Here is a 461,373-nt window from a genome sequence, read left to right on the forward strand (position 1 = left end):
TTGATGTAGAAGACCCAGCGCCAGGACAGGTTGTCCACGAACAAGCCGCCCAGCAGCGGGCCCAGCACGCTGGTCGCACCGAAGACACCGCCGAAGAGGCCCTGGTACTTGCCGCGTTCACGCGGCGGGACGATGTCGCCGACGATCGCCATCGACAGCACGATCAGTCCGCCGCCGCCGAGGCCCTGCAGGGCGCGGAAGCCGATGAGCTGGGGCATGTCCTGGGCGAGCCCGCACAGTGCCGACCCGATGAGGAAGAGGACGATGGCGTACTGGAAGAGCCTCTTGCGTCCGTACTGGTCGCCGAGCTTGCCCCACAAGGGGGTGGCGGCGGTGGAGGCGAGCATGTAGGCGGTGACGACCCAGGACAGGTGCGCCATGCCACCGAGGTCACTGACGATGGTCGGCAGGGCGGTGGAGACGATGGTCTGGTCGAGTGCGGCGATCAGCAGGCCCAGCAGCAGGGCTCCGATGGAAACGAGTACCTCGCGGGAGGTGTGCTCGGCGCCGGGGCCGGTCTTCGCCGGGTCGGGAACAGGGTCCATCGCTTCCGCGGTCACATCCTGAGCCATCGATACCTCCTCAGGCCGGATCAACATCTCCATCCTGAGCGGTGTGTCCGGTTATGGCCTCTCGGGCGGTTGGGAGGGCCCCTGCGGGTCTGCATAATCGCAGGCAATAGCCAGGAGGGGAGTCCAGTGAGCCGTCAGCACTGTCCAGAATGCGGCGCCGCCGGCGCGGGCTGCGGGTGTGTGCCGGGGGTCGGTTTCAACCCCTTGCGCATCCGCCCGTACGTGACGTTGCCCGACCCCGGCGAGCCGGACACGCAGGTGTCCCCGCAGCCGGTGTCCGGCGCGGTCGCGCCGAACCCGCATCAGGCACCGGCTCCGGTGCCGGTGTCCGGGCAGGACGACACCCCGGCGTACGGGATACCCGTGCCACCACTCGACGTGCCGTGGCCGGCCGGGCCGCAGCACGCGCCGCATCCGGCCGAGACGGTCCAGCTCCGCACGATCCCGGCAGCGGACCACACACCCGGCGGCGGATGGGGAGGGGGAGGGGGCGGCCCGGAGAGGCGAACCGGCCCCACCTCCCGGAAGCCCTTGGCGCTGCTGCTCGGCGCCGCGGCGGCGGTCGCCCTCAGCGGGACGGCCGTGGCGGTGTGGGCGCTCCCCAGTTCCAGTGGGAGCGATGCGGCGCTGGTCGAGGCGAAGCCGCCGGCGCCCGTGTCGAGCGCCGCCCCTGCCGCGCCCTCCGCGAGCCCGTCCCCGCGGAGGACCGGCCCGTCCGCCTCGGCCTCCCCGTCGCCGAGCGCCTCGAAGTCGGCGTCCCCGTCGCCCAGCGCGTCCCGTACGACGGCGCCGGCGTCGCCCAGCCCGACTCCGAGCGCGAGCCGCGCCTCCAGCCCGCCGCCCACCCACGCCCCGACCCTGCGGTACGGGGACACGGGTCCGGAGGTGGAGAAGCTCCAGCGGCTGCTGTCGGCGCAGGGTCTGTACCGGGGCAAGATCAACGGCCGGTTCGACTGGCGGGTGGAGGACGCCCTGTCGGAGTTCCAGTACGACATGGGCATCGACCATCAGGAGTGGGGCTTCTACGGCCCGATCACCCGCAAGGCTCTGGAGGGATGAGGGTCACATGCCCGCCGGTGGCGCAGACCGCCCTTTATTTTGTATCGTGAGGGAACAAAGTGGTTCCGTCCTCATTCCCTGACCGGTGGACGGAACCACTTGTTCTCTTTCCCGCCCCGTCTGGAGCCCCGCCGATGCCGGCCAGCACCACCACCGCACCTGTCGTCCTCACCGCCAAGGCCCTGCTCCTGGACATGGACGGCACGATCGTCAACTCCGACGCGGTGGTCGAGCGCTGCTGGCGCGACTGGGCGGTGTCCCACGGGCTGGACCCACAGGAAGCCATGAAGGTGGTCCACGGGCGCCAGGGCTACGCCACCATGGCCGTACTCCTGCCGGACCGTCCCATGGAGATCAACCACGCCGAGAACGCGGTGATGCTGGCCCGCGAGACGGCCGACACCGACGGCGTGATCCCGGTCGCGGGCGCCCCCGAGTTCATGGCCTCGATCGACGGGCTGCCGCACGCCCTGGTCACCTCCGCCGACGCCGCCCTGGCCACGGCCCGGATGACCGCCGCCGCCCTGCCGATGCCCGCGATACGGATCACCGCCGAGTCCGTACAGGCCAGCAAGCCCGATCCCGAGGGCTTCCTCATGGGCGCCGCAGCACTGGGCGTGGACCCGGCCGACTGCATCGTCTTCGAGGACTCGGCGGCGGGCATCACCGCGGGCCGGGCGGCGGGCATGCGCGTGATCGGCGTGGGCCCCCGCGCAGCCACCCACGCCCCGACGGCCCACGTCCCGGACCTGACGGCCCTCCACGTCACGACCACCGCGGACGGCTCGATCACCCTCACGGTGCGGGCAGCGGCGTAGGACGTACGAACCCACCGCGCCCGGGACCAGGCCGCAGGACGGCGGCTTCGGGCGGCGGGATCCCGGCTGGGCGGTGGCCGGAGACGTGTATGGGGGTTTCCCGTCAGTCCCATCGTCTCTCCGTGTCGGGCCGGCCCCTCAAGGGCGCTCCTCCTTCGTCGTCGCGTCGCTACGCGATGGCCTTCGGCCACCCTTGACCGACCGACCCGCCCCGGACATACGAAGACTGCCGGGAAACCCCCAAAGGAACGGGCCGGGGGACAAGAGACAGGAGCGGGGCGGCCGGAGAAGCCCTGCCCGGTCGGGGGAAGGCACGCCCCCGAGACGGGGCCCATCCAGACCAGGGCCCGGGTCGGGGGAAGCGCGTCCGATCGCTACGCGCTCCTCACCTCTCAGCGTCTCCAGCCCGTCCTGGGCCGGACATAGGCCGCCCACGGTCCCGGCATGCCCGTCGCCATGCGTCCGACGACCGTCCGGGGCCCGCCATAAGCCGCCCACGACGCCCCGGCGCTCCTCATGGAGGGCGCCTGAGGGCTGTCCGGGGTGGAAAGACGCCTGACAGCGGCCATTCCGTCGTGGAGTCGGGTCAGCGTGCGTCGGCGATCCAAAAGGCTGACTGTTTGACCCAATTACACCGTTTGGCGATGGTCAGGACGGCTGGTTGATCCCGCCAGCGAACGACGTACGAGCGAACCAGGTCCGCGTCTCGTCTGCGGTCAGGACGCGGCTCAGTTCGGCCGTGCCGGGGAGATGGGGGAAGAACCGGTCGGCGTTCCAGCTGCGCCGGTACGTCGGCTCGTCGAGCACGAGCAGGCGGCGCCCCTCCACTACGGGAATGTCGTCGGGCAGCCCTTCGTTCCAGATCCGCTCGCCGTCCGGGGCGAGGAGCTCGAAGGCGCCGGTCGCGGCGGCCTGGGTGCGCCCCTGGGCAGGTTCGGGATCCGTGGCCAGGCGGACGCTCTCCGCCGAAGGGGCAGTGCCGGGCACCTGGCCGCCGCCGATGAGGACATGGGCGAGCAGGGTGTGCAATTGGAAGTTGTCCCCGATGCCACCTATGCGCACCTCGAAGCCGGTCCCGGTGGGCTTGTGCAGCACCACGAGGGGCTCGTCGTCCAGAACCGCCAACGCGTACGCGAGGCATTTGAGGTCGTGACGGTCCAAGGCAGCCACATCACGGCAGGCGGGGAGGATCGCGGATGCGTGCCGTCGGCGCACTTCAGCACTGCGGCACAGCACGGCCAGCGCGGGCGGCTGCCATCCCTCGACCGAGCACCAGGCCAACGCCAACCGCAGGGCATCGTGCACGTCGCCGCCGAGGCGGGCCAGCAGCGCGTCGTCGATGATCTCTTCGTTCGGCTCCGGCAGTTCGTCCCCAGCAGCGCCGGTGGAGGTCCAGCGGCGGGCGAACTCCAGGGCGTCCATCAGCTCCTGGTGGACGCTGCTGAGGATCGGCACGGCGCAATCGGCCGGATCGGCCCCGCGCTCGACACAGAAGCCGGCCGCCATCGCGAGCATCCTCCGCGGGCCGGTGGGCGGGAAGTCCGGAAGCAGCGCCGCCAACCGGGGTCCGGCCAGAACGCGTTCAGTGTTCGGCGCCGACTGCACGGCCTTCACCATGGCGGTGAAGGCACGCTCGGTGCGGCCGCCATCGCGAGCGGCAACCGCTTCCTCCAGCTCGGACACGATGGCGGTGAGGCCAGAAGCCTTCCGCTTCCACTTGAAGATCACCGGCACACCTTAGGCTCGAGGCCTGTCCGACATCGTCTGACCAAGACCGTTCGAATCCTTTCGACCGCTATCTGCTGTCGAAATCGTTACCGCGCAAAGAGCCACCCCAGCCGGCCGTCAGCCGCCGTCGATGCCAGATACCTGGGTCATGGGCGTATGTCCGGCCCAAGACGGGCTGGAGACGCTGAGAGGTGAGGAGCGCGTAGCGATCGGACGCGCCTCCCCCGACCCGGGCCCTGGGCTGCATGGGCCCCGTCTCGGGAAGGTGCCCTTTCACGCCCGACCGGGCAGGGCTTCTCCGGCCGCCCCGTCCCTGAAAGGAATGCCCGGCCCGTTCCTTTGGGGGCTTCCCGACAGTCTTCGTATGTCCGGGGCGGGACGGTCGGTCAAGGGTGGCCGCAGGCCATCGCGAAGCGACGCGACGAAGGAGCGCCCTTGAGGGGCCGGCCCGACACGGAGAGACGATGAGACTGACGGGAAACCCCCATACACGTCCCTGACCACCGCCCCAGCGGCTCCCGCCGTCCCCGAAGCCCCCGCCCCACCCCTACTGCCCCACCCGTCCGTCGATCCGTTCCCGCAGGAAATCCGCGTGGCCGTTGTGGCGGGCGTATTCCTCGATCATGTGGACCAGGACCTCTCGGAGCTCCATGGGCCCGTCGCCGTGTCCGGCGTCACCCGTGACGTCCAGGCTGGGTGCCTCCGCAACGAGTCGTTCCGCGAAGGCGACTTCGGCCCGCCAGGTGGACCACGCTTCCGCGACCACCGCCGGGTCGGCCACCGCGCCCGTGAACTCCCCCGCACGGTCCTCCTCCGAGCGGTAGTGCCGACGTATCTCCTGGCCCGCCATGACCTGCCGGAACCAGTGCTGCTCGACGCCCGCGAGGTGGCGTACGAGACCCAGCAGCGACAGGTTGGACGGTTCGACTGAGCGCCGCGCCATGGCCTCCGTGTCGAGGCCCGCACACTTGAGCTCCAGCGTCAGGCGCTGGTCCCGCAGGTAGCCGGCGAGTACGGCGCGCTCGCCCTGGAACCCTCCGTCGGTCCGGGTGTCCTCGTCGGGGTGGACGAACATGTTGGACCAGCCGAACTTCCGCTCCTCCGCAGGCACGGACGCAGGCACGGACGCGGACACGGGCGCATGCACGGGCTCGACGATGGAGCCGACAGGAGGAGCGGCAGACCGGTCGGCAGGAGGAGCGGCACACCGGTCGGCAGAAGAGGCGGTGGAAGCGGCGGAAACGTCGGTATCGGTCACGCGCCCGAGCGTGACCCGCGCCTTCACCTCCCGCAAGGAAATATCCGCCCGCCTCCCGGCCCGCCCCTCCCGCCCCGCCCGGCCCCCTCCCCGACCGTCAGCCCGCGATCGCCTCGTACAGCGAGAACGCGGCCAGTGCCGCCATCACGGCAGCCGCGATCTTGGTGATGAGCCGCAGGGGCACGTACTTCATCAGGGTGCGCCCGCCCAGGATGCCGATGCCCGCGACCGCCCAGAGGGCGAGCACGGCGCCGATGCCGACCGAGACGGGGTTGTCGTACCGGGCGGCGAGATTGGCGGTCATGATCTGGGTCAGGTCACCGAACTCCGCCACCAGGATCAGCATGAAGCCCGCCCCGGAGACCTTCCAGAAGGACTGGTCGGCGGGCGGCTTGATCTCCTCGTCCCCGTCGTCCTTCTTCAGGAGCAGCATGGCCGCGCCCGCCAGGAAGAGGATGCCGACGACGGCTTGGACGAGCCGGTGCGGGAGCAGCGTGAGGACGCTGCCTGCGGCGATGGCGAGTGCGACGTGTACGGCGAAGGCGGCTGCGACGCCCGCGAAGACGTAGGAGGCGCGGTAGCGCGTGCCGAGCATCAGACCGGCGAGGGCCGTCTTGTCGGGGAGTTCGGCAAGGAAGACGACGCCGAAGGCGATCGCCGTGATGCTGAAGCTGAACACGGGGGTGGAACCTCAATCGGTCGGGCAGGACGCCATCGGGACCGAGAGACCTGGGGTGTTTCAGGGGTCGCTTCGGCTCGGCGGCGCCCTGGCTTGCGCATGCGCGTACGAAACGCGCCTGCGCCTGAACAGGACACTGCGGCCGAAGGTCTCGCTGGCCGGCCGCTGTCCGCGGCCTGCCTCCGGGCGCCGGCTGGGGTGACCCAGCAGTATGTCGACGGTCCGGCGAAGAGCTACTCCCCTTCTGCTCCGAACAGGGTACGCGACGCCCGCCACCGGCCGGAATGGGCCTTTGGTCCTCCCGCGACTCCGGATCCGGCGCGCCCCGGCCTTCCCCTGCAGGACCCCGAGCCCCGCTCCGCCCCTCGCCCGGCCCCACCGCTCGCCCGCTCCTCACCCGGCCCGTCCCACCCGGCGCCGCCCGCCCCCACCATCGGAATCTCAAATTCCGTTTAAATCGGCCTCGTTGACGACTTGATGTGACGTGCTCATGTCGCCAGGCTGTCACCTGGCGCCCATCCCCGCGATACCCGGCGCCGCCAATATGGCCACGCCCCGCCGGGGTCGCACGGCCCAACCCCCCGCACCCAGGGAGCCCCTCATGGCACTCATACCCAGCATCTACGCGCGTCGAATTGGCGTGCTCGCGTCAGCAGCGGCGCTCGCCGCGCTGACTTCCCTCCTCAACGCCCCGGCCGCCCAGGCCGCCCCGCCCACCCCCATCAGCGCCTCGGCCGCCCGCGCCTACCTGGCCACGGTCACCCCGAAGACCGAGGGATCAACCAGCGGCTACAGCCGCGACCTGTTCCCGCACTGGAGCACCGTCTCCGGCAGCTGCAACACCCGCGAGACCGTCCTCAAGCGGGACGGCGTCAATGTCGTCCAGGACTCCGCCTGCGCCGCGGTGAGCGGAAGCTGGTACTCCCAGTACGACGGCGCCACCTGGACCGCGGCCTCCGACCTGGACATCGACCACGTCGTCCCGCTCGCCGAGGCCTGGCGTTCCGGTGCCAATTCCTGGACCACGAGCAAGCGCCAGCAGTTCGCCAACGACCTCACCCGCCCGCAGCTCATCGCGGTCACCGACAACGTCAACCAGGCCAAGGGCGACCTCGACCCCGGCAAGTGGCTGCCCTCGCGGACGGCCTACCGTTGTACGTACGCACGGATGTGGGTCAACGTGAAGCAGTACTGGGGTCTGAGCATGGACTCCGGCGAGAAGACGGCCCTGGTCAACATCCTGAACGGCTGCTGACCAAGCCGGCCGATCTTTCCCCCGCCAGGGGGAGGCGTGGCTCCCCCCACCCGTCGTACCGTGATCGAAGGGGATACGGAGGAGGGGGAGTTGGATGGCCGGACTGCGTCTGGGACCACTGCTGCGCCACGTCGACTGGGACACGGGCGCCTCGGCCACGATATGGGTCGAGGCGGACCGCCCGTGTACGGCCGAGGTGCGGTGCGCCGACGGGGCGGGCGGCAGTGCACGCACCTTCCAGATCGCCGGCCACCACTACGCACTGGTGCCGGTGACCGGCCTCACCCCGGGCACGACCACGGCGTATGAGGTGCTGCTCGACGAGCGGCCTGTGTGGCCGCTGTCCGGCAGCGGCTTCCCGCCGAGCACGATCACCGCTCCGGCCGTGGCGGGTCCCGGCCGGCCCGGGCCCGGGCTGCGCGTCACCTTCGGCTCCTGCCGGCAGGCCGCGCCGCCCGCCGGCCGGCACGGGCCGCACGGCGCGGACGCGCTCGACACCCTCGCGGTGCGGCTGGCCGCCGACCCGGAGGCCGAGCGCCCGGACATTCTGCTGCTGCTCGGCGACCAGGTGTATGCCGACGCGCTGTCCCGCGAGACACGGCAGTGGCTCGCGGCCCGGCGGGATCTGCGGGAGCCGCCGGGCGCCCAGGTCGCGGACTACGAGGAGTACACCCGGCTCTACTACGAGTCCTGGCTCGACCCGGACATCCGCTGGCTGCTGTCGACGGTGCCCAGCCTGCACATATTCGACGACCACGATGTCATCGACGACTGGAACACGAGCGCGGCGTGGCTGGCGGAGATGCGGGCGACGCCCTGGTGGCGCGAGCGTGTCCTCAGTGGGCTGATGTCGTACTGGGTGTACCAGCACATGGGCAATCTCTCCCCCGCCGAGCTGGCTGCCGACGGGCTGTACGAGGCGATACGGCAGACCCCGGACGGCACGGACGTACTGCAGGCCTTCGCGTCCGCGGCGGATGCCGATCCGGGCACGGTGCGCTGGAGCTACCGTCGCGACTTCGGCCGGACCCGGCTGCTGATGGTGGACACCCGGGCCGCGCGGGTGCTGGCCGAGGATGGGCGGGCGATGCTCGATCCGGCGGAGCAGCAGTGGCTCCGGGAGAACGCCCTGGCCGGGCACGGAGGGTACGACCACCTCCTGATCGGGTCCTCGCTGCCGTGGCTGATGCCGCCGCTGATCCACGATGCCGAGACGTGGAATGCCGCGCTGTGCCGTGGTGAGCGGGGTCCGCGTTGGGCGAGGATCGGGGAGGACCTGCGCCGGCGCAGCGATCTGGAGCACTGGGCGGCGTTCCCGGCCTCGTTCGCGGCGCTGACCGATCTGATCGAGGAGGTCGGGACGGGGCCGCGGGCTCCGGCGACGGTGTGCGTGCTGTCCGGGGACGTGCATCACGCGTATGTGGCCGAGCCTCGAATAGCGAGTACGGCTCAGGTGTTCCAGCTGACGTGCTCGCCGGTTCACAATTCCATCCATACCGCGGTGAAGTGGGGTTTCAGGCTGGGCTGGTCCCGGACGGGGCGGTGGCTGGGGCGCGGCTTCTCCCTGCACGCGCGTACGGGGCGGCCGCCGGTCAACTGGCGGCGTACGGGTGGGCCCTGGTTCGGCAATCAGCTGATGACGCTGGCCCTGTCGGGGCGGACGGCACGGCTGCGGCTGGACCAGGCGCGCAAGAAGCGTGCGGGAGCAGTGCTGGTGACGGTGCTGGACCGGGATCTGACGGCGGCGGAGTAGGAGCTGCGGCGGGCTCAGGCTGTGCGGGGCGGTGCGGTGCGGCGGACCCGGCACGGCGGTGGTCCGGGAGGCGCCCCGGGCGTCCGGGGTGCCAACGCCGGGCGTACGCTGTATGGCTGTCAGCCGCTCCTGCCGCTCCCCCGCGACGTCGCGGCGCTTCATGCCGCAGCACGTCAACCGGACTGGGGAGTCCCGCTTTGTTTGAGACGCTGGGTTCGCTGACCGCGAGCCCATGGATCTACGCCCTCGTGGCGCTGTCCATCGTGCTCGACGTCTTCCTCCCGGTGCTCCCGAGCGGGGTTCTGGTGATCACCGCTGCGGCGGCCGCTGCGGCCGCCGGGGCGGCGGGACCTGTGCCGGTTCCGGTGCCCGAGCAGGTGCCGGACATCCTGCTCCTGCTCGTGATCGCCACGACCGCTTCGGTGCTGGGTGACATGGCCGCGTTCCGGCTGGGCCGGCGTGGTGGAGCCCGGCTGGACCGGGCCATCGCCCGTTCCCGTCGGCTGACCCGGGCCCATGAGCGCCTCGGTACGGCTCTGGCACGCGGGGGTGGCGCCCTGGTGGTGATCGCCCGCTTCGCCCCGGCCGGACGTTCGGTGGTGTCCCTGGGGGCGGGCAAGACCCAGCGCAAGGTCGCAGAGTTCCTGCCCTGGTCGGTCCTGGCGGGCATGGCCTGGGCCGGCTACAGCGTGGCCCTCGGCTACTTCGGCACCCAGTGGCTCGGTACTCAGTGGCTGGGCACCGCGCTCTCGGTGGTCGCCCTCTTCGCCGCGGGCGCCCTGGCGGCGTTCCTCGTGCGCCGGCCGCCGCCGGCCGCGGCGACCGCGGCGTAGGCCGTTCGCCGCGCACGGGGCTCGGCTCCCCCGTGCGGAGCAGTGGCTCACCCGTTCACCCGGCCCCGATCGCCGCCCCCGGCCCGGGCTCCTAGCGTCCAGAGCACGGTGCGCTCCGAATCCGCGTCACATCCGTGGCCCGGCCGCGCCGTTTCGACGAGCCGAGGAGTCCTCTCCATGCCCGCCAAACCGCCCCCCGCCCCGGCAACCGCACCGTTCGCACTGGCTTCCGCACCGGCATCCGCATCGTCCGCGGCAGCGCGCCGTCTGATGACGGTCGCGGCCGCAACCCTCATCGCCGCTGCCGCCGCTCCCGCCACCCTCGCCTACGCCATCCCCTCCGCCACCGTCTCCCCCACCGCCGTCGCCCCGGGCGGGCGGGTCGCGCTCAATGTCGCGGGATGCGGCACGCAGGTCGCCCGGGTCACGTCGACCGCCTTCTCTGAGGTACGGCTGACCCCGGGCAACCCGGCGGCCGCCAACCTCATCGGCAGCGCCACCGTTTTCAACAACGCCCCCACGGGAGCGCACCGCGTCCTCTTCGAGTGCGGCGGCCCCGGCGGTGAGCGGGTCACCCTGTCGCTGCAGGTCACCACGGGGGCGGCGCGTGGTGGCACGGGCGGCAGCATCGGTTCGATGAGCCCCGGGCAGATCGCTCTGGGCAGCGTCCTCACCGCGGGCGCGCTGGGCGCCGGAGTGTGGGTGATGCGCCGCCGCGCGGCGGCCTCGTAGGCCGTGTCCGGGTTATGCCGGGGCGGCCTGCCCCCGTACGTGCACCCCGTCGAGCAGGGCCGCGGTGGCCTCGGCGACGGCGTCCACCGCCGCCTCGAACACCTCGCGGTTGTGCGCGGCGGGCACCCGGAACCCGGACACCTTCCGTACGTACTGCAGGGCGGCGGCGCGGATCTCCTCCTCGGTCGCCTTCTCGGGGATGGCGGGCGGGCGCAGGGTCTTAATGGAACGGCACATACCCCTACTATCCCGCTAGCGGGGCAGCTCGGCCCCGGAAAGTTTCATGATCAACCCGGCTTGGAGCCGGGCCCTGAGCCCCGGATCCTCGACCGCCTCCAGCAGCTCGATGGCCTGCTGGGTCGTTTCGACGGCCCGCCGGTCGTCGCGCAGCGAGGCGGTCTGTTCGGCCATGTGCTTGAGCGCGATGTCGGCCCGCCGGTGGAAGAGCTGGCCGATCAGGGTGGTGACCACTCCGGCCGAGCTCGTGACGATCCCCAGGTACAGCTCCCCGCCGGCCTCGGCCTTCCAGACGGCCAGCCCCACTCCGAGGAGCAGGATCGCCGCCCCGACCCCGGCGAACCGCTGGCTGGTCGCGAAGCTGCTGCGCGCCTGGGTCAGCCCGTAGGCGTAGTACTCCACCAGAATCGGCGTGAAGTCGTCCCGCCGGTCCCCGGACCGCGCCGCGGGGTGCTGGATCCCGCCGACGTCCTCGAACTTCCGGGCTCCCGGGATCACGGTCGGCCCACCGGCCTCGGCCGGCTCGGCCAGGCGCTCGAGCAGCCGCGCCCGCTCCTGGTCCCGCTTGCGCTCGAACCCCGCCCCCAGGGACCGCTCCATCAGCGCCAGCACCCCGGCGACCACGGCCACGACCAACCCACCCCACGCGAGCTCGCCCATCCTCCGACGATCCCACGCCCCGAACCGGCGGCCAAGAGAGCGTCCGCCTCCCCAAATGCGGATGAACCCCACCGAACCTAGACTGACCGAGGCATGAACCTGTCGCCGACGAGGGAGACCACGACCATGGCGAAGCGAGGCAACAAGCGTCGGGCCCGCAAGAAGAAGAAGGCCAACCACGGCAAGCGCCCCAACGCCTGAACCGAAAGGCCCCCGACCACCCGTGGCCGGGGGCCTTCGCGTTTCAGTTCCTCGTTCGGCCCACTAGCGTCGGGCGGTCAGATCGGCCGTGGTACCGCCGCTGAACAGCGAGTCGTGCAGCTCGATGCGGACGGGGTCGGCTCCCTTGGGGATGTCGAAGACGACGATGCCGTCGACGGCGTTGCCGGGGTTGATCTGCTCGAGGAACGACTCGCTCCCGTCGATGAGCAGCGATGCGCCGACGTCCGCGCTGTACTTGCTGCCGTTGCGGTCGATGAGCTTCTGGTCGGACCCGTCGAAGATCTGGGCCCTGTCCCCGATGTTCCTCACGGTCATGTGCACGAGGAAGAACTGGCCTTGTGCATCCCGGCCGTACGCGCCGCCTCCGACATGGCTCACCCCGGGCTGGAGCCTGGTGACCGTGAACTCGAACTTGCCGTCCCGGACCGGCTCTCCGAGGCCGGGCGTGGGCTCGGGCTTCGCGACCGCCTTGGCCGACGGTACGGCGGCAGGCTCCTTGCCGCCGACCGATCCGGCGATCCCGAAGGCCACGAAGAGGGCGGTGACGGCGAGCAGCACCGTCAGCAGCGGATGCCGGGAGAACCACGTGCGTCTGCCCGGCGGACGCTCCGGGGCGGGCCCCCACTGCGGCGGTGGCTGAGGGCTCATGGCGACCTCCGGGCTCGGCCCTGCGGATCCCATTGTCACGCCGCGGGACCCACCCGGCGCCCCGAGCCCTTCCGCCGCTCTGCAGGGCCGAGGAAGCACAGTGCGTCCGCACCGGAGACCGCGGTCGGGCCGGAGCACTACGGGCCGGTGACCGCGAGCGCGGAGCGGTTGGCCTCGGCCTGCGCCGACAAGTCGCCCAGCGGGCAATGGATGCGGGCCCCGGGGATGGGGTCGAAGTCCCGACCCCGAGGTGCCGTGGCGAGGTGGTCGGAGGGGACGATGCTCCTCGCCTCGATCAGACTCCAGCCGGCCTGGACCTCCGCGGTCTCCCCGTCTCCGGACGAGACCCGCAGGAGCCGATGCGCAGCCTGAGGTCCTCGTGGGCGCCCTTGGCGGAGACGCGATCGAAGTGCAGCGCGATCCCTGCGGGCATGGCGGCTTCTTCCGTACAAGTACGGGTCGGACGCAGGTCGCCGTCCGCCGTCACGCGTCGGAGCGCAACTGGTCCAGCTCGCTGCCGATCGCCTCGCGCAGTCCGTCGTGCTGCGGGCCGAGTGCGTGCTGCTCGTCGCTCCAACTGCTGGGCGGATAGAGCCATACCGGCTTCCGCACCAGGTCGGACGGCTCCCACTCGAACCGCGGCCATACGTGCGCGTGCAGGAAGCCGTCGGTATTGCCCAGGATCTCCAAGTTGACGCGGCGGAAGGCCCCGTCGAGCCGACGGCAGGCCCGCTCGACCGCTTCTCCCAGTCGGTCCATGTCGGACAGGAACGCCAGCCGCCTGCCCTTGGTCAGGTCCGACAGCCTCTCCACCGCCGGATCGTCGACCAGGAGCACCGAATAGCCCGGCAGGAACTGCACGTCGCCGATCACTGCGAACCCGGCGTCCAAGCGCCTGAGCACCGAAGGGTTTTCACCCCGCAGCGCAGTTCCGATCCGGTCCGCCCGCCAGTCAACAGTCATGGCCAGAACCTACCCGGATGTGATCACTCAGCGCCCCGGGGCACGCCGACGGCCGCCATCCGCCAGTCCGGGAACACGGGACGGCAGCCTTGCCGACCACCGCCCCCGCCCCGCCCCACCCCGTCCCGCAGAGTTCTCGGCGCCCCCAATCCGCTCCCGCAGGTGTCAGATCCGGACGCAAAAGGCCCCCCGCCATGATCGGCGGGGGGCCTTTGTGCTGGTGGGCGCGGACGGTTTCGAACCGCCGACATCTGCTTTGTAAGAGCAGCGCTCTACCCCTGAGCTACGCACCCGTGGATGAGTGGACAGCCTACATGGCGGGCGCACCCCCCACGCAAACCCGTTCGCGTGGGGGAGAATGGATCGGGGCATGGCGGACGCGGTACGGGAGAGGGATTGTGACGACGGCATCCCGGCGGTGGTTCGGCGGGCGGGACGAGAGTCGGCGGGCGGATGCGCAGGCGGCGAAGGATGCCGCCGCGGCCGCGTTCTACGAGCTGGATACGGCGCAGCGGGATCTGCGGATTTCGATCGAGACGATCGCCGCGGCGGACGGGTCGCCCGCCGCGCGGCAGGCGACCGAGGGGTTCGCCGCGCTCGGGCAGCGGATCGACCAGGTCAGTCATGTCTACATCGAGGCGGTCGACGCGCACGACCTGGACCGGGCGGAGTTGGAGGCCTCGGCCGCCACGCGCGCGCGGGAGCAGCTCACCCGGGCCCGCGATGAGCTGGTGCGGGTCCAGCGGGAGCTGGAGCGGTTCGCGCAGGGGCTGCAGCCGCTGCTGGACAAGGCCGAGACGCAGCTCGCGCGGGTGGCGCCGGCCCGGGAGCGGGCCAGGGCCGCGCTGCTCGGGGCCAGTGACGCGCTGGACGCCGTACGGGCCAAGGGGATGCGGGCCGATGATCTCGCGGCGCGGCTGGCGGCGCTCGGTCCGGAGCTGACCATGCTGAACCAGGGCGCGGCCCGGCACGGGGTGCAGGAGACCGTGCAGCGCGCCGACCGGATCCTGCGCGACGCGGAGGCCATACGGGCCGAGGCGGCGCGGCTGCCCGAGCGGGCGGCGGAGATCGACCGGCGGCTGGTGAGTCTGCGGACGCGGGCGCAGGCGTTGCGCAACCGGGCGGACCGGGTCGATCCGGTTCTCAGTGAGCTGCGGCGGCGGTTCAGCGCCGCGTGCTGGCAGGACCTGCAGCACGTGCCGGACCAGGCGGTACGGGACGTGGCGCGGGCCGAGGAGCAGCTGCGGGAGGCCGGCCGGGCCCGGGACGAGCAGCGCTGGGCCGATGTGGCGGCGCTGATCGAGGCGGTCCGCGGCTCGCTGGACGCGACCGACGAAGCGGTGTCGGCGGCACAGGACCGGCTGACGCGGCTGGAGGCGGTGGCGCGGGATCCGCAGGCGGAGGTGGACCGGACCCGTTTCGCGATCCGGGATGCGCAGCGGCTGGCGATGGCGGGGCGCAGTGTGCCGGATCCGCGGCATGCGCGGCCGCTGGACGATGCGGTGGCGCGGGTGAGCCGGGCGCTGGAGGGCCTGGAGGGCCGGCACCCCGATTACTGGGCGTTCCTCCATGAGATGGAGGACGTGCGGGCCGCCGTGAACCGCGTGGTGGGCGGGATCCGGGCGGAACTCGGGCAGGGGTAGCGCACGGGGCGGTCGCGGCGGATGCTGGGAGGTGCCGGGAACGGACCAGAGGAGGGCACCATGGCTGCCCACACGTCCCACAAGCCCCCCGTGACCCATGAGCCTTATGTGGCTCATGCGGCGTACGGGTGCACCGAGCCGCACGAGCACTACGCGCCCTACGTGGCCCACGAGCCCGATCCCGATGCCCCGCCCGAGCCACGCCTCGCCGACACGGTCTCGCGGCGCATGGAGCGCGCCCTGCATCCGGTCAACGCACGGCTCGACGATCATCTGCCGACCGACCACAAGCTCAGCAAGGTCTACCGGATCGGTGCGGGACTGACGGGTCTGCTGCTGGTGGTGTTCGGGATCCTGGGGCTGATCAACCGGATCGGCTTCTTCGACACCGGCGGGGACACGGTCCTCGCCCTGAGCACCAACGGGGCGCTGAGCGTCCTGTCCATCTGCATCGGCGCGCTGCTGTTCTACGGGATGGTGGTGGGCGGCACGTTCGCCTCGACCCTGAACATCGTGCTGGGCGTGCTGTTCATCGCGAGCGGCTTCGTGAATCTGGCGCTGCTGGACACGGGGCTGAACTTCCTGGCCTTCGAGATCCAGAACGTGCTGTTCAGTTTCGTCGTCGGCGTGATGCTGATGTGGTTCGGGATGTACGGGCGGGTGGGTAGCGCGCTGCCGCACGACAACCCGTACTGGCGGGCTCGCCACCCCGAGCAGGCGGCTCGGGAGGACCGGTCGTACCGGGCCGGCCCGCGGCGCACGAGCGGGACGTAGCGCACGGCGGCCGGGCGCGCTTAGCCTGTGCGCATGCCTCGATACGAATTCCGCTGCCGGACCTGCGACGACACCTTTGAGGTCAGCCGGCCCATGGCCGAGTCCTCCGCGCCCGCCGACTGCCCGGCGGGGCACTCCGACACCGTCAAGCTGCTGTCCGCCGTGTCCGTGGGCGGCGCGAGCAGCGCCCCCGCGCCCGCGATGGGCGGCGGGGGCGGAGGCGGCTGCTGCGGTGGCGGCGGCTGCGGCTGAGTCCACGACCGCAGCCGGACCCGCACCCGGAACGGGACCCGAGGCCGGGCCCGAGGCCGGACCCCGCGCCCGGACCGTCAGTTCTTGCGCGACAGGGTCAGGCCGTCCGAGATCGCCAGGAGGACGGAGTCCATCCGCGGGTCCGCCGACACGTGGTCGTTGAAGGCGCGGACGCCGGCCGCCGCGCCGGTGGCCGACTCGTCGAGGACCGTGCCGTGGTACAGCGTGTTGTCGGTGACGATCAGGCCACCGGGACGCAGCCGCGGCACGAGCTCCTCCCAGTAGGCGATCTGGCTCTGCTTGTCCGCGTCCACGTACGCCATGTCGATGTGCGGTTCCGCCGGCATCGCGCGCAGGGTTTCCAGCGCCGGTGCGATGCGCAGCTCGATGCGGTCCGCGACGCCCGCCTCCTCCCAGGCCTGCCGGCCGTACTGCGTCCACTCCTCGGAGACGTCGCAGGCGATGAGGCGGCCGTCCGCCGGCAGCGCCTGGGCCATCGACAGGGCCGAGAAGCCGGTGAAGGTGCCGACCTCGACGATGTGGCGGGCGCCGGTCAGCCGGACCAGGAAGGCCAGCAGGGGTCCCTGCTCCTCCGCCGACTGCATCCCGGCCACGTCCGGGAACTTGGCGTACGTCGTCGCCACCAGCCCCCGCTGGACCCGGTCCAGCGGGGGGTTGTGGTCGAGCATGTACCGGTACAGCTCGTCCGTGATCTTGGTGCTGTTGCCCTTGGTCATACGTCCAGTCTGCCGAGTCGGGCGGCTTCCCGGGCGAATGCGCGCACGATTTCCTCGCCCGCCAGGACGCCCGCCGTGGCCAGCGCGGTCACCGACGGCGCCGTCCAGGCCGCGTCGGCCAGTTCGCCGTGGCCCGGGCGCCAGCCCGCGTCGGCGGCCAGCAGCAGGTCCGCGTCCAGCAGGGAGTCGCCGGCCGCGAGGGTCGTGGTGGCTCCGGTACGGCGGGCGACCTCGTGCATCGCCGCGCTCTTGGTGAGCGGGCGCGGGACCGCGTAGATCTTCCGGCCCTGGAGGGAGACCGTCCAGCCGCGGGCCTCGGCCCACTCCGTCAGGGCCTTGAGCCATTCGTCCGGGACCAGGGCCCGCTCGACGACGAGGTACGCGAAGAGGTCCTCCGCCAGCCGCGCCTTGCGCAGCCAGGCCGGGTCGGCCACGGCCAGCAGGTGCTGGTGGACCTCCTCCAGGGGTGCGCACTCCTCGGCGAGGCGCGCCGCGACCTGCCGCCGCCAGTCCCGGTCGGGCACGCCGTCGACGAGCAGCTGCCCGCCGTTGGCGCAGATGGCGTAGGGGGCCGGGCGGCCGGGGAAGCGGATGCGCTGGTACTGCTTGCGGGTACGGGTGGTGGTGGGGACGAACACCACCGAAGGGTCGGCCGTCAGCTCCGCCAGCAGTCCCGCCGCCGTCTCCGTCATGTAGGACAGCGGCTTGCTCTCGTGGACCTCGACGCACAGCAGCCGCGGGGCCACCGGGTCGGGCATGGTCAGACCGAGGGCGGCCGCCGAGTAGATGAGCGTACGGTCGAGATCACTGGCTACGAGGACAGTCACTTCGAGGCCACAGCCTTTCCGTCGGCGCCCGTGGCGCCGCGCGTGTATCGGGGGTGGATGAGTCCTACGCACGTGTAGGGCAGTCCGTCGACCTCTTCCACCGGGACGCCGCGCTGCTCGGCGAGCAGCCGTACGTGGTCCAGATCGGCCCCGGCGCCACGCTGCGCCAGGATTTTCCACGGCACCCTGCGCAGCAGGACGCGGGTGGTCTCGCCGACGCCGGGCTTGACGAGGTTCACGTCGTGGATGCCGTACTCCTCACTGATCCGCTCGACCGCCGCCCAGCCCTCCCAGGTGGGTGTGCGGTCGGCCGCGAGGAGTTCCTTGACCTCCTCGGCGACCGCGTCGGCCACCCCGTCGAAGTGGGCGGCGACGGTGTCGACGAATGCGACGGAGACGTCGGCTCCGGCGAGCTCGCGGTAGAACTTCGCCCCGTGGAAGTCGGCGGGACCGACCAGGTCGGACCTCAGAACCGTACGCGATATGAGACCGGACACCGTGGAATTGAGACAGGCGGAGGGGATCAGGAAGTCCTCACGGGTGCCGTAGGTGGGCACGCAGGAGCCGGGGTCGGCGAGGACGACGATCTCCGGGTCGAAGCCCGGGAACTCGTCCAGGGCGACCTTGAGCTCGCGGGTGATGGCGCCCTTGCCGGTCCAGCCGTCGACGAAGACGACATCGGCCGGGTCGTGGTGGGCGGCCAGCCAGCGCAGGGCGTTGGCGTCGATGCCGCGGCCGCGCACGATGGAGACGGCGTAGTGCGGCAGGTCGAGGCCGTGGCGGGCGCGGGCCCAGCGGCGCATCAGGACGCCCACGGGGGTGCCGGCGCGGGCCAGGGAGACCAGGACCGGGGACGGGGAGCGCTCGGCGAGGACGGTCTCGGTGACCGTGCCGACGGCCCGGGCCACGCGGACGGCGGAGGCGGCGAGCGCGCTCGCGTACAGCTCCTGGTACTGGGGGGACGGCTGGTACTCGACGGGGAGGGACTCGGCGTAGTGGGCGCCACCGGCCTGTATCGCCTCCTCGCGCTCCTCCGTCGGTGCCTCCAGCTCGACGTCGGAGAAGTCCTGGAGCAGCCAGCCGACGTCCTCGGGGGCGTACGAGGAGAAGGCGGGGCCGCGCAACGGCTCGCGCGTGATCGGCTCGGTCGGCTCGGTCATGATCGGCTTCGGCTCCCGCCGGTCGGGTACGTAGGACGGGACGACGGCCAGGACGACGCGGCCGGTGTGCGGGGCGAGGGCCGCCAGCAGTCCCGTGTGCAGCTCGGGGGTGTCCCCGGCCGAGTCCACGACGGCGACGACGGCGTCGAAGCCGGCGCCGTCCGTGCCGCGGACGTTGTAGGCGTAGCGGTCGCCGGGGCCGTCGGCCGGGGCGTCGTGGGCCGGGAACACCAGCCGGGTGCGGATGGCGTAGCCGGGGTCGTCCACGGCGAGCACGGGCGAGCGCGTGGTGGTCGAGAAGCGGACCTCGCGGGCCGCCCCCGCCTCCTCAAGGGCCTTGGCGAGGCGCAGCGGCGCGTACATCAGCTCCTCGTTGCCGAGTACGAGGACCCGCCCGGGTTCGGTGCCGAGCGCGGCGGAGAGCCGGCCGGCCAGCGCGGGGAGAGCGGCCTCCAGTGCCGTGCGGTGGGCGGGGGTGAAGCCGTGGCGTCCGCCGTCGGGAACCCCCGCCGGCCAGTGCAGGTCGACGCGCGTGACCGGCTGCGGGCCGGCTGCCGGGGCTCCGCCCGGGCCGTCCGCCGGGGCTCCGCTGCCCGAAAGCGGGAGGGTCTGATGCGGCTCGGCCTGGGCCTCGTACTCCTCGACCAGCGCCCGGCCCCTGTCCAGGACACCGTCCGGGAGGGACACGGTGCCCGAGGCGAGGGCGATCAGGTCCACGCGCGCGCCCAGCTCGGCGGCGAAGGCGGTGAGCCGGTCACGGTCGGCGGCGGAGCGCATGTCGACGAGGGCGACGACCACGTAGTGCGGGCGCGGGTGGCGGGCGTGCAGGTCGCGGATGGTGTTCAGGACCGTGTTGCCGGTGGAGAACTCGTCGTCGACCAGGACCAGGGGGCCGCTGCCGGCGAGCAGTCGCGGGTCCTCGGGGAGCAGCAGGTGCGAGGTGGCGTGCGAATGCGCCTCCTCGAAGCCGCCGGCCGCCTCCACGCCCGGCACGGGCCGGCGGGTGGAGTGCAGGTAGGGGGCCGGGCCCAGGCCGTCGGCCACGCAGTGGCCGAGGCCGGTGGCGGTCTCGGCGTAGCCGAGGACCACCGCGGCCGCGGCGGCCTCCTCGCCGAGCAGCGCCCGTACGCGTTCACCGAGCCCGAAGCCCGCGGCGTACACGACCTCCGGGGACTGCGGGACGTGCTTGCCCAGCACCTGCGAGACCAGCAGGTGCGCCCGCTTGGGGTTGCGCCGCAGGGCCAGTCCGAGCAGCTCCGTCAGCCGCGGACTGCCACCGGAATCCTCCAGGCTCACGCCCAGCCGGTCCGCGACCCAGGTACCCGACCACACCGCTTCGATCGTCTTGCCTTTCCTCGTCATCGTCATTGTCCGCGCCCGGGCCCGCGTCCGCCTGCGCGTCCGTGGGGGCTGCTCACACCTGGAGCCCGGCCGTCAGGAGGTCGACGAAGCCGACCTCCTCCTTCGCCACACCGAAGACCTCGGCGCGCAGCATGGTGCGCTCGGCCCAGGCCCGGTGGGGCTTCACCTCGTTCATCTTGTTCGTGTAGGCGCTGCGCATCACTCCGCCGCCGCCGCGCTCGGGCCGCAGGATGTCCTGCGCGTCGCAGAACTCCTCGTGCGAGACCACCGACAGCGCGTGCACGGGCGTGACGTGGGCGGGGTGGATGCAGGTCTTGCCGAGCAGTCCGTTGGCCCGGTCCAGTTCGATCTCGCGCAGCAGTCCGTCCAGGTCGTGCTCGATCAGGGCGGTGCGCAGTTCCTCCACGCCCTCCTCCAGGAAGGGGCTGCGGCGCAGCTGGGGCTTGAAGAGGCGCTGCTGGCTGCGGAAGTACTCCCAGACGGGCCCGGTCACCGTGAAGCCGGTGCCGTCGGCGCGGCTGAGGACGTTGACGACGTCCGCGATGACGCCGGCCACGATCTGGACGTCGTACGCGGTCATGTCGGGCGTGCGCCGCAGGCCGTAGGCCGAGCAGAAGTCGGTCACGCCGAGCCGCAGCGCCAGGACCCGCTCGCGGTGGCTGTTGACCGTGCGGGAGATGCCGGCGAGGGCCAGGGCGCGGGTTTCGAGGTGGAGGAGGCCCGGGGTCTCCAGGACGGGCATGGCATACAGGCGGGGCAGGCCGCAGGCCGCCTCCGCCTCGGCGACGGCTTCGAGGAAGGCGATTCCCCGGTTCTCGTCGAACTTCGGGAGTACGAATCCGGACAGCCGCCGCACGGAGCCGCCCAGCCGGCGCACCAGGTCGGGAATCTGCTCGGGCGTGCGGACGCGGATGAAGAGCAGCGGGAGCTCCGCCGGGTCGGCGTCGAGCTCGGCGAAGTGCCGGACGAGGTTCTCCTCGGCCCCTGCGACATCGGCGTCGCTGATGGAATCCTCCAGGCAGAGGACCATGGAGACGACTCCGCGGGCCGCCTGCTTGCGGATGTCCGCGGCGAGCGTGGGGCGGGTGGCCGGGCTGTAGAGCGTGGCCCCCAGGGCCGCTGCGAGGACGCGGGAAGGCGAGGCGCCGGTGAATTCTGCCGGTTCCTGGTGGAAGAGATCCTTCCGGACAGTGGGCCTTATGTGCCCAAAGTGACGCATGTGCTTCCCCCGTACTGCCTCGGCGGCCCAACTGGCATGGCCGGTAATAGTACGTACGAACGTGAGTCAGGAGTTCCTCAAGCACATGAAGTTCAGGTAACCCTCTTGCACCATGCCCAGGTCTCGCGTTCGAGACAAGGCCCTACGGGGGGCCGCATTGTCGCTGTCCACCCCGGGAGGGCAGGATGACGTGCATGACGCACGCGATGCAGAAGGGCTCGAACATCCCGGTGGCCGCCGTGGCGGTCCGGGCGGTGCTGCGCTGGACCGGCGGCCCCGAGGTGCCGGACGTGGACGCCTCGGCGCTGCTCGTCGGCCCGGACGGCCGGGTGCGTTCGGACTCGGACTTCGTCTTCTACAACCAGCCGCGGCACCCCTCCGGAGCCGTATGGCGGCTCGGCAAGAAGCAGATCGGCGACGCGATCACCGACGCCGTCCAGGCGGACCTGCGCACGGTGACCCCGACGGTGGACCGGATCCTGGTGGTCGCCTCCGCCGAGGACGTCCCGTTCCGCCGGGTCCACGACCTGCGGATCCTTCTCTACGACGCCACCGCGACCGGCAGCTCCGAACCCCTGGCCTACTTCGACGTACGGCCCGAGACCGGCGCGGAGACGGCCCTGATCTGCGGGGAGCTGTACCGGCGGGGCGAGGGGTGGAAGTTCCGGGCGCTCGGCGAGGGCTACTCCGACGGGCTGGTGGGTCTGGCGACCGACCACGGGATCTCGGTCGACGAGAACGCCGCCGAGCCCGACGCGAACCCGGCCGCCGGGGTGGCGGCCGACGGCGCCTCCGAGCAGACGGCGATGATGGCCCCGCCCACGCAGGCCCCGCCGCCCATCCAGCCCGCGTACGGGTACCCGCAGCCGGTGTCCCCGGCCCCGGTGCCGGGGCCGGGCGGCGACCCGTCCTTCCGGCTGCCGGTGCAGGGCCCGCAGTTCATCCGCCACTGACCCCACTGACGCCGCTGACGTCACGGACATCCCTGATGTCCGTGGCCTCTCCGGCATCGCCGACACCGCCGGCGTCACCGAGGGCCCCGGGGACGCTGTCGCGTCCCGGGGCCCCGGTCAGCTCTTGGTGCTCTTGTAGCCCCGCCCCCACTGGAGCCCCCAGCCGTACAGCCGGTCGAGCTCGGCCTGGAACCCGTACACGAACTTCACCTCGCGCCGCACGACGAGCTCACCCTTGACCTTCTCCAGGGAGACGACCGCGCAGGAGCGGGCCTGTGGCTGCCGCTCGTCCAGCGGGATCTCGATCCTCGGCCCCGTGACGGGGTAGAGGGTCACCATGGCGTGTGTCCGGTCAAAGGCCGGGGTCTGGTCGTAGATGTAGACGAAGACCAGCAGCCGCTTGATCTCGTCGGCGTGGTCGAGGTTGACGTAGAGGGTCTCCCCCGACGCCGAGCCGAACCGGTCGTCCCCGCTGAGCTTGACGTACGGCGGGTCGTTGAGGTCGCCCAGCAGGTTCCCCAGCGGCTGCACGGCCCCGCGGGTACCGTCCGTCAGCTCGTAGAGGCAGCCCATGTCGAGGTCGACGTTGACCATGCCCTGGGTGTGTGCCTGGACCATGTCCGGCTTGAACAGCTTGAACGGATGCCGGAAGAGCTGGCCGCTCTGGCCGGAGCGGCCGCCGATGTCCGAGGTGCGCATGCGCCAGGACAGATTGACGCGCAGATTGCCGTGGACGGCCCCCTGTTTGGTGAGCGACACCGTCGAATGTCGTTTCGTCAGCTCGATCGCGTTCGACGAGGCATTGCCCGACTGGAACTGCACGGCCCGGCTGCCCAGAATGCCGTCGAAGAAGCCCATCCCCTACCCCCCTTGGTCCCCTGATCCCCTGATCGTTCCGAGCCTACGGAAGCGGGGCGGCCCGCCGGGTCCGTGAACCCGGTGGACCGCCCCGCAATGGAGCGTTCCGCATTACCGCCGCGGTCATGCCTCGGCGGTGGAACCCTCCAGTTCCATGCGCTTGTTGCGGCGCACCGAGGACCAGAAGGAGGCGGCGATCAGCACCACGCCGATGAGGCCGGTGATGATCTCGCTGATCTCGTGCTGGATGGTGACCAGCAGGATGACCGCGAGGGCACCGATCGCGTAGTGCGCACCGTGCTCCAGGTACACGTAGTCGTCCAGGGTTCCCTGGCGGACCAGGTAGACCGTGAGCGAACGGACGTACATGGCACCGATACCGAGGCCGAGCGCCATCCAGAAGATGTGGTTGGTGATGGCGAAGGCGCCGATGACCCCGTCGAAGGAGAACGAAGCGTCGAGGACCTCGAGGTAGAGGAAGAGGAAGAACGCGGCCTTGCCGGCCAGACCCACCGCGGAGACGGGCTTGCCCGCCGCCTTGGCCTTCTCCTCCTCCTCGTGCTCGCGCTCCTCTTCCTCCTCCAGCTTGTCCTCGAAGTACGAGGACAGGCCGCCGACGATGAGGTAGGTGATCAGGCCGGCGACGCCGGCGAGCAGCACGGTGGCGGACTTGTCCGCGTGGCCGGTGCTGGTGTGGGCGTTGACGGCGAAGGTCATCGCGGAGACCAGCAGCGCGATCAGGGCGATGCAGACCGACAGCATGTCGACCTTGCCGAGCTTGGCCAGCGGACGCTCAAGCCAGGCGAGCCACTTGTGGTCCCGCTCCTCGAAGATGAAGTCGAGGAAGATCATCAGCAGGAACATGCCACCGAAGGCCGCGATGGCCGGGTGGGCGTCGGTGACCAGGGCCTCGTACTGCTCGGGATGGTCGAGCGCCAGCTCGATGGCCTCGATGGGCCCGACCTTGGCGCTGATGGCGACGATCGCCACCGGGAAGACCAGCCGCATTCCGAAGACGGCGATCAGGATGCCGACGGTGAGGAAGATCTTCTGCCAGAAGGCATTCATCTTCTTCAGAATTCCTGCATTGACGACCGCGTTGTCGAAGGACAGCGAGATCTCGAGGACCGACAGGATCAGTACGACCCCGAACGCCTCCCACCCCCACTGCCACGCGGCAAAGGCGAGGCCGAGCGCCGTGATGGCGAACGACCAGCCGAAGGTTTTCAGAACCACTGGCACCTGGCACCCCATGCGTCTTGTACGGCTTTACGAAACGTTGACCCCGAAGTCTAGAGCGATGCCCCTGAGCCCCGACGCGTACCCCTGTCCCACTGCACGGAACTTCCACTCGCCGCCGTACCGGTAGACCTCACCGAAGATCATCGCGGTCTCGCTGGAAGCGTCCTCGGAGAGGTCGTAGCGGGCCAGTTCCTGGCCGTCGGCCTGGTTGACCACGCGGATGAAGGCATTGCTGACCTGGCCGAAGCTCTGCCGGCGGGCGTCCGCATCGTGGATCGAGACCGGGAAGACGATCTTGTCGACGGCCTCCGGCACCTTGGTGAGGTCGATGATGATCGACTCGTCATCGCCTTCACCCTCGCCGGTGAGGTTGTCCCCGGTGTGTTCGACGGAGCCGTCGGGGCTCTTCAAGTTGTTGTAGAAGACGAAGTACTCGTCGCCCAGCACCCGGCCGCTGTTGCACAGCAGCGCGCTGGCGTCGAGGTCGAAGTCGGCTCCCGTGGTCGAGCGCGCGTCCCATCCGAGACCGATCAGAACCCTGGTGAGGTTCGGTGCGGCCTTGGAGAGGGAGACATTGCCCCCCTTGGCGAGTGTGACGCCCATGTTGTGGTCCTCCCCGGACGACGGTGTGGCGGTGTGGCGGAGTGCCGTGGTGACGGGTGTGGCGGTGGTGCAGTGCTGCGGTGGTGCGGTGCTTCCGTAGTGCGGTGGTGCGGTGCTTCCGTCCTGCGGTGGTGCAGTGCCGCGGTCCTGCCGTGCTGCGGGCGTGACGCGCCTTGCGGTGCGCCGGCCGCGGTGGCGGTGCCCGCGGGTAAAGCCGGTCCGGCGCCGTACACACAGTGCACGGCGCCGGACGGACGAACTGCTCTCAGGCTCAGACGTTGACGCCGAAGTCCTGCGCGATGCCGCGCAGGCCCGAGGCGTAACCCTGGCCGATGGCGCGGAACTTCCACTCCGCACCGTTGCGGTACAGCTCGCCGAAGACCATCGCGGTCTCGGTCGAGGCGTCCTCGGAGAGGTCGTACCGGGCGAGCTCGGTGTTGTCGGCCTGGTTCACGACGCGGATGTACGCGTTGCGGACCTGGCCGAAGCTCTGCTGGCGGCTCTCGGCCTCGTAGATCGAGACCGGGAAGACGATCTTGGCAACGTCGGCCGGGACGCCGGCCAGGTTGACCTTGATCGCCTCGTCGTCGCCCTCGCCCTCACCGGTGGTGTTGTCACCGGTGTGCTCCACCGAGCCGTCGGGGCTCTTCAGGTTGTTGAAGAAGACGAAGTTCGCGTCGCTGGTGACCTTGCCCTGGTCGCTGGTCAGGATCGCGCTGGCGTCGAGGTCGAAGTCGACACCGGTGGTGGTGCGAGCATCCCAGCCCAGACCGACGATGACCGCCGTCAGGTTAGGCGCGGCCTTGGTCAGCGAGACGTTGCCGCCCTTGCTGAGGCTGACTCCCACGGGTCCTCCATTGGGTTCTGTGTGTGGGGCGGTGCCCCGTCGTGCAGGGGGCCCTCCCGGTCGTGACCGGGGGAGCTACCGGATCAACGTTTCGATCCTAGTGACGGGTTCCCGCCTGGAAAGCGGTTTTCGCAGGGAAACTGCGTGGACGGCCCGCGCGGGCACGCTCAGAGACTGTCGAGTGCCTTGATGTACTCGTTCAGGTCACGTGCGTCGGGCAGTCCGTTGACGACAGTCCAGCGCACGATGCCGTCCTTGTCGATGATGAAGGTGCCTCGGACCGCGCATCCCTTGTCCTCGTCGAAGACCCCGTACGCGCGGGAGGTCTCCCCGTGCGGCCAGAAGTCCGACACCAGCGGGTACTCCAGACCCTCCTGCTCGCCGAAGACCCGCAGGGTGGGCACCGAGTCGTTGGAGACGGCGAGGAGCTGCACGTCGTCGTTCTGGAAGCGCGGGAGCTGATCGCGCAGCTCGCACAGCTCGCCGGTGCAGACACCGGTGAAGGCGAACGGGTAGAAGAGCAGCACCACTGCCTTCTCGCCCCGGAAGTCGGAGAGCCGCACGGTCGCACCGTGGTTGTCCTTGAGCTCGAAGTCCGGAGCCTTGTCGCCGACCTGGATCGCCATCTCTCGCTTCCCTTCGTTCCTGCATCCCTGCGTTGGGCTGTTCGGGTGGGTCCAGCCTATGGGGACCGTGTCCCCGGAACGCACGCACCCCGCCGACCCGGATGGAATCCGGCCGGCGGGGTGCGTGTCCGCTTGGCTGCGGGGCGCGGCTCAGCGCTTGGACTTGGCCACCTTGGGCGTGGCCAGCTTGGTCGCCGTCCACTCCTTGCCGATGGGGAGACCCTTGGCCAGCGAGAGGCCCGCGGTCTCGGCCGCCTCGCTGATGTCGCTGGCCTCGACGAAGCCGGGCTTGCCGGTCTTCGGGGTGACCAGCAGGATCAGGGCGTCGTCCTCGACGAGCTCGGTGGCATCGACCAAGGTGTCCGTCAGATCGCCGTCGTCCTCCCGGAACCACAGCAGCACCGCGTCGGCGACGTCGTCGTAGTCCTCGTCGACGAACTCCTCGACGAACTGCTCGACGGCATCACGGAAATCCTGATCGACGTCGTCGTCGTAGCCGATCTCCTGGACCACCTGTTCGGACTGGAAACCCAGCCTGGCGGCCAGGTTCTCCGCGTGGTCCGCGGTCGCGCTCACGGGGTGCCTCCTGCTCATGTTCGGTGAATGTCTCTCGGCGGCGCGCGTACGCGCAGCATTGGGCGTAGTCCACACGGGCGCGGCGGATCGCGCAAGTACCCGGCCGCCGAGACCGTCGAAACGGTGACGATTGCGGCCGTCTCGCCGCAACTTTCAGCCTCCCCGTGTGCACCTCTCGTGATTCATCCCACACCATTCCAGCTCATTCGGCATCATCGTCGACGCTTGATGCCTTTCCTACCTGTTTGAGGGACGAACGGCCTTGCGAAGCGAGCGCCCGGCTTGGGCGTAAGGTGCGGTTCGGTCGGATTCGGTACGGATCCCCGCCGGTCCTCACCTCCCGGGTTTCCTGCGGTTTCCGGGGATTACCCGGTGGTAAAGATGAAGATTTCGGCCCAGCGTAAGAGCATGGGAGGCGGCGAACCCAAGGCACGACTCCCCCGACAGCGAAGGAACAGCGTGGCTTCCGCATCCGATCGCAATCCGATCATCATTGGCGGCCTGCCGAGTCAGGTCCCGGACTTCGATCCGGAGGAGACGCAGGAGTGGCTCGACTCCCTCGACGCCGCGGTCGACGAGCGGGGCCGTGAGCGTGCCCGCTACCTGATGCTGCGGCTGATCGAGCGCGCCCGCGAGAAGCGCGTGGCCGTGCCCGAGATGCGCAGTACGGACTACGTCAACACGATCGCCACCCGGGACGAGCCGTTCTTCCCCGGGAACGAGGAGATCGAGCGCAAGGTCCTCAACGCCACCCGGTGGAACGCGGCCGTGATGGTCTCGCGCGCCCAGCGTCCCGGTATCGGCGTCGGCGGCCACATCGCCACCTTCGCCTCCTCCGCCTCCCTCTACGACGTGGGCTTCAACCACTTCTTCCGGGGCAAGGACGAGGGCGACGGCGGCGACCAGATCTTCTTCCAGGGCCACGCCTCCCCCGGCATCTACGCTCGCGCCTACCTCCTGGACCGGCTCACCGAGCAGCAGCTCGACTCGTTCCGCCAGGAGAAGTCGAAGGCGCCGTACGGCCTTTCGAGCTACCCGCACCCGCGGCTGATGCCGGACTTCTGGGAGTTCCCGACCGTCTCGATGGGCCTCGGTCCGCTCGGTGCGATCTACCAGGCGCGGATGAACCGGTACATGGAGGCGCGCGGAATCGCGGACACCTCCAGGTCCCACGTTTGGGCGTATCTCGGCGACGGCGAGATGGACGAGCCGGAGTCGCTCGGCCAGCTGTCGATCGCCGCGCGCGAGGGCCTGGACAACCTGACCTTCGTCGTCAACTGCAACCTGCAGCGCCTCGACGGCCCGGTGCGCGGCAACGGCAAGATCATCCAGGAGCTGGAGTCGATCTTCCGCGGTGCCGGCTGGAACGTCATCAAGCTGATCTGGGACCGCTCCTGGGACCCGCTGCTGGCCCAGGACCGCGACGGCATCCTGGTCAACCGGATGAACACCACGCCCGACGGGCAGTTCCAGACGTACGCGACCGAGTCGGGCGCGTACATCCGCGAGCACTTCTTCGGGGACGACCAGCGGCTGCGCGCGATGGTCGAGAACATGTCCGACCAGCAGATCCAGCACCTGGGCCGCGGCGGCCACGACCACAAGAAGGTCTACGCGGCGTACGCGGCGGCCAAGGCCCACAAGGGCCAGCCGACGGTGATCCTGGCGCAGACGGTCAAGGGCTGGACGCTCGGCCCGAACTTCGAGGGCCGCAACGCCACGCACCAGATGAAGAAGCTGACGGTCGACGACCTCAAGCGCTTCCGCGACCGCCTGCACATCCCGATCACGGACGCGCAGCTGGAGGGCGGGGCGCCGCCGTACTACCACCCGGGCCCGGACTCCCCCGAGATCCAGTACATGCACGACCAGCGCAGCGCGCTGGGCGGGTACGTGCCGACCCGTGTGGTGCGTGCGAAGCCGCTGCAGCTGCCGGACGACAAGACGTACGCGGCCGCCAGGAAGGGCTCCGGGCAGCAGTCGATCGCCACGACCATGGCTTTCGTCCGCATCCTGAAGGACCTGATGCGGGACAAGGAGATCGGCAAGCGCTTCGTGCTGATCGCGCCCGACGAGTACCGCACCTTCGGTATGGACGCCTTCTTCCCGAGCGCCAAGATCTACAACCCGCTGGGCCAGCAGTACGAGGCGGTCGACCGCGACCTGCTGCTCGCGTACAAGGAGTCCCCGACGGGCCAGATGCTGCACGACGGCATCTCGGAGGCGGGCTGCACGGCCTCGCTGATCGCCGCCGGTTCGGCGTACGCGACGCACGGCGAGCCGCTGATCCCCGTGTACGTCTTCTACTCGATGTTCGGTTTCCAGCGCACCGGTGACCAGTTCTGGCAGATGGCCGACCAGCTCGCGCGCGGTTTCGTCCTCGGCGCGACCGCGGGCCGGACCACCCTCACGGGTGAGGGCCTCCAGCACGCGGACGGTCACTCGCAGCTGCTGGCCTCGACGAACCCGGGCTGCGTGGCGTACGACCCGGCCTACGGCTACGAGATCGCGCACATCGTCAAGGACGGTCTGCGACGGATGTACGGCCCGGAGGCGGAGGACGTCTTCTACTACCTGACCGTCTACAACGAGCCGATCCAGCACCCGGCCGAGCCGGCGGACGTCGACGTGGACGGCATCCTGGGCGGCATCCACCGGGTGTCGCAGGGCACCGAGGGCACGATCGGGGCGCAGCTCATGGCCTCGGGCGTGGCGGTGCCGTGGGCGCTGGAGGCGCAGCGGATCCTGGCCGCCGACTGGGGCGTCCGGGCGGACGTCTGGTCGGCGACCTCCTGGAACGAGCTGCGCCGCGAGGCGGTCGAGGTCGAGGAGCACAACCTGCTCCACCCGGAGGAGGAGCAGCGCGTCCCGTACGTGACGCGCAAGCTCTCGGGTGCCGATGGGCCGTTCGTGGCGGTCTCGGACTGGATGCGGGCGGTTCCGGACCAGATCTCGCGGTGGGTGCCGGGTGCGTACACCTCGCTGGGCGCCGACGGCTTCGGCTTCGCGGACACCCGCGGCGCGGCGCGGCGCTTCTTCCACATCGACGCGCAGTCGGTGGTCCTGGCGACCCTCACCGAGCTCGCGAAGGCGGGGCGGATCGACCGTTCGGTGCTGAAGCAGGCGGTCGACCGCTACCAGCTGCTGGACGTGGCGGCGGCCGACCCCGGTGCGGCGGGCGGCGACGCGTAGCACCTGCGGCGTGTCCGACGGGCGGGTCCCGGCTTCGGCCGGGGCCCGCCCTTCTTTATGCGTTGCTTACGATGCTCGGCATGAAGGAACCCTCCCGCCTGCGACAGTGGGAGCGGCGGAGCCAGACCCCGCTGCTCCTGCTCGCCGTGGCTTTCGCCGTGGCGTACGCCGTGCCCATCGTCGCCCCCGACGCGCGTGCGGACGTGCACCGGGCCTGCACCTATGTGGAATGGCTGGTGTGGGGGGCCTTCGCCGTCGACTATCTGGTCCGGCTGGCCCTGGTGGCCGACCGCCGGCACTTCGTGCGGACCCACTGGCTGGACCTGGCCGCCGTGGTGCTGCCGCTCGTGCAGCCGCTGCGCCTGCTGCGGCTGGTCGCCACCCTGATGCTGGTGGGCCGGCGGGCCCGGATGGCTCCGCAGATCCAGCTGACGACGTACGTGGCCGGGGCCGTCGTGGGACTGCTGATGTTCGGGTCGCTGGCGGTGCTCAGCGTGGAGCGGGACGCCCCCGACGGGAACATCAGGAACCTGGGCGACGCCGTGTGGTGGTCCTTCACCACGATGACGACGGTCGGGTACGGCGACCACTCGCCCACCACCGGCCTCGGCCGGGTCCTGGCGGTCGGTCTGATGCTGTCCGGGATCGCCCTGCTCGGTGTGGTGACCGCGAACATCGCCGCGTGGTTCATCTCCCGCTTCGAGCGCGACGACCGGGCGGACATGCTCCAGCTGGCGGCCATCCAGGAGCTGCAGGCGGAGGTACGGGCGCTGCGCGGCGAGGTCGCCCGGCTGGGCGGCACGCCGGCCGATGCGGCCGGGGCCGATGCAGCCGGGGCCGATGCAGCCGACCGGCCGAGCGCCCCGGCGCAGCGGGGGGCTACCTCTCCCACACCTTGAACGCCCGCACCTGGTAGGGCGACTGGGGCAGCCAGACCCCGTCGCCCGGGTAGGTCTGGAACTCGCCCGTCTCCGCGCACTCGGCCGACTGGTACGTCGTCACCGGGCGCCCGGTGCGGTTGGTGAGGGACTGGGCGCTGGTCCCGGCCGGCAGCGCGGTGCAGCTGTTGACGTCCAGGTTGCTCAGCTCGTGCGTCTGCCGGGCTCCCTTGAACTCCGGTTTCGCCCACAGGCACAGCTGCCCGGTGGCACAGGCGCCGAGGACCGGCGGGCCCGCGGCGTGTGCCGTGGTGGCCGCACTCGGGACGAGGGCGGTCAGGGCCAGGAAGGCCGCGGCCAGGGCGGTCGTGGTGGTGGCACGGACGGTTCGACACGTACGCATGACGGGTCAACTCCTTGTGGACGGCGAGCGCCCGGACCGATTCCGGAGCTCCGCCGACACCACGCTGACCTGCGGCGACGGGCGGGCGGAAGAGGCGCCGGGCGGGTCCACCCTGATAGGCGACAGCCCTGCCGGAACCCTCCGGCGGGGCCTTCGTCCGTGCGGAGTTGACGCCTCCGGAGACTGCCGGATGGACCCGCGGCCGTCCCTGCCGCCGTGCGGACGGGCCCGCGACCCGGTCAGCGACCCGGTCAGCGGCACGTCCGGTGGCCGACCCGAACGTGTCATGCGCGGGCGGGTGCGGGAGCGGGCCGAGGGCGTCGGACGGCACGTCGCAAACGGCTCAACGAAGCGGCCGTCACCCCGCCGGTCACAGGTACTCTGACCGCCCACTCGGCGTCGGAAGGGAGCCCCCGCGGTGGTGATCGACGAGCGGCCGGCGACGGCCGCACCGGTGACCGGACTGCGCGAACGCAAGAAGCGGCGCACCCGGAACGCGCTGCTGCGCGCCGCCCTCCTGCTGTTCCTCTCCCAGGGGTACGAGCGCACCACCGTCGACGAGATCACCGACGCCGTGAACGTGTCCCAGCGCACCTTCTTCCGCTACTTCGCGAACAAGGAGGAGGTCGTCTTCGCCCTCCAGGAGCTGGTCGAGTCGCGGTTCGTCGCCGAACTGCACGCCCGGCCGGCCGCGGAGGGGCCCTTCGAGGCCATGCGGGGCGCGGCGCTCGCCGCCTGGGACACCGTCGAGGTGGCCCTGTCCGAGGTGGTCCCGGTCGATCTCTACATGCGCAGCTACCGGTTGATCGAATCCACCCCGGCCCTCCTCGCCGTGCACCTGCGGCGCTCCACCGAGCTGGAGGAGCGGATCTCCCGGCTGATCGGCGCCCGCGAGGGCCTGGACGTGGACGCCGATCCGAGGCCGCGCGTCGCCGTCGCCGCGTTCTGCGGTGTGATGCGGGTCACTGGGCGGCTCTGGGGGCAGGGCGAGGACACCAGCGTGGAGTCGATCCGCCGGCTGACGGAGGCCTACCTCGACCGGATCGGCCCGGCTCTGACCTCGAGTTGGCGCGGGCCCGCGTAGCCGGACCGCGCGGGCCGTCGTCGTCCGGCGGCGCGGCTCCCGGCCCCCCCGCTCGGGCCTCACGGGGTCCCACGGTCGGCCGTGAGTCCGGTCACCCGGCACGCCCGGGGCGCAATACGTCTCATAGTCTGGTCGTAGTGAACGTGCCCGGCCTTGCCCACCCCACCGCTCTCGGCGCCGACCCGCGCCCTGCCGCCCTGCGCGCCCTGCTCGCGCTGGCGGTGGTGTTCATCATGCTGGCGACCACCGGCTGGACGGCCGTGCACCGGCCCGAGGGGGGTACCCCCCTGCGGGTCGCCGCCCTCGGCGCCTGGGCCAAGGCCCGGATAGACGGCCGCCCGGTACCTCCCGCGAACGCCCCGGCCCGTACGGTGGCCCGTTTCTTCGCCGGCCTGGACGGCGCCCAGCGGGCCCGCCTCGCCGACGGCTACCCCCTCGTCGTCGGCAACCTCGACGGGGTCCCGACGGCCGTGCGCTACCGGGCGAACCTGCAGGGTCTCGAAAAGGCCCGCCGGGTCGAGGAGGCGCGCAGCCGCGATGTCGCGCTGACCCCCGCCGACCGGGCCACGGCCACCCGGCGCTCCCACCGCTTCGCCTCGCTCGCCGAGCCCGGGCGGCAGATCCTCGCCTTCGACCCGACCGGTGGCGGCCGCGTCGCCGAGGTCTTCGGTGACCTCACCGTGGCCGAGCGCGTCTCGGTGATCGTCCCCGGCGTCGACACCGACGTGCTCACCTTCGAGCGCACCCAGCGCCGCCTGACCTCGCCGGTGGGCATGGCCGAGTCCCTGTACGCGGCCCAGCGCGCGGCCGCGCCGGACAGCCGGACAGCAGTCATCGCGTGGGCCGGCTACACGGCCCCCACCGGGGTCGGCGTGGACGCCGCCACCGGCCGCATGGCCTTCGACGGCGCCGTCCTGCTGAAGGACCTCACCACGACCCTGCCCGGGGACGCGAGCGTGGCGCTGTTCTGCCACAGCTACGGATCGGTGGTCTGCGGGGTCGCGGCGCACGAGCTGCCGCGCCGGGTGACGGACGTGGTGGTCGCGGGCAGCCCCGGGATGCGCGCGGAGAACGTCGCCGGGCTGCGCACCTCGGCGCGCGTCTGGGCCACGCGCGACGAGGGCGACTGGATCGCGGACGTCCCGCACCTCGAGGTCGGCGGGCTGGGCCACGGCGCCGATCCGGTGTCCCCGGACTTCGGCGCACGGCTGCTGTCCTCGGCCCGGGCCAGGAGTCACACCGGCTATTTCGCGCCAGGAACCGACTCGATGGACAATTTCGCCCGGATCGGAACCGGCGCGTTCGGTTCCGTTGTCTGCGCGACCGGCGACGACGCCTGTCGGCGCGGAATTTCCGGGACAGAGCAGGACTGACGCGCGTAGAGGCGCGGAAATCGGGCCCCGCAACCGGGGGGACGCATGGGGGCACCGCCGATTACGATGTGCCGCATGGGTGACGTACTGGCCGGAAATCATGCCGTCTGGGAGTTCGACTCGGACTCGGTGCTCATCCGCTTCGCACGGGGGATCAGAACGCCGAGGCTGCCAAGACTCTTCCACGCCCTCGGCACGCGCCGGATCCCCCTCGAAGCGGTGTCCGCCGTGACCGTGACCGAGGGGAAGCGGGACACCGTGGTGCTCCGCGCCGTCCCGCGGCCCGGCGCGGATCCGCTGATGGAAGCGGCCGCCGGGCAGCTCAAGGATGTCTGCGACCCGTACCGGCTGGTGCTGCCCGGCGACCGGGCGCCGCTCGCCGCCGCCTTCGCCGACGCGCTGCGCTCCCGGCTCGGGCCGGATGCCGACGAGCCGTCCTCCCGCTTCCTCGTCGACGTGCCGCAGCCGCCGCTGCACCTGAAGGCGTACGACGCCAGGGTGGGCTTCGACGGCTCGGCGATCACCTTCCAGTGGTCGCGCACGGGCGCCACCAGCACCAAGTGGAAGGCGGGCGACCAGCGCTACCCGCTGGCCGCTCTCACCGGCGTGGAGTGGTACTCCCCCCAGGGCCCCGGCGGCCATCTGCGGCTGGTGGTGCGGGACACCACCGGTGACCCCCGCCCGGACCACGACCTGTCCGCGGCCGTCTTCCGGGTGGGCTACGGGGCGGTGCACGAGTCGCTGCCGTTCGCCGCGGCCGTCCTGGCCGCCGTGCGCGGCGGCCGTACGCCGGTCGCCGCCGCGGTGCCGCGGGCCCGGTCCGGCGACGACCGGCTGCGGCACCTGAGCGAGCTGCACGCGGCGGGACTGCTCACGGACGCGGAGTACGCGGCGCTGCGGGACCGGTTCGCCGCCGAGTCGCTGTAGCGGACCGGCCGTCCAGCGGCGGACCGGCCCTCCGCACGGTGGACAGCCCTCCCCACCGCGGACCGGCCCTCCCGCGGCCTCAGCCCTCGCGCACCGTCGAGGTGCTGCTCATGTCCGGGTAGCGGTCCCCGGCGACCTGCGCGGCGATCGGCTCCAGCAGGTCCAGCTCGGGCTGCGTGAGGGTGATCCGGGCCGCCCCGGTGTTCTCGCGCAGCCGGCCCGGCTTGCGGGTGCCCGGGATGGGGACCACGGTCAGCCCGTGGACCTGCGCCCGCTGCTGCACCCAGGCCAGGGCGATCTGGGCCGGGCTCGCCCCGCGATGCTTCGCGATCTCCCGGACCGGGTCCAGCAGCGCCGCGTTGGTCTTCGCGTTGTCGCCGTTGAAGCGCGGCTGGAAGCGCCGGAAGTCACCCTGGGAGAGGTCCGCGGAGGCGTCCGCGAAGGATCCGGTCAGGAAGCCCCGGCCGAGCGGGGAGTACGCGGCGATCGCCACGCCCAGCTCCGCGGCCGCGCCCACCGCGCTGCGCTCGACGTCCCGGCTGAACAGCGACCACTCGGACTGGAGCGCCGCGATCGGGTGGACGGCGTGCGCCTCGCGCAGTTCCGCACCGGTGACCTCGCTGAGGCCCAGGTGGCGCACCTTGCCCTCCCGCACCAGCTCCGCCATGGCGCCGACGGACTCGCTGAAGGGCACGGCCGGGTCGCGCCGGTGCATGTAGTACACGTCGATGACGTCCACGCCGAGCCGGCGCAGGCTGGCCTCCACGGACGCGCGGACGGAGGCGCGGTCGTTGCGGATGCCCCGGTGGTGCGGGTCGTCGGTGCGCTCTATCGCGAACTTCGTCGCGAGCGTGATCCGGTCGCGGTGCGCGGCCACGAAAGGCGCCAGGAACTCCTCGTTCCGGCCTCGCCCGTAGATGTCCGCCGTGTCGAAGAGGGTGACCCCGGCGGCCAGCGCCGCCTCCAGGGTCTCCCGGGCCGCCGCCTCGTCCGTGTCCCCGTAGAACTCGCTCATGCCCATGCAGCCGAGCCCCTGGACGCCGACCAGCGGGCCGCCCCTGCCGAGCTCGACCTGTTCGAGGGTGGTGCCGTGCTCCGTCATTGCTGTGCCTTCCCGGGTACCGTTTTCATGGCGTACATGTCGATCTTGTAGTCCAGTACGGCGAGTGCGTCCGTGAGCTCCGTGATCCGCGAGCGCACCTCGCGGCGCGTGCGTTCCAGCAGCTCCCGGCGCTCCTCGACCGTGTGCCCGCCCTCGCGGACCAGTTCGGCGTACCGGACCATGTCCGCCACCGACATGCCCGTGGCGCGCAGCTTGCCCACGAAGGCCAGCCAGTCCAGGTCCTTGTCGGTGAAGCGCCGCTGTCCCGAGTGGGAGCGGTCCACGTGCGGCATCAGGCCGATCCGCTCGTACCAGCGCAGGGTGTGCTGGGTCAGACCGGTCCGGGCCTCGACCTCGCTGATCGTGTACCGCGTCTGCGTCAGGCTCTGGCTCATGGCCCCACGCTAAAACCTTGGAGTGCACTCCAAGCAAGTAGGCTCGGCCCCATGGAGAGCGTGGAGGCCGTGAGCGGCATGGACAGCCTGCGGATCATAGAGACCTGGCCGGTGCCGACCGCCGCGGCGGCCGTCGTACGGGCCGACGGGAGCCTCGTCGGCTCCCACGGGCCCGTCGACCACCGGTTCGCGCTGGCGTCGGTCACCAAACCGCTGGCCGCGTACGCCGCCCTCGTCGCGTATGAGGAGGGGGCGATCGAGCTGGACGAGCCGGCCGGGCCCGAGGGGTCGACGGTCCGTCACCTGCTCGCGCACACCAGCGGCCTGGCCTTCGACGAGCACCGCGTGTCGGCCCCGCCCGGGCAGCGCCGGCTGTACTCGAACGCCGGTTTCGAGGACCTCGGCGACCACATCGCCAAGGCCACCGGCATCCCCTTCGGGGAGTACCTGCACCAGGCGGTCTTCGAGCCACTGGGCATGACGCGGACCACCCTGGAGGGCTCGCCCGCCAAGGACGGCGTCTCCACCGTCTCGGACCTGCTGCGTTTCGCCGCCGAACTGCAGGCGCCGCGGCTGCTGGACGTCCGCACGGTCGCCGAGGCCACCTCCGTCGTCCACCCCGGCCTCAAGGGCGTCCTGCCGGGCTACGGGCACCAGTCCCCCAACGACTGGGGCCTCGGCCTGGAGATCCGCGGCCACAAGTCCCCGCACTGGACGGGCGCTTCCTCCTCGCCGCGCACCTTCGGCCACTTCGGCCAGGCCGGCACCTTCCTGTGGGTGGACCCGGACGCGCGCGCCGCGTGCGTGGCACTGACCGACCGGGCCTTCGGCCCGTGGGCCGTCGAGGCCTGGACCCCCTTCACCGACGCGGTGCTGGCGGAGCTCCGCTCCAGCTAGGTCGTCTCTTTCGGATCTTGCCGGGCCGACAAGATCCGAAAGAGACGACCTAGTGACCTGAGTCAGAGATTCGGTGGCAGTAGGCGGCGACTTTGTCGAGGATCTCGTCTGCCGTCTTCGTCCAGACGAAGGGCTTGGGCTGGTCGTTCCAGTCGGTCAGCCAGGCCCGGATATCGCGTTCGAGGGCCTGGACGGAGCGGTGGACTCCCCGCTTGAGCTTCTTCTGCGTGAGTTCGGCAAACCACCGCTCGACCAGGTTCAGCCAGGACGCACTGGTCGGCGTGAAGTGCAGGTGGAAGCGAGGGTGCGCCAGCAGCCACTTCTTCACGTCCGGCGTCTTGTGGGTCGCGTAGTTGTCGAGGATCAGATGGACCTGGAGACCGGCCGGGACCTCCTTGTCGAGCTTGGCCAGGAACTTCTTGAACTCGGCGGCCCGGTGGCGGCGGTGGAGCGAGCCGATGACCTTGCCGCTGGCGACTTCGAGGGCAGCGAAGAGGGTGGTGGTGCCGGCGCGGATGTAGTCGTGGCTGCGACGCTCTGGAACACCGGGCATCATCGGCAGGACCGGCTGGGACCGGTCCAGGGCCTGGATCTGCGACTTCTCGTCCACGCAGAGGACCAGAGCCTTCTCCGGCGGGTCGAGATAGAGGCCGACGACGTCACGGACCTTGTCGATGAACAGCGGATCCGTCGACAGCTTGAACGTCTGTGTCCGGTGCGGTGCCAGTGCGAACGCCCGCCAGATCCTGGAGACCGTCGACTGCGACATGCCCGTGGCCGCGGCCATCGACCTGGTCGACCAGTGCGTCGCGTTCTTCGGCGTCTCTTCCAGGGTTTTGACGATCACCCGCTCGACATCCGCATCGGTGATCTTCCGCGGGACACCCGGCCGCGGCTCGTCGCCCAGCCCGTCCAGGCCGTGCTCGAGGAAGCGCCGCCGCCAGGTGCGGACCGTGTCCGGAGCGATCCGCAGCCGCCGCGACACTTCCATGACCGAGTGCCCCTCCGCGCACTCCAACACGATCCGCGACCGCTGAGCCAACGCCTGGGCCGTCGTGCGACGACGTAACCAGCCCTCCAGCACAGCACGCTGGGCGTCAGTGACCGACAACGGCGGAATCTTCGGACCCGGACGACTCATACCGAACTAACGACAAACCTCAGACTCAGGTCACTAGGCCCCGTCGGGGAATTCCCAGATCAGCAGTTCCCCCGGGGAGCCGGCGACGACCTCCAGGTCGCGCTCGGCGGTGATCCGCGCCGAGTCCCCGGGGCCCAGCTCCGCCCCGTCCAGGCGCAGGTCCCCGCGCACCACGTGCAGGTACACCCGGTCCGCCGCCGGTACGGCGACGCGCTCGCCCGCGCCGGGCCGCCGGACGTGCAGGACGCCGCCGGCCGCGGGGACCTCGTAGGGCGCGCCGTCCGTGATCCCCCGGACCACCCCGTACGAGGGCTCGCCGCCCGCGGCGAGGGGCGCGAGCCACATCTGCACGAAGCGCAGCCGCCCGGCGCCGTCGTTGCGCTCCACGTGCCGCGCCCCCGATCCGGCGCTGAGCCGCTGCACGTCGCCGGGCCGGACCAGGCTCTTCTCGCCGGTGCTGTCCTGGTGGGTGAGCTCGCCCTCGATCACCCAGGTGACGATCTCGGTGTGGCTGTGCGGGTGCTCGTCGAAGCCGGCGCCCGGCGCGAGGGTCTCCTCGTTGCAGGCGAGGACCGGGCCGAAGCGCAGATTGTCCGGGTCGTAGAAGGCGCCGAAGGAGAAGGCGTGCCGGGTGGAGATCCCGGCGGCGGGGTCCCCGCCCTCGTACCGGTCGGCGCCGCGGCGAACATCAATCATGAAGGCCACCGTAGACCCAGCCGGGAGCCGGGGCGCGGGGCGGACACGGGACCGGATCCCGCGCACCCGTCCCGATAAGGCAGTCTTGTCACGTGCCCCAACCCGAACGTGAGCATTCGCCCGCCACCCATGCCGCGCATCCCGCTCCCGCCCATCCGCACACCGCGACGCTCCGCCGACTGGAGAAGTCCTCCGGACGGCTGGCGGCGAACGCGATCGCGCGGATGGACGAGACCCTGCCGTGGTACCGGGCCATGCCGCCCGAGAACCGGTCCTGGATCGGCCTGGTCGCCCAGGCCGGTATCGCCGCGTTCACGGAGTGGTTCAGGCATCCGGAGACCCCGCAGGCGATCTCCACCGATGTCTTCGGGACGGCTCCGCGCGAGCTGACCCGGGCGATCACCCTGCGGCAGACGGTCGAGATGGTCCGCACCACGATCGAGGTCATGGAGGCCGCGATCGAGGAGGTGGCTGCCCCGGGCGACGAGTCGATCCTGCGCGAGGCGCTGCTCGTGTACGCCCGGGAGATCGCCTTCGCGACCGCCCAGGTGTACGCGCAGGCCGCAGAGGCGCGCGGGGCGTGGGACGCCCGGCTGGAGTCCCTGGTCGTCAACGCGGTGCTGTCCGGCGAGGCGGACGAGGGTGCGCTGTCGCGGGCGGCGGCGCTGGGCTGGAACTCCCCGGAGCACGTGTGCGTCGTGCTCGGCACGGCGCCGGAGGGCGACAGCGAGCTGACGGTCGAGGCGATCCGGCGCGCGGCCCGCCATCACAAGCTCCAGGTCCTCACGGGTGTGCTCGGGGACCGGCTGGTGGTCATCGCGGGTGGCAGCGACAACCCGATCCAGGTGGCCAAGTCGCTGATCGGGCCGTTCGCGGCGGGTCCGGTGGTGGCCGGACCGGTGGTGTCCGACCTGCTGAACGCAACGAAGTCGGCACAGGCCGCGGCGGCCGGGCTGAAAGCGTGCACGGCCTGGCAGGATGCCCCTCGGCCGGTCCTGGCGGACGATCTCCTGCCGGAACGGGCCATCGCCTCCGATCCCGCTGCCAGGGATCAACTGGTGGAGGAGATCTACAGACCACTGGAGGAGGCGGGGTCGGCACTACTGGAGACCCTGAGCGTCTACCTGGAGCAGGCCAGCAGCCTCGAAGGGGCGGCGCGGATGCTGTTCGTGCACCCCAACACGGTGCGCTACCGGCTCCGACGTGTGACCGACGTCACCGGATGGTCTCCTTCTGATGTCCGCTCGGCGTTCACGCTGCGGATCGCCCTGATTCTGGGGCGTCTGGCCGACGGCGATGCCCAGTCCTAGACTTTTGTCGGACATCAACAATTACCCCGACGGTTCTTCGTCCCTGTCCCCACCGGCGGCAGGGGCCATCCACAAGAGAGAGTGTGAGGGTGCTCGTACTCGTCGCTCCCGGCCAAGGCGCTCAGACGCCCGGCTTCCTGACTCCCTGGCTCGAACTTCCCGGTGCCGCCGACCGCGTCGCCGCGTGGTCGGACGCCATCGGGCTGGACCTTGCCCACTACGGCACGAACGCTGACGCCGAAGAGATCCGCGACACGGCCGTGGCCCAGCCCCTGCTGGTCGCCGCCGGTCTGCTGTCCGCCTCGGCGCTCGGTTCCCCGGCCGCCTTCGGCGCGGTCGCGGGCCACAGCGTCGGTGAGATCACCGCCGCCGCCTACGCCGGCGTCCTGTCCGAGGGCGACGCGCTGTCGTTCGTCCGGACCCGCGGCCTGGGCATGGCCGAGGCCGCCGCCGTCACCGAGACCGGCATGGCCGCGGTCCTCGGCGGTGACCGCGACGTGGTCGTCGCACACCTGGAGAAGCTGGGTCTGACGCCCGCCAACATCAACGGCGCGGGTCAGATCGTGGCCGCCGGCACCATGGAGCAGATCGCTGCCCTGGAGGCCGACAAGCCCGAAGGCTCCATGAAGGTCGTCGCCCTCAAGGTCGCGGGCGCCTTCCACACGCATCACATGGCCCCCGCCGTCGCCACGCTGGCCAAGGCCGCCGAGGCGCTCACCCCGGCGGACCCGGCGCTGAAGTACGTCTCGAACAAGGACGGCCTCGTCGTCACCACGGGCGCCGACGTCGTCGCCCGCCTGGTCGGCCAGGTCGCCAACCCGGTCCGCTGGGACCTGTGCATGGAGACGTTCGCCGAGCTGGGCGTCACGGGGATCATCGAGCTCTGCCCCGGTGGCACCCTGACGGGTCTGGCCAAGCGCGCGCTGAAGGGCGTACCGAGCGTGGGTCTGAAGACCCCGGACGATCTCGACAAGGCCGCGGCGCTCATCGCCGACCTGACGGCCTGAGAGAAGGAGCCCACACAGCATGTCCAAGATCAAGCCGGCCAAGGGCTCCCCCTACGCCCGCATCCTCGGTGTCGGCGGTTACCGCCCGACCCGTGTGGTGCCCAACGAGGTCATCCTCGAGACCATCGACTCGTCCGACGAGTGGATCCGCTCCCGCTCCGGCATCGCGACCCGGCACTGGGCCTCGCCCGAGGAGACCGTCGCCGCGATGTCGGTGGAGGCCTCGGGGAAGGCGCTGGCCGACGCCGGTGTCGCCCCGGAGCAGATCGGTGCCGTGATCGTCTCGACGGTCTCGCACTTCAAGCAGACCCCGGCCGTCGCGACCGAGATCGCGCACCGGATCGGCTCGGGCAAGCCCGCCGCCTTCGACATCTCCGCGGGCTGTGCCGGATTCGGCTACGGCCTGACCCTGGCCAAGGGCCTGGTCGTCGAAGGCTCCGCGGAGTACGTCCTCGTCATCGGCGTGGAGCGGCTCTCGGACCTGACCGACCTGGAGGACCGCGCGACGGCCTTCCTGTTCGGTGACGGCGCCGGCGCCGTCGTCGTCGGTCCCTCGGACGAGCCGGCCATCGGCCCCACGGTGTGGGGTTCGGAGGGCGACAAGTCCGAGACGATCAAGCAGACCGTGCCGTGGGACGAGTACCTCGGCAAGGACGGCGGCGAGAAGTTTCCGGCCATCACCCAGGAGGGCCAGGCGGTCTTCCGCTGGGCCGTCTTCGAGATGGCCAAGGTGGCCCAGCAGGCGCTCGACGCCGCCGGGATCACCGCGGACGACCTGGACGTCTTCATTCCGCACCAGGCGAACATGCGGATCATCGACTCGATGGTGAAGACTCTGAAGCTGCCGGAGCACGTCACGGTCGCCCGTGACGTGGAGACCACCGGCAACACCTCGGCCGCCTCGATCCCGCTCGCTATGGAGCGGCTCCTGGCGACCGGAGCGGCGAAGAGCGGCGACACCGCGCTCGTCATCGGCTTCGGGGCGGGACTCGTCTACGCCGCGACGGTCGTTACCCTCCCCTAGGGCCGGGACACACGTCCCACCCTGTTCCACCCCAGTTAGCTATAGAAGGAGCGCCACATGGCCGCCACGCAGGAAGAGATCGTCGAGGGTCTCGCGGAGATCGTCAACGAGATCGCCGGTATCCCCACCGAGGACGTCGCGATCGAGAAGTCCTTCACCGACGACCTGGACGTCGACTCGCTCTCCATGGTCGAGGTCGTCGTCGCCGCCGAAGAGCGCTTCGACGTCAAGATCCCGGACGAGGACGTCAAGAACCTCAAGACGGTCGGCGACGCCGCTGACTACATCCTGAAGCACCAGGCCTGAGCCTGACGAGCGTTTGTCGCCACCTGGCGGTGGCGCCGTGACAATTCAGCACCCCCTGAGACGTGGAGAAAGAATTCCTGTGAGCCCGACCAATCGCACCGTGGTCGTCACCGGTATCGGCGCAACCACTCCGCTGGGTGGCGACAGCGCTTCGACCTGGGAAGGTCTGCTTGCCGGCCGTTCCGGCGTCAAGCCCCTGGAGGGCGAGCGCTTCGCCGAACTCCCGGTACGCATCGCCGCTCGGGCCGCCGTCGACCCGAGTGAAGTCCTGCCCCGGCCGCTGGCCCGCAAGCTGGACCGCTCTGCCCAGTTCGCCGTCATCGCCGCCCGCGAGGCGTGGGCCGACGCCGGTTACACCACCCCGGCCGGCGAAGAGACGGAAGAGGGCGCCTTCGTCGCTCCCGAGCGTCTGGGCACCGTGATCGCCTCCGGCATCGGCGGTGTCACCACCCTGCTCGACCAGTACGACGTCCTGAAGGACAAGGGCGTGCGCCGGGTCTCCCCGCACACCGTCCCCATGCTCATGCCGAACGGCCCGTCGGCCAACGTCGGCCTGGAGGTCAACGCCCAGGCGGGCGTGCACACTCCGGTCAGCGCCTGCGCCTCCGGCGCCGAGGCCATCGGTTACGCCGTCGAGATGATCCGTACCGGCCGTGCCGACGTGGTCGTCGCGGGCGGTACCGAGGCTGCGATCCACCCGCTGCCGATCGCCGCGTTCGCCAACATGATGGCGATGTCCAAGAACAACGAGAACCCCGAGCAGGCCTCCCGCCCGTACGACAAGGGCCGTGACGGCTTCGTACTCGGCGAGGGCGCGGGCGTCGTCATCCTGGAGTCCGCAGAGCACGCCGCCGCGCGCGGCGCCCGGGTCTACTGCGAGGTGCTGGGCCAGGGTCTGTCCGCGGACAGCCACCACATCGCGCAGCCTGAGCCCACCGGCCGCGGTGTCGCGGCCGCGGTGCAGAACCTGCTCGACAATACGGGTCTCGACCCGGCCGAGCTGGTCCACCTGAACGCGCACGCCACGTCGACCCCGCAGGGTGACACGGCCGAGCTGAAGGCCCTGCGCAAGGTGCTGGGCGACGACCTCGACCACATCGCGATCTCCGCGACCAAGTCGATGACCGGTCACCTGCTGGGCGGTGCGGGCGGTATCGAGACCGTCGCGACCGTGCTGGCGCTGTACAACCGGCTGGCCCCGCCGACGATCAACGTCGACGAGCTCGACGAGGACATCGACGCGGACATCATCGTGGGCGAGCCGCGCAAGCTGCCGGCCGACGGTCCGATCTCCGCGATCAACAACTCCTTCGGCTTCGGCGGCCACAACGTGACCCTGGCTTTCCGCACGGTCTAGTACCCCCGCAGCAGTTGCGCGAAAGGGCCCACCCGGTGAATCCGGGTGGGCCCTTTCGCGTATCCGCCGCCGCGGCTCGGGCCGGGCTCAGACCACCTGGTGGAGCCAGCGGACCGGGGCGCCCTCGCCCGCGTAGCGGAAGGGCTCCAGCTCGTCGTCCCACGGCTTGCCGAGCAGTTTGGCGATCTCCGCCTCCAGGTCGGTCTCACCGCGCGCGGACCGGGCCAGCGCCGCGCGCAGCCGGTCCTCCGGGATGAGGATGTCGCCGTGCATTCCGGTGACGGCGTGGAAGATCCCGAGCTCCGGGGTGGAGCTGTAGCGCTCGCCCTCGGCGGTCGGGCACGGCTCCGCGGTCACCTCGAAGCGCAGCAGGTGCCAGCCGCGCAGCGCGGAGGCGAGCTTCGAGGCGGTTCCCGCTTCGGCCTGCCAGGAGAACTCGGCTCTCCAGGTGCCCGGGGAGGCGGGCTGTCTGATCCAGTCGAGGTTCACCCGCACCCCGAGCACGCCCGCAACAGCCCATTCCACGTGCGGGCAGAGCGCGCGCGGTGCGGAATGCACGTACAGAACTCCACGTGTCGTCACCGGGACCTCCAGTGTGGGACGAGGTCGGGAATAAACTCCAGAAAACGGACAGTATGTGACGTGATGTAATGTAACGGAAATTATTTGACATTGCGCTACGGGACCGGCGGCCGAAACGCCACGGGGAAAAGCTACCGTGCGCCAGGGGTCATGGTGTGACGTACGGTCGCTCCAAGACCGGTAAACACAGAGCTTTCACTCAGCAGGACCCCCCGAACGATGCGGGGTAGACAAGGAGGACCCCTTCCCATGCGCATCACCGCTCCGCGCCCCCGCGCGCGCCGGGCTCTCGCAGGGGCGGGCGCTGCGGTCGTAGTCCTGGCCGGGGCGGCCACCGGGTGCAGCTCGGGCGGGTCGGGCGAGCAGGGCGAGCGGGGGGCGCAGGCGGCACCGCGCTGGAACACGGCACCCGGATCGATCGCGGCCGTGGGCGACTCCATCACACGTGGTTTCGACGCCTGTTCCGTGCTGGCGGACTGCCCCGAGGTCTCCTGGGCCACCGGCAACGACCCCGCGGTCCGCTCCCTCGCGGCCCGGCTGCTCGGGGAGGCGGAGGTGCCCGCCCGCAGCTGGAACTACGCGGTGACCGGCTCGCGGATGGAGGACCTGCCGGCCCAGCTGGCCGGGGCCGCCGCGCACAAGCCCGACCTGGTCACGGTGATGGTGGGCTCGAACGACGCCTGCCGGCCGACGGCTTCGTCGATGACCCCGGTGGCCGACTTCCGGGCCGGATTCGAGAAGGCGCTCGCGGAACTGAGGGCCGCGTCCCCGGCCTCCCAGGTGTACGTCTCCAGCGTGCCGGACCTCCAGCGGCTGTGGGAGCAGGGCAAGGACCTCCCGGTCGTGCGGCAGGTCTGGAAGCTGGGCATCTGCCAGTCGATGCTGGCCGATCCGCTGTCGCTGGCCACGGGGGCCACGGCGCGGCGCGAGCAGGTGCGGGCGCGCGTGGTGGAGTACAACGAGGTGCTGCGCGAGGTCTGCGCGAAGGATCCGCTGTGCCGCTACGACGGCGGCGCGGTGTTCCAGTACCCCTTCGCGGCGGAACAGTTGAGCCGCTGGGACTGGTTCCATCCGGGCAAGGACGGCCAGGCGCGGCTCGCGGAACTGGCGCACCGCCAGGTGACTGCGGCCGAACCGCCACGTTGACGCTCGGGCGGCGGAGAGGTCCGGAGGCGGGTGTCAGGGCCCGCCCCCGGACGGTTTCAGGGGTGATTTCCGGCCATACGGTGTGTCAGGCGAGGTCGAGCGTCGCGGTCAGCCGGGTGTCGCCGTGCGAGTGGCTCGCGCGGACCTCGTAGGTGCCGCCGATCCGCCGCCAGTCGCGGACCTCCTCGTCCCAGATCTCGAAGGCCCGGGCGGGCAGCGGGATCTCGGTCTCGACGCTCTCTCCGGGGCCCGCCACGACGCCCGCGAAGGCGGCCAGCCAGCTGGCCGGGCGTTCCACGCCGTCCCGCTCGGGGGCCAGGTAGACCTGGACGACCTCGCGGCCGGGCCGGGTGCCGGTGTTGGTGAGGCGGACCCGGACCGTGTCGGGGGTGACCTCCAGCGAGTCGTAGGTCCAGTCGGTGTAGCCCAGTCCGTGCCCGAAGGGGTAGGCGGGGCTCACGCCGTGCTTCTCGTACGCGCGGTAGCCGATGTGGATCCCCTCGCCGTACTCCAGGCGCCCGTCGGTGGGGACGACCTCGGTGACGGGCGCGTCCGCGAACCGCGCGGGCCAGGTGGTGGGCAGCCGCCCGCCCGGCTCCGCGTCGCCGAGGAGTACGTCGGCCAGCGCGGCCCCGCCCTCCTGCCCGGGGAACCAGGTCAGCAGCACGGCGGCCACGTCCTCGCGCCACGGGAGCTCCACCGGGGAGCCCGCGTTGACGACGACCACCGTGTTCGGGTTCACGGCGGCGACGGCGCGCACCAGGTCGTCCTGGCGGCCCGGCAGGCAGAGGTCCTGCCGGTCGAAGCCCTCGGACTCCACGCGCTCGGTGGTGGCGACGACCACGACGGCCGTGTCGGCGTCCCGGGCGGCGGCGACGGCCTCGGCGATCAGCTCGTCGGCGTCGCGCCGCGGGCCGAGGTGGAGCAGCGAGAACATGATCGCCCTGAGCGGCAGCGAGGTCATGTCGGGGACCTGGAAGGTCAGTGAGACCTCCACGGGCTCGCCCTCGGTGAGGGTGAGGCGGGCGCGCTCGTTGGGGGCGCCGAAGAACGCCTCGAACGGGTCGGCCTCGTTGCCCATCTCCTGGACGCCGCTCCACAGGCTCTCGCCGCCGACGGCGAGGGCGAAGGCACCGAGTCCGCGGGTGCCGAAGGCGTGCTCGCCGCTCTCCCGCGGCACGAACGTCCCCCGGACCTCGATGCTCGCCATGGTCTCGTACGTGACCCCCGCGGGCAGGTCGTCGCCGATCCACTGGACCTGGCCGGACGGCAGGCCGCCCTCGCCGATGACGGCCCCGGAGGCGTCGCGGCAGACGGCGTGGAGCTCGAAGCCCTGACCTGCGGGGGTGAGTTCGTCGGAGGGGTCGGCGCCGACGGAGTAGGCGAGGGCGCCCTCGGGGAGGGCGGCGGTGAGGCCGTCGAGCGGGGAGACGATCCGCTCGGGGAAGACGGTGGCGCTGCCCCCGCCGAGGACGCGGGCGTCGCGGGCCGCGGCGCCGGCGAGGGCGACGGTGCGGCCCGCGGTGGTGTCGAGCGGCAGTGCGCCCTCGTTCCTGACCAGGACGAAGCCGCGGGCGGCGAGCTCACGGGCCAGCGCCTGGCCGTCGATCGGGGCCGGGAGGTTCTCCACGGCGGCGGGGGCGCCCTCCAGGACGCCGACGCGGGCGGCGAGGCGCAGGACGTTGCGCGCGGCCTCGTCCACGGCGGACTCGGGGACCTCGCCGGCGCGGACGGCCTCGGCGAGGGCGGGTCCGTAGACGGTGGTGGGGCCGGGCATCGCCACGTCCATGCCGCCGAGGATGTCGCCGGCGGTGGAGCGGGCGGCCATCCAGTCGGAGACGTTGCAGCCGTCGAAGCCCCATTCGGCGCGCAGGACCTCGTTCACGAGGTACTGGTGCTCCGTCATGGTGGTGCCGTTGACCTGGTTGTAGGCGGTCATGATGCCCCAGGGGTGGGCATGGGCGACGATCGCCTCGAAGGGCGCGAGGTAGAGCTCGCGCAGCGGGCGCGGGGCGATGACGCTGTCGACGGTGAACCGGTCGGTCTCGGCGTCGTTGCCGACGAAGTGCTTGACGGTGGTGCCGACCCCGCCGTCCTGGACGCCGTTCACGTAGCCGGCGCCGATGGCGCCGGTGAGGTAGGGGTCCTCGGAGTAGCACTCGAAGTGCCGGCCGCCGAGCGGGGAGCGGTGCAGGTTGACGGTGGGCGCGAGGAGGACGTGGACGCCCTTGCGGCGGGCCTCCTGGGCGAGGAGCCGGCCGGCGCGGCGGGCGAGCTCCGGGTCCCAGGCCGCGGCGAGCGCGGTCGGGGACGGCAGGGCGATGGACGGGTCGTCGGCGGTCCAGCGCACGCCGCGGACCCCGATGGGCCCGTCGGAGAAGACCAGGGACTGCAGCCCGATGGCGGGGACGGCGGGCAGGGCCCACATGTCCTGCCCGGCCAGAAGTCCGGCCTTGGTGTCGAGATCCAGTTTGCCCAGTGCCGCCTCGACGGCGTCGTTTCGTGTCTGGTCGCGGACCTGATCGGCATCGGTCACGGCCGTGCCTCCTCGTTGAGTGCGGTGCGATGCGGTGCGGTGCCCCCATCGTGGACCTGCTACCTGTTGAACGGTAGGGTTCGTAATGTGTTCGTGATATTCGGATGCCGTACGGTCCTGTGGGCAGGGTGCGAGCGGGCGGGTGCGAGCGGGAAGGGGTGCCGGGGAGATGGTCAGGGCGAGGAGCGAGGAGCGCCGCGGGGAGATCGTCCGCGCGGCCGTCGAAGTGATCGCGGAGCGCGGCTACCGCGGCGCCTCCCTGGCCACGGTCGCCGAACGCGTGGGCCTGACCCAGCAGGGGCTGCTGCACTACTTCCCGACCAAGGAGGCCCTGCTGGTCGCGGTGCTGGAGGAACGCGACCGCTGGGACACGGGCGGCGGCTCGCGCTCCGCGGCCGACACCTGGCGCCTGGACCTGCTGGCCTCGCTGGTGGAGTACAACGCGATGCGTCCGGGCATCGTGCAGACCTTCTCGGCGCTGCTGGGCGAGAGCGTCACCGACGGGCATCCGGCCCGGGAGTTCTTCACCGAGCGCTACGCCCAGGTCCGTTCGGAGATGGCTGCGGTGCTGCGCGTCGAGTTCGGCGACCGGCTCCCCTCGGGCCTCACCCCGGAGCAGGCCGCGCCCCTGCTGACGGCCGTCATGGACGGCCTCCAGTACCAGTGGCTGCTGGCCCCCGAGTCCGTGGACATGCCGGCCGCGTTCCGCGCCTTCCTGACCCTGCTGCGGGGCCCCGGGACCCAGGTCTGACCCGCGCCGACCCTCCGGATACCTTGATCATCGAACGGGTTCGATCGAAGGTTGGGTAGTTCATGCGAATGTCCGGATGGATGAGGCGGAGCGCCGGAGTGCTGAGCGCGCTCCTGCTCGCGGCAGGCCTGGGGACGCCGGCGGCCGCGGCCGCCGAGACGAAGAACCTCCAGGTCATGTCATGGAACATGTGCGGTTCACAGCGTTCCAGTTGGCACTGTGCGGACACCGGCACGCCGCAGCAGAAGATCGACGTGGTCAGGTACCACGTCCAGAACAACTACGTGCACGTCGCGCTCCTCCAGGAGGTGTGCGAGGACGACCTCACCGCGCTGATGGCCCAGTTGGGGCCGGGCTGGAACAAGAACTTCGCCGCGTACCAGTGGTCGCAGGGAGCCTCCGGGAAGTGGAACAGCCGCTGCGGTGAGGACGACGGGCGGGCCGACCGCATCGGCACCGCGATCGTGGTCAAGGGCCAGATGGCGGACGCGCAGGAGTACCCGCTGCCGCAGCCGTACGTCGGCCAGCAGCGGCCCTTCCAGTGCGCGACGGCGGTGTACTGGGGCGTCCGGCTCTGCAACGTCCACCTCTCGCCCCTGGGCAGCAACCCGGACCACCCGACCTGGGACTACCGCGACGACCAGCTCGCGCAGCTCAAGGCCATCGTGAACACCTTCCCCCGGACGGTCTTCGGCGGGGACTTCAACAGCCTGTCCCCGGACGACCCGAAGAACAAGGCCGCCCACGTGTGGCCCGCCGGCCTCTACTCCACCGGGCCCGGCACCGAGGGCTACCAGGAGTGCGATCAGCAGGGCGCCTCGCGGACCGGCCGGGCGACGCACTCCTCCGGCGGGAAGATCGACTACCTGTTCGCCAGTGAGACCCGGCGCTGGTGCGCGGTGGCCGACTCGGCCTTCTCCGACCACCACGTCGTGATCGAGTCCCTGGCCGTCCCCGCCTGACGGTCGGACGGCCACGCCGCGACCACCGTCCGGCCGGAGTGCGCAGAGGTCCGGTCCGCGCGCTCCGGGCGGGCGGTGGGCGCGGCGCGCACCGCCTCCAGGACCGGCAGGGGGCGTGGCCGGCGGCCGGGGCCACGTCCCTCGCGGCCAGGGCCACCGGGAAGTCGCCGTCCGGTTCCGGACCGTCAGCCCGCGCCCCGGGACGGCAGGTGACGGGCCGTCGGAGATCCCGTCCGGCCGAGGCCGAGGCCGAGGAGCACGGTCCTCAGTGCTGCGCACATGCCCACGACGCCGGGCGGGGCCCGTGCATGTGACGAGCAACTGCCTAGCATGCCTGCCATGCCCTCTTCGCACAGCCTGTACGAGGTCTTCCTGTCCGTGGCGCGCCTGGCCTCCTTCACCGCCGCGGCCCGCTCCCTCGGCTACACCCAGTCCGCGGTCTCCCGGCAGATCCAGACCCTCGAGGACGAATGGGGCACCGCGCTCTTCGACCGCCTCCCCCGCGGGGTCCGCCTGACCGAGGCCGGGCGGATCCTGCTCCCGCACGCCGAGGCCGTCGGCGAGCGGCTGCGCACCGCCCGCGCCGAACTCGACGCGCTGCGCAGCCTCGGCGCCGGGCGCCTGCGGATCGGCGCCTTCTCCACCGCCGACGCCGCCCTGCTGCCCCGCACGCTGGCCGCCTTCCTGGCCCGCCACCCCGGCGTGGCCGTCACCCGCACCGAGGGCCCCTCCGCCAAGCACCTGGCCCTCCTCGCCGCCGGGGACCTCGACCTCGCCGTCGTCGCGGACACCTCCGCGGAGCCGCCCGGCGGCTGCACCCCGCACCACCTGCTCGACGAGCGGATGTACGTGGCCCTGCCGCTCGGCCACCGCCTCGCCGGGCGCGCCGGCGTACGGCTGGCCGAACTGGCCGACGAGGAGTGGATCGCGGCCGACACCCGGCCCGAGGAGACCCTCATGCACTCCGCGCTGGCCGGCGGTTTCCGCCCGCGCACCGGTTTCGTCGCCGCCGACTGGACCGCCAAGCAGGGCTTCGTCGCGGCCGGGCTCGGCGTCACCCTGGTCCCGGCGCTCGCCGCCTCCTCGGCACGGGCCGACCTCGCGCTGGTCCCCCTGCACCCGGACGACACCCCGCGCCGCCAGATCTACGCCGCCACCCCGCGCGGGATCGCCCCCTCCCCCGCCGCCCTGGTCTTCCTGGCCCTGCTGAGGGAGGTCGCCGGCGAGCTGGCATCCTGACCGCGTGAAGATCGCCGCAGCCCAGCTGACCTGCATCCCCGCCGACGTCCGCGCCAACGTCGACCGGGCCGCCGCCCTCGCCGCCTCGGCCCGCGACCAGGGCGCCGAGCTGGTGGTGTTCCCCGAGCTCGCGCTCACCGGGTACGAGCTCGGCGCGCTGGCCGCCGACCCCTCCCTGTGGACGGCCGCGGACGACCCGCGGCTGGATCCGCTGCGCTCCGCCGGGATCGCCACCGCGGTGAACGTCGCCCTGCCCACCGGCGGCCCGCGGCCCGCCGTCGCGACGCTGGTCCACGACGCGGACGGCGCGCACGTGACGACGTACGCGAAGCAGCACCTGTACCGGCAGGAGCAGGAGGTCTTCGCGGCCGGCGAGGGCGACGGACGGTTCGAGCTCGGCGGGATCCGCTTCTGCCTGGGCATCTGCTTCGACAACCACTTCCCCGGACTGCCCGGCCGGGGCGCCGCCGACGGCTGCCGCGTCCACCTGGCGAGTTCCCTGTACGGGACGGGCGACGGGATCCACGAGCGCGCCACCGTGTACCCCGGGATCGCGCGCGAGCACGGCCTGTACGTGGTCCTCGCCAACCACGTCGGCCCGGCCGGCCCCTGGACCGGCTGCGGCCGCGCGGCCGTGTGGGGCCCGGGCGGCGCCCTGCTGGCCGAGGCGGACGACCGTACGCCGTCGGTGGTGACGGCCACGGTGGTGACGGCCTCGGCCGGGAGCACCCCGGTGTGATGAGGTGGGCGCCATGAGCGACTTCGAGACGATCACGGTTCCGGAACGCCTCCACGGATATCCGGGGGTGGCCTTCGGCGGCTACGTGGCGGGCGTGCTGGCCGCCCGGGCCACGGCGAAGGGCGTACGGGTGGACTTCCGGCGGCCCGTGCCGACCGGGGCGCCGGTCCGGCTCGCCGCGACCGCGGACGGCGGCTGCGAACTGACGGACGGCGAGCTGCTGCTGGCCCTGGCCACCCCGGCCGAACCGCCCCGCGCCGGATCTCCCAAAGCCCCTTCCTGGGACCGGGCGGTGGCCGCGGCCGAGGCCTTCCGGGCGGACCCGCCGGACGGCCAGGCCGACTGCTTCGGCTGCGGCCTGGACCGGACGCCCGCCACCGGGCTGCGCCTGCACTGCGGTACGGTGCCGGGCCGCGAGCTGGTCGCCGCCGCCTGGACCCCCGCGCCCGGGCTGGGCGGCGCGGACGGGCTGCTGCCGCCCGAGCTGGTGTGGGGCGCGCTGGACTGCCCCGGGAACGCGGCCGGGCGGCTGCTCGACGGCCGCCGGGCCGGTGCGGTCACCGCCGCGCTGAGCGCCCGGCTGCTGCGGCCGGTGCCGGTGGGCGAGGGGCTCGTCTCGTACGCCTGGATGCTGTCGAGCTCGGGCCGCAAGTACACCGTGGGCACGGCGCTGGGCACGGCCGACGGCGAGCTGTGCGCCGTCGCCGAGGCGCTGTGGGTGGAACCGCGCGCGTAGTCGCTCCCCTGCGGATCCCGCCGGGCCCCGACGTCACACCGAGTCGGGCAGCAGGTGCTTGCTGCCCCACGCGCCCAGCGGCGCCAGGGCCGCGTTCAGGTCCTGGCCCAGGGGGGTCAGGGAGTACTCCACGCGCGGCGGGACCTCGTCGTACACCTCGCGGTGCACGATGCCGTCGGTCTCCAGCTCGCGCAGCTGGGCGGCGAGCACCTTCTCGGAGACGCCGGGGACGAGCCGGCGCAGTTCGCCGAACCGGCGCGGGCGCTGGTCCAGCTCCCACAGGAGCGACACCTTCCACTTGCCGTCGATCACGGACATCGCCGCGGCGATCCCGCAGTGGTCCGCACCCGGCCTTCGTGTCACCGTCATCGCACACCCTCCCCCACCTGGACGCTCACCTTGGGGTAACCACCCACTCCAAAGTGCGTACTTGAGCGCTCTCCCGCCCGCCACCAGGCTAAGCGCCATGACCGACACCACTACCGGAACCCATACCGGCACCGCAGCTCAGACCTCCCTGACCCTCCTCGGCCTCGGCGACATGGGCACCGCCCTCGCCCGCACCTGGCTCGCCGCCGGGCACTCCCTGACCGTCTGGAACCGCACCCCCGCCAAGGCCGCGGCACCGGCCTCCGAAGGGGCGAGCGTCGCCCCGAGCGCGGCGGCGGCCGTCGCCGCGAACGATCTGGTCGTCCTGTGCCTGCTGGACGACGCCAGCGTCGGCTCCGCCCTGGACGGCATCGACCTGGCCGGCAAGGACCTCGTCAACCTCACCACCGGCACGCCCGCGGAGGCACGCGCCCGGGCCGCTTGGGCCGAGGAGCGCGGCGCCCGGTACCTGGACGGCGGGATCATGGCCACGCCGACGATGATCGGCGTCCCCGAGGCCGGCGGGTACGTCTTCTACAGCGGCTCGCACGCGCTCTTCGAGACCTGCCGGGCGGTCCTGGAGGTCCCGGCCGGGGCCCGCTTCGTCGGCGGGAACCCCGGGCACGCGGCCCTGCACGACGTGGCGCTGCTCAGCGCGATGTGGGGGATGTTCGCCGGCATCTCGCACGCCTACGCACTGATCGCGGACGAGGACATCGCCCCGAAGGACCTGGCTCCCCTGCTGTCCGAGTGGCTCGGCGCGATGAACTTCTTCGTCGGCAACGCCGCCGAGCGGCTGACCTCGGGGGACTTCACCTCCGGGGTGGTGTCCAACCTGGCCATGCAGGTCGTGGGCAGCGGCACGATGCTGCGCACCGCCGATGAGCAGGGCGTCAGCACCGAGCTGGTCGCCCCGTACGTGGACCTGCTGCGCCGGCGGCTGGCCGCGGACCCGGCCGCGCACGGCGGGGAGGACACGACCGGGGCCGTCCTGCTGCTGAAGCGGTAGGAGGTCCCGGGGAGCGGCCGTCACGAGTAGGCGGTCGGCGGCTCCCGGGGAGCGGCCGCTACGAGTAGGCGGGCGGCGGCGGTCCGAAACCCGCGGGGGTGGTTTCGGCGGCCGGGGCCTCGTCGGTCCGCATGAGGTCGCGCGCCATCAGCGTGGCGCCGGCCACCGCGCCGGGCATCAGGAACACCGCGACCAGCGGCACCAGGAACGCCAGCACCAGCGGCACCCCGAAGCCCAGCACCAGCATCCGCCGCGACCGCATCAGCTCCAGCCGGTCCGCCAGCTCCACCTTGCGCCGCTGGAGCGCCACGGCGGTGAGCTCCTGGGTCAGGAAGTACCCGGAGACGCAGAAGCCGAGCACCGGGATCACGGTCTGCCCGATCACGGGGAGAAAACCGAGGGCGAAGAGCGCGATGCCGTACAGCAGCACCCGCCCGAGCACCTTCACGCTGTCCCGGGCCGAGACCCACAGCTCCCGCCAGAGCGGGAGCCCGGACTCGGGGACCTCGCCGCCCTCGCTGCGGTCGACCTGCTCCGAGAGGGACTCGTAGAACGGCTGGCCGATCAGCAGGGTCACGGCGGTGAAGGTGATCACCGCGAGGAAGAGCCCGAGGCTGAAGAGCAGGGCGGTCAGGAAACCGCGGAAGACCGGGAGCCACGGCGAGGACCAGTCGTCGGCGAAGGGGGTGGCCCAGGCGGTCAGGTCGTCGGCCCCGTAGCCGAGGCCGACCAGGGCGCCGGCGTAGAGGACGAACGCGACGAGCCCGGGCAGCAGGCCGAAGCCCAGCCACCGGCCGTGGCCGAACACCCATCGCTGTCCGGCCAGCAGATACCGGAAACCCCCCGCAAGATCACGCATGGGGTCAGTTTACGGCGAAGGCCGCACCCCGGTCGGGGTGCGGCCTCCGCTGTGCGAGCGCCGGATCAGACGGCGAGCTCGACGGTGATGTTTCCGCGGGTCGCCTTGGAGTACGGGCAGACCTCGTGGGCCTTCTCGATGAGGTCCTTGGCGGTCGCGGCGTCCACGTTCGGGATCACGGCGGAGATCTTGACGATCAGGCCGAAGCCGTCGTCGTTCTTGCCGATGCCGACCTCGGCGGTGACCGTGGAGCCGGAGATGTCGGCGTTCACGTTCTTCGCGACGACGCCCAGGGCGCCCTGGAAGCAGGCGCTGTAGCCGGCGGCGAACAGCTGCTCCGGGTTGGTACCGGCGCCGCTGCCACCGAGCTCCTTCGGCGGGTTCACGACGACGTCGAGCTGACCGTCGTTGGTGGCGACGCGACCGTCGCGGCCGTTCTCGGCGGTGGCGACAGCGGTGTAGGCGACGTCGGACTGCTGGATGGACATAAAGGAAAATCCTCCTGGTAATCGCCGTGAGTCGCGCCCACGATCACGACGGTGTGCAGTGAGCCTAACCGGTGAAAGAAACGATCATCTTTCCGGTGTTCTCGCCGCGGAGCATGCCGAGGAAGGCGGAGGTGGCGTTCTCGACGCCCTCGACGACGGTCTCGTCGTAGCGCAGCTCACCGGATCGCAGCCATCCGGCGACGTCCTGGACGAACTGCTGCTGCAGTCCGTTGTGGTCGTTGACGAGGATGCCCTGCAGGCGCAGGCGCTTGCCGATGACCTGCATCAGGTTGCGCGGACCGGGGGCGGCCTCGGTGTCGTTGTAGCCGGCGATCGCGCCGCACAGGGTGGCGCGGCCGTTCACCTTCATCGAGGAGATGGCGGCCTCCAGGTGGTCACCGCCGACGTTGTCGAAGTAGACGTCGATGCCCTCGGGGGCGGCGGCCGGCAGCTGCTCGGCGACGGGACCGTTCTTGTAGTTGAAGGCGGCGTCGAAGCCGTACTTCTCCGTGAGCAGCGTCACCTTCTCGTCCGAGCCGGCCGAGCCGATCACCCGGGACGCGCCCTTGATCTTGGCGAACTGGCCGACGAGGCTGCCGACGGCGCCGGCGGCGCCGGAGACGAAGACGGAGTCGCCCTCCTTGAACGAGGCCACCTCGAAGAGTCCGGCGTAGGCGGTCAGGCCCGGCATGCCGAGGACGCCGAGGTAGGCGGAGAGCGGGGCGAGCGAGGCGTCGACCTTGACGGCGTGCGCGGCGTCGAGGTCCGCGTACTCGCGCCAGCCGAAGGGGTGCAGGACGTGGTCGCCGACGCTGAAGCCCTCGGCGGCGGAGGCGACGATCTCGCCGACCGCGCCGCCCTGCATCGGCTCGTCCAGCTGGAAGGGCGGGATGTAGGACTTCACGTCGTTCATCCGGCCGCGCATGTACGGGTCCACGGACATGTACAGGTTGCGCACGAGGATCCGGCCGGCCGCGGGCTCGGCGGACACGGGCACCTCGCGCAGGGCGAAGTCCTCGGCGACGGGCCAGCCCTGCGGGCGACGGACGAGGTGCCACTCGCGGCTGACGGCGGGGATCTGAGACATGCGGCGCTCCTGGTCAGAACGAAATTGCTTCACTAGGTGAAACAACCATGCGCCTAGATATTTCATGTTGTCAAGTAAATGGGTACGCTGGTTCCATGCCCAGTCGTCGCGCAGACCCAGTGACCATCGAAGTCGTCGAGCTCATCGGCGACGTCGTGGCCCGCTATCACACGGAGTACGAGCACGCGGCCGCCAGCCACCAGCTCACCGGCGCCCAGGCCAAGGTGCTGACCATGCTCGCGCTGGAGCCCATGCCGATGCGGCGCATCGCGCTGAAACTGCGGTGCGAGCCCTCGAACGTGACCGGCATCGTCGACCGCCTGGAGACCCGCGGGCTGGTCGAACGCCGCCCGGACCCCGCCGACCGCCGGGTGAAGCTGGCCGCCCCCACCGAGGAGGGCACCCTGACCGCGGAGCGACTGCGCGAGTCGCTGGACTTCGCCCGCGAACCGCTGGCGGGCCTGTCCACGGAGGAACGCACGGCCTTGCGGGACCTGCTCAAGCGGATGCTGGACGGCTAGGTCCAAGCCCGGACCCGCTCGGGGCCGATCGGCGCGACGCCGCCTAGAACCAGCCGCAGAAGATCCAGCAGTCCTTGGTCGGGGTCGGTGTCGGGCTCGGCGACGGGGACGTCGTCGGCGACGAGGGCTGCGTGCTCGCGGTGGGGCTCTGCGACGGCCTGCCCGACGGGCTTCCCTGTACGGACTTCCCCGGGCCGGGAGTGCGGGAGGCCGGGCCCGACGTGCCGGGGGCGGGGGCGGACTCCGTCCCGCCCGGCTCCGCGACGCCCCCGGAGGGCACCGCGGCCCCGCCCGTCTTCGTCCCCGCGGCAGGGGCCTTCGCCGTGGCCTTCCCGGAGCCCGTCGGCGCACCGGCGGTCGGTGTGTCCGGCAGCGGGGCGGGCTGCTGCGGGCCGTCCTCGGTCAGCAGCACCTGCGCGGCCCGGTCGCTCCGCTCCCCGTCAGTGGCCATACGGGCCACCGCCATCGAGCCCCCGACGGCGATCAGCAGGCCGAGGGAAAGGGTCAGCACCGTCCGGCGGCGGCGCCGGTGCGTGACCCGGCGGCGCCCACCGGCGCGCCGCTCGTTCGGGGCGGACAGCACGACGAGCGAGTCGGCGTACACGTCGGCCAGTGCGGTCGGCAGGCTCGGGGACGGCACCTCGGCGACGGGCACGACGGGCGGCGCGGCTGCGGAGGCCGCGGGGATCAGGTATTCGGCGGGAGTTCCGCATCCGGCGCACGCCAGTGCGCCGTTGAGGTGCCTCCGGCAGGCGTGGCAATAGTTCATGGCGCCCGCAGGCTACGTGCTCCGCGGCAACATCCAGATCCCGAGAACGTAAGGATCCTGTGTGGAATCGTTGCTTCCATGACATCTTTCGGGCCGGCCGCATTCCAGTTGGTGCTGCTGCGGCGGATGGCCGACTTCCAGCCGGACCTCGCCGACCAGGCCCGCCGCCGGCTGGGCGCCTCGCTCGCGGACCAGCGGGAGGCGAACAAGCACTGGCAGGCAATGGTCCGATCGCCCCGCTCCCGCGGGGCCCTGGCCCGGTACCGCTCGGTGCTCGGCCCGCCGGAGTCCGCCGAGCACCGCGCGATCGGCGATCTGGAGTGCGAGGCCCTGCTCTGGCCGCTGCCGCTCTGGCCGGACCTGCGCTTCGAGGTGCTGGCCGCGCCGGACGGGGCCGTGTGGAACGAGTGGCTGGTGCGGGCACCGGGCGCGCGGGGGCCCGTACTGGAGTCACCGGAGGATCTGCGGCCCTGGGCGGCGACGGTGGACGAGGTGGCGCGGGCCTTCGCGCCGGTCCGGCCGATGGAGGGCACCGCGCCCACCCGCTGGCGCCTGGCCTTCGCCGCGCGGGGGCGTCCCTGCGTCGCGGAGTTCACGTACGGCCTGCTCCAGCGGTTCTCCCTCGACGGGACGACCTAGACACCCCTCGGGTGCCGGACACCCGCTAGGAGGCGAGGAAGGCGCGGACTCCGGCCGAGGTTCCGTCGTCGCCGAGCAGGTCGTTGTGCCCCAGGCAGCCCACCGGCGTATTGGCGGCTCCGGCCAGCGGGACGCTGTCGTCCGGGTTGACGACCTCGTCGCAGTCGGACCAGAAGGTCGCGTACTTCACGGCGCCCGGGGTCCCGTCGCCGGCGTTCAGGTTCTTCACCACGTACGACCCGGGGGTCATGTCCCGGCAGGCCTGGTCCCACAGGGCGCAGGCCCAGGCGGTGGAGGTGCCGCGGTTGGGTCCGGCCAGCGAGACCCAGTGGTCCACGGCGGCCGCGCCGCCGCCGAACTTCACGTACCAGCGGCTGACCAGCGAGCCGAAGGAGTGCGCGACCACGTCGACCCTGGCGGCGCCGGTCTCCCGGCGGACCTGGTCGACGTAGGCGCCGAGCCGCCCGGCGAGGACCTCGTTGACGGACAGGTGGGTGTCGTAGCCGAAGGAGAAGAGCTCCGCGTCGGTGTACCCGGTGGCCCGCAGGTCCGCGCGCAGGGCTCCCCAGACGCCCGGGTCGGCGTTGTAGCCGTGTACGAAGACGACCGGGTTGCGGGGGACGGCCCGATCGGCGGCACCGGCGGCGCGGGCGGGGGCCGCCAGCGCGAGGCAGAGCGACAGGAGTGTCAGGAGCGCCGGAAGTGCCTGCATTCTCTGTCGGGCCGTCAGCATCGGGTCCCCTTTACCTTGTTACGCGCGAGTAGCGCGTGCGGTGCGGGCATGGTGCTGCCTGTCGGTACAGAAATCCACCCCCATGCAGCCGCGAGGCACCCCCCGGCCGGAGCATCTCAACGGGCCATGAGACCGAATTGCCCGCGATGATATGAGAAGTGACCGACATTTCCGTCGGTCCTCTTGCGTCAGCGCTCTCGGGAGGATCTGCCGTGACCGTCAGTCTTGAGCAGTTGCGCCGCTGCCACGTCGCCGTCGACCTGGGGGCGGCAAGGACCCGCGTGTACGTCAAGGGCGCCGGCCTCGTGGTCGACGAGCCCAGCGTCGCCGCGGTCAACACCCGCACCGGTGCCCTCATCGCCGTCGGCACCTTCGCCGAGCGGATGACCGGCCGCACGCCCGACTACATCCGGGTCGTGCGCCCCGTCTCCGGCGGCACCGTCGTCGACATCGAGATGGCCCAGCGGATGCTGCGTCACCTCCTCGGCGAGAAGCTGCGGCGCGCCCTGCGCCGCAAGCCCCGGCTGCGGGCCGCCGCCTGCACGCCCCACGACGCGGACCCGCTCGCCCAGCGGGCCACCGTGGAGACCCTGGTCGGGCTCGGCGCCCGGCGTGTCGAACTGGTCGACACCCTGATCGCGGCTGCCGTCGGCTGCGGACTCCCCGTGGAGCAGCCGACCGCGACGATGATCATGGTGTGCGGGGCCGCCGCCACCCAGGTGGCCGTCCTCTCCCTCGGATCGATCGTCACCGCCCAGCGGATCCCGGTCGGCGGCGAGGCCATCGACCACGCGGTGGTCCAGCACCTGCGCCACGCGCACGAGCTGATGCTGCCCAGCCAGGCCGTCCGGCCGCTCCAGCTGGCCCTCCACGGCAACGGGCTCACCGCTGGAGGACCGGCCTCCACCCTGATCCACGGCCGCGACGTGGCCACCGGCCTGGCCCGGTCCGTCCACGTGGACACCGCGGCGGTACGGGATGCCATCCACACGCCGCTGACCGCCGTCCTCGACGGCATCGGCAAGGTGCTGCGGGACTGCCCGCCGGACCTGGTCGCCGATCTGACGGACCGGGGGATCATGATGGTGGGCGGCAGCGCCCTGCTGCCGGGCCTGGACCAGATGCTGCGGGACGCCACCGGAATGCCCGTCGCCATCGCGGAACGGCCGGACGTGTGCGCCGTACTCGGTCTCGGCGCGATGCTCGAAGGGAAGATCGCCCCCATGGTCCTCAACCCGCTGGCCGAATGAGGCCCCAGGAGCCCGCGAAGCCCGACCGGCCCGGCGAGGAGGCGGCGAGCCTTCCGGTACTGCTGGAAGCAGTCCTCAACGTCGGGTCCGAGCTGGAGCTGCACGCCACCCTCCAGCACGTCGTGGACTCGGCGACCGAGCTGTGCGCGGCCCGGTACGGAGCGCTCGGGGTCGTCGACCCCGAGCGCGTCCTGCTGACCCAGCTGTTCACGGCCGGGCTGACCGAGGAGGAGCGGGCCGCGATCCCACACCTGCCGGACGCACGGTCCGGCGTGCTCGGAGCCCTCGTCAGCGACCCCCGCCCGCTGCTCCTGGACGACGTCACCCAGGACCCGCGGGCGGCCGGTTTCCCGCCGGGCCACCCGCCCATGCACAGCCTCCTGGGTGTCCCGATCCGGGTGCACACGGAGGTCTTCGGCAACCTCTACCTCACCGAGAAGCGGGGCGGCGGCCCCTTCACGGACGACGGCCTCTCCCTGCTGCGCGTCCTGGCCTCGCAGGCGGGGATAGCGATCGGCAACGCCCGGCTCTACGAGACCGCGCGCCGCCGGGAGCGCTGGATCGACGGCGCCGCCGCCGTGACCACGACCCTGCTCGCCGGCCGCCCGGCCGCGGACGCCCTGATGTGCGTGGCCGAACGGGCCCGGCTGCTGGCGGACGCCGCGGCCGGGGTGGTGCTCCAGCCGACCCCCGAGGGCGGCATGGAGATCGTGGCTGCCTCCACGCAGGGGGACCCCGGGGACCTGGTGGGGACGGCGATCGCGCCCGGTTCGCCGGTGCTGGTACAACTCCTCGGCGGCGAGCCCGTCTTCATCGAGGACTCGGCGACGGACCCCCGGATGACCACGCACGTGCGCGAGCGGTTCGGGCCGAGCATGATGCTCCCGCTGCAGAGCGGCGGCCAGCTGATCGGCACCCTGGCCCTGCCCCGCGCCCGCGGCGGTCCCGCGTACGACGCGGTGGACCGGCTGCTCGCCTCGCAGTTCGCCTCCCAGGCCGCGCTGGCCCTCGTACTGGCGGACGCCCAGCACGACCGCGAGCAGCTGGCGGTGTACGAGGACCGCGACCGGATCGCGCGGGACCTGCACGACCTGGTGGTCCAGCGGCTCTTCGCCACGGAGATGATGCTCGAGAGCACCCGGCGGCGGGCCGCGAACGCCCCGTCCGGGGACACGGTGGGCGACGAACTGGGCCGGGCCGTGGACGAGCTGGACTCCACCATCCAGGAGGTCCGGACGGCCATCTTCGCCCTCCAGCAGCCGCCGACCGACGCCCCGACGACCTTCCGGGGCCGGGTGCTGCGCGAGACGGGCGGGGCGGCCGCCGTGCTCGGCTTCCAGCCGTCGGTGCACTTCTCGGGTGCGGTGGACGCCCTGCTGCCGGAGCCGGTGGCGGGCGACCTGCTCGGGGCCCTGCGCGGCGCCCTGGCCGCGGCGCACCGGCGCGGCGGGATCACCTTCATCGAGGTGCAGGTGGAGGCGGACCCGTCCCGGGTCCGTCTGACGGTGGCGGACGACGGCCGTACGGAGTCGGGAGCGCGGGGCACGACGGTGACGTGGGAGTCGGCGCTGTAGTGCGCCCGGGTCACTGGCCCGGGCGGGTGGCGGCGCGCAGGGCGATCCGGGTGTTGGACTGGGCCACCCCCGCCTCCCGCTTCAGCCGGCGGAGCAGCCCGTCGAGGGCGGCGGGGTCGGCGGCCCGGGCGCGGACGAGGTAGTCGTGCTGGCCGGTCACGTGCACGACCTCGGTGATCCCGGGGAGCCTGGCGACCTGCCGCTCGAACTCCTCGTTGGTGGTGTCCTGGCGCAGGGTGACGTCGATGAAGACGACGAGCCCGCCGCCGGTGTCAGCGGCCGGATCGACGATCGTGGTGAAGGCACGGATCACCCCCTCGCGGCGCATCCGCCGCACCCGGTCGGCGGTGGCATTGGCGCTGAGGCCGACACGGACACCCAGGTCCCGGTACGAGATCCGTGCATCCTGCTGCAGGATGCCGAGGATTTCCCTGTCGAGGCGGTCCATACCGCGATTCTCGCAGCCGGGGCCGATATTCGCGCTCGTCCTGCCGGGGCCGGGGCCGAATCTCGCCCCATGAGCGAACTGATGACACCGGCGCTTGCGGGCACGGTCGCGGGGCTGGGCGTGGCGATGCCCATGGGTGCGATGAGCGTGCTGCTGCTCCAGGAGGCGATGCGCAACCGCCGTACGGCCGTGGCCGCGGCCGTGGGAATCGCGGCGGTCGACCTCGGCTACGCGGCCCTCGCCACCGCCCTGGGGCCCTGGGTGGCCTCCCACGTCTCGCCGGTCGAGGCCTGGGTCCGGCTGGCCTCGGCGGTGATCCTGCTGGTCATCGCGGCCCACGGCCTCTCGCGGGCCTCCCCGGCCCCGCCGCCGGCCCCCGGGGCGGCGGCGCCCCCGGCCCCGGCCGGAGGGGGCCGGGCCTCCGTCGCCGCCCCGGCACGGCCGGCCAAGGCGTTCGCCCGGTACGTCGGCCTCACCGCCCTCAACCCCACCACCGCCCTCTACTTCGCCGCCCTCACCACCGCCCAGGGCGCGGATCTGCGGGCCGGCCCGGCGGGAGCCGCCTTCCTCCTCGGTGTCGGCGCCGCCTCCCTCCTGTGGCAGCAGGCGCTCGTGGCGCTCGGCTCCCTCGCCGGTCACCGCATCCCGCACGGCGCCCGCGTCTGGACCTTCCGCCTCGGCTACGGACTGGTCGCCGCCTACGCCCTCAAGATCGCCTTCCCCCTGCCGGGCCTCGGGTGACGGCTCCGGCGGGCGGTCGGGGGCGGGGACGGGGCGGGAGTGGTCCGGGAGCGGTCGGGGACTGCTCGGGGGCGGGTCGGGGTGAGCTCGGGGTGGGCTCGGGGTGGGCTCGGGGTGATGCCGGATACGGCGCGGACGCCCGGCCCCAATGATCGGTACATGACCAATCAACCGCCGCGTCCGCGCCGGGCGGCCCTCACCCGGGCCGCCTTCGTCACCGCTCCCCTGTGCATGCTGGTCTACGGCCTCATCCGGCTCAGCGACCCCGACCACGGCCCCGGCGCCGCCTGGACCGCGGGCCACATCGCGCTGCTGGCGGGCGTGTTGCAGTTCGCGCTGATCCTCCCGGCCCTGCACCGGATGACGGGGCCCGCCCGCGGGGCGGGCCGCCTCGGCGCCGCCGCAGCCACCCTGCTGGGCCTGGCCGGCATGCTGGCCGTCACCGCCCAGGCCGTCATCGACCTCGTCGTCGGCTTCCGAGCCGCCGACCGCCCGGAGATGTCCCGGCTCTTCGACGAGATCCAGAGCCACCCCGGGGTGCTGCCCGCCGTCTACACCGTCGGCCCGATCCTCTTCTACGTCGGCCTCCTGTGGCTCCTGGTCCATCTCGCCGTCCAGCGCCGCGTCAGCCCCTGGCGGCCCGTCATGGTGCTGCTGGGCACGGCCACCACCGCCGTCAGCCTCGACCTGCTGCCGCTCGGCGCGCTCTTCTTCACCGCGGCCCTCCTGCCCCTGTCCCTCCCCCTGACCGCCCGACCCGAACGACAGGAACCTTCTAGTGTGACCCCGTGACGACCCGCCTCTCGGCCCGCGCGGCCATCGCCTCCGTGACCGACCCCGGCAGCTTCGCCGAACTCCCCGCCCCCGGCGGGGAGTCACCCGCCGACGGCCCCCATGGACCCGACGGCCCCCTGGAGTGGACCGGCTACGCGGACTCCCGCGCCCGCGCCGTCGCGCGCACCGGCGAGCAGGAGTCCGTGGTCACCGGTACCGCCCGCATCGGCGGCCACGAAGCCGCCGTCATCTCCTTCGAGTTCGGCTTCCTCGGCGGCTCGCTGGGCGAGCGCACCGGGGACCGGCTCGAAGCCGCGTACGTCCACGCCCGCGAACACCGCCTCCCCCTCGTCTCGCTCATCGCCACCGGCGGCTCCCGGATGCAGGAGGGCATGCTCGCGCTGACACAGCTCCAGCGCGTGGCCCGCCAGTGCGTCCTGACCCGGGCCGCGGGCCTCCCCCAGCTCGCCGTACTGCGCGATCCGACCACCGGCGGCGGCTGGGCCACCCTCGGCGCCGGGGCCGATGTCGTCCTCGCGCTCCCCGGGGCCCAGGTCGGCTTCGCCGGGTCCCGGGTGCGCCCGGCGGACGCGGACCCGACGGCCTACTCCGCCGAGGGCCAGTACGCCGCCGGCCACGTGGACGCCGTGGTGCCCGCCGCCGGGCTGCCGGGCACCCTCGCCGACTGGCTCCGCGTGCTGGCCGCGCCCCGGCCCGCCGGGCCGGTCGAACCGCCGGCGGCGCTGGGCCGCGCGGCGGGCGGAGAACCTCCGCGGACCGGCTGGGGCGCCGTGCTGCAGGCCCGTCACCCCGACCGGCCGCGCGCCGCCGCGTACCTGGACGCGTACTTCGAGCTCCGCCTGCCCCTCTCCGGGGACCGCGCGGGCGCCACCGACCCCGGCATGCTGTGCGGATTCGGGCTGCGCGAGGGCCGCGCCGTCGCCTACGCCGCCCAGTGCGGCACGGCCACCCGCCCGGCGGGCTACCGTACGGCCGCCCGCGTCGTCCGCCTCGCCGAAAGGCTCGGCATCCCCGTGCTCACCCTGGTGGACACCCCGGGCGCGGCCAACGACGCCGCCGCCGAGCACGCGGGCGCCGGCGCGGCCATCGCGGACGCCTTCGCGGCGCTGGCCGCGGCCACGGTCCCCGTCACCACCCTGCTGATCGGCGAGGGCGGCTCGGGCGGCGCCCTCGCGCTGGCCGCGCCGGGGAACACGTGGGTCACCCCGGACAGCTACTTCTCGGTGATCGCCCCGGAACTGGCGGCGGCCATCCTCAAGCGCCCGCCGTCGGCCGCCCCGGCCACGGCGGACCAGCTCCGCATCCGCCCCCAGGACCTGGTCGCCCTGGGCGTGGCCCGCGGCATCGTCGGCCCGGCCCGGCCCGGCCACGGCGAGGACACCGCCTAGGGACCGGTCCCGGCGGGCCGGAAGCCGGACGTCCACCCGGCACGGCAACGAACCGGCCGGCTTCCCTTCACAGCCGGCCGGACCGGGCGAACCGCGCCGGGCTGATCCCGACGTGCCGCCCGAAGTGCCGTGTCAGGTGCGCCTGGTCGTAGAACCCCGCGGCCACCGCCGCCTCGGCCGGCCGGACCCCCGCCAGCAGCAACCGCCGCGCGAGGGCCACCCGCCGCGCGGTCAGGTACGCGTGCGGCGGCAGCCCGTACGCCGCGCCGAAGCTCCGGATCAGGTGGGTGGGGTGCAGGCCGAGCTCGGCCGAGGCCTCCGCCAGGGTGATCCCCTCGGCCACCCGCGCGTCGAGCAGTTCGCGCAGCCGTACGGCGACCTTCGCGCCCGGCGCCGCGCCCGGCCCGGGCCCCGGCAGCTCGGCAGCGTGCCCCGCCAGCCACCCGTGCAGCCGCTCCGCCACGAAGGCGAGCCGCGACTGGGCCTCGAAGGGGTCCCGCTCCGCGAGCGCCAGGTGCAGCCCGTGCACCCGCTCGCGCAGCGCCGGACCGGCCGGCAGCGGGGCGTCGACGGCGGCTCCGGCCAGCCGCTCCGGCAGCACCGAGGTCTCCAGGTACAGCACGCGCTTTCGGAACCCCGTCCCATTCACGGTCCGCCCGTCGTGGGCCACCCCCGGCGGCAGCAGGATCACCTGGTCCGACACCCCGACGCGGTGCCGTTCCCCGTCGAGGGCGAAGTCCACCCGCCCGCCGTCGAGGATCATCAGCGCCCAGGTGTCGTGCACATGGGCCGGGTACGCGTGCTCGGTGAAGCGGGCGTGGAAGACCTCGGCGATGCCGGTCACCGGTGGCTGCCAGGCGGACACGGTGCTGCGCGGACGTATAGCGGCCATGTCAGGAACGTACAAGACCGCCCGCGGGCGTGCCGCCAGGCTGTCCGCATGACGACACACAAGGTCAACATCGCCGAGAAGCTGGCCGGTTTCACCGAGCAGTGGGCCCCGCGGCGCATCGCCCGCGTCAACGACTACGAGGTCAAGGCCGCCCGGCTGCAGGGCGAGTTCATCTGGCACACCCACGAGGACACCGACGAGCTCTTCCTGGTGGTCGGCGGCACGCTGACGATCCGGCTGCGCGACGGGGACGTGGTCCTGGGCCCCGGGGAGATGTACGTCGTCCCGCGCGGGGTCGAGCACTGCCCCGCGGCAGCGGAGGAGGCGCAGATCCTCCTCTTCGAACCGGCCGGAACCCCGAACACCGGCGCCGAGGGCGGGGACCGCACCCGCGAGCCGGTGGACGCCTAGGCCGTCTCTTTCGGATCTTGCTCCCCCAGCTACCGCTGGGAGGTGCCCCCAGGCCCGCGTTGCCCGGCACCGCACCTCGCTGTGTTGTCGGGGCTCCCGAGTACGTCCAGTACGCGGGAGCTCCTCCGCCTTGCGATGCACGGCACCGGACAACGCGGGCTCGGCCGACAAGATCCGAAAGAGACGGCCTAGGCCTGCGGGGACCGCGCGTCGTAGCGGGCGAAGTTCCGCCAGCGCAGTGCGAGCAGTCCCAGCACCAGCACGCAGGCCAGTCCCCCGCCCGTGACGGCCGTGGTCGGGGAGGTCAGTTCGGCGGCGGTCCCGGCGAGGAAGTCCCCGAGCCGGGGCCCGCCCGCGACGACCACGATGAACACGCCCTGGAGGCGGCCCCGCATGTCGTCGGGGGTGGCGGCCTGGAGCATGGTGGTGCGGAACACCATCGAGGCGGTGTCCGCGTAGCCGGCCAGCGCCAGGAAGAACATGCCGAGCCACAGGTTCCGGGTGAGCCCGAACACGGCGACGGCCAGCCCCCAGCCGGCCACGGCGAGCAGGATCGCCAGTCCGTGCCGGCGGATGCGGCCCTGCCAGCCGGAGAACAGACCGCCCAGCAGCGCCCCGGCGGCCGAGGCGGCGACCAGCAGGCCTACCGTGCCGGCGCCGCCGCCGAACCAGAGCCCGGCGACGGCCGGGAACAGCGCCCGGGGCTGCGCCAGCACCATGGCGGCCAGGTCGGAGAAGAAGGTCATCCGGATGTTCGGCCGGGTACCGAGGAAGCGCAGGCCGTCGATGACGGAGGCCCGGCCCCGCGCGCCCTCGGCCCGGTCGGGCTTCATCGACGGCAGCCGCCACATCGCGTAGAGCGCGGCGGTGAAGGTGACGGCGTCGATCAGGTAGGCCGTCTCGTAGCCCCCGAAGGTGACGATGACCCCGCCCAGGGCCGGGCCGGCCATCATCCCGAAGGTCATGGTCACGGAGTTCAGGGCGTTGGCCGCGGGCAGCAGTTCGGTCGGCAGCAGCCTGGGGATCATGGCGGAGCGCGCCGGTCCGGTGAGCGCACCGCAGACCGCCTGGAGCGCGACGACGGCGTACAGGAACCAGACGTGGTGGAAGCCGAGCAGCGCCGCCGCGGCGAGCGCGACCGACAGCGTGGCGGCGCCCAGCGAGCTGTAGAGGCCGAGCTTGCGCCGGTCCACGGTGTCGGCGATCGCGCCGCCGTAGAGACCGAAGACGACGAGCGGGACGAGCGAGAAGAGCCCCACGAGCCCGACCGAGAAGCTGGACCCCGTGATGTCGTAGACCTGCAGCGAGATCGCGAGGGTGGTCATCGCCTGGCCGACCCAGGAGATGGTTCCGCCGAACCACAGCCGCCGGTAGTCCAGGGACACGCTCAGCGGGGTGAGGTCGGCGAATATTCGCTGCGGGGGGCGGGGCGGAGCGGTCTCGGGGGTCACAGCGGATGATAACCACCGGCCGTCCGCGGCCCTCCGGGATTTTCGTCCCTCCCACCCACCGGCAACAGTCGCCCCACCCGGCCCCGGACTCCCCGCGCGGGCGACTCGTTACCGGTAACTCGCCACTATCACCGGACATTTGACCGAATCGACGTGCGCTCCTCCCCTCGCGTTCGGCTCATGATGAAAAGACTCGTATGTCCAGGGAGGCGTAGTGATCGAACCTGGCAACAGCACCACGAGCACCGGCACGACGCAGAACACGGTGCGCCCCACCGTCCCCCTCACCGTCGGAGTCGAGGAGGAGTTCCTGCTCGTCGACGCCCGCACCTTCCGGGTGGTCCCCGCCGCCCCGCTGGTCCTGGCGACGGCCGGCGGGCTGCCCGGCGAGCTGCATCCCGAGGGCACCCGCTACCAGGTGGAGATATCCACCCCGATAGCGCACTCGGCCGCCACCCTGCGCGCCGAGCTCGCCGCCCTGCGGCGCACCCTCGGCCGGGCCGCCCGCGCCCACGGCTGCCGGCTGCTGGCCGCCCCCTCGCCGGTCGTCGCCGTGCAGGGGCCGCTGCACCTGACCGACGACGAGCCGCGCCAGCGCGAGCAGCACCGCCGTTTCGGCGCGCTCACCGACACCCTCGTCAGCTGCGGCCGCCACATCCACATCGGCACGCTCGACGTGGACACGGCGGTGGCCGTGTCCAACCGGATCAGACCCTGGCTGCCCACGCTGATCGCGCTGGCCGCGAACTCGCCGTTCTGGGGCGGCCGCGACACCGGTCACGCCAGCTGGCGGGCGATGGCCTGGTCCGGCTGGCCCTCGGCGGGCCTGCCCCCGCACTTCACGTCCACGGCCCACTTCCGGCGCTCGGTCCAGACCCTGCTCGGCTCCGGGGCGGCCCTGGACACCAAGATGGTCTATTGGGACCTGCGCCCGTCCGGGCACTGGCCGACGCTCGAGATCCGGGCGCCCGACATGTCCCCGGACATCGACTCGGCCGTCCTCCAGGCGGAGCTGGCCCGCGCCCTGGTCTCGACGGCACTGCGCGAGATCGCGGAGCGGCGTCCCGAGCCGGCCGTACGGGACGACGTACTGCGTCTCGCGCGCTGGCGGGCGGCCCACGACGGCCTGGAGGGATTCGGCCTCGACCCGTACTCGGGGACGGAGCTCCCCGCGGCGGACCTGGCGGAGGCCCTGCTGGACCTGGTCGCCCCGGAACTGGCCGCCTCCGGCGACCTCGACCACGCGGCCAAGACCCTGGCGGGTCTCCTGCGGGACGGGTCGGGTGCCCACCGCCAGCGTGCGGCGTTCGCCCGCCGCCAGGACCTGACGGACGTACTGCGCCACCTCACGGACGAGACGGAGGCCTTCTGACCCGACGCCCGGCCCGCTCCCCTCACCCCCGGAAACCCCCGGAGCCCCGGAGCCCCGGATGCACCCGGGCCGAGGGGCGGGGGTGAGAGGAGCGGGGCCCCGGGTGCCGGGGCGGACCGGTCCGGCGAACGCGACGGCGCCGTCAGTCCCCCCACGCCGTGATCCCCCAGCGGACGGTGTGCTCCTCGCCCGGGGCGAGGGCGATCAGCCCGGTGCCGCTGCGGAACGCGTCCGGGGGGCAGGTCATCGGCTCGACGGCGATCGCGCGACGGCGCTCCCCCGGCGGCAGTGTGTCGCCGGTGTAGAGCTGTACGTAGTCGGCGCCCTCACCGAGCCACACATCCGTGCCGTACCCGCCCGACGGGTGGGCCAGGCGCACCACGGCCCGGCCGTCCGCGTCCCGGTCGAGGTCGCCGAAGGGGGTGTCCAGCCGGAGCGCACCGACGGCCCGCGGCGTTCGCAGGTCGTACTCGGTCCCGTCGACCGGCTCGGCGGCCACCGGCAGACCGCGCTCATCGGTGCGCAGCCAGGTCCGGGCGGGAACGGTCAGCACCGCCGGGTCGACGACCGCCGTGCCCGCGGTGACGTAGGGGTGCTGGCCGAAGCCGTAGGGTGCGGCACTCGCGTCGAGGTTGCGCGCGGTGACGGCGACTTCGAGCCCGCGCTCCCCCAGGGCGTACTCGGCACGCACGTGCAGGTGGAACGGGTAGCCCGGCTGCGGCCACAGCGGGACCTCCAGGACGGCCCGGCTCTCGCTCGCCTCCACGACCTGCCACGCGACCCACCGGAGCAGCCCGTGGATGGCGTTGCCGCCGGCCGGCTCGGTGAGCGGCAGCTCCTGGTCGTGCCCGGCCCAGGAGTAGCGGCCGTCGCCGATCCGGTTGGGCCACGGCACGAGGAGCTGGCCGCGCCCGCCGGTGATCGGGCCCTGTTCGGCGAATCCGTCGATCACGGCCCGTTCACCGACCGCGTACGACCGCAGGGCCGCGCCCAGCTCGACGACGACGGCGCGCTGCCTGCCGTGGCGGAGGGTCAGTTGCCGTCCGGTACGGCTTCGCTGCACGCGTGGCCTCCTGGGTCCGCCCTGCCGGTGTCCTCGGACTCCGGCGCCGTGGTGGCCTGCGACGCGGGCCCGTCCGTCGGGAGCCTGCGGCCCCGCGTCGCACCGGTCAAGCGCAACACGTTCCCGCCGGTGAAATCGCCGGGCGCATTCGCCTGTTGGGGCCCACGGGCGGGCAGAGACCCCACCCGGCGACGGCGGCCGGTGCCGCGACGCCCGCTCGGGAGGGTCCCGTGCGCCGGATGGGGCGCCCGGCTCGGGCGGGCGGACACCCTCCGCTTCGACGCGCAAGGGCCACCCGAGTGGCCGATAGTGGGAGCAGGGGGCTCTTCCGCGACCTCGGAGCAGCCATGGACCGCTACCCTCCCATTGCCGAACACGGCTTGGTGGGCGACCTGCAGACCGCCGCGCTCGTCTCGTCGCAGGGGGTCGTGGACTGGTTCGCCGCTCCCCGGTTCGACTCGCCCAGCATTTTCGCCGCCCTGCTCGACCATGACGGCGGCGGGTACATGCGGCTGGGCCCCGAGCACCCCGACACGACCTGCAAGCAGCTCTACTACCCCGACACCGCCATTCTGGTGACCCGGTTCATGTCGCCGGACGGGGTGGGCGAGGTGGTCGACTTCATGCCTCCGGACCGGACCCGCACCGCCACCGACCGTCACACCCTGGTGCGCGTCGTACGCGCCGTACGGGGGACCGTCGAGTTCACCTTCGAGTGCCGGCCGCGCTTCGACTACGGGCGGGCCGAGCACCGGCTGGAGCTCGGCGGGAACACCGGTCTGTTCCGGGCCCCGGACATGGACGCGCACCTGCAGACCTCCTTCCCGCTGGAGCGGGACGGCCAGGACGTGCGCGGCAGGGTGACGCTGAGCGCCGGCGAGTCCGGCGGCGCAGTTTTCACCGTCTGCGCGTCCGGCGGCGAGGCACCCGCACCCCCGACGGTCGACGGACTCACCGCGCAGGTCGCCGACACCGGCGAATTCTGGCAGTCCTGGCTGCGCCAGTCCCGCTACCGGGGCCGCTGGCCCGAGCTGGTGCACCGTTCGGTCATCACCCTCAAGCTCCTCACCTACGCCCCCACCGGCGCCCTCGTCGCGGCGGCCACCATGGGCCTGCCCGAGCAGGTCGGCGGAGAACGCAACTGGGACTACCGCTTCACCTGGGTGCGCGACAGCGCGCTGTCCGTGCGCGCCATGCTGGACCTCGGGTTCGCCGAGGAGGCCACCGCCTTCCTCCACTGGCTGATCGACAGGCTGCAGGAACGCGAGGGCAAGGACGACGAGCCGCTCCAGACGATGTACCGGGTCGACGGCAACCCGGACCTGCCCGAGGAGACGCTCGAACACTTCGAGGGCTACCGCGGCTCCTACCCCGTCCGCATCGGCAACGGTGCCGCCGACCAGCTCCAGCTGGACATCTACGGCGAGGCCCTCTACGCACTCTCCCAGGGCCGGGAGATCGCGCAGCAGTCCACCTACCGGGGATGGAAGTCGATGGCCAGGATGCTCGACTGGTTCGCCGAGGCCTGGGACCGGCCGGACGAGGGCATCTGGGAGACCCGCGGCGGCCGCCAGGACTTCACCTACAGCCGGGTGATGTCCTGGGCGGCCTTCGACCACGGTCTGAGCCTGGCCGAGCACTTCCGCAGGCCCGCCGACGTGCTGAAGTGGCGCGCCGCGAGGGACGCCATCCTGGAGCAGGTCATGGAGCGCGGCTGGAGCGAGCGGGAGGGTGCCTTCATCCAGCACTACGGCAGTGACGTCCTGGATGCTTCCCTGCTGCTCATGCCGAGGGTCCAGTTCCTCTCCCCCAGGGACCCGACCTGGCTCTCCACCCTGGACGCGATGGACCGCAAGCTCGTCTCCGACAGCCTGGTCTACCGCTACGACCCGGCGGCGTCGCCGGACGGACTGCGCGGCTCGGAGGGCACCTTCAGCCTGTGCACCTTCCTCTACGTCGACGCGCTGGCCCGGGCGGGGCGGCTGCCCCAGGCCCGCTACACCTTCGAGAAGATGCAGACCTACGCCAACCACGTCGGGCTCTTCGCCGAGGAGATCGGGCCGAGCGGGGAGCAACTGGGCAATTTCCCGCAGGCGTTCACCCACCTGTCGCTCATCATGGCGGCCACCACCCTCGACGAGGCCCTCGACGCGGAGACCGGGCGCTGACCCATGGTCACGGATGCCCGTCCGCCGCGCGCTCCGCGGCTGACCGAGGACGAGTTCGGCGCGCTGTACCGGCGCCTGCGCGCGGGCGCGGTCTGGGCCGCGGGTGACCGGGGCGCTCTGGCCGCGCTCACTCCCGCCACGGTGCTGGCCGCGACCCGGGAGGCGGTGACCGGCCGGACGATCACGCTCGCCGCGCCGGTGGAGACGCGGCCCGGCCCGGACAATCCGGAGCCCGCGGAGCACCGGATGAGCACGCGGCCCGGGGAGGACGGCTCCGGCGGGCTGCAGTTCGCGACGGACAGCTTCGCGATGAACGTCCACGGCGACGCCGACAGCCACATCGACGCCCTCTGCCACGTGATCTACGACGGCACCCTGCACGGGGGCGTATCGGCCGGCAGCGTCACGGCGGACGGCGCGACGTCGCTCTCCATAGAGGTGGCGGGCGACGGGATCGTCGGACGCGGCGTGCTGCTGGACATCCCGCGGCTGCGCGGCGCGCCCTGGCTCGAACCGGGCGATCATGTGAGCGCCGAGGACCTCGGCGCGGCCGAGGCCGCCCAGCACCTGCGCGTGGGAGAGGGCGATCTGCTCTTCGTCCGCGTGGGCCATCGCAGGCGCCGCGCCGAACTCGGGCCGTGGCACGCGGCGCGGGAGCGCGCCGGACTCCATCCGTCCGCGCTGGAGTTCCTCGCGGACCGGCGGGTCGCCGTGCTCGGCGGGGACGGGAACAACGACACCGCGCCGAGTTCCACCGAGGGCGTCGCCTTCCCCGTCCATGTGCTGGCGATCCACGCCATGGGCCTTCACCTGCTGGACTACCTGCAGTTCGAGGACCTGGCACCGGCCTGCGAGGCGCAGGGGCGCTGGTCCTTCCTCTGTGTGATCGCCCCGCTGAGGCTGCCGGACGCCACCGGCTCACCGGTCAACCCGATCGCCGTCCTGTGAACGCGCCGCCGACGGTCGTGGTGGTGATGGGCGTTTCGGGATCGGGCAAGTCCACCGTCGGGGCGCTGCTCGCACAGCGGCTCACGGTGGCCTTCCTGGACGCGGACGACGTCCACCCTGCCGCGAACCGCGCCAGGATGGCCGCGGGTCATCCGCTCGACGACGAGGACCGGCGGCCGTGGCTGCTGTCCGTCGCCCGATGGATCCGGGAGGCGACCGACGCCGGCCGGGGCGGGGTGGTGGCGTGCTCGGCCCTCCGGCACGAGTACCGGGACCTGTTCCGCGGGGCGGGCGCGGGCACCTGGTTCCTCTACCTGGCGCTCGACAGCGCGACCGCGGACCGGCGGGTCGCCGGCCGGGCGGACCATTTCATGCCCCGCTCCCTGGTGGACTCCCAGTACGCCGCCCTCGAACCGCTGCGGCCGGATGAGCCCGGCCTGACCGTCGACGCCACGGCCGGCCCGCAGACCATCGTCGACCGGGCGGTGCGCGCCCTCCGGGCGGCGGGATGACGGGCGTCCGCCGGACCCCGTCGGGTCGCCACCGCCCGACCCACCCGATAACTTGGGAAAGGAGCCGAATATCCCGATTGTGCGAGTGTCCGCGCGGAACGGCGCAGACCGGAGCCCCAGGACGGGCGCCACGGCCAGGACAGCCGAAGACTCCAAGAACGGGACCCTCTCATGGCCGACGATCAGCACTACGACGTCATCGTCATCGGTACGGGAGCGGGCGGCGGAACGCTCGCCCACCGGCTGGCCCCCACCGGCAAGCGGGTCCTGATCCTGGAACGCGGCGGCTACCTGCCCCGGGAGCGGGACAACTGGGACTCCACCGCCGTCTTCGTCAAGGGCAAGTACCGCGCCCCGGAGTTCTGGTACGACAAGCACGGCAACCGGTTCCCCCCGGAGGTCAATTACTACGTCGGGGGCAACACCAAGTTCTACGGCGCCGCGCTCTTCCGGCTCCGGCCGGAGGACTTCGGCGAACTGCGCCACCACGACGGCGTCTCCCCGGCCTGGCCGATCCGCTACGAGGACCTGGAGCCGTACTACACCCAGGCCGAACACCTCTACCTGGTGCACGGCCGGCACGGCGAGGACCCCACCGCGGGACCGGCCGGCGCGCAGTACGCCTACCCGCCGGTCGAGCACGAGCCCCGCATCCAGCAGCTCAGCGACGATCTGGAGAAGGCCGGCCTGCACCCCTTCCACCTGCCGATCGGCGTGAACCTCACCCAGGACGAGAACGGCCGGGCCACCCATGACAGCGTCTGCATCCGCTGCGAACGGGTCGACGGCTTCCCCTGTCTGCTGGGCGCCAAGTCCGACGCGCAGGTGATCTGCGTCGATCCGGCACTGGCCCACGACAACGTGACGATGGTGACCGGAGCAGATGTGCGGCGCCTGGAGACCGATCCGACCGGACGCACCGTCACCGGAGTCGTCGCCGAGCTGGCGGACGGCACGACCGAGGTGTTCGGCGCCGACATCGTGGTGGTCTCGGCGGGAGCGGTCAACTCCGCCGTCCTGCTGTTGCGTTCGGCCAATGACCGGCACCCCGGCGGACTGGCCAACAGCTCGGACGTGGTCGGACGCCACTACATGCGCCACAACAACCTGGCGCTGATGGCGGTGTCGAAGGAACCGAACCCGACCCGGTTCCAGAAGACCCTGGCGCTGAACGACTGGTACCTGGGCGCGGACGACTGGGAGTACCCGCTCGGCGGCATCCAGATGCTCGGCAAGTCGGACGCCGACCAGATCCACGGCGAGGCACCGCGCTGGGCCGGCGCCGTCATGCCCGGCATGCCCTTCGAGGTGCTGGCGCACCACGCCGTCGACTTCTGGCTGTGCGGGGAGGACCTTCCGCTGCCCGGCAGCCGGGTCACCCTCGACAAGGACGACGCCATCCACCTGGCCCTCGACGAGGAGAACAACATCGCCGGGCTGAAGCGCCTCCAGCACAAGCTGCGGGGGATGCTCGGTCATCTGGGCATGCACGAGCACCACCTGCTGGACCACAGCATCTACCTGCACAAGGGCATGCCCATCGGCGCCACCGCTCACCAGGCCGGCACCGTGCGGTTCGGCGACGACCCGCGGAGCTCGGCCCTCGACGTCAACTGCAAGGCCCACGACCTCGACAACCTCTACGTCGTGGACACCAGCTTCTTCCCCAGCATCGGCGCGGTGAACCCGTCGCTGACCGCCATCGCCAACGCCCTGCGGGTGGGCGACCACATAGCCGCCCGCCTGGGCTGACGCCGCTACAGGTTGTCCCCGGGGGCGCCGGCTGCCTGGGTGTCTGCGTCGGTGAGGGGCTCCAGTTCGCCCATGGTGTCGAGCCGGTAGAGCAGGACGAGCGCCGGGCCCACCAGCAGGACCGCGATCGCCGTGACGATGGCCAGCCAGTGCATGCTCTGCGGGGCCCCGGCCCCGTCGGCCACCGTCAGCGTGGTGGGCAGCAGGTAGGGCCGCTGCGCGCATCCCCAGGCGCCGACGGTCAGGGCGACGCTCGCCACCGCGGTGTAGCGGGACCAGCGGTAGGACCGGCGCAGCAGCAGCACCGCCGTCACCAGACCGCAGATCGCGGCCAGCACGAGCAGCAGCAGGCCCCAGCCCCCGGTGAGCCCCTCCCAGACGTACCGGGCGTCGTCATGGGTGACCGGCAGACCGATGAGCCCGAGGACGACGACGGCGCAGAAGGCCAGCAGTGCCCTCAGCCGGAAGTGGTCCACCAGGTCGTCGGCTCCGAAGCGGCGTGCGTCGGAGCAGAGGAACACCGCGCCGAGGAACGCGGTGGCCGCGATGGCCAGCAGGCCCGTGAGGACGGAGGTCGGATTGGCCCAGGCGTGCGCGGAGGCGGCCGTGCCCACCGCGACCCGGCCGGAGGCCACCGCCCCCAGCGCCGCCCCGAGGAAGAACGGCGTGAGCAGCGAGGAGACGGCGAACATCGCGCCGTAGATCCGCCGTTGCGCCAGTCGCCGGGTCGGCTTGCGCAGGGCGAATCCGGCGCCGCGGAGCACGAGGCCGATCGCCGCCAGGGCCAGCGGCAGCCACAGCGCGCCGAACACGGCCTGGAACATGGCCGGGAAGCCCGTCCACATCACGATGAAGACGAAGATCAGCCAGACGTTGTTGACCTCCCAGACGGGCGCCATGGCGTGGTCGATCAGCCATCGCGGACGCTTCCCCCGCTCCGCGCCGCCCGCCGTGAGGTCCCAGAAGCCCGCGCCGTAGTCGGTCCCTCCGGCGCAGGCGTAGGCGGCGAGTGCGAGCACCATCACCCAGGCGACGAGGTCGGCCGTCACGCGGCACCTCCGGGGGTGCCGTCGGACCCGCCACCGGGGGTCGTTCCCGCGCCTGTCGGCTCGGGTTCGCTTCTGGGCCCGTAGGGGGTGTCGGTCTCGGGGGGCGGATCGACGGGCCCGGCGGTCCCGCCCTCGTCGGCGATGCGCCAGCGGGTCCGCATCTTCAGGATGACCGCGAGGAACGCCCCGAACACCCCCACGTACACGACGATCATGATGCCGAGCATCGCCCACAGCGATCCCGCGCGCGTGTCGGTCACCGCCTCCGAGACCCTCATCTGGTTGTAGACGATCCAGGGCTGGCGGCCCACCTCCGTGGTGATCCAGCCGCACTCCACGGTGAGAAGGCACGCGGCTCCCGCGACGGCGGCGCACCGGAAGAACCAGCGGCTGCGGGGCAGGTCCCGGTGTCTGAGCCAGCACCAGCCGTACCAGAGGGCGAGCAGGATCAGCAGGCTGCCGATGGTCACCATGATGTCGAACGCCCAGTGGGCGATGGTGGCCTGGACCACCGTGGGACGGGCATCGGCCGGCACCGCGGTCAGCCCGGTGACCCGGGTGCTGGGCTTGAATCCGGCGAGGATGGAGTCCAGCTGAGGGATCTTGATTCCGCCGGAGATCGTTCCGTCGCTGTTCAGCCGTCCGAACAGGTACTCCGGCATATGGGTGCCGGTCTCCCAGACGATCTCCATGGCGGCGAACTTGATCGGCTGCTTCTGGTAGACGGCCCGCGCGGCGGAGTCGCCGATCATGAACTGGACCGGTGTCAGGACCGCCGCAACCGTGAACGGCAGCGTGAAGCCCAGCCGGTGGTACCGGTCACGGCGCCCCCGCAGCCAGCCGACCGCGTACACGCCGGCGACCACGTAGCCGGCGGTCAGGAACATCGCGACCACGAAGTGCCAGTACTCCGGGCCGAACATCGGCGTGAAGATCGCCTGCCGTACGTCGATGTCGACCGGCTTGCCCTGGGCGTCGAGGCGGAACCCCTGCGGGGTGTTCATCCAGGAATTGGCGGCGATGATGCCGAAGGCGCCCATCAACGCGGCGAAGGGCAGCGGTGCGGCCAGCCAGAAGTGCGTCCAGGGCTTCAGCCGCCGCCAGCCGTAGAGGTAGATCGCGATCAGGACCGCTTCCAGGAAGAACGCCCAGGCCTCGATGCCGAACCCAAGTCCGAAGACGTCGCCCCAGCGGCCCATCATCCCGGGCCACAGCAGCCCGAGTTCGAAGGACAGCACGGTGCCGGTGACGACCCCGATGGCGAACTGGACGGCCATCACCGCCGACCAGCGCCGGGCGAGCTTCAGTGCGACCTCGTCCTTGCGGCGCAGCCCCCGGTGGTGCATCAGCAACGTGATGAACGGCAGTGCCACGCCGAACGGGACCAGCAGGATGTGCGAGGCCAGCGTGAAGGCCATCAGCTCTCGCGCCGGCAGGAGTTGGGGCGGGGTGCTGTTCGCCAGAAGGGCCGCGGTGCTGAGCATGTGTGCCTCGATGGTCTGCCCCGCGCGGTGGCGGGGCTACGGAGGGACAGGATGCGGAGGGGCCCGGGGCCGGGCCCGCCCTCACGGAGGCGGAGGGGGAGGCACGGGCGCCTTCGGCCCGGGCGCACGGACCGCCGACGCGTCGGGGCCGGAGTCGACGCCTGAGTCTGAGCCTGAATCGGAGCCGGAATCGGTCATGGTGAAGGCGCGCTCCCGCCGGGAGCCGGTGGCGAAGGCGACCGACCAGCTGAGCACCGCTCCCAGCCTGCTGCGGAAGCCGGTGAGGAAGGCCAGGTGGATGAAGAGCCAGACCAGCCAGCCGGTGAAGCCGGACAGGTGCAGCGGGCCGGCCTTGACGACGGCCCGGCCACGGGCGATGTAGGCGGCGCTGCCGAGGTCCACGTACCTGAAGGGCTTCGGCTCCTTCGTCCTGCCCTCGACGGCGTGGCGCACTCTGCGGCCCGCGTACGCACCCGACTGCATGGCGACTTCGGCCAGTCCCGGCAGCCCGTTCAGCCCCATCACGTCGCCCGTGACACGGATCTCCGGATGGCCGGGGACGGTGAGGTCGGGTTCCACGAGGATGCGTCCCGCCCGGTCCTGTTCGGCGCCGGTCGCCCGGGCCAGCGCGGCCGCGATCGCAGGCGCCTCGACGCCCGCCGTCCAGAGCACGGTGCGTGCGTCGAACCGGGTCGTCCGGCCGTCACGGTCCTCCACCGTCAGACCGTCCGCGCTCACGCCGGTGACCCTCGTGCCCAGGTGGAGCTCCACTCCGAGATCCTGCAGGGTCCGGGCCGCGCGGTGGGCCAGCCGGGGGCCGAAGGAACCCAGCACCGCGTCGGACCCCTCGAAGAGCAGCACCCGCGCCCTGGCGGAGTCGATCTTCCGGAACTCCCGGTCGAGCGTGTGGCCGGCGATCTCCCTGATCTGTCCAGCGAGTTCGACACCGGTCGGCCCGGCTCCGACGAGCGCGAAGGTGAGCCACTGCTGCCGTTCCCGGTCGTCGGCAGCCGTTTCGGCCATCTCGAACGCCCGGTAGATCCGCCGGCGGATGTCGAGCGCGTCGTCCAGGGTCTTCATGCCGGGTGCGTGCGCGGCGAACTCGTCGTGGCCGAAGTAGGACTGCCGCATGCCCACCGCGACGATCAGATCGTCGTACGGCAGCACGACGGCTCCGCCCCCGGGCCGCCGGGCGTGGACCAGCCGGGCGCCGGCGTCCACGTCGGTGGCCTCGGCGAGCACGCAGCGCACGTTGTGGTGGCGCCGCAGGACCCCGCGGAGCGGCTGTGCGATCTGCCCCTCGGACAGGATCCCCGAGGCGCACTGGTAGAGCAGCGGCTGGAAGAGGTGATGGGCGCGGCGGTCGACCACGGTGACCGCGACCGGAGACTTCCGCAGGGCTCGGGCGGCGAACAGCCCCGCGAACCCTCCGCCGAGGATCACCACCCGGCGGGGCGTGATGTGATCCTGCACCTGGGATCAGCCTCCGGTGGCGAAGCCGGGGAAGAGCGTCATTCCGCCGTCGACGTAGAGGGTGGCGCCGACGACGTAGTCGAGCAGGTCGGACGCCACGGCGACGACGGCATTGGCGATGTCCTCCGGATCGCCCACACGGCGGTACGGGATCAGCCGCAGGAGATCGGCCTCGGCCTCGGGGGTGGACCAGGCGTCGCGGTTGATCGGCGTCCGGATGGCGCCGGGTGCGACCGCGTTGACCCTGATCCGCTGGGGGGCGAGCTCCTGGGCGAGGGTCTGCATCAGCATGGCCACACCGCCCTTGGAGGAGGCGTAGTTCACGTGCCCCGCCCACGGGATGATCTGGTGGACCGAGCTCATGCAGATGATCTTTCCCGCCGAGCGGGAGACCTCCTCCACCACGCCGCGCCGGACGAACTCCTTGGCGGCCTCCCGCGCGCACAGGAACTGGCCGGTCAGATTGACGTCGATGACCTTCTGCCACTGGGCGAGCGTCATCTCCGTCAGGGCCGCGTCCCGCTGGAGGCCCGCGTTGGCCACCATGATGTCGATGGTGCCGAACTCCTCGACCATCCGCGCGACCATGGCGACCACCTGGTCCTCGTCGGACACGTCGGCCTCGTGGGCGTAGGCGCGCACACCGAAGCCCTCGATCCGCCTCACGACCTCCTGTGCCTCGTCCGCACCGGCGACGTAGTTCACCACGACGTCCGCTCCGGCCCGGCCCAGGGCGACGGCGGTCGCCAGGCCGATGCCCGAGTTGGCGCCGGTCACCAACGCCTTCTGGCCCCTGAGGAGCTGCGCGGACGCCGCCCCGCGGCCCTGGTCGGCGTTTGCTGCCACCACGTTCTCTCCTTCTGCCTTTCGGCGGACGCACTCGGGGACCGGACGATGCGCAGGAGGGACGCTGGACAGCGGCCGGCCCGTCGGGACGGCCACGGGAGCCGTCGCGCACCCGGCCCCCAGACAAAAGCACCCTGTGCGGCGGGTGGGAGAGACCGGCACGCAACGCGGCCGTACTTCGTCCGGGCGCGTCACACGGTCGGGCTACGGGTGCCCCGGACCCCGCGCCCGCCCGAGAGGGAGCGCCGGCGGCTGCGGGCGGGTACGGCCGCACGGTCCGCGGACGGCACGGGGGAACCCCGGAAACGCCGAAGCCGCAGGTGCGATCGTTTCTGCACCTGCGGCTCGCAGTGGGGCGGGTGGGACTCGAACCCACGGCCGACGGATTATGAGTCCGCTGCTCTAACCGGCTGAGCTACCGCCCCTTCACGGCGTGGCGCGTACACGTGTGCGCGCCGTCTGCCGCAGCATAGCCGCTCATACGATCTCCTGCCTCGGATGCCTCGCATGATCGGCTTCGCCTGTTCAGAGAGACCGCGCTGAGGGCTGTCCGGTTCCCGGACGGGGCGACAAAGAGAAAAAGAGGACCCCTCGGGGTCCTCTTCTTCTTCCTTGCTCCCCCGGCTGGACTCGAACCAGCAACCCTCCGGTTAACAGCCGAATGCTCTGCCAATTGAGCTACAGGGGACCGCGCTCCCCCGACTGGACTCGAACCAGTAACCTGCCGATTAACAGTCGGCTGCTCTGCCAATTGAGCTACAGGGGATTGCTGCGGTGCATCGAACAGCCCACCTCCGGCCTTGCCGGGGGGCGAGTGCCCGTTGCGAGTCATAGATTAGCGCAAGCAGGGGGGTGCTCCGCCAATCGGTATCGCCAGCAGGCCGGGCACCACACGACGAAGGGTGGCAGGCATGCGTTACAAGGTCACGTTCGTGGTCGGACTGGCCCTCGGGTACGTGCTCGGAACCCGGGCCGGACGCGAGCGCTACGAGCAGCTGCGGAAGTCCGCGCGGCAGATCGCGCAGAACCCCGCGGTGCGCAACGCCGCCGAGACGGCGGGCCAGACCGGGCGCGAGTTCGCCGGGAAGGCCTTCACCGCGGTGAGCCAGAAGGTCGGCGACGCCGTCCCGGACTCGCTCGCCGGGCGGGTGCGCGGACTGCGCGACCGGGTCGGCGGCGGCGGCGCCGACGACGACTGGGGCACCAGCAACACCTAGCCGCACAGGTCCGCGCACCGGGGCCCCCGGGATCCATGAGGTTCCGGGGGCTACGGAGCGGTCGAGTCCGGCCCCGCGTGCGGCAGAATTCACTGCATGGGGATAGTCGCCGGGCTGGACAGCTCTTCCGCCTTCACACGCATCGTCGTCTGTGACACAGAGACCGGCGCCGTGCTGCGCCAGGGGTACGCACCCCATCCACAGCCCACGAGCGAACCCGACGGCGCCAGCCCCCACGAGACCGACCCGCAGGCCTGGCTGCTCTCGCTCGGCGAGGCCGCCGGCGGCGGGCTCCTCGAAGGTGTCCAGGCCATAGGGGTCTCGGCCCAGCAGCACGGCCTGCTGCCGCTGGACCCGCAGGGCGGGCTGGTACGGGCCGCCCTCGTCGGCAACGACAAGCGCGGCCAGGTCGCCGCCGCCGACCTCATCGACGCCTACGGCGGCCGGCACCCCTGGGTCGAGGCGGTGGGCTCGGTCCCGCACGCCGCGCAGCCGGTCACGAAGCTGGCCTGGCTGGCCCGCACCGACCCCGAGGCCGCCCGCCGGATCGCTGTGCTCATGTCCCCGCACGACTGGCTGGTCTGGCAGCTGCTGGGCCGGCCGGCCCGGCGCACCACCGACCGCGGCGGCGCCTCCGGTACCGGGTACTGGTCGGCGGCCACCGGCACCTGGCGCCCCGACCTCGTCGAGCTCGCGCTCGGGCACCGCGCGCTGCTGCCCGAGGTCCTCGGCCCGGCCGACGCCGCCGGGACCACGCCCGAGGGGCTGCTGATATCCGCCGGCACCGGCGAGACCATGGCCGCCGCACTGGGGCTGGGACTGGGTCCCGGCGACGCGGTGGTCTCGCTCGGTGCGTCCGGTTCGGTGATGGCGGTGCACCACGAGGCCGTGTCGGAGCCGGGCGGGCTGGTCACCTCGCTGGCCGACGCCACCGGCATGCACCTGCCCGTGGTGAACACCTCCAATGCCGTACGGGCCCTGCGCGGCACCGCCGAGCTGCTCGGCACCGACCTGGAGGGGCTGTCCGAGCTCGCGCTGAAGTCGACGCCGGGCGCGCACGGCCTCGTGCTCCTGCCGTACCTGGAGGGTGAGCGGACCCCGAACCTGCCGCACGCGGCCGGGACCCTGTCCGGGCTGCGCCGGGACTCGATGAAGCCGGAGCACCTGGCCCGGGCCGCCTTCGAGGGCATGCTGTGCGGGCTGGTGGACGCGCTGGACGTGCTGCGCTCGCGCGGGGTCGAGATCCGCCGGGTGTTCCTGCTGGGCGCGGCGGCGGAGCTGCCCGCCGTGCAGGCGGCCGCGCCGGGGCTGTTCGGTACGCAGGTCGTCGTACCGGCCCCGGCCGACTACGCGGCGCTGGGCGCGGCACGCCAGGCGGCCTGGGCGCTCGGCGTGGCGCAGGGCACCCTGTCCCCGCACACCCCGCCCGTGTGGCCGGGCCCCGCGGCCCAGGTCTTCGAGCCGGGCGACGAGTTCCCGGCGTGGCAGGGGGTGCGCCAGCAGTACATCGCGACGCGGGAGCAGATCCACCCCGGGGCGTTCTAGGACCCGTCCCGGCTCTGTTCGGGTGGCGGTTCAGGCCAGCTGGGCCGCCACGTGCTTGACCACCGCGTCGAACTCCGCGGTCGGCGAGAAGTCGATGAACTCGGCGTCCTCGGCGGCCTCGGGGGCGTGGCCCGGGGCCCAGTAGAAGGCTTCGCCGGCCGAGTAGAGCGCGTCCCCGTCCCTCGTGTGCAGCTTGATCCTGCCCTTGAGCACGTAGCCCCAGTGCGGGCACGTGCACAGGTCGTCCGGCAGCCCCTTGAACGCCGGGCTCATGTCCACACCCTGGTCGAACCGCACGAACGCGACGGTGAAGCCCCCGCCGATCTCGTGCGTGCGCAGTTCGACTCCGTCGGCGTCGAAGGCGACGGGTGTCTGCTCCCGTGTCGTGGCCGTCATGACTCCTCCACGGTTGATCTGCTCCGGCGGTCCGGAGTTTCCCCCTGGCCCCCGTCCTCCCTCCAGTCTCCGCCTCCCGGCCCCTCCCGGCCCCGCCGGCCGGCGACCTGGGTCCGGGGCCGTCGGTCTCTTCCTTTTGACCGGCCTTTGCGAAATCCGGTGGGGATCGGTGGGCCGGTTGGCCGAAGATGGGTTGAACCCCTCGATCATGCCGACCGGAGCCTGCGCGTGCTCATACGACTTCTGCGGACCCATCTGGGGACGTACCGGAAACCGATCGCCGTGCTGGTCCTGCTGCAGCTGCTGCAGACCAGCGCGAGCCTCTACCTGCCCACCCTCAACGCCGACATCATTGACAACGGTGTCGTCAACGGTGACACCGGCTACATCCTGCGCTTCGGCGCGCTGATGCTCGGTGTGTCCCTCATCCAGCTGATCTGCAACGTCGGAGCCGTCTACTACGGCGCCCGCACGGCCGCGGCCTTCGGCCGGGACCTGCGCGCCGCGATCTTCGACCGCGTGCAGAGCTTCTCGGCGCGGGAGCTCGGCCAGTTCGGCGCCCCGTCGCTGATCACCCGTACGACGAACGACGTCCAGCAGGTCCAGATGCTGGTGCTGATGACCTTCACCCTGATGGTCTCGGCCCCGATCATGTGCGTCGGCGGCATCGCCATGGCGCTCTCGCTCGACGTGAAGCTGTCGGGCGTCCTGCTGGCCGTGGTCCCCGTGCTCGGGATCTCGGTCGGCGCCATCGTGTTCAGGACGCGGCCGCTGTTCCGCCAGATGCAGACGCGCCTGGACACCGTGAACCGGGTCCTGCGCGAGCAGATCACCGGCAACCGGGTGATCCGCGCCTTCGTCCGCGACGACTACGAGAAGGACCGCTTCCGCGAGGCCAACGCCGACCTGACCGGCATCTCGCTGGCCGCCGGCAAACTGCTGGCGTACATGTTCCCCACGGTCATCGTGGTCGTGAACATCTCCAGCGTCGCCGTGATCTGGTTCGGCGCGATGCGCGTCGACAGCGGCGGCATGGAGATCGGCCAGCTGACGGCCTTCCTCGCCTACCTGATGCAGATCGTGATGGCCGTGATGATGGCCACCTTCATGTTCATGATGGTGCCGCGCGCCGAGGTCTGCGGCGAGCGCATCCAGGAGGTCCTGGACACCGAGTCCAGCGTGGTCCCGCCCAAGGACCCGGTGCTCGAACTCGCCCGCCGCGGGCGCCTGGAGCTGCGCGGCGCCGACTTCCGCTACCCGGGCGCCGAGGCGCCGGTGCTGCGCGGGGTGGACCTGGTGGCCCGCCCCGGCGAGACCACGGCCGTGATCGGCTCCACCGGAAGCGGCAAGTCCACGCTGCTGGGCCTGGTCCCGCGACTGTTCGACGCGACCGGCGGCGAGGTCCTCGTCGACGGGGAGGACGTCCGCGCCCTGGACCCGGAGCTGCTGGCCAGAACGGTGGGCATGGTGCCGCAGAAGCCGTACCTGTTCTCCGGAACGATCGCCTCCAACCTGCGCTACGGGCGCCCGGAGGCGAGCGACGAAGAGCTCTGGCAGGCGCTGGAGGTGGCCCAGGCCAAGGAGTTCGTCTCCGCGCTGGAGGGTGGCCTCGACGCCCCCGTCACCCAGGGCGGGACCAATGTCTCCGGCGGCCAGCGCCAGCGTCTGGCCATCGCCCGCACGCTCGTGCAGCGCCCGGAGATCTACCTCTTCGACGACTCCTTCTCGGCCCTGGACTACGCGACGGACGCGGCGCTGCGCGCGGCGCTCTCCCGCGAGACCGAGGACGCGACCGTGGTCATCGTGGCCCAGCGGGTCTCCACGATCCGCGACGCCGACCGGATCATCGTCCTGGACGAGGGTCAGGTCGTGGGCGAGGGTCGCCACCACGAGCTGATGGCCGGCAACGAGACCTACCGGGAGATCGTGCTCTCCCAGCTGACGGAGGCGGAGGCCGCATGAGCGGGCCCGGAGGACGGATGATGATGGGGCCGGCCCAGCGGTCCATGGACTTCAAGGGTTCGAGCAAGCGGCTGCTGCGTCAGCTCGCCCATGACCGGGCCAAGATCTGGGGCATGGTCGCGGCCGTCGTCGGCAGCGTCGGCTGCGCGGTGGTGGGCCCCAAGATCCTCGGCGAGGCCACCGACCTGGTGTTCGCGGGGATCGTCGGCCGGGAGATGCCGGCCGGGACCACCAAGCAGCAGGCGCTGGACGGGCTGCGGGCCAAGGGCCAGGACGGCATGGCGGACATGCTCGCCGGTACCGACTTCACCCCGGGCCAGGGCATCGACTTCGGCGCCGTCGGCGTCGTGGCGATCTGGGCGCTGGTGGTCTTCACCCTGGCCGGCCTGCTGATGCTGGTCGCCACGCGGCTGTCGAACCACGTCATGAACGGCACCGTCTACCGGATGCGCGAGGAGCTCCAGGCGAAGCTGTCGCGGCTGCCGCTGTCGTACTTCGACCAGCAGAAGCGCGGCGAGGTGCTGAGCCGGGCCACGAACGACATCGACAACATCGGGCAGACGCTCCAGCAGACGATGGGGCAGCTGCTGAACTCGCTGCTGACCATCGTCGGCGTGCTCGTGATGATGTTCTGGATCTCGCCACTGCTGGCGCTGGTCGCGCTGGCGACCGTACCGCTGTCGATCTACGTCGCGGCGAAGATCGGCAAGAAGTCGCAGCCGCAGTTCGTGGCGCAGTGGAAGACGACCGGCGCGCTCAATGCCCACATCGAGGAGATGTACTCGGGGCACAACCTGGTCAAGGTCTTCGGCCGGCAGAAGGAGTCCGCGGCCGTCTTCGCCGAGCAGAACGAGGCGCTGTACCGGGCCTCGTTCAAGGCGCAGCTGGTCAGCGGCATCATGCAGCCGGTGATGTTCTTCATCTCGAACATCAACTACGTGCTGATAGCCGTCGTCGGCGGGCTCCGGGTCGCCTCCGGCACCCTGTCGATCGGTGACGTGCAGGCCTTCATCCAGTACTCGCGGCAGTTCTCGATGCCGCTGACTCAGGTCGCCTCGATGGCGAACCTCGTGCAGTCCGGTGTCGCCTCGGCGGAGCGGGTCTACGAGCTGCTGGACGCGCCGGAGCAGGAGTCGGACGCCGAGGTTCCGGAGCGTCCCGAGGAGCTGCGCGGTCAGGTCACCTTCGACAAGGTGGCCTTCCGCTACGAGCCGGACAGGCCGCTGATCGACAACCTCTCGCTCACGGTCGAGCCGGGCCACACGGTCGCGATCGTCGGCCCCACCGGCGCCGGCAAGACCACGCTGGTCAATCTGCTGATGCGGTTCTACGAGGTCACGGGCGGCGAGATCGCCCTCGACGGGGTGGACATCGCGAAGATGACCCGCGAGGAACTGCGCGGCGGCATAGGCATGGTGCTCCAGGACACCTGGCTGTTCGGCGGCACCATCGCGGAGAACATCGCCTACGGTGCTTCGCGCGAGGTCACGCGGGCCGAGATCGAGGCGGCGGCGCGGGCCGCCCACGCGGACCGGTTCATCCGCACCCTGCCGGACGGCTACGACACCGTCCTGGACGACGAGGGCGCGGGGGTCAGCGCGGGCGAGAAGCAGCTGATCACCATTGCCCGGGCGTTCCTGTCGGACCCGGTGATCCTGGTGCTCGACGAGGCGACGAGCTCGGTGGACACCCGTACCGAGGTGCTGATCCAGAAGGCGATGGCCCGGCTCGCCCGTGGCCGTACGTCCTTCGTGATCGCGCACCGGCTCTCCACGATCCGCGACGCGGACGTGATCCTGGTGATGGAGAGCGGCTCGATCGTGGAGCAGGGCACGCACGAGGAGCTGCTGGAGTCGGACGGCGCGTACGCGCGGCTGTACGCGGCGCAGTTCGCGCAGGCGGTGGCCGAGGTCGACTAGGTCGTCGCGGTCGTCGTAGGGCTCAAGGGGCCGAAGGGGCACCCGTGTACGGGACGTACGCGGGTGCCCCTTCGGCCTTCGGGGTCCGCGGCGCGACGGCGTGGCTAGCATGGCGGCATGGCATCGGACGTGGTGATCCGCCCGGCTCGGGCGGAGGATGAACGCGAGATAGTGGAGCTGCTCCGCTCGGTGTGGTCGCGGGTGAGCGAACCCGGCCCCGAACGCCCGGCCGGCGCGGGCGTCTTCGACGAGCGGCATCCCGTGGAGAGCTACCTGGTCGCGGTGAGCGGACGGAGGATCGTCGGGTACATCGCCCAGGCCCCGGCCAGCCCCCTGGAGACCAACCGGCACGTCCGACACATCCAGGGACTGGCCGTCCTCGAATCCGCCCGCGGCAGCGGAGTCGGACAGGCCCTCGTCGAGGCTGCCTGCGCCGCCGCCCGGGCCGGTGGCGCCCGCCGGATGGCCCTGCGCGTGCTCGGCCACAACGAGCCGGCGCAGCAGCTCTACCGGCGGTGCGGCTTCGCGGTGGTCGGTGTCCTGCCCGAGGAGTTCCTGCTGGACGGGGCCTATGTCGACGACGTCTGGATGAGCCGGCCCCTGTCCGATGCCGACGCGCCCGCGCACCGGTAGCCACCGGGGCAGAACGGGGCCGGGCCGGACAGCGGAGCGGGGGCGCCTGGCGGGGCGCCCCCTTTTCCCGTTGGTCCGTCAGTCCAGGTAGCCGCGGAGCTGGTCGGCGAAGGCGTGGTCGCGCAGCTTGTTGAGGGTCTTGGACTCGATCTGGCGGATCCGCTCGCGGGTCACGCCGAAGATCCGGCCGATCTCCTCCAGGGTGCGGGGCCGCCCGTCGGCGAGGCCGTACCGCAGCTGGACGACCTTGCGCTCGCGCTCGCCGAGGGTCGACAGGACGGCTTCCAGGTGCTCACGCAGCAGGAAGAACGCGGCCGACTCCACGGGCGAGGCGGCGTCCCCGTCCTCGATGAGGTCGCCGAGCGCGACATCGTCCTCCTCGCCCACCGGGGCGTGCAGGGAGACCGGCTCCTGGGCGAGGCGGAGCACCTCCAGGACCCGCTCGGGGGTCAGCTCCAGGTGGACCGCCACTTCTTCGGCGGTGGGTTCGTACCCGCGCTCCTGCAGCATGCGGCGCTGCACGCGGACGACGCGGTTGATCAGCTCGACGACGTGGACGGGCACGCGGATCGTCCGTGCCTGGTCGGCGAGGGCCCGGGACATCGCCTGCCTGATCCACCAGGTGGCGTAGGTGGAGAACTTGTACCCGCGGGCGTAGTCGAACTTCTCGACCGCCCGGATCAGCCCGAGGTTGCCCTCCTGCACGAGGTCGAGCATGGTCAGCCCGCGGCCCACGTACCGCTTCGCGACGGAGACGACCAGCCGCAGGTTCGACTCGATGAGACGGCGCTTGGCCATCCGCCCCATGACGACCAGCTTGTCGAGGTCGAGGGCGAGCTGGGAGTCGAGGTCGGGGGTGGAGCCGAGCTTCTCCTCGGCGAACAGGCCGGCTTCGACGCGTCGCGCGAGGTCCACCTCCTCGGCGGCGGTGAGCAGCGGGATCCTGCCTATCTCGCGGAGGTACTGCCGGAACAGGTCGGCGGACGGACCCGCTCCGCCTCCGCTGTCGCTGCTGCTGCGCCTGCGCTGCACGGGCACCGGCTCGATCAGCTCCAGTACCTCGGGCTCTTCGTCCACGGCCTTGGCCTCCGAGGACTCGCTCGCGTTCACGGTCAGGGTCCGGGTCTGCACGGGGGCGACCTCCAGGGCTCCGAGGACGGGGGCTCCGCGCTCAGTGTGGGGTACGACACATCGCGTCCACGAGGGGCGTGCGAGCACTTTCTGAGTCCGGTGCGTGACCGATGGTTACCCCCCGGCGGGAACCCCGATGCGGATCGGACGCATGTCCGAGATGATCGACTCCATGTCGGAGTACGAAACCCATGTGACGGTGCGCTGCGCGGATGCGGCGGAGCTGGCACGCCTCGATATCTGGGCCGGGGCGCGGGAGTTGAAGGTGACCCACATCCTGCTGGCCCGGGGCCGGATGGTGTCCCAGCCCATGCTGACCCTTCCGGACCGGACGGGCCACGAGCACCTCGTGCCGCGGCTGCGGGCGGCCGGCTTCGACCCGGTCCGGGTCAAGGTGGAGACGGTCCCGTGGACCACGGACTCCCCCGGCCCGGGCGGCGGTTACTTCGAGCACCACCTGAAGCTCCTCGTCCCGGCGGACTTCGACCGCCCGGCCCTGGAGGCCCTGGTCGTCCCGCACGGGGCCCACCTGTCCTGGAACGCCCGCCGGGTGCTGGCCGGGGGCGCACACGAACGCTTCGTGACGCAGAGGTGGCGCGGCACGGCGGCGGGAGCGGGGGCGGCCTGCGACGCGCTGATCGCCGCGCTGGGCTCGGCCGGGTACGAAATCCGTTCGGAGGAGCGGGAGTTCGTGCTGTACGACAGTGACCTGTCGGTGGACGACGGGTGGATCGACGAAGGGGTGAGGGCATGACCGGGACGAGCGCGCAGGACGCGGCCAGGGAGGACTGGAGGAGGCGCCAGCGCGAACTGCCGCGCACCTCCACGGCCGGCCTGGACCGCGCCGAACCCGACGTCCGGGTCTTCGACCCGGCGCTCAAGCACTTCGCGTACGGCTACCGGATCACGGACGCCGCCGTTGACGAGGCGCTGCGCCCCGCCTGGCGGGCCGCGCGCCGGACCGCGCTGGACGTGGTGGCGCAGGGCGTGGCCCGCTCGGGCTGGGCGGACTCGCTGGTGCTGCGCGGCAGCATGCTCATGGCGGGCTGGTTCGGGGCGACGGCCCGGGAACCGCACGACCTGGACTTCGTGGTGGTCCCGCAGGAGTGGGGGATCGAGGAGCCGCGTACGGGGCAGCTGCTGGCGGCCGTCGCGGAGGCGGCCGAGCGGGCCGCCGCCGAGGGGGGCGAGCTGGTGATCGCGGCCGACGCGGCGGTGTCCGAGGACATCTGGACGTACGAGCGCGTCCCCGGGCGCCGTCTGGTCCTGCCCTGGTCGGCCCCGGGGCTGCCCGGGGGCCAGGTCCAGCTGGACTTCGTCTTCAACGAGCGGCTTCCGGCGCCGCCGGAGCCGGCCGATGTCGCGGGGGTGCGGCTGAAGGCGGCCACGCCGGAGCTCTCGCTGGCGTGGAAGCTGATCTGGCTGGCCAGTGACATGTACCCGCAGGGAAAGGACCTCTACGACGCGGTCCTGCTCGCCGAGCGCTGCACGGCTCCGTACGAGCTGGTCCACACGGTCTTCCTGGAGTCCGGGGAGTACTTCCCGCGGAATGCGACCTCGGACACCCCGCTGACCCTGGAGGCCTTCTCCGAGGTCAGATGGGCCGACTGGGACACCTTCCGGGCGGACTACCCGGGGGTCCCGGGCTCGGCCGAGTCCTACGCCGAGCGGCTGCTGGCCGCGCTGGCGCCGACCTTCGCGGGGCGGGCCGGCTGAGGCTCAGGCCGGCTCGACGCGGACCGCGCAGACCTTGAACTCCGGCATCCGTGACACCGGGTCGAGCGCCGGATTGGTCAGGGAGTTGGCCCGGCCCTCGCCCGGCCAGTGGAACGGCATGAAGACGGTGTCCGCCCGGATGGTGTCCGTGATGCGGGCCGGGGCCACCGCGCGGCCGCGGCGGGAGGTCACCGCGAGCGGGCTGCCGTCGACCGCGCCGATCCTGGCGGCCAGCCGCGGGTGGAGTTCCACGAAGGGGCCGGGGGCGGCCGCGTTGAGCTCGTCCACCCGGCGGGTCTGGGCGCCGGACTGGTACTGGGCGACCACCCGGCCGGTGGTGAGCAGCAGCGGGTACTCCGCGTCCGGGACCTCGGCGGCGTCGCGGTGGGAGACGGGGACGAAACGGGCCCGGCCGTCGTCGGTGGCGAAGCGGTCCAGGAAGAGGCGCTCGGTCCCGGGGGAACCTTCGGGGCCGGGAGACCCTTCGGGGCCGGGAGACCCTTCGGGGCCGGCGGGGCCTTCGGGGCAGGGCCAGAAGACGCCCTGCTCGGCCTCGATGCGGGCGTAGGTGATGCCCGAGTAGTCCGCCGGGCCACCGGCCGAGGCGCGGCGCAGCTCCTCGAAGACCTCCTCGGGCTCGGTGGGGAAGCCCTTCTCGACGCCGAGGCGGGCGGCGAGTCCGTGGAGGACGTCGAGGTCGCTGCGGACACCGGCCGGCGGGGTCAGGGCGCGGCGCCGGAGCAGGACGCGGCCCTCCAGGTTGGTGGTGGTGCCGGTTTCCTCCGCCCACTGGGTGACCGGGAGGACCACGTCCGCGAGGGCCGCCGTCTCGGAGAGGACCACGTCCGCCACCGCGAGGAAGTCCAGGGAGCGGATGCGGTCCTCGATGTGGGCGGCGCGGGGGGCCGAGACCACCGGGTTCGAGCCCATCAGGAGCAGGGCCTTCACGTCCGTGCCGAGGGCGTCGAGGAGTTCGTAGGCGCTGCGCCCCGGGCCGGGGAGGCTGTCGGGGTCGATGCCCCAGACCCCGGCCACGTGGGCGCGGGCCGCCGGGTCGGTGAGCTTGCGGTAGCCGGGGAGCTGGTCGGCCTTCTGGCCGTGCTCGCGGCCGCCCTGGCCGTTGCCCTGCCCGGTGAGGCAGCCGTAGCCGGAGAGCGGGCGGCCGGCGCGGCCGGTGGCCAGGCACAGGTTGATCCAGGCGCCGACGGTGTCGGTGCCCTTGGACTGCTGCTCGGGGCCCCGGGCGGTGAGGACCATGGCGGATTCCGGGGCGCAGAACATGGCCACGGCCTCGCGGAGCCTGGGGACGGGCACCCCGGTGATGCGTTCCACCAGTTCCGGCCAGTGGGCCATCGCGGCGGCCCGTGCCTCCTCCCAGCCGGTGGTGCGGGCGGCGATGAACTCCTCGTCCGTGCGGCCTTCCGCGACCACCAGGTGCAGCAGGCCGAGGGCGAGCGCGAGGTCGGTGCCGGGGCGCGGGGCGAGGTGCAGGTCGGCCTGTTCGGCGGTGCGGGTGCGGCGCGGGTCGATGACGATCAGCGTGCCGCCGTTCGCCTTGAGCTCGGTGAGGTAGCGCAGGGCGGGCGGCATGGTCTCGGCCAGGTTCGAGCCGACGAGGATCACGCAGCCGGTGCGGGGGATGTCCTCCAGCGGGAAGGGCAGTCCGCGGTCGAGCCCGAAGGCGCGCTGGTGGGCGGCGGCGGCCGAGGACATGCAGAAACGGCCGTTGTAGTCGATCTGCGAGGTGCGCAGGGCGACGCGGGCGAACTTGCCGAGCGCGTAGGCCTTCTCGTTGGTGAGCCCGCCGCCGCCGAAGACCCCGACGGCGTCGGGCCCGTACGAGCGGCCCGTGCGGGCGAGCCCCTCGGCGACGGCGTCGAGGGCCTCCTCCCAGGTGGCCGGCTCCAGCCGCCCGGCGTGGGTGCGGACGAGCGGCTGGGTGAGGCGCACCCGGGAGGAGAGCACGGCTGGCGCGGTGCGGCCCTTGCCGCACAGCGCGCCCCGGTTGACGGGAAAGTCGGCCCGCTCCTCCACTGCCACGGAGGCGCCGCCCGGTTCGGGGCGGAGCCTCATCCCGCACTGCAGGGCGCAGTACGGGCAGTGCGTGTCGGTGGCGGAGTCGGAGGTGCGCATGGCCCCAGCGTGCGCCGCCGGTGTTACGCGGGCCGCCGCCCCGCGTTACGGCCCGGGGTGCTCCGCCTCAGCGCGCCCCGTCGCCGCCGGTGAGGGCGGCGTCGACGGAGGCGGTGACCGGCACCGCGACGGGCGCGGTGAGGGCCTCGGTGAGGGCCGCGGTGAGGGGCGGCCGCAGCTCGGGCCGGTCGAGGACCTCCACGAACATGATCCGTCCGTGGACGACGTCGAGGATCAGGTACCCGCGGTCCGGGAGGAGCGGCACGTTGCGGTGGCCCGGACCGAAGGGAGTCCCCGGCGGGTGGGGTTCGGTGCGGAAGCTCTGGCAGAAGTCGTCGCCGCAGCCGCAGTCCGCGACGATGCGGAGATCGTGGGCGCAGATGGCGAGTTCACGTTCGCCCTCCTCCTCCAGCAGCCGCACGAGTTCGGCCGCCAGAACGGGGAGGACGTCACGTACGAGGGGCGCTGCGTCGTCCTGTTCCACGGGGTTTTCCTGTTCCACAGGCCGGACCGTAACGCGGCGCCCCGTCGGCGGCACGCGACTATCGGGCCGCCCCGCGCCGGGCACCGGGCGGGGATCACTGGCCGGTCAGGTACTTCACCGTCAGGCCCGCGGTCCAGCCGCCGTCGACCGCCAGCTCGGCGCCCGTCATGTAGCCGGCGGCGTCGGAGAGCAGGAAGGCGATCGCGGCCGCGATCTCCTCGGGGGCGCCGACGCGGCCCAGCGGGGTGCCCGGATAGTTGCCCTCGCCCGGCTGAATGCCGATCGGGGCGGTCATCGGGGTCAGGGTCATGCCGGGGTGGACGGAGTTGACGCGGATCCTCGCCTCGGCGAGCTCCACCGCGCCGATCTTCGACAGGCCGCGCACGCCCCACTTGGAGGCCCCGTACCCGGCGGTGAGCGCGAGGCCGGTCAGGCCGGCGGCGGAGGAGATGTTGACGATGGACCCGCCACCGTTCGCGCGCAGCAGCGGGATCGCGGCCTTGATGCCGATGAACACGCCGACCAGGTTGATCTCGACGACCCGGCGGAAGTGCTCGACGCTCTCGTGCTCGAGGAACTGGCCGGTGGATATGCCCGCGTTGTTCACCAGGCCGTCGATCCGGCCGAACTCGGCGACCGCGTGGTCCAGGGCCGCCTGCCAGTCCGCCTCGCTGGTGACGTCGTGCCGTACGAAGCGCGCCGCGTCCCCGAGCTTCACGGCCGTCTCGGCGCCTTCCGCCTCCAGCACGTCGGTGATCAGTACCCGGCCCCCGCCGTCCACGACGGCCTGCGCGGCCGCGGCGCCCAGGCCGCGGGCTCCCCCGGTGATGACGACGACCTTGCCGCTCAGATCAGCAACAGCCACGGTTCCGCACCCCTGACGCTCTCGTACCGACTGACCGGCATATGACTAATCGGCATAACCGGCGGGGCGTCAGTCTGCCAGAGCGGCCAGGGCCTGCGACACCCCCTCCTCCTTCGGTCCCAGGAAGTGCGGGGCGGGCTTGAAGACCGCGTCCAGCGCCGCCTTGCCCGCCGCGAAGACCTCGCGGGTCTCGCCGTAGTACCAGGTGGCGTCGTGCACGTCGGCCACCCCGACGCCGTACGAGTCCAGCCCGGCCGCCTGGCACAGGGCGACGGCCCGGCGGATGTGGAAGCCCTGGGTGACCAGCACCGCCCGCTCCACGCCGAAGATCTCCTTGGCCCGCACGCAGGAGTCCCAGGTGTCGAAGCCCGCGTAGTCGCTGACGATCCGCCGGTCCGGCACCCCGTGCGCGGTGAGGTACGTCCGCATCGCGTCGGGCTCGTCGTACTCCCTGCGGCTGTTGTCCCCGGTGACCAGCACGACCTTGACCTTGCCGGTGCGGTACAGCTCGGCGGCGGCGTCGAGCCGGTCGGCCAGGTAGGGAGTGGGCTGCCCGCGCCACAGGCCCGCACCGAACACCACGGCCACCTCGGCGGCAGGCGCGTCGGCCGTGGACCGGAGCCGGTCGGCCGCCACCGCGTGCATCCACGCCGACGGCAGCAGGGCCAGCACGCAGGCCGCCATGAAGGTCTGCACCGCCAGCCGCCGGGTCCGTACGCTGCGCAGCGCCGCCACCGCCCGGCTCCACTCGACTCTCGGCAGGCGCGGTCCGCGCATCATCCATCCCCTGGTGTCTCGGCTGCTGGTCCGCTGGTCAGGACGCACGCGGGGGCCGCGCGGTTCACCCGGCCCCGCTCCGCGGCCCGCCTCCCGGCGCCCCGCGCCCCGACCCGCACCCCTGCCACGCGCCCCGCTCGCCGCACCCGCTCCGACCATCGCGCCGGCCGCCCTGTGAGGACACGGCAAACACCCGTCATCCCGGCGCAACGCACCGGCAACCTCCGGCACGGAGGATCGGTTCATGACGGAGTCGGTGCACCCTCCCGAGTTTCCCGCCCTCCCCTTCGACAGTACGGCCGAGCTCCTCGGCCGCATCACCCTCCAGCTGGGCACCCAGCTCAGCGGCCTGCGCCGACCCGGAGACCGCCCATGCACCCCACCCTCGTCGCCGTGGCCCACGGCAGCCGTGACCCGCGCGCCCTGCACACCGCCCACGCCCTCCTCGAACGGGTCCGCGAGCTCCGCCCCCGGCTCGACGTCCGGCTCGGTCACATCGAGCTGAACGAGCCGCTGCTCGACGACACCCTGAACGGGCTGTCCGGCTCGGCCGTCCTCGTCCCGCTGCTCCTCGGCCGCGGGTACCACGTCAAGCGCGACCTGCCCGAGGCCGCCGCCCGGGCCTCCCACCTGCTCACCCGCATCGCCGCCCCGCTGGGACCGCATCCGCTGCTCGTCGAGGCCCTGTACGAGCGGCTCCTGGAGGCCGGCTGGACCCCGGCCCCCGGCTCGGCCGTCGTGCTGGCCGCCGCCGGCTCCCGCGACCCCGACTCCGCGGCCGACACCCGCCGCACCGCCGACCTGCTCTCCGAACGCCTCGGCGGCGTCCCGGTGACCCCCGCCTACGCCTCCGCCGCCGCGCCGACCGCCCCCGAGGCGGTCCGGGCCCTCGCCGCCCGCGGTCACCACCGGATCGCCGTGGCCTCGTACTTCGCCGCTCCCGGCCGGTTCGCCACCCAGACCGCAGCGGCCGCGCCCGGCCTCGCCGCCGCCCCGCTGGGCGACCACCCGGCCCTGGCCCGGCTGCTGCTGCACCGCTACGACGAGGCCCGCGCCCTGCCCCTCGGCCGGGTGCGGCCGGAACTCGTCTCCGCCTGATCCCGGTTTGTCAGTTGTTCCGGTTACCGTCTCTGCATGGAAGGCATGAAAGGCACCGCGCACGCCCCGGCAGACGATCTCGACACCCTCTACGACGCGGCCGACACCGAACGCTGGGCCGCCGAGCCCGACAAACGGCCCGGCCGGACCGCCTTCCAGCGCGACCGCGCCCGAGTGCTGCACTCCGCCGCGCTGCGCCGCCTCGCCGGGAAGACCCAGGTCGTCACCCCCGGCAGCCGTTCGTACGACTGGGACGCGAGCCCCCGTACCCGCCTGACCCACTCCCTGGAGTGCGCCCAGGTCGGGCGGGAGCTCGGCGCCGCGCTCGGCTGCGACCCCGACCTCGTCGAAGCCGCCTGCCTCTCCCACGACATGGGCCATCCGCCCTTCGGCCACAACGGCGAGGAGGCGCTCAACGAGTTCGCCAAGGACTGCGGCGGCTTCGAGGGCAACGCCCAGTCGCTGCGCCTGCTGACCCGTCTGGAGCCCAAGCGGTTCGTGCCCGACCCGGCGGGCGGCGAACCCGTCAGCGTCGGCCTCAACCTCACCCGGGCCTGCCTGGACGCCGCCACCAAGTACCCGTGGGCGCGCGGGGACCACCCCACCGACCCCGGCTCGGTGAAGTTCGGAGCGTACGAGGACGACCTGCCCGTCTTCGCCTGGCTGCGCCGCGGCGCGCCCGCGGACCGCAAGTGCTTCGAGGCCCAGGTCATGGACTGGGCCGACGATGTCGCGTACTCCGTCCATGACTTCGAGGACGGCCTGCACGCCGGCCACCTCGACCCCAACCTCCTGTTCTCCGAGCCCGAGCGCACGGCGATCTGGCAGGTCGCCATCGGCCGGTACGTCCCCGCCGACACCGCTCCCGATGAGCTGCGGGCCGCCCTCGACCGCCTGATGGAGCAGGAGTGGTGGCCCCACGGGTACGACGGTTCGGCCGTCGCCCAGGCCCGGCTGAAGGACGCCGCGAGCCAGCTGATCGGCAGGTTCTGCCTGGCCGCCGAGGGGGCCACCCGCGAGGCGTACGGCTCCGGCCGCCTCACCCGGTACGGTGCCGAACTGATGATCCCGCGCGATGCGCGCAACGAGTGCGCGGTGCTCAAGGCGGTCGCCGACCTGTACGTCATGCAGCGCGACGAGCAGGAACGGATCCGCGCCGACCAGCGCATCGTCCTGGCCGAACTCGCGGAGGCACTCAGCGCCCGTGCCCCGGAGGGGCTGGACCCGCAGTTCCGGGCGATCTTCGACGCCGCCCCCGACGACCGGGCCAGGAAAAGGGCGGTCATCGACCAGATCGCGTGCCTCACCGACGCATCCGCCCGTTCCCTTCACGCACGCCTCACCCGGCGCGGCCGACGCGCCGAAAGGTGAGCTGATCGAGCCACTCCCCCTTCACGCGGCAGGCTCGGTGCGGGACGCTCGCATGTGGTCGCATGTGGCGGAGAGGTTATGAGGAGGCATCAGGTGGTCGACGCACACCGGACATTCGTCATCGTCGGCGCAGGGCTCGCCGGAGCAAAGGCGGCCGAAACGCTGAGGTCCGAGGGGTTCACGGGGCGGGTGATCCTGATCGGCGACGAGCGCGACCATCCCTATGAACGCCCCCCGCTGTCCAAGGGCTACCTGTCGGGCAAGGACGACCGGGAGAGCGTCTTCGTCCACGAGCCGTCCTGGTACGCGGCCGCCGACGTCGAGCTGCACCTCGGCCAGCCCGCGGTCCACCTCGACCGGGCCGCCAAGAAGGTCGTCCTCGGCGACGGCACGGTCCTGCACTACGACAAGCTGCTGCTGGCCACCGGCGCCGAGCCCCGCCGGCTGGACGTACCCGGCACCGGCCTGGTGGGGGTGCACCACCTGCGGCGCCTCGCGCACGCCGAGCGGCTCAAGGGCGTCCTGGCCGGACTCGGCCGGGACAACGGCCACCTGCTGATCGCCGGCGCCGGCTGGATCGGCCTGGAAGTGGCCGCCGCGGCCCGCGGCTACGGCGCCGAGGTCACCGTCGTCGAGCCGGAGGCCACCCCGCTGCACGCGGTCCTCGGCCCGGAGATCGGCCGGCTCTTCGCGGACCTGCACGCCGATCACGGGGTGCGGTTCCACTTCGGGGCGCGGCTGACCGAGATCGTGGGCCACGACGGCATGGTGCTGGCCGCCCGTACGGACGACGGGGAGGAACACCCGGCGCACGCGGTGCTCGCCGCGATCGGTGCCGCGCCGCGGACCGCGCTCGCCGAGACGGCCGGGCTCGCCCTGGTGGACCGGGAGCACGGCGGCGGGATCGCGGTGGACTCCTCCCTGCGCACCTCCGATCCGGACGTTTACGCGGTCGGGGACGTGGCCGCCGCCCACCACCCGGTGCTCGGAACCCGGCTGCGGGTCGAGCACTGGGCCAACGCGCTCAACGGCGGCCCGGCCGCGGCGCGGGCCATGCTGGGCCAGGAGGTCGGCTACGACCGGGTGCCGTACTTCTTCTCGGACCAGTACGACGTGGGCCTGGAGTACTCGGGGTACGCGCCGCCCGGCGGCTACGACCAGGTGCTGATCCGCGGGGACGTGGCCAAGCGGGAGTTCGTCGCCTTCTGGCTGTCCGACGGGCGGGTGCTGGCCGGGATGAACGTGAACGTGTGGGACGTCACCGCTCACATCCAGGCTCTGATCAGGTCAAAGGCGCCCGTCAACCGCGAGGCACTGGCGGACCCGTCCATTCCGCTGGAGTCCCTGGTGCGGGCCGAGGGGGCCTGACAGCTTTGCCGTCGCCCGGCCGTAGACTTCACGGGTGGCAGGACGGATCAACGACGACGACGTGAAGGCGGTACGGGACGCGGTCCCGATCGACGCCGTGGTCTCCGACTACCTCCAGCTGCGCAACGCGGGCGGCGGCAACCTCAAGGGCCTGTGCCCCTTCCACGACGAGAAGTCCCCTTCCTTCCAGGTCAGCCCCAGCAAGGGGCTCTACCACTGCTTCGGCTGCCAGGCGGGCGGGGACACCCTCGACTTCGTCATGAAGATCGATCACCTCTCCTTCTCGGAGGCGGTCGAGCGCCTGGCCGGCCTGGCCGGCATCACCCTGCGGTACGAGGAGGGCGGCTACACCGCCGGCACCAGCGGCCGCGGTGAGCGGATCCGGCTGGTCGAGGCGCACAAGGCCGCCGCCCAGTTCTACGTCGACCAGCTGGACGGCCCCGAGGCGGAGATCGGCCGCAAGTTCCTGGCGGAGCGCGGCTTCGACCAGGCCGCGGCCGCCCACTTCAGCGTGGGCTACAGCCCGGCCGGATGGGACCACCTGACCCGCTTCCTGCGCGGCAAGGGCTTCACCGACAAGGAACTGATCACCTCCGGGCTCGCCCAGGACAGCCGCAGCGGCAAGCCCATCGACCGCTTCCGCGGCCGCCTGATGTGGCCGATCCGCGACATCAGCGGCGAGGTGGTCGGCTTCGGCGCGCGCAAGCTGCGCGACGACGACAACGGGCCGAAGTACCTGAACACCCCCGAGACGGCGATCTACAAGAAGTCCCAGGTCCTGTACGGCATCGACCTGGCGAAGAAGGAGATCGCGAAGACCTCCCGGGCCGTCGTCGTCGAGGGCTACACGGACGTGATGGCCTGCCACATGGCCGGGGTCACCACCGCGATCGCGACCTGCGGCACGGCCTTCGGCGGGGACCACATCAAGATCCTGCGCCGGCTGCTGATGGACAACGCCACCGCCGAGGTGATCTTCACCTTCGACGGCGACGCGGCCGGCCAGAAGGCCGCCCTGCGGGCCTTCGAGGACGACCAGAAGTTCGCCGCGGAGACCTCGATCACCATCGCCCCCGGCGGGATGGACCCCTGCGACCTGCGCCTCGCGCAGGGCGACGCGGCCGTGTCCGGCCTGGTCGAGGCCCGCACACCGCTGTTCGAGTTCGCCCTGCGGCACATCGTGGCCCGGCACAACCTGGAGAACCCGGCGGGCCGGGCGGCCGCGCTGGACGAGGCCGCGCCCGTCGTCGCCAACATCAAGAACATCGCGATCCAGCACGAGTCGGCGGTCCAGCTGGCCGGCATGCTGGGCATCCGCGACGAGCAGTTCGTGGTCAAGCGGGTCGCACAGCTGGCCCGCTGGGCCCGCGAGCGCGGTCAGGGCGACGGCCCGCAGGGCGGCCGGCCCGGCGGGGACCGGCAGCGTGGCCGCCAGTCCTCCTACGAGGCCACCCCCGCGCCCGCCGCCCAGCCGGCCGGCGGTCCCGCGCTCAACCTGCGCAGCCCGGCCCACCGCACCGAGCGCGAGCTGCTGAAGCTCGCCCTGCAGCGGCCGGCCCTGGTCTCCCCCGCCTTCGACGCCTACGGGATGGACGAGTTCACCGCCCCGCCCTACGCGGCCGTGCGCCAGGCGATCCTGGACGCGGGCGGCGCCTCCCTCGGCACGGACGACTACCTGGCCCGCGTCCGCGAGGCCGCCCCGAACGACACCGTCCGCGCCCTCGTCACGGAGCTCGCCGTCGAGGCCATCCACGCGAAGACGGTGGACGAGATCTACGCCGGTGTCCAGCTGGTCCAGGTGCGGCTGCGCGCCGTCGACCGGCGGGTCCACGAGATCCAGGGCACGCTGTCGCGGCTGGGCCCGCAGGCGCCGCCGGAACAACTGGCCGCCGTGCAGGAGGAGCTGTGGGTGCTCCAGCAGTACGGCCAGCGGCTGCGCAACCGCGGCGCCGAGGGGCTGTAGCCGCCGCTTCCGGCGCTGCCACCGCGCTCCGCGATCGGGCTCCGTGAGCGGCTCCGCTACCGGCGCCGGAACCAGTCGCCGCCCGGTATCTCGGTGCCCGATTCCCGCAGGTCCCGGGCGATCAGCGGGGACGCCAGGTAGACCCAGGCGCGGACGGTGGTGCCGTCGGGGCGCAGGGCCGAGCGGGCGATCCGGTCGTAGATGTTCCCCGGGCGGCCCGGACCCCCGTACTCCTCCAGCTGGTCCAGCGCGGCCAGCAGCTTCCCGTACGCCCCCGGCGCCGCCGTGATCAGCTCGCCGACGACCGCCGTGCCCGGGCGGTGGACCGCGTACGGGTATCCGGGGCCGTCGTAGAGCGCCGCGTCCGGGAGGACGGCGGGCTCCTCCGCGGCCGTGCGGCCGCGCAGGAACAGGTCGTGGTTGACCTCCCCCGGGCGCAGGGTCCCGTAGACGAAGAACGGGAGCGGATCGCTCAGCTCCGGTAGCCGTTCGACCGATGTCACGGGGCCCTCCCTCGGATGTGGCGCGGCGGTGCGCGGGCGGGCCGACCGTCCCGGCCTCCCCGCGCCCCACCACCGTACGCACCGCTCCGCGGGGCTGGGACGCCCGCCCCGCCGCCGGCCGGGTCACCCGGACGGCACGGGCTGCCCGGATGGCCGGAAAACCCCGTCGACCTGCGGAAACGACCTGCGTCCAGGCCGGGCGGAGACATACCTGACGGGACATCAGCAGGCGCGCGGCGGGCGGGCCGGGTTTCCTCGGAATCACGACCCCGTGTCTCCAGGAGAGCCCCATGCGCCGACGTACCGCACACGTGCTGACCGCGACCGCGCTGACCGCCGCCGCGTTCACCGGGCCGGTCGCCGGCGCGGTCGCCGCCGCGGAGCTCGGCATGGTGGGCTTCGCCCCCGGGGACTTCTCCCCGCTGGAGGTGTGGCCCAAGTCCGCCTCCCCCGGCGCCACCGTCACCGTGAACACCACCGCCTGCGGCAGTGGCAGCCACGCGGACGGCGATGCCACGACGGTCGGCGGCGGCCGGTTCAAGCTGGTCCCGGGCACCCACAAGGAGGTGGTCGTGGGGCAGTTCCAGGTCGCCCACGGCACCCGTGCCGGGACCTACGGCATCGGCGCGACCTGCGCGAACGGCAAGTTCGCCACCGGCAACCTGGTCGTCACCGAGCGCGGCCCGCAGGGCCACGTCAACACCGGGGTGGGCGGTGGCACGACCACCACCACCGACCCCGCCAAGATCGCGGCGGGGGCGGCCGTTCTGGCCGCTGCCGCCGTCGGCGGTACCTGGCTCCTGCGTCGCCGGGCGAGCGGCACGCGGAGCTGACGGACGCCCACCGCGGCTCCGGCCGCGGTCCGACCGGTACCGTCCCCCGTCGCCCGCCCCGCGAGGTCCCCCCGTTCGCGGGGCCGGGCGACGGCCAGTCACCCCGAAACGGAGAACCGAGGGGGTACGCATGGGTGGCGATTTCGGTGGCGCGCGGGGCCGCGACCGGCAGCCCCGGCCCGCGAACGGCGGCCGCCCCGGATCCGGAGCACACCCCCGGCAGGCGGCCGAGCGGGCCTCCCGCACCCTCACCGCCCGCCACGGAGGACTCGTCGCACTCGCCGCCTGCGTCGGCATCTGGCTCGTGACCAGCGGCTCCCGCGAGCCCGTCGGGCCGCCGCTGCCCTCCCCCGCCGAGTCCCTGACCGCCGCCGGCGTGGTCGGCCCCGGTATCGCCCCGCTCCCCGGTTCACCGCCGGGCCGGATCCGGATCCCCTCCATCCGGGTCGACGCGCCGCTGACCGGGCTCGGACTCGACGCGCGCGGCAGCCTCGAAGTGCCCCCGCCCGACCGGCGCGACCTGGCCGGCTGGTACCGCGAGGGCACCACCCCGGGCGCCACCGGCACCGCCGTCATCGCCGGACACGTGGACGACGCCGCCGGGCCGGGGGTCTTCTACCACCTGGGCGCGCTGCGCCGCGGGGCCTCCATCGAGATCCCGCGCGCGGACGGCCGTACTGCGGTGTTCACGGTCCACGCGGTCGAGGTCTACGACGCCAAGGCCTTCCCCGACACCCGCGTGTACGGGCCTTCGGCGCGCGCCGAGCTGCGGGTGATCACCTGCGGCGGCGGCTTCTCACCGCGCACGGGCTACCGGGGGAACGTGGTCGTCTTCGCGCACCTCACCGGGACGTACTAGCGGCCGCTCGAAGGGCTGCACCAAGGGGCGCTCGAAGGACTGCTCACCGCGGTACCCGGAGGGGTCAGCCCCACTGCTCCAGGCCCAGCTTGATCACCAGCGCGCCCACCACCGTCAGCAGCACCCCGCGGACGAAGCCGCTGCCCTTCTTGAGCGCCATCCCGGCCCCGATCATGCCGCCGGCCAGGTTGAACACGGCCATCAGCGCGGCCAGCTGCCACAGCACCATGCCCTGGTAGGCGAACATCGCGAGCGCACCGCCGTTGGTGCAGCAGTTCACGATCTTGGCGGTGGCGGAGGCGGTGACCAGGTCGAGGTGGAGCAGCGCCGTGAGGGCGAGCACCAGGAAGGTGCCGGTGCCGGGCCCGATGAGGCCGTCGTAGAAGCCGATGCCCAGGCCCGCGAGCGCGATGGTCAGCAGCACCCGCTGCCGGCTGAGGGGCGTGGTCGAGGGGGCCGTGCCGAAGCCCGGCTTGAAGATCACGACACCCGCGACGAACACGAGTACCACCATGATCAGCGGGCGGAGCGCGTCCTTGCTGATGCCGCCCGCGAGTGCGGCGCCGCCCATCGAGCCGGCGAGCGCGGCCAGGCCGATGCGGACGGCCAGCTTCACGTTCACCGGTGCCTTGCGGACGAACGTCACGGCCGCACCGGCGGTGCCGACGATGGCCACGGCCTTGTTGGTCCCGAGGACGGTGGCGGGGTGGGCGTTCGGCAGGCCGAGCAGGAGCGCGGGCAGGAGCAGCAGGCCGCCGCCGCCCACCACCGCATCGATCCAGCCGGCGGCCGCTGCGGCCACGCACAGGACGATGATCATGGTCGTTGATATGTCAGGCACGGACCGACCCTATGGAGCGGTTGGGTGCAGTGACCATCAATCTCCGGAAAGTTGTGCAAACGTTGAGCTTTGCCGGGCCGGCACCCGGTCCGGGGCCACCGGAGCCGCCGGGTCCACGGCCACCGTGAGCACGCTCGCGGCCAGCACGCTGACCGCCCCCAGCCCCGCCGCCAGCCGTCGTGCCGGCGGTACGGAGGCCAGCGCGGCGAGCACGGTCCGCACCGGCGAGGGGCCGCGCGGCTTGCGGTGCCGGGCGACCGCCGGAGCCTCGGCCCCGACGGGTACGGAGAGGGCGACGTGCAACGGGTGACGCATGGGGCGGTGACTCCTCGGGGTAACGCGGGGGAACGCGGGGGAACGCGGTTCAGAAGCTGAAGCACTCGGAATGGATACGACCGGCCGGCACCCCGGCCCTCAGCAGCGCGGCCCGCGTCGCCCCGGCCATCCCCGGCGGCCCGCACAGGTACACGTCGTGCTCGGTCAGGTCCGGCACCAGCGCGGCCAGCGCCTGCGGGGCCAGCGGATCGTAGGCGGCGCCGGAGGGCCCGAGCAGGTAGTGCAGACCGGCCTGCCGCTCGGCGGCGATCGCCTCCAGCTCGGCCCGCAGCACCAGGTGCTCCTCGCCCCCGGCCCGGTAGAGCAGGGTGATGTCCCCGGGACCCCCGGGCAGCGTCTCGAACAGGGCCCGCATCGGGGTGATCCCGACCCCGCCCGCGATCAGCAGCACCTTGGGCCGCGTCCGCCGGGCGGCGGTGAGCGCGCCGAACGGCCCGGTCGCCAGCACCCGCGTCCCGGGGCGCAGCCGGCGGATCCGGCGGGAGTGGCCGCCGAGCCCCTTGACGGTGATCCGCAGGGCGTTCCCGCGGACCGGCGCGGACAGCGAGAACGGCAGGGCCGTGTGCCACAGCCGGCGCTGCAGGAACCGCCAGCGCAGGAACTGCCCCGGCTCCGCGCGCAGTTCCGCCAGATGCTGCCCGTAGACGACGACCGAGACCACCCCGGGCCCCTCGACCCGGACGTCCGCGACCCGCAGCGCGTGCCGCAGGGCCTGCCGTACGGGAACCACCACGCGGTACCAGACCAGCAGGACGGCGACCACGGTGTGGGCGAGCGCCCAGAACCAGGCGGCCGCGGCCAGATCGGGTCCGGCGAGCTGGTGCCCGAAGGCGAGGGCCGCGGCGAGGTAGACGAGCAGGTGCACCCCGCGCCAGGTTTCGTGCGGCACCCGGCGGCGTACCGCCCGGGCGGAAGTCACACCGACCGCGGCCAGGAGGACGGTCCCGGCCGCGGCGGCGGCGAGCGCGGGGTAACCGAGCAGCTCCGAGGCGGCGGAGACCACGTCGATTCCCTCGTGCACGGCGTAACCGAGCAGGGCGAAGAGCCCGTGCCCGAAGACGAGGAGCAGTACGTACCGGCCGCCGAAGGCGTGCCAGCGGGCGAGCCGGTCGGCGCCGACCCCGTGCTCGACGGCCGGCACCCGGGCCATCAGGAACAGCAGCACCAGCACCCCGTAACCGGCGAGCAGACCGGACAGGTGCGCCGCGGTGGCGAACAGTGCGTCGGGCCGGGCCGAGGGCCGCACCTGCGCCGCCCAGAGCAGGATCACCACCCCCGCACCGCCCAGCATCCCGCCCCTCACCCGCACCACCGCATCTCGCATACGGAGCACGCTAAGGGCGCCGGTGGCGGCTCCGATGATCCTTAAGGCGGCCTTGAGGAAGGCCTCACCGACCCTTAACCCCGGCGCTGAGGTCGGCGTTCCGTCCGGGTAACAGAGGCGATGTCGTGGGGAAACAGCGGCCGCGCACGCTCATGGCATGACCTCGGAAAAGCGTGTGGTGGTGATCGGCGGCGGCCTCGCGGGCCTACGGCTCGCGCAGCGGCTCGGCCCGGCCGCGGCGGTGACCGTCCTCGGCGAGGAGACGCACGTGCCGTACAACCGGGTCCTGCTCGCCGAGGTCCTCGCGGGCCGGTACGCCCCCGAGGTGACCGCCCTGCCGGCGCCGGGCCCCGCGCTGCGGCGGGGGGTCCGGGCGGTGCGCGTGGACCGCACGGAGCGGGCCGTGCACTGCGACGACGGCACGGTGGCCGCGTACGACACCCTGGTGCTGGCCACCGGCTCGAACGCGGTGCTCCCGCCGCTGCGCGGGCTGTTCGAACCCGAGGGGCACACGCTCCCTGACGGTGTGCACGCCTTCCGCACGATGGACGACTGCCTGGCGCTCTCGGAGGCCGTGCGCCCCGGGGTCCGCGTGGTGGTGATCGGCGGGGGCCTGCTGGGCGTCTCGGCGGCCCGCGCGCTCGCCGCGCGGGGCGCACAGGTGGTCCTGGCACAGCAGGGCGAGCGCCTGATGGAACGCCAGCTGGACACCGAGGCCTCCGCGTTGCTGCACACCCACCTGACCTCACTCGGCGTGGAGATCCACACGGAATGCCGGGTCCGCGGCCTGCTCATCGAGCCTTCAGCCTCGCCGGCGTTCGATGCGCGGGGATCCGGGGGCGGCGCCCCCGGCCGCGGCGCCGCGCCCGCGCAACGGCGGGTCACCGGGGCCGAGCTCGCCGACGGCTACCGCCTCGAAGCCGACCTCGTCGTCCTCGCCTGCGGCGTACGCCCCCGCACGGGCCTCGCCCAGGCCGCCGGACTGGAGACCCGCAAGGGCATCGTGGTCGACGACCACCTCCGCACCAGCGACCCGGACATCCACGCCATCGGCGACTGCGCCGAACACGCCGGCCAGGTGTACGGCCTCGCGGGCGCCGCCCTGGAGCAGGCCGACACCCTGGCCGCGTACCTCACCGGCGGGCCCGCGCAGTACATGGGCACCCGCGCCCTCACCCGCCTCACCCTCACCGCCGACGGGGACCGGTCCCTCGATCTCGCCGCCTTCGGCGAGACCACCCCGCTCCCCGGCGACGACGTGGTCCGCCTCGCCGACGCCACCCGCCGGACCTACCGGAAGGTCGTCCTGCGGGGCGACCGCCTCGTCGGCGGCGTGCTGCTCGGCGAGCTCTCCACGGTGGGGGCCCTCGCCCGCACCTGGGAGGGCGAGGAATCACCGCACGACCTGTTCCACCTGCTCACCGACGACGGAGGCCACTGACATGACCGAGCCCCTGCCCACGATCGTGCTCATCGGGCACGGCATGGTCGGCCAGCGCTACCTCGAAGCACTCGCCGAGCGCGGGGTCACCGCCACGCACCGGATCACCGTGCTCTGCGAGGAGCCCCGGCCCGCCTACGACCGCGTGCACCTGACCTCGTACTTCTCCGGCAGCACCGCCGAGGACCTCTCCATGACGCCCGCCGGGTTCATGGAGCAGCACGGCATCGCCCTCCACCTCGACGACCCCGCCGAGAGCATCGACCGGGCCGCCCGTACCGTCACCTCCCGCTCCGGGCAGGTGTTCCCGTACGACGTCCTGGTGCTGGCCACCGGCAGCTATCCCTTCGTGCCGCCGGTGCCCGGCAAGGACGCTCCCGGCTGCTTCGTCTACCGCACCATCGAGGACCTTCTCGCCATCGAGGAGTACGCGAAGACCCGGAGCTCCGGCGCGGTCGTCGGCGGCGGTCTGCTCGGGCTGGAGGCCGCCGGCGCCCTCCAGGGGCTGGGACTGGCCACCCGGATCGTCGAATTCGCCCCGCGCCTGATGCCCGTACAGGTCGACGAGGGCGGCGGCGCGGCCCTGCTGCGCACCATCGAGTCCATGGGCCTGACCGTCCACACCGGCGTCGGCACCCAGGAAGTGGTGGTCGGCGAGGACGGCCACGTCAGCGGAATGCGGCTCTCCGACGGCTCCACCGTCGACACCGACCTCGTCGTATTCTCCGCCGGCGTCCGCCCCCGCGACCAGCTGGCCCGCGAGGCCGGACTGAATGTCGGCGAGCGCGGCGGCATCGCGGTCGACGCCCGCTGCCTCACCTCCGACCCGCACGTCTACGCCATCGGCGAGTGCGCCCTCGCCGTCGACGGCCGTGTCTACGGGCTCGTCGCCCCCGGCTACGAGATGGCCGAGACCGCCGCCGACGATCTGCTGGGCCGCGAAAAGGAGTTCACCGGAGCCGACCTGTCCACCAAGCTCAAGCTGCTCGGTGTGGACGTGGCCTCCTTCGGCGACGCCCACGGCGCCACCCCGGACGCCCTCGACGTCGTCTGGTCCGACTCCCGCTCCGGCGTGTACAAGAAGCTCGTCGTCTCCCCCGACGGAGTCCTCCTCGGCGGGGTCCTGGTCGGCGACGCGGACTCGTACGGCCTGCTGCGCCCGCTCACCGGAAGCGTCCCGCCCGTGGCCCCCGAGCAGCTGGTGCTGCCCGCCGGGGTCGGCGCGCCCGTCGCGCTCGGACCGTCCTCGCTCCCCGACGACGCGGTGATCTGCTCCTGCCACAACGTCACCAAGAAGGCCATCGCCGCCTGCGCCACCCTCCCCGAGGTCAAGAAGTGCACCAAGGCGGGCACCGGCTGCGGCAGCTGCATCAAGGTGATCGGGCAGCTGCTCCCGGCCGCCGCCGACAAGGGACTGTGCGGCTGCTTCCCCTTCACCCGGGCCGAGCTCTACGAGATCGTCCGCACCCGCCGGCTGACCTCGTACCAGGAGATCCTCGACGGCCACGGCCGCCCCGAGGCCCGCGGCGGCGACGGCTGCGAGGTCTGCAAGCCCACGGTCGGCTCGATCATCGCCTCGCTCGCCCCGACCCTGGGCGCGAGCGGCTACGTCCTGGACGGGGAGCAGGCCGCCCTGCAGGACACCAACGACCACTTCCTCGCGAACCTGCAGCGCAACGGCTCCTACTCGGTCGTCCCGCGCATCCCCGGCGGTGAGATCACCCCCGACAAGCTGATCGTGATCGGTGAGGTGGCCCGTGACTTCGGCCTCTACACGAAGATCACCGGTGGCCAGCGGATCGACCTCTTCGGCGCGAGCGTGGACCAGCTCCCGCGGATCTGGGCGCGGCTCGTCGACGCCGGGTTCGAGTCCGGGCACGCGTACGGGAAGGCCCTGCGCACGGTGAAGTCCTGCGTGGGGCAGACCTGGTGCCGCTACGGCGTCCAGGACAGCGTCCGGATGGCCATCGACCTGGAGCTGCGCTACCGGGGACTGCGCGCCCCGCACAAGCTCAAGTCGGCGGTCTCCGGCTGCGCCCGCGAGTGCGCGGAGGCGCAGAGCAAGGACTTCGGCGTCATCGCGACGGCCAGTGGCTGGAACCTGTACGTCGGCGGCAACGGCGGGGCCACCCCGCGCCACGCGGACCTGCTGGCCCAGGACCTGTCGGACGCTGAACTGGTCCGGCTGATCGACCGGTTCCTGATGTTCTACATCCGCACCGCGGACCGGCTGGAGCGGACCTCCACCTGGCTGGACCGGCTGGAGGGGGGCCTCGCGCACCTGCGGGACGTGGTCGTGCACGACTCGCTCGGACTGTGCGCGGAGCTGGAGGCCCTGATGGCCGACCATGTGGCGCACTACCGGGACGAGTGGGCCGAGACGCTCGAGGACCCGGAGCGGCTGCGCCGGTTCGTGTCCTTCGTGAACGCGCCCGGCGCCCCCGACCCGACCGTGAAGTTCGTCCCCGAGCGCGACCAGGTCAAGCCCGACCTGGCCGTTCTGACCATAGGAGGAGCCGTCCGATGACCGTGGAACTGAAGGTTGCGCAGGGCTGGCTGACGGTGTGCGAGCTGTCCTCGCTCACCCCCGGGCGAGGGGTGGCGGCGCTGCTGCCCGACGGGAGCCAGGCCGCGGTGTTCGTCGACCGTGCGGGGCGCCCGTACGCCATCGGCAACCAGGACCCCTTCACCGGGGCTCATGTGCTCTCGCGCGGGCTGGTGGGGACGGCCGGGGGCCGGCCCTTCGTGGCGTCGCCGCTGCTGAAGCAGCGCTTCGACCTGGAATCGGGGCGCTGCCTGGACGACGAGGAGATGGCGGTCCGGACCTACCCGGTGCGGACCGCCGTGACCTCGTGAGTGCCCGCGGCGGTGTCGTCAGCTCTGGATCATGGACGGGTCCATCCACATGATCTCCCAGGTGTGGCCGTCGAGGTCGTCGAAGGCACGGCCGTACATGACGCCGTGGTCCTGGGCGGGGCGGGGCTCGGTGGCGCCGGCCGCCAGGGCCCCGTCCACCAGCTCGTCGACGGCGGTGCGGCTCTCGGCGCTCAGACAGAGCAGCACCTCGGACGTCTTCGTCGCGTCCGCGATCTCCTTGTGGGTGAAGTCCTTGTAGCGGTCCTCGGCGAGGAGCATGGCGACGATGGTGTCGCTGATGACCATCGAGGCGCAGTTCTCGTCGGTGAACTGGGCGTTGAAGGAGTAGCCCAGCTTGCTCCAGAAGGTCTTGCTGGCCTCCAGGTCCTTGACCGGCAGGTTGACGAAGATCATGGTGGCGGACATCGAGGTCTCTCTTCTCTCGGATGCGGCTGCGTGCGGTGTGCGGTGTGCTGCTCGGTGCTTTCGAGGGGTAGACCCGGGGGCCCCCGGAAACTCATCGCTCCCCGCGAAGTTTTTTCGCACTCTCTTCCCTGACCCACGAAACCACAGGTCAGGAAGCTTCCACCGGGCGCAGCCGTCCAGGGTGGAACGTCCCGCGGTGTGCCGGCCACGCCGCTGCCGGGGTATTGAACGTCGAGCGGTCGCTCGTGCGTAATGAGGAGTTGGCGCTCCGGCTACTGGCGCCTCCTAGGTTCCTCGACGCGTGCGACCCCGCGTCCGACCGGCCGCGGGGCCTTCCTCCCACAGGAGTGACCGTGGAACGTCGTACCTTCCTGCGCGGCGCAGTGATCGGTTCGTCGGCCGCCGCCTTCGGCGGCACGTTGATGCACGGGGCCGCCTACGCCGCCCCCGCCCAGCCGGGTGCCGGGCCCTACGGGGCGCTCGGCGCGGCCGACGCCAACGGCATCATGCTCCCCAGCGGCTTCACCAGCCGGGTGATCGCCCGTTCGGGCCAGATCGTGAGCGGTACCTCGTACACCTGGCACAGCGCGCCCGACGGCGGTGCGTGTTTCGTCGACGGCTCGGGCTGGATCTACGTCTCCAATTCGGAGATCAACCCCTCCGGCGGCGCGAGCGCGGTGCGGTTCAATTCCTCCGGCACCGTCACCGGCGCCCACCGGATCCTCTCCAACACCCGGCAGAACTGCGCGGGCGGCAAGACCCCGTGGAACACCTGGCTGTCCTGCGAGGAGGTCGACCGCGGCTTCGTCTACGAGACCGACCCGTACGGGGTGAACGCGGCCGTGCAGCGCCCGGCGATGGGCCGCTTCAAGCACGAGGCGGCCGCGGCCGACCCGGTGCGCCAGGTCGTCTACCTGACCGAGGACGAGACCAGCGGCTGCTTCTACCGCTTCGTGCCGACGACCTGGGGCAACCTCTCCTCCGGCACCCTCCAGGTGCTGAAGGCCGGCACCGCCACCTCCGGTTCCTTCACCTGGCAGAACGTCCCGGACCCGGACGGCTCGCCGACCGCGACCCGCAGCCAGGTCTCCGGCTCGAAGAAGTTCAACGGTGGCGAGGGCTGCCACTACGCCAACGACACCGTCTGGTTCACCACCAAGGGCGACAACCGGGTCTGGCAGCTCAACCTCACGAACAACACCTACGAGCTGGCCTACGACGATTCGCTCGTGCCCGGCGGGGCGGCCCCGCTGACCGGCGTCGACAACGTCACCGGATCGTCGTACGGCGACCTGTACGTCGCGGAGGACGGCGGCAACATGGAGATCTGCGTGATCACCCCGGACGACGTGGTGGCACCCTTCCTGCGGATCACCGGCCAGTCCTCCTCGGAGATCACCGGCCCGGCCTTCTCGCCCGCCGGGAACCGGCTCTACTTCTCCAGCCAGCGCGGCACGACCGGCAGCTCGTCCGCCGGCATCACCTACGAGGTGACGGGCCCGTTCCGCGTTTAGAGCCCCACCCTCCCGGCCCCGCCCTTCCAGCCCCGCCGGCGCTTGAGGCGCGGGGCCCGGAGGCAGCGCCCCGCCCTTCCAGCCCCGCCGGCGCTTGAGGCGCGGGGCCTGGGGGCTGGCCCCCGCAACGGTGCCCACCCGCACACGAGACCGCGCCCCGCCGGGTACGCCCCGCCGGGGCGCGGCCGCGGCCGCAGCCGCGTTCACGAGGCCACGGCCCCGCCCTTCAGCAGCGCGGCCCCCAGCGGCGTCACGGTGTGCAGCACCGCGTTCCCCCGGCGCAGCGTGGTCACCAGCCCCGCCTCCCGCATCACGCAGGCGTGCTGGCTCGCGGAGGCCAGCGAGACCCCGGCCCGGCGGGCCAGCTCGCTGGTGGTCGCCCCGTCCCCTATGGCCCTCAGCACCACCGAGCGGGTGTGCCCGACCAGCTTGCCCAGGGTGCGCTGGCGCTGCTCCTCGACGGGCCGGGCCGCCTCGCCGCCCGCGGGCGCCGACGCCAGCTGCGCGGCCGCCGGGTAGACCAGCACCGGCGGCAGCTCCGGATCGTGCAGGGTCACCGCGGTGCGCCGGCAGAAGAAGGACGGCTGGAGCAGCAGCCCGCGTCCCCGCAGCCGTACGTCACGGTCCACCGGGTAGTCGCACTCCAGTACCGGGGCCCGCCAGCGCAGCATCGGCGGCAGCGAGGCCAGCAGCTCGTCCGCGCCCCCGTCCAGCAGGGCCCGGCCCCGTGCGGCCCGCTCGGCCTCGATCTGGGCCTGGATGTGCGTCCAGTACGGCTCCACGGCCGCCCGGTGATAGGCGCGCAGTTCGCCCATGAGCCGGGGCAGCTGTTTGCCGGCGTCGTCGTCCATGAACTCCCGCAGCCGCGGCGTCATCGGCGCACCGGCGCCGAGCAGCTGCAGCTCGCGCCGCATGCGCTCGGGACGGATCCCGCGCAGCGCGTCGAGGCCCACGTCCCACCCGTACTGCCCCTCCACAGGGGTCAGGAAATCGGGGAAATAACCATGACTCGGTATGAGCATACCGAGCGTGCGTGTTTCACTATTCAACCTGCTCCGGGTTTCCGTACGCCATTCACCGAACAACCGGGCATCGCGCCGGTCTCTTAAGCGGTGAAAGCTGAGAATCGTTTCCCACAACGCATCGGGACGCCCTGCCATCCGTACGCGTGCCAGGTCCACTCCAGTGAAATGGATACGCAGCACCGAACCCCCACCTGTGCAACCGCAATCCCCCCGCCCCATGAGTATGCATGCCGTCACACGTTGTCACCACGCCCTTTCGGCCACAGTTGAAACCCCTTTCGGCGGGGGCGTGACAACCGAAATCCTGTACTCCGCCGGGCACACTCCGGTGCGACCGAAACGCTCCGCGAAGGCCGTGGGGGGCTTTGCGGGGCCTGGCGGTCGGTCGCACCGGGAAGCGCCGACGTGCCCGGCAGAATGACAGCGGCGGTGGACGGGTGGGGATCCGTCCACCGCCTGCTGGCGTAAAGATTTGTTGAACAAGAAAAATAGGGCGCGCCCGCCCCCGGGTCGTCAGGGAACCCGGGGACAGGCGCGGTCTATGGGGCCCTTGGCGGCCCAGGGGTCAGCGGCTGTCGCTGCCCTTCGCCTCGGCGGCCGCACGGCCCGCCTCGAGGCGCGCCACCGGGATCCGGAAGGGCGAGCAGGAGACGTAGTCGAGGCCGACCTCGTGGAAGAAGTGGACGGACTCGGGGTCGCCGCCGTGCTCGCCGCAGACGCCGAGCTTGAGGTCGGGGCGGGTGGCCCGGCCCTGCTTGACCGCGTGGCGCACGAGGGAGCCGACGCCGTCCTTGTCGATGGTCTCGAAGGGCGAGACCCCGAAGATGCCCTTCTCCAGGTAGGCGGTGAAGAAGCTGGCCTCGACGTCGTCGCGGGAGAAGCCCCACACCGTCTGGGTCAGGTCGTTCGTGCCGAAGGAGAAGAACTGCGCGGCCTCGGCGATCTGGGCGGCCGTCAGGGCGGCGCGCGGCAGCTCGATCATCGTGCCGATGCTCAGCTTGAGGCTGGTGCCAGTGGCGGCCTCGACCTCGGCGATGACCTGGTCGGCCTCGTCGCGGACGATCTCCAGCTCCTGGACGGTGCCGACGAGCGGGACCATGATCTCGGCGCGCGGGTCGCCCTTGGCGTTCTTGCGCTCGGCCGCGGCCTCGGCGATCGCCCGGACCTGCATCTTGAAGAGGCCGGGGATGACCAGGCCGAGGCGGACACCGCGCAGACCCAGCATCGGGTTCTGCTCGTGCAGCTTGTGCACGGCCTGGAGCAGGCGCAGGTCGTTCTCGTTGGCGTCCTTGCGGGACTCGGCGAGGGCGACGCGGACCGACAGCTCGGTGATGTCGGGCAGGAACTCGTGCAGCGGCGGGTCCAGGAGGCGGACGGTGACGGGCAGGCCGTCCATCGCCTCGAAGAGCTCGACGAAGTCCTTCTTCTGCAGCGGCAGGAGGGCACTGAGTGCCTCCTCGCGCTCTTCGTCGGTGTCCGCGAGGATCAGTCGCTCCACGAGTTCACGGCGCTCGCCGAGGAACATGTGCTCGGTGCGGCACAGGCCGATGCCCTGGGCGCCGAAGCGGCGGGCGCGCAGCGCGTCCTCGGCGTTGTCGGCGTTGGCGCGCACGCGCAGGCGGCGGACGCGGTCCGCGTAGGCCATGATCCGGTGCACGGCGGCGACGAGCTCGTCGGCGTCGTCGGCGCCGGCGTGCATGCGGCCCTCGAAGTACTCGACGACCGGGGACGGTACGACGGGTACCTCGCCGAGGTAGACCTTGCCGGTGGAGCCGTCGATGGAGACGACGTCGCCCTCTTCGATGACCGTCCCGCCGACCGTCAGGCGGCGGCGCTTGGTGTCGACGTCGAGGTCCTCGGCGCCGCAGACACAGGTCTTGCCCATGCCGCGGGCGACGACGGCGGCGTGCGAGGTCTTGCCGCCGCGCGAGGTGAGGATGCCCTCGGAGGCGATCATGCCGTCCAGGTCGTCCGGGTTGGTCTCGCGGCGGATCAGGATGACCTTCTCGCCGGAGCGGGACCACTTGACGGCCGTGTACGAGTCGAAGACGGCCTTGCCGACGGCCGCGCCCGGGGAGGCGGCGATGCCGCGGCCGAGCAGCTCGGTCTGCGCGTCCTCGTCGAAGCGCGGGAACATCAGCTGCGCCAGCTGGTGGCCGGTGACGCGCTGGAGCGCCTCGGCCTCGGTGATCAGGCCCTGGTCCACGAGCTGGGTGGCGATGCGGAAGGCGGCGCCGGCGGTGCGCTTGCCGACACGGGTCTGCAGCATCCAGAGCTGGCCGCGCTCGATGGTGAACTCGATGTCGCAGAGATCCTTGTAGTGGTTCTCCAGCGTCGTCATGATCGTCATGAGCTGGTCGTACGAGGCCTTGTCGATGGCCTCCAGGTCCGCGAGCGGCACGGTGTTGCGGATGCCCGCGACGACGTCCTCGCCCTGGGCGTTCTGCAGGTAGTCGCCGTAGACGCCCGCGTGGCCGCTTGCGGGGTCGCGGGTGAAGGCGACGCCGGTGCCGGAGTCGGGGCCGAGGTTGCCGAAGACCATGGAGCAGATGTTGACCGCGGTGCCCAGGTCGCTCGGGATGCGCTCCTGGCGGCGGTAGAGCTTGGCGCGTTCGGTGTTCCACGAGTTGAAGACGGCCTCGACGGCGAGGTCGAGCTGCTCGCGGGCGTCCTGCGGGAACTCGCGGCCGGCCTGCTTGGCGACGATCTTCTTGAAGCGGGTGACCAGCTTCTTGAGGTCGGCGGCGTCGAGGTCGGTGTCGACGGCGACCTTCTTGGCGGCCTTGGCCTCGTCGAGGGCTTCCTCGAAGAGCTCGCCGTCGACGTCCAGCACGGTCTTGCCGAACATCTGGATGAGGCGGCGGTACGAGTCCCACGCGAAGCGCTCGTTGCCGGCCTGGGCGGCGAGGCCCTTCACGGAGTCGTCGGAGAGACCGATGTTCAGGACGGTGTCCATCATGCCGGGCATCGAGAACTTCGCACCGGAGCGCACGGAGACCAGCAGCGGGTCGTCCGACTGTCCGAGCTTCTTGCCCATCTTCGCCTCGAGGGCCGCAAGGTGGGCGCTGACCTCTTCGCGCAGCTCGGCCGGGGCCGTGCCGCTCTCGAGGTAGACCTTGCAGGCCTCGGTGGTGATGGTGAAGCCGGGAGGGACCGGCAGACCCAGGTTGGTCATCTCGGCGAGGTTGGCACCCTTGCCGCCGAGAAGGTCCTTGAGGTCGCGGTTGCCCTCGGTGAAGTCGTAGACGAACTTCTGATCTTTGTTTTCCGACACGGGTCTCGACTCCTCGAGGCTCGGTGGCTGCCCTGACGGCCAGGAACATACCCAGATCGAAGGCTTCTGGGTACGTCCACTTGGCCGTCATACGGCCGTAACCACCCGTGCGCCAGCAGATCGAAAGTAACTCATGGGTAATCAGAAAGTAGGAACAGCGTTCACCTCCCGAAGGGCGAGGGGGCTCCTGAGGCCTGATCACGCTCGGATGAGCGATCATCGATACATTTGCGTTCAAGTATTGAACGCACAAAGGGTGGCACCCAGTGCCACCCTTTGAAAGTCTTACCCGTGATTTCTGTGCTCATCTGAGCGAAACCCTTCCCATGCGTGGCGTATATCACGCACCACGGAGGGCGATTTGTCAGCCTCCGGAGGTGTCCAGTTCAGCGTCCTCGCTCACACCGGCACAGTCGTACGGGTCCTTCAGCCAGCCGTCCGGCAGGACAACTCGGTTGTTTCCGGACGTCCGACCGCGAGGCCCGTCCGCGCTCTCCGGCCATGCTTGATCCAGATCGAGCTCGCTCAGATGAGCATCCAGTTCGGCCAGGGAGGAGGTGACCGCGAGCTTCTGACGCATCTCGGAGCCCACCGAGAAGCCCTTGAGGTACCAGGCCACGTGCTTACGGAAGTCGATCACCCCGCGTGCCTCGTCGCCGATCCACTCCCCCAGCAGCTCCGCGTGGCGGTGCATGCTGGCGGCCACCTCGCGCAGGGTGGGCTTGTGGAAGTCCTCGGGCCGCCCCTCGAAGGCCGCCACCAGGTCGTTGAACAGCCACGGCCGCCCCAGGCAGCCGCGGCCCACCACCACGCCGTCACAGCCGGTCTCGCGGACCATGCGCAGCGCGTCCTCGGCGCACCAGATGTCGCCGTTGCCGAGCACGGGGATCTCGGGCACGTGCTCCTTGAGCCGCGCGATGGCGTCCCAGTCGGCGGTGCCGCCGTAGTGCTGGGCGGTGGTGCGGCCGTGCAGGGCTATGGCGGTGACGCCCTCCTCGACGGCGATCCGGCCCGCGTCGAGGTAGGTGAGGTGGTCGTCGTTGATTCCCTTGCGCATCTTCATGGTGACCGGCAGGTCCCCAGCGCCGGCGACGGCCTCGCGCAGGATCGCCCGCAGCAGGTTGCGCTTGTACGGGAGGGCCGATCCGCCGCCCTTGCGGGTCACCTTGGGGACCGGGCAGCCGAAGTTCAGGTCGATGTGGTCGGCGCGGTCCTCGTCGACGATCATGCGGACCGCCTTGCCGACCGTGGCCGGGTCCACCCCGTACAGCTGAATCGAGCGGGGCTTCTCGGTCTCGTCGAAGTGGATCAGCTGCATGGTCTTGTCGTTGCGCTCGACCAGGGCGCGGGTCGTGATCATCTCGCTCACGAACAGCCCCTTGCCGCCCGAGAACTCCCGGCAGAGGGTACGGAACGGGGCATTGGTGATGCCGGCCATGGGTGCGAGCACCACCGGGGGCTGCACGGTGTGCGGGCCGATCGCGAGAGGCTGAGGGAGCGTGGTCATCCGCCCATTGTCCCGCATGCCGAGGGGGTGGCGCGGACGTAGCATCGGCGCATGATCGAGCCGAGTCCCCGGCAGCGCATGCTCGTCCTCGCGATCTGCTGCATGAGCCTGCTGATCGTCAGCCTCGACAACACCGTGCTCAACGTCGCCCTGCCCTCGATGCGCCGCGAGCTCGACGCCTCGGTCTCGGGGCTGCAGTGGAGCATCGACGCCTACACCCTCGTGCTGGCCTCGCTCCTGATGCTCGCGGGCTCCACGGCCGACCGGATCGGCCGCCGCAAGGTGTTCGTGGCGGGTCTGGTGGCCTTCACCGTCGGCTCCCTGCTGTGCTCGCTCGCCCCCAGTCTCGACTGGCTCATCGTCTTCCGGATGGTGCAGGCGGTGGGCGGCGCGATGCTCAACCCGGTGGCGATGTCGATCATCACCAACACCTTCACCGATCCCGCCGAGCGGGCCCGCGCCATCGGGGTGTGGGGGGCGGTCGGGGGCATCTCCATGGCCGCGGGCCCCCTCATCGGCGGGGTACTGGTGGACTCCGTGGGCTGGCGCTCGATCTTCCTGATCAATCTGCCGATCGGTCTGGCCGCGTTCGCGCTGACCCTGCGGCACATCCCCGAGTCCCGGGCCGCCCGGCCGCGCCGCCCGGACCCGCTGGGGCAGGTGCTGGTCATCGCCCTGCTGGGCAGCCTGACGTACGGGATCATCGAGGCGCCGGCCGCCGGCTGGCGCTCGCCGCTGATCATGGGGTGCGCGGTGGTGGCCTTCGCCTCGTTCGTGGGGCTGCTGATCCACGAGCCGCGGTGCAAGGAGCCGCTGATCGATCTGCGGTTCTTCCGGAGCGCGCCCTTCAGTGGGTCGACCGTGATCGCGATCAGCGCGTTCGCCGGGCTGGCCGGCTTCCTCTTCCTGAACACGCTGTACCTCCAGGACGTACGGGGGCTGAGCGCCCTGCACGCCGGGCTGTACATGCTGCCGATGGCCGGCCTGACCGTCGTGTTCGCGCCGCTGGCCGGACGGCTGGTGGGCAGCCGCGGGCCGCGGATCTGCCTGCTGATCGCGGGCGTGGCGATGGCGGCGAGCGGGCTGCTGTTCGCCCTGTTCGAGGCCGAGACGTCCAACCCGCTCCTGTTCACCGGATACATGCTGTTCGGGCTCGGCTTCGGCATGGTGAACGCGCCGATCACCAATACGGCGGTGTCCGGCATGCCCCGCTCCCAGGCGGGCGTCGCGGCCGCCATCGCCTCCACCAGCCGGCAGACCGGCGGCACGCTGGGCGTCGCGGTGATCGGCTCCGTGCTGGCGGCCGGGCTGGCGAGCGGCTCCGACTTCTCCGCGGCGGCCCAGCCGGCCTGGTGGATCATCACGGTCTGCGGGCTGCTCGTGCTGGTCGTGGGCGCGGCGACCAGCGGCAGCTGGGCCCGCGCGACGGCGGAACGCACCGCCCGCACCCTGGAGGACCCGGTGGGCGCCGCCGCCGTGACGGGCTCACCGCGCGGCTAGGCCGTCTCTGCCCCGGCTCTTCGGCGTCTCTTCGGCGTCTGGTGCGGCGCGTGCGGGCCGGGCCCGGGCGGCTATTCGCCGCAGCTGAAGTCCTCGGCCGAGGTGTTGACCCGGCCGAGGAGGCCGCGCAGGAGGTCGCACTCGGCGGCCGAGAGGCCCGCGAAGATGCCGCTCTCGACCTCGTCGAGGGCGGTGTTCGTCTTGTGGAGGGCGGCTTCGCCGGCGTCGGTGATGGCGACGATGTGCCGGCGTCGGTCGGCCGGGTCCCGGCGCCGTTCGGCCAGGCCCTCGCCCTCCAGGTCGTTCAGGATCCCGACGAGCACGCTCGGGTCCACCTCCAGCCGCTCGGCGAGCGCCCGCTGGCTGACGGGGCCGGCTTCCAGGTGCATCAGCGTCATCGCGTGCCGCGGGGTGAGGCCGGCCGCGCCGAGGGCCCGCTTCATCCGGGTCTGGGTGACCGATCCGTGCCAGGCCAGCAGCAGACCCAGCCGCTGCGGGGGGTGCGGTCCGTCCTGATCTGCCGTCATGGTCCACATCGTAGCAACCCTGAAATGATTGCGTTGGCGATATCATTGATGCCATTCAATGATTCCACACCATCGATCGTTGGAGACTTCCATGTTCACCGCCTACGCCGTCGTCGGCGTCCTGCTCGCCCTCGCCCTCACCGCTTCGGCCACCTTCACGCTCCAGCGCAACGACCAGATCGTGGCGAACATGCGACGCGTCCAGGTCCCTGACTCCTGGCTGCCGCGCCTGGCCTCCCTCAAGGCCGCGGGTGCGATCGGCCTGGTGGCCGGCCTGTGGGTGACTCCGCTCGGCGTGGCCGCGGCCGTCGGCGTGACCCTCTACTTCGTCGGCGCGGTCATCAGCCATCTCCGGGTCAAGGACTACGACCTGGCGCCGGCGGCCGTCCTCACCCTGGTCGCGGCGGCCGCCCTGGTGCTGCGGATCCTCGCCTGACACTGACGAGTGACAGATATTGAAATCTGTCACTCGTCATGCCATTCTCATTCCATGACGAAGAACGAGAACGCTTCCGCCACGACCACCGACCGACGGACCCTCGGCAGTACCGGCCCCTCCGTCTTCCCGCTGGGGCTGGGCTGCATGGGCATGTCCGCCCTCTACGGGGAGGCGGATCGCGCCGAGTCCATCGCGACCATCCACGCCTATCTGGAGGCAGCCCCCGACGGCACCGACACGCTGCTGGACACCGGCGACTTCTACGGCATGGGCCACAACGAACTGCTGATCAACGAAGCCCTGCGCACGGCGCCCGCCGCGGCCCGCGAGCGGGCGCTCACCAGCGTCAAGTTCGGCGCCCTGCGCACGGTCGAGGGCGGCTTCACCGGCTACGACGGCCGGCCCGAGGCCGTCAAGAACTTCCTGGCCTACTCGCTCCAGCGGCTCGGCCGGGACCACATCGACATCTACCGGATCGCCCGCGTCGACCCGGACGTGCCGATCGAGGAGACCGTCGGCGCCATCGCCGAGGCGGTCGCGGCGGGGCACGTGCGCCACATCGGCCTCTCCGAGGTCGGCGCGCAGACCCTGCGCCGGGCCGCGGCCGTGGCCCCGATCTCCGACCTCCAGATCGAGTATTCGCTGGTCTCCCGCGGCATCGAGGACGAGATCCTGCCGGCCGCCCGCGAGCTCGGCATAGGAATCACGGCGTACGGGGTGCTGTCGCGCGGCCTGATCAGCGGCCACTTCTCCCGCGACCGCACGCTGGCCCCGGGCGACTTCCGCGGGATGAGCCCCCGCTTCCAGGGCGACAACCTCGACCGGAACCTCGACCTGGTGGAGGCCCTGCGCAAGGTGGCCGAGAGCAAGGGCGTGAGCGTCGCCCAGACCGCCATCGCCTGGGTGCTCGCGCAGGGGCCGCGGCACGGGGTCGACATCGTGCCGCTGGTGGGTGCCCGACGCCGGGACCGGCTCGCCGAGGCACTGGGTGCCATGGACGTCACCCTCGACGCCGCCGACCTGGCTGCCGTCGAGGAGGCCGTCCCGGCCGGCGCCGCGGCGGGCGAGAGGTACCCGGCAGCGCAGATGGCCCACCTCGACAGTGAGCACTGAGCTGACGGTACGGTCGTACCCATGTCCCCCGCTGCTGCCGAGCCACTGACCCCCGAGCGCATCCTCGAAACCACCGAGGAGGTGCTGCGCCGCTTCGGCCCCACCAAGGCGACCGTGGTGGACGTGGCCCGCGCGCTGGGCGTCAGCCACGGCAGCGTGTACCGGCACTTCCCGTCGAAGGCGGCGCTGCGCGAGGCCGTCACGGACCGCTGGCTCGCCAGGAGCGTGGTCCTGCTGGAGGAGATCACCTCCGACCCCACGGGGAGCGCCCCGTCCAAGCTGGAGGCGTGGCTGGAGGCCCTTTTCGAGGCCAAGCGCCACAAGGCGGGCGACGACCCGGAACTGTTCGCCACCTACACGGTGCTGATCACCGAGAACAGCGACGTGGTGGACGCGCACCTGACCGAGCTGATCGACCAGCTGGGCCGGATCATCGCCGAGGGCGTCGCGGCCGGCACTCTCGCCGCCGACGATGTGCCGGCGGCGGCCCGCGCGGTCTTCGACGCCACCGGCCGTTTCCACGACCCGCAGTACGCGGCCGACTGGCTCTCGCCGACGATCATCACCGAGTTCGAGGCGGTCACTGCCCTCGTGCTCCGGGGCCTGCGCGCCTGACCCGGGAAGGCCACCAGCCGGAATCAGTCACTCCGGACAACTTGATGATCATTTTGGACGCGTTTGGGTTGTTCGCGTCCCGTCAAACTCCTTACGGTCCCCCTGCCGCACTTCATTTGGCACGTCTCAGGGGGAACCATGTCCGCTTCGGCAACTCAAGACACACAACCGGCGCCCCCCAAGCGCTCGGGCGGCGCCGCCGCACTCGGCTGGATCCTGACCATCGGGCTCAACGTGGTCGCGCCGATCATCACGTACAACGTGCTCACCGAGGACCACGGCTGGAGCGAGTTCTCCGCGCTGCTGCTGAGCAGCGCCTGGCCGGTGCTCGACAGCGTCATCAGCCTGGCCTGGCGGCGCAAGCTCGACGAGTTCGCCGTCGTCACCCTGGTTTTCCTGGTGATCACCGCGGTCGTCTCGCTCGTCGGCGCGCACTCGGCCCGCGCCCTGCTCATCAAGGACTCGGGGGTCACCGGGCTGTTCGGGCTGCTCTGCCTGGCGACGCTGCTCACGCCGCGCCCGCTGATGTTCTACTTCGGCCGCAAGTTCGCCACCGACGGCACCCCCGAGAGCACCGCCTGGTGGAACGGCCTGTGGCAGTACGAGGGCTTCCGCACCAGCATGAACCGGATGACGCTGGTGTGGGGCGTCGCGTACGTCACCGAGGCCGTCGTCCGCGTCGTCCTGGCGTTCACGCTCAGCACCAGGACCATGGTGGTGGTCAGCCCGGTCATGATCTACGGGGTGCTCGCCGCGCTCGGTGTGTGGACCGCCATGTATGGGAAGCGGTCCAGGGCCGAGGGAGAGCGCCGCGCGGCCGAGGCGGCGACCCGGGCGGAAGCGGCCTCCTGATCCGGGCCCGCCCCACGCAAAGACCGGTGGCCCGGTGCGCTGCGAGCGCACCGGGCCACCGGTCTTCGTACGTCAGGACCTAGCAGCCGAGCAGACGGCTGCCGAGGTAGGCCTGGATCTGGTCCAGGGAGACGCGCTCCTGCTTCATGGTGTCGCGCTCGCGCACGGTCACCGCGTTGTCGTCCAGGGTGTCGAAGTCGACGGTGACGCAGAACGGCGTACCGATCTCGTCCTGGCGGCGGTAGCGGCGGCCGATGGCGCCCGCGTCGTCGAACTCGATGTTCCAATTCTTGCGCAGGTCGGCGGCGAGGCCCTTGGCCTTCGGCGACAGCTGCGGGTTGCGGGACAGCGGCAGGACGGCGACCTTGATCGGGGCCAGGCGCGGGTCGAGGCGCATCACGGTGCGCTTCTCCATGACGCCCTTGGCGTTGGGGGCCTCGTCCTCGTTGTACGCGTCGAGCATGAAGGCGAGCATGGCGCGGTTGACACCGGCCGCCGGCTCGATGACGTACGGGGTGTAGCGCTCACCGGCCTCCTGGTCGAAGTAGGTGAGGTCCTGGCCGGAGGCGGCGGAGTGCGCCTTGAGGTCGAAGTCCGTGCGGTTGGCCACACCCTCGAGCTCGGAGAACTCGTTGCCACCGAAGTTGAAGCGGTACTCGATGTCGGCGGTGCGCTTCGAGTAGTGGGACAGCTTCTCCTTCGGGTGGTCGTACCAGCGGATGTTCTCCTCGCGGATGCCGAGGTCGCGGTACCAGTTCCACCGCTCCTGCATCCAGTACTCCTGCCACTGCTCGTCCTCGCCCGGCTTGACGAAGAACTCCATCTCCATCTGCTCGAACTCGCGCGTGCGGAAGATGAAGTTGCCCGGAGTGATCTCGTTCCGGAAGGACTTGCCCATCTGCGCGATGCCGAAGGGGGGCTTCTTGCGCGAAGTGACCTGCACCTGGGCGAAGTTGGTGAAGATGCCCTGGGCGGTCTCGGGGCGCAGGTACGCCTTCGAGCCGGTGTCCTGGGTCGGACCGAGGTGGGTCTCCAGCATGCCGGAGAACTGCTTGGGCTCGGTGAACTGGCCCTTCACACCGCAGTTGGGGCAGTTGATGTCGGCGAGACCATTGGCGGGCACACGGCCGTGCTTGGCCTCGTACGCCTCTTCAAGGTGGTCCGCGCGGTGGCGCTTGTGACACGAGGTGCACTCGGTCAGCGGGTCCGAGAAAGTGGCGACGTGGCCCGAGGCCACCCACACCTCGGGGGCCAGGATCACGGAGGAGTCGATACCGACGATGTCCTCACGCCCGGTGACCATCGCCTTCCACCACTGGCGCTTGATGTTCTCCTTGAGCTCGACACCGAGCGGGCCGTAGTCCCAGGCGGCCTTGGAGCCGCCGTAGATCTCACTGCACGGGAAAACGAAGCCACGGCGCTTGCTCAGGCTGACGATGGTTTCGATCTTGTCGGCGGCCACGGTGCTCTCTTCATTACGAGGACGAACGGCGAAGCCTTTAGATTACCGGCGCCCGCACCCCCCCTTTCAAATCGGTTCCCGTTCCAGGCCCGGCCACCCAGGCCTCCCACCTGCGTTTTTGACAATCGTTTCCATCTTTGATGAAAATGGATGTCATGAACGTACGCCGCCTCATACCCACCGCCGCCCTCGCCGGAGCCGTCGCCCTCGGCGCGACGACCCTGACCGCCTGCTCCGGAGCCGCCGCGGACGACGCCGGTGCGGACGGCAAGCTGGGCGTGACGGCCTCGTTCTACCCCCTGCAGTTCCTCGCCGAGCAGATCGGCAAGGACCACGTGCGGGTCACCACCCTGACCAAGCCGGGTGTGGAGCCGCACGACCTGGAGATCACCCCGAAGCAGACCAGCCGCCTCGGCCGGTCCGACGTGGTCCTCTACCTCAAGTCCCTCCAGCCCGCCGTCGACAAGGCCGTCGCCCAGTCCGGCGTGAAGACGGTCGTCGACGCCGCCGCCCTCACCTCGACGGAGTCCCACGGCGCCGCCGGCCACTCGCACGAGGGCGAGGAGGGCCACGGCGACGACCACGGACACAGCCACGGCGGGGACGGCAAGGACCCGCACGTCTGGCTCGACCCGGTCAAGTACGCCGAGATCGCCAAGGGCTTCGGCGCGGCCCTGGAGAAGGCCGACCCCGGCCACGCGGCGGACTACCGGAAGAACACCGACGAACTCGTGGCCAAGCTGACCGCGCTGAACACCGAGTTCGAGGGCGGCTTGAAGAACACGGCCACCAAGACCTTCATCACCACCCACTCCGCCTTCGGGCACCTCGCCGAGCGCTACGGCCTCGACCAGGAGGGCATCTCCGGCGTCGACCCCGAGGCCGAGCCGAGCCCGGCCCGGATGAAGGATCTTCAGGCCATCGCGAAGAAGGACAATGTCTCCACCGTGTTCTTCGAGACCCTGGCCAGCGACAAGACGGCCAACAGCCTCGCCTCGGACACGGGCCTGAAGACCGACGTCCTCGACCCCCTCGAAGGCATCACCGACAAGTCCCAGGGCGCCGACTACTTCGAGGTCATGCGTTCCAACCTGAAGAACCTCCAGAAGGCGCTCGGAGCCAAGTAGATGACAGCAGCAACGGAGGCGCGAGCCATGCAGTCGACGCCGGCACAGTCAGCGGACCAGCCCGTCATATCCCTGCGCGGGGCCACGGCCTCGCTCGGCTCGCGCCCCGTGCTGCGCGGAGTCGACCTCATCGTCCGCCGCGGCGAGGTCGTCGCCCTGCTCGGCGCCAACGGCTCCGGCAAGTCCACGGCCGTCCGCGCCGTGGTCGGCCAAGTCCCCCTCAGCGGCGGCGAGCTGTCTCTGTTCGGCACCGACTTCAAGCGCTTCCGGCAATGGTCGCGCATCGGGTACGTCCCGCAGCGCACCACCGCCGCGAGCGGCGTCCCCGCCACCGTCCGCGAGGTCGTCTCCTCCGGGCGGCTGGCCCGCTCCCGCTTCGGGATCCCGCGCAAGGCCGACCGGGCCGCCGTCATGCGCGCACTGGAGCTGGTGGAGATGGACGGGTACGCCGACGCCTCGGTCAACGCCCTCTCCGGCGGTCAGCACCAGCGCGTGCTGATCGCCCGGGCCCTCGCCGTGGAACCCGAACTGCTGATCATGGACGAGCCGATGGCCGGCGTGGACCTCGCCAACCAGGAGGTCCTCGCGAGTGCCCTGCGCGCGCAGGTGGCCGCCGGCGCCACCGTGCTGCTCGTCCTGCACGAGCTGGGCCCGCTGGAGCCGCTGATCGACCGCGCCGTCGTCCTGCGCGACGGGTGCGTGGTCCATGACGGTCCGCCGCCGGAGGCCGTGGGACAGCACGCCCTGCCCGGCCACGACCACGTACACCCCCACGCGGCGCACGACGCCGAGCCCCTCCGGACGGGACTGCTGAGCTGATGGACCTCCTCCAGGACCCCTTCATGGTGCGTGCGCTGATCGCCGCCGGACTGGTCGGACTGACCGCCCCGGCCATCGGCACGTATCTCGTCCAGCGCCGTCAGGCGGTCATGGGCGACGGCCTCGGCCACGTGGCCATGACCGGCGTCGCGCTGGGCTTCGTGCTCCACACCAGCCCGGTGTGGATGGCCACGCTCGTCGCGGTCATCGGTGCGATCGCCATGGAGATGATCCGGGCCCGCGGCAAGACCAGCGGCGACGTCGCGCTCGCGATGCTCTTCTACGGCGGCCTGGCGGGCGGCGTCATGATCATCAATGTCGGCGGCGGCACCACGGCCATGCTGCTGGGCTCGATGTTCGGCTCGATCACCACCGTGTCCGCGTCGGACGTCGTCGCCATGGTGATCCTGGCGGTCTTCGTCCTCTCCGTCACCGTCGGACTGCGCCGCCAGTTCTTCGCCGTCTGCCAGGACGAGGAGTTCGCCCGCGTCACGGGGCTGCCCGTGCGGGCGCTGAACCTGCTGATCGCGATCACCGCCGCCGTCACCGTCACCGTCGCGATGCGCATCGTCGGCCTGCTGCTGGTCAGCGCCATGATGGTGATCCCGGTCGCGGCCGCGCAGCGCCTGACGCGCGGTTTCGCCGCCACCCTCGGCCTGGGCATGGCCATCAGCCTCACCGTCGCGCTGACCGGCACGACGGCCACGTACTACCTCGACGCGCCCTCGGGTGCGACGATCGTGCTCCTCGCGATCGCCGTCTTCATGGCGATGACGGCCCTGTCCGCCCCCCTTGCCCGACGCCGGGCCAGAGCGGCGCTCGCGGCCGAAGAGGTCTGCACGGGCGACGATGTGAAGGTCTAGCGGGCTGGCACAATGGCCGCAGGCCTATACGAGGAGGAACCGGTGGCGACTGCGCCTGGCGAGATGAATACCGCGCCAGTACGAGGGCGATCCACCCGGCAGCGGGCCGCGGTCGCGGCGGCGCTGGACGAGGTGGACGAATTCCGCAGCGCCCAGGAGCTCCACGACATGCTCAAGCACCGCGGCGACTCCGTGGGCCTGACCACCGTCTACCGCACCCTGCAGTCCCTCGCGGACGCCGGTGAGGTCGACGTCCTGCGCACCAGCGACGGCGAGTCCGTCTACCGCCGCTGTTCCACCGGCGACCACCACCATCACCTGGTCTGCCGCAAGTGCGGCAAGGCGGTCGAGGTGGAGGGACCGGCCGTGGAGAAGTGGGCCGAGTCCATTGCGGCCGAGCACGGCTATGTGAACGTGGCGCACACGGTGGAGATCTTCGGCACCTGCGCCGACTGCGCGGCCGCGGGCTAGGTCGTCTCTTTCGGATCTTGTCGGCCCGGCAAGATCCGAAAGAGACGATCTAGATCCTGCGCAGGTTCCGCTCCAGGACCGCGCGCAGCCGGTCGGCGTCGGCCGGGGCCTGGGCTCCGCGCTTCGGCAGCACCTGGACGGCGCTCTCGCGCCTGCCGCCGAAGAGGACGAACAGCTCCGGCGTCTCGGCGTATGCAGGGAAGCCCGTCCAGTCGACCGTCACGGCCTCGATTTCGCCCGTAGTGACGGCGCCCAGCTCGTCGACGACCGTGCGGCACTGCCCGTACCGCTCCGCCGCGGCGTACGCCTGGCGAACCGTGCTGCGCCGGGCCCATCCGAGGGCGACCACCGCGATGCCCGTGGTGATCACCGTCGAGATCGTGGTCGCGGCCGGGCCGGAGCCCCGGAACACCCCCAGTCCCACCATGACGGCGGGCGGCAGCAGCAGGATCAGCAGCGCCTCCAGTCGGCCTGCGGCGGTCCGGCGGGCTCGGATCCGGGCGGCTCCCCGGAGGTCGGCGAGCGTCAGCCGGTAGACGAGCACGACCTGCTCACCCGTCTGCCCGGCCCGCTCGCCGCTGCCCTCGGCCTGACCTGTGTGTTCCCCGCCCGTGTTCACACGGGTGACCATAGGCCGCGGCTCAGCCCGTGGCGCCCTCGGACTGGTTCGGGACGGCCCCGCCGAAGCGGCGGTCGCGCTGGGCGTACTCCAGGCACGCCGCCCAGAGGTTGCGGCGGTCGAAGTCCGGCCACAGCACGTCCTGGAAGACCATCTCGGCGTACGCGCTCTGCCAGAGCAGGTAGTTGGAGGTGCGCTGCTCCCCGCTGGGGCGCAGGAAGAGGTCCACGTCCGGCATGTCCGGGTAGTACATGTACTTCGCGAAGGTCTTCTCGTTCACCTTCGACGGGTCCAGCCGGCCGGCGGCCACATCACGGGCGATGGCCTGAGCCGCGTCCGAGATCTCCGCGCGGCCGCCGTAGTTGACGCAGAAGTACAGGGTCATGGCGTCGTTGTCGACGGTCTGCTCCTGTGCGACCTGGAGCTCTTGGACGACCGACTTCCACATCTTCGGCATGCGGCCGACCCAGCGGATGCGGATGCCGAGCTCGTTCATCTCGTCGCGGCGGCGCCGGATCACGTCGCGGTTGAAGTTCATGAGGAAGCGGACCTCGTCGGGGGAGCGCTTCCAGTTCTCCGTCGAGAAGGCATACAGGGAGAGGTTCTTGACGCCCATCTCCAGGCAGCCCTTGAGCACGTCGAGCACGACGCCCTCGCCGACCTTGTGGCCCTCGGTGCGCGGCAGCCCGCGCTCCTTGGCCCAGCGGCCGTTGCCGTCCATGACGATGGCCACGTGGTTCGGGACCAGCTCGCCGGGGATCTTCGGCGGAACCGCGCCGGACGGGTGCGGCTCGGGAACCTTGTACTCGCGGCGAGAGCGCCCCAGAATCCCGCGTCGTGCCATGTGCCCAGCTCCTATTTCTCGACGTATCGCAGGGAGCGTAGCCCGCGCTCCAGATGCCAGTGCAAATAGGCGGAGACCAGCCCGCTGCCCTCCCGCACGTGACGCGCCTCGCACGCGTCGGCATGCCCCCAGTCGCCCGTCAGCAGGGCGCTGAGCAGGGCGATGGCCTCAGACGAGGGTACGACGCTGCCGGGCACCCGGCAGTCCCCGCATATCACTCCGCCCGCGGCGACGGAGAAGTGCCGGTTGGGTCCGTGGATGCCGCACTTCGCGCAGTCCTCGAAGCTGGGCGCGTAGCCGTTGACGGCGAGGGAGCGCAGCAGGAAGGCGTCGAGGATGAGGTGGGGCTCGTGCTCGCCGCGCGAGAGGGTGCGCAGGGCTCCGACGAGCAGCAGGTACTGCTGCACGGCGGGCTCGCCCTCGTTCTCGGTGAACCGCTCGGCGGTCTCCAGCATGGCGGTGCCGGCGGTGTAGCGGGCGTAGTCGGTGACGATGCCGTTGCCGTACGGGGCGATGATCTCGGTCTGGGTGCAGAGCGGGAGGCTGCGGCCGATCAGCTCGCTGCCCCGGGCGAAGAACTGCACGTCGGCGTGGGAGAAAGGTTCCAGCCGGGCGCCGAATTTGGATTTCGTACGCCGGACCCCGCGGGCGACGGCCCGCACCCGGCCGTGACCGCGGGTCAGCAGCGTGATGATGCGGTCCGCCTCACCCAGCTTCTGGGTGCGCAGCACGATGCCGTCGTCGCGGAACAGACTCATGCGCCCATTGTCACCCGCCCGGCGGTGGTTCCGGGGACAGCACCGGCCCCCCGCCCGGACCGCGGGGGTCCGGACGGGGGGCGGGCACCCCTTGGGAGGATCAGGGAGCGGAGGTGTCCGCGCCGTTCGCCGGCCCGGAGCCGCCGGACGTCTCCGCACCGGCCTTCTCCGCGCCGGCATTCTGCGCATCGGCCTTCTCGGCACCGGCCTTCTCCGCGCTGCCCTTCTCCGCGCCGGCCGCCGGGGCCGCCGCCTGTCCGGGCACCGCCGCGGAGACCGCCTCGGCCACTTCGATGCCGCGTCCGTGCGCGTCGTCCTTGCCCAGACCGTTGAAGATCAGGTTGAGGACGATGGCCGCCGTGGCGCCGAGCGTCACACCGCTGTTGAGCAGCGAGGACAGGTCCGGGTCCATGTGCTTGGCGAAGAAGACCGGGACGGTCGCCGGAAGCAGGGCGAAGGCGAGGGAGACGCCGACGATCAGCGCGTTCTTCTCCTCCTTCAGGTCCACCTTGCCCAGGGTCTGGATACCGGCCAGGGCGACCATGGCGAACATGACGGTCGCGGCGCCGCCGAGGACCCCGTGCGGGACGGCGGCGACGATCGCGGCGGCCTTGGGCAGCATCCCCAGGATGATCATGAACACACCCGCGGCGACGACCACGAACCGGCTCTTCACCTTCGTCATCCGCACCAGGCCGACGTTCTCGGCGAAGGCCACGTACGGGAAGGAGTTGAGGACACCGCCGAGGGCGGTCGCGGCGCCGTCGGCACGCAGGGCGCGCGCCACGGTCTCGCTGTCGACCTCCTTGCCGACGATGTCGCCGACGGCGTACGTGTCACCGGTCGTCTCGACCATGGTGATCAGCATGACGATGAGCATCAGGACGATCGGGAACCATTCGAACTTCGGGACACCGAAGTGGAAGGGGGTGGTGACGCCGACCCAGTCGGAGTTGCTCACGTCGCCGAACTTCGCGTCTCCGAGGAGGAAGGCGACGGTGGTGCCGACGACCAGGCCGAGGAGGATCGAGATGCTGGAGAGGAACGGCTTGCCGATCTTCATCAGGATCAGGATGAAGAGCATCGTGCCGCCGGCGTAGGCGAAGTTCTTCGGCTCTCCGAAGTCGGGGCTGCCGAGGCCGCCGGCCGCGTCGTTGAGGCCGACCGGGATCAGGACGATGCCCAGAACGGTGATCACCGTGCCGGTGACGACCGGCGGGAACAGCCGCATGACGGTCCGGAAGGCCTTGGCCGGCAGCCAGGCGAAGGCGAAGGTGGCGATACCGGCGGTGATCACCGCGCCGTAGATGACCAGGAGGGCGGCGGTACCGCCCCCGGCGCCGAGACCGATGGCGATCATCGGGGAGACCGCGGTGAAGGTCACGCCCTGGATCAGTGGCAGTCGCGCACCGATCCGGCCTATGCCCCAGGCCTGGATGATCGAGGCGATACCGCAGGTGAAGAGGTCCGCGTTGATCAGGTAGACCAGCTGTTCAGGGCTCAGCTTCAGCGCATTGCCGACGATGATCGGAACGATCACCGCGCCGGCGTAGAAGGCGAGTACGTGCTGGAAGCCGTACAGCGCGAGCTTGGGGACGGGGAGCACCTCGTCGACCGGGTGCGTGCTCTGCTCTCCGTCGGTGGAAAGCCGGGCGGCGACACGTGCCATCTCAGCCTTGCCCTTCAAGGTAGGTAAGTGAGAGGAGATCTGGTTGTCCCTGGGCGCAGTGGGTCGCTAACCCGTTGGTACGCCAGGGTTGTCAGTGCGTTCACGGTGAGGTGAATCGAAGCCGCGCTGTGTTAACGGCGCCGTCTTGTCGTGTGACCGGAATTGAACGCCTGTGGGGGGCCTCACAGATATCGTCGACTTCTACAAACTGTTGACCTTGAGGCAGGCCCGATCTGTAGGTTTCTCCAGTGGTGCGGGCTCGTCGACAGGGGTATGTGCACAGCCCTCCAGGGCCGGCCGTTCCTGCCGCGCGTTCGCCGAGCGCACCCACCGTGACGTGCGCGTATGGGCTCTACGATCCTCCGGGCAGGCGCATCCGAATGCGCCGTTCCGGCCGTCCGACTGGTGGACACGTCGAGCGTGGAGGAGACGCGTCCGGCCTTCACGCGGCGTTCACGCGTCCCGAAATCGTCCCTGTGAGGCCGGATCGTTACGTCACGGAAGGCCGTTTCGGACGGATCGGAGTCCGCGGACCGGACACGCAGCGGCCCCACCCGTGGATCCGCGCGGGGCCGCCTCGTATCCGGTCCGCGGGAGCGGGGATCCGGGCCGCGGGTCACAGGCCGCGCGGACCACGGAACCACCGGGCCGCGCAGCTGCGCGCTACGGCGCGCGTACCGCCGACAGCAGCCGGGCCACCTCGTCCGTGTCGATCCGCAGCGCCGAGCCGACCGTCGCGAGCACCTCGCGCTCGGCCGGGGTGTACGGGCCGTCCGCGAGCGCGATACGGGCCCCCTGGAGCAGGATCGATTCGCGGCCCGGGCCGGCCAGGTGCGGAGCCAGCGGCTCCAGGGCCTCGTGGAGCTCTATCGACAGCGCGGCCCCGCAGCACTCGGGGACGTCGTACAGCCCGAGCCGGCCCTCGTCGGTGGACAGCGCCTCCACGAGGGACTCCAGCTGCTCCTCGGTGCAGTCCTGGAAGCCCGCGGCCCGTACGGCGCCCACGGCGGCCTCCAGTGCGCTGCGCGAGGCCGTCCCGCCCGCGGTGAGCACGGCGAGCGCCACGGTGTGCACGGCGTCGCGCAGGAGGGCCGTGAAGCGCGTGGTGGTGAGGTGGTCCAGGACGTCCGTGTCGAAGCGGGCGCGGCAGCCCTGGCACTCGATGACGGGCCCGTCCTGCCCGCGGGGCAGCAGCGGCACACCGAGGACGGTGAACCGGCGTCGTCCGGTGCGCCGGCGGTAGTTCCGGTCGCCACCGCAGGCCGGGCAGAAGAACTCCCCGTCACCCACGGTGCTCCAGGTGGTACGGGTGCCCCAGACCGTCAGCTTCCGGCCGTCCCCACCCCGAACTGGCAGCACGTCGCACCTCCGTAACCCTCCGGCAACATCGCCGGGTGGGCGTGATGTTAGCCACATCGGTGAGGATGCGTCAGTCGTGTGACAAGACAACATGTGCCGGGCCGCGGACTTGGCCGGTCTGCGCCCCCCGGCATCCCCCGGACCCGGCGCCGCTCCCTCTAGGGTTCGCCGCATGAACGAGAAGTCCTGTCTGGTCACCGGCGCCGCGAGCGGGATCGGCCGGGCCACCGCCCTGCTGCTGGCCCGTTCGGGGGCCCTGGTGACCGCGGCCGACATCAACGGCCCCGGGGTCGAGGACCTGCGTACGGAACTGGCCGCCGAGGGGTACGCGATCACGGCGGTCGCCGGTGACGTCGCCGATCCGGAGGCCAATCACGCGATGGTGGCCGCCGCGGTCGGGGCGTACGGACGCCTGGACGTCGCCGTGGCGAACGCCGGGGTCCTCCCGCTCTCCGACGTACGGGAGACCAGTCCCGAGGACTGGGACCACGTCATGGCGATCGACGGCCGCGGCATGTTCCTGACCTGCAAGTACGCCATCGAGGCGATGACCGCGCAGCCGCGCCCCGGCGGTGCACTGGTCTGCGTGTCCTCGATCTCCGGAGTGGCCGGGCAGGCGCGCCAGGCCGCCTACGGACCCGCGAAGTTCGTGGCGTCGGGGCTGACCAAGCACCTCGCGGTGGAGTGGGCCGCGCACGGGATCCGGGTCAACGCGGTGGCTCCGGGAACCATCCGTACGGAGCGGGTCATCGCGCTGGAGGACGAGCCCGGCGGGCCGGAGTACCTGTCGCAGATCACGGGGGCGCACCCGATGGGCCGCCTCGGCGAGCCGGAGGAGGTGGCCCGGGTCATCGCCTTCCTGGCCTCGGACGCGGCCTCGTTCGTGACGGGCGCGATCGTGCCGGTGGACGGCGGCTACCTGGCCCGCTGAGCCCGCCGGGCGGGCGCGGGAACGACGGAGCCCCGCCCCCTTCGGAAAGGAAGGGGGCGGGGCTCACGTACGGAGGATCAGCGGCCCGCGCGGTTGACGGCGGAGATGACCGCCTTCAGGGAGGCGCGGGTGGTGTTGGCGTCGATGCCGATGCCCCACAGGACACGGCCGTCGATCGCGCACTCGATGTACGAGGCGGCCACGGCGGAGGCGCCCTCGCTCATGGTGTGCTCGGTGTAGTCCAGCAGGCGGGCGTCGATGCCGATGCCGGCCAGCGCGTCGAAGAAGGCCGAGATGGGACCGTTGCCGGTGCCGTTCAGGACCGTGTCCGCACCGTCCACGACCGCCTCGACGGTCAGCGTGTCCGTGCCGTCCTTGTCGGTGGCGGTGGAACCGGAACGCAGCTGGATGCGCCCCCACGGGTTCTCGGGGTTGGGCAGGTACTCGTCCTCGAAGACCGACCAGATCGCCTTCGGCGTGACCTCTCCGCCCTCGGAGTCGGTCTTGGCCTGGATGATCCGGGAGAACTCGATCTGCATGCGGCGCGGCAGGTCCAGCTTGTGGTCGTTCTTCAGGACGTACGCGATGCCGCCCTTGCCGGACTGCGAGTTGACGCGGATCACGGCCTCGTAGGAACGGCCGACGTCCTTCGGGTCGATCGGCAGGTACGGGACGGCCCACTCGATGTCGTCGACGGTCTTCCCGGCGGCCGCGGCGTCGGCCTCCATGGCGTCGAAGCCCTTCTTGATGGCGTCCTGGTGGGAGCCGGAGAAGGCGGTGTAGACGAGGTCGCCCGCGTAGGGGTGGCGCGGGTGGACTTCCATCTGGTTGCAGTACTCGCTGGTGCGACGGATCTCGTCGATCTGCGAGAAGTCGATCTGCGGGTCGATGCCCTGGGAGAACAGGTTCATGCCCAGGGTGATCAGGTCGACGTTGCCGGTGCGCTCGCCCTGGCCGAACAGGCAGCCCTCGATGCGGTCGGCGCCGGCCATCAGGGCCAGCTCGGCGGCGGCGACGGCGGTGCCGCGGTCGTTGTGCGGGTGGACGGAGATGCAGACGTGCTCGCGGCGGGTCAGGTTGCGGGCCATCCACTCGAAGCGGTCCGCGTGCGTGGACGGCGTCGAGCGCTCCACGGTGGCGGGCAGGTTCAGGATGATCTCGCGGCCTGCGGCCGGCTGCCAGACGTCACAGACGGCCTCGCAGACCTCCAGGGCGAAGTCCAGCTCGGTGTCGGTGAAGATCTCCGGGCTGTACTGGTAGCCGAAGGTGGTCTCCGGGCCCAGCAGCTTGTCGGCGTACTCCATGACCAGGCGGGTGCCGTCGACGGCGATCTGCTTGATCTGCTCCTTGGAGCCGCGGAAGACGACCCGGCGGAAGGTCGGGGCGGTCGCGTTGTACAGGTGGACGGTGGCGCGCCTGGCGCCGACCAGGGACTCCACGGTCCGCTCGATCAGGTCCTCGCGGGCCTGGGTCAGTACGGAGATGGTGACGTCGTCGGGGATCGCGCCCTCTTCGATGATGGAGCGCACGAAGGCGAAGTCGGTCTCGCCGGAGGAGGGGAAGCCGACCTCGATCTCCTTGTAGCCCATGCGCACCAGCAGGTCGAACATCTCGCGCTTGCGGGCGGGGGTCATCGGGTCGATCAGCGACTGGTTGCCGTCACGCAGGTCCGTGGAGAGCCAGCGGGGGGCCTTGGTGACGCGGGCGTCCGGCCAGGTGCGGTCCGGGATGTCCACCTGTTCGTACTGTCCGTACTTGTGGACCGGCATCCCGGAGGGCTGCTGGGTGTGGGTCGCGTTCGTGATGGGCGTGGGGCGACCGACAAAAGGCTGCTGGCTCATGGCGTTGGGCTCCTCGCGTGTCCGCGTGTAGTTCGCTGGGACGGCCGACGGCGGTCGTAAAAACCGCGACACCAAACTCCGCGGGGAGGGGGTCGGCCTACGACTACAGACCCTCGCCGCGGCAGCTAAGGAGAAGCAGCCCGAAACGCATGATGGGCCGAGCCTAGCCGAGCCGCGCGGTAACGCGAGGACCTGTTTCAGTATGCAAGACCCGAGGGTCCGATTTGCCCCAAATGTGAGCCAAGCCTCTTTCCTTCGCACCGGGTGTGGTTGTTCCGTCAATCCGGCGTCACCGCTTTCAGACAAGTGAATGAATCATGGTCGCAGGTAGTGACACAGTCATGACTCACTGCCACATTGCCGGGCATGGATGCCTCCCACACCCACCGCCGTCACCCCGTCTTCTGCACGGTCGTACCGCCGCACCTCCTCGACAGGGCCGCCCGCTCCGAGGACTCCCGCCGCGCCGACCTCGCCCAGCGCACCCTCGAACGCGACTCCCTGCTGCGCACCCGGCGCCGGGTCACCGCCGTCCGAGGGATCGTCCCCACCCTCGCCGCACCGGCCTCCGACACACCGGACCGGACCGTCCACGACGCCGAGCACCGCACCCGGCTGCCCGGGAAGAAGGTCCGCGGGGAGGGCGACCCGCTGAGCCAGGACGCCACCGTCAACCGCGCCTACGCGGGCCTCGGGGCCACGTACGAACTGTTCCTGAAGGGCTTCGGCCGGCGCTCGATCGACGACTCCGGGCTCCCGCTGGACGCGACCGTCCATTACGGCGAGGAGTACAACAACGCCTTCTGGGACGGCCGCCAGATGGTCTTCGGCGACGGGGACGGGGACCTCTTCCTCGACTTCACCGTGTCGGTGGACGTCATCGGGCACGAGCTGACCCACGGCGTCACCCAGTACACGGCGAACCTGGTCTACCGCGGCCAGTCGGGCGCCCTGAACGAGTCGATGTCGGACGTCTTCGGCTCGCTGATCAAGCAGTACTCGCTGGAGCAGACGGCGGAGCAGGCCGACTGGCTGATCGGGGCCGGACTCCTCGGCCCCAACGTCACCGGGGTCGCGCTGCGGTCGATGAAGGCACCCGGCACCGCCTACGACGACGACGAGCTCGGCAAGGACCCGCAGCCGGCCACCATGGACGACTACGTCAACACCCACAGCGACAACGGCGGGGTCCACATCAACTCCGGCATCCCCAACCACGCCTTCTACATCGTGGCGACCGAGCTGGGCGGCAAGGCCTGGGAGCGGGCCGGGCAGATCTGGTACGACACCCTGACCGGCGGTGAGCTCACCCCGAGGGCCGACTTCGCCGACTTCGCCCGGCTCTCGACGGCTGCGGCCGTGACCCGGTACGGGGACGGCGGCACTGAGCACCAGGCGCTCCAGAAGGCGTGGTCCGCGGTGGGTGTCCCGCTCGCGGGGTAGAGGGCTCCCATGCGCATTCAGGTGGTAAGGACGGGCGGCTTCGCGGGCATCGAGCGCCGGGCCGAGGTGGACACCACGGGCCGGCCGGACGCGAAGGAGTGGCAGGCCCTGGCCCAGCTCGCGCTGCGGCCCGGTCCGCCGGGAGACCCGACGGACCGGGTACGGGACGGCTTCTCGTACCGGATCACGGTGGACGGGCGGACGGTGACCTGCGCGGAGCCGAACCTGTCGGAGGCCCAGCGGGCACTCATCTCGCGCGTGCTGAAGGAGGGCGCCTGAAAGCAGGTGCCCCCGGGGCACCACTTTGTTTGGATGGCCGGATGACCAATCACATGATCGATTCGACGCTGTCCGAGCTGGAGCGCTACTTCGACACGGTGCCGCGGGTGGGCGGGGCCCGCGCCGAGGACTTCGGGGCGCTGACCCTGTTCGTCCAGGAGGGCACGGGCTGGCAGTACTACGCGCGGCCCGCGCTCGGCGGCCCCGAGGCCACCCGGGCCGACGTGGAACGGGTCTGGCAGCGCCAGCGGGAACTGAAGGTGCCCGAGGCCTTCGAGTGGGTGGCCGAAACCAGCCCCTCGCTCCGGGCTGCGGTGGAGGCGGCCGGTCTCCAGGTCCACGAGCACCCGCTGATGGTGCTGGACCCCTCGGCCGAGGTCCTGCCGCCGCACCCGGAGGTCCGCCTGCTCGACGCGGACGACCCGCTGCTGACGGCCGCGGTGACGGTCCCGGCCCTGGCCTTCGCCGCCCCGGGAACGGCCGTGGGCGAGGCCGGGCCCGCGGAACTGGCGGCCGCGATCACGGACCCGGCGGCGGAGGAGGGCCGGGCGCGGGTGTCCGGCAAGCTGACGGCGGGCACCACGGCCCTGGCTGCGGCCGTACGGGACGGCGTGGTGCTCTGCGCGGGCCAGTACAACCCGGTCGGGGACGTCGTGGAGGTCGTGGGCGTCGGCACCCTCCCCTCGGCCCGCCGCCAGGGACTGGCCCTCGGGGTCACCGCCGCCCTGGTCGCCCGGGCCCGCGAGCGCGGGGCCCGTACGGTCTTCCTCTCGGCCGGCGACGAGGCCGTCGCCCGCGTCTACTCCCGCATCGGCTTCCGCCGGGTGGCCACGGCCCTGATCGCCGAGCCGGGGGTGTGATGCGCCTGCTCCGACGGCTGCGGGCAGCCCGCAGAGCGCCGGCCCCGACGCCGGACCCGCCTCCGATCCCGGTCCGGGCGCAGGCCCGGGGGTGGCCCGCGCCGCCGCCTCCGCCGAACCACCCCCCGCTGACCGCGGCCGAGGTGACCGAGGCCGAGGAGGAGCTGGGTATCCGCTTCCCGCCCGCGTACCGCTCGTACCTGACCGAGGTCAGCTCGGGCGGCAGGCTGCACCGGCTGGCGAAGGGTCCGGCCGGCTGGTGGTGGGACGAGAACGACACCGTGCAGCGCGACCTGCTGCGCCTCCCCTTCCCGCACCCGGACTCGTACGCCGCGGACGGCGGCCCGTGGGGCGGGGCCGACGAGTACGAGGACCGTGAGACGGCCGGCGCCGTCGTCCTCCAGGACAACGGCTGCGGTTTCGCCACGCTGCTCGCGCTCACGGGACCGCTGGCCGGCACGGTGTGGTGGGACGGCCGCGCCACGTGCGAGCTGATCGTGCCGCTGTCCTTCGACCACCCCGGCGGCGCGCCCCCGCTGACCTTCCAGGAATGGCGGGACCTGGGCCTGACCGACCTCTCGCACCTGCTGGGGCCGGACTGGGGCGGGCCCGCGGATTTCTGACCCCGCCAGACTCCTCTTTTGCCGGGTCGGCAACAAAGTTTGCCGTACCTCGTCGGGCGGGCGGAGCATCGGCCGTACCGGCACCCGACTGGAAGAGGAATCCATGACCGAGCACGCGCACGCGCACACCCACCACCACCCCGAGCCCGGGGCGCTGGCGGGCGAGGAGTTCTGGGACGGCCGCTACGGCGAGAGCGACCGGATCTGGAGCGGCGAGGCCAACGCCATGCTGGTGCACGAGGTGTCCGGCCTCGCCCCGGGCCGGGCCCTGGATCTGGGCTGCGGGGAGGGCGGCGACGCCGTCTGGCTGGCCCGCCGCGGGTGGACCGTCACCGGGACGGACATCTCCGGGGTCGCCCTCGGCCGGGCCGCCGAGCACACCGCGGACGCCGGGGTCGCGGAGCGCGTCTCCTTCGCGCAGCACGACCTGACGGAGTCCTTCCCGGAGGGGGAGTTCGACCTCGTCTCGGCCTGCTTCCTGCACAACTACGGGGACTTCCCCCGGGACGCCGTCCTGCGCAGGGCCGCCTCGGCCGTCGCCCCCGGCGGCACCCTGCTGGTGGTCGGCCACGCGGGCTGGGCGCCGTGGCAGGACGAACGCGAGGAGGCGCACTTCCCCACGCCCGACGAGGTGCTCGCGCAGCTGAAGCCGGTCACGGCGGGCTGGGAGGTGCTGCGGGCCGAGGAGACCGAGCGGGTCCAGCAGCAGCCCGACGGTACGCCGGGGACCCGTACGGACAACGTGGTGCGGGTGCGCCGGCCCGCGTAGCCGGCTGACGGACGGCTCGGCGAAGGACCGGCGAACGGAACGACGGACGGACGCGGCCCCGTGCGGGGCCGCGTCCGTCCGTCGTGGTGTCGCCGGGTGCCTCAGAAGCCGAGCTTGCGCAGCTGCTTGGGGTCCCGCTGCCAGTCCTTGGCGACCTTCACGTGGAGGTCGAGGAAGACCGGGGTGCCGAGCAGCGCCTCGATGTGCTTGCGCGACTTCATCCCGACCTCCTTCAGGCGGGAGCCCTTCGGGCCGATGATGATGCCCTTCTGGCTCGGCCGCTCGATGTAGACGTTCGCGTGAATGTCGAGCAGCGGGCGGTCCGCCGGCCGGTTCTCGCGCGGGATCATCTCCTCGACGACCACGGCGATGGAGTGCGGGAGCTCGTCCCGTACGCCCTCCAGCGCGGCCTCGCGGATCAGCTCCGCGACCATGACCATCTCGGGCTCGTCGGTGAGGTCGCCCTCCGGGTAGAGCGGCGGGCTCTCCGGCAGCAGCGGCGCGATCAGGTCCGCCAGCAGCTGGACCTGGGTGTCGCCGACCGCCGAGACGGGGACGATCTCGGCCCACTCGAAACCGAGCTCCTCGGCGAGCCGGTGCACGGCGATGAGCTGCTCGCCCACCACCTTGGACTCGACCAGGTCGGTCTTGGTGATGATGGCGATCTTGGGGGTCTTCTTGATCCCCGCCAGCTCCTTGGCGATGAACTTGTCGCCGGGGCCGAGCTTCTGGTCGGCCGGCAGGCAGAAGCCGATGACGTCGACCTCGGCCCAGGTGGTCCGTACGACGTCGTTGAGGCGCTCGCCGAGCAGGGTGCGCGGCTTGTGCAGGCCGGGCGTGTCGACGAGGACGAGCTGGGCGTCGGGGCGGTGCACGATGCCGCGGACGGTGTGGCGGGTGGTCTGCGGCCGGTTGGAGGTGATCGCGACCTTGGTGCCCACGAGTGCGTTGGTGAGGGTCGACTTCCCCGCGTTGGGGCGGCCGACGAAGCAGGCGAACCCCGCACGGTGCGGGGCGGTGGACTCGGGGGAACGATCGCTCATACGGGCCATTCTCCCCGATGCGGCTCCCAGCGCCGACCAGATCACCACGGCGAGGGCCGGCACGGCCGTGAGCGAGGGGTACTCGGCGAGGTCCGCACGGCCCTGAGCTGTGGTTCCGTCCGCCCGGGCATGCACCGCGACCTCGGCCCATTCCGCTCTGGGCGCGCCCTCCCAACGGGCGCCGAGCCGTACTTCCTGACCCGGCAGCAGTTCTGCGGGCAGCCCGCCGAGCGGGCGGCCGAGGAGCGTGCGGCCGAGGGCGCCGGTCGCGGTGAGGGTGGCGCGGGGGCGGAGGGTGACATTGCCGGTGTTGTGGAGCATGTACGAGATCTCCGCGTCCGGGCCGCGACGGCTCACGGTGACTCCCCGGACGGCGAGGGCCGGGGCGGTGGGGCCGGTCACCCGCAGGTACACCCGGGCGGCGACGGCCTGCTGCACGCCGATCCCGCCCCCGGCGGTGGCCGCGGCGGGCCGCTCCTCCAGGGCCACCACGGCGCCGGGGTGGTCCCCGGGCTCCGCCCGGTCGGGGACGGTGAGGGTGAAGCCGACGGCGGCCGACCCCCGGGCCGGTACGGTGACCCGCTCCCGGTCGAGCTTCGCCCACGCGGCGGTGGCCAGCCTCGGCCCGTCGGGTCCGCGCACGGCGAAGCCGCCGTCGCGGGCGGTGTTGTAGGCGTCGGCGGCGTAGAGCCGGAAGGTGCGGGGCCGGTCGCTGGGGTTGGTCAGGGTGACTGCGTCGAAGACGCTCTGGCCGGGTGCGGCGGCGAGGTAGAAGCAGGGCCGCTGCCCGACGCCGTTCGCGACGGGCAGCACCGACCACCGGCCGTCGTCCGCGGCCGCTGCCGTTGCCGTCCCGGCGGGCCCGCCGAGAACGATCCCGCCGAGCAACAGGACCGCCGCTGCACGGAGCAGTCCCCGCCCCGCCCTTCTGCCGTTCCCCGGGAGGCGGCGCGGCGGCCGGGCCGGGCGGCTCGTCACGACAGGGTCAGGGTCAGGGTCGCCGTGTACGCGCCCGGCGGGGTGTACGGCGGCACCTGGAGGGTGACCGTGGCGTCGACGGTGAAGGTGCCGCCGACCAGCGGGCCGTCGGGGGCGGAGGCGAGGAGCGCACCGTCGGGGCCGACCACGCCCGCGCTGCCCGGCGTACAGGTGCTCCGGCTGCCCGCGGCCGCCACGCACCTCGGGGTCCAGGACAGGGAGGCGCCGGGGATGCGGATCCCGCCGGGTCCGGTGAAGTCGGTGACCTTGCCGGTCAGGGACCAGCCGGCCGGGCCGCCACGGGCGTCGGTGACGGTCACCGTCCCGATCCGGCCGGGGGCCGCGCCGCCGTCGCCGTAGGGGACGGCCCCCAGGGTGATGGCCTCCCCGGTCTGGGTCATGCCGAGGGCGCCCGGCTCGACCGTCGCCGTGACCTTCTGGGTGCCGGAGGAGGGCGGCGGGGTGACGTCGATGACGGTGTACGCGGCCGGGCCCGAGCCCCGGCCCGCCGACCAGGCGGCGCCCTCGTAGGCGATCACCGCGGTGGTGGCCCTGTCCGTGACCGGCAGCTCCACCAGGGCCGTGCCCAGCTCGTCGGCGGTGGCCCGCACCCGGTCGGCGGTCTCGGCGGCGCCCGCCCGCCCGGCCACCGTCACGGCCGCGCCCGGCGGGAAGCCGGCGGCGGTGACCTTGACCCTGCCGCCCGGTCTGCCCTGGGCGGCGCCGAGGAAGACGCTGCGCAGGTTGGCCGTGGGCAGCGCGGTCGCGGTCAGGCGGGCGGAGACGGGCGTGGGGGACACCGGGTCCGCGGTACAGGTGGTGGTGAGGTCCATCGGGTGACTGCTGTGCAGGGTGTAGCCGCCCGGGGCCAGGGTGGTCTCGCCGGGCGCGGTGACGGTGAAGGTGCCGGTCATGGTGACGGCGGGGAGGGCCGCGCCGGCCGGAACGGGATCGTTGCGCTTGGCCCCGACCACGGTGACCTCACCGCTCTGGGCGCCCGCCAGCACGATCCGGCCGGTCGGGGTCAGTACGTCGGCGGGGAGTTCGCCGTCGCCCCCGCCCGGACCCAGGGGCGCCACGGCGGGGGTCCGGAGCACCTGGTAGGTGACGGTGACGGTGTCGCCGGCCTGCGGGGCCGGATTGTCGACGGTGATCCGGGCGGTGGTCGGTCCGTCCGCGGGCGGGAGCCCGGCCTCCTGGGGCGGCAGGCAGTGCGTCGGGAACTCCACCTGGCCCGGGGGCGTCTCGCCCTCGGCCGCGGCGGGCGCGCCGAGGGCTCCTCCGGTCGTGGCGGCCAGCACGGCCATGCCGACGGCTGCCGACCATCTCCGCTTCCGCGCCCCTGTTCGCACTGCCCGCCCCCTGGATTCCCTCGCGCCCGAGCCCCGCGCAGGGGGCCATTCACGAGCGGGGGGAGGGAGAAGTCAATGCACGGGTCCGGCATCAACTGATGACCCATCAGGAGATGGCAGGGTGCCCGTCGGTCCCGTCGCGGCGGCCGCCCGGAAGGTGCGGCGGTAGGCCGTCGGGCTCACCCCCAGCGCCGCCTGCACGTGCTTGCGCAGCGACTGGGCCGTACCGAAGCCGCTGTCCCGCGCGACCTGCTCCATCGGCAGCTCCGTCTGCTCCAGCAGCTGCCGGGCCCGCTCCACCCGCCGGCCGGCGATCCACCGGCCCGGACTGACGCCCGACTCCTCCCGGAAGCGGCGCGTGAAGGTCCGTACCGACATGGCCTCCTGCCGGGCCAGATCGGACAGCCGGATCGGCTCGTGCAGCCGTTCCATGAGCCAGGCGCGGGCCGCCGTCGTGCTGGCGAGCTGCGGCTCCGGCATCGGGCGCGCGACGAACTGCGCCTGTCCGCCCTCCCGGTGGGGCGGCACGACGGTCCGCCGGGCGGTCTCGTTCGCGACGGCCGCGCCGTGGTCGCGGCGCACGATGTGCAGGCACAGGTCGATGCCGGCCGCGACCCCGGCCGAGGTCAGCACGTCCCCGTCGTCGGTGTAGAGCACGTCCGGGTCGACGAGCACGGCCGGGAAGAGCTGCTGGAAGTGCTCGGCGGAGGCCCAGTGGGTGGTGGCGGGGCGCCCGTCCAGGTACCCCGCGGCGGCCAGCACGTAGCCGCCCGTGCAGATGGACACGAGCCGGGTGCCGGGCCGGATGTGCGCGAGGGCGGCGGCCAGCTCGTCGCTCAGCCTGCCCTCCTCGTGCACCGGGCCCAGCTCGTACGAGGCGGGCACCACCACCGTGTCGGCGGTGGCCAGCAGTTCGGGGCCGTGCTCGACCTGGATCGCGAAGTCGGCGTCCGTGTGCACGGGCCCGGGGGCGAGCCCGCAGGTGAGGATCTCGTACAGCGGCCGCCCGGCCGGATCCTTGGCCCGCCCGAAGATCCGGTGCGGGATGCCGAGCTCGAAGGGCAGCAGCCCGGTGAGCGCGAGGACGACCACGCGGTGGATCTGCGGTTTCGACTCCATGGCCCGATCGTAGCGAAGCATGACAGTCAGGCCACTTTCGAAGGAGATGCCCCGGGCCGGAAGCTGGCCGCGTGACACAGACAGCCCCTGCCTCCACGGCCACCCCGCACGCTCCCCGCCGGGCCGGGCGCGTGCACCGCGCCTGGTTCGTCGCCGCCGTCGCCTTCGTGACGATCATCGGCGCGGCCGGCTTCGCCTCCCTGCCCGGACTGCTCGTCGAGCCGCTGCACGCGGAATTCGACTGGTCGCGCGGCACCATCGGCCTCGCCGTCTCCGTCAACCTCGCGCTGTACGGGCTCACCGCGCCCTTCGCCGCGGCGCTGATGGACCGCTTCGGCATCCGCCGGGTCGTGGCGCTGGCCCTGACCGTCATCGCCGGCGGGGCGCTGGCCACGGTGTGGATGACCGCGCCCTGGCAGCTGGTGCTGTACTGGGGCGTACTGGTGGGCCTGGGCAGCGGCTCGATGGCCCTGGCCTTCGCGGCGACGGTGACCAACCGCTGGTTCACCGCCCGGCGCGGCCTCGTCACGGGCATCCTGACCGCGGCCGGGGCCTCCGGCCAGCTGGTCTTCCTGCCGTTGCTGGCCTGGCTGGTGGACCACCACGGCTGGCGCCCGGCGACGGTGACGGTCGCACTGGCGGCGCTGGCCGTCGTCCCCTTCGTGTGGCTGCTGCTGCGCGACCACCCGTCGGACGTGGGGCTGGCGCCGTACGGCGGCACGTACGCCCCCAAGCCCGCTCCCGTACCGGGCGCGGCGCGGCGGGCGCTGAAGGTGCTCCTCGACGCGGCCCGGACCGGCCCCTTCTGGCTGCTGGCGGGCACCTTCGCGATATGCGGGGCCTCCACCAACGGGCTGGTGCGGACCCACTTCGTGCCGTCGGCGCACGACCACGGCATGCCGGTGACGGCGGCCGCGGGGCTGCTGGCGGTGATCGGCGTCTTCGACGTCGTCGGCACGGTGGCCTCGGGCTGGTTCACGGACCGCTTCGACTCCCGGCGGCTGCTGGCCGTCTACTACGCCCTGCGCGGGATCTCGCTGCTCTTCCTGCCGATCCTGCTGGCGCCGTCCGTGCGGCCGCCGCTGGTCTTCTTCATCGTCTTCTACGGCCTGGACTGGGTCGCGACCGTCCCGCCGACGATCGCCCTCTGCCGCGAGCACTACGGGGACGACGGCGCGATCGTCTTCGGCTGGGTCCTGGCCTCGCACCAGATCGGCGCGGCGGTGGTGGCCTTCCTGGGCGGCCTGGTCCGCGACCTCACCGGCTCGTACGACGCCGTCTGGTACGCCTCGGGAGCACTGTGCGCGATGGCCGCGCTGATGGCGATGGTGATCCGCCGCCGCCGCTAGCCTCCGGCGGCCCGCACCTCCGACCCCGTGGCCCCGCCGCCGCCTTCAGCCCCGCCCGGGCCCAACCAGCCCCGCCCGGACCCAACCAGCCCCGCCGGCGTTTGAGGCGCGGGTCCGGGCAGAGCCCGGTGCCCGGCGGAGCCGGGTTTCCCGGGGCTCCGCCCCGGACCTCGCGCCTCAAACGCCGGCGAGGCTGGGACCGGGAGGCTAGTGGCCCGCCAGGGTGGTGGACTTCAGGGTGCCGTCCGGGGCCGCCAGGAGCACCGGGGTGTCCGGGCCCCCGAGGTCGCGGACCGCCGCGCGGTCGGCATCGGCCGGGGCGTCGGCCGCGCTGACCACGGCGGCCGCCTCCAGCGACCTCGCTCCGCTCGCCACCGCCATCGCGACCGCGGTCTGCAGCGCGCTCAGCTTCAGGGAGTCGAGCTCCACCGTCCCGGCGACGTACGTACGGCCCGTCTCGTCCCGCACCGCCGCCCCCTCCGGCACCGCGTTGCGCGCCCGGGCGCTGCGCGCCAGCGTGATGATCTTGCTGTCCTCGGGGTCGATCCCGGTGCTGTCGGTCATGGTCGAAAGCATAGGGAGCGCCCGGGCGCCCCCGTGCGACCACCCCGCCGAAGCCCCGGAGGGACCGTCACGGCCGGTCGAGCCGCAGCCGCTCCGCCTTCGGCAGGCCCGCCACCACCAGGTCGTACGAGTCCTCCACCAGCTCCCGCACGAGCCGGTCCGGCAGTCCGTCCGGCCCGCCCACGGTCACCGTGTTCCAGTGCCGCTTGTTCATGTGGTAGCCGGGCACGATCGCCCCGTGCTCCTCCCGCAGCCGCACCGCCAGCTCCGGGTCGCACTTGAGATTGACCTTGAGCGGCTGCGCGTCCAGCGCCGACAGCGCGAAGACCTTGCCCAGCACCTTGAACACCGAGGTCTCCGGCGTGAAGGGGAACTCCTCCACCGCCGCGTTGAAGTCCAGACAGAACGCGCGCAACTGCTCCGGGGTCATTCCCCCTCCTCCCCCGCGGCCTGCTCCGCGGCCACCGGCTCCACCAGTACCGTCACGATCTTGTTGCGCCGGCCCGCCGGGGACTCGGCCGTCAGCCGCAGCGGACGCCCGTCCGGCAGCTCCACCACCGCCGAGGCGCCCGCGATCGGCACCCGGCCCAGCGCCTTCGCCAGCAGTCCGCCGACCGTCTCCACGTCCTCGTCGTCGAAGGCCTCGACCTTGAACAGCTCGCCGAGGTCGGTGATGTCCAGCCGCGCGGTGACCCGGTAGCGGTCCTCGCCCAGGTCCTCGACCGGCGGGAGCTCGCGGTCGTACTCGTCGGTGATCTCCCCGACGATCTCTTCCAGGATGTCCTCGATGGTGACGATGCCCGCCGTGCCGCCGTACTCGTCGATGACGACGGCCACGTGGTTGCGCACCTGCTGCATCTCGCGGAGCAGATCGCCCGCGTTCTTGGTGTCCGGTACGAAGACGGCCGGCCGCATCGCCGTCGAAACCAGGTCGGTCTCCGCCTCCCGGCTGATGTGCGTCTTGCGCACGAGGTCCTTCAGGTAGACGATCCCGACTATGTCGTCCTCGTTCTCCCCGGTCACCGGGATGCGCGAGAAGCCGGACCGCAGTGCGAGCGTGGTCGCCTGACGGACCGTCTTGTACCGCTCGATGCACACCAGGTCGGTGCGCGGCACCATCACCTCGCGCACCAGCGTGTCGCCGAGTTCGAAGACCTGGTGCACCATGCGGCGCTCGTCGTCCTCGATCAGTGATTCCCGCTCGGCGAGGTCCACCATCGCGCGCAGCTCGGCCTCGGAGGCGAACGGCCCCTTGCGGAAGCCCTTCCCGGGCGTGAGCGCGTTGCCGATGAGGATCAGCAGCTGCGGGATCGGCCCCATGATCCGGGCCAGCGGTACGAGGACGTACGCGGCCGCCGTCGCCGTGTTCAGCGGGTGCTGGCGGCCGATCGTACGCGGGGACACGCCCACGGCGACGAAGGAGACGAGCACCATGACGGCGATGGCCACGAGCAGCGCGGTCCAGTTCTCGCCGAACTCGTCGAGGCAGACGTAGGTGACGAGCACCCCGGCGGCCATCTCGCAGGTGACCCGGACCAGCAGGGCCACATTGAGGTAGCGGGTGGGGTCGCCGGCGACCTGGGCGAGCTTCTCGCTCCCGCGCCGGCCCTCCCGTACGGCCTGCTCGGCCCGGAAGCTCGAAATGCGGGCGATGCCGGACTCGGCGCACGCGGCGAACCAGGCCACCACCACCAGCAGGACGGCCCCGGTGATCAGTTGCGGGGCGTTCACGAGACGGTCGGAGCCGGGGACGGACCGGTCATGCCGCGGTCACCGCGCCAGCCGTCGACGATGGCCGCCTGGAGGCCGAACATCTCGGCCTTCTCGTCCGGCTCCTCGTGGTCGTAGCCGAGCAGGTGCAGCACTCCGTGGACGGTCAGGAGCTGGAGCTCCTCGTCCATGGAGTGCTGCGTCGGGGCTTCCTCGCCCTGCCGCTTGGCGACCTCGGGGCAGAGCACGATGTCCCCGAGGAGCCCCTGCGGGGGCTCCTCGTCGTCCTTCGCCGGCGGACGGAGCTCGTCCATCGGGAAGGACATGACGTCGGTCGGGCCGGGCAGATCCATCCACTGGATGTGGAGCTGCTCCATGGCGTCCTCGTCGATGACGATGACGGAGAGCTCGGAGAGCGGGTGGATCCGCATCCGGGTGAGCGCGTAGCGGGCGATGTCGAGGATCGCCTGCTCGTCGACCTCGGTTCCGGACTCGTTGTTGACGTCGATCGACATGGTGCGCTGGGTTCTACTTCCGCTGGTGGCCGGATCCGGCCTGCTGGCCGTCGTCGTACTTCTCGTACGCATCGACGATACGGCCGACCAGCTTGTGGCGGACGACATCCTCGGACGTGAGCCGCGAGAAGTGGATGTCCGGGACCCCTTCCAGGATCTTCTGGACCTCCCGCAGACCGCTCCTGGCGCCACCCGGCAGGTCGATCTGCGTGACGTCACCGGTGACGACGATCTTCGAGTCGAAGCCGAGCCGGGTGAGGAACATCTTCATCTGCTCGGCGGTGGTGTTCTGCGCCTCGTCGAGGACGACGAACGCGTCATTGAGGGTGTTGTGCGTCAGCAGGTAGTCCTGCGTCACGTACAGCGAGTCCTCGGCTGCCACCTGGATGCACACCGCCTCCTCGCGGCCCGCGGGCTCGATGGAGTCGATGAAGCGCATCGGGCGCCCACCGCCTCCGGCCGCGTGGTACTCGTCCCGCTTGCGGGCGAGGCGGAAGGGCTCGATGCCCTCGGGGAGCCGGATGTCGACGACGTGCGCGTCATAACGGTGTGCGGCGATGGCAGTGCCTCGCACCTGGCTGTCTGCCATGCGGCGTCGGGTGTAGGCAATTCCGCCGAGGGACTGCACCAGAGCGATCACATCGTCGCGCAGGACGATCGACGCCGTTGAGTACTGGATCCGGCAGGTGCGACCCTGCTGAGTGACCGGTCCGCCATCGGAGTCGAGCAGGCCTTGGAGTACCGCGAGGCGGACGTCTGCCGTGTTGAACAGGTAGTCGTCCGGGACGAACTTCGAGTGCGAACGGCTGCCGAGCAGATCCAGTTCACGCATCACCCGGGTGACGGGGTTTTCCAGGGTGACCACATCACTGGGCGACTTCACCCTGTTCAGGACGTAGTCAGGGCCGCCCCTGTGCCGTGCGGTGACCCCGGGAAGAGCCGCCTCCAGGGCCCGGACGAGCTCTTCGTCCTCCGTCGCGAACGATGGCGTGGTGGAGCCGGTGAGGCAGCCGTCACCGAGCAGCAGCCCCAGCGCGTACGGGTCCATCGGGACCTCGCGCTCGGGGAATGCAACGGGAGCGGTGAGCATCGGCAGCTCGTAACGGCGGGCGTGTGCCGCGCGGAGGTTGCCGATCATCTCCTTGGTTTCAAGTACCCGCCACGGCTTGTCGCGGCGCTTGTCGTCGCGCGTCCTGACGGTCCACAGGTGCTCGCCGCAGCACAGCGTCCAGGAGCCGTCCTGGGCCGTAAGGCGGTAGATGTCCTTCTCGCCCTGCGGGTACACGCCGAGGACCGGGGTCGGCTCACCGTTCGACCCGACGACGAGGTCGCCCACCTGGAGATCACCGATGGGGCGCCAGCCGTCCGGCGTCAGCACGTTCGTGAAGACGGGCATCGCACGCCCCCTCATGTACGCCAGCGGGGCCACCTCGATCGTGCCCGCCGCCATCAGGCGCGGGATCGAGTCGGGGTCGATCATGTCGTGGAGCGCGTCGTAGAGCGGGCGCAGATACGGGTCGATCTTGTCGAAGAGGGTGCCCGGCAGGAAGCCGAGCCGCTCCCCCGCCTCGACGGCGGGCCTGGTCAGGATGATCCGGCTGACCTGCTTGGACTGGAGGGCCTGGACGGCCTTGGCCATGGCGAGGTAGGTCTTGCCGGTACCGGCGGGGCCGATGCCGAAGACGATGGTGTTCTTGTCGATCGCGTCGACGTACCGCTTCTGGTTGAGGGTCTTGGGGCGGATGGTGCGGCCGCGGCTGGAGAGGATGTTCTGGGTGAGCACCTCGGCGGGCGTCTCAGCGGGCCCGTCGCTCTTGCCGTTGCCGTTGCCGCTCGCCTTGAGCATCGCGATCGAGCGTTCCACTGCGTCCTCCGTCATCGGCTGCCCGGTGCGGAGCACCAGCATCATCTCGTCGAAAAGCCGCTGGATCAGGGCGACTTCCGCCGCTTCACCGATCGCGCTGACCTGATTGCCCCGAACATGGATGTCGGCCTTCGGGAAGGCCTTCTCGATCACGCGCAAGAGGACGTCGCCCGAACCGAGCACGGTCACCATCGGATGCGTGGCCGGAACGGTGAAGTGGGCTCGCGCCTGCCCCGGCGCCGGGATGTGGGCTGTGGGTGTCTGAGTCATGGGCCGGCACTGTGGCCTGCACATACCTCCCGCTGAGGGGCCGCGCCGATCGACGACCTCCGGATAACCAAGCCTACGTCTCCGCCTCGGCTTCCCCGAGGGGTTTTAGCGGCGGCCCGCGCGGCTACACGGAGTGCCGGAAGCCGATCGTCGGGACGGCCCTGCGCCGGGCCGCCGGGGCCCCGCCGGGCGGGATCAGGTCGTCCAGGAAGCCGTACCGGCCGCGCAGCTCCTGCGGGGCGCCCAGCCACCAGTGAGCCACCTCGGGCCAGCCCGGGGCCGACAGGGAGCCGCCGAACTCCTGGACCGACAGGGCCGCGGTCAGCCCGGCGAAGGCGAGCCGGTCCGCGAGCGGCCAGCCCGCCAGGGTGCCGGTCACGAAGCCCGCCACGAAGACGTCGCCCGCGCCCGTCGGGTCCAGCTCGTCCACCGTGATCCCGGGGACGTCCGCCGTCTCCCCGGTGCGCCCGTCCACCGCGTACGAGCCCTCCGCGCCCATCGTCACCACCGCGATCGGCACCTTCTCCGCCAGCGCCCGGGCCGCGGCTCTCGGGCAGTCGGTCCGGGTGTACCGCATCGCCTCGCCCGCGTTCGGCAGGAAGGCCTCGCAGTGCTCCAGGTCGGCCAGGGCACCCAGGTCCCACCGGCCGCTCTCGTCCCAGCCCACGTCCGCGAAGATCCGCGAGCCGCGCCGGGCGGCCTCGCCGATCCATTCCTCGCCGCGGCCGGGCCCGAGCGCGGCCACGGCCGCACGGGCCCGCGGCGGGCACTGCGGGAAGGGCCCGGGGCCGGCGGGCGGAGGGGCCTCGTGTCCGTGCGAGACCATCGTGCGCTCGCCCTCGTAGGCCATCGAGACGGTGACGGGACTGTGCCAGCCTGGAATGGTGTGCGACATGGACAGGTCGATGCCCTCGCCCTGCTCCAGGGCGTCCCAGCAGTACTCGCCGTAGTGGTCGTCCCCGAAGGCGGCGGCCAGCGAGGTGCGCAGGCCGAGCCGGGCCAGGGCGGTGGCCATGTTGGCGACGCCGCCGGGGCTGGACCCCATGCCGCGCGCCCAGGACTCCGTACCGCGCACGGGGGCCGAGTCGAGGCCCGTGAAGATGATGTCGAGGAAGACCGTTCCGGTCAGGAAGACGTCGCAGCCCGGTTCCTGGGGGTCACGCAGCGGACCGAGCGGGTCCACTGCAGCTGCGCGGATTTCGAAGTCCCGACCGGTCACGGCGATCTCCCCGTTGTTTCTCGAAGGCCCGTTTCTGCATGACGTTTTCCCGTGGAAAGCTGCCAGCCCTGCCCCCACCGGGCGGGACCAAAACCCAGTGTGGCGCAGATCACCCTCGGATCGCCCTTCGTCACTCGGCCCACTCGGCGAACACGGCCCCGGGCGGGGTCCGTGCCCGCCGTCAGCCCCGCTTGGGCAGGGGGACCCGCATCAGGTCCGCGGCCACCGTGAGGTCTCCCTCGAAGCCGGCCGCACGCGCCTGGCGCTCGAACTCGGCGGGGTCGGTGTAGCGCTGCGAGAAGTGCGTCAGCACCAGGTGCCGCACGCCCGCGTCCCGCGCCACCCGCGCCGCCTGGCCGGCGGTGAGGTGCCCGTGATCGGTGGCCAGCCGTTCGTCCTCGTCGAGGAAGGTCGACTCGATCACCAGCATGTCGCAGCCCTCGGCGAGCGCGTACACGCCGGGGCAGAGCCGGGTGTCCATGACGAACGCGAACCGCTGCCCGGGCCGGGGTTCGCTGACCTCGTCCAGGGTGACGCCGTCGAGCTGCCCCTCGCGCTGGATCCGGCCGACGTCCGGCCCCTTGATCCCGTGCCTCGCGAGCAGCCCGGGCACCATGCGGCGCCCGTCGGGCTCGGTGATCCGGTAGCCGAAGGACTCCACCGGGTGCGAGAGCAGCCGGGCCTCCAGGACGTACGAGGACCCCTGTGCCAGCGTGCCGTCCGCGGCGACCGGTTCCTCGCGGAGCGGGACGGTCTCGCGGTAGGCCGTGGCGTAGCGCAGCCGGTCGAAGAACTTCTGCCCGGAGGCCGGGTAGTGCGCGGTGACGGGGTGCGGGACCTGGTCGAGGTTGATCCGCTGGATCACTCCGGCGAGGCCGAGGCTGTGGTCACCGTGGAAGTGGGTGATGCAGATCCGGTTGATGTCGTGCGCGGCCACCCCGGCACGCAGCATCTGGCGCTGGGTCCCCTCGCCCGGATCGAAGAGGATGCCCTCCCCGTCCCAGCGCAGCAGGTAGCCGTTGTGGTTGCGGTGGCGGGTGGGCACCTGACTGGCGGTGCCCAGCACCACGAACTCTCGTACGGACACGTGCTATCCGGGGGGCCACTGGAGGCCGCGGCCACCGAGGACGTGCGCGTGGGCGTGGAAGACGGTCTGCCCGGCGCCGGAGCCGGTGTTGAAGACGACCCGGTAGCCGTGGTCGACGATCTTCTCGTCGGCGGCGACCTGTGCGGCCTCACGCAGTATGTCGGCGGCGACGGCCGGCTCGGCCGCGGCGAGGGAGGCCGCGTCGGCGTAGTGCACCTTGGGGATCACGAGCACGTGCGTGGGCGCCTGCGGGTTGATGTCCCGGAAGGCGACCGTGGTCTCGCTCTCCCGTACCACGGTCGCGGGGATCTGCCCCGCGACGATCTTGCAGAACAGGCAGTCGGCCTGCGGTTCCCCGGCCATTGCTGAGCCTCCCGTGACGGTGATCGGTCCGGGCATCGTATCCAGCCCGACACCTGCCACGGGCGGGCATTTCGGCCCGGTGGGCCGAAGTCCGGGGCCGGAGGGCCGCTAGGACCGGGGATCGGAGCGGGCCCTCAGGATCCGGAGCGGGCCCTCAGGACCAGCGGCCCGTGCGGGCCAGCAGGACGGCGACCGCCGCCGTACCGGCCGTGGAGGTGCGCAGCACGGAGCGGCCCAGGCGGTAGGGGTGGGCGCCGGCCCCGGCGAAGACCGCGAGTTCCTCCGGGGAGACACCGCCCTCCGGCCCGACCACCAGCACGACGGAGCCGGTCTTCGGGAGTTCGACGGTGGCCAGCGCCCCGGAGGGGGTGTCGCGGTCCTCGTGGAGCACCATCGCCAGGTCCGCGTCGGCCAAGAGGGCCGCGACCTGCTTGGTGGACATGGCCTCGGCCACCTCCGGGAAGCGCACCCGGCGGGACTGCTTGCCCGCCTCCCGGGCCGTGGCCCGCCACTTGGCCAGGGACTTGGCCCCGCGGTCGCCGCGCCACTGCGTGATGCAGCGCGAGGCCTGCCACGGCACGATGGCGTCCACGCCGGTCTCCGTCATCGTCTCGACGGCCAGCTCGCCCCGGTCCCCCTTGGGCAGGGCCTGGACCACCGTGATCCGGACCTCCGCCTCCGGCTCCTCCGCGATGGCGTGCAGGTCCATGACGACCAGCCGGTCCTTGCCCTCGGCGGCCTTGACCACGCCCTCCGCCCAGTGACCGCGGCCGTCCGTGAGGACGACGTCCTCGCCCGGGTTGAGCCGCTTCACGGAGACGGCGTGCCGGCCCTCCGGGCCGTCCAGCACGAACTCCGGTCCCGCGGGGACCTCCTCCACCACGAACACCGGGGCGGTCATGACGCACTCCTCATCTGCATTTCCTTCAACGTGCTCTGTGCCTGCGCCAGTTCGGCGGCCAGCACCTCCACCAGCTCCCCCGCCGGCAGCGGCCGCGCCAGCCGGTGCCCCTGGCCCGCCCACAGGGCCATGCCCTGCGGGTCCCCGGCCGCGGCGGCCGCCTTGCGCAGCCCCGAGGTCAGGTGGTGGACCTGGGGGTATGCGGCGGGGGCGTAGGGGCCGTGCTCGCGCATGAAGCGGTTCACCAGCCCCCGTGCCGGCCGCCCGGAGAAGGCCCGGGTCAGTTCGGTGCGGACGAACAGCGGGTCCGTCAGCGCCTTCTTGTGCACGGGGTCGGCCCCCGACTCGGGACAGGCCAGGAAGGCCGTCCCGAGCTGCGCCGCGTCCGCGCCGGCCGCCAGCAGGGCCGCGATCTGCGAGCCCCGCATGAGGCCGCCCGCCGCGATGATCGGAAGGGCCACGGCCTCCCGTACCTGGCCCACCAGTGCGAGGAGGCCCACGGCCGCCGTGCCGTCGATCTGCGGATCGTCCCGGTGGGTGCCCTGGTGACCGCCGGCCTCGGCGCCCTGGACGCAGACCGCGTCGGCGCCCGCGTGCTGGGCCCTGCGGGCCTCCTCGACGGAGGTCACCGTGACCACGGTGTACGTACCGGCCTTGCGCAGGGCGGCGAGGGCCGCGGAGGAGGGGCAGCCGAAGGTGAACGAGACCACGGGGACCGGGTCTTCGAGGAGGATGGCCAGCTTGGCGTCGTAGCCGTCGTCGCTGGTGCCGATGATGTCCTCCTCGGCGAGCGAGATCTCGTACCAGCTCGCCTCGCCGGCCAGCTGCCCGCGGTACGCCTCCACGGCGGCCGGGTCGACGTAACCGGTCTGCGGCATGAAGAGGTTGACGCCGAAGCGGCGCCGGGTGAGCGCCCGCACCTGCTTGATCTCCTGGTACATCCCGTCGGCGGTCTTGTAGCCGCCGGCCAGGAACCCCAGTCCGCCCGCCTCGCACACGGCCGCGGCGAGCGGGGGACAGGAGGCGCCGCCCGCCATGGGAGCCTGCACGATCGGGTACGGGGAGAGACCGTTCGGTGCCGAGGACATGGACTGCATCGTGCCACGTCCCGGGCGGGCGGCCGAATCATGGCATTCGCCTGGCATAGTCCGCTTCCCGGCGGCGTTCCGGGCCCCGCTGGGGCCATGCGACGAGCCCGGCCCGGGAATTCCCTGGCCGGGCTCGTGACGGTGGATCCAGGTCGGTCAGCGACCGTTGAAGGCGTCCTTCAGCCGGCTGAACAGGCCCTGCTGACCCGGCGCGAACTGGCCCATCGGCCGCTCCTCGCCGCGCAGCTTCGCCAGCTGGCGGAGCAGGTCCTCCTGCTGGGCGTCCAGCTTGCCCGGGGTGGTCACCTCGACGTGGACGATCAGGTCGCCGCGTCCGCCACCGCGCAGGTGGGTGACACCGCGCCCGTGCAGCGGGATCGCCTGGCCGGACCCGGTGCCGGGCCGGATGTCGATCTCCTCCAGCCCGTCGAGGGTCTCCAGCGGGCATTTGGTGCCCAGCGCGGCCGCCGTCATCGGGATGGTGACCGTGCAGTGCAGGTCGTCCCCGCGGCGCTGGAAGGTCGGGTGCGCCAGCTCGTGGATCTCCACGTACAGGTCGCCGGCGGGGCCGCCGCCAGGGCCGACCTCGCCCTCGCCCGCGAGCTGGATCCGGGTGCCGTTCTCGACACCGGCCGGGATCTTGACCGTGAGGCTGCGCCGGGAGCGGACCCGGCCGTCGCCCGCGCACTCGTGGCACGGGGTCGGGACCACGGTGCCGAAGCCCTGGCACTGCGGGCAGGGGCGCGAGGTCATGACCTGGCCCAGGAAGGACCGGGTGACCTGCGAGACCTCACCGCGGCCGCGGCACATGTCACATGTCTGCGCCGAGGTGCCGGGAGCGGCGCCCTCGCCGGAGCAGGTGTTGCAGACGACGGCCGTGTCGACCTGGATGTCCTTGGTGGTCCCGAAGGCCGCCTCGTCCAGCTCCAGGTCGAGGCGGATCATGGCGTCCTGGCCGCGCCGGGTCCGCGAGCGCGGGCCGCGCTGCGAGGCCTGGCCGAAGAAGGCGTCCATGATGTCGGAGAAGTTGCCGAAGCCACCCGCCCCGAATCCGCCCGCTCCGCCGCCGCCGCCCGAGGAGGACAGCGGGTCGCCGCCGAGGTCGTAGACCTGCTTCTTCTGCGGGTCCGAGAGCACCTCGTAGGCCGCGTTGATCTCCTTGAAGCGCTCCTGCGTCTTCGGATCCGGATTCACATCCGGGTGGAGTTCACGCGCGAGGCGCCGGAAGGCCTTCTTGATCTCGTCCTGCGATGCGTCGCGGCGCACGCCGAGAACGGCGTAGTAGTCCGTGGCCACTTACGACTCCGCCAGGATCTGTCCGACGTAACGTGCCACTGCGCGTACCGCTCCCATCGTTCCGGGGTAGTCCATGCGGGTCGGTCCGACCACGCCGAGTTTGGCGACTGCTTCGCCGCCCGAACCGTAACCGACCGAGACGACCGACGTGGAGTTCAGTCCCTCGTAGGCGTTCTCATGCCCGATCCGTACGGCCATTCCCGACTCGTTGGCCTCGCCCAGCAGCTTGAGGAGCACGACCTGCTCCTCCAGCGCTTCGAGCACCGGCCTGATCGTCAGGGGAAAATCGTGTCCGAAGCGGGTGAGATTGGCGGTACCGCCGATCATCAGCCGCTCTTCGGCTTCCTCGACCAGGGTCTCGAGGAGTGTCGCGAGCACGGTGGAGACCGTGCCGCGGTCCTCCGCCTCGAAGGACTCGGGGAGGTCCTGGACGAGCGGGGGCACATCGGTGAAGCGCCGCCCGACGACCCGGCTGTTGAGCCGGGCCCGCAGGTCCGCCAGCGAGGTCTCCCCGAAGGGGCCCGGGCAGTCGATGAGCCGCTGCTCGACGCGTCCGGTGTCCGTGATCAGTACGAGCATCAGGCGCGCGGGAGCCAGCGAGAGCAGCTCCACGTGCCGGACGGTCGACCGGGTCAGGCTCGGGTACTGGACGACGGCGACCTGCCGGGTGAGCTGCGCGAGCAGCCGCACCGTGCGGCCGACCACGTCGTCGAGGTCGACGGCGCCGTCGAGGAAGTTCTGGATGGCCCGGCGCTCGGGCGACGACAGCGGCTTGACCCCCGCCAGTTTGTCGACGAAGAGCCGGTAGCCCTTGTCGGTGGGGATCCGGCCGGCGCTGGTGTGGGGCTGGGCGATGTAGCCCTCCTCCTCCAGCACGGCCATGTCGTTGCGCACGGTGGCGGGCGAGACGCCGAGCCGGTGCCGCTCGGTGAGCGCCTTGGAGCCGACCGGCTCCTCCGTCCCGACGTAGTCCTGGACGATGGCGCGCAGCACTTCGAGTCTGCGTTCGCTCAGCATCGCGCGCACACCTCCAGCTGTGGTCCGTTGCCGTGTTCTGCCGTGGTCGTTGGCACTCTGATCGTTCGAGTGCCAGAGAGCCCCCGCTCAGTGTACGGCCGGGCGGTAAGCCCCTGGCAAGGGAGGCCCGCCAGGGTAGCGTCGCCGTATGGACGTGCGTTGGGAAGAGTCCGGCTGGGAACGGCTGACCGGACGGGCCGGCCGGCGGCGGCTGCCGGTGTGGGACTGCACCGTGGGGCTGGTGGTGGGCGAGGATTCGGTCCTCCTGATCGACCCCGGGTCGTGCCTGCGCGAGGGCGCCGAGGTGCGCGCCGAGGCGGAGCGGCTGACGGGCCGGCGCGTGACCCATATCGCATTCACCCACGGTCATTTCGATCATGTGCTGGGCGGGGCCGCCTTCGCCGGGGCCGAGGTGTTCGGCGCGGTCGGGCTCGCCGCGGTGCTGTCGACGGGCCGCGAGGAGCTGCGCGGGGACGCGGTGCGGCACGGGCTCGCGGAGGCGGAGGCGGCCGAGGCGGTGGACCTGCTGGTGCCGCCCCGGCACGCGGTGTCCGGCGAGTGGACGCTGGAACTGGGGGGCGTCCAGGTGCTGCTCGCCAATGTGGGGCCCGGGCACACCGGGCACGACCTGGCCGTCTTCGTGCCGGGCGAGCGCGAGGTGGTCTTCTGCGGGGACCTGGTCGAGGAGTCGGGCGAGCCCCAGGCGGGCCCTGACGCCACGCCGGGGCAGTGGCCCGCAGCCCTGGACCGGCTGCTGTCGCTGGGCGGGGACGACGCACTGTACGTACCGGGTCACGGAGCGGTGGTCGACGCGGGCTTCGTCCGTGCGCAACGCGCCACACTGGCGGCCCGTTTCGGCGTGTCGGAGGCGTGACGCGCGAGGCTCTCCTACTGTCGGCCGGATGCGCGAGTACTCCCCCGACCTGACCCCGCAGTGGAAGCGACCCAAGGCCGTGCCGGAGGTGGCGGCGGACCCCGACCTCGTGGTCGAGGTGGCCGGTACGGACTTCTGCGGCGCGGTGGTGGCCTGCGAGGCGGGCACGGTGACCCTGGAGGACCGCTTCGGCAAGCGGCGGGTGTTCCCGATGGAGCCGCGCGGGTTCCTGCTGGACGGCGAGGTGGTCACCCTGGTCCGGCCCGCGCGCAGGCCCTCCGGGCCACGTCTGACGGCGTCGGGCTCACTGGCCGTCCCGGGAGCGCGGGCGCGGGTGGCACGGGCGGGCCGGATCTACGTCGAGGGCCGGCACGACGCCGAGCTGGTGGAGCGGGTCTGGGGTGACGACCTGCGGATCGAGGGCGTGGTGGTGGAGTACCTGGAGGGCATCGACGACCTCCCGGCGATCGTCGCCGACTTCGCCCCGGCCCCGGACGCCCGCCTCGGCGTCCTGGTCGACCACCTCGTCCCGGGCTCGAAGGAGTCCCGCATCGCGGCGTCGGTGACCTCGCCGGACGTCCTGATCGTGGGCCACCCGTACGTGGACGTCTGGCAGGCCGTGAAACCGTCCGCGCTGGGCATCCCGGCGTGGCCGGTGATCCCGCCCGGCCAGGACTGGAAGACGGGCATCTGCCGGGCCCTGGGCTGGCCGGAGAACACCGGCGCCGCCTGGCAGCACATCCTGTCCCGGGTGACCTCGTACCGGGACCTGGAACCGACCCTCCTGGGCTCGGTGGAACACCTCATCGACCACGTCACGACCCCCGCCGCATCCAGCCCCGCCGGCGCTTGAGGCGCGGGGGTCCGGGGGCAGCGCTCCCGGCAGCGGCGCCGCAGGCCGTTCAGTCCACCAGGTCCCGGACCACCGCATCGGCCAGCAACCGCCCGCGCAGCGTCAGCACGGCCCGCCCGCCCTCGTACGGCCCCGGGTCCAGCAGCCCGTCCGCAAGGGCCTTGCGGGACGCCGCCAGCCCGGCCGGAGCCAGCAGCGACAGCGGTACCCCGTCCACCAGCCGGAGCTCCAGCAGGATCCGCTCCACCCGCCGGTCCTCCTGCGACAGGAGCTCCCGTCCCGCCCCGGGCGACCGCCCCTCCGCGAGCGCCGCGGCATACGCCCCCGGGTGCTTCACGTTCCACCACCGGACCCCGCCCACGTGCGAGTGCGCGCCCGGCCCGGCGCCCCACCAGTCGGCGCCGCGCCAGTACAGCTCGTTGTGCAGGCAGCGCCCGGCCTCCGAGGTGGCCCAGTTGGAGACCTCGTACCAGGAGTACCCCGCCCCGGCCATCACCGAGTCCGCGATCAGGTACCGGTCGGCGTGGACGTCGTCGTCCGTCATCGGGACCTCACCCCGGCGGATCCGGCGCGCCAGCTGCGTGCCCTCCTCGACGATCAGCGCGTAGGCGCTGATGTGGTCGGGCCCGGCCCCCAGCGCCGCCGAGAGCGTCGCGCGCCAGTCCTCGTCGGACTCCCCGGGCGTCCCGTAGATCAGGTCGAGGTTGACGTGCTCGAAGCCCGCCGCCCGCGCCTCCGCCACGCACGCCTCGGGCCGCCCCGGCGTGTGGGTGCGGTCGAGCACCTTCAGGACGTGCTGCTTGGCGCTCTGCATGCCGAAGGAGACCCGGTTGAAGCCCCCGGCGCGCAGCTCGGCCAGGTACCGAGGGTCGACCGACTCCGGGTTGGCCTCGGTGGTGATCTCGGCGTCCTCGGCCAGGCCGAACTCGTCCCGGATCGCCGCGAGCATGCGTACGAGGTCGGCGGCGGGCAGCAGCGTGGGCGTGCCGCCGCCGACGAAGACGGTCCGGACCTGCCGCGGGTCGTCCCCGAGCACCTTCCGCGCCAGCCTGACCTCGTCGATCAGGGTGTCGGCGTAGTTCTCCCGGGAGGCGAGCACACCGCCGGTGCCCCGCAGCTCGGTGGCCGTGTAGGTGTTGAAGTCGCAGTAGCCGCAGCGCGTGGCGCAGTAGGGGACGTGCAGGTAGAACCCGAGCGGCCGCTCCCCCGCGCCCACCAGGGCATGCGACGGCAGCGAGCCGTCTTCGGGCATGGGTTCACCGTCGGGGAGTGCGGAAGGCATACCCCCATCATCCCGCACCCACCACACCGCCCGGCCCCACGCACGCCGGCTCCGCCGGCGTTTGAGGCGCGGGGTCCGGGGCGGAGTCCCGGGAGCCGGCTCCCGGCCGACACCCGGGGCCGCCCGGGAACGGCGGGGCCGCGGGGCGGTCCACCGCCCCGCCCCGCCGGGCCCGCCGCAGGCGCTACGCCTCGCGGGACCCCTCGTACATCTCCTCGATCAGGTGCTTGAACTCACGCTCGACCACCGGCCGCTTCAGCTTCAGGCTGGGCGTGAGGTCGCCGTGCTCGACATCGAGGTCGCGGGGCAGCAGCCGGAACTTCTTGACCGTCTGCCAGCGCTGCAGACCCTCGTTGAGGGTCTGGACGTACGTCTCGATCAGGCGGTTGGTCTCCGGCGCCGCCAGGACCTCTCCGTACGTCTTGCCCTCCAGCCCGTTGTCGGCCGCCCAGACCAGGATCGACGGCTCGTCGAGGGCGATCAGCGCCGAGCAGAAGTTACGGTCGGCGCCGTGCACGACGATCGTCGACACGTACGGGCAGATCGCCTTGAACTGGCCCTCGATCTCCGCCGGGGCGACGTACTTGCCGCCCGAGGTCTTGATCAGGTCCTTCTTGCGGTCGGTGATGCGCAGGTAGCCGTCGGCCGACAGCTCGCCGATGTCGCCCGTGTGCAGCCAGCCGTCGGACTCCAGGACCTCGGCGGTCTTGTCCGGCTGCCCGTGGTAGCCCTGCATGATGCCGGGGCCGCGGAGCAGGACCTCGCCGTCGTCGGCGATGCGGACCTCGGTGCCGGGGAGCGGCTTGCCGACCGTGCCGGTGCGGTAGGCCTCGCCCGGGTTGACGAAGGAGGCCGCGCTGGACTCGGTCAGGCCGTAGCCCTCCAGGATGTGCACGCCCGCGCCGGAGAAGAAGAAGCCGATGTCGGGTGCCAGGGCGGAGGCGCCGGAGACGGCGGCGCGGAGCTTGCCGCCGAAGGCGTCGCGGAGCTTGGAGTAGACGAGCGCGTCGGCGATCTTGTGCTGGGTGGTGAGGCCGAAGGGGGCGGTGGCCCGGCCGGTGCGGCGGAAGTTGTCCTGCGTGACCTTGGCGTACTCGCGGGCGACGCCCGCCGACCACTTGAAGATCTTGTACTTGGCTCCGCCGGCGGCCCGGGCCTTGGCGGCCACGCCGTTGTAGACCTTCTCGAAGATGCGCGGGACGGCGGCCATGTAGGTCGGCTGCACGACCGGCAGGTTCTCGATGATCTTGTCGATGCGGCCGTCGACGGCGGTGACGTGACCGGCCTCGATCTGGCCGGAGGTCAGTACCTTGCCGAAGACGTGGGCCAGCGGCAGCCACAGGTACTGGACGTCGTCCTTGCCGATCAGCCCGGTGGCCGTCATGGCCTTGGCCAGGTACGACCAGTTGTCGTGCGGCAGCCGGACGCCCTTGGGGCGGCCGGTCGTGCCGGAGGTGTAGATGAGGGTCGCGAGCTGGTCCGAGGTGATCGTCGCGATCCGCTCCCTGACCGCCTCGGGGTGCTTGGCGAGGTACTCCGTGCCGCGCGCCTCCAGCTCGGCGAGGGAGAGCACCCAGCCCTCGGGGTCGCCCTCGGCCGCGACCGCGTCGGCGGCGTCCAGGACCACGACGTGTGCGAGGTTCGGCAGGTCGGCGCGGCGCTCACGCGCCTTCGCCAGCTGCTTCCCGTTCTCGGCGATGAGCAGCCGGCTCTCGGAGTCCGAGAGGATGAAGGCCGACTCGTCCGCGTTGGTGCTGGGGTAGATCGTGGTGACCGCGCCGCCGGCACACATCACGCCGAGGTCGGAGAGGATCCAGTCGACCCGGGTCTCGGAGGCGAGCGCGACGCGCTGCTCCGTCTCCAGGCCGAGGGAGATCAGTCCGGCAGCGATGGCGAATACCCGCTCGGCCGCCTGGCCCCAGCTGAGTGATTTCCAGTCGTCGGGGCCTCCGCGGCCGGCGGCCGCGGGCACCGGATACCGGTAGGCCTCGTCGTTCGGCGTCGCTGCGACGCGCTCAAGGAAGAGCACCGCCACGGTGGGCGGGCGGTTCTCGAGATAGGTCTGTGTGTCGCTCACGACATCCTCCGGACCGTTCCACGCGGCAGAGCGTGGGCGTGGGGCGCTGGGGGCGCTTGGGGACTGGCGGGTTTGCAGCCATTGACTTTTTAAACTGGCGAGTAACCGTCGAGCAGTGATCAGACTAGAGCGCGTCCGGCGCCTGCGTAAGAGCCCGCGAGCGGCCGCTTCATAACGAAACAGGCCCCCGAACCGGAGTGCGGGGGCCTGCTCGCGTCGGGTGACGGCGGGACTACTACTTCTTCTTGCCGCCGGACTCGTCACTGGAGAGGACGGCGATGAAGGCCTCCTGCGGCACCTCGACGGAGCCGACCATCTTCATCCGCTTCTTGCCCTCCTTCTGCTTCTCCAGCAGCTTCCGCTTACGGGAGATGTCACCGCCGTAGCACTTGGCGAGGACGTCCTTGCGGATGGCGCGGATGGTCTCGCGGGCGATGACGCGGGAGCCGATCGCGGCCTGGATCGGCACCTCGAAGGCCTGCCGCGGGATGAGCTCGCGCAGCTTGGCGACGAGGCGCACGCCGTAGGCGTAGGCGGCGTCCTTGTGCGTGACGGCGGAGAAGGCGTCGACCTTGTCGCCGTGCAGCAGGATGTCGACCTTGACCAGGCTGCCGGACTGCTCGCCCGTGGGTTCGTAGTCGAGGGAGGCGTAACCGCGCGTCTTGGACTTCAGCTGGTCGAAGAAGTCGAAGACGATCTCCGCGAGCGGGAGGGTGTAGCGGATCTCGACCCGGTCCTCGGAGAGGTAGTCCATGCCGAGGAGGGTGCCGCGGCGCTGCTGGCACAGCTCCATGATCGCGCCGATGAACTCGGTGGGCGCGAGCACGGTGGCCCGGACGACCGGCTCGAACACGTCCGAGATCTTGCCCTCGGGGAACTCGCTCGGGTTGGTGACGGTGACTTCCTTGCCGTCCTCCATGACCACCCGGTAGACCACGTTGGGCGCGGTGGCGATCAGGTCGAGGCCGAATTCGCGCTCCAGGCGCTCGCGGACCACGTCCAGGTGGAGCAGGCCGAGGAAGCCGACGCGGAAGCCGAAGCCGAGCGCCGCCGAGGTCTCCGGCTCGTAGACCAGCGCGGCGTCGTTGAGCTGCAGCTTGTCCAGGGCCTCGCGCAGGTCCGGGTAGTCCGAGCCGTCGAGCGGGTACAGGCCGGAGAAGACCATCGGCCGCGGGTCCTTGTAACCGCCGAGGGCCTCGGTGGCGCCGTTGTGCAGGCTGGTGATCGTGTCACCGACCTTGGACTGACGGACGTCCTTCACGCCGGTGATGATGTAGCCCACCTCGCCGACGCCGATGCCGTCGGAGGGGGTCATCTCCGGGGAGGAGACACCGATCTCCAGCAGCTCGTGGGTGGCGCCGGTGGACATCATCCGGATGCGCTCGCGCTTGTTGAGCTGGCCGTCGACCACACGTACGTACGTCACGACGCCGCGGTACGAGTCGTAGACCGAGTCGAAGATCATGGCGCGGGCCGGGGCGCCCTTGACGCCGACCGGGGCCGGGACCGTGGCGACGACCTTGTCGAGGAGCGCCTCGACACCGAGGCCGGTCTTCGCCGAGACCCGCAGCACGTCCTCGGGCTGGCAGCCGATGAGGTTCGCGAGCTCCTCGGCGAACTTCTCCGGCTGGGCGGCCGGCAGGTCGATCTTGTTCAGGACGGGGACGATCGCGAGGTCGTTCTCCATCGCCAGGTACAGGTTGGCGAGGGTCTGGGCCTCGATGCCCTGGGCGGCGTCCACCAGGAGGACGGTGCCCTCGCACGCGGCGAGGGAGCGCGAGACCTCGTAGGTGAAGTCGACGTGCCCGGGGGTGTCGATCATGTTGAGGATGTGGGTGTTGCCCTGACCCTCGCCCGTGGTGGGTGCCCAGGGCAGACGGACCGCCTGGGACTTGATCGTGATGCCGCGCTCACGCTCGATGTCCATGCGGTCGAGGTACTGGGCGCGCATCTGCCGCTGGTCGACCACACCGGTGATCTGGAGCATCCGGTCGGCAAGGGTCGACTTGCCGTGGTCGATGTGCGCGATGATGCAGAAGTTGCGGATCAGCGCCGAGTCGGTACGGCTCGGCTCGGGCACGTGGCTGGGGGTCGCGGGCACGCAGTGTCCTGATTCTCGGTCGCAGTCGGAAGCGTTTGCGGAGCGTCGGTGGGAGCGAAAGTCCGGCTCCCGTCGCCGTCGGCGGCGCGATGTCGGATCTATACGCAGACTCCCATGGTCCCATGGACGGGGCAGTGCGCTCGGTTTGGGCCGCCAGGAGCGTGCCTGGTAGCCTGGGCAGCTGTGTCTCGTATGCCCTCTCAGCTGTCGAGGCACAATCCGAAGAACAAAACTCTGAACCTGAAAAGGCTCTTTCGTGGCGAACATCAAGTCCCAGATCAAGCGGAACAAGACGAACGAGAAGGCGCGCCTGCGCAACAAGGCCGTCAAGTCCTCGCTCAAGACCGCGATCCGCAAGGCCCGCGAGGCCGTCGTCGCCGGTGACGTCGAGAAGGCCACCGTGGCTTCTCGCGCTGCCGCGCGTGCGCTCGACAAGGCTGTCTCGAAGGGTGTCATCCACAAGAACGCCGCCGCCAACAAGAAGTCGGCGCTGGCCACCAAGGTTGCCTCCCTGCAGGGCTGAGCTCCCTGATGTGATCGCCGGAAGGGACCCAGTGGGCCCTCTCTCCCGCTCCTGACCGGCACCCCGCTCCGCACACGAAGCGTTCGCCACGCGGGTGCGGAGCAATCCAGAAGTACCGAAGGCCCCGGCCACCACCCTTCCCCAGGGTGGCGGCCGGGGCCTTCGTGCTGCCGGACACGCCCACCGGGCCGTGCCGGCTCTGTCGTACAGGTGCTGAGGCGGTACGCGGTGCGGCGAGGGGCGGCGCCAGTCGCCCGTGCGGGCGACGAGGATCCGGCGGGCCAGGGCGCGCACCTCGCTCCAGGCCGGCTCCGAGGCCAGCGACGCGGCCCATGGGCCGGCGCGGCCCGGGGCGTCGTTTCGATCAGGCCGGATCAGGGAGCGGGTTCTGGCTCCGTGCGTCGCGAGGCGGACGAGGCGCGGTGCCGGAGCGTCCGCTAACGGCGCTGGGGGCGGGCCGCGCGGGCCACCGCGACGACGGCCTTCTCCAGGGCGTACTCGGGATCGTCGCCGCCGCCCTTGACCCCGGCGTCGGCGGCGGCCACGGCGCGCAGGGCGTCCGAGACCCCGTCGGCCGACCAGCCGCGCATCTGCTGGCGGACACGGTCGATCTTCCACGGGGGCATGCCCAGGTCCCGGGCGAGGTCGCCGGGGCGGGCCCCGCGCGGGGCGGAGGCGAGCTTGCCGATCGCGCGGACCGCCTGGGCCAGGGCGCTGGTGATCAGGACGGGAGCGACCCCGGTGGACAGCGACCAGCGCAGCGCTTCCAGGGCCTCGGCCGCACGCCCCTCGACCGCGCGGTCGGCGACCGTGAAGCTGGAGGCCTCGGCCCGGCCGGTGTAGTAGCGGGCGACGACGGCCTCGTCGATCGTGCCCTCGACGTCGGCGCACAGCTGCGCGGCCGCGCTGGCGAGCTCCCGCAGGTCGCTGCCGATCGCGTCCACCAGGCTCTGGCACGCCTCCGGGGTCGCCGACCGGCCCAGCGTGCGGAATTCTCCGCGCACGAACGACAGCCGGTCCGCGGGCTTGGTCATCTTCGGGCAGGCGATCTCCCGGGCGCCTGCCTTGCGCGCCGCGTCGAGCAGGCCCTTGCCCTTGACGCCGCCCGCGTGGAGGAGGACCAGGACGATCTCCTCGTAGGGCGCGGCGAGGTAGGCCTTGACCTCCTTGACGGAGTCCGCGGACAGGTCATGCGCGTTGCGGACGATCAGGACCTTGCGCTCGGAGAAGAGCGAGGGGCTCGTCAGCTCGGCGAGCGTGCCGGGCTGGAGCTGCTCGGAGGCGAGGTCGCGGACGTCCGTGTCGGCGTCGACGGCACGGGCGGCCGTCACCACCTCGCGCACGGCGCGGTCGAGCAGCAGCTCCTCCTGCCCCACCGCGAGGGTGAGCGGGGCAAGCGGATCGTCGGTGGAATTCTTCCTGGTGGCCATCGCCTCCAGCATCCCACGCCGCACTGACAGCCCTCCGCCCCGCGTGCCCGAGAATGGTCGCGTGAATGTGCGACATGTACTCGTCCTGCCCGACCGCGACGCCGCCGAGGAGGTGGCCCGGGAGGCCGTCGACCGCTTCGGCCTCCCGGAGGAACCGCAGTTGGTCCGCGACGCGCTGGCCGGCGAGGACGACGCCGAGGACGCCCAGTGGCTGGTGGTCGTCGAGGATCCGCAGGAGCGGCTCGACACCGGCTCGCTGGACGACCTCGCCGCCGAGTACGAGGGCTGGCTCGAGGCCCCGTAGCCGCCTGCGCGTTCAGGCCTTGCGTACGGCCTGAATGTCCAGCGTCACATCCACGTTCGAGCCGATCGCCGCGATCCCGTGTGCCAGCATCGACTGCCAGTTCAGGGTGAAGTCCTCGCGGTGCAGTTCGGCGGTGGCCCGGCAGGCCGCCCGCAGTTCGCCCTCCAGGCCGGTGCCCAGACCCAGGTACTCGGTGTCCAGGGTGACCGACCGGCTCACGCCGTGCAGGGTGAGTGCGCCGGCGACGGCCCAGCGGCTGCCGCTGCGGTGGATGAAACGCTCGCTGTAGAACTCCACCGTGGGGTGGCGGACCGCGTCCAGGAAGTCCCCCGACCTCAGGTGGTCGTCGCGCAGCCGCACCCCGGTGTCGATGCTCGCCGCATCGATGATGACGTGCATGGAGGAGTCCTCCATGCGCTCGGCGATCCGTACCGCCCCGGCGAACGTGGTGAACCGGCCGCGGATCCGGGCCAGGCCGATGTGGCGGGCCGTGAAGCCGATGGTCGAGTGCGTCGGGTCGAGCTCCCAGTGGCCGGGCTGCGGCAGCAGCGGGGGCTCCACGGTGTCGAGGATGATCTCCGCGGTGCCGGGCTGCCCCGGGTCTCCCACGATGGTCACGCCGTGGAACGGCGCGTACCCCTCGACGGTCACGGAGAGCCGGTACTCCCCCTCCGGCACGGCCGCGGTGAAACCGCCGTACGGGTCGGTCTCGCCGCTGACGATCCGCCGGCCGATCGGGTCGGTCACCTCGACCACGGCCTGCCGGATCGGCCGGTGGACGGTGTCGAGGACCCGGCAGCTGAGCAGACGCGCCGTCGGCGGCAGCGTCAGTGTCGCCGATGTGGACGGACTGGAACTTCCGGCCGTCTCCATCCCCCGTCTGCGACCGAACATGGCTGATGCACCCCCGTGCTGTGTGGACTTGGACCGTTCTGGCGAAGACGCATTCGATCATGCTGTCGGGTTGTGGGCAAACAGAGTGGTCGCGCCCGGTATGACCGCGCCGATTCCGCCGCCGGCTGGCTGGAAATGCCCGTAGGCGAACTCCGGTTCCGCTGACGGCGATCGAGCCGTCGGTATCCGTACGCAGCACGGTCGCCCCCGCCTCCCGCAGCCGGGCGAGCGTACCCGGCGCGGGGTGTCCGTAGCGGTTGGCCACGCCGACGGGAACGAGCGCAATCCGCGGCCGGACCCGGGCGTACAGCTCGGGGTCCTGGTGCGCGGAGCCGTGGTGGGCGACCTTGAGGACGTCGACCGGACCCAACTGCGGATGCTCCCTCAAGAGGGTTTGCTGCGCGGGTGGTTCGAGGTCGCCGAGCAGGAGCAGGGTCAGGCCCGCGCCACGCACGAGCAGGGCGACGCTCGCGTCGTTGGGACCCTCGGGCGGCGGTCCGGCGACCGGCGGCCAGAGCACCTGCCATTCGAACGGCCCGGCCCGACGCCGCTCCCCCTGCATCGCGCGCACGATCGGCACACCGGCCGCCGCCGCGGTCCGCCGGACGAACTCGGCCTGCCCCGGCGGCTCTTCCAGCGCGGTGGCCTGGATCACTCCCACGGACCGGCCCCGCAGGACTCCCGACAGGCCTCCCACATGGTCGGCATGAAAGTGCGTCAGGAGAAGCAGCGGCACCCTGCGGACACCCAGGGTGCGCAGGCAGTCGTCCACCGGTCCCGGATCCGGACCGGCATCCACCACCAGGGCCTCCCCGGGGCCGACGGCGAGGACGCCCGCGTCCCCCTGCCCCACGGCGCACTGGACGTAGCTCCAGTCGGGCGGGGGCCAGCCGCCGAGCGTACGGGTGAGCTGCGGCGGCCGCAGCACGGCCAGGAGCAGCAGCACCGACAGGGCCGAGCACAGCCACCCCCGCCCGCGGAACCGGACGGCGACGATCGCCACCGCGGCCAGGGTGGCGACCACCAGCAGTGCGCCGCCGGTGAGCCCACCCGGCCAGGGCAGCTCCGCGCCGGGGAACCGCGCCCCGGCCCGGGCCACGCCTGCGATCCACCCGGCCGGCACCCCCGCACACCAGGCCAGCGCCTCCGCGGCCGGCATCGACACCGGGGCGACCGCGAGGGCTGCGAAGCCGAGGACCGTCGCCGGACCCGCCGCCAGCTCGGCCAGCAGGTTGCACGGCACCGCCACGAGGCTGACCCGCGCGGCGAGGACGGCCACCACGGGCGCGCACACCGCCTGTGCGGCCGCGGCGGCCCCCAGGGCGTCGGCGAGCCGGGTCCCCGCCCCACGGCGCCGCAGGGCCTCGCTCCAGCGGGGTGCCAGGGTGAGCAGTGCTCCGGTGGCCAGCACGGAGAGCAGGAAGCCGTGGCTGCGGGCCAGCCACGGGTCGTAGAGCACCAGCAGCAGCACGGCGGCGCCCAGGGCCGGGATCAGGGACCTGCGCCGCCCGGTGGCGATGGCGAGCAGGGTGACCGCCCCGCACGCGGCGGCACGCAGCACGCTCGGCTCCGGCCGGCACACCACCACGAACGCGAGCGTCAGGGCCGCCCCGCCCAGAGCCGTCACCCGCAGCGAGAGCCCGAGCCGGGGCGCCAGACCGCGCCGTTCGGCCTGCTGCGCGCGGGCCGGGGGCCCGATGAGCAGGAACAGCACCACGGTCAGGTTGGACCCGGAGACGGCCAGCAGGTGCAGCAGGTCGGTGGCACGGAAGGCCTCGTGTAGATCGGGCGGAACCCTGGACGTGTCCCCGACGACCAGCCCCGGCAGCAGGGCCCTGGCGTCCGGTGCGAGCCCCTCGGTGGCCTCGCGCAGCCCTGCCCGCAGCCGCCCCGCGAACCGCTGGACGGTGTCCGGGCCTCCGGTCACCCCGGGCGGGGTGTCACCGGCCGGGCGCAGCAGGGCCACGGCGCGCTCCCCGTCCCGCGCCGGAGCCAGCCGGGCGACCGCCGTCACCCGGGTGGACGGCTGCAGCCGGGCCCATCCCGCATGCCCGGCCAGCACCCGTACCGGCGTCTCGACCCGGGTGCTCGTCCCGTCGGGCCCGGTCACCCGGGTCACCACCGCGTCCAGCACGACGACCGGTGGCCCGCTCCCGCTCCGGGCGGCCCTCGGGTCGGAGCCGACCGTGAGCTCGGCGAGGACTCGGGCATGCTCCCGCGCCAGCCCCGCCACCGGCCCGGCGCGCTCCTCGGCCCGCTGGAGGCCCGCCACGCCTGCGCCGGCGGCCGCGCACAGCAGGGCCGCCGCCGTGGCCGGGCCGAGCCGCCACAGCCGGCCCGGACGCCGGCAGCCGCCCAGCATCAGCAGGCCCGCACAGGTCACCCCCAGACCCACCCCGAGGGCGGTCCGGCCGGCGGGTGCGTCCAGGGCGAGGGCGGCCGCCGCCCAGGCGGCCACGGCGGGCACCGCGAGGCGCAGGTCCACCGGGCCGCGGCCCTCGGGCCGGTTCACGGCCGCACCAGCGGGCGCAGATCGGCGAAACGGCGCTCCCCGATGCCGTTGACCTGGCGCAGCTCCTCCACGGAACGGAATCCACCGCGGGCGGTACGGAAGTCGACGATGTGCTGCGCCAGCACCGGCCCGACGCCCGGCAGGCCGTCCAGCTGGGCGACCGTCGCCGAGCCCAGGCTGAGCGGGCCGGTGGCGGTGCCCGTCCCGGCGCCGATGCCTGTGCCGATGCCCGGCCCGCCGCCCGGCCCACCCGGCAGGGGCTGCACAGTGGCTCCGACCACCACCTGCTCACCGTCCACCAGGACGCGGGCCCGGTTGAGCCCGGTGGTGTCGGTGCCGGGGCGCACTCCCCCGGCGGCTGCCAGCGCGTCCTCCACCCGCGAACCGGCGGGCAGTCTCCGCACGCCGGGGTCCCGGACCTTCCCGCTGACGTCGACGACGACCCGCGCCGCTCCGCCGGTGCCCCCTCCCGGGGCAGGAGCCCCCGCCGGTGCCGTGGCAGCTGCCGCTGCCCCCGGTGCCACCACCGCGGGCACGGTCACCGCCTGCGGCCGGCCCGACCAGTACTGCTGTCCGGCGAATCCGACGGCGACCACGAGCACCACGCCGACCGCGGCCACCGCACGCGGCCGTACACCGCAGCGGTCCTGCAGCCACAGCGGCAGCCGCTCCCGCACGGCCAGGCTCCTCGCGGCCCCCGGGGACAGCCCGGACACCTCCTCGGGCGGCTCCTGGGGATCCACCCCGCCCGGGACTGCCTCCGGGGCCACGGCGCGGCCCACGGAAAGCTCCGGGGGCGGCTCCGAGGGCGCCTGTGGCGGGCTGCTGCCGCCCAGCAGGGCCTCGGCCCGCCGGCGCACGGCCCCCGGCTCCGGATGAGGCACCCGGCGCTCACGACGACGTCGGAGACGGCTGCCGGAGGCACGACTGTCGGAGAGACGGCTGTCGGAAAGACGGGGGCGGCCCGGACCACTGGTGGCACCCGACCGAAACGAAGCACGCGTTCGAAGAGTCATGCCACGACCGTAGGGGCCGATCCCGGCCCCCGTTCGGAACACTCAATTCCGGTGGAAAAAACTCCCGTTGTGGATAACCGGGCCACCCGTTCCGGTGATCAGCGGGGCGAGACGACCGCCGCCAGCAGTCCCGGTCCGGTGTGTGCCCCGATCACCGCGCCGACCTCGCTGACGTGCAGCTCGACCAGTCCGGGGATGCGCTCGCGCAGCCGCTCGGCGAGCTTCTCCGCCCGCTCCGGAGCCGCCAGGTGGTGCACCGCCACATCGACGGCGGCGGACCCGGCGCGCTCGACGGCCAGCTCCTCCAGACGGGCGATGGCCTTGGACGACGTACGGACCTTCTCCAGCATCTCGATCCGCCCGCCGTCCAGCGTCAGCAGGGGCTTCACCGCCAGGGCGGAGCCGAGGAGGGCCTGCGCGGCCCCGATCCGTCCGCCGCGGCGCAGGTAGTCGAGGGTGTCGACGTAGAAGTACGCGGACATGTCCGCCGCCCGCTTCTCGGCGGCCGCCACGGCCTCGTCCACGGACCCGCCGGCCTCGGCCACCTCGGCGGCGGCGAGCGCGCAGAAGCCGAGGGCCATCGCGACCATGCCGGTGTCCAGGACGCGGACGGGCACGGGCGCGGTCCTGGCGGCGACCACGGCGGCGTCGTAGGTGCCGGAGAACTCCGCGGACAGGTGCAGGCTGACGATGCCGGTGGCCCCGGCGTCCGCCGCCGCACGGTAGGCCCGGACGAACTCCTCCGTGCCGGGACGCGACGTGGTGACCGAGCGGCGCTTCTGCAGGGCCAGGGCGAGGCTGCGCGCCGAGATCTCGGTGCCCTCCTCGAGTGCCTCGCCACCGAGTACCACGGTGAGCGGGACGGAGGTGATTCCGTGCCGCGCCATGGCCGGTCGGGGCAGGTAGGCCGTGGAATCGGTGACGATGGCGACATGGCGGGACATGAGCCGGAGGTTACCGCCAGTGGGGGCCGGACGGCAGCCTGGCCCCATGACGTGACCGTCGACCGGACTTTCGGGCACAGCCGAAACCTACGGTAGGAGCCGCCGCACCACCCGCCCGCCCGGCCTTGCAACGCGGCTCGCCAGGCCCTACGGCACACGCTTCACCCGGCCGCGCATCGCGCTTCACCCGGCCGCGCATCGCGCTTCACCGGGCCCCGCAGCGCATGCCTCGCCGGACCTTGGCGCCGCTTCCGCCGCCGCGCCACGCCGCGCCCCGAACCGCCCTCTCAGGTCGGGTTCAGGTCGTGCCGTGGTCGCTCAGGTCGTGCTCTCCGGCCGGCGCGTCTTCTGCCAGGAGTACTGCGGCGCCGGAGCGGCAGGATTCAGAGCCGCCTGCGTAGGCTCCGCACCCCACCTGCCCGAACCCGAAGCCGGGCCCTGCTCCGCACCAGCGGCCGGACCCGCCCCGGCCCCGTTCGCCTGCGCCGCGTCCCATGCCGCGGCCGCCGCCGCGAGGTCGTCCACGGGCTCCCGCTGCCAGTCCCGCAGCGCGTCGGACTCGACCTCGATCTGCTCGGACAGCGTGGACAGGTCGTCCTGCGCGAAGCGCTGGGCCCGGTCCCGCGCGGCCCACCGCAGCGAGTCCGCAGCCTGCTTGATCTTGGCCGTCCGTTCCCGCAGGTCCGGCAGGCGCTCCGCGATCCGCCCCCGGTCCGGGTCCTGCTCCAGGCGCTTCAGCTCGTCGTCGAGCTCGCGCCCGTGCGCGCTCAGCCGCTCGAACAGCGCGATCGACTCCTGCAGCGACGCGTCCGTACGGACCCCGTCCTGCAGCGCCTGCTGTGTGGCACGCATCGAGGTGCGCAGGTCGAGCCGCAGCTGCGCCAGCGCGCCGGTGACCCCGACCTGGCCGAAGCTCTTGGCCCTCAGGGTGGTGTCCTCCACGGTCCGCCGCGCCTGGGTGATGGTCCGGTCCACACCGCGCTTGGTCGCCTGCACCACCTTGACGGTCGCGTACACACCCAACCCCAGGAAGGTGAAAAGCACCATCAGCGCGAAGATGATCAACGCGGCATCCATGAGCGTCCCTTCCCCAGACCCGACGGCTATTTTCCGTCCCCTCCACCGTAAACGCCACGGGCAGGTCAAGGGTTCCAATCGAACCCCCAACCTGCCCGTACGGGATCCCCCCTAGGCCGGGGGGTGCGCTCTCGTCGGCTCAGATGACGATGTTGACCAGCTTCGGCGCGCGCACGATCACCTTGCGGATCTCCGCGCCGCCCAGCGCCGCCACGACACCCTCGTCCGTGACGGCCAGCTGCTCCAGCTCCGCGTCCGAAATCGCCGGCGACACCTCCAGCCGTGCCTTGACCTTGCCCTTGACCTGCACCACGCACGTCACCGTCTCGTCCACGACGTACGCCGGGTCCGCGACCGGGAAGTCCTGGTGGACCACGGACTCGCTGTGACCCAGGCGGTGCCACAGCTCCTCCGCGATGTGCGGGGCCAGCGGGGCGACCAGCAGCACCAGGGACTCGGCGACCGAGCGCTCCAGCGGGCGGCCGGCCTTCGTCAGGGCGTTGTTCAGCTCGGTGATCTTCGCGATGGCGGTGTTGAAGCGCAGCCCCGTCAGATCCGAGCCGGCCCCGTCGATCGCCTTGTGCAGCGCACGCAGGGTGTCCTCGGCGGGCTCCCCGTCGACGACCGTGACCGCGCCGGTCTCCTCGTCCACGATGTTGCGCCACAGGCGCTGCAGCAGCCGGTACTGGCCCACCACGGCCCGGGTGTCCCACGGACGGGAGACGTCCAGGGGGCCCATCGCCATCTCGTACAGGCGCAGCGTGTCGGCGCCGTACTCCTCGCAGATCTCGTCCGGCGTGACGGCGTTCTTCAGGGACTTGCCCATCTTGCCGTGCTCACGCTTGACCGGCTGGTCCTGGTAGAAGTAGCCGCCGTCGCGCTCCTCGACCTCGGCCGCGGGCACGTAGACGCCGCGCGCGTCGGTGTAGGCGTACGCCTGGATCATGCCCTGGTTGAACAGCTTGTGGAACGGCTCCGCCGAGGAGACGTGGCCCAGGTCGAACAGCACCTTCGACCAGAAGCGGGCATACAGCAGGTGCAGCACCGCGTGCTCGGCGCCGCCCACGTACAGGTCGACGCCGCCGTGCGGCGCAGCCTCGCGCGGGCCCATCCAGTACTGCTCGATCTCCGGGTCCACCAGGGCCGACGCGTTGTTCGGGTCCAGGTAGCGCAGCTCGTACCAGCAGGAACCGGCCCAGTTGGGCATGGTGTTGGTCTCGCGGCGGAAGGAGCGCACGCCGCGGCCGTCGCCCAGGTCCAGCTCGACGTTCACCCACTCGCCGTTGCGCGACAGCGGCGTCTCCGGCTTGGAGGCGGCGTCGTCCGGCTCGAAGGTGCGCGGGGAGTAGTCCTCGACCTCCGGCAGCTCCAGGGGCAGCATGGACTCGGGCAGCGGGTGTGCGACGCCGTCCTCGTCGTAGACGATCGGGAAGGGCTCGCCCCAGTAGCGCTGACGGCTGAACAGCCAGTCGCGCAGCCGGAAGTTGACGGTGCCCTCGCCGATGCCGCGCTCGGCCAGCCAGTCGGTGATGGCGGCCTTCGCCTCGACGACCCCCAGGCCGTCCAGGGCGATGCCCTCGCCCGTCGAGTTGACCAGCTTCGCGTCGTAGGAGACGAAGGCGTCGTCCCACTCGGCGGTGTCGGTGCCGCGGCCGTCCGAGGGCTCCACGACACAGCGCATCGGCAGCTCGAAGGCCCGCGCGAACTCGAAGTCGCGGCCGTCGTGCGCCGGGACGGCCATGATCGCGCCGGTGCCGTAGCCCATCAGCACGTAGTCGGCGATGAAGACCGGGACCTTGTCGCCGCTGACCGGGTTTACCGCGTACTCGCCGGTGAAGACACCGGTCTTGTCCTTGGCCTCGGCCTGCCGCTCGACGTCCGACTTCGAGGCGGCCTGCTTGCGGTAGGCGCTGACGGCCTCCGCCGGCGTGGCGTGCCCGCCGGTCCACACCTCGTGGGTGCCCTCGGGCCAGGCGGCCGGGATGAACTTCTCGACCAGCGGGTGCTCGGGCGCCAGCACCATGTAGGTGGCGCCGAACAGGGTGTCCGGGCGGGTGGTGAAGACGGTGATGGCCTCGTCGCCCAGCGCGAAGTCGACGCGCGCGCCCTCGCTGCGGCCGATCCAGTTCCGCTGCTGCAGCTTGATGGCCTCGGGCCAGTCCAGCGCGTCCAGGTCGTCGATCAGCCGGTCGGCGTACGCGGTGATCCGCATGTTCCACTGGCTCAGCCGGGACTTGAAGACCGGGAAGTTGCCGCGCTCGGAGCGGCCGTCCGCGGTGACCTCTTCGTTGGCCAGTACGGTGCCCAGCCCGGGGCACCAGTTGACGGGCGCGTCCGAGGAGTACGCCAGGCGGTACTCGTTCAGTACGTCGGCCCGCTCGGCCGCGGTCAGGCCGGCCCAGGCGCGGCCGCCGGGGACCTCACGGGAGCCGTCCTCGAAGGCGGCGACCAGCTCGGTGATCGGCCGGGCCTTCTTCGCGTCGGAGTCGTACCAGGAGTTGTAGATCTGCAGGAAGATCCACTGGGTCCACTTGTAGTAGTCCGGGTCGATCGTGGCGAACGAGCGGCGCTTGTCGTGGCCCAGGCCCAGCCGGCGCAGCTGGACCTTCATGTTCTCGATGTTGGCCTCGGTCGACACGCGCGGGTGCGTGCCGGTCTGCACGGCGTACTGCTCGGCCGGCAGGCCGAAGGCGTCGAAGCCCAGGGTGTGCAGCACGTTGTGGCCGGTCATCCGCTGGTGGCGGGCGAAGACGTCGGTGGCGATGTAGCCCAGCGGGTGTCCGACGTGCAGGCCCGCACCGGAGGGGTACGGGAACATGTCCATGATGAACTTCTTGGGCCGTGCGACCACCGCGGGGTCCCCGGCCAGGTCACCGGTCGGGTTCGGGGCCTCGTACGTGCCCTGCGCGTCCCAGGCGTCCTGCCAGCGTGCCTCGATGTCGGCGGCCATGGCAGCCGTGTAACGGTGCGCCTCGGCCGCCTCGGGGGCCGGGGTGTTCGTCTCGCTCATGATTTCTGAAGCTCCATCGATCGTCTCTGCCGTCTCTGCCTGCCCAAACGAAAAAACCCCTCGCACAGGAGGGGACGCCGCGCCGGGTCCGACCGTCTCGAGGGGTCGGTACTGATCAGCGCGGCTCGGTAAGCAGAAGGCGTACGGCACGCATGGCGTCAGGGTACCGCAGCGGCCCCTTGGGACGCTCAGGCGTTCCGGGACCTGGGACCCCGGTGCCTGGACCTGGAAGTCCGACCCGCGACCCGGGACCCTGGACCCGGGGCACAACGAGAAGCGGGCCACCCGATCCGGGTGGCCCGCTTCTTCACTGTGGAGCTAAGGAGAATTGAACTCCTGACCTCCTGCATGCCATGCAGGCGCTCTACCAACTGAGCTATAGCCCCTTGTTGTGCTTGCCGCTTCGGTTTCCCTTGCCGGTCCCCCTTGGCGACATCCCAAACATTACACGGTCATGGCCCTGGTCCAAAAATCGGTTTCCACCGACCAAAGGCCATGTCCGATTTAATCCAACTTGTCGCGTTCGCTCTGTCATGCCCGCGCGAACTGGTAGAACCGCTTGAGCGTGCAGTGCTCGTCGAGCAGCCGCCCGTAGATCGGCTCCCCTTCCAGCTCACGGTACGTCTCGATCGGGTCGCCCTTTATGATCAGCGCCCGCGCGCATTCCTCGCACCAGTACTGGTAGTCGGGGTTGACCGGGTCCATGTCCCGCACGATCGGCGTGCCGTTGTTGCACCAGTCGCACCGGCGCCGGTGTGCACCCATCCGTCAGCGACTCCCTCCCGCGTCGGGCCGTCGTCTCCCCCTCCGGCGGTCCGATTCTGCCATGCCGGTGCGGGCCAGGTCAGCAAACGCAAAGGGTACAAAAGCAAGGATCCCGCCCCCCATTGGGGACGGGATCCTGATTGTGGAGCTAAGGAGAATTGAACTCCTGACCTCCTGCATGCCATGCAGGCGCTCTACCAACTGAGCTATAGCCCCGCTCTCCGCCGCGCTCCCCCCGTCTCCGGTGTTCTGCGCTGCGAACAAGAAGAACTCTAGCCTGTGACCAGCCGGAAAGTGAAATCCGGGTGGAAGCCCCGCCGGGGAGCGGCAGAAAGCTGCTCAGTCGTCGTCGCCGAGCACCGGTTCCGGCAGCGTGCCGGCGTTGTGCTCCAGCAGCCGCCAGCCGCGCGCGCCCTCACCGAGGACGGACCAGCAGCAGTTGGAGAGCCCGCCGAGGCCCTCCCAGTTGTACGAGTCCAGGCCGAGCAGGCGCCCGATCGTCGTACGGATGGTGCCGCCGTGGCTGACCACGACGAGGGTGCCGGACTCCGGCAGCCGGGCGGCGTGTTCCAGCACCACCGGCGCGGCGCGGTCGGCGACCTCGGTCTCCAGCTCACCGCCGCCGCGGCGGACCGGTTCGCCGCGCTTCCACGCCGCGTACTGCTCGCCGTACTTGCCGAGGATCTCGTCGTGCGTGAGGCCCTGCCACTCGCCGGCGTACGTCTCGCGCAGCGCCGCGTCCCGCGTCACCGGCAGCCCGGTGATCGCGGCCAGCTCGGCAGCCGTGTCGGAGGCACGCCGGAGGTCGGAAGCCACGATGGCGTCCGGCTTCAGCGAGGCGAGCAGCCGTGCGGCGCGGCGCGCCTGCGCCACGCCCGCTTCGGTCAGCTCGATGTCCGTGGAGCCCTGGAAGCGGCGCTCCAGGTTCCACGAGGTCTGGCCGTGCCGCCAGAGGACGATCTTCCTGCCGGGTTTGCCCGAGGTGGTCGCGCTCAGAACAGATCACCGTCCAGTTCGTCGTCGCCCGCCGCCTCGCGCAGCTTGGCGTGCTCCTCGGCCTTGCCGATGGTGAGCTTGGCGTCCTCGGGGAGCTCGATCTCGGGGCAGTCCTTCCACAGGCGCTCCAGCGCGTAGAAGACACGCTCCTCGCTGTGCTGGACGTGGACGACGATGTCGACGTAGTCGAGCAGGATCCAGCGGGCGTCGCGGTCGCCCTCGCGGCGCACCGGCTTGGCGCCGAGCTCCTTGAGCAGGCGCTCCTCGATCTCGTCGACGATCGACTTGACCTGGCGGTCGTTGGGCGCCGAGGCGAGCAGGAAGGCGTCGGTGATCGACAGCACGTCGCTGACGTCGTACGCGATGATGTCGTGCGCGAGCCGGTCGGCCGCGGCCTGGGCGGCGGCGGTGATGAGCTCGATGGAGCGGTCCGTGGCGGTCACTGGCCATGCTTTCGGGTTGGCGGGCAGATCCTTACAAGGGTCTCATGTACCGCCGACACCGCCCGCGCGCAGCGTCGCGCGCGGGCGAATGCCTCCCTCGGAGCCGATCCGGAGCCGGTCAGCAGCCGATCCGGAGCCGGGTCAGGACCGGTCAGGACCGGTCACGACGCCTTGTAGTCCTTGCCCAGGATCACCACGACCTCCGCGTTCACCGCGTTCTCGGCCTTCTTCACGGCCGTCTCGGGCAGTCCCAGCGTCTTGGCGACCTCGATCGCACGGTCCCGCTGCGCATCGTCCTGGTAGGTGATCTGCGAGGTGGCCGCCGTTTTGTCGGCCTTGCCGCCGTCGACGAAGGCGTAGCCGCCGTTCATCAGCGCCGCCTTCGCCGCGATCTGCGCCTTCTCGTCGCCGGTGGCGTCCTTCATTCCGACGCGCGGGGCCGCGCCGGGCTGCGCAGCGGCGCCGGATCCGCCCAGCACCTCCTTGACGACCTTCTTGTTCGCGTCGTCCGTGAGCGTGCCGTCCGGCTTCACCGCGAGGACGTCGGTGCGGTACGCCCCCACCTTGGCGTGCTCGCCGAGCCGGGAGAGCAGGGCCCCGAGGGTCTGCGCGTTCAGGGCCGGATCCAGGATCTGGCCCATGCTCTCGACGGTCACGGCCGCCGCCTTCGGGTCGCTCGGAACCTTGCGCAGCACCGCCTGGAGCACCTTGCCCACGCGTTCCATCTGCTTGGTCTCCGGTTCGCCCTCGCCGCGGAAGGTGGCGTAGGCGACGGCCATGGGGCCGCTCAGGCTCTGCTTCTGGCCCTGGGCCACGGCCGGGACCTTGGCCGCGTCGTCGGCCGGGACCGCCGTGTCGGTGTCGACCTCGATGCCGCCGACCAGCTCTACCAGGTTCTCCAGGAACGGGGTGTCAAGGCGCCAGGTGCCGCCGATGCTGGTGCCGAGCACGGAGTCGAGGGCTTCCCGGGTTCCGAGACCGCCTTCCTCGACCGACTTGCCGAGCGCGATCGGCGTCCCGTCCTGGCCGGTCACGGAGAGGGTGTTCGGCAGCAGGACGGTGGCGCCCTGCTTGGTGGTCACGTTGTCGACGAGCAGCACCGAGGAGGTGCCGCCCTTCTTGGTGTTGTGCAGGTGGACGACGATCATGTCCCGCTTCTGCGCACCGGCGGCGGCCGTCGCGCCGGTCTTCTTCTCGCCGGGACCGTCGATGAAGGGCAGCTTGCCCGCGTACCAGAGGTAGCCGAGGCCGCCGACGACGAACAGTGCGAGGACGACGATCAGCGCCACCACCCGGTTGCGGCCGCGGCGGCGGGCCTCCTCGCGGCGCTCGGTGCGGCTCTCGGTGAATTTGAGCCAGTCGATGACGTCCTCGGAGTCCTCGTCCGGCTGGTCGATGAACGCGAACATCTCCGTGCGGTAGTCCCGGTCCGCCTCGGGTCCGCCGCCGGGCTCGGCGCCCGGTTCGCCGCCGGGGCGGCGCGGCTCGGGGACCCGGTCGGCCGGCCGCTCGGCGGGGGCCGGGGCCGGGGCTTCCGGGGCGTTCTGCTGCGGGATCCACTGCTGGGTCTGCTGCGTGTCGTACCCGTAGGCGGGTGCCTGGGTGTACTCCTGCTGCCCGTACTGCGGGGCGGCCGGCTGCTGCGGGTAGTACTGCTGCTGCGGCTGTTGCGGCTGCTGCTGGGGGTAGCCCCGGTAGTCGTAGCCGTACTGCTGCTGCTCGTACTGCTGCTCGTACTGCTGGGCGGCAGACGGAGCGGGCTGGGCGGGCTGCGCGGGCACCTGGCCGTACACCGGCCGCCCGTACGCGTCGTAGCCGACGAGCTGCTGCTCCTGGGCATACGGGTCGTACGGATCCTGTCGGTCGTTCACCGCGGGCCCCTCTCTCCGGAAGCTCAGGCTCCCCGGTACAGCTCACGCTTGTCGATGTAACGCACGACACCATCCGGCACCAGGTACCAGACAGGATCCCCCTGGGCGACCCTCGCCCGGCAGTCGGTGGACGAGATCGCGAGCGCGGGGACCTCCACCAGGGAGACGCCGCCCTCCGGGAGCCCGTCGTCGGTGAGCACGTGGCCCGGCCGGGTGACTCCGATGAAGTGGGAGAGCGAGAAGAGCTCGTCGGCGTTGCGCCAGGTCAGGATCTGCGCGAGCGCGTCGGCACCGGTGATGAAGAACAGGTCGGCGTCGTCGTTCTGTGCCTTCAGGTCCCGCAGGGTGTCGATGGTGTACGTCGGCCCGCCGCGGTCGATGTCGATGCGGCTCACCGAGAACTGCGGGTTCGATGCCGTGGCGATGACCGTCATCAGGTAGCGGTCCTCGGCCGGTGACACGGCGCGCTGCGACTTCTGCCACGGCTCGCCGGTCGGCACGAACATCACCTCGTCGAGGTGGAAAAGGGCGGCCACCTCGCTGGCGGCCACCAGGTGTCCGTGATGGATCGGGTCGAATGTCCCGCCCATCACGCCGAGCCGGCGTTTGACCGGACCGGTAGGCATCTCCTGCTCTCCCATGAGCGCAGAGCCTACTGGCCCGGCGGACGCTGCGGACGCTGCGGTCTCGGCGGGCTCAGTGGCTCAGCGGTCGCGGTTCAGGCGCGTGGTCACCCAGAGCATCAGCATGAGGATCACGAAGGCGGCGCCGCCGGTCAGGTACGGGTTGAGGCTGTCGTGGTTGCCGCCGTGCTGCTCGGCCCCCTCCGAGGCGAGGACGACCAGGTTGTGGGCGGTGGAGGAGAGGCTCATCAGGCAGGTACCTATCGAGTCGGGGAGCGGACGGAGACTTCGCTCACATCGTATGCGGGGGCCTGGGGCACGCTCACGCAGACTCAGGCGTTGGAGAGGATAGACGCAGCGTCGAGCAGGTCGATCCAGGGGAGGGCGCAATGACGGAAACAGGCTTCGAGAAGGCACCGGCGCGGGACCGCAGGAGGTTTCCCGGTATTTCCTCGAGGGCGTACGAGCATCCGGCGGACCGCTCCGCGCTGGTGGCTCTGCGCAGGCTGAGCGGCTTCGACACCGTGTTCAAGGCCCTGAGCGGGCTGCTTCCGGAGCGGAGCCTGCGGCTGCTGTTCCTGTCGGAATCGGTGCGGGTGGGCGAGACGCAGTTCCCGCACCTGTACGCGATGCTGCGCGACGCCTGTTACATCCTGGACCTGGAGAAGGTCCCGCAGATGTACGTGCAGCAGGACCCGAACCCCAACGCCATGTGCATCGGGCTGGACGAGCCGATCATCGTGGTGACCACCGGTCTCGTCGAGCTCCTCGACGAGGAGGAGATGCGGGCCGTGGTGGGCCACGAGGTGGGGCACGCGCTGTCGGGGCACGCGGTCTACCGCACGATCCTGCTGTTCCTGACCAACCTGGCGATGAAGATCGCGTGGATCCCGCTGGGCAATGTGGCGATCATGACGATCGTGACCGCCCTGCGGGAGTGGTTCCGCAAGTCGGAGCTCTCGGCCGACCGGGCGGGGCTGCTCGTGGGGCAGGACGTGCAGGCCTCCATGCGCGGGCTGATGAAGATCGCGGGCGGCAACCACCTCCACGAGATGAACGTGGACGCCTTCCTCGCCCAGGCCGAGGAGTACGAGTCGAGCGGCGATCTGCGCGACTCCGTCCTGAAGATCCTCAACCTGCTGCCGCGGACCCACCCCTTCACGACGGTGCGGGCGGCCGAGCTGAAGAAGTGGGCGGAGAGCCGCGACCACCAGCGGATCATGGACGGTCATTACCCGCGGCGGGAGGACGACAAGGACACCTCGGTGACCGATTCCTTCCGGCAGTCCGCCGCGCACTACGCCGACACGGTGCGCACCAGCAAGGACCCGCTGATGAAGCTCGTGGGCGACATCGCGGGCGGCGCGGGCGACCTGGGCGGCAAGCTCCGCGACAAGTTCACCGGCGCCGGTGCCGGGGGCGGTTCCGGCGCAGGCACGGCGTCCGAGGGCAAGGGCGGGGCTACGGAGCAGGGCTGACCGGGTCGGCCTGCGGGGCCGACGGGGTCTGCGGGGCCGCGGGTGGTGCCAGTACGCCGCACAGCCCGGCCGTGCGGTGCGGCCGGCCGCTGGCGTACGGGTCGCTCGCGGCCGGGCCCACCGTGGTCGGGCCGGCTCCGGCCAGGAGCGGGCGGAAGGCCCCCGCCGGGTCGGCGGAGCAGTCCTGCGGCCCGGCCATCACATAGGCCGAGGCCAGCTCCAGCCGCCGGGCCCCCAGGTCGTCCCGGTCGAAGCGCAGCCGCAGCTCGCGCCGGACGGTGAAGAGCGAGGCGCCGTCCGCCGCGGCCGGGGACCCGGTGGCCGGGCGTACGGCGTACACGAAGGTGTGGTCGGTGGTGACCTCCAGCGTGTCCGGGGCCACCTCCTCGAAGGCCAGGGAGCCGCTCACCCGGACGCGTGAGTCGGCCATGACGGCGGTGGCCTGGTCGAAGCGGACCAGCCAGCCGGTGGCCGCGTGCCGGCCGTCACCGGAGGGCGAGGTCATGCTGCGGTCGAACTGCGCCAGCTGGTCGGGGTCGAGCAGGACGCGCACCGGGCGGGAAGCGGCTCCGGCGAGGATGTCGGGGTCCAGCGAGGACTGCACGAGGTAGTCCTTGGCGATGGACAGTGCGGCGACGACCTGGGCGTCGGTGAAGTGGTGCGTGCGGCGCACGGCGGGCAGGGTGATGCCGGCCGCCCCGACCCGGTAGTCGGCGGCGGGGCTCTTCGCGTACAGGTCGGCGGGTCGCCCGCCGGGCACGACGGTGGTCGGCGCGAGCGGGACCACCGTGCTGCTGAGCGCCTGCGCGGGTCCCCCGGGTGGAGGCACGTAGGGGTTGCGCAGCCCCATGTAGACGGCAACGGCGAAGGCCGTGGCGATGAGCAGCACGAGCAGCATGCCCTGCCGGGCGCCCCGGCCGGGGGTGCTGGTCCGGGACGCGGCGCCGTTGCCGGACCAGATGGAGCGGCTGCGTACCGCGCGGGCGTGCTCGCCCATGCGTTCCTGTGCGGAGTATTCCTGGAGCCGGGCAGCCCGGACGAAGTCCTCGTCGAACACCACCGACCGGTATTCGTCCGACCGGAATTCGTCGTCGCCCCCGCCCATGCCCTCGGGGGTGCTGTTGGGCGGATCTCCTGGCACGGCCATCGCTTCTCCCCGCTGTCCCCGCTTCAGAGAAGCCCCCGGCTCCGGCGTACGCGAGTGGGGTCGTACCTTCAGGGTTGGCGAACGGAGGGGTACGTAAACGCGCCGACGCCAGTGACTTCGCTCCTGGGGGTGCTGGCGGGCGCCGGAGCGGGGTCCGCCTCGCCCGACGTACTGCGGTAGACGGCGCTGAAGGCGAGCGCGACCATCCCGAGCCCCATCACGAAGGCGAGCACCCAGGCGACGGGGCGCAGCCAGGGGGCGCGGCCGCGGTAGGGGCGCAGACTGCCGCCGTAGGCCCCGTACGGGCCGTCCGGGTAGCCGTGACCGTGCTCGTGGTCCCAGCCGTGGTCGTCGTCGTACCCGTCGGGGTGGCCGTAGCCGTAGCCGTCGTCGTCGCCCGTCCAGCCGCCCGGGACGGCACGGGCGGCTTCGGCCTCCGCGCGCGCTCGGTCGGCCGCCCGCTGGCGCTCGGCGGCGCTCGGTTCATGGATCTCGGCGTTCCGGACGAAGTCCTCGTCGAACACCACGGAGGCGAAGTCGTGATCCGCGCCTCCGCGGTCGTCGTCGGGCTCCCCGTCGTCCGGGAACGGCTTGCCCCCCACGTCGTCCGGCACAGGAACAGCCTAGACCTGGGGGGCCTCCTTGGGCAGGGTGTCCGCCGAATTCCGGCCACACCGCGCTCAGGGGTTGACTACCGAATGTGACCGTCGCCGGTGACGATGTACTTGGTGGAGGTCAGCTCGGGAAGGCCCATCGGGCCCCTGGCGTGCAGCTTCTGGGTGGAAATACCGATCTCGGCGCCGAAGCCGAACTGGCCACCGTCCGTGAACCGAGTGGATGCATTCACGGCGACGGTGGTCGAGTCGACCAGCTGGGTGAATCGGCGGGCGGCGGCCTGCGAGGTGGTGACGATCGCCTCGGTGTGACCGGAGGTCCAGCGGCGGATGTGGGTGACGGCATCGTCGAGGGAGTCCACGACGCCGGCGGCGATGTCGTAGGACAGGTACTCGGCGGCCCAGTCCTCGTCCGTGGCGGGCAGGGCGGTGACCTTGCCGCCCTCGGCGGCGGCGAGGACCCGTGCGTCGCCGTGGACGGTGACGCCGGCGTCGGCGAGCGCGTCGAGGGCGCGCGGCAGGAAGGCGTCGGCGATGTCGCGGTGCACGAGGAGGGTCTCGGCGGAGTTGCAGACGGAGGGCCGCTGGGCCTTGGAGTTGATGAGGATGTCCACGGCCATGTCCAGGTCGGCCCGGGCGTCGACGTAGACGTGGCAGTTGCCGGTACCGGTCTCGATGACCGGGACGGTGGATTCCTCGACCACGGTCTTGATGAGGGAGGCGCCACCGCGCGGGATGAGCACGTCGACGAGGCCGCGGGCGCGCATCAGCTCGCGGACGGAGTCTCGGGACTCGCCGGGGACGAGCTGGATCGCGTCGGCGGGCAGGCCGGCGCTCTCCACGGCGTCCCGCAGGATGGCGACGAGCGCGGTATTGGAGGAGTAGGCGGAGGAACTGCCGCGCAGGAGAACCGCGTTGCCGGACTTGAGGCAGAGGGCGGCGGCGTCCACGGTGACGTTCGGGCGGGCCTCGTAGATGATGCCGACGACGCCGAGCGGGACGCGGATCTGCCGGAGGTCGATGCCGTTGGGGAGGGTGTTGCCGCGGACGACCTCGCCGACGGGGTCGGGGAGGGCAGCGACGTCACGCACGTCGGAGGCGATGGCGGCGATCCGCTCAGGGGTCAGCGTGAGGCGGTCGATGACGGTCTCGCTGGTACCGGCGGCGCGGGCCTTGTCCGTGTCCACGGCGTTGGCGGCGATGATCTCGGCCGTACGGGCCTCCAGCGCGTCCGCGATCGCCAGCAGGGCGGTGTCCTTGGCGGACCGCGGGAGTGGGGCGATGACGGCGGCGGCGGTACGGGACCGCTGCGCGGTGGCGAGGACGGGCGAGGTGGCGGCATCGAGCGAGGTCATGCCGCCCAGGGTAAGCCCCGGGCCGGGGCGGACGGCCGGGGTTCCACCCCGCGAGACGGCCTCCGGCCGGGTCAGCAGGGGGGCCGTGCTCCGCGCCGCTCCCGGGAGCCGGACCCGGTGGTCGGTACCGGTCCGTGGCGCTGTGCGGGCACAGGACCGGGGCTCCGCCCCGCACCCCGCGCCTCAAACGCCGGCGAGGCTGGGTTGGGCCCCGTGCCCCGAACGCCGGCGAGGCTGGGTTGGGCCCCCGTGCCCCGCACGTCGGCAGGCCGGGTTGGGTCCCGTGCTGCGAACGTCGACGGGGCCGGGTTGGGCCCCGGGCCTCAATCGCCGGCGGGGCTGGAGTTAGTACGGGTGGACGCCCACCGGGTGGGCCGGGGGTGGGCCGTAGCCCTCCGCCACGCGTTGGTGGTAGGTGGCGCGGTCGATGACCTCCAGGCCGACGATCTCCCAGGGCGGGAGCTGCGCCGAGGAGCGGTGTTCGCCCCACAGCCGCAGGGCGACGGCCGCCGCGTCGTGGAGGTCGCGGGCCTCTTCCCAGTAGCGGATCTCCGCATGGTCGTCCGCGTACCGGCTGGTCAGCAGGAAGGGATGGTCGTGGGCCAGTTGTTCCAGCCCGCGCCGGACCTCGGAGAGCGGAGCCGGCTTGCCGGAGACGCTGAGGGTCACGTGCCACAGGCGCGATGCGTGATCCTGCTCCTCCCCGCCACCGCCGCCGTCACCGTCCCCTGTGCCGACGCTGGTCAGCGCTCGTCCCACCAGCCGCCTCCTGTCTCCGCCACGCGGGTCCGCCCGCCTCTCACAGTTGACCAGTCCACGGGCCGCCGCGCTGCGCTTTTGACGAACCTCAGCCCTCCAGCAGGACCAGATCGTCCCGGTGTACGACCTCCCGCTCGTACGCGGGTCCGAGTTCCCGCGCGAGCTCGCGAGTGGAGCGGCCGAGGAGCTGCGGAAGCTCCTTGGCGTCGAAGTTGACCAGGCCCCGGGCCACGGCGCGGCCGTCGGCGGAGCGCAGTTCCACCGGGTCCCCGGCGACGAAGTCGCCCTCGACCGCCGCGATCCCCGCGGGCAGCAGCGAGCTGCCCCGCTCGGTCACCGCGCGGACGGCTCCCTCGTCCAGAACCAGGTGCCCCTGCGGGGTGGACGCGTGCTGGAGCCAGAGCAGCCGGTCCGCCGAGCGGCGCCCGGTGGCGTGGAAGTGCGTACCGGTCCCCCGTCCGGCGAGGGCGTCGGCCGCCTGGCTCGCGGAGGTCAGCACTACCGGGATCCCGGCGGCGGCGGCGATCCGGGCCGCCTCGACCTTGGTGACCATGCCGCCGGTGCCCACGCCCGCCTTACCGGCGCTGCCGATGGAGACGTGCGCGATGTCCTCGGGCCCGCGGACCTCTTCGATGCGGGTGGTGCCGGGCTGGGACGGGTCGCCGTCGTAGAGGCCGTCCACGTCGGAGAGGAGGACGAGCAGGTCCGCGCGGACGAGGTGGGCGACCAGCGCCGCCAGCCGGTCGTTGTCGCCGAAGCGGATCTCGTCCGTGGCGACGGTGTCGTTCTCGTTGACGACGGGCAGGGCGCCCATGGCGAGGAGCTGGTCGAGGGTGCGGTAGGCGTTGCGGTAGTGGGCGCGGCGGCTGGTGTCGTCGGTGGTGAGGAGCACCTGGCCGACGCGGACGCCGTACCGGGCGAAGGAGGCGGTGTAACGGGCGACGAGCAGGCCCTGCCCGACGCTCGCCGCGGCCTGCTGCCGGGCCAGGTCCTTGGGGCGGCGGCGCAGGCCGAGCGGCGAGAGCCCGGCGGCGATGGCTCCGCTGGAGACGAGGACGATCTCCTTCTCGCCTCCGCTGCGGGCCTTGGCGAGGACGTCGACCAGGGCGTCCACCCGGTCGGCGTCGAGTCCGCCCGCTGCGGTGGTCAGGGAGGAGGATCCGACCTTGACCACGATCCTGCGGGCGTCCACGACACCTTGCCTAGCCGCTGACACGTCTGTCCCCTTGCCCCTGTTGCCCAAAGAACTGCCTGCCACCTCAATCTACGGGGTGGCCCGACGGGGCCGCTCAGGGGTTTCAGACCGTGGACGAGTTCGACGGGCTCGACGAGGGCCGGGACGGACCCGGCCCCGGACCAGGCCCCGACCCCGGACCCGGCTCCTGCCCCGGTCCCGGTCCCGGTCCCGGCGAGTCCTGTCGCTGCTCCTGCGGATCCTGCTGCTCCTGCTCCGCCCCGGCCCCCGCCTGCGCTGCGGCCGCACGGGCGGCGCGCGGGACGAGGATCTTGCGCGAGAGCAGGAAGGTGAACGGGATGGCCACGATCGCCGCGACGAGCGGGGCGATGCGGGTGTCCATCCCGGCCCAGGCCACCAGGGCGTAGAGGCCTGCCGACTGGATGACGTAGTTGGTGACGTTCGTCAGAGGGAAGAGGAGGAACTTTTTCCAGGTCGGCCGGGTCCGGTAGGTGAAGTAGGTGTTCATGAAGAACGAGCCGACCATGGCCAGGAGGAAGGCGAGGGAGTAGGCGGCGAAGTACGGCATCCACGGGTGCAGGAGCAGGTAGATGCCGAAGAAGGTGCCGGTGTTGACCGCGCCCACCAGGGCGAAGCGGAAGATCTGGCCGAGCTGCTCCCCGCGTCTCATCGGGTGCTGCGCTCCACGATCGTCGGCTCCTCGATCACGGCGGCCGTCGGCGGCCCGGTCCGCGGGAGCGGCTGCGGCTGCGGCTGCGTGCCGTGCGACTCCTTGACCAGGAAGTGCGGCCTGCGCTTGGTCTCGTAGTAGATACGGCCGATGTACTCGCCGATCAGGCCCAGCATGATCAGCTGGACGCCTCCCAGGCCCGTGATGATGGCCACAAGAGTGACGTATCCCGGGGACTCGACGCCGTTGGTGATGGCGACGGTCGTGATCCACAGCGCGTACATGCCGGTCAGGGAGAGAAGCGACACGCCGAACCAGATGGCGATCCGCAGCGGCCTGTTGTTGAAGGAGATCAGGCCGTCCATGCCGTAGTTCAGCAGGGAGCCGAACTTCCACTTCGTCTCGCCGGCCTCGCGCTGCGCGTTGCGGTAGTCGAAGTGGACGGTGTCGAAGCCGATCCAGGAGAAGAGGCCCTTGGAGAAGCGGTTGTACTCCGGCAGCGACAGCAGCGCGTCGACGGCCGGGCGCGAGAGCATGCGGAAGTCGCCGACGCCGTCGGCGAGTTCCACGTCCACCCAGCGGTTGACGCCGCGGTAGTAGAGGCTGCTGAGGGCGGAGCGGACCTTCTTGTCACCCTCGCGCGTGCGGCGGGCGATGATCTGGTCGTGGCCCTGCCGGAAGTGCTCCAGCATGGTCGCGATGAGTTCCGGCGGGTGCTGCAGGTCGGCGTCCATGATCACGACGGCTTCGCCGGTGGCCTCGCGCAGGCCCGCGAGCATGCCGGCCTCCTTGCCGAAGTTGCGGCTGAAGGAGACGTACCGGGTCCGGTCCCTGTGCTCGGCGGCGATCTTCCGGAGCTTGTCGAGCGTGCCGTCGCGGCTTCCGTCGTCGACGTAGCAGACCTCGTACTCGACGGAAAGGGTGTCCAGGACTCTTCGGATCTCCACGTCGAAGCTGTCGATGACGGCTTCTTCGTTGTAGCAAGGGACGACTACGGAAAGCTTCGTCATGAACACTTCCTGCTGGGTCCGAACGGGTGATTGTCGACGACCACACCCGTTCCTCACCTCTTCCTTAGAAGTATGCACGGCGAGGGTCGGGCGGGAGTCGGGCTGCCGGAGTCGACGGCGGCACACGGTAGCTTTGACGAGATAAGCGGAATCCGAATGAGCTCAACGTAACGAAACGAAGGGATCGAGGTGCACGTGCCCGACGTCTCCGTGGTCGTCATCGTCTACAACGACGCAGAGCGTCTGCCGACAGCAGTCCGGTCGGTTCTGGACCAAACCCTGCACAGCGTCGAAGTCGTGATCGTCGACGACTGCAGCAAGGACCACTCGTACGCGGTCGCCCAGGAACTGGAGTCCGAGTACCCCGGAAGGGTGCGCGCCTTCCAGCTGCCGGAGAACAGCGGCGGCTGCGGCGCGCCGCGCAATCACGGCATCCAGCAGGCCACCGGAACGTACGTGATGTTCCTCGACAGCGACGACGTGCTGGAGCGCAACGCCTGCCGGAACATGCTGGACGCCGCCGAGCGGACCGGATCCGACCTGGTCTCGGGCATGTGCGTGCGCGTGCACCTCGACAACCGGTGGGGCAAGACCACCGAGTGGTACCCCTGGATCTACTCGCGCACCCGCACGCTGGAATCGATCACCGAGTTCCCCGACCTGCTGGTGTACGACACCCTCTCCACGAACAAGTGCTACCGGCGCGAGTTCCTGCTGGAGCAGGGCCTTCAGTTCCCGGTCGGCATCCACTACGAGGACCTGCTGTTCTCCGCGCAGGCCTATGTGGCCGCCCGTCGCATCACGCTGATCCCGAACCACGTCTACTTCTGGAACGTGGTCGAGAAGGCCGCGGCCAAGTCGATCAGCAACCGGCGCCACGAAATCGCGAACTTCGTCCACCGGATGGAGATCCACCGCCGTGTTGACGCCCTGCTGGCCGAAAAGGGTCATACGGACATCAAGTCCGCGAAGGACGCCAAGTTCCTCAAGCACGACCTGGTGCTGCACCTGCGCGACCTGCCGCTGCTGAGCGACGAGTACCGCCAGGAGTTCGCCCGCCTCGCCAACGGCTACCTGGCGGGCATCGACCCGGCCGCGTACGAGAACGTCACGTACCTCCAGGCGATCTGCGCCTACCTGCTGGGCAAGGAGGACTGGGACAACCTGCTCCCGGCCGCCGACGCCATGACCAACAAGGGCCGGCTCACCTCCCCGCTCGCCGAGCGCGACGGCCGCGTCTACTGGTGCGCGCAGCACATCGACGGTCCCGACGCCGACGAGGCCCGCCGGATACTGGACGTCACCGAGCAGGCCTTCCACACCACGCCGCTCACCTCCCTCACCGTCGGCAACCGCCTGACCTCCTACGAGGACGACGGCCGCGGCACGGTCACGCTGTCCGGCTCCGTCGTGAACCCCCTGGGCCGGATCCCGCAGGACGCCGACCTCAAGGCCACGCTCGAGTTCCGGGCCCGCCGGCAGATCGGGGTGCGGTCCTTCAGCTTCCCGGCGGCAGCCGTGCGCCACGCCGGTGACACGATCGAGTGGACCGTCACCGCCGACGTCGCGAGCACCGTCCGCCCCCTCGGCATCATCGACGCCGTTTGGGACGTCCGCCTCAAGCTGACCGCGGGCGGCGAGCGGATCACCACCCGCGTCTCGGTCGGCGGCGTCGACCTGGACTCGGCGGCCCGGCTGCGCGTGCGGCCCCGGCTGACCCGGCTGGTCTCCGACCGCTTCGGGCCCGAGGTGACCAAGAAGGGCAACCTCAGCTACGTGCTGAGCGCCGAGGGCGCCGCCGCCGTCCGCACCCAGTCGCTGATCAACAACGCCATACAGGGCAAGGCAGCGGGCGTGGTCAAGCGGGGTCTGCGCAAGGCGCTGCGGGCCCGCCGGAACATCGGCTCCGGCGAGCAGAAGGTGAAGATCTACCACGAGGTCTTCTCGAAGCTGCCGATCAAGAAGGGCACGGTCGTCTTCGAGAGCCACATGGGCAAGCAGTACAGCGACAGCCCCAAGGCGATCTACGAGGAGATGGTCCACCAGGGCGTGCCGTTCGAGGCGATCTGGTCGTACGCGGGCGCCAAGCCCACCGGCTTCCCCAAGGAGGCCACCCTGGTCAAGCGGTGGAGCTGGCAGTACCTGCGCGCCCTGGCCCAGGCCGAGTTCTGGGTCGACAACCAGGGCTTCCCGCTGGCGCTCGCCAAGCGCCCGGGGACCACGTACATCCAGACCTGGCACGGCTCGGCGCTCAAGCGGATGGGCTTCCACGAGCCCCGGACCAAGGCGCAGGGCCGGGCCGGCCAGGCCCGCTTCCAGGCCGCCGTGGACCGCTTCGACCACTTCCTGATCCGCTCCGAGCACGACACCCGCACGCTCGCCAAGGGCTTCCGGCTGCGCGACGAGGTGCTGCTGCGCACGGGCTACCCGCGCAACGACGCCCTCGTCGAGGCGCACCGGACCGAGGCGAACAGCGGTGAGCGGGTGCGCGGCCCGCTCGCGGGCGAGCTCGGCATCGACCCGGACAAGAAGGTGCTGCTGTACGCGCCGACCTTCCGGGCGGGCGCGGACGGCACGGTGGAGGGCTTCACCTTCCCCTTCGACGTCGAGGAGTTCGCGGACCGGCTCGGTGACCGCTTCACGCTGCTGGTGCGGACGCACTACCTCAACAGCGTCTCGCTGCCGCCGTCCGTCGCGGGCCGGGTCGTCGACGTGTCCCGGCACCACGACATCACCCCGCTGCTGGCCCTCGCCGACGGTCTGATCACCGACTATTCGTCCGTGATGTTCGACTACGCGGTCCTGGACCGGCCGATGCTGTTCTTCGCGTACGACTACGAGGAGTACGCCACCGACATCCGCGGCACCTACTTCGACCTGAAGGAGAAGGCCCCGGGCCCGGTGGTGGCCACGGCGGACGAGCTCCTGCAGGCGCTCGACGCCTTCGAGGAGGCGGACGCCAAGTACGCCCAGGCGCGGCAGCGTTTCCTCGTCGAGTTCGGCGAGTACGACCGCGGGGACGCGGCCCGCCAGATCGTAGAGAAGTTCTTCACCAGGAGCGGCAAGTGAGCCAGCAGACCGCCACCCCGGGCGGCCGTGACATCTTCATCGTCTCCAACAACGTCGACGAGCTCGGCGGCGTGACCACCTGGTCGCACCAGATGGCCCGGCAGTTCACCGACCGCGGCCACCGGGTGCACATCGTGGGCATCGCCCCGGTCGCCGAGGAGATCCGGCAGAAGCTGCCGCAGGACCTGCCGTACGAGATGACCACGCTCTACGACACCCACCCGCCGTCGGCCCGCCGGCTGCGCGGGATCAAGGGCCGGCTGAACGCGCCCGAGCGGCGCCGCCAGTCGGCGCGGCGTGCGCTGATGCGGGCCAAGGCCGAGCAGCTGAGCGAGCTGCTGCGCGCGGCCCGCCCGGGCGGTGTGGTCATCGTCACCCAGGTCTGGGCGATGGAGTGGGTGGCGCTCGCCGACACCAAGGGGCTCTCCGTCATCGGAATGAGCCACGAGTCGTTCGAGGCCAGCCAGAAGTCCACCCGCGGGGAGCGGGTCCGCCGCTTCTACCCGCAGGTCGACCGGCTGCTGGTGCTGACTCCCGAGGACGCGGACCTGTGGATCCGGTCGGGCATGGAGAACGTCGGGAGCATGCCGAACCCGCTGCCGTTCATGCCCGCCTCCCCCGCTCCGCGCACGGAGAAGGTCGTGGCGTCCGTCGGCCGCCTCGCCTTCGAGAAGGGCGTCGACCTGCTGCTGGACGCGTGGGCGGACGTGGCACCGCACCACCCCGACTGGACCCTGCGGATCTACGGGGCGGGCATGGAGGAGGCGACGCTGAAGGCGCACTGCACCTCGCTCGGCGTGGACGACTCCGTGGAGTGGATGGGCAGCACCGACGACGTGCTGGGCGCGCTGTGCGCCGCCTCCGTCTTCGCCCAGGCCTCACGGGCCGAGGGGTTCCCGATCACGCTGCTGGAGGCGATGGCCGCGGGCGTGCCGGCGGCCGCCTTCGACTGCGCTCCCGGCGTACGGGAGATCGTCGAGCACGGCGAGGACGGGCTGCTGGCCCGGCTGGGCAACACGATGGAGCTGGCCGGGCACCTGCGCGTGCTGATGTCCGACCGTGAACTGCGCGACCGGCTCGGGGACAACGCCTTCCGTTCGGTGCAGCGCTACTCCAGCACCGAGATCACCGACCGGTGGGAAGAGCTGTTCTCCTTCCTGGAGCGCTGACCCCGGCGTCCCGTGGACATGTGCGAGCGGCCCGCCCCGGATCCTTCCGGGGCGGGCCGCTCGCGCATGTGCCGGCCGGGTCAGGCCTGGAGGACGTCCCGGTGGGAGTCCCGGCGGGCCACCTTGTTGGCCTCCCAGCCCGCCCAGGCGGAGGCGACCATCTCGCGGACGTCGTGGCGGGCCTTCCAGCCCAGCTCGCCGGTGATCCGGTCGGCCGAGGCCACGACCTTCGCCGGGTCGCCGGGGCGGCGCGGGCTGATCACGGGGGCGATGTCGTGGCCGGTGATCTCGTTCATCAGCGCGACCATCTCGGCGACGGAGACGCCCTCGCCGCGCCCGATGTTGACGGTGAGGTCCTTGTACTCGCCGGCCGCGCCCCACTCGGCGAGCTTGCGGGCGGCCGCCACATGGGCCTCGGCGAGGTCCTCGACGTGGATGTAGTCGCGGATGCAGGTGCCGTCCGGGGTCGGGTAGTCGTCACCGAAGATCTTGGCGCCCTGGCCTGCGTCGAAGCGCTCGAAGACCATCGGGACCAGGTTGAAGACGCCGGTGTCGGCGAGCTCGGGGGTCGCGGCGCCCGCCACGTTGAAGTAGCGCAGGCAGGCGGTGGAGATGCCGTGCGCCTTGCCCGCGGCGCGCACCAGCCACTCCCCGGCCAGCTTGGTCTCGCCGTAGGGGCTCAGCGGCGCGCACGGGGTGTCCTCGGTGACCAGGTCCACGTCGGGCATGCCGTAGACGGAGGCGGAGGAGGAGAAGAGGAAGTTGCGGATGCCCGCGTCGGCCACGGCCTGCAGCAGGACGGCGAGGCCCTGCACGTTCTCGTGGTAGTAGTGCATCGGCTTCTCGACGGACTCGCCGACCTGCTTCTTGCCCGCGAGGTGCACCACGCCGGTGATCTTGTGCTTGCGGATGACCTCGTCCACGACCAGCCGGTCCAGGACGGATCCGACCACCAGCCCGACGCCTTCCGGCACGCGGTCCTCGTTGCCCGTGGAGAGGTCGTCGAGGACGACGACCTCCTGCCCCGCGAGCATCATCGCGCGGACGACGTGCGAGCCGATGTACCCGGCGCCACCGGTGATCAGAAACGTCATGTGTATCTCCTTGGTCCTGTCCGACTTCGGGATGAGAAGCACAGTGGGGTGAACCGGCCCGCACGGGCCCGGTCCGGGGCCGTCAGCCCGCCCCCCGGCCCGACCGGGCCCGGTGGAGGCGGTTGCGTACGAGGTCCAGCGCTCCCTCGGCACCCGGCGCGAGGCGCAGTGCGAGGGCACCGGCCCCCGTCCGGTAGGGCTGCGCCAGCAGAACACCGTACCGGCTGCTGGGCAGCGCCTGGCGGCGGAGCAGCCGGCCCCGGGGGCGCAAGGAGGTGAACACCGAGCTCCCGTCGGCGCACCGCACGCCCACCCCGACGTTCCACGCCTGCATCCTGCGCAGCCCCCGGCGGCGGCCGGTGACGGCCAGATCGGCGAGGCGGAAGGGCAGAACGGCGATCCAGCCGCCGCCGTGGCCGGGGTCGGGATCGGGCTTCAGTTCGACCGGCTGCGCCAGGACCGCCTCGCCTCCCGCACGGGCCATGAAGCTCAGCTGCGCGGTGACGGGCCCCGCCTCGGCGAGGCGCCCGTACAGGTCGTGCACGCGGATCCGGACGGCGCCGCGGCCGGCCGGTTCGGCGTCGACGGTGACGGGCAGCCCGGCGACCGGCAGCGTGCGCAGGCCGGCCAGCTCCACCGGGAGCTCGTCGCTCCACACGGGCTCGCCGGAGGGGCCGTTCGCGTACGGGGGCAGCAGCCGCGGCGGTTCGGCGGCGAGCCGGGTGAGCCGCTCGACGTCGGCGGGCGGGGTGGGGGTGGCGCGCAGCACGGAGACGATCCAGCGGGCATGGGCCGCGGCGGACTCGATGTCGGCCTCGGGGAAGGTGTCGACGTACTCCCGGGTCAGGGTCCACCAGGCGGCCTGGTACTCGGGGTCGCGGCCGAGCTCGCGCAGGTACATGCGCAGGTCGTACTCCAGGAACTTCACGCGGCAGGCGCTGCCCAGCAGCGGGGAGGCCTCGGAGAGGATCCGGGCGGCCGTGCGGTGCGCCTCGACGCGCGAGCGCCAGTTCCCGACGTCCTTGCGGTCCAGGGAGATCGACTTCTGGGCGGCGCTGCGGCGCACGTGCCAGACGTAGACGAGGTCGCCGGTGACGGCGATGCGGGGGGCCGCGGCGAGCACGCGGGCGGTGAAGACGAAGTCCTCGTAGACGAACCGGCCGTCGGGGAAGCGCAGCCCGTGCTCCTCGAGGAAGGCGCGCTCGTACAGCTTGTTGACGCAGAGTGTGTCGCGGACGAGATCGGGCCGGTCCGCCGGGCGTTCGATCACATCGCCCGGGGTGTGGAGTCCGGGCATCCACGGCACGTCGTGGCCCTGTGGCAGCTCCCGCCGTACCGCGGCGCCCACGGTGACCGGGGCGCCGTGTTCCCCTGCCGTGCGGACCAGGGCGTCGGCCGCCCCCGCCGGCAGGATGTCGTCGCTGTCGAGGAAGAGGACGTACCGGCCGGACGCGGCCGCGATCCCGTCGTTGCGCGGGGTGCCGCACCCTCCGCTGTTCTCCGTCCGGTGCACCACCTTGAGGCGGGGGTGGACGGCGGCCAGCTCGTCCAGCACCTGAGCGGTGCCGTCGGACGAGGCGTCGTTCACCGCGATGACCTCGGTGACCACCGGGCCCTGGGCGAGGGCCGAGGAAACGGCCTCGCCCACGAGCCCGGCGTCGTTGTACGCGATGACCACGACGGAAACCGTGGGGAGGTTGCTGCTGTTCACCCGGAAGATCCTAGGCGACCGGCGTAAAGGCGCCTTCAAACCTTCCGGGCACATGTCCCTCGGGAAGGAATCAGAACGGCCGGAACTCGTCGTACTCCTGCTGCGCCGAGTCGCCGCGCTTGGCGTCCTTCTCCTTGCGGCGAGTCGTGGCCGGGCGCGGAGCATCCAGGCGGTGGTCCTCACCGCGGCGGCCCAGCATCTCGGCACCGGCCATCATGGTCGGCTCCCAGTCGAAGACGACGGAGTTCTCGTCGGAGCCGATGGCCACGCCGTCACCGGCGCGGGCGCCGGCCTTCTTGAGCGCGTCCTCGACGCCGAGGCGGTTGAGGCGGTCCGCGAGGTAGCCGACGGCCTCGTCGTTGTTGAAGTCGGTCTGGCGGACCCAGCGCTCGGGCTTCTCGCCACGCACCTTGTAGACGTCCTCGGCCTCGTCGTAGGTGACGGTGAAGCCGGAGTCGTCGACAGCCTTCGGGCGGATGACGATACGGGTCGCCTCCTCCTTCGGCTTGCGGGCACGGGCCTTGGCGATGACCTCGGCGAGGAAGTAGGAGAGCTCCTTCAGGCCGGTACGGGCGACCGCGGAGACCTCGAAGACCTTGTAGCCGCGGGCCTCCAGGTCCGGGCGGACCATGTCGGCGAGCTCCTGGCCGTCCGGGATGTCGACCTTGTTGAGGACGACGAGACGCGGACGCTTCTCCAGGCCGCCGCCGTAGAGCCTGAGCTCCTCCTCGATGACGTCGAGGTCGGCGATCGGGTCGCGGTCGGACTCCAGCGTGGCGGTGTCCAGGACGTGCACCAGCACCGAGCAGCGCTCGACGTGGCGCAGGAACTCCAGGCCCAGGCCACGGCCCTGGCTGGCGCCGGGGATCAGGCCCGGGACGTCGGCGATCGTGTAGACGGTCGAGCCGGCCGTCACGACGCCCAGGTTCGGGACGAGGGTGGTGAAGGGGTAGTCCGCGATCTTCGGCTTGGCCGAGGAGAGCACCGAGATCAGCGAGGACTTGCCGGCGCTCGGGAAGCCGACCAGCGCCACGTCGGCGACGGTCTTGAGCTCCAGGACGATGTCGCCGGTGGTGCCGGGGACGCCGAGGAGCGCGAAGCCGGGGGCCTTGCGGCGGGCGGAGGAGAGCGCGGCGTTGCCGAGGCCTCCGCGGCCGCCCTCGCCCGCGACGTAGGTGGTGCCCTGGCCGACGAGGTCGGCGAGGACGTTGCCCTCCTTGTCGAGCACGACGGTGCCGTCCGGCACGGGCAGGATCAGGTCCTGTCCGTCCTTGCCGGAGCGGTTGTCGCCGGCGCCGGGCTGGCCGTTGGTGGCCTTGCGGTGCGGGCTGTGGTGGTAGTCGAGCAGGGTGGTGATCGACTGCTCCACCACCAGAATGACGTCGCCGCCACGGCCGCCGTTGCCACCGTCGGGGCCGCCGAGCGGCTTGAACTTCTCCCGGTGAACGGAGGCGCAGCCGTGGCCCCCGTTACCCGCGGCGACGTGCAGCTCGACGCGGTCCACGAAGGTGGTCATGGGTGTTCCTCCAGATACAGCGGGAATAGTCCGGAAAATCCGGTGGCAGGCCTTGCTGCCCATTAAACGTGTCTATGTGACAACGCGCCGAGGGCGGACCTCTCTTCCCGGCTCGCGCCGGAAAGAGCTGAGATCCGCCCTCGGGAAGTTACGTACGCTTGATCAGCAGAAGCTGGATCAGGCGGCCGGAACGATGTTGACGACCTTGCGGCCACGGTGCGTGCCGAACTGAACGGCACCCGCCTGCAGCGCGAACAGCGTGTCGTCGCCGCCACGGCCCACACCCGAACCGGGGTGGAAGTGGGTGCCGCGCTGGCGGACGAGGATCTCACCAGCGGAAACGACCTGACCGCCGAAGCGCTTCACGCCGAGCCGCTGAGCATTGGAATCGCGCCCGTTCCGGGTGGACGATGCGCCCTTCTTGTGTGCCATGTCTCAGTCCCTCTTACTTCGCAGCCGCGGGGATACCGGTGACCTTGATCGCCGTGTACTGCTGGCGGTGACCCTGGCGACGGCGGTAGCCGGTCTTGTTCTTGTAGCGCAGGATGTCGATCTTGGCGCCCTTGTGGTGGTCCACAATCTCGGCCGTGACCTTGATACCGGCCAGGACCCACGGGTCGCTGGTCACGGCGTCGCCATCGACAACGAGCAGGGTCGAGAGCTCGACCGTGTCGCCAACCTTGGCAGTGGAAATCTTGTCAACCTCAACGATGTCACCAACAGCAACCTTGTGCTGGCGACCACCGCTGCGCACGATGGCGTACACGCGGATCTCTCTCTCGCTCGATTCGGGAACCCCTGAAGCCAGCCGGCCCCGCGGGAACCGCAGGCCGGCCTCCCCCGCGCCGCGAGGCGGTACGGGAGGTGAGGTGCTCAGTGGATGGCGTGCACATAGACACGCCAGCGACCCAGGTTACGGGCCCCGGTTTGATGGGTCAAACCGGGGCCCGATCACACACCGCCGTCGCCTGCTACGACCCGAGGACCGACGGGTCGAACCGCGCGGGATATCCGTTCTCCCGCAGGTCGTCGAGCTCGACCGTCGCTCTCACACGCTGGTCGGCCCCTGCCTCGGCCAGCCGCAGCAGGACCTCGACCGCTCGGTCGTAGCAAGACCTGCTGAAGCGTGCACACGTGGAGAACAGGTCGATGCAGACCAGTCGCTCCTCGCCGGAACCCGAATCCGCCACCGCCTCGAACGCCGGCAGTCCCCTCTCGATCTCCCGACGCAGTTCGCGCACGGAATCGGGGTCGTCGGCCTCGACCACCGCAGCAGCGAGCTGGAAAAGGAGGTACAGGACCTCCGCCCGCGAAGCGGCAGTCGCGGTCGCGAGACCGGACACGAGGCACGCGGCCATCACGTCCGCACCCGGCTGGAGGGCGCCGTTGACCGGGACCACCAGCTCTTCGATCTGGTCCACCCGTCGCCCGACCGACACCTCGTCGGAGGCACTGATCAGGGACGCCACCAGCTGCCGTGCTTCTTCGTGCTGCACGCGATCATCCCTTCGGAAGGTCGGACTGGTACGTGGTCTCCGGGTCGGGGAACGCACGCCTGCCGTATGCGGGCTCGCAGAACGCCTCGCAGACGGGCTGGTCCTTGGGCGGGAGTCCCGAGCCTCTCGGCCGGACCGCCCTGGTGAAGCGGACGTCCGCCACATCCCCACCGACATTACGCGCCGCGCAGGCCTCGGCACATTCGCCCGGGAAGTCCCCCTTCGCCTTGGAGGCCACGCCGGACGCCACCTTGCCCGTCTTGACGTTGTAGGCACCGACAACGACCGAGTGCTTCGACCGCCCTGATGCAGGTCCCGCCGCCAGTTCTTGGACCACGACGTCCCGCGCCGCGTTTGCCTCCTGCAGCAGCGCTCCCTCGTCGAACGACGGACCGGACTTCAGTTTGGCCTTGGCGGCCGCCAAGGCCCCCTTGGCCTTGCCGACGGCATCGGCGGCCTTCCACCAGGCCTTGGCACCATCGATGAGCTCGCCCGCCAGGCCGGCCACGCGCTTGATCAGCTTCGCGGCCTTCTCCCACTTCCATGGGGCTCCGTACTTGGCCAGGATCTTGCCCGCCAGGCCGCCTGCGAAGCTGCCGGCGACATTCAGCGCGGTTTCGCCGCACGAGCCCAGGTCACCGCTGGAGAAGCAGTCCAGGGCCGCAGTCACACCAAGCTCGTCCATGAGGATCTTGGCGATCTGCTTGACCGCGTTCTTGACCTTGTTCTTGGCCCCCCGCAACTGGTTCTCGGAGTTGTTCAGGTTGTCCGAGGCCTCGTTGTAGTCCTGCTCCTCCTCACTGGCCGGAGGGGTGTACGTCAGCTTGCCCCCGCACTGCTTCACGTTCGCCTGGCAGAACGCCCGCTCGTCCGGGTCGTACAGGCCGGTCGGGTCGCTCGCCGAAACCGGGCGGTTGTGCGCATAGGCGTACGCGTTCAGCTGCTGTGCGTCACTCGAGTCGACGACCGGGTCCGGGGTGATGAACTTCCCCAGGAACGAGTCGTACTCTCGGGCCCCGATCGTGGTGAGACCCGTGGAAGCGTCGATCGTGCCTCCGACGAAGCCCTTCTCGCCCTTCCAAGTGCCCTGCGGGGTGCCACGGCTGTTGCCGTAGGGGTCCATGCGGCGCTGGGTCACCGCGCCCGTGGCGGCGTCGACCGAGACTTCAGCCGTCCCGTGGTGGTCGGAGGCCAGGAAGGACAGCTTCTTGTCCGGGGTGCGGATCGCGATGCTCTGGCCTGCGAAGGAGTAGTACCGCGTCGCCTTGGCCGTGGTCGTGCCCGTGTCCAGGCGCAGCTCCATGCCCGGCAGGTACACCGTGGTACCGGTGGCGTCCTTGCGCTGGACCCGGCTGCCGTCGGGGCCGTAGAGGAACGTCGTCTCCGACGCCTCGTTCTTGCCCGGCGTCGTGGCGTCGTCCGGCTGGCTGTTCTTGACCGGGTCGCCGAGGGAGTTGTACTCCAGGGTCTGGGTGTTGCCTCCGATCGTGCGGGTGGTGGTGTTGCCGGCCGCGTCGTAGCCGTAGTCGGACTGACGGCTACCGGTCGGGGTGGTCTCGACGACCTTCTGGACCTGGTGCGTCCCCGCCTTGTAGGTGAAGGTGCGCTTGGTGTCCTTCGAGGCGTTCAGACCGGTGTCGTGCGCCGTCTCGGAGAGACGGTTGCCGACGGCGTCGAAGGTGTACGAGTTCCAGTACGGCGCCGGTCCGCCGAGCGCGGAAGCGCCGGGAGCCGTGTTGCACGCGGCCGGACCGGAGCCGGAGACGGGAACCTGGCTGCCGATCGTGCCGGAGGCGGTGGCCGCAGCCTTGGTGGTCGCCGGAGTCCAGGACTCCGTCATGCGGTTCTGGTAGTCGTACCCGAAGCACTGCAGGTCCGGCGTTGCGGCGCCCGCGGTGTCCGCGATGGACTTGACGTTGCCGACCTGGTCGTACGAGTAGTTCGATTCCTTGGCCGGGCCAGTGGTGGAGCCGTAGACGTCCACCTTCGACTGCATCAGACGGTCGGTGCCGGTCTCGTACTGGAAGGTCTGCCAGACCTTCTTGCCGCCGTTGTTCAGCTCCAGCTGCTGGAGCAGGGTGCGGCCGGACCAGATCGTGTTCGTGACGTACGGCGTCGCGCCCGTCATCCCCTTCAGACGCTGCATGTCGTCGTAGGTGTAGGCGAACGTCTCCGCGTCGAGCCCGCCCGCCGCCGGGACCGAGTCGCTCTGCTTGGTGCCGTCACGGTTGTAGGCGCTGGCGAAGACGTAGGTGCCGGACAGCCCCGTACCCGAGGAGGCGGGGACCGTGTAGGCGGTCTTGACCGGCTGGTAGAACTCGTCCATCGCCTGGACGACCGAGGCGAAGTACTCCGTCGCGTTGATGTAGCGCAGCGACGCGTAGCCCTTGCCGAGCCAGCCCGCCTTGTCGTAGCGCTGCTCAGTGAGCTTGGTTCCGGTGACAGCCGGGCCGTCCCACGTCGTCAACGTGCGGCCGAGCTTGTCGTAGACGGTCGACGTCGTCTTGCCGCGGCCGTCCGTCACGGATGTCGGGCGGTCGACCTCGTCGTACGTGGTCGTGGTCTTGCCCGAGTCCGGATCGAGGCTTTCGATCATGTGGCTGAGCTGGTCGTACTTGTAGGACCACACGTTGTTCTCGGCGTCGGTGACCTTCTTGAGCTGGCCCGCCGGGGTGTAGTCGTACTTCGTGACGTCGTAGCCGGACGTCGGACCGTTCGGCACCGGTGAGGCGCCCTTGTAGTGGCGCACCTCCGTGCTGCGGTCCTTCGCGTCGGTCAGCGTCGTCGTCGGTGTGCCGCCCACCGGCGGATCGATGTGGGGGCGGTCGCCGCCGTGGACGTACGTCGTACGCCACTGCTCTCCGCCCGCCACGGCGAAGATCTCGGCGGTGGTCCGGCCCAGACCGTCATATTCATACAGCTTCTGGGCGCCGACATCGCCGTTCCGGACGATCAGCAGTTCGTCGGACGGGGCACCCGTCGCGTTGTATGTGGCGTTGGCCTTCGCCAGCCTGCCGGTCGGCGTGTAGAAGGTGTCGGCCACCATGCGGGTGCCGCTCGGGCCTTCGGTCTGCTTCTGGCGGGGCCGCAGCAGGCTGTCGTACAGCTGGTACTCGGCTCCGTACGAGCCGTCGATCTCGATCTTCTCGGTCTTGACGGAGACCGGCTTGTCGAGGCGGAAGTTGTAGCTGTACTTGATGCTCGGAGTCTGGGCGGCGCTCTTCGAGCGGTCCGCGAGCCAGACCGAAGCCAGGCGCCCCAGGCCGTCCAGCGCAAGGTCGTTGCGCTTGCCGTTCGGGTCGGTCTGGCCGGTGGACTGGCCCCAGGCGGGGTCGTAGTCCGTAGTGGTGACGTGGCCCAGTGCGTTGGTCACCTTCACCTGGGAGATGAGGCCGTTGACGTCGGTGTACGCCGTCTTGGTCTCGGCGCCCGAGGCGTCGGTCTGGCCGGTCGGCCGGCCGTAGGTGTCGTAGGTCGTCGTTCCTGTGACCTGGTAGGTGGCGTCGGTCCCGTTGTGGGACGTCATCCGCTCGGTCTTCGTCGCCTTGCCCACGGTGGGGGCGGCTCCGAAGGCCAGGTTGTCGTAGTAGGTGCGCTCGTCGGAGAGCACCTGAGTTTTGCGGTCAGGGGTGGCGCCGCAGTTGACGGAGACCGTCTCGCTCCGTGAGGCCACGACGAGAACGTTGGCCGCCGCGTTGTCCGCGTAGGTGGTTCGGGTGCAGGTGTCGTCAGCGGGGGTCGAAAGGTCGCCCAGGTCCTCCGACGTGAGGAGCCGGCCGGTGCCGTTCGTCAGGTCGTACGTGGCGTTCGACTCGGTCTCGCGGCGGCCGTCGCCGCCCTCGGTCACCAGGTAGCCGCGCGTCTTGACGGTCTTCGTCAGCGAGGCGTGGCTGGTGCCCCAGGTGTTGGTGTCCGTCGCGGTGTGGTGCCGCATCGGGGTCTTGATGACCTTGGAGACGAGCTTGGTGCCGTCGTACGTGGCGGCCTCCAGCTCGTGGCCGCTGAACTCCTGATGGTCGGTGTACGAGCCACCCTCGGAATCGGTGACCGAGACCGCACGGGTAGTGCCGTCCGGCTTCTTGTCCCCGTCCATGCCCTGGAGGTACGTGTAGTCGATCCGGGTCGGCTTGGCGCTGCTGCCGCCGGTGGTCACCTTGACCTTGCCGTAGCCCTGCCAGCCGCCCCAGGTGAGGTACTTGTCCTCGGTCATGCCGTCCGGCTCGGCCTTACGCCAGGCCGCGGGGCCCTGGTACTCGTAGTCCGTGACCTGCTCGGGGGCACCGCCGGTACGGTCGGTCTCGATGACCTGCGCGACGACGTACTTGTGGAACCAGTCGGTGATCGGCTCGAGGAAGCCCGGCGGGGACCAGACGACCGGGTAGCAGCGCTTGGTGGACTCGCCCGGCTTGGGCAGGGCGTCCTTCGTGCACTCCGCCGGGGCGTAGTTGACGTCCAGCTGGGCGCCGGTCTCGCTCAGGACCGTGGACAGACGGAAGCGGTAGAAAGGATCGATGCTTTCGTTCAGGCCGTCGACCCGGTTCTTGAGCTGAGTACCCATCAGTTCGACCGAGGGGACCTTGGCGGTGCCGCCCCGGCGACCCTCATGGTCGATCTTGGACAGCCACAGGCTCTTGGACTGGTCACCGTTGTCGGTGAACTGGTGGGTGAACGTCCAGGCTTCGACGTCGTCGTAGGTAGTGGCGTCCTTGCGGATCTGCGTGGTGACGCCGGTCAGCCGCTGACGGGTCCAGAAGGAGGCAGCGACCTGCGTGGCGTTGCACTTGGTGCTCGGCGCGCAGTACCGGTCCATCGGGACATCGGGCCAGAAGGCGGCGTTCGCCGTCTTGAAGTCGGCCGGGAGGCACTTGAAGGTATCGGTCTCCAGGCAGCGCTCCTTCGTGGTGAACACCACGCGGGCCGGGGCCTTCGCCGCGTAGACGCTGCCGTCGCGCTGGCCGTAGTCGACGCGCTTGAGGTAGCCGCCGGCCGTGTACGCGGTGCCGTTGACGTCGGTCTTGCCGTTCAGGGCGTAGTGGTTCGTCTCCTTGCCGTAGAAGTACGACATGACGTTGCCCTGGCGGTCCTTGACGTAGTCCAGGTTCCAGCGCCAGGCCTGCTGGCAGGAGGCGTTCGCGAAGGTGGCGTTGTAGCAGGGCTCACCCGTGTTGTTGCCGAAGACCGGGGCAGTCCAGACGGAGGAGGTCTCCTCGTTGCCCGTGGCCCAGCCCGGCAGACGATTCTTGCCGAAGTAGTACTCGGTGCCGTCGGTCGTGGTGATCTTCCAGTGCTCACCGTCGTTGTCGCCGTTCACGGCGCCGGTGAGCTGCTCGACCTTGGAGCCGTCGTCGGACGCGAATCGCCACTTCCCGTCGGCGTCGTTCTTGACCAGCTCGGTGGCCGAGCCGTTGAGCATCACGGTGGCGTTGTCGAAGGCCCAGCACTGCTCGGCGGAGGCCGTCTGGCCGTCCTTGGCGCAGGGCTTGTAGTTCCGTGTGACGTATCCGGACTCGTACGTGAAGCCCTCACCGAGCCAGGAACCCTGGTTGTTGGTGTCGGAGGTACGGCCGTCCGCGGACTGCGAGGAGTAGCCGAGGCCTACGGTGGGCACTAGGCCGCCCGGAACCGGCGGCGTGCGCAGCGGGTACGACCAGGAGAAGCCGCCCGAGGAGTTCGACACGCTCCACTTGGCCGAGGGGGCCAGCGGAGTGGCCGCGTAGTTGCCCTGAGAGGAAGAACCGCCCGCGGCCAGGGCCACCATCGAGCCGCCACCGGCCGAGCCGGCCGCCATGGCGGACATGCCCGCCTGGCGCGCCGGGGCGCTCACGTCGGCGGAAACCGTCTTCGTCTTCGGGTCGTTGACCGTCTTGAGCGGCTTGGGCAGGTCGGGACAGGCGGCGGTGCCCGGGTCGGCGACCGCGGCGCAGGCCGGGAGCTGGACGAGCTGCAGGCGGGAGCCGTAGGCGCCGCCGAAGCCGTCGGCGAAGGCCGAGTAGTCGACCTTCAGGCGGACGTCGCCGCCCGCCGGTGCCGTGTCGGCCCGCTGGACGCGCAGCAGGGCGCCGGCGCCGAGCTGGGTGGCGCGCTTGGGGTCGACGACGTCGACCCGGACCTTGCCGGGGGCCTTTCCGCCGGAGACGGCGGCGGCCTTGAAGGACACCGCCGGGGCGGCGGCCTCCTTCGCGGGGGCGACGGCAACCGGCAGGCCGCCGACCTTCACCGGCGCCGGGGCGGTGCCCGCGGCTGCCGGTACGGCGACCTCGGCGCTGCCGCTGCCGGGCCAGACGGGCTTGTCCAGCTTCTTGACGGCCGCCTTGGCGGTGGCGTTCGCCGGGCGGCCCTTGGACTTGGCCTTGGTTCCCTTGACGGGGTCGCCGAAGTTCTGGACTCCGGGCCGCTTGGTGCCGCCGGGGGCCAGTTCCAGCGCCTGGACGGACGAGGCGGACAGGGCGAGGCTCAGGCCGATGACGACTGAGCCCAGTGTTCGCCGGTGTATGCGCCGATTGAGCAATCGGCCGCGTAGAGACATCAGTGCACTCCACAACAGAGGGGCAGGAAGGTACTGCGGAAGCGGACAGGTGTGCCCGCCCTGCGAGGGGCGGGCACACCTGTCCGGGGAGGGGTCTAGCTCTGGGCCAGCTCGATCGTGCTGGCGAGCTGGACGACGGAGATCGGGTCGAGGGCGCCGTTGTAGGCGCGGACCTCGTCGATGGCTCCGGCGAAGTACTCGGCGTTGCCGCGGGCCGAACGGCCCACCTGGAGCCCGCCGGTGGCGGCCCAGGTCGTGTTGTCCACGCCCTGCGCCGCGGCCAGCTGGCCGTTGACGTACAGGCGGATCTGACCGGCGAACGCGTCGTAGACGACGGCCAGGTGCTGGCCGACGGGGTTGGTGTCGGGCAGGACCTGGTTCTCGGAGAAGGCCTTCACCGAGGCTCCGGCCGTGTCGGTCGTGGCCACGGCCAGCTCCCAGCGCTTGGTGGCGCCCTGGTAGCGGACCTGGACCCGGTTGGCGTTCGTACCGGGCAGCGAGAACACCGTCTGCGAGGCCGTGGCGTCCTGCGAGGCGATCTGGACGCGCGCCGAGAGCGTGAAGCTCGTGGCTCCGGTGACCGGGGCGGCCGCCGTCGAGGCGTAGTCCCCGTTGCCGTCGAGGAGCATGTGGCCCGTTCCGACCATGGCGTCGACCGGCGGCGGGTCGGCCAGCGGGTCGGGGTTCGGGACGTAGATGGCCGCGTTGCCGGCCATCGTCAGGCCCTGGCCGTTGCCCGCCTCGGGGGAGGTTCCGGACTGGGCCGTGTTGAGCTGCCAGTAGCCCTTGCGCTCCGGCCTGACCGTCTTGATGTCGGTGATCTGGGCGGGCAGGAGCGGCCGGCTGAAGACCCGGACCTCGGCGAGGTCGCCGACGAAGGCGTCCTCGTAGCCCGCCTTGTCGATGTGGCGGCCGATCTGCAGTGCGCCGTAGGACTTCCAGGTGGAGCGGCGGACCGTCTCACCCTTGAGGTCCTTGTCGACGTACAGCTGGATCTTGCCCGCGGCACCGTCGTAGATGCCGGTCAGCAGCACCCACTGGTCCTTGACCGGGGTGACACCGGTGGACAGGGCCTTCCATTCGCCGAGGGTGTCGACGTCGTCGACCGGGACGGAGAACTTCCAGGTCTTGGCCATGGCGTCGTAGCCGAGGACGAAGCCCGGCTCGCCGGTGCCGTCCTGGCTGATGACCGTCATGTCGCGGCTCAGGTCCGCGGGCCGGACCCAGGCGCTGACGCTGAAGCCCTTGAGGGTGTCCAGCACCGTGCTGCCCGCGTCGACCCAGCTGCCGGCGGTGCCGTCGAAGCGGGCCGCGCGGTCGATGGTGCCGCCCGGGCCGGGTACGCCGAAGGTGACACCCGGGCCGAAGCCGGCCGGGTACTTGCCCTGCTCCTCGTCGGCGGCGTTGCCGCCCGCCTCGTCGGCGAGGTTCCACTGCGCGGCCGCGGCTGCGCCTGCGGCGACGTAGAAGGAGTGACGGGCGATGGCACTCGGGTGCCCCGCCTTGTCGACCGCGACGACTTCGACCCAGTGCGGACCGGAGCGGGTGGGCGTCCAGGTCACCGAGGCCGGGCCGCCCGCCGTGGTGTTGGCGACCTCCTTGGCGGTCTCACCGGCGAAGGTGTAGCGGTACTTGACGATGTCCGTGTCGGGCACGGTGTCGTTCGGGTTGGGCGAGAAGGTGAACGTGCCGGGAGCCCCGACACCGTCGTGGTAGACGTTGGTGGCCGGGTACTGGGTGCTGAAGACGTTGGGCTTGCCCGGGAACGTCTTGTCGTACATGAACTCGCACTTGCCGCTCCACGGCCCCCATCCGTCGCCGTCATGGGCGGCGACGCTCCAGGAGATGGCCGTGTTCTCGGGGATCGTCGTGCGGGCGGTGTGCTCGAAGGGGGTGGAGCTGGTCGGCGCCTTGTAGTTCGTGTCCTCCTCGTAGGACTTGGCGGCGCCCGCCGCGTCCTTCCACTCCAGCTTGAAGCGGACCTTGACCTGCTCGCCCGCGTCGGCGTCGTTCGCGATGGCGCGCAGCGTCGGCGGCACGTCGCTGTAGGGCCGGCCGGTACCCGTGACGCAGGCGCCACCGGGGTTGGACGACATGGAGGTGGTGTTGATCAGGCCCGGCAGCGTGTTGTAGCTGATGCTCAGGTACGCGTTGCCGCAGACCCGCTTCCAGCCGCCGAAGCTGCCCTCGTTCTGGGCCTTGAGGTTGAAGAGCATCGAGGGCCAGCCCTCGTTGGCCGCGGTGCGCACGCTGTTGGTCAGGCCGCCGGAGGCACCGGACTTGAAGTGCATGTTGGCCTGGGACGTGCAGTTCGTCGGCTGGATCTTCTCGTTGAGCGTCTCCAGCGTCGTCAGCGTCACGTTCTGGGTGTTGTTCCAGTTGCTGCCGCTGTCGATGTGGGCGCTGCTGCCGCCGATCCGCTGGAGCTGGATGGGTTCGGCCCGGGCGTCGGCCCAGTACACGTGCTGGACGCGCGCGCTGAAGGTGGCGCCGAGGATCTGCTTGCCGCTGTAGAAGGACAGCGGGATCTGGAAGGCCACACGGCGCGTGCCGACACCGGCGCAGGAGGCGGCGCTGTAGTCCGTCGGGCACTTGCCCACGCCCGCGCTGCCGGAGTACTGCCACTCGCCCACCGTGGGCTTGCCCGACATGACGCCGGTCCAGCCCGAGCGGTCGGCCGTCTTCTGGATCGGGTCGATGACCACGGGGAAGACCGTCGCGCCGTCACGCAGCAGCTTCTGGTCGGGGACCAGGGTCAGCTTGTCCTTGGACACCTCGATGCCGAGGGCCGCGGCCTTGCCGCCGCCGCCCGGGCCTTCGAGGGCCGGAGCCAGCTCCGCGGCGGCGGCCGGTCCGGTGGGGGCGTCGGCGCGGGCCGCGGACAGCGACTGGGCCACGGCCTTGGGGCCTTGGTGCTGGCGGCGGCCTCCTGGGAGGCGGCCGAGTCCCACATGGACGGGGCACCGGACTGGAAGACCGTGCCGCCGACTGTGCTGTCCTCGGCGGTGACGGCGCCGTTCGCGTCCTTCTTGTACGTCAGGCCCTTGGCCTTGAGGCCGAGGTCCAGGCGCGTCAGGCGCGGGTCGGCGGCGGCCTGCGGGGTCTTGACGACCAGCAGGTGGCCGAAGCCGTTGGCCTCGGCGCGCACCTTGAGGTCGACGCCCGGCAGCGCGTCCGGGTACGTGGCGGTGTCGCCGTCGAGCACGGGCGCGGGGAGCTTGCCGTAGGGCCAGGTCAGCGCCATCTCATGGGTGTTGCGGGTCATCGTGACGAACGGCTTGCCGGCCGCGCCGTCGGAGAAGGCCAGACCGACGGTGGTCGCCTTCGGGACGACACTGCCGTCCGCGCGCTTGACCAGCGTCCTGTCGATGTCGACCCACTTGCCGTTCTTCACGGCGTGCACCGGTTCGGTGTACTCGCGGGCCGTGTACGAGCCGTCCGGCGCGGCGAAGATCTCCCGCTGCTCGGTGCGCAGGCCGAGGACCTCGACCTGCTTGCCGCTCTTGCGGGCCGCGACCCGGGCCTCCGACTCCGTCTGGACGGGGGTGCCGACGGCGACGGGCTCCTGGGTACGGGCCGTGTCGGGGCCCTCCCAGATGTCCAGGCCGAGGGTGGTGGCCACGACGGCGCCGGCGGTCACCGCGGCGATCGAGGCGCGGCGCAGCACGGTGCGGCCGATGCCGCGGGAGGTGCGTGGCTGGTGCGTCATCATCGGACCACCGTTCCGAAGGTGTTGCGGTCGGCGGGCAGACCGCCCTCGCCGGGCTTGAACGTCTCGGTGGGGGCGCCGCCCGTGCCGCTGATCGTCCACGGGAACACGTAGACCGCGTGGCCCGCGGCGGGGCCGTACGGCATGCCCACGTAGACGCCGGCCGCTCCGCCGCCGATGCTCATCCCGGCGTACTCGCGCGGGGCCTCGGGGGTCGGGATCTCGGAGCCGGGCTCCAGGATCTTGTCGGTCTCGCCGGGCGCTCCGACCATCCCGAACATGTGCACCACGCCCCGGTCGACGACGCCGTTGGCGCCGTCCTCACCCGGGACGCCCACGGCGAGCTTGACGTTGGCGCCGGTGCTCGTGCTGGTCGGGGCGGTGTTGTAGGCGGCGACGCGCTGGCCGAAGTAGTCGCCTGCCTCGGACTCGCCGCCGACGTCGGTGGTGTTCTGGTCGATCCAGGCGAGCTCGGTGTACGCACCCGCCGCGTCGATCTTGAACACCTGGACGGCGCCCGCGTCGACGGTCGTGGACAGGTCCTCGCCCGGGATTCCGACGGCGATGAGGGACTCGGTGGTGCTGGTGGCTCCGGCGGCGCGGTAGGAGGTCGCGGACAGCGCCCGGCCGAAGCCGTCGCCGGTCTCGCAGGCACCGAGCACGTTGGGCGTGTCCTGAGTGATCACGTTGAGCGGCTTGGGGTAGCCCGCCGTGAGGGCGTGGCTGAAGATCGTCACTGCGCCGGATTCGGCGATGGTGCCCTGGGCCTCGCCCGGGGAGCCGACCGCGAGGTGGGTCGCGGTGGCCGCGACGGTGGTGCCGAAGCGGTCGTACTCCTCCTTGGCGTCGGGCACGGCTCCCGCGTTGGTGGTCTCCTGCGTGACGAGCGTGGCCGTCATGGTGGTCGAGCCGGAGATGTAGAGGAAGGCGCCCGCGTCCACCGTGGTGCCGACGTCCTCGCCGGGCACACCGGCGACGAGGAACGGCACACCGGCCGAGGTCTTGCCCGCGGCGAGGGAGTAGCCCGTCCAGTCGTACGACTCGGAGCCGATGGCGGAGATCAGGCCTGCGCCCTGGACGTACTCGACGCTCGCCTTGCCGGCGGCCAGGCCGGTGGGCGAGCCGTGGACGACGACGATCCGGCCGGCGTCGATGCCCGCGCCGGTGCCGACGTCCTCGTAGGGCGTTCCGATGGCGAGGTCGCTGCAGCCGTCGAGGTCGGCGTCGTACACGGCCATCGAGTAGCCGAACTGGTCGCCCGCCTCGGACCCCCCGGACTTGGCGGTCTCCTGGGTCAGCGCCAGGACTCCCTTGCCGCCGCCGTACACGATGTGCACGACCCCGGCCTTGGAGACGCCGTTGGCGGTGGCCTCGGGGTCCGCGATCGCGGTGTCCCGGATGCCGTCCCCGTTGAAGTCCGATTCGGCCCCGGAGCAGCCGGCGGCCGCGGTGGCCGTGCTCACGAGGGGGGTCGGTCCTGCCGTCAGGGTCAGGGTGAGGGCCGTGGCCGCCAGGGCCCACGCTCCTCTGGCGGCACGCCGCCTGGCCGCGCCGTGCGGCGCGGTTGTCGCTCTGCTCACGTAGTGGTTCCGTTTTCGTCGATTTCGAAGCTGCTGAGCGGCAGCCGGAAACCAGGAAGGAGCAACGGAACGTGAAAGATGTGCAGCAAAGAGCGACGCGGGCGCGGGTCAGTGCGCGTGCGTCGGCCCATCCCCCCGCTCGCCAGGGATCCCCCCGTGACAAGCCGCTTGACAGCAAGCGTTGAGCCACTGTGGCGTGAACTCGCCCGCTGAACAAGAGTCAATGTCCGACATTAGGTGATCCAGACTCCTAACGGATTGATCACATCCGGAAAAGAAATGGCCCTGCCCGGCACCAACTGGTGCCGGGCAGGGCCGTTTTGAACCGTACGCCGCGAAATCAGCCCTCGGTCGGAGCCGAGACGGACGGCGGCGTCTGCTGCTCCGCCGCCGCGGTCTTCTTCGTCGTCCGCTTCGCCGCGGTCTTCTTGGTCGTGGCCGCCTTCTTGGTCACGGTCTTCTTGGCGGCCGCCGCCTTCTTGGCCGGAGCCTTCTTCGCCGCGGGCGCCTTCTTGGCCGGAGCCTTCTTGGCGGCCTTCTTGGCCGGTGCGGCCTCCTCGGCGGGAGCGGCTTCCCCGGCCGGCGCCGCGACCTCGGTCACCGGGGTCTCCACGACCACCACGGCGGCCTCCGCCGCACCTGCCGGGGAACCGGCGGGCGCGGTGGCCTTACGGGTGGCGCGGCGGCGCGGACGGGCCGGAGCGGCCTCCACGACGGGAGCCTCCTCGACCTCGGCAACGGCGACGGGCTCGGCCTCCACGACGGGCTCGGGCTCCGGCACGACGACCGGCTCGGGCTCGACGACCGGCTCCGGGGCCACCTCGGCCGCGGGCGCCGGGGCGCCCGCCGGGGCGGTGGCCTTACGGGTCGCCCGGCGACGGGTACGGCCCTTCGGCGCGGCCTCCTCGACCGGGGCGACCGGGGCGGCCTCCACGGCTTCGACGGCCTCGACGACGACCTCGGCGGCCGGCTCCAGGACGGTGTCGACCGGCTCGGTCACCGGCTCGGCGACGACCTCGGCCACGGGGGCCGGAGCCTGCGCCGGAGTCACCGCACCGCGCGGGGCGCCCGCCGGAGCGGTCGCCTTGCGGGTGGCACGACGCCGGTTGCGGCGGCCGCTGATGCCCGCGGCGGCCTCGGCCTCGGCCGGGCTGCCGTAGAGCTCCTCGTCCGCGACGAACTCCGGCTCGGGCAGGGCCCGCGGCGCAGCGGCCTCCGCGGCCACCTCGGCCTCGGATTCAAAGCCCTCCGTGTCGACCGTCTCGACCTCGTGGTCGTGCTGGTCGAACTCGCCACGGCCACCGCGGCGCTTCGAGCGCTTGCCGTTGCCACCGCCGCCGACCACGGTCGGCGTCTCCATGTGGACGATGACACCGCGGCCGTTGCAGTGGACGCAGGTCTCGGAGAAGGACTCCAGCAGACCCTGGCCCACTCGCTTGCGGGTCATCTGGACCAGGCCCAGCGAGGTGACCTCGGCCACCTGGTGCTTCGTACGGTCACGGCCCAGGCACTCCAGCATGCGCCGCAGGACCAGGTCGCGGTTGGACTCCAGGACCATGTCGATGAAGTCGATGACGACGATGCCGCCCAGGTCGCGCAGCCGCAGCTGGCGCACGATCTCCTCGGCCGCCTCCAGGTTGTTCCTGGTGACGGTCTCCTCGAGGTTGCCGCCCTGACCGGTGAACTTGCCGGTGTTGACGTCGATGACGATCATCGCCTCGGTCTTGTCGATCACGAGGGAACCGCCCGAGGGCAGCCACACCTTGCGGTCGAGCGCCTTGGCGAGCTGCTCGTCGATCCGGTACGTCGCGAAGACGTCGACCTCGGAGGTCCAGCGGGACAGCCGGTCGGCCAGGTCCGGGGCCACGTGGTTCACGTAGCCGTGGATGGTCTCCCAGGCACTGTCACCGCTGACGATGACCTTCGAGAAGTCCTCGTTGAAGATGTCGCGCACGACGCGGACGGTCATGTCCGGTTCGCCGTACAGCAGGCTCGGCGAAGAGGTCGAGATCTGCTTCGACTTCTTCTGGATGTCCTCCCACTGGGCCTGCAGACGCTCGACGTCGCGGCGCAGCTCGTCCTCGCTCGCACCCTCGGCGGCGGTGCGCACGATGACGCCCGCGTCCTCGGGGACGATCTTCTTGAGGATGGTCTTCAGGCGCGCGCGCTCGGTGTCGGGCAGCTTGCGGCTGATGCCGGTCATCGAGCCTTCGGGCACGTAGACCAGGTAGCGGCCGGGCAGCGAGACCTGGCTGGTCAGGCGGGCGCCCTTGTGGCCGATCGGGTCCTTGGTGACCTGCACGAGGACCGACTGGCCGGACTTGAGGGCGGACTCGATGCGGCGCGGCCCGTTGGCCATGCCGAGCGCCTCGAAGTTGACCTCACCGGCGTACAGGACGGCGTTGCGGCCCTTGCCGATGTCGATGAAGGCGGCCTCCATCGACGGCAGCACGTTCTGGACCTTGCCCAGGTAGACGTTGCCGACGTACGAGGTGGCTTCTTCCTTGTTGACGTAGTGCTCGACGAGCACGTTGTCCTCGAGGACGCCGATCTGGGTGCGCTCGCCGGCCTGGCGGACGACCATGACGCGCTCCACGGCCTCACGGCGGGCCAGGAACTCGGCCTCGGTGATGATCGGAACGCGGCGGCGGCCCTGCTCGCGGCCCTCGCGGCGGCGCTGCTTCTTCGCCTCCAGGCGGGTCGAGCCCTTGATGGACTGGACCTCGTCGGACGGCTCGGCCTTCTCGCGGGCCGGGCGCGGCTCGCGGACCTTGACGATGGTACGGACGCCGTCCTCGTCGCCCGCTTCGGCGGTGTCGGCCGCGCTCTCGCCACTGCGACGACGGCGACGGCGACGGCGGCGGCTGGAGCTGGAGCCGAGTGCCTCCTCGGCGTCCTCGTCCTCTTCCTCCTCGCCCTCCTGGTCGGCGGCGTCCTGCTCGGCGGTCTCGGCCTCTTCCTCGGCGGACTCGTCGAGGTCGGCGGCCTCACCGCGACGGCGACGACGGCCACCGCGACGGCGACGGCGCGAGGGGCGCTCGCCCGACTCGTCGCCCTCCTCGAAGTCCGCGGACTCCTCGTCGAGCTCGGCGGCCTCGGCCTCCGGCTCCTCCTCCGCGAGCACCTCGGGAAGGGACACGGGGGCGGACTCGGCGACCGGAGCGGACTCGGCGGCGCCGCGCCCGCGGCGACGGCGACGGCCGGCGGGCTGCGCGGCGGGGGCCGGGGCGGCCGCGGCCTCGGTGACGGCCTCGAGCTCCTCCTCCTCGTCCTCCTCGACCGGGGCGGCGGCGCGGGCGGCCGCGGCGGCCATGGCGGCGGTCTCCGGGGTCTGGAACATCGGCTCGGCGAAGACCGGGGCCTGGAAGACGGCCACGGCGGGACGCGCGGCGCGGCGGGTACGGGCCGGGGCGGCGGGCTCGGCGCTCTCGGCGGGCCGCTCGGCCGGCTGCGGCGCGGCGGCCGGGGCGGCGGAGCGGGTGGCGCGGCGGCGGCCGCCGCGCTTGGGCGAGTCCACGGCGTCCGCGACGGTCACGGCGCGGGTGGCCCGGGGGGCCTCCTCCGCGGCGGGAGCGGGCTCGGCGGCCGGGGTCTCCACGGCGGCGGCCTCGGCGGCGGGAGCGGTCACGGCGCGGGTGGCACGACGACGGGCACGCGGAGCCGGAGCAGCCGCAGCCTCCTCCTCGACCGGCGCGGGCGCGGGCGCGGCCTCGGCTGCCGGAGCCTCCGCGGCGGCGACGGCCTCGGTCGCGGGAGCGGTCACGGCACGGGTCGCACGACGACGGGCACGCGGAGCCGGAGCAGCCGCAGCCTCCTCCTCGACCGGCGCAGGCGCGGGCGCGGCCTCGGCTGCCGGAGCCTCCACCACAGCAGCGGCCTCAGTCGCGGGAGCGGTCACGGCACGGGTCGCACGACGACGGGCACGCGGAGCCGGAGCAGCCGCAGTCTCCTCCTCGACGACCGGCGCGGGCGCGGCCTCGGCCGCGGGGGTCTCCGGGGCGGCGACGGCGCGGGTGGCGCGGCGGCGGGCCCGCGGTGCGGGAGCGGCGGAGTCCTCGGCAGCGGCGGCGGGCTCGGCGGCCGGAGCCGCGGCCACGGCCGGAGCCGGGGTCTCCGCGACGACGGCCTCGGCGGCCGGAGTCACCGGAGCGGCCACGGCGCGGGTCGCGCGGCGGCGGGGACGAGCGGGCGCGGCGGCCGGAGCGGCCTCTTCGGCGGGGGCGGCCGCAGCGGCCTCCGTCACGGGGGTCGTCTCCGCGACGGCCCCACCGGGCGGACCGGCGGGCCGGGAGGCGGCACGACGGCGACGGCGCGGCGGCAGGTTGTCGCTGGGGCTGCCGCTGTCGGCGCTACCAGCAGTGGTGATGTCGTTTTCGTTGTTGAGCATTGCGGGCGGTTCTCCCGTCACGCTCCCGGGCGCCGCGGCTGACTTCCGGTCCGGCACGGCTCCGCGTAATGAGCGCGGAACCGGCCTCCGGGGCGCGTTCGCCACACGGGAGCTGTAGTCCATGGCCGCCGGTTCCGTACGTGTTGTCCGTACGGCCTGGCGGAAGTCTTCAGGTCAGTGCGCGGCCCGACCCAGGTGGCTCCCGAGTGCCAGGGCTGCGCGACGACGGCGTTCCTTACGCGGCGGGACCTTCCGGCGCCTTCGCGTCGGCTGCTACGGCGGCCGTGGGTGGGGCGGCCGTGACAGCCTCGCGGTCGGGCGCGAGCGGGTCGGTCACCGTGCCGGACTCCTCGTCGAAGAGCCCCTGCGCCAGCCTGGTCACCGCTGAGGGGACCGGCGGCGCCAGGTCGGCCACAGCTCGGAGACCGGACAGGACGTCGTCGGGTCGCACGGCAGGTGTCAGATGCCGAACAACCAGGCGCAGTATCGCACAGGCATTGTCCAGCGGCCTATCAGCCGGGGCGGTAAGGGCTTCCAGACTGACGACCGCGCCACGCGTGTCGAAGGTCCGCATACCGTTCTTGGTCCGACGCTGCACCTCCACGGTCTCGGCGGCGAGGAAGGCCGTCACGGCCCGCTGGGCCTCCGCGGGCTCCACGCCGTCCAGGCGCAGCTCCCAGATGGAGGCGGTCAGCCGGTCCGCGAGACCCGAGGTACGGGCCTCGACGGCGTCGATGATGTCGAGCCCGGTCGGCATCGACTCGTCGAGCAGCTCACGGAGCTTCTCGGGGTCGCGGGGCTCGGCAAGGGCGATCTCCAGGTACTCGGCCTCGCTGCCGGTCCCGGTCGGGGCGGCGTTCGCGTACGAGACGCGCGGGTGCGGGGTGAAGCCGGCCGAGTAGGCCATGGGCACTTCGGCGCGGCGCAGGGCCCGCTCGAAGGCGCGCTGGAAGTCGCGGTGGCTGGTGAACCGGAGGCGGCCGCGCTTGGTGTAGCGCAGTCGAATGCGCTGCACCACCGGTGCGGGAGGCGGGCCTTCGGGCTGTCGCTTGCCCAGTGGTTCTTCTCCTTGTGCGGGGCTCCGCGGCTCGCGCGTCGCCCTGAGCGTCTGGGGGCCGTCGGGCGCCGCCCTGCCTCCGGCTCACCCCTGCCGTTCATGGAGGGAGATCTCGGGAGCGGGCGTGTTGCCTGCGGCTGTCGTACTACCCAGAGTACGCGCCCGTGACCTCGCCGGTTCCACGGGAGGAGCACCGAACAGCGCGCGGCGCACCTCGGCCCGCGCCTCACGGACCGCGGCACGGGCGGTCCGCCAGACATCGCGCACTGCGTGCCCGACGGGGGTCAGCACATACCGGTAGACCCGGGACGCGGGCCACCCGACCAGCACCCAGCAGACCCATGAGAGCCCGCGCCACAGAGCGGCGGCGATGCGCCCGCTCACGTGCCAGGCCCATACGAGGACCTGCCCGACCGGGGTCAGGACATACCGGTGGAGGCCGTGGGCCAGCCATGCGATGCCGAGGCCGACGGGCCGCAGCAGGTACCGGTACAACGCGACCGCCAGCCGTACGAGGCCCAGCCCGACCGGCCGCAGCAGGTACCGGTACAACGCGACCGCCAGCCATACGAGGCCGTGCCCGAGCGGGGTGAGCACGTACCGGTAAACCGCCACGGCCAGCCATCCGATCCCGCGGCCGACGGGCACGAGCACGTACCGCCACAGCCCCACCCACGGCCACACGAACAGCGCCATGCCGAGGACCCACGCGACCCAGGTGACGCCCTTGGCGAGCGGGGCGAGCAGGTACCGCAGCCCGCCCCGGCCGACCCAGGCCAGCGCCCGGCCGAGGGGAAGCAGGACGTAGGTGCTCAGGAGCCGCCCGGCCGGTGCGAACAGGCGGTCGTACGCACCGCGGACCAGCCACGCCAGGCCCCGCCCGACCGGGGTGATCACGTAGCGCCACAACCCGACCCACGGCCATACGAGGACCAGCTTGAACAGGGTGGCCAGCAGCCATCCCAGTCCGCGGAACACCGGCTCGAGGACGTGCGCCCAGAGCGGCCCGAGAACGTGCCGGTGCACGGCCCGGCCCAGGGCGACAAGCAGTTCCCAGGCCACTCGTACGGGCAGTACGACGAGTACGGCGACGATCTTCACGGGAATCCTGATGACGCCCACCAGGCACCCGTCGCCACCGCCGGCGGGAGGCCTCTTGTCCGTTTCCATGCAGTGAAGGACACGACAGAGGGTCCCGCCCGTTGCGAGCGGGGGCCTCTCGTGACCCAAGGGTTACTTCACGACGGACAGCGGCAGCAGTTTCCTGCCCGTCGGGCCGATCTGGATCTCCGTCTGCATCTGAGGAAAGACGCCCACACGCGCACATCCAGCGACAGCACCGTGTCGTTGGGAAGAACATGAGGAAGCTCACGGGAAACCGGCAGAGGCTCCACCTGGCGGACGTTCAGTGGCGCGATACGGATCTGGCTCTACTGCAGGAGCTCATAGCGGCCGAGGCGTCCCTGCCCGACGATGCGCCGCGGGCGCTGCTGTCCGTAAGGCTCTCGACGCTCACCGTCGAGACCACGTCCCCCGTCCGGCAGGAACTCGACCTCCGGCGTCTTGCCCGGGAGCGGGGATACCGGGTCGTCGGTGTCGCCAGAGATCTGAACGTCTCCGCAACCCGGGTGCCGCCCTGGCGCCGCAGAGAGCTGGGGGCACTGGCTGAACGACCGGGTGCCGGAATTCGACGTCCTGCTCTTCTGGAAGCTGGACCGCCTCGTCCGTCGGCTCACAGATCTCAGCACCATGATCGAATGGTGCCTCGCGCACGGGAAGAACCTCGTCTCCAACCACGACACCGTCGACCTGACCAGCCCGACCGGAAAGGTGATGGCAGAGATCATCGGCGGTATCGCCGAAATCGAGGCATCGGCCATCAGCACTCGAGTGACAAGCCTCTGGGACTACACCAGGACGCAGTCCGACTGGCTCGTCGGCAAGCCGCCCTACGGCTACACGATCGACGATCGAGGCAGACTGGTCATTGATCCTCAGGAGCAACGGGTGTTGCGCTGGTGTCTGGGCGCCGCCTTGCGCGGGGTCTCGGCCCGGCGGATGACCACCGTCCTCATCCGGGCCCGGGTGCCGACCGGCGGAGGCGGGCAGTGGAGCGCGGGCACGCTGCTGCGAAGGCTGCGCAATCCAGCACTCATGGGGTTTCGAGTCAGTGAGAGCAAGGACGGTGGCGCGAGGCGGTCGGTGACCGTCCTGGGCGCGGACGGCAATCCGATCAGGGTGGGCGATCCCATCGTCACGGAAGCTGAGTGGCTCTCCCTCCAAGCGGTATTGGATGAGCGGTCCAAGTCGCAGCCGGTCCGGCGCAAGGGCGGCGCGACGCAGTTCCTGGGTGTTCTGGTGTGTGCGGATTGCGGCACGCACATGACAGCGCACAGGAGCAGGGGGAAGGTCCGCACCTACGAGTATCTGCGCTGCCGAAGGTGTCCCAGTGGTGGTCTCGGTGCTCCGGATCCGCAGTCCGTCTACAGCCGACTGGCCGGTGAGGTCATGAGTGTGCTGGGTGCGGAGCCGGTCAGGGTCAGGGAGTACGCACCGGGCGCGGACGGCCGCGATCGGCGGAGGACGGTCGAGAACACCATTGCCGACTACATGACCGGTCTGGAACCCGGCGGGTGGTACTCCCGGACCCCTTTCACACGCCGGCGGGCGGAGCAGTCCCTGGAGAGGCTGATCACCAAGCTTCAGGGGCTGGATCCGGACACGGCCCAGGACCGCTGGCTGCAGACTTCCAGCGGCGGAACCTTCCGCGAGCGCTGGGAACAGGCGGACGGAGAAACCATGGCCGGCGACTTGCGGCGAGTGGGAATCACCTGCTCGGTCAGCCGGCACAGACTTCCCGGTGTCCGGGCGCCGGAGGTGGGTCTGAAGCTGATCATTCCCGCGGATGCGCGGGAGCGGCTGGTCATCAAGAGGGATGCCTTCAGCGACTGACCCCCGTGATGCGCCGTCGGCCCTGTCGAGGACAGGGCCGACGGCAGCGTGCCTACTTGTTGACGACCGACAGCGGCAGCAGCTTCTTGCCGGTGGGGCCGATCTGGATGTGCGTGTCGAGCTGAGGACAGACGCCACAGTCGAAGCACGGGGTCCAGCGGCAGTCGTCGACCTCGGTCTCGTCGAGGGCGTCCTGCCAGTCCTCCCAGAGCCAGTCCTTGTCGAGACCGGAGTCCAGGTGGTCCCAGGGCAGGACCTCCTCGTAGGTGCGCTCGCGGGTCGTGTACCAGGCCACGTCCACGCCGTAGGCGGGCAGCGTCTTCTCTGCCGCCTCCATCCAGCGGTCGTAGCTGAAGTGCTCGCGCCAGCCGTCGAAGCGGCCGCCCGACTCGTACACGGCGCGGATGACGTCGCCGATGCGGCGGTCACCGCGCGAGAGCAGGCCCTCGACGATGCCCGGCTTGCCGTCGTGGTAGCGGAAGCCGATGGAGCGGCCGTACTTCTTGTCGCCGCGGATCTTGTCTCGGAGCTTGCCCAGGCGGGCGTCCGTCTCCTCGGCCGACAGCTGCGGCGCCCACTGGAACGGGGTGTGCGGCTTCGGCACGAATCCGCCGATGGACACCGTGCAGCGGATGTCGTTCTGGCCGGAGACCTCGCGCCCCTTGGCGATGACGTTGACCGCCATGTCGCCGATCTGGAGCACGTCCTCGTCGGTCTCGGTGGGCAGGCCGCACATGAAGTACAGCTTCACCTGGCGCCAGCCGTTGCCGTACGCCGTGGAGACGGTCCGGATCAGGTCCTCTTCCGAGACCATCTTGTTGATGACCTTGCGCATGCGCTCGGAGCCGCCCTCGGGGGCGAAGGTCAGGCCGGAGCGGCGACCGTTGCGGGTCAGCTCGTTGGCCAGGTCCACGTTGAAGGCGTCCACGCGGGTCGACGGCAGGGACAGGCCCACCTTGTCGTCCGTGTAGCGGTCCGCGAGGCCCTTGGCGATGTCGGCGATCTCCGTGTGGTCCGCGGAGGACAGCGACAGGAGGCCGACCTCCTCGAAGCCCGTGGCCTTCAGCCCGCGCTCGACCATCTCGCCGATGCCGGTGATGCTTCGCTCCCGCACGGGGCGCGTGATCATGCCGGCCTGGCAGAAACGGCAGCCTCGGGTGCAGCCGCGGAAGATCTCCACGGACATGCGCTCGTGGACGGTCTCGGCGAGCGGGACCAGGGGCTGCTTGGGGTAGGGCCACTCGTCGAGGTCCATGACCGTGTGCTTGGACACGCGCCACGGCACGCCGGAGCGGTTGGGCACGACACGGCCGATGCGGCCGTCCGGCAGGTACTCGACGTCGTAGAAGCCCGGCACGTAGACGTTGCCGGTCTTCGCCAGGCGCAGCAGGACCTCTTCGCGCCCGCCCGGCCGCCCCTCGGCCTTCCAGGTGCGGATGATCTCGGTCATGTCGAGGACGGCCTGCTCGCCGTCGCCGATGACGGCGCAGTCGATGAACTCCGCGATCGGCTCGGGGTTGAAGGCCGCGTGGCCGCCCGCGAGGACGATGGGGTGGTCGACCGTACGGTTCCTGGCCTCCAGCGGGATGCCGGCGAGGTCCAGGGCCGTGAGCATGTTGGTGTAGCCCAGCTCCGTGGAGAAGGACAGGCCGAACACGTCGAAGGCGGAGACCGGGCGGTGGCTGTCCACGGTGAACTGCGGCACCTTGTGCTCGCGCATCAGTTCTTCGAGGTCGGGCCACACGCTGTAGGTGCGCTCGGCGAGGACGCCCTCGCGTTCGTTGAGCACCTCGTAAAGGATCATGACGCCCTGGTTGGGCAGCCCGACTTCGTACGCGTCCGGGTACATGAGCGCCCAGCGGACGTCGCAGCTCTCCCACTCCTTGACCGTGGAGTTGAGTTCACCGCCGACGTACTGGATGGGCTTCTGCACATGCGGAAGCAGGGCCTCAAGCTGAGGGAAGACCGACTCGGTCATCACGCGACTTTCGTGAAGCGGGCAGGGGGCAGCTCTCAAGCGTACCCCGAGGCTCGGCCGCCCCCACCCACATGATCATCCAAGTCCGGACCGCAGCGCCGGGTCGGAGGCCTTCGCCCAGATGGCCGGAAGCTCCCGCTCGCGCCGCTCGGCCAGGGCTTCCTCGCGGCCGTGGAGCACGCCCCAGGTGAAGGCGGACTCTCCCGCGCCCGTCGCCTGGACCCCGAGGCCGCGCAGTGCCTCGCGGGCCACCACGCTGTCCTGGTGGTCGCCGAGCAGGGTCTGGACCTTCTTGGCGGCCTTGGCCAGGTGTTTCGCCGGCCTGCCCAGGACGGGCTCGGCCGACTCGGCCGCGTACCGGACGCGCTTGGCCGCCTTGCGCGCGTTGTGCAGAGCGACATCGCGCTCCTCCCCCTCCGTGAGGGAGAGCGCGCTGTCGACCCGGTCTGCGAGACGGGAGTAGTCGCGCAGCACCGCCTTCGGCAGGACCGCCTCCGGGGGCCGGGCCGCGCGCTTGCGCAGCGGCGGCTCCTCCAGCAGGGCGTCGAGGGAGTCCAGCAGGGCGAGGTAGCGCGGGCTGTCGAGCGCGGCGAGGGCCCGGCGGCGCGATCCGGAGCGGCGGGTGGTGTTCCACACGCGCAGCCTGCTGCGTACGGGGCCGATCACCAGGGGGCGCGGCAGCTCGCCGAGGTGGGCCTGGATGCGTTCCAGCAGCACCTCCTGGTCGCGGTCGACCCCCAGCTCCGCGGCCAGCCAGCGCAGTTCCTCGCCGATCGGGTCGGTGACCTCCTGGTCGAGCACCTTGCGGTAGGTCTTGAAGGCGCTGCGCAGCCGGCGGCTGGCGACCCTCATCTGGTGGACGGAGTCGGGCAGGGACCGTCGCACGGCCGGGTCCTGGGCGATCAGGGCGTCGCGCTGTTCCCGCAGGTACGTGAGGACGTGCGCGCCCGTGGTGCCCTCGGGGCCGCCGCCCTCGGGCCGGGCCGGGGGTTCGGCGTCGGTTTCGGAGAGGGCCCGGGCGAGCTTGGAGGGGGCTTCGGAGACGCGGAGCCCGGCTTTGCGGAAGGCCTTCTCCACGGAGTCGAGCAGGGCGGGATCGACCCCGTCGGCGAGTTCGACCTCGACCTCGGTCCAGGCGGCGGTGGTGTCGCCGCGCTCGGCGAGGACCTCGTCGGTGCTCAGTTCGGCGAGCAGGGCGCCGCCCGCGTCGAGCAGGTGGCTGAGGCGGCGCGAGGAGACCAGCCTGACCTGTGGCTGGAGCCCGGCGTGGCGGACGCGGGAGCGGACGAGGGCGGCGAGGGAGGGCGGGACCGTGTCGCTGAGCGCGGCCCCGACCTCGTCGCGCACGCCGGGGGAGACGGGCAGTTTGAGGTGCCAGCCCTCGTCCGCGCCGCCGGTTCTGCGCCTCAGGGTGAGGCCGTCGGCGGCGAGCCGCTGGTCGGGGGTGTCGTAGTAGACGGCGTCGAGGTCGACGGTGCCCTGGTCACAGACGGCCGCGATCGCGGCCGTGCCCGTCAGGTCCGGTACCCCGCGCCTGGCTGCAGAGGCCTTAGTGAACTCGAATTTCCGCTCGATCTCGCGCTTCGTGTCCGCCATAGACCGAACTTAGTCCTGAACGGAACACGACGGCAGGGTGAACGGGGCATCAGGCCGACAATGGTCGCTGCACCTTGATCGACTGCAGTAGCCCGATGGCCACCCAGACCGCGAACATCGACGAACCTCCGTACGAGACGAACGGCAGCGGAAGCCCGGCGACGGGCATGATCCCGAGGGTCATGCCGATGTTCTCGAAGGACTGGAAGGCGAACCAGGCGATGATCCCGGCGCACACGATGGTCCCGTACAGCTCGGTGGTCTCCCGGGCGATCACGCAGGAGCGCCACAGGATGATGCCGAGCAGCAGCAGGATCAGCCCGGCCCCGACGAAGCCCAGCTCCTCCCCCGCCACCGTGAAGACGAAGTCGGTCTGCTGCTCGGGCACGAACTGGCCGGTGGTCTGCGAGCCCTTGAAGAGTCCGGATCCGGTCAGTCCGCCGGAGCCGATCGCGATGCGCGCCTGGTTGGTGTTGTAGCCGACGCCCGCCGGGTCGAGCTCGGGGTTGGCGAAGGCCGCGAAGCGGTTGATCTGGTACTCGTCGAGGACGCCCAGCTGCCATATCAGGACGGCACCGCCCGCGCCCGCGCCGAGCAGGCCCAGCACCCAGCGGTTGGAGGCGCCGGAGGCCAGCAGCACGCCGAGCACGATGACGATCATGACCATCACGGAGCCGAGGTCGGGCATCAGCATGACGATGCCCATCGGGGCGGCGGCCAGGCAGAGCGCCTTGACGACGGTGCGGTGGTCCGGATGGGCGAGATCGCCCGCGTCCACCCGGGTGGCGAGCAGCATCGCCATCACCAGGATGATCGTGATCTTCACGAACTCGGAGGGCTGGAGGGAGAATCCGCCGCCGATGACGATCCAGGCGTGGGCGCCGTTGATGGTCGCGCCGAGCGGTGTGAGCACGGCGAGGATCAGCACGAGGGAGAGCCCGTAGAGGATCGGTACGGCGCCGCGCAGGGTGCGGTGGCCGAGCCAGATCGTGCCGATCATCAGCACGAGGCCGATGCCGGTGTTCAGGGCGTGGCGGGCCAGGAAGTAGTACGGGTCCCCCTGGTTCAGCTGCGTCCTGTTGCGGGTCGCCGACCACACCAGCAGGGCGCCGATGAAGGAGAGGGCCAGTGCGGAGAGGAGTATCGGCCAGTCGAGCCGGCGCACCACCGAGTCGCGGGCGGTGAGCTTGGCCATCGCCCCGCGCTCGGGCGCGTACCGGGAGACGGAGAACTTGTTGGCGGTCTGCATGTCGGTTTTCGGTCCTCAGTCCCGTACGGGGGGCAGGGCGGGCGGCCCGGCGAGCACGGGCGGCGCCGGCGCTTCCGGGGACGGCGGCACGTACGGCCGGATCTCGGGGGATTCGATGGAGCCGTCGGGCTGGATCTTGGGCAGCTTGGCCTCGGGCTGCGGCAGCAGGGCCCTCTTCGGGTCCGGGTTGCCCTCCATGTCGAGACCGTAGATGGCGTTGTAGAGATTGCGGACGGCGGGGCCGGAGGCTCCCGAGCCGGTGCCGCCCTGGGAGATCGTCATGACGATCGTGAAGTCCTTGGTGTAGGTCGCCAGCCAGGACGTGGTCTGCTTGCCGTAGACCTGTGCGGTGCCGGTCTTGGCGTGCATGGGGATCTTGTCCATCGGCCAGCCGCCGAACCGCCAGGCGGCGGTGCCGCCGGGTTCGACGACCGAGCGCAGGCCCTTGTCGAGGTCGCTGACGGTCTTGGCGTCGATGGGCAGCCTGCCGTGGGACTGGGGCTTGATCATCTCGATGTGCTTGCCGTCGGGGCTGATCACGGCCTTGCCCACGGTGGGGTTGAAGAGGGTGCCGCCGTTGCTGATGGCGGAGTAGGCGGTGGCCATCTGGATGGGGGTGACGAGGACGTCGCCCTGGCCGATGGCGAAGTTGATGCTGTCGTAGGCCTTCAGCTGGTTGCCCTCGAGGCAGCTTTCGTAGGCGATCTGCTGGACGTAGGTGCCGCCCCGCTTGCCCTGCTTGCACCAACCGGCCTTGTTGGCCTTCCAGAAGCTCTGCTTCCACTGGCGGTCGGGGATCCGGCCGGTGACCTCGTTCGGCAGGTCCACCCCGGTCTCGGAGCCCAGCCCGAACTCGCGTGCGGTCCGGTAGAACCAGTCGTGCGCGCCCTTCTTGGGGCTGAGGCCGCCGTCGCGCTGCCACTCCTTGTGCCCGAGGGCGTAGAAGACGGTGTTGCACGAGAACTTGAGGGCGTCGCCGAGGGTGATGGGGCCGTGCCCCTTGGACTCGAAGTTCGCGAAGCTGCGGCCGCCGAGGCTGTAGGAGCTGCTGCAGTTGTACTTGCTGTCGAAGGCGTAGCCGGCCCGGACGGCCGCGCTCGCCGACACCACCTTGAAGATGGAGCCTGCGGGTGCCTGGCCCTGGATGGCCCGGTTGAGCAGCGGGTAGTTGGAGCTCTTGCTGGTGAGCCGGGCGTAGTCCTTGGCCGCAATGCCGCCGACCCAGGTGTTGGGGTCGTAGTCGGGCTGCGAGGCCATCGCGACGATGCGGCCGGTCCTGGCCTCCATCACGACGACGGCGCCCGAGTCGGCCTCGTACTTGCGGCCGGTGATGTTGTCGGTCTCGTTGCGGACGACCTTCATCGCCTGCTGGAGCTCGTACTCGGCGACGGACTGGACCCGGGCGTCGATGCTGGTGATCAGGGTGGCCCCGGCGATGCCCGGGTCGGACTTGGTCTGGCCCATGACGCGGCCGAGGTTGTCGACCTCGTAGGAGGTGACTTCCGCCTTGCCCCGCAGCTGCCGGTCGTAGGTGCGTTCGATGCCGGAGCGGCCGACCTGGTCGGAGCGCAGGTGCGGTGAGTCGCCGTCCTTCGCCTTCTGGATCTCCTCGTCGGTGACCGGCGAGAGGTAGCCGAGCACCTGCGCGGTACGGGCCCCGCCCGGGGCCGGGTAGCGGCGCACGGCGGTGACCTCCGCGGTGATGCCGGGGAAGTCCTCGGGGCGTTCGCGCAGCTGCAGCGCCTGCTGCGTGGTCGCTTCGAGGGTGACCGGGATCGGCTGGTAGGGGGAACCGTTCCAGCAGGGTGCGGGGGTCTGGGAGTCGCAGAGCCGGACCTTCTCCATGACCTCCTTGGGGCTCATGTCCAGGACGCCGGCGAGGCGGGTCATGACGCCCTTGCCCCTGTCCTTCATCTTCATCAGCTTGGTGCGGCTGGCGGAGACGACCAGACGGGTCTCGTTGTCTGCGAGGGGGACGCCGCGGGCGTCGAGGATCGAGCCGCGCACGGCGGGCTGGACCACCCGCTGGACGTGGTTGCTCTTCGCCTCGTGGTAGTACTCCGCGCCTTCGCGGATCTGGAGGAGCCAGAGCCGGCCGCCGAGGGTGAGCAGCATCGAGAAGACGAGGACCTGGATCATGACGAGCCTGATCTGCACCCGGGAGGTGCGGCCGGTCTCCGGAACGTTGGTCACGACTGCTCCTCCCTCACAGCTTTTTGACGCTCTTCACACCCTTGACCGGCTTGACCCCCTTTATACGGACGGCTTTGTTGGCCCGCGAGCGCGCGGTCTTCAGACGCAGGCCGCCGCGCTGGCTGCCGATGCGCAGGCCCGTGCCGCCGGCCAGCCAGCCGGCCGAGACGTCGGCGGCCTTGTTGGCGGGGCCGCCGCCGGCTTCGACGGCCATCGGGTCGTTCTCGGCGCGCCGGGCGAGGGCCATGATGAACGGCACGGTGAACGGCGCGAGCAGCAGGTCGTAGAGGGTCGCGGTGAAGAGCAGCCCGGTCAGGCCCACGTGGCGGGCGGCGGTGTCGCCGACGAGGGCGCCCACTCCCGCGTAGAGCAGGGTGGAGCCGATCGCGGCGGCCACGACGGCGAGCATCGGGCCCCAGGCGGAACGGAACCGGCCGCCGTCGGGGCGGACCAGGCCCACGGCGTAGCCGATGACGCACAGGACGAGCGCGTACCGCCCTGCGGCGTGGTCGGCGGGCGGGGCCAGGTCGGCGAGGAGACCGGCGGCGAAGCCGATGAGCGCCCCGCTGACGTGCCCGTACACGAGTGCGAGCGAGACGACGGTGAGGAGCAGCAGGTCGGGGACGGCCCCGGGCAGTTGGAGCCGGCCCAGGACGGTGACCTGGACGACGAGGGCGACCACGATCAGGGTCGCCGAGAGCAGGATCCGGTTGAAGCGCATGCGGGGTCTGCTCCTAGTCGTCGGCCGGCTTGGCGGGCACACTGGCGGACCCGGACGGGGTGACCGTGACGGTGACCGTCGGGGTGGGCTTGGGAGCCTCGGGCTTGGGCGGCAGGACCGCGTCGCGGGGGTCCTCGCGCGGCGGCATCACGACGACGCCGACGATGTCCAGGCGCGAGAAGCCGACGAACGGACGCACCCATACGGTGCGGGTCAGGTCGCCGCGCGAGGGGTCGACCTTGACCACCTCGCCGATCGGCACGCCGGGCACGAAGGGCTTGTTGCCGCGTGAGCCGAAGGTGACGAGCCGGTCGCCGGGGCTGACCTTGGCCTTGCCGTTGAGCATCTGGACGGACAGGGCGCGGTCGCCCTGGCCGGTGGCGAAGCCCAGTTCCCCGGTCTTCTCCAGACGGGTGCCGACGGTGAAGTCGGGGTCGTTGGCGAGGACGACGGTGGCGGTGTCGGGGCCGACGGTGCTGACCCGGCCGACGAGTCCGTCCCCGTTGAGGACGGTCATGTCGCGTTCGATGCCGTCCTTGCTGCCGGCGTCGATGGTGACGGTCCAGGAGAAGCCCTGGGCCGCTCCTATCGCGATGACCTCGGCGCCCTTGATGCCGTACTGTCCGGCGCCTGCCCGCTTGAGCATCTGGTCGAGCTCGTGGATGCGGCTGCGGGTCTGGTCCTCACTGCCCATCTTGGCCTTCAGCGCCGCGTTCTCGCGCTCCAGGGTGGCGATGCGGTTGTGGCGCTCGCCGGAGTCCCGTACCGCCCCTATGGCGTTGGCGACCGGATCGACCGCGGTCGCCACACCTTCCTCGACCGGGCCGAAGACCGCTGCGGCGGCCTGTCGGGCACCGTCGACCGGCGACTCCTCGCCTGCCCTGATGTCCACCGTGATCAATGCGAACGCGATGGCGATCAGAAGCACCAGGAGCAGCCGGCTTTCTCGTGTGTCCCTCACGTGCGGCGGCCGTGCCTTCCTCGTCGGAATTCTCTTTTGCCTGTATATCAACGATCCGCCGCACGGGCCCGGTAGCACCCGTACGGCGGATCCTTGTGTTCCGCATGGCCCCTCCCCCGGCGGGGAGGGGCATCTGTCAGCGTCGGGGCTGGGCGTCCAGGACCTGCTGGAGGGCCTCGAACTCCTCGACGCACTTGCCGGAGCCGAGCGCGACCGAGTCGAGCGGATCCTCCGCGATGTGGATCGGCATGCCGGTCTCCCGGCGCAGCCGCTCGTCGAGGCCGCGGAGCAGGGCGCCGCCGCCGGTCAGGACGATGCCGCGGTCCATGATGTCGCCGGAGAGCTCCGGCGGGCACTTGTCGAGCGTGGTCTTGACCGCGTCCACGATGGCGTTGACCGGCTCCTCGATGGCCTTGCGCACCTCGGCGGCCGAGATGACGACCGTCTTGGGCAGACCGGAGACCAGGTCGCGACCGCGGATCTCGGTGTGCTCGTCCTTGTCGAGGTCGTACGCCGAACCGATGGTGATCTTGATCTGCTCGGCCGTGCGCTCACCGAGCAGGAGCGAGTACTCCTTCTTGATGTGCTGGATGATCGCGTTGTCGAGCTCGTCGCCGGCCACCCGGATGGACTGTGCCGTGACGATTCCGCCGAGGGAGATGACGGCGACCTCGGTGGTGCCGCCGCCGATGTCCACGACCATGTTGCCGGTGGCCTCGTGGACGGGCAGGCCCGAGCCGATGGCGGCGGCCATGGGCTCTTCGATGATGTGCACCTGGCGGGCGCCGGCCTGCGTGGACGCCTCGATGACCGCGCGTCGCTCGACTCCGGTGATGCCGGAGGGAACGCAGACCACCACGCGCGGGCGCGCCAGGTAGCGGCGCTTGTGGATCTTGAGGATGAAGTACCGGAGCATGCGCTCGGTGATCTCGAAGTCGGCGATCACGCCGTCCTTGAGGGGCCGTACGGCGACGATGTTGCCGGGCGTGCGCCCGATCATCTTCTTCGCCTCCGAGCCGACCGCCAGGATGCCACCGGTGTTCGTGTTGATGGCGACCACGGACGGCTCGTTCAGGACGATCCCCCGGCCCCTCACGTACACCAGCGTGTTGGCGGTCCCGAGGTCGATCGCCATGTCACGGCCGATGAACGACATTTTGTTCCCCTTGTTCCCCATGAGGAGCGTCTGGCCTTCCAGTTGATAGCGGCTGCTGTCAGGTCGGCGAGGTGGGTGTGTGGGTGGAGGCCCCATCGTAGTGCCGCAAGTACGAAGACCGCGCGACGGGACTCCGGCAATCCCGCCGGAATGGATACCCGCCCCCTCAGTGGTGACGACGTGTCCTGCCCAGGCGTTCCCGCTCCGGCCCGGAAATACCGAAGGGCGACCGAAATTACTTCGGTCGCCCCAGGTCATGAGCGCTATTCGGCTGATGTTGCGTCAGGAAAGAGTGCTCAGAGCGCCGGGAAGAACAGCTTCAGCTCACGCTCGGCGGACTCCTGGGAGTCCGAGGCGTGGATCAGGTTCTCACGCGTGATCGAACCGAAATCACCCCGGATGGAGCCGGGCGCCGCGGCGATCGGGTCAGTGGGTCCGGCCAGCTGGCGGACACCCTCGATGACGCGTTCCCCTTCGACGACCAGCGCGACGACGGGACCGCTCGACATGAAGCCCATCAGCGGCTCGTAGAACGGCTTGCCCTTGTGCTCGCCGTAGTGCGTCTCCAGGGTCTCCTGGTCCAGCGTACGCAGCTCCAGTGCGGGGATGGTCCAGCCGGCCTTCCGCTCGATGCGGCCGATGATCTCGCCGACCAGACCACGACGGACGGCGTCGGGCTTGAGCAGGACGAGGGTGCGCTGGGTCATGTTGCGGCTCCTTGCGGCAAACGGGTGCGGTAGGGCGAATCTACAGGGCCGATCAGGGGGCCGGTCACGCAGCGTCAGGCGCCCCGGGAGCCCCCTGCGCCTCCTGGGCGGCCGCCCAGCGCGCCTTGATCGTGTCGATCTTGCGGCCGTAGTGCACGGAGCACCACCACAGTCCGGCGAACACCGCGCCGAGGAAGAACATCGTCGGCACGACGAAGCCGCTCAGGATCAGGCCGATCTGCAGCGCCCAGCCCAGCTGGACCGCCCCGGGACGCGACAGCATCCCGCACAGCAGCACCGACAGCGCCATGGTGACCCCGCACACCGTCCAGACCACGGCCTGGGTCAGGTCGGGGTCCTTCATCGCCACCAGCCCCGCGAAGCCGATCACGAAGAACTCGCCGATCAGCGTGCTCGCACACAGCGTGCGCATCCCTCAGCCCCTCTTCAGCAGCAGGCGGGCCTCGCCCACCGTGATCACGGAACCGGTCACCAGGACCCCGGCCCCTCCGTACTCGGCCTCTTCCTCCGCCAGGGTGATCGCCGCCTCCAGGGCGTCGTCCAGCCGCGGCTCGACCTGCACCCTGTCCGCGCCGAAGACCTCGACCGCGACGGCCGCGAGCTCGTCCGCGCCCATCGCCCGGTGGCTGGAGTTCTCCGTCAGCACCACCTCCGCGAAGATCGGCTCGAACGCCTCCAGCACCCCGCGGACGTCCTTGCCCTCGCTCGCGGCCACGACACCGATCAGCCGGCTGAAGCCGAACGACTCGGTGACCGCCTCCGCGGTGGCCGCCGCGCCCGCCGGGTTGTGCGCCGCGTCCAGGACCACCGTGGGGCTGCGCCGCACGACCTCCATGCGGCCCGGCGAGGACACCGAGGCGAAGGCCTTGCGCACGGTGTCCTGGTCCAGGACCCGGGCGTGCTCGCCGCCGACCCCGAAGAAGGCCTCGACGGCGGCCAGCGCCACCGCCGCGTTGTGCGCCATGTGCGCGCCGTACAGCGGCAGGAAGATGCCGTCGTACTCGCCGCCCACACCGCGCAGCGTCAGCTGCTGGCCGCCGACGGCGACCTCGCGCGAGACGACGCCGAACTCCATGCCCTCGCGGGCCACCGTCGCGTCGACCTCCACGGCCTTCTTCAGCAGCACCTGCGCCGCGTCCACCGGCTGCTGGGCCAGGATCACGGTCGCGTCCTGCTTGATGACGCCGCCCTTCTCCACGGCGATCTCACCGGGCGTGGAGCCGAGCCGGTCGGTGTGGTCCAGGCTGATCGGGGTGACCACCGCGACGGACCCGTCGATGACGTTGGTCGCGTCCCAGCTGCCGCCCATGCCCACCTCGACCACGGCCACGTCCACCGGGGCGTCCGCGAAGGCCGCATAGGCCATTCCGGTGAGCACCTCGAAGAAGGACAGCCGGTACTCCTCGGCGGCGTCGACCATCTCCACGTACGGCTTGATGTCGTGGTACGTCTCGACGAAGCGCTCGGCGGTGATCGGCGCCCCGTCGAGGCTGATCCGCTCGGTGATCGACTGCACGTGCGGGCTGGTGTAGCGCCCGGTGCGCAGCTCGAAGGCGTTCAGCAGGGACTCGATCATGCGGGCCGTACTCGTCTTGCCGTTGGTGCCGGTGACGTGGATGGACGGGTACGCGCGCTGCGGCTCGCCCAGTACGTCCATCAGCGCCGCGATCCGCGACACCGAGGGCTCCAGCTTGGTCTCGCCCCAGCGGGTGGCGAGCTCCTGCTCCACCTCCAGCAGCGCCTTGGCGACCTCGGGGTCGACGGGCCGGGCGGGTACCGGGTCGCCCTGGGGCGGTCCGGCCTGGGCGCGCAGGGTGCGGCTACCGGCCTCGATCACCGCCAGGTCGGGGTCGCGGTCGGACTCTTCCGCCACGATCTGGTCGAACTCGTCGAAGGTACCGGCGAGGTCGTCGTTGTCGTCGCGGTCGTGGCTCTCGGGCTGCTGGTCACTCACAGGGCCAGTCTACGGACGGGGACCCGGAGGACTTTCGGCCCGGCCGTTTCGGGACTTCCGGCGGCCGGAGCGACCGGATCGTTATGCAAGCCTTGCGCCAGGAGATAGGGGAATAAATGCCGCAGGCCAGCAGCAAAAAGACAGCATCCAGCCGCGACATAGGGATGGACCTGGGCACCGCCAACACCCTCGTCTACGCACGGGGGCAGGGGATCGTCCTCAATGAGCCGTCCGTGGTCGCCGTCCGGACGGGCACCACCACCGCCCTGGCCGTCGGCACGGACGCCAAGAAGACCATCGGCCGCACCCCCGGCTCGATCACCGCGATCCGCCCCCTCAAGGGCGGAGTGATCTGCGACTACGAGGCCGCCGAGGAGATGATCCGGCACTTCGTCCGCAAGGCGGTCCCGGGGCGCCGGCCCCGCACCCGGATGGTGATCTGCGTACCCTCCGGCGTCACCCCGGTCGAGCGGCGGGCCATCGTCCGGGCGTCCACCCGCGCCGGGGCCAGGGCCGTCCACCTCATCGAGGAGCCGATGGCCGCGGCGATCGGCGCGGGACTGCCCGTGGCCGAACCCCGCGGCTCCATGGTCGTGGACATCGGCGGCGGCACCGCCGAGGTCGCCGTCATCTCCCTGGGCGGCATCGTCACGTCGCAGTCGCTGCGCGTCGGCGGCGACCGGCTGGACGCGGCGATCATGGACCACGTACGCAGGGAGCACGGCCTCCTCATCGGCGAGCGCACCGCCGAGGACGTCAAGGTCGCCATCGGCTCGGCCTGGCCGGTGCCGGACCGGCCGGAGCTGGAGACCCGCACCTTCACCGTGCGCGGCCGCGAGAAGGCCGGCGGCATGCCCAGGACCCTCTCGCTGACCGCCCCGGACGTCCGGGCCGCGCTCGACGAGCCGGTCGAGTCGATCATCAACGCCGTCCGCACCACGCTGGAGGAGTGCCCGCCGGAGCTGTCCGGCGACGTGATGGAGCACGGCATCGTGCTCACCGGCGGCGGCGCGCTGCTCCCCGGCCTCGACCTGCGGATGGCCTCGGCGACCGGCATCCCGGTCTTCGTCGCGGACGACCCGCTGGACTGCGTGGCGCTGGGCTCCGGCCGGTGCGTGGAGGACCTGGACACCCTGGACGGCCTGTCGGCCCCGGCGAGGGCCTGAGTCTCAGCCGCGCGGGAGGGTGGCGACGACCTCGTACGTGTCCCGGGTGCGGGTCGCCGCCAGGGTCCCGCCCAGGCTGCGCACACGCTCGGACATGCTCGCCGTGCCCGAGCCCGCCGAGACGGGGGCCCGGCCCGGGGTGCGGGCCGGCAGCGCGTTGCTGACCGCGATCCGCAGCCGCGGGCCGTCCGCCGTGATCGACACGTCGATGGTCTCCCCCTGCGCGTGCTTGGCGGCATTGGTCAGGCACTCCTGCACCACCCGGTAGACCGCGGCCTGCCGCAGCGGCGACAACCCGCGCACGTCCTGGTCCATGGCGAGGCGGACGGGCGAGCCGGCCCGCCCGCTCTCCTCGGCCAGAGCCGCCAGTCCGTCCACGCCCGGGGTCGGGGCCCGCTCCCCGCGCTGCACGATGATCTCGTTCAGCACCAGGTGGGCCCGGCGCGCGGTGTCGGCCAGCTCCTCGAAGTCCTTCGCGTGCGCCGTCTCGCGCGCCCGTACCGACAGCACCTCGGAGCGGACCGTGAGCAGGGTCAGCTCGCGCCCGACGAAGTCGTGGACGTCGCGGGCCACGGAGGTGCGCTCCTGCTGGACGGCCTGGAGCACCGCGGACTCGGCCCGCCGCGCGGTCAGCTCCCCCACCAGGTCGTGCCGGTAGGCGGCGATGCCGACCGCCGAGGCGAGCACCCCGATGGGCACGACCACGCTGAGGAAGCCGCTGAGGGTCTGCACCCGGGGCTCGGGCCAGCCGGGCAGGATGAACATGATCAGCGCGAAGGCGACGTACCCGAGCGTGGCGAGGATCCCGGCCCGGCGCCCGCGGTAGCGGCCGACCGAGTAGAGGGCGAACTGGATCAGGGTCAGTTCGTGCAGCCACCCGATGAAGAGCAGGGCGGCCAGGTACGAGATCCAGGGCTGTCGGCGGCGCACGAGCAGGGTCGTGCAGCCCAGGGCGAGCACGACGGCCGCGGCGGGTCCGTTCAGCGAGTTGTCGGCGGCGGCGAGGCCCGGCAGGTCGAGGGCCATCAGGCCGAGGCAGCCGAGCGCGGTGAGCACGTCCATGGCCCGCGGCGACCCGGCCCAGCTCTCGGTGAGCCGACGGCCGGAGGCCACCAGCCGGTCGAAGGCTGTGACGACGGGCTTGACGCGCATGCCCTCCATCATCCGTGGTCAGCGCGTCGGTTCGGATCACCCAGGATGGAAAAAGTAGTGATTTAGGGCACTTCGGACAGGATCCCGACGTGATGCCGGACCCCGCAGGGGGAAGGGATACGGCGAAGACCCCCGCGTCGACCGACGGCGCGGGGGCCTTCTCCTGTGCGTGCGTACAGGACCTAGGCGGCCGGCAGGCCCGCCAGCTGCGCCTGGAGCCGGTCGATGTCCGCCTCGGCCTTGGCGAGCCGGCCCTTGATCTTGTCCACGACGTTGTCGGGCGCCTTGGCGATGAACGCCTCGTTCCCGAGCTTCGCCTCGGCCTGCTGCTTCTCCTTCTCGGCCGCGCCCAGGTCCTTCGTCAGGCGCTTGCGCTCGGCGGCCACGTCGATGGTGCCCGACAGGTCGAGCGCGACGGTGCCGCCGGCGACCGGGAGGGTCGCGGTGGCGCTGAAGGAGTCACCTTCCGGCTGGAGGCGCAGCAGCTGCCGGATGGCGGCCTCGTGCGCGCCCAGCCCGGTCGCGGCCAGCTCCAGACGGGCCGGAACCTTCTGGCCGTCCTGCAGACCCTGCTCCTTGCGGAAGCGGCGGACCTCGGTGATCACCGACTGGACGGAAGCGATCTCCGCCTCGGCGGCCTTGTCGCGGAAGCCGCTGTCCTTGGGCCAGTCCGCGATGACGAGGGACTCGCCGCCGGTCAGCGTGGTCCACAGGGTCTCGGTGACGAAGGGGACGACCGGGTGCAGCAGCCGCAGCATGACGTCGATGACCTCGCCGAGGACGCGGCCGGAGATCTTGGCCTGCTCGCCGCCCGCGAAGAAGGTCGTCTTCGACAGCTCGACGTACCAGTCGAAGACCTCGTCCCACGCGAAGTGGTAGAGCGCCTCGCTGAGCTTGGAGAACTGGTAGTCCTCGTAGAAGGCGTCGACCTGAGCGACCGTCTCGTTCAGCCGGGACAGGATCCAGCGGTCGGTGGCCGACAGCCGCTCGACGGGCGGCAGCTCGCCCTCGATGGTGGCGCCGTTCATCATCGCGAAACGCGTCGCGTTCCAGATCTTGTTGGCGAACTTGCTGGACGCCTGGACCCAGTCCTCGCCGATCGGGACGTCGACACCCGGGTTGGCGCCGCGGGCCAGGGTGAAGCGGACCGCGTCGGAACCGTACTTGTCCATCCAGTCCAGCGGGTTGACCACGTTGCCGAAGGACTTCGACATCTTCTTGCCGCGCTCGTCGCGGACCATGCCGTGCAGGGCGATGGTGTGGAACGGCGGGGTGCCGTCCATCGCGTACAGGCCGAACATCATCATCCGGGCGACCCAGAAGAAGAGGATGTCGTAGCCGGTGACCAGGACCGCATTCGGGTAGAACTTCGCCAGGCTGTCGGTCTGCTGCGGCCAGCCGAGCGTGGAGAAGGGCCACAGGCCCGAGGAGAACCAGGTGTCCAGGACGTCGGTGTCCTGGGTCCAGCCCTCGCCGGTGGGCGGCTGCTCGTCCGGTCCGACGCAGACGACCTCGCCGTTCGGGCCGTACCAGACCGGGATGCGGTGGCCCCACCACAGCTGGCGCGAGATGCACCAGTCGTGGAGGTTGTCGACCCAGTCGAAGTACCGCTTCTCCATCTCCTGCGGGTGGATCTTGACCTCGCCGTTGCGGACCGCGTCACCGGCGGCCTTGGCGAGCGGGCCGACCTTGACCCACCACTGCATCGAAAGGCGCGGCTCGATGGTGGTCTTGCAGCGCGAGCAGTGGCCGACGGAGTGCGTGTACGGGCGCTTCTCGGCGACGATCCGGCCCTCGGCGCGCAGCGCGGCGACGATGGCGGAGCGGGCCTCCAGCCGGTCCAGGCCCTGGAAGGGGCCGTGGACGGTGATGATGGCGTGCTCGTCCATGACGGCGAGGTTCGGCAGGTTGTGGCGCTGGCCGATCTCGAAGTCGTTCGGGTCGTGCGCCGGGGTCACCTTGACGGCGCCGGTGCCGAACTCCGGGTCGACGTGCTCGTCCGCGACGACCGGGATGCGGCGGCCGGTGAGCGGCAGCTCGATCTCGGTGCCGACGAGGTGCTTGTAGCGCTCGTCCTCGGGGTGGACGGCGACGGCCGTGTCACCCAGCATCGTCTCGGCACGGGTGGTCGCGACGACGATGGACGCGTCGCCCTCGCCGTAGCGGATCGAGACGAGCTCGCCCTCGTCGTCCTGGTACTCGACCTCGATGTCGGAAATCGCGGTCAGGCAGCGGGGGCACCAGTTGATGATGCGCTCGGCGCGGTAGATCAGCTCGTCGTCGTAGAGCTTCTTGAAGATGGTCTGGACGGCCTCGGAGAGGCCCTCGTCCATGGTGAAGCGCTCACGGGACCAGTCGACGCCGTCGCCGAGGCGGCGCATCTGGCCGGAGATCTGACCGCCGGACTCGCCCTTCCACTGCCAGACGCGCTCGACGAAGGCCTCCCGGCCGAGGTCGTGGCGGGACTTGCCCTCCTTGGCGAGCTCGCGCTCGACGACGTTCTGGGTGGCGATGCCGGCGTGGTCCATGCCGGGCTGCCACAGCGTCTCGTAGCCCTGCATGCGCTTGCGGCGGGTGAGGGCGTCGATCAGCGTGTGCTCGAAGGCGTGGCCCAGGTGCAGGCTGCCGGTGACGTTGGGCGGCGGGATGACGATCGCGTACGGAGGCTTCTCGCTCTTGGGGTCCGCCTCGAAGTAACCGCGCTCTACCCAGCGCTCGTAGAGCTTCCCTTCTACCTCGGCCGGCGCGTACGTGGTCGGCAGTTCGGAGTCGGGGCTGCTGGGTGTCTGCGTGTTCTCGGTCACGGGGCACAGTTTAGAGCGGTAACAGTCCAGTCATGAAACCGGTATTCCCGGGGCCCGGCGCCCTGCCCGCGCCTGCCTTCCGTCAGGATGTGTGAAACGGATAAGCAACCTCATTGGGGGACGCGGGATGAGCTACAACCAGCCAGGGCCCTACGGGCAGCAGCCTCAGCAGCCGGGACCGTACGGGCAGCAGCCCCCGCCGCCGCCCGGCCCGTACGGCCAGCCCGCCCCCCAGGCCGGCCCGTACGGCCAGCCCGCGGGCGCTCCGCAGCCGGGCTACGGCTACCCGCAGCAGCCGGGTGTCCCCCCGCAGGGCTACCCGCAGCAGCCGCCGGCCCCCCCGGCCTACGGCTACCCGCAGCAGCAGGCCCCGTACGGCGGCGAGCCCCCGAAGAAGTCCAAGGCCGGCGTGATCATCGCCGCGGTCGTCGCCGTCGCGGTGATCGCGGGCGGCGGCTGGTACCTCCTGGGCGGCGGCGCGGGCGGCAGCGTCTCCACGGACACCAAGGGCTACAAGCTGGTGGCCCCGGAGTCCGTGGACGACTTCAAGAAGGACCCGTCGTACAAGGACAAGCCCTTCACCGACGAGGACAAGAAGGAAGCCGAGGCGGCGGGCGTCAAGAACCCGACCCGGGTGGGCATGACCTACACGGGCGGCGACCCGAAGAACCCTCTGGCGGCCAAGGGCCTCAACTTCCAGGGCGTCTACGGCGAGGTCGCCGACCCGGAGAAGTCCGTGGACGGCTACTTCACCATGGCCAAGCTGAACGCGGCCAAGGAGGGCAAGCAGGAGGTCCAACTGATCGGCACCCCCAAGGCGATGACGCCGGCCGGCTTCAAGGGCGCCGTCATGAAGTGCCAGGACGCGAAGTTCACCCTGAAGGACACGGCGACCAAGGGACCCAAGGAGTTCACGCTCCCGATCTGCATCTGGGGTGACTACAGCACCCTGACCATGGTCACCGCCACCGATGTGGCTTCCGTGCTCGCGGGCAAGCCCGGCTACACCCTGGAGCAGGCCTCGGAACTGACCGCGAAGCTCTACAACACCGCCCGCGTCAAGAAGTAACGAAGCGCGCGGCACACGCAGAAGGGCGCCCCCGTCGGGGGCGCCCCTTCTGCGTACTGCCCGGCACTGCGCGCGTGCGGTTACGCCGACTTCTCGTGCGGGCCCTGGTCCTTCGGGACGATCCGCGGGACCAGCGTCGGGTTGACGTTGGAGCGGACCACGTCCGAGGTGATGACCACGCGGGCCACGTCCTTGCGGGACGGGACCTCGTACATCACCGACATCAGGACCTCTTCCATGATGGCGCGCAGGCCGCGCGCGCCCGTCTGGCGGAGGATCGCCTGGTCCGCGATGGCCTCGAGCGCCTCGCGCTCGAAGTCCAGCTCCACACCGTCGAGTTCGAACAGCCGCTGGTACTGCTTCACCAGCGCGTTCCGCGGCTCGATCAGGATCTGGAGCAGGGCCTCGCGGTCCAGGTTGTGCACGGAGGTCAGCACGGGGAGGCGGCCGATGAACTCGGGGATCATCCCGAACTTCACCAGGTCCTCCGGCATGACCTCCTGGAACTGGTCGCTGGCCTCGATCTCGCGCTTCGAGCGGATCGTCGCCCCGAAGCCGATGCCCTTGGCGCCCGCACGCGACTCGATGATCTTCTCCAGGCCGGCGAAGGCGCCGCCCACGATGAAGAGCACGTTCGTCGTGTCGATCTGGATGAACTCCTGGTGCGGGTGCTTCCGGCCGCCCTGCGGCGGTACGGAGGCGGTCGTGCCTTCCAGGATCTTCAGGAGGGCCTGCTGCACGCCCTCGCCGCTCACGTCGCGCGTGATCGACGGGTTCTCGCTCTTGCGGGCCACCTTGTCGATCTCGTCGATGTAGATGATCCCGGTCTCGGCCTTCTTGACGTCGTAGTCGGCCGCCTGGATCAGCTTCAGCAGGATGTTCTCGACGTCCTCACCGACGTACCCGGCCTCCGTCAGCGCGGTCGCGTCGGCGATGGCGAACGGCACGTTCAGCATGCGGGCGAGGGTCTGCGCGAGCAGGGTCTTGCCGGAGCCCGTGGGGCCCAGCAGCAGGATGTTGGACTTCGCGAGCTCGATCGCGTCGTCCCGGCCCTGCGCGCCGCCGTTCTCGCCGGCCTGAACGCGCTTGTAGTGGTTGTAGACCGCTACCGAGAGCGCCTTCTTCGCCGGCTCCTGGCCGACGACGTAGCTCTCCAGGAACTCGTAGATCTCACGGGGCTTGGGGAGTTCCTCCCACCGGACCTCGGAGGTCTCCGCGAGCTCCTCTTCAATGATCTCGTTGCAGAGGTCGATGCACTCGTCGCAGATGTAAACACCGGGTCCTGCGATGAGCTTCTTCACCTGCTTCTGGCTCTTTCCGCAGAACGAGCACTTGAGCAGATCGCCGCCGTCACCGATGCGTGCCACGAGGTGCTTCCCCTTCGCCTGGGAGACGCCTGGTTCAGCGCTCCTGGTGCCTCATATCCGACGGTACCTTGCCGGGGGCCCCGAGCGGGGCCCCCTTGACGTGGTTCACATCGCCGAATCCGACGACGTGCTCACGCCAACTGGTGGCAAGGATCAGGCCTTGCTGCTCTTACGGGTGGAGATGATCTGGTCGATCAGCCCGTAAGCGAGCGCGTCCTCGGCCGTGAGGATCTTGTCGCGCTCGATGTCGTCGCGGATCTTCTCGATCGGCGTCGTCGAGTGCTTGGCCAGCATGGTCTCCAGCTGGTCGCGCATGCGGAGGATCTCGTTGGCCGCGATCTCCAGGTCGGAGAGCTGCTCACGGCCGGTGCCGCCCGAGGGCTGGTGGATCAGCACACGGGCGTTCGGCAGGGCCATGCGCTTGCCGGGGGTACCGGCGGCGAGCAGGACCGCGGCGGCGGAGGCCGCCTGGCCCATGCAGACCGTCTGGATGTCCGGCTTCACGAACTGCATCGTGTCGTAGATCGCCGTCAGCGCGGTGAAGGAGCCGCCCGGGCTGTTGATGTAGATGGAGATGTCGCGGTCCGGGTCCATCGACTCCAGGCACAGCAGCTGCGCCATGACGTCGTTGGCGGACGCGTCGTCGATCTGCACGCCGAGGAAGATCACGCGCTCCTCGAAGAGCTTCGCGTACGGGTCGTACTCGCGCACGCCCTGCGAGGTGCGCTCGACGAAGCGCGGGATGACGTAGCGGTTGTCCACCTGCGGGCCGGTGTAGAGGCCGCTTGCGGAGAAGTTGTTCTGCATCTGGGTGTTCACCATCCTGGTGGCGTTCTGCGGGCTGTCGGCTGCTGGGTACTGACGGTGGATACCGGGATCAGGCCCCGGTGCCGCCGCCGCCCGGAACGTTGGACGCGGCCGAGATGATCTCGTCGATGAGGCCGTACTCCTTGGCCTCCTCGGAGGTGAACCAGCGGTCGCGGTCACCGTCGCGGATGATCGCCTCGACGGTCTGGCCCGAGTGGAACGCGGTGATCTCGGCCATCCGCTGCTTGGTGCGCAGCAGGTACTGGGCCTGGATCTTGATGTCCGACGCGGTGCCACCGATGCCGGCGGAGCCCTGGTGCATCAGGATGTCGGTGTTCGGCAGGGCGAAGCGCTTGCCCTTGGCGCCACCGGTGAGCAGGAACTGCCCCATCGAGGCCGCCATGCCCATACCGATGGTCACGACGTCGTTGGGGATGTACTGCATGGTGTCGTAGACGGCCATACCGGCCGTCACGGAGCCACCGGGGCTGTTGATGTAGAGGTAGATGTCCTTCTCCGGCTCGGCGGCCAGGAGCAGGAGCTGCGCGGTGATCTTGTTGGCGATGTCGTCGTCGACCTGCTGGCCGAGGAAGATGATGCGCTCGCCGAGCAGCCGGTTGTAGACATGGTCGCCGAGGCCGCCACCGATGGACGGCTCACCCGCGGCGTAAGGCTTCAGATTCGTCACGTATCCACCTGCTCGTCTCCGACGGCCATGTGCCGTCTCAGCGTCTCGTTCTGGGGCCCGGTCCGGCCGGAGCGGACGAGTCCGCCGGCGCCCGGGTACTCACGTGCCCTCGTATTCATGGACCCTAACGCGCAGGTAGGACAACGCCATCCCGCTTCCCGAACTGTTCGCTCGGAGCGCAAGGTCCCGGAGCCCCGCAAGACCATGCCGAAGGGCCCGTACACCGCTGTGTACGGGCCCTTCGGGGCACTGCTCAGTGGGCTTCGCCCGGGGTGTTACTTGGCCTCGTCGGCCTTGACCTCGTCGTCGCCGTCGACGGCGGCCTCGACGGTCTCGGCGGCCTGCTCCTCGTCCTCGTCGGACAGGTCCACGACCTCACCGTTGGTGTCGACGACCTTGGAGGCCTCGACGACGACCGCGAGGGCCTTGCCGCGGGCGACCTCGCCGACCAGCATCGGAACCTGGCCGCCCTCGACCACGGCCTGGGCGAACTGGTCGGGGGACATGCCGGAGGAGGCGGCGCGGCGCATGAGGTGCTCGGTGAGCTCCTCCTGGTCGACGCCCAGCTTCTCCTTGTTGACCAGCGCGTCGAGGACGAACTGGGTCTTGATGCCCTTGACGGCCTGCTCGGAGGTCTCGGCGTCGAACTCCTCGACCGTCTTGCCCTGGAACTCCAGGTACTTCTCGATGGTCAGACCCATCTGGCCGAGCTGGTGGTGCTCGAGGTTGTGCTTGCGGGTCTGGACCTCGTCCGCGAGGAGCTTCTCGGGGATCGGGACCTCGACGAGCTCCAGCAGCTTCTCCAGGACGCGCTCCTGGGCCTGCGTGGCCTGGTCGTACTGCTTCATGTTCTCGAGGCGCTTGCGGCTGTCCGCCTTGAGGTCCTCGAGGGTGTCGAACTCGCTCGCCATCTGCGCGAACTCGTCGTCCAGCTCCGGGAGCTCCTTGGCGGAGACCTTGGTGACCTTGACGGTGACCTCGGCGTCCTTGCCCTCGGCGGAGCCGCCCTTCAGCTGCGAGGTGAAGGTGGCCTCGCCGCCGGCCTCCAGGCCGGTGACGGCCTCGTCGATGCCCTCGAGGAGCTCGCCCGAGCCGATGGTGTAGGAGACGTCGGAGGCGACGCCGTCGGGCAGCACCTCGCCGTCGACCTTGGCCTCGAGGTCGATGGTGACGACGTCACCCTCGGCGGCGGCGCGCTCGACGTCCTTGGTGGACGCGAAGCGGCCGCGCAGCTGCTCGACGGACTTCTCGACGTCCTCGTCGGAGACCTCGATGGCGTCGACCTCGACCTCGATGCCGGAGTAGTCCGGGATCTCGATCTCGGGACGGACGTCGACCTCGGCGGTGAAGGCCAGGATCTCGCCGTCCTTCAGCTCCGTGATGTCCACGTCCGGCTGGCCCAGCGGGTTCAGGTCGGCCTCGTTGACCGCCTCGGTGTAGAACTTCGGGAGGGCGTCGTTGACGGCCTCCTCCAGCACCGCACCGCGGCCGAAGCGCTGGTCGATGACGCGGGCGGGGATCTTGCCCTTGCGGAAGCCCTTCACCGTGACCTGCTGGTTGATCTTCTTGTACGCCGCGTCGAGGCTGTCCTTGAGCTCCTCGAAGGGCACCTCAACAGTGAGCCGAACCCGAGTCGGGTTCAGGGTCTCCACGGCGCTCTTCACGGTTCGGTCTCCTTGTGGCTGACTGCTGGGGATTCTGCCGTCACGCTGTGATTCAGCGGTTCAGCGGACTTCGGCCCGGTACATCAGACACACGGGCACGCAGCTTGCATAGTAACCGCAAGCGGCAATCAGCCCACAACGCGATCTTGTGGAGACACTGCTGTTGGTCGGGGTGGCCGGATTCGAACCGACGACCTTCCGCTCCCAAAGCGGACGCGCTACCAAGCTGCGCCACACCCCGTCGGTGCGACACGTAGGGTACATGCCCGGAGACACTCTGATGCGCGGGATTTCCGAGGTGTTTCCGGCAGGTCCCCGGCACGGCGTCGAATGTGGTGTGCACCCACAGGGAGCGACCCGCTAGGATGCTGTCCGTGCCGCGGTCCCCGGACCTTCGGCGCGAGCGTTGCGGGTGTAGCTCAATGGTAGAGCACTAGTCTTCCAAACTAGCTACGCGGGTTCGATTCCCGTCACCCGCTCAGAAGTACGAAGGGCCAGGTCAGAGGAGGTTTCCTCGACCTGGCCCTCCGTCGTTCCCGGGGCCGTGATCAGCCCCGCGTGCCCCCTGCGTGCCCCTTGCGCTGTGGATCTTCCTTCGTGCCCTTGGGGCCCTTCCGGCCCTTCTTCACGAGCCCGCTCAGCGCGTCGGCGATCAGCCGGTCCCGATCGGCGCTCGCGTGCTGGTAGATCAGTGCGGCGCGGGCGGTGCTGTGGCCCATACGCGTCATCAACTCCCGTGTGCTGGCACCTGTTGACGCGGCGAGGGTGTTGCCTGTGTGCCGAAGATCATGAAAGTGCAGCCCCTTGATCCCGGCCTCACGACACGCTATGTGCCACAGCCGGTTGAAGTGGTTCCGGCGCGGGGTCGCCCCTTTGGCCCCGACGAAGACACGCCCGTCGGGGCCGGCCTCGGCGTACCGCTTCAGGTGCTCGTGGAGGTCCGGAAGGATCACCCCCGGGATGGAGACCGTCCTCTTGCCCGCAGCGCTCTTGGGCGCCTTGATCTCCCGCTGCCCGTTGCTCAGCTCGGCGACGGCCCGCCGGACGCGTACGGTCCTGTGCTCCATGTCCACGTCCCGCCGATGGAGGCCGATCAGCTCGCCCCAGCGCAGTCCGAGGAATCCGGCCATGAGGACGAGGGTGCGGTAGCGCGGCTGGATCGCCTCGGCCAACGCGTAGACCTCCTTGACCGTGGCGGTCGGACGTTCCGGGGTGTGCACGGAACTCGCGCCCTTGACCTGGCAGGGGTTCCGCCGGATCAGCTCGTCGGACACGGCCGTGCCCAGGATGGCCCGGAGCAGGGCGTATGCCTTGGCGACGGTGGTGGGCCCGGTGCCGGCGGCGAGCTTGTCGGCGCGCCAGCTCCGTACGAGGGGCGGCGAGATCTCCGCCAGGTTGACGCCGCCGAGGACAGGCTCCAAGTGGTGCTTGAGGAGCGAGCCGTAGAGCTGCCGCGTGGTGCTCGTCAGCTCACGCTCTTTGATCCAGGCGACGGCGTACGGCCCGAAGGCGACCTTCCCGGCGTCCGGGTCGCGCCAGTCCCCCTTACGCATCTCGGTCTGCTTGTCGGCGAGCCAGTCGTCCGCGTCCTTCTTGGTACGGAACGTCTCGGGCGCGGGACGGAGCTGTCCGTCCGGGCCGAGGTATCGAGCCTGATACCGGCCGGAGGGCAGCTTGCGGACCCGGCCGAACGGGCGGCGCTTCCCAGCCATCAGGCAGCCACCCCCAGACGGCGACGGCGCGGCTCGACGGTGTGGGCGTCGATGTAGGCCTGGACGGCGCTCTCGGGGATACGGACGTGTCGGCCGACCTTCACGTAGGTGATCCGGCGCTCCTCGACGAGGCGTCGGGGGAACCGCACGGTGGTGCCGAGCAGTTCGGCGACCTGGACGACGCTGAGGCGTTCGCCGGCTTTGAAGTGGCCCGATGAGATCTGGTGGCGGAGGTCGTCGGCGATGGCGTGGCGGCGGGAAGACACGGAGGCAGTCACCACTTCCTCATCAGTCGGAGAGCGATAAGGCGGCTCCGCGCGTGCATCGTCAGGACCTCGCCCGACTCGAAGAACAGCCGCTTGGCGCCGGCGGGAAGCTGGACGAGATCGGTGACACGGCACGGTTGGCCGCCGATCTGGATGACGTCGCCACGTTGCACGTTGATCGAGGTGATCTCGATGTTGGCGGCGAGCGCGCCGCTGGGAGCCCAGCCACTCATGGGTTCACCTGCCGCGGGTCCGGCGCAGCGTCCGGGACGTGGCAAGAGCAGTCACAGGCCTCGTAGATCACGGGGACGCCGACGGGTGCGGCTGCGGGGGACGACTGGGCGCACTCGTGGTGTGTGCCGATCGCGCACGAGCTCGACCGGTAGATGGCCCTCGTGGGCGGCGCAGGAGGGGGTGTGGGGAGGTGCCGCCCACTGGTGCGGGCGGCGGTGGGACCCATACGGTTGTGCACGCTGATCAGCTCCTATCGCTGACGGCCAGGTCCCCGGACGTCGCCCGTCGCGGGGACCGCTTTGTTTACGGCGGCCCAGAGGGTGCGGCCGGTCAAGCTGCTGGCGAATAGCCCGAATCGGTCGGCCTCCGCCACGACTTCCAGGACCTCCCGCCACGATTCAGCGGGCAGCGCTTCCGGTACCTCCACTTCGATCGACGTGTACGTGGTGTGCGGCTCCACGCGCGTGGCCAGCCCGAGGGCCGACAACCGGGCGGCGAGGTCCTCGGCCCTTGATTCCGATGCGGGCACAGGGCCTCCGTCGCCGTTTGAACACGTTGAGTGAAGCTAGTTAACTAGATTAGACCTAGTGGACTAGATTTTCCACATGCCTGAGCAGCCGCCTTATCTCCGCATCGCCGACGTCCTGCGGCAGCGGATCGCTGAGCATGTGTGGACGGTCGGCGATCGGCTCCCTTCCCGTGCTCAGATCGCCGAGGAGTGTGGGGTCGGCGAGAACGTGGTTCGCCGGGCGCAGGAGTTGCTGATCTCCCAGGGAGTGCTGGAGGGGCGCGCGGGTTCGGGCACGTACGTTGCCGAGCCTCGTCGGCGTGTGCGGGTCGTGCGGTCCTCGGCTCGTGAGCAGCCCGGTGGCTCTCCGTTCCGGGTGGACATGCAGGCCCTGGGGAAACAGGGCAACTGGGAGAGTCGGACGGAAGCGAAAGTGCCGGCTCCGGCCGAGATCGCGGCGCGACTCGGGATCGCCGCGGGTGAACTGTGCGTGCGGACCGTTTACGAATTCCTCGCTGATGGTCGGCCCGTGCAGTTGTCGACGAGTTGGGAGCCGTACGAGCTCACCGCGGGCACGCTGGTTGTCCTGCCGGAAGGCGGACCGCATGCCGGCGTTGGCGTCGTGAACCGGATGGCCACGATCGGGATCACGGTCAGCCACGCTGTGGAGCAGCCGGAGCCGCGGCAGGCGACGGCCGAGGAGGCATCGCTCCTCGGGCTCCAGAAGGCCGCTCTTGTCACGCACATCCGGCGGACGTACTACAGCGACCAGGGACAGCCCGTCGAGACGGCGGACATCGTCGTCCCCGCCGCGCTGTGCGAGATCGTCTACGAGATCCCTGTCGTTCGCTAGCGCGCCGATCGGCCCCAGGTCAGAGCTGGCGTGCCGGGCGGAGGTCCTGGGCGGCCAGTACGGCCCACAGCGTCCTCCTGCCCCACTCACGGGACTCTGAGCAGCCGGCATGACTGTCGCTGACCGGTCTGGCTAGGGCTACGGATCAGGTGTTGCTGCCGGCGTTCAGTTCTGCCTTCCGCCGGCGCGAGTAGCCCTGGAGGTCCTGCTTGATGGCCATGACTTCCTCGACCGGGATGCGGATGGGCCCGCAGTGCTGGGCGTCGCACGAGCGGGGATACGTGCCGTCAATGAGTGACACGCCACTGAGGACGACCCAGCCGTCGTCGTCGATCTCCGTGCAGAGCACCGGGTGGAAGAAGCAGTCCTCGTAGATCTCCCCTACTCGGATCCCGGCCGGGTTTCGGGGGTCGATGTCCTTGGCCATGGCCCTCAACCTGCCACACGCGGGTGGACGAAGGCTCCGGAGATTGGAGCAGCATCCGTCACCTCCATCGAGCTAGGGCCAGGCTGATGGGTCGGGAAGGGGGGTGGAGTCGGAGCTGCACGAGGACGCGGAGCCCGCAGGCTCGGCGCACTCTTCTGAGCCACCCCCCATGGCCGCGTCGTACCGTCGTGCGGTGCCAGGCCGGCCCAACATCGGGAAGGCTAGTCCGGGGCACTGACAGCAGGCCGTGTCCCCCGCCTGCCCGAACGGGAGGGCTTCCGTGGGGAGCCTCGGGGAATGCCGGCGAGGCGGGCGGGGGCGTGCAGGTCAGGGTCTTGACCGGTCAGGGGGTGGGTGCGTACGCGATCTTCCACAATGCGTTCATGGAGGAGCTTGAGCGGTCTCAGGGCGACGTCTGACCCTCCGAGCGCGCTGCTACTGGAGTGCGCGCCGCTCGGGCAGCCGTCCGCCGATGCAGGCCACCAGTTCGCTGCCGTCTTCGGTGAGGAAGAGTTGGTAGATCCATGAGCTGTCGACGGCTGTGATCTTCCCTGTGCGGACCGGCTGAGCGTGCTCGCGGAGCAGTTGCACCCCTCGTTCCAGGCCGAGGGTTTCTACGCCCCTTCGCTGGTACGACCTGCGCCGGCTCTCATAGCCCCGGGCGCGGACCTCGGAGGACAACGTGATCTCCTCCCACACGACATACTCGCCGCCGCCGACGAGGGCCGCCAGAGCAGCCTTCGATGCCTCGTCGTCGCCGGCCAGCAGCCGCATCAGCTCATGTCGTTCCATGGTCAGCCCTCCCCCCATCTGAATCCTGCTGGAGCGCGGCAGGGCAACGCAACGCCGTTAAGGTCCTCGGCATGACCAGCAATGTGCCGACCTGCCCGGAGTGCAGCCAAGCCATGAAGTTCGGCGGATTCGTACTCTGTCAGCGGGAGGACGACGGCGAGCGGGTCTGCCGGGGTGTGTGGAAGTGCCCTACGCCGCATGTCTGGTGGAACTGGGCCGACCGGCCGCACGAGACGTTGGAGGCGTGCCCGATGCCGGAGATGTTTCTCTGACATTCGTGTCTGCCCGCGTGCCCTTCGTGTGCCCGGTCGGACGGCGAGTGGTGGGGAACCACGGTCATCTGTGGTGGCCACTCGGCTCGTGTGCAGGTCAGCGGCTTGGCAGGTCGGGCCTCCTGCTCATACGCGATCTTCCAAACTAGCTAAGCGGGTTCGATTCCCGTCACCCGCTCAGAAGTACGAAGGGCCAGGTCAGAGGATGTTTCCTCGACCTGGCCCTTCGTCGTTGCCGGGGCTGTGATCAGCTCCCCGCTCAACGCGCCGTCAACTCCCGTATGCCGAAGATCACGGAAGTGCAGCCCCTTGTCCCGGCCTGCCCGTTGCTCATCTCGGTGACGGCGCGACTGACCCCTACGGCCCGGTGTTCCAGGTCTTCTCCAACGGTCCGCTCGAGCACGAGCGTGGCGATCCATACTCTTTGCCGACTTATGGCCGGGAGCAGGACGACGAGCCGGTAGAAGCGGCGCCGTGGCAGCCGTGAGCGCGGCCCATACGGCGAAGGGGCGTCGCCCACGTGATGTCCACGCAGGCGACGCCCCTTGCAGGGACGCGTCCGGATCAGTTCACCGCACGGTCTTCGAACCGAGTTCGCCGGGCTTCTTCGGCACCCACGGGTGCACGGCGGTGGCCTCCTCGGGGGCGGACTCGTCCATGGTCACGCGCCAGACGTCCTTGCCGTCCACGCTGATGGCCCGAACCTGGATCTGCTTGATCTGGCCGGTGTCGTGCAGATAGAGCACGACCTCCTGCCGGACCGAGCCCTCGTCGTAGAACTCCGCGGTCACCTTGCCCCGGGCTCCCTTGCCGAATGCCGCGATCCAATTCTCGGCAGTCTTCTCGGGAACGCCCTTGTCCTCCTTGTCGGCCACCAGCGACGCCAGCTCGCCCACCTTGCCGTCCGCGATGCGCCACACCACCTGCTGGGTGATGCCCAAGGATCCCGTGGACGGATATCCGACCACGGCGAGCGGCGGGTGGCTGCCGTAGTCACCGGCGTACGCCACGTCTTCGGCATCGTAGGCCGAGGAGCAGGCGGTCAGCATGCCGACGGTCAGCGCGGAGACGGCCACCGCCCGCAAGGCCGGACCCGGCCTCATCGAGACCTCGGCCTGAGCGCGCTGACCCCGACGATCGGGTTGGGGCCGGTCCTGTTCCGGGCCATGATCGCCTGAAGCGTGTCGTGGGGGTTGTAGCCGTGCTGGGCGACACTGACGACGCCTTGGTTATTGCCGGTCACGACCGCCGCATGGTTGTGCACACCGTTGTCCTTCTTCCATTCGAAGAACAGGATGTCTCCGGGGCGGAGATTGTACACACGGTTGACGTATCCGGGCTGGCGGTAGTTGAACATGTGCTGGAACAGATTCTGAGCCGCTGACCAGGTGTGGCTGTTCTTCTTCCACGACGTCCAAGAGGTGTTCCGCCACCAGGCACGGTCCTGCCAGTACGCCCAGTGGCGCATCTTCATGCCGCCACCGTTGTAGAGGGCCTTGGACACGAAGTTGGTGCAGTCGTTGGTGCCGTACTCCCTCGGAATCCGGCCGGCGTAGTTCCAGGCCCAGCTTGCGGTGCCCGAACCGTTGACGTAGGAGGCCGTGAGAGCGCCGGCCGCGGAGGGGTCCGACACAGGGAACCCGTCCTCGCCCAAGAGGATGCTCTCTGCGCCATCGGTGGGCACGCCCGTGATGTCGGCCGGCGTAGCGGCCACCTGGGTTCCCGCCGCAGCCGTGGCGGACAGTTTCTGCCCCGCCTCGCTGTCATCGGATTCGCTCTCGAGCTTCACGGTCCCGCCCGAGACCGTGAATACGAACCGCTTGGCCCGCCGGTCCTCCGACACCTCGTCGACGCCGTTGACCCGCAGGGTCATCGTCTGGATGACAGTGGTCCGTACCAGCACGCGGTCAGCCCCACCATTGGCGATCATGGTGTCCGTCAGGGCCGAGGAGGCACCCACGTATGCCTGGTTCTGCGTCCCCAGCGCCACGAGCCCCCCGATGAGGGAGGCTTCCTGCACGTCGAGGACCGCACCGAAGACCGCACCGTGCGGAGACTCGGCCGCCGCCTCGGCAGTAGTGGCCCTGACACCCGTGGTGACCTTGTTGCGGGCGCTCAAGTAAGCCTGGACATAGTCCTTGTACGGCGTGGTTCCGCCGAGCACGGAAGCACCCTGAGCCAGTGCGGAGCGGGACACCGGGCCGCTGCCGACGGCGTTCTTCGCCGTCACCGAGACCCGGTAGGAGGTCGCGTTGTTCAGCCCGGAGAAGACGGCGCGGAGCGCCGTGCCCTCCCAGGTGCCCACCACCGTACCGTCGCTCTTCTCGGCCTTGGCCACGTACGTGACGTCACCGGTCGTCCCACCGTCGAGCGGGGCGTTCCAGGTGGCGAGCAGGCCGGTGTCACCCGGGGTGGTGACGACCTCGCTGACCGCGCCGGGAGCGGTCGGCGGCAGGTACTCGACCGTCAGCTTGGGACGCAGGGCGGGGTCCGCCGCCGCACCCGAGTGGTAGGAGGCTCCGGCCACCGTGCCGGGGACGGTGAGGGCCAGTCCCTCGTTCTTGCCGCGGTCGATCCAGGACTGCACCAGCATGCCGAAGTCGACCTCGGACAGCGCGAGGTCGGAGACGTAGCTGTCGCTGCCCGCGGCCGTGAGGAGATCCTTGCCGCTCTGTGTCGCGGTCCACGGCGTGGACAGCTCGAACGCCTCAGGCTTCTGCGCCTCACACGCCGTGGTGCAGTCGGCACGGGTCAGCGACAGCTTGGCGGAGGTGACCCGCGCCCCCACCGGCAGTGCGGTGAGGTCCGCCTTCAAGTGGACGGCCCACAGGTGGCCGTCAGCGCTGCCGAGCCGGAGCTGCCCGTTCGGCGGCGTGGCGCAGCCGGGCGCGTCGCAATCGGTGGCCACCGTCACGCCCGTGAGAGAGGTGCCCGTGAGGACCAGAGACTGCGTGGCGGGCATCGGCGGCAGCGGCTGGAGGCGGACGGTCAGGCTCTGTTCGGCCGACCAGGGCGAGCATCCGACGCTGTCGCAGGCCCGTACGGACCAGCGGTAGCTCGCGCCGTCCGCCAGTTTGCCGTCCGGGATCTCCAGGGCGGCCCGGCTGCCGCTCTCCACCCACACGGGGGGCAGCGGAACACCGGGGATCGGGTTCCCGGCCGCGTCCTTCAGCGAGAACTCGGCGCTCACGCGGGTCTGCGCCGGGGTCGTGACGACCGCGGACAGGATGGGCGTCAGGGTCTGCTGGGCGCCGGCCTGGATGTCCTGCGGAGCGTCGGGCAGCGGGCTGACGGTGAAGGTGGTCCAGTTGGACCAGGGGGACCAGCTGTTGCTGTAGTGCGTGCCGTCGTACGGCGAGGTGCGGAAGCGGTACATGCGCCCGTGCTGGAGCACGCCCGCGGGTACGACGACCGAGGCCGGGGTGCCGGCGGGTACGTACGGCGAGACCAGGGTGCTGCCGACCTGGGTGTTGGTGGCCGCGTCGAAGATCTGGAAGGTGCCGTTGACCGTGTCGCCGTCCTTGTCCGCGAACGTGTCGCGCAGGGTCGGCGTCGTCGTATCGACGCGCCAGGCGGGGGTCTTGTCCTGGACGAACGGAGGGCCGGCCTCCTGCTTCGTGCCGGTCTGCGGACGGTAGTTGTAGGTCACCGTCAGCTTCGGCGGGTTGGCCGTGGCGTTCGCGGAGTTGACGCGCTTCCACTGCCCGCCGACCGACTCCGAGGCGGCCCGCAGGCCCATGCTGGACAGCGGCGCCTTCGCGGAGGCCCACGTCTGCACGAGGGTGGTCACGTCGGCGTTGATCCAGCCGTCCGGTGCCGAGGCGCAGCCGGGGTTGCCGCGGGTCTCGGTGGAGGTGGCGTACTTGGTGGTCATGGCGGGCTGGTTGGTCCAGCGGGACGCGGTGCTCGGTGCTCCGGAGCTCCAGACCTCCCACGGCTGCGCGACGCAGTCGGTGTTCCCGGAGTGGAAGTTGAACAGCGAGAGCTTGGCGTCGGAGACCAGCGCGTCCGCGATCGGAGCCGTGTTCCAGGTGAGGAAGGAGCGGGCGGTACGGAAGGTGCCGTCGCCGTTCTTCGTGCCCGGGTTGCCGAGGTCGAGCTCGGTGTCGTTCGACCAGTCGACGGTCTCGCCCTGCTGGACGTAGGTGTCGAAGACGCTGCCCAGGGAGGAGGTCGACGGGTCCACGGTCACCGGGTACTTGGTGGCCGGGTCCGCGAGGAACTTCGCGTCCGGGGTGACGACCAGGTCGACCGTGCCCCTGCCCTGGACGACCTTCATCGCCACGGGCACCTTGCGGGTGTGCTCGCCGGAGACCGGGTCGACCGTGGAGTCCCACATCACCGGCGCCGGCATGACCGCGGTCCGCTTGCTCTTGCGGTCGGTGAACTGCACGCTGCCGTCGGCCTGCTGTTCCACCTTCAGGCCCTTGGCCACCAGCGGCAGGGTGTACGCGTAGTTCCCGCCGGCCGGCCGCTGCTTCAGCTCGACGAACTGTTCGAAGCCGCTGCGGGTGGCCTCGATGACGACGTCACCGCCGGGGACGGCGTCGGTGTACTCGGCGCGGGCCCCGTCGAGCTTCGGGGTCGGCAGGGCGCCCTTCCACTTGAGGGCGATCTGCTGGTCGCCCTCGCCGAGGGTGACCAGGTCGGTGCTGATGAAGCTCGCCGACGGCGCGGCCGAGGGGGCGGCCTTGGCCATGCGCGGGAGGCTGCCCGCGGCCAGCTTCAGGCCCTGCGGGTGGGCCTTGGACGCCACGGAACCGTCCGAGCCGCGGCCCAGGTTCACATCGACGCTTCGCCAGCCGCGCGCCTGCTGGTCGTAGAACCGGACCGGCCCGGCGGCCACTTCGGTCGTGAGGGTGCCGTTCGGGTTCACCCAGGTGGTGGAGGTCTCGGACCGTTCCGAGACGGCCTCCACGCGGTGGCCGGCCGTGCGCGCGGCCACCCGGGCACGCGCGAGGTTGAGTTCTTCGGTCACCTTGCCGGTCTTGGTCGCGGACCCGGCCGGAGCCGCGCCCGCCGTGCTCGAGCCCTGGAGCAGGGTGGCGGTCACGATGAGGGCCGCCCCGCCCGCTATCCAGTGCGAGGTACCCCAGGGCCCTCTCCCACGGCGTCGCGCCGCGGAGAAACGAGTAGCCATACTTCCTCGGTCTTTCGGTCAGTACCTGGTGATCCAGGTACGAGAGGAGCAACGTAGCGCTCTGACCAGGAAGTTCTGACTCGCATTCGGACAATGAGGACACAACTCGCGCCGCAGTGATCCACTTGTGATGTGCTCGGGCCGAGCCGGAGAGTGTTCGGCTCAGCGGCCTCCGATACGGCGGCCTCCCGGATCGCGGCACCCTCGCGGTCCGCGGGAACCATGCGACGATCGCCCGGCCGGCGGCTCGGACTCCGTCCGGGCTCCCGCCGGTCCGGCGGGTGTGCTGAGGCGACCACGCCGAGGGACGGGGAGGGCCGACGCGGTACGGAGGGGCGGGACCGGTGATATGAGGGCGGGTGCGCGGCCGGTCCGCGCAGGACGCACCACGCCGCCGGGGGTGGCGCCCGGGACCCGGTCAGAGCTTGATGTTCGCGATCATCGTCGCCAGTGAGTTCAGGAAACGGTTCACGTCGTCCGCGATCGAGCTCGACGCGAGGAAGAACCCGAAGAGCGCCGCGACGATGGCGGGACCCGTCTTGATGTGGTTGCCGCGGATCAGCACCACCAGAATGACCGCCAACAGAACCACCACTGACAGCGAAATGGCCACTACTGATCACACCTTCGGTCGTCCCCTGGTCGGCCCGGGGGGTACGGCCAGGCACACCCCCACATGGACCATCCTCCCACCAACGGGCCCCGGCTATACGCCCCGTGACGAACAGCCCTGGTTCCGTTTCCGCCAAGCCTCATGTGCGACAGGAATATTTCGGGCGCGAGGCGCAGGTCACGGGGTGGTGAGGCCGAGGAGGGAACGGATATTCGCATACTTTGCGGACAGCCGCTCGCGCGTGGGGTCGTCCAGTACGGACAGGCGTACGGGGTCCGCGTTGTGCGCGATGTCCGCCTCCTTGACCAGCAGGGCGCCCGGGGTGGCCAGGATGCGGGCCGCGTACTGCTCGACCGGTTCGCCGGGGCGCTTGGTGACCGCGAGGACGATGTCCTTCACCGTCTGCGGGAGAGCCGCCGCATCCAGCCAGGTGAGGCTGAGGGCCTCGTCCTCGATGGAGTCGTGCAGCCAGGCCGCTGCCTGCTGTTCGGCGCTGCCGCCGCGCAGCCGGACGCCCTCGGCCACCGCCGCGAGGTGTTCGGCGTACGGCCGGCCGGCCTTGTCGGTCTGGCCCTCGTGCGCGCTGCGCGCCAGGGACTCGACCTCGATGAGGGTCAGGGGGCTGTTCGTCATGCGATCTCCCTTGCCGCTGCGCCGAGTGCCTCCGCTGCCCGGCGCACATCGTCGTGTGTGGTGCGCCAGTTGGAGAACGCGGCACGCAGGCCTGCGGTTCCCTCGTAGACGGTCGGAGTGACGAACACCTCGGCGCCGGCGGCTTCGCGCAGCGCGGTCAGCCGGTCCGGGGTGGGGGCCTCTGCGAGGGTGAAGCAGACGACGTTGAGGCGGACCGGTGCGAGGAGGGTGAAGGCGGGGTCCGCCTCCAGGGCGGCGCCCAGGGCGCGGGCGCAGGCGATGTCGCGTTCGACGATCTCCCGGTGGCCCTCGCGGCCGTACGCGCGGAGCGTGAACCAGGCGGCGAGGGCGCGCAGCCGGTGGGAGTTCTCCGGGGTGAGGTGGACGAGGTCGGGGTGGTCGCCGAGGGGGCCGAGGTAGGCGGCGGAGTTCTGGAAGACGCGGGCCTGCAGGTCCCGGCGGCGGGTGAACTGGACGGCGCTGTCGTAGGGGACGTTGAGCCATTTGTGCAGGTCGACGCAGAGGGAGTCGGAGGCGTCGAGGCCGTCGGCGAGGTGTGCGTGTTCCGGCGAGAGGGCGGCGAAGGCGCCGAACGCGGCGTCGGTGTGCAGCCAGAAGTCGTGGCGCTCGCGGAGGGCGGCGACGGCCCGGAGGTCGTCGAAGTCGACGGTGTTGACGGTGCCCGCATTGGCGACGACCACGGCCGGTCCGGGCGTGTCGGCGAGCGCCCTGTCCAGGGCGGCGGGGTCGACGGCCTCGCGGCCGGGGAGGGTGGGGACGCGGACCAGGGAGTTGCGGCCGAGGCCGAGGACGGAGAGGGCCTTGGCGATCGAGGAGTGGGGGGCGCCGGAGAGCACGCGGACCGGACCGAGGGCCGCGGCGCCGTCGTCGGCCGGGGAGACGCCGAGGCGTTCGCCGAGCCATTCGCGGGCGATGGCGAGGCCGGTGGTGTTGGACATGGTGGCGCCGCTGACGAAGGTGCCGGTGTGGGCGGGCGAGAGGTGGAAGAGCTCGCGGAGCCAGCCGACCGTCTCGCGTTCGAGGTCCTGGCCGACGCCGTCGAGGGCGGAGTTGGAGTTCTGGTCGTGGGCGGCGGTGAGCCAGTCCCCCACGAGGGCGGCCGGGGTGGCGCCCCCCGTGACGAAGCCGAGGTAGCGCGGGCCCGCGGAGGCCGACAGCCGCGGCTCCCAGCGGTCGCGGAAGTCGGCGAGGGCGGCTTCCGTACCCCTGGCGTGCTCCGGGAGGCCTTCCGGGAGGGGCTGCGGGGAGTGCGGCTCTCCGGTGGGCGCTACGACGGGACGCGCGTCCAGGGTGGCGAGCGCGTCGGCGGCGGCTGCGCGGGTGGCGTCGAGGAGTTCGGGGAGCCGGGCGAGGTCGGCGGCGAGCGTGCGGTCCATGGGGGCACGGTAAGCGCGGCCGGGGCCGAGGGGGCGATCCAATCCGCGGGGAGTGGCCCGCGTGCCGTCGTAGGCTCATCGGATGATCACGGAGCAGTGGGGCGCGCGGTGGACACGGGGCCTGGCCGGCGGCGTGATCGCCGTGGCGGCCGTGACAGCGGTGGCGGGGTGCGACGCGCCGCCTCCGCCGGAGCCGGCCCCGAGGCCGACGGCGGCGGCCCGGGCGGACCGGCCGACGCAGCCCACGCAGCCGACGCAGCCCACGCAGCCCACGCAGCCCACGCAGCCCACGGCTGAGCCGTGCCCGGACGGCGGGGTCAGGCTCGTCGAAATGGACGGGAACGCGGCGATGGGGCTGCGCGTGGCGGACTTCCGGCTGGTCAACTGCGGTGCGCAGCCGTACGTCCTGGAGGGCTACCCGCAGCTGTCGCTGCGCGACGACCGCAACGGCCCGGTGGAGGTCGCGGTGGAGCACGGGACGGAGGGGATCACCACGGGAGTGCCGGACATCGGGGAGGCGCCGGGGCAGGTGACGCTGGCCCCGGGGCAGGCGGCCTCGTTCGTGATCGTGTGGCGCAATCTCGTCACCGACTCGTCGGTGCCGGCCACCACGGCGCGGAGCGTGGAGGTCGAGCCGCGGCCCGGCGCGCCCCGGCTGTCGCTGCGCCTCTCCGCGCCGGTGGACCTCGGGAACACCGGGAAGCTGGGGCTCGGGCCGTGGCGGCCGGTGGTCCGCTGAGGCTCAGCCGGCGGCGAGGGCCGGAGCGCGCCGGGCGGTGAGCGCTGTCATCCGGGCCGCGACGGCCGCGGCCGGGCTGCGCGGCAGCCGGTCCGCGATCAGGCCGTCGGCGAGGAAGAGCACCTGGTCGGCGTGGGCGGCGGCGGCCGGGTCGTGGGTGACCATGACGACGGTGGCCCGCAGGGAGTCGACGGCGTCCCGGAGCAGCGCGAGGACCTCGGCCGCGGTGGTGGTGTCGAGCGCGCCGGTGGGTTCGTCGGCGAAGACCACGTCGGGCCGGGTGACGAGGGCCCGGGCGATGGCCACGCGCTGCTGCTGGCCGCCGGACAGTTCGGCGGGGCGGCGGCCGCCCTTGCCCTCCAGTCCGACGCGGGCGAGCAGCTCGGCGGCGCGGGCCCGGTCCCGGTGCGCGGATCGGCCGCCGGCGAGCCGTACGGGGAGCAGCACGTTCTGCTCGACGGTGAGCGAGGGCAGCAGGTTGAAGGCCTGGAAGACGAAGCCGAGGCGGCTGCGGCGGAGTTCGGTGAGCTCGTTCTCGTTCATGCGGGTGATCTCGGTACCGCCGAGCCGGACGGATCCCTCGGTGGGCAGGTCGAGTCCGGCGGCGCATTGCAGGAAGGTGGATTTGCCGGAGCCGGACGGGCCCATCACGGCGGTGAAGCTGCCGCGCGGCAGGCCGAGGTCGATCCCGCGCAGCGCGTGCACGACGGAGCCGCCGCGTCCGTACGTGCGTCGTACGCCGCGCAGCTCGACGGCCGGAGCGGTGTCGTACCGCTCGTCCGTCGTGTGCTTCTGCCGCCGCTCGCTCCGTCGGAGCCCCATGGTGTGCCGCCTCTCGCCGCCGCCTTGACCGTGCCTGTGACGCTACGGATCACGGCGGGCCGGCGGCCATGACGCCGCCCGGCGGACCGGGGGTGGGGCCAGCCCCACCCCCGGTCAGGCGGAGCGGCGGATGAGCAGCAGGGCGCGGTCGTCGTTGACGTCCTTGGCGACCTTCTCGATCAGGTGCCAGGTCGCGCCCTCCCAGCCGGCGGCGACGTAGCGGTCGGCCTCGCCGGTCAGGCGGTCGATGCCTTCGCTGATCTCGCGCTCGGCGGTCTCGACGAGGCCGTCGGTGAAGAGCATCAGGACGTCGCCGGGGCGCAGGTTGCCGCGGGCGGGGATGAACTCGGCCCCGTCGTAGACGCCGAGCAGCGGTCCCTCGCCCGACTTCTCCTGCCAGCGGCCGGTGCCCGCGCAGAGCTGGAGGGCGGGGAGGTGGCCGGCCGAGAGGAGTTCGTAGTCGCCGCTCTCCAGGTCCAGGACGAGGTGGATGGAGGTGGCGAAGCCCTCGTCCCAGTCCTGGCGGAGCAGGTAGCCGTTGGCGGCGGGCAGGAAGCCGTGAGGGGGCAGTGCGCCGAGCAGTCCGCCGAAGGCGCCGGACAGCAGCAGGGCACGGGAGCCCGCCTCCATGCCCTTGCCGGAGACGTCGGTCAGGACGATCTCCAGGGTCCGGCCGCCGTTGGTGCGGGCCGCGACCACGAAGTCGCCGGAGAAGGACTGTCCGCCGGCCGGGCGCAGGGCCATCTCGCGGTGCCAGCCGCGCGGCAGGGCGGGCAGCTTGCTCTGCACGCGGATGCGTTCGCGCAGGTCGAAGAGCATGGTGCCGCCGCGCCGCCAGGGCACGCCGACGCGGCTGCGGAACTGGGCGATGACCAGGCCGAAGAACCCGCAGGCGGCGACCACCAGCACGGTGCCGGGGGTGACGCGTGCCGGGCCCTGGGTATAGGGGCCGAGGACGAGGGCCTCGACGATCAGTGCGGCCGCGGAGGCGGCGTACAGGGCGAGGAGGCTGGCGGGGCGCAGCAGCAGTCCGCCGGCCACGATCGGCAGGACGAGCGCCGAGGGCGAGAACCAGACGGGCAGCATCAGCGTGCCGCACGCGATGGCGGGCACGGTGAGGAGGAGTCCGCCGAAGGCGAGCCAGTCGGAGGCGTCGCCGCGGAAGTAGTCGACGGCCGATTTGCGCAGGGCTGTGCGGCCCCGGTGCGACAGCATGCGCATCCGGGCCATGAGGGATTCCACGCGTGCTCCGGCCATTGCTTCGGGACCTTATCCATCCTGGCTGTGGATGCGCAGGGGTACCCCCGGACCAGAGGTCCGGACCGGCCCGAAAACCGATCGACTGGGAGGGAATGCCCTGATAGGGATGGCCATATGGCTCTTGAGATGCGCGTAGCACGAGCGGATGAGTGGGATGTCTGGTACGGCCAGCTGGAGCTGGCGTTCGGCGGTGTACCCGAATCCCCCGAGGATCGGGAGTTGTACAGGTCGCTGACGGACATCGACCGCTCGCTCGGCGTCTGGGACGGTGACGCCTGCGTCGGCTCGGCGGGCGCCTTCACCTTCCGGCTGTCCGTGCCGGGTGGCGCGATCGTACCGGCGGCCGGTGTCACGGCGGTGGGCGTCTCCCCCACCCATCGCCGGCGCGGGATACTCACCTCTTTGATGCGGCGCCAGCTCGACGACATCCGGGCGGGCGGCGAACCGCTCGCCGTGCTGACGGCCTCGGATCCGGCGATCTACGGGCGCTTCGGCTACGGCACGGCCACCTACGCCTTGTCGCTGGAGGTCGACACGACCCGCGTACGGCTGTCCGTACCGCCGGGGACGGACGCGGTACGGCTGCGGCTCGTGGACCCGCAGGAGGCACTGGCCGACTGCGAGCGGGTGTACGCGGCGTTGGCCCCCACCCGGCCGGGCATGCTCGCCCGGCAGCCGGGCTGGGAGGCACTGCCGGTGCTGGACGCGCCGTCGGGCCGCGGCGGCGCGTCGGAGCTGAAGTGTGTGGTCGCCGAGCGGGAGGACGGCGAGGTGGTCGGGTACGCCCGCTACCGGGTCAAGCCGGACTGGGACCAGTCGGGTTCGGACGGCAAGGTCGAGGTGAGCGATCTCGACGCGCTGGACCCGGCTGCGTGCGCGGCCCTGTGGCGCTACCTGTTCTCGATCGACCTGACGTGGACGGTACGGGCGCGGCGGCCGGTGGACGATCCTGTGCTGCACCTGGTGAGCGACATCCGGCGGTCGAGGCCGCGGATGCGGGACGCGCTGCACGTACGGCTGGTGGACCTGGCGGCGGCGCTGGAGGCGCGGACGTACGGGGCGCCGCTGGACGTGGTCATGGCGGTGGCGGACGCGTTCTGCCCCTGGAACGAGGGGCGGTGGCGGCTGGTGGTGGACGCCAAGGGCGTGGCCCGCTGCACCCGGACCGAGGAGCCGGCGGACCTGGAGCTGTCGGTGCGGGAGCTGGGGTCGGCGTACCTGGGCGGGATCATCCTCGCCTCGCTGGCCGCGGCCGGCCTGGTGCGGGAGTCGCGGCCGGGCGCGCTGACGGAGGCCTCGCGGGCCTTCGCCGGGGACGTGGCGCCCTGGCTGCCGCACGGCTTCTGACGCGCCCGCGTCAGCGGGACTGACAGCCGGGGCACCAGAAGAGGTTGCGGGCGGCGAGGTCGGCGGTGCGGATCTCGCCCCCGCAGATGTGGCACGGCATGTTCGCCCGGCGGTAGACGTACACCTCGCCGCCGTGGTCGTCGACGCGGGGCGGGCGGCCCATCACCTCGGGCAGGTGCTCGTCGCGGACGGTGTCGATGCGGTTGTTGCGCACGCCCTCGCGCATCAGGGCGGCCAGGTCGGCCCACAGGGCGTCCCACTCGGCGCGGATGAGGTCCCTGCCGAGGCGGTAGGGGTCGATGCCGTGCCGGAAGAGGACCTCGGCGCGGTAGACGTTGCCGACGCCCGAGACGACCTTCTGGTCCATGAGCAGCGCGGCGATGGTGGTGCGGGAGCGGGAGATCCGGGCCCAGGCGCGGTCGGGGTCGTCGCCACTGCGCAGCGGGTCCGGTCCCAGCCGGTCGTGTATCGCCTTCTTCTCGCCCTCGCCGATCAGTGCGCAGGCGGTGGGGCCGCGCAGGTCGGCGTAGTGGTCCTCGTTCAGCAGGCGCAGCCGGACCGTGTCCGTGGCGGGCGGGGCCGGGGCGGGGCCGAAGCCGAGCTTGCCGAAGAGACCGAGGTGGATGTGGATCCAGGCGTCGCCGAGTTCCAGGAAGAGGTGCTTGCCGTGGGCCTCGGCACCGTCCAGCTCGCGCCCGTCGAGTACGGCCGCGCTCTGCTCGAAGCGGCCCTGGGGGCTGCTGACGCGGACCGGCCGGCCCGCGAACCGCTCGGCGTGGTCCTCGGCGAGGCGGTGGATCGTATGCCCCTCGGGCACGGCACTGCTCCTACGTCTGGAAACGGCCGTGCCGCCGGGGACTCCGGCGGCACGGCGAAGCGGAAGATCAGCCCTGCGGGTGGTGGGCCGGGATCGGGGGGAGCTCGCCGGTCGTCTCGTAGGCGGAGAGCATCTCGATGCGGCGGGTGTGGCGCTCCTCGTCGGAGTACGGGGTCGCCAGGAAGGCCTCGATGAAGCTGACGGCCTCGTCCTGCGTGTGCATCCGGCCGCCGACGGAGATGACGTTGGCGTTGTTGTGCTCACGGCCGAGCTGGGCGGTCTGGACGCTCCAGGCCAGGATGGCGCGGACGCCCTTGACCTTGTTGGCGGCGATCTGCTCGCCGTTGCCGGAGCCGCCGATCACGATGCCGAGGCTGTCGGCGTCTGCGGCGGTCTTCTCCGCGGCGCGGAGGCAGAACGGCGGGTAGTCGTCCACCGCGTCGTAGATGTGGGGCCCACAGTCGACGGGCTCGTGGCCGTTGTTCTTGAGCCAGTCCACCAGGTGGTTCTTGAGCTCAAAGCCGGCATGGTCGGATCCGAGGTACACGCGCATGGGACGAGTGTGGCACGTGGAGGTCCGACAGCCTCCAGCGGGTGTCGCGTAAGTCACTTCTAAAGCTCAAGTAAACCCAAAGAGCCCAGATGGGACAGGGCGGACGGGGGGTCCTGGATGTTCACCCCAAGGCAACGATCCGGATTGAGGTCTTCCGTCCTGCGTTCATCTCAGGTTTGAATGCCGGGGCTCGCAACCCGAGAACCTAAGGATCCGTCCATGAGCTCCACGACGACCCTTCAGAAGGAAGGCGGCCCCACCGGCAACCCCGGTGACGGCCAGCCCTCCGACGGTCTGAAGGCCGGTCTCAAGAACCGCCACCTGTCCATGATCGCCATTGGCGGCGTCATCGGCGCCGGCCTCTTCGTCGGTTCCGGCGGCGGTATCGCCAAGGCCGGACCCGCCATCCTGATCTCCTACGCGCTCGTCGGCGCGATGGTCGTCTTCGTGATGCGGATGCTGGGCGAGATGGCCGCCGCGAGCCCGAACTCGGGTTCCTTCTCGGCGTACGCCGACCGCGCGCTGGGCCGCTGGGCGGGCTTCTCCATCGGCTGGCTCTACTGGTTCTTCTGGGTCGTCGTGCTCGCGGTGGAGGCCACCGCCGGTGCCGCCATCCTGGAGAACTGGATCCCGGCCGTCCCGCAGTGGGCCTGGGCGCTGATCGTGATGGCGGTGCTGACCGCCACCAACCTCGGCTCCGTCGCCTCCTACGGTGAGTTCGAGTTCTGGTTCGCGGGCATCAAGGTCGTCGCCATCGGCGCGTTCGTGATCGTCGGCATGCTGGCCGTCTTCGGCCTGCTGCCGGGCTCCGACAACCCGGGCGCCGGCTTCGCGCACCTCACGGACACCGGCGGGTTCTTCCCCAACGGTTACGGCGCGGTCCTCACCGGTGTGCTGATGGTCGTCTTCTCCTTCATGGGCAGCGAGATCGTCACCCTGGCCGCCGGCGAGTCGGAGAACCCCCGCAAGGCGGTCACCCGCGCCACCAACTCCGTCATCTGGCGGATCGGCGTCTTCTACCTGGGCTCGATCTTCATCGTGCTGACGCTGCTCCCGTGGAACGACAAGTCGATCACCGAGAAGGGCTCGTACGTCGCCGCCCTGGACTCGATCGGCATCGCGAACGCCGGCACGATCATGGAGGTCATCGTCCTGACCGCCGTGCTGTCCTGCCTGAACTCGGGCCTCTACACCGCTTCCCGCATGGCCTTCTCGCTCGGTGAGCGCGGTGACGCCCCCAAGGCGTTCGCCAAGGTCAACAAGAACGGTGTGCCGGTCGCCGCGATCCTGGGCTCCACGGTCTTCGGCTTCGTCGCCGTCTACTTCAACTACGCCTTCAAGGACACGGTCTTCAACTTCCTCCTGAACTCCTCGGGTGCCATCGCGCTCTTCGTCTGGCTGGTGATCTGCTTCACCCAGCTGCGGATGCGCGGGATCCTGGTCCGCGAGGCCCCGGAGAAGCTCACCGTGAAGATGTGGCTGTTCCCGTGGCTGACCTGGGCCACCGCCGCACTGATCATGTTCGTGATCGGCTACATGTTCGTGGACGACGCGAACCGCGAGGTCGTCACCCTGTCCACGCTGGTCGCCGGCCTGGTCGTGCTCGTCGGTGTGATCCTGGACTTCCGCCGCAAGAAGGCCCTCCAGGGCTGATCGCTCGTGCACGTACGCCGGAGCCCGGCCCGCCTTCACAAGGCGGGCCGGGCTCCGGTGCGTGCGGCCCGTGTCGGGGGCGGCTCAGCCGCGACGGCCGGCCAGCTTCCAGGCGGCGGGCAGGGCGCCCATGGCCAGCGCGGCCTTGAGTGCGTCGCCGATCAGGAACGGGACCATGCCCTTCGCGACGGCCACGCCGAGGGACATCCCGGTGGCGGCCATCAGGTACGGCACGCCCACCGCGTAGATCACGGCGGAGCCCAGCACCATCAGGCCGGCCGTGCGCAGGACCGAGCGGTCGCCGCCGCGCCGCGCGAGGGCGCCGACGACGGTGGCGGCCAGCAGCATGCCGAGCACGTAGCCGAAGGAAGCGCCGCCCGCACCGGAGGTCCCGCCCGCGAACCACGGCACACCGGCCATGCCGACGAGGGCGTACAGCGCCAGCGACAGGAAGCCGCGGCGGGCACCGAACGCGGTACCGACGAGCAGGGCGGCGAAGGTCTGGCCGGTCACGGGGACCGGGGAGCCGGGAACGGGAACCGCGATCTGGGCGGCCAGCCCGGTGAGCGCGGCGCCGCCGACGACGAGCGCGATGTCGCGGACGCGGCTCGCGGGCAGCAGGTCGGCGAGGACGGCGCCGGGGCGCAGGGAGACGGAGGCAGTGCTCATCGGGAGGCTCCACGGGTGGGGGTGGCGGGACGATCACCGACGCTAATGCGCGGTCCCCCGCCGCCCCAGCGCTGCCCGGGACAAGCCCCGCTCCCCGCTTTGGTGGGGATCACACAAACCCTGAGCCCCACACCTAAGACGACGTGATCCTCGTCACGAGGAAGATCCGACAACACGTCCGTTTTGCACGGACGACCGCCGCTCAGCAAGACTGTAGGGTCCCGCCAATCCTGTTGCGGAGCCACCACCGCCGCTGGGCCGAACGAGAGTACGAGCACCCTTCATGCGCGAGCGCCTGGAAGAAGCACCTCCCACGACGGGCGACCTGCCCGCGGAACCCCTCAGCCACAGCCTCAAGCAGCGCCACCTGACCATGCTGGGCCTCGGCGGCGTCATCGGCGCCGGGCTCTTCGTCGGCTCCGGAGCCGGCATCGGCATCGCCGGTCCCGCGATCATCTGCTCCTACCTGCTCGCGGGCGTCCTCGCGATGCTGGTGATGCGGGCGCTGGGCGAGATGTCGGCCGCGATGCCCGCCTCGGGCTCCTTCTCCGTCTACGCGGAGCGCGCGCTCGGGCGCTGGGCCGGCTTCTCGGCGGGCTGGCTGTACTGGTTCCTGCTGGTCGTGGTGCTGGCCGTGGAGGCCACCGGCGCGGCGAAGATCGCGAACGGCTGGGTGCCGTCGGTCGACCAGTGGATCTGGGTCCTGCTCTTCATGGTGGTCTTCACCGTGAGCAACCTGGCCGCGGTGAAGAACTTCGGCGAGTTCGAGTTCTGGTTCGCCGCCCTCAAGGTCGGCGCGATCGTGCTGTTCCTGATCCTCGGCACCCTCGCGGTCTTCGGCCTGCTCCCGGACACGGACCCGGTCGGCATGGCCAACCTCACCGGCCAGGGCGGTTTCTTCCCCGCGGGCTTCGGCGGCGTGGTCGCGGGCATGCTCGCGGTCATCTTCGCCTTCGGCGGCCTGGAGGTCGTCACCATCGCGGCCGCCGAGTCGGACGACCCGGCGCGCTCGGTGTCCCGGGCGGTGCGCAGCGCGGTGTGGCGCATCCTCTTCTTCTACGTCGGCTCGATGGTGGTCATCGTGACCCTGCTGCCGTGGAACTCGCTGAAGCCGGGCGAGAGCCCCTACGTCGCCGTCCTCGACTCGATCGGCATCCCGGCGGCCGGCCAGATCATGAACATCGTGGTGTTCGTGGCGCTGCTGTCGGCGCTCAACGCGAACCTGTACGGGTCCTCGCGGATGGTGTTCTCGCTGGCCGAGCGCCGTGAGGCGCCGCAGGCGCTCCTGAAGGTCTCGGGCGGCGGGGTGCCGCGCCGGGCGGTGTTCGCCTCGGTGGCCTTCGGCTTCGTGTCCGTGGTGCTCAACCTGCTGTGGCCGGACACGATCTTCCTCTACATGCTCAACGCGGTCGGCGCGGTGCTGCTGTTCGTGTGGGCGCTGATCGCGGTCTCCCAGCTGAAGCTGCGCCGGATCATCGAGCGGGACATGCCGGAGCGGCTGACCCTGCCGATGTGGCTGTTCCCGTACGCCACCTGGGCCGCGCTGGCCGGGATGGCGGCGGTCCTGGTCCTGATGCTGTTCGACGATTCCGCCCGTCCCCAGCTGCTGTGGTCCACGGGTGCGGCGGCCGTCGTCCTGGTCGTGGCCCTCGTACGGGAGCGGCGCACCCCGAAGTCCTGACCGGCCGCCGGCCCACGGCGCCTCGCGAAGAAGGCCCCCCGCGCACCCGGCGCGGGGGGCCTTCGCGTCAGGTGCGCAGGTGGGAGGCGCCGTTGACGTCGAGCACGGTGCCCGAGCTCCAGCGTGCGGCGGGCGAGGCCAGGTGCAGGACGGCCGCGGCGACCTCCTGCGGGGTGCCGACCCGGCCGAAGGGGCTCTGTGCCCGGATCCGCTCGCCCTCCTCCCCCTCGAGCCGGTCGGCGACCCGCTCGGTGGCCACGAACCCGGGCGCCACGGAGGCCACGGCGATGCCGTGCGGGGCCAGGGAGACGGCGAGTGACTGGCCGAGTGCGTGCAGGGCCGCCTTGGTGGCGCCGTATGCCGGGTGGTCCGGCTCGCCGCGGAACGCCCCGCGGGAGCCGATGTTGACGACGCGGCCCTCCCGCCGGCCGGTGATCATGTGCCGGGCGACGCAGTGGGTGAGGTTGGCCGGGGCGAAGAGGTTCACGGCGGCCGTCTGCCGCCAGGCCTCCTGCCAGTCGGCGTACGAGGTCGTGGGCAGCGGATGCGCGACCATCACGGCGGCGTTGTTCACGAGGACGTCGATGCCGCCGAGCGCCTTCTCGGTCTCGGCCGCGAGCGCTTCCACGCGGGCCGGGTCGGTGAGGTCGCCGCTGACCAGGATGTGCCCCTCGCCCGGCAGGTCCGCGAGAGTGCGCTCGGCGTCCGCCCGCCGGACCGTGCAGTGCACCGCCACCCGGTCGCCCCTCTCGGCGAAGGCCGTGGCGATGGCCCGCCCGATCCCCCGGGACGCCCCGGTGACGAGCACCCCCCGGCCCGTGGCGGGCAGTTCCCTGATCCCGTGGTCCGTTCGGTCGTCCACCGGTCCCCCTGTCATCGCGGCTGTGCGTCCTGTCGGCAGCGTACGGGGGTGATCACGGCCGGTCATCCGGCTGTCCGAATATCGGACACAGTCGTTCCGGTGATCGGACACTCGGCACACTGGGCCCCGCTCCACCCCCGCACCTGACAGGCACCCAGCCATGAGCCACAGCAGCACCACCGTCGCACCGCCCGAGCCGCCGCAGGCCGACACCGGGTCTCCCCTCGGCAACGGGCTCAAGCAGCGCCACCTCTCGATGATCGCCCTCGGCGGTGTCATCGGTGCCGGACTCTTCGTCGGCTCCGGCGCCGGCATCGCCGCCGCGGGCCCCTCGATCGTGCTCGCGTACGCCGCGTCCGGGCTGCTCGTGATGTTCGTGATGCGGATGCTCGGCGAGATGTCCGCCGCCAACCCCGCCTCCGGCTCCTTCTCCGTCCACGCGGAGCGGACGATCGGCCCCTGGGCCGGATTCACCGCCGGCTGGATGTTCTGGACACTGCTGTGCGTGGGCGTGGCCATCGAGGCCATCGGCGCGGCGCACATCATGACCGGCTGGTTCCCGGGCACCCCCTCCTGGATGTGGGTGCTGGTCTTCATGGCCCTCTTCTGCGGCTCGAACCTCGCCGCCGTCTCCCACTTCGGCGAGTTCGAGTTCTGGTTCGCCGCCCTCAAGATCGGCGCGATCGCGCTCTTCCTGGGCCTGGGCGTGCTCGCCGTGCTCGGCCTGCTGCCCGGCACCGACTCCCCCGGCACCGCCAACATGCTCCACGACGGCGGCTTCCTGCCCAACGGGGTGGACGGCCTGCTGGTCGGACTGCTGGCCTCGGTCGTCGCGTACGGCGGACTGGAGACGGTGACCATCGCGGCCGCCGAGTCCGAGGACCCGGTCAAGGGCGTGGCCAGGGCCGTGAGGACCACCATGTGGCGCATCGCGATCGTCTACGTCGGCTCCATGCTCGTCATCGTCACCCTGCTGCCGTGGAACGACCCGGCGGTCACGGCCGAGGGCCCGTACGCCGCCACCCTGGACCGCCTGGGCATCCCGGCCGCCGGCGAGATCATGAACGTGGTCATCCTGATCGCCTTGATGTCCGCGATGAACGCCAACATCTACGGCTCCTCGCGCATGGCCTACTCGCTGGTCTCCCGCGGCCAGGGCCCCAAGGCACTGGGCAAGGTGAGCGGCCGGGTGCCGCGCCGGGCGGTGCTCGCCTCCTGCGCCTTCGGCTTCGTCACCGTGCTGCTGTCCTACTGGTACCCGGACACCCTGTTCGCCTGGCTGCTGAACATGGTGGGCGGGGTCATCCTGGTCGTCTGGGGTTTCATCGCCGTCTCGCAGTTCGTGCTGCGCCGGCGGCTGGAGCGCGAGGCCCCCGAGAAGCTGGTCGTCAGGATGTGGGGCTTCCCGTACCTGACCTGGGTGGCGCTGGCCGGGGTGGCCGGGGTCCTGGTGCTGATGGCCCTGGGCGAGGACACGCGCGTCCAGGTGATCTTCACCGGCGGGCTGACCGTCGCCCTCGCGGTGACCGGTTACGTGATGCAGCGCCGGGCGGCCGGCCGGGCCTGACGGATCGTCGGAAGACGAAGGCGGGCTCCGTGCGAAGACACGGGGCCCGCCTTCGTCGTTCAGAGGTAACCCTTACATGTGGCCTGGAATAGATACTGCTAGCGTGCAGTTGCGCATTGATTGCAATAAGCAGTTGGCACGCTGAGGGGACCGGATAACACGCATGGCCATCTACACGCTTCCTGAGCTTCCGTACGACTACGCGGCACTGGAGCCGGTGATCAACCCGCAGATCATCGAGCTGCACCACGACAAGCACCACGCGGCCTACGTCACGGGCGCCAACAACACGCTGGAGCAGCTGGCGGAGGCGCGCGACAAGGAGAACTGGGGCGCCCTCAACGGCCTGGAGAAGAACCTCGCGTTCCACCTCTCCGGCCACATCCTGCACAGCATCTACTGGCACAACATGGCCAGCCCGAAGACCGGCGAGGGCGGCGGCGAGCCCACCGCGGCCGACGGCCTGGGCGACCTGGCCGACGCGATCACCGAGTCCTTCGGCTCCTTCGCGAAGTTCAAGAAGCAGCTGACCTTCGCCTCCTCCGCCACCCAGGGCTCCGGCTGGGGCGTGCTCGCGTACGAGCCCGTCAGCGGCCGTCTGGTCGTCGAGCAGGTCTATGACCACCAGGGCAACGTGGGCGTGGCGAGCACCCCGATCCTGGTCTTCGACGCCTGGGAGCACGCCTTCTACCTTCAGTACAAGAACCAGAAGGTGGACTTCATCGAGGCCATGTGGAACGTCGTCAACTGGCAGGACGTGTCCCGGCGCTACGCCGACGCCAGGGCGAACACCCCGCTGCTGATCCCCGCCAAGGGCTGATCGCGCCACCACAAGCCCGTCCGCCTCGTGATCGTCTTCTCAACCTTCACCGGCGGGCGTGTCGAACGGAAGACCCCCGTGAGGACGTGACTCACGGGGGTCTTCTGTGTGGTGCGCCGGCCGGGCCGACGGGTCCGCCTACTCGAAGGACGGGCCCTTGGTGCGGGTGCGCTTGATCTCGTAGAAGCCCGGGGTCGAGGCGACGAGCAGGGTGCCGTCCCAGAGCCGGGCGGCCGCGTCGCCGCGCGGGGTCGGGGTGACCACCGGACCGAAGAAGGCCACGTCGTCACCCTCGGAGCCCGGAACGGAGATCACCGGGGTGCCGACCTCCTGGCCCACCCGGTCTATGCCGTCGTTGTGCGAGGCCCGCAGCACCTCGTCGTACTCGTCCGAGTCGGCGTACGCGAGCAGCTCGGCCGGCAGACCGACCTCGGCGAGCGCCTCGGCGATCACCTCGCGCGTCGGGCCCTTCTCCTCGTTGTGGATGCGGGTGCCGAGCGCGGTGTAGAGCTTGCCGGTGACTTCCTCGCCGTGCTTCTGCTGCGCCGCTATGACCACGCGCACCGGGGCCCAGCCCTTGGGGCCGAGCAGCTCGCGGTAGACCTCGGGCAGTTCGTCGAGCTTGTTCTCGTTGAGCACCGCGAGGCTCATCACGTGCCAGCGGACCTCGACGTCGCGGACCTTCTCGACCTCGACCATCCAGCGGGACGTCATCCAGGCCCAAGGGCAGAGCGGGTCGAACCAGAAGTCGACCGGGGTCTTCTCGCGCACCTGGGTGTCGGTCATGTCTCTCCTCAGTCTCGGCATGGGTCGCAAAAGCGCATCACTGGGCTCACGTTCCCCGTCACCAACCACTACCGGGTGGCGCTGATTCCCTCGTGCGAGGATTCGACACAAGAACGCGATCACGCACGAAGGAGTGCACGTGCCCGGAGAGAATCTGTCCCGCGACGAGGCCCGTGAGCGGGCCGAGCTGCTGTCCGTCGACGGGTACGAGGTGGTCCTCGACATCCGGTCCGCGGTCGACGAGGCCGAGCCGGCCGAGGGTCCCCGGACCTTCCGCTCGGTGACGACCGTCCGCTTCCGGGCGGCGGCCGGCTCCGCCACCTTCGCGGACCTGATCGCCCCTTCGGTGAACGCCGTGACCCTGAACGGGCGCGCGCTGGACGTGGCCGCGGTCTTCGACGGAGCCCGGATCGCCCTCGACGGCCTGGCCGCCGAGAACGTCCTCGTGGTGGACGCGAACTGCGCGTACAGCCGGACGGGCGAGGGCCTGCACCGCTTCGTGGACCCGGAGGACGGCGAGGTCTACCTCTACACCCAGTACGAGCCGGCCGACGCCCGGCGGGTGTACGCGAACTTCGAGCAGCCCGACCTCAAGGCCCCGTACCGCTTCGAGGTGACGGCCCCCGAGGGCTGGCAGGTGTGGAGCAACGGCGCGGAGGAGTCCCGCGAGGCCGGGGTGTGGCGGTTCGCCGAGACCGCGCCGATCTCCACGTACATCACGTGCGTGGTCGCGGGCCCCTACCACTACGTGACGGACACCTACACCCGCGGGGACCTGACGATCCCGCTGGGCGCGATGTGCCGCAAGGGGCTGGCGAAGCACTTCGACGCCGATGACATCTTCCTCATCACCAAGCAGGGCTTCGACCTGTTCCACGAGCTCTTCGACTACCCGTACCCCTTCGGGAAGTACGACCAGGCCTTCGTGCCGGAGTACAACCTGGGCGCCATGGAGAACCCGGGGATGGTGACCTTCCGCGAGGAGTACATCTACCGCGGCAAGGTGACGCAGGCCTCGTACGAGGCGCGCGCGAACGTCATCCTGCACGAGATGGCGCACATGTGGTTCGGCGACCTGGTCACCATGAAGTGGTGGGACGACCTGTGGCTGAAGGAGTCCTTCGCGGACTTCATGGGCTCCTTCGGGCTGGTCGAGGCCACCCGCTTCGACCAGGCGTGGATCACCTTCGCCAACCGCCGCAAGTCATGGGCCTACCGGGCCGACCAGCTGCCGTCCACGCACCCGATCACGGCCGACATCCGTGACCTGGAGGACGCCAAGCTGAACTTCGACGGCATCACCTACGCCAAGGGCGCCTCGGTGCTCAAGCAGCTGGTCGCCTATGTGGGACGGGAGGCCTTCCTGGAGGGCGCGCGGCGCTACTTCAAGGCCAACGCCTACGGGAACACCACGCTCGACGACCTGCTGTCGGTGCTCGCGGAGGTCTCCGGGCGGGACATGGCCGAGTGGTCGCGGGCCTGGCTGCAGACCGCCGGGGTGAACGCTCTGACCCCGGTGATCACCTACGACGCCGGCGGCCGGGTGACGGAGCTGGCCGTCGTGCAGGAGGGCGACGAGCTGCGTCCGCACCGGGTCGCGGTGGGCCTGTACCGGCTGGATTCCGACGGGACCCTGGTCCGCTACGCGCGGGCCGACGCGGACGTCTCGGGCACGCGGACGGTCGTCGCGGAGCTGGCGGGCACGGACCGCCCCGACCTGGTTCTGGTCAACGACGAGGACCTCACCTACTGCAAGATCCGCTTCGACGAGGGCTCGCTGGAGACCCTGCGGGCGCACCTCGGCGATCTGAGCGACCCGCTCGCGCGGGCCCTGAGCTGGTCGGCGCTGTGGAACCTGACGCGCGACGGCCTGATGCCGGCGCGGGACTTCGTCTCGCTGGTCCTCGCGCATGCGGGCCGCGAGAGCGACGTCGGCGTCCTGCAGATGCTGCACACGCAGGCCCTGACCTCGGTGACCCACTATGCGGCGCCCGCGTGGCGCGAGCAGGGCGGCCGGGAGCTGGCGTCGTGCGCGCTGCGCGAACTGCGGCTCGCGGCGCCGGGGTCGGAGCACCAGCTGACGTGGGCCCGCTTCTTCGCGGCGAGCGCGGCGACCGAGGGCGACTTCCAGCTGCTGCTGGGGCTGCTGGAGGGCACGGCGCGGATCGACGGGCTGGAGGTGGACCAGGAGCTGCGCTGGGACTTCCTGCTGCCGCTGGCCGCGCACGGGGCGGTGGACGAGGGCGTGCTCGCCGCCGAACTGGCGCGCGACGACACGGCCTCGGGCAAGCGGCACCAGGTGCGGTGCCTGGCGGCGCGGCCCTCGCAGGCGGTGAAGGACCAGGCGTGGGCGGCGGTGGTCGAGTCGGACGCACTGTCCAACGCGCTGGTGGAGGCGACGATCGCGGGCATGCAGCAGTCCTCGCAGCGGGGCCTGCTCGCGGCCTACGCGGGGCGCTACTTCGAGGTGATCGAACGGGTGTGGGCGGAGCGGTCGATCCAGATCGGCATGGACGTGGTGAGGGGTCTCTACCCGGCGCTGCAGGGCGACTCCGCCACGCTCGAGGCCACCGACGCCTGGCTGTCGACCCACGCCGACGCGGCTCCGGCCCTGCGCCGCCTGGTCCTGGAGGCCCGGGACGACCTGGCCCGGGGCCTGCGCGCCCAGGCCTGCGACGCGGCCGCGGGCTGACCTGCGGGGCCTTCCCCCACCCCGCCCCTTCCCGAGACCGGGCGCCGCCCGGACCCGGTCCTCGAACGCCTCGAACGCCGGACGGGCTGGAAAAGAGCCAGCCCTGCCGGCGTTGGAGGCGCGGGGGTCCGGGGCGGCGCCCCCGCAACGGCGCCGACCCGGGTCCCCCGTACGGGCGCACCCCATCGGCAGTCGAACGCCCGTACTTTAGCCCCGGCTTGTCCGGATTTGTCGACGGGCGTGTAACAGGGGTTAGCAAGGCCATGGCCTGAGGGAATCACCGCGTCATGAACCACAACGCACCCCTCCCCCTCGCCCACCTCACCGGCACCCGCCCCCGCGTGCTGACCCTGGCCCAGCTGCGCGAGCACGGCGTCACCGCCTCCGACGCGGCCGGGCGGCCCTGGCAGCAGATCCTGCCCGGGGTGTTCCTGCTCCACTCCGGGCCCGCGACCAGCGAGGAGCGCCTGCACGCGGCGCTGCTGTACGCGGGACGGCGCGGCAGCGGCGAGGCCATGATCACCGGGCTGGCGGCGCTGGCCCTGTACCGGTTCAGCTCCGCGCCCGCGCTGCTCGCCCTGTCGCACATCGACGTACTGGTGCCCGGCACCCGGCGGCTGCGCTCCACCGGGGACGTGCGGATCGTACGGACGCACACGCCGCCGCGGTCCCAGGAGGTGACCGGACTGCCGGTGGCGCCCGTCGCGCGGGCCGTCGCCGACGCCGTCACCCAGCTCTCCGACGCCGGCGTCGTACGCCGCCTGCTGAGCGAGGCCGTCCGCGGCGGGCACTGCGAACCGGCCGCCGTCGTACGGGAGCTGACCGTCGCCCGGCTGCTGAACCGGCCGCACGTGGTCGACGCGGTCGAGTCGCTGCTCGCGGAGGGCCGGGCCATCGCCGAGGACCGGCTGTACCACCTCGTACGGGGCCACGAGCTCCCCGACCCCGTCTGGAACGTGGACCTGCGGCTGCCCGGCGGCCCGCACCTCGGCGGTGTCGACGCGTTCTGGCCCGAGCACTCCGTCGCCCTGGAGATCGACACCCGCGCCCCCCGCCAGGGCGAGGACGAGCAGTGGTCGGAGTCCGTGCGCAAGCGCGAGACGCTGGAGCGGCTCGGGGTGACCGTCATCCACATCACCCCCCGCAAGCTGCGCGACTGGCCCGAGCAGCAGGCCGCGGTGATCCGGACCGCCCTGACCGCGGCCGACGACCGGGAACCCGCCGCCTACCTGGTGGTACTGCCCAGGTGAGGCGAGTACTCCGGGGTGCTCCACAGCAGCCGCCCCGGGTGCACGCTCTCCACCACCGACTCCACCCGGAAGCGGGTGCGGCGGCTCCCGTCGGCCCCGAACTCCGTCCGGGCCCGGCCGCTGAGCTGAAGGACCGCCCCGCTCTCCCAGTCCGGGAAGAGCAGTCCGGCCCGCGGGTCGGCCGTCAGGTTCCCCAGGGTCAGGAACATGGCGTTGCCCGCGTAGTCCGGCCAGGCCAGCTCGGCCGGCGAGAGCACCTCCACGAATCCCGGCAGTCCGCCCCGGTGACTGGCGTCGGCCCCGTCCGCCTCCGCCGTGGTGGCGACGAAGAAGGTGTCGGCGCCGCGCACCGTCCGCTGCTGGTCCTGTGTGAGCACATCCCCGCGCCGCACCACACCCGCCCCCTGCCGGGCGAGCTCCAGCGGCCGGCGCCGCTGGATGTACTTGGGGCAGTTGCCGAAGACCTGCTCGGCCTCGACGGCGAAGCCTCCCCGCGTCACCTCCAGGGTTCCGTTCAGCCGCATCCGGCGCCGGGTGCGCGGGTCGAGCGCGAGGGTGCCGACGCGGGTCCCTGCCGTGGCCAGCGCCTCGGCGAGCGGGTCGCCCGCCGGTGGACCGCCGGCGACCGCGATCCGGTCCGGCCCGGTGGCCCGTACGAAGCCGGGCGCGCCGGTGAGCAGGGAGGCCCACACCCGCCCCGCGCCGTCGGTGGCGCCGACGACCAGGTGCGGCTGGAGCCCCAGGAAGGCCGCCGCGACGTCGCGGATGCCCCTACCGATCGAGCGCCCGACATGGTCGGCCAGGTCGCGCACGCCGACCCGCTCCTGCACGGCCAGCGGGCCCCGGTGGTACGCCCCGTGGGTCATGACGTTCCTTCCGCAGAGGGTTCCCGCACACATCTTGCCTAACCTTCTAGAACCAATTTAAGGGTTAGGCAAGGAGGTGTCAACCGTTCACGTACCCTCAAAGGGTTAGCCATCCGGCGGGAGAGGGGCACGAGGGACATGACGGCGGCGGATCCACGACCCCTGACCGGGGAGCCGGTCGCCCTCGACCTGCTCAACACCCGTTGGGTCGTCGACGGCGAACCACTGGACCTCTTCGCCGGCGCGGCCGGGCTCACCCGCGTGCAGGGGCTCGCGGTCTGGCTGGAGAGCACCGGCCTGGCCGGGCGCTTCCGCGCCGACGCGGCGACCCTCGTCCATCTGCTGACCGCTCGCGAGGCCCTGGCCCGCGCGGTCGCGGACCCGGCCGACGAGAGTGCCCGTACCCTGATCGACGCCGTACTGGAGCACGGCCGCATCCGCGCCACCCTGACCGCCGAAGGCCCGGGCGAGCGGGCCGAGTTCGCCGATCCGGCCTGGGGGCCGGCCTGGACGGCGGCGCGCGACTACCTCGGCCTGCTGGGCGCCGCGCCCGGCCGGATCCGCACGTGCGCCTCCGAGAGCTGCGTCCTTCACTTCTACGACGTCTCGCGCAACGGCACCCGGCGCTGGTGCTCGATGGCCGCCTGCGGAAACCGGGCGAAGGCCTCACGTCATTACGCGCGCACGCGCGAGCGCTGACCACTCGAAATCTGTCACACCCGCACCGGGGCGCGAGCGCGTCCCGGTGCCGCCATATGGCCGTCAAGTCGATAAATCGACCGATCAGCCCCTGTGGTTCGCACCGCTGTGCCCCGGTAAGGCCGCGCTGGCGCATTCCTCGCGCTGGCGAGAGTCCGCCATGGCAGGTCTCGGTCAATGACAACTCTCCCCAAAGAGCTGTCGCTTAGGCCAAGCTGACCGGTCATCCGGCACCGAAATCCGGACCGTATCTTTCACTTACCAGGGATGCTGATGACCCTCGAATCCCCCAGCTCCATATCCGGGGCCAGACGCGTCGCGCGCGTCGCGGCCGCGGCCGGCCTGGTCGCCGCCCTCGCGGCCACCGGCGCCGGGCCCGTCCTCGCGGCGACCGGCGCGGACACCCCGGGCACCTCGCCCGCGGTCAAGTCCGCAGACCAGAAGCTCGGTTCGGCCGACGCCGAGCTGCTTCAGCAGGCCAAGGCCAAGGGTGACGCGAACGTCACCGTCATGGTCGCGACCGCTCCCGGCCAGACCAAGCAGGTGGCCGATCAGCTCGATGCCGTCCAGGGCGCCTCGGTGGGCCGGACGTACGACAACCTCGGTTACGTGCGCGCCACCCTGCCCACCGCCCAGGCCGAGGCCGCGCTGAAGGCGGCCGCCAAGCTGTCCTCGGTGCACGGGATCGACCTGCGGCACGAGATCCAGCTGCCGGACCCGCGCCCCGACGCGGACCGCGAGAGCGGCACGGTGAAGAAGACCGCCGCCGAGACGTACGCGGCGCCGGACAAGAACACCCCGGCGAAGAACCCGTACAACCCGTCCTTCGAGACCGGCGCGGTCGACTTCGTCAAGGACAACCCGCAGGCCGACGGCCGCGGCGTGACCATCGGCATCATGGACTCGGGTGTCGACCTCGGCCACCCGGCCCTGCAGAAGACCACGACCGGCGAGCGCAAGATCGTCGACTGGGTGACGGCCACCGACCCGATCACCGACAGCGACGCCACCTGGCGCCCGCAGATCACCCCGGTCACCTCCAGCGGCGGCGCCTTCACCGCGGGCGGCCAGAGCTGGAAGGCCCCCGAGGGCAGCTTCCAGTGGAGCCGCTTCAGCGAGTCGATCACCGCCACCGGTGACATGGCGGGCGACGTCAACCGGGACGGGGACACCACCGACCGGTTCGGCATGCTCTACGACGCCGCCGCCGGCACCGTCCGCGTCGACACCGACCAGGACGGCGACTTCACCAACAACGAGCCGATGAAGCCGTACAAGGACGGCTACCAGATCGGCTACTTCGGCACGGACAACCCGGCGACCGACGTCGCCGAGCGCATCCCGTTCGTGATCGAGATCCGCAAGGACGTCCCGATGGACCCGCTCGGCGGGGACTGGGTCGGCAAGAAGGCCGACTTCGTCAACATCGGCATCATCGAGTCCGAGCACGGCACGCACGTCGCCGGTATCACCGCCGCCAACAGCCTCTTCGGCGGCAAGATGAACGGCGAGGCGCCCGGCGCCAAGCTCGTCTCCTCGCGCGCCTGCTCCTGGTCCGGCGGCTGCACCAACATCGCGCTGACCGAGGGCATGATCGACCTCGTCGTCAACCGCGGTGTGGACATCGTGAACATGTCCATCGGTGGCCTGCCGGCGCTGAACGACGGCAACAACGCGCGCTCCGAGCTCTACAAGAACCTCATCGACACCTACGGCGTCCAGCTGGTCATCTCGGCCGGCAACTCGGGCCCGGGCGTCAACACCATCGGCGACCCCGCCCTCGCGGACAAGGTCATCTCCGTGGGTGCCTCGGTCTCCAAGGAGACCTGGGCCGCCAACTACGGCTCCGGTGTGAGCACGAAGTACAACATGTTCCCCTTCTCCTCGCGCGGTCCGCGTGAGGACGGCGGCTTCACGCCGACCATCAGCGCCCCCGGCGCGGCCATCAACACCATCCAGACCTGGCTGCCCGGCGCCCCGGTGAAGGAGGCCGGCTACACCCTGCCGGCCGGTTACGGCATGCTCCAGGGCACCTCGATGGCCTCGCCGCAGGCCGCGGGCGCCAGCGCCCTGCTGATCTCGGCCGCCAAGCAGCACAACATCAAGCTGACGCCGGCCTCCCTGCGGGTCGCGCTCACCACGGCCGCCAAGAAGATCGACAACGTCCCCGCGCACGCGCAGGGTTCGGGTCTGATCAACGTCCCCGGTGCGTGGGAGTCCATCCAGCGCGACGCCAAGGCCAACGAGTTCACCGTCCAGGCGCCGGTCGACACCGCGATCGACCAGTTCCTGAAGACCCCGGGCTCCGGCACCGGCCTGTACGACCGCGAGGGTGGCCTCAAGGTCAACCAGAAGAAGGTCTACAACGTCGTCGTCACCCGCACCACGGGCGTCAAGTACGGCACCCGGCACGACCTGAGCTGGCGCAACAACGACGGCACCTTCAAGGTCGTCGGCGGCTACGACTACGTCACCCTGCCGCTGAACAAGCCCGTCACCATCAAGGTCGAGGCCAACGCCAAGTCGGCCGGCGTCCACAGCGGCATCCTGCAGCTGGACGACGAGACCACCGAGGGCATCGACAAGCAGATCCTGACGACCGTCGTGGCTTCCGCCCCCCTGGCCGCGCCGTCGTTCGCTCTGTCGCAGTCCTCCACCGTGCAGCGCAACAGCCACAAGTCGTACTTCGTGACGGTGCCGCCGGGCGCCAAGAGCCTGGAGGTCGCCCTCGGCGGTCTCGCGGCGGGCGCCCAGACGCGCTTCATCGCGATCCACCCCTACGGCGTGCCGGTCGACCCGACGGCCACGACCAACTGCTACCCGAACTACGACAACCCGGCCAACACCTGCCGCCCCGACGTGCGCTCGTACCCCGAGCCGACGCCGGGCGTCTGGGAGATCGAGGTCGAGGCCCGTCGTACGTCGCCGGTCCTGGACAACCCGTTCAAGCTGGACGTCTCCGTGCTCGGCGCGGCCTTCGACCCCGCGGTCAAGGTCCTGCCCGAGGTGAAGCAGGGCACCCCCGCACCGGTCCAGTGGAGCATCAAGAACGCCGGCGCGGCCATCACCGGCGGCAAGCTCCAGGGCGGTCCGCTCGGCTCCGCGAAGGTCGCCAAGCCGACCCTCGCGAACGGTGAGACCCACACCACCGAGATCGCGGTCCCCGCGGGCACCTCGCGCCTCGACGTCTCGATCGGCAAGGTGTCCGACACCGCCGCCGACCTCGACCTCGAGGTCTACAAGGACGGCATCAAGGTCGGCTCGGCCGCCGACGGCGACTCCGAGGAGGCCGTGAGCCTGGTGAACCCGGCCGCGGGCACCTACACCGTCAAGGTGATCGGCTACGCGATCCCGTCCGGTTCCACCACGTACGACTACCGCGACGTGTTCTTCTCGGCCGCCCTGGGCTCCGTCCAGGTCGACGAGGCCGCCGCGGTGAACCTCGCCACCGGCGCCACCGCGCAGGTCTCGGCGAACGTCCTGGTCAGCAGCGCGGCCCCCGAGGGCCGTCAGTTCTTCGGCCAGGTCCAGCTGCTGAACGCCCGCGGCACCGCCGCCGGCACCGGCAGCGTGCAGATCGAGAAGGTCCTCCCGTAGGACCCCGCAGTACGAAACCCGAGGGGGCGGCGCTCTGACGAGCGCCGCCCCCTCGGGCCTTTCCCGAGTCCCGCGCATCGGATGGTTCGTTCTGCGGTCGGGCATGTCCGGAAAACGGACCCGGCAGACCGGCCGCCAACCGCCTCCGACCAGGCAAAACGCGTGTTCAGGGGCTCTGCAACACGCCCGCCACGAACCCGACACGGGGGTTCACGATCGGGACACCGTCCGTTCCTCGGACAATGGATTGGACAAGGCTCGTGGGGTCGAACGCATGATGGCTCCACGCGCGCCCGCGTCGTACGTACCAAAAGGAGTCACCGTGAGGGTCGGAATCGTCGGAGCCACCGGACAGGTCGGCGGAGTCATGCGCGGCATCCTCGCCGAGCGGAAGTTCCCGGTGGACGAGCTGCGGCTGTTCGCCTCGGCCCGTTCCGCGGGCTCCACCCTCGAGTGGGAGGGCCGGGAGATCACCATCGAGGACGCCTCCACGGCCGACTACGCGGGCCTGGACATCGTGCTGTTCTCCGCCGGCGGCGCCACCTCCCGCGCGCTGGCCGAGAAGGTCGCCTCCCAGGGCGCCGTCGTGATCGACAACTCCTCCGCCTGGCGCGGCGACCCGGAGGTCCCCCTCGTGGTCTCCGAGGTCAACCCGCACGCGATCAAGAACCGCCCCAAGGGCATCATCGCGAACCCGAACTGCACCACCATGGCCGCGATGCCGGTGCTGCGCCCCCTGCACGAGGAAGCCGGCCTGACCGCGCTGATCGCCACCACCTACCAGGCCGTCTCCGGCTCGGGCCTCTCCGGTGTGGCCGAGCTCAAGGGCCAGGCCTGCGCGGTCGCCGAGGCCGCCGACCAGCTGACCTTCGACGGCGGCGCGGTGGACTTCCCGGAGCCGGCCGTCTACAAGCGCCCGATCGCCTACAACGTGATCCCGCTCGCCGGCAACCTGGTCGACGACGGCTCCTTCGAGACCGACGAGGAGCAGAAGCTCCGCAACGAGTCCCGCAAGATCCTGGAGATCCCGGAGCTCAAGGTCTCGGGCACCTGCGTGCGCGTGCCGGTCTTCTCCGGCCACTCCCTCCAGGTCAACGCCCGCTTCACGAACCCCCTCAGCGTCGAGCGCGCGTACGAGCTGCTGAAGGACGCCCCGGGCGTCGAGCTCTCGGAGATCCCGACCCCCCTGCAGGCGGCGGGCAAGGACGCCTCGTACGTGGGCCGCATCCGCTCCGACGAGACCGTGGACAACGGCCTCGCGCTGTTCCTGTCGAACGACAACCTCCGCAAGGGCGCGGCCCTGAACGCGGTGCAGATCGCCGAGCTCGTGGCCGAGGAGCTGCGCGGCTGATCCCGCGGGCGTACGACGAGGAGGGCGGGCGCCCCGGGGCGCCCGCCCTCCTGGCACGTCAGGTCCTGCGCACCTCGAACTGGAAGCAGCCGAACTCGGCGAAGCGCAGGTGAACGAGGGCCACGGCGGGATCGGCGAAGGCCTCGGCGAGGGCCTGCTCGATCACCCCGTCGGGGTCCTCCCCGAGGTCCAGGACCCGCCCGCCGAGGATGTGCCCACGGGCGTCGTACCGCCGGGCGGTGCGCTGCACCCCTGCCCGGGCGAAGGGGTGGCCACCGCCCCCCACGGGGCCCGCGCAGTCCTCGGCGTGGATGAAGACGGGCCCCTGCTCGTCGTAGGCGCCGGGATCGGCCCCGGTCCGCGCCGCCCAGCGGCGCAGCGGCGCGTAGGAGACGAGCGCGATCCGCTCCCCCGCCTCACTGGTGCGCAGGCAGCACCGCAGCGGCGCCCCGCCCTCTCCGTCGGTGTACGGGACGGGGCCGCGTCCCGCGTCGTCCTGCACGCGGAGCTCCTTGAGCGCCGCCTCCTCGATGGGCCTGGCCCGGTATGCACTGGTCATGGCAACCAGCGTGGCGCGGCGGCCGTCCGGTGTCCGGCGGGAATACGACGTCGCGTTCGCCCGTGGATTAGTCCGAGGCAGTGATGCTGTCCGGATGGCAGGATGGCCGGGCAACGTCACCATCGAAGGAGATGAACGCGTGCCAGGCACGAATCTCACCCGTGAAGAGGCTCAGCAGCGGGCAAAGCTGCTCACCGTCGACTCCTACGAGATCGAACTCGATCTCAGCGGCGCACAGGAGGGTGGCAGCTACCCGTCCGTGACCACCGTGCGCTTCCAGTCGGCCGAGGCTGGGGCGGAGACCTTCATCGACCTGGTCGCTCCGGCCGTGCACGAGGTCGTCCTCAACGGCAAGTCGCTGGACGTCGCGGCGGTCTTCCAGGACTCCCGGATCGCCCTGAGCGCCCTGGAGGCCGGGGCCAACGAGCTCCGCGTCGTCGCGGACTGCGCGTACACGAACACGGGTGAGGGTCTCCACCGCTTCGTGGACCCGGTCGACCAGCAGGCCTATCTCTACACCCAGTTCGAGGTGCCGGACGCGCGGCGGGTCTTCGCCAGCTTCGAGCAGCCCGACCTGAAGGCCACGTTCCAGTTCACCGTGACGGCCCCCGAGGGCTGGACGGTCATCTCGAACTCCCCGACCCCCGAGGCCGCGGACGTCAAGGACAACGTCTGGCGCTTCGAGCCGACGCCGCGCATCTCCTCGTACATCACGGCCCTGATCGTCGGTCCGTACCACGCGGTGCACAGCTCCTACGAGGGCCCGGACGGCCAGTCCGTACCGCTCGGCATCTACTGCCGCCCCTCGCTCGCCGAGTTCCTCGACGCGGACGCGATCTTCGACGTCACCCGGCAGGGCTTCGACTGGTTCCAGGAGAAGTTCGCCTACGACTACCCCTTCGCCAAGTACGACCAGCTCTTCGTCCCGGAGTTCAACGCGGGAGCCATGGAGAACGCGGGCGCCGTCACCATCCGAGACCAGTACGTCTTCCGCTCGAAGGTGACGGACGCGGCGTACGAGGTGCGCGCGGAGACCATCCTCCACGAGCTCGCGCACATGTGGTTCGGCGACCTGGTCACCATGGAGTGGTGGAACGACCTGTGGCTGAACGAGTCGTTCGCGACGTACACGTCGATCGCCTGCCAGGCGTACGCGGAGGGCTCGAAGTGGCCGCACGCGTGGACCACCTTCGCCAACTCCATGAAGACCTGGGCGTACCGGCAGGACCAGCTGCCGTCCACGCACCCGATCATGGCGGACATCCGTGACCTCGACGACGTCATGGTCAACTTCGACGGCATCACGTACGCCAAGGGCGCCTCGGTGCTCAAGCAGCTCGTGGCCTACGTCGGCATGGACGCCTTCTTCAAGGGCGTGCAGGCGTACTTCAAGGCGCACGCGTTCGGCAACACGCGCCTGTCCGACCTGCTGGGCGCCCTGGAGGAGACCTCCGGCCGCGACCTGACGGCCTGGTCCAAGGCGTGGCTGGAGACGGCCGGCATCAACATCCTGCGCCCGGAGGTCACCACCGACGCGAACGGCGTGATCACTGCCTTCGGCATCCGCCAGGAGGCGCCCGCGCTGCCCGCCGGCGCCAAGGGCCAGTCCACGCTGCGCCCGCACCGCATCGCGGTCGGCCTGTACGAGCTCCAGGACGGCGCCCTCGTGCGCACCGACCGGATCGAGCTGGACATCGACGGCGCGCTGACCACGGTGCCGGAGCTGGTCGGCCGCACGCGCCCGGCGGTCTTCCTGCTGAACGACGACGACCTGTCCTACGCGAAGGTCCGCCTGGACGAGGAGTCCCTCGCCACGGTCACCGCGCACATCGGCGACTTCACGGAGTCCCTGCCGCGCGCCCTGTGCTGGGCCTCGGCCTGGGACATGACGCGTGACGGCGAGCTCGCCACCCGCGACTACCTGGCGCTGGTCCTCTCGGGCATCGGCAAGGAGTCCGACATCGGCGTCGTCCAGTCGCTGCACCGTCAGGTGAAGCTGGCCATCGACCTCTACGCCGACCCGGCGTGGCGGGAGCAGGGCCTGGCGGCCTGGACCGAGGCCACCCTGGAGCAGCTGCGCGGCGCGGAGCCGGCCGGGGACCACCAGCTGGCGTGGGCGCGGGCGTTCGCGGCCACCGCCCGCACCGAGGGGCAGCTCACCTACCTGTCGGCGCTGCTCGACGGTGCGGCGGAGATCGAGGGCCTGGCCGTCGACACCGAGCTGCGGTGGACGTTCCTGGAGCGGCTCGTCGCGACGGGCGTCGCCGGGGAGCCGGCCATCGCGGCCGAGCTGCTGCGGGACGCCACGGCGGCCGGCGAGCGCCACGCGGCGACCGCCCGTGCGGCGCGCCCGACGGCGGAGGCCAAGGCCGAGGCGTGGGCCTCGGTGGTGGAGTCCGGCGACCTGCCGAACGCGGTGCAGGAGGCCGTGATCGGCGGCTTCGTCCAGACCGACCAGCGCGAGCTGCTGGCCCCGTACACCGAGAAGTTCTTCTCGGCGGTCAAGAACGTGTGGGAGACCCGCAGCCACGAGATCGCCCAGCAGATCGCGGTGGGCCTCTACCCGGCGCTGCAGGTCTCGCAGGAGACCCTGGACGCGACGGACGCGTGGCTGGCCTCGGCCGAGCCGAACGCGGCCCTGCGCCGCCTGGTCTCGGAGTCCCGCGCGGGCGTCGAGCGCGCGCTGAAGGCCCAGGCCGCGGACGCCGCTGCCGCTCAGGCCTGACGGCTCGCACCGTAGCCGGGGCTCCGCCCCGGACCCCGCGCCTCGAACGCCGGCGGGCTGGATTTTCAGCCCGCCCGGCGTTTGAGGACCGGGTCCGGGCGGAGCCCGGAAGCTGCTACCGCCGGGCCGAGGCCGCCTCGCGCAGGGCGGCGAGGACGTGCGCCAGTGCGGGTGCGGATTCGGCGCCCCGGCGGACCGCCGCGATCACGTGGCGGGTCGGGCGGTCGTGGGCCAGGACCCGCACCGTTCCGCCCGAGGCCCGGCTCGACACCATCCGGGGCACCAGGGCCACGCCCATCCCCGCCTCGACCATGGCCAGGATCGCCGTCCAGCCTGACGCCGAGTGCGCCTGTTCCGGGACGAAGCCCGCGGCTTCGCAGGCGGACCGGGCGATCTCCGACCAGGGACCGCTGCCGCCGTAGATCCACGGGTCGCCGGAGAGGTCCGCCAGCCGCAGATCGGCCGCGTCCGCCCGTGGATGGCCCGGCGGGAGCGCCACGTCCAGGGGGTCCTCCAGGAGCGCCACCCGCGTGAACCGGGGGTCCCGCGCGGTCGGTGCGTGGGCCGCGAGCGACAGCGCGAGGTCCACGCCGCCGGCCGACAGGAGCTCGTACGACTCCGCGGCCTCCGTCTCCCGGACCCGGACCTCCACCCCGGGGTGGGCCCGCCTCAGCGCGGCCACCGCCGGGACCACGAGCGCCGGTACCGCGGTGGAGAAGGCGCCCACCCGTACCTCACCCGCGTCCCCGGCGAGGTATCCGGCCAGTTCCGCGTCGGCCCGCTCCAGCTGGGCGAACACCGCCTCCGTGTGCCGCAGGACCAGGTGGGCCGCGTCGGTGAGCCGCACCCGGCGGCCCTCGGCCTCGAGCAGCACCACGCCCAGTTGCCGGGCCAGGTTCGTCAGTTGCTGCGAAACGGCCGAGGGCGTCATGTGCAGCGCCTCGGCCGTCCGGGTCACGGTCCCCCGTTCGGCGAGGGTGCGCAGGATCCGCAGCTTCTTGATGTCCCACTCGGTCATGGGACCGAACCTACCGCCGGGCACTCCCCAGCCCGACCCCTCCGAGGATCAGCGCCATGCAGAGCAGCTGCGCCGGTCCGGTCCGCTCGCCCAGGAGCAGGAGGCCGAGGCCGGCCACGCACACCGGCTGGAGGTAGTAGACGACTCCCGCGCGGGCCGCCCCGATCATCGAGACGGCCCTGTTCCAGGCGAAGAAGGCGACGGCCGAGGAGAACACCCCGACGTACAGCAGCGGTCCGACCGTTCCGGCGTTGACCGCGAAGCCGCCCTGGACGGCGACGGAGACGGCGTAGGCAGGTGCCAGCATCAGCGCGCCGAGCACGAAGGTGGTGATCAGGAAGGCCAGGCCGCCGAGTTCTGCGGGCTTGCGCTTGAGCAGGGCGCTGTACGTGGCGAAGGAGAGGGCGGCGCCGAACATCCACAGGTCGCCGGCTCCGAAGTCGAAGCCGATGGAGCCGTCGCCGACGAGCAGCAGCACGCCGAGGGCGGCGAGCAGGATGCCGAAGGCCCGCCGCGTGCCGAGCCGTTCGCCGCCGATGCGGGCGTAGAGCGCCATGATGACGGGCGAGGCCGCCATGATCATGCCCATGTTGGAGGCGGATGTGGTCAGTCCGGCCTGGTGCACGAGCGTGTTGTAGAGGGTGACGCCGAACAGCGTGGCGAGGGCGATGTACCCGAGGTGCCGCCGGATCAGGGCCCGCTGCTGCCAGGCCTGGCGGGCGGCGAAGGGGGCGACGGCGAGCAGAGCGATGATCCAGCGCCAGAAGACGGCCTGGACGGGCGGTACGGTCTCGGCCATGCCCCGGGTGGCGACGAAGCTGCCGGACCAGACGACCGTCGCGAGCAGGGCGAGGAGTACGCCGAGCCCGGCGGCACCCTTCTTCCCCGTGCTGCCGGGCCTGGCTTGCGAGACGGTACGGACGCGGTCCATGACGGCCACTGTGGGTCTGCTCCTCGGGGTTGCGGCGGGTCCTTCGTGCGGTCTACCGTCGCACCCTCTCATCCGTCAGGTCTATCGAAATGTTCTGATCGTTCTTTTCAGTAGAACTGAACGGTTGCGTGGTGCGGGCGACCGCCAGCTGGCCGGCGACGGTGGCCCCGAAGGCGATCGCCATGCCCACGAGCTGTACGGGCGACAGCGCCTGCCCGAGGGCGGCCCAGCCGATGACGGCGGCGGTGAGCGGGGACAGCGGGCCGAGCAGGGTGACCGAGGTGGCGCTGAGGGCTCCGATGCCGCGGAACCACAGCCAGTACGCGATGCCGGTGTTGATCAGCATCATGTACCCGTAGCCGAGGAAGGCCTTGCCGTCGAGGGCGGGCGGGGCCCCTTCGACGAGGGCGGCGACCGGGATGATGAACAGTCCGCCCGCGGTGAGCTGCCAGCCGGTCATCGCCAGCGGGCCGACGCCTTCGGGGCGGCCCCAGCGCTTGGTCATGACGGTACCTGCGCCCATGGAGGCGGAGGAGATCACACCGGCGACGACGCCGACCGCGTCCAGCCCGGCCTCCGCCGTGAGGACGACCATGCTGACGCCGAACGCCCCGACCACGGCGGCGAGCACGGTGCGCAGGCTCGCCCGCTCCCCGAGGAGGAGTGCGGCCAGTCCTACGACGAACAGCGGGCCGGCGGCGCCCAGTACGGCCGCGACGCCGCCGGGGAGCCGGTAGGCGGAGAGGAACAGCAGCGGGAAGAAGGCGCCGATGTTGAGGATGCCGAGGACGGCGGACTTCCACCACCACTGGCCCTTGGGGAGGGTACGGGCCAGGGCGGTCAGCAGCAGCCCCGCGGGCAGGGCCCGCATGACGCCGGTGAACAGCGGCCGGTCGGGCGGCAGCAGCTCGGTGGCCACCGCGTAGGTCGAGCCCCAGGAGATGGGGGCGAGCGCGGTCAGGGCGACGGTGGCTAAACGCTTCATGGCGGGTGGCTCCTCGGTCGGGTGGAAGCTGGTGGGGCGGGCTCAGGCGGCGGAGGTCACCGGGACCGGCCCGGTGACGGCCTCGGCGGCCGGCGGCGGCTCGGCGTGCACGGCCTCGGCCGGCAGATGCCGCTCCAGCCGGAGCAGCGCCAGGGCTGCGCCGGTCGCGGCGACGGCCAGGACGGCCCAGGGCAGGCGGCCGTCGACGGCGAGCAGGGCGGTGAAGAGGGAGGGGGCGAGCGCGCCGGCCAGCGAGTAGGACAGCTGGTAGGTGGCCAGGTAGCGGCCACGGACAGGCTCGGGGGCGGCGGAGACCGACAGGGCGCCGCCGGAGGGGCTGTGCACGAGTTCGCCGAGGGTGTAGACGACGACGATGACCAGCAGGGCGATCAGGGTGACGGTCCGGCCGGGTCGCAGGGTGCCGAGCACGATCTGCCCGGCGAAGGCGGCGGCGAAGAGCAGGGCGCCGAGTGCGGCGGAGCGGGTGCGGCGGGCGCCGGAGCGGCGGACCCGGCCGGCGATCAGCACGCCGATCCCGGCGCACAGGACGGTGTTGACGGTGAAGGCCGCTCCGGTGAGGGAGTCGGGGGCCTTCAGCCAGGTGGAGAGGTAGAGCGGGAAGAGGACGGAGAGGGCGCAATAGCCCAGTGCGGTGAGGAAGTTGGCGGCGGTGAGCCCGAGGAAGGGGCGGTCGCGCAGGACCGTCCGGTACCCCACCGGGCCGACGGGCTCGGCGCCGGCCGCCCCTGCCGCCCCTGCCGTGCGGACCGCCCGGACCCGGCTGACGAGCAGTCCGGCGAGCGCGAAGGCGAGGGAGTTGCCCCAGGCGGTGTAGGTGAACCCGCCGGTGCCCCACAGTGCCAGCACTCCGGAGACGAGCAGGGCGCCCGCGCCCATCCCGGCGTTCTGCAGGGCCCGGGTGGATGCCTGGAGCCGGTCGCGGGCGGCGCCCCGTGCCACCTCGCCCATCAGGGACTGCTGGACGACGCCGAAGGAGCGGTCGGCGAATGCGGTGACGAGGGCGACGGCCGCGAAGGCGGGCAGGGAGGTCGCGAAGGGGTAGAGGGCGAAGCCGAGCGCCCGTGTCGCATGGAGCACCAGGTTGACCCTCTTGGCGCCGAACCGGTCGACGGCCGAGCCGGCCAGCGGCATGAGCGCCAGCCCGGCCAGTCCGGTGACGGTCATGACCAGGCCGACGAGGGTGAGGGAGAGGCCCGTGACGTGGTGGAAGAAGACCAGCGAGAAGGGGATGTACATTCCGATCCCGACCGCGCTGATGCCGATTCCGAGGAGCAGCGACCGCTCCCCCGCGACCTTCGCTTCCCCTGATCCAGCCGTCTTTCCCCCGAACAACGCCATGACCTCTCCCCCGGACTCGGTTGCCACTAAGTAGCTTACCGCTAAGCTACTTAGTGGCAAGCAACTTTTTTGCGAACGATCTCAGGGAAGCCGGATACTGCAGCCATGAGTGACGACAAGGACGCGGTGGACGCGATCACGGCCCAGTGGTTCGCCGTGCGCCCCGACCTGGAAACGGCGCCGATGGCCGTCTTCGGACGCATCTACCGGATCGCCAGGGCCATGGGCGACGCGATGGAGGAGTGCTACGCGCGCTTCGGCATCTCACGCGGCGAGTTCGACGTGGTGGCCACACTGCGCAGGTCGGGCGAGCCCTACACCCTCTCGCCCCGCCAGCTCTCGGCCACCCTCATGCTCACCACGGGCGGCATGACCGGGCGTCTGGACAAGCTGGAGAAGGCCGGACTGCTCGTGCGCAAGCCCGATCCGCACGACCGGCGGGGGCTCCAGGTGACGGTCACCGACCGTGGCCTCGCGCTCATCGACGAGGCCGTCGGCGCGGGCCTGGAGGTACAGCGCTCCGCGCTCACCGGGCTGACCGACGAAGAGGTCGCCGTGCTCACCGGTCTGCTCCGCCGGCTGCTGGCCGGCGTCTGAGGACACGACAAGGCGCCGGGGGGCGTCGCACGGCCGATTCGATACGGCGGTGCGGACCCCCGGCGCCCGGGAAATGTCTGCTGGTCCCGGCCCCGTGGGGCCGGACCGGATCAGGCCTGCTTCGGCTTCCGGTCCGACGACTTGTCGAGGGCCATCACGAGACCGATGATGACCAGGAAAATCACGATGGGCAGGGCCACGTACAGGCCGACCGTCTCGCCGACGCTCAGGCCCGGACCCGGGTCGTCACCGTCGTCGCGGGTGAGCGCGAGGGCGGGAGACGTCATCAGCAGCATCATCAGCGCGGTTCCGGCCGTGACGGCGCCGGCGCGCAGAGCGTTCTTCTTGTCCACGGTGCAAACGTAGCGAACACCTAAACGGGGCGCGCGCCCGGGGGTGCCGTACGAGGTCGTGCGCCCTCCCCCACCGCGCTCAGCAGGGCGTTCGCCCGCGGCGAGGAGATCAGCTCCTCCAGCGTCAGCGGCCGCCCCCCGGCATCGGCGACCGGCAGCCGCCAATTGGGGTACTGGTCCCACGTACCGGGCAGGTTCTGCGGCCGCCGGTCCCCCACCGCGTCCGGCAGCCACACGCCGACCAGCCGCGCGGGCGTGCGCAGCAGGAAGGCGTACAGGGCCCTTACGGCCGCCTCCTCGCCCTTGGTGTCCAGCCCCAGCCCGTCCAGCAGCTCCAGCCACTCGGCGGTGTCCGCGGCGTCCTGGGCCCGCTCCAGCTCGGCCGGGCGGGTCAGCAGGCCGAGCCGGTCGCGCAGTTCCACATGGCCGCCGGCGAGCTTGGCGGCCGTGGGCGGCAGATCGTGGGTGGTGACGGTGGCCAGGCAGTCGGCCCGCCAGGCCTGCGGGGCCAGCGGGCTCCCGCTGCCGTCCCAGTCCCGCTCGAACCAGAGCACCGAGGTGCCGAGCACCCCGCGCCGGGCCAGCTCCTGACGGACCCGCGGCTCCACCGTCCCGAGGTCCTCGCCGATGACGAGCGCGCCCGCGCGGTGGGCCTCCAGGACCAGGATCGCCAGCATGGCCTCGCCGTCGTAGCTGACGTACGCGCCGTCCGCGGGCGGGGTCCCCTCCGGGATCCACCAGAGCCGGAACAGGCCCATCACGTGGTCGATCCGCAGGGCGCCCGCATAGCGGAACACCCCGCGCAGCAGGGACCTGAAGGGGGCGTAGCCGGTGGCGGCCAGCACGTCCGGGCGCCACGGCGGCAGGCCCCAGTCCTGGCCGCGGGCGTTGAAGGCGTCCGGCGGGGCCCCGACCGAGATGTTCCGGGCGTGGCAGGAGCCGGTCCCCGCGTCCGAGCCCTCCGGGTGCACCCCGACGGCGAGGTCGTGCACGATGCCCACGGCCATGCCGGCCGCCCGGGCCGCCTGCTGGGCGGCCGCGAGCTGGGTGTCCGTCAGCCAGACCAGCCAGCGGTGGAAGTCGGCCCGCGTCCGGGGGTCCTCGCCGGCCGCGGCCGCGCACCAGGCCGCGTGGGTGTCCAGCGAGGGGCCCTGTGCCGCGCGGAACTCCCCGTAGGCGGCTTCGCGTTCGGGTGTGCGCGGGACGGCGTACAGCAGCTCCAGGGCGGACCGCTTGAGTTCCCAGACGGCGTCCCGGTCGATCAGCGCGCCCTTCTCCAGGACCTGGCGGCGCAGTTCCCCGCCGCGCGCGGCGAGCTCGTCGAGGGCCCTGCGGTCGGGGCAGTCGGCGTGTTCGGGGACGTCCTCGATCCGCAGGTGCACCGGATCCGGGAAGCGCCGCGAGGAGGGCCGGTAGGGGGAGGGGTCGGTCGGGGCCCCGGGCACGGCCGCGTGCAGCGGGTTGACCTGGATGAACCCGGCGCCGTGGGTACGGCCCGCCCAGCGGGCCAGTTCCGCGAGGTCGCCGAGGTCGCCCATGCCCCAGGAGCGTTCGGAGAGCAGGGAGTAGAGCTGGACGAGCAGCCCGTGGGCCCGCTCGGGCGCGGCCGGGGCCCGCTCGGGAGCCACGACCAGGGTGGCCTCCGCCGTGCGCCCGTCGGTGGCCTCGGCGGTGAGCCGGTGGACGCCGAGGGGCAGCCCGGGGCCCCACAGGAGCACCTCGCCCGTCTCCTCCTCCACCACCCGCACCCGGGTGCCGGGCGGCAGCCCGGCGGGCTCCGATGCCACGGGCTCCCCCTGCCAGAGGACCACCGTGGGCGGCAGCAGCCGCCCGGCCGCCTCCCGCGCGGCGGCCTCGGCGCACACCCGGATGCTCGACGCGTCGTCGGTGACCACCCCCAGCAGGCCGAGGACCGCCCTGACGGTGGTCTCCGGAACCGGGACGGTGACGTCGGCGGCGGGCCGGTAGTCGGTGGCGACGCCGTACTGGGCGGCGAGCCGGGCCAGGTCGTCCATCTGCGGGCGCTCCTTCGTGCGTGCGGGCATGAGGGCATGAGGATGTGTCAGAACAGTGGTGCACAGAGGTCGGACGCCGCCGGGGAACACCGCGTCCATACCCACTCGGAGGCACCGCATTCCTGGCATATCCGGGTCAGATCACCCACTCGCATTGACACTCCAGCCGCACGGATGGTGGGCTCGGGTTCATTCGTACGAGTGGGTGACGTCTCGCGATCGGGAGGCTCTGTGCAGCTCAGGGGCAGGAGGCGGACCACCGCCGCCGCCGTGGCGGTCATCGGCTCGCTGCTGGGCGGCGCCGTGTCCGCCGGGCCACCCGCGGCGCTCGCGGGACCCTCCGCGCCGGACGGACCGGCGCGCACTCCGGCCCCCGGATCCGCCCCGGGGTCCGCCCCCAACACCACCACTCCCGCGGGCACCGCCGCCGGGGCCCCGCTCGACCCCGGGGCCGACACTCCCCGGGCGGCCTCCGAGGGTCCCGCCGTCTGGCCGCGGCCGCAGTCGATGGCCGCCGATCCGAAGCGCGAGCTGCCCCTGGGCTCCGAGGCCGTCCTGGTCGCTGCGGCCGACGCCGATCCGTACGCCGTCAAGGTGGTCCGGGACGCCCTGCGCGCGGCCGGCGTACGGACCGTCCACGAGCCGGCCCCCGGAGCACCGCTGCCCCCGCGGGGCACCCTCGTACGGCTCCAGGACGCGGGCGCCGAGGAGGCGCTGCGGGCCCTGGGCGCGGCCGCGCCGGGCGACATGCCCGGCGGGGGCTACCGGCTGGCCGTGGGACGGCCCGGCGGCCGGGACACGATCGCGCTGGCCGGCGTCGGGGACGAAGGGCTGTTCCACGCGGCGCAGACGCTGCGGCAACTCCTCGCCGCGGGCGGCGGGAAGGTGCCCGGGGTACTGGTGCGCGACTGGCCGGCCGCGCCGGTGCGCGGGATCACCGAGGGCTTCTACGGACAGCCGTGGACCCGGGAACAGCGCCTCGCGCAGCTGGACTTCATGGGCCGTACCAAGCAGAACCGGCTGCTGCTCGCGTCGGGCGACGACACGTACCGCACGACGGGCTGGCGCCAGGACTACCCGCAGGAGCAGCAGGAGGAGTTCCGCGCGCTGGCCGAACGGGCCCGGGCGAACCGGATCGTCCTGGCCTGGGCGGTGACCCCCGGGCAGTCGATGTGCCTGTCCTCGGAGGCCGACCGGGCGGCGCTCGCACGCAAGCTGGACGCGATGTGGGACCTCGGCTTCCGCGCCTTCCAGGTGCAGTTCCAGGACGTCAGCTACACGGAGTGGGGCTGCCGGGCCGACCGGGAGCGGTATGGGAAGGGCCCGGCGGCGGCCGCGAAGGCGCACGCGGAGGTCGCGGGCGCACTGGCGGCGCACCTGGCCGCCCGGTATCCGGGGGCGCCCGCGCTGTCACTGCTGCCGACGGAGTACTACCAGGAGGGCGCCACCACCTACCGGACGGCCCTGGCGGGCGCGCTGGACCCGCGGGTGGAGGTGGCCTGGACGGGCGTGGGCGTGGTGCCCCGCACGATCACGGGCAAGGAACTGGCCGGGGCGCGCTCCGCCTTCGGGCGCCCGCTGATCACCATGGACAACTACCCGGTGAACGACTGGGACCCGGGCCGCATCTTCCTCGGCCCCTACGCGGGCCGCGAGCCGGCGGTGGCGGGCGGTTCGGCGGCGCTGCTGGCCAACGCGATGTCGCAGGGCACGCTGTCGCGGATCCCGGTCTTCACGGCGGCGGACTTCGCGTGGAACCCGCGCGGTTACCGGGCCGGGGAGTCCTGGGCGGCGGCGGTGCGCGAGCTGGCGGGCGGCGACCCGCGCACGCGGGAGGCGCTGGCGGCGCTGGCCGGGAACACCGCGTCGTCCGGGCTCAAGCAGGAGGAGTCCGCGTATCTGAAGCCGCTGGTCGAACAGTTCTGGAAGGCTCGCGCCGCGGGAGATCCGGCGGCCGGGACCGCGCTGCGCAAGGCGTTCACCGTGCTGCGCGAGGCCCCGGAGCGGCTCCCGGCCCTGTCGGACGAGGCGGGCCCCTGGCTGGAGCGCCTGTCGCGCTACGGGACGGCGGGCGAGCTGGCGGTGGACGTCCTGCAGGCCCAGGCCCGCGGGGACGGGGCGGCCGCCTGGCAGGCCTCCCGGGCGCTGGCCGAGGCGCGCGAGGCGCTGGCCGAGCCGGGGACGGCCCGGGTGGACAAGGCGGTCCTGGACCCCTTCCTGGCGAAGGCGGCGGCAGAGGCCGACGCCTGGACCGGGGTCGCCCGCAAGGCCGGCACGGTGACGAAGGAGGCCGAGGCCTGGACCGTACGGCTGGACGCGGCGCGCCCGGTGTCGGCGGTGACGGTGATGACCGACCCGCTCCCGGCGGGGGCGCGGGGCGCCGTGGTGGAGGTGCACGTGCCCGGTGAGGGCTGGCGCAAGGTCGCCGACGCCGCGGCCTCGGGCTGGACCCAGGTGGAGACGGCCGGGCTGAACGCGGACGGGGTGCGCCTGTCCTGGGCCGGGGCCGAGTCCGCGCCCACGGTGCATCAGGTGGTGCCGTGGTTCGGGGACGGCCCGCGGGCCCGCTTCGAGCTGATGGACGGGGCCGCGACCGACGCCGAGACCGGCGGCGCCGCGCAGCGGGTCACGGCGCAGCTGTCGGCCCTCGGCCCCGGCGAGGTCCGCGGCCCGCTTTCGGCGCAGCCCCCGGCGGGCATCGAGGTCCGCCTTCCGCAGACCGCGGTGGTCCCGCGGGGCGGCCGGGTGTCGATCGCGCTGGAGGTGAGCGTCGCCGCGAACACCCCGCCGGGCAGCTACCAGGTGCCGGTGACCTTCGACGGGGAGTCGCGCGTGCTCACCGTGCGTGCGGTGCCCCGTACCGGCGGCCCGGATCTGCTGCGGACCGCGCGGGCGGCCTCCTCGGCGAACGAGACCCCGGACTTCCCGGCCTCGGCGGCCGTGGACGGCTCCTCGAGCACCCGCTGGTCGTCACCGGCGGTGGACGGTGCGTGGTGGCAGGCGGAGCTGCCCGCCGCGGCGCGGGTGGGCCGGCTGGAGCTGCACTGGCAGGACGCGTACCCCTCGGCGTACCGGGTGGAGACCTCCGCGGACGGCGTGACCTGGCGGCCGGCAGCATCCGTCGCGGCCTCGCGGGGCGGCCACGAGTCGCTCCGGCTGGACGCCCCGGGCACCCGCTTCCTGCGGGTCACGTGCGAAACCCGTGCGACGCGGTACGGCTGCTCCCTCTGGTCGGCGGAGGCCTACGCGGTCACCCCGTGACCCCGCCGCCGGTCCCGGGCGGGCGCAACCCCGCGGGGGACCGGCGGCCCCGCGGGCTCTATGACGCGGCGACCCCGATCCGTTCCAGGGCGTCCTCGGCCCCGTACGGCTGGAGGTACGGCATCCACCGCGGATCCCGGTGCCCCGTACCGATGATGCGCCAGGCCAGACCGGACGGCGGGGCCGGCTGGTGCCGCAGGCGCCAACCCAGTTCCAGCAGGTGCCGGTCGGCCTTGACGTGGTTGCACCGGCGGCACGCGGCGACGACGTTGTCCCAGGCGTGCTGGCCGCCCCGGCTGCGCGGAATGACGTGGTCGACGCTGGTGGCGACGGCCCCGCAGTACATGCAGCGACCGCCGTCCCGCGCGAACAGTGCGCGCCGGGTGAGTGGAACGGGCCCCCGGTAGGGGACCCGCACGAAGCGCTTGAGCCGTACCACGCTGGGCGCGGGGACGACCCTTGTCGCGCTGTGCAGATAGGCGCCGGATTCCTCCAAGGAGACTGCTTTGTTCTCCAGGACGAGGACGAGCGCGCGGCGGAGCGGTACGACGCCGAGGGGCTCGTACGACGCGTTGAGGACCAGGACGTGCGGCACGGACTGCCTCCTTGTACGCCGGCGGCGCGTGGCTCGCGCCGGGACGATCTGCTCTCCAGTCTCTCCTTACGGCTGGTCGAAGCGCCACCACGCGCCCGTAACGGGTCCGAGGTGTTTTCGACCACAGTCAGTCATCCCCGGGTGAGTCTGGTCTCTCCCTCGAACACGGCACCAAGGTGAAGGGATTGCCCCGTTAGTGTGGATGGCCTGCCCCTCATACCCCCGGTTCCGTCCGGGGGCACCACCGGTTCCGCGGGCAGACCGCTACACCTGGAGGTTCCCGTCGTGCCCTGGCCCGCCGTTCTGCTGCCGCAGGCAGCCGAAGTCCCGGACGCGCCCGCATCGGTCAAGGAGGCGCAGGAGAGCGTCACCGAGGCCGCCAGCTTCATCGAACAGAACTGGGCCACCTGGCTGAGCATCGGTCTGCGGATCCTGCTGATCGTGGTGATAGCCGCAGTGATCCGCTCGGTGGTCCGCAAGGCCCTGACCAAGCTCATAACCCGGATGAACACCAGCGCCGAGGCGGTGGAGGGTACCGCTCTGGGTGGACTGCTGGTCAATGCCGAGCGGCGGCGCCAGCGTTCGGAGGCGATCGGCTCGGTGCTCCGGTCGGTCGCCTCGTTCCTCATCCTCGGTACGGCCGCACTGATGGTCCTGGCCGCGCTGAAGATCGATCTGGCCCCGCTCCTGGCGAGTGCCGGTGTGGCCGGTGTGGCGATCGGTTTCGGCGCCCGGAACCTGGTGACGGACTTCCTCTCCGGCGTCTTCATGATCATGGAGGACCAGTACGGCGTCGGCGACAAGATCGACGCGGGCGTGGCCTCGGGCGAGGTCATAGAGGTCGGCCTGCGCGTGACCAAGCTCCGCGGGGACAACGGCGAGATCTGGTACGTGCGCAACGGCGAGATCAAGCGGATCGGCAACCTCAGCCAGGGCTGGGCGACCGCGGGCGTCGACGTCCAGGTCAAGCCCTCGGAGAACCTGTCCAGGATCCGCGAGGTGGTCCAGGGTGTCGCCGACTCCATGGCCAAGGAGTCCCCGTGGGACGAGCGCCTGTGGGGTCCGGTCGAGGTGCTGGGTCTGGACGAGGTGCTGCTCGCCTCGATGACCGTGAAGGTGTCCGCCAAGACCATGCCGGGCCAGCAGTTCGCGGTGGAGCGGGAGCTGCGCTGGCGGATCAAGGAGGCCTTCGACGCCGCGGGCATCCGGATCATCGGCGGCATGCCGGCCGCCGACGAGGACGAGGAGGCCCCGGCCGACCCGTCCGCCTCGGTCGCCGCGCCGTCCGCACTGGCGAACCCGGCCTCACCGCAGTCGCTGGCCGCCACCCCGATCCCGCCGCAGGCCGGCCCGCGGATCACCAAGTAACCGCCCGCCGCACGGGCCCCGCACGCCCCCGCTGCCCCGCAGGTCATCCGTGAAATGACACGTGAAATGACACAGCCTGCGGGGCAGCGGCATTGACACAGTTCAACAGGTGATAGGAAACTTACCTAACAGATCACCTCGGTGAGGGAGAGCCGCTCGATGCCCGCCGCCACGCCCGGAACGCCCAGCCTGTTGCGCGCCATGAACGACCGGGCCGCACTCGAACTCCTGCTCGCGCACGGCCCGCTGTCCCGGACCCGCATCGGGCACCTGACCGGACTGTCCAAGCCCACCGCCTCCCAGCTGCTGGCCCGCCTGGAAGCGGTCGGGCTCGTCGTGGCCACCGGCACGGACGGCGGACGCCCCGGCCCCAGCGCCCAGCTCTACGCGATCAACCCGCGGGCCGCCTACGTCGGCGGCCTCGACGTCACCCCGGAACGTGTGCTGGCAGCCGTCGCCGACATCACCGGCACGGTGATCGCCACCCACGAGGTCCCCTACACCGAGGGCGCGGAGGCCGTCGACCAGGTGACCGAGGCCCTCGGGGGCGCCGTCAAGGCCGCCGGGCTGCACCGCTCCGACCTGCGCCGGGTGGTCATCGGCACGCCGGGTGCCTTCGACCCGCAGACCGGCCGGCTGCGCTACGCCAGCCACCTCCCCGGCTGGCACTCCCCCACGCTCCTGGAGGACCTGGCGGCCGCGCTGCCGATGCCCGTCGAGTACGAGAACGACGTCAACCTCGCCGCGGTCGCCGAACAGCGGCTCGGCGCGGCCCGCGGCCACGAGGACTTCGTCCTGCTGTGGAACGAGGAGGGCCTCGGCGCCGCCCTGGTGCTCGGCGGCCGGCTGCACCGCGGCTGGACCGGCGGCGCCGGCGAGGTCGGCTTCCTCCCCGTGCCGGGCCGCCCCCTGGTCCGGGAGGTCACCCGGGCCAACTCCGGCGGGTACCAGGAGCTCGCCGGTGTGGAGGGCCTGCCCCGGCTCGCCGCGGACCTGGGCGTCGAGCCGTTGGAGACCCCCGCGCCCGGAGCCCCGTACGGCCGGGAGGTCGCCGCCGCCGTCGCCCTGCTCGAGCAGGCCGCCGCCGCGCCCGAGGGGGCGCACCTGCGCTTCCTCCAGTCGTACGCCACCGCGCTGGCCACCGGTCTCGCCTCGGTCGTCGCCGTCCTGGACCCGGAGATCGTGGTCCTGTCCGGGTCCGCGATCAGCGCGGGCGGCGAGCCGCTGCGCTCGCTGCTGGAGGCCGAGCTCACCGAACTGGCCCCCTCCCGGCCCCGGCTGGTCCCCGGCCAGGTACGGGAGCGGCCCGTCCTGCACGGAGCGCTGGAGAGCGCGCTCGCCGCCACCCGGGACGAAGTGTTCGACACCTCGGGCTGAACCGCCCGCCCCGGGCCGGCCGCCCGCATCCGCCCCGTCACCTCCGCACCCCCGCACCCCCGCACCGCCGCACCGCCGTGCACCGCACCGCCATGTCCCACCCCACCGGCACCCCCCACGGAAGTTCCTCCCGCAGAGAGCGAGCCCCGCCATGCCCAGAACCGGACGCCTGACCACCGCGACCGCCGTCCTCGCGGCGATATCCGCCCTCGCCACGGCCTGTACGGGCCAGAGCGCGGACACCGCCTCCGACGATCCGAAGGCGGACGTCACCCTCACCTTCTGGCACGGCTGGTCCGCGCCGAGCGAGGCCAAGGCGATCGAGGACAACATCGCCCGGTTCGAGAAGGCGCACCCGAACATCAAGGTCAAGGTCACCGGCAACATGACCGACGACAAGATCAACCAGGCGCTGCGCGCGGGCGGGGACAAGGCCCCCGACGTGGTCTCCTCCTTCACCACCGACAGCGTGGGCAAGTTCTGCAACTCCCGCGCCTTCGCCGATCTGAACCCTTTCCTGGAGAAGTCCGGGGTGGACAAGAAGAAGGTCTTCCCCAAGACCCTGCTGGAGTACACGGAGTTCAACGGCAACCAGTGCACGCTGCCGCTGCTCAACGACGCGTACGGCCTCGTCTACAACAAGACCGCCTTCGCGGCGGCCGGCATCACCGAACCCCCGAAGACCTGGAGCCAGTTCGCGGAGGTCGCCCAGAAGCTGACCAAGCCCAAGGGGGACTCGTACGAGCAGGTCGGCCTGATGCCGACCTTCCACGGCTACGAGACCACCCCCATGCGGCTCGCCGCGCAGTGGAGCCCCGCCTACTTCGGCGCGGACGGGAAATCCAACCTGGCGAAGGACCCGGCCTTCGCGAAGATGCTGACCGCGCAGAAGGACCTGGTGGAGCGGCTCGGCGGCTACGAGAAGCTGGAACGGTTCCGCAACACCTTCGGTGACGAGTGGGGCGCCGAACACCCCTTCCACACCGGCCAGGTGGCCATGCAGATCGACGGCGAGTGGCGCGCCCCGATGGCCAAGGAGGCCGGCGTCGCCTTCGAGATCGGCACAGCGCCGCTGCCCGTGCCCGACGAGCAGGCCGCCGACTACGGCAAGGGCTACCTCTCCGGCACGATCATGGGCATCGCCTCGGGCAGCAAGAAGCAGAACGCCGCCTGGGAGCTGGTCAAGTACATGACCACCGACACCGAGGCGGTGGTGGCCTTCGCCAACGGCATCCACAACGTGCCGTCCACGCTCGCCGCCCTGGAGTCCCCGGACCTGCAGGTGACCCCCGAGTTCAAGACCTTCCTCGACATCGCCCGGCACCCGAAGTCCAGCACCACCCCGGCCAAGGCCGACGGCGGCACCTACCAGCTGACCTTCACGGACTTCGCGTACGCCGTCGAGAAGGGCGACGTCACCGACATCCCGGCCGGTCTCGCGAAGACCGACCAGCAGATCGACACGGACATCGCGAAGGCGAAGTAGCCCGATGACCGGCACGCACCCGCTGCGCTCGAAGCGGCGGCGGTCCGCCCTGCGCACCGCCGCCTTCATGTCCCCCTGGCTGATCGGCTTCACGGTCTTCTTCGTCTACCCGCTGCTGTCCACCCTCTACTTCTCCTTCACCCGCTACGACGGCTTCCGGCAGCCCTCCTTCAACGGTCTGGACAACTGGAGCTACGTCTTCACGGACTATCCGCTGTTCTGGCCGGCGATGCGCAACACCCTGTGGCTGGTACTGGTGATGGTCATCTGCCGGGTCGCCTTCGGCCTCGGCATCGGCCTGCTCATCACCAAGATCAAGACGGGTGCAGGGATCTTCCGGACCCTGTTCTACCTGCCCTACCTCGCCCCGCCCGTCGCCGCGACCCTGGCCTTCGTCTTCCTGCTCAACCCGGGCACCGGACCCGTGAACACCCTGCTCGACGCGGTGGGGCTGCCCACGCCCGGCTGGTTCACCGACGCCGACTGGTCCAAGCCGGCCCTGACCGCCCTCGCGCTGTGGGGGGTGGGCGACCTGATGGTCATCTTCATGGCCGCGCTGCTGGACGTACCGAAGGAGCAGTACGAGGCGGCCGAGCTGGACGGGGCCGGGGCCTGGGCGCGGTTCCGGCACATCACCCTGCCCAACATCTCGCCGATCATCATGTTCGCCGTGGTCACCGGGGTCATCCAGGCCATGCAGTACTACGCCCAGCCGCTGGTGGCGGGGAAGGTCGCGGCCGGGGTGATCGGCGGCTCGGGCCAGCAGTTCGAGCCCGGCTACCCCGACAAGTCCACGCTGACCCTGCCCCAGCTCGTCTACAACCTCGGGTTCCAGCGCTTCGACTACGGCACCGCGTGTGTCGTCGCACTCGTCCTGTTCGCCCTCTCCATGGCCTTCACCGCGCTCCTGATGCGCCGCCGTGGCGGTCTGATCGGAGCAGGTGAATGAGCACGTACGACGGCAGGAGAACCTCCAGGGCGGTACTGCACTGGGTCGGGGTGCACTCGCTCGGCGTGGCCGCCGCCCTCTTCTTCGTCCTCCCCTTCGTCTTCCTGCTCCTCACCTCCCTGATGGGCGACCGGCAGGCGCTGACCCGCGACCTGTGGCCCGACACCTGGCAGTGGGGCAACTACGCGAAGGTCTGGCACACCCCCGGCTTCCTGACCTGGTGGCGCAACACGCTCCTGTACGCCGGACTCGGCACCCTGTTGACCGTGGTCTCCTCCGTGCCCGTCGCGTACGCGCTCGCCAAGTTCCGCTTCCGCGGCCGGCGGCTCTCGCTGCTGCTCGTCATCGCCATGATGATGCTGCCGCCGCAGGTGGTGGTCATCCCCATGTACCTCTTCTGGGCCAAGCAGCTCGACCTGTCGGGCACCCTGTGGCCGCTGATCGTCCCGATGGCCTTCGGCGACGCCTTCTCCATCTTCCTGCTCCGCCAGTTCCTGCTGACCATCCCCGACGAATACCTGGACGCGGCCCGCGTCGACGGCTGCGGCGAGGTGCGCACCCTGCTGCGCGTGGTCCTGCCGATGGCCAGGCCCGGGATCGCCGCCGTCGCCCTCTTCCAGTTCTTCTGTGCCTGGAACGACTACTTCGGCCCGCAGATCTACGCCTCCGACAACCCGGCCGCCTGGACCCTCAGTTACGGGCTGGAGTCCTTCAAGGGGGCGCACCACACCAACTGGAACCTGACCATGGCCGCGACCGTACTGGTCATGGCCCCGGTGATCGTCCTCTTCTTCTTCGCTCAGAAGGCGTTCGTCGAGGGAGTCACCCTGACCGGCGTGAAAGGCTGACGACGATGAAACTCGCAGTGGTGGGCGGCGGTTCCACCTACACCCCCGAACTGATCGACGGGTTCGCACGACTGCGCGACACCCTGCCCGTCAGCGAGCTCGTACTGATCGACCCGGCCACCGAACGGCTGGAGCTGATCGGCGGTCTGGCCCGGCGGATCTTCGCCCGGCAGGGCCACCCCGGCCGGATCACCACCACCTCCGACCTCGACGCGGGCATCGAAGGCGCCGACGCGGTCCTGCTCCAGCTGCGCATCGGCGGACAGGCCGCCCGGCTGCAGGACGAGACCTGGCCGCTGGAGTGCGGCTGCGTCGGGCAGGAGACCACGGGCGCGGGCGGGCTCGCCAAGGCGCTGCGCACCGTCCCCGTGGTCCTCGACATCGCCGAGCGGGTCCGGCGGACCAGCCCGGACGCGTGGATCATCGACTTCACCAACCCCGTCGGGATCGTCACCCGGGCCCTCCTGCAGGCCGGGCACAAGGCGGTCGGCCTGTGCAACGTCGCCATCGGCCTCCAGCGGAAGTTCGCGGCCCTGCTGGAGCTGGCGCCGGCCGACCTCCACCTGGACCACGTCGGCCTCAACCACCTCACCTGGGAGCTGGGCGTGCGCCGGGGCGGCCCGGACGGCGAGGACCTGCTGCCGGGGCTGCTCGCCGCGCACGGGGAGGCCGTCGCCGGGGACCTGCGCCTGCCGCGGGCGGTGCTGGACCGGCTCGGCGTCGTGCCCTCGTACTACCTGCGCTACTTCTACTCGCACGACGAGGTCGTACGGGAGCTGGGGACCAAGCCCTCCCGGGCCGCCGAGGTCGCCGCGATGGAGCGGGAACTGCTCGCCCGGTACGGGGATCCCGCGCTGGAGGAGAAGCCGGCGCTGCTGGCGAAGCGGGGCGGCGCCTTCTATTCCGAGGCGGCCGTGGACCTGGCCGCCTCCCTGCTCGGCGACGGCGGCCCCGCCGTGCAGGTGGTCAACACCTACAACCGGGGCACACTGCCCTTCCTGCCGGACGACGCGGTGATCGAGGTACAGGCCCGCGTCGACGGATCCGGTGCCGCTCCCCTTCCGGTGCCGCGGCTGGACCCGCTGTTCGCCGGCCTGGTCTCGCACGTGAGCGCGTACGAGGACCTCGCGCTGGACGCGGCGCTGCGCGGCGGGCGCGAGCGGGTCTTCAGGGCACTGCTCGCGCACCCCCTGGTCGGGCAGTTCGACCTGGCCGAGGGCCTGACCGACCGGCTCCTCGCCCACAACAAGGAGCACCTGCCATGGGCGTGACCCTCCCCTCGGTGCTGGCGATCGACGCGGGCAACAGCAAGACGGACGTGGCCCTGCTGGGCCCGGACGGCTCGGTGCTGTGCTCCGGTCAGGCCGGGGGCTTCCAGCCGCCGCGCACGGGGGTGGCCGCGGCCGTCGACGTACTGGCGGAGGCGATGGCCGACGCCGGGCTGCCCGCCGGCCGTGCGGGCGGGCCGCTGGCCCAGCGGGTGTCGGCGTGCCTGGCCAACGCCGACTTCCCGGTGGAGGAGGAGCAACTGGCGCGCGAGATCGAGCGCCGGGCCTGGGGCCGTACGACGGCGGTGCACAACGACACCTTCGCGCTCCTGCGCTCCGGGCTGCCGACGGGCGCCGACCCGTGCGGCGTCGCGGTCGTGTGCGGGGCGGGCATCAACTGCGTGGGGATGACCCCGGACGGGCGGACCGCGCGCTTCCCCGCGGTCGGCCGGATCTCCGGCGACTGGGGCGGCGGGGGCGGACTGGCCGAGGAGGCCCTGTGGCTGGCGGCACGGGCCGAGGACGGCCGGGGCGCGGCGACGGAGCTGGCCCGGGCGCTGCCCGCGCACCTGGGCCACGACTCGATGGCCTCGCTGATCGAGGCGCTGCACCTGGGCCGGGTCCCCCGCGGGCGGCTGCACGAGCTGACTCCGGTGCTGTTCGCGGTGGCGGCCGCCGGGGACCCGCCGGCGCTGTCGCTGGTGCACCGGCAGGCGGACGAGGTCGTGGCCATGGCCTCGGTGGCGCTGGGCCGCCTGGGCCTGCTGGAGCAGGAGGTGCCGGTGGTGCTGGGCGGCAGCGTGCTGGCGGCCGGGCACCCGCAGTTGAACGACCGGATCGCGGAGGGGCTCGCCGGACGGGCCCCGCTCGCCCGGATCTCCGTGATCACGGCGCCGCCGGTACTGGGGGCCGCCCTGCTGGGCCTGGACGCGCTCGGGTCCCCGTCCGGTGCGTACGAAAAACTCCGTACCCATTTCGGTTGAACCCGCCCGGGAAGTTCATCCGGTCTGGAACCGTGGCGACCGTGCGGACGTATTGACGGTGAAGGGGCGACGAAGGACGAAGGGGGCCCTCGGGGACGGATCGCCCCGGATGCAGCACCGGGTGCTGTGGTCGACCGGCACTACGGCCATACTGCTGCGCAGGGGGTACCTCCCAGCGTCGGCTGGAGGACGACAGGACCGAGGGGGAGGTCACGGTGGCGATCACATCACGCGCGCCCGCGCCCGGGGGCGGCGTTTCCGTGCCGCCCGCCGGGTCATCGGCGCCACCGCCCGACGGACCGCCCGGGCGGGGCACCGCCTGGGCCGAGGGCGTGCAGCGGCTGCGCGAGGCGGCGACCACCGAACCGGGCCGGCTGCGGATCATCGGAGCGGTACTGGCCGCTCTGATCGTGCTGTTCGGCACGGTGAGCGTGTGGGAGATCTCCGACCGGGCCGCGGCCGCCGACGACGTGGTGGGCCGCAGCCAGCCGCTGAGCGCCGACGCGGCGAGCATCTACCGCTCCCTGGCCGATGCCGACACGACCTCATCCAGCGGGTTCCTCCTGGGCGCGCAGGAGCCGCGCGAGGTCCGACAGCGGTACGAGAAGGACATCTCCAACGCCTCCAAGCTGCTGGTGAGCGCGGCCGCCAATACCGGCGGAAACGAGGACTCCCGCGAGCAGATCGCCCTGCTGAGCGAGCAGCTGCCGCGCTACACCGGCCTGATCGAGCAGGCCCGGGCCACCAACCGGCAGGGCCTGCCGCTGGGCGGCGCCTACCTCCGTTACGCCAACGAGCAGATGACCACCCAGCTGCTGCCCGCCGCGCAGCGGCTGTACGAGTCGGAGACCAAGCGGCTCTACACGGACCACGACGACGCCCGGTCCTGGCCGCTGGCCTCGATCGCCCTGGGCCTGCTCGCGATCGCCGCCCTGGTGTGGGCGCAGCGGCGCAACTACCGGCACACGAACCGGGTCCTCAACCACGGACTGGTGGCCGCGACGGCCGCGTCCCTGGTGGTCCTGCTGTGGCTCACCGTGGGGCACACGGTGGCGCGGTCCTCGCTGAGCGAGGCCCGGGCGGACGGGCAGGAGTCGATGAAGGTGCTCAACGACGCGCGGATCGCCTCCCTCCAGGCTCGGGCCGGTGAGAACCTGACCCTGATCGCGCGGGGCGCCGTACTGGCCGAGGACAAGAAGTCCGACAAGTACGACGTGGACTTCACGAACAACATGAAGCAGTTGGACGCCGGGCTGGCGATCGCGCTGCGGCTGGCCGACGACGAAGCCGGCCGGGGCCCCGTGAGCCGGGCCGTGGACGGCGTGAAGCAGTGGAAGCAGCGGCACTCGGCGGCCCGGGAGGCGGACTTGAAGGGGGACTACGAGGCCGCACTGCCCCAGGTCGTCGGGGACGAGAAGCACAAGGAGAGCAGCGGCGCCGCCTTCGACACCGTGGACGCCTCCCTGGAGCAGGCCGTCGCCCACGAGCAGCAGGAGTTCACCCGGGCGGCCCGGGACGGCCTCGGCGCGCTGGGCGGTCTGGTGACGGGCGCCGCCGTCCTGGTGGTCGTCGGCGCGGCAGCGGCTCTGCTCGGCATCGGGCGCAGGCTTTCGGAGTACAGGTGAGCGCGATGCGGATACGGGCGAGGCGGGCCGCCGAAGGCCACGGGAACCACGAGGGCACCGGGGGCGGCGCGAGCGCCGGGAGCCGGGAGGCGGCTCCGGTCGCGATGTCCGGGTTCCGTCGCGCGGTGGGCCGGCTGCGCGGCTGGGGCGGGGTGAGCGCGATGGCCGTCGCCTGTGCCACGACCGCCGCGGTCGTCCTGCTGCCGCTGGCGCACGCGACGCCCGACACCGGCCGTCCGGTGGTGCGCCGGCCCGCCTCGATGGCGGCGGCCCCGGCCGCGCCATGGGTCCCCACCGACACCTGCCAGGACCCCGAGGCCAGCCTGCGCCCGTCCGACGTGGACGGGGCGGCCATCGCGCGGATCAAGGCGGCGGGCAAACTCGTCGCGGGCGTGGACCAGAACAGCTTCCGCTGGGGCTACCGCAACCAGACCGCCGAGGGCAGCCGCCTCGACGGCTTCGACATCGACCTGGTCAAGGCCATCGCCAAGGACATCCTGGGCGACGAGAACGCGGTCATCTACCGCGCCATCCCCACCAGTCAGCGCATCCCCGCCCTCCAGGAGGGGCGCGTCGACATCGTCGTGCGGACCATGACCATCAACTGCAAGCGGCTGGAGGACGTCGCCTTCTCCACGGCCTACTTCGAGGCCGGACAGCAGGTGCTGGCGCCCAAGGGCTCGCCGATCACCGGGTACGACACTTCGCTGAAGGACCGGCGGATCTGCTTCGCGGCCGGATCCACCGCGGAGGCGGCGCTGAAGGCCCAGTCGTACGGCTCGGTGCCGGTCACCGTCGCCAACCAGCTGGACTGCCTGGTCCGGCTGCAGCTGGGCGAGGTCGACGGCATCATCACGGACAACGCCCTCGCCGCCGGCCAGGCCGCCCAGGACCCCTCGGTGCAGCTGGTGGGCTCGCCCTTCACCCGTGAGTTCTACGGGGTGGCGATGAACAAGGACGCCTCCGACCTGGTCCGCCGGGTCAACAAGGTGCTGGAGAACTACCGCGCGGGCGGCGGCGACAGCCCGTGGATGAAGGCGTACCTCAAGCACCTGCAGCCCGTGCTGCCCGGCGTGACCGCGCCCCCCGCACCCAAGTACCGGGACGGCTGAGGCCCGTGACGGTTTCGGACACGGGACCGGGCCCGGGCGCAGGGCAGGATACGGAGACGGACACGGAGGCGGCGGCGGAAGCGGAGGCACAGTCGGTGGAGGCGGGGTCTGCAGTGATGGACCGGGACGACGTCGACCGCGCCCTGGCCCGGCTGGGCGCGGAGCACGAGGCGGTCGAGACCTCGCTGCTCGCCCTCCAGGACCACGCCGGGCGCCGGCTGCTGGAAGGCGCCTCGCTGGCGGGCGTCACCAAGGACCGCTGGACGGCCGCCGACGCGGACATCACCCGGCTGTGGACGTACTTCGACGCCTACAGCGGGGCCCTGACCGCTGCCCGCGAGGTGCGGGAGCGGCGCCGCTGGCCGAACCGTGACGACCTCATCGAGCTGACCGAGCGGCTGCGCGGGCCCGGAGTGCTGATCGCCGGGGCCGCTGCCGAGGGCGTCGCGCTGGCGGAGCGGCTCTCGCTCGCCGAGCTGGTGTCCCGGATGAACGGCCTGTACGCGCGCTCGCTGGACGTGGTGGTCGCCGCCGACGCCGTGTGGTCGGCGCTGCCCGCCCGCATCGACCTGCTCGCGGCCGAGCTGCACCGCACCCGCTCGCTGGCCCACTCGGTGGGCGTTCGGCCGGGCGAGCATCCTTCGGGCGACGACCTGGAAGACATCACCGCCGAGCTGACGGAGCTGCGGACGCAGGTGATCGCGGACCCGCTGGCTTTCTGGCTGCCGGCGACGGGCAGTTCGGCGCCCGGCGGCGGCCGTCCGGACACCGGGCGCTACGACCGGGCCGCGCTCGCGCTGGAGGACGTACGCCGCGAGGTCGAGGCGGTGCTGGACGTGCGGCAGGACGCCGAGCAGCGGCTGATCGCCCTGCGGGACGTGCTCTCGCGGGCCGACCGGACGCTGGCGGAGGCACGGACCGCGCGCGGCGAGGTGCTGGCGAAGATCGCCGCCTCCGAGGTGCCCGCGGTGAGCGGCCCGCCCACGGTGCTCCAGGAACAGCTCGCGGCGGCGGCCGAGCACCGCCGCCAGGCCCGCTGGCACCGGCTCTCGCCCCTGCTGGAGTCGCTGGAGGAGCGCGCCGACGAGGAACTGCGGCGGGCCCGTGAATCGTTGACCGCGGTGACGGCGCCGCTGGCCGTACGGGCCGAGCTGCGCGGGCGGCTCGACGCGTACAAGGCGAAGGTGGCCCGCCACGGAATGGCGGAGGACCCCTTGCTCATCGAGCGGTACGACGCCGCACGGCGGATGCTGTGGAGCGCGCCCTGCGACCTGCGGGCCGCCGAGCAGGCCGTCCTGCGCTACCAGCACGCGACCGCGGAGTCGCTGACGGCGCCGCAGGACCGGCCCGAGCAACTGCCACACCGAGAACAGCGGCCCGACGGGCCGGGGGAGGAGGACGCATGAGTCTGATCGGAACCGCGTGCGTTCGCCCCGGCTGCCCGGGGTCGTACGAGGACATGGGCGGCGGCGAGGTCTACTGCGACACCTGCGGGCTGGCGCCGATCGGCTCGATCGCGGCGGGCGCCGACGAGCTGGTGTCGCCGCCGACGGGGATGACGAGCGCGGCCCGGGGCTCCCTGGGCTCCGGCGGGTCCCGCGGGTCGATGGGCTCGCAGGGCTCCCACGGGTCGGCGCGGTCCTCGGCCTCGGCGCGGTCCTCCCGCTCCTCCTCCTCGCACCGCTCGGTGTCGGGGCGGCTGTCGCGCTCGGTCTCGGGGACGACGTCCACCCGGTCGGTGTCGGTGCGCAGTTCGGGCTCGGCGGCCTCGGGCCGCAGCCGGCTGGGGGCCGGGCTGGTCAACGTACCGGAGGTGCCGCGTCCGAATCCTTCGACCGCGGTCCTGGAGAACCCGGAGGTGCCGGAGCGCAAGCGGTTCTGCTCGCGCTCGGACTGCGGGGCGCCGGTGGGCCGTTCCCGGGGCGAGCGGCCGGGCCGGACGGAAGGGTTCTGCACCAAGTGCGGTCACCCGTACTCCTTCGTGCCCAAGCTGCGCTCCGGTGACGTGGTGCGCGGTCAGTACGAGGTGCTGGGCTGCCTCGCGCACGGCGGCCTCGGCTGGGTGTACCTGGCGGTGGACCGGGCGGTCGCGGACCGGTGGGTGGTGCTCAAGGGCCTGCTGGACACCGGGGACCAGGACGCGATGGAGGCCGCCATCTCGGAGCGGCGCTTCCTCGCGGAGATCGAGCACTCCAACATCGTGCGGATCTACAACTTCGTGGAGCACCTGGACCAGCGGACCGGTTCGCTGGACGGGTACATCGTCATGGAGTACGTCGGCGGCAAGTCGCTGAAGGAGATCGCGAACGAGCGGCGCCGGCCGGACGGGCGGCGTGACCCGCTGCCGGTGGAGCAGGCGTGCGCATACGGCATCGAGGCGCTGGAGGCGCTCGGCCACCTGCACAGCAGAAACCTGCTGTACTGCGACTTCAAGGTCGACAACGCGATCCAGCAGCAGGACCAGCTGAAGCTGATCGACATGGGCGCGGTACGGCGGATGGACGACGACGAGTCGGCCATCTACGGCACGGTGGGCTACCAGGCCCCGGAGGTCGCGGAGCTGGGCCCCTCGGTCGCCTCCGACCTCTACACGGTGGCGCGCACGCTGGCCGTGCTGACCTTCGACTTCCAGGGCTACACGAACGTGTTCGTGGATTCGCTGCCGGATCCCGAGCACATCGAGGTGTTCCGGCGGTACGAGTCCTTCTACCGGCTGCTGGTACGGGCGACCGACCCCGACCCGGGGCGGCGGTTCGCGTCCGCGCAGGAGATGGCGGACCAGCTGACGGGCGTGCTGCGGGAGGTGGTCGCGCTCCAGACGGGGCGGCCGCGGCCGCAGCTGTCGACCCTCTTCGGACCGGAACTACGCGTTCCGGACACCCGCTTGTTCGCCGACGCGGCCGACCCGGTCGTCTCCCGGCTGGGCCACCGGCCGATCGCCTCCCGGCGGGGCGGCGGGCTGTTCGGTGTGCTGGGCCGCGGCGCGGCCGCCGGGCCCGCGGCGGCTTCCGGAGGCGTTTCCGCGGGCCTTTCCGCAGGCCTTTCCGCACCGGGTGGGACCGTTCCGGTCGAGTCCGGTCCGGTCGGATCCGTTCCGGTCGGGTCCGGTCCGGTCGGGTCCGCTCACGGTGGGGCGTTCGGGCCGCCGGGGCACGCCCCTGCCGCGGGCGCGCCGCTGCCCTCCCTCGGGACCACCGCCACGCACGTGACGGGTGCGCCGGTGCCGGGACCGCGGTCCGCGCCGCCCGCTCCCGTCCGGGGCCCGGGGGCCGCGCCCGTCCCCGTACTCCTCTCGGCATCGCCGGCCGCGAGAGCGAGCACCCTCGACGCCCGCGACACCGCGCTGGCCCTGCCCGTACCGCTGGTGGACGCCGGCGACCCGAACGCCGGATTCCTGACGGGTCTGCTGGCCTCCGCGCCCGGTGACCTGCTGGGCGCCCTGAGCGCGGCGCCGGCCGACTCGGCCGAGCTGCGGCTGCGGGAGCTGCGGGCCCGCCTGGAGCTGGGCGAGCTGTCCGAGGCCTGCCGCACCCTGGCGGAGCTGGAGGCACGCCATCCGGACGACTGGCGGGTGGTGTGGGCCCGCGGCGTCGCCTCGCTGGCCACCGGTGACGACGAGATAGCGGCCCTGTCCTTCGACGCGATCTACGACGCCTTCCCGGGCGAGCCCGCGCCGAAGCTGGCCCTCGGGCTGTGCGCGGAGGTGCTGGGCCAGCTGGACAACGCCGCTGAGTACTACCGCCTCGTGTGGATAACCGACCCGGGATTCGTGAGCGCGGCCTTCGGGCTGGCGCGCGTCCAGCTGGCCGCCGGGGACCGGGACGCGGCCGTGCGCACGCTGGAATCCGTGCCGGAGGCATCCATTCACTACACCGCCGCGCGGGTGGCGGCCATACGCGCACGTCTGCGCGACCGGTCTCCGCAGGAGCCGTTGCTGGCCGACCTGACGGCTGCCGCCGACCAGGTCGAGGCCCTGCGGAGGTTCGGGCTGGACCCGGAGCGGCAGGAGCGGCTCGCGACGGAGGTTCTGGGCTCGGCCCTGGACTGGGTACTGTCGGGTGGCCGGGGTTCCGACCCCGGCCGGACCTCGCTGCTCGGCAGTCAACTGGACGAGCGGGGCCTGCGCTTCGGACTGGAGCGCTCGTACCGCGTACTCGCACGGCTGGCGAGGCGTGGCGAGGAGAGGATCGAACTGGTGGAGCGGGCAAACCGTTTCCGTCCCCGGACGTGGGTGTGAGTGATGTCGATGCATCGGCTGTCGGGCTGCCCCAGCTGCGCGGAACCCCTGGAGGAGGGTGACCGTTTCTGCGGCGTCTGCGGCTACGCCGTGAGCGCTCCTCCCCCGGCGGCGTCCGTGGACAACCCGACGATCCCCATCCCACCGGCGCCACAGGCTCCGCCCGCCCCGCCGGCCGCCGCGCCACCGGCGCCGGCCGCCGCGGGCGGTTACGGGACCCCGGCCCCCGGCGTTTCGCACGCCGCCGCCGAGCCCGCCCCCGGCTGGGGCAGCGCCGCCTCGGCCGCGCCGACGCTGGTGGACGACCCGGCCGCCTGGGCCGTCGCCGCCCCGGCGGAAGCGGAGCCCGAACCGGAGCCGGAGCCGCGGCAGGGCCCGGCCGGCGCCACGTACGTCGCCTCGGGCCACGCGAACCCGTACGGCGCCGGCACGCCGCCGGAGGGCACCCCGTGGGGCCCGGCGGAGCACCCGTACGCCGGGGACGCGGAGGCGTCGCAGGCCCGGTACGACATGCCCGGCGGCGGCACCCCGCCCGACGTGAGCGGGCACTCCGCGGGCGAGAACCCGTACGGCGTCCCGCAGCCCCCGGCCGCGGCACCCGAGGGCGGGAGGACCTGCATCGCCTGCCGGGCCGGCCACGTCGACACCGACGGGTACTGCGAGCACTGCGGGCACGCCCAGCCCCGCGAGCGCGACCACCTCGAGGAAGAGCTCGGGAGCGTGGCCGCCGTCAGCGACCGGGGGCTGCGCCACCACCGCAACGAGGACTCCTTCGCCGTGGCGGCCACCGCCCTGCCCGACGGCTCCGCCGCCACCGTGGCCATCGTCTGCGACGGCGTCTCCTCCGCCAGCCGGCCCGACGAGGCCTCGGCCGCCGCGGCCGGCGCCGCCAACGAGGCGCTGCTCGAGGCGCTCCCCCGCGGCGCCCACCCCCAGGAGGCCATGCACGAGGCCATCCTGGCCGCCGCCACCGCGGTGAACGCCCTGGCCCCGGAGACCCCGGGCGCGCAGAACGCCCCCGCCTGCACACTGGTCGGCGCCGTCGTCAGCGGCGGCCTGCTGACCATCGGCTGGGTGGGCGACAGCCGCGCCTACTGGGTCCCCGACGACCGCGCCGCCCTGCCCCGCCGCCTGACCGAGGACGACTCCTGGGCCGCCCAGATGGTCGCCGCCGGCCTGATGGGCGAGGCCGAGGCCTACGCGGACGTCCGCGCGCACGCCATCACCGGCTGGCTGGGGGCCGACGCGTACGACCTGGAACCGCACACCGCGACCTTCAAGCCCGACCACCCCGGAGTGGTGGTGGTCTGCACCGACGGACTGTGGAACTACGCGGAATCCGCGCGGGAGATGGCCCAGGTGCTGCCCGCCGACGCCGCGACCCGCCCGCTGCACAGCGCGCAGGTACTGGTGGGCCACGCCCTCGACGGCGGCGGCCACGACAACGTCACCGTGGCGATCGTGCCGTTCGCCACGCACCCCGAGCAGGAACCGGGACCGGATGCGGAGCCGGGACCGGCGGCAGGACCGGAATAGGTAGTGGAAGCGCGCCCGCAGGTCTGACCCGCCTGCCCGAGCCCCCTAGGAGTCCAACCGATGGCGAATTTCGCCAAGCCGAGTGCCCCGCGCTTCAGCGTGGAGGTGTACCAGAACGAGTTCCTTCCCGAGGGCGGACGGGACGTCCACGCCATCGTCACGGTCACCGCCACCGGCGGTGCCAGCGCCACCCGCACGGCGGTCGCCGACGGCACGGCGGCCGTGGTGCTCATGGTCGACTGCTCGGGGTCCATGGAGTACCCGGCGGAGAAGATGCGAGGCGCCCGCGAGGCCACGGCGGCAGCCGTCGACACCCTGCGCGACGGCACCGCCTTCGCCGTGATCGCCGGTACGCACGTGGCCAAGGAGGTCTACCCGGGCCAGGGCCGCCTCGCGGTGGCGGACGCGACCACCCGGGCCCAGGCCAAGGAGGCCCTGCGCGGCCTGACCGCCGGCGGCGGCACCGCCATCGGTACCTGGCTGCGCCTCGCCGACGGCCTGCTGCGCGGCTCCACCGCCGCCATCCGGCACGGCATCCTGCTCACCGACGGCCGCAACGAGCACGAGGAGCCGGCCGTGCTCCGCGCCACCCTGGACGCCTGCGCGGGCCGCTTCACCTGCGACGCCCGTGGGGTGGGCACCGACTGGGACGTCAAGGAGGTCACCGGGATCGCGAACGCGCTGCTCGGCTCCGCCGACATCGTGGCCGACCCGGCCCACTTGGCGGAGGACTTCACGCGCATGATGGAGAACGTCATGGGCAAGGAGGTCGCGGACGTCGCGCTGCGCCTGTGGACCCCGGTCGGCGTGGAGATCCAGTACGTCAAGCAGGTGGCGCCCGCCCTCCAGGACCTGACCGGCCGCCGCACCGACTCCGGCCCGCGCGCCGGCGACTACCCGACCGGGTCGTGGGGCGACGAGTCCCGCGAGTACCACGTGTGCGTCCGCGTCCCGACGGCCATCGTGGGCCAGGAGATGCTCGCCGCCCGCACCACGCTGGTCCTGCCGGGAGCGGCGGGCCAGCCGGCGACCGTGCTGGCCCAGGGCCTGGTGCGCGCGGTGTGGACGAACGATCTGGCCGCTTCCACCGCCATCAACGCGCAGGTCGCCCACTACACCGGGCAGGCGGAGCTCGCGGAGGCTATCCAGCAGGGCCTGGAAGCCCGCAAAATGGGCGATGTGGGTGGTGCCACGGCCAAGCTGGGGCGTGCGGTACAACTGGCGAGTTCCTCCGGGAACGCCGACACAGCACGACTTCTGTCGAAGGTGGTGGATGTGGTGGACGCGGTGGCGGGTACTGTGCGGCTGAAAGCGAAGGTTGCCGACGCCGACGAGATGACCCTCGACACGCGTTCGACGCAGACCGTCCGAGTGAAGAAGACCTGAGACCTGACGTGATGACGCAGGGAGAAGAAGGGGGAAGCGCCGCCATGCCGACCTGCCCGAACGGGCACCAGTCCGCGTCCGACGACTGGTGCGAGGTCTGCGGCCATCGCATGGCTGCCTCGGAGGGCCCGCCCCCGGTGCCCTCCTACGGCTACGGCTTCCCCCCGACCGCCGGTGAACCGACCGCCCAGGCCGAGCTCTGCCCGCAGTGCCGGACCCCTCGCGAGGCGATGGCTCCGTTCTGCGAGGAGTGCCGCTACAACTACCTCACGCGTTCGGCGACTTCGTACACGCCGCCCCCGCAGGCCCCGGACCCGGGGCCCCAGGCGACGGGCGTCGGCGGCATCGGTGGCGGCGGCCGCGGAACGCCCCCGCCGCCCGTACCCGCTCCCGCTCCCGGGAGCTACTCCCAGGACCACTTCGAGTACCAGGGCTCACGGCCGTCCCGGGTCAACCGCCCGGCCGAGCCGCTCCAGCGCGAGGACGACTGGCTGCTGCCGCCGCCGGCGCACGAGTCGCCGCTGGAGTACCAGCAGGCCCCGCAGCCCCAGTACCAGCAGCAGCCCCCGCCGCCGCCCCAGCAGCGGGAGTACCAGCAGGAGTACCAGCAGCAGGGACCGCCGCCCCAGCAGCAGTACCAGCAGCAGCCCCCGCCGCAGCAGCACCAGCCCTTCCCGCCCCAGGGCGGCGGTGCCTGGAACGCGACGATCGGCCCGGACCGCTCGTACTTCATGGCGATGATGCAGCGCAGCGGTCCCGAGGCCGCCGGGCTCAACCTGCCCGCGTACTCCCCGGAGCAGCACCTCCCGCTGTCCGGCGGCCAGATCACCATCGGCCGCCGCCGCGCCTCCACGGGCGAGTCCCCGGACATCGACCTGTCGGTGCCCCCGGAGGACCCGGGCGTCTCCCACCAGCACGCGGTGCTCGTCCAGCAGCCCGACCTCAGCTGGGCGGTGGTGGACCAGAACTCCACCAACGGCACCACGATCAACGGCGGCGAGGAACCGATCCAGCCCTACGTCCCGGTCCCCCTCTCCGACGGCGACCGCGTCCACGTGGGCGCCTGGACCACGATCACCATCCGCCGCGGCTGACCGGCTGATTCGGTTCAGCCCTGCCCCAGGGGCCATACGTACGGCCCCTGGGGATCGTCCAGCCAGGACCACTGGCCGGACGCGCTGACCGAGACGCCGAAGCGTTCGCGGGCCGGGCGGCCCTCGCGGCGCCAGAGGTCCAGGGCCTCGCGGGGGTGCAGGACGCCCGCGGTCAGTACGAGCATGAACTGGAAGCGCTCGTTCTCCACCAGCTCGTACGGGAGGCCGTACTCCGCACCGGCCGGATCGGGCGGCGGTGCCGCCGTGGCACCGCGCAGCGGGACGAAGTAGGCCGGGGTGTGCAGGAAGTTGCCCTCGGCGAAGCCCGGGTCCCGCACGGTCAGCGCGATCAGCCCGGTCGACAGCGGGGCCAGGATCCGGGCCCCCGGCCGGCACTGGCCGAGCCAGGCGTACGGGACCAGCGGCAGCGTGCAGGTCACCATGATCCGGTCGAACGGGGCCCGGGCGGGGCAGCCGCGGGCCCCGTCCCCGGTGACCACCACCGGGTGGAGGCCGAGCTCGGCCAGGTGCGCCCGCGCGGACTCGGTGATCTCCTCGTCCAGGTCGACGGTGGTGACGTGCTCCTCGCCGAGCCGGTGGCAGAGCAGGGCCGCGTTGTAGCCGGTGCCCGCGCCGATCTCCAGGACGTCGTCGCCGTCGCGCACGTCCAGGGCGGCCAGCATCTTCGCCATGAGGGAGGGCTGGCTGCTGGAGGAGACCAGCCGGCCGTCGCGCAGCCGGGTCGCCAGCGGGGTGTCGACGTAGACCCCGCGCAGCCAGCGCGCCCGGCGTTCGGGGTCGGCGTCCTCGGCCCAGAGCCGCTCGTGACCGGCGCCGCGGCCGGTCCAGAAGTACGGGACGAACACGTGCCGGGGCACGGCGGCGAAGGCGGCCCGCCAGCGCGGGTCCTCCAGCACCCCGGCGGCGGTCAGCTCCCGCACCTGGGCGGCGTGCGCGGTCTCCCGCAGGTCCCGGGTCTCGGCGTGTGCGGTGTGTGCGGCCATGCCTCCACTGTCCTGCGCGCGGGCGCGGCGTGCGAGCGCGAGGGCTTCCGGGGCGGCCCCAAGGCCTTTCCGGGGCCGTTCCGGGGCCTTTCCGGAGCGGTTCCGAAGCGGTTTCGGGGCGGTCCTAGGACCTCGGTCCTGCATCCGGGCGTCTGAGACGATGGTCGGGTGAATGAGATTCCGCGGGGCACGGTTCAGGAGCAGTCCTTCTACGAGCAGGTGGGCGGCGAGGACACCTTCCGCCGTCTCGTCCGGCGCTTCTACCAGGGGGTCGCGGAGGACCCGCTGCTGCGCCCGATGTACCCGGAGGAGGACCTGGGTCCCGCCGAGGAGCGCTTCGCGCTGTTCCTGATGCAGTACTGGGGCGGTCCGACGACCTACAGCCAGCACCGGGGCCACCCCCGGCTGCGCATGCGGCACGCGCCGTTCCAGGTGGACGCGGCCGCGCACGACGCGTGGCTGAGCCACATGCGGGTCGCGCTGGACGAGCTGGGCCTGGCGCCGGAGCACGAGGCGCAGCTGTGGAAGTACCTGACCTACGCCGCCGCCTCGATGATCAATACAGCGGGCTAGCGGACGTCACGCAGGTCAGACCGGCCGGACCTGGAGGGCGCCCAGACCGCCGGTGACACCGGGGCGTCGCATGGCGACGGAACCGTACGGGGTGCGCAGCCGCAGCCAGGTGCCGGCGGCGAGCAGCGCCACGGGGGCGGCGGCGGGGGCGCCGGGCAGGGAGGCCCGGTCGGGCACGGCCGCCCGTACCGGCCGCAGGAAGCCCAGGGACTGCGCGGCGTGCACGGCGCGCAGCGGCAGTTCGGTGTCGCCCAGGGTGCGGGACCAGATCTCGCGGCCGATGCGGTCGCGCTCGGACCGGGTCCGGTGCTGGACGGGCAGGGCCTCGTCACGGGCCCGGAACTCGGCGACGGCGGCGGCCACGGCCTGCCCCATCTCCTCGGGGCCGGGCAGCCCGGGAACCTGACGCCAGCCGCCGCGGGGCGGCAGCACTCCGGCCCAGGGCGGTCCGGTGACCGGACCGGGCACGGTGGCCCCGGCCGAGGCCTCGTCCACGGACTCCAGCAGCTCGCCGGCGGACACCGTCAGGTCGAGCGGCGTCGCGACGGGTGCGGCGAGCCGCACCGTACGGATGGCGAGGATGTCGAAGGAGGGCGGCCGCCCGAAGACGGCGAGCGCGCCGCCGCCCGCCTGGAGGCGTACGGCGGCGGCGCGGTCGTAGTGCACCAGCCGGCCCAGGAAGGCGGCGAGGTCCGCCGCCTCCCCGGAATCGGCGAAGCGCAGCTGGTCGTTCATGCCGCGAGGGATCCGTTCGAGGACGCGGTCGCGGGCTTGTCGAGGTACTCCTCGAGGAAGTGCCTCTCCTCGGCCGTGATGCGGCGGGGCCGCCCCGCGGCGAGGTTGTAGGGCACGACCACGGTCTCGGCGCGCACGTAGACCGTCTCGGGCGCGTCCTCGGTCGCCTCGTCCTTGACCTCGTAGCGGATGGTCAGGGACGCGGCGCCTATCCGGGTCACCCAGGATTCGATGAGGACCGGCTCGTGACGGTGCACGAGGGGCAGCTTGTAGTCGATCTCGTGGCGGGCCACGACGGACCCGCCGGTGAAGGACTCACTGCCCTCCCCCGGCGCGAGGCGGAACATGAAGTCGATCCGCGCCTCCTCCAGATAGCGGAGGAAGACGACGTTGTTGACGTGCCCGAAGGCATCCATGTCCGCCCAGCGCAGGGGGCACCGGTAGTGGTGTCTGGCCATGACGGCGACCTCAGCCTCGGGTGAGCTTCTTGTAGGTGGCACGGTGCGGACGAGCCGCGTCCGGGCCAAGACGCTCGATCTTGTTCTTCTCGTACGACTCGAAGTTGCCCTCGAACCAGTACCACTTGGACTCGCCCTCGTACGCCAGGATGTGCGTGGCGACTCGGTCGAGGAACCAGCGGTCGTGGGAGATGACCACGGCCGCACCGGGGAACTCCAGCAGCGCGTTCTCGAGCGAGGAGAGGGTCTCGACGTCGAGGTCGTTGGTGGGCTCGTCGAGGAGCAGCAGGTTGCCGCCCTCCTTGAGGGTCAGCGCCAGGTTGAGGCGGTTGCGCTCACCACCGGACAGGACGCCGGCCGGCTTCTGCTGGTCCGGACCCTTGAAGCCGAAGGCGCTGACGTACGCGCGGGACGGCATCTCGACCTGGCCCACGTTGATGTAGTCCAGCTCGTCCGACACGACCGCCCAGAGGGTCTTCTTGGGGTCGATGTTGGCGCGGGACTGGTCGACGTAGCTGATCTTGACGGTCTCGCCGACCTTGACGGAGCCGGAGTCCGGCGCCTCCAGGCCCTGGATCATCTTGAAGAGCGTGGTCTTGCCGGCGCCGTTCGGGCCGATGATGCCCACGATGCCGTTGCGGGGCAGCGTGAACGACAGGTCGTCGATGAGGACCTTGTCACCGAACGCCTTGGAGAGGTTGTTGACCTCGACCACGATCGAGCCCAGACGCGGGCCCGGCGGGATCTGGATCTCCTCGAAGTCCAGCTTCCGCATCTTGTCCGCCTCGGCGGCCATCTCCTCGTAGCGGGCGAGGCGGGCCTTGGACTTGGTCTGGCGGCCCTTGGCGTTGGAGCGGACCCACTCCAGCTCTTCCTTGAGGCGCTTCTGGCGCTTCTCGTCCTTGCGGCCCTCGACCTTGAGGCGGGTGGCCTTCTTCTCCAGGTAGGTGGAGTAGTTGCCCTCGTAGGGGTGCGCGCGGCCGCGGTCGAGCTCGAGGATCCACTCGGCGACGTTGTTCAGGAAGTAGCGGTCGTGGGTGACGGCCACGACGGCGCCCTTGTACTGCGAAAGGTGCTGCTCCAGCCAGTTCACCGACTCGGCGTCGAGGTGGTTGGTGGGCTCGTCGAGGAGGAGCAGGTCCGGGGCCTCGATCAGCAGCTTGCAGAGCGCCACGCGGCGCTTCTCGCCACCGGAGAGGGTGGTGACCGGCCAGTCGCCGGGCGGGCAGCCCAGGGCGTCCATGGCCTGCTCCAGCTGGGCGTCCAGGTCCCACGCGTTGGCGTGGTCCAGGTCCTCCTGGAGCTTGCCCATCTCGTCCATGAGGGCGTCGGTGTACTCGACGCCCATCAGCTCGGCGACCTCGTTGAAGCGCTTGAGCTTCTTCATGGTGTCGGCGGCGCCGTCCTGGACGTTCTCCAGAACGGACTTGGACTCGTCGAGCTTGGGCTCCTGCATGAGGATGCCGACGGTGTAGCCGGGCGACAGGAAGGCGTCACCGTTGGACGGCTGCTCCAGGCCCGCCATGATCTTCAGAACGGTGGACTTACCGGCGCCGTTGGGGCCGACCACACCGATCTTCGCGCCGGGCAGGAAGTTCAAGGAGACGTCATCAAGAATCACCTTGTCGCCGTGCGCCTTGCGCGTCTTGCGCATGGTGTAGATGAACTCAGCCAAGAGAAACCGTCCGGCAGATCGATGGTGGGCAGATACACCCCATCTTGCCGTACGTCCATACCCGCGGGCGAATGGGTAGGCCGGGGCGCGGTGACCTGCGGCTCGGCCGGAGGGGCGCGAGCGGGCGGTCGGCGGGCGGCAGGGGGCGGGACGAGCGGAGGGCAGGGCGAGGCGCGGGCTCACTCTCCGGTCACGACCGGTGGTCGTCGGTGAGCATGAGGGAACCGCCTCGCCGCGGGCCCGGCCAGCAGGGGCTGGTCAGCGGGGGCTGGTCAGCGGGGCCCGTCAGCGGGGGCGGTAGACGGTCAGGGCGTCGGGGAGGCTGTCGAGGACCAGTGCGGAGGGGGCCGCGGAGTGTTCGCCGTCGTAGGCGAGCGGGGTGCCCGCGGGAATGTCCGCGATGCGCAGGCTGCGCAGACGGGTGGCCACGTGGACGGGGGAACGGCTCAGCGGGCCGGTGAAGGCGGCCGCCAGGAGCCGGGGGCCGGGACGGCCGCCACCGTGGACGAGGCGGAGGTCCAGAAGGCCCTCGCCCAGGTTGTCGCGGCGGCGGGGGGTGGGGCCGGTGCCGTGGTAGGTGCCGTTGCCCGCGAAGAGCAGCCATACGCTCCGGGGCCGCCCGGCCAGCCGCAGCCGTACGGGCCGCTGGGCGCGCAGCACCCGCCAGGCCGCCAGCAGCGCGGCGGGGCCCCCGCCGATCGTCGGGGCCCAGCGCAGCCGGTGGCCCAGCAGCTCCGGATACGCGCCGATGCTGAAATTGTTGAGGAAGTAGCCGGGCTCCCCCTCGGGCCCCGGGGAGAAGCGGCCCACGCCGATGTGGACGGCCTCGCCCTCGGCCACGGCGTGACAGGTGGCCTCGGTCCCGGCGAGGCCGAGGTCCATCGCGAAGTGGTTGAGGGTGCCACCGGGGAAGAGCGCCAGCGGTACCCCGGCGCGCAGTGCGGCGGTGGCCGCCGCGTTGACCGTGCCGTCGCCGCCGCAGACCCCGAGCACGGTGGCCCGCGAGGCCGCCTTGGACAGCGCGGCGGCCAGCTCCGAGCCGTCGCACTCGATCACCTCGGCCTCGGGGAGGCGGTCGCGCAGGACGTCGAGCCCCGCGGCGGCGGCCGTCCCCGACCCGGTGTTGACCACCACGACGAGCCCGGCCCCGTCGGGCAGCGCGGGGGCGCCGACGGCCGGCCGCTCGTCGCCCGGCACGATCTGGGCCTCCCGCGCGTCCCGGGCGAGGCGGCGTACGACGAATCCCGCGGCCACCCCCAGTGACGCGCCCACGAACACGTCGGAGGGGTAGTGCACGCCGGTGTAGACCCGGGAGAACGCCACGGACGCGGCGACCGGTGCCACCACGGCCCCCCAGCCCGGGGACGCCAGCGCCACGCCGGTGGCGAAGGCGAAGGCCGATGCCGAGTGCCCCGACGGGAAGGAGGTGGTCTGCGGCTGCGTGGCCAGCTGCCGGGTCAGGGGCACGCCCTCCAGCAACGGCCGCGGCCGGCGTACGGACCACTTGCCGACGGTGTTGATGGTCGCCGAGGCCAGGGCCAGCGAGGCGACCCCGCGCACCGCGGCCTTACGGGCACCGGCCGAGCCGAAGACGGCGATCGCGGCGGCGGCCCCGCCCCACAGCACCCCGTGGTTCGCGGCCCGCCCGAGCCGCGGCAGCACCCGGTCGGCCCCGGGCCAGTGCCGCCGGGCCACCGCGTCGAAAAGCCGGCGGTCCCATCGCGCGAAGACACCCGACCACGTCAGTTCTTGATCAGCCATCTTCTGCCCCTACCCCGGGCCGCGGATCCGAACCGGTCCCCGCGGCCACCCGGCCCACCCGGCCCACCCGTCCGTGCCGCGAAGGCCGCGCGCAGCCCTACGCCCCGTCCTCCTCGTCCAGCGGGCGCTTGCGGAGCAGCAGCACCACCAGGCCGCCGAGCACCACCAGGCCCACCGCCAGGGAGGCGATGACCGGAGTGGCCGCCGAGCTGCCGCTGGTCGCCAGCCGCTCCTCGTCCGGGGAGGTCGTCGGGACGGCTGCGGACTGCGCGCCCATCGCCTCGGCCGCCGGTCCGGAACCCGTGCCCGAGGTGTCGCCCGGGTCCGTCCCCACCGCGGTCACCGGGGGCTGCGGCCAGAGCGCGGTGGCCGTGGCGGCGGCCGCGGACTCGCTGGAGCCGGCCACGATCTGCGCGTGGGCCGGCAGCTCGCCCGTGAAAACCCGCCCGACCGGCACCTTGGTCGCGCCCTGGACGGTGACCGAGGCCGTGCCGTCCGGGGTGCCCGCGGGCACCTCGAAGTACAGCCGGCTCCCGTTGACGGCGGTGGTCAGGGGCTGCCCCTCGGCGTCCACCACCCGCACCCCCATCGCGACGGCCGCCGCGTCCGGGATGACCGACACGCTGCGCGCCCCGGTCCGCACGGTCACCGGGCCGAGCCGGGTGCCGACCGCCCCCGACACCTCGCCCGGGTCCAGCCGGAGCGAGGCCGGCGGCTCCGGCAGCTGCCCCGCCGCCCGCTGCAGGTAGTCGGCCAGCTTCTCGGCCGCCGGGTCCGCGGCCTCGACCTGCACGCCGTCCGCCAGCCGCCAGATCGCCACCTGGGTCCCGGCCGCCGCGCTCTGCGCGGTGAGGGCGCCGGCCCCGGCCGCCCTGGCGAGTCCGGCCAGATCGTTCAGCTGCGGGTAGGAGTGCTCCAGGACCCAGCGGATCCGGCCCGCCTCCCGGTGCCCGGCGAGCGGGCTTCCGCTCCAGCCGCTCTCGGTGTACCGGGCCTGGGGCTGGGCGTTGCCCGTGACGCCGACCCCGTACGTCTGGAGCATCCCGCCGCCGTCGACGCGCATCTCGTAGAGCCCGGCCGGGATCTGCCGGACTGATCCGTCCGCGCCGCGCAGGACCGCCTGCCCGTACGTCTTCAGCCCGTCCAGCACGGCGCGCGCGCCCTCCGGTGACCTGGGCGCCGCCGGGCCGGAGTCGGCGGCCGCGCGGGCCGCGGGCGCGGCGGTGAGGGCCGCGGCCAGCAGGGCCACCGCCAGCGGCCGGCGCGCGGAGCCCCGTACCGCGGCGGGTGGCTCGAGGCGAGCCGGAGCAGGAGCAGGAGCAGGACCAGGAGCAGATGCGGCCGCAGACGCAGATGGAGACGCAGACGCAGGAGCGGACGCAGCAGGTGGCGCAGGCGCGCGAGTGGGATCAGGAGCGGAGGATGCGGGAACGGCAATCGACACAGTCTTCCCCTTCGGGCCAAAGACCCAGGTGCCCGTGAGTACCGGGGAATCCTATCCGCCTCGAACACTCAGACCACCGCCGCCTTCTGAGTGGTCATCAGTGGCGTGTCCGTACGGACCACCCGGCGGAAGGCCGCGGTGCCGCGGTTCAGGTCGTGGCCGATGGCCGTCGCGTCGATCTCCGCGGAGAACCACCGGTTGCCCTCGCCGTCGGGCGGGTCCTCCCGGACGCGCAGCCGCCCGTGTACCACCAGCGGCTCGCCGACCGATACGGAACCGGCCAGGTTCACGGCGAGGGTCCGCCGCGCCCACACCGTGTAGAAGCTGGTGGTCCCGTCGGTCCAGGTGTCCTTGCGCCGGTCGAAGTACCGCGGCGTCACCGCGAAGCGGAACCGCGCCGCCGGGCCGTTCACCGTTTCCTTGTAGTCGATCTGCGTCGCCACGCAGCCCACCAGCGTCACCTGGGTGTCATACATCCCGGCCGCCCTCCCCCGTGGTTCCGGCCGTACGAACCCCCGTACGACCGCGCGTACGGACCATCCGTACGCGCTACGAACCATGCTGGGCCGGGCCGCCGATCCCCGCTCCGGCCTGTGGATTACTGGCGGGTTGTGGACAACTTGCTCCCCCCTGCGGCGACGGTGGCGTACTGCTCCCGCACCTCCCGGTAGCGCAGCAGCTCCGCCGCGACCGGTTCCAGCACCCGGGCCCGCCCGCACCCGGCCGCCGCCTGCCGCAGCCTGCGCTCCGCGTCCTGCCCGTACCGCCGCGCCGGGCCGCGGGCCGCGATCGAGCAGGACCATTCCACGAGCGGTCCGCCGATGATGCCCGCCACCATCAGCAGCACCGGCGGCAGCAGCCTCGGTTCCAGGACCCCGACGATCTGCCCGACCAGCCACAGCCCGCCGAAGATCTGCAGCAGGGTCATGGCGGCCTGCGCCAGCACCGCCGCCGGCCACCACGTGGGCCGCGGCGGCTTGACGCTCGGCACCGCGACCGCCGCCCCGAGCGTCACCGCGATGTCGTCGAGCGCCTCCGGGAGCCGGTCGGCGCCGCGCACCGCGGTCTCCCGTACCGCCTGCGCCCACGGCTCGGGCAGCCCGGTGACCGCCTCGTCGGCGACGGCCCGGACGGCCTGTTCCACCCGCTGCCGTGCGGTCACCTCCTCCTCCACCGGGGCCTCGGCGACCGCCGGGCCGCGGCCGCCGATCGCCGCCAGGGCCGCCAGCCCCGCCAGGGTGCGCGGCGCGCGGCGGCTCTCGTACCAGCGCCACAGCCGCAGCCACGGTGTCCCGCACGCCTTTCCGGCGTTGCGCCGCCATGCGCGCTCGGCGGCGAGCCCGGCCGCGTACGCCCCGACCGCCTCGGCGAGCCGGTCCTCGAACTCGGCGCGCGCCGCCTCCCCGATCTCCGGCCCGGCGTGTCCGTCGGCCACGTACAGCGGCCGCAGGCGCGCGGCCGCGCGGTCGACGTCGGCGGAGATCCGCCGGGTGGCGGCGCCCTTCTCCTGGGTGAACTGTCCGAGGAGCTCGCGCAGTTCCCCGACGCCCTCCCCGGTCAGTGCGGACAGCCCGAGGACGGTCGCGCCGGGCTCGCCGTGCTCGCCGAGGGCGATGCCGTCGTCGTCGAGGAGCCGGCGCAGGTCGTCCAGTACGAGGTCGGCGGCCTCCCCGGGCAGCCGGTCCACCTGGTTCAGGACGACGAAGGTCACCTCCGCGTGCCCGGCGAGCGGCCGCAGGTAACGCTCGTGCAGCACGGCGTCCGCGTACTTCTCCGGGTCCACCACCCACACCACGGCGTCGACCAGCGCCAGGACGCGGTCCACGTGGTCCCGGTGCGCGCCGACCGCCGAGTCCAGGTCGGGCAGGTCGACGAGGACCATCCCGCGCAAGGCCTCCGCCTCCGAGGTCTCGCGGGGCCGGCGTCGCAGGCGTCCGGGGATCTCCAGCCGGTCCAGCAGGCCGGCGGCTCCGTCCGACCAGCTGCACGCGATGGGTGCGGCGGTGGTCGGGCGGCGCAGGCCCATCTCCGAGATCTGCACCCCCGCGAGTGAATTGAAGAGAGTGGACTTGCCGCTTCCGGTGGCTCCGGCGATCGCGACGACCGTGTGCTGGGGCGAGAGCCCGCGGCGCGCGGCCGCCTCGTCCAGCACCCGCCCGGCCTCGGCGAGGGTCTTGCCGTCGAGCCTGGTCCGGGACAGCCCGACCAGCTGGCGCAGCGCGTCGAGGCGCAGCCGCAGGGCCTGCCCCTCCGGGCTGAGCGGCGGCGTGGCCGACTTGCCGCCGTCGCTGCCCTCGCCGGAGACGGCCCGTACGAGCGCCTCGTCGCCCTCGTCGCCGTCCGCCTCCTCGTTCCCGGTGACGGCCCGGGGGCGCGAGCGCGCGATGAAGCCGTCGTCCCAGCGGTCGTCGGTGCGGTCGGTCAGGGCGGTCACCGCGTCACCTCTCCTTCTGCAGTACGGACAGCGCGGCGATCAGCTCGGCCTGTGGTTCGGGGGTCACTTCGAGCGCCTCCAGCGGGGCGAGCCGGCGGTTGCGTTCGGCGCGCAGCACCTGGTCGAGGTGGTCGCCGACCAGTTCCCCGCCCCGGTCGCGCAGTCGCAGGGCGGCCTGTGCGCCGATCCGTTCGGCGAGCTTCTCCCCCGCGGGCCGGGCCCGCTTGCCGCCGAGGAGGGCGGCGGCGAGCAGGGCGGCGACGCCGCCGGCGTCGGGTGCCGGCTGCTTGTCGAGCTTGGCCACCTCCTCCTCGGCGAGCTCCTCCAGGACCCGCCGCCACCGGCGTACGGCCATGCCGATGCGTTCGCCGGCCTCCCGGTCGGGTGCGGGCAGCGGGACGGCGCCGGCGGCCGGCTCGCGGCGCCAGGCTTCGGCGATCCGCTCGTCGGCGGCGGCGACGGCGCACTGGAGGAGCGCGGCGAGGGATTCGGCGAGCGAGTCCAGCAGTTCTTCGGCGGTCGTGTCGAGGGGGTAGCCGCGCCACCGGGTCAGTGCGTCCCCGGCCAGTACGGCGCCGTGGTCGAGGCGGCCCCGGACCCGCTTGCCCTCCCGTTTGTACGCGTCCTCGACGGCCGAGGTCAGCCGTACGGCGGCGGCGTGCTGGGCGGCGACGGCGGAGGCGAGCTCCGGCATCCGGCGCCCGAGGGAGTCCAGCGCGCCGAGCGCGGTGCGCCCGACGGCGTACTGCCGGGCGGCCGGGTCCTGCGCGTGGTGGGCGAGCCAGGCGAAGAGCGGGGCGACGGCACTGGCCGGAAGCAGCCCGCCCCCGCCCGCGGACTCGGGCAGTTCGGGCACGGTGAAGCGCGGTACGTCGCCCAGCCCGGCCTTGGTGAGCAGGGCCCCGTACTGCCGTGAGACCTCGGCGAGCACCTGGTGCGGGACCCGGTCGAGGACGGTGATGAGGGTGGCCCTGTACTGCTTGGCGGTGCGCAGCAGGTGCCAGGGGACGGCGTCGGCGTACCGCGATGCGGTGGTGACCATCACCCAGACGTCGGCGGCGCAGATGAGTTCGGCGGCGAGGGTGCGGTTCTCGACGACGAGGGAGTCGATGTCGGGGGCGTCGAGGATGGCCAGCCCGCGGGGCAGGCTGGAGACGGTTTCGATCCGCATCTCGCGGGTCGCGTGGGTGCCCGCGGACCCCCGGTCGCGGGCCCGGGACTTGGCGGCGGGGGGCGTCTCCTCCTCCTCGTGCGGCACCCAGACCCGCATCAGGTCGGGGAGTACGCGCATTCCGGCGAACCAGTGGTGGTCATCCGGATGGCAGACGAGCACCGGTGTGCGCGTGGTCGGTCGCAGCACCCCGGCTTCGCTGACCTGCCGGCCGACGAGGGAGTTGACGAGGGTGGACTTACCGGCCCCGGTGGACCCGCCGACGACGGCGAGCATCGGCGCCTCGGGCGCCTTCAGCCGGGGTACGAGGTAGTCGTCGAGCTGCGCGAGCAGCTCGGCTCTGGTCTGGCGGGCGCGCGGAGCGCCGGGCAGGGGCAGCGGCAGACGCACGGACGCGACCCGGTCGCGCAGGGCGGACAGGGCATCGAGCAGCTGAGGCCGAACATCCAAGGTCACCACATGCGAAGAATGCCCAATTTGGGACCATTTTTGAAGCTTATACGTCCTCTGCGCGCCGACCGCGACTCCAGTGGGACATTCTGGGCACGACGGACGAGTGGGGCGCAGGCATAACGAGTGCACAACACCAGGGGCGACGCGGCGCAAAAGCGATGCGAGAATCGCACCTGCCTGCGATTATCGGGACCGCTTCACCGAACCTCCACATCGTGGCCCGCGAGTGAAGCAACCGGGACAAGGCAACCGGAGCCCTATCCTTGACCCGGCACGGACCTCAGCCCCACCCCCACCGGGGGCTCCAGGCCCACCAAGGCCACCTTCCGGCCCCCGTAGCTCAGTGGATAGAGCAGGTGCCTTCTAAGCACTTGGCCGCAGGTTCGAGTCCTGCCGGGGGCACTCTTCACGTCCCACCTCAAGCCCTCCCCCCGGGGAGGGCTTTCGTGCGTACGGGGACGCGGGCGTACGGGGGCAACGGACGCGCCCGGGCGCGACGACGGCCCGCCGGGGGTGCGGCGGGCCGTTCGTGCGGGTGCGGGTCAGCCCTCGGTGCCGAGGCCCGGGCCCGCCATGCCGGCGGCGAGGGTGGTGCCGTCCGAGGGCTCGATCAGCAGGAACGAGCCCGTCAGGCGCGAGGCGCCGTACGGGTCCAGGGCCAGGGGCTCGGCCGTGCGCAGCAGGACCCGGCCGATGTCGTTGGCCACGAGCCGGCCCGGGTTCGGCTGCCGGGTCAGGTCCTGCAGGTCCAGCCGGGACTCGATGTCCCGTACGACGGCCTGCACCGTGCGGGTGGTGTGCTTGAGCAGGACGCGGGCGCCGACGGTCAGGGGCCGGTCCGCCACGTGGCAGACGGTGGCCTCCACGTCCCGGGTGGTGTCCGGGGCGCTCGCGGAGGGGGCGATCAGGTCGCCCCGGGAGATGTCGACGTCGTCCTCCAGCAACAGCGTCACCGACTGCGGGGCGCGTGCGGCGTCGGCGCGCTCCCCCAGGACGTCGATGCCGCGGATGGTGCTGGTCAGCCCGGACGGCAGGATGGTGACCTGCTCGCCCACGCTGAGCGTGCCCGCCGCCAACTGGCCGGCGTAGCCGCGGTAGTCGGGGTGCTCGGCGGTCTGCGGACGGATCACGTACTGCACCGGGAAGCGGGCGGGCGCCTCGGCGGCGTCCCGGCCGACCGGGACGGTCTCCAGGTGTTCCAGCACCGTCGGGCCCACGTACCAGTCCATGTTGGCGGACGGGTCCACCACGTTGTCGCCGTTCAGGGCGGAGATCGGGACGGGGGTGACCGCCGGGATGCCGAGGGAGGCCGCGTACGTGGCGAACTCGTCGGCGATGGCGGCGTAGGCGGCCTCGTCGTAACCCACCAGGTCCATCTTGTTGACGGCCAGGACCACCTGCGGGACGCGCAGGAGGGCCGCGACGGCCGCGTGCCGGCGGGTCTGCTCCACCACCCCGTTGCGGGCGTCGACCAGGATGATCGCGAGCTCGGCCGTGGAGGCTCCGGTGACCATGTTGCGGGTGTACTGCACGTGCCCGGGGGTGTCGGCGAGGATGAACCGGCGCCGGGCGGTGGCGAAGTAGCGGTAGGCCACGTCGATGGTGATGCCCTGCTCCCGCTCGGCCCGCAGGCCGTCGGTGAGCAGCGCCAGGTCGGGTGTGTCCTGGCCGCGCTGGGCGGAGACGGCCTCCACGGCCTCCAGCTGGTCGGTCAGGATCGACTTGGAGTCGTGCAGCAGCCGGCCCACCAGGGTGGACTTGCCGTCGTCGACGGAACCGGCGGTGGCCAGGCGCAGGGTGTCGATGGCGACGGCGGCGTCCTCGAGTACCGGTGCCGGGGAGTCCAGGATTGTCATTAGAAGTACCCTTCGCGCTTGCGGTCTTCCATCGCGGCCTCGGACATCTTGTCGTCGGCGCGGGTCGCGCCCCGCTCGGTGAGCCGGGAGGCGGCGATCTCGGCGATCACGGCGTCGAGCGTGGTGGCGTCGGAGTCCACCGCGCCGGTGCAGGACATGTCGCCGACGGTGCGGTAGCGGATGAGCCGCTTCTCGGGCGTCTCGCCCTCCTTCGGACCGCCCCACTCGCCGGCCGTCAGCCACATCCCGTTGCGCAGGAACACCTCGCGCTCGTGGGCGAAGTAGATCTCCGGCAGCTCGATCTCCTCGCGGGCGATGTACTGCCAGACGTCCAGCTCGGTCCAGTTGGAGAGCGGGAAGACCCGCACGTGCTCGCCGGGGGCGTGGCGGCCGTTGTAGAGCTGCCACAGCTCGGGGCGCTGACGGCGGGGGTCCCACTGGGAGAACTCGTCGCGCAGGGAGAAGACGCGCTCCTTGGCGCGGGCCTTCTCCTCGTCGCGCCGCCCGCCGCCGAAGACCGCGTCGAACCTCAGGCTCTGGATCGCCTCCGTCAGCGGGACGGTCTGGAGCGGGTTGCGGGTGCCGTCCGGGCGCTCGTGCAGCCGGCCGTTGTCGATGTACTCCTGGACGGAGGCCACGTGCAGCCGCAGTCCGCACCGGGCCACCGCGCGGTCGCGGTAGTCCAGCACCTCGGGGAAGTTGTGGCCGGTGTCCACGTGGAGGAGGACGAAGGGCACCGGCGCCGGGGCGAACGCCTTGCGGGCGAGGTGCAGCATGACGATGGAGTCCTTGCCGCCGGAGAAGAGGATCACCGGCTTCTCGAACTCCCCCGCCACCTCACGGAAGATGTGCACGGCCTCGGACTCGAGGACGTCCAGGTGCGTCAGCGGCGCGAGCCGGACGGCGGTGGTCACAGCAGTCCCCTTTCGGACAGCAGCGCCCATACCGCGTCCGCGGATTCCTGGCTGCTCTGTTGGTGGGTTTCCAGCCGCAGGTCCGGCCGGGCCGGCTGCTCGTACGGGTCGTCGACCCCGGTCAGTCCGGAGATCTCGCCGGCGGCCTGCTTGGCGTACAGGCCCTTCACGTCGCGCTCCGAGCACACCTCGACCGGGGTGGCCACGTGGATCTCCAGGTAGGCGGTGCCGCGGTCGGCGTGCCGCTTGCGGACGGCCTCGCGGCTGTCCTCGTACGGGGCGATCACCGGGACCAGCGTGACGACCCCGTTGGCCGAGAGCACGTCGGCGACCAGGCCGATGCGCTGGACGTTGGTGTTGCGGTCCTCCCGCGAGTAGCCGAGGCCGGCCGAGAGGAACCGGCGGATCTCGTCCCCGTCGAGTATCTCCACCCGGCGGCCGGCGGCGCGCAGCCGCTCGGCGAGGAGCCCGGCGATGGTGCTCTTGCCGGAGCTGGGCAGGCCGGTCAGCCATACGGTCGCACCGCAGGTGCAGCTGGGGCAGGGCGGGGCCGCCGGCTCGGCGGGCGGACTCTCCTGAGTCAGTGTCATGGTCAATCTCCTGACGGGCTCGGCCTGGTTCTCAGGCCCGGGTCCCTGCGGGAACGGACGCGGTCGCGGGGGTGGCGGACGCGGATGCGGACGCGGATGCGGTCGCGGCGGGCCGGGGGGCGCGGTGGCGGCTCCGGTCGGCCCGGCGGAGCGGGGTGCGGCTGACCTGCTTGGCCGCCTCCTCCTCAATGTGGACGGCCAGCCCGGCCACGGTGGGGTGCTGGAAGAAGGCGCCGAGGCGGACCTCGGTGGAGCAGGCGTCGCCGATGCGGGCGGCGACGCGGGTGGCGAGCAGCGAGTGGCCGCCCAGGTCGAAGAAGTTGTCCAGGGCGCCGACCCGGGCCACGCCGAGCACGTCCGACCAGACCGTGGCGATGGCCCGCTCGGTCGGGGTGCGCGGCGCGACGTAGACCGTGGTGGCGGCCTCGCGTCCGGTGCTGGGGGCGGGCAGGGCCTTGCGGTCCAGCTTGCCGTTGGCGCTCAGCGGCCACGCGTCCAGGACGAGGAAGTGCCGCGGGATCATGGATTCGGGGAGCATGGCGTGCAGGTGGGCACGGAGCTCGGGGACCAGGGCACTGCGCCAGACCGCCTCGAGCGGGTCGTTGGAGTAGACGCCCCAGCCCCGGTCGGGCGCGGTCATCGCGAGTTCGCGCACGGGGCGCAGGGCGCGGGCGGCCGACCGGGTGATCAGTACGTCGAGACGGCCGGGCCGCTCGGGGTGCAGGGCGGGGACCACCTGGTAGCCCAGTTCGCCCACCCGCTCGCCCAGTTCGTGCGGGTCGAGGGTGGCGTCCGGGCCGCCGTCGGCGGGCAGGTCGGCCGCGAGCCGGGCGTCGGTGACCGCGGAGATCAGAGCGCTGTCGGGCTGCTCGGCGCGCAGTCGTTCGACCAGTTCGGCGACCGGTGCGACCGGCCACTCCTCCAGCGGCTTGCCCTCGTCGGTGGCCGGCTCGGCCCCGGCGAGGTGCAGGACGGCGTCGTAGCGGTACTTGACCAGCTCGTTGCGGTGGCCGCCGCGCTTCGAGAGCAGGGAGACGCCCGCGATCTCGGGCCGGTCGCCGGCCAGTGCGGTGAAGAAGCCGGGGTCGATGACGAGTTCGGCGTCGCGGGCGACGCGGTCCGCCACGGCCCGGTCGAACTCCGGGCCCTCGGAGGGACCTTCGGCATCGGCGCGCTCGAGGGAGGCGTGGAAGGTTTCCAGCAGGGCCTGGTTGCGTACGTCGCCGACGATCACGGCGCCGCCGGGGCGGACCACGCGCAGGGCCTTGGTGAGGACCTCGGCCAGGTAGTCGGCGTTCGGGAAGTACTGGGCCACGGAGTTGATCAGCACGATGTCGAAGCTGTCGTCGGCGACCCCGTCGAAGTCCTCGGCGGAGCGCTGGAGCAGCTCGACCCGGCCCGCCCCCTCGGGCAGCAGCGGCAGCTTGGCCTCCAGGTCGCGGATGGCCACCTCGGAGACGTCGATGCCGCAGTAGTACTCGGCGTGCGCGGCGATCGGGAACATCAGCAGACCCGTGCCGCAGCCGATCTCCAGGACCCGCCGGTGGGGCAGGGCCAGGACCCGGCCGACGATGGAGTCGACCCAGGAGCGCATCTCGTCGGCGCCGAGCGGCTCGCCGGTGTAGGAGCTGATCCAGCCGGAGATGTCGAAGGTGGGATCGGCGGTCTGCTGTTCCCCGGCCTGGTAGATCTGGTCGAAGACCTCGCTCCACCGGTCCACCTGGGCCTCGTCCCCGCCGACGCTGCGGGCGGCGCCTGCCGCCTTGGTGAGGTAGGCGACGAGCTGGGGGGTGCCGTCGGCGTCGGGTACGGCGGTGACCAGGGCCTGGTCCACCGTCGGGTGTTCGACGAGGGCGGTCTCGATCTCGACGGGCTCGATGCGCTGGCCGCGGATCTTGATCTGGTGGTCGAGGCGGCCGAGGTACTCGACGGTGCCGTCGGCCCGCCAGCGGACCAGGTCGCCGGTGCGGTAGAGCCGGCCGCCCGCGGAGAACGGGTCGGGCACGAACCGGTCGGCCGTCAGCCCCGGACGCCGGTGATAACCACGCGCCAGCGGGACACCGCCGATGCACAGCTCACCCGGCACACCCACCGGCTGGACCCGCATGGCCGCGTCCAGGACGTGGATCCGCGCGCCGGTGATCGGGGCGCCGATCGGCACCCGGCGGGCCGGTACGGGGCTGGTCACGTGGTGGGCGGTGACGTCGATGGAGGCCTCGGTGGGCCCGTACAGGTTGTGCAGTTCGGCGTGCGGGAACAGCCGGTGGAAGGTGGCGCAGACCTCGGCGGTGAGCTCCTCGCCGCTGCACACGACGCGGCGCAGCTCGGGCAGTCGCACGCCCGCCGCGTCCTCGGCCGCCTCGGCGGTGTCCAGGAACACCTTGAGCATGGACGGGACGAAGTGGGTGGTGGTGACGGAGGCCGCGGCGGCGGCCCGGGCCAGGTAGCCGGGGTCGCGCTGGCCGCCCGGGTCGGCCATGACGATGCGGGCGCCGGTCAGCAGGGCCCAGGTGAGCTCCCAGACGGACACGTCGAACCCGATGGGGGTCTTGTGCAGGACCCGGTCGGTGTGGTCGAGGCGGTAGCGGTCCTGCATCCACAGCAGCCGGTTGGTGATGGCGTGGTGGGAGTTGGCGGCGCCCTTGGGGCGGCCGGTGGAGCCCGAGGTGTAGAGCACGTAGGCCGGGTTCTGCGGGTGGAGGGGGACCGCGGGACGGGTCGCGGGAAGCCCGGCGAGGTCCTCGGTGAGGTCCTCGACCCGCACCACCTCCACATCCTCCGCCCCGGCCAGCACGGCATCCGCACCCGCCGAGGTCAGCACCACGACCGGACGACCGTCCTCCACCAGATAACGCACCCGCTCCGCCGGATACGACGGATCCAGCGGCAGATACGCCGCCCCCGCCTTCAGCACACCCAACAGCGCCGGCACCAGATCCGGCCCACGCTCCAGGCACACACCCACCAAAGACTCGGCACCCACCCCACGCCCACGCAGCCACCACGCCAGACGATTCGCCCGCTCATCCAGCTCCGCATACGTGTACGACCAGGCACCCGCCCCACCGACACCATCACCCGACACCGCAACCTCACCGGGCGACACATCCACCCGGCCCTCGATCAACTCATGCAGCAACGCGGGCGCATACGGCTCCACACCCACACCACTGAAACCGGCCAGCACCTCACGCTGACCCGAACCCACCACATCCAGACTCTCCACCGGCACATCCGGAGCCACCACAGCCGACTCCAGCAACGCCACCACACCCTCGACCAGACGCACCGCCGTCGCCCGGTCGTACAACTCCGACGAAAACTCCAGAGCGCCGGACAGAGTGCCCTCGGCGGTCACCGTGAGCTCCAGCTCCAGGTCGAACTTGGCGGTGCCGGTGTGCAGCGGAACCACCTCGAAGGTGACGCCGGGCAGCCGCACCTCGGGGTAGGGGGTGTTGTGCAGGACGAGCATGTGGTTGACGAAGGGGATCCGGCCCGAGCTGTGCCGGTCGGGGCTGAGTTCCTGGACGATCCGCTCGAAGGGCACGTCCTGGTGCGCGAAGCCGTCCTGGGCGCTCTGCCGGGAGCGGCGCAGCACCTCGCGGAAGGAGGCACCGCCACCGACGTCCACCCGCAGGGCCAGCGTGTTCACGAAGAACCCGACCAGCGGCTCCAGTTCCGTACGCGTACGGCCCGCGACGGCCGTGCCCACGACCACGTCGCTCTGCCCCGACCAGCGGCCCAGCACCGAGGAGAAGGCGCCGAGCAGGCCCATGAACAGGGTCGCCGACTCCTCCTCGACCAGCCGGGTCAGGCCGGCCACGACCGGCGCCGGGACCTCGATCCGTACGGAGTCGCCCGCGAAGGAGTCCACGGCGGGCCGCGGCCGGTCACCGGGGACCTCCGGGGCGGTGGCCCCGTCCAGCTGCCCGCTCCAGTACGCGAGCTGCTTCTCCAGCCGCTCGCCCGACAGCCACTCGCGCTGCCACACCGCGAAGTCTGCGTACTGCACCGGCAGTTCGGGAAGGTCCGCGCTGCGGCCCGACACGGTGGCGGCGTAGATCGCGCCGAGTTCCTCGACGAGGACGCCCAGCGACCAGCCGTCGACCACGATGTGGTGCATGCACAGGACCAGGACGTGCTCGGAAGGGTCGACGGCGATCAGCGAGCCGCGCAGCAGCGGTCCGGTGGACAGGTCGAAGCCGCGGGCGGTCTCGGCGCGCACCCGCTCGCGCACCGCTTCCTCGCCGCGTCCGGCCGCCTCGGTCACCGGCAGGGTGACCGTGACCGTGGCGGCGGGTCGCACGACCTGGTGGACGGAGCCGTCCGCGTCCTCCTGGAAGACGGTGCGCAGCACCTCGTGGCGGGCGACGACCTCACCGAGCGAGCTCTCCAGGGCGGCCACGTCCACGGCTCCGCGCAGCCGGACCAGGCCGACCATGGAGTAGAGGGGGGAGCCCTGCTGCATGCGGTCGAAGAAGTGCAGCCGCTCCTGGGCGAAGGACAGCGGGGCGGGTGCCGAGGGGTCGGGCCGCCGTTCGACGGCCGTCGCCGTGCGGGCCACGCCCTGACGGTCGAGCAGCTGGTCGAGGAGCTTCTGCTGCTCGGCGGAGAAGGAGTCGAGGGCCATGGGGTCGTACCTCCGTGGTCACGTACGAGGTCAATAGGCGCGCGTGCGCGATGGACTGGGGGGCTCCGGTGCGGCCGGTCAGGCCTGGAGCTGTGCGGCGATCTCGTCCGCCTGCAGCCGGCTGATCTGGAGCACGAGCTCGGCGATCTGATCGGCGTCGTGTCCGCCGGCCGCGCGGGCCGTGTCGCGGACGACGGCGGCGAGCTGGCGGACGGTGGAGATCCCCACGAAGGAGCGCAGCGAGACCTCGACGCGCAGCATCGTGTTGATCCGGGAGACCACCTGGGTGGCGAGCAGCGAGTGCCCGCCGAGGTCGTAGAAGTCGTCCTGGGCGCCGACCCGGTCGACCTTGAGGACGTCGTGCCAGATCCCGGCGAGGACCTCTTCGAGGGCATCGGCGGGCGCCTCGTACGTACGCTCCACGACGAGCCGTTCGCCGGGTGCGGACGGCAGCCTCTTGAGGTCGACCTTCCCGTTGGCGAGCAGCGGGAAGGCCTCCAGGCGGACCAGTACGCCGGGGACCATGGCGGCGGGCAGCCGCTCGGCGAGGAAGGCGCGCAGCGGTCCGGCGGCCAGCGGCTCGGCGTCCAGGTGTGCGGCGCCGGGGCGTTCGGTGAGGTAGGCGACGAGCTGGGGGGTGCCGTCGGCGTCGGGTACGGCGGTGACCAGGGCCTGGTCCACGGTCGGGTGTTCGACGAGGGCGGTCTCGATCTCGGCGGGCTCGATGCGCTGGCCGCGGATCTTGATCTGGTGGTCGAGGCGGCCGAGGTACTCGACGGTGCCGTCGGCCCGCCAGCGGACCAGGTCGCCGGTGCGGTAGAGCCGGCCGCCCGCGGAGAACGGGTCGGGCACGAACCGGTCGGCCGTCAGCCCCGGACGCCGGTGATAACCACGCGCCAGCGGGACACCGCCGATGCACAGCTCACCCGGCACACCCACCGGCTGGACCCGCAGAGCGGCGTCGAGGACGTACACGCGGGAGCCGGGGACCGGGCGGCCGATGGAGGTCCGGCCGGGCGGTACGGGGGCGGTGACCTGGTGGGTGGTGGCGTCGATGGTGGTCTCGGTGGGCCCGTACATGTTGTTCAGGCGGGCGCCGGGGAGCTGGCGCAGGAACTCGGCGGCCAGGTCGGGCGAGAGCTCCTCACCGCCGCACAGCATCAGCCGCAGGTCCGCCGCGCGGGCGGAGAGCCCGCCGTGGTCGAGGAGGGCGCGGAGCATGGACGGCACCACGTCGCAGCAGGTGATCCGGGACCGCTCGCACAGGTCGAGCAGGTAGCCGGGGTCGCGGTGGCCGCCGGGGGCCGCCATCACGATCCGCCCGCCGGTCAGCAGCGGGACGAAGCACTCCCACAGGTGCGGGTCGAAGCCGAGCGGCGACTTGTGCACGACGCGGTCGCCGGGGTGGAAGCCGTACTGGTCGACCATGCCGCGCAGCCGGTTGGTGACGGCGTGGTGGTGCAGCAGGGCGCCCTTGGGGCGGCCGGTGGAGCCCGAGGTGTACAGGGCGCACAGGGGGTTCTGCGGGTGGAGGGGGACCGCGGGACGGGTCGCGGGAAGCGCGGCGAGGTCCTCGGTGAGGTCCTCGACCCGCACCACCTCCACATCCTCCGCCCCGGCCAGCACGGCATCCGCACCCGCCGAGGTCAGCACCACGACCGGACGACCGTCCTCCACCAGATAACGCACCCGCTCCGCCGGATACGACGGATCCAGCGGCAGATACGCCGCCCCCGCCTTCAGCACACCCAACAGCGCCGGCACCAGATCCGGCCCACGCTCCAGGCACACACCCACCAAAGACTCGGCACCCACCCCACGCCCACGCAGCCACCACGCCAGACGATTCGCCCGCTCATCCAGCTCCGCATACGTGTACGACCAGGCACCCGCCCCACCGACACCATCACCCGACACCGCAACCTCACCGGGCGACACATCCACCCGGCCCTCGATCAACTCATGCAGCAACGCGGGCGCATACGGCTCCACACCCACACCACTGAAACCGGCCAGCACCTCACGCTGACCCGAACCCACCACATCCAGACTCTCCACCGGCACATCCGGAGCCACCACAGCCGACTCCAGCAACGCCACCACACCCTCGACCAGACGCACCGCCGTCGCCCGGTCGTACAACTCCGAGGAAAACTCCAGAGCACCCGTCAGTCCGCCGTCGGCCTCCGGAACCAGCTCCACGCTGAGGTCCAGCTGGGCGACTTCGCGGGCCAGTTCGACGACCTCCACGCCGAGTCCGCCGAGCGTCGGCGGCCGCATCGGGACGTTGCGCAGCGCGAGCATCACCTGGACCACCGGCGGGCGGCCGCTGCTGCGGTCGACGCCCAGCTCCTGGACGATCCGCTCGAAGGGCACGTCCTGGTGCGCGAAGCCGTCCAGGGAGCTCTGCCGGGAGCGGCGGACCAGCTCGCGGAAGGAAGCACCGCCACCGGTGTCCACCCGCAGGGCCAGGGTGTTCACGAAGAACCCGACCAGCGGCTCCAGTTCCGTACGCGTACGGCCCGCGACGGCCGTGCCCACGACCACGTCGCTCTGCCCGGCCCAGCGGCCCAGCACGGCGGCGAACGCCCCGAGCAGACCCGTGAACAGGGTCGCCGACTCGCCTTCGACCAGCCGGGTGAGGCGGGTGACGAGCTCCGGGGACAGGGTCACCGGCACCGAATCACCGGCGAAGGACTGCTCGGCCGGCCGGGGCCGGTCGCCGGGCACGTCGAGCACGGCGGCGCCGGCCAGCTGCCCGCGCCAGTACGCGAGCTGCTCCTCCAGCCGCTCCCCCGACAGCCACTCGCGCTGCCACACCGCGAAGTCCGCGTACTGCACCGGCAGTTCGGGGAGCCGGGGAGCACGCGCCTGCGCGCAGGCGGCATACATCTCGGCGAGCTCGTCGACGAGGACGCCCAGCGACCAGCCGTCGACCACGATGTGGTGGACGCAGAGCACCAGCGCCCAGTCGTTCTCCGTGCGGCGCAGCAGCGAGGCCCGCACCAGCGGTCCGCGGGCGAGGTCGAAGGGCAGGGACACCTCGGTCCGCACCCGCCCGAAGAGTCCTTCCTCGCCGGTACCGGCGGGCAGCTCGACGACCGGCAGCGACACCCGGCCGGCAGGCCGGACGATCTGCTGGACGGTGCCGTCGGCGCCTTCGCCGAAGACGGTGCGCAGTACCTCGTGCCGGGCGACGAGCGCGTCGAGCGCGCCCTGGAGGGCGGGTACGTCCACGGCCCCGGTCAGGCGGAGCACGATGGGCAGGACGTACGCGGTGGAGTCGGGCTCGAGGGCGTGGAGGTACCAGAGCCGCTCCTGGCCCGGCGAGGAGGGGAAGGTGTGCTCGGCGCCCTCGGTCCGCGGGCGGCGGGAGACGGCCGGATTCTTCAGGGCCTTGCGGCGGGCCAGTTCGAGCGTGAGCCTGGCCCGCTGCTCGGGGGTGAGCCCGGCCAGGGCATGGGTGAGTGCTGCTTCGGTGGTCATCTGCTGCTCCTGGGCTCAGGCGCCGGGTGTGATCAGTTCGAGGTCGCGTGCGAGCGCGGCGAGTACGGGTCCGGGGTTCTCGTGGAGGAAGAAGTGACCGCCGGGGAAGACCCGCAGGAGACGGTCGCCGTCGACTTCTCCGGGCCCCCACGGCCAGGCTTCGTCCGGGCCGACCAAGGGGTCGTCGCCGCCCGTGTAGACGCGCAGGGCGCAGGGCATCGGGCGCTCCCGGCGGGCCCGGTGGCGCGCGAGCACCTCCAGGTCGGCGCGGAGCACCGGCAGGTACAGCCGCAGGAACTCCGGGTGTTCGCGCAGTGCGGGCGGCAGGCTGCGGGAGTGGTCGAGCAGGGCGAGCAGCTCCTCGTCCGGGGTGTCGGCCCCGGCGGCCCAGCGGTCGGGCCGGTCCGCGGCGGGGTGGGCCGAGGCGGCGACGATGATGCCCCGCACCGGCTGTCCGCCGCTCCCCGCGCCGATGGCGACGCCGCCGTCGCCGCTGTCGCCGCCGTCGTTCCCCCGCCGCCCGTACCGGTGGCGCAGCGAGCGGGCCAGTTCCCAGCCGACGACCGCTCCCATGCTGTGCCCGAAGATCACCAGCGGCAGCTCGGGGAGCGCCGCCAGGGCGGTCTCGATGCCGTCGATCACATCGGCCATCCGGTGCAGGGCGGGCTCGCCCATCCGGGAGCCGTGGCCGGGCAGCTCGACGGCGACCACCTCGGTGCCGTCGGGCAGCTGCTCGGCCCAGTGCCCGTACGCCTGGGCGGTGCCGCCGGCCGGCGGCAGGCAGAGCAGCCGGCGGCGGGCGGGGCCGGGGGACCGCCGGATGCGCAGCCAGCGCGAGCCGGCGACAGCGGCAGCGGCCGCGACGGGGGCAGAGGTGGTGAGGGCGGGGGCGGGGGCGGGGCGGCCCGGCGCGGTGGCCGGGCCGCTCAGCAGCGGGGAACTGATGCTCATCCGGGTCCGCTACTCCTCGAAGTGGCCGGGGGCGAGGCTGCGCAGCACGCAGAACTCGTTGCCCTCCGGGTCGGCGAGCACGGTCCAGCTCGATTCCTTGGGCGTGCCGATGTCGATGCGGCGGGCGCCCAGCGCGACGATCCGCTCCACCTCGGACGCCTGGTCCGAGTCGATGGGGCAGATGTCCAGGTGGAGCCGGTTCTTACGGGTCTTCGTGCTGTGGGCGCGCTGGAAGACCAGCTGGGCGGGCACGGCGGCCCGTCGCAGCTCCTCCAGCGGGGCGATCTCGGCCGGGCCGATCTCCACGAGGTTCCCGTCCCGGTCCTCGTGGACGGTGTAACCGAGGACGGCGCACCAGAACTCGGCGACCTTGCGCGGGTTGGCGCAGTCGACGACGAGCTGCTCGAAACGGCTGGTCATGCGGCCGCCCCTTGCTGCCGGGCGGTGATCCGGTGCGCGCGCAGGTGCTCGTAGAAGGGGAGCTGGGCCTGGTGGAGCGCGGCCAGGTGGGTGTTGTTCCCGACGGTGTCGGCGTACTCGCCGGTCCGGTCGTGGATGCCGGTGCTGGCGGCGGCGTCGCGGTGCCAGTCCTCGAAGACCTGCCATTCGCTGCGCTCGCCGGCCTGCCAGCTGAGTGCGCCGGGCAGGTCGGGCAGTCCGGTCAGCGAGCTGTACGTGGCGGCGATGCCCGCCGGGTCGGCGACCAGGTCGGCCGCCTCGACCACGGGCGGTACGGCGCCGGTGGCCGCGCGGACCAGGTCGAAGATCTCGGCGCAGTGGCCGAAGCCCACCTCGTCGGCGGTCAGTTCGGGGTTGCGGGCGAAGTGGGAGGCGATGGCCTCGGCGGGCTCGCGGATGATGAAGGTGTGCCGCAGGACGGTGGTCAGCCGGGGGTCGGCGAGCAGTCCGGGGTAGCGGAAGTCGGTGGTGTCCTTGAAGTAGACGGGGCGGCCACCGGTGGCGGCCAGCTCCACGATCGCGTCGAGCAGCTCCGTCTCGCTCCGGTGGACGCGCCCCTCGATCTCGAAACTCCCCTTGCTGGCAAGGATGTTGAAGGGCTCGTGGAGGACGGTCAGGTCACCGCGCTCGATCATCATCCGCTCGAACGCGGTCGAGCGGCAGCGCGGCGGACTCCACATGGCGATCACGGCAGGGCCGGAGGCCACGGCCTCGGAGGTGGTCACGGGGTTCCTTTCGTGGAACGGAGCATCACGGGGAGACTGAGCGCCCAGGCGGCGGCGACCACCCCGGCGGCCAGGTAGAAGGGAGCGCGCAGTCCGGCGTACGAGGCCATGGCCCCGCCGGCGAGGGCGCCGAGGGGGGACATGCCCACCGCGACGAGCCGGTAGGAGCTGCCGACCCGGCCGAGCAGCCCGGCCGGGACCAGGGTCTGGCGCATGGAGGTGGTGGTGATGGTGAGCACGGCCAGGGCCATGCCGACGGTGCTGAGCACTGCGGCGGCCGCCAGCGGCCGGGAGACGGAGCCCGCGACGACGAAGGCGACGGGCGTCAGCCCGCAGAACAGCAGGACGGTCCGCTCGCGGCCCAGCAGGCGGGTGAGCAGCGGGGAGAGCGCGACGCCGGCCACCCCGCCGACGGCGATCACGGCCATCAGCAGGCCGTAGCCGACACTGCCGACTCCGAGTACCTCGTAGGCGTAGAGCACCCCGACCGAGACCACGGCACTGAGGCCGAAGTTGAAGGCGCCGACCAGGGCGCACACCGAGCGCAGCAGCCGGTGCCGCCACAGCCAGCGGATGCCTTCAGCGGCGTCCGCGAGGAGGGTGGTCGGCTGCCCGGTGCGCGGCGGCAGGGCCGGAGCGGCTCCCGCCAGGGTGGCGAGGAACAGGGCGGAGACCACGAAGGTGACGGCGTCGATGGCGTACGGGAAGGCAATCCCCGAGGTCAGCAGCAGGGCGGCGAGCGGCGGACCGGCCAGTTCCACGCACAGCATCGCCACGCCCTGGAGCAGGCTGTTGGCCTTGTCCAGGACGGGGGCCGGCACCAGGCGGGGGACGATGGCGAGGGTGGCGCTGTCCCGCAGCGTCTCCACCACGCCCATGACCAGGGCGAAGGCCAGCAGCAGGGCGATGCTTCCGTGGCCGGTGAACAGGGCGAGCGTGAACAGGGAGGCGATCACGGCCCGGACGGCGTCCGACCAGAACATGACGCGCTGCTGGTCGTGCCGGTCGACGAAGGCTCCGGCGAAGGTCCCCGCGAGCACCCAGGGCAGCTGTCCGGCGAAGGTCACCAGGGAGAGCAGCATCGGGTCGCGGGTGAACAGCGCGGCGGTCAACGGCAGCGCGGCGAGCCGCAGCCCGTCGCCCCAGGAGGCGGCGAAAGTACTGGTCCACAGCCGCCAGAAGGGGCGGCCGAGGGCCGGTTTCGGCGCCGGCCCGCCGGAGGGCCCGGCGGTCGGGGAGGACGCGGACGGGGCGTGCGGCGCGGAGGTCATCGCACCGGCCGTCCGCTCGGCACGGTCTCGTGCGGCTGCGGGTGCGGCTGCGGGTGCGGCTGCGGCTGCGGCTGCGGCTGCGGGGCGGCGCGCCCGACCATCGCGGCGACCTCGGCCCGCGAGCAGACCCCGAGCTTCTTGAAGATCCGGGCGAGGTACGTCTCCACGGTCTTCGGGCTCAGTTCCAGGAAGTGGGCGATCCGCTGGTTGGTGTGCCCCCGGCTGACCAGGACGGATATCTCCCGCTCCCGGCCGCTGAGTTCGGGCAGCATCGGCTGCGGCGCCTCCGGTACGGGCGTGGCCGGGCGGACGATGCCGTGCAGCAGGTCCAGCTCCTCCCGCAGCACAGTGACGTGCGCCGGCGGCCGGCTGCTGCCGCTGGCCAGGGAGGCCTCCTCGGCCTCGTCGGCACAGGCCAGCGCCTCGGGCAGCAGGCCCAGGCGGAGCCGGGTGTGGCCGAGTCCGGCGAGCAGCCCGGCCAGCAGGTGGCGCTGGCCGAAGCGGCGGGCGAGGGCGGTGGCCCGTTCGGCGTGGGCCTCGGCCTCCCGGGTCCGGCCGAGGAAGAGCTCGGCCCCGACCAGCCACTGCACGGCTTCCAGATGGGCCGCGAGGTCCTCGTCGGCGAGCGAGTCGATCAGTTCGGCGGCCCGTACGGTGTGCTCGGCCGCGTCCGAACTGCGGCCGAACTGGGCCTCGGTGGCGGCGAGCGCGACCAGGGCCGTGGGGTGCGCGGGGTGTCCCGCCGCGTCGGCCAGCACGGTGAGCGCGGCCCGGTCGGCGCTGCCCCACTGCCCGCCGGCCTCCAGGACCAGGGCGGTCATGGCCAGCCGGAGCCGGCCGCAGCGGGAGACGGACCCGGGATCCGCGGCGGCGGCCCGGTCGCAGTGGGCGGCGCAGGCACTGCCGCAGAGCGCGGCCCCCGCAACCGCACCTGCCGCGGCGCCGGCATCCGCTCCGGCCGCATCGCTCCGCGCGATCTCTTCGCGCAGCAGCTCGCGGGCGGCCTCGTGGCGGCCCAGCATCCGCTGCACCTGGGCGTACGAGGAGACCACCTCGGCCCGCAGTGCCACGGGCAGCCCGGCCCCGGGGGCCAGCAGCCGCTGGAAGGCGGCGGCGGACTCCTCGAACTCGGCCTCGTGCAGCAGCGCCCGGCCCTGCACGCTCTGGGCGCGCGCCCTGAGGAGCGGGTCGGCTGTGACCACCGGCCGCAGGGCGTGCCGGGCCCAGCGCAGGGCGGCGCCCGGGTCGTGGAAAACGGTGTCCTCGGCGGCGTCCACGAGTGCCTGGACGTCGTCGTCGTCCGCGACCTCGACCGTGTGCAGCAGCTGCTGCGCACGGAGTTCGGCCGGGCCCTGGTGGATGCGCAGGGCGGCGGCGGCCCGGGCGTGGGCGCCGGAGCGCCAGCCGCGGCCCGCCGAGTGGTACGCCACGGCCCGTACGACGGGGTCGCGGAAGCGGAAGTCGGGGCCGTCGCCGACCGGGCGGACCAGGTCCTCGGCGAGGGCCTCGTCCAGGCCGGTGCGGGCCTCGGCCTCGTCGAGCTGGGAGACCTCGACGGCTATGCGCAGGCCGAAGGTGTCGCCGAGCACGGCGGCCGCCCCGACCATCGCCCGGCCCGCGGGGCCGAGCAGCTGGAAGTCGTCGAGGGCCGCGGCGGCGGCCCGGGCGGACGGCTGGGCGGGCACGGACGGCAGGCCGGAGGGGCTCGCGGGCTCCATCTCGGCGAGGGCCAGCAGCAGCCCCGGGTTTCCGCCGCTGCGCCGCAGCAGGGAGCGCCGGGCGCCGTCGTCGAGGCCGTCCGGCACGAGCGCGGCCAGCTCGGCGTCCTCGCAGCCACCGAGCTCGACCCGGCGGGTCAGACCGCGGGCGGCGGCCTCGGCGAGCACGGCACGGGTGCGGTACCCGAGCTGGCGCGGACGGTGGGCCACCGCGATCATCACGGGCGCCGTGAGCGGACGCTCCAGCAGATAGCCGAGCAGGTCCAGCGAGTCGGCGTCGGCGCGGTGCAGATCGTCCAGGACGATCAACAGGCCGCAGTCGTCGGCCAGGTGGCCCACCAGGCTGCGCACCGCACGGCATTCGCGGTACAGGTCACGGTCCGGCCGGTCACCGGGCGCGAGGTGGCTCATGGAGGGGAAGAGCACGGCGAGCCGCTGCTGTTCGTCCTCGGTGAGCCGCTCCCGCAGCCTCGGTCCGGCCTCGGTGACCAGGTCGTCCAGCGCGTCCAGGAACAGCCCGAAGGGGGCCGAGTGCTGGAGCCGGTCCGGCCGGCTCCGGCCCACCTGCCATCCGGTGCCGGTCGCACGGCGGGTGAGTTCGTCCAGGCGACGGGTCTTGCCGCTCCAGGCCTCCCCCATCAGCTCGAGCCCTCGGGTGGGTGCACCCGGGGTGAGCATCTCATCGAGCAGTTGTTGCCAGTGGGCCGTCACAGCTCGTCCCCCTCCTTGTGTCCTTTGCGTAAGTGGGCGGTCGCGGTCAGCCCTGGGAGGCCGTCCCGGCGCCGTCCATGGCGCGGCGGAGGCTGAGCGGCCGCATGTCGGTCCAGTTCTCGTCGATCCACGCGAGGCATTCGTCCTTCGGGCCGGTCTTTCCCGGCGCCTGCCAGCCCTCGGGAATTTCCTGGCCGACGGGCCAGACCGAATACTGCTCCTCGTCGTTGACGACGACCTGGTAGGACTCCACGGATGCGTTGATCATTAGCTGGCTCCAGTTCCGGTTTCCGGCTTTTGGCTTTCGGCGGGAAAGCGATCCGGACGCCAAACTAGCCAGCCGCCCAGGTGGCGCCACCCGCCCGGCGCGGACTTTGTCAGCTGCCCCCGACGGCCCCGCGGAACTATGTCAACTCGCCCGGAGATCGTGTCAGGTAGCCGCGACAGGGCACTGAACTGCTCTTGATAATTCCGGTGAAGTACGCGTTCCGAACGTCCCGCCCGAAATGCCGAACGTACCGAGACCCGGAAAGACTGGTGCTCCGTCATGCCTGATTCCGATCCGAATTCGCCACCCTCCCGGCCTGCTTCCCCGCCGATCTCCCGCCTCTTCGCGCGCGTGCTCACGCGAGGGCGGCCGGCCCGGTCGGCGCGGCCCGCCGGGCTGCTGCTCCTCGGGCTGTTCCTCCTGCTGACGGCCGCTTCCGTGTGGACGCTCCAGCCGCCGGACCCCGAGCCCGCCTCCGCGCCGGCGCGCGAGTTCTCGGCACGCCGGGCCCTGGTGGACGCCGAGGCCATCGGCCGGCAGCCGCGCCCGGTCGGCAGCCCTGCCTCGGCCGCCGCCCGCGCCCACCTCACGTCCCGGCTGACCGCGCTCGGCGCGCAGGTCGAGGCCCGGCCGCAGCCCGTGGCCCGCGACGAACAGGACGGCACCGCGCTCGTCGCCGAGGTCACCAACATTCACGCCTCGTTCCCCGGCACGGCCGGCCCGGACGCTGGGCACCTGGTGCTGATGGCGCACTACGACTCGGTCCCGGCCGGTCCCGGCGCCGCCGACAACGCGGCCAACGTGGCGGCGGTCCTGGAGGTCGTACGGGCCCTGCGGGCCGACGGCAGGGCGGCGCGCAACACGGTCGACGTGCTGTTCACGGACGGCGAGGAGCCCGGACTGCTCGGCGCGCACGCCTTCCTCGCGGACGGCGGTCTCGACCCGGCGAACACGGTGATACTCAACCTGGAGGCGCGCGGGGTCTCCGGCCCCTCCATCATGTTCGAGTCCGGCCCCCGCAACAGCGGCGCCCTGTCGGCCCTGAGCCGCGCGGACCGGCCGATCGCCACCTCGCTGGCCGACGAGGTGTACACGTTCCTGCCGAACGACACCGACTTCAGCGAGTTCAAGAAGAAGGGCTTCGGCGGCCTCAACTTCGCCTTCGTGGACGGCTCGGCCCGCTACCACACCCCCGGCGACTCCCTCGAGAACCTGTCCGCCGCCAGTGTCCAGCACCAGGGCGACAACGTCCTGGCCGCCGCCCGCGCCCTCGCCGGGAAGGACCTCACCGAGGTCCACGAGGGCACCGACAGCACCTACTTCACCGTCCTGGGCCTGCTGGTGCGCTACCCGAACGCGCTGGTGCTGCCGCTCGCTCTGCTGGCCGCCGCCGGATATGCGGGCGTCCTCGTGCACTCCGGCCGGCGCGGCCTCGCCCGCCGCGGCGTGGTCCGGGCCGCGCTGACCTTCCCGCTCGCCCTGGCCGGGGCCGCCGCCGTCGCCTTCGGCGGCTGGGAGCTGCTCTGCCTGGTCCGCCCCGGGTACGCCGACCTGTCCATGGGCGACAGCTACCGGCCCGGCTGGTTCCGGGCCGCCTTCCTGACCCTGACCGCAGCCGTGGCCGTCGGCTGGTACCTGCTGACGCGGCGCCGGACCGGGGCCGCCGAGGCCGCGCTGGGCGTGTGGGGCTGGCTGACCGTACTGGGCCTGGTCACCGCCGTGCTCGCACCCGGCGCTTCCTACCTGTTCGTGTGGCCGCCGCTGGTGGGCTGCGCGGCGCTGTTCCTCGCCGCACGCCGCCGTACCGGCGGGGAAGGGGAGTACGTCCGCACCCTCGCCGTGTCCCTGTCCGCGCTCGTCGCGCTGCCGCTGCTGCTGCCGGTGATCGTGCTGGTCTTCCCGACCCTCGGCCTGTCCCTGGCTGTCGCCCCGCTGATCCTGATGGCGCTGCTCGTCACCGTCTCGCTGCCCCTGCTCGGCCTGCTGCCGCGTCGCACCGCCCCGGTGGCGGGCTGGCTGGCCCTGGCCGCCGGGGTCGCGCTGGTCCTGACGGGCCTGCGGGTGGACACCTTCGACGCGGAGCACCCGCGGCACACCAGCCTCGCGTACGCCTGGGACGCCGACCGGGGCACCGGCCACTGGCTGAGCTCCGACAACGCGCCGCCGCGGTGGACCGGCGCCCTGGCCGGCTCCGAGCGGGCCGACGTGCGGGCCCGGTTCCCCACCTTCCCGACGACGCTCGCGGGCGACCTGGTCACCGAGGCGCACATCGCCAAGGCCGCCGCCGCGAGCGGCCCGGCCGGCCCGGGCGTTTCGGTGACGTCGGAGCAGGCGGGCCCGGACGGGGTCCGTACGGTGCGCCTGCACATCGAGCCCGCCGCCGACACCTCCTACATCAGCCTCTTCGCCGACACCTCGGCGCACGAGGTGCGGGGCGCGGAGGTCGCCGGCACCACGGTGCGGGGCGGCACCAACCGGCCGCTCTCGGCGGGCCCGTGGAAGTGGGGCTTCGCCCTGTGGAAGGTCCCGGCCGAGGGCTTCGACATCACCCTGAAGGTCTCGGGCGCCGGTGAGGTCCCACTGCGCGTCACCGCGTACACCCGTGGCCTGCCGCAGGGGGCCGGCGCCCTGCCGCAGGACCTGACCTGGAGCACGTGGGGCGCGAACCTCACCGATGTCACGGCGGTCGGCCTGACCGTACGCGGCTGACCCGCGCTCCCTGCCACCACCCGGACGGCCCCCGCACCGTGCTCCCCCGACCTGTCGAAGGCCGGACGGGAGACGATGCGGGGGCCGTCGGCGTACGGGCCGGCCTGGCCCTGTCGTCAAAGTCCCGCCTGGCCCAACCGGCGCTACTTCGACGACAGATCTAGAGCGCGGCGAGGGCGGCGAGCAGCTCGTCCTCGTCGGCCTCGGAGAGCTGGATGTCCTGGACGGTCTCGGCGAGCGCCTCGACGGTCAGCCGGCCGGTGAGCATCCGGGTCAGCGGGACCTCCACCCCGAAGGTGTCACGGACCCGCGAGGCGATCTGCACGGCGAGCAGCGAGTGGCCGCCCAGCGCGTGGAAGTCGTCCCGTACCCCGATGGCCTTCGAGGCGCCGAGCACCTCGGACCAGATCGCGGCCAGCTCCTTCTCGACCTCGTTCCGCGGCTCCACGTACTCCCCGGCTGCACCCTCGAACTCCTCGCTGGGCGGGGGGAGTTGTTTGGTGTTGGTCTTGCCGTTGGGGAGTTGGGGGAGGTGGGTGAGGTGGGTGAGGTAGGTGGGGATCATGGCGGTGGGGAGGTGGGTGCGGAGGTGGGTGCGGAGTTGTTGGGGTGTGGGGGGTGTGGTGTGGGGGTGGTGGTGTAGTAGGTGGCGAGGTGGGTGGTGCCGTCGGGGGTGGTGTGGGTGGTGGTGATGGTGTGGGTGATGTCGGGGTGGGTGTGGAGTGCGGTGTCGATTTCGGCGGGTTCGATGCGTTGGCCGCGGATTTTGATCTGGTGGTCGTTGCGGCCGAGGTATTCGAGGGTGCCGTGGGTGGTCCAGCGGGCTTGGTCGCCGGTGGCGTAGAGGCGGTGGCCGGGTCGGGTGGGGTGGGGGGTGAAGCGGTCGGCGGTGAGTGCGCTCTGGTGGTGGTAGCCGCGGGCGAGGGCGGTGCCGCCGATGTGGAGGTGTCCGGTGACGCCGATGGGGACGGGCTGGTGGTGGGTGTCCAGGACGTGGAGTTCGGTGCCGGTGATGGGGGTGCCGATGGGGATGCGGGTGGTGGTGTGGTGGGGGTCGACGGTGTGGGCGGTGACGTCGATGGCGGCTTCGGTGGGGCCGTAGAGGTTGTGGAGGCGGGTGTGGGGGAGGGTGGTGTGGAAGGTGGTGGCGAGGTGGGGGGTGAGTTCTTCGCCGGAGACGATGACGTCGGTGAGGGTGGTGGCGTCGGGGGTGTCGGGGTGTTCGAGGAAGTAGCGGAGCATGGAGGGCACGAAGTGGCAGACGGTCGTGCCGGTCTTCTGGATGAGGTGGGCGAGGTGGGCGGGGTCGCGGTGTCCGCCGGGGGTGACGAGCTGGATGGTGGCGCCGGCGGTCAGGGGCCAGGTCCATTCCCAGCCTGAGACGTCGAACCCGATGGGGGTCTTGAACAGGACCCGGTCGGTGTGGTCGAGCTGGTAGGCGTTCTGTGTCCAGGCGATCCGGTTGACGAACGCGGCATGCGTGTTGACCGCGCCCTTGGGGGCACCGGTCGAACCCGACGTGTAGAGGACGTAGGCCGCATTGTCGGGACCCACCCCGGTCCGCGGGGCTTCGGCAGAAGCCCGGTCGATAACCGTGCGGTCGGTGTCGAGGTTGACCAGGCGTGCGCCGGCCGGGAGTTCGAGGGACGAGGCAACGTCCTGGGCGAGGTCGTGGGTGAGGACCAGCGGGACCCGTGAGCCGGTGGCCATCGCGGTGAGGCGCCCGGTCGGGTAGTCGGGATCCAGGGGGAGGTAGGCGGCGCCGGCCTTCAGCACACCGACCAGAGCGACGACGAGATCAAGGGAGCGGTGCAGGCAGACGCCCACCACGTCCTCAACACCGATACCCGCAGTCTGCAGGTGGTTGGCGAGACGGTTCGCCGCAGCGTCCAGCTCACGGTAGGTGAGAGACGCGCCGGTCTCGTCGGTGACGGCGAGGGCGTCGGGGGTCGCGGCGGCCTGCCGGGCGATCTCCTCGTGCATCAGACCCGTCACCGGCTCCGGATCCGGAGACGTGAACGACGCGATCAGGGCCTGCTCGGCCGGACTCGACAACTGGTGCGAGTTCAGGACCGTTTCGGGGGTGGTGACGGCTGCTTCCAGGAGTCGCAGCCAGGCACCCGCCAGGCGTTCCATGCCGTCCGCGTCGAAAAGGTCCGCCGCGTATTCCAGACGCCCCTCCAAAGACCCGTCGCCACGCTCACGCAGGTGCAGAGCAATCTCGAACTGGGCCCGCCCCCCACCCGCCTGGAACTCCGAAACGACCGCTCCGGGGAGTTCCCAGCCGCCGCGCGGGGTGTTGTCCAGAGCCAGCAGGACCCGGACCAGGTCACTCCCGGCGGCCTGCGCGACCTTCTCGAACGGCACGTCCTGATGCGCCAGCGCACCCAGCACCGTCTCACGGGCCCGGCCCAGCATGTCCGTGAACGAACCACGGCCGGAAGTGTCCAGACGCAGGGCGATCGTGTTCACGAAGAACCCGACCACATCCTCCAGCTCGGCCCGTGAACGACCCGCCACCGGCGTCGCCACCACCACATCCGACTGACCCGACCAACGCCCCAGCACCGACGCAAACGAAGCCAGCAGACCCTGGAACACCGTCGCCCGGCCCGTCTCCGCAACCGTCTTCAGCCGGCCCGCAAGAGCGGCCGGAACCACGACCGGGACCTGTCCGGCCGGGTAGGAGGACGCCGAATCAGTACGGGGACGCTCAGCCGGCACCTCCAGACCCGAAGCACCCGCCAGCGTGTCCTTCCAGTACTGGAGACTTTCCTCCAGCGCATCGCCGGAGAGTTCCTCGCGCTGCCACACCGCGAAGTCCCCGTACTGCAGATCCAGAGCGGGCAGGACCGTCTCCGGATCGGCACCCGCAGTGAAGGCACCGTAGAGGGCGCCGAGTTCCCGCAGGATCAGGCCCATCGACCAGCCGTCGACGATCGTGTGGTGCGCGACCAGACCGACCGCCCACTCACCCTCACCCAGCCGGCCCACGACCACACGCACCAGCGGACCCGCGGCCAGGTCGAAGGGCTCCTCCACCACACCCTCGAACCACTCCTCCAGCAGACCCTCGACCACCACCACCGGCACGGACACCGGCAGATCGTCCGCCTCCGTCACCACCTGCTGCAGCGCACCGTCCACCCACGCGAACCGGGTACGCAGCGCCTCATGACGAGCCACCACCCCCGCCACCGCAGCCTCCAGCACACCCACATCAAGCGAACCCGAAACCCGCAGACCACCCGCAACGTGATACGCCGAACCCGCACCCAGGCAATCCAGCAACCACAACCGCTCCTGCCCGAACGACGCGGCGGAGGTCATGACACCGGCCTCGCGGCGCGGGATCGGAGCGACGGTGCGGCCCTCGGCGGCGCCCTCGCGGACCAGCTGTGCGAGCCGGACCACGGTGGTGTCGTCGAGCAGCACGGTGAGCGGGACGTCCACGCGGTGCTCGGTCTCCAGGACCGCGCGGAGCTGGACGGCGCGCAGCGAGTCGAGCCCCTGGGCGACCAGCGGAAGGGCCGCGGAGATGCGGTCGGCGGAGATGCCGAGCACGGCGGACACCCGGTCGAGCACGAGGGCGCCTTCGGCGTCCCCGGCGAAGTGCGCGGCGGCGCTGTCCTCGACGGCGACGGTGGCGCCGGAGCTGTTGGCGAGGGCGACGAACTCGCCCGCGGTGTAGCGCTCGCGGCTCTCACGGCGGCGGATCTTGCCGCTGGAGGTACGGGGCAGGGCGCCCATCTTCACGAGGACGATGTCGCGCAGGGACAGGCCGTGTTCGAGGGTGACGGCGGAGCGGACGGCGGCCAGTACGGCCTCCGCGTCCTCGTCGCGGAACTTGCGGCTGACCTCGTGCAGCAGCACCACGCTCTCGCCGGCGCCGTCGTCCAGGCCGAAGGCCGCGGCCCGGTTGGGGACGAGCAGCTCGTGGCTCAGCTCGGCGGTGTACTCGATGTCCTGCGGGTAGTGGTTGCGTCCCCGGATGACGATGAGGTCCTTGATCCGGCCGGTGATGAACAGCTCGCCGCGGTGGCGGAAGCCGAGGTCGCCGGTGCGCAGGTAGGTGCGGCCGTCGGGCTCGGCGAGTTCGGCGGCGAAGGTGAACTCGGTCAGCTCGGGGCGGCGCCAGTAGCCCTTGGCCACGGACTCGCCGGTGACCCAGACCTCGCCGATGGCGCCGTCGGCGGCGGGCAGCAGGGTCTCGGTGTCGACGACCTTGATCCGGTCCTCGCCCTGGATGTCGCCGCAGCCGATGAGGGTGGTGCCGGCGGCGCCCTCCTCGACGGGGCGGGGGCCGTCCTCGGTGAGGGTGACGGCGAGCGGCTCGGGGCCGGGCTTGCCGCCGGTGACGAAGAGGGTGGCTTCGGCGAGTCCGTAGCAGGGGTGGAAGGAGGTGCGGCGGAAGCCGGCCGGGCCGAAGACGCGCTCGAAGTCGTCGAGGGTCTGGCGGCGGACGGGCTCGGCGCCGACCATGGCGTGCTGCCAGCTGCTGAGGTCGAGGCCGGCGACCTCTTCCTCGGTGATGCGGCGGACGCACTCGGCGTACGCGAAGTCGGGGGCGGCGCTCATCGTTCCGCCGTGCCGGCTGATCGCGTCGAGCCAGCGGAACGGGCGGCGCAGGAAGGTCATGGGCGCCATCAGGACGCAGGGGAAGCCGCTGTACAGGGGCTGCAGGATGCCGCCGATGAGGCCCATGTCGTGGTAGGGCGGCAGCCAGCTGACGCCGACGCTGTCCGTGGTGGAGCCGTTGGCCCTGGCGATGGTGCGGGAGTTCTCGATCAGGTTGCCGTGCCGGAGCATGACGCCCTTGGGCGAGCCGGTGGAGCCGGAGGTGTACTGGAGGAAGGCGAGGGCGTCACCGCCCGGGGCGACCTCCGCCCATGCCTGCGAGGCGGCGCGGTCGACGGTGTCGGTGGCGGTCCAGGCCAGCTTCGAGAGGTCGCCGAGGGCGTCGCCCATGCCGGTGACGAGCTGGAGGGTGGAGTCGTCGGTGAGGGCGACGGTGGCCTGGGCGTCGATGACGATGTCCATCAGGCGGTCCAGGCCGCGGGCGCCGGACGGCGGGTAGACGGGGACGGCGGCGGTGCCCGAGTAGAGGCAGCCGAAGAAGCCGACGATGTACTCCTCGCCCGGCGGGTAGAGGAGCAGGGCGCGGCCACCGGCCGCTCCCTGCTGCTGCATGGCGGCGGCCGTGGCGCGGGCCCGGGTGTCGAGCTCCCCGTAGGTGAGCCGACGCTCCGTACCGTCCTCTTCGAGCAGGATGTACGCGGTGGCCTCGGGAGTGGCGGCGGCACGGGCACGCAGCATCTCGACGAGGTCGGCGGGACGGAACGACATGGTTCTCCTCCGGGTTCCGGGCAGGCTGGATTCTCTGTGTCGCGGGCGGTGCCCGGCGGCGGGGATCAGGGGTGGTCGATGAGCAGTTGGTACAGGCAGTCGGCGCCGAAGCGCACGGCGTCGGCGGGGACCCGCTCGTCCGCGTCGTGCATGTTCTCCTGGTAGCGGGAGCCGGCCGGGAGGAGCATCGGGAGCCAGCCGTAGCAGTCCATGCCGAGGTTGGCGAAGAGCCGGGCGTCGGTGGACGCGGGCGTGATCATCGGGACCGGGACGCCCTCGGGGTCGGCGTCGCGCAGGATCTGGGTGAGGCGCTCGTAGAAGGCGCCCATCTCCGGCTCGTTCTTCGGGTTGCGGGAGCCCTCGAGCAGCAGCTCGATGCCGATCTCGTCGCCGAGGGTGCCGGAGGCGCTGAACTCGTTGATCAGCGCCCGCAGTTCGGCGACGTAGTCCTCCACGTAGAACTCGCCGGGCAGGATCCGGCCGTCGATGTCCACGGTGATCTCCGAGGGGATCATGTTGATCTTCTCGGGGGTGCGGATGATCGTGGCGTTCGCGGTGTGCCGGATGGTCGAGTCGAGGTAGACGGCGTCCTCGGTGCTCATCAGTTCGTACGGGACGGTGCTGCGCTCGCCCTTGCGCAGGGCGACCAGCTCCGCGGCCAGTTCGTCGCCGACGACCTCGCCGAGGTCCTGGAGCATCCGGTCGAAGGCCGGGGTGATGTGCACGGGGAGGCGGCCGTCGCGCAGCGCGGTCAGCACCTCGGTGAGCTGGTGCACGGCCAGGTTCGGCCAGCCCTGGCGGGAGGCGTGGCCGCCGCGCCCGCGCAGGGTCAGGCGCAGCCAGCAGGCCCGCTTCTCGGCGACGCCGACGGGGTGGAAGCGGCGGGCCGGGTCGACGGTGAGCACGGCGCCGCCGTCCTCGCCGATGCAGTACGGGATGCCCTCGAAGAGCTCCGGGTGGTTGCTGGTGAGCCAGCCGGCGCCGACGCGGCTGCCGTTCTCCTCGTCGGAGACGACGGCGAGCAGCACGTCTCCGGCCGGGGCCTCGCCGCGGGCCCGCAGGGTGAGCAGGGCGGAGAGCATCATGGCCAGCCCGCCCTTCATGTCGATGGCGCCGCGGCCCCAGACCTCGCCGTCGATGAGCAGGGCCTCGAAGGGCGGGTGGGTCCATTCCTGGCCGTCGGTGGGCACCACGTCGGAGTGCGCGTGGAGCAGCAGCGGCGGGGCCTCGCCGCGGCCCGGGATGCGGGCGACGAGACTGGGCCGCTCGGGGTCCGGGCCCAGGAACTGCGAGGTGATCCCGGCCTCGGCGAGCAGCGCGGCGATGTACTCGGCGCAGGCGCGTTCCTCGCCGGGCGGGTTGACGCTGCGGAACCGGATGAGGTCGCGCAGGATCGGGATCGGGTCGACGGGCGCGGCGGCGGGGTTTGCGAGCTGCATGGCCGTCCTTTCGTACGAGGTCGGGGGCGCGGGGCGGATCACAGGAGGGTGGCGGCCCGGGCCCAGAGCTGGGCGGGGCTCCCCCACAGCAGGGCGTCGAGCGCCGCGCGCCGGAAGTAGAGCTGGCTGTCGGCGTCCTCGGTCATGCCGTGGGCGCCGTGCAGGTGCAGGCACTGTGCGGCGGCGTCGCGGACCAGGCCGGCGGCGAGCGCCAGGGTCTGCAGCACCGCCAGGCGGGAGCCCGGGCCGTGCGGGTCGCGGTCGAGGCCGCGGGCGGTCTCCTCCACGAGGGAGCGGACGGCGGTGATCCGGGCCGAGAGGGCGGCCAGGGTGAAGGCCACGCTCTGGTGGCGGGCGAGCGGCTGGTCGAACTGGACGCGGGACTTGGCCCGTTCGACGCCGAGTGCGAGGGCGCCCTGCGCCTGGCCGGTGAGGGTGGCGGCGTGGCGTACCCGCAGGGTGGCGAGCGCCCGGTGCCAGGCGGCCTCGGCCGGGGCTCCGGATCCGATCGGCCGGCCCCCGTACAGGGGCACCCGGTGCAGGTCGACGCAGTGCAGGTCGCCGCGGCTGATGTCGTCGTGCCGGCGCAGGGTGACGCCGGGGTCGTCGGCCCGTACCAGCGCGAGCACGGTGCCGGCTCCGGCCCCGGCCGCGGTCCCGGCCGCGGAATCCGTGCCGACCACCAGGAGCCAGTCGACGGCGTCCGCGAAGGCCACGAACCGGCGACGGCCCGACACCCACGGCCCGTCCGGCCCGTCGCCGGTCGTGAGCGGCGACGGGTCGTACGGGTCGTCGGTGCCCCCGGCGCGGGGGGCCAGTGCGATGGCGGCGGCCCCGTCCGCGACCGCGTCGAGCACGTCGGCGAAGACCTCGTCGGTGTGCGCGTCCAGGGTGGTGATCAGCTCGACGGCGGCGGCGGTGTCCAGGTACGGGCCCCGGTAGAGGGCCCTGCCCATCGCCTCGCCGAGCCGTACGAGGTCTCCGGGCGCCTGGGTGCCGTCCACGACCTCGTCGAACACGCCCGTCTCGGCGAGGGTCGCCCACACGGCTGCGCGGGCTGCGGCCTGCTCGTCGGCGACGGGGCCGCCGCCGAGCGGGCGCTCGCCCATCCGCCGTACGGTCGGGGCGAGTTCACCGTCGAAGAGTTCCGCGAGCTCGGCCGGCAGGGCGGCTACGGAGGTCATGTGGATGGTCCTCTCAGATGTTCCGGGTCGTTCACGAGAAGAGGTGGAGGCCGCTGGCGGCGATGATCTGGAGCATGACCTCGGAGGTGCCCGAGGCCAGCGTGTGCGCGGGGCTCTGGCGGTAGACCGCCTCCAGCCGCCCGAGGTCGGGCGCCTCGCCGTCCCAGGTGCTCAGCAGTCCGTCCAGGCCGACGACTTCGGAGCCGAGGCGGACCACTTCGTCGGAGTACTGGGTGATGAACCACTTGGCCGCGGCCGAGGCCACCGGGTCGGGCTCCCCCGCCACCTGCGCCAGCACCATGCTCCAGGCGAGCGCACGGCCCGCCCGGAGGTTCGCGTCGAGCTCCACCAGGCGCTGGGCGTAGGCCGGTTCGGTGATCCGCCCGGTGCGCCGGGCGTCCTCGACGACGGCGTCCAGCCAGCGGCGCAGCTTGGCCTGGAAGTCCATGCCGGTGCGCTCCAGCAGCAGCATGTCGTTGATGGGCTGCCAGCCCTCGTGGACCTGCCCGACGATGTGCTCGGCGGTCAGCCGCACGTCCTCGATGACGATCTCGTTGAACCGCTCGTCGCCCATGCTCCACACCGGGCTGATCACCACGCCGGGTGAGCGCAGCGGCAGCAGGAAGAGGGTGATCCCGTGGTACTTGACGGGGCCGTCGTCGGTCCGGGCGGCGCACAGGGCCCACTCGGCGAACTGCGACTTCTGGTTGAAGATCTTCCGCCCGGAGAGCCGCCAGCCGTCGCCGTCGCGGACGGCCCGGGTGCGCAGGGCCGCCAGGTCCGAGCCGCAGTGCGGTTCCGTGAACAGGACGGTGGCGATCTCCTCGCCGGCCGCCAGCCTCGGCAGGTGCCGGGCGCGCTGCTCGGGCGTTCCGACCTCGAGCAGGAACTGGCCGACGGTGTCGATGCTCAGCACCCGCTGGTCCTCGGGCAGCCCGTGCAGGACCATTTCCTCCAGCACGATGCCGGCCTCGACGGGTGAGAGGCCCTGACCGCCGTACTCCTTCGGCCAGGCGGGCGCGAGCCAGCCGCGCTCGCCGAGCATCCGGTAGACGTCGATCAGGCCGCTCTCCTCGCGCGGGGCGTGGTCCTGCAGGGCGTCGATCGCCTTGCGCACCTCGTCCGCGGCGAAGAAGTCCTGGACGGCGCGGCGAAAGGCCCGCTGCTCGTCCGTGAACCAGGTGTCGGCCAGGTCCTTCTCGCCCGGGTCCGCGTGGCCCGGGTCCTTCTCGTTCAGGTCCGTGCCGCTCATGCCGTGGCTCCCCGGTGTCCCGCGGTGGCCCGGTCGAGGATCTCCTGGAGCACGTCCGCGACGGTGCCCACGTGCGGCACGGCCACCATGGCGTAGTGGTCGCCGGGCACCTCCCGGTGGGTGAACCCGCCGGTGGTGCGGGACTCCCAGAAGCCGGCCCGCTCGTCGGCCCCGGGGGCCTCGGAGGTGAGCAGCACCAGCGGTACGTCGGTGGGCTCGGGCCGCCAGACGGCGCCGGCCCGGACGGTGGCGACGAAGGTCCGCATGCGTTCGGCCAGCTGCTCCGCGCCGGCCTCGGGGGCCAGCTCGGATACGGCGAGGGTACGTACGGCCACGGCGATCTGCTCCTCGTGGTCAAGGGAGTCGATGTCCAGGACGGGAGCGGTCGCCGGGTCGACGCCGCGCAGTCCGGCCAGGTCCGCCACGTACAGCGCGATGGTCTGCGCGGTGCTCGGCGGTTCGGTCAGGCCGGGCGGCACGTCGGTGTCCAGCAGGGCGACCAGCGCGACCTCGGCTCCTTGGAGCCGCAGCCTGCGGGCCGTCTCGAAGGCGACCGCGCCACCGGTGGACCAGCCTCCGAGGAGGTACGGGCCCTGCGGGCGCGCGGCCCGGATCGCGGCGGCGTGCGCCTCGGCGAGGGCGGCCACCGGGTCCTCGGTGGAACCCAGTTCGGGGGCCTCCAGGGCGTAGAGCGGCTGCTCGGGGTGGAGCGAGGCGGCGAGCGGGACGTAGGGGGCGACGGAGCCGCCACTGGGGTGGATGCAGAAGAACGGGGTCCGGTCCCCGCCGGCGGCGAGCACCACGGGCGCGGCGACGGCCGCCCCCGGCCGGACCGGGGCACCGGAGGTCTCCGGCACGGCGCGGCCGGCGTCCACCAGTGCGGACAGCTGCTCGATCGTGGCGTGCGTGAAGAGCTGCCGGAGCTGGACCTCGACGCCGAGCACCTCGTGGAGCCGGGCCAGCAGCTGGGTGGCCTGGAGCGAGTTGCCGCCCGTCATGAAGAAGTTGTCGTCGCGGGCGAAGTCCTTGCCCGGCAGCAGCCCGGCCCAGATTCCGGCGACGGCCCGTTCGGTGTCGGTGGCCGGTGCCTCCCGGTCCTTGCGGACCCGCTGCTCGGGCTCGGGCAGCCGCGCCCGGTCCAGCTTGCCGTTGGGCGTCAGTGGCAGGGCGTCCAGCATCACGAAGGCGCCGGGCAGCATGTACGGGGGCAGGTCCTCGGCCAGGTGTCCGCGCAGGGCGGCCGGCTCGGGCCGGGTCCCGGACTCGGGGACCACGTAGGCCACGAGCTGGGGCCCGCCGGGCAGCGAGGTCAGCACGACCACCGCGGCCTGCCGTACCCCGGGGTGCCGGCTCAGCACCTGCTCGATCTCGCTGGGCTCGATGCGCAGCCCGCGGATCTTGACCTGGGTGTCGGCGCGGCCGAAGAACTCCAGGTCGCCGTCGGAGCGGCGCAGCGCCAGGTCGCCCGTCCGGTACATGCGGCGGCCGCCGCCGGCGAACGGGTCGGGCAGGAAGCGGTCGGCGGTGGCGCCGGGCGAGCCGGCGTAGCCGCGGCTGAGCCCGAGGCCGCCGATCCACAGTTCGCCGGCCACGCCGAGCGGGACCGGCTCGCCGGTCCGGTCGAGCACGTAGGCGTACTGGTTGGGCAGCGGGCGGCCGATCGGCGGGCTCGCCGATCCGTTCTGCGGGCCGCACAGGTGGTCCACGGAGGCGACGGTGGTCTCGGTGGGGCCGTAGCCGTTGTGGAAGGCGCGCCGGCCGCCGTCGCGCCAGCGGTCGACGAGGTCGCCGGGGAAGGACTCCAGGCCGACGAACATCTTGCGGAAGTCGGGGAGTTCGGCGGGGTCGAGGACGCCGAGCACCGACGGCGGGATGTCCGCCGTGGTGACACCCTCCTCGCGCATCAGCGCGGTCAGGGCGGCCGGGTCGAGCAGGGTGCCGCGCGGGGCCGTCACGAGGGTGGCTCCGGAGGCGAAGGCGCTGTAGATCTCGAAGACGCTGACGTCGAAGGCCGGGTTGGCGAACTGGAGCATCCGGTCGTCGGTGCCGAGGCCGAACATCTCCACCGACGCGGTGGTGAAGTTGACGGCGCTGCGGTGCTCGACGAGGACGCCCTTCGGCTTGCCCGTCGACCCCGAGGTGAAGATCACGTACGCGAGGGAGCGCGGGTGCACGGCCACGTCGGGCCGGGTGTCCGGCCGGGCCGCGACGGCGTCCAGGAACTGCGGGTCCCGCCAGTCGAGCCGGGTGACCGACTCGGGCAGTACGTCGCCCAGGGCGCCCTCGGTGACGACGATGGTGGCGCCCGCCCGCTCCAGCATGTACGCGAGCCGGTTCGTCGGGTGGACCGGGTCGAGCGGCACGTACGCGCCGCCCGCCTTGAGGATGGCGAGCTGGGTGACCGGCAGGTCCGGGCCGCGCTCCAGCAGGATGCCGACCCGGGTCTCCGGCCCGACGCCGAGCGAACGCAGGTGGTGGGCCAGCCGGTTGGCTCGCCGGTCGAGCTCCGCGTAGCCGAGGCCGCTGCCGCGGAAGCGGACGGCGGGCTGCTCGGGGTGGCGGTCGGCGCTGCGCTCGAAGAGCTGGTGCAGGCCGAGTTCCGCCGTCCCGTACGCGGTGTCGGTGCGGTTCTCGCCGAGGACCAGCCGCTCGCGCTCGGCGGCGTCGAGCAGCGGGATCCGGCCGATGCGGATGCCCGGGTCGGCGACGACCGCTTCGAGGAGGCGTCCGTAGTGGCTGATCAGGCGGTCGATGCGGTCGCTGTCGAAGAGCTCGGTGGAGTACTCGATCCACACGTGGTAGCCCTCGCCGGGCACCTCGGTGAGCTGGAAGGCCAGGTCGAAGCGGGCGGTGCCGACGATCAGCGGGACCTGCTCGATGCGCAGGTCGCCCAGGTCGTCCCCGTCCGCGCTGGCGTTCTGCAGGGTGAAGGAGATCTGGAAGAGCGGGTTGCGGCCGGCCTCGCGCTCGGGCTGGAGGGCGTCCACCAGCTTGCCGAAGGGCACGTCCTGGTGCATCAGGCCGCCGACGACCGTCTCGTTCGTACGGGCCAGCAGCTCGCGGAACGTGGGGTCGCCGGAGGTGTCGGTGCGCAGGACCAGCGTATTGGCGAAGAAGCCGACCAGCGGCTCGATCTCCGGCTGGGTACGGCCGTTGACCACCGAGCCGACGACGATGTCGTCCTGCCCGGTGTAGCGGGTCAGCAGCGTCTGGAAGGCGGCGAGGGCCACGGTGAGCACGGTGACGCGCTCGGAGCGGGCCAGCTCCACCAGGGCGCGCTGGAGGTGCGCGGGCAGCCGGCTCTCGCGGACCGAGCCGGCGCCGGTGGGCTGCTTGGGCCGCGGCCGGTCGGTCGGGAAGTCGAGCACGGGCAGGTCGGCGAGGCGCTCGGTCCAGTAGCCGAGGCGGTCGCCGAAGGTGGACTCGGCGAGCTTGCGGCGCTGCCACACCGCGTAGTCGGCGAACTGGACGGGCAGCGGGGGCAGCGGGTCGGGCAGCCCGGCCGCCTCGGCGGCGTACCGGACCATCACCTCGCGGGTGACGATCGCGGTGGACCAGCCGTCGGTGGCGATGTGGTGGATGTTGAGGAGGAGCACGTGCTCCTCGTCGGCGAGCCGGAACAGCTCGGCGCGCAGCACCGGGCCGGCGGCCAGGTCGAAGGGCCGGCCCGCGCCTTCCGCGATGAGCTCGGTGACGTGCTTCTCGCGCTCGTCCTCGGGGAGTTCGCGCAGGTCGGTGCGGACGATCGCGACCGGTCCGGGCTCCTCCACGATCTGGTACGGCAGCCCGTCCGCGCTTCCGTACCGGGTGCGCAGGATCTCGTGCCGCTCGACGACCCCGCCGAGCGCACGGCCCAGCACCTCGGGGTCGAGCGGCCCGGTCAGCCGCAGGGCGAGCGGGGCGTTGTAGGCGGCGGAGCCGGGGCTCCACTGGTCGAGGAACCAGAGGCGCTGCTGGGCAGCGGCCAGCGGCAGGCTGCGGTCGCGGTCGGCCCGCTCGATGCGCTGCTCGGTCCTGCGGCTGTCCTGCAGCCGCTGCAACGCCTGGCGGGCCCCACCGGCCCCCGGGGCCCCGGCGCCGGGAAGGGCGCCGGGGGCGCGGGTGGCCCGACGGGGCACCCGCTTGAGGTCACTCATGGTCCGCTCCCCCTGCTTCGGATCCTGCAACGGATCCGGCCACGGACCCTGCACCGGATCCGTCCTCGGATCCCGTCCCGGCCTCCGGGTCGATGACGACCGCCGTCGACAGGCCGGTGAGGGCGCGTCGCACCGGGTCCTCGGCACGGCCGTCCGCGATCAGTACCTCGCGGACCCCGCCCTCCAGCGCCTCGCGGGCGGCGATGAGCTTCACGACCATGCCGCCGCCGACCCCGGGCGGGGTCCCCTCGGCGGGCAGCCCGTACCGGTCCAGCCGGCTCGACTCGTCGGACGGGTCCGCGAGTACGCCGGGGGCCGCGGTCAGGAACACCAGCCGGTCGGCGCCCAGGGCGACCGCGATGGCGGTGGCCGCGCGGTCCGCGTTGACGTTGACCGGACGGCCGTCCTCGGCGAGGGCCGGCGGCGAGACCACCGGTGTGATCCCGGCGTCGAGGAGCACCTTGAGGGCGGCAGGGTCGACCTCGTCGATCCGGCCGCTGTGGTCGTCGCGCACCAGCACGGTGCGGCCGTCCACCCGGGCCCGGATCGCGTTCTTGCGGCGGGCCCGCAGCAGGCCGGCGTCGATGCCCGTCAGACCGACCGCGGGCACGCCGTGCCCGGCCAGCTCGACCAGCAGGGCCGGCTTGACCTGCCCCGCCAGCGTCAGCGTCAGCACTTCGAGCGTCGCGTCATCGGTGTAGCGCGAGGTGACGCCGCTGCGCGAGGTGATGCTGCGCTGCGGCACCCCGAGCCGCCCCGCGAGCTGTTCCAGTTCGGCCGAGCCGCCGTGCACCAGCACGACCCGCCCGCCCGCCTTGACCAGCGCGGCGACATCGGCGCAGACCCGGGCCGGATCCACCCCGGCGGCGCCGCCGCACTTCACGACGGTCAGTCCGTCGGACCCTGCTGACGACACAGCTGTTCCCTTCTCTCGGTGCTCCACAGGCCGCTTTTAGACCGGGTGCAGGCCGGTGAACCCGAGACCGAGGGTCTCCGGACGGCCGAAGCGGATGTTCATGCTCTGCACTGCGTTGCCCGCCCCGCCCTTGACGAGGTTGTCCAGCGCGGCGATGAGGACCGCCGTGCCGTCGTCGGGGTCGGTGGCGAAACCGATGTCGCAGAAGTTGGAGCCGTTGAGGATCTTCGGCTCGGGCAGTCGGTACAGGCCGCGCTTCTGCGCGACGATCCGGACGAACGGCTCGTCGCCGTAGTAGCCGCGGTAGAGCTTGCGCAGCTCGCGCTCACCGAGCGAGACGCCGTCGGCGGCCTCCACCCGGATCAGCACCTGGACCCCGCGCACGGCCTCCACGCCGGTCGCGCTCATCCGCGCGGTCAGCCCGGTGCCCTGCGCGACCTCGGCCTCGTGACGGTGCCGCTGCGGCTTGAACACCCGCATGGCCCCGCTGCGTTCGGCGTGCAGGTTCATCGCGTCGGCGGTGATGCCGGAGCCGGACGAGCCGACCCGGCCGTCGATGGTCACGTCCTGGCGGATGAGCCCCTCGGCGGCCAGCGGGTAGAGGGCCAGCGTGGCCGCGTTCGCCATGCAGCCCGGCATGGAGATGCGGTCCGCGGTCTCCAGTTCCTTGCGGTAGCGCTCGGGCCAGCCGGTGACGAAGGTGTCGAGAAGGTCGGGCCGGGTGTGCTCGCCGTAGTAGCGGGCGTACACCTCCGGGTCCCGGAGCCGGTAGCCGCCGCTGAGGTCGATGATGACCTGTGCCTTGTCGGTGAGATTCGGCACGAGCTCCATCGCCACGGAGGGCGAGACGGCCGTGAAGAGAACGTCGCAGTCGGCGACGTCCTCGGGTGAGCAGAAGAGCAGATCGGTACTGCCGCGCAGGTTGGGGTGGGCGGTGTCCACCCGGCGGCCGGAAAGCCTGCTCGACACCGCGCTGACGATGTCCACTTCGGGGTGGCCGAGGAGCAGCCGCAGCAGCTCACCGCCGATGTACCCTGACGCGCCGTAGACGCCGGCACGGATCACAAGGGCCTCCAGGTCTGAATGACGGATGGATCGGTGGAACGGATGGGGCACGCCTGACCCCGGACACGCGTCCGGGGCACCGGCGTACGGGTCCTACTCGCCCCAGTCCTCTTCGACCTCCGGGGCCAGCGCGAGCAGCAGGGGCTCGGCGGTGATCACTTCGAGCTCGCTCAGGCAGCCGCCGCATTCGACGATCTCGCTCTGGCGCACACCGTCGGGAACGGTGACGGTGCCTTCACACTCCGGGCAGGTGGCAACCGCGGTGGCGGTGGTCATCCCAGTCCTCCTCGTATCGGACGGGCCGGGTCATCTCTCCGGCTCCGCCACGAGCGTCGGTGCTGGACGGGTCCCCGGGGTAGTCGGGGGAATCCCCTACAGCCCCGGCGACGCGGGGCGCCGGCCGGCGTAGGGATACCTCCCGACTGTCGGGGGACGGGGCGCGCTGCGAGCCTCGATAGCGGGCTCGATCCGAGATCCCGTAACCCATGCACCGGAGGGCTGAAACCGCCATGTCTGACGCCGAATTCGACGAAGAGGTCTTTCTGTTCCCCGCGTCGTTCGGGCAGGAGCGGTTGTGGTTGCTGGATTGCCTGGGTGCGGGTTCGGCGTATCACGTGGCGGGTGGTCTGCGGGTTTCGGGTTCGCTTGATGTGGGTGTGCTGGAGGCTGCGGTGGCGGGGGTGGTGGCTCGTCATGAGGCGCTGCGTACCCGGTTCGCGTGGGTGGACGGTGCGCTGCAGCAGGTGGTGACGGAGGCGGACGATCTGCCGGTGTCCGTGCCGGTGGTGGTGGTCGAGGGTCTGCTGGAGGAGTGGTTCGAGGGTGTGGTGGAGGAGCCCTTCGACCTGGCCGCGGGTCCGCTGGTGCGTGTGGTGGTGGGCCGGCTGGGTGAGGGTGAGTGGGCGGTCGGTCTGGTCGCGCACCACACGATCGTCGACGGCTGGTCGATGGGCCTGATCCTGCGGGAACTCGGCGCCCTCTACGGTGCCTTCACTGCGGGTGCCGATCCGGAGACGGTCCTGCCCGCTCTGGATCTGCAGTACGGGGACTTCGCGGTGTGGCAGCGCGAGGAACTCTCCGGCGATGCCCTCGAAGAGGGGCTCGCCTACTGGAAGGAGACGCTGGCGGGTGCTTCGGGTCTGGAGGTGCCGGCTGAGCGTCCCCGTACTGATTCGGCGTCCTCCTACCCGGCCGGACAGGTCCCGGTCGTGGTTCCGGCCGCTCTTGCGGGCCGGCTGAAGACGGTTGCGGAGACGGGCCGGGCGACGGTGTTCCAGGGTCTGCTGGCTTCGTTTGCGTCGGTGCTGGGGCGTTGGTCGGGTCAGTCGGATGTGGTGGTGGCGACGCCGGTGGCGGGTCGTTCACGGGCCGAGCTGGAGGATGTGGTCGGGTTCTTCGTGAACACGATCGCCCTGCGTCTGGACACTTCCGGCCGTGGTTCGTTCACGGACATGCTGGGCCGGGCCCGTGAGACGGTGCTGGGTGCGCTGGCGCATCAGGACGTGCCGTTCGAGAAGGTCGCGCAGGCCGCCGGGAGTGACCTGGTCCGGGTCCTGCTGGCTCTGGACAACACCCCGCGCGGCGGCTGGGAACTCCCCGGAGCGGTCGTTTCGGAGTTCCAGGCGGGTGGGGGGCGGGCCCAGTTCGAGATTGCTCTGCACCTGCGTGAGCGTGGCGACGGGTCTTTGGAGGGGCGTCTGGAATACGCGGCGGACCTTTTCGACGCGGACGGCATGGAACGCCTGGCGGGTGCCTGGCTGCGACTCCTGGAAGCAGCCGTCACCACCCCCGAAACGGTCCTGAACTCGCACCAGTTGTCGAGTCCGGCCGAGCAGGCCCTGATCGCGTCGTTCACGTCTCCGGATCCGGAGCCGGTGACGGGTCTGATGCACGAGGAGATCGCCCGGCAGGCCGCCGCGACCCCCGACGCCCTCGCCGTCACCGACGAGACCGGCGCGTCTCTCACCTACCGTGAGCTGGACGCTGCGGCGAACCGTCTCGCCAACCACCTGCAGACTGCGGGTATCGGTGTTGAGGACGTGGTGGGCGTCTGCCTGCACCGCTCCCTTGATCTCGTCGTCGCTCTGGTCGGTGTGCTGAAGGCCGGCGCCGCCTACCTCCCCCTGGATCCCGACTACCCGACCGGGCGCCTCACCGCGATGGCCACCGGCTCACGGGTCCCGCTGGTCCTCACCCACGACCTCGCCCAGGACGTTGCCTCGTCCCTCGAACTCCCGGCCGGCGCACGCCTGGTCAACCTCGACACCGACCGCACGGTTATCGACCGGGCTTCTGCCGAAGCCCCGCGGACCGGGGTGGGTCCCGACAATGCGGCCTACGTCCTCTACACGTCGGGTTCGACCGGTGCCCCCAAGGGCGCGGTCAACACGCATGCCGCGTTCGTCAACCGGATCGCCTGGACACAGAACGCCTACCAGCTCGACCACACCGACCGGGTCCTGTTCAAGACCCCCATCGGGTTCGACGTCTCAGGCTGGGAATGGACCTGGCCCCTGACCGCCGGCGCCACCATCCAGCTCGTCACCCCCGGCGGACACCGCGACCCCGCCCACCTCGCCCACCTCATCCAGAAGACCGGCACGACCGTCTGCCACTTCGTGCCCTCCATGCTCCGCTACTTCCTCGAACACCCCGACACCCCCGACGCCACCACCCTCACCGACGTCATCGTCTCCGGCGAAGAACTCACCCCCCACCTCGCCACCACCTTCCACACCACCCTCCCCCACACCCGCCTCCACAACCTCTACGGCCCCACCGAAGCCGCCATCGACGTCACCGCCCACACCGTCGACCCCCACCACACCACCACCCGCATCCCCATCGGCACCCCCATCACCGGCACCGAACTCCACGTCCTGGACACCCACCACCAGCCCGTCCCCATCGGCGTCACCGGACACCTCCACATCGGCGGCACCGCCCTCGCCCGCGGCTACCACCACCAGAGCGCACTCACCGCCGACCGCTTCACCCCCCACCCCACCCGACCCGGCCACCGCCTCTACGCCACCGGCGACCAAGCCCGCTGGACCACCCACGGCACCCTCGAATACCTCGGCCGCAACGACCACCAGATCAAAATCCGCGGCCAACGCATCGAACCCGCCGAAATCGACACCGCACTCCACACCCACCCCGACATCACCCACACCATCACCACCACCCACACCACCCCCGACGGCACCACCCACCTCGCCACCTACTACACCACCACCCCCCACACCACACCCCCCACACCCCAACAACTCCGCACCCACCTCCGCACCCACCTCCCCACCGCCATGATCCCCACCTACCTCACCCACCTCACCCACCTCCCCCAACTCCCCAACGGCAAGACCAACACCAAACAACTCCCCCCGCCCGAGGCGCTGTTGAGCGAACGCACGCCGGTCGCTCCACGTACTCCGGACGAGTTCGTGCTGGCCAAGCTCTGGTCCGAGGTGCTCGGGATCCAGGACGTCAGCGTCCAGGACGACTTCTACGACGTGGGCGGCGACTCTCTGCGGGCGGTCCAGGTGTTCCAGCTCCTCTCCGACGCCGGCTCCCCCGTCCCGCTCTCCGTACTGCTCGGCAATCACACGATCGAGCAGCTCGCCACCCAGCTCGGCAGTGGCACCGGCACCGGCACCGGCACCGGCAGCAGCCCCGCATCCGATGCCGATACCGATTCCGCCGAGGTCCGCGAGGTCCACGAGGCACTCGCCCCCTGAACCACCGCACACGTACCGATCCCGCCCGGACGTCCCGGGCAGCCGAATGGAGAACTTCGCATGACCACCGCACCAGTGAGCATCGAGACAGCGATCACCGAGGACCGCCTCCGGACTGCCGTCGCCGCCGGGCTCGAACTCTTCCTGAAGGGATTCACCGTCTTCCGCGCGGCGCAGAAGACCCACGACATCCCGCCGGCCGAGCTGGCCTCGTTCCAGGCGCTCTGGAACGACCTGGCCCCCGACGAGAACCTGAACGGCGGGACGTACCGCACCCGCCGCTACGGCCGGGTCCGCGCCCAGATCCTCGCCGACGGACCGGTGTTCACCGCTCTGCCGCACAGCACCTTCCAGCAGTCCGCCGAGCACATCCCGATCCACATGGGCAAGGCCCGTCACTTCGAGCCCATAAGCCAGGAGAACCTCTCCCACCCGGCACTGCTGACCCTGCTCACCGACGGGCTGGGGCTGATCGCGTCGAGCGACAGCCGCAAGGAATGGGAGATCGGACTGCACATGGTGCGGACGGTCGCCGACGAGAACCCCGGTCTGCCGACCCCCGAGGGCCGTCACCGCGACGGTCACGACTACGTGGGCATGCACCTGCTGGGCCGCCGCGACTGCGTCGGCGGCACGTCCATCGTCTACCGCGAGGGCCAGCCGGACACCACGCTGACCCTGCTGGAGCCGCTGGACGGAATGATGGTCGTCGACGCCGCGGTCATGCACGAGGTGACCCCGATCGCCGCGACCTCCGGCCTGGGCACGCGCGACATGCTGCTCGTGGACTACAACGCGATCGGCGACGAGATGCGGGAGTCCCGGCCGTGACGCTGCCGAGCTCCGCCCCGGCGCAGGACGGTACGGACCCCGTACCGCTGCTGCTGGAACTCGTACAGACCCCCTCCGTGTCGGGCGGTGAGGCGGCGGCCGCGCAGGCCCTGGTCGACTGGTTCCGCCGGTCCGGCTTCACCGCGTACGTCGACGGGGCCGGCAATGCCGTCGGGGAGATCGGCGGCCGCGCCGAGGACCCGGTGATCATGCTGCTGGGCCACATCGACACGGTCCCCGGCATCCTGCCCGTCGAGGTCCGCGGCGAGATCCTGCACGGCCGCGGCACCGTCGACGCGAAGGGCCCGCTGGCCGCCTTCGCCTGGGCCGCGGCCCGGGCGGCCGCCGCCGGGGTCCGCGCCCGGATCCTGGTGGTCGGGGCCGTGGACGAGGAGCGGGAGTCGGTCGGCGCGCTGCACCTGGTCGACCGGTACGCGCCGGACGCCCTGGTGATCGGTGAGCCGAGCGGGGTCGACGGGGTGGTGCTCGGCTACAAGGGCATCCTGCGGCTGCGGTACGAGGTGGAGCGGCCCGCCGCGCACACCAGCAGCCCGGAGGAGAAGGCCACCGAGGTCGCCACCGAGTTCTGGGACCTGCTCCGGGACCGGCTGACCGGCCACCGGCCGGACGCCTCGTTCTTCGAGCAGGCCCTGCCCGCCCTGGTGGGCATGGCCGGTGACATCGAGCGGGCCTCGCTCGACATCTCCGTGCGGCTGCCCCCGGACTTCGACACCGACGAGCTGCTGGGCTGGCTCGACGAGCAGGCGCGGGGCGGCCGGATCACGGTCGTCGAGCGCACCGCGGCGGTCCGCTCCCCGCGCACCGACCCGGTGGTGCGGGCGCTGACCACCGCGATCCGGGGCCGCGGGCTGCGGCCCGTGCCCAAGGTGAAGCTCGGTTCGTCCGACATGAACGTGGTCGTGCCGCAGTGGCGCTGCCCGGTCGCCGCGTACGGACCCGGCGACGCCCACCTCGACCACACCGACCACGAACACATCGATCTGCGTGACTACCGGCTCGCCATCGACGTCCTGACCGATGCCCTCGGGCTCCTCGCCGCATCACTCGGCGGGGTCACCGTGAGCGCCGGCGAGAAAACAGGGGCCCTCCAATGAACGAATCCCTCACGACCCGCACGCCCTTCCGTCCGGGCGACCCGGACGCGCCGCTCGCAGTGCTCTACTCCCGCATCCGCGTCGAGGAGCGCAAGCTCCTCGAGGAGCTCGACCGCCGCAACGTCCCGTACGACCTGATCGACTCCCGTACCGCGGTGTTCCGCCCGGACGGGCCGGGACTGCCCTACCGGGGCGCGCTGAGCCGGGAGATCTCCCACACCCGCAACGTGTACGCGACCCGGCTGCTGGAGCACGCGGGGCTGACCGTGGTCAACAGCCACGACATCATCTCCACCTGCGGCGACAAGCTGCTGACGACGCTGCGGCTGCTGCAGGCGGGCATCCCGACCCCGCGCGTGCTGGTCGGCCTGACCCCCGACGCGGCGCTGGACGCCCTCGAGGAGTTCGGCTACCCGGTCGTCGCCAAGCCGCTCACCGGTTCCTGGGGCCGGCTCGGCGCCCGCCTCAAGGAGCGCGAGACGGCGGAGGCGGTGCTGGAGCACAAGGCCGCCCTGACCGGTCCCCAGCACCAGATCACGTACATCCAGGACTACATCGACAAGCCGGGCCGGGACATCCGGGCGTACGTGTTCGGCCGCGAGGTGGTCGGCGCGATCTACAAGTACTCGGACCACTGGCGCACCAACACCGCGCGCGGCGGCAGGCCCGTGGTCTGCCCGGTCACCCCGGACCTGGAGAAGCTGCTGGTCGCGACGGCCGAGGCGATGGGCGAGGGAGTGCTCGCCGTGGACCTCCTGGAGGGCCCGGACGGCGAGGTGTTCGTCAACGAGATCAACCACACGCCCGAGTTCCACGGCGCGATCGACGTGCTCGGCACGGGCATGGTCGGCCGCTACGTGGACTACGTCCTGAACCGGCTGGCCGCCCGATGACGAACGAGACGAACGGGACCACCCCGATGAGCACGCACAGCACCCAGAGCACGCACACCACCGCCACCCGGGTCACCGCGATCGCGCTGGCCGGCCCCACCCCCTGCGACGGCCGCCTGCTGGACGTGCCGGCCGGACAGTACGACTGGCTGCGGCTGCTCGTCACCACCGACGGCGCGGAGCAGCAGGACGAGCTGGACGAGGAGGTGTGGCTCCACTACCGGGGCGGCGCCGACCCCGAGTGGCTGCGGACCACCGGCACCGGGGCCGACGGCCGCCGGACCGCCCGGATCCCCGTGACCCGCCGGGACGACCTGCTCGCCGTCCGGCTGCCCGTCCGGGCCGGGATCACCGTGCACGCCGCCGACCTCACCGCCGATACGGCACCTTCCGCACCGACCACCGACTTCCCGATCGGAGCATGACCTCCATGTCCAAGCTCGCCATGTTCGGCGGCACCCGCACGGTGACCGCCCAGGACGCGGACCCGTCACTGATCGCCTGGCCGGTGGTGACCGACGCGGAACGCGAGTCGGCGCTGCGGGTCTTCGACAGCGGCCAGTTCACCTCGAACAACACCAACGGCGAGGTCCAGCTCCTGGAGCGGGAGTGGGCCGAGTACGTGGGCGCCGCGCACTGCGCCGCCGTGTCCAACGGCACCGCCGCCATCGAGCTGGCCCTGGCCGCGGCCGGGATCGAGCCGGGCGCCGAGGTGCTGGTACCCGCGTTCACCTTCATCGCCAGCGCCATCGGCCCCGTCCAGCGCTCGCTGACCCCGGTGTTCGTGGACATCGACCCGGTCACCTTCTGCATGGACCCGGTGGCGGCCGAGGCCGCGATCACCCCGCGCACCAAGGCGATCGTGGTCGTGCACCTGCACGGTCTGCCGGCCGACATGACCGCCTTCCGGGCACTGGCCGCCCGCCACGGGCTGCTGCTGATCGAGGACGCCGCCCAGTCCCACGCGGCGACCTATCAGGGCGCCCGTACCGGCTCGCTCGGCGACATCGCCACCTTCAGCCTCAACGTGGTGAAGAACCTGCCGACCTGCGGCGAGGGCGGGCTGGTCACCACCAACTCCGCCGACCTGCACCGCGAGGTGGAGCTGCGCCGGCAGTTCGGCGAGAAGCTCCAGGGCGCCAGGGAGCGCGACTACCGCTCGCGGATGCTCGCCGGGAACGAGAAGCTCAGCGCCGTGCAGGCCGCGTTCGCCCGCGCCCAGCTGGCCCGCCTCGACGAGTACCACGAGGCGCGCACCCGCAACGTCGAGGCCTTCCTCGACCGGATCCGGCACCTGCCGGGCCTGCTGGTCCCGCACACCCCGGCCGACCGCACGCACGCCTGGCACATCCTGCGGCTGCGCTTCGACCCGGCCGCGATGGGCCACGCCGGGGTGGCACCGGGCGCGATGCGCTCGATCCTGCACCGCGCGCTGCGGGCCGAGGGCGTTCCCGCGCAGCCGTACCAGCTGGTGCCGCTGCCCGGCCAGCCCGCCTTCCGCGAACTGGGTTACCGGGCCGAGGACTTCCCGGTCACCTGCGAGGTGATCGAAGACTCGCTGACCCTGCAGCGCTGGCACCTCAACCCGGCCTCCGGTCCGGTGCTCCAGCGCATCGCGGACGGCTTCGAGAAGGTCTGGGGTCACCTGGACACGCTCGGTGCGGCCGCCGCCGGCCTGGACTACCGGCCCGTGTGGGCGACCGCGCAGAAGGCGGGGGTCTGACATGGCCACCGCCATCGGCACCCGGTCCACCGAGGAGCTGGCCGAGGTCGTCCGGGAGCAGATCCTGGAGATGGGCCTCAGCGAGCACGGTACGCACATCGGCGGCAGCCTCTCGGCGGCCGACGTGATGACACTGCTCTACAACGAGGTGCTGCGGCTGCGCCCGGAGGAGCCCGAGTGGGCCGACCGGGACCGCTTCATCCTCAGCAAGGGTCACGCCTCCGCCGCCCTGTATGCGGTGCTCGCGGCCCGCGGCTTCCTGCCCGTCGAGGAGCTCGCCCAGTACGGGGTCTCCGGTGGCCGGCTGGCCGGCCACCCGCTGCGCCGGCTGCCCGGTGTGGAGTTCCCCTCGGGTTCGCTGGGCCACGGCCTGTCGCTCGGTGTCGGCAGTGCCGTCGCCGCTCGCCGCCAGGGCCGCCCCAGCCGGGTCTTCGTCCTGATGGGCGACGGGGAGATCCAGGAGGGCTCGGTGTGGGAGGCCGCGATGTCGGCGGCCCACCTGCGGCTGGACAACCTGGTCGGGATCGTGGACCGCAACCGGCTCCAGATCACCGGGCACACGGAGGAGCGGATGGGCCTGGAGCCCCTCGCCGACAAGTGGCGCAGCTTCGGCTGGGACACCGTCGAGGTGGACGGGCACGACCTGGACGCCCTGCGCGCCGTGTTCGCCGCCCTGCCCGCCCCGTCGGGCCGGCCCACGATGGTGATCGCCGAGACGGTCAAGGGCAAGGGCGTCCCGCTGTTCGAGGACAAGAAGAAGTCTCATTCGGTGAAGCTCAGCCCGAATCTGCACCGGCGCGCGCTGGGCGGACTCCGGGCCCGTTCGAGGAGGAACCCGTGACCGTCGTCGAGGAAACAGCCCCGGCCTCCGTGTCCGCGTGGCAGGAGCGGTACGCGGCCGCCTGCCGCGACGTGTACCGGTCCACCCTGTTCGACCTGGCCAAGTCCGATGCCCGGATCTTCGCGGTGGACACGGACATGGGCGGGCTGGAGGACAGTTTCGAGCCCGAACTGCCCGCCCAGTACGTGAACGTGGGCATCGCCGAGGCGAACCTGATGGGCGTCTCGGCGGGACTCGCCGCCGACGGCCTGGTGCCGTTCGCGAACACCATCGCCTCGTTCGCGGCCACCCGGGCCTGCGAGCAGGTGAAGGTGGACATCGCGGGCAACAACCTGCCGGTGCGGATCGTGGGCACCCACGGCGGTTTCTCCGCCGGGCACTACGGGCCGACGCACCACTCGCTGGAGGACGTGGCGATCCTGCGCACCCTGCCCAACCTGACGGTGGTGGTGCCGGCCGACGCCGCGGAGACCGAGTACGCCATCCGTGCGATCGCCGACACCGAGGCCTTCCCCGGTCCGGTGTACGTGCGGCTGGGCCGCAGTGCCACGCCGCTGGTCCACCAGGGCCCGTACGAGTTCCGGATCGGCAAGGCGGACCTGCTGCGGCCGGGCGGCGACGTGACCATCGTGGCGACCGGCCCGCTGCCGGTGTCCGAGGCGCTGGCCGCGGCCGGACTCCTCGCGGAGCGCGGGATCGACGCCCGGGTGCTGAACATGCACACGGTCAAGCCGATCGACGAGGAGGCCGTACTGGCCGCCGCGCGCGAGACGGCCGGGCTGGTCACCGTCGAGGACTCGGTGCTGGTCGGCGGTCTCGGCTCGGCCGTCACCGAGCTGACCTCCGAGCGGTGGCCGTGCCGGGTGCGCCGGATCGGCGTCCCGGACGGCTTCCACGACGAGGTCGGCAGCGAGCGCGAGCTGCTGGTGCTGGCCGGGGTGACCGCGGAGCGGATCGCCGAGGCCGCCGAGGACGTGGTCGTGCGCAGTCGCTGACGTGACGTCAACGGCCTCCGTCCGCCCGCAGCGGGGCCCTCGGGAACGAGCGGCACAGCGCGAGGGCGGGCTCCACGAGGGTGCGGGGCATCAGGTAGGGCGCGATCTCGGCCGGTGTACGGCCGAAGGTCAGCAGGTCCCCGCGCACCGGGTCCACGTCGACGGAGTCGGCGTGACCGGCGAGCAGCTCGCGCCACCGGTCCGCCGCGGAACGGTCCACCCCGGTAGATGTCACCCAGGCGTCCGTGCCCAGGTGCAGGGTGGTCCCGCCGGCCCGCAGCGCGCGGTCCGCCAGCCCGGCGAACTCGTCCACGGCCCTGTCGCGGTGCGTCGTGAGCACCGCGGCGACCCGGCCGTCGCCGGTGGCGAACCAGTCCACCAGGGCGGTGCCCGCCGGCAGGGTACCGGTCGGGTACGGGTGGGCGGCGGGTTCGGGCGGCCCGTCGAGCAACCGCTCCATCGTCACCTCCGACAGCGGCTTGTCGGGGTTGGGGAGGTAGCGCACCGTCCGGTAGCCGAGCCTCGCGTACACCGGCGGATTGCCCCGTTCGACCACCGCGTCGAGGACCACCCGGTCCGCGCCGGCGGCGGCGGCGACATCCGTCTCCAGGGCTCGTACCAGGCGCCGGGCCAGACCCGTTCCGAGGGCTTCGGGGGACACGCCGAGCCGGCCGACCCCCCAGGTGGTGGGGCCCTTGGGAATCGCGCGGATGCTCCCGACCAGCCGGCCGTCCGCGTTGCGGGCGATCCACAGCCCGGCCCCGCCGGCCAGATCGGCCCGCACGTCCTCGGCGTTCTCGAAAGCGCCGTCCGGTCGCGGGAGTCCGGGCAGGGGATCCGCGTCGGCGAATGAGGCGCGAGTGACCTCCGCGATCCGTTCCGCGAGATCGATGGAGGCGGCCGCATCCGGGCCGAATCCCAAGAATTCAATTCCTATCGCACTGTCAAGGAGGTTCATATGCCGAACCTAATGGATGTCGCACAACCTCGGGTGAACCAAGTGACCTTCACCCCGGTGCCCCTGGACGGCCTTTTCAATGGAAAGGGCGTTTCCACGCCACGGCGCTGGCCGACGACCGGCGGCTTCAATGTGTGGGGCAATACCTTTCCGGCCGAGGGATTTCCCGGCACGGACGGTGAGACCTTCGTGGAGGGCGTCCCGTACCTGCTGCCCGGCAAGGGCGGCCCGGCTGCGGCCGGCACCGCGATGGACAACGTCCGCTGCCGCGGCCAGCTCCTCGAGGTGCCCGCCGGCGAGCACCGGTGGATCCACGTCCTGGGCGCCGCCGAACGCCGCACGGAGGACGAGCTGCTCGTCCACTACGCCGACGGCGCGGTGCGCCGCCAGTGGCTCCGGATCTCCGATTTCTGGCCGGAAACCGACCAGAGGTTCGGGGAGTTGCTGGCCTTCCGGACCCGCTACCTGATGTACCCGCGGCACTCCCAGCACAACATGCCGCCGTCCGTGTGGGCGCAGCGCGTGCCGGTCACCGTGCCCGGCACCGTGACCGCCCTGGAGCTGCCGGACAACCCGGCCATGCACCTGTTCGCCATCACCCTGGAGACCCGAGAGACGGTGGAATCATGAGGGTCGAGCTGCCCAACATCGCGCACTGGCGCCACGACCTGGGCCACTGCCTGCACACCACCATGGGTGTGCTCCTGCAGCACCACGGCCTGGACCCGCTCCAGGTTCTCGGCGCCAACTGGGGCTTCTTCCACCGGCCCGGAGACGTCCGCCGCGAGGAGTACTACTTCCCGCTGCACCGGGACGGACTGCTGGAGAGCCTGGCCCCGCACCACCCGGTGTGGTCGCGCTGGCACTGGCCGAAGGACGCGGAGTCCGGCTGGCGGGAGGTCCGGGAGGCGGTCCTCGCCGGGAACGCGGTCGCGGCCGCGGCCGACAACTTCCACCTGCCGTTCCGCCCCGCCTACCGCGACGTGCACACCAACCACCTGCTCACGGTGTACGGCTTCGACGACGAGCGCGAGCTGGTGCTGATCTCCGACCCGGTGCCGCCCCGCTTCCAGGGCGCCATCCCGCTGGGGCAGTTCACCGACGCCCGCGACTCCGCCAACCCGGTGCTCCACGACCGCGACCTGTTCTTCACCGACAACCCGGTGGCCAACCGCTGGCTGGAGGTGGGCGTGAGCGGTGAGGTCCCGCCGCACGACCGGGACTTCGTACGGGGCGTCCTCGCGGCCAACGACGCCGGATTCGCGGCCGTCCACCCCGGCCCCGAGCTCTCCGGCCTGGCGGGCCAGCGGGTCTTCCTCGACGGGCTGGCCGACCGGCTCGGCGACGGCGACGCGTCCGTGATCGACGAGGCGTTCATCGCCACCGGCGCGGTCCTCGCGATGACCGGCGTGCACGGCGACTACCTGGCCGCCACGGCCCGCCAGTTCGACTCCCCGCAGCTGATGGAGGCCTCCCGCACGGTGGACCGCGTCGCCCACTCCTGGAGTGCGCTGCGCATCGACGTGGCGATGGCCCGCGACGAGCCGGCGAGCGCCGAGACCTCCGTACGCAACCGGTCCAAGCTGCTGCTGGCCGAGCAGGAGCTGGCCCTGGAGCGGCTGCGCGCCGCGGCCCGCGCCCTCTGAGCCCGGCGTCCGGCGCCCGCCCTCCTCCCCCGCATCCCTCTTCCATCTCCCTTCGAGAGGCCGAGATGAACGACGTAAAGATCCATTCGCTGCCCGCGCACCTGCGCGTGGCCTTCACGGAGGCGGTGGCCGACCGGGTCGCGGCCGGCGCCCGGGGCGACACGGTGCTCGGCCGCCCCGAGTGGGAGCTGCCCGAGCGGCTCGCCGACCAGCTGCGGGACTGGCTGGGCAGTCCCGACCCGGTCGACGGCTTCCGGGTGGTGCGCGGCCTGTTCGACGGTTTCGCCCAGCCCGGTCCGACGCCCGCGCACTGGGCGGAGACCGACCCCGACGACTCCGCGGCGCACGACGTGGCGCTGGCGCTGGCGGCCCGGCTGCTCGGCCGGGTCTTCGGCTGGACCGACCAGCAGGACGGCCGGGTCGTCCACAACATCCTGCCCAGCCGCGGCTACGAGCAGATGCAGGTCGGCGCGAGCAGCACCGTCCCGCTCACCTGGCACACCGAGGACGGGTTCCACCCCGAGCGGGCCGACCTGCTGCTGCTGGCCTGCATCCGCAACCCCGATGCCATCGGCACGCTGCTGGCCGGAATTCAACGCGCTCCGCTGTCGCCGGAGGCGATCGAGCAGCTGCGCCGGCCGCTGCTGGTGATCGAGCCGGACGACAGCTACGAGGACGAGGACGCGGCCCACGAGGAGCGGATCGGCATGGCCACCGTGTGGGACGGGGACCATGGCCTGGGCGTCCGCTACGACCCGAGCTACACCGTGACGCTGACCGACGACCCGGCCTTCTCCGCGGCCTATCAGCAGCTGGGCGCCGCTTTCGAGGAGTGCGGATTCATCGTCCCGCTGGAGCCGGGCGACCTGCTGATGGTCGACAACAACGCGGTGGTGCACGGGCGGATAGCTTTCCGGGCCCGCTACGACGGCACCGACCGCTGGCTCAAGCGGGTACTGGTCCGCGCGCAGGGGGTCCGGCCCGCTCGAGAACTGCTCGAGCACGGATACCACCAGCAGCAGACCGACCCGGAGAACCAGGTGGTCCCGGCCGGGGTCTGACCGGACTTTGTCAGATTGCGGCCCTGTTTCCCCCCGCATCTGACAAGGAATCACCCGCGCATTGGCTCTCGCGTCACCGTGTGGCTACGTTCGGCTCGCCGAATACCCATCAGACGCTCTGTGAATGGAGGGCCCATGGACGTGCAGCTGCCCGGACGTCGGGCCGATGCCGAGAGAACGGGAATGACGACCGAACCCCTCAAACAGCTGGCCGCCGAGGGCGTCTCCCTGTGGCTGGAGGGCGTCGGCCACCGCCGGCTGTCCTCCGGGGAACTGACCGGCCTCGTCACCTCGCACGGCGTCAGCGGTGTCAGCTGCGCCCCGCACGGGCCCTCCGGGCTGCTCGACCGCAGCGACTACCGGGCCAGGCTCGACGAGCTGTCCTCCTACGGAGCGGGCGTCGCGGAGGCGGCCCGCGCCCTGGCCGCCCGCGACGTGCGGACGGCGTGCGACACCCTGCTGCCGATGTGGGAGCGCAGCCGGGGCGCCGACGGGCAGGTGTGCGCGGCGATCGGCCACACCCGGGACGTACGGGGGGCACTGGCCGAGGCGCGTTCGCTGCACTGGACGGTGGACCGGCCGAACCTGCTGGTGCGGCTGCCCGCCGACCCGGTGGGGCTGGCCACGGCGAGCGACTGCCTGGCCGAGGGCATCGGGGTGGCCTTCGGGCCGGTGTACAGCGCCGAGAGCTACGAACTGGTCCTGGAGGCCTGGCTGCTGGGCCTGGAGCGGGCGGTGGCGGCGGGGCTCGCGCCCGGCCGGATCCCGGCCGCCGTGCAGGTGCCGGTCAGCGAGATCGACACGGCCGCGCGGGCCCTGCTGGGCGCGCATACCGGGCGGACCGCGGAGGCACTGCGCGGCCGGGTGGCCGTCGCGGTGGCCCGGCTGGTCTTCAGCGCGTACGAGCGCCGCCTCGACTCCCCGCGCTGGCGGGAGCTGGTCCGCGCCGGGGCCCGGCCGCACCGGCTGGTGTGGTCCTTCGACGGGGAGGCGGCGGACCGTCTCTCGGGCGGTCTGGTGGCCGAGGGGACCGTGCAGTCGCTGACCGCCGAGGGGCTGCGGACCCTGTCGGCGACGGTGGTCCTGATGGAGGGCGACACCCTGTCGGGCCGTGTGCACAGCGCGCGGGAGGACCTGAGGCTGCTGGCCGATCTGGGCGTGGACTGGGAGCAGCGGGCCAAGGAGCTGGGCACCGAGTCCCCGCACCGCCAGTACGGCGCCTGGCGCGAGCTGGTGGACGCGGTGGGCGCGGCCATGGAACAGCAGACCGGCCGGTGACCCCTGGGGGGCACCGGCCGGATCCTGCGGGGACGGGGGTCAGCCCGTAAGCGCTGCGAAGGTGCGCTCTCGGCCCGGGAAGCCGCTGTCCGAGAGGCCGAGCAGCGGAGCGGACTTGACCGCGGTCTCCTCGAACTCCGCCTCCGGGCCGGACAGGGCCACGATGGCCCCGCCGATCCCGTAGCGGACCCGGCCCGGGGTCATCACCAGGGTGCGGATGACGATGCTCAGGTCGGCCTCGCCGGAGAGCGAGAAGTACCCGATGGCGCCGGCGTACACCCCGCGCGGGCCCGCTTCGAGCTTGTCGATGAGCTGCATGGTGCGCCGCTTGGGAGCGCCGGTCATCGAGCCGCCGGGGAAGGCGGCGCGGACGCAGTCCACGGCGGCGAGTTCGGGCCGCAGCCGGGCCCGGACGGTGCTGACGAGCTGGTGGACCGTCGCGTACGTCTCCACGCGGAAGATGTCGTCGGCTTCGACGGAGCCGGTGCGGGCACAGCGGCCCAGGTCGTTGCGGACCAGGTCGACGATCATCAGGTTCTCGCTGCGGTCCTTCTCGCAGCCGGCCAGCTCGCGGCGGATCTCCGCGTCCTCCGCGGGGGTTGCCCCGCGCGGCCGGGTGCCCTTGATGGGCCGCGATTCGGCGTACCCCTCGCCGTCCACCCGGAGGAACCGCTCGGGCGAGGTGCTGAGCACCGAGACGTCCCCGAACCGGAGCAGCGCGCCGAAGGGCGCCGGGTGGCTGCGGCGCAGCTGCCGGTACGTCTGCCAGGGATCGGGCGAGCCGTCCGCCTCGGCCATGTTGGTCAGGCAGACCTCATAGGTCTCACCGGCCGCGATCTCCTGCTGGCACTCGTCGATGAGCGAGAGGTAGCTGTCCCGGTCGTGCCGCAGCCGCAGTCCGGTGAGCGGCTGCTGCGGCAGCGGCTCGGGCAGGGAGCGGCCGGCGGTGGCGCGCAGCCGGTCGGCGGTGGTGCGCAGCCAGTCGCGGGCGGCGCCCTCGTCGCCCTCCGGGGCGAGGGCGAGCAGGTAGGTGGTGCCGGTGTGGTGGTCGAGGACCACGGCCCGGTCGGCGAAGACCATGACCGCGTCGGGCTGTTCGGACCGGTGGGCCTGGTCGCCGCCGCACTGGGCCTTGAGCTCGTAGCCGAGGTAGCCGACCCAGCCGAGGGCGAAGCCGAAGGGCAGTTCGGGGACCTGGACGTCGAGGGACTTCAGGTCGCGGGCGATCCAGTCGAGGAAGTGCTCGGCCACGATCTGGCCGGTGGCGCCGGCCTCGCCGGTCACGGTGACGGTGCCGCTGGCCACGTCCCCGGTCGCGACCCGGGCCATCGGGCCCTTGTCGTCGCCCATGAAGGAGAACCGGCCGGCGCTGTCGGTGCGGCTGCTGTCGAGCCAGAAGGCGTGGGCGCTGCCCTGGAACAGCTCCTCGAAGGCCGCCTCGTCGTCCCAGCGGGTGGTGAGGAAGTCGGCGAGGACCCGCAGCCGGGTGCGCGGGGCCTGCGGTCCGGCGGGGAGGGCGGCCGCAGCGGTGACGGCTGCAGCAGCGGCGGCGGGAGCGGTGGGACGCGGCAGCGCGGGGCGGGCCGCCCGGCGGGAGGCGGTCCGGCCGCGCCCCTCGTGGTGCTCGGCGACCAGGCGCCGGAAGTTGCGGACGAGCTCGTGCCCGTACGTGGTGGAGATGGACTCGGGGTGGAACTGCACGCCCCAGCGCGGCAGCTCGCGGTGGCGCAGCGCCATCACCACGCCGTCGTCGCTCCAGGCGGTCGCCTCCAGCTCGTCGGGCAGGTCGGTGACGGCGAGCGAGTGGTAGCGCACCACCTCGAACGGGGAGGGCAGACCGGCGAAGAGGCCGGTGCCGTCGTGCAGTACGGGCGAGGTCCGGCCGTGCCGGGGCTCGGCCGCCCGGACCACCCGTCCGCCGTGGGCGTGGGCGAGCCCCTGGTGCCCCAGGCAGATGCCGAGGAGCGGCAGGTCCCCGTGGTCCAGGATGTCCCGGCAGATCCCGAAGTCCGCCCGGCGCTCCGGCGTCCCGGGCCCCGGCGACAGCACCACGGCGTCGAACCCGTCGAGCAGGTCCGGGCTCCAGCGCGTCTCGTCGTTGCGGACCACGACGGGCTCGTGGCCCGTCACCTCCGCGATCTGGTGGAAGAGGTTGTAGGTGAAGGAGTCGTAGTTGTCGACGAGCAGGGTGCGCACGGGGACCTCGCTGGGGCAGAGGGAGCTGAGGGGTGGGAGGCGGCTCAGACGGCCGGGACGATCTCCAGCAGCAGGTGGTCGACGGGGTGCGCGCCTTCCTGCACGACGGTGGAGCTCAGGGTGCGCAGCTCGCGGCCGGTCTCGGCGGCCAGGGCGTGCAGGGCGCGGAGGTCGCCGCGCGAGCTGAAGTGCAGCAGCGCCGAGCCGCCGGGGGTCAGCCGGTCCGGGGCCTCGGCCAGGAAGCGGCGGTGGGCGGCGTATCCGGGGTCGACGTACGCCATGTCGTGGACCGAGCCGTAGACGTGCCCGGCCGGGGCGAGCACGTAGTTGGAACTCCAGAAGACGAGGTCGAAGCGCTCGGCGGGGTCGAGGGAGTCGAAGAGGTCGCTGTGGACCGCCTCGACCCGGTCGGCCAGTCCGTGGCGCTGGGCGTTGAGCCGGGCGTTGGCCACGGCCTGGGGGTTGATGTCGGAGGCGACCACCCGCTCGCAGCCGGCCAGCGCCCCGGTGATCGCGATCACGCCGGTGCCGCAGCCGATCTCCAGCATGGAGCCGCGGCGGGGGGTGGTCCACTCCTCGGTCCAGCCGAGGAAGTCCAGGGCGATGCCGGTGCTGGGCGAGTAGGTCGGGCAGAACACGTCGTCGAGCAGATTCCACTTACGGCCGCGCAGGTCGAACTCGCGGGGCCGGTCGGCCCGGGTGCGGGACTGGGCGCTCCGGGCCAGCGAGCGCTCGTAGTCGCGTACTTCGGCAGCCGGATCCGCGCTCTGCGCCGGCATTCCGGCGGGCAGCGGCGCGATGACGGATGCGGAGATCGGCTGGGACGAGGCGCTCTGAACCCGGGTCTGCTGCATGACGTAATTTCCCCCTTGTGGCATTCCTGCGTGAGATTCACGACTGGCCCCCGCCGGGGGACCGGATGCCCGAAGTCTGGTTCGCAGACGCCTGCTTACGGAAGGTGAGCCCTCAACACACCCGGTGCCCATAAGTGGTGCCGCGACCACTGCCCCGGCTCCAAAAACAAACAATCGCCCCAAAGGAGACGGAAATACGGAATCCTTTAATCCGTCTGCAGGTACGGATTGTTGACAATTGACTGTGGAGAGTGCATCGCCTAGGTTCGCGGGACCGAGATGTCACCACGAACCCAATCCATGATCTGGAGGAAGAAAAGTGGCGCTGGACCCTGTCTCCATCGAGGTCAGGGCCCTGGCCGTACTCGAACTGCTCGCGCAGGAGGCCCCCGCCTCCGCCTACGAGGAAATCGCCGCCTCCGCCCGCGCCGCCGGCGCCACCGAGGCGGAACTGGCCGCTGTGGACAAGGCCCTGGAGCACGCCGCCGTCGTCCGCGCCCAGCTCGGCCGCCGCCAGCAGCGCGAGGCCAGCCTCTCCGCCCTCGTCGACACCGCCCGGGACCTGACCCTCCCCTTCGACCTCGACGCCCTGCTCAAGGTGATCACCCGCCGCGCCCGGCTGCTGCTCAACCTCGACATGGCGTACATCAGCTTCTACGAGGACCCCGAGAGCGACGGCTACGTCCGCACCGCCGACGGCCACGCCACCGCGCTGACCGTGGGCTTCCGGGTACCCCGCCAGGGCGGGCTCGGCAGCGCCTCGCGCAGCAACAGCGCGCCGTTCTGGACCTCCGACTACATGGCCGACGAGCGGATCGCCCATCACCCCGTGATCGACGAAGTGGTGCGCGCCGAGGGCCTGCACGCCATCCTCGCGGTGCCGCTCATCGGCCACGGCACCTCCTTCGGCGTGCTCTACTCCGCCGACCGCAACGTCCGGCACTTCACCCCGGAAGAGGTCTCCCTGATGGCCTCGCTCGGCGACCTCGCCAGCGTGGCCATCGACAAGGCCCGGGTGCTCAACCAGGCCCGCACCGACATCACCGCCCTGGAGCAGTACAGCTCGAAGGCCAAGTCCCACCTGACCTCGGCCCACCGCGTCAACGAGATCCACCAGCGCATGATCGGCCTGCTGCTCGAGGGCTCCGGCCTGACCGCGCTGACGGCCCTCACCGCCGACGCCCTCGGCGGTACCGTCTCCGTCCTCGACCCCCGCGGCCGCACCCTCGCCGCCACCGGCGACCTGCCCGCCGGCAACACTCCCGATGTGGCCGAGGCCCTGCTCACCCAGTTCGCCGACGAGCCGGTGCAGTTGGCCGGCGACCACTGGCTCGTGCCCGTCACGGCCGGCACCGAGCGGCTCGGCGGCATCCTCCTGCACACCACCGCGGTGCTCGACGAGGACGAGCTGCGCCTGCTGCAACTGGCCGCGGGCACCACCGGCGTGCTGCTGCTCATGGAACGCAACACCGCCATGGCCGAGAGCCAGGTCCGCGACGAGTTCTGCGACGCCCTGCTCAGCACCCCGCTGCGGCCGCTGCCCCAGCTCCGCGACCGGGCCCGGATCCTCGGCATCGACCTGGAGCGCCCGTACGCCGTCGTGGCCATCCGTCCCGAGGGCGGCTCGCAGGGCCGGGCCGTCGTCTGGGCCTCCTCGTACGCCCTGGTCTCCGGCGGCCTGTGCAGCGTGCGCAGCGACAGCATCGCCCTGCTCTTGCCCTCCGAGGATCCCGGGGCGACCGCCCGCCAGGTCTCCCAGGAGCTGTCCCCGCTGCTCGGCCACCCCGTGACGGTCGGCGCGGCCGGGCCCACGAACCGCATCGAGGACTTCCAGCCGGCCTACGCCGAGGCGGTCCGCTGCCTCAGCGCCCTGGGCGCCATCGGCGGCATCGGCTCCAGTGCCTCCGCGAAGGAACTCGGCTTCCTCGGGCTGCTGCTCGGCGACCACCACAGCGTGCGGGACTACATCACGCACACCATCGGCCCGGTCATCGACTACGACACGCACCGCTTCACCAATCTCGTCCAGACCCTGGAGGCGTACTTCGAATCGGGCGGCAGCCCGACCTACGCCGCCGAGGCCCTCCACGTCCACCCGAACACCGTCTCCCGCCGCCTGGAGCGAATGACGGCCCTGCTCGGCGACGACTGGCAGGAACCGGCCAGGGCCCTGGAGGTCCAGCTCGCGCTGCGGCTGCACCGGACCCGCGACACCCTCGGGAACCGCCAGGAGGACCGCCCGCTCTGACGGCCCGCCCGACGGCCCGGCCGTACGGCGTAGGCCGCCCCCCGGCGGCCTACGCCGTACGCCTGCGTCCCGCGTAGCCGCGGTCGGCGAATCCGGTGCGCCGGTCCGCTGCCGCGTAGCCGCCGAAACCTCCGAAGCCGGTGGCCGCGTCACCGAACCCGCCGCCGTGGCCCGGCCGCTGTACGTAGGCGTGGCTCGATCCGTGGCCGTAGCCATGGCCGTAGCCGGGTCCGTAGCCCGAGCTCATCCGCTCGGCCGCGACCGCCGCCATCGCCGCGGTGGCCTGCGCCACCGAGGCCAGGGTCACGTGCCGGTGCCATCCCTGGTACGAGCGCCCCTCGAAGTCCCGCATCCCCACCCGGTCCGACAGATCGGTGGCTCCGCGCTCGATCCGGCGCGACAGCTGCCCCAGCCTCATCAGCACGGCGGGCGGCGCGCCGGTCATGTCGGTCAGCCAGTACCGCTCCGGCCGGCGCCGGGCGTCCGACCACTCCCCCACCAGCAGCAGCGGCCCGCGGCCGGCCGGCCGGCGCCGGACCCCGGCGGCTCCCGCGCCCGCGCTCTCCGGCAGTTCCACTTGCAGGGTCGCCAGGAAGCCGAGGCGTACGGTCCGGTCCGCGCGGTCCTCGTAGCGCACCGGGCGGCGCAGCATCCCCGCCGCGTCCATGATCTGCCCGGCCGTCACCGGCTTCCCGGCCCCCCGCGGCAGCTGCGGGTCGGTGACGTGCAACGGGGTCGCTGCCGACACCTCCACCATGAACGGCATCTCGGCCGCCCCCAGCCACCCCGTGATCAGTTCCGCGCCGCCCTCCACCGCGTCCACGACCACCGGCAGCCGGCGCACCGCACGGGTCCGGGCGATGTCCAGCACGGCGCGCGCCGCGCAGTCGGCCAGGGTGGTCTCCTCCGGCAGGTGCAGGGCCCAGCTCACCGGGACGCTCGCCTCCTCGGAGGCGGCCCAGGCCCCGTACGCCTGCTGCCCGTTGACCACGTGCCCGGTCTCGGGGTCGAACCGGCGCTCCACTCCCACCGAGTGCGCCCCCGACTTCGGGATCACCATCGGCTTGACCACCCAGGCCTGCAGCTTGAGCATGCCGTCGAGCTGGACGGCGAGGTTCTCGCGGACCGAGTCCCAGTCCCAGGTGGAGCAGGAGATGAAGTGGTGCAGGCTCTGCTCCCCGGCCGGCATCCCGGCGTGCGCGGCGATGTTCCGCATGGTCTTGCGCCCACGGGCGGTGAGGAGCCCCCGTACGTACAGCTCGGCCTTGCGCCGCTGGTCGGCACGCGGCAGCGGGTCGAAGAGGGTCTGGCACAGCTGGCCGACCTGGTCCAAGGCCGTGAGGCCGGTCTGTGAGCGCGTGAACTGCACGAGCTGCGATCCCATGGAGATCTCGCCCTCCCCCTCGGTCGGTTGCTGTACCCCCAGAGCCTCTCCCGGGGGAGGGCCTCACCACGAGGGCCGTCCGGCACACACCCTGCCCCGGGGGTGGTGGCCGGACCACCACCCCCGGGTCCCGGGGGCCCCGGAAGCCGGGATCGCGGCCCGGGGGGTGGTGGCCGGACCACCCCCCGCTCCCGGGATCCCGCCCCGGGGCGGGACCGACTTGCGCGAAGGCCTGAGATGGGGTTGCGTCGAAGGAGGTGGGTACGTGGGTTTCCGTCTCCCCCGGGTTGGGTGGTGAGCCATCGTGCTGTTCACCCATCGCGCGGACGCCGGCGAGCAGCTCGCCCAGGCGCTGCAGCACCTGCAGGGGACGGATCCCGTCGTACTGGGCCTGCCCCGCGGCGGCGTCCCGGTCGCCTTCCGGGTGGCCCGCGCGCTCGGCGCCCCGCTCGATGTGATCGTCGTGCGCAAGCTCGGCGTTCCCCACCACCGTGAGCTGGGCTTCGGCGCCATCGGCGAGGGAGGCGTACGCGTCATCAGCGAGGACATCGTCCGCAGCGGCCGGCTCCGCCGGGAGGACGTCGAGGCCGTCGAGCACGCCGAGGAGGCGGAGCTCGCCCGGCAGGCCCGCAGGTTCCGCGGGGACCGGCCGCGGACGCCCCTCACCGGCCGGACCGTGATCGTCGTGGACGACGGGATCGCGACCGGGGCGACGGCGGCGGCCGCGTGCGAGGTCGTACGGGCTCAGGGCGCGGCCCGGGTGGTGCTGGCCGCTCCGGTGGCCCCGCCGGACGCGGTCGCACGGCTGGGCTCCGCGGCCGACGAGGTGGTGTGCCTGTCCACTCCGCACGCCTTCCGCGCCGTCGGCGAGTGGTACCAGGACTTCTCCCAGACCTCCGACGAGGAGGTCGTCTTCCTGCTGGCACGGGCGGCGGCCGACTCCGCCGCCCGTCCGCCCGTGCGGGCCGTCGCGGTCGAGGTGGACGCCGACGGCCTCGCCCTGGCCGGGGACCTCGCCCTGCCGGAGGGCGCCGGGGCGGTCGTGGTGTTCGCCCACGGCTCCGGCAGCAGCCGCCACAGCCCGCGCAACCGGTCGGTGGCGGCGGACCTCAACCGGGCGGGCCTCGGCACGCTGCTCCTCGACCTGCTCACGCCCGCCGAGGAGACCGACCGGGCCAACGTCTTCGACATCGGGACGCTGGCCGGACGGCTCGCGGCCGCCACCGCCTGGCTGCGCCGCCGCGAGTCCCTCCCGGTCGGCTGGTTCGGGGCGAGTACCGGGGCCGCGGCGGCGCTGTGGGCCGCCGCATCGGACCCCGGTATCGGCGCCGTGGTCTCCCGCGGGGGCCGGCCCGACCTGGCCGGTCCGCGGCTCGCCGCCGTACGGGCCCCCACACTGCTGATCGTGGGCGGCCGGGACACCACGGTGCTCGACCTCAATCGCTCGGCCCTGGGCGAGCTGCGCTGCGAGAACCGGCTGGAGATCGTCCCGGGGGCCACGCACCTCTTCGAGGAGCCGGGAGCCCTGGACCGGGTGGCCGGCCTGGCCCGCGACTGGTTCACCCGCCACCTGACGCCGGGGCCCGGCGGCGGGTAACGGCGCGCAGGCTCCGTGGCGCGGTGGCGGGCCCACGGCGCCGCGCGCGACCATGGGGGTATGGAGCAGGCGTCGGTGCACGATGTCAGCACCCCGGGCCGCATCGCGTCGCCGGGTGAGGGCATCAGCCCGCAGGAGCTGGCGCTCGCGGCCCGTAACCACGGACTTCCGCTGGAGGCCCTGCGCTACGAGGTCACACCGCCGGGACTGCACTACGTCCTGGTCCACTACGACATACCCGCCGCCGACCCCGCCGGATGGTCCCTGGCCGTCGACGGCCGGGTCCGTACCCCGCTGACGCTGGACCTCGCCGCCCTGCGCGCCTTCCCCGCCGTCACCCACCGCGTCACGATGGAATGCGCGGGCAACGGCCGGGCCCGCCTCACCCCCCGGCCGGTCAGCCAGCCGTGGCTGCTGGAGGCGGTGGGCACCGCCGACTGGACGGGGGTGCCGCTGCGCCTCGTTCTCGACGGGGCCGGGGTGGAGCCGGACGCCGTGGAGGCCGTGTTCACCGGGGCCGACCACGGGGTCGAACGCGGCGTCGAGCAGGACTACCGGCGCAGCCTGCCGGTGGCGGCCGCCACCGGGGACGACCACGGGGTACTGATCGCCTACGCCATGAACGGCCTGCCCCTGCCCCCGCAGCACGGGTGTCCGCTGCGGCTGGTCGTCCCGGGCTGGTACGGCATGGCGCACGTCAAATGGCTCCGCGGGATCACCCTGGTCGACACGCCGTTCACCGGGTTCCAGCAGGCCGAGGCCTACCGGTACCGGCGGTCCGCCGACGATCCGGACGACCCCGGCGTGCCGGTCACCCGGATCGCACCGCGCGCCCTGATGGTCCCGCCGGGATTCCCCGACTTCATGACCCGCACCCGTGTGGTGCACCCCGGCCCCGTACCGCTGGAGGGGCGGGCCTGGTCCGGCCACGGGGCCGTCACCCGGGTGGAGGTGAGCGCCGACGGGGGCCGCTCCTGGATCCGGGCCGTGGTGGCGCCCCGGGGGCCGCACCGGTGGGCCTGGCAGGCCTGGTCCTGCGTCTGGACGGCCACACCGGGCCATCACACGCTCACGGTCCGCGCCACGGACGCCGAGGGCCGTACGCAGCCCCTCGAACAGCCGTGGAACCGGGGTGGTTTCGGCAACAACCTGGTCCAGGACGTCCCGGTCCTGTGCTGCTGATCAGGAGATGCCGAGGAGCCTGACCGCTTGGTAGTAGGTCCACGCGGTGCCGTCGCACGAGCTCCTGCGGGGGCCCGAGTACTGCGCGCAGACCCTCTTCAGGTCCGCGTGGAACGCCAGGTCCAGCCGTGCCTTGGCGGCCGGGAACAGCCCTGCCGCGCGGTGGTTGCGGTAGCCGAAGTCGTGGCGCGCGCAGGCCGCGGCGAAGGGGAAGCCGAGGGGGTTGTCGGGGGACGAGGTGCACTGGTCCGTCGACCAGTCGAAGCCGTACGCGGCCCAGGCCTCCCGGTGCTCGCGGGCGTCGGCCCACGCCTGGTAGCTGGCGGCACTGGTCTGCGTCCAGCGGGTCAGCACCAGCGGTTTGTCGGCCGGGACCTGCGGTGCGGCCGAGGCCGCCGGGGCGAGGGCGAGCACCGCCGTGGCGGCGGCGGTGGCGAGGGCGGGGACGAGAGCGGGGACGAGGCGGCGACGGCGCATGGATCTCCTCGGTGCCGGGGCGGACGGGTCACCTGCGGCCAACTCCCCCGGGCACCTCTCGGTTACTGCGCGCCCGACGGCACCGGGCCCCGCCAACCCTCAGGTATGAGTCCGTATGGGACTTGCGGCGCACTCCGGGTTCGTCCTGAGGAGGGACGCGCGACGGGGCCCTGCCCGCCGAGACTGTGAGCATGAACCGCCGCCCGCTCGTCATCGCCGCAGCCACCGTGGGAGTCCTCGCCACCGCGGCCTTCGCGCTGCCCAACCTGCCGCCGAACCCCGTGACCGACACGATCGACCGCAAGGTGTACAAGGAGACGGGCAAGCGCTTCGCGAGCGCCGCCGACGCGCCCCGGCGCGCGGAGGCCGCGTTCGCCCTGCCCGCCTGGATACCCAAGGACGCCACCGACGTCCGCATACGGGTGCGCAACACCGGCGAGGCCCGGCTGATCCGGTTCACCCTCGGCGCGACGCCGCTGGACGGCCCCCAGTGCAGCGCGGGCACGCCGAAGCCGGTGGCCGCTCCCGCTCTGCACGCCAAGTGGTGGCCGGACAGCCTCCGGACCGAGGGGCGGTCCGAGTGCCGGGACGCCCAGCAGTACCAGGTCGCGGTGCGCGGCAAGCGGGTCTACGCCTGGACGGACGGCACCCCGTCCCCGGGCGCCGGGCCCCGGGGCGGCGCCGCCGCGCCGCGGACCCAGGGCTGACCGTCCCGCCGGGGCGGGGCCTGCCCGGTCAGTCGCGGGCCAGCGCCGCCGCGGTGGCCCGGGCGAAGCCCTCCGGGTTGTCGAGCATGATGTTGTGCCCGCAGTCGGGGACGGAGACCACCGTCACGCCCGAGGCCTCCAGGGCTTCGGCGCCCGGGAGCGGGCCGTCCGCCTCCGGCAGCAGGTAGGTGCACGGGACCTTCGACTCCAGCAGCAGCTCACGCATGGTGGGTGTGGTGCCGGCGGCCAGGTGAACGGCGCTGCGGTACAGGGCGGTTCGGCCGGCCAGCCGCATCGTGGCCCACCAGTGCGCGCTGACCCGGTCCCGGACCTCGGCCCAGCCGCCGGCCAGGAATTCCTCCTCGGTGTAGGAGGCGATCCCGCTGCTCCCCGGCATGACGGGGACGGGCTGCTGCGGATCCAGATTGGCGTCGACGAGCACCAGACGGGACACCAGGCGGGGATGCCGGTCCGCGAGCACGATGGCCACGGCCCCGCCCATGCTGTGGGCGATCAGCTCGGCGCCCTCCACACCGGCCTCGGCGAGGGCGGCCGCCAGCGCGTCCGCATGCGCCTCGAGGGTGTAGGTGAACCCCTCGGGCCGGTCGCTGTGCCCGTGCCCCAGCAGATCGACCAGCAGCGAACGCCGCCCCGCCAGCAGCGGATGCGTGGCGCTCGCGGCGAAGTACGCGGGCGAGGTGGATCCGAGCCCGTGCACGTAGACCCGGGCCGGTTCAGCCCCCGGCAGCTCCACCCAGCGGATCCGGTCGCCCTCCGGCGTGACCACGGCGTTCCTCACGATGCTCCCCCTCGAATCCACAAGACACTCGCTTACGGCCGCAGCGGCCGCACGGCCGCAACAGGCTAAGGGCTGCCCCGGCCGACGGGGCGCCGCGGGCCGCCACGCCGCGTCGCGGATCGGCTGACCATCCGTCACGGGCGCACTATCGTGGCCGCCATGGAAATCCGCCGGGCCCTCACCACCGCCGAGCTCTCGGCCGCCGAGCCCCTCTTCGACGGGCCCGCCCGCGAGGAGTGGTCCGAGCGCTTCCTCGCCGCCCCGGGGCACGTGATGCTCATCGCCTACGTCGACGGAGTACCCGCCGGGATGGTCTCCGGCATTGAGATGATCCACCCCGACAAGGGCACCGAGATGTGCCTGTACGAGCTCTCCGTGGACGAGGGGTACCGCCGCCGCGGCATCGGCCGCGATCTGACCCTGGCCCTGGCCGAGGAGGCGAAGTCGCGCGGCTGTTACGGCATGTGGGTGGGGGTCGACACCGACAACGAGCCCGCTCTGGCCACCTACACGGCCGCCGGCGCCCGCGACGAGGGCGTCTTCTCGATGCGCGGCTGGCCCCTCGCCCCGTAGCCGGGAGGGCACCCGCCCACCGCCTCCCCGCACGCCGCCTCCCCGCCAACCCTGCGCCGCCGAGCGGCGCTTAGGGTGAGCGCGGATCAACTCATCGGTTGATCAGGGATGGGGGGAGACCGATGAACAGCGCGACCGAGGTGTTCGAGCCACTGCGGGCGGACGATCCGTCCACCGTGGCCGGATACCGCATCGCGGCCCGGCTCGGCGCGGGCGGTATGGGCCGGGTCTACCTTTCGCACACCCAGGGCGGGCGACCGGTCGCGATCAAGGTCGTACGGCCGGAACTGGCCGAGGACCCCGCGTTCCGAAGACGGTTCCGCCGCGAGGTGGAGGCCGCCCGCCGGGTCCGGGGCGCGTACACCGCCGAGCTGATCGACGCCGACGCGGACGGGATTCCGCCGTGGCTGGCCACGCTCTACGTACCCGGGCCCTCTCTGTCCCAGGCGGTGGACCGGCGCGGCCCGCTGCCCGTACCCGCCGTGCTGTGGCTGATGGCGGGCGTGGCCGAGGCCCTGCAGGCCATCCATGCCGCGGGCATCGTGCACCGGGACATGAAGCCGTCGAACGTGCTGCTGGCCGCCGACGGGCCCCGCGTCATCGACTTCGGCATCTCGCTGGCGTCCGACTCCACCGCGTACACCGCCACGGGCGCCACCATCGGCACGCCCCAGTACATGTCGCCCGAGCAGGCCTCGGCGGGTGAGGTCACGGCAGCCGCCGACGTCTTCTCGCTGGGCCAGACGGCGGCGTTCGCCGCACTGGGCGAGCCCCTCTACGGCACCGGCCCCTCCCCGATGGTGCTCTACCGGATCGTGCACTCCGAGCCCGATCTGTCCCGGCTGCCGGAGGAGCTGCGTCCACTGCTGGCCCGGTGCCTGGCCGCCGATCCGCAGGAGCGGGCCACCCCGGCGGAGATCGTGGAGTGGTGCCGGCGGCAACTGGGCGAGGACGCCGACGCGGACAGCGGCCCGGCCCTCTGGCGGGAGGTGACCGGGCCCGAGCTGACCGTCCCGGAGCCCGTCGCGGATCCCGCCCCGCAGCCCGGCCCGGAGCCCGGCCAGGCGCATGCCGCGCTGCCCGTTCCGGCGCCCGCCGGGGCGCCCGTTCCTCCGGACACGATCCACCGGGTATGGCAGCCTCCGCAGACGGCGGCGCCGGAAGGGCCGGAGCAACGGCGCAGGCGCCGACGGCGCAACGCGCTGCTCACCGCCGTGTCCGCGACGGCCCTCGCGCTGGTGGCGGGCACGGCCTGGACGGTCGTCGACAGGATGTCGGACGGCAGGCAGGACCCGGCGCGGGCTCAGGCCAAGCAGTCCCCGGCGGCTTCGACGGCCGGCCGGGCGGGCGGTCCGGCGAGCGGCGGTCCGGCCCCGGAGGCCGTGAAATCCACGCCGAGCCCGAGCCCGAGCGCGCCGCCGAGGCCCATGCCCTACGGCTCCCTGCACCTGGACGAATCGAACTCGATCGGCATCCAGGAACCGGTGGAGCGCGCGAACCCCACGGGCGACATCCGCCTGGACTGCGAACGGGTCGGCTGCGAACTGCAGAGCGACACCAGCGCGATCACCATGCTGCGGGGCAAGCCGAACGGCTCCCTCGAGACCTGCCGGACCGCCCTCAAGGACACCACCGCCCGGCGTCAGACGCTGATCACGGCGGCGGCCGGCAGCGAATTCTGCGTCAAGCACCCGTCGGGTGAGATCGCCCTGCTCGTGCTCACGCTGAAGTCGACCCCGGGGATGTCGGACCGGGAGAGCTTCCTGGTGCTGGACATGACGGTCTGGCGCACGGCCTGACCGACGTGCCGGCGTATCCGTGCCCCGGCTCGGATACGCCCGCGCGGCGGCGTGTCGTGCGCCCACTCGGCGCACCCTCCGCGCGCCCGCTCCGCCGCTCGCCGAGCATCGGCCGCATGACCGCATTCGCCGCGTTCCTCCCCGCCGCCGCACTCCTCGCGGCGGCCACCACGGGCGCCCCTCCCGCCCTCCGCCCCGACGCTCCCCACTCCGACGCCGCCCCCTATGTCGTCGTCCTCAAGGACACCGCCTCCCGAGCCCCGGCCCGCACCCTGGCCGCCGAGGCGGTGGACGCGGGTGACGAGGTCGGGGCCGTCTACGACGCCGCCCTGAACGGCTTCGCCGTCCGCACCACGGCCGCCCGCGCCGCCGCCCTGGCCGCCGACCCCCGGGTGGCCTCCGTGGAGCCGGACACGGAGTTCCACACCACCGGCACGGCCGACACCACCGACACCCCCGACGCGGCCGACACCCCCGGCATCCCCGGCACGCCCGGAGCGCGGATGCAGCCCCAGGCGCCCGCGCCCTGGTCCCTGGACCGGATCGACCAGCGCGAACTCCCGCTCGACGGCTCGTACACGTACCCCACCAGGGCCGAGGGCGTCACCGTCTACGTGGTCGACACCGGGATCAACACCGGCCACCGGGAGTTCGGCGGCCGCGCCCGCAACGGCTACAACGCGGTGTTCCTCGGCAGCTCCCGCGACTGCAGCGGCCACGGCACGCACGTCGCGGCGACCGTGGGCGGGGAGACGTACGGGGTCGCCAAGAGGGTCTCGCTCGTCGGGGTGAAGGTGGCCGACTGCCGCGGTTCCGCGAGTCTTTCGGCCATCCTCAAGGGGCTCGACTGGGTGGTGAAGGACGCGACCCGGGCGCGGGCCACCCCCGCGGTGGCCAACATGAGCATCGGCGGCACCCCCAGCTACGCCCTCGACGCGGCGGTGGTCCGGGCCGTGGCCTCCGGCATCACCTTCACCGCGGCCGCCGGCAACGACGGCAAGGACGCCTGCTCCGGGTCCCCGGCCGCCGTCCCCGAGGCCATCACGGTCGGCGCGACCGACGCCGAGGACCGGCGCGCGCCCTTCTCCAACCACGGCCGCTGCGTGGACATCTCGGCGCCCGGCGTGGGCATCACCTCGGCCTGGAAGGACACCGAAACCGCCACGGCCCGCGCCTCCGGCACCTCGATGGCCGCCCCGCACGTGGCCGGGGCCGCCGCGCTGATCCTGGCGCGCGGGATCGCGCGCACCCCGGCGCAGGTGTCCGAGGAACTGCTGCACAGCGCCGTGCCCGACCGGATCTCCGGCCTCCGGCCCGGCACCCCGAACCTGCTGCTCCACACCCCCACCGGACGCTAGGTCCTGTCCACCTGCTCCGCAGCCACCCCGACCAGTCGGTATCCGACGGGCCATCAGACTCTCCCTGATGGCCCATCAATTTCTGTGTGCTTCGGGCGAAAGCAAGTCATTGACTTCTCATCACGGCGACGCGTCAATATCGGCCACCGCACCGGCTCGGCCTCCCCCACACAGCGGGTGGGGGGAGGGGTTCGTCATGACGAAGGAGTCGCGACCCAGTGAGTACGAGAATGCTCAGACGAAGAGTGCTGGCCGGGGCGGGAGCCCTGTCTCTGGCCCTGACGGGCGGCGTGGTGGCCCTGACGGGTTCCGCGCAGGCCGCGACCAAGACCACGGCCGTCTTCGAGAACTGCGACGCCCCGGCGCCGCAGCCGGACGGCTCCGGCAACCAGAACTTCACCGTCACCCTGCCCGACGGCGCCAAGGCCGGCGATGTCGTCCCGATCACGATCGACCCGGGTGCGAGCCCGCTGATCCCCTCGTTCTCCGTGACCACGGTGAACACGTCCAAGATCACCCTCAAGGTCGGTACCACCACCCAGGTGGTCACCAGCCCGCCGGAGACCGTCTCCGTCGTGGCCGGGCAGCCCCTCGACCCCAAGGCGTTCTCCGGAACGATCAGGATCCCGGACGGCACCGAGGGCACCACGGTCCAGGTCGCCCTCGACCTGGCGGTGACCGACGCGGACCTCTCCGGTTCGGTCTTCACCACCACCTGCACCCCGGCGCCGCGTCCCAGCGCCTCGCTCGGCTCGGTCGCCGTGGAGGCCCTGCCCAAGGACCCGGTCACGACGAGGCTGACGCCCAACAGCGGACCGGCGGGCACCGTCGTCGCCGTGACCGGCGCCAACTTCCCGGCCGGCGCCGTCACGTGCTCGGCCCTGCTCGCGGGCACGGCGACCGGTGACACCGGTGCGGGCACGGCGGACGCGTCCGGCGCGGCCACCTGCAACGTCACGGTCACCAAGAAGGCCGACGCGATCAGGATCGACGGTTCGATCACCCCGTACAAGGCCTTCGTGTTCCTGGAGGAGCAGGCCGGCGTGAAGAACCCGGTCGACATCGAGGTCCTGCCCGGCCCGCTGGGCCTCGGCCCGAAGGACGGCCAGCCGGCCGTCAGCTTCGGTTCCGTCACCATCAACGGCAAGGCCCAGTCGGTGGTCGGCGTCTTCAACGCCGCGACCGTCCAGGACTTCCGCGGCGGCTCGCTCGGCTGGGACGTGACGGCGACGCGCACGCCGTTCCTGAACCAGGCCACGGGCCACTCGATGGCGAAGGCGCAGATCGGCATCCAGCCGTCCTGCACCGTGACCAACCCGGACAGCCCGAGCACCTGCACCGCGGGCACCCCCGGCGCGATCTCCGACGTCCCGATGAAGGTGGCCTCCCAGGCCGCCGGCGGGGACGAGCTGACCGGCGGTGAGTTCGCCGTCGGCGGCGCCGGGATGATCCAGCTCCCGCCCTTCATGTTCGCGGACACCTACCAGACGGTCGTGACCTTCTCGATCGCCTGACCCGTACGGCCGCTCGACCAGGGTGGTGCGGCGCTCCGGCGCCGCACCACCCCTTCCCCTTTCCGCGCCGACTGGAGACCGCCCATGCCCCTCCGCAGCCGCAGCCGCACGTGCAGCCGCCCCCGTAGCCGCACCCGCACCTTCCTGTACGGCCTTCTCCTCGGCCTGCTGCTCGGCGCGGGCCTGTTGCCGGCCACCGCGGCGACGGCCGCGGACAACGGCACGTGGGGGGTGTTCCCGACGCCCGCGGCCGGCGCGGCGATGACCGACCGCGCCTACTTCTTCCACCAGGGCACGGCCGGGAGCACCCTCAGCGACAGCGTGACCCTCCTGAACTCCTCCGACAAGGAGCTGACGTTCCAGGTCTTCGCCACCGACGCCGTGAACACCCCGGCCGGCGGCGCCTTCGCGCTGCTGCCGGTGGAGACGAGGCCCAAGGACGTCGGCGCCTGGATCACCCTGGCGCCGGAGACCGCGAGCACCGTCACCGTGCCCGCCAAGGGCCGCAAGGACATCCCGTTCACCGTGCAGGTCCCGGCGGACGCGACGCCCGGTGACCACGTCGGCGGGATCGTCGCCCTGGGCACCGCCGTGGAGGGCGTACAGCAGGACGGCAAGGTCCAGGTCGGCGTGAAGCGCTCGGTCGGCGCCCGGCTCTACTTCCGGGTGCCGGGGCCCGTCACGGCGGGGCTGAGCGTGGAGGACGTGCGGGTGAGCCGGTCGGCGCCGCTGCTGCCCTGGATCGGGAACGCCCGCGCCACGGTCTCGTACACACTGGTCAACCGGGGCAATGTCGTCGTGGAACCCGAGGTGACGGTCTCCGCCGAGGGGCTGTTCGGGCGCAAGGTGCTGGACCGGCCCGCCCGCGGACTGAAGCTGTCCCTGCTGCCGGGCCAGCGGATCGAGCTGACCGAACCGTGGCCTGACGCCCCCCAGTCGGACTGGGTGACCGTCAGGATCAGGGCGGGCGCGGCGGGCCACCCCGATCTGCTCCCGGAGGCGGAGACGGAGTTCATCGCCGTGCCGTGGCCGGCCGTCGGCCTGCTCCTGGTCCTGGCCGGCGCGACGGCCACCGTGTGGGCGCTGCGCCGCCGGCGTCACGCGGAGGGCGAACAGCAGGAACCCGTAGCGGACTTGGCTGGGACGCGCTGACCGGCGAGGGTGTCCCCGGGTGACGGTATTCGGCCATCACCGGCGGGCGGGGAGGCACCACATGGAACGACAGCACGGCGACGCGGCCAAGGGCACGGGGCTGTTGACCCGCATCGAGCGGGCGCTGGGCACCGGCACCGCCGCCTACCTGCCCGGCGACGGCTGGATCCGCCTCACCCTCCCGCTGGAGGACGGCGGACCGGCCCCCGTCACGGTGGACGTGATCGCGGACACCGGACGGGCGCCGAAGGGGATCGTGTACCTGCTGCCCGGCGGCGGCCTGAACTTCGCGGCGGACTTCTTCACCCCGGGCGGACCGGCCGACCACAACCTCGCCCACGAACTGCGGCGCCGGGGCCTGCTCGTCGTCGGGGTCACCCCGCGCGAGGACGCGGCCGCGGCCGCCGGCATCACCGCCGGGCGGGGGCTCGCGGCGCACCGCCGGGACCTGGCCGCGGTGGTGCGCGCGCTGGATTCCCTCCTGGGCCTGCCGTACCAGTACGCGGGCCACTCCGCAGGGGCCGCCCTCGCCCTGGACGCCGCCTCGCACGACACCTCGCCGCGGCTGCGCCGGGTGGTGGCGCTGGACACCACCGGCCCGTACACGGGTGAGCGGGCCCTGCGGGCGGCCGCGACGTGCGACGCGTACGCCACCCAGCTCGCGCAGGGCGTCACCACCGTCGATCCGGGGCTCGCCGCCGTGGTCGCGAAGGCGGTGGCCGATCCGGACGGCGTCTCCCCGGTGCCCTGGCCGTCGGACCCCGCTCAGCGCTTCACCCATGCGGGGCTGGCCCACTTCGCGCTGATCCGCACCGCCGCCCTCCCGGGCCCGGCGAACTGGATCTACACCCAGGGGCACAGCGCCGGCAGCCATGCCTTCGGCCCGACCCCGGCCGAGGACCGGTTCGCCCTGACCCACACCCCGCTGGCCGTCTGGCACGCGGCCACCTCCGCCCTCGGCAGCGGCCTCGTCGCGACCGCCCTGATGCGGGATCTCGCGGCGGTCTGGGCGGGCGACGACGCCACCTACCGGATCGCCTGGGACCGGATCCGCGCCGAGGTCGTCTGGGTGAACACCGCCCTGGGCCGCGGGGACCACCCCCGGGGAGCGGAGCTGATCCGCGCCGCCGGGAACGAACGGGTCACCTTCACCGTGGTCCCCGGCTACGGCCACGGCGACGCGGTCTGGGGCGCCAAGGCCGCCACGGACGTCTGGTCGAGGTTCTGACGGGCGCCGGGAAACGCGACTCGCCCCCGCGGTGAGGGTTGCGGGGGCGAGTCGGCCGGTCCTACGGGGCTTGCCCGCGGTCAGTGGTTGCGGGGGAAGCCCAGGTCCACGCCGAGGTGGCCCTCGGAGGGGTCCGGCCAGCGGGTCGTGACGACCTTGCCGCGGGTGTAGAAGTGGATGCCGTCGTTGCCGTAGATGTGGTGGTCGCCGAAGAGCGAGTCCTTCCAGCCACCGAAGGAGTGGTAGCCCACCGGCACCGGGATCGGCACGTTGACGCCGACCATGCCGGCCTCGATCTCCAGCTGGAAGCGGCGGGCGGCGCCGCCGTCGCGGGTGAAGATCGCGGTGCCGTTGCCGAACGGCGAGGCGTTGATGAGCGCCACGCCCTCCTCGTAGGTCTCGGCGCGCAGCACGCACAGCACCGGGCCGAAGATCTCGTCGCGGTAGGCGTCGGAGTCGGTCTTGACGCGGTCCAGCAGGGACAGGCCGATCCAGTGGCCGTTCTCGTTGCCCTCGACCGTGAAGCCGGTGCCGTCGAGGACGACGTCCGCGCCCTGGTCGGCCGCGCCCTTCACGTAGGAGGCGACCTTGTCGCGGTGGGCGGCGGTGATCAGCGGGCCCATCTCGGAGTTCGGGTCGTTGCCGGGGCCGATCTTGATCTTCTCGGCGCGCTCGCGGATCTTCTCGACGAGCTCGTCGCCGATCGCGCCGACGGCGACCACGGCGGAGATCGCCATGCAGCGCTCACCGGCCGAGCCGTAGGCGGCGGAGACGGCCGCGTCGGCGGCGGCGTCCAGGTCGGCGTCCGGCAGGACCAGCATGTGGTTCTTGGCGCCGCCGAGGGCCTGGACGCGCTTGCCGTTGGCCGAGGCGGTGGTGTGGATGTGGCGGGCGATCGGGGTCGAGCCGACAAAGGAGACGGCGGCGATGCCGGGGTGGGCGAGCAGTGCGTCCACGGCCACCTTGTCGCCGTGGACCACGTTCAGCACGCCCGCCGGCAGACCGGCCTCGCTCGCCAGCTCGGCGAGCTTGTTGGCGGCCGACGGGTCCTTCTCGCTCGGCTTGAGGATGAAGGTGTTTCCGCAGGCCACAGCAAGCGGGAACATCCACATCGGGACCATCGCCGGGAAGTTGAAGGGGGTGATGCCCGCGACGACGCCCAGCGGCTGGCGGATCGAGGAGACGTCCACCCGGTTGGAGACGGAGGTGGACAGCTCGCCCTTGAGCTGCGTGGTGATCCCGCAGGCCAGCTCGACGATCTCCAGGCCCCGGGCGACCTCGCCGAGCGCGTCCGAGTGGACCTTGCCGTGCTCGGCGGTGATCAGCTCGGCGATGGCGTCACGGTTGGCGTCCAGCAGGGCGCGGTAGGCGAACAGCACCTTGGTACGGGCGGCCAGCGAGGACTGGCCCCAGGTGAGGTAGGCCTCCTGGGCGACCCGTACGGCCGCGTCGACCTCGTCGGCCGAGGCGAGCGCGACCTGCGTGGTGACCTCGCCGGTGGCCGGGTCGGTGACCGGGCCGTAGTTGCCCGACGCGCCCTCGACGGTCTTGCCACCGATCCAGTGGTTGACGGTCTTCATTGCCTTGCTCCTTCACAGATGGCGACGTCGCTGCGCGGCTTGCCGGTCGTACTCTTCACGGGCCGTGGCAGCGGCCTTGCGGGTCGCGGTCTCGGCCACAGGAACATCCCACCACGCCTGTGCCGGGGGTGGGCCCGACACAGTGTCGGGCGTTCGGGTCTGTACGTAGACACATGTGGGACGGGTCGCCGAGCGGGCCTCGGCGAGGGCTTCGCGCAGGTCACGCGTGGTGCGGGCACGGATCACGGCCATTCCGAGGGACGCCGCGCAGGCCGCGAGGTCCACCGGAAGGGTGTCCCCCGTATACCCGGAGTCGGGTGCCCGGAAGCGGTACGCGGTGGCGAACCCCTCGCCGCCCACCGCCCCCGACAGGCCGCCGATGGAGGCGTAGCCATGGTTGTCGAGGATCACCACCCTGACCGGGATCCCCTCCTGCACGGCCGTGACGATCTCGGTCGGATTCATCAGGTACGTACCGTCGCCGACCAGCGCCCACACCGGGCGGCCGGGTGCGGCCAGCGCCACCCCGATGGCGGCGGGGATCTCGTAGCCCATGCAGGAGTAGCCGTACTCGACGTGGTACTGGTCGTGCGACCGGGCCCGCCACAGTTTGTGCAGGTCGCCGGGGAGGGAGCCGGCCGCGTTGATCAGGATGTCGGTGTCGTCGACCAGGGCGTCGAGCAGCCCGAGCACCTGGGCCTGGGTGGGCGGAGCGTCCTCGTCCGCCTCCGGGACGGCGTAGGCACGGTCGACGCGGCTCTCCCATCGGGCCCGCTCCGCCGCGTACCCCGCCCCGTACGCCGGATCGGTGCGGTGACCGGCGAGGGCGTCCCGGAGCTCGTCGAGGCCCTCGCGGGCGTCGGCGACCAGAGGCAGGGCGGCGAGCTTGTGGGCGTCGTACGGGTCGAGGTTGAGGCCGATGAACCGGACGGCCGGATTCTGGAAGAGGGTCGCGGAGGCGGTGGTGAAGTCGGTCAGCCGGGTCCCGGCGGCGATGACGAGGTCGGCCTCCCGGGCGAGCGCGGCGGCGGTGGAGGTCCCGGTGTGGCCGATCCCGCCCACGTCGGCGGGGTGCCCGTACGGCAGGACGCCCTTGCCCGCCTGGGTGACGGCCACCGGGATCCCCGTGGCCTCCGCGAAGGCGGCCAGCGCCGCGCGGGCCTCGCTGTGCCGGATCCCGCCGCCGGCGACGATCAGCGGGCGCGCGGAGCCCCGTACGGCCTCGGCGGCGCGGGCCAGCTCGTGCCGGTCCGGCCGGGGCCGGCGCACGCCCCACACCCGCTCGGCGAAGAACTCCTCGGGCCAGTCGTACGCCTGCGCCTGCACGTCCTGCGGCAGGGCGAGGGTGACGGCGCCGGTCTGCACCGGATCGGTGAGCACCCGTACGGCCTGCAGCGCGGCCGGGATCAGGGCCTCGGGGCGGGTGATCCGGTCGAAGTGGCGGGAGACGGGCCGCAGGGTGTCGTTGACGGAGACGTCCCCGGCGTACGGGACCTCCAGCTGCTGGAGGACGGGGTCGGCGGGCCGGGTGGCGAAGGTGTCCCCGGGCAGCAGGAGCACCGGGATCCGGTTGATGGTGGCGAGGGCGGCACCGGTGACGAGGTTGGTGGCGCCGGGCCCGATGGACGTGGTGACGGCGTGCGCGGAGAGCCGGCCGCACTGACGGGCGTACCCGACGGCGGCGTGCACCATGGCCTGCTCGTTGCGGCCCTGGAGGAACGGCATCGCCTCGGGCCCGCTCTCCAGGAGGGCCTGGCCGATGCCCGCCACGTTCCCGTGCCCGAAGATCCCCCAGGTGGCGGCGATCAGCCGGTGCCGGTGCCCGTCGCGCTCGGTGTACTGGCGGGACAGGAAGCGGACGAGCGCCTGCGCGACGGTGAGCCTCACCGGTGGTCCTCCGCCCGGGAGCGGGGCGGCCGGGGGAACGGCAGCCGGGGGTCGACGTCCTGCCCGTCCCAGGTGCCGCGGATCCAGCCGTGGTCGGGGTGGTCCCGGATCAGCCACTCCCGCGTCGCGCCCGGTCCGGCCATCACGTTCAGGTAGTACATGTCGTGCCCGGGGGCGGCGATGGACGGCCCGTGCCAGCCGTCGGGGATCAGCACGGCGTCCCCGGTGCGCACCTCGGCGAGGACGTCGGTCTTCCCGGCCGGGGAGGGGGTCACGCGCTGGTAGCCGAGCCCGGGGGTGTCCCCGTGCGGGGCGATCTCGAAGTAGTAGATCTCCTCCAGGCGGGACTCCTCGCCGGGGTGGTGCTCGTCGTGCTTGTGGGGCGGGTACGAGGACCAGTTCCCACCGGGGGTGAGCACCTCGACGGCGATGAGCCGGTCGCAGTCGAAGCCGTCCGGGCCGGCGGCGGCGAAGTTGTTGACCTGTCGCGAGCACTGGCCCGCGCCGCGGAGTTCCACGGGGACCTGTCCAGCGGGCCCGTACCGGGCAGGGAGCCGCGTCTCGCACCGCGCCCCGGCGAGGGCGAACCGGCCCCCGGCGGCCGATCGGATCTCCGCGTCCGCGTCCCGCGGCAGGTAGACGAAGTCGCTGACGCCGCTGAACACCCCGTTCCGCCCGTGCAGTTGGAACACCTCCGGCCCCGCCGGAGGACGGGGGGCAGGGTTCGGGCCAGAGCCCCGCTCTTTCAGCCCCGCCGGCGTTTGAGGCGCGGGGTCCGGGGCGGCGCCCCGGCAGCGGACCTCGCACCCGCCCGACAACGGGAGCACGATCCACTCCGACTCCCCGCACTCGTGCCCGTACACCTCCCCCGGGGCCAGGTCGAGGACCGTCAGCCTCGTCCACTCCATCCCCCACTCAGACACCACCGGCACGCCCCAGCACCTCCTCCACCTCGTGAGAGAACGGCATCGCCGCCCCGCACGCCAGCCGCGAGGCGACGATCGCCCCGGCCGCGTTCGCGTACCGCATCACCGCCTCCAGCTCCCACCCCGCCAGCAGCCCGTGGCACAGCGCCCCGCCGAACGCATCTCCCGCGCCCAGCCCGTTGACCACTTCGACCGGCACCGGTGCGACCTCCGCCACCGTCCCGTCCCGGTGGACCGCCAGCACGCCCTTCGGTCCCCGTTTGACGACGGCCAGTTCCACGCCCGCCGCCAGCAGGGCCCTCGCCGCCGCGTGCGGATCGGTCTCGCCCGTGGCGATCTCGCACTCCTCCGCGTTGCCCACGGCCACCGTCGCCCACCGCAGCGCCCGTTCGTAGTACGGCCCGGGTTTCTCCCGCCACAGCATCGGCCGCCAGTCCAGGTCGAAGACCGTCGTACCGGTGCGCGCGCGGGCCTCCAGGGCCGCCAGTGTCGCCGCCCGCGAGGGCTCCTCGCTCAGGCCCGTGCCCGTCATCCAGAACAGGCGGGCGGCCCGTACCGCCGCCAGGTCCACCTCGTCCGCCGCGATCTCCAGATCCGGCGCCTTCGGCAGCCGGTAGAAGTACAGCGGGAAATGGTCCGGCGGGAAGATCTCGCAGAAGGTGATGGGGGTCGGCAGTCCGGGCACCTCTGTCACCCAGCGGTCGTCCACCCCGAATCCCCGCAGTTCGGACCGCAGGTACCCGCCGAAGGGGTCCGCGCCGGTCCTGGTGATCACCGCCACCCGTCGCCCCAGCCGGGCCGCCGCGACGGCCACGTTCGTCGGGGAGCCGCCCAGGAACTTGCCGAAGGTCTCGGCCTCGGCCAGTGGAATGCCGGTCGTCAACGGGTAGAGATCCACCCCGATCCGGCCCATCGTGATCAGGTCGAACGCGAACGGATCGCCGGTGCCGGTCACAGTCAGTCCTCCCGTTGGTCCTCCACCCTAAGGTGGCCGTTATGACGTCCTCCCCGCCCGCGTTGACCCGTATCCGCATCGGTTCGGCTCCGGACTCCTGGGGGGTCTGGTTTCCCGACGACCCCCGGCAGACCCCGTGGGAACGCTTCCTCGACGAGGTCGCGGACGCCGGGTACGAGTGGATCGAACTCGGCCCCTACGGCTATCTGCCCACCGATCCCGCCCGCCTCGCCGAGGAAACGGCCAAGCGCGGGCTGCGCGTCTCGGCCGGCACCGTCTTCACCGGACTCCATCACGGGCCCGCCGTGTGGGAGGACACCTGGGCGCACGTGTCGCGGATCGCGGCGCTCACCCGGGCCATGGGCGCCGCCCATCTCGTCGTCATCCCCTCCTTCTGGCGGGACGACAAGACCGGGGAGGTGCTGGAGGACCGCACCCTGACCCCCGGCCAATGGCGTGAACTGGCCTCCCAGACCGAGCGGCTCGGCCGGGAGGTCCAGGACCGGTACGGGCTGCGGATCGTCGTCCATCCGCATGCCGACACCCACATCGACACCCCGGAGAACGTGGCACGTTTCCTGGACGCCACCGACCCCCGCCTGGTATCGCTCTGCCTGGACACGGGGCACTACGCGTACTGCGGCGGGGACAGCGTGCAGGCCCTCGAGACCTTCGGCGAGCGGATCGGCTACCTCCACCTCAAGCAGGTGGATCCGCGGATCCTCGCCGAAGTCGTCGCGCAGGAACTGCCCTTCGGTCCGGCCGTGGGCCGGGGGGTGATGTGCGAACCGCCCTCGGGGGTGCCCGCGCTGGAACCGGTGCTCGCGGCGGCCCAGCGTCTGGGCGTCGACCTCTTCGCCGTCGTGGAGCAGGACATGTACCCGTGCCCGCCCGACCGGCCGCTGCCGATCGCCCGGCGCACCCGCGCCTACCTCCGCTCCTGCGGAGCCCGCTGACCCACGCAAGGAAAGGAAGGACGACATGAGCACGCTCGGCATCGCAGTCATCGGCACCGGGAAGATGGGCGCCGACCACGTGCGCCGGATCGGGGGGACCGTCGGCGGGGCCCGCGTGGTGGCCGTGGCCGACCCGGACGGGGACCGGGTCAAGGAGATCGCGGGATCCCTGGACGGGGCGACGGCGCACACCGACCCGGCGGCCGCGATAGCCGCACCCGGGGTGCAGGCCGTACTGATCGCCTCTCCCGGTCCGGCCCACGAGGAGGCGATCCTGCGCGCCCTGGAGCGGGAGCTGCCGGTGCTGTGCGAAAAGCCGCTGACCCCGGACCCGGCGGGGGCGCTGCGCGTCATGGAGGCCGAACAGCGGCTGGGGCGGCGCCTGGTGCAGGTGGGGTTCATGCGGCGGTACGACGCCGAGTACGAGCGGCTGAAGCAGCTGCTGGACGCGGGCGGGATCGGGCGCCCGCTCTTCCTGCACTGCCGTCACCGCAATGCCTCGTCGCCGTCGTTCTTCACCAGCGACATGCTGATCAGCGACTCGGTGGTGCACGAGGTGGACGCGGCCCGGTGGTTGCTGGGTCAGGAGATCACCGCCGTCACGGTGCTCTCCCCCAGGCCCACGGCGGCCGCTCCCGAGGGGCTGAGCGATCCCCGGCTGGTGCTGCTGGAGACCTCCGGCGGGGCCGTGGTGGACGTGGAGATCTTCGTCAACTGTGGTTTCGGCTACCAGGTGCAGTGCGAGGCGGTCGGCGAGGCGGGCAGCGCCCGGATCGGCGACGGTCACGCGATGGTGGTGCAGTCGGCCGGCCGGTGGGGCGGCGAGATCGCCCAGGACTTCACGGTGCGCTTCGCCGATGCCTACGACCGGCAGCTGCGGAGCTGGGTGGCGGCGGCCGGTCGCGGCCGGGTCGCCGGGCCCGACGCATGGGACGGCTACGCCGCGGCCGCAGTCTCCGAGGCGGGTCTTTCGGCCGCACGCAGCGGCGTACGGACCGAGGTGGAGCTGGCGGAGCGTCCGGCCCTGTACCGCTGACGCCCCGCCGGTTCCTCACGGGACCTCTGTGGCCCCCTTGTCACAGTGATCCCTCTTCTGTCACGCATGTCCGCATCACGCGGGTATTCCGTCACAGGCGCTCGACAGCCCCTCCCCTGCCGTCGCTCCGCGTCGTTCCCCGGGCACAACGCGAGTGATCGTCAGTGTCCACGTGCCGGCTCCCCCGACGGCCTCCCGGCCGGCCCCGCGGCGTGGACAAGGAGGTGTCCAGCATGAGCGACCGACAGCTGTGGTCGTACAAGGAGATCGCTGCCCACATCCGGGTCCAGCCGGACACCGTGCGCTCGTACCGCAAGCACGGGCTGCTGCCCACGCCCGACCACGTGGAGAGGGGCAAGCCCTACTGGTACGCCGACACCGTGCGCGCCTGGGTGGCCCGCCGGCCCGGGAACCGGGGCCGCCGCGAGGACTGACCGGTGCGGCGGCGGTGCGGCGGCGGTACGGGGCCCCACGCGGGTCCCCCGCACCGCCCCCGCCTAGGTACCGGCGCCGACGGGTATCCGGTCCGGCTCCTGCTTCGGGGGCGCGGACTCCCCCTCGCTCAGGCCGAACCTCTCGTGCAGTCGGCGCAATGGGGCGGGGGCCCACCAGGTGGCCCGGCCGGTCAGCTTCATCACCGCCGGGACCAGAAGGCTGCGGACGACCATGGCGTCCATCAGGACCGCCAGCGCGATCCCGAGCCCCAGCATCTTGGTGTTGGTCACCCGGGAGGTGCCGATGGCCACCATCACCACCGCCAGGATCACGGCGGCCGCGGTGATCAGCCCGCCGGTGCGGGCCAGCCCCGTCCGGACGGCGCTCTCATGGTCCCCGGTCCGGTCGTACTCCTCCTTGATACGGGAGATGAGGAAGACCCCGTAGTCCATGGAGAGCCCGAAGGCGATGCAGAACATCAGCACCGGCAGGGTGGTCTCTATGTCCCCGGTGGCGGTGAAGGAGAGGAGCCCGGAGAGGTTGCCCTCCTGGAACACCCACACCACCGCCCCGAACATCGCGGTGAGACTGAGGGCGTTGAGCAGCACCGCCTGCAGCGGTATCAGCAGGCTCCCGGTGAGCAGGAACACCAGCAGCAGCGTGGCCAGGACGACGAGGGCCGCCGCCGCGGGCAGTGCGCCCGTGATGGCCTTCTGCGCGTCGACGAGCACGGCCGCCTGTCCGGTCACCGAGGTCTTGAAGCCGGCGTCCACGGCGCGGACCTCGTCCACCAGGTCCCGGGCCGTCTGTCCCACGGCCTCGCCCTCGACGGCTATCGAGAAGGAGGCGTAGTCGCTTCCCGTCGCGGAGGCGACCGGCCCGTCGACCCGGACCACTCCGGGCAGCGCTGCCAGCCGGTCCCGGTAGTCCGCGAGGCGGTCGGGGCCGGGCGATCCCTCGGCGAGCACCGTCAGACCGCCGCCGGGGCTGTTCGGGAACCCGTCCCGGATCTGCTCCTGCACCACGTGCGAGGGGGCGTCCTTCGGGAGCTGCCGGTCGTCCACCGTGCCGAACTTGACGCCGATGAAGGGCAGTCCGAGCAGCAGCAGGCCAACCGTGGTGGCCACGGCGAACACCGGGGCGCGCCGCATCACGAGGGCGGCCGTCCGGGCCCAGCCCTTCCCCGTCTCCTCCGGTCCGGCGGAGGCCCGCGGCCGGCCGCGCCGCCACAGCCGGCGCAGGTCGAGGGCGTTGACGCGCTCGCCGAGGAGCACCAGGGCGGCCGGCAGCACGATCAGTGCGGCCGCCGCCGCGAGCAGGACGACCGCGACTCCGGCGTAGGCGAAGGAGCGCAGGAAGTACATGGGGAAGAAGAGCATCGCCGAGAGCGAGACGGCGACGGTGAGCGCCGAGAACAGCACGGTGCGCCCGGCGGTGCGCAGGGTGGCCCCGACGGCGGCCACGGGATCGCGTCCGGCGGCGAGTTCCTCGCGGAACCGGCGGACGATGAACAGGGCGTAGTCGATGGCGAGCCCGAGGCCGAGTGCGGTGGTCAGGTTCTGGGCGAAGACGGAGACGTCGGTGACCTCGGTGAGCCCGCGCAGCACGGCATTGGTACCGAGGATGGCCACGATGCCGACACCCAGCGGGAGCAGGGCGGCGACCGCGCTGCCGAAGACGAGGACGAGCAGGACGAGGGTGACGGGCAGCGCGATCAGCTCGGCGCGCAGCAGGTCCTCCTGGATGGTCTCGGTGACCTCGCGCTGGACCGCGGCGGGGCCGCCGAGCGAGACCCGCACCGGGCCGTGCGCGCCCTCGTAGCGCGGGGCGATGCGCTCCAGCGCGGCGGTGGCCGTCTTCTCGTCGCCCTGGACGCGGGCGGCGATGAGTGCCTGCCGGCCGTCCTCGGAGCGCAGCGCGGGCAGCCGGGTGCTCCAGTACGAACCGACGCCGACGACCCCCCGTTCGGCGGCGAGCGCGGTGGCGAGCCGTCCGGCCTCGGCGGCGACGGCGGGATCGTCGACCCCGCCGGTGCCCGGCGCGGCGTCGACGAGCAGGAGCAGGTTGGGCTCGGAGTGCGGGAACTCGCGCTCCAGGGCCTGTGTGGCGTAGGTGGACTGGGCGCCCGGGTCCTCCCAGCCGCCACTTCCCAGCCGGTCGGCGACGCCGCCGCCCGCGAACACGGCCAGGGCCGTGACCAGCAGGGCGAGCAGCAGCGTGAGCCGCGGCCGGGCCGTGACGAACCGGGTCCACCCCCCGGCCGCCGCGGAGGACGGCGGATTCTTGACTTCGGACATGACTCGGTGTCCCCTTCACCGTGATTGCCAGGCCACATAGACTGGCAAACACGAGCAGTCGCTCGCGTTTCTCAAGAATGCGAGCGATCACTCGCGTTTGTCAATCGCCCACGGGAAGCAGGGGATTGGACATGCCGAGGACGCCAGCGGCCAAAAGCACTGAAAAAGGGACCAAAAGCTCCGCCGAGATCGCCGCGGCCACCGCCGACTCGGCCACCGCAACCACGGCCGCCGCGACCACGGCCGCCCCCACCCCGCGCCGCCGCCAGGCCCGCGGCGAGCGCCGCATCTCCCAGCTGCTCTCCGCCGCCGCCGGGGTGTTCTGCCGTACCGGCTACGCCGCGGCCAGCACCAACGCCATCGCCCGCGAGGCAGGCGTGTCGCCGGGCACCCTCTACCAGTACTTCCCGAACAAAGAGGCCATCGCGATGGAGCTCGGCGGCCAGCTGCTCCAGCGCGCGAACGAGATGCACGGGCAGGCCTTCCGCCCCGAGAACCTCAAACGCCCGCTGCCCGAGCTGCTCGACGCCGTTCTCGACCCCGTCATCGCCTTCAACTGCGAGAACCCGGCCTTCTGGGCCCTCATGCACGGCACCGGCGTCCCCGGCATCGCCCAGGAGCACGAGGAACTGCACGCCGGCCTGCTCACGCGGATCGACGCCGTCCTGCGCGACTTCTGCCCGCAGGCCGCGCCCCACGAGCTCGCGCACACCTCGAACATGATCCTGGGCATCTTCAAGGCGTCCCTGGACCTGATCCTGGCCCACGAGGGCGACGAGCGCGCCGCCTACATCGCCGAGCTCAAGACCGTCCTGCTGCGCTACCTGGAGCCGATGATCACCGCGACTCCCGCCCACTGACCCGCCCGGCCCGCCCGGCCCGCAGCACCTCGCCACCCTCCGGGCCCCGTGCGCGGGCCGGCAGCAGAAGGACCGGCCGTACGGCGAACCGCGCGCCGCCGCGCGGGGTCCGGGCGATGACCCGGGAGAGCCACGACGGTCCGGGCCGCAGCGCACCGCCGCCGCCACGATCAGCGCGAGGCCTCCCGGGTGATCCATACCGGCCATTTATGTACAGTCCGGCCATACCGGCCAGTTTTCCGTCCAGGATCGAAAGACCGGGAGCCGATGCTCGCTTTCATACCCCCCAGGGGTATAGTCTCGAAGAGTCGGGAGGACGGTGGAAACATCGGCCGCCCCTCCCGGTGACCGGCACACGCCCCTGAAGAGGAGAACGACATGACCGCCGAGACGGACACCCAGACCACCACCGTCTACCGGGTGACCGGCATGACCTGCGGGCACTGTGAGGGCGCGGTGACCGCCGAGCTCTCCGCCCTGCCGGGCGTCAGCACGGTCAAGGCCGTCGCCGCGACCGGCGAGGTCACCGTGGTCTCCGCCGCCCCGCTCGCGGACGAGGACGTCCGCGCCGCCGTCGACGAGGCCGGCTACGAGCTCGTCGGACAGGTCTGAGCGGCCCGCACCTCCCGCACGGCATCCGCGGCAGCAGCCCCGCGGAACCCTGCCGGGCCGTGCCGGCCAGCTGATACTGGACCCGTACGGCCCGGCCCTCCCCCTGGAGCCGGAACATGAGCAGCAGCACAGTGCACGACGGACCCATAACGGCGGTCGAGCTCTCGATCGGCGGGATGACCTGCGCCTCCTGCGCGGCCCGCATCGAGAAGAAGCTCAACCGGATGGACGGCGTCGAGGCCTCGGTGAACTACGCCACCGAGAAGGCCCTCGTCTCCTACACCGGTGACGTGCAGGTCGCCGACCTGATCGCGACCGTCGTCAGGACCGGGTACACCGCCGAGGAGCCCCCGCCGCCGGCCCCGGAGGCCGCCGAGGAGGCGGAGGGACGGACCGAGGCGCCCGACCCGGCACTCGCCGCACTGCGGCAGCGACTGCTGGTCTCCGTCGCGCTCGCCCTGCCCGTCGTCCTGCTCGCGATGGTCCCCGCCCTGCAGTTCGACAACTGGCAGTGGCTCTCCCTGACCCTCGCGGCCCCCGTCGTCATCTGGGGCGGGTTCCCCTTCCACAAGGCCGCCTGGACCAACGCCCGGCACGGCGCAGCCACCATGGACACCCTGGTCTCCGTCGGCACGCTGGCCGCCTTCGCCTGGTCGCTGTGGGCCCTGTTCTTCGGCCACGCGGGCATGCCCGGCATGCGCCACGGGTTCGACCTCACGATCTCCCGCACGGACGGCTCCTCCGCCATCTACCTGGAGGTCGCGGCCGGCGTCGTCTCCTTCATCCTGCTGGGCCGCTACCTGGAGGCCCGCTCCAAGCGGAAGGCGGGCGCCGCCCTCAAGGCCCTGCTGGAACTGGGGGCCAAGGACGTCGTCGTCCTGCGCGCCGGCCAGGAGGTCCGGATCCCGGTGAGCGCCCTCGCGGCCGGCGACCGGTTCGTCGTCCGCCCCGGCGAGAAGATCGCCACCGACGGCACCGTCGTCGAGGGCAGCTCCGCCGTGGACGCCTCCATGCTGACCGGCGAGTCCGTCCCGGTCGACGTCACCGTGGGCGACTCCGTCACCGGGGCCACCGTCAACACCTCCGGACGCCTGGTCGTCGAAGCCACCCGGATCGGCGCCGACACCCAGCTCGCCCGGATGGCAAAGATGGTGGAGGACGCGCAGAACGGCAAGGCCGAGGTGCAGCGCCTCGCCGACCAGATCTCCGGGATCTTCGTGCCCGTCGTCCTGGTGCTCGCGCTCGGCACCTGGATCACCTGGCTGCTGATCACCGACGACCCCGCCGCCGCCTTCACCGCGGCCGTGGCCGTCCTGATCATCGCCTGCCCCTGCGCCCTGGGCCTGGCCACCCCGACCGCGCTGATGGTCGGCACCGGGCGGGGCGCGCAGCTCGGCATCCTGATCAAGGGACCCGAGGTACTGGAGTCCACCCGCCGCGTGGACACCGTCGTGCTGGACAAGACCGGCACCGTCACCACCGGCCGGATGACGCTCTCCGGCGTCTTCACCGCCCCGGACGTGGACGAGCGCGAACTGCTGCGCCTCGCCGGATCCCTGGAGCACGCCTCGGAGCACCCGATCGCCCGGGCCGTGGCCACCGGGGCCGTGGAGCGTGCGGGCGCCCTGCCCGTCCCGGAGTCCTTCGAGAACGTGGCCGGGCTCGGTGTCCAGGGCGTGGTCGACGGGCACGCCGTCCTGGTGGGCCGCGAGCGGCTGCTGGCCGACTGGTCGATCGAGCTGCCGGCCGCACTGGCCGGGGCCAAGGCGGCCGCCGAGGCCTCGGGCGGCACCGCCGTCCTGGTGGCCTGGGACGGCGCGGCACGCGGGGTCCTGACTGTGGCCGACGCGGTCAAGGAGACCAGCGCCGAGGCGGTCGCCCGGCTCCGCGCGCTCGGCCTCACCCCGGTGCTGCTGACCGGTGACAACAGGGCCGTGGCCGAGACGGTGGCCCGCGAGGTGGGCATCGACGAGGTGATCGCCGAGGTGCTCCCGCAGGACAAGGTGGACGTCGTACGCCGCCTGCAGGCCGAGGGCCGTACGGTCGCCATGGTCGGCGACGGGGTCAACGACGCGGCGGCCCTCGCCCAGGCGGACCTGGGACTGGCCATGGGCACCGGCACGGACGCGGCCATCGAGGCCGGGGACCTGACCCTCGTCCGGGGCGACCTGCGGGTCGCGGCGGACGCCATCCGGCTCTCCCGCCGGACCCTGTCCACCATCAAGGGCAACCTGTTCTGGGCCTTCGGATACAACGTGGCGGCCCTGCCGCTGGCGGCCGCCGGTCTGCTCAATCCGATGATCGCGGGGGCCGCGATGGCCTTCTCCTCGGTCTTCGTGGTGACCAACAGCCTCCGGTTGCGGTCCTTCCGCTAGTGGCCCGCCTCCCCACGGTGCGCACACTTCCTTCACGGGAGACGCAGATCACAGTGACCGCAACGTAACCATCCGGGGTCGTCACAGGTCTAATGGGGCGATACCAAGAACGTCTTGGGGGACGTTTCACGGAGACCTGGGGGGTTTCCGTGGGTATCAGACGGCCGGGACACGTACCCGCGGGAGGCTTTGAGCGGCCCTCCCGGACGAACGGGTCCCGGCACACCGACGCCCCGACTCGGGTCCCGTGGGGGGAATCCGTTTCGGGGAAAGGGAAGCGCCCCGACCGTCGACCCGTGGGGGGATCGACGGCGGGGCGCTTCTCGTACGAGCAGGACCACCTGCGGCGTGCAACCGCGCGGCCGCACGCCGCGCGGAGGAAAGCCTCGGGTCAGCGGGCTTCCACGGGGACGAAGTCGCGCAGGACCTCGCCGGTGTAGATCTGGCGCGGGCGGCCGATGCGGGAACCCGGCTCCTTGATCATCTCGTGCCACTGGGCGATCCAGCCGGGAAGGCGGCCGAGCGCGAAGAGCACGGTGAACATCTCGGTGGGGAAGCCCATCGCCCGGTAGATCAGACCGGTGTAGAAGTCCACGTTCGGGTAGAGGTTGCGCTCGACGAAGTAGTCGTCGGCCAGCGCGTGCTCTTCCAGCTTGAGCGCGATGTCGAGCAGCTCGTCGCTCTTGCCGAGCGCCGAGAGGACGTCGTGCGCCGCCGCCTTGATGATCTTCGCGCGGGGGTCGAAGCTCTTGTAGACACGGTGTCCGAAGCCCATGAGGCGGACGCCGTCCTCCTTGTTCTTCACCTTGCGGATGAAGGCATCGACGTCGCCGCCGTCGTTCTTGATGCCTTCCAGCATCTCGAGGACGGACTGGTTGGCGCCACCGTGCAGCGGACCCCACAGGGCCGAGATGCCGGCGGAGATCGAGGCGAACATGTTCGCCTGCGAGGAGCCGACCAGACGCACGGTGGAGGTCGAGCAGTTCTGCTCGTGGTCCGCGTGCAGGATGAGCAGCTTGTCGAGCGCGGAGACCACGACCGGGTCCAGGTCGTACTCCTGGGCCGGCACGGAGAAGGTCATGCGCAGGAAGTTCTCGACGTAGCCGAGGTCGTTGCGCGGGTAGACCACCGGGTGGCCGACCGACTTCTTGTACGCGTAGGCCGCGATCGTCGGGAGCTTGGCCAGCAGCCGGATCGTCGAGAGGTTGCGCTGCGTCTCGTCGAACGGGTTGTGGCTGTCCTGGTAGAACGTCGACAGCGCGCTGACCACGGAGGACAGCATCGCCATCGGGTGCGCGTCACGCGGGAAGCCGTCGTAGAAGCGCTTCACGTCCTCGTGCAGCAGCGTGTGCTGGGTGATGTCGTTGCGGAACGACGCGAGCTGGTCGACGGTCGGCAGCTCGCCGTTGATCAGCAGGTACGCGACCTCGATGAAGGTCGAGCGCTCGGCGAGCTGCTCGATCGGGTAGCCGCGGTAGCGCAGGATGCCCTGCTCACCGTCGAGGTAGGTGATCGCGGACTTGTAGGCCGCGGTGTTGCCGTACCCACTGTCCAAGGTGACGAGCCCGGTCTGGGCCCGCAGCTTCGAGATGTCGAAGCCCTGGTCACCGACGGTGCTTTCGACCACCGGGTAGGTGTATTCACCGTCCGCGTACCGGAGTACTACAGAGTTGTCGCTCACGTCATCCCTCACCGACGTAGTGCCTCTTCTTCGAGGTGCCCTGACTGCCTCTACCTTCCCCCATTTGGCGCAGGAGAGTGCACTCGGGGTCGGCCTTTGGTGCTTCTGACGGCACTGAGTGCCGCCAACCTCCTCATCCTGCCCCCCAGCACCGGATGCCGGAACCCCAAATGATCGATCATCTAGGTGATGTTTCCCACCGGTATCCGGCCGGACAGCCGGGCAGCGACCGCCGTGTACCTCCTGCCTGCGGAAACGGTACGCACCGCTTGGCCGAGCGCCTTGCGGGACCCGACGAGGACGACCAGTTTCTTCGCCCTGGTCACCGCCGTGTAGAGCAAGTTGCGCTGGAGCATCATCCAGGCCCCGGTGGTGACGGGGATCACCACGGCCGGATATTCACTCCCCTGTGAACGGTGAATGGTGACGGCGTAGGCGTGGGCCAGCTCGTCGAGCTCCCCGAACTCGTACACAATCTCCTCATCCTCCTCCGTCCGCACCGTCAGGCGCTGTTCGTCCAGGTCCAAACCGGTGACCACGCCGACCGTGCCGTTGAAGACGCCACTCACGCCCTTCTCGTAGTTGTTCCGGATCTGGGTCACCTTGTCGCCCACCCTGAAGACCCTGCCGCCGAACCTCTTCTCCGGCAGACCGGGCCGGGCCGGCGTCATGGCCTGCTGGAGCAGCCCGTTGAGGTTTCCGGCGCCGGCCGGACCGCGGTGCATCGGCGCGAGCACCTGGACGTCCCGCCGCGGATCGAGTCCGAACCTGGCCGGAATCCTGCGGGCCGCCACGTCCACGGCCAGCACCCCGGCCGCCTCGGTGTCCTCCTCCGGGAAGAGGAAGAAGTCCGGCAGCCCGTCCGTGATCGGCGGCAACCCGGTGTTGATCCGGTGGGCGTTGGTGACCACTCCGGATTGCTGCGCCTGCCGGAAGATCCGCGTCAGGCGCACCGCGGGCACCGGGCCGCCCTCCGCGAGCAGGTCCCGCAGCACCTCCCCGGCGCCGACCGACGGCAGCTGGTCCACATCGCCGACCAGCAGCAGGTGCGCGCCGGGGGCCACCGCCTTGACCAGCTTGTTGGCCAGCAGCAGGTCCAGCATCGAGGCCTCGTCGACCACGACCAGGTCCGCGTCCAGGGGCCGCTCCCGGTCGTACGCCGCGTCCCCGCCCGGCTTGAGCTCCAGCAGCCGGTGCACCGTGGAGGCCTCGGCCCCGGTGAGTTCGGCCAGCCGCTTCGCCGCCCGGCCGGTGGGCGCGGCCAGCACCACCTTGGCCTTCTTCGCCCGGGCCAGCTCGACGATCGAGCGGACGGTGAAGGACTTGCCGCAGCCCGGGCCGCCCGTGAGGACGGCGACCCGGCGGGTCAGCGCCAGCTTGACCGCGTCCCGCTGCTCGGGGGCGAGCGTGGCCCCCGTCCGCCCCGCGAGCCAGCCCAGGGCCTTGTCCCAGTCCACGTCCTGGAAGCCCGGCATCCGGTCGTCCTCGGCGTGCAGCAGCCGACGCACCTGCCCCACCAGGGACAGCTCGGCCCGGTGGAAGGGCACCAGGTACACGGCGGTGAGCGGATCCGGCCCGCCCTGCGGATCCGGTACGGACTCCCGCACGACCCCTTCCGGGTCGGCGGCGAGTTCGGCCAGGCAGTCGATCACCAGCCCGGTGTCCACCTGGAGCAGCTTGACCCCGTCGGCGATGAGCCGGTCCTCGGGCAGGAAGCAGTGGCCCTGGTCGGTGGACTGGGACAGGGCGTACTGCAGGCCCGCCTTGACCCGCTCGGGGCTGTCGTGCGGGATGCCGACGGCCTGGGCGATGCGGTCGGCGGTGAGGAAGCCGATGCCCCACACGTCGGCGGCGAGCCGGTAGGGCTGGTTCTTCACCACGGAGATGGAGGCGTCCCCGTACTTCTTGTAGATGCGCACGGCGATGGAGGTGGAGACGCCGACGCCCTGGAGGAAGACCATGACCTCCTTGATCGCCTTCTGCTCCTCCCAGGCGGCCCCGATCAGCTTCGTCCGTTTGGGGCCGAGCCCGGGCACCTCGATCAGCCTCTTCGGCTCGCCCTCGATGACATCGAGGGTGTCGGTGCCGAAGTGCTCCACGATCCGGTCGGCGATCTTCGGTCCGATGCCCTTGATCAGACCGGAGCCGAGGTAGCGGCGGATGCCCTGGATGGTCGCCGGGAGCACGGTCCGGTAGTTCTCCACGGTGAACTGCTTGCCGTACTGCGGGTGGGATCCCCAGCGTCCCTCCATGCGCAGGGACTCGCCGGGCTGGGCGCCCAGCAGCGAGCCGACCACGGTGAGCAGGTCACCGCTGCCGCGGCCGGTGTCCACGCGGGCGACCGTGTACCCGCTCTCCTCGTTGGCGTAGGTGATGCGTTCGAGCACGCCGTCGACCACCGCCAGTTGCACCGCCCGCGGCGCCCCCTCTGCTGCCATGCCCCGAAACTACCGGGCGGCGCCGACAGCGCGCCGGTCCTGTGGACAACGCAAAGGGGGTCCCGCCTCGCGGCCGGACCCCCTCACGGTTACCCCTCCCGTGTCGGACTTCCCGATCCCCCCAGATCCCTCCCCGGAAGCACCGACGCAACATACGACCCTCGATACGCCCGGAGGGTTGCATCCGGAATCGCAGCTTTACGTTTCCGTTACCCAACGCCTACTCAAGGTGCCGGCGAATCGGCACAGAAGTAGCGTTTCCGGCATGAGTGAATCTTCATTCCAGGACGACGTGCTGGGCGAGCTCGGCGACGACAGGCTGACCGAGATCGCCGGCCTGCTCGGCACGGACACCGACGGCGCCAGGGCCACCGTCACGGAGACCGTCGGCGCCATGACCGGCGACCTCCGGCAGAAGGCGGACGCGGACGACGACGAGGGCGTGGAGGTGCGCCGGGCCCTCGCCGAAGTGGCCGAGCCCCCGCTGCAGGGCGTGTCCACGCTCGGCGGCCTCGGCGGCCTGCTCAGCGGCGGAATGATGGCCGGGGTGCTGGCCAAGGTGAGCAAGCCCGTGGCGAACGCCGTCTCGAAGAAGACCGGCATCCCCGCCGCCACGGTCAGCCGGGTGATCGAGATGCTGATCCCGGTCCTGCTGGCGGTCCTCGCGAAGCGCGCCTCCGGCAAGGCGGCGGGCGCCGGGACGGCGGGTACGGCGGGTACGGCGGGCTCGGCCCCCGGCAGCGCCCCCGCGGCGGGCGGCGGCCTCGGAGACCTGCTGGGCGACATCCTCGGCGGCGGCAAGAAGTAGCCCCTCGGGCCCGGCCCGATCGGCAGGACACCCCCTAGAGTTGCCCCATGGCTGAGAGCGTGCGGCTCCGCGACCCGGAACCGGGGGACCTGGGGTGGATCGTGCAGCGCCACGGCGCGCTGTACGCCTCCGAGTACGGCTGGAACAGCGACTTCGAGGGCCTGGTCGCCCGGATCGTCGCGGACTTCGCCCAGGACCACGACCCCCACCTCGAACGCGTGTGGATCGCGGAGCTGGACGGCCGCCCCGTCGGCTCGGTGATGTGCGTACGGGAGGAGGGCGCGCCCGGCACCGCCCGGCTGCGGCTGCTCCTGGTCGACCCGCAGGGCCGCGGCCGCGGCGTCGGCACCCTGCTGGTCGACACCGTCGTGGCCTTCGCCCGCTCCGTGGGCTACCGCGAGCTGGTGCTGTGGACCAACGACGTGCTGACCGACGCCCGCGAGCTCTATCTGCGGGCCGGCTTCACCCTGATAGCGGAGCGGCAGCACCGCTCGTACGGAGTGAGCCTGACGGGACAGGACTGGCGGCTCCCGCTGCAGGAGGGCTCCCCGCGCTGACGCCCGAACCGACCCCCGTACGGTTCACGGCGCGCGCGGGGGCCAGCGAGGTCAGCGCCACGCCGCCCACCAGCAGGAGGGTCGCCAGCCAGCGCAGCCCCGAGACGGACTCCCCGAGGACCAGGGCAGCCGAGGACATCCCGAAGACGGGGACCAGCAGCGAGAACGGCGCCACCGAGGAGGCCGGGTAGCGGCGCAGCAGGTAGCCCCAGGCGCCGAAGCCGAAGACGGTGGACACCCAGGCGACGTAGCCGATGACGGCCGCCCCGGACCAGTCCAGCGCCCGCAGCGCGGCGAGGTCCCGTTCGGGGCCCTCCAGCAGCAGCGAGAGCGCGAGCAGCGGCAGTACCGGAACCGTGCACACCCACACCATGAAGTTCAGGGCGTCGGGCGGCGAGGCCTTGCGGGTCAGGACGTTGGACACGCCCCAGCAGGCGGCGGCCGCGACGACCAGGGTGAAGCCGAGCACCGGCCCGGAGGTCCCCCCGTCCACCGCGGCGACCGCGATCCCGGCCAGCGCCACGGTCATCCCGAGCACCCGCACCCGGCCCGGCCGTTCGCGCAGGACGACGGCGGCGAGCACGGCGGTGAAGACGGCCTGGACCTGGAGGACGAGGGAGGACAGCCCGGCCGGCATCCCGGCGTCCATGCCGGTGAAGAGCAGGCCGAACTTGGCGATGCCGAGCGCGATCCCGACCCCGACGATCCACTTCCAGGCGACCTTGGGCCGACCGACGAGGAACACCGCGGGCAGGGCGGCGACCAGGAAGCGCAGGGCGGACAGGAGCAGCGGCGGGAAGTGGTCGAGGCCGATCTCGATGACCACGAAGTTGAAGCCCCAGACGGCGGCGACGAGCACGGCGAGTGCGGTGTGTACGGGACGCATGCTCCGAGCATCGACCCCCCGACCATGTAGCACCAGCTCGGATCTCTTCCGGGATGGATGAAGCATTGCTTACGCATGTCCGCGGTGCCACGATGGAGGCATGCTCGATCTCGCCCGGCTGCGCGCCCTGCACGCCGTCTCCGTCCACGGCTCGGTCGCCGGCGCGGCGGCCGCCCTCGGCTACACCCCCTCGGCGGTCTCGCAGCAGATCTCCAAGCTGGAACGGGAGACCCGCACCACCCTGCTGGAACGGCGCGGCCGTGGGGTCGCACTCACCGAGGAGGCCCGCCATCTGGCCGACACGGCCCAGGAGTTGCTGGCGATCGTGGAGCGCGCGGAGACCACCCTGGAGGAGCGGCGCGGGCAGCCGAGCGGGCTGCTGACGGTGGCCGCCTTCGCCTCGGCGGCGCGCGGGCTGATGCCGCAGGTGCTGGCGGACCTGGCCCTGCGGCATCCGGCGCTCGACGTACGGCTCACGGAGGTGGACCCGCACCTGTCCGTGGAACTGGTGGCCCGCGGGGTCACCGATCTGGCAGTGGCCCACGACTGGGACATCGCCCCGCTGCCCGCGCCCGAGGGGATCGAGCAGGCGGTGATCGGGGACGACCTCTGCGATCTGGTGGTGCCGGCCGGACACCCCTTCACCACCCGCCGGGTCATCCGGCGCTCCGACCTCGGCGGCGAGCGCTGGGTGTGCCAGCCGCCGGGCCGGGTCTGCCACGACTGGCTGATGCGGACCCTGCGCACCGCCGGTTTCGAGCCCGACATCGCGCATGTCGCTGAGGAGAACCACACCATCGTCGCCCTGGTCGCGGCCGGCCTCGGGGTGGCCGTCGTACCCCGGCTGGGCACCGGAGCGCTCCCGCCGGGCGCGGTGGCCGTACCGCTGGAGCCGGGACCCGTACGCCGGCTGTACGCCCTGTGGCGCACCGGCGCCGCCCGCCGCCCGGCGATCACCGAAGCCGTCCGCACCCTCCAGGACCACTGGGCCGCACGCGGCTGAGCACCGGCCGCACATACGTCGCCCGGGGCGACACGCCGCCGACACGCCCGGTCCCGCCCGGAGGGCAGCGGTAGGGTCCGGCGCGTGCCGAACCACGCCTCGCGCCGGAATCTGCTCGCCGCGGCCGCCATGGCCGCCGTCACGGCCGCCGGGGCCGCTTCCGCCGCGGCGGGACCCCGCCGCGGCAGCGTCCCCGACGACGCGCGGCCCCCGGGCAGCCGCCCCGGCCGGGCGCGGCTGCGCGCGATCGTGGACGGGATGAGCCTCGACGAGAAGGTCGGGCAGCTCTTCGTCTCCCGGGCGTACGGGCATTCGGCGACCGATCCCGAGCCGGCGGACGCCGAGCAGAACCTGGCGGCCTTCGGGGTGCGCACCGCCGCCGAGCTGGTCTCCCGGTACCACCTCGGCGGGATCATCTACTTCGCCTGGGCCCACAACACCCGGGACCCGCGGCAGATCGCCTCGCTCTCGGTGGGCCTGCAGCAGGCCGCCCTCACCACCGGCGCCCGGATCCCACTGCTGCTCTCCACCGACCAGGAGCACGGCGCCGTGGCCCGGATCGGCAGGCCGGCGGCCCTGCTCCCGGGGGCGATGGCGCTCGGTGCGGCCGGTTCCACCGCGCACGCCCGGCGGGCCGCGCGCATCGCGGGCACGGAGCTGGCCGCCATGGGCATCCGGCAGGACTACGCGCCGGTGGCCGACGTCAACGTCAATCCGGCCAATCCGGTGATCGGCGTACGGTCCTTCGGCTCCGACCCGCACGCCGTGGCGGAGCTGGTGGCCGCCCAGGTCCACGGCTACCAGGGCGCCGGGGTGGCCGCCACCGCCAAGCACTTCCCCGGCCACGGGGACACCGAGACCGACAGCCACGTCGGCCTGCCGGTGATGCGGCACACCCGCGCCGCCTGGGAGGAGCTGGACGAACCGCCCTTCCGGGCCGCGGTGGAGGCGGGCGTGGACGCCATCATGACGGCGCACATCGTCTTCCCCGCGCTCGATCCCTCGGGGGACCCGGCGACCCTCTCCCGGCCGATCGTCACCGGCCTGCTGCGCGAACGCCTGGGCTTCGAGGGGGTGGTGGTCACCGACGCCCTCGACATGGCCGGGGTCCGCCAGAAGTACGGGGACGACCGCGTCCCCGTACTGGCCCTGCTGGCGGGCTGCGACCAGCTGCTGAACCCCCCGGACCTGGGGCTCGCGCACCGCAGCGTGCGGGCGGCCGTCGAGGCGGGCGAGCTGTCCGCGTCACGGATCGAGCAGTCGGTGCTGCGGATCCTGGAACTGAAGGCCCGCCGGGGCCTGCTCGACGAGGCGTACACCACGGGCCGGGATGTGGACAGCGTCGTGGGCATCCAGGAGCACCTCGACGCCGCCGACACGATCGCGGCCGCCGCCACGACCCTGCTGGCCGATCCCCGCGGGCTGGTGCCCTTCGACGGGACGGCCGGGCCACGGCTGCTGGTCACCGGGGCGGACCCGGTCTCCCCCTCGGGTACCACCGGGCCCCCTACGGTCGTACTGGCCCGGGAACTGACCGCACTGGGCTGCCGGGCCACGGCGGTGCCGCCCGCCCGCGCCGTGGCGGCCGCGCCCGGTCACGCGGCGGTGCTGGTGTGCACGTACAACGTCCCGGAGGGGATGAGTCCGCAGCGCACGCTGGTGGCGGACCTGATCGCGACCGGTGTTCCGGTCGTCTCGCTGGCCGTCCGCAATCCGTACGACCCGGCCCGGCTGCCGGCCTGTGCGGCGGAGCTGGCGACGTACTCCTGGACGGATGTGGAGATGCGGGCGGCGGCCCGGGTGCTCACCGGGAGGGTCCGGCCCTCCGGCCGGCTCCCCGTCCCCGTCCCCGGCCGCTACCCGCTGGGCCACGGGCTGACGCGCTGATCGCTCAGGCACCGGCCCGCGGCCCGCGTGTCCCGGTTACGGCCGCAGCTGCGGCTCGCGCTCCAGGTCGGGCTGGTCGAGCTGCGCGTCCGGCGCCGCCAGCGGCGTCGCCTTCCCCGCGTCGGCGAGCGCCGCGGCCGGGGCGACCCCGGCCCACTGCAGGATCTTCGAGGTGGCGAGGGCCTTCTCGCCGTCCATGAGCCTGGAGACGTTCGCCCCGTGGTTGGCGCCCGGCGCGATCATGACGTGGCTGTCGCGCACCCCGTAGCCGAGGCGGAACGGCTCGGCGCCCCACGGGTCGTTCTGCCCGTACACGAAGAGCATCTGGTTGGCGTTGTTGCGCACCCACTTGTCGACGTCCGCCATCACGCCCGGCTGGAAGGTCATGGGGATGTCGCGGGGCACGAAGTTGCGCGGCGGCTGGTAGCCGTAGCGGCTCAGGCCCTTCAGGTGCGGCTGCTTGATGTCCGGGGAGCCGAGCTGCGTACCCGCCTGGTAGTAGTACGGCGTGTACGTCTGCAGGCCCTGGTCGGAGTAGGCCGAGAAGCCGGAGATCGCGTCGATCGTGTCCCAGATCTCCTGGTCGCTCGCGGTGGCGGCGGCCGGGACGGAAGCGCAGTCGGCGAGCAGGCTGTACTGCCAGAAGGCCCACACGTAGTCGAGCACGACGGCCTCGTAGGCCTTGTCGAGGTCGCCGACGGTGGTGAAGGTCCAGCCGTTCTCGGCCGCGGCGACCGCGTACTTGGCCTCCAGCGGCTCGCGGCGCACCAGCGCCTCGCGCTGCACGGCGTTCAGCCGGTCGCGGCACTCCTTGGTGCCGACCTTGGCGAAGAACCGGTCGTAGGCCGAGTCCTCGTTGTTGACGACGTCGTTGGGCGCGACGTACGCGACGACGCCGTCCATGTCCCGCGGGTAGAAGCGCTCGTAGTACGTCGCCGTCATCCCGCCCTTGCTGGCGCCGGTGGACAGCCAGTTCTTCGGGTAGATCTTCTTCAGCGCGGTGAAGATGCGGTGCTGGTCACTGGCGGCCTGCCAGATGTCCAGGTGGGACCAGTTGGCCGGGTCGGGCCGGGAGGGAGTGAAGAATCGATACTCCATGGACACCTGGTTGCCGTCGATGATGGTCGTCGGCTCACTGCGGCGCGGGCTGGTACTGACGTTGTAGCCGGAGGTGAAGAACACCGACGGCCGCGAGACGTCCTTGTGCAACAGGGTCAGGCGCTGCTTGAAGGTGCCCTTCCACGGCTGCCGGTGGTCCACCGGCTGCTCGTAGTTCAGTACGAAGAAGCGGTAGCCGGGGTACGGCTTCTCCTCGATCAGGCTCATCCCGGGAATGCCGAGGATCTGGTCCTTGATGTCCGTGGCGGCCGTGGGCTCCGCGGCTGTGGCCGCTTGCGCCGTTGAGCCGGCCGCGCCCATGGTGCCGATGAGCACCACGAGCGACAGCAGCCATCCGAGCGTCTTGCGCATTCACCCTCCCCTTGAGTTCACTTCGGTCGCCGTGAACCTAGCCGGGCCAACACGTCACTGACCAGACCTAGTTGGGCCTGTCCCTCAGCACAGGATCCAGCCGGAATCCACCGATCCGGACCCGACGCTCCCCTTTACATACACGCAGCGGCTGATCGCACCGACGGTGACGGGACCGGCATACCGGGTGAATCGCCCGGCCTCGCGCACCGGGGCCCCGCCGCGCGGCTGGATGCTCACCGCCATCCGCCGCCGCTCGCCGGAGACCCGCGCCACGGTCACCGCGCAGGCCTGGTTGCGGCTCTTGTAGACGCGGACCTCGCCCGTCTCGAACTCCACCGTCCTGGCCAGCCGGCCGGCACACCCCTCGGTCGCGGCCCGCGCCACGGGCGGCGTGAACAGCCCGCCCACGCAGAGCCACAGGGCCGCCACGAAAACCCCCAGGGACGCGGCCCGGCGGCCGCGTCTCCCCCCTTGCTGCAACATCCAGTCCCCCGATCGGTCGTACGTACAGCACGCGCACGCACGTACGACGCCCGAACCTTCCGGATGGTTGCCGACCGCAAGGGTCCGTCCCGCCGGTACCGGCCACCCCTCCCTCGTACGAGTGCATCCACAACTTCCCGGCGGGACAGCGGGAGTTCACGCCCGGGACGGCGATTACGCTAGGTGATCACCACTCCGCCCGCCGTAGCCGTGGCTGCAGCCGTGAAAGGCAAAGAGATGACGAACGACCTGCTCGACCGCAAGCTGGAGCGCGCCTTCACGCACCTGGACGCCGACGGGAGCGGCGTGATCGACGCCGCCGACATCATCGCGCTCGGCTCCCGGCTGCTGTCGGCCCTCGCGGAGCCGGCCACCTCTCCCAAGGCGGACCTGGTGATGGGCGGGCTGGCCGACTTCTGGCAGGACCTGTTCACCGAGCTGGACATCGACCGGGACGGCAAGGTCACGCCCGAGGAGTACAAGCTGGGCATGACCCGCCTGTACGCGCAGGGCGGCCCCGCCTACGACCGCTCGTTCCGCCCGATGATGCGGGCCATCCTCACGATCGTCGACACCGACGACGACGGGCGCATCAGCCCGCAGGAGTTCCACCGGGCGCAGGAGGCCTTCGACACGCAGCTGAGCCCCGCCGACACCGAGGCGCTCTTCCGGCGGATCGACGCGGACGGGGACGGCTCCCTGACCGTCGACGAACTGCTCGACGCAGTACGCGAGTACTACACCGGCACCGACGAGGACGCCCCGGGGAACCTGCTCTTCGGCGAGTTCTGATCCAGAGGCGCCCCCGGGCCCGGCGCAGCCCGGGCCCGGGGGCGCCGCTCAGGCCGCGGCGCGCTCGTCCTCGCCGACGAAGGTGCGCCACAGCTCGGCGTACCGGCCGCCGCGCGCCAGGAGTTCGGCGTGGGTGCCGTCCTCCACGACCCGGCCGCGGTCCATGACCACGACCCGGTCGGCGCGCGCCGCGGTGGTCAGCCGGTGCGCGACCACCAGGGTGGTGCGCTTGCCCGCGAGCCGGTCCGTGGCCTGGTTGACCTGGGCCTCGGTGGCCAGGTCGAGGGCGGCGGTGGCCTCGTCGAGCAGCAGCACGTCCGGGTCGACGAGCTCGGCCCGGGCCAGCGCGATCAGCTGGCGCTGGCCCGCGGAGAGGTTGCGGCCGCGCTCGGCGACGGTGTGCAGGTAGCCGCCGTCGAGGGTGGCGATCATGTCGTGGGCGCCGACCGCGCGGGCGGCGGCCTCCACCTCGGCGTCGCTCGCACCGGGCAGCCCGTAGGCGATGGCGTCGCGGACGGTCCCCTGGAAGAGGTAGGCCTCCTGGGGGACGACCCCCAGACGGTGGCGGTATTCCGTCAGCTCCAGCTCCCGCAGGTCGGCGCCGTCGGCGGTGACCCGGCCGGAGGTCGGGTCGTAGAACCGGGCCACCATCTTGACCAGCGTGGACTTGCCCGCCCCGGTCTCGCCGACGAAGGCGACGGTCTGCCCGGCGGGTATCCGCAGGTCGATTCCGGCCAGCGCGTACCCCTTCTCGCCCCGCTCCTCGGCCGTCCCGTACTGGAAGCGGACGTCCTCGAAGACGATCTCCCCGACCGGTGATTCCGGTGTCCGCGGCCGCTGCGGCAGCGGGGTGCTGGTGGGCTCGCGCAGCAGCCCCTGGATCCGGCCGAGGGCGACCGTGGCCTGCTGGTAGCCGTCGAAGACCTGGGAGAGCTGCTGGACGGGCGCGAAGAACAGGTCGATGTAGAGCAGGTACGCGACCAGGGCGCCGGTGGTCAGGGTCCCCGCCTCCACGCGGCCCGCGCCGACGATCAGCACGGCGGCCGCGGCGCCCGAGGACAGCAGCTGCACGAAGGGGAAGTAGACGGATATCAGCCACTGGCCGCGGACCCGGGCCTCGCGGTACGAGTGGCTGCGCTCGGCGTAGCGCTTGGCGCCCGAGCCCTCGCGGCGGAAGGCCTGGACGATGCGCAGGCCCGAGACGGACTCCTGGAGGTCGGCGTTGACCAGGCTGACCCGGTCGCGGGCGAGCTCGTAGGCGGCGACGGACTTGCGGCGGAACACGATCGTGCCGACGACCAGGACGGGCAGGGTCGCGAAGACGATCAGCGCGAGCTCGCCGTCCAGGACGACCAGGGCGATCAGGATGCCGAAGAAGGTGAAGACGGAGACCACGGCGGTCACGAGCCCGGTCTGGAGGAACGAGCTCAGCGAGTCCACGTCGGTGGTCATCCGCGTCATGATCTTGCCGGTGAGCTCGCGCTCGTAGTAGTCGAGGCCGAGGCGCTGCAGCTGGGCGAAGATCTTGACGCGCAGGGAGTACAGCACGCGCTCGCCGGTACGGCCCGTCATCCGGGTTTCGGCGAACTGCGCGGCCCACTGTGCGACGACGACCACGAGGGCGAGCCCGGCGGCCACCCAGACGGCGCCGAGCACGGCCTGCTCCACGCCCTGGTCGATGCCGTGCCGGATCAGGATCGGCAGCAGCAGTCCGGCTCCCGCGTCCGCGGCGACCAGGCCGAGGCTGATGGCGAGCGGCGCCCAGAAGCCGTGGAGCAGACGGCGCAGGCCGTAGCTCTCCTCGGCGGCGGCGGCACGGGTCTCGTCCACCTCGGGGAGGTCGTCGGCGGGCGGCAGCGCGGCCACCTGCGCGAGCAGTTCGGGGGTGGCCGGCATCCCGGCGACCGACCCGGCCATGGAGTGCCCGGCTCCGGGACCGCCGCTCCCCGGCGCGGGAGCGGAGCCGGCTCCGGGTCCGGTGGCGGCTCCAGTGGCGGCTCCGGGTCCGGTGGCGGTCGTGCCGTCGGACTCCTCCTGGCGCCGCCAGAGCTCGGGGGTGACCCCGCCGGCGACCCGGCGCTTGGCGTTGACGGGCTCGGAGTCGATCTCCGCCTCGAGCTCGATGCCGCGTTCGACGTCGCGGTCGAGCTCGCGCTCGAACTCGGTCATCACGCGGGCGTCCGGGGTGCGCGGCGAGGCGGCGCCGAGCGCCTCGGGGTCGGTGAGCAGCCTGCGGTAGAGCGCGGAGCGGCTCTCCAGCTGCGCGTGCGTCCCGATGTCGGCGAGCCGCCCTCGGTCGAGCACGGCGATCCGGTCGGCCAGTGCGAGCGTGGAGCGCCGGTGGGCGATCAGCAGGGTGGTCCGGCCGGCCATGACGGACCGCAGGGCCTCGTGGATCTCGTGCTCGACGCGGGCGTCGACGGCGGAGGTGGCGTCGTCGAGGAGGAGCAGCCGGGGGTCGGTGAGGATGGCCCGGGCCAGCGCGATGCGCTGGCGCTGGCCGCCGGAGAGGGTGAGGCCCTGCTCGCCGACCTCGGTGTCGTACCCGGCGGGCAGCGCCCGGATGAACCCCTCGGCCTGGGCGGCGCGGGCGGCCGCCTCGATCTGCTCCTCGGTGGCGCCGGGGTGCCCGTAGGCGATGTTGGCGCGGATGGTGTCGGAGAAGAGGAAGGAGTCCTCAGGGACCAGTCCGATCGCGCCGCGCAGGGACTCGTACGTCAGCTCGCGGACGTCGTGGCCGCCGACGCGGACCGTGCCGCCGTCGGCGTCGTAGAACCGGGGCAGAAGGAGGGCGACGGTGGACTTGCCGCTGCCGGAGGACCCGACGACGGCGACGGTCTCCCCCTCCGCCACCGTGAGCGAGAACCCGTCGAGGACGGGCCGCTCGGGGTCGTAGCCGAAGCGGACGTCGTCGAACTCGACGGTGGCGGGCACGTCGGCGGGCAGCTCGCGCTCGCCCTCGCGGATCTCGGGCTCGGTGTCGATGAGCTCGAAGACGCGCTCCACGCCGGCGCGGGCCTGCTGTCCGACGGTGAGGACCATGGCGAGCATGCGGACGGGTCCGACGAGCTGGGCGAGGTAGGTGGAGAAGGCGACGAAGGTGCCGAGGGTGACCTGGCCCCTGGTGGCCATCCAGCCGCCGAGGGCCAGCATGGCGACCTGCGCGAGTGCCGGTACGGCCTGGAGGGCGGGGGTGTAGCGCGAGTTGAGGCGGATGGTGCGCATCCGCCCGGCGAACAGCCGGCGGCCGGCCTCGCGCAGCTTGCCGGTCTCCTGCTCCTCCTGGCCGAAGCCCTTGACGACGCGTACGCCGGTCACGGCCCCGTCGACGACGGTGGCGACGGCGGCGGCCTGGCCCTGGGCCCACCAGGTGGCGGGGAAGAGCTTCTTGCGGCTGCGCTTGGCTATGAACCACAGGGCGGGAGCCATGAGCAGGGCGACGAGGGTCAGCAGCGGCGAGAGCCAGAGCATGATCCCGAGGGATATCCCGAAGAGCAGGAAGTTCCCGATCGTCATGGGGAGCATGAAGAGCAGGCCCTGGATCAGCTGGAGGTCGCTGGTGGCGCGGCCGACGATCTGGCCGGTGTTCAGCTCGTCCTGCCGCCGTCCGTCGAGGCGGGCGATCGTGGCGTACATGTCGGTGCGCAGGTCGTGCTGCACGTCGAGGGCGAGCCGGCCGCCGTAGTACCGGCGTATGTAGGTCAGGACGTACACGAGCAGGGCGGCGGCTATGAGCATGGCGGCCCAGGGCGTCATGGGCCTGGTCCGGTCGCCGATGACGTCGTCGATGATGACCTTGGTGACCAGCGGCACGATCGCCATGAGGGCCATGCCGGCCAGCGAGGAGCCGAGCGCGAGCAGCACGTTGGTCCTGTACCGCCAGGTGTAGGCCGCCAGCCGCTTGCCCCAGCCCTGTTTCTCCCCAGCCGCTGTCTCTGCCGCCGCCACGTGAGCCTCCCCGTTCGTCCTGTCCTGCCGGAAGCGCCAACGCTCCGACCGGGGTATTTCATCCCGCCGCAACAATCGCACTGCCGTACGGCAGGGGCGCGCGGGCCGCGTCCGACCGGGGCGGGGACACGGCCGGGGCCGGGTGCGGCCCCTGTCAAGCCACGACTTTCCGGATCTGGGGCGGACGGGGCGCGCTGCGGATGCTGGAGGTCGGCCGCCCGCCGATCGCGGTGGCGCAGCGAAGGGATCGAGGACCATGTCCACTCACCACGAACACCCGACCGGCGCCGGCACGAGCACGGGCACCGGCTTGATGCAGCGGACCGCCCGCGCCGTCGTCCCCTATGTCACCGCGTTCCTGATCGCGCTGCTCGCGGCCAAGATCGTCGGTCTGCTGACGGAGAACCCCTGGGCCCGGCTGGCCACGGCGCTGGGCGTGGCCGTGGTCAGCCTCCTCCTCCACACCTACGACGAGGAGGAGGCCGACGGTGACTGAGGGATGACCGTCTCGAAGTACGAGGTCCTCGGGCACCATCCGGAATGGGACACCGCACACCGGCGACCCCGGGCGCGCCCTAAAGGTGCGTCGGGGCGAACATTTTCAGGAGCGCCGGCAGGACGACCACCGAGGGGCCGGGGGTGGCCAGGGCCCTCTTGAGGTCGGCCGTCAGCGACTCCGGGGTGGTCGTGGTCGCCGGGACGTCGAAGGACGCCGCCAGGGCGGCGAAGTCGGGGCGGGTGAGCTCGGTGGCCGTCGCGGTCCCGAAGGACGCGGTCATGTACTCGCGCAGGATGCCGTAGCCGCCGTCGTCCACGATCAGCCAGGTGACGTCGAGGTCGTGCTGGCGGGCCGTGGCCAGTTCCGCGATCGAGTACATCGCGCCGCCGTCGCCGGAGACCGCGAGGACCGGGGTGTCCGGTTCCGCGACGGCCGCGCCGATGGCCGCCGGGAAGGCGTAGCCGAGGCCGCCCGCGCCCTGGGCCGAGTGCATGGTGTTGGGGTGCTTCGGGTCGAAGGCGGACCAGGCCCAGTAGGACAGGACCGTCATGTCCCAGAACGACGGGGAGCGCGGCGGCAGTGCCTTGCGGACAGAGGTGAGGAGGTCCTGCTCCAGGGTGACGTCCTGGGTCGCCAGACGGGCGGCGATGTCCGAGAGGACCAGGCGGACGCGCTCCGGGGCGGACGGGTCCTCGCGCTCGGAGACCGTCTCCAGCAGGGCCTGGAGGGCCAGGCGGGCGTCCGCGTGGATGCCCAGGGCCGGGTGGTTGGACTCCAGCTTGCCGAGGTCCGCCTCGATCTGGACGACCCGGCCCGTGGGGAAGAACGTGTGGTAGTTCGAGGACAGTTCACCCAGGCCGGAGCCGACGACCAGCAGGACGTCCGCGTCCTCCAGGAAGTCCGTCATGTGGCGGTCCTCCAGCCAGGACTGGAGGGAGAGCGGGTGCGTCCAGGGGAAGGCGCCCTTGCCGCCGAAGGTGGTGACGACGGGTGCGTTCAGGCGCTCCGCGAGCTGCTTGAGCTTGCCCGCCGCGTCCGAGCGGATCACCCCGCCGCCCGCGATGATCACGGGGCGGGTGGCGTTCTCCAGCCAGTGCGCGGCCAGCGCCGTGAGCTCGGGGCGCGGCGCGAGCTCGTGCGGCGTCGCGTCCATGCCGCTGACCTGCGGGATGACGGTTTCCGTCCGCAGCACGTCCTCCGGGATCTCCACCCAGACCGGGCCGGGCGGGACCGTGAGGGCCGATTCCCAGGCCTCGGCGATCACGCCGGGGATCTGGGAGGGGGTGCGGGCGACGTGGACGGACTTGACCACGTCCCGGAAGGACGCGGACTGGTCCCGCAGCTCGTGCAGGTGCCCGCGCCGCCCGCCGCCGAGGCCCGCCACCGGGACCTGGGAGGAGATCGCGAGCACCGGGGCCGAGGCGGCCGCCGCCTCCGCCAGGGCGGGCAGCGCCATCAGCGCGCCCGGGCCGGTGGACAGCAGCAGCGGTACCGCCTCGCCGGTGATCCGGCCGTACGCGTCGGCCGCGAAGCCCGCGTTGTTCTCCGTACGCAGCCCCACGAGGCGCAGGTCGGAGCGGCCGACCGCGTCGAAGAGGGCGAGGGCGTGCTGGCCGGGCAGGCCGAAGACGGTGGTCGCCCCGAGGCCGCGCAGCGTTTCCACGACCAGGTCCCCGCCCGTCCGCCCCGGCGGCGGCGCGAGCGCGGCCGCCTTCTGGGCTTCGGTGGGACGGAGTACCAGGTCGTGGTCGTGCGTCACTTCGCTTACTTGCCCTTCGCCTGCGCGATCTGTCGCGACATGATCGTGGTCAGCTCGTACGCGGTGTGCGAGGCCGCGACCGAGGTGATCTCGGCGTGATCGTACGCCGGGGCGACCTCGACGACGTCGGCGGAAACGAGGTTGCAGGAGGACAGGCCGCGGATGATCTCCAGCAGCTCGCGGGAGGTCATGCCGCCCGCCTCGGGGGTGCCGGTGCCGGGCGCGTGGGCCGGGTCGAGCACGTCGATGTCGATGGAGATGTACAGCGGGCGGTCACCGATGCGCTGGCGCAGCTGGTCGGCGACCTCGTCGGCGCCGCGGCGGTAGACGTCGGCCGAGGTGACGATGCCGAAGCCCATCTTGGCGTCGTCGTCGAGGTCCTGCTTGCCGTACAGCGGGCCGCGGGTACCGACGTGGGAGAGCGCCTCGGTGTCGAGGATGCCCTCCTCGACGGCACGGCGGAACGGGGTGCCGTGGGTGTACTCGGCGCCGAAGTAGGTGTCCCAGGTGTCCAGGTGGGCGTCGAAGTGGAGCAGCGCGACCGGGCCGTGCTTCTTCGCGACGGAGCGGAGCAGCGGGAGGGCGATGGTGTGGTCGCCGCCCAGGGTCATCAGGCGGGAGCCCGCGGAGAGCAGCTCGTCGGCGGCCGCCTCGACCGTCTCCACGGCCTCGTTGATGTTGAAGGGGTTCACGGCGATGTCACCGGCGTCGGCGACCTGCGCGAGCGCGAACGGGGAGGCGTCCTGGGCCGGGTTGTACGGGCGCAGCAGGCGCGAGGCCTCGCGGATGGCGTTGCCGCCGAAGCGGGCGCCGGGGCGGTAGGACACGCCGGAGTCGAAGGGCACGCCGACGACGGCGACATCGGCGGAGCCGACCTCGTCGAGGCGGGGCAGACGGGCGAAGGTCGCCGGGCCCGCGTAGCGCGGGATGCGGGAGGAGTCGACGGGGCCGCGCGGCTGCGTGCTCATGGGGGGTGCCCTTCTGGTGGTCCTGCGTGTGCGGTACTTCGAGCGTAAGCGGGCTGCCCGGGGGTGGGGAGTGTACGTTTCATCCATCTGGCACAGCTGAAATGTACGGAGTATCCATGTCCGGCCTTCCCCGTGATCCGGCGGACGACCACGCCCCTCCCGGCGCCTCCGCCGCGCCCGGCGGCTCGGGCGCTGCGGGAGCCTCCGGCGCCTCCGGGGTCGCGGGCACCTCCGGCGTCGCGGGAGCCTCCGGCGGCCCTGCCGGGGAGCCGCTCACCCCGCCCGTGCTCCTCTCCTCGCTCCTCGGCGACCGGGAGCTCGGCCTGCGCCACCTCGCCGGGCCGGCCACCGCCGGGGTCCACGGGGTGCACGCCTCCGAGATGCCCGACCCCTCCCCGTACCTGCTCGGCGGTGAGCTGCTGCTGACCGCCGGGGCGGGCCCCGCCGACGACCCCGACAGGTACGTGGCCCGGCTGGCCCGGGCCGGGGCGGCCGCGCTCGGCTTCGGGGTGGCCCCGGTGCACGAGGAGGTCCCGGCCGCGCTGGCCGAGGCCTGTGCCCGGCACGGGCTGCCGCTGCTGGAGGTCCCGCCGCGGACCCCCTTCTCGGCGGTCGCCCGCGCGGTGGGGCGGCTGCTGGCGGAGGCCCGGACCCGGGAGCTGCGCCGGGTCACCGAGGCCCAGCAGGCCCTGGCGGCCGCCGCGGCCCGCCCCGATCCGGTCCCGGCGGTGCTGGCCAGGCTCGCGGCGAGCCTGGGCGGGTCGGTCGCCCTGTGGCCGGGTGGTCGGCAGGCGGGCCCGGAACTGCCGGCTCCGGCCCGGGAGGCCCTGTCCGCGCTGCTGGCCCGAGTCGGCCGCGAGGGCGGGCCCGCCACCGCCACGGACCGGGCGGGCGGACACCATCTGGCCGCCTACGCCCTGGCCGGCCGGGCGGCGCTGGGCACCGCGACCCCGGCCCGCGCGCCCGGCGACCACACCGTGGCCTCGGTGGCCGCCGTCCTGCTGACCCTGCTCACCGCCGAGCGGCCCGCCGGGGCGGAGGCCGCGGCCCTGACCCGGCTGCTGCTCGGGGACGCCGTGGACGGGGTGCTCGGCCCGGGGCCCTGGTACGTCGTCCACGCCCGCGGGGCCGGGGATCCGCAGGCCCTCGCGGCCGCGCTGGGCACCGTACTGCTCGACCCGCACGAGGGCGGCGTACGGCTGCTCACCGACCGGGAGCCCGCACCGCAGCCCGGCTGGCGGCTGGGGGTGAGCGACCCGGCCGCGCCCGACGCCCTTGCCACGGCGGACGCCCGGGCCGGGCGGGCCCTGCAGCGCGCGGAGGCGGCCCGCGCCCCGCTGGCCCGCCACACCGACCCCGGCCTCGCGGGCCTGGTCGGCGAGGCCGAGGCCCGCGCCCACGCCGAGGCCCTGCTCGGGCCGCTCTCCCCAGCCCTGCGGGAGACCCTTCGCGGCTGGCTGGCCCACCACGGCAACTGGGACCGCACCGCCGCCGCGCTCGGGATCCACCGCAACACCGTCCGCCAGCGCGTCGCGCGCGCCGCCGAGCTGCTGGACCGGGACCTGGACGATCCGGACGTGCGGATGGAGCTGTGGTTCGCGCTGCGCAGCACCTCCGCACGAGGGGGAGGGTGAGCCACCCCACGCTTTCCGCTGCGCCTCCGCTCTGGACAGTCAGATTGACCGACCGGTAACTTAGCCTGAGCAAGCGCTTAGCCATAGGCGGCGGACCGCCGCGACCGAAGGGAGCCGGCCGTGCGCCGTACCGTTTTCAACGAGGACCACGAGGCATTCCGCGAGACCATTCGCGCCTTCATCGAGGCCGAGGTCGTCCCCGTCTACGACGAGTGGTTCGCAGCCGGTCAGGCGCCGCGCGACTTCTACTACAAGCTCGGCGAGCTGGGCGTCTTCGGCATCAACGTGCCCGAGGAGTTCGGCGGCGCGGGCCTGGACACCCACAAGTTCGAGGCCGTCCTCTACGAAGAGACCTCCCGCGCGGGCGTCAACTTCGGCGGCTCCGGCGTGCACGTGCTGCTCGCCCTCCCCTACATCAAGATGCTGGCCGACATCGAGCAGAAGAAGCGCTTCCTGCCGAAGTTCGTCTCCGGCGAGGAGATGTGGGCCCTCGCGATGACCGAGCCGGGCACCGGCTCCGACGTCGCGGGTATGAAGACCACCGCCAAGCTCTCCGAGGACGGCACGCACTACGTCCTCAACGGCTCCAAGACCTTCATCACCGGTGGCGTCCACGCCGACCGCGTGATCGTCTGCGCCCGTACCTCCGCCCCGAGCGAGGACGACCGCCGCTTCGGCATCTCCCTCTTCGCCGTGGACACCAAGTCCGAGGGCTACTCCATCGGCCGCAAGCTCGACAAGCTGGGCCTGAAGACCTCCGACACCGCCGAGCTGGCGTTCGTCGACGTGAAGGTCCCGGTCGAGGACCTGCTCGGCGAGGAGGGCAAGGGCTTCTACTACCTCGGCCACAACCTGGCCTCCGAGCGCTGGGGCATCGCCTTCGGCGCGTACGCCCAGGCCGCCGCGGCCGTCCGGTTCGCCCAGCAGTACGTCACGGAGCGCACCGTCTTCGGCAAGCCCGTCGCGCACTTCCAGAACACCAAGTTCGAGCTGGCCGCCTGCCAGGCCGAGGTGGACGCCGCGCAGGCCGTCGCCGACCGCGCCCTGGAGGCCCTGGACGCCGGCGAGCTGACCCCGGCCGAGGCCGCCTCCGCCAAGCTGTTCTGCACCGAGGTCGCGCACCGCGTGATCGACCGCTGCCTCCAGCTGCACGGCGGCTACGGCTACATGAACGAGTACCCGATCGCCCGCCTGTACGCCGACAACCGCGTGAACCGCATCTACGGCGGCACCAGCGAGATCATGAAGTCCATCATCGCCAAGTCCATGGGTCTGTAAGGAATTCGGGCACCTACCCTTCCCCCATGAACGAGGCACTGACGAATCTCCTCGATCTGCTCGATCTCGAGCAGATCGAGGAGAACATCTTCCGCGGTACCAGCAGGCCTTCGCTGGTACCGCGGGTGTTCGGCGGCCAGGTCGCGGCCCAGGCACTGGTCGCGGCCGGGCGGACCGTCCCCGCGGACCGCACCGCGCACTCCCTGCACTCGTACTTCCTGCGCACCGGGGACACCGGCGCGCCGATCGTCTATTCGGTCGACCGGATCCGCGACGGGCGCTCCTTCACCACGCGCCGGGTCGTCGCCGTCCAGCACGGCCAGCCGATCTTCCACCTCTCCGCGTCGTTCCAGAAGTACGAGGACGGCCTCGACCACCAGGTCACGATGCCGCCGGCCCCGGACCCGGAGACCCTGCCGACCGCGGCCCAGTCGCTGCCGGCGTACCGCGAGATCTTCCGCGACCCCGGCACGGTGGAGCGGCTGATCGAGACGCGGGAGGCGGTGGACCTGCGCTACGCCACGACCCCGCCCTGGGGCAGCGTCGGCGAGCCCGTGGAGCCGCGCTCGCAGGTGTGGTTCCGTACGGCCGGCAAGCTCGACAGCGCCGATCCGCTGCTGCACACCTGCCTGGCCACCTACGTCTCCGACATGACCCTGCTGGACTCCGTACTGCTCGCGCACGGTCGGGGCGGCTGGGCGGTGGGTGACGTGGTCGGCGCCTCGCTGGACCACGCGATGTGGTTCCACCGGCCGTTCCGCGCGGACGAGTGGCTGCTCTACGACCAGGAGTCGCCCTCGGCGGCCGCGGGCCGGGGCCTGGGCCAGGCCCGCATCTGGACCCAGGACGGCCGGCTGGCCGTGACGGTCATCCAGGAGGGTGTCGTACGCGTCCCGCGTGCGTGACGTCCGCCCGGCCGCTCAGTCCCACCAGAACCCCCAGTGGTTGCTACCGGTGACCGCCTCGTCGGCGTAGGCACGGATGCTCCCGGAGCCCTGGCAGATGTTGTCGGGCGAGAAGGCGAAGTGCTCCGCCGCGACGGGGAGCGCGTGGGCGGCCGTACGCGGCGGGGCCGCCACGGACACGTGGAGCTCGTCGAAGCCGAGGGCGACGACGCGGGCGCCGAAGCGGTCCTCCCAGGAGCGCAGGACGGCGCTGATGAGGGCGGTGTCGTTCTCGAAGTTGGCCGGCCCGCCCCAGCCCATCGCGGTCGGTACGTCGGCCCCGCGGCCGGCGGGGATCAGCGCGAGCCGCGGGCTCGGCAGGAAACCGCTCGCGATCAGCTCGTCCGCGAGCGCGCGGGCGGCGGCCTCCGGATCGACGCCGTCCGCCCCTGCCTCCGCGAGGCCCGGCCAGTCCCTGCCGAAGGGCGCGATGATCTCTTCGCCCTCCTCCCCCTCCTCCGGATCGGGAACCGCTCTGCTCCAGAACTCGCGCAGCACCGGCTCGACGTGGTGGTCGTCGGGGTCGGACATCCGCTCGGGCGAGAACTCCCGCTCCTGCCACCACCGTTCGAGCCCGCGCCGCCCCTGGATCAGCACGGCCTGCAGCCCGGCGGCCGCGAGCGCGGAACTCCGGTACGCGGCGAGCGCCCCGACTCCCACGGGCTCGTCGGACACCCACAACAACGACTCGGGCTTCCTGCCACGACTCCGCCGCCCCGGCGCGCTGACGAGCGCTCCCGGCGGCAACTCAAGCCCGATCGACCGCCCTTGGGGATCCTCCGCCAGGGCGGACAGCGGGGTGCGCACCTTCGAAGACTTCGCCATGGGCCGACCGTAACGACCACCACTGACAACCGGCGGGCCTGGAGCGCGCGTCGGTAGGCAATGACACGGAAGGCCCCGGCCGGGAGTCCTGGCTGGGGCCTTCCGCTGTCCGCGCGGCTGCGCCGTCAGCTCAGGCCCGCCGCGTCCAGGAGGTACGCCACCATCGGGTCGTAGTGGCGCGGGTCGCGGACGTGGTCGTCCAGGGGGATCGCCACCTGGAGGGTGCCCTCGGCCTCGCCCAGGAAGAGCGCCGGGTCGTTGCAGTCGGCGTAGCCGACCGCGTCCAGGCCGCGCTGGGCCGCGCAGCCCGCCCAGCCGTGGTCGGCGACGACCAGGTCCGGCTGCGGACGGTTCTCCGCCGTCAGGCCGTCCAGGATCGCGGCCATCGGCTCCGGCGAATGGGTGTGCCACAGGGTCGCGCCGCGCTCCAGGACCGCGACATCGGCGAACTGCCACACCGAGCCCTCGTCCGCCGTCAGGCCCCGGGGGATGACGACGATCTCGCAGCCCGCCGCCCGCAGAGCCGCCGCCGTCGCCCGGTGGACGTCCAGGAGGCCGCCCGGGTGGCCGGTGGCGAACAGCACGCTCTGCCGGTCCGCCGCCGCCTTGCGCAGCCGCGCCGCCAGCCGGTCCAGGCCGGCCACGGTCAGCTCCGGGTCGATGGTGTCCTGGCCGTACCGGATGGCCGGGTCGTCCACGACCCCGCACCGCTCCGCCATCACCGCGAGCACGTCCTGCTCGTCCGCCCAGCGGTCGCCCAGCTCCAGGCCGAGCCAGTAGTGCCGGTCGCCGTTGGCGAGCTTGCGGTAGTGGGAGAGGTTGTTCTCGCGCGGCGTCGCGACCTGCCCCGCGATCCGCGTGCGGACCAGATGGTCGATGAGTTCGGCGCGGGTGGGTACGGGCGTCTCTATCGGCTTCGGCATACGGGCCATTCTGCCGCCGCCGGGCCGGAGGCGGCGCGTCCATTCCGGTCGGCGGACGCCGCGGATCATGCCGACAGCGCCCCGAACGCGCCGTGCGCGAGGCGCCGCAGCAGCGATTCCGTCGCCTCCCGCCCCAGGGCCGCCAGGTGCGGGGTGGAGTTGAGCAGGCCGAAGACCGCGTGCACGGAGACCCGTACCTCAGCCTCGACGACCTCCGGGTGCAGTTCCCGTACGACCTCCACCCACAGCTCCACGTACTGGCGCTGCAGCTGGCGGACGAGCTTGCGGTCGGTGTCCCGGAGCCGGTCGAGCTCCCGGTCGTGCAGGGTGATCAGCGCCCGGTCGTCGAGCGCGAAGTCGATGTGTCCGTCGATGAGGGAGGACAGCACCCTGGCCGGTTCGCCCGCGGCCTCGGCCACCCGGTGGCGGCCGCCGGTCAGCAGCCGTTCACTGATACCGACGAGAAGTTCGGCGAGCATGGCGTCCTTGCCCGCGAAGTGCCGGTACAGGCCGGGGCCGCTGATGCCCACCGCGGCCCCTATCTCGTCGACGCCGACGCCGTGGAAGCCGCGCGCGGCGAAGAGACGAGCGGCCTCACTGAGGATCTGCTCGCGACGGGTCGGGGCGGCCGCTCTGGTGCTCATGGGAAACCATTCTAGACAGGGCCGTTAGCGGTCGTTAACCTAAGCCCCACACACGTTAACGCTCACTAACAGCGTGCACCGAGCAAGTGGAACGAGCAAGGGAGCTCGACCGATGCAGCAGGCACCAGTGCTGACGAGCGCCGCGGACCCGGCGTCCGAGGCCTGGCGGACCAACGAGGCCGCCCACCGCGAGCTGACCGAGGGCCTGCGCGCCCGGCTCGACGCGGCCCGGCTCGGCGGCGGCGAGAAGGCCCGCGCCCGCCACACCGCCCGCGGGAAGCTCCTCCCCCGCGACCGCGTGGACGCCCTCCTCGACCCCGGATCCCCCTTCCTGGAGCTGGCCCCGCTGGCCGCCGAGGGCATGTACGGGGGTGCGGCCCCCGCCGCCGGGGTCATCGCGGGCATCGGCCGGGTCTCCGGCCGCGAGTGCGTGATCGTCGCGAACGACGCCACCGTCAAGGGCGGCACGTACTACCCAATGACCGTCAAGAAGCACCTCCGCGCCCAGGAGGTGGCGCTGGAGAATCGTCTCCCCTGCCTCTACCTGGTCGACTCCGGCGGCGCCTTCCTCCCCATGCAGGACGAGGTCTTCCCCGACCGGGAGCACTTCGGCCGCATCTTCTACAACCAGGCCCGCATGTCGGGGGCCGGCATCCCGCAGATCGCCGCTGTCCTCGGCTCCTGCACCGCGGGCGGCGCGTACGTACCGGCCATGAGCGACGAGGCCGTCATCGTCCGCAACCAGGGCACGATCTTCCTCGGCGGCCCGCCGCTGGTGAAGGCCGCCACCGGCGAGGTGGTCACGGCCGAGGAGCTCGGCGGCGGCGAGGTCCACTCCCGGATCTCCGGCGTGACCGACCATCTCGCGGAGGACGACGCGCACGCGCTGCGGATCGTCCGCAACATCGTGGCGACCCTGCCCGACCGCGGGGCCCTGCCCTGGTCGGTCGAGGCACCGGAAGAGCCCAAGGTGGACCCGGACGGGCTGTACGGCGCGGTCCCCGTCGACTCGCGCACCCCGTACGACGCCCGCGAGATCATCGCGCGGATCACGGACGGCTCCCGCTTCCAGGAGTTCAAGTCCGAGTTCGGCCAGACGCTGGTCACCGGCTTCGCCCGGATCCACGGACACCCGGTCGGCATCATCGCCAACAACGGCATCCTGTTCGCCGAGTCCGCCCAGAAGGGCGCGCACTTCATCGAGCTGTGCGACCAGCGCGGCATCCCGCTCCTCTTCCTCCAGAACATCTCCGGCTTCATGGTCGGCAAGGACTACGAGGCCGGCGGCATCGCCAAGCACGGCGCCAAGATGGTGACCGCGGTGGCCTGCACCCGGGTGCCGAAGCTGACGGTGGTGGTCGGCGGCTCGTACGGCGCCGGCAACTACTCCATGTGCGGCCGGGCGTACTCGCCCCGCTTCCTGTGGATGTGGCCCAACGCCAAGATCTCCGTGATGGGCGGGGAGCAGGCGGCCTCGGTCCTGGCGACGGTCAAGCGCGACCAGATCGAGGGCGCGGGCCAGGACTGGCCCGCCGAGGACGAGGAGGCCTTCAAGGCCCCGGTCCGCGCGCAGTACGAGGAGCAGGGCAACGCCTACTACGCCACCGCGCGGCTGTGGGACGACGGGGTCATCGACCCGATGGAAACCCGGCAGGTGCTGGGACTGGCCCTGACCGCGTGCGCGAACGCCCCGCTGGGCGACTCGGGCTTCGGCATCTTCCGTATGTGACGTGAGGACCTCACTGATGTTCAGCACTGTTCTGGTGGCGAACCGGGGCGAGATCGCGGTCCGGGTCATCCGCACCCTGCGGCAGCTCGGCATCCGCTCCGTGGCCGTCTTCAGCGACGCCGACGCGGACGCCCGCCACGTACGGGAGGCCGACACGGCCGTCCGCATCGGCCCGGCCGCGGCCGCCGAGAGCTACCTCTCGGTGGAGCGGCTGCTGGATGCCGCCCGGCGCACCGGCGCCGAGGCCGTCCACCCCGGCTACGGCTTCCTCGCCGAGAACGCCGCCTTCGCACAGGCCTGCGCCGACGCCGGCCTCGCCTTCATCGGGCCGCCGGCGAGCGCCATCTCCCTGATGGGCGACAAGATCCGCGCCAAGGAGACCGTGAAGGCGGCGGGCGTGCCCGTCGTACCGGGCTCCTCGGGCAGCGGCCTGACCGACGCCGAACTGGTCTCCGCCTCCATGGAGATCGGTATGCCGGTGCTGCTGAAGCCCTCGGCGGGCGGCGGCGGCAAGGGCATGCGGCTGGTGCGCGACGAGGCGGTGCTGGCCGAGGAGATCGCGGCGGCCCGCCGCGAGGCGCGGTCCTCCTTCGGCGACGACACGCTGCTCGTCGAGCGGTGGATCGACCGGCCGCGGCACATCGAGATCCAGGTGCTGGCGGACGCCCACGGGAACGTGGTGCACCTCGGCGAGCGCGAGTGCTCGCTGCAGCGCCGCCACCAGAAGGTCATCGAGGAGGCGCCCTCGGTCCTGCTCGACGAGAAGACCCGTGCGGCGATGGGCGCGGCGGCGGTCGACGCGGCCCGCTCCTGCGGGTACGTGGGCGCGGGCACGGTGGAGTTCATCGTCCCGGGCGGTGACCCCTCCTCGTACTACTTCATGGAGATGAACACCCGCCTCCAGGTCGAACACCCGGTGACGGAGCTGATCACCGGACTGGACCTGGTGGAGCTCCAGCTCCGGGTGGCGTCCGGCGAACCGCTGGGCTTCGACCAGTCCGACGTGACGCTGACCGGGCACGCCATCGAGGCCCGCGTCTGCGCGGAGGATCCGGCGCGCGGTTTCCTGCCGTCCGGCGGCACCGTCCTGGCCCTGACCGAGCCCTCGGGCGGTGCGGTGCGCACGGACTCCGGGCTGACGGCGGGCGTGCCGGTGGGCTCGACGTACGACCCGATGCTGTCGAAGGTCATCGTCCACGGCCCGGACCGGCCGACGGCCCTGCGCATGCTGCGCGCGGCCCTGGCCGACACCGTGATCCTGGGCGTCCAGACCAACGCGGGCTTCCTGCGCAGGCTGCTGGCGCACCCGGACGTGGTCTCGGGCGACCTGGACACGGGCCTGGTCGAGCGCGACCTGCCGTCCCTCCTGCCGGAGGGGGTCCCGGACGAGGTGTACGCCACGGCGGCCCTGCTGGCGCAGCCCCTTCCGGGAGCGGACCGCAACGGCTGGACCGACCCGTTCGACGCCGCCAGCGGCTGGCGCCTGGGCGGCACGCCCGCGTGGACCGTGCACCACTTCCGCCTGCCGGGCCAGGACCCGGTCACCATCGAAACGCGGCTCAGCGCAGCGGGTTCAGCCTCGCGGGCGTCTGAGGTGCGGGGTCCGGGGCAGAGCTCCGGCGCACCGGCCTGCGGCCGGATCCTCAGCCGCACCCCGGACACCGTCACCGTCGAACTCGACGGCGTCACGCACCGCTTCAGCCACGCCGCCTCCCCGGAGGGGACCTGGCTCGGCCGCGACGCCGACAGCTGGCACGTCCAGTCGTACGACCCTGTCGTGGCGAACCTCGGCGGAGCCGGACACGGCGGCGCGAACACCCTCGCCGCCCCCATGCCCGGCACCGTCACCGTGGTCAAGGTGGCCGTCGGCGACACGGTCACGGCCGGGCAGAGCCTCCTGGTCGTCGAGGCGATGAAGATGGAGCACGTCATCTCCGCCCCGCACGCCGGCACGGTCACCGAGCTGGACGTCACGCCCGGCACCACCGTCGCCATGGACCAGATCCTGGCCGTCGTCACCCCGGACGAGGAGGAGGCCGCGTGAACAGGCTGCCCATGAACGTCCCGGCCCCCGGCCTCCCGGCCCGGGTCCGCATCCACGAGGTCGGCGCCCGCGACGGCCTGCAGAACGAGAAGACCGCCGTCCCCACGGCCGTCAAGGCGGAGTTCATCCACCGCCTCGCGGCCGCCGGACTGCGCACCATCGAGGCCACCAGCTTCGTGCACCCCAAGTGGGTGCCCCAACTGGCCGACGCGGAGGAGCTGTTCCCTCAGCTCGCCGACGTCGGGGCGGAGCTGCCCGTCCTCGTCCCCAACGAGCGCGGCCTCGACCGCGCCCTCGCCCTCGGCGCCCGGCGCATCGCGGTCTTCGGTTCGGCCACCGAGACCTTCGCCTCCCGCAACCTCAACCGCACCGTGGCCGAGTCCCTCGCCATGTTCGAGCCGGTCGTGGCCCGGGCCAAGGAGGGTGACGCACCGGCGCACGTGCGCGGCTACCTCTCCATGTGCTTCGGCGACCCCTGGGAGGGTCCGGTCCCGGTCCACCAGGTCGTCTCCGTGGCCAAGGCCCTGCTGGACATGGGCTGCGACGAGCTGAGCCTCGGCGACACGATCGGCGTGGCCACGCCGGGCCATGTCCGGGCGCTGCTCGCCGCGCTGAACGAGGCCGGTGTCACGACCGACCGGATCGGCGTGCACTTCCACGACACCTACGGCCAGGCCCTGTCCAACACCCTTGCCGCGCTCCAGCACGGGGTGACCACCGTGGACGCCTCCGCAGGCGGCCTCGGCGGATGCCCGTACGCGAAGAGCGCCACCGGCAACCTCGCGACCGAGGACCTGGTGTGGATGCTCGACGGCCTCGGCATCGAAACCGGGGTCGACCTGGCCGCCCTCACCGCCACGAGCGTGTGGATGGCCGAACAGCTGGGACGCCCCAGCCCCTCCCGTACCGTCCGCGCCCTCTCCCACAAGGAGTAGTCACACCATGTCCCTCGACCACCGGCTCACCCCTGAGCACGAGGAACTCCGCCGCACCGTGGAGGCGTTCGCGCACGACGTCGTCGCCCCGAAGATCGGCGACCTGTACGAGCGGCACGAGTTCCCCTACGAGATCGTCGCCGAGATGGGCCGCATGGGCCTGTTCGGCCTGCCGTTCCCGGAGGAGTACGGCGGCATGGGCGGGGACTACCTCGCCCTCGGCATCGCCCTGGAGGAGCTGGCCCGCGTCGACTCCTCGGTCGCGATCACCCTGGAGGCCGGGGTCTCCCTCGGCGCCATGCCGATCTACCTCTTCGGCTCCGAGGAGCAGAAGCAGCAGTGGCTGCCGAAGATGTGCTCCGGCGAGATCCTCGGCGCCTTCGGCCTGACCGAGCCGGGCGCCGGCTCCGACGCGGGCGGTACCCGCACCACCGCCGTCCGCGAGGGCGACGAGTGGGTGATCAACGGCTCGAAGTGCTTCATCACCAACTCCGGTACGGACATCACCGGTCTGGTCACGGTCACCGCCGTGACGGGCCGCAAGGCGGACGGCCGCCCGGAGATCTCCTCGATCATCGTCCCGTCCGGCACCCCGGGCTTCACGGTGGCCGCCCCGTACTCGAAGGTCGGCTGGAACTCCTCGGACACCCGCGAGCTGTCCTTCGACGGCGTACGGGTGCCCCTCGCCAACCTGGTGGGCCAGGAGGGCCGCGGCTACGCGCAGTTCCTGCGGATCCTCGACGAGGGCCGCATCGCCATCTCGGCGCTCGCGACCGGTCTCGCGCAGGGCTGTGTCGACGAGTCGGTGAAGTACGCCAAGGAGCGGCACGCCTTCGGCAAGGCGATCGGCGACAACCAGGCCATCCAGTTCAAGCTGGCCGACATGGAGATGCGCGCCCACATGGCCCGCATCGGCTGGCGCGACGCGGCCTCGCGGCTGGTGGCCGGGGAGCCGTTCAAGAAGGAGGCGGCGATCGCGAAGCTGTACTCCTCGACGGTCGCCGTCGACAACGCGCGCGAGGCGACCCAGATCCACGGCGGCTACGGGTTCATGAACGAGTACCCGGTGGCCCGGATGTGGCGGGACTCCAAGATCCTGGAGATCGGCGAGGGCACGAGCGAGGTCCAGCGCATGCTGATCGCCCGTGAACTGGGCTTCGCCGCCGGCTGACCCGAACGCACCGCCGCCCGGCGCGGGTGCCCGCACCCGCGCCGGAGCCGGCGCCTCCTCGGCCGCCTCCTCGGACGCCCGCGCGGCCGCCCCTGCGCCTCCCCGCCTCCGCGCCCCTGCGCCTCCGCGCCTCCGCGCCTCCGCGCATCTTCGCTCCGCCCCGGAGGCCCCTGAGGCCCCAAAGCGCCCGTACCTGCTGCGTCCTGCTCCCCGGAACGACGACCGGCAGCCGCAGGGCGGCATGCCGTTCCGCGCCCTCCCCGGTGGAGGGCCGCCGGATCCGTCCCCGGCATGATGATGCCCGGTCGGCCCGCGACGCCCGCGCCGTCACCACTGCCCCGGCGGACGTGCCCCACCTCGCGAGAAGTGATCCACCTCACGGATGGATCTTGCCCCGCCTCTGGACATACCCTTAGGTTAGGCTAACCTTCTCAGCGAACGGCCCAGCGGCCACCCTGCACGCACGAAAGCAGACATCGACATGCCCAAGTCCCGCACCTCCTCCTTCACTCGCCGCGGCTTCGTCGCAGCGGGTGGCGCCCTCGGCCTCGTCGCGGTCCTCGCCGCGTGCGGTGGCACCGACAAGGCGAAGGGTGACGGCGGCAAGGACAACGGCGCCGCGGCCGCCGGTGCCTGGACCTTCAAGGACGACCTCGGCAAGGACGTCAGCAGCCCGGCCAAGCCGAAGAACATCGTCGCCTTCACCGGCACCGCCGCCGCGCTGTACGACTACGGCGTCACGGTCAAGGGCGTGTTCGGCCCGACCAAGACCGCCGACGGCAAGCCCGACGTCCAGGCCGGCTCGCTGGACATCTCCAAGGTCGAGATCCTCGGCAACGTCTACGACGAGTTCAACGTCGAGAAGTTCGCGGCCCTCCAGCCCGACCTGCTGGTCACCAACAGCTGGGACGGCACCTACTGGTACGTGCCGGAGGCCTCGAAGGACAAGATCCTCGGTCTCGCCCCGCACGCCGCGATCAAGGTGGGCGGCGACGTCACCCTCGACAAGGCGCTGGAGCGCACCGCGGAGCTCGCCAAGTCCCTGGGCGCCGACCTGAACTCCAAGAAGACCGTGGACTCCAAGGCCCGCTTCGAGGCCGCCGCCGCGAAGGTGCGCGAGGCCACCAAGGCCAACCCGGGCGTCAAGGTGCTCGTCGGCTCCGGCTCGGACGCGCTCTTCTACGCCTCCACCCCGGACACCTCGGCCGACCTGAAGTACTTCAAGCAGCTCGGCGTCGAGTTCGTCACCCCGGACAAGCTGGACGAGGGCGGCTTCTTCGAGGGCCTCAGCTGGGAGAACGCCGGCAAGTACAAGGCCGACGTCATCCTGCTCGACAACCGCACCGGCACCCTGCAGCCCGAGCAGCTGAAGGACCGGCCGACCTGGGCCGAGCTGCCCGCCGTCAAGGCCGGTCAGGTCACCCCCCGCGTGACCGAGCCCATCTACTCGTACGACAAGTGCGCGCAGATCCTCGAGGACCTCGCGAAGTCCATCCAGAACGCCAAGAAGGTCAGCTGACCCCGGGCGCCCGGTGACCCCGGGCGCCACGCAGGCCGTTCCGACTTCCAGGGGGACCTCTCCGCATGACCGACACCGCATCCGACGCCGCCCCGGCCGTCGCCCACTTCCGGTTCTTCGAGCTCGAAGTGGTCCGCACGCTCCGGCTCGGCCACTCGTTCCTGCGGGTCACGTTCGGCGGGGAGTCCCTCGAGGGATTCCGCTCGGGCGGCTTCGACCAGAGCCTGTCGCTCTTCCTGCCCGCGTCCGGACGCGAGCACACGGTGCTCCCGTCCACGGACGAGGACACCTGGTTCGCCGCCTGGCGCGCGATGCCGGACGAGGAGCGGCCGGTGATGCGCTCCTACACGGTGCGCGAACAGCGCCGTACGCCCGAGGGTGCGGACGAGGTCGACATCGACTTCGTCCTCCACGGGGACACCGGCCCGGCGTCCCGCTGGGCCGGGCAGGCCGTGGCCGGCCGCCGGATCCTGGCGATCGGACCGGCCGTCGCGGAGAACAAGTCCGTACGCTTCCAGCCGCCGGCCGACACCGACGCGATCTGGATGTACGCGGACGAGACCGCCCTGCCGGCCGCGGCCGCGATCCTGGACCGGCTGCCCGCCGGGACCGGGGTCAGGGCCTGGTTCGAGGTCCCGCACGAGGACGACCGGATCGAGCTGGCGGCGCCCGCCGACGCGGACATCACCTGGATCGTGCGCGAGAGCGAGGGCCGGGAGCGGACGGAGCAGGTGCTGAGCGTGCTGCGCGCGGCCGGACCGGTTGCCGCCGAAGCCCCGTACGCCTGGCTCGCCGGCGAGGCCGGCACGATCCGCTCGGTGCGCCGCCACTTCGTGCAGGAACGATCCGTCGACCGCCGCGCGGTGCGCTTCACCGGCTACTGGCGACTCGGCGCGAGCGAGGAGCAGCTCCTCGCGGAGGCGTACGCGGGCAAGGCTCCGAGCGAGGACCCGACGTCCGAGCTGTAGCCAACTCGCATTCACCGCAGACCAGTTGAGATGGGCCCTGGCTTTCCAGCCAGGGCCCATCTGTATTTGGCCAATCGATAAGGTTAGGCTAACCTAAACGACGCACGCCACACCCCCGCCCCCTTCTGCCCCTGCCCGGAGGAAAGTTGATGCGCTCGCATCTGCTGAACGAGACGACCGCGGACCTCTACCGGCGCTCCGTCACCGAGGGCGTCGACCGTGTCGCCGCCAAACTCGCGACCACGGAGCGGCCCCACACCGGTATATCCGTCGACGAACTCGCCCCGGTCATCAACGGAATCGACCTGGACAAGCCGCTCGAGGACGCGGCCGCCGTCCTGGACGAGCTGGAGGACGTCTACCTGCGCGACGCGGTGTACTTCCACCACCCGCGCTACCTGGGCCACCTCAACTGCCCGGTCGTCATACCCGCCGTGCTCGGCGAGGCGATCCTCTCGGCCGTCAACTCCTCGCTCGACACCTGGGACCAGTCCATCGGCGGCACGCTGATCGAGCGCCGCCTCATCGACTGGACCACCGAGCGCATCGGCCTCGGCCCGGCCGCGGACGGCATCTTCACCTCCGGCGGCAGCCAGTCCAACTTCCACGCCCTGCTCCTCGCCCGTGACGAGGCCTGCCGGCTCGTCATGAAGAAGGCTCTCGACGAGGGACGCGAGCTCACCAAGGCCGAACTCCTGCCGAAGCTGCGCATCTTCACCTCCGAGGCCAGCCACTTCAGCGTCCAGAAGTCCGCCGCCATGCTCGGACTCGGCTACGAGGCCGTCATCTCCGTCCCGGTCGACCGCAACCGCCGGATGGACACCGCGGTGCTCGCCCTGGAACTGGAGGAGTGCGCCGCCGAGGGCCTCTTCCCGATGGCCGTCGTCGCCACCGCCGGCACCACCGACTTCGGGTCCATCGACCCGCTCCCCGAGATCGCCCGCCTGGCCGACGAGCACTCCGCGTGGATGCACGTGGACGCCGCCTACGGCTGCGGACTGCTGGCCTCCCCGACCCGCCGGCACCTCCTCGACGGCATCGAGCGCGCCGACTCGGTCACCGTCGACTACCACAAGTCGTTCTTCCAGCCGGTCAGCTCCAGCGCCATGCTGGTGCGCGACCGCGACACCCTCAAGCACGCCACGTACCACGCGGACTACCTCAACCCGCGCCGCATGGCCGAGGAGCGCATCCCCAACCAGGTCGACAAGTCCATCCAGACCACGCGCCGGTTCGACGCGCTCAAGCTCTGGGTGACCCTGCGCGTCATGGGCGCCGACGGTGTCGGCTCGCTCTTCGACGAGGTCATCGACCTGGCCGCGGCCGGCTGGGACATCATCGACGCCGACCCGCGCTTCGAGGTCGTCGTCAAGCCGCAGATCTCCACCCTCGTCTTCCGCTACGTCCCCCAGGACGGCGAAGACATCCGCGCCGACCTGGTCGACGAGGCCAACCTGCACGCCCGCAAGGCCCTGTTCGCCTCCGGTGAGGCCGTCGTGGCCGGCACCAAGGTGGACGGGAAGCAGTACCTGAAGTTCACCCTCCTCAACCCGCAGACCACGACGGCCGACATCACCGCCGTCCTCGACCTTCTCGCCGCACATGCCGAGCAGTTCCTGGGAGAATCCCTTGCCCTCCACCGCTGAGACCCACGACTTCATCGGCATCGGCGTCGGTCCGTTCAACCTCGGACTCGCCTGCCTGACCGCCCCGCTCGACGAGATCGACGGCCTCTTCATCGAGTCGAAGCCGCACTTCGAGTGGCACGCCGGGATGTTCCTGGACGGCGCGCACCTGCAGACGCCGTTCATGTCGGACCTGGTCACGCTCGCCGACCCGACCTCGCCCTTCTCCTTCCTGAACTACCTGAAGGACAAGGACCGGCTGTACTCCTTCTACATCCGGGAGAACTTCTACCCGCTGCGGGCCGAGTACAACGACTACTGCCGCTGGGCCGCCGACCGCCTCGACAACGTCCAGTGGTCCACCTCGGTCACCGAGGTCACCTACGACGAGCAGGCCGGCCTGTACGAGGTCCGCACGGACAAGGGCGAGACCCACCGGGCCCCCCGCCTGGTCCTGGGCACCGGCACCCCGCCGCACGTCCCGCAGTCCTGCGAGAACCTCGGCGGCGACTTCCTGCACAACTCCGCCTACATGCAGAACAAGGCGGAGCTGCAGAAGAAGAAGTCGATCACCCTCATCGGCTCCGGCCAGAGCGCGGCCGAGATCTACTACGACCTGCTCGCCGAGATCGACGTCCACGGCTACCAGCTCAACTGGGTCACCCGCTCGCCGCGGTTCTTCCCTCTCGAGTACACGAAGCTGACCCTGGAGATGACCTCCCCCGAGTACGTGGACTACTTCCACGCGCTCCCCGAGGACACCCGGTACCGGCTGGAGACCCAGCAGAAGAACCTCTTCAAGGGCATCGACGGCGACCTGATCAACGCCATCTTCGACCTGCTCTACCAGAAGAAGGTCAGCATGCCGGGCGCGGTCCCGACCACCCTGCTGACCAACACCTCCCTGAACAGCACCGCGTACGACACCACCACGGGCACGTACACGCTGGGGCTGCGCCAGGAGGAGCAGGAGCGCGACTTCTCCCTCAGCTCCGAGGGCCTGGTGCTGGCCACCGGCTACAAGTACACCTTCCCGGAGTTCCTGAACCCGGTGCGGGACCGCCTGAACTTCGACGGCCACGGCCGTCTCGACGCCGCCCGCAACTACAGCATCGACACCACGGGCCGCGGGGTCTACCTGCAGAACGGCACCACCCACAACCACTCCCTCACCTCGCCCGACCTGGGCATGGCGGCGTACCGGAACGCGTACATCGTCGGTGAGCTCCTCGGCCGCGAGCACTACAAGGTCGAGAAGTCCATCGCGTTCCAGCAGTTCGCCGCCCCGGAAGGCACCCTCTGATGAGCACCACCGAACTCCTCTACTCCCGCACCGACAAGGAACTCGGTTCCTTCGCCGTGCGCCCCCTGGACCCCTTCGCCGACGCGGAGCTGCTCCACGGCTGGGTCACGCACCCCAAGGCGTCGTTCTGGATGATGCAGGACGCCTCCCTGCCGGACGTCGAGCGCGAGTACATGAGGATCGCCGCCCACGAGCACCACCAGGCCTTCATAGGCCTGCACGAGGGCCGCCCCGCCTTCCTGATGGAGACCTACGACCCCTCCGAGCTGGAGCTGGTCGGCCTCTACGACGCCCTGCCCGGCGACGTCGGCATGCACTTCCTCGTCGCCCCGAGCGACACCCCGCTGCACGGCTTCACCCGCGCGGTCATCACCACGGTGATGGCCGCGGTCTTCGCCGACCCGGCCACCGAGCGCGTCGTGGTCGAGCCGGACGTCGCCAACACCGCCGTGCACGCCCTGAACGAGGCCGTCGGCTTCGTGCCGGAGCGCCGGGTCACCAAGCCGGAGAAGGAAGCCCTGCTGAGCTTCTGCACCCGCGCGCAGTTCGAGGCCGCCACGGACGTCCAGGAGGTCCGCGCATGAGCCTCGCCGACGCCGTCGCCCACCTCTCCCCCCAGCTGTGGGCCCGCGCCAACCGCGCCCTCGTCCGCAAGGGCCTCGCGGAGTTCTCCCACGAGCGCCTGCTGTCCCCGAAGCCGCTCGGCTCCGGCCTCTACTCGGTCCTGAGCGACGACTCCACCGTGGAGTACCGCTTCAAGGCCGTCCTGCACGCCCTCGACCACTGGTCGGTCGACGAGGCCTCCATCACCCGGCACCGGGACGGCGCCGAGCTGGAGCTGGACGCCCTCGACTTCCACATCGAGCTGCGCGAGTCCCTGGGCCTGAGCCCCGAGGTGCTGCCCGTCTACCTGGAGGAGATCTCCTCCACCCTGGCCGGCACCGGCTACAAGTACACGAAGCCGCAGATCTCCTCCGACGTCCTCGCGAAGTCCTCCTTCCAGGACATCGAAACCGGCATGACCGAGGGCCACCCCTGCTTCGTCGCGAACAACGGCCGGCTCGGCTTCGGGGTGCACGAGTACCTCTCGTACGCCCCGGAGACCGCCAGCCCCGTCCACCTGGTGTGGGTGGCCGCCCGCAAGGACGTCTCCACCTTCACGGCGGGCGCGGGCCTGGACCACGACTCCTTCATGCGCGAGGAGCTCGGCGAGGAGACCATCGGCGTCTTCGCGGAGCGGATGACCGCGCTGGGCCTGGACCTGGCCGACTTCCACCTCTTCCCCGTGCACCCCTGGCAGTGGTGGAACAAGACCACGGTCACCTTCGCGGCCGAGATCGCGAACCACCGGCTGGTGCTGCTGGGCGAGGGCCCGGACGAGTACCTCGCGCAGCAGTCGATCCGCACGTTCTTCAACCGGAGCGCTCCGGAGAAGCACTACGTGAAGACGGCCATCTCGGTCCTGAACATGGGCTTCATGCGAGGCCTGTCGGCCGCGTACATGGAGGCCACCCCGGCCATCAACGACTGGCTGCACCAGCTGATCGAGGGCGACGAGGTCCTGAAGTCCGTGGACTTCTCGATCATCCGCGAGCGTGCGGCGATCGGCTACCACCACCGCCAGTACGAGCGCGCCACCGACCGGTACTCCCCGTACCGCAAGATGCTGGCCGCCCTGTGGCGCGAGTCCCCGGTCAACCGGATCGAGGGCGACGAGCGCCTCGCCACGATGGCCTCGCTCCTGCACGTGGACGCCGAGGGCAAGTCCTTCGTCGGCGCGCTGATCGCGGAGTCGGGCCTGACCCCGGCCGAGTGGCTGCGCCACTACCTGCGCGCCTACCTCGTGCCGCTGCTGCACTGCTTCTACCAGTACGACCTCGCGTACATGCCGCACGGCGAGAACACCATCCTCGTCATCGAGGGCGGCCTGGTGAAGCGGGCGATCTTCAAGGACATCGCCGAGGAGATCGTCATCATGGACGCGGACGCGGTACTGCCGCCCGCGGTCGAGCGCGTCCGGGCGGACATCCCCGAGGACATGAAGCTCCTGTCGATCTTCACGGACGTCTTCGACTGCTTCTTCCGCTTCCTCGGCGCGATCCTCGCCGACGAGGGCATCTGCGACGAGGACACCTTCTGGCAGGCGGTCGCGGACTGCGGCCACGAGTACCAGGAGTCCATGCCGCAGCTCGCGGAGCGCTTCGAGCGGTACGACCTGTTCGCGCAGGAGTTCCAGCTGTCCTGCCTGAACCGCCTCCAGCTGCGCAACAACAAGCAGATGGTCGACCTCGCCGACCCGGCGGCGGCCCTGCAGCTGATCGGCAACCTCAAGAACCCCGTCGCGGCCTTCGCCCGGCGGTGACACACGGGGCGGGGGAGGCATCGATACGGTCCCTCGGCGCCTCCCTCTCCCCACCCCCGAAATCCCGACGGCGTGACCGCGAAGCACCATGGCCCTCTTCGCGGTCACGCCTTCGTGTTCCTCCTTTTACGGCCAGGGGACGTCCGGCGCCCGGAAGAATCCGATCCCCTGCGCGTCCAGCCGGGGTGCCTGCGCGGCCAGCCGGCGGCCGTACGAGGCCCAGTCGAGCGCGGCCGCCGGTGACCAGCCCAGTTCCGCCAGGCCCATGACCCGCGGGAACGCCATCAGCTCCCACTCCGCCCGCGTCGCGACGTTCTCGGTCCACAGCGGGGCCTCCACCCCCAGGACGGAGGACTCCGGCACCCCGGCGAGGTACGCCCCCGGGTTCCAGGAGTAGGCCCGCTGAACCGGTACGTACCCCGCCCACGCCAGGCCGGGCTTCGTCGCCGCGTCGTACTTCATGTCCAGGTACAGCCGGTCCGCCGGCGACAGGATCAGCGGGTGCCCCGCCTTCGCCGCCGCCACCACGGCCGCCCTGTCCGCCGCCGGGGTCTTGTCGTGGCCCCAGTACTGGAGCACGGAGCCCCGCGCCGGGCGGGCCGTCGCCAGCTGGTGCCAGGCGACCACCGTCTTGCCGTACCGCCCCACCACCGCCTGGGCCCGGTCCATGAAGGCCGCGTAGTCCGCCGCCGGGGTCGCGTGCGCCTCGTCGCCGCCGATGTGCAGGTAGCGGCCGGGCGTCAGCCCGGCCAGCTCGCCGAGCACCTCGTCGATGAACTCGTAGGTCCGCTCCTTGGCCACGCACAGCGAGCTGAAGCCGACCTTGGTCCCGGTGTACCGCTCCGGGGCCTTCCCGTCGCAGTTCAGCTCGGCGTAGGAGGCGAGCGCCGCGTTCATGTGCCCCGGCATGTCGATCTCGGGGACCACGTCCACGTACCGCTGCCCCGCGTAGGCCACCAGCTCCCGGTACTCGTCCTTCGTCCAGTGGCCGCCGGGCCCGCCGCCGACCTCGCTGGCGCCCCCGTACTCCGCGAGCCGCGGCCAGGAATCGACGGCGAGGCGCCAGCCCTGGTCGTCGGTCAGGTGCAGGTGCAGGGTGTTGACCTTGTACTGGGCGAGCTGGTCCACGTACCTCTTCACCTGCTCCACCGAGAAGAAGTGGCGCGCGATGTCGACCATGGCCCCCCGGTACGCGAAGCGCGGCCGGTCGGTGACCGTCCCGCCCGGCACCGTCCCGGGACCGGTCGCCGGCACCAGCTGGCGCAGCGTCTGGCCCGCGTGGAACAGTCCGGCCGGCGTCCGCGCGGTGAGGGTGATCCCGCTCGGGCCGGACTCCAGCCGGTACCCCTCGTCGCCCACCTCCTGGGCGCCTTCGTCGATCCTGAGCCGGATCCCGTCCCCCTGCGCCCCGTCGAGCACCGGCAGCGGCAACCCGCTCGGGCCGCGCAGCTGCTCGGCGAGGAGCTCGCCGACCCGGCGGACCTCCTCGTCCGGGCGGCCGGTACGGATGACCGTGCCGGGCCCGAAGGAGTAGCCGGGCCCTTCGGCGCGCGCCGAGACGGGCGCCGGCAGCAGCCGTTCGAAGGGGGCGAGGGCCGCGGGCGGGTCGTCCCCGGGTCTGGCGTCGTCGCCGTGGGCCGGGGCGCAGGCCGTGACCATGGCCGGGGCCGCACCGAGGGCGAGGAGGGCGCCGAGCGTGCGTCGCAGGACTCTCATGCGCACAGGTATAGGCCAAGCGGGCCGCGACGTCAGGTGCGGTCACCGAGGACGGGCGGAAATCATCCGAAGGAGGTCACTCCGGGCGCTCCACTGGTCCAGACCAGAGGGATCCTGCCCGGAATCGGGCAGGATCTTTGCGTTCACCGCCGCAAGACGCCACTATCTACGGGTGCTCGATCGCCGCCCGTCGCATGACGACCTCGTCGACCACCTGGTGCGCAGCACCGCGCTGCAGCGCGGTGAGGCCGCCCGGGTGGTACTGGACGTGCTCGCCTACTTCGACGAGACGACCGAGGAGTTCGTCCGCCGCCGCCACCGGGAACTGCAGTCCGGCGGAGCGGTCAACGCGGAGATCTTCGAGCGGATCGCGGCCGAACTGCCGCACCGCGCCGTGGCGCCGCCGGAGCTCTCGCTCCGGCAGTTGCGCCGCATCGTCTACGGCTGAACCTGCCGCCGCACCCGCGGCCGCGAGCGAGTACACGAACCGAACTTCAGGAGGGGCTAAACCGTATGTGCGGAATCGTCGGTTACATCGGCAAGCGTGACGTGGCACCGCTGCTGCTCGAAGGTCTGCAGCGGCTGGAGTACCGCGGATACGACTCCGCGGGCATCGTCGTGAACAGCCCGAAGGCCTCCGCCCTCAAGGTGGTCAAGGCCAAGGGCCGGGTCCGCGAGCTGGAGTCCCGCGTCCCCAAGCGCTTCGCCGGCACCACCGGCATCGCCCACACCCGCTGGGCCACGCACGGCGCCCCGAGCGACATCAACTCGCACCCGCACCTGGACGCCGAGAACAAGGTCGCCGTCGTCCACAACGGCATCGTCGACAACGCCTCCGAGCTGCGCGCCAAGCTGGAGGCCGACGGCGTCGTCTTCGTCTCGGAGACCGACACCGAAGTCATCGTCCACCTGATCGCCCGCTCCGAGGCCGAGTCCCTGGAGGACAAGGTCCGCGAGGCCGTCAAGGCGATCGAGGGCACCTACGGCATCGCCGTCATGCACGCCGACTTCGCCGACCGCATCGTCGTCGCCCGCAACGGCTCCCCCGTCGTCCTCGGCATCGGCGAGAAGGAGATGTTCGTCGCCTCGGACGTCGCCGCCCTGGTCGCCCACACCCGCCAGGTCGTCACCCTCGACGACGGCGAGATGGCCACCCTCAAGGCCGACGACTTCCGCACCTACACCACCAGCGGTGCCACCACGACCGCCACCCCGGAGACCGTGGAGTGGGAGGCCGCCTCGTACGACATGGGCGGTCACGACACCTACATGCACAAGGAGATCTCCGAGCAGCCCGACGCGGTCGACCGCGTGCTGCGCGGCCGGATCGACGACCGCTTCAACACCGTGCACCTGGGCGGCCTGAACCTGGACCCGCGCGAGGCGCGCGGCATCCGCCGGGTCAAGATCCTGGGCTGCGGCACCTCGTACCACGCGGGCCTCATCGGCGCCGGCCTCATCGAGGGCATGGCCCGCATCCCCGCGGACGCCGAGCCGGCCTCCGAGTTCCGCTACCGCAACCCGGTCGTGGACCCCGACACCCTCTACATCGCGGTCTCGCAGTCCGGTGAGACGTACGACGTGCTCGCGGCGGTGCAGGAGCTCAAGCGCAAGGGCGCCCGCGTCCTCGGCGTGGTCAACGTGGTCGGCTCCGCCATCGCCCGCGAGGCCGACGGCGGCGTGTACGTGCACGCCGGCCCCGAGGTCTGCGTCGTCTCCACCAAGTGCTTCACCAACACGGTCGTGGCCTTTGCGCTGCTGGCCGTACACCTGGGCCGCATCCGGGACCTCTCGGTCACCGACGGCAAGCGGATCATCGAGGGCCTGCGCAAGCTGCCCGCGCAGATCCAGGAGATCCTCGACGGCGAAGAGGACATCAAGAAGCTGGCGGCCCAGTTCGCCGAGGCCAAGTCGATGATGTTCATCGGCCGGGTGCGCGGCTACCCGGTGGCGCTGGAGGCCTCCCTCAAGCTGAAGGAGATCTCCTACATCCACGCCGAGGCCTACCCGGCCTCCGAGCTCAAGCACGGTCCGCTGGCGCTGATCGAGCCCTCGCTGCCGACGGTCGCGATCGTCCCGGACGACGACCTGCTGGAGAAGAACCGCGCGGCGCTCGAGGAGATCAAGGCCCGCAGCGGCCGGATCCTGGCGGTCGCGCACCGCGAGCAGGAGAAGGCGGACCACACCATCGTGGTACCGAAGAACGAGGACGAGCTGGACCCGATCCTGATGGGCATCCCGCTCCAGCTGCTGGCGTACCACACGGCCCTGGCCATGGGCCGGGACATCGACAAGCCGCGCAACCTGGCGAAGTCGGTCACCGTCGAGTAATCGCCGTCCCCCGACAGCGGAGAACCCCCGTGCGCACCGCGCACGGGGGTTCTCCGCTGTCCTGCCCTGCCGGTCAGCCCGCGGCGACCGCGCCGCTGCGGGCCTTGCCGAAGGCCATCGGCCAGTGGGCGAGGGCGGCGGTGGCTCCGTACCAGGCCAGGAGTCCGCCGACCGCGGCCACCCAGCCGGCCACCTTGGCCAGCATGCTGTTGCCGGCGAAGGCACCTATCGCCAGCAGCAGCAGGGAGAGGGTGAACAGGCCGTACACGCCCTGCCCGAAGAGTCCGCTCGCCGCGCCCACGGTGAGGGTGAGGCCGAGGAGGGCGAACAGGACGAGGAACGATCCGGCGGCGTCCGCCGAAACCTTTCCGTCGGCTCCCGCGGCCCAGGTGAACCAGAAGGCCCCGAGTCCCGCGAACGCCGTGCCGTTGAACCCGTTGCCGCCGCGGAATTCGAGGACTCCGAGGACGAACAGGGCCAGACCGCCGACGTAGGTCGCGAGCGACACGGAGCTGGCAGCGGACACACCGTCGATGACACCGGTGTGGCCGATACCGAATGCGAGAAGGGTGAGACCCAGGGCGATGTGCCCGAGGGTCGAAGTCGAGGCCGTGCTTCCCGCAGAGACACCATTGTCCACGGCGGGCTCCCTTCGATCTGCAGTTGTTTGCTGCGTCCCAGCAGCATTTATCTACCCTTTACACAGGGACACAACCGCACAAGCGCCTTAACAAGCGGTCACGGAATGAAAACGGCGAGCGACCGGATCGGTCACTGGTTCGAGGGAACGTCACGAAATCCGGGCGGACGGCGAAGGGCACGGCCTTACGGTCGCGGCATGACGACACCACGAGTGGCCGAGGACGCCAGGCACTCCGCCCGGTACACCTTCAGGCTTCGGGTGTCATCCGCCGCCCACGCTTCTCTACTGGGGGAGTGGGACCGGATCCGGTGGATCTGGAACGAGTGCGTCGCCAAGTCCAAGCAAGTCCACGCATGGAACAGGACCAGGCCCGAGGGCACGGACAAGCACACCTGCGGCCCCGCGCAACTCGACAAAATGTTGACCGAAGCCCGGCAGGCGAACGCCTGGCTGAGAGACGGGGCCTCTGTCCCGCAGCAACAGCTGATACGCGACTTCGGCAGGTCCAGGGCCAAGGCGCAGAAGGACATCAAGGACCGCCTGCCCATGGCGCGTCGGGCCGGGATGCCCAAGTACAAGAAGAAGCGTGAGGCCGCCCCGTCACTGAACTACACAAAGCGCGGCTTCCGCGTGAAGCACGGCACTCTGCACCTGGCCGGGGGCATCATCCTGACGGTGGTGTGGTCGCGCCCACTGCCCGCCGACCCGTCAAGCGTGCGCGTCTATCAGGACAGCCTCGGACACTGGTACTGCTCATTCGTCGTCCCCGCCCAGGCAGAGTTGCTGCCTGCCACCGGGCGCGCGATCGGTATCGACTGGGGTGTGCGCGAGACCGCGACCACCACCAGCGACACCCACGATCTGCCACACGCCGAGCACGGCAGAAAGGCCGCCGCGAAGCTGACCCGGTACGACCGGATGGTGGCCCGCCGGAAACCTGGGAAGGGACGGGCCGCATCGAAGGGCCACCTCAAGGCGAAGAGGCAGCGCGCCAGGCTGCACAAGAAGGTCGCCCGGCAGCGGCAGGAGACAGCCCGCAAGTGGGCCAAGTCTGTGGTGCGCGACCACGACGTCCTTGCGGTGGAGAATTTCCGGCCGAAGTTCCTCGCGAAGACCACCATGGCCAGGAAGGCAGCTGACGCCGCCATCGGCGCCACCAAACAAGCCTTGATCGAAATGGGCCGCAAGCACGGACGTGCCGTGCACCTGGTACACCCCGCGCACACCACGATGGACTGCGCGCAGTGCGGAGCGAGAGCCAAGCACGCACTGCCGCTGGGAGAGCGCACATACACCTGCACCGCGTGCGGAGCAGTGTCCCCACGGGACAAGAACTCCGCGCGCGTGATGCTCGTCCGGGCAGGTCTGATCCCGGTTGGTACTGATCGTGGAAGACCTCTCGGGGCGCCGCCCCGGGAGGCTGCGTGAGCCAGGAATCCCCTTCCCACAGGGAGGGGAGCAGTCAAGGAATGACAACGACCGGTCGCTGTGCGCGCTTGGCCAGTCGGCCGGCGACCGATCCGAAGATCCGGCCCACGATCCCGTGCGTCGAGCCGACCACGATGGCGTCGGCCGAATACTCCCGGCCGACCTCCTCCAGCTCATGGCAGATGTCACCACCCCGCTCGACCAGGATCCACGGCACTTCGGCCAGATAGTCCGCGCAGGCGAGCTCCAGCCCGAGCACCTCGGTGCGGTGGTCCGGCACGTCGACGAAGACGGGCGGCTCGCAGCCGGCCCACACCGTGGTGGGCAGCCGGTTGGCGACATGGACGATGATCAGACCTGATCCTGAGCGACGGGCCATGCCGATCGCATAGGCGAGCGCGCGCTCGCTGGAGGTGGATCCGTCGAATCCCACAACGACGCCGTGCCGGAAGGCCGGATCGCAGTGCACGCGTGTCTGTTCCACCGCGCGCAGATCGGCGGCCGACGCGGGGTCGACGACGCGTTTGCGCTTGCGGTCCGCGGGTTCGGAGAATTCGTGACCGGCCATGGGTGTCTCGGCGAAGAGGTCCTTGGAGGAAGCAACAGGGGCGAAATCGGCGACGCAGTGTGACGGAGCTCTGTCCGGGAAGCATCTTCCCAAGCCCATACCCACCAGGGTACGGCGACACTCCTGTCCTGCACAGGGCATGCCGCCCTTGGAGAGCGTCCCAGGGAGCATGCCGGAGCGAACGCGCCTTGGCAATGACCACTGTCCCCTACAGCCAGTGACGAGTCCGGGCGTTGCCACCCGTGCGCGCAGTGACCGAGCCCTGCCGCCGGGCGTTGGGACATGCGTCCGACCAACAGGTAAGAGCCCGCAGGGAGCACGCCGTGCCCGGTCATCCGGTTCACCCCGTCCAGCCAGCTCGGCCGACGCAGTCCGTCCGGTCCCTCCACGACGCGGACGCGGTCCCGCACTTCACCCCGTCCCCCCGCTCACCTCTTCACCCGTCCGGGCGTCGCGGCGGACACCCCCATGACGACCCCGCGGGTGACGTCGTGCGCTGGGCCGCCTTCAGCTGTCTGCTCGTCCCCGTGGTCCTCGTCGTCTACGGAACCTCCTTCGGCGGGGCGGCCGTCGCGACCCTCGGCCTGCTCGCCGTCACGGCCGCGTGCCGGGTCCTGCTGCGGCACTCGGAGCGGACGGCCGCCCGGGTGCGGGCGCAGGAGCCGCTCGCACCCGCCGGCCGCCGCCGGCATTCGCGCGGCGGAGCCGGGATGCGCCGCACCTGCCGGGGCTCCGACCCCGCCTCCCCGCACGACTGACTCATTCGCACACCCACACACGCATGTTTTCAGCCAACTTCCCGGCAGGTTGGCCTGCTTGCCGGAATGTCCCCCCGCCCCCCTCACCACCAGCGACGACGGACCCCGGGGGGCGTTCTGGCCCTACCGGTACTGGCCATGGCCGGGCGGCACGCTTCCCGTTCGGGTAGCGGAGTGGAACGCTTCCTGATCGAATGCTTTTCGCCAAGTTGAGAAGTCGACATAGCGCTGCGTGCTGAACTTGTCACGCCGACACCACGGGACGCAGTAGATTCGATCATGTATTTACGGCGGGGGATCCACGTGCAAGGCCGAGGGGAAACGTGCAGGTGCGACCAGACCAAGGAGTCGCGACACCCAAGGGGGGCTTAGCGCCATGAGCCAGGATTCCACCGCCGTCGTCACAGACGCCGGCCGGAAGCTCGCGGGGCGTCGCCGCAGGGAGATCGTCGCGGTGCTGCTCTTCAGCGGCGGACCGATCTTCGAGAGCTCCATTCCACTTTCCGTGTTCGGCATTGACCGGCAGGACGCGGGAGTTCCACGCTATCGATTGCTCGTGTGCGCCGGTGAGGACGGTCCGCTGAGGACCACCGGCGGGCTCGAACTGACCGCGCCATACGGGTTGGAGGCGATCGCCCGGGCAGGGACGGTCGTCGTTCCCGCCTGGCGCTCCATCACTTCACCACCGCCACCGGAGGCGCTCGACGCACTGCGTCTGGCGCACGAGGAGGGGGCCCGGATCGTCGGACTGTGCACGGGAGCCTTCGTGCTCGCCGCCGCCGGTCTGCTGGACGGCCGGCCCGCGACGACGCACTGGATGTACGCGCCGACGCTGGCCAAGCGGTACCCGTCCGTCCATGTCGATCCGCGCGAACTGTTCGTCGACGACGGCGACGTGCTCACGTCCGCCGGCACGGCGGCCGGAATCGATCTGTGCCTGCACATCGTGCGCACGGACCACGGCAGCGAGGCGGCCGGGGCCCTGGCCCGCAGGCTCGTCGTGCCGCCGCGCCGGACGGGCGGCCAGGAACGCTATCTCGACCGGTCGCTGCCGGAGGAGATCGGCGCCGACCCGCTGGCCGAAGTCGTCGCCTGGGCACTGGAACACCTCCACGAGCAGTTCGACGTGGAGACCCTCGCCGCCCGCGCCTACATGAGCAGGCGCACCTTCGACCGGCGGTTCCGCTCGCTCACCGGCAGCGCTCCGCTGCAGTGGCTGATCACCCAGCGGGTGCTCCAGGCACAGCGGCTGCTGGAGACCTCCGACTACTCGGTCGACGAGGTCGCCGGACGCTGCGGGTTCCGTTCGCCGGTCGCCCTGCGGGGTCACTTCCGGCGGCAGCTGGGGTCCTCCCCGGCCGCCTACCGCTCCGCCTACCGGGCACGGCGGCCGCAGGCCGAGGTGGCACAGGTGGCCGAGATCAACGCGGGTCCGGTTCCGCACCAGCGCACTCCGCAGCCCCACCGGGCGGCGGCGGCCCTGGCCGCGGCGGGTCCCACGGTGACGGAGCTCTACGCCCCGGGCCGGGCGCTGCGGGAACACGCGTAGCCGCTCTCCGGGTACGACGCACGAAGGTCCTCCATCGGTCACCGCCGATGGGGGACCTTCCGCATATGCGGTCCGCGCCGTGAGGGACCGCATAAGGTGGGACACATGAACGATCGCATGGTGTGGATCGACTGCGAGATGACCGGGCTCTCGTTGACGGACGACGCACTTATCGAGGTGGCCGCACTGGTCACCGACTCGGAGCTCAACGTGCTCGGCGAAGGCGTGGACATCGTGATCCGCCCGCCGGACGCCGCCCTGGAGACCATGCCCGACGTGGTGCGCGAGATGCACACCGCCTCCGGCCTGCTCGACGAACTGGCCGGGGGGACCACTCTCGCGGACGCCGAGGCACAGGTCCTGGCCTACGTGCGGGAGCACGTGAAGGAACCCCGCAAGGCGCCGCTCTGCGGGAACTCGGTCGGCACCGACCGCGGCTTCCTGCTGCGCGACATGGCCGCGCTCGAGAGCTACCTCCACTACCGGATCGTGGACGTCTCCTCGGTCAAGGAGCTGGCGCGCCGCTGGTACCCGCGGGCGTACTTCAACAGCCCGCCGAAGAACGGCAACCACCGGGCGCTGGCGGACATCAAGGACTCCATCACCGAGCTGCGCTACTACCGGGAAGCGGTCTTCGTGCCGCAGCCCGGGCCCGACTCGGACACGGCCCGGAGCATCGCCGCCAAGCACGTCGTGCCGGGCGCGTAGATCCTGCCGCCGGACCTCCGGAGGGGGGCGCCGGGAAAGGAGGGAGCGAGCACCCTCCCGGACCCTGTACCCTTTTCTTCGGCCGGTCGGTTTTCCGACCGGACATGGTGGGTGTAGCTCAGTTGGTAGAGCACCTGGTTGTGGTCCAGGTGGCCGCGGGTTCAAGTCCCGTCACTCACCCTGAAGAAAGGCCCCGGTACGCGAAAGCGGACCGGGGCCTTTCGCATGCCGCGGCCGTCAGGACGACTCCCGGACCACCAGCCGGTTCGGCAGCACGGCGGCCGCCTCGCCCGTCTCCCCCGCGATCCTCCCCAGCAGCATCCTCGTCATGGTCCGGCCCATCTCCTCGATCGGCTGGCGGACGCTGGTCAGCGGCGGGTCCATGTGCCGGGCCACCACCGAGTCGTCGAAGCCGACCAGCGCCACGTCCCGCGGAATCCGGCGGCCGGCCGCGCGCAGCTCCCGCCGGGCGCCCGCCGCCATGACGTCGGAAGCGGCGAAGACCGCGTCGAGCGCGGGGCGGCGGGCCAGCAGTTCGCGCATCGCCCGCCGGCCGCCCTCCTCGGTGAAGTCCCCGACCGCGATCAGCGGCTCGTCGACGGGGTGTCCGGCGCCGGCCAGGGCCTGCCGGTAGCCGTCGAGCCGGCACTGGGCCCCGTACACGTCCAGCGGCCCGGTGATCGTGGCGATCGTGCGGCGGCCCCGGCCGAGGAGGTGGCGTACGGCCTCGGCCGCGCCCGCCAGGTTGTCGGAGTCCACACTGGGCAGGGTCTCGGCGGCGGAGCGGCGACCGCTGACCACCGTCGGGATGCCGAGCTCGGCGAGCAGCTCGGGCAGCGGGTCCCCGGCGTGCACGGACACCAGCAGCACGCCGTCGACGCGGTGCCCGGACAGGTACTGGGCGAGGCGGCGGCGCTCGCGGTCGCTGCCCGCCAGGGTGAGGACGAGCTGGACCTCGGTCTCGGCGAGGGCGGCGCCGACCCCGCGGACCACTTCGGAGAAGTAGGGCTCGGCGAAGAACCGCTCCTCAGGTTCGGGGATCACGAGGGCGATGGCGTCGGTGCGGTTGGCCGCGAGGGCGCGCGCGGCGCGGTTCGGTACGTACCCCAGCTCGGCCACGGCCGCCTCGACGGCGACCCTGGTGTGCTCGCTGACCTTGGAGGATCCATTGATCACCCGGGAGACCGTGCCGCGCCCGACACCGGCGCGCGCCGCGACCTCCTCCAGGGTCGGTCGTCCCCCACTGCGCCCATGCCCGTTCATGGCTTCCTCCCGGTTGTGAATCTACCTCTTGACGACTGTGGGAGCGCTCCCACACTGTGTCACACGACACCTGGCACGTTTCGTCCTCCAGGGAGGAAGCACATGCGCGTCCGAGCCCGATCCCGAAGAACCCTCCTCACGACCGTCACCGCGGTGGGGGCGGCGGCCCTGCTGCTCGCGGGGTGCGCGCAGGACCCCGAGGAAGGCCCCGGCAAGGGGACCCCTGCCACCGGCAAGTCCGGCGGCGCCGCACAGACCACCCTCACCGTCGGCGTCTTCGGCGCCTTCGGGCTCCAGGAGGCCGGGCTCTACGACGAGTACATGGCGCAGAATCCCGGGATCCGCATCGAGCAGACCTCCATCGAGCGCAACGAGAACTACTACCCCCAGCTCCTCACCCACCTGGGCACGGGCAGCGGCCTCGCGGACATCCAGGCCGTCGAGGTCAACAACATCGCCGAGATCACCGCCACCCAGGCCGACAAGCTGGTGGACCTGGGCAAGGCCCCCGGCGTGGACAAGGCCGCGTACCTGCCATGGAAGTGGGCGCAGGGCACGGCGAGCGCGGCCAAGGGCGGGGCCACGGTCGGCCTCGGCACCGACATCGGCCCCCAGGGCATCTGCTACCGCAAGGACCTCTTCGAGGCGGCCGGACTGCCCAGCGACCGCGCGGCGGTCGGGGCGCTGTGGGCGGGCGACTGGAACAAGTACCTGGAGGCGGGCAAGGCCTACAAGGCGAAGGCCGGCGAGGGGAAGGCCTTCGTCGACTCTGCGTCGGGCGTGATGGCGGCAGTGACCGGCAGCAGCGCCCAGCGGTTCTACGACGAGCAGGGCAAGGTCGTCTACAAGACCAACCCGGCGGTGCGCGGGGCCTTCGACCTGGCGGCCTCCTTCGCTACCGACGGGCTGAGCGCCAAGCTCCAGCAGTTCACCCCGGGCTGGGACCAGGGCTTCTCCAACGGCTCCTTCGCCACGGTCTCGTGCCCGGCCTGGATGCTCGGCTACATCCAGGACAAGGCCGGCCCGGCGGGCAAGGACAAGTGGGACGTGGCGCAGGCGCCGAAGCCCAGCAACTGGGGCGGTTCCTTCCTGGTGGTCCCGAAGGCGGGCAAGCACGCCGAGGAGGCGGCGAAGCTGGCGGCCTGGCTGACGGCTCCGGCGCAGCAGGCGAAGCTCTTCGAGAAGCGGGGCAGTTTCCCGAGCGCGAGCGCCGCGTACAAGCTGCCGGCGGTGTCGGGTGCGCAGCACGCGTACTTCGGCGGCGCCCCGATCGGCGAGATCTTCTCGAAGGCGGCGGAGGGCGTGCCGGTGACGGTGGTCGGCCCGAAGGACCTGGTGATCGCGCAGAACCTGGCGGACATCGGGATGCTCCAGGTCGACCAGAAGGGCCGCAGCCCGCAGGAGGGCTGGGAGGCCGCGGTGAAGGCGATCGACAACGCCCTGGACCAGTGAGGCGCCGGTGACGGACGAGACGGCTGTTCTGTCCCCCTCCACCGTCGGCCCGGAGCGGCCGGCGGCGGAGGGGGGCGGCCGGGGCCGCCCGGGACAGGTGTGGCGCTCGCGCCGCTACCGCTGGGACCTGCGCTGGAGCCCGTACGCCTTCGTGGCGCCCTTCTTCCTCTTCTTCGCCGCCTTCGGGCTGTTCCCGCTGCTGTACACGGGCTGGGCGGCGCTGCACCAGGTGGAGCTGACCGATCCCGACAGCATGACGTGGGTGGGGCTGCGGAACTTCACCCGGCTGTGGGACGACGAGTTCTTCTGGAACGCGCTCCGCAACACGGTGACCATCGGTCTGCTGTCCACGGTGCCGCAGCTGGCGATCGCGCTGGGCCTGGCCCATCTGCTCAACTACCGGCTGCGGGGCTCCGCCTTCTTCCGGGTCGCGGTGCTCACCCCGTACGCGACCTCGGTGGCGGCGGCCACGCTCGTCTTCGTACTGCTCTTCGGCCGGGACTACGGGATGGTCAACTGGGCGCTGTCGGCGGTCGGTTTCGAGGCCGTCGACTGGCAGAACGGCACCTTCGCCTCCCAGCTCGCCGTCTCCACCATCGTGATCTGGCGGTGGACCGGCTACAACGCGCTGATCTACCTGGCGGCCATGCAGGCCGTACCGGCCGAGCTGTACGAGTCGGCCGCGCTGGACGGGGCCTCGCGCTGGCAGCAGTTCCTCCACGTGACGGTGCCCTCGCTGCGCCCGACGATCTTCTTCACCTGCGTCGTGTCGACGATCGG

Annotated in this window: 380 protein-coding genes, 10 tRNA genes and 4 pseudogenes (2 of these 394 only partly in view); 175 read left to right on the plus strand and 219 right to left on the minus strand. The window is 71.9% G+C overall.

Going from position 1 to position 461,373, the window contains the following annotated elements:
* On the minus strand, nt 1–545 hold the 5' end (the start) of the coding sequence (locus OG753_RS14975) for an MFS transporter (protein ID WP_327266759.1). The gene continues 1,498 nt to the left of window position 1, outside the view; 545 of the gene's 2,043 nt are visible here — the first part of the coding sequence; it begins with the start codon at nt 543–545; the stop codon falls past the left edge of the window.
* A 329-nt stretch (nt 546–874) separates the two neighbouring features.
* Nucleotides 875–1,447 carry a hypothetical protein gene (locus OG753_RS14980; protein ID WP_405788744.1) on the minus strand — a complete coding sequence of 191 codons (573 nt, stop codon included), beginning with the start codon at nt 1,445–1,447 and terminating at the stop codon, nt 875–877.
* Between the two features lie 10 nt (nt 1,448–1,457).
* On the opposite strand from OG753_RS14980, the gene OG753_RS14985 reads away from it, so the two are divergent.
* Nucleotides 1,458–1,631, plus strand: a complete 174-nt coding sequence (locus OG753_RS14985) for a peptidoglycan-binding domain-containing protein (protein ID WP_327262299.1) — start codon at nt 1,458–1,460, stop codon at nt 1,629–1,631.
* 134 nt (nt 1,632–1,765) lie between these two features.
* Entirely contained in the window at nt 1,766–2,449 is a 684-nt protein-coding gene (locus OG753_RS14990; protein WP_405788746.1) for an HAD-IA family hydrolase, read from the plus strand.
* A gap of 648 nt (nt 2,450–3,097) precedes the next feature.
* On the opposite strand, the gene OG753_RS14995 is transcribed toward OG753_RS14990, so the two are convergent.
* From OG753_RS14995 to OG753_RS15005, 3 genes are all read right to left on the minus strand, one after another.
* Entirely contained in the window at nt 3,098–4,177 is a 1,080-nt protein-coding gene (locus OG753_RS14995; RefSeq protein ID WP_327262301.1) for a hypothetical protein, read from the minus strand.
* Nucleotides 4,178–4,724: 547 nt separating this feature from the next.
* On the minus strand, nt 4,725–5,252 hold the full coding sequence (locus OG753_RS15000) for a DinB family protein (protein WP_405792673.1): 528 nt from the start codon (nt 5,250–5,252) through the stop codon (nt 4,725–4,727).
* A gap of 280 nt (nt 5,253–5,532) precedes the next feature.
* Nucleotides 5,533–6,114, minus strand: a complete 582-nt coding sequence (locus OG753_RS15005; protein ID WP_327262302.1) for a TMEM165/GDT1 family protein — start codon at nt 6,112–6,114, stop codon at nt 5,533–5,535.
* A 610-nt stretch (nt 6,115–6,724) separates the two neighbouring features.
* Here OG753_RS15005 and OG753_RS15010 point away from each other — a divergent pair.
* From OG753_RS15010 to OG753_RS15025, 4 genes are all read left to right on the plus strand, one after another.
* The gene (locus OG753_RS15010; protein ID WP_327266761.1) at nt 6,725–7,369 is read left to right on the plus strand and encodes an HNH endonuclease family protein; all 645 of its coding nucleotides are present in this window, start codon (nt 6,725–6,727) and stop codon (nt 7,367–7,369) included.
* Nucleotides 7,370–7,463: 94 nt separating this feature from the next.
* Nucleotides 7,464–9,122, plus strand: coding sequence for an alkaline phosphatase D family protein (locus OG753_RS15015; protein ID WP_327262303.1), 1,659 nt, complete (start codon nt 7,464–7,466; stop codon nt 9,120–9,122).
* A gap of 197 nt (nt 9,123–9,319) precedes the next feature.
* Nucleotides 9,320–9,955 carry a DedA family protein gene (locus OG753_RS15020; RefSeq protein WP_030757731.1) on the plus strand — a complete coding sequence of 212 codons (636 nt, stop codon included), beginning with the start codon at nt 9,320–9,322 and terminating at the stop codon, nt 9,953–9,955.
* 177 nt (nt 9,956–10,132) lie between these two features.
* Nucleotides 10,133–10,687, plus strand: coding sequence for a hypothetical protein (locus OG753_RS15025; RefSeq protein WP_405788748.1), 555 nt, complete (start codon nt 10,133–10,135; stop codon nt 10,685–10,687).
* Nucleotides 10,688–10,699: 12 nt separating this feature from the next.
* Here the strand turns inward: OG753_RS15025 and OG753_RS15030 are convergent, their stop codons facing one another.
* Nucleotides 10,700–10,924, minus strand: coding sequence for a DUF2277 domain-containing protein (locus tag OG753_RS15030; protein WP_266484671.1), 225 nt, complete (start codon nt 10,922–10,924; stop codon nt 10,700–10,702).
* A gap of 15 nt (nt 10,925–10,939) precedes the next feature.
* Nucleotides 10,940–11,584 carry a TRADD-N-associated membrane domain-containing protein gene (locus OG753_RS15035; RefSeq protein WP_327262305.1) on the minus strand — a complete coding sequence of 215 codons (645 nt, stop codon included), beginning with the start codon at nt 11,582–11,584 and terminating at the stop codon, nt 10,940–10,942.
* Nucleotides 11,585–11,710: 126 nt separating this feature from the next.
* Here OG753_RS15035 and OG753_RS15040 point away from each other — a divergent pair, with 126 nt between their 5' ends.
* Nucleotides 11,711–11,785 carry a 50S ribosomal protein bL37 gene (locus OG753_RS15040; protein WP_100661309.1) on the plus strand — a complete coding sequence of 25 codons (75 nt, stop codon included), beginning with the start codon at nt 11,711–11,713 and terminating at the stop codon, nt 11,783–11,785.
* A 63-nt stretch (nt 11,786–11,848) separates the two neighbouring features.
* On the opposite strand, the gene OG753_RS15045 is transcribed toward OG753_RS15040, so the two are convergent.
* From OG753_RS15045 to OG753_RS15055, 3 genes are all read right to left on the minus strand, one after another.
* Nucleotides 11,849–12,454 carry a DUF4352 domain-containing protein gene (locus tag OG753_RS15045; protein ID WP_405788750.1) on the minus strand — a complete coding sequence of 202 codons (606 nt, stop codon included), beginning with the start codon at nt 12,452–12,454 and terminating at the stop codon, nt 11,849–11,851.
* 483 nt (nt 12,455–12,937) lie between these two features.
* Nucleotides 12,938–13,417, minus strand: a complete 480-nt coding sequence (locus OG753_RS15050; protein WP_405788752.1) for an HIT family protein — start codon at nt 13,415–13,417, stop codon at nt 12,938–12,940.
* 218 nt (nt 13,418–13,635) lie between these two features.
* Nucleotides 13,636–13,710, minus strand: a tRNA-Val gene (locus tag OG753_RS15055).
* A gap of 105 nt (nt 13,711–13,815) precedes the next feature.
* On the opposite strand from OG753_RS15055, the gene OG753_RS15060 reads away from it, so the two are divergent.
* The 3 genes from OG753_RS15060 (at nt 13,816) to OG753_RS15070 (ending at nt 16,086) form a co-directional block, all read left to right on the plus strand.
* Complete coding sequence (locus OG753_RS15060) at nt 13,816–15,060, plus strand: hypothetical protein (RefSeq protein ID WP_405788753.1); 1,245 nt, start codon at nt 13,816–13,818, stop codon at nt 15,058–15,060.
* 228 nt (nt 15,061–15,288) lie between these two features.
* On the plus strand, nt 15,289–15,834 hold the full coding sequence (locus tag OG753_RS15065; RefSeq protein WP_327266763.1) for a DUF4383 domain-containing protein: 546 nt from the start codon (nt 15,289–15,291) through the stop codon (nt 15,832–15,834).
* Nucleotides 15,835–15,867: 33 nt separating this feature from the next.
* Complete coding sequence (locus OG753_RS15070) at nt 15,868–16,086, plus strand: zinc ribbon domain-containing protein (protein WP_405788754.1); 219 nt, start codon at nt 15,868–15,870, stop codon at nt 16,084–16,086.
* Between the two features lie 77 nt (nt 16,087–16,163).
* Here OG753_RS15070 and OG753_RS15075 read toward each other — a convergent pair whose 3' ends face one another.
* Genes OG753_RS15075 through OG753_RS15090 form a run of 4 tightly spaced genes read right to left on the minus strand, consistent with a single transcriptional unit; the run spans nt 16,164 to nt 21,391 of the window.
* Nucleotides 16,164–16,823, minus strand: coding sequence for an O-methyltransferase (locus tag OG753_RS15075; RefSeq protein ID WP_327262309.1), 660 nt, complete (start codon nt 16,821–16,823; stop codon nt 16,164–16,166).
* Nucleotides 16,820–17,650, minus strand: a complete 831-nt coding sequence (locus OG753_RS15080; RefSeq protein WP_327262310.1) for an HAD family hydrolase — start codon at nt 17,648–17,650, stop codon at nt 16,820–16,822. The genes OG753_RS15075 and OG753_RS15080 overlap by 4 nt, the downstream gene beginning before the upstream one ends.
* Nucleotides 17,647–20,172, minus strand: a complete 2,526-nt coding sequence (locus OG753_RS15085) for a phosphoribosyltransferase (RefSeq protein ID WP_405788755.1) — start codon at nt 20,170–20,172, stop codon at nt 17,647–17,649. Before OG753_RS15085 ends, OG753_RS15080 begins: the two co-directional genes overlap by 4 nt.
* 52 nt (nt 20,173–20,224) lie before the next feature.
* A complete protein-coding gene (locus tag OG753_RS15090; protein ID WP_405788757.1) occupies nt 20,225–21,391 on the minus strand; it encodes an HpcH/HpaI aldolase/citrate lyase family protein in 1,167 nt (388 codons plus the stop codon).
* Between the two features lie 194 nt (nt 21,392–21,585).
* On the opposite strand from OG753_RS15090, the gene OG753_RS15095 reads away from it, so the two are divergent.
* On the plus strand, nt 21,586–22,344 hold the full coding sequence (locus OG753_RS15095; RefSeq protein WP_405788759.1) for a TerD family protein: 759 nt from the start codon (nt 21,586–21,588) through the stop codon (nt 22,342–22,344).
* A gap of 117 nt (nt 22,345–22,461) precedes the next feature.
* On the opposite strand, the gene OG753_RS15100 is transcribed toward OG753_RS15095, so the two are convergent.
* From OG753_RS15100 to OG753_RS15125, 6 genes are all read right to left on the minus strand, one after another.
* Nucleotides 22,462–23,202, minus strand: a complete 741-nt coding sequence (locus OG753_RS15100; RefSeq protein WP_327262314.1) for a Tellurium resistance — start codon at nt 23,200–23,202, stop codon at nt 22,462–22,464.
* A 123-nt stretch (nt 23,203–23,325) separates the two neighbouring features.
* Entirely contained in the window at nt 23,326–24,438 is a 1,113-nt protein-coding gene (locus OG753_RS15105) for a DUF475 domain-containing protein (RefSeq protein ID WP_327266764.1), read from the minus strand.
* A gap of 33 nt (nt 24,439–24,471) precedes the next feature.
* Nucleotides 24,472–25,047, minus strand: a complete 576-nt coding sequence (locus OG753_RS15110) for a TerD family protein (protein WP_327262315.1) — start codon at nt 25,045–25,047, stop codon at nt 24,472–24,474.
* Nucleotides 25,048–25,318: 271 nt separating this feature from the next.
* Nucleotides 25,319–25,894 (minus strand): TerD family protein, encoded by a 576-nt coding sequence (locus tag OG753_RS15115; RefSeq protein ID WP_030009302.1) that lies wholly within the window; start codon nt 25,892–25,894, stop codon nt 25,319–25,321.
* Nucleotides 25,895–26,061: 167 nt separating this feature from the next.
* Nucleotides 26,062–26,520, minus strand: a complete 459-nt coding sequence (locus tag OG753_RS15120; RefSeq protein ID WP_327262316.1) for a peroxiredoxin — start codon at nt 26,518–26,520, stop codon at nt 26,062–26,064.
* Between the two features lie 150 nt (nt 26,521–26,670).
* Entirely contained in the window at nt 26,671–27,096 is a 426-nt protein-coding gene (locus OG753_RS15125) for a DUF3052 domain-containing protein (RefSeq protein ID WP_327262317.1), read from the minus strand.
* 459 nt (nt 27,097–27,555) lie between these two features.
* Here OG753_RS15125 and aceE point away from each other — a divergent pair, with 459 nt between their 5' ends.
* Nucleotides 27,556–30,288, plus strand: coding sequence for a pyruvate dehydrogenase (acetyl-transferring), homodimeric type (aceE, locus tag OG753_RS15130; protein ID WP_405788761.1), 2,733 nt, complete (start codon nt 27,556–27,558; stop codon nt 30,286–30,288).
* A gap of 80 nt (nt 30,289–30,368) precedes the next feature.
* The gene (locus OG753_RS15135; RefSeq protein WP_405788763.1) at nt 30,369–31,187 is read left to right on the plus strand and encodes a potassium channel family protein; all 819 of its coding nucleotides are present in this window, start codon (nt 30,369–30,371) and stop codon (nt 31,185–31,187) included.
* Here OG753_RS15135 and OG753_RS15140 read toward each other — a convergent pair.
* Nucleotides 31,168–31,569, minus strand: a complete 402-nt coding sequence (locus OG753_RS15140) for a peptidase inhibitor family I36 protein (RefSeq protein ID WP_327262320.1) — start codon at nt 31,567–31,569, stop codon at nt 31,168–31,170. The two genes, OG753_RS15135 and OG753_RS15140, sit on opposite strands and share 20 nt — an antisense overlap.
* 421 nt (nt 31,570–31,990) lie before the next feature.
* On the opposite strand from OG753_RS15140, the gene OG753_RS15145 reads away from it, so the two are divergent.
* The 3 genes from OG753_RS15145 to OG753_RS15155 all read left to right on the plus strand — a co-directional run bounded on the left by OG753_RS15145 (nt 31,991) and on the right by OG753_RS15155 (nt 34,953).
* Nucleotides 31,991–32,653 (plus strand): TetR/AcrR family transcriptional regulator, encoded by a 663-nt coding sequence (locus OG753_RS15145; protein WP_327266765.1) that lies wholly within the window; start codon nt 31,991–31,993, stop codon nt 32,651–32,653.
* 221 nt (nt 32,654–32,874) lie between these two features.
* Nucleotides 32,875–34,026, plus strand: a complete 1,152-nt coding sequence (locus OG753_RS15150) for an alpha/beta hydrolase (protein ID WP_405792677.1) — start codon at nt 32,875–32,877, stop codon at nt 34,024–34,026.
* 66 nt (nt 34,027–34,092) lie between these two features.
* A complete protein-coding gene (locus OG753_RS15155; protein WP_405788764.1) occupies nt 34,093–34,953 on the plus strand; it encodes a DUF4429 domain-containing protein in 861 nt (286 codons plus the stop codon).
* A gap of 79 nt (nt 34,954–35,032) precedes the next feature.
* Here the strand turns inward: OG753_RS15155 and OG753_RS15160 are convergent, their stop codons facing one another.
* Together OG753_RS15160 and OG753_RS15165 are read right to left on the minus strand one after the other, a co-directional pair.
* A complete protein-coding gene (locus tag OG753_RS15160) occupies nt 35,033–36,055 on the minus strand; it encodes an aldo/keto reductase (protein ID WP_405788766.1) in 1,023 nt (340 codons plus the stop codon).
* Entirely contained in the window at nt 36,052–36,450 is a 399-nt protein-coding gene (locus OG753_RS15165; RefSeq protein ID WP_401280851.1) for a MerR family transcriptional regulator, read from the minus strand. Before OG753_RS15165 ends, OG753_RS15160 begins: the two co-directional genes overlap by 4 nt.
* A gap of 78 nt (nt 36,451–36,528) precedes the next feature.
* On the opposite strand from OG753_RS15165, the gene OG753_RS15170 reads away from it, so the two are divergent.
* Nucleotides 36,529–37,347: a serine hydrolase domain-containing protein gene (locus OG753_RS15170; protein ID WP_405792679.1), complete on the plus strand. Its 819-nt coding sequence runs from the start codon at nt 36,529–36,531 to the stop codon at nt 37,345–37,347.
* Between the two features lie 49 nt (nt 37,348–37,396).
* Here OG753_RS15170 and OG753_RS15175 read toward each other — a convergent pair whose 3' ends face one another.
* Nucleotides 37,397–38,488: an IS630 family transposase gene (locus OG753_RS15175; RefSeq protein WP_405787552.1), complete on the minus strand. Its 1,092-nt coding sequence runs from the start codon at nt 38,486–38,488 to the stop codon at nt 37,397–37,399.
* Nucleotides 38,489–38,521: 33 nt separating this feature from the next.
* A complete protein-coding gene (locus tag OG753_RS15180; RefSeq protein ID WP_327262324.1) occupies nt 38,522–39,184 on the minus strand; it encodes a pirin family protein in 663 nt (220 codons plus the stop codon).
* 92 nt (nt 39,185–39,276) lie between these two features.
* Between OG753_RS15180 and OG753_RS15185 the strand changes: the two genes are divergently transcribed.
* The 5 genes from OG753_RS15185 to OG753_RS15205 all read left to right on the plus strand — a co-directional run bounded on the left by OG753_RS15185 (nt 39,277) and on the right by OG753_RS15205 (nt 44,188).
* Nucleotides 39,277–40,494 carry a helix-turn-helix domain-containing protein gene (locus OG753_RS15185; RefSeq protein ID WP_327262325.1) on the plus strand — a complete coding sequence of 406 codons (1,218 nt, stop codon included), beginning with the start codon at nt 39,277–39,279 and terminating at the stop codon, nt 40,492–40,494.
* An 89-nt stretch (nt 40,495–40,583) separates the two neighbouring features.
* Nucleotides 40,584–41,501: an ACP S-malonyltransferase gene (locus tag OG753_RS15190; protein WP_327262326.1), complete on the plus strand. Its 918-nt coding sequence runs from the start codon at nt 40,584–40,586 to the stop codon at nt 41,499–41,501.
* Nucleotides 41,502–41,520: 19 nt separating this feature from the next.
* The gene (locus OG753_RS15195; protein ID WP_327262327.1) at nt 41,521–42,525 is read left to right on the plus strand and encodes a ketoacyl-ACP synthase III; all 1,005 of its coding nucleotides are present in this window, start codon (nt 41,521–41,523) and stop codon (nt 42,523–42,525) included.
* Between the two features lie 57 nt (nt 42,526–42,582).
* Nucleotides 42,583–42,831 carry an acyl carrier protein gene (locus tag OG753_RS15200; RefSeq protein ID WP_030009997.1) on the plus strand — a complete coding sequence of 83 codons (249 nt, stop codon included), beginning with the start codon at nt 42,583–42,585 and terminating at the stop codon, nt 42,829–42,831.
* A gap of 79 nt (nt 42,832–42,910) precedes the next feature.
* Complete coding sequence (locus tag OG753_RS15205) at nt 42,911–44,188, plus strand: beta-ketoacyl-[acyl-carrier-protein] synthase family protein (protein ID WP_327262328.1); 1,278 nt, start codon at nt 42,911–42,913, stop codon at nt 44,186–44,188.
* An 87-nt stretch (nt 44,189–44,275) separates the two neighbouring features.
* Here the strand turns inward: OG753_RS15205 and OG753_RS15210 are convergent, their stop codons facing one another.
* Nucleotides 44,276–44,770 carry a DUF3145 domain-containing protein gene (locus tag OG753_RS15210; protein ID WP_030160508.1) on the minus strand — a complete coding sequence of 165 codons (495 nt, stop codon included), beginning with the start codon at nt 44,768–44,770 and terminating at the stop codon, nt 44,276–44,278.
* A 249-nt stretch (nt 44,771–45,019) separates the two neighbouring features.
* Here OG753_RS15210 and OG753_RS15215 point away from each other — a divergent pair, with 249 nt between their 5' ends.
* Nucleotides 45,020–45,916: an SGNH/GDSL hydrolase family protein gene (locus OG753_RS15215; protein WP_405788770.1), complete on the plus strand. Its 897-nt coding sequence runs from the start codon at nt 45,020–45,022 to the stop codon at nt 45,914–45,916.
* A gap of 85 nt (nt 45,917–46,001) precedes the next feature.
* Here OG753_RS15215 and OG753_RS15220 read toward each other — a convergent pair whose 3' ends face one another.
* On the minus strand, nt 46,002–48,452 hold the full coding sequence (locus OG753_RS15220; protein WP_405788771.1) for a beta-glucosidase: 2,451 nt from the start codon (nt 48,450–48,452) through the stop codon (nt 46,002–46,004).
* 169 nt (nt 48,453–48,621) lie between these two features.
* Here OG753_RS15220 and OG753_RS15225 point away from each other — a divergent pair, with 169 nt between their 5' ends.
* From OG753_RS15225 to OG753_RS15245, 5 genes are all read left to right on the plus strand, one after another.
* Nucleotides 48,622–49,203 carry a TetR/AcrR family transcriptional regulator gene (locus tag OG753_RS15225; RefSeq protein ID WP_327262331.1) on the plus strand — a complete coding sequence of 194 codons (582 nt, stop codon included), beginning with the start codon at nt 48,622–48,624 and terminating at the stop codon, nt 49,201–49,203.
* A 62-nt stretch (nt 49,204–49,265) separates the two neighbouring features.
* Entirely contained in the window at nt 49,266–50,165 is a 900-nt protein-coding gene (locus OG753_RS15230) for an endonuclease/exonuclease/phosphatase family protein (RefSeq protein WP_405788773.1), read from the plus strand.
* Between the two features lie 330 nt (nt 50,166–50,495).
* Nucleotides 50,496–51,404, plus strand: a complete 909-nt coding sequence (locus OG753_RS15235) for a LysR family transcriptional regulator (protein WP_405788775.1) — start codon at nt 50,496–50,498, stop codon at nt 51,402–51,404.
* 4 nt (nt 51,405–51,408) lie between these two features.
* The gene (locus tag OG753_RS15240) at nt 51,409–52,143 is read left to right on the plus strand and encodes a carbon-nitrogen hydrolase family protein (RefSeq protein ID WP_405788776.1); all 735 of its coding nucleotides are present in this window, start codon (nt 51,409–51,411) and stop codon (nt 52,141–52,143) included.
* A 13-nt stretch (nt 52,144–52,156) separates the two neighbouring features.
* Nucleotides 52,157–52,879, plus strand: coding sequence for a hypothetical protein (locus OG753_RS15245; protein WP_405788777.1), 723 nt, complete (start codon nt 52,157–52,159; stop codon nt 52,877–52,879).
* A 33-nt stretch (nt 52,880–52,912) separates the two neighbouring features.
* Here OG753_RS15245 and OG753_RS15250 read toward each other — a convergent pair whose 3' ends face one another.
* The gene (locus tag OG753_RS15250) at nt 52,913–53,248 is read right to left on the minus strand and encodes a helix-turn-helix domain-containing protein (protein ID WP_327262336.1); all 336 of its coding nucleotides are present in this window, start codon (nt 53,246–53,248) and stop codon (nt 52,913–52,915) included.
* 97 nt (nt 53,249–53,345) lie between these two features.
* Here OG753_RS15250 and OG753_RS15255 point away from each other — a divergent pair, with 97 nt between their 5' ends.
* The gene (locus OG753_RS15255; protein ID WP_405788778.1) at nt 53,346–54,257 is read left to right on the plus strand and encodes an NAD(P)-dependent oxidoreductase; all 912 of its coding nucleotides are present in this window, start codon (nt 53,346–53,348) and stop codon (nt 54,255–54,257) included.
* Nucleotides 54,258–54,315: 58 nt separating this feature from the next.
* Here the strand turns inward: OG753_RS15255 and OG753_RS15260 are convergent, their stop codons facing one another.
* From OG753_RS15260 to OG753_RS15270, 3 genes are all read right to left on the minus strand, one after another.
* On the minus strand, nt 54,316–55,116 hold the full coding sequence (locus OG753_RS15260) for an EI24 domain-containing protein (protein ID WP_327262338.1): 801 nt from the start codon (nt 55,114–55,116) through the stop codon (nt 54,316–54,318).
* Nucleotides 55,117–55,181: 65 nt separating this feature from the next.
* Complete coding sequence (locus tag OG753_RS15265) at nt 55,182–55,604, minus strand: organic hydroperoxide resistance protein (protein ID WP_202201684.1); 423 nt, start codon at nt 55,602–55,604, stop codon at nt 55,182–55,184.
* 64 nt (nt 55,605–55,668) lie between these two features.
* Nucleotides 55,669–56,691 (minus strand): NADP-dependent oxidoreductase, encoded by a 1,023-nt coding sequence (locus tag OG753_RS15270; protein ID WP_405788779.1) that lies wholly within the window; start codon nt 56,689–56,691, stop codon nt 55,669–55,671.
* 95 nt (nt 56,692–56,786) lie between these two features.
* Between OG753_RS15270 and OG753_RS15275 the strand changes: the two genes are divergently transcribed.
* The gene (locus OG753_RS15275) at nt 56,787–57,212 is read left to right on the plus strand and encodes a MarR family transcriptional regulator (protein WP_327262340.1); all 426 of its coding nucleotides are present in this window, start codon (nt 56,787–56,789) and stop codon (nt 57,210–57,212) included.
* Between the two features lie 43 nt (nt 57,213–57,255).
* Here OG753_RS15275 and OG753_RS15280 read toward each other — a convergent pair whose 3' ends face one another.
* Nucleotides 57,256–57,981, minus strand: a complete 726-nt coding sequence (locus OG753_RS15280; RefSeq protein ID WP_405788780.1) for a hypothetical protein — start codon at nt 57,979–57,981, stop codon at nt 57,256–57,258.
* A 78-nt stretch (nt 57,982–58,059) separates the two neighbouring features.
* On the opposite strand from OG753_RS15280, the gene OG753_RS15285 reads away from it, so the two are divergent.
* Nucleotides 58,060–58,620: a hypothetical protein gene (locus OG753_RS15285; RefSeq protein ID WP_405788781.1), complete on the plus strand. Its 561-nt coding sequence runs from the start codon at nt 58,060–58,062 to the stop codon at nt 58,618–58,620.
* Nucleotides 58,621–58,645: 25 nt separating this feature from the next.
* Here the strand turns inward: OG753_RS15285 and OG753_RS15290 are convergent, their stop codons facing one another.
* On the minus strand, nt 58,646–59,353 hold the full coding sequence (locus OG753_RS15290) for an esterase/lipase family protein (RefSeq protein ID WP_405788782.1): 708 nt from the start codon (nt 59,351–59,353) through the stop codon (nt 58,646–58,648).
* 212 nt (nt 59,354–59,565) lie between these two features.
* Between OG753_RS15290 and OG753_RS15295 the strand changes: the two genes are divergently transcribed.
* Both OG753_RS15295 and OG753_RS15300 read left to right on the plus strand, forming a co-directional pair.
* Nucleotides 59,566–60,603, plus strand: a complete 1,038-nt coding sequence (locus tag OG753_RS15295; RefSeq protein WP_327262344.1) for a rod shape-determining protein — start codon at nt 59,566–59,568, stop codon at nt 60,601–60,603.
* Complete coding sequence (locus tag OG753_RS15300; protein ID WP_405788783.1) at nt 60,600–62,177, plus strand: GAF domain-containing protein; 1,578 nt, start codon at nt 60,600–60,602, stop codon at nt 62,175–62,177. The genes OG753_RS15295 and OG753_RS15300 overlap by 4 nt, the downstream gene beginning before the upstream one ends.
* 10 nt (nt 62,178–62,187) lie before the next feature.
* Here the strand turns inward: OG753_RS15300 and OG753_RS15305 are convergent, their stop codons facing one another.
* Nucleotides 62,188–62,625: an Lrp/AsnC family transcriptional regulator gene (locus tag OG753_RS15305; protein WP_405788784.1), complete on the minus strand. Its 438-nt coding sequence runs from the start codon at nt 62,623–62,625 to the stop codon at nt 62,188–62,190.
* Between the two features lie 69 nt (nt 62,626–62,694).
* On the opposite strand from OG753_RS15305, the gene OG753_RS15310 reads away from it, so the two are divergent.
* From OG753_RS15310 to OG753_RS15320, 3 genes are all read left to right on the plus strand, one after another.
* Nucleotides 62,695–63,366 (plus strand): LysE family transporter, encoded by a 672-nt coding sequence (locus OG753_RS15310; RefSeq protein ID WP_405788785.1) that lies wholly within the window; start codon nt 62,695–62,697, stop codon nt 63,364–63,366.
* Between the two features lie 159 nt (nt 63,367–63,525).
* Entirely contained in the window at nt 63,526–64,158 is a 633-nt protein-coding gene (locus tag OG753_RS15315; protein ID WP_405788787.1) for a hypothetical protein, read from the plus strand.
* On the plus strand, nt 64,155–65,549 hold the full coding sequence (locus OG753_RS15320; RefSeq protein WP_405788789.1) for a carboxyl transferase domain-containing protein: 1,395 nt from the start codon (nt 64,155–64,157) through the stop codon (nt 65,547–65,549). The genes OG753_RS15315 and OG753_RS15320 overlap by 4 nt, the downstream gene beginning before the upstream one ends.
* A gap of 67 nt (nt 65,550–65,616) precedes the next feature.
* Here the strand turns inward: OG753_RS15320 and OG753_RS15325 are convergent, their stop codons facing one another.
* Nucleotides 65,617–66,441: a helix-turn-helix domain-containing protein gene (locus OG753_RS15325; RefSeq protein WP_405788790.1), complete on the minus strand. Its 825-nt coding sequence runs from the start codon at nt 66,439–66,441 to the stop codon at nt 65,617–65,619.
* Nucleotides 66,442–66,489: 48 nt separating this feature from the next.
* Between OG753_RS15325 and OG753_RS15330 the strand changes: the two genes are divergently transcribed.
* A complete protein-coding gene (locus tag OG753_RS15330; protein ID WP_327262351.1) occupies nt 66,490–66,852 on the plus strand; it encodes a cupin domain-containing protein in 363 nt (120 codons plus the stop codon).
* A gap of 188 nt (nt 66,853–67,040) precedes the next feature.
* On the opposite strand, the gene OG753_RS15335 is transcribed toward OG753_RS15330, so the two are convergent.
* Nucleotides 67,041–68,303, minus strand: coding sequence for an MFS transporter (locus OG753_RS15335; protein ID WP_327262352.1), 1,263 nt, complete (start codon nt 68,301–68,303; stop codon nt 67,041–67,043).
* 214 nt (nt 68,304–68,517) lie between these two features.
* On the opposite strand from OG753_RS15335, the gene OG753_RS15340 reads away from it, so the two are divergent.
* On the plus strand, nt 68,518–69,675 hold the full coding sequence (locus OG753_RS15340; RefSeq protein WP_327262353.1) for a glutamate--cysteine ligase: 1,158 nt from the start codon (nt 68,518–68,520) through the stop codon (nt 69,673–69,675).
* Between the two features lie 142 nt (nt 69,676–69,817).
* On the opposite strand, the gene OG753_RS15345 is transcribed toward OG753_RS15340, so the two are convergent.
* Nucleotides 69,818–70,738 (minus strand): aldose 1-epimerase family protein, encoded by a 921-nt coding sequence (locus tag OG753_RS15345; protein ID WP_405788792.1) that lies wholly within the window; start codon nt 70,736–70,738, stop codon nt 69,818–69,820.
* 347 nt (nt 70,739–71,085) lie between these two features.
* Between OG753_RS15345 and OG753_RS15350 the strand changes: the two genes are divergently transcribed.
* The 4 genes from OG753_RS15350 (at nt 71,086) to OG753_RS15365 (ending at nt 76,118) form a co-directional block, all read left to right on the plus strand.
* On the plus strand, nt 71,086–72,906 hold the full coding sequence (locus tag OG753_RS15350) for a glycoside hydrolase family 15 protein (protein ID WP_327262355.1): 1,821 nt from the start codon (nt 71,086–71,088) through the stop codon (nt 72,904–72,906).
* A gap of 3 nt (nt 72,907–72,909) precedes the next feature.
* The gene (locus OG753_RS15355; protein WP_405788793.1) at nt 72,910–73,854 is read left to right on the plus strand and encodes a cyclase family protein; all 945 of its coding nucleotides are present in this window, start codon (nt 72,910–72,912) and stop codon (nt 73,852–73,854) included.
* A 26-nt stretch (nt 73,855–73,880) separates the two neighbouring features.
* Nucleotides 73,881–74,366, plus strand: a complete 486-nt coding sequence (locus tag OG753_RS15360) for a gluconokinase (RefSeq protein ID WP_405792681.1) — start codon at nt 73,881–73,883, stop codon at nt 74,364–74,366.
* A gap of 171 nt (nt 74,367–74,537) precedes the next feature.
* Nucleotides 74,538–76,118 carry a GMC oxidoreductase gene (locus OG753_RS15365; RefSeq protein WP_405788795.1) on the plus strand — a complete coding sequence of 527 codons (1,581 nt, stop codon included), beginning with the start codon at nt 74,538–74,540 and terminating at the stop codon, nt 76,116–76,118.
* Nucleotides 76,119–76,123: 5 nt separating this feature from the next.
* Here the strand turns inward: OG753_RS15365 and OG753_RS15370 are convergent, their stop codons facing one another.
* The 7 genes from OG753_RS15370 to OG753_RS15400 form a co-directional block, all read right to left on the minus strand.
* Nucleotides 76,124–77,167: a cytochrome d ubiquinol oxidase subunit II gene (locus tag OG753_RS15370; protein WP_327262359.1), complete on the minus strand. Its 1,044-nt coding sequence runs from the start codon at nt 77,165–77,167 to the stop codon at nt 76,124–76,126.
* Nucleotides 77,164–78,651 carry a cytochrome ubiquinol oxidase subunit I gene (locus OG753_RS15375; protein ID WP_327262360.1) on the minus strand — a complete coding sequence of 496 codons (1,488 nt, stop codon included), beginning with the start codon at nt 78,649–78,651 and terminating at the stop codon, nt 77,164–77,166. The genes OG753_RS15370 and OG753_RS15375 overlap by 4 nt, the downstream gene beginning before the upstream one ends.
* 81 nt (nt 78,652–78,732) lie before the next feature.
* Nucleotides 78,733–80,124 (minus strand): NAD(P)/FAD-dependent oxidoreductase, encoded by a 1,392-nt coding sequence (locus OG753_RS15380; protein ID WP_327262361.1) that lies wholly within the window; start codon nt 80,122–80,124, stop codon nt 78,733–78,735.
* A 6-nt stretch (nt 80,125–80,130) separates the two neighbouring features.
* The gene (locus tag OG753_RS15385) at nt 80,131–80,970 is read right to left on the minus strand and encodes an SDR family oxidoreductase (RefSeq protein WP_327266768.1); all 840 of its coding nucleotides are present in this window, start codon (nt 80,968–80,970) and stop codon (nt 80,131–80,133) included.
* A gap of 351 nt (nt 80,971–81,321) precedes the next feature.
* Nucleotides 81,322–81,395: transfer RNA gene (locus OG753_RS15390), tRNA-Ile, on the minus strand.
* 190 nt (nt 81,396–81,585) lie between these two features.
* Nucleotides 81,586–81,658 (minus strand) — tRNA-Asn (locus OG753_RS15395).
* Nucleotides 81,659–81,663: 5 nt separating this feature from the next.
* Nucleotides 81,664–81,736: transfer RNA gene (locus OG753_RS15400), tRNA-Asn, on the minus strand.
* Nucleotides 81,737–81,881: 145 nt separating this feature from the next.
* Here OG753_RS15400 and OG753_RS15405 point away from each other — a divergent pair.
* Together OG753_RS15405 and OG753_RS15410 are read left to right on the plus strand one after the other, a co-directional pair.
* Nucleotides 81,882–82,187: a YtxH domain-containing protein gene (locus tag OG753_RS15405; RefSeq protein WP_327262362.1), complete on the plus strand. Its 306-nt coding sequence runs from the start codon at nt 81,882–81,884 to the stop codon at nt 82,185–82,187.
* Nucleotides 82,188–82,283: 96 nt separating this feature from the next.
* On the plus strand, nt 82,284–83,732 hold the full coding sequence (locus tag OG753_RS15410) for an FGGY family carbohydrate kinase (RefSeq protein ID WP_327262363.1): 1,449 nt from the start codon (nt 82,284–82,286) through the stop codon (nt 83,730–83,732).
* Between the two features lie 30 nt (nt 83,733–83,762).
* On the opposite strand, the gene OG753_RS15415 is transcribed toward OG753_RS15410, so the two are convergent.
* The gene (locus tag OG753_RS15415; protein WP_405788796.1) at nt 83,763–84,128 is read right to left on the minus strand and encodes a hypothetical protein; all 366 of its coding nucleotides are present in this window, start codon (nt 84,126–84,128) and stop codon (nt 83,763–83,765) included.
* 228 nt (nt 84,129–84,356) lie between these two features.
* On the opposite strand from OG753_RS15415, the gene OG753_RS15420 reads away from it, so the two are divergent.
* From OG753_RS15420 to OG753_RS15430, 3 genes are all read left to right on the plus strand, one after another.
* On the plus strand, nt 84,357–86,090 hold the full coding sequence (locus OG753_RS15420; protein ID WP_327262365.1) for an ABC transporter ATP-binding protein: 1,734 nt from the start codon (nt 84,357–84,359) through the stop codon (nt 86,088–86,090).
* Nucleotides 86,087–88,009 carry an ABC transporter ATP-binding protein gene (locus tag OG753_RS15425; protein WP_405788797.1) on the plus strand — a complete coding sequence of 641 codons (1,923 nt, stop codon included), beginning with the start codon at nt 86,087–86,089 and terminating at the stop codon, nt 88,007–88,009. Before OG753_RS15420 ends, OG753_RS15425 begins: the two co-directional genes overlap by 4 nt.
* A gap of 117 nt (nt 88,010–88,126) precedes the next feature.
* Entirely contained in the window at nt 88,127–88,642 is a 516-nt protein-coding gene (locus OG753_RS15430) for a GNAT family N-acetyltransferase (RefSeq protein ID WP_327262367.1), read from the plus strand.
* Between the two features lie 78 nt (nt 88,643–88,720).
* Here OG753_RS15430 and OG753_RS15435 read toward each other — a convergent pair whose 3' ends face one another.
* Nucleotides 88,721–89,758: an RNA polymerase sigma factor gene (locus tag OG753_RS15435; RefSeq protein WP_327266769.1), complete on the minus strand. Its 1,038-nt coding sequence runs from the start codon at nt 89,756–89,758 to the stop codon at nt 88,721–88,723.
* A gap of 166 nt (nt 89,759–89,924) precedes the next feature.
* On the opposite strand from OG753_RS15435, the gene OG753_RS15440 reads away from it, so the two are divergent.
* Together OG753_RS15440 and OG753_RS15445 are read left to right on the plus strand one after the other, a co-directional pair.
* Complete coding sequence (locus OG753_RS15440; protein ID WP_405788799.1) at nt 89,925–90,527, plus strand: hypothetical protein; 603 nt, start codon at nt 89,925–89,927, stop codon at nt 90,525–90,527.
* Nucleotides 90,524–91,489 (plus strand): nucleotidyl transferase AbiEii/AbiGii toxin family protein, encoded by a 966-nt coding sequence (locus OG753_RS15445; RefSeq protein ID WP_405788800.1) that lies wholly within the window; start codon nt 90,524–90,526, stop codon nt 91,487–91,489. The genes OG753_RS15440 and OG753_RS15445 overlap by 4 nt, the downstream gene beginning before the upstream one ends.
* A gap of 3 nt (nt 91,490–91,492) precedes the next feature.
* Here the strand turns inward: OG753_RS15445 and OG753_RS15450 are convergent, their stop codons facing one another.
* The 4 genes from OG753_RS15450 to OG753_RS15465 form a co-directional block, all read right to left on the minus strand.
* Nucleotides 91,493–93,622 (minus strand): molybdopterin oxidoreductase family protein, encoded by a 2,130-nt coding sequence (locus OG753_RS15450; protein WP_405788801.1) that lies wholly within the window; start codon nt 93,620–93,622, stop codon nt 91,493–91,495.
* Nucleotides 93,623–93,689: 67 nt separating this feature from the next.
* Nucleotides 93,690–94,106: a hypothetical protein gene (locus tag OG753_RS15455; protein WP_405788802.1), complete on the minus strand. Its 417-nt coding sequence runs from the start codon at nt 94,104–94,106 to the stop codon at nt 93,690–93,692.
* 94 nt (nt 94,107–94,200) lie between these two features.
* A complete protein-coding gene (locus tag OG753_RS15460; protein ID WP_405788803.1) occupies nt 94,201–94,971 on the minus strand; it encodes a glucose 1-dehydrogenase in 771 nt (256 codons plus the stop codon).
* A 69-nt stretch (nt 94,972–95,040) separates the two neighbouring features.
* Complete coding sequence (locus OG753_RS15465) at nt 95,041–95,748, minus strand: vancomycin high temperature exclusion protein (RefSeq protein WP_405788804.1); 708 nt, start codon at nt 95,746–95,748, stop codon at nt 95,041–95,043.
* Nucleotides 95,749–96,120: 372 nt separating this feature from the next.
* On the opposite strand from OG753_RS15465, the gene OG753_RS15470 reads away from it, so the two are divergent.
* The 4 genes from OG753_RS15470 (at nt 96,121) to dnaG (ending at nt 101,548) form a co-directional block, all read left to right on the plus strand.
* Nucleotides 96,121–96,846 carry a sirohydrochlorin chelatase gene (locus OG753_RS15470; protein WP_405788805.1) on the plus strand — a complete coding sequence of 242 codons (726 nt, stop codon included), beginning with the start codon at nt 96,121–96,123 and terminating at the stop codon, nt 96,844–96,846.
* A 45-nt stretch (nt 96,847–96,891) separates the two neighbouring features.
* A complete protein-coding gene (locus OG753_RS15475; RefSeq protein WP_405792684.1) occupies nt 96,892–98,217 on the plus strand; it encodes a deoxyguanosinetriphosphate triphosphohydrolase in 1,326 nt (441 codons plus the stop codon).
* Between the two features lie 93 nt (nt 98,218–98,310).
* Nucleotides 98,311–99,585 carry an FAD-dependent oxidoreductase gene (locus tag OG753_RS15480; RefSeq protein ID WP_327262373.1) on the plus strand — a complete coding sequence of 425 codons (1,275 nt, stop codon included), beginning with the start codon at nt 98,311–98,313 and terminating at the stop codon, nt 99,583–99,585.
* Nucleotides 99,586–99,619: 34 nt separating this feature from the next.
* A complete protein-coding gene (gene dnaG, locus OG753_RS15485) occupies nt 99,620–101,548 on the plus strand; it encodes a DNA primase (protein ID WP_401686219.1) in 1,929 nt (642 codons plus the stop codon).
* Nucleotides 101,549–101,604: 56 nt separating this feature from the next.
* On the opposite strand, the gene OG753_RS15490 is transcribed toward dnaG, so the two are convergent.
* Nucleotides 101,605–102,051, minus strand: coding sequence for a gamma-glutamylcyclotransferase family protein (locus tag OG753_RS15490; protein WP_405788806.1), 447 nt, complete (start codon nt 102,049–102,051; stop codon nt 101,605–101,607).
* A 290-nt stretch (nt 102,052–102,341) separates the two neighbouring features.
* Between OG753_RS15490 and OG753_RS15495 the strand changes: the two genes are divergently transcribed.
* Nucleotides 102,342–102,884 (plus strand): hypothetical protein, encoded by a 543-nt coding sequence (locus OG753_RS15495; RefSeq protein ID WP_327262376.1) that lies wholly within the window; start codon nt 102,342–102,344, stop codon nt 102,882–102,884.
* A 130-nt stretch (nt 102,885–103,014) separates the two neighbouring features.
* Nucleotides 103,015–103,743, plus strand: a complete 729-nt coding sequence (locus tag OG753_RS15500) for a class F sortase (RefSeq protein WP_327262377.1) — start codon at nt 103,015–103,017, stop codon at nt 103,741–103,743.
* A 64-nt stretch (nt 103,744–103,807) separates the two neighbouring features.
* On the opposite strand, the gene OG753_RS15505 is transcribed toward OG753_RS15500, so the two are convergent.
* From OG753_RS15505 to OG753_RS15515, 3 genes are read right to left on the minus strand one after another with little or no spacing between them, the layout of a single operon-like run.
* The gene (locus tag OG753_RS15505; RefSeq protein ID WP_327262378.1) at nt 103,808–104,584 is read right to left on the minus strand and encodes a TSUP family transporter; all 777 of its coding nucleotides are present in this window, start codon (nt 104,582–104,584) and stop codon (nt 103,808–103,810) included.
* 36 nt (nt 104,585–104,620) lie between these two features.
* A complete protein-coding gene (locus OG753_RS15510) occupies nt 104,621–104,899 on the minus strand; it encodes a hypothetical protein (protein WP_327262379.1) in 279 nt (92 codons plus the stop codon).
* Between the two features lie 49 nt (nt 104,900–104,948).
* A complete protein-coding gene (locus tag OG753_RS15515) occupies nt 104,949–106,244 on the minus strand; it encodes a ferric reductase-like transmembrane domain-containing protein (protein ID WP_405788808.1) in 1,296 nt (431 codons plus the stop codon).
* A gap of 157 nt (nt 106,245–106,401) precedes the next feature.
* Between OG753_RS15515 and OG753_RS15520 the strand changes: the two genes are divergently transcribed.
* From OG753_RS15520 to nirD, 3 genes are read left to right on the plus strand one after another with little or no spacing between them, the layout of a single operon-like run.
* Nucleotides 106,402–107,685 carry an FAD-dependent oxidoreductase gene (locus OG753_RS15520; protein ID WP_327262381.1) on the plus strand — a complete coding sequence of 428 codons (1,284 nt, stop codon included), beginning with the start codon at nt 106,402–106,404 and terminating at the stop codon, nt 107,683–107,685.
* Between the two features lies 1 nt (nt 107,686).
* Nucleotides 107,687–110,212: a nitrite reductase large subunit NirB gene (nirB, locus tag OG753_RS15525; protein WP_405788809.1), complete on the plus strand. Its 2,526-nt coding sequence runs from the start codon at nt 107,687–107,689 to the stop codon at nt 110,210–110,212.
* Nucleotides 110,209–110,541: a nitrite reductase small subunit NirD gene (nirD, locus tag OG753_RS15530; protein WP_327262383.1), complete on the plus strand. Its 333-nt coding sequence runs from the start codon at nt 110,209–110,211 to the stop codon at nt 110,539–110,541. Before nirB ends, nirD begins: the two co-directional genes overlap by 4 nt.
* A gap of 18 nt (nt 110,542–110,559) precedes the next feature.
* Here the strand turns inward: nirD and OG753_RS15535 are convergent, their stop codons facing one another.
* Entirely contained in the window at nt 110,560–110,967 is a 408-nt protein-coding gene (locus OG753_RS15535) for a VOC family protein (RefSeq protein ID WP_327262384.1), read from the minus strand.
* Between the two features lie 353 nt (nt 110,968–111,320).
* Between OG753_RS15535 and OG753_RS15540 the strand changes: the two genes are divergently transcribed.
* Nucleotides 111,321–112,481, plus strand: a complete 1,161-nt coding sequence (locus tag OG753_RS15540) for an alkaline phosphatase PhoX (protein ID WP_405788810.1) — start codon at nt 111,321–111,323, stop codon at nt 112,479–112,481.
* 203 nt (nt 112,482–112,684) lie between these two features.
* Here OG753_RS15540 and OG753_RS15545 read toward each other — a convergent pair whose 3' ends face one another.
* The 3 genes from OG753_RS15545 to dusB all read right to left on the minus strand — a co-directional run bounded on the left by OG753_RS15545 (nt 112,685) and on the right by dusB (nt 118,287).
* Nucleotides 112,685–113,686, minus strand: a complete 1,002-nt coding sequence (locus tag OG753_RS15545) for a helix-turn-helix domain-containing protein (RefSeq protein ID WP_327262386.1) — start codon at nt 113,684–113,686, stop codon at nt 112,685–112,687.
* A 385-nt stretch (nt 113,687–114,071) separates the two neighbouring features.
* Nucleotides 114,072–116,780 carry a pyruvate, phosphate dikinase gene (gene ppdK / locus OG753_RS15550; protein ID WP_327262387.1) on the minus strand — a complete coding sequence of 903 codons (2,709 nt, stop codon included), beginning with the start codon at nt 116,778–116,780 and terminating at the stop codon, nt 114,072–114,074.
* A gap of 364 nt (nt 116,781–117,144) precedes the next feature.
* Nucleotides 117,145–118,287 (minus strand): tRNA dihydrouridine synthase DusB, encoded by a 1,143-nt coding sequence (dusB, locus tag OG753_RS15555; protein WP_327262388.1) that lies wholly within the window; start codon nt 118,285–118,287, stop codon nt 117,145–117,147.
* Between the two features lie 51 nt (nt 118,288–118,338).
* Between dusB and OG753_RS15560 the strand changes: the two genes are divergently transcribed.
* On the plus strand, nt 118,339–119,787 hold the full coding sequence (locus OG753_RS15560) for an MFS transporter (protein ID WP_405788812.1): 1,449 nt from the start codon (nt 118,339–118,341) through the stop codon (nt 119,785–119,787).
* 71 nt (nt 119,788–119,858) lie between these two features.
* On the opposite strand, the gene OG753_RS15565 is transcribed toward OG753_RS15560, so the two are convergent.
* Nucleotides 119,859–120,314 carry a MarR family winged helix-turn-helix transcriptional regulator gene (locus OG753_RS15565; RefSeq protein WP_405788814.1) on the minus strand — a complete coding sequence of 152 codons (456 nt, stop codon included), beginning with the start codon at nt 120,312–120,314 and terminating at the stop codon, nt 119,859–119,861.
* A gap of 79 nt (nt 120,315–120,393) precedes the next feature.
* Here OG753_RS15565 and OG753_RS15570 point away from each other — a divergent pair, with 79 nt between their 5' ends.
* The 4 genes from OG753_RS15570 to OG753_RS15585 all read left to right on the plus strand — a co-directional run bounded on the left by OG753_RS15570 (nt 120,394) and on the right by OG753_RS15585 (nt 123,333).
* On the plus strand, nt 120,394–120,750 hold the full coding sequence (locus OG753_RS15570) for a DoxX family protein (RefSeq protein WP_405788816.1): 357 nt from the start codon (nt 120,394–120,396) through the stop codon (nt 120,748–120,750).
* A 54-nt stretch (nt 120,751–120,804) separates the two neighbouring features.
* Nucleotides 120,805–121,866, plus strand: a complete 1,062-nt coding sequence (locus OG753_RS15575) for an aldo/keto reductase (protein ID WP_327262392.1) — start codon at nt 120,805–120,807, stop codon at nt 121,864–121,866.
* A gap of 21 nt (nt 121,867–121,887) precedes the next feature.
* A complete protein-coding gene (locus OG753_RS15580) occupies nt 121,888–122,481 on the plus strand; it encodes a TetR family transcriptional regulator (protein WP_327262393.1) in 594 nt (197 codons plus the stop codon).
* A 138-nt stretch (nt 122,482–122,619) separates the two neighbouring features.
* A complete protein-coding gene (locus OG753_RS15585) occupies nt 122,620–123,333 on the plus strand; it encodes a VC0807 family protein (RefSeq protein ID WP_405788817.1) in 714 nt (237 codons plus the stop codon).
* Nucleotides 123,334–123,412: 79 nt separating this feature from the next.
* On the opposite strand, the gene OG753_RS15590 is transcribed toward OG753_RS15585, so the two are convergent.
* Nucleotides 123,413–124,795 (minus strand): glycine--tRNA ligase, encoded by a 1,383-nt coding sequence (locus OG753_RS15590; RefSeq protein WP_327262395.1) that lies wholly within the window; start codon nt 124,793–124,795, stop codon nt 123,413–123,415.
* A gap of 155 nt (nt 124,796–124,950) precedes the next feature.
* Between OG753_RS15590 and OG753_RS15595 the strand changes: the two genes are divergently transcribed.
* Genes OG753_RS15595 through OG753_RS15610 form a run of 4 tightly spaced genes read left to right on the plus strand, consistent with a single transcriptional unit; the run spans nt 124,951 to nt 128,075 of the window.
* On the plus strand, nt 124,951–125,922 hold the full coding sequence (locus OG753_RS15595) for a metal ABC transporter substrate-binding protein (RefSeq protein ID WP_327262396.1): 972 nt from the start codon (nt 124,951–124,953) through the stop codon (nt 125,920–125,922).
* Nucleotides 125,923–125,949: 27 nt separating this feature from the next.
* Nucleotides 125,950–126,741 carry a metal ABC transporter ATP-binding protein gene (locus tag OG753_RS15600; protein ID WP_327266772.1) on the plus strand — a complete coding sequence of 264 codons (792 nt, stop codon included), beginning with the start codon at nt 125,950–125,952 and terminating at the stop codon, nt 126,739–126,741.
* Nucleotides 126,741–127,604, plus strand: a complete 864-nt coding sequence (locus tag OG753_RS15605; protein WP_327262397.1) for a metal ABC transporter permease — start codon at nt 126,741–126,743, stop codon at nt 127,602–127,604. Before OG753_RS15600 ends, OG753_RS15605 begins: the two co-directional genes overlap by 1 nt.
* A gap of 42 nt (nt 127,605–127,646) precedes the next feature.
* Entirely contained in the window at nt 127,647–128,075 is a 429-nt protein-coding gene (locus OG753_RS15610) for a Fur family transcriptional regulator (protein WP_078626133.1), read from the plus strand.
* Nucleotides 128,076–128,124: 49 nt separating this feature from the next.
* Here OG753_RS15610 and OG753_RS15615 read toward each other — a convergent pair whose 3' ends face one another.
* From OG753_RS15615 to OG753_RS15635, 5 genes are all read right to left on the minus strand, one after another.
* Complete coding sequence (locus OG753_RS15615; RefSeq protein ID WP_405788819.1) at nt 128,125–128,694, minus strand: YcxB family protein; 570 nt, start codon at nt 128,692–128,694, stop codon at nt 128,125–128,127.
* 22 nt (nt 128,695–128,716) lie between these two features.
* Nucleotides 128,717–129,538 (minus strand): isoprenyl transferase, encoded by an 822-nt coding sequence (locus OG753_RS15620; protein WP_327262399.1) that lies wholly within the window; start codon nt 129,536–129,538, stop codon nt 128,717–128,719.
* Nucleotides 129,539–129,549: 11 nt separating this feature from the next.
* Nucleotides 129,550–130,296, minus strand: coding sequence for a DNA repair protein RecO (recO, locus tag OG753_RS15625; RefSeq protein WP_030757462.1), 747 nt, complete (start codon nt 130,294–130,296; stop codon nt 129,550–129,552).
* Between the two features lie 100 nt (nt 130,297–130,396).
* On the minus strand, nt 130,397–131,965 hold the full coding sequence (locus OG753_RS15630; RefSeq protein ID WP_405788820.1) for a nucleobase:cation symporter-2 family protein: 1,569 nt from the start codon (nt 131,963–131,965) through the stop codon (nt 130,397–130,399).
* Nucleotides 131,966–132,628: 663 nt separating this feature from the next.
* On the minus strand, nt 132,629–133,324 hold the full coding sequence (locus OG753_RS15635; RefSeq protein ID WP_327262401.1) for a TerB family tellurite resistance protein: 696 nt from the start codon (nt 133,322–133,324) through the stop codon (nt 132,629–132,631).
* 172 nt (nt 133,325–133,496) lie between these two features.
* Here OG753_RS15635 and OG753_RS15640 point away from each other — a divergent pair, with 172 nt between their 5' ends.
* Entirely contained in the window at nt 133,497–134,255 is a 759-nt protein-coding gene (locus OG753_RS15640; protein WP_327262402.1) for an SDR family NAD(P)-dependent oxidoreductase, read from the plus strand.
* Nucleotides 134,256–134,332: 77 nt separating this feature from the next.
* Here the strand turns inward: OG753_RS15640 and leuA are convergent, their stop codons facing one another.
* Entirely contained in the window at nt 134,333–136,096 is a 1,764-nt protein-coding gene (gene leuA, locus OG753_RS15645) for a 2-isopropylmalate synthase (protein WP_405788822.1), read from the minus strand.
* A gap of 366 nt (nt 136,097–136,462) precedes the next feature.
* On the opposite strand from leuA, the gene OG753_RS15650 reads away from it, so the two are divergent.
* The 5 genes from OG753_RS15650 to OG753_RS15670 all read left to right on the plus strand — a co-directional run bounded on the left by OG753_RS15650 (nt 136,463) and on the right by OG753_RS15670 (nt 140,070).
* The gene (locus OG753_RS15650) at nt 136,463–137,539 is read left to right on the plus strand and encodes a M4 family metallopeptidase (protein WP_405788824.1); all 1,077 of its coding nucleotides are present in this window, start codon (nt 136,463–136,465) and stop codon (nt 137,537–137,539) included.
* A 9-nt stretch (nt 137,540–137,548) separates the two neighbouring features.
* Nucleotides 137,549–137,818 carry a protealysin inhibitor emfourin gene (locus OG753_RS15655; protein WP_327262405.1) on the plus strand — a complete coding sequence of 90 codons (270 nt, stop codon included), beginning with the start codon at nt 137,549–137,551 and terminating at the stop codon, nt 137,816–137,818.
* 41 nt (nt 137,819–137,859) lie between these two features.
* Entirely contained in the window at nt 137,860–138,678 is an 819-nt protein-coding gene (locus OG753_RS15660; protein WP_405788826.1) for a GNAT family N-acetyltransferase, read from the plus strand.
* 143 nt (nt 138,679–138,821) lie between these two features.
* Nucleotides 138,822–139,301 carry an SMI1/KNR4 family protein gene (locus OG753_RS15665; protein WP_405788827.1) on the plus strand — a complete coding sequence of 160 codons (480 nt, stop codon included), beginning with the start codon at nt 138,822–138,824 and terminating at the stop codon, nt 139,299–139,301.
* Between the two features lie 103 nt (nt 139,302–139,404).
* Nucleotides 139,405–140,070, plus strand: a complete 666-nt coding sequence (locus OG753_RS15670; protein WP_405788829.1) for a class I SAM-dependent methyltransferase — start codon at nt 139,405–139,407, stop codon at nt 140,068–140,070.
* Between the two features lie 101 nt (nt 140,071–140,171).
* On the opposite strand, the gene era is transcribed toward OG753_RS15670, so the two are convergent.
* From era to OG753_RS15685, 3 genes are all read right to left on the minus strand, one after another.
* Complete coding sequence (era, locus tag OG753_RS15675) at nt 140,172–141,122, minus strand: GTPase Era (RefSeq protein WP_327266774.1); 951 nt, start codon at nt 141,120–141,122, stop codon at nt 140,172–140,174.
* Between the two features lie 965 nt (nt 141,123–142,087).
* Nucleotides 142,088–143,398 carry a beta-xylosidase gene (locus OG753_RS15680; RefSeq protein WP_405788831.1) on the minus strand — a complete coding sequence of 437 codons (1,311 nt, stop codon included), beginning with the start codon at nt 143,396–143,398 and terminating at the stop codon, nt 142,088–142,090.
* A 117-nt stretch (nt 143,399–143,515) separates the two neighbouring features.
* The gene (locus tag OG753_RS15685) at nt 143,516–144,562 is read right to left on the minus strand and encodes a GlxA family transcriptional regulator (RefSeq protein ID WP_405788832.1); all 1,047 of its coding nucleotides are present in this window, start codon (nt 144,560–144,562) and stop codon (nt 143,516–143,518) included.
* A 71-nt stretch (nt 144,563–144,633) separates the two neighbouring features.
* Between OG753_RS15685 and OG753_RS15690 the strand changes: the two genes are divergently transcribed.
* Nucleotides 144,634–145,911: an MFS transporter gene (locus OG753_RS15690; RefSeq protein WP_405788834.1), complete on the plus strand. Its 1,278-nt coding sequence runs from the start codon at nt 144,634–144,636 to the stop codon at nt 145,909–145,911.
* Nucleotides 145,912–146,118: 207 nt separating this feature from the next.
* Here OG753_RS15690 and OG753_RS15695 read toward each other — a convergent pair whose 3' ends face one another.
* The 12 genes from OG753_RS15695 to hrcA form a co-directional block, all read right to left on the minus strand.
* Nucleotides 146,119–146,475: a cytidine deaminase gene (locus OG753_RS15695; RefSeq protein ID WP_405788835.1), complete on the minus strand. Its 357-nt coding sequence runs from the start codon at nt 146,473–146,475 to the stop codon at nt 146,119–146,121.
* Nucleotides 146,476–146,542: 67 nt separating this feature from the next.
* Nucleotides 146,543–146,905, minus strand: a complete 363-nt coding sequence (locus OG753_RS15700) for an MmcQ/YjbR family DNA-binding protein (RefSeq protein WP_405788836.1) — start codon at nt 146,903–146,905, stop codon at nt 146,543–146,545.
* The gene (locus OG753_RS15705) at nt 146,902–148,206 is read right to left on the minus strand and encodes a hemolysin family protein (RefSeq protein ID WP_327262413.1); all 1,305 of its coding nucleotides are present in this window, start codon (nt 148,204–148,206) and stop codon (nt 146,902–146,904) included. Before OG753_RS15705 ends, OG753_RS15700 begins: the two co-directional genes overlap by 4 nt.
* Nucleotides 148,203–148,700 carry an rRNA maturation RNase YbeY gene (ybeY, locus tag OG753_RS15710; protein WP_327262414.1) on the minus strand — a complete coding sequence of 166 codons (498 nt, stop codon included), beginning with the start codon at nt 148,698–148,700 and terminating at the stop codon, nt 148,203–148,205. Before ybeY ends, OG753_RS15705 begins: the two co-directional genes overlap by 4 nt.
* Nucleotides 148,701–148,713: 13 nt before the next feature.
* A complete protein-coding gene (locus tag OG753_RS15715; protein WP_405788837.1) occupies nt 148,714–150,834 on the minus strand; it encodes a PhoH family protein in 2,121 nt (706 codons plus the stop codon).
* Nucleotides 150,835–150,958: 124 nt separating this feature from the next.
* Complete coding sequence (locus OG753_RS15720; protein ID WP_405788838.1) at nt 150,959–152,053, minus strand: carbohydrate kinase family protein; 1,095 nt, start codon at nt 152,051–152,053, stop codon at nt 150,959–150,961.
* A gap of 181 nt (nt 152,054–152,234) precedes the next feature.
* Nucleotides 152,235–153,140, minus strand: a complete 906-nt coding sequence (locus tag OG753_RS15725) for a ribonuclease Z (protein ID WP_327262417.1) — start codon at nt 153,138–153,140, stop codon at nt 152,235–152,237.
* A gap of 3 nt (nt 153,141–153,143) precedes the next feature.
* Nucleotides 153,144–153,503 carry a histidine triad nucleotide-binding protein gene (locus OG753_RS15730; protein WP_327262418.1) on the minus strand — a complete coding sequence of 120 codons (360 nt, stop codon included), beginning with the start codon at nt 153,501–153,503 and terminating at the stop codon, nt 153,144–153,146.
* Between the two features lie 154 nt (nt 153,504–153,657).
* On the minus strand, nt 153,658–154,404 hold the full coding sequence (locus OG753_RS15735; protein WP_327262419.1) for a 16S rRNA (uracil(1498)-N(3))-methyltransferase: 747 nt from the start codon (nt 154,402–154,404) through the stop codon (nt 153,658–153,660).
* The gene (locus OG753_RS15740; protein WP_405788841.1) at nt 154,401–155,492 is read right to left on the minus strand and encodes a nitronate monooxygenase; all 1,092 of its coding nucleotides are present in this window, start codon (nt 155,490–155,492) and stop codon (nt 154,401–154,403) included. The genes OG753_RS15735 and OG753_RS15740 overlap by 4 nt, the downstream gene beginning before the upstream one ends.
* Before the next feature lie 156 nt (nt 155,493–155,648).
* Nucleotides 155,649–156,788 (minus strand): molecular chaperone DnaJ, encoded by a 1,140-nt coding sequence (dnaJ, locus tag OG753_RS15745; protein ID WP_030010180.1) that lies wholly within the window; start codon nt 156,786–156,788, stop codon nt 155,649–155,651.
* A complete protein-coding gene (hrcA, locus tag OG753_RS15750; RefSeq protein WP_031150930.1) occupies nt 156,789–157,805 on the minus strand; it encodes a heat-inducible transcriptional repressor HrcA in 1,017 nt (338 codons plus the stop codon). It abuts the gene before it with no gap.
* A 148-nt stretch (nt 157,806–157,953) separates the two neighbouring features.
* On the opposite strand from hrcA, the gene OG753_RS15755 reads away from it, so the two are divergent.
* Together OG753_RS15755 and OG753_RS15760 are read left to right on the plus strand one after the other, a co-directional pair.
* Nucleotides 157,954–158,679: an MBL fold metallo-hydrolase gene (locus tag OG753_RS15755; RefSeq protein ID WP_383199977.1), complete on the plus strand. Its 726-nt coding sequence runs from the start codon at nt 157,954–157,956 to the stop codon at nt 158,677–158,679.
* 28 nt (nt 158,680–158,707) lie between these two features.
* Nucleotides 158,708–159,532, plus strand: coding sequence for a DUF3097 domain-containing protein (locus tag OG753_RS15760; RefSeq protein WP_405788843.1), 825 nt, complete (start codon nt 158,708–158,710; stop codon nt 159,530–159,532).
* Nucleotides 159,533–159,581: 49 nt separating this feature from the next.
* Here OG753_RS15760 and hemW read toward each other — a convergent pair whose 3' ends face one another.
* The 3 genes from hemW to lepA all read right to left on the minus strand — a co-directional run bounded on the left by hemW (nt 159,582) and on the right by lepA (nt 164,992).
* On the minus strand, nt 159,582–160,814 hold the full coding sequence (gene hemW / locus OG753_RS15765; protein WP_327262423.1) for a radical SAM family heme chaperone HemW: 1,233 nt from the start codon (nt 160,812–160,814) through the stop codon (nt 159,582–159,584).
* A 184-nt stretch (nt 160,815–160,998) separates the two neighbouring features.
* Complete coding sequence (locus tag OG753_RS15770; RefSeq protein ID WP_327262424.1) at nt 160,999–162,891, minus strand: AMP-dependent synthetase/ligase; 1,893 nt, start codon at nt 162,889–162,891, stop codon at nt 160,999–161,001.
* A 235-nt stretch (nt 162,892–163,126) separates the two neighbouring features.
* A complete protein-coding gene (gene lepA / locus OG753_RS15775) occupies nt 163,127–164,992 on the minus strand; it encodes a translation elongation factor 4 (RefSeq protein ID WP_405788844.1) in 1,866 nt (621 codons plus the stop codon).
* Nucleotides 164,993–165,248: 256 nt separating this feature from the next.
* Between lepA and rpsT the strand changes: the two genes are divergently transcribed.
* A complete protein-coding gene (gene rpsT, locus OG753_RS15780) occupies nt 165,249–165,515 on the plus strand; it encodes a 30S ribosomal protein S20 (RefSeq protein WP_030384651.1) in 267 nt (88 codons plus the stop codon).
* A 437-nt stretch (nt 165,516–165,952) separates the two neighbouring features.
* On the opposite strand, the gene holA is transcribed toward rpsT, so the two are convergent.
* Entirely contained in the window at nt 165,953–166,945 is a 993-nt protein-coding gene (gene holA / locus OG753_RS15785) for a DNA polymerase III subunit delta (RefSeq protein ID WP_327262426.1), read from the minus strand.
* Between the two features lie 61 nt (nt 166,946–167,006).
* On the opposite strand from holA, the gene OG753_RS15790 reads away from it, so the two are divergent.
* The gene (locus tag OG753_RS15790; protein ID WP_405788847.1) at nt 167,007–167,249 is read left to right on the plus strand and encodes a hypothetical protein; all 243 of its coding nucleotides are present in this window, start codon (nt 167,007–167,009) and stop codon (nt 167,247–167,249) included.
* Between the two features lie 12 nt (nt 167,250–167,261).
* Here OG753_RS15790 and OG753_RS15795 read toward each other — a convergent pair whose 3' ends face one another.
* The 14 genes and pseudogenes from OG753_RS15795 to OG753_RS15860 all read right to left on the minus strand — a co-directional run bounded on the left by OG753_RS15795 (nt 167,262) and on the right by OG753_RS15860 (nt 181,649).
* A complete protein-coding gene (locus tag OG753_RS15795; protein ID WP_327262428.1) occupies nt 167,262–168,143 on the minus strand; it encodes a YceI family protein in 882 nt (293 codons plus the stop codon).
* Between the two features lie 136 nt (nt 168,144–168,279).
* Nucleotides 168,280–170,505: pseudogene (locus tag OG753_RS15800) on the minus strand (ComEC/Rec2 family competence protein); the annotation flags it as partial.
* Between the two features lie 146 nt (nt 170,506–170,651).
* On the minus strand, nt 170,652–171,539 hold the full coding sequence (locus OG753_RS15805) for a helix-hairpin-helix domain-containing protein (protein ID WP_405788848.1): 888 nt from the start codon (nt 171,537–171,539) through the stop codon (nt 170,652–170,654).
* A 230-nt stretch (nt 171,540–171,769) separates the two neighbouring features.
* Nucleotides 171,770–172,615, minus strand: a complete 846-nt coding sequence (locus tag OG753_RS15810) for a DegV family protein (RefSeq protein WP_327262430.1) — start codon at nt 172,613–172,615, stop codon at nt 171,770–171,772.
* Nucleotides 172,616–172,933: 318 nt separating this feature from the next.
* On the minus strand, nt 172,934–173,692 hold the full coding sequence (locus OG753_RS15815) for a hypothetical protein (RefSeq protein WP_405788849.1): 759 nt from the start codon (nt 173,690–173,692) through the stop codon (nt 172,934–172,936).
* Nucleotides 173,693–173,831: 139 nt separating this feature from the next.
* Nucleotides 173,832–176,702, minus strand: coding sequence for a leucine--tRNA ligase (gene leuS / locus OG753_RS15820; protein WP_327262432.1), 2,871 nt, complete (start codon nt 176,700–176,702; stop codon nt 173,832–173,834).
* 313 nt (nt 176,703–177,015) lie between these two features.
* Nucleotides 177,016–177,088 (minus strand) — tRNA-Ala (locus OG753_RS15825).
* A 145-nt stretch (nt 177,089–177,233) separates the two neighbouring features.
* A complete protein-coding gene (locus OG753_RS15830; RefSeq protein ID WP_008738908.1) occupies nt 177,234–177,467 on the minus strand; it encodes a hypothetical protein in 234 nt (77 codons plus the stop codon).
* Between the two features lie 143 nt (nt 177,468–177,610).
* Nucleotides 177,611–177,683: transfer RNA gene (locus OG753_RS15835), tRNA-Ala, on the minus strand.
* A 123-nt stretch (nt 177,684–177,806) separates the two neighbouring features.
* The gene (locus OG753_RS15840; protein ID WP_327266775.1) at nt 177,807–178,463 is read right to left on the minus strand and encodes a histidine phosphatase family protein; all 657 of its coding nucleotides are present in this window, start codon (nt 178,461–178,463) and stop codon (nt 177,807–177,809) included.
* Nucleotides 178,460–178,906 (minus strand): ribosome silencing factor, encoded by a 447-nt coding sequence (gene rsfS, locus OG753_RS15845; RefSeq protein WP_030008628.1) that lies wholly within the window; start codon nt 178,904–178,906, stop codon nt 178,460–178,462. The genes OG753_RS15840 and rsfS overlap by 4 nt, the downstream gene beginning before the upstream one ends.
* Before the next feature lie 161 nt (nt 178,907–179,067).
* The gene (locus OG753_RS15850; RefSeq protein WP_405788852.1) at nt 179,068–180,777 is read right to left on the minus strand and encodes an LCP family protein; all 1,710 of its coding nucleotides are present in this window, start codon (nt 180,775–180,777) and stop codon (nt 179,068–179,070) included.
* Nucleotides 180,778–180,800: 23 nt separating this feature from the next.
* Entirely contained in the window at nt 180,801–181,418 is a 618-nt protein-coding gene (nadD, locus tag OG753_RS15855) for a nicotinate-nucleotide adenylyltransferase (RefSeq protein WP_327262434.1), read from the minus strand.
* 63 nt (nt 181,419–181,481) lie between these two features.
* A complete protein-coding gene (locus OG753_RS15860) occupies nt 181,482–181,649 on the minus strand; it encodes a hypothetical protein (RefSeq protein ID WP_037631388.1) in 168 nt (55 codons plus the stop codon).
* A 140-nt stretch (nt 181,650–181,789) separates the two neighbouring features.
* Between OG753_RS15860 and OG753_RS15865 the strand changes: the two genes are divergently transcribed.
* On the plus strand, nt 181,790–182,878 hold the full coding sequence (locus OG753_RS15865; protein WP_327262435.1) for a M48 family metallopeptidase: 1,089 nt from the start codon (nt 181,790–181,792) through the stop codon (nt 182,876–182,878).
* On the opposite strand, the gene OG753_RS15870 is transcribed toward OG753_RS15865, so the two are convergent.
* The 7 genes and pseudogenes from OG753_RS15870 to OG753_RS15900 form a co-directional block, all read right to left on the minus strand.
* Nucleotides 182,862–184,025 carry a hypothetical protein gene (locus OG753_RS15870; RefSeq protein ID WP_405788853.1) on the minus strand — a complete coding sequence of 388 codons (1,164 nt, stop codon included), beginning with the start codon at nt 184,023–184,025 and terminating at the stop codon, nt 182,862–182,864. The two genes, OG753_RS15865 and OG753_RS15870, sit on opposite strands and share 17 nt — an antisense overlap.
* A gap of 68 nt (nt 184,026–184,093) precedes the next feature.
* A complete protein-coding gene (locus OG753_RS15875; RefSeq protein WP_405788854.1) occupies nt 184,094–184,639 on the minus strand; it encodes a hypothetical protein in 546 nt (181 codons plus the stop codon).
* Between the two features lie 77 nt (nt 184,640–184,716).
* Complete coding sequence (locus OG753_RS15880) at nt 184,717–185,994, minus strand: glutamate-5-semialdehyde dehydrogenase (protein ID WP_327262438.1); 1,278 nt, start codon at nt 185,992–185,994, stop codon at nt 184,717–184,719.
* Between the two features lie 345 nt (nt 185,995–186,339).
* Nucleotides 186,340–186,807: a hypothetical protein gene (locus OG753_RS15885; RefSeq protein ID WP_327266776.1), complete on the minus strand. Its 468-nt coding sequence runs from the start codon at nt 186,805–186,807 to the stop codon at nt 186,340–186,342.
* 34 nt (nt 186,808–186,841) lie between these two features.
* Entirely contained in the window at nt 186,842–187,969 is a 1,128-nt protein-coding gene (gene proB, locus OG753_RS15890; protein WP_327262439.1) for a glutamate 5-kinase, read from the minus strand.
* 220 nt (nt 187,970–188,189) lie between these two features.
* Nucleotides 188,190–188,618 (minus strand): annotated as a pseudogene (locus OG753_RS15895) (GtrA family protein); the annotation flags it as partial.
* On the minus strand, nt 188,615–189,628 hold the full coding sequence (locus OG753_RS15900) for a glycosyltransferase family 2 protein (protein ID WP_405788855.1): 1,014 nt from the start codon (nt 189,626–189,628) through the stop codon (nt 188,615–188,617). The gene OG753_RS15900 and the pseudogene OG753_RS15895, both read right to left, overlap by 4 nt.
* A 189-nt stretch (nt 189,629–189,817) precedes the next feature.
* On the opposite strand from OG753_RS15900, the gene OG753_RS15905 reads away from it, so the two are divergent.
* Both OG753_RS15905 and OG753_RS15910 read left to right on the plus strand, forming a co-directional pair.
* Nucleotides 189,818–192,697 (plus strand): CDP-glycerol glycerophosphotransferase family protein, encoded by a 2,880-nt coding sequence (locus tag OG753_RS15905; protein ID WP_405788856.1) that lies wholly within the window; start codon nt 189,818–189,820, stop codon nt 192,695–192,697.
* Nucleotides 192,694–193,866, plus strand: a complete 1,173-nt coding sequence (locus tag OG753_RS15910) for a glycosyltransferase (protein ID WP_327262442.1) — start codon at nt 192,694–192,696, stop codon at nt 193,864–193,866. The genes OG753_RS15905 and OG753_RS15910 overlap by 4 nt, the downstream gene beginning before the upstream one ends.
* Before the next feature lie 80 nt (nt 193,867–193,946).
* Here the strand turns inward: OG753_RS15910 and galE are convergent, their stop codons facing one another.
* The 13 genes from galE to OG753_RS15975 form a co-directional block, all read right to left on the minus strand.
* Entirely contained in the window at nt 193,947–194,960 is a 1,014-nt protein-coding gene (gene galE, locus OG753_RS15915; RefSeq protein ID WP_327262443.1) for a UDP-glucose 4-epimerase GalE, read from the minus strand.
* 82 nt (nt 194,961–195,042) lie between these two features.
* Nucleotides 195,043–196,671, minus strand: coding sequence for a glycosyltransferase family 2 protein (locus OG753_RS15920; RefSeq protein WP_405788858.1), 1,629 nt, complete (start codon nt 196,669–196,671; stop codon nt 195,043–195,045).
* A 70-nt stretch (nt 196,672–196,741) separates the two neighbouring features.
* The gene (obgE, locus tag OG753_RS15925; protein WP_401280678.1) at nt 196,742–198,187 is read right to left on the minus strand and encodes a GTPase ObgE; all 1,446 of its coding nucleotides are present in this window, start codon (nt 198,185–198,187) and stop codon (nt 196,742–196,744) included.
* Between the two features lie 177 nt (nt 198,188–198,364).
* Nucleotides 198,365–198,619 carry a 50S ribosomal protein L27 gene (gene rpmA / locus OG753_RS15930; protein WP_030027134.1) on the minus strand — a complete coding sequence of 85 codons (255 nt, stop codon included), beginning with the start codon at nt 198,617–198,619 and terminating at the stop codon, nt 198,365–198,367.
* Nucleotides 198,620–198,632: 13 nt separating this feature from the next.
* The gene (gene rplU, locus OG753_RS15935; protein ID WP_030715748.1) at nt 198,633–198,953 is read right to left on the minus strand and encodes a 50S ribosomal protein L21; all 321 of its coding nucleotides are present in this window, start codon (nt 198,951–198,953) and stop codon (nt 198,633–198,635) included.
* Nucleotides 198,954–199,158: 205 nt separating this feature from the next.
* Entirely contained in the window at nt 199,159–199,683 is a 525-nt protein-coding gene (locus tag OG753_RS15940) for a hypothetical protein (protein WP_405788861.1), read from the minus strand.
* A gap of 4 nt (nt 199,684–199,687) precedes the next feature.
* Nucleotides 199,688–206,209 (minus strand): RHS repeat domain-containing protein, encoded by a 6,522-nt coding sequence (locus OG753_RS15945; RefSeq protein ID WP_405788862.1) that lies wholly within the window; start codon nt 206,207–206,209, stop codon nt 199,688–199,690.
* A gap of 95 nt (nt 206,210–206,304) precedes the next feature.
* Complete coding sequence (locus tag OG753_RS15950; RefSeq protein WP_405792688.1) at nt 206,305–208,860, minus strand: LamG domain-containing protein; 2,556 nt, start codon at nt 208,858–208,860, stop codon at nt 206,305–206,307.
* A 104-nt stretch (nt 208,861–208,964) separates the two neighbouring features.
* On the minus strand, nt 208,965–209,921 hold the full coding sequence (locus OG753_RS15955; RefSeq protein ID WP_405788864.1) for a hypothetical protein: 957 nt from the start codon (nt 209,919–209,921) through the stop codon (nt 208,965–208,967).
* Nucleotides 209,918–211,498 carry an integrin alpha gene (locus OG753_RS15960; RefSeq protein ID WP_405788866.1) on the minus strand — a complete coding sequence of 527 codons (1,581 nt, stop codon included), beginning with the start codon at nt 211,496–211,498 and terminating at the stop codon, nt 209,918–209,920. The genes OG753_RS15955 and OG753_RS15960 overlap by 4 nt, the downstream gene beginning before the upstream one ends.
* A 340-nt stretch (nt 211,499–211,838) precedes the next feature.
* Nucleotides 211,839–215,885 carry a ribonuclease E/G gene (locus OG753_RS15965; protein ID WP_405788868.1) on the minus strand — a complete coding sequence of 1,349 codons (4,047 nt, stop codon included), beginning with the start codon at nt 215,883–215,885 and terminating at the stop codon, nt 211,839–211,841.
* A gap of 235 nt (nt 215,886–216,120) precedes the next feature.
* Nucleotides 216,121–216,900, minus strand: coding sequence for a TIGR03936 family radical SAM-associated protein (locus tag OG753_RS15970; RefSeq protein ID WP_327262451.1), 780 nt, complete (start codon nt 216,898–216,900; stop codon nt 216,121–216,123).
* 126 nt (nt 216,901–217,026) lie between these two features.
* On the minus strand, nt 217,027–218,112 hold the full coding sequence (locus tag OG753_RS15975; RefSeq protein WP_405788869.1) for a hypothetical protein: 1,086 nt from the start codon (nt 218,110–218,112) through the stop codon (nt 217,027–217,029).
* A 507-nt stretch (nt 218,113–218,619) separates the two neighbouring features.
* Here OG753_RS15975 and OG753_RS15980 point away from each other — a divergent pair.
* The gene (locus OG753_RS15980) at nt 218,620–219,894 is read left to right on the plus strand and encodes a recombinase family protein (RefSeq protein WP_405788870.1); all 1,275 of its coding nucleotides are present in this window, start codon (nt 218,620–218,622) and stop codon (nt 219,892–219,894) included.
* A 52-nt stretch (nt 219,895–219,946) separates the two neighbouring features.
* Here the strand turns inward: OG753_RS15980 and OG753_RS15985 are convergent, their stop codons facing one another.
* The 10 genes from OG753_RS15985 to OG753_RS16030 all read right to left on the minus strand — a co-directional run bounded on the left by OG753_RS15985 (nt 219,947) and on the right by OG753_RS16030 (nt 232,430).
* A complete protein-coding gene (locus tag OG753_RS15985) occupies nt 219,947–221,875 on the minus strand; it encodes a TIGR03960 family B12-binding radical SAM protein (protein ID WP_266356821.1) in 1,929 nt (642 codons plus the stop codon).
* A 72-nt stretch (nt 221,876–221,947) separates the two neighbouring features.
* Nucleotides 221,948–223,468 carry a CHAD domain-containing protein gene (locus OG753_RS15990; RefSeq protein WP_405788872.1) on the minus strand — a complete coding sequence of 507 codons (1,521 nt, stop codon included), beginning with the start codon at nt 223,466–223,468 and terminating at the stop codon, nt 221,948–221,950.
* 49 nt (nt 223,469–223,517) lie between these two features.
* Nucleotides 223,518–224,717, minus strand: coding sequence for a rod shape-determining protein RodA (gene rodA / locus OG753_RS15995; RefSeq protein ID WP_327262455.1), 1,200 nt, complete (start codon nt 224,715–224,717; stop codon nt 223,518–223,520).
* A 15-nt stretch (nt 224,718–224,732) separates the two neighbouring features.
* Complete coding sequence (gene mrdA / locus OG753_RS16000) at nt 224,733–226,910, minus strand: penicillin-binding protein 2 (protein ID WP_405788874.1); 2,178 nt, start codon at nt 226,908–226,910, stop codon at nt 224,733–224,735.
* A 13-nt stretch (nt 226,911–226,923) separates the two neighbouring features.
* On the minus strand, nt 226,924–227,631 hold the full coding sequence (mreD, locus tag OG753_RS16005) for a rod shape-determining protein MreD (protein ID WP_327262457.1): 708 nt from the start codon (nt 227,629–227,631) through the stop codon (nt 226,924–226,926).
* A 13-nt stretch (nt 227,632–227,644) separates the two neighbouring features.
* A complete protein-coding gene (gene mreC, locus OG753_RS16010) occupies nt 227,645–228,592 on the minus strand; it encodes a rod shape-determining protein MreC (protein ID WP_327262458.1) in 948 nt (315 codons plus the stop codon).
* 136 nt (nt 228,593–228,728) lie between these two features.
* Nucleotides 228,729–229,748 (minus strand): rod shape-determining protein, encoded by a 1,020-nt coding sequence (locus tag OG753_RS16015; protein ID WP_008738981.1) that lies wholly within the window; start codon nt 229,746–229,748, stop codon nt 228,729–228,731.
* A gap of 296 nt (nt 229,749–230,044) precedes the next feature.
* A complete protein-coding gene (gene ndk, locus OG753_RS16020) occupies nt 230,045–230,455 on the minus strand; it encodes a nucleoside-diphosphate kinase (RefSeq protein WP_327262459.1) in 411 nt (136 codons plus the stop codon).
* A gap of 64 nt (nt 230,456–230,519) precedes the next feature.
* A complete protein-coding gene (locus tag OG753_RS16025) occupies nt 230,520–230,888 on the minus strand; it encodes a DUF4233 domain-containing protein (RefSeq protein WP_327262460.1) in 369 nt (122 codons plus the stop codon).
* Nucleotides 230,889–230,891: 3 nt separating this feature from the next.
* Complete coding sequence (locus OG753_RS16030; protein ID WP_405788877.1) at nt 230,892–232,430, minus strand: bifunctional folylpolyglutamate synthase/dihydrofolate synthase; 1,539 nt, start codon at nt 232,428–232,430, stop codon at nt 230,892–230,894.
* A gap of 116 nt (nt 232,431–232,546) precedes the next feature.
* Between OG753_RS16030 and OG753_RS16035 the strand changes: the two genes are divergently transcribed.
* Nucleotides 232,547–233,596, plus strand: coding sequence for a rod shape-determining protein (locus tag OG753_RS16035; RefSeq protein ID WP_327262461.1), 1,050 nt, complete (start codon nt 232,547–232,549; stop codon nt 233,594–233,596).
* 3 nt (nt 233,597–233,599) lie between these two features.
* Here the strand turns inward: OG753_RS16035 and OG753_RS16040 are convergent, their stop codons facing one another.
* Together OG753_RS16040 and OG753_RS16045 are read right to left on the minus strand one after the other, a co-directional pair.
* Nucleotides 233,600–234,748: a sensor histidine kinase gene (locus OG753_RS16040; RefSeq protein ID WP_405788878.1), complete on the minus strand. Its 1,149-nt coding sequence runs from the start codon at nt 234,746–234,748 to the stop codon at nt 233,600–233,602.
* A 182-nt stretch (nt 234,749–234,930) separates the two neighbouring features.
* Entirely contained in the window at nt 234,931–237,552 is a 2,622-nt protein-coding gene (locus OG753_RS16045) for a valine--tRNA ligase (protein WP_327262463.1), read from the minus strand.
* Nucleotides 237,553–237,679: 127 nt separating this feature from the next.
* On the opposite strand from OG753_RS16045, the gene OG753_RS16050 reads away from it, so the two are divergent.
* Nucleotides 237,680–238,621, plus strand: a complete 942-nt coding sequence (locus OG753_RS16050) for a hypothetical protein (RefSeq protein WP_327262464.1) — start codon at nt 237,680–237,682, stop codon at nt 238,619–238,621.
* 80 nt (nt 238,622–238,701) lie between these two features.
* On the opposite strand, the gene clpX is transcribed toward OG753_RS16050, so the two are convergent.
* From clpX to OG753_RS16075, 5 genes are all read right to left on the minus strand, one after another.
* Nucleotides 238,702–239,988, minus strand: coding sequence for an ATP-dependent Clp protease ATP-binding subunit ClpX (gene clpX / locus OG753_RS16055; RefSeq protein ID WP_301371147.1), 1,287 nt, complete (start codon nt 239,986–239,988; stop codon nt 238,702–238,704).
* Between the two features lie 153 nt (nt 239,989–240,141).
* Complete coding sequence (locus OG753_RS16060; RefSeq protein ID WP_033223992.1) at nt 240,142–240,810, minus strand: ATP-dependent Clp protease proteolytic subunit; 669 nt, start codon at nt 240,808–240,810, stop codon at nt 240,142–240,144.
* A 55-nt stretch (nt 240,811–240,865) separates the two neighbouring features.
* Nucleotides 240,866–241,483 (minus strand): ATP-dependent Clp protease proteolytic subunit, encoded by a 618-nt coding sequence (locus OG753_RS16065; protein WP_030649990.1) that lies wholly within the window; start codon nt 241,481–241,483, stop codon nt 240,866–240,868.
* 275 nt (nt 241,484–241,758) lie between these two features.
* The gene (gene tig / locus OG753_RS16070; protein ID WP_327262465.1) at nt 241,759–243,147 is read right to left on the minus strand and encodes a trigger factor; all 1,389 of its coding nucleotides are present in this window, start codon (nt 243,145–243,147) and stop codon (nt 241,759–241,761) included.
* A 164-nt stretch (nt 243,148–243,311) separates the two neighbouring features.
* Nucleotides 243,312–243,388, minus strand: a tRNA-Pro gene (locus OG753_RS16075).
* A 167-nt stretch (nt 243,389–243,555) separates the two neighbouring features.
* Between OG753_RS16075 and OG753_RS16080 the strand changes: the two genes are divergently transcribed.
* Nucleotides 243,556–243,626, plus strand: a tRNA-Gly gene (locus OG753_RS16080).
* A gap of 69 nt (nt 243,627–243,695) precedes the next feature.
* Here OG753_RS16080 and OG753_RS16085 read toward each other — a convergent pair.
* The 4 genes from OG753_RS16085 to OG753_RS16100 all read right to left on the minus strand — a co-directional run bounded on the left by OG753_RS16085 (nt 243,696) and on the right by OG753_RS16100 (nt 245,888).
* Complete coding sequence (locus tag OG753_RS16085) at nt 243,696–244,859, minus strand: tyrosine-type recombinase/integrase (protein WP_405788881.1); 1,164 nt, start codon at nt 244,857–244,859, stop codon at nt 243,696–243,698.
* Entirely contained in the window at nt 244,859–245,080 is a 222-nt protein-coding gene (locus OG753_RS16090) for an excisionase family DNA-binding protein (RefSeq protein ID WP_405792690.1), read from the minus strand. The genes OG753_RS16085 and OG753_RS16090 overlap by 1 nt, the downstream gene beginning before the upstream one ends.
* Nucleotides 245,081–245,133: 53 nt before the next feature.
* Nucleotides 245,134–245,358, minus strand: a complete 225-nt coding sequence (locus tag OG753_RS16095) for a hypothetical protein (protein WP_405788882.1) — start codon at nt 245,356–245,358, stop codon at nt 245,134–245,136.
* 251 nt (nt 245,359–245,609) lie between these two features.
* Nucleotides 245,610–245,888: a hypothetical protein gene (locus OG753_RS16100; protein WP_405788883.1), complete on the minus strand. Its 279-nt coding sequence runs from the start codon at nt 245,886–245,888 to the stop codon at nt 245,610–245,612.
* A gap of 76 nt (nt 245,889–245,964) precedes the next feature.
* On the opposite strand from OG753_RS16100, the gene OG753_RS16105 reads away from it, so the two are divergent.
* Complete coding sequence (locus tag OG753_RS16105) at nt 245,965–246,720, plus strand: GntR family transcriptional regulator (protein ID WP_405788885.1); 756 nt, start codon at nt 245,965–245,967, stop codon at nt 246,718–246,720.
* Nucleotides 246,721–246,865: 145 nt separating this feature from the next.
* Here OG753_RS16105 and OG753_RS16110 read toward each other — a convergent pair whose 3' ends face one another.
* Nucleotides 246,866–247,147, minus strand: a complete 282-nt coding sequence (locus OG753_RS16110; protein ID WP_405788887.1) for a hypothetical protein — start codon at nt 247,145–247,147, stop codon at nt 246,866–246,868.
* Between the two features lie 435 nt (nt 247,148–247,582).
* Nucleotides 247,583–247,939 carry a hypothetical protein gene (locus OG753_RS16115; RefSeq protein ID WP_405788888.1) on the minus strand — a complete coding sequence of 119 codons (357 nt, stop codon included), beginning with the start codon at nt 247,937–247,939 and terminating at the stop codon, nt 247,583–247,585.
* A 71-nt stretch (nt 247,940–248,010) separates the two neighbouring features.
* Here OG753_RS16115 and OG753_RS16120 point away from each other — a divergent pair, with 71 nt between their 5' ends.
* A complete protein-coding gene (locus OG753_RS16120) occupies nt 248,011–248,211 on the plus strand; it encodes a dehydrogenase (protein WP_385061124.1) in 201 nt (66 codons plus the stop codon).
* 569 nt (nt 248,212–248,780) lie between these two features.
* Here the strand turns inward: OG753_RS16120 and OG753_RS16125 are convergent.
* From OG753_RS16125 to OG753_RS16150, 6 genes and pseudogenes are all read right to left on the minus strand, one after another.
* A complete protein-coding gene (locus OG753_RS16125) occupies nt 248,781–249,314 on the minus strand; it encodes a hypothetical protein (protein ID WP_405788890.1) in 534 nt (177 codons plus the stop codon).
* Nucleotides 249,311–251,173, minus strand: coding sequence for an amidase domain-containing protein (locus tag OG753_RS16130; RefSeq protein WP_405792692.1), 1,863 nt, complete (start codon nt 251,171–251,173; stop codon nt 249,311–249,313). Before OG753_RS16130 ends, OG753_RS16125 begins: the two co-directional genes overlap by 4 nt.
* A gap of 321 nt (nt 251,174–251,494) precedes the next feature.
* Nucleotides 251,495–253,264, minus strand: a pseudogene (locus tag OG753_RS16135) (DNRLRE domain-containing protein); the annotation flags it as partial.
* Nucleotides 253,265–253,769: 505 nt separating this feature from the next.
* Nucleotides 253,770–253,964 (minus strand): membrane protein, encoded by a 195-nt coding sequence (locus tag OG753_RS16140; protein WP_030008564.1) that lies wholly within the window; start codon nt 253,962–253,964, stop codon nt 253,770–253,772.
* A gap of 177 nt (nt 253,965–254,141) precedes the next feature.
* Complete coding sequence (locus OG753_RS16145; RefSeq protein ID WP_327262471.1) at nt 254,142–254,597, minus strand: HD domain-containing protein; 456 nt, start codon at nt 254,595–254,597, stop codon at nt 254,142–254,144.
* Nucleotides 254,594–255,994: a pyridoxal phosphate-dependent decarboxylase family protein gene (locus tag OG753_RS16150; protein WP_405788891.1), complete on the minus strand. Its 1,401-nt coding sequence runs from the start codon at nt 255,992–255,994 to the stop codon at nt 254,594–254,596. The genes OG753_RS16145 and OG753_RS16150 overlap by 4 nt, the downstream gene beginning before the upstream one ends.
* An 82-nt stretch (nt 255,995–256,076) precedes the next feature.
* Between OG753_RS16150 and OG753_RS16155 the strand changes: the two genes are divergently transcribed.
* Nucleotides 256,077–256,733 carry a DUF4232 domain-containing protein gene (locus OG753_RS16155; protein WP_405788893.1) on the plus strand — a complete coding sequence of 219 codons (657 nt, stop codon included), beginning with the start codon at nt 256,077–256,079 and terminating at the stop codon, nt 256,731–256,733.
* Between the two features lie 3 nt (nt 256,734–256,736).
* Here OG753_RS16155 and OG753_RS16160 read toward each other — a convergent pair whose 3' ends face one another.
* A complete protein-coding gene (locus OG753_RS16160; RefSeq protein ID WP_327262474.1) occupies nt 256,737–257,555 on the minus strand; it encodes an ABC transporter ATP-binding protein in 819 nt (272 codons plus the stop codon).
* 114 nt (nt 257,556–257,669) lie between these two features.
* Entirely contained in the window at nt 257,670–258,812 is a 1,143-nt protein-coding gene (locus OG753_RS16165) for a PP2C family protein-serine/threonine phosphatase (RefSeq protein ID WP_405788895.1), read from the minus strand.
* A gap of 117 nt (nt 258,813–258,929) precedes the next feature.
* Here OG753_RS16165 and OG753_RS16170 point away from each other — a divergent pair, with 117 nt between their 5' ends.
* Nucleotides 258,930–260,162, plus strand: a complete 1,233-nt coding sequence (locus OG753_RS16170) for a GNAT family N-acetyltransferase (RefSeq protein ID WP_405788897.1) — start codon at nt 258,930–258,932, stop codon at nt 260,160–260,162.
* A gap of 10 nt (nt 260,163–260,172) precedes the next feature.
* Here the strand turns inward: OG753_RS16170 and OG753_RS16175 are convergent, their stop codons facing one another.
* Nucleotides 260,173–260,979 (minus strand): DNA-formamidopyrimidine glycosylase family protein, encoded by an 807-nt coding sequence (locus OG753_RS16175; protein ID WP_327262477.1) that lies wholly within the window; start codon nt 260,977–260,979, stop codon nt 260,173–260,175.
* A gap of 67 nt (nt 260,980–261,046) precedes the next feature.
* On the minus strand, nt 261,047–261,532 hold the full coding sequence (locus OG753_RS16180; protein ID WP_202201560.1) for a ribose-5-phosphate isomerase: 486 nt from the start codon (nt 261,530–261,532) through the stop codon (nt 261,047–261,049).
* Between the two features lie 219 nt (nt 261,533–261,751).
* Here OG753_RS16180 and OG753_RS16185 point away from each other — a divergent pair, with 219 nt between their 5' ends.
* Nucleotides 261,752–263,185, plus strand: coding sequence for an amino acid permease (locus tag OG753_RS16185; protein ID WP_327262478.1), 1,434 nt, complete (start codon nt 261,752–261,754; stop codon nt 263,183–263,185).
* Nucleotides 263,186–263,269: 84 nt separating this feature from the next.
* Here OG753_RS16185 and OG753_RS16190 read toward each other — a convergent pair whose 3' ends face one another.
* Nucleotides 263,270–263,854 carry a biotin transporter BioY gene (locus OG753_RS16190; protein WP_327262479.1) on the minus strand — a complete coding sequence of 195 codons (585 nt, stop codon included), beginning with the start codon at nt 263,852–263,854 and terminating at the stop codon, nt 263,270–263,272.
* Nucleotides 263,855–264,137: 283 nt separating this feature from the next.
* Here OG753_RS16190 and OG753_RS16195 point away from each other — a divergent pair, with 283 nt between their 5' ends.
* Nucleotides 264,138–265,535: an amino acid permease gene (locus tag OG753_RS16195; protein ID WP_327262480.1), complete on the plus strand. Its 1,398-nt coding sequence runs from the start codon at nt 264,138–264,140 to the stop codon at nt 265,533–265,535.
* A gap of 67 nt (nt 265,536–265,602) precedes the next feature.
* Here the strand turns inward: OG753_RS16195 and OG753_RS16200 are convergent, their stop codons facing one another.
* Complete coding sequence (locus tag OG753_RS16200; RefSeq protein ID WP_327262481.1) at nt 265,603–266,397, minus strand: SDR family oxidoreductase; 795 nt, start codon at nt 266,395–266,397, stop codon at nt 265,603–265,605.
* A gap of 160 nt (nt 266,398–266,557) precedes the next feature.
* Here OG753_RS16200 and OG753_RS16205 point away from each other — a divergent pair, with 160 nt between their 5' ends.
* Both OG753_RS16205 and OG753_RS16210 read left to right on the plus strand, forming a co-directional pair.
* Nucleotides 266,558–267,964, plus strand: coding sequence for an amino acid permease (locus OG753_RS16205; RefSeq protein ID WP_405788900.1), 1,407 nt, complete (start codon nt 266,558–266,560; stop codon nt 267,962–267,964).
* 163 nt (nt 267,965–268,127) lie between these two features.
* The gene (locus OG753_RS16210; protein ID WP_405788902.1) at nt 268,128–268,784 is read left to right on the plus strand and encodes a superoxide dismutase; all 657 of its coding nucleotides are present in this window, start codon (nt 268,128–268,130) and stop codon (nt 268,782–268,784) included.
* Nucleotides 268,785–268,922: 138 nt separating this feature from the next.
* Here the strand turns inward: OG753_RS16210 and OG753_RS16215 are convergent, their stop codons facing one another.
* Entirely contained in the window at nt 268,923–269,570 is a 648-nt protein-coding gene (locus OG753_RS16215; RefSeq protein WP_327262483.1) for a DsbA family protein, read from the minus strand.
* Between the two features lie 139 nt (nt 269,571–269,709).
* On the opposite strand from OG753_RS16215, the gene pepN (OG753_RS16220) reads away from it, so the two are divergent.
* Nucleotides 269,710–272,262 (plus strand): aminopeptidase N, encoded by a 2,553-nt coding sequence (gene pepN / locus OG753_RS16220; protein WP_405788903.1) that lies wholly within the window; start codon nt 269,710–269,712, stop codon nt 272,260–272,262.
* Nucleotides 272,263–272,549: 287 nt separating this feature from the next.
* Nucleotides 272,550–273,512, plus strand: a complete 963-nt coding sequence (locus OG753_RS16225; RefSeq protein WP_327262485.1) for a hypothetical protein — start codon at nt 272,550–272,552, stop codon at nt 273,510–273,512.
* On the opposite strand, the gene OG753_RS16230 is transcribed toward OG753_RS16225, so the two are convergent.
* The gene (locus OG753_RS16230; RefSeq protein ID WP_405788905.1) at nt 273,488–274,378 is read right to left on the minus strand and encodes a pyridoxamine 5'-phosphate oxidase family protein; all 891 of its coding nucleotides are present in this window, start codon (nt 274,376–274,378) and stop codon (nt 273,488–273,490) included. The two genes, OG753_RS16225 and OG753_RS16230, sit on opposite strands and share 25 nt — an antisense overlap.
* A 138-nt stretch (nt 274,379–274,516) precedes the next feature.
* Here OG753_RS16230 and OG753_RS16235 point away from each other — a divergent pair, with 138 nt between their 5' ends.
* The 3 genes from OG753_RS16235 (at nt 274,517) to OG753_RS16245 (ending at nt 280,025) form a co-directional block, all read left to right on the plus strand.
* Nucleotides 274,517–275,077 carry a CGNR zinc finger domain-containing protein gene (locus tag OG753_RS16235; RefSeq protein ID WP_405788907.1) on the plus strand — a complete coding sequence of 187 codons (561 nt, stop codon included), beginning with the start codon at nt 274,517–274,519 and terminating at the stop codon, nt 275,075–275,077.
* 273 nt (nt 275,078–275,350) lie between these two features.
* Nucleotides 275,351–278,674, plus strand: a complete 3,324-nt coding sequence (locus OG753_RS16240) for a S8 family serine peptidase (protein ID WP_405788909.1) — start codon at nt 275,351–275,353, stop codon at nt 278,672–278,674.
* 322 nt (nt 278,675–278,996) lie between these two features.
* Nucleotides 278,997–280,025: an aspartate-semialdehyde dehydrogenase gene (locus OG753_RS16245; RefSeq protein ID WP_327262489.1), complete on the plus strand. Its 1,029-nt coding sequence runs from the start codon at nt 278,997–278,999 to the stop codon at nt 280,023–280,025.
* 58 nt (nt 280,026–280,083) lie between these two features.
* Here the strand turns inward: OG753_RS16245 and OG753_RS16250 are convergent, their stop codons facing one another.
* Nucleotides 280,084–280,584, minus strand: coding sequence for a DUF1203 domain-containing protein (locus OG753_RS16250; RefSeq protein ID WP_405788910.1), 501 nt, complete (start codon nt 280,582–280,584; stop codon nt 280,084–280,086).
* A 139-nt stretch (nt 280,585–280,723) separates the two neighbouring features.
* On the opposite strand from OG753_RS16250, the gene pepN (OG753_RS16255) reads away from it, so the two are divergent.
* Nucleotides 280,724–283,309 carry an aminopeptidase N gene (gene pepN, locus OG753_RS16255; protein ID WP_327262491.1) on the plus strand — a complete coding sequence of 862 codons (2,586 nt, stop codon included), beginning with the start codon at nt 280,724–280,726 and terminating at the stop codon, nt 283,307–283,309.
* Between the two features lie 115 nt (nt 283,310–283,424).
* Here pepN (OG753_RS16255) and OG753_RS16260 read toward each other — a convergent pair whose 3' ends face one another.
* From OG753_RS16260 to OG753_RS16275, 4 genes are read right to left on the minus strand one after another with little or no spacing between them, the layout of a single operon-like run.
* Nucleotides 283,425–284,327, minus strand: coding sequence for a LysR family transcriptional regulator (locus OG753_RS16260; RefSeq protein WP_327262492.1), 903 nt, complete (start codon nt 284,325–284,327; stop codon nt 283,425–283,427).
* Between the two features lie 10 nt (nt 284,328–284,337).
* Nucleotides 284,338–285,258 (minus strand): EamA family transporter, encoded by a 921-nt coding sequence (locus tag OG753_RS16265; RefSeq protein WP_327262493.1) that lies wholly within the window; start codon nt 285,256–285,258, stop codon nt 284,338–284,340.
* A gap of 52 nt (nt 285,259–285,310) precedes the next feature.
* Nucleotides 285,311–286,243 (minus strand): EamA family transporter, encoded by a 933-nt coding sequence (locus tag OG753_RS16270; RefSeq protein WP_327262494.1) that lies wholly within the window; start codon nt 286,241–286,243, stop codon nt 285,311–285,313.
* 42 nt (nt 286,244–286,285) lie between these two features.
* On the minus strand, nt 286,286–287,602 hold the full coding sequence (locus tag OG753_RS16275) for an MFS transporter (RefSeq protein ID WP_327262495.1): 1,317 nt from the start codon (nt 287,600–287,602) through the stop codon (nt 286,286–286,288).
* Nucleotides 287,603–287,707: 105 nt separating this feature from the next.
* Between OG753_RS16275 and OG753_RS16280 the strand changes: the two genes are divergently transcribed.
* Entirely contained in the window at nt 287,708–288,199 is a 492-nt protein-coding gene (locus tag OG753_RS16280) for a MarR family transcriptional regulator (protein WP_327262496.1), read from the plus strand.
* A gap of 110 nt (nt 288,200–288,309) precedes the next feature.
* Here OG753_RS16280 and OG753_RS16285 read toward each other — a convergent pair whose 3' ends face one another.
* Both OG753_RS16285 and OG753_RS16290 read right to left on the minus strand, forming a co-directional pair.
* On the minus strand, nt 288,310–288,552 hold the full coding sequence (locus OG753_RS16285) for a hypothetical protein (RefSeq protein ID WP_327262497.1): 243 nt from the start codon (nt 288,550–288,552) through the stop codon (nt 288,310–288,312).
* Nucleotides 288,553–288,572: 20 nt separating this feature from the next.
* Entirely contained in the window at nt 288,573–290,597 is a 2,025-nt protein-coding gene (locus OG753_RS16290) for a 4-alpha-glucanotransferase (RefSeq protein ID WP_405788913.1), read from the minus strand.
* 201 nt (nt 290,598–290,798) lie between these two features.
* Here OG753_RS16290 and OG753_RS16295 point away from each other — a divergent pair, with 201 nt between their 5' ends.
* Nucleotides 290,799–293,828: a beta-N-acetylglucosaminidase domain-containing protein gene (locus OG753_RS16295; protein ID WP_405788915.1), complete on the plus strand. Its 3,030-nt coding sequence runs from the start codon at nt 290,799–290,801 to the stop codon at nt 293,826–293,828.
* Nucleotides 293,829–293,886: 58 nt separating this feature from the next.
* Here OG753_RS16295 and OG753_RS16300 read toward each other — a convergent pair whose 3' ends face one another.
* Complete coding sequence (locus OG753_RS16300) at nt 293,887–294,423, minus strand: HNH endonuclease (protein ID WP_189737015.1); 537 nt, start codon at nt 294,421–294,423, stop codon at nt 293,887–293,889.
* 285 nt (nt 294,424–294,708) lie between these two features.
* Here OG753_RS16300 and OG753_RS16305 point away from each other — a divergent pair, with 285 nt between their 5' ends.
* From OG753_RS16305 to OG753_RS16370, 14 genes are all read left to right on the plus strand, one after another.
* Entirely contained in the window at nt 294,709–295,791 is a 1,083-nt protein-coding gene (locus tag OG753_RS16305) for a mechanosensitive ion channel family protein (protein WP_327262500.1), read from the plus strand.
* Between the two features lie 159 nt (nt 295,792–295,950).
* Nucleotides 295,951–297,168: an ROK family transcriptional regulator gene (locus OG753_RS16310; RefSeq protein ID WP_327262501.1), complete on the plus strand. Its 1,218-nt coding sequence runs from the start codon at nt 295,951–295,953 to the stop codon at nt 297,166–297,168.
* Between the two features lie 151 nt (nt 297,169–297,319).
* Nucleotides 297,320–298,654 (plus strand): ABC transporter substrate-binding protein, encoded by a 1,335-nt coding sequence (locus OG753_RS16315; RefSeq protein ID WP_327262502.1) that lies wholly within the window; start codon nt 297,320–297,322, stop codon nt 298,652–298,654.
* 4 nt (nt 298,655–298,658) lie between these two features.
* Nucleotides 298,659–299,603, plus strand: coding sequence for a carbohydrate ABC transporter permease (locus OG753_RS16320; protein WP_405788916.1), 945 nt, complete (start codon nt 298,659–298,661; stop codon nt 299,601–299,603).
* Complete coding sequence (locus OG753_RS16325; RefSeq protein ID WP_327262504.1) at nt 299,600–300,451, plus strand: carbohydrate ABC transporter permease; 852 nt, start codon at nt 299,600–299,602, stop codon at nt 300,449–300,451. The genes OG753_RS16320 and OG753_RS16325 overlap by 4 nt, the downstream gene beginning before the upstream one ends.
* A gap of 5 nt (nt 300,452–300,456) precedes the next feature.
* Nucleotides 300,457–301,722, plus strand: coding sequence for a 6-phospho-beta-glucosidase (locus OG753_RS16330; protein ID WP_405788918.1), 1,266 nt, complete (start codon nt 300,457–300,459; stop codon nt 301,720–301,722).
* Complete coding sequence (locus OG753_RS16335) at nt 301,713–302,702, plus strand: BadF/BadG/BcrA/BcrD ATPase family protein (protein ID WP_327262506.1); 990 nt, start codon at nt 301,713–301,715, stop codon at nt 302,700–302,702. Before OG753_RS16330 ends, OG753_RS16335 begins: the two co-directional genes overlap by 10 nt.
* Before the next feature lie 215 nt (nt 302,703–302,917).
* Nucleotides 302,918–304,327: a hypothetical protein gene (locus OG753_RS16340; protein ID WP_405788919.1), complete on the plus strand. Its 1,410-nt coding sequence runs from the start codon at nt 302,918–302,920 to the stop codon at nt 304,325–304,327.
* Between the two features lie 104 nt (nt 304,328–304,431).
* Nucleotides 304,432–305,439, plus strand: coding sequence for a glutamate ABC transporter substrate-binding protein (locus OG753_RS16345; RefSeq protein WP_405792694.1), 1,008 nt, complete (start codon nt 304,432–304,434; stop codon nt 305,437–305,439).
* 116 nt (nt 305,440–305,555) lie between these two features.
* Nucleotides 305,556–306,845 (plus strand): hypothetical protein, encoded by a 1,290-nt coding sequence (locus OG753_RS16350; protein WP_327262508.1) that lies wholly within the window; start codon nt 305,556–305,558, stop codon nt 306,843–306,845.
* Complete coding sequence (locus OG753_RS16355) at nt 306,842–309,676, plus strand: tetratricopeptide repeat protein (protein ID WP_405788921.1); 2,835 nt, start codon at nt 306,842–306,844, stop codon at nt 309,674–309,676. The genes OG753_RS16350 and OG753_RS16355 overlap by 4 nt, the downstream gene beginning before the upstream one ends.
* Nucleotides 309,677–309,679: 3 nt before the next feature.
* Nucleotides 309,680–311,212 (plus strand): protein phosphatase 2C domain-containing protein, encoded by a 1,533-nt coding sequence (locus OG753_RS16360; protein WP_405788922.1) that lies wholly within the window; start codon nt 309,680–309,682, stop codon nt 311,210–311,212.
* A gap of 60 nt (nt 311,213–311,272) precedes the next feature.
* Nucleotides 311,273–312,598: a VWA domain-containing protein gene (locus OG753_RS16365; RefSeq protein ID WP_405788923.1), complete on the plus strand. Its 1,326-nt coding sequence runs from the start codon at nt 311,273–311,275 to the stop codon at nt 312,596–312,598.
* A gap of 44 nt (nt 312,599–312,642) precedes the next feature.
* Nucleotides 312,643–313,692 carry an FHA domain-containing protein gene (locus OG753_RS16370; protein ID WP_405788924.1) on the plus strand — a complete coding sequence of 350 codons (1,050 nt, stop codon included), beginning with the start codon at nt 312,643–312,645 and terminating at the stop codon, nt 313,690–313,692.
* Between the two features lie 14 nt (nt 313,693–313,706).
* Here OG753_RS16370 and OG753_RS16375 read toward each other — a convergent pair whose 3' ends face one another.
* On the minus strand, nt 313,707–314,696 hold the full coding sequence (locus tag OG753_RS16375) for a methyltransferase domain-containing protein (protein WP_327262513.1): 990 nt from the start codon (nt 314,694–314,696) through the stop codon (nt 313,707–313,709).
* Nucleotides 314,697–314,864: 168 nt separating this feature from the next.
* Here OG753_RS16375 and OG753_RS16380 point away from each other — a divergent pair, with 168 nt between their 5' ends.
* Nucleotides 314,865–315,269, plus strand: a complete 405-nt coding sequence (locus OG753_RS16380; protein WP_327262514.1) for a globin — start codon at nt 314,865–314,867, stop codon at nt 315,267–315,269.
* Nucleotides 315,270–315,284: 15 nt separating this feature from the next.
* Here the strand turns inward: OG753_RS16380 and OG753_RS16385 are convergent, their stop codons facing one another.
* The 8 genes from OG753_RS16385 to OG753_RS16420 form a co-directional block, all read right to left on the minus strand.
* Nucleotides 315,285–316,004: a hypothetical protein gene (locus tag OG753_RS16385; RefSeq protein WP_327262515.1), complete on the minus strand. Its 720-nt coding sequence runs from the start codon at nt 316,002–316,004 to the stop codon at nt 315,285–315,287.
* The gene (locus OG753_RS16390) at nt 316,001–316,462 is read right to left on the minus strand and encodes a thioesterase family protein (protein ID WP_327262516.1); all 462 of its coding nucleotides are present in this window, start codon (nt 316,460–316,462) and stop codon (nt 316,001–316,003) included. Before OG753_RS16390 ends, OG753_RS16385 begins: the two co-directional genes overlap by 4 nt.
* A gap of 10 nt (nt 316,463–316,472) precedes the next feature.
* The gene (gene ettA / locus OG753_RS16395) at nt 316,473–318,137 is read right to left on the minus strand and encodes an energy-dependent translational throttle protein EttA (RefSeq protein WP_327262517.1); all 1,665 of its coding nucleotides are present in this window, start codon (nt 318,135–318,137) and stop codon (nt 316,473–316,475) included.
* Nucleotides 318,138–318,422: 285 nt separating this feature from the next.
* Nucleotides 318,423–319,898: a bifunctional phosphatase PAP2/diacylglycerol kinase family protein gene (locus OG753_RS16400; RefSeq protein WP_405788926.1), complete on the minus strand. Its 1,476-nt coding sequence runs from the start codon at nt 319,896–319,898 to the stop codon at nt 318,423–318,425.
* Between the two features lie 97 nt (nt 319,899–319,995).
* The gene (locus OG753_RS16405; protein WP_405788927.1) at nt 319,996–321,147 is read right to left on the minus strand and encodes a thioester domain-containing protein; all 1,152 of its coding nucleotides are present in this window, start codon (nt 321,145–321,147) and stop codon (nt 319,996–319,998) included.
* Nucleotides 321,148–321,410: 263 nt separating this feature from the next.
* A complete protein-coding gene (locus tag OG753_RS16410) occupies nt 321,411–321,818 on the minus strand; it encodes a single-stranded DNA-binding protein (protein WP_327262520.1) in 408 nt (135 codons plus the stop codon).
* Between the two features lie 122 nt (nt 321,819–321,940).
* Nucleotides 321,941–323,776: a GTPase gene (locus OG753_RS16415; protein WP_327262521.1), complete on the minus strand. Its 1,836-nt coding sequence runs from the start codon at nt 323,774–323,776 to the stop codon at nt 321,941–321,943.
* A 4-nt stretch (nt 323,777–323,780) separates the two neighbouring features.
* Complete coding sequence (locus OG753_RS16420) at nt 323,781–325,397, minus strand: dynamin family protein (RefSeq protein WP_327262522.1); 1,617 nt, start codon at nt 325,395–325,397, stop codon at nt 323,781–323,783.
* Nucleotides 325,398–325,729: 332 nt separating this feature from the next.
* On the opposite strand from OG753_RS16420, the gene OG753_RS16425 reads away from it, so the two are divergent.
* A tRNA-Arg gene (locus OG753_RS16425) sits at nt 325,730–325,802 on the plus strand.
* Between the two features lie 140 nt (nt 325,803–325,942).
* On the opposite strand, the gene OG753_RS16430 is transcribed toward OG753_RS16425, so the two are convergent.
* The 11 genes from OG753_RS16430 to OG753_RS16480 form a co-directional block, all read right to left on the minus strand.
* Nucleotides 325,943–327,256 carry a sulfate adenylyltransferase subunit 1 gene (locus OG753_RS16430; protein ID WP_405788930.1) on the minus strand — a complete coding sequence of 438 codons (1,314 nt, stop codon included), beginning with the start codon at nt 327,254–327,256 and terminating at the stop codon, nt 325,943–325,945.
* Entirely contained in the window at nt 327,256–328,200 is a 945-nt protein-coding gene (gene cysD, locus OG753_RS16435; RefSeq protein ID WP_405788931.1) for a sulfate adenylyltransferase subunit CysD, read from the minus strand. The genes OG753_RS16430 and cysD overlap by 1 nt, the downstream gene beginning before the upstream one ends.
* Nucleotides 328,167–328,760, minus strand: a complete 594-nt coding sequence (gene cysC / locus OG753_RS16440; RefSeq protein WP_327262525.1) for an adenylyl-sulfate kinase — start codon at nt 328,758–328,760, stop codon at nt 328,167–328,169. Before cysC ends, cysD begins: the two co-directional genes overlap by 34 nt.
* Before the next feature lie 31 nt (nt 328,761–328,791).
* Complete coding sequence (locus tag OG753_RS16445; RefSeq protein ID WP_405788933.1) at nt 328,792–333,390, minus strand: amino acid adenylation domain-containing protein; 4,599 nt, start codon at nt 333,388–333,390, stop codon at nt 328,792–328,794.
* Nucleotides 333,391–333,468: 78 nt separating this feature from the next.
* On the minus strand, nt 333,469–336,876 hold the full coding sequence (locus OG753_RS16450) for a non-ribosomal peptide synthetase (RefSeq protein WP_405788934.1): 3,408 nt from the start codon (nt 336,874–336,876) through the stop codon (nt 333,469–333,471).
* Between the two features lie 15 nt (nt 336,877–336,891).
* Complete coding sequence (locus OG753_RS16455; RefSeq protein WP_405788935.1) at nt 336,892–337,827, minus strand: thioesterase II family protein; 936 nt, start codon at nt 337,825–337,827, stop codon at nt 336,892–336,894.
* A gap of 9 nt (nt 337,828–337,836) precedes the next feature.
* Nucleotides 337,837–338,247, minus strand: coding sequence for a VOC family protein (locus OG753_RS16460; protein WP_405788937.1), 411 nt, complete (start codon nt 338,245–338,247; stop codon nt 337,837–337,839).
* Nucleotides 338,244–339,011 carry a sulfotransferase family protein gene (locus OG753_RS16465; RefSeq protein WP_405788939.1) on the minus strand — a complete coding sequence of 256 codons (768 nt, stop codon included), beginning with the start codon at nt 339,009–339,011 and terminating at the stop codon, nt 338,244–338,246. The genes OG753_RS16460 and OG753_RS16465 overlap by 4 nt, the downstream gene beginning before the upstream one ends.
* Complete coding sequence (locus OG753_RS16470; RefSeq protein WP_405788941.1) at nt 339,008–340,282, minus strand: MFS transporter; 1,275 nt, start codon at nt 340,280–340,282, stop codon at nt 339,008–339,010. Before OG753_RS16470 ends, OG753_RS16465 begins: the two co-directional genes overlap by 4 nt.
* The gene (locus OG753_RS16475) at nt 340,279–342,711 is read right to left on the minus strand and encodes an AAA family ATPase (protein ID WP_405788943.1); all 2,433 of its coding nucleotides are present in this window, start codon (nt 342,709–342,711) and stop codon (nt 340,279–340,281) included. Before OG753_RS16475 ends, OG753_RS16470 begins: the two co-directional genes overlap by 4 nt.
* Before the next feature lie 46 nt (nt 342,712–342,757).
* The gene (locus tag OG753_RS16480) at nt 342,758–342,979 is read right to left on the minus strand and encodes an MbtH family NRPS accessory protein (RefSeq protein WP_327262533.1); all 222 of its coding nucleotides are present in this window, start codon (nt 342,977–342,979) and stop codon (nt 342,758–342,760) included.
* Between the two features lie 351 nt (nt 342,980–343,330).
* On the opposite strand from OG753_RS16480, the gene OG753_RS16485 reads away from it, so the two are divergent.
* A complete protein-coding gene (locus tag OG753_RS16485; protein ID WP_405788945.1) occupies nt 343,331–345,688 on the plus strand; it encodes a M20/M25/M40 family metallo-hydrolase in 2,358 nt (785 codons plus the stop codon).
* Between the two features lie 160 nt (nt 345,689–345,848).
* Here OG753_RS16485 and OG753_RS16490 read toward each other — a convergent pair whose 3' ends face one another.
* The 9 genes from OG753_RS16490 to OG753_RS16530 all read right to left on the minus strand — a co-directional run bounded on the left by OG753_RS16490 (nt 345,849) and on the right by OG753_RS16530 (nt 361,302).
* Nucleotides 345,849–346,253, minus strand: a complete 405-nt coding sequence (locus OG753_RS16490; RefSeq protein WP_405788947.1) for a phosphopantetheine-binding protein — start codon at nt 346,251–346,253, stop codon at nt 345,849–345,851.
* A complete protein-coding gene (locus OG753_RS16495; protein ID WP_405788949.1) occupies nt 346,250–351,034 on the minus strand; it encodes an amino acid adenylation domain-containing protein in 4,785 nt (1,594 codons plus the stop codon). Before OG753_RS16495 ends, OG753_RS16490 begins: the two co-directional genes overlap by 4 nt.
* 65 nt (nt 351,035–351,099) lie before the next feature.
* Complete coding sequence (locus OG753_RS16500) at nt 351,100–352,473, minus strand: M20/M25/M40 family metallo-hydrolase (protein WP_327262536.1); 1,374 nt, start codon at nt 352,471–352,473, stop codon at nt 351,100–351,102.
* Nucleotides 352,474–352,511: 38 nt separating this feature from the next.
* Nucleotides 352,512–353,657 carry an acyl-CoA dehydrogenase family protein gene (locus OG753_RS16505; RefSeq protein WP_327262537.1) on the minus strand — a complete coding sequence of 382 codons (1,146 nt, stop codon included), beginning with the start codon at nt 353,655–353,657 and terminating at the stop codon, nt 352,512–352,514.
* A gap of 31 nt (nt 353,658–353,688) precedes the next feature.
* Nucleotides 353,689–354,909: an acyl-CoA dehydrogenase family protein gene (locus OG753_RS16510; protein WP_327262538.1), complete on the minus strand. Its 1,221-nt coding sequence runs from the start codon at nt 354,907–354,909 to the stop codon at nt 353,689–353,691.
* Nucleotides 354,906–359,045: an amino acid adenylation domain-containing protein gene (locus tag OG753_RS16515; protein ID WP_327262539.1), complete on the minus strand. Its 4,140-nt coding sequence runs from the start codon at nt 359,043–359,045 to the stop codon at nt 354,906–354,908. Before OG753_RS16515 ends, OG753_RS16510 begins: the two co-directional genes overlap by 4 nt.
* On the minus strand, nt 359,038–359,961 hold the full coding sequence (locus tag OG753_RS16520; protein WP_327262540.1) for a [LysW]-aminoadipate kinase: 924 nt from the start codon (nt 359,959–359,961) through the stop codon (nt 359,038–359,040). The genes OG753_RS16515 and OG753_RS16520 overlap by 8 nt, the downstream gene beginning before the upstream one ends.
* Before the next feature lie 36 nt (nt 359,962–359,997).
* Complete coding sequence (argC, locus tag OG753_RS16525) at nt 359,998–361,026, minus strand: N-acetyl-gamma-glutamyl-phosphate reductase (RefSeq protein ID WP_327262541.1); 1,029 nt, start codon at nt 361,024–361,026, stop codon at nt 359,998–360,000.
* Between the two features lie 93 nt (nt 361,027–361,119).
* Complete coding sequence (locus OG753_RS16530) at nt 361,120–361,302, minus strand: lysine biosynthesis protein LysW (RefSeq protein WP_327262542.1); 183 nt, start codon at nt 361,300–361,302, stop codon at nt 361,120–361,122.
* A 233-nt stretch (nt 361,303–361,535) separates the two neighbouring features.
* Here OG753_RS16530 and OG753_RS16535 point away from each other — a divergent pair, with 233 nt between their 5' ends.
* The 8 genes from OG753_RS16535 to OG753_RS16570 are packed head-to-tail and all read left to right on the plus strand — an operon-like array spanning nt 361,536 to nt 371,161.
* Complete coding sequence (locus OG753_RS16535) at nt 361,536–364,763, plus strand: non-ribosomal peptide synthetase (RefSeq protein ID WP_405788952.1); 3,228 nt, start codon at nt 361,536–361,538, stop codon at nt 364,761–364,763.
* Between the two features lie 60 nt (nt 364,764–364,823).
* A complete protein-coding gene (locus tag OG753_RS16540) occupies nt 364,824–365,594 on the plus strand; it encodes a 2OG-Fe dioxygenase family protein (protein WP_327262544.1) in 771 nt (256 codons plus the stop codon).
* On the plus strand, nt 365,591–366,709 hold the full coding sequence (locus OG753_RS16545) for a [LysW]-lysine hydrolase (protein ID WP_327262545.1): 1,119 nt from the start codon (nt 365,591–365,593) through the stop codon (nt 366,707–366,709). The genes OG753_RS16540 and OG753_RS16545 overlap by 4 nt, the downstream gene beginning before the upstream one ends.
* Nucleotides 366,706–367,602: a lysine biosynthesis protein LysX gene (gene lysX / locus OG753_RS16550; protein WP_327262546.1), complete on the plus strand. Its 897-nt coding sequence runs from the start codon at nt 366,706–366,708 to the stop codon at nt 367,600–367,602. Before OG753_RS16545 ends, lysX begins: the two co-directional genes overlap by 4 nt.
* A gap of 26 nt (nt 367,603–367,628) precedes the next feature.
* Nucleotides 367,629–368,027 carry a hypothetical protein gene (locus OG753_RS16555; protein ID WP_327262547.1) on the plus strand — a complete coding sequence of 133 codons (399 nt, stop codon included), beginning with the start codon at nt 367,629–367,631 and terminating at the stop codon, nt 368,025–368,027.
* A 5-nt stretch (nt 368,028–368,032) separates the two neighbouring features.
* Entirely contained in the window at nt 368,033–369,325 is a 1,293-nt protein-coding gene (locus tag OG753_RS16560; protein ID WP_327262548.1) for a DegT/DnrJ/EryC1/StrS family aminotransferase, read from the plus strand.
* A gap of 1 nt (nt 369,326) precedes the next feature.
* Nucleotides 369,327–370,166, plus strand: a complete 840-nt coding sequence (locus tag OG753_RS16565) for a transketolase (protein ID WP_327262549.1) — start codon at nt 369,327–369,329, stop codon at nt 370,164–370,166.
* Nucleotides 370,163–371,161: a transketolase family protein gene (locus tag OG753_RS16570; protein WP_405788954.1), complete on the plus strand. Its 999-nt coding sequence runs from the start codon at nt 370,163–370,165 to the stop codon at nt 371,159–371,161. The genes OG753_RS16565 and OG753_RS16570 overlap by 4 nt, the downstream gene beginning before the upstream one ends.
* A gap of 7 nt (nt 371,162–371,168) precedes the next feature.
* On the opposite strand, the gene OG753_RS16575 is transcribed toward OG753_RS16570, so the two are convergent.
* The gene (locus tag OG753_RS16575; RefSeq protein ID WP_405788956.1) at nt 371,169–372,083 is read right to left on the minus strand and encodes a GNAT family N-acetyltransferase; all 915 of its coding nucleotides are present in this window, start codon (nt 372,081–372,083) and stop codon (nt 371,169–371,171) included.
* Between the two features lie 78 nt (nt 372,084–372,161).
* Between OG753_RS16575 and OG753_RS16580 the strand changes: the two genes are divergently transcribed.
* From OG753_RS16580 to OG753_RS16595, 4 genes are all read left to right on the plus strand, one after another.
* Nucleotides 372,162–372,749, plus strand: a complete 588-nt coding sequence (locus OG753_RS16580) for a hypothetical protein (protein WP_405788958.1) — start codon at nt 372,162–372,164, stop codon at nt 372,747–372,749.
* A complete protein-coding gene (locus OG753_RS16585; protein WP_405788960.1) occupies nt 372,746–373,765 on the plus strand; it encodes a BtrH N-terminal domain-containing protein in 1,020 nt (339 codons plus the stop codon). The genes OG753_RS16580 and OG753_RS16585 overlap by 4 nt, the downstream gene beginning before the upstream one ends.
* 65 nt (nt 373,766–373,830) lie before the next feature.
* Entirely contained in the window at nt 373,831–374,826 is a 996-nt protein-coding gene (locus tag OG753_RS16590) for a TauD/TfdA family dioxygenase (RefSeq protein ID WP_405788962.1), read from the plus strand.
* A gap of 183 nt (nt 374,827–375,009) precedes the next feature.
* A complete protein-coding gene (locus tag OG753_RS16595) occupies nt 375,010–376,104 on the plus strand; it encodes a transaldolase family protein (protein WP_327262555.1) in 1,095 nt (364 codons plus the stop codon).
* Between the two features lie 39 nt (nt 376,105–376,143).
* Here the strand turns inward: OG753_RS16595 and pabB are convergent, their stop codons facing one another.
* Both pabB and OG753_RS16605 read right to left on the minus strand, forming a co-directional pair.
* A complete protein-coding gene (pabB, locus tag OG753_RS16600) occupies nt 376,144–378,300 on the minus strand; it encodes an aminodeoxychorismate synthase component I (RefSeq protein WP_405788964.1) in 2,157 nt (718 codons plus the stop codon).
* A 44-nt stretch (nt 378,301–378,344) separates the two neighbouring features.
* Entirely contained in the window at nt 378,345–379,154 is an 810-nt protein-coding gene (locus tag OG753_RS16605; RefSeq protein WP_405788966.1) for a methyltransferase domain-containing protein, read from the minus strand.
* 319 nt (nt 379,155–379,473) lie between these two features.
* On the opposite strand from OG753_RS16605, the gene OG753_RS16610 reads away from it, so the two are divergent.
* Nucleotides 379,474–381,402 carry a helix-turn-helix domain-containing protein gene (locus OG753_RS16610; protein WP_405788968.1) on the plus strand — a complete coding sequence of 643 codons (1,929 nt, stop codon included), beginning with the start codon at nt 379,474–379,476 and terminating at the stop codon, nt 381,400–381,402.
* Nucleotides 381,403–381,451: 49 nt separating this feature from the next.
* Here OG753_RS16610 and OG753_RS16615 read toward each other — a convergent pair whose 3' ends face one another.
* Nucleotides 381,452–382,786: an IS701 family transposase gene (locus OG753_RS16615; RefSeq protein WP_405788970.1), complete on the minus strand. Its 1,335-nt coding sequence runs from the start codon at nt 382,784–382,786 to the stop codon at nt 381,452–381,454.
* Between the two features lie 304 nt (nt 382,787–383,090).
* Here OG753_RS16615 and OG753_RS16620 point away from each other — a divergent pair, with 304 nt between their 5' ends.
* Together OG753_RS16620 and OG753_RS16625 are read left to right on the plus strand one after the other, a co-directional pair.
* Entirely contained in the window at nt 383,091–384,383 is a 1,293-nt protein-coding gene (locus tag OG753_RS16620; protein WP_327262560.1) for a phosphoribosyltransferase family protein, read from the plus strand.
* A gap of 60 nt (nt 384,384–384,443) precedes the next feature.
* Nucleotides 384,444–385,565 (plus strand): sulfite oxidase, encoded by a 1,122-nt coding sequence (locus tag OG753_RS16625; RefSeq protein ID WP_405788972.1) that lies wholly within the window; start codon nt 384,444–384,446, stop codon nt 385,563–385,565.
* Here OG753_RS16625 and OG753_RS16630 read toward each other — a convergent pair whose 3' ends face one another.
* Nucleotides 385,566–386,042: a phospholipase gene (locus OG753_RS16630; RefSeq protein WP_405788974.1), complete on the minus strand. Its 477-nt coding sequence runs from the start codon at nt 386,040–386,042 to the stop codon at nt 385,566–385,568. It lies immediately after the preceding gene.
* A gap of 191 nt (nt 386,043–386,233) precedes the next feature.
* Between OG753_RS16630 and OG753_RS16635 the strand changes: the two genes are divergently transcribed.
* Nucleotides 386,234–386,749 carry a hypothetical protein gene (locus tag OG753_RS16635; RefSeq protein ID WP_327262563.1) on the plus strand — a complete coding sequence of 172 codons (516 nt, stop codon included), beginning with the start codon at nt 386,234–386,236 and terminating at the stop codon, nt 386,747–386,749.
* Between the two features lie 28 nt (nt 386,750–386,777).
* Here OG753_RS16635 and OG753_RS16640 read toward each other — a convergent pair whose 3' ends face one another.
* Nucleotides 386,778–387,548: an alpha/beta fold hydrolase gene (locus OG753_RS16640; RefSeq protein WP_383202565.1), complete on the minus strand. Its 771-nt coding sequence runs from the start codon at nt 387,546–387,548 to the stop codon at nt 386,778–386,780.
* Nucleotides 387,549–387,707: 159 nt separating this feature from the next.
* On the opposite strand from OG753_RS16640, the gene OG753_RS16645 reads away from it, so the two are divergent.
* The 6 genes from OG753_RS16645 (at nt 387,708) to OG753_RS16670 (ending at nt 395,172) form a co-directional block, all read left to right on the plus strand.
* Nucleotides 387,708–388,121, plus strand: coding sequence for a GNAT family N-acetyltransferase (locus OG753_RS16645; protein ID WP_327262565.1), 414 nt, complete (start codon nt 387,708–387,710; stop codon nt 388,119–388,121).
* A gap of 122 nt (nt 388,122–388,243) precedes the next feature.
* On the plus strand, nt 388,244–389,920 hold the full coding sequence (locus tag OG753_RS16650; RefSeq protein WP_405788977.1) for a serine/threonine-protein kinase: 1,677 nt from the start codon (nt 388,244–388,246) through the stop codon (nt 389,918–389,920).
* A gap of 116 nt (nt 389,921–390,036) precedes the next feature.
* A complete protein-coding gene (locus OG753_RS16655; RefSeq protein ID WP_405788979.1) occupies nt 390,037–391,278 on the plus strand; it encodes a S8 family peptidase in 1,242 nt (413 codons plus the stop codon).
* A 218-nt stretch (nt 391,279–391,496) separates the two neighbouring features.
* Nucleotides 391,497–392,792: a hypothetical protein gene (locus OG753_RS16660; RefSeq protein WP_405788981.1), complete on the plus strand. Its 1,296-nt coding sequence runs from the start codon at nt 391,497–391,499 to the stop codon at nt 392,790–392,792.
* Between the two features lie 84 nt (nt 392,793–392,876).
* Nucleotides 392,877–393,944, plus strand: a complete 1,068-nt coding sequence (locus OG753_RS16665; RefSeq protein WP_405788982.1) for a WxL protein peptidoglycan domain-containing protein — start codon at nt 392,877–392,879, stop codon at nt 393,942–393,944.
* A 61-nt stretch (nt 393,945–394,005) separates the two neighbouring features.
* Nucleotides 394,006–395,172: a hypothetical protein gene (locus OG753_RS16670; protein ID WP_405788984.1), complete on the plus strand. Its 1,167-nt coding sequence runs from the start codon at nt 394,006–394,008 to the stop codon at nt 395,170–395,172.
* A gap of 80 nt (nt 395,173–395,252) precedes the next feature.
* Here the strand turns inward: OG753_RS16670 and OG753_RS16675 are convergent, their stop codons facing one another.
* The 4 genes from OG753_RS16675 to iolC are packed head-to-tail and all read right to left on the minus strand — an operon-like array spanning nt 395,253 to nt 400,520.
* Nucleotides 395,253–396,752, minus strand: coding sequence for a CoA-acylating methylmalonate-semialdehyde dehydrogenase (locus tag OG753_RS16675; RefSeq protein ID WP_327262571.1), 1,500 nt, complete (start codon nt 396,750–396,752; stop codon nt 395,253–395,255).
* 12 nt (nt 396,753–396,764) lie between these two features.
* Nucleotides 396,765–398,639: a 3D-(3,5/4)-trihydroxycyclohexane-1,2-dione acylhydrolase (decyclizing) gene (gene iolD / locus OG753_RS16680; protein ID WP_405788986.1), complete on the minus strand. Its 1,875-nt coding sequence runs from the start codon at nt 398,637–398,639 to the stop codon at nt 396,765–396,767.
* Nucleotides 398,636–399,547, minus strand: coding sequence for a 5-deoxy-glucuronate isomerase (gene iolB, locus OG753_RS16685; protein WP_327266779.1), 912 nt, complete (start codon nt 399,545–399,547; stop codon nt 398,636–398,638). Before iolB ends, iolD begins: the two co-directional genes overlap by 4 nt.
* Before the next feature lie 7 nt (nt 399,548–399,554).
* Nucleotides 399,555–400,520: a 5-dehydro-2-deoxygluconokinase gene (gene iolC / locus OG753_RS16690; protein ID WP_405788988.1), complete on the minus strand. Its 966-nt coding sequence runs from the start codon at nt 400,518–400,520 to the stop codon at nt 399,555–399,557.
* A 41-nt stretch (nt 400,521–400,561) separates the two neighbouring features.
* On the opposite strand from iolC, the gene OG753_RS16695 reads away from it, so the two are divergent.
* From OG753_RS16695 to OG753_RS16705, 3 genes are all read left to right on the plus strand, one after another.
* The gene (locus OG753_RS16695; protein WP_405788989.1) at nt 400,562–401,476 is read left to right on the plus strand and encodes a sugar phosphate isomerase/epimerase family protein; all 915 of its coding nucleotides are present in this window, start codon (nt 400,562–400,564) and stop codon (nt 401,474–401,476) included.
* Between the two features lie 25 nt (nt 401,477–401,501).
* Complete coding sequence (locus OG753_RS16700) at nt 401,502–402,512, plus strand: Gfo/Idh/MocA family oxidoreductase (protein WP_327262575.1); 1,011 nt, start codon at nt 401,502–401,504, stop codon at nt 402,510–402,512.
* 233 nt (nt 402,513–402,745) lie between these two features.
* Nucleotides 402,746–402,946 carry an AlpA family transcriptional regulator gene (locus OG753_RS16705; protein ID WP_266391501.1) on the plus strand — a complete coding sequence of 67 codons (201 nt, stop codon included), beginning with the start codon at nt 402,746–402,748 and terminating at the stop codon, nt 402,944–402,946.
* Nucleotides 402,947–403,009: 63 nt separating this feature from the next.
* Here OG753_RS16705 and OG753_RS16710 read toward each other — a convergent pair whose 3' ends face one another.
* Nucleotides 403,010–405,244, minus strand: a complete 2,235-nt coding sequence (locus tag OG753_RS16710; protein WP_405788990.1) for an MMPL family transporter — start codon at nt 405,242–405,244, stop codon at nt 403,010–403,012.
* Between the two features lie 131 nt (nt 405,245–405,375).
* On the opposite strand from OG753_RS16710, the gene OG753_RS16715 reads away from it, so the two are divergent.
* The 3 genes from OG753_RS16715 (at nt 405,376) to OG753_RS16725 (ending at nt 409,091) form a co-directional block, all read left to right on the plus strand.
* A complete protein-coding gene (locus OG753_RS16715) occupies nt 405,376–406,104 on the plus strand; it encodes a TetR/AcrR family transcriptional regulator (RefSeq protein ID WP_405788992.1) in 729 nt (242 codons plus the stop codon).
* A 378-nt stretch (nt 406,105–406,482) separates the two neighbouring features.
* The gene (locus OG753_RS16720) at nt 406,483–406,716 is read left to right on the plus strand and encodes a heavy-metal-associated domain-containing protein (protein WP_327262578.1); all 234 of its coding nucleotides are present in this window, start codon (nt 406,483–406,485) and stop codon (nt 406,714–406,716) included.
* Between the two features lie 116 nt (nt 406,717–406,832).
* On the plus strand, nt 406,833–409,091 hold the full coding sequence (locus tag OG753_RS16725) for a heavy metal translocating P-type ATPase (protein ID WP_405788993.1): 2,259 nt from the start codon (nt 406,833–406,835) through the stop codon (nt 409,089–409,091).
* A gap of 391 nt (nt 409,092–409,482) precedes the next feature.
* Here the strand turns inward: OG753_RS16725 and OG753_RS16730 are convergent, their stop codons facing one another.
* Together OG753_RS16730 and OG753_RS16735 are read right to left on the minus strand one after the other, a co-directional pair.
* Entirely contained in the window at nt 409,483–410,772 is a 1,290-nt protein-coding gene (locus OG753_RS16730) for a citrate synthase (protein WP_030716028.1), read from the minus strand.
* A gap of 182 nt (nt 410,773–410,954) precedes the next feature.
* On the minus strand, nt 410,955–413,210 hold the full coding sequence (locus OG753_RS16735; protein ID WP_405788994.1) for an ATP-dependent RecD-like DNA helicase: 2,256 nt from the start codon (nt 413,208–413,210) through the stop codon (nt 410,955–410,957).
* Between the two features lie 265 nt (nt 413,211–413,475).
* On the opposite strand from OG753_RS16735, the gene OG753_RS16740 reads away from it, so the two are divergent.
* The gene (locus tag OG753_RS16740; protein ID WP_327262581.1) at nt 413,476–414,018 is read left to right on the plus strand and encodes a DUF937 domain-containing protein; all 543 of its coding nucleotides are present in this window, start codon (nt 413,476–413,478) and stop codon (nt 414,016–414,018) included.
* A gap of 44 nt (nt 414,019–414,062) precedes the next feature.
* Nucleotides 414,063–414,575 (plus strand): annotated as a pseudogene (locus OG753_RS16745) (GNAT family N-acetyltransferase); the annotation flags it as partial.
* Here the strand turns inward: OG753_RS16745 and OG753_RS16750 are convergent.
* On the minus strand, nt 414,481–415,461 hold the full coding sequence (locus OG753_RS16750) for an EamA family transporter (RefSeq protein WP_405788996.1): 981 nt from the start codon (nt 415,459–415,461) through the stop codon (nt 414,481–414,483). The pseudogene OG753_RS16745 and the gene OG753_RS16750 sit on opposite strands and share 95 nt — an antisense overlap.
* A 100-nt stretch (nt 415,462–415,561) precedes the next feature.
* Here OG753_RS16750 and OG753_RS16755 point away from each other — a divergent pair, with 100 nt between their 5' ends.
* Together OG753_RS16755 and OG753_RS16760 are read left to right on the plus strand one after the other, a co-directional pair.
* Nucleotides 415,562–416,464 (plus strand): LysR family transcriptional regulator, encoded by a 903-nt coding sequence (locus OG753_RS16755; RefSeq protein WP_327262583.1) that lies wholly within the window; start codon nt 415,562–415,564, stop codon nt 416,462–416,464.
* A gap of 84 nt (nt 416,465–416,548) precedes the next feature.
* Nucleotides 416,549–418,351, plus strand: coding sequence for a glycoside hydrolase family 3 N-terminal domain-containing protein (locus OG753_RS16760; RefSeq protein ID WP_405788998.1), 1,803 nt, complete (start codon nt 416,549–416,551; stop codon nt 418,349–418,351).
* 36 nt (nt 418,352–418,387) lie between these two features.
* Here OG753_RS16760 and OG753_RS16765 read toward each other — a convergent pair whose 3' ends face one another.
* Both OG753_RS16765 and OG753_RS16770 read right to left on the minus strand, forming a co-directional pair.
* Nucleotides 418,388–419,821, minus strand: a complete 1,434-nt coding sequence (locus OG753_RS16765; RefSeq protein ID WP_405789000.1) for an aminopeptidase — start codon at nt 419,819–419,821, stop codon at nt 418,388–418,390.
* Between the two features lie 84 nt (nt 419,822–419,905).
* Nucleotides 419,906–420,253: a hypothetical protein gene (locus OG753_RS16770; RefSeq protein WP_327262586.1), complete on the minus strand. Its 348-nt coding sequence runs from the start codon at nt 420,251–420,253 to the stop codon at nt 419,906–419,908.
* A 291-nt stretch (nt 420,254–420,544) separates the two neighbouring features.
* Between OG753_RS16770 and OG753_RS16775 the strand changes: the two genes are divergently transcribed.
* The gene (locus OG753_RS16775) at nt 420,545–421,099 is read left to right on the plus strand and encodes an EF-hand domain-containing protein (protein WP_401690693.1); all 555 of its coding nucleotides are present in this window, start codon (nt 420,545–420,547) and stop codon (nt 421,097–421,099) included.
* A 48-nt stretch (nt 421,100–421,147) separates the two neighbouring features.
* On the opposite strand, the gene OG753_RS16780 is transcribed toward OG753_RS16775, so the two are convergent.
* On the minus strand, nt 421,148–425,047 hold the full coding sequence (locus OG753_RS16780; protein WP_405789003.1) for an ABC transporter ATP-binding protein: 3,900 nt from the start codon (nt 425,045–425,047) through the stop codon (nt 421,148–421,150).
* Nucleotides 425,048–425,303: 256 nt separating this feature from the next.
* Between OG753_RS16780 and OG753_RS16785 the strand changes: the two genes are divergently transcribed.
* The gene (locus OG753_RS16785; RefSeq protein ID WP_405789004.1) at nt 425,304–425,543 is read left to right on the plus strand and encodes a hypothetical protein; all 240 of its coding nucleotides are present in this window, start codon (nt 425,304–425,306) and stop codon (nt 425,541–425,543) included.
* Nucleotides 425,544–425,622: 79 nt separating this feature from the next.
* Here OG753_RS16785 and OG753_RS16790 read toward each other — a convergent pair whose 3' ends face one another.
* Nucleotides 425,623–427,305, minus strand: coding sequence for a thiamine pyrophosphate-binding protein (locus OG753_RS16790; protein WP_405789006.1), 1,683 nt, complete (start codon nt 427,303–427,305; stop codon nt 425,623–425,625).
* A 5-nt stretch (nt 427,306–427,310) separates the two neighbouring features.
* A complete protein-coding gene (gene speB, locus OG753_RS16795) occupies nt 427,311–428,273 on the minus strand; it encodes an agmatinase (RefSeq protein ID WP_327262591.1) in 963 nt (320 codons plus the stop codon).
* 116 nt (nt 428,274–428,389) lie between these two features.
* Between speB and OG753_RS16800 the strand changes: the two genes are divergently transcribed.
* The 3 genes from OG753_RS16800 to tesB all read left to right on the plus strand — a co-directional run bounded on the left by OG753_RS16800 (nt 428,390) and on the right by tesB (nt 432,090).
* On the plus strand, nt 428,390–429,907 hold the full coding sequence (locus OG753_RS16800; RefSeq protein WP_405789009.1) for a helix-turn-helix domain-containing protein: 1,518 nt from the start codon (nt 428,390–428,392) through the stop codon (nt 429,905–429,907).
* A gap of 120 nt (nt 429,908–430,027) precedes the next feature.
* Entirely contained in the window at nt 430,028–431,185 is a 1,158-nt protein-coding gene (locus tag OG753_RS16805; RefSeq protein ID WP_189737167.1) for an acyl-CoA dehydrogenase family protein, read from the plus strand.
* A 26-nt stretch (nt 431,186–431,211) separates the two neighbouring features.
* Nucleotides 431,212–432,090 (plus strand): acyl-CoA thioesterase II, encoded by an 879-nt coding sequence (gene tesB, locus OG753_RS16810; protein ID WP_327262593.1) that lies wholly within the window; start codon nt 431,212–431,214, stop codon nt 432,088–432,090.
* 15 nt (nt 432,091–432,105) lie between these two features.
* Here the strand turns inward: tesB and OG753_RS16815 are convergent, their stop codons facing one another.
* From OG753_RS16815 to OG753_RS16825, 3 genes are all read right to left on the minus strand, one after another.
* Entirely contained in the window at nt 432,106–432,954 is an 849-nt protein-coding gene (locus tag OG753_RS16815; RefSeq protein WP_405789011.1) for a DUF4253 domain-containing protein, read from the minus strand.
* Nucleotides 432,955–433,079: 125 nt separating this feature from the next.
* Nucleotides 433,080–433,886 (minus strand): phosphatase, encoded by an 807-nt coding sequence (locus OG753_RS16820; RefSeq protein ID WP_327262595.1) that lies wholly within the window; start codon nt 433,884–433,886, stop codon nt 433,080–433,082.
* Nucleotides 433,887–433,942: 56 nt separating this feature from the next.
* Complete coding sequence (locus tag OG753_RS16825) at nt 433,943–434,521, minus strand: TetR/AcrR family transcriptional regulator (protein ID WP_327262596.1); 579 nt, start codon at nt 434,519–434,521, stop codon at nt 433,943–433,945.
* Between the two features lie 112 nt (nt 434,522–434,633).
* On the opposite strand from OG753_RS16825, the gene OG753_RS16830 reads away from it, so the two are divergent.
* The 10 genes from OG753_RS16830 to OG753_RS16875 all read left to right on the plus strand — a co-directional run bounded on the left by OG753_RS16830 (nt 434,634) and on the right by OG753_RS16875 (nt 448,177).
* Nucleotides 434,634–436,250, plus strand: coding sequence for a carboxyl transferase domain-containing protein (locus tag OG753_RS16830; protein ID WP_327262597.1), 1,617 nt, complete (start codon nt 434,634–434,636; stop codon nt 436,248–436,250).
* Between the two features lie 16 nt (nt 436,251–436,266).
* A complete protein-coding gene (locus tag OG753_RS16835) occupies nt 436,267–438,294 on the plus strand; it encodes a biotin carboxylase N-terminal domain-containing protein (protein WP_405789014.1) in 2,028 nt (675 codons plus the stop codon).
* 11 nt (nt 438,295–438,305) lie between these two features.
* Complete coding sequence (locus OG753_RS16840; RefSeq protein WP_327266780.1) at nt 438,306–439,229, plus strand: hydroxymethylglutaryl-CoA lyase; 924 nt, start codon at nt 438,306–438,308, stop codon at nt 439,227–439,229.
* A gap of 7 nt (nt 439,230–439,236) precedes the next feature.
* Complete coding sequence (locus OG753_RS16845) at nt 439,237–440,400, plus strand: acyl-CoA dehydrogenase family protein (RefSeq protein WP_327262599.1); 1,164 nt, start codon at nt 439,237–439,239, stop codon at nt 440,398–440,400.
* A gap of 481 nt (nt 440,401–440,881) precedes the next feature.
* Complete coding sequence (locus tag OG753_RS16850) at nt 440,882–441,919, plus strand: ABC transporter substrate-binding protein (protein ID WP_327262600.1); 1,038 nt, start codon at nt 440,882–440,884, stop codon at nt 441,917–441,919.
* Nucleotides 441,920–441,984: 65 nt separating this feature from the next.
* A complete protein-coding gene (locus OG753_RS16855; protein ID WP_327262601.1) occupies nt 441,985–442,887 on the plus strand; it encodes a siderophore-interacting protein in 903 nt (300 codons plus the stop codon).
* 149 nt (nt 442,888–443,036) lie between these two features.
* Nucleotides 443,037–444,533 (plus strand): pyridoxal phosphate-dependent decarboxylase family protein, encoded by a 1,497-nt coding sequence (locus OG753_RS16860; RefSeq protein WP_405789017.1) that lies wholly within the window; start codon nt 443,037–443,039, stop codon nt 444,531–444,533.
* On the plus strand, nt 444,517–445,815 hold the full coding sequence (locus OG753_RS16865) for a SidA/IucD/PvdA family monooxygenase (RefSeq protein WP_327262603.1): 1,299 nt from the start codon (nt 444,517–444,519) through the stop codon (nt 445,813–445,815). Before OG753_RS16860 ends, OG753_RS16865 begins: the two co-directional genes overlap by 17 nt.
* Nucleotides 445,815–446,399, plus strand: a complete 585-nt coding sequence (locus OG753_RS16870) for a GNAT family N-acetyltransferase (protein ID WP_405789019.1) — start codon at nt 445,815–445,817, stop codon at nt 446,397–446,399. Before OG753_RS16865 ends, OG753_RS16870 begins: the two co-directional genes overlap by 1 nt.
* Nucleotides 446,396–448,177, plus strand: a complete 1,782-nt coding sequence (locus tag OG753_RS16875; RefSeq protein ID WP_327262605.1) for an IucA/IucC family siderophore biosynthesis protein — start codon at nt 446,396–446,398, stop codon at nt 448,175–448,177. The genes OG753_RS16870 and OG753_RS16875 overlap by 4 nt, the downstream gene beginning before the upstream one ends.
* 126 nt (nt 448,178–448,303) lie before the next feature.
* Here the strand turns inward: OG753_RS16875 and OG753_RS16880 are convergent, their stop codons facing one another.
* The gene (locus tag OG753_RS16880) at nt 448,304–449,893 is read right to left on the minus strand and encodes a beta-N-acetylhexosaminidase (RefSeq protein WP_405789021.1); all 1,590 of its coding nucleotides are present in this window, start codon (nt 449,891–449,893) and stop codon (nt 448,304–448,306) included.
* A gap of 172 nt (nt 449,894–450,065) precedes the next feature.
* Between OG753_RS16880 and OG753_RS16885 the strand changes: the two genes are divergently transcribed.
* Both OG753_RS16885 and glmS read left to right on the plus strand, forming a co-directional pair.
* A complete protein-coding gene (locus OG753_RS16885; RefSeq protein WP_030008735.1) occupies nt 450,066–450,341 on the plus strand; it encodes a hypothetical protein in 276 nt (91 codons plus the stop codon).
* 65 nt (nt 450,342–450,406) lie between these two features.
* Complete coding sequence (gene glmS, locus OG753_RS16890; protein ID WP_327262607.1) at nt 450,407–452,224, plus strand: glutamine--fructose-6-phosphate transaminase (isomerizing); 1,818 nt, start codon at nt 450,407–450,409, stop codon at nt 452,222–452,224.
* 73 nt (nt 452,225–452,297) lie between these two features.
* Here glmS and OG753_RS16895 read toward each other — a convergent pair whose 3' ends face one another.
* Nucleotides 452,298–452,864 carry an acetate uptake transporter gene (locus OG753_RS16895; RefSeq protein WP_327262608.1) on the minus strand — a complete coding sequence of 189 codons (567 nt, stop codon included), beginning with the start codon at nt 452,862–452,864 and terminating at the stop codon, nt 452,298–452,300.
* A gap of 198 nt (nt 452,865–453,062) precedes the next feature.
* Here OG753_RS16895 and OG753_RS16900 point away from each other — a divergent pair, with 198 nt between their 5' ends.
* Entirely contained in the window at nt 453,063–454,295 is a 1,233-nt protein-coding gene (locus tag OG753_RS16900; RefSeq protein ID WP_405789024.1) for an RNA-guided endonuclease InsQ/TnpB family protein, read from the plus strand.
* A 34-nt stretch (nt 454,296–454,329) separates the two neighbouring features.
* On the opposite strand, the gene OG753_RS16905 is transcribed toward OG753_RS16900, so the two are convergent.
* A complete protein-coding gene (locus OG753_RS16905) occupies nt 454,330–454,863 on the minus strand; it encodes a universal stress protein (RefSeq protein ID WP_030008732.1) in 534 nt (177 codons plus the stop codon).
* A 491-nt stretch (nt 454,864–455,354) separates the two neighbouring features.
* Between OG753_RS16905 and OG753_RS16910 the strand changes: the two genes are divergently transcribed.
* The 4 genes from OG753_RS16910 to OG753_RS16925 all read left to right on the plus strand — a co-directional run bounded on the left by OG753_RS16910 (nt 455,355) and on the right by OG753_RS16925 (nt 458,058).
* On the plus strand, nt 455,355–455,621 hold the full coding sequence (locus OG753_RS16910; protein ID WP_327262609.1) for a hypothetical protein: 267 nt from the start codon (nt 455,355–455,357) through the stop codon (nt 455,619–455,621).
* Between the two features lie 376 nt (nt 455,622–455,997).
* Complete coding sequence (locus OG753_RS16915) at nt 455,998–457,170, plus strand: helix-turn-helix domain-containing protein (protein ID WP_327262610.1); 1,173 nt, start codon at nt 455,998–456,000, stop codon at nt 457,168–457,170.
* A 105-nt stretch (nt 457,171–457,275) separates the two neighbouring features.
* Complete coding sequence (gene orn, locus OG753_RS16920; RefSeq protein ID WP_030008729.1) at nt 457,276–457,878, plus strand: oligoribonuclease; 603 nt, start codon at nt 457,276–457,278, stop codon at nt 457,876–457,878.
* A gap of 107 nt (nt 457,879–457,985) precedes the next feature.
* A tRNA-His gene (locus OG753_RS16925) sits at nt 457,986–458,058 on the plus strand.
* Nucleotides 458,059–458,115: 57 nt separating this feature from the next.
* Here OG753_RS16925 and OG753_RS16930 read toward each other — a convergent pair.
* Nucleotides 458,116–459,141 (minus strand): LacI family DNA-binding transcriptional regulator, encoded by a 1,026-nt coding sequence (locus tag OG753_RS16930; RefSeq protein WP_327262611.1) that lies wholly within the window; start codon nt 459,139–459,141, stop codon nt 458,116–458,118.
* 102 nt (nt 459,142–459,243) lie between these two features.
* Here OG753_RS16930 and OG753_RS16935 point away from each other — a divergent pair, with 102 nt between their 5' ends.
* Nucleotides 459,244–460,593 (plus strand): extracellular solute-binding protein, encoded by a 1,350-nt coding sequence (locus OG753_RS16935; protein ID WP_327262612.1) that lies wholly within the window; start codon nt 459,244–459,246, stop codon nt 460,591–460,593.
* A gap of 7 nt (nt 460,594–460,600) precedes the next feature.
* On the plus strand, nt 460,601–461,373 hold the 5' portion of the coding sequence (locus tag OG753_RS16940; protein ID WP_383199065.1) for a carbohydrate ABC transporter permease. It continues 223 nt past the right edge of the window; only the first 773 of its 996 coding nucleotides appear in the window; the start codon lies at nt 460,601–460,603; the stop codon falls past the right edge of the window.

It is taken from the genome of Streptomyces sp. NBC_00029, from assembly GCF_045160505.1.
Taxonomy (GTDB): Bacteria; Actinomycetota; Actinomycetes; order Streptomycetales; family Streptomycetaceae; genus Streptomyces.

Excerpts from the sequence above, each read along its gene's own strand:
- OG753_RS14990 (WP_405788746.1), top strand. The coding sequence starts at position 1,766 with ATGCCGGCCAGCACCACCACCGCACCTGTCGTCCTCACCGCCAAGGCC.
- OG753_RS15000 (WP_405792673.1), bottom strand. The coding sequence starts at position 5,252 with ATGTTCGTCCACCCCGACGAGGACACCCGGACCGACGGAGGGTTCCAG.
- OG753_RS15015 (WP_327262303.1), top strand. The coding sequence starts at position 7,464 with ATGGCCGGACTGCGTCTGGGACCACTGCTGCGCCACGTCGACTGGGAC.
- OG753_RS15025 (WP_405788748.1), top strand. The coding sequence starts at position 10,133 with ATGCCCGCCAAACCGCCCCCCGCCCCGGCAACCGCACCGTTCGCACTG.
- OG753_RS15030 (WP_266484671.1), bottom strand. The coding sequence starts at position 10,924 with ATGTGCCGTTCCATTAAGACCCTGCGCCCGCCCGCCATCCCCGAGAAG.
- OG753_RS15035 (WP_327262305.1), bottom strand. The coding sequence starts at position 11,584 with ATGGGCGAGCTCGCGTGGGGTGGGTTGGTCGTGGCCGTGGTCGCCGGG.
- OG753_RS15045 (WP_405788750.1), bottom strand. The coding sequence starts at position 12,454 with ATGAGCCCTCAGCCACCGCCGCAGTGGGGGCCCGCCCCGGAGCGTCCG.
- OG753_RS15050 (WP_405788752.1), bottom strand. The coding sequence starts at position 13,417 with ATGACTGTTGACTGGCGGGCGGACCGGATCGGAACTGCGCTGCGGGGT.
- OG753_RS15065 (WP_327266763.1), top strand. The coding sequence starts at position 15,289 with ATGGAGCGCGCCCTGCATCCGGTCAACGCACGGCTCGACGATCATCTG.
- OG753_RS15070 (WP_405788754.1), top strand. The coding sequence starts at position 15,868 with ATGCCTCGATACGAATTCCGCTGCCGGACCTGCGACGACACCTTTGAG.
- OG753_RS15075 (WP_327262309.1), bottom strand. The coding sequence starts at position 16,823 with ATGACCAAGGGCAACAGCACCAAGATCACGGACGAGCTGTACCGGTAC.
- OG753_RS15085 (WP_405788755.1), bottom strand. The coding sequence starts at position 20,172 with ATGACGAGGAAAGGCAAGACGATCGAAGCGGTGTGGTCGGGTACCTGG.
- OG753_RS15090 (WP_405788757.1), bottom strand. The coding sequence starts at position 21,391 with ATGCGTCACTTTGGGCACATAAGGCCCACTGTCCGGAAGGATCTCTTC.
- OG753_RS15095 (WP_405788759.1), top strand. The coding sequence starts at position 21,586 with ATGACGCACGCGATGCAGAAGGGCTCGAACATCCCGGTGGCCGCCGTG.
- OG753_RS15100 (WP_327262314.1), bottom strand. The coding sequence starts at position 23,202 with ATGGGCTTCTTCGACGGCATTCTGGGCAGCCGGGCCGTGCAGTTCCAG.
- OG753_RS15110 (WP_327262315.1), bottom strand. The coding sequence starts at position 25,047 with ATGGGCGTCACACTCGCCAAGGGGGGCAATGTCTCCCTCTCCAAGGCC.
- OG753_RS15120 (WP_327262316.1), bottom strand. The coding sequence starts at position 26,520 with ATGGCGATCCAGGTCGGCGACAAGGCTCCGGACTTCGAGCTCAAGGAC.
- OG753_RS15135 (WP_405788763.1), top strand. The coding sequence starts at position 30,369 with ATGAAGGAACCCTCCCGCCTGCGACAGTGGGAGCGGCGGAGCCAGACC.
- OG753_RS15140 (WP_327262320.1), bottom strand. The coding sequence starts at position 31,569 with ATGCGTACGTGTCGAACCGTCCGTGCCACCACCACGACCGCCCTGGCC.
- OG753_RS15155 (WP_405788764.1), top strand. The coding sequence starts at position 34,093 with ATGTGCCGCATGGGTGACGTACTGGCCGGAAATCATGCCGTCTGGGAG.
- OG753_RS15160 (WP_405788766.1), bottom strand. The coding sequence starts at position 36,055 with ATGACGGAGCACGGCACCACCCTCGAACAGGTCGAGCTCGGCAGGGGC.
- OG753_RS15165 (WP_401280851.1), bottom strand. The coding sequence starts at position 36,450 with ATGAGCCAGAGCCTGACGCAGACGCGGTACACGATCAGCGAGGTCGAG.
- OG753_RS15170 (WP_405792679.1), top strand. The coding sequence starts at position 36,529 with ATGGACAGCCTGCGGATCATAGAGACCTGGCCGGTGCCGACCGCCGCG.
- OG753_RS15175 (WP_405787552.1), bottom strand. The coding sequence starts at position 38,488 with ATGAGTCGTCCGGGTCCGAAGATTCCGCCGTTGTCGGTCACTGACGCC.
- OG753_RS15180 (WP_327262324.1), bottom strand. The coding sequence starts at position 39,184 with ATGATTGATGTTCGCCGCGGCGCCGACCGGTACGAGGGCGGGGACCCC.
- OG753_RS15195 (WP_327262327.1), top strand. The coding sequence starts at position 41,521 with ATGTCCAAGATCAAGCCGGCCAAGGGCTCCCCCTACGCCCGCATCCTC.
- OG753_RS15200 (WP_030009997.1), top strand. The coding sequence starts at position 42,583 with ATGGCCGCCACGCAGGAAGAGATCGTCGAGGGTCTCGCGGAGATCGTC.
- OG753_RS15215 (WP_405788770.1), top strand. The coding sequence starts at position 45,020 with ATGCGCATCACCGCTCCGCGCCCCCGCGCGCGCCGGGCTCTCGCAGGG.
- OG753_RS15225 (WP_327262331.1), top strand. The coding sequence starts at position 48,622 with ATGGTCAGGGCGAGGAGCGAGGAGCGCCGCGGGGAGATCGTCCGCGCG.
- OG753_RS15230 (WP_405788773.1), top strand. The coding sequence starts at position 49,266 with ATGCGAATGTCCGGATGGATGAGGCGGAGCGCCGGAGTGCTGAGCGCG.
- OG753_RS15235 (WP_405788775.1), top strand. The coding sequence starts at position 50,496 with ATGCCTGCCATGCCCTCTTCGCACAGCCTGTACGAGGTCTTCCTGTCC.
- OG753_RS15245 (WP_405788777.1), top strand. The coding sequence starts at position 52,157 with ATGAGCGACTTCGAGACGATCACGGTTCCGGAACGCCTCCACGGATAT.
- OG753_RS15250 (WP_327262336.1), bottom strand. The coding sequence starts at position 53,248 with ATGACGGTGACACGAAGGCCGGGTGCGGACCACTGCGGGATCGCCGCG.
- OG753_RS15255 (WP_405788778.1), top strand. The coding sequence starts at position 53,346 with ATGACCGACACCACTACCGGAACCCATACCGGCACCGCAGCTCAGACC.
- OG753_RS15260 (WP_327262338.1), bottom strand. The coding sequence starts at position 55,116 with ATGCGTGATCTTGCGGGGGGTTTCCGGTATCTGCTGGCCGGACAGCGA.
- OG753_RS15265 (WP_202201684.1), bottom strand. The coding sequence starts at position 55,604 with ATGTCCATCCAGCAGTCCGACGTCGCCTACACCGCTGTCGCCACCGCC.
- OG753_RS15270 (WP_405788779.1), bottom strand. The coding sequence starts at position 56,691 with ATGTCTCAGATCCCCGCCGTCAGCCGCGAGTGGCACCTCGTCCGTCGC.
- OG753_RS15275 (WP_327262340.1), top strand. The coding sequence starts at position 56,787 with ATGCCCAGTCGTCGCGCAGACCCAGTGACCATCGAAGTCGTCGAGCTC.
- OG753_RS15280 (WP_405788780.1), bottom strand. The coding sequence starts at position 57,981 with ATGAACTATTGCCACGCCTGCCGGAGGCACCTCAACGGCGCACTGGCG.
- OG753_RS15285 (WP_405788781.1), top strand. The coding sequence starts at position 58,060 with ATGACATCTTTCGGGCCGGCCGCATTCCAGTTGGTGCTGCTGCGGCGG.
- OG753_RS15290 (WP_405788782.1), bottom strand. The coding sequence starts at position 59,353 with ATGCTGACGGCCCGACAGAGAATGCAGGCACTTCCGGCGCTCCTGACA.
- OG753_RS15300 (WP_405788783.1), top strand. The coding sequence starts at position 60,600 with ATGAGGCCCCAGGAGCCCGCGAAGCCCGACCGGCCCGGCGAGGAGGCG.
- OG753_RS15305 (WP_405788784.1), bottom strand. The coding sequence starts at position 62,625 with ATGGACCGCCTCGACAGGGAAATCCTCGGCATCCTGCAGCAGGATGCA.
- OG753_RS15310 (WP_405788785.1), top strand. The coding sequence starts at position 62,695 with ATGAGCGAACTGATGACACCGGCGCTTGCGGGCACGGTCGCGGGGCTG.
- OG753_RS15315 (WP_405788787.1), top strand. The coding sequence starts at position 63,526 with ATGACCAATCAACCGCCGCGTCCGCGCCGGGCGGCCCTCACCCGGGCC.
- OG753_RS15325 (WP_405788790.1), bottom strand. The coding sequence starts at position 66,441 with ATGGCCGCTATACGTCCGCGCAGCACCGTGTCCGCCTGGCAGCCACCG.
- OG753_RS15330 (WP_327262351.1), top strand. The coding sequence starts at position 66,490 with ATGACGACACACAAGGTCAACATCGCCGAGAAGCTGGCCGGTTTCACC.
- OG753_RS15350 (WP_327262355.1), top strand. The coding sequence starts at position 71,086 with ATGGACCGCTACCCTCCCATTGCCGAACACGGCTTGGTGGGCGACCTG.
- OG753_RS15355 (WP_405788793.1), top strand. The coding sequence starts at position 72,910 with ATGGTCACGGATGCCCGTCCGCCGCGCGCTCCGCGGCTGACCGAGGAC.
- OG753_RS15360 (WP_405792681.1), top strand. The coding sequence starts at position 73,881 with ATGGGCGTTTCGGGATCGGGCAAGTCCACCGTCGGGGCGCTGCTCGCA.
- OG753_RS15365 (WP_405788795.1), top strand. The coding sequence starts at position 74,538 with ATGGCCGACGATCAGCACTACGACGTCATCGTCATCGGTACGGGAGCG.
- OG753_RS15375 (WP_327262360.1), bottom strand. The coding sequence starts at position 78,651 with ATGCTCAGCACCGCGGCCCTTCTGGCGAACAGCACCCCGCCCCAACTC.
- OG753_RS15405 (WP_327262362.1), top strand. The coding sequence starts at position 81,882 with ATGCGTTACAAGGTCACGTTCGTGGTCGGACTGGCCCTCGGGTACGTG.
- OG753_RS15410 (WP_327262363.1), top strand. The coding sequence starts at position 82,284 with ATGGGGATAGTCGCCGGGCTGGACAGCTCTTCCGCCTTCACACGCATC.
- OG753_RS15415 (WP_405788796.1), bottom strand. The coding sequence starts at position 84,128 with ATGACGGCCACGACACGGGAGCAGACACCCGTCGCCTTCGACGCCGAC.
- OG753_RS15425 (WP_405788797.1), top strand. The coding sequence starts at position 86,087 with ATGAGCGGGCCCGGAGGACGGATGATGATGGGGCCGGCCCAGCGGTCC.
- OG753_RS15430 (WP_327262367.1), top strand. The coding sequence starts at position 88,127 with ATGGCATCGGACGTGGTGATCCGCCCGGCTCGGGCGGAGGATGAACGC.
- OG753_RS15440 (WP_405788799.1), top strand. The coding sequence starts at position 89,925 with ATGTCCGAGATGATCGACTCCATGTCGGAGTACGAAACCCATGTGACG.
- OG753_RS15445 (WP_405788800.1), top strand. The coding sequence starts at position 90,524 with ATGACCGGGACGAGCGCGCAGGACGCGGCCAGGGAGGACTGGAGGAGG.
- OG753_RS15450 (WP_405788801.1), bottom strand. The coding sequence starts at position 93,622 with ATGCGCACCTCCGACTCCGCCACCGACACGCACTGCCCGTACTGCGCC.
- OG753_RS15465 (WP_405788804.1), bottom strand. The coding sequence starts at position 95,748 with ATGCGCGGACCGCGCCTGCCGAGAGTCGAGTGGAGCCGGGCGGTGGCG.
- OG753_RS15470 (WP_405788805.1), top strand. The coding sequence starts at position 96,121 with ATGCACCCCACCCTCGTCGCCGTGGCCCACGGCAGCCGTGACCCGCGC.
- OG753_RS15475 (WP_405792684.1), top strand. The coding sequence starts at position 96,892 with ATGAAAGGCACCGCGCACGCCCCGGCAGACGATCTCGACACCCTCTAC.
- OG753_RS15495 (WP_327262376.1), top strand. The coding sequence starts at position 102,342 with ATGCGCCGACGTACCGCACACGTGCTGACCGCGACCGCGCTGACCGCC.
- OG753_RS15500 (WP_327262377.1), top strand. The coding sequence starts at position 103,015 with ATGGGTGGCGATTTCGGTGGCGCGCGGGGCCGCGACCGGCAGCCCCGG.
- OG753_RS15510 (WP_327262379.1), bottom strand. The coding sequence starts at position 104,899 with ATGCGTCACCCGTTGCACGTCGCCCTCTCCGTACCCGTCGGGGCCGAG.
- OG753_RS15515 (WP_405788808.1), bottom strand. The coding sequence starts at position 106,244 with ATGCGAGATGCGGTGGTGCGGGTGAGGGGCGGGATGCTGGGCGGTGCG.
- OG753_RS15520 (WP_327262381.1), top strand. The coding sequence starts at position 106,402 with ATGACCTCGGAAAAGCGTGTGGTGGTGATCGGCGGCGGCCTCGCGGGC.
- nirB (WP_405788809.1), top strand. The coding sequence starts at position 107,687 with ATGACCGAGCCCCTGCCCACGATCGTGCTCATCGGGCACGGCATGGTC.
- nirD (WP_327262383.1), top strand. The coding sequence starts at position 110,209 with ATGACCGTGGAACTGAAGGTTGCGCAGGGCTGGCTGACGGTGTGCGAG.
- OG753_RS15535 (WP_327262384.1), bottom strand. The coding sequence starts at position 110,967 with ATGTCCGCCACCATGATCTTCGTCAACCTGCCGGTCAAGGACCTGGAG.
- dusB (WP_327262388.1), bottom strand. The coding sequence starts at position 118,287 with ATGACCACGCTCCCTCAGCCTCTCGCGATCGGCCCGCACACCGTGCAG.
- OG753_RS15560 (WP_405788812.1), top strand. The coding sequence starts at position 118,339 with ATGATCGAGCCGAGTCCCCGGCAGCGCATGCTCGTCCTCGCGATCTGC.
- OG753_RS15565 (WP_405788814.1), bottom strand. The coding sequence starts at position 120,314 with ATGACGGCAGATCAGGACGGACCGCACCCCCCGCAGCGGCTGGGTCTG.
- OG753_RS15575 (WP_327262392.1), top strand. The coding sequence starts at position 120,805 with ATGACGAAGAACGAGAACGCTTCCGCCACGACCACCGACCGACGGACC.
- OG753_RS15580 (WP_327262393.1), top strand. The coding sequence starts at position 121,888 with ATGTCCCCCGCTGCTGCCGAGCCACTGACCCCCGAGCGCATCCTCGAA.
- OG753_RS15585 (WP_405788817.1), top strand. The coding sequence starts at position 122,620 with ATGTCCGCTTCGGCAACTCAAGACACACAACCGGCGCCCCCCAAGCGC.
- OG753_RS15595 (WP_327262396.1), top strand. The coding sequence starts at position 124,951 with ATGAACGTACGCCGCCTCATACCCACCGCCGCCCTCGCCGGAGCCGTC.
- OG753_RS15600 (WP_327266772.1), top strand. The coding sequence starts at position 125,950 with ATGCAGTCGACGCCGGCACAGTCAGCGGACCAGCCCGTCATATCCCTG.
- OG753_RS15605 (WP_327262397.1), top strand. The coding sequence starts at position 126,741 with ATGGACCTCCTCCAGGACCCCTTCATGGTGCGTGCGCTGATCGCCGCC.
- OG753_RS15620 (WP_327262399.1), bottom strand. The coding sequence starts at position 129,538 with ATGGCACGACGCGGGATTCTGGGGCGCTCTCGCCGCGAGTACAAGGTT.
- recO (WP_030757462.1), bottom strand. The coding sequence starts at position 130,296 with ATGAGTCTGTTCCGCGACGACGGCATCGTGCTGCGCACCCAGAAGCTG.
- OG753_RS15630 (WP_405788820.1), bottom strand. The coding sequence starts at position 131,965 with ATGGCACGTGTCGCCGCCCGGCTTTCCACCGACGGAGAGCAGAGCACG.
- OG753_RS15640 (WP_327262402.1), top strand. The coding sequence starts at position 133,497 with ATGAACGAGAAGTCCTGTCTGGTCACCGGCGCCGCGAGCGGGATCGGC.
- leuA (WP_405788822.1), bottom strand. The coding sequence starts at position 136,096 with ATGAGCCAGCAGCCTTTTGTCGGTCGCCCCACGCCCATCACGAACGCG.
- OG753_RS15650 (WP_405788824.1), top strand. The coding sequence starts at position 136,463 with ATGGATGCCTCCCACACCCACCGCCGTCACCCCGTCTTCTGCACGGTC.
- OG753_RS15655 (WP_327262405.1), top strand. The coding sequence starts at position 137,549 with ATGCGCATTCAGGTGGTAAGGACGGGCGGCTTCGCGGGCATCGAGCGC.
- OG753_RS15660 (WP_405788826.1), top strand. The coding sequence starts at position 137,860 with ATGACCAATCACATGATCGATTCGACGCTGTCCGAGCTGGAGCGCTAC.
- OG753_RS15670 (WP_405788829.1), top strand. The coding sequence starts at position 139,405 with ATGACCGAGCACGCGCACGCGCACACCCACCACCACCCCGAGCCCGGG.
- era (WP_327266774.1), bottom strand. The coding sequence starts at position 141,122 with ATGGCCCGTATGAGCGATCGTTCCCCCGAGTCCACCGCCCCGCACCGT.
- OG753_RS15680 (WP_405788831.1), bottom strand. The coding sequence starts at position 143,398 with ATGGCCGTGCTGGCCGCCACGACCGGAGGAGCCCTCGGCGCGCCCGCC.
- OG753_RS15685 (WP_405788832.1), bottom strand. The coding sequence starts at position 144,562 with ATGGAGTCGAAACCGCAGATCCACCGCGTGGTCGTCCTCGCGCTCACC.
- OG753_RS15695 (WP_405788835.1), bottom strand. The coding sequence starts at position 146,475 with ATGACCGACAGCACCGGGATCGACCCCGAGGACAGCAAGATCATCACG.
- OG753_RS15700 (WP_405788836.1), bottom strand. The coding sequence starts at position 146,905 with ATGACCCCGGAGCAGTTGCGCGCGTTCTGTCTGGACTTCAACGCGGCG.
- ybeY (WP_327262414.1), bottom strand. The coding sequence starts at position 148,700 with ATGTCGATCGACGTCAACAACGAGTCCGGAACCGAGGTCGACGAGCAG.
- OG753_RS15715 (WP_405788837.1), bottom strand. The coding sequence starts at position 150,834 with ATGACTCAGACACCCACAGCCCACATCCCGGCGCCGGGGCAGGCGCGA.
- OG753_RS15730 (WP_327262418.1), bottom strand. The coding sequence starts at position 153,503 with ATGGCCGGGGAACCGCAGGCCGACTGCCTGTTCTGCAAGATCGTCGCG.
- OG753_RS15735 (WP_327262419.1), bottom strand. The coding sequence starts at position 154,404 with ATGACCGCCCCGGTGTTCGTGGTGGAGGAGGTCCCCGCGGGACCGGAG.
- OG753_RS15740 (WP_405788841.1), bottom strand. The coding sequence starts at position 155,492 with ATGTCCTCGGCACCGAACGGTCTCTCCCCGTACCCGATCGTGCAGGCT.
- hrcA (WP_031150930.1), bottom strand. The coding sequence starts at position 157,805 with ATGCTGAGCGAACGCAGACTCGAAGTGCTGCGCGCCATCGTCCAGGAC.
- OG753_RS15755 (WP_383199977.1), top strand. The coding sequence starts at position 157,954 with ATGGACGTGCGTTGGGAAGAGTCCGGCTGGGAACGGCTGACCGGACGG.
- OG753_RS15760 (WP_405788843.1), top strand. The coding sequence starts at position 158,708 with ATGCGCGAGTACTCCCCCGACCTGACCCCGCAGTGGAAGCGACCCAAG.
- hemW (WP_327262423.1), bottom strand. The coding sequence starts at position 160,814 with ATGCCTTCCGCACTCCCCGACGGTGAACCCATGCCCGAAGACGGCTCG.
- holA (WP_327262426.1), bottom strand. The coding sequence starts at position 166,945 with ATGGCCACCAGGAAGAATTCCACCGACGATCCGCTTGCCCCGCTCACC.
- OG753_RS15795 (WP_327262428.1), bottom strand. The coding sequence starts at position 168,143 with ATGTTCGGTCGCAGACGGGGGATGGAGACGGCCGGAAGTTCCAGTCCG.
- OG753_RS15810 (WP_327262430.1), bottom strand. The coding sequence starts at position 172,615 with ATGTCCCGCCATGTCGCCATCGTCACCGATTCCACGGCCTACCTGCCC.
- OG753_RS15815 (WP_405788849.1), bottom strand. The coding sequence starts at position 173,692 with ATGGATGCCGCGTTGATCATCTTCGCGCTGATGGTGCTTTTCACCTTC.
- leuS (WP_327262432.1), bottom strand. The coding sequence starts at position 176,702 with ATGAGCGAGACGAACACCCCGGCCCCCGAGGCGGCCGAGGCGCACCGT.
- OG753_RS15830 (WP_008738908.1), bottom strand. The coding sequence starts at position 177,467 with ATGGGTGCACACCGGCGCCGGTGCGACTGGTGCAACAACGGCACGCCG.
- nadD (WP_327262434.1), bottom strand. The coding sequence starts at position 181,418 with ATGGGAGAGCAGGAGATGCCTACCGGTCCGGTCAAACGCCGGCTCGGC.
- OG753_RS15860 (WP_037631388.1), bottom strand. The coding sequence starts at position 181,649 with ATGAGCCTCTCCTCCACCGCCCACAACCTGGTCGTCCTCGCCTCGGAG.
- OG753_RS15865 (WP_327262435.1), top strand. The coding sequence starts at position 181,790 with ATGACGGAAACAGGCTTCGAGAAGGCACCGGCGCGGGACCGCAGGAGG.
- OG753_RS15870 (WP_405788853.1), bottom strand. The coding sequence starts at position 184,025 with ATGGCCGTGCCAGGAGATCCGCCCAACAGCACCCCCGAGGGCATGGGC.
- OG753_RS15880 (WP_327262438.1), bottom strand. The coding sequence starts at position 185,994 with ATGACCTCGCTCGATGCCGCCACCTCGCCCGTCCTCGCCACCGCGCAG.
- OG753_RS15900 (WP_405788855.1), bottom strand. The coding sequence starts at position 189,628 with ATGACGAAGCTTTCCGTAGTCGTCCCTTGCTACAACGAAGAAGCCGTC.
- galE (WP_327262443.1), bottom strand. The coding sequence starts at position 194,960 with ATGACGTTTCTGATCACCGGTGGCGCCGGGTACATCGGCTCGCACGTC.
- obgE (WP_401280678.1), bottom strand. The coding sequence starts at position 198,187 with ATGACCACCTTCGTGGACCGCGTCGAGCTGCACGTCGCCGCGGGTAAC.
- rpmA (WP_030027134.1), bottom strand. The coding sequence starts at position 198,619 with ATGGCACACAAGAAGGGCGCATCGTCCACCCGGAACGGGCGCGATTCC.
- OG753_RS15945 (WP_405788862.1), bottom strand. The coding sequence starts at position 206,209 with ATGTCTCTACGCGGCCGATTGCTCAATCGGCGCATACACCGGCGAACA.
- OG753_RS15950 (WP_405792688.1), bottom strand. The coding sequence starts at position 208,860 with ATGTCGGGCAAGCCCACGGTGGGCGAGTGGCAGTACTCCGGCAGCGCG.
- OG753_RS15955 (WP_405788864.1), bottom strand. The coding sequence starts at position 209,921 with ATGATGACGCACCAGCCACGCACCTCCCGCGGCATCGGCCGCACCGTG.
- OG753_RS15965 (WP_405788868.1), bottom strand. The coding sequence starts at position 215,885 with ATGCTCAACAACGAAAACGACATCACCACTGCTGGTAGCGCCGACAGC.
- OG753_RS15975 (WP_405788869.1), bottom strand. The coding sequence starts at position 218,112 with ATGGAAACGGACAAGAGGCCTCCCGCCGGCGGTGGCGACGGGTGCCTG.
- OG753_RS15990 (WP_405788872.1), bottom strand. The coding sequence starts at position 223,468 with ATGGCGGACACGAAGCGCGAGATCGAGCGGAAATTCGAGTTCACTAAG.
- rodA (WP_327262455.1), bottom strand. The coding sequence starts at position 224,717 with ATGCAGACCGCCAACAAGTTCTCCGTCTCCCGGTACGCGCCCGAGCGC.
- mreD (WP_327262457.1), bottom strand. The coding sequence starts at position 227,631 with ATGCGCTTCAACCGGATCCTGCTCTCGGCGACCCTGATCGTGGTCGCC.
- OG753_RS16015 (WP_008738981.1), bottom strand. The coding sequence starts at position 229,748 with ATGTCGTTCATCGGCCGTGACATGGCGATCGACCTCGGGACCGCCAAC.
- ndk (WP_327262459.1), bottom strand. The coding sequence starts at position 230,455 with ATGACCCAGCGCACCCTCGTCCTGCTCAAGCCCGACGCCGTCCGTCGT.
- OG753_RS16025 (WP_327262460.1), bottom strand. The coding sequence starts at position 230,888 with ATGCGCACGCTGTGTGCGAGCACGCTGATCGGCGAGTTCTTCGTGATC.
- OG753_RS16035 (WP_327262461.1), top strand. The coding sequence starts at position 232,547 with ATGCCGCAGGCCAGCAGCAAAAAGACAGCATCCAGCCGCGACATAGGG.
- OG753_RS16040 (WP_405788878.1), bottom strand. The coding sequence starts at position 234,748 with ATGCGCGTCAAGCCCGTCGTCACAGCCTTCGACCGGCTGGTGGCCTCC.
- OG753_RS16050 (WP_327262464.1), top strand. The coding sequence starts at position 237,680 with ATGAGCTACAACCAGCCAGGGCCCTACGGGCAGCAGCCTCAGCAGCCG.
- OG753_RS16060 (WP_033223992.1), bottom strand. The coding sequence starts at position 240,810 with ATGGTGAACACCCAGATGCAGAACAACTTCTCCGCAAGCGGCCTCTAC.
- OG753_RS16085 (WP_405788881.1), bottom strand. The coding sequence starts at position 244,859 with ATGGCTGGGAAGCGCCGCCCGTTCGGCCGGGTCCGCAAGCTGCCCTCC.
- OG753_RS16095 (WP_405788882.1), bottom strand. The coding sequence starts at position 245,358 with ATGAGTGGCTGGGCTCCCAGCGGCGCGCTCGCCGCCAACATCGAGATC.
- OG753_RS16105 (WP_405788885.1), top strand. The coding sequence starts at position 245,965 with ATGCCTGAGCAGCCGCCTTATCTCCGCATCGCCGACGTCCTGCGGCAG.
- OG753_RS16110 (WP_405788887.1), bottom strand. The coding sequence starts at position 247,147 with ATGGCCAAGGACATCGACCCCCGAAACCCGGCCGGGATCCGAGTAGGG.
- OG753_RS16115 (WP_405788888.1), bottom strand. The coding sequence starts at position 247,939 with ATGGAACGACATGAGCTGATGCGGCTGCTGGCCGGCGACGACGAGGCA.
- OG753_RS16120 (WP_385061124.1), top strand. The coding sequence starts at position 248,011 with ATGACCAGCAATGTGCCGACCTGCCCGGAGTGCAGCCAAGCCATGAAG.
- OG753_RS16125 (WP_405788890.1), bottom strand. The coding sequence starts at position 249,314 with ATGAGGCCGGGTCCGGCCTTGCGGGCGGTGGCCGTCTCCGCGCTGACC.
- OG753_RS16130 (WP_405792692.1), bottom strand. The coding sequence starts at position 251,173 with ATGCCCGCCACGCAGTCTCTGGTCCTCACGGGCACCTCTCTCACGGGC.
- OG753_RS16145 (WP_327262471.1), bottom strand. The coding sequence starts at position 254,597 with ATGACGAACAGCCCCCTGACCCTCATCGAGGTCGAGTCCCTGGCGCGC.
- OG753_RS16150 (WP_405788891.1), bottom strand. The coding sequence starts at position 255,994 with ATGGACCGCACGCTCGCCGCCGACCTCGCCCGGCTCCCCGAACTCCTC.
- OG753_RS16155 (WP_405788893.1), top strand. The coding sequence starts at position 256,077 with ATGATCACGGAGCAGTGGGGCGCGCGGTGGACACGGGGCCTGGCCGGC.
- OG753_RS16160 (WP_327262474.1), bottom strand. The coding sequence starts at position 257,555 with ATGGGGCTCCGACGGAGCGAGCGGCGGCAGAAGCACACGACGGACGAG.
- OG753_RS16165 (WP_405788895.1), bottom strand. The coding sequence starts at position 258,812 with ATGGCCGGAGCACGCGTGGAATCCCTCATGGCCCGGATGCGCATGCTG.
- OG753_RS16170 (WP_405788897.1), top strand. The coding sequence starts at position 258,930 with ATGGCTCTTGAGATGCGCGTAGCACGAGCGGATGAGTGGGATGTCTGG.
- OG753_RS16180 (WP_202201560.1), bottom strand. The coding sequence starts at position 261,532 with ATGCGCGTGTACCTCGGATCCGACCATGCCGGCTTTGAGCTCAAGAAC.
- OG753_RS16185 (WP_327262478.1), top strand. The coding sequence starts at position 261,752 with ATGAGCTCCACGACGACCCTTCAGAAGGAAGGCGGCCCCACCGGCAAC.
- OG753_RS16190 (WP_327262479.1), bottom strand. The coding sequence starts at position 263,854 with ATGAGCACTGCCTCCGTCTCCCTGCGCCCCGGCGCCGTCCTCGCCGAC.
- OG753_RS16195 (WP_327262480.1), top strand. The coding sequence starts at position 264,138 with ATGCGCGAGCGCCTGGAAGAAGCACCTCCCACGACGGGCGACCTGCCC.
- OG753_RS16205 (WP_405788900.1), top strand. The coding sequence starts at position 266,558 with ATGAGCCACAGCAGCACCACCGTCGCACCGCCCGAGCCGCCGCAGGCC.
- OG753_RS16210 (WP_405788902.1), top strand. The coding sequence starts at position 268,128 with ATGGCCATCTACACGCTTCCTGAGCTTCCGTACGACTACGCGGCACTG.
- OG753_RS16215 (WP_327262483.1), bottom strand. The coding sequence starts at position 269,570 with ATGACCGACACCCAGGTGCGCGAGAAGACCCCGGTCGACTTCTGGTTC.
- OG753_RS16225 (WP_327262485.1), top strand. The coding sequence starts at position 272,550 with ATGAACCACAACGCACCCCTCCCCCTCGCCCACCTCACCGGCACCCGC.
- OG753_RS16230 (WP_405788905.1), bottom strand. The coding sequence starts at position 274,378 with ATGACCCACGGGGCGTACCACCGGGGCCCGCTGGCCGTGCAGGAGCGG.
- OG753_RS16235 (WP_405788907.1), top strand. The coding sequence starts at position 274,517 with ATGACGGCGGCGGATCCACGACCCCTGACCGGGGAGCCGGTCGCCCTC.
- OG753_RS16240 (WP_405788909.1), top strand. The coding sequence starts at position 275,351 with ATGACCCTCGAATCCCCCAGCTCCATATCCGGGGCCAGACGCGTCGCG.
- OG753_RS16250 (WP_405788910.1), bottom strand. The coding sequence starts at position 280,584 with ATGACCAGTGCATACCGGGCCAGGCCCATCGAGGAGGCGGCGCTCAAG.
- OG753_RS16260 (WP_327262492.1), bottom strand. The coding sequence starts at position 284,327 with ATGACCGAGTGGGACATCAAGAAGCTGCGGATCCTGCGCACCCTCGCC.
- OG753_RS16265 (WP_327262493.1), bottom strand. The coding sequence starts at position 285,258 with ATGGACCGCGTCCGTACCGTCTCGCAAGCCAGGCCCGGCAGCACGGGG.
- OG753_RS16270 (WP_327262494.1), bottom strand. The coding sequence starts at position 286,243 with ATGAAGCGTTTAGCCACCGTCGCCCTGACCGCGCTCGCCCCCATCTCC.
- OG753_RS16275 (WP_327262495.1), bottom strand. The coding sequence starts at position 287,602 with ATGGCGTTGTTCGGGGGAAAGACGGCTGGATCAGGGGAAGCGAAGGTC.
- OG753_RS16280 (WP_327262496.1), top strand. The coding sequence starts at position 287,708 with ATGAGTGACGACAAGGACGCGGTGGACGCGATCACGGCCCAGTGGTTC.
- OG753_RS16290 (WP_405788913.1), bottom strand. The coding sequence starts at position 290,597 with ATGCCCGCACGCACGAAGGAGCGCCCGCAGATGGACGACCTGGCCCGG.
- OG753_RS16310 (WP_327262501.1), top strand. The coding sequence starts at position 295,951 with ATGCCCGCCGCCACGCCCGGAACGCCCAGCCTGTTGCGCGCCATGAAC.
- OG753_RS16315 (WP_327262502.1), top strand. The coding sequence starts at position 297,320 with ATGCCCAGAACCGGACGCCTGACCACCGCGACCGCCGTCCTCGCGGCG.
- OG753_RS16320 (WP_405788916.1), top strand. The coding sequence starts at position 298,659 with ATGACCGGCACGCACCCGCTGCGCTCGAAGCGGCGGCGGTCCGCCCTG.
- OG753_RS16325 (WP_327262504.1), top strand. The coding sequence starts at position 299,600 with ATGAGCACGTACGACGGCAGGAGAACCTCCAGGGCGGTACTGCACTGG.
- OG753_RS16330 (WP_405788918.1), top strand. The coding sequence starts at position 300,457 with ATGAAACTCGCAGTGGTGGGCGGCGGTTCCACCTACACCCCCGAACTG.
- OG753_RS16335 (WP_327262506.1), top strand. The coding sequence starts at position 301,713 with ATGGGCGTGACCCTCCCCTCGGTGCTGGCGATCGACGCGGGCAACAGC.
- OG753_RS16345 (WP_405792694.1), top strand. The coding sequence starts at position 304,432 with ATGTCCGGGTTCCGTCGCGCGGTGGGCCGGCTGCGCGGCTGGGGCGGG.
- OG753_RS16350 (WP_327262508.1), top strand. The coding sequence starts at position 305,556 with ATGGACCGGGACGACGTCGACCGCGCCCTGGCCCGGCTGGGCGCGGAG.
- OG753_RS16355 (WP_405788921.1), top strand. The coding sequence starts at position 306,842 with ATGAGTCTGATCGGAACCGCGTGCGTTCGCCCCGGCTGCCCGGGGTCG.
- OG753_RS16360 (WP_405788922.1), top strand. The coding sequence starts at position 309,680 with ATGTCGATGCATCGGCTGTCGGGCTGCCCCAGCTGCGCGGAACCCCTG.
- OG753_RS16365 (WP_405788923.1), top strand. The coding sequence starts at position 311,273 with ATGGCGAATTTCGCCAAGCCGAGTGCCCCGCGCTTCAGCGTGGAGGTG.
- OG753_RS16370 (WP_405788924.1), top strand. The coding sequence starts at position 312,643 with ATGCCGACCTGCCCGAACGGGCACCAGTCCGCGTCCGACGACTGGTGC.
- OG753_RS16375 (WP_327262513.1), bottom strand. The coding sequence starts at position 314,696 with ATGGCCGCACACACCGCACACGCCGAGACCCGGGACCTGCGGGAGACC.
- OG753_RS16385 (WP_327262515.1), bottom strand. The coding sequence starts at position 316,004 with ATGAACGACCAGCTGCGCTTCGCCGATTCCGGGGAGGCGGCGGACCTC.
- OG753_RS16390 (WP_327262516.1), bottom strand. The coding sequence starts at position 316,462 with ATGGCCAGACACCACTACCGGTGCCCCCTGCGCTGGGCGGACATGGAT.
- OG753_RS16400 (WP_405788926.1), bottom strand. The coding sequence starts at position 319,898 with ATGGCTGATCAAGAACTGACGTGGTCGGGTGTCTTCGCGCGATGGGAC.
- OG753_RS16410 (WP_327262520.1), bottom strand. The coding sequence starts at position 321,818 with ATGTATGACACCCAGGTGACGCTGGTGGGCTGCGTGGCGACGCAGATC.
- OG753_RS16430 (WP_405788930.1), bottom strand. The coding sequence starts at position 327,256 with ATGACAATCCTGGACTCCCCGGCACCGGTACTCGAGGACGCCGCCGTC.
- cysD (WP_405788931.1), bottom strand. The coding sequence starts at position 328,200 with ATGGGCGCTGCTGTCCGAAAGGGGACTGCTGTGACCACCGCCGTCCGG.
- cysC (WP_327262525.1), bottom strand. The coding sequence starts at position 328,760 with ATGACACTGACTCAGGAGAGTCCGCCCGCCGAGCCGGCGGCCCCGCCC.
- OG753_RS16445 (WP_405788933.1), bottom strand. The coding sequence starts at position 333,390 with ATGGCCCTCGACTCCTTCTCCGCCGAGCAGCAGAAGCTCCTCGACCAG.
- OG753_RS16450 (WP_405788934.1), bottom strand. The coding sequence starts at position 336,876 with ATGACCACCGAAGCAGCACTCACCCATGCCCTGGCCGGGCTCACCCCC.
- OG753_RS16455 (WP_405788935.1), bottom strand. The coding sequence starts at position 337,827 with ATGAGCATCAGTTCCCCGCTGCTGAGCGGCCCGGCCACCGCGCCGGGC.
- OG753_RS16460 (WP_405788937.1), bottom strand. The coding sequence starts at position 338,247 with ATGACCAGCCGTTTCGAGCAGCTCGTCGTCGACTGCGCCAACCCGCGC.
- OG753_RS16470 (WP_405788941.1), bottom strand. The coding sequence starts at position 340,282 with ATGACCTCCGCGCCGCACGCCCCGTCCGCGTCCTCCCCGACCGCCGGG.
- OG753_RS16480 (WP_327262533.1), bottom strand. The coding sequence starts at position 342,979 with ATGATCAACGCATCCGTGGAGTCCTACCAGGTCGTCGTCAACGACGAG.
- OG753_RS16490 (WP_405788947.1), bottom strand. The coding sequence starts at position 346,253 with ATGATCCCCACCTACCTCACCCACCTCACCCACCTCCCCCAACTCCCC.
- OG753_RS16495 (WP_405788949.1), bottom strand. The coding sequence starts at position 351,034 with ATGTCGTTCCGTCCCGCCGACCTCGTCGAGATGCTGCGTGCCCGTGCC.
- OG753_RS16500 (WP_327262536.1), bottom strand. The coding sequence starts at position 352,473 with ATGCAGCTCGCAAACCCCGCCGCCGCGCCCGTCGACCCGATCCCGATC.
- OG753_RS16505 (WP_327262537.1), bottom strand. The coding sequence starts at position 353,657 with ATGACCTCCGTAGCCGCCCTGCCGGCCGAGCTCGCGGAACTCTTCGAC.
- OG753_RS16510 (WP_327262538.1), bottom strand. The coding sequence starts at position 354,909 with ATGAGCGGCACGGACCTGAACGAGAAGGACCCGGGCCACGCGGACCCG.
- OG753_RS16515 (WP_327262539.1), bottom strand. The coding sequence starts at position 359,045 with ATGAGTGACCTCAAGCGGGTGCCCCGTCGGGCCACCCGCGCCCCCGGC.
- OG753_RS16530 (WP_327262542.1), bottom strand. The coding sequence starts at position 361,302 with ATGACCACCGCCACCGCGGTTGCCACCTGCCCGGAGTGTGAAGGCACC.
- OG753_RS16535 (WP_405788952.1), top strand. The coding sequence starts at position 361,536 with ATGTCTGACGCCGAATTCGACGAAGAGGTCTTTCTGTTCCCCGCGTCG.
- OG753_RS16540 (WP_327262544.1), top strand. The coding sequence starts at position 364,824 with ATGACCACCGCACCAGTGAGCATCGAGACAGCGATCACCGAGGACCGC.
- lysX (WP_327262546.1), top strand. The coding sequence starts at position 366,706 with ATGAACGAATCCCTCACGACCCGCACGCCCTTCCGTCCGGGCGACCCG.
- OG753_RS16555 (WP_327262547.1), top strand. The coding sequence starts at position 367,629 with ATGAGCACGCACAGCACCCAGAGCACGCACACCACCGCCACCCGGGTC.
- OG753_RS16560 (WP_327262548.1), top strand. The coding sequence starts at position 368,033 with ATGTCCAAGCTCGCCATGTTCGGCGGCACCCGCACGGTGACCGCCCAG.
- OG753_RS16565 (WP_327262549.1), top strand. The coding sequence starts at position 369,327 with ATGGCCACCGCCATCGGCACCCGGTCCACCGAGGAGCTGGCCGAGGTC.
- OG753_RS16585 (WP_405788960.1), top strand. The coding sequence starts at position 372,746 with ATGAGGGTCGAGCTGCCCAACATCGCGCACTGGCGCCACGACCTGGGC.
- OG753_RS16590 (WP_405788962.1), top strand. The coding sequence starts at position 373,831 with ATGAACGACGTAAAGATCCATTCGCTGCCCGCGCACCTGCGCGTGGCC.
- OG753_RS16595 (WP_327262555.1), top strand. The coding sequence starts at position 375,010 with ATGACGACCGAACCCCTCAAACAGCTGGCCGCCGAGGGCGTCTCCCTG.
- OG753_RS16605 (WP_405788966.1), bottom strand. The coding sequence starts at position 379,154 with ATGCAGCAGACCCGGGTTCAGAGCGCCTCGTCCCAGCCGATCTCCGCA.
- OG753_RS16615 (WP_405788970.1), bottom strand. The coding sequence starts at position 382,786 with ATGGGATCGCAGCTCGTGCAGTTCACGCGCTCACAGACCGGCCTCACG.
- OG753_RS16625 (WP_405788972.1), top strand. The coding sequence starts at position 384,444 with ATGGAGCAGGCGTCGGTGCACGATGTCAGCACCCCGGGCCGCATCGCG.
- OG753_RS16630 (WP_405788974.1), bottom strand. The coding sequence starts at position 386,042 with ATGCGCCGTCGCCGCCTCGTCCCCGCTCTCGTCCCCGCCCTCGCCACC.
- OG753_RS16635 (WP_327262563.1), top strand. The coding sequence starts at position 386,234 with ATGAACCGCCGCCCGCTCGTCATCGCCGCAGCCACCGTGGGAGTCCTC.
- OG753_RS16645 (WP_327262565.1), top strand. The coding sequence starts at position 387,708 with ATGGAAATCCGCCGGGCCCTCACCACCGCCGAGCTCTCGGCCGCCGAG.
- OG753_RS16650 (WP_405788977.1), top strand. The coding sequence starts at position 388,244 with ATGAACAGCGCGACCGAGGTGTTCGAGCCACTGCGGGCGGACGATCCG.
- OG753_RS16655 (WP_405788979.1), top strand. The coding sequence starts at position 390,037 with ATGACCGCATTCGCCGCGTTCCTCCCCGCCGCCGCACTCCTCGCGGCG.
- OG753_RS16665 (WP_405788982.1), top strand. The coding sequence starts at position 392,877 with ATGCCCCTCCGCAGCCGCAGCCGCACGTGCAGCCGCCCCCGTAGCCGC.
- OG753_RS16670 (WP_405788984.1), top strand. The coding sequence starts at position 394,006 with ATGGAACGACAGCACGGCGACGCGGCCAAGGGCACGGGGCTGTTGACC.
- OG753_RS16675 (WP_327262571.1), bottom strand. The coding sequence starts at position 396,752 with ATGAAGACCGTCAACCACTGGATCGGTGGCAAGACCGTCGAGGGCGCG.
- iolB (WP_327266779.1), bottom strand. The coding sequence starts at position 399,547 with ATGGAGTGGACGAGGCTGACGGTCCTCGACCTGGCCCCGGGGGAGGTG.
- OG753_RS16695 (WP_405788989.1), top strand. The coding sequence starts at position 400,562 with ATGACGTCCTCCCCGCCCGCGTTGACCCGTATCCGCATCGGTTCGGCT.
- OG753_RS16700 (WP_327262575.1), top strand. The coding sequence starts at position 401,502 with ATGAGCACGCTCGGCATCGCAGTCATCGGCACCGGGAAGATGGGCGCC.
- OG753_RS16705 (WP_266391501.1), top strand. The coding sequence starts at position 402,746 with ATGAGCGACCGACAGCTGTGGTCGTACAAGGAGATCGCTGCCCACATC.
- OG753_RS16710 (WP_405788990.1), bottom strand. The coding sequence starts at position 405,244 with ATGTCCGAAGTCAAGAATCCGCCGTCCTCCGCGGCGGCCGGGGGGTGG.
- OG753_RS16715 (WP_405788992.1), top strand. The coding sequence starts at position 405,376 with ATGCCGAGGACGCCAGCGGCCAAAAGCACTGAAAAAGGGACCAAAAGC.
- OG753_RS16720 (WP_327262578.1), top strand. The coding sequence starts at position 406,483 with ATGACCGCCGAGACGGACACCCAGACCACCACCGTCTACCGGGTGACC.
- OG753_RS16725 (WP_405788993.1), top strand. The coding sequence starts at position 406,833 with ATGAGCAGCAGCACAGTGCACGACGGACCCATAACGGCGGTCGAGCTC.
- OG753_RS16735 (WP_405788994.1), bottom strand. The coding sequence starts at position 413,210 with ATGGCAGCAGAGGGGGCGCCGCGGGCGGTGCAACTGGCGGTGGTCGAC.
- OG753_RS16740 (WP_327262581.1), top strand. The coding sequence starts at position 413,476 with ATGAGTGAATCTTCATTCCAGGACGACGTGCTGGGCGAGCTCGGCGAC.
- OG753_RS16750 (WP_405788996.1), bottom strand. The coding sequence starts at position 415,461 with ATGCGTCCCGTACACACCGCACTCGCCGTGCTCGTCGCCGCCGTCTGG.
- OG753_RS16755 (WP_327262583.1), top strand. The coding sequence starts at position 415,562 with ATGCTCGATCTCGCCCGGCTGCGCGCCCTGCACGCCGTCTCCGTCCAC.
- OG753_RS16765 (WP_405789000.1), bottom strand. The coding sequence starts at position 419,821 with ATGCGCAAGACGCTCGGATGGCTGCTGTCGCTCGTGGTGCTCATCGGC.
- OG753_RS16775 (WP_401690693.1), top strand. The coding sequence starts at position 420,545 with ATGACGAACGACCTGCTCGACCGCAAGCTGGAGCGCGCCTTCACGCAC.
- OG753_RS16785 (WP_405789004.1), top strand. The coding sequence starts at position 425,304 with ATGTCCACTCACCACGAACACCCGACCGGCGCCGGCACGAGCACGGGC.
- speB (WP_327262591.1), bottom strand. The coding sequence starts at position 428,273 with ATGAGCACGCAGCCGCGCGGCCCCGTCGACTCCTCCCGCATCCCGCGC.
- OG753_RS16800 (WP_405789009.1), top strand. The coding sequence starts at position 428,390 with ATGTCCGGCCTTCCCCGTGATCCGGCGGACGACCACGCCCCTCCCGGC.
- tesB (WP_327262593.1), top strand. The coding sequence starts at position 431,212 with ATGAACGAGGCACTGACGAATCTCCTCGATCTGCTCGATCTCGAGCAG.
- OG753_RS16815 (WP_405789011.1), bottom strand. The coding sequence starts at position 432,954 with ATGGCGAAGTCTTCGAAGGTGCGCACCCCGCTGTCCGCCCTGGCGGAG.
- OG753_RS16820 (WP_327262595.1), bottom strand. The coding sequence starts at position 433,886 with ATGGCCCGTATGCCGAAGCCGATAGAGACGCCCGTACCCACCCGCGCC.
- OG753_RS16825 (WP_327262596.1), bottom strand. The coding sequence starts at position 434,521 with ATGAGCACCAGAGCGGCCGCCCCGACCCGTCGCGAGCAGATCCTCAGT.
- OG753_RS16830 (WP_327262597.1), top strand. The coding sequence starts at position 434,634 with ATGCAGCAGGCACCAGTGCTGACGAGCGCCGCGGACCCGGCGTCCGAG.
- OG753_RS16835 (WP_405789014.1), top strand. The coding sequence starts at position 436,267 with ATGTTCAGCACTGTTCTGGTGGCGAACCGGGGCGAGATCGCGGTCCGG.
- OG753_RS16840 (WP_327266780.1), top strand. The coding sequence starts at position 438,306 with ATGAACGTCCCGGCCCCCGGCCTCCCGGCCCGGGTCCGCATCCACGAG.
- OG753_RS16845 (WP_327262599.1), top strand. The coding sequence starts at position 439,237 with ATGTCCCTCGACCACCGGCTCACCCCTGAGCACGAGGAACTCCGCCGC.
- OG753_RS16850 (WP_327262600.1), top strand. The coding sequence starts at position 440,882 with ATGCCCAAGTCCCGCACCTCCTCCTTCACTCGCCGCGGCTTCGTCGCA.
- OG753_RS16855 (WP_327262601.1), top strand. The coding sequence starts at position 441,985 with ATGACCGACACCGCATCCGACGCCGCCCCGGCCGTCGCCCACTTCCGG.
- OG753_RS16860 (WP_405789017.1), top strand. The coding sequence starts at position 443,037 with ATGCGCTCGCATCTGCTGAACGAGACGACCGCGGACCTCTACCGGCGC.
- OG753_RS16870 (WP_405789019.1), top strand. The coding sequence starts at position 445,815 with ATGAGCACCACCGAACTCCTCTACTCCCGCACCGACAAGGAACTCGGT.
- OG753_RS16875 (WP_327262605.1), top strand. The coding sequence starts at position 446,396 with ATGAGCCTCGCCGACGCCGTCGCCCACCTCTCCCCCCAGCTGTGGGCC.
- OG753_RS16880 (WP_405789021.1), bottom strand. The coding sequence starts at position 449,893 with ATGAGAGTCCTGCGACGCACGCTCGGCGCCCTCCTCGCCCTCGGTGCG.
- glmS (WP_327262607.1), top strand. The coding sequence starts at position 450,407 with ATGTGCGGAATCGTCGGTTACATCGGCAAGCGTGACGTGGCACCGCTG.
- OG753_RS16900 (WP_405789024.1), top strand. The coding sequence starts at position 453,063 with ATGACGACACCACGAGTGGCCGAGGACGCCAGGCACTCCGCCCGGTAC.
- OG753_RS16905 (WP_030008732.1), bottom strand. The coding sequence starts at position 454,863 with ATGGCCGGTCACGAATTCTCCGAACCCGCGGACCGCAAGCGCAAACGC.
- OG753_RS16915 (WP_327262610.1), top strand. The coding sequence starts at position 455,998 with ATGAGCCAGGATTCCACCGCCGTCGTCACAGACGCCGGCCGGAAGCTC.
- orn (WP_030008729.1), top strand. The coding sequence starts at position 457,276 with ATGAACGATCGCATGGTGTGGATCGACTGCGAGATGACCGGGCTCTCG.
- OG753_RS16930 (WP_327262611.1), bottom strand. The coding sequence starts at position 459,141 with ATGAACGGGCATGGGCGCAGTGGGGGACGACCGACCCTGGAGGAGGTC.
- OG753_RS16935 (WP_327262612.1), top strand. The coding sequence starts at position 459,244 with ATGCGCGTCCGAGCCCGATCCCGAAGAACCCTCCTCACGACCGTCACC.